The sequence below is a fragment of the Sphingobium sp. TomTYG65 genome (assembly GCF_055395525.1).
The window spans coordinates 452,928-897,500 of sequence record NZ_AP027331.1; the positions used below are offsets into that span (position 1 = coordinate 452,928).

Consider the following 444,573-nt stretch of genomic DNA (forward strand, 5'->3'; position numbering starts at 1 on the left):
CCACGGGTCGGGCCAGGGCGCATCGATCGGCCAGAAGAATTCGCCTGACTCGGTGTACGGATAGGGCGTCTCGATCTTGGTCGGCATGATCAGATGGTCGGCATAGGTCACCCCATGAAAGCCGCAGCTTTCCGCATGCTGCGCCAGTGCGATCATCTGATCGAGTTCGGGCACCACCATCATCGACAGCCAGAAGCGCATGTTCCTCTCCCTTATCATGTCAGCTGCTTATGGCATGGCTCCCGGCAAAAGTCTCAAGCGCCGGCAGTCAATTGACCGGGACGGGACTCATCGGCTTGATCTCCCTGATCACGACCAGCGTTTTGAAGGTGCGGATTTTCTCATTCGCAGCGAACAGCCGCTGCGCCAGATTATCATAGCCTTCCATGTCCCGCGCGATGATGCGCAGCGCGAAATCGTGGTCACCCGTGACGTTCCACGCTTCGAGTATTTCCGGCTCGTGACGGAACAACTCCATCATCTCGTTGAGCGTATGGGCATTCTCCCGCTCCAGCGAAACGAGAACGATCATGGACAATGGCCAGCCCAAGGTCTTGGGCCTGACGACCGCGATCTCCCGCTCGATCACGCCGCTTTCCCGCAACCTGCGGATGCGGCGATAGCAGGCAGGCGGAGACAGGCCGACAGCCTCCGCCATTACCGAGACAGGCTGCTGCGCATCCACCTGCATCAGATCGACCAATTTGCGGTCGAACGAGTCGAGAGAATCAATGTTCATCATGGAAACTTAGGCGATAAACTTTATCGAGAAAGCGCGAAAATGGAGCGCACTTATCATCTCGCCTTTGCTAACCGTCCGGCGTTCCTCACCAATATCGAGTGTTGCATGTCCAGTCTCGCTGCGCAGGGGTCTCCTGCTGCTCGCGTCGATTTTGTTGCTATCGGCGCGCTGTCTCTTTCGCTGCTGTCGGTCACCTGCGGCGCAACGCTGGCCAAGCGTTTGTTTCCGCTCGTCGGACCGGAAGGGGCCACGGCGCTGCGCCTCATCGTCGGGGCCGTCGTCCTGTCCGCCATCTTCCGCCCATGGCGGATGGACTGGAAGGCTGGCTGGCGGCCACTGCTCGCTTATGGCGCAGTGCTCGGGATCATGAACCTGACCTTCTACAAGGCGCTGGCCTATATCCCCCTGGGCCTTGCTATCGCCATAGAATTTACCGGCCCGCTTGCCGTCGCCTTGCTCACCTCCCGGCGCAGGCTCGACTTCCTGTGGATTGGCCTTGCGGTCCTTGGCCTCGCCAGCCTACTGCCGGTCTGGGGAACGGGCTCTCAACTTGACTGGCGCGGGATCGCGCTCGCGCTTGCGGCGGGCGTGTGCTGGGCCGCTTATATTCTCATCGGCAAACAGGCTGGCCGCATCCATGGGCCCGCTGCTTCGGCCGGCGGGATGATCGTCGCCGCATTGCTCGCAGCGCCAGTGGGTCTCGTCCATGCCGGCTCCGCCCTGCTCAGTTCAGATGCTCTGCTGCTCGGCATAGGGGTGGGGATCGTATCCAGCGCCATTCCCTATTCGCTGGAGATGGTGGCGCTACCCCGCTTGCCATCGAACACATTCAGCATCCTGATGAGCGCTGAGCCAGCCGTGGGCGCGGTGATGGCCCTGCTGCTGCTGGGCGAAGTCCTGACGCTTTCCCAATGGTTCGCGATAGGCCTTGTCATCTGCGCATCGGTCGGCACCGCCCTCACCTCCCGATCTGGCGAAATGAGGATGGAGCAGCCCTGACCAGCGCCCTTCCGTTCAGTCGGCGGACAGCAGGAAGGCGGCGCACATCTTGCCAAGGTCTTGCTTCAGCTCTTCCCAGTCGCCTTCCCAAGAGGCGCCGGTGGCCGAACCGAAGCCGAGATAGCGGGCAATGGCGGCGTAAATAACGCGATAGGCCGAATGAACCGCCCGCTCCGGATCGGGCTGGCGGATCTCGCCCCGATGGGTGAGCAACGCGCTTTCCACGCGCCCCGCCACCTCCGCATAGCTTTTCTTGCCAGCGGCAGCGACAATCGGGTCGCTGGTCGCGCGCAGCATCATGGGTCGCATCAATTCGGCATGACGCCGCAGCGCCTCTGCGGTCCCTTCCACCAGCAGCTTTACCAGTTGCCGCAGATTCTCTGCGCCCGCCTCCGCCTCGTCAATGACCTTCAGCTGTTCGGCATTGACCGCCTCCAGCACACGGGCCTGCACGGCGCGGATCAGGTCATCCTTGCTGTCGAATCGGCAATAGATGGAGCCGATCGACACCTTGCCCCGCTTGCCGACCTCCTGAAGGGTGAAGTCGTCATTTCCCCGCTCCTTCAGCAATGCCTCCGCAGCGGCGATCATCCGCTCGAAAGAAGCCTGGCTGCGTTGCTGCCGGGGCGCGCGGCGCGGCGTGGTCTGCATGGTCGAAGCTGTATCGGTCACGGCCATTCCAGTTTCAGCGTGGCGCCCTTCTGTCAAGGAAAAGGCACCGCACTCCATATGAGCGCGGTGCCTTGTTTCTCATCAGAAACGGAAGCTCAGTCGTCCGCCATAGGTGCGTGGCGGCTGGAATTGGTAGGTGTTTACGCCGGACACGAAGTTGCGCGCGGCGTTGGCATAGACCCGCTCGTCGGTGAAATTGCGGATGAACGCCTGCACCTCCAGCGGACCGCCCACCTCCGGCACCCAGGTCAGGGACAGGTTGCCGGTCGCATAGCTGTCCTGCCGCGTGTCGGGATCGTTGAAGACGCTGTAATAATAGGCCGAGCTATACTTGCCGTCGATCCGGGGCCGCAGCGTGCCCGCGCCGATGGGGATCGTATATTCCAGCCCCGCCGTCACCGACAGACGCGGCGCATTGGGCAGGCGGTTGCCGCTGATGTCACGGTCAACGCCCGCGCCGTCCGCAACCTGCGGCAGGTCATCATCGAAATTCGCGTGCAGATAGGTGCCGTTCACATCCAGCCGCAGCCCACCCAGCAGAGCGATCACCTGCGCTTCTGCGCCATAGATCTTGGCGCTGCCGATGTTGAAAACGCCCTGGCCGCCGTCGATCACGGCGCTCGTCTGCGACGCCTGGTAACCGCTATATTTCTGATAGAAGACCGCAGCATTGAACTGCAGCTTGTTCCCGAAGAACCGGTTCTTGGTGCCCAGTTCGAATGCGTCCAGATTTTCCGGACCATAATCGACCGAAGGCGCGCTGCCGTTCGAGTTGAAGCCGCCCGACTTGTAGCCGGTGTCATATTTTGCATAGATCATGTTCTGCGGCGTGGGCGTCCAGTCAATCCCGAAATGGTAGGTGGGCTTGTGCTGGCTGATCGAACCATTGCCCGGCGTCACGACCAGGATCGGCGGCAGGAAACCACCAGAAGCGACCTGAAGATTGAGAACGGCGTTGCCTTCGCGATCCTTCTTGTCCCACGTGTAACGCATGCCGGCGCTCAGCTTGATCGCGTCGCCGAACTTGTAAGCCGCCTGCCCGAATACGGCATCGGACTGCGTCTTCACCTTATAATCGAACTTGATGAGATATTGGTTCGCGAACGGTCCCGACCGCTCGATCAACCCGCTGTCGATCGTATTCTTCTCATCGAAGTGGAAATAGCCGCCCTGGAAGGTGAAGGGCTGATCCTGCGGCGTCGCGATCCGGACTTCATGGTTCCAGGTTTCAGGGCTCTCGCTCTGCATGAACTGGGCCTGCTGCGTCCCGCCCAGATTGGATGCGTCCAGCGCGTGCCGCCACTTCTGGTTGTCGTAACCGCCCGCATAGGTCAGCGTCAGGCCCATCGGCAGCGCGTCATAGCTGAACTCCCAGCGGACGCGGTCGCCATTGATGCGCGTGAAGGTCGGCTGATAGTTGGGAAAGCGCTTTTCATCGGGGATGTTGGGCATTTGTCCCAGCGGCGACTGCGCCGCGACGTCGCCCACGGCATCGATGTCGTCATGCTGGTAGCTGATGAGGCCGCTGAACCCTTCGAACGGCTGAAACGCGATCTGTGCGCGGCCTGACAAGGTCTTCTCATCATCGCCCTCGCGGTTGATGACGGTCAGCGTGCGATAGCCGTCATGGCGGCGGCTGATGCCCGAAAAGCGCATCTGCACCTTGTCGTTAAGCGGCACGTTCGCGCCCGCTTCGACATTGATCGTGTCGTAATTGCCGATCTCGATCGACCCGTATCCGCCCAGCTCCTGCGTCGGCTTCTGGGTGATGATGCTGATCAGGCCACCCGTTGAGTTGCGCCCGAACAGCGTGCCCTGCGGCCCTTTAAGCACCTCGACGCGCGCCAGGTCATACATCGACGTGCCGATGCTGAAGCTTCGATTGGTGAAAAACCCGTCGCGGGCGATCGGCACCGATGGATCGCCGATTTCGGTGACGTCTGTCGAAGCAATGCCGCGCACCGCGACATAGGCGGAGCCCGTGCTGCTGGTCACATTGACGCTGGGATCGATGGTCTGGAGCGTCTGGACGCTCGACACGCCCGCCGCCGCCAGGTCAGCCCCGCTATAAACGGTTAGCGCCGTCGCCGTCTTCTGCGCGCTGCTCGCCACGCGGTTGGCGGTGACGACAATTTCGCCCAGTTCATTCTGCGGCCCGGCGGCCGCCTGGGCAGAGCCGTCCTGCGGCGCAGCTTCCGTCTGCGCACTGGCCATCTGCGCAGAGCAGGCCAGCGCGATGGACGCGCTCGACAGGAATAGCGTGGAAATCGCGGTACGCATCAGTTCCTCCCCAAAATCCTTAGCGCCCCGATTTTTCGGGGGCCGGTCAGTGTGCCGGGCGGTGTGCAGTTCTCACCCGGCCCCCTATTGCTATTGCCGCTTTTGATAAAAATCAATATTCAAATTCTAGTTTTGCCATTCCAACAACGGAGAGCAGCGTCGGAAAGGATGGTAAGCACATGAAAAAGCCCCATTCATTTTATGCGGCCGGCGCTCTTTTCGCGCCCTTCCCGCCTTCAGCTCCGGCCGGAAATGACACTCTGCGCAAGGAATTTTAGCCGCCGCCAGCCGCCTCCCAGCTCAGGTCTGGGGGCATTGGATGGACGGAAATATCGAATCGGCAGGCGGGTAAGCCGATTTTGAATCGGCGGCGCGCTCAGGCGTAGGCGGCGTGCATCAATGGACACCTGCACCCGGGATCGACTTCCTAAGCCGACGCCCGGGCGGGCGGTAATCGGTTCGCGCCGAATATGGGCAAGGGCCGCACGGACGCGGTCTGAGACATGGTGGCGCGGTGGACGCACCGCCGAGCCCGTCGGCCTCATGCCGCCCCATTTGTCTGATGCGCGACAAAGACGATTGACCTCCGCGCCGAACGATTTATAAGAACCATAATTCTAATATTAATGGATGGAGGGGACCGCATGTTCAAGCGCGGCGTCAGCCTTTACAGTTTTCAGGAAGAACTCTTCCTCGGCCAGATGACGGTGGAGGATGTGGTCGCCTACGCCACATCGATCGGCGCGAACGGGATAGAGATATTGCCCGAACAGAATATGCCGGGCTTCCCGAACATCGACGACGCAACCGTCGATTCCTGGCTTGCGATGATGGACCGGCATGGGGCCACCCTCACCTGCTACGACATGTTCCTCGACACCAAGCGGCGGAAAGACCGGCTGATGACCGATGACGAGCAGGTCGAATCCATCCTGCGCGACCTGAATCTCTGCCATCGCCTCGGCATCCGGAACATGCGCGTGCTGGTGTTCGTGCGGCCCGATATCCTCGAACGCTGCGTCCCTTATGCGGAAAAATACGACATCCATATGGGCGTGGAGGTCCACGCGCCCTGGCATCTCGAACATGCCTGGATCCTGCGCACGATCGAAGTGGCCGACCGCCTCGGCACGAAACATCTCGGCATCCTGCCCGACATGGGCATCTTCATGAAACATTATCCGCCTGAATTTCGCGACCGCTTCCTGCGGCAGGGCGCGACGCCGGAAATCGCCCAGTTCATCATCGACCAGCATGAACAGAAGATCATGGCCGAATATACGATCTACGAAGTCGCGGTGAAGATGGGCGGCAACAAGGCGGACATCGCCATGGCCGAAACGCTGCGCCACGCTCCCTATTCCAACCCGAAGCGCATCCGCGACTTCATCCCCTATTTCCGCCACATCCAGGCGAAATTCTACGGCATGGCGGACGACTGCACCGATCCCAGCATCGCTTATGACGAAGTGATCCCTGAACTGATAGCAGGCGGATGGGATGGCTATCTGTCCTCTGAATATGAAGGGAACCGCTGGGTGCAGGACGCAGGTCCGGTCGATAGCCGCGAGCAGGTTCGCCGCCAGCACATCATGTTCCAGAACCTCGCTGCCAGGGGCTGAAAGGAAGAACCATGTTCGACAAATATCTCATCATGGAAAACAGTCTCCGTCCGACGGAAACCGGCTTCGCCTTCGACGCGCGGCTTGGCTATTATCGCGGCATCGGGCTTTCGATGATCGAGGATCTGGCAGTCACGCTCGACGGCGAGCTGCAGCCGCGCGAGGCGGTCTTCTTCGAACAAAATGGGAAGAGCTGGAGCCTCGATGCGATGGAGGAGGCCTATGACGAACGCTGGGAATTCGGCTCCATCGCCACCATCCGCGTCGAACGGGCGGGCGGGCTGACCAGCGGCGAACACAGCCTGGGCCTCAAGGAAAAACTGCGCATTTCCTACCTGCCCTTCCCGCTCTTCGCCGAGGACAGCAAGCAGATCACCGTCGTCTAAATCCCGTCATCCCAGCGCAGGCTGGGATCTCGTTAGGCGGAGACGAACCTGGTTGATGAGATCCCAGCCCATGCCGGGATGACGAACTGAAATTTTGACTCATTCACTATATCAATTTACCAGAATCATAATTCTGGTTTGAATAAGGAGGGGGCCGATGCGCTTTTCCGTTTTCTTGAATGCCCGCACGACCGCCGCCGAGCAGGACCGGCAGTTGATCCTTGACCTCATCGATCACAGCGAGAAAGCAGAGGCGCTGGGTTTCGACGCGCTGTTCCTGCCGGACCATCATTTCACCGGCTATATGCCGGTGGCGTCCGACCCGATGATGTTCGCTGCTTACCTCGCCGCGAAGCTGAAGCGGATGCACTTCGGCTTTTCCGTGACCTCCGTGCCGCTTCATCACCCGGTGCGCTTTGTCGAGCGCATCAATATTCTCGACCAGTTGACCGATGGCAAGCTGCTGGTCGGCATCGGATCGGGCACCACGCCTGAAGAAATGATCGGCTTTGGCGTCAACTACAAGGAAGCTTCGGCCGTATCCGACGCCAACCTTGAGATCGCCGAACAGCTGTGGGCCAAGACGCTGGAGTCCCCGCCAGTCAAGATCGACAACGGTCCGTTCAAGGGCGAAGTGCTGCAGCGCATTGCGCCCGCCCCTTATACGGCCGGTCATGCCAGGCTGATGCCGGTGGCGATGAAGGAAGCCTCCATGCGCCGCGCTGCTGAAAATGGCTGGCCCGCCTTCATCCCCGCCTTCACCCCGCCGCACATCGGCGGCAGGGAGCCGCTCACCCATGTCACGAAATATTTCACCGCCTATCGCGACGCCCTGCTGGCCGCGGGTCATTCAGACGAAGTGGTGGCCGACGCGCTTGGCTGGACCACCCACACCTATCAGTGCGTGCATATCGCCGAAACCGACGAACAGGCTCGCGAGGAACTGGAAGTGATCCTCACCGCCTATCAGCAGGCTGTGGACCGCGAGAAATATTATGCCGATCAGGCGGAGCGCAACGCCGCCAACCAGAAGACCGATGAAACGCCGCTGGCGCTGACGGAGGACTGGATCGGCACCTGGTGCCTCCATGGCTCGCCCGAAACGGTGATCGAACATTTAAAGCCCTATCAGCAACTTGGCATCGGCAATATCCTTTGCGGCACCACCACCGGCCCCCTGACGCAGCAGCGGCTCGACTGGGGCAACCGCACGCTGGAACTGCTGGCGAGCAAGGTAATGCCCGCCCTGCACGACTGCGTCGCATAAGCAACAACTCCAGACCGCTGAAAACGCTGTTTTCTCGCTATTTCCTTCATGAATTAGGCCAATCATGACCAGAAACGAAGCCATCGCCCTCACCGCCGGCCGCGACATGTGGTCCACCGCGGAACTGCCCGGCATCCCTTCAGCCAGAATGGCGGATGGTCCGATGGGCATAGCCAGCGGCCGCGTCGATGAACGCGACGTTTCGGTCCTTACCCCCTGCGGCATGTCGCTTGCCGCGACCTTCGACCGCGATCTCGTCCGCAAGGTCGGCGCGATCGTCGGCGGCGAAGCGAAGCGGCTCGGCGTCGATATGGTGCTGGCACCCAACATCAACCTCGTTCGCACACCACTGGCAGGACGCGCCTTCGAAATGTTTGGTGAAGACGCCCTGCTCGCCGGAACCCTAGGCGCGGCCTGGATCGAAGGACTGCAAAGCCGCCATGTCGGCGCGGTCGCCAAGCATCTCGTCTGCAACGACAGCGAAACCCTGCGCGACAGTTATGACGCCCAGGTCGATGAAAAGACACTGCGCGAAATCTATCTGCTGCCCTTCGAAATGGCGGCGAAGGCCGGCTGCGCCGGGATGCTCGCCGCATATAACCGCGTCAACGGCACTTACTGCGCTGAACATGCCGACATCCTGACCCGCATAGTGCGCGACGATTGGGACTATCAGGGCTTCACCGTCAGCGACTGGTTCGGCTCAAAGTCAACCGCGCCCGCCATGATGGCGGGCCTCGACCTGGAAATGCCCGGCCCCGCCCGCTTCTATGGGCAAAAGCTGAACGAAGCAGTCGATGCGGGCGACCTCGACGAAGCGAGAATCCTGACCGCCGCCGATCGCATAGCGCAGGCCGCGCGTCGCTGGGCCGGAGGTGATGCCGGCGCAGCACCAGGCGATCGCACCGAAATCCTCACTGACGCCGCTGCCGCGAGCTTCGTATTGCTGGAAAACCGGGGAGACCTGCTCCCCATGGAGCCGGGCCAGCACCGCCGCATCGCGGTCATCGGTCCGAATGCCGCCGCGCCCTGCTTTCAAGGCGGCACCTTCGCAAAGGTGGCTCTACGCCCCGACGCCGTGGGCGTGGTCGAAGCCCTGCGCGCCCGCTACGGCGCAGACACGCAGATCCTTTTCGAACCTGGCACCGATCCGACGCCCCGCCTGCCCGCGATGCCATCCCTTCCCGCAGAGGACATCGGCGACGGCTGCACGCGCGGGCTGACCGTGTCTTTCTTCAGCAGTCATGATTTCTCCGGCAAGCCATTGTTCCAGGAAACTCGGGACACGAACAGCCTGACCTGGTTCGCTGGGATGCCCGGCATGGACGCCTTCGATCGGCCTGGCGGTGTGCGCGCCGCTGGCCGCTTCACCGCGCCGGTCAGCGGCGATTATCGCCTGCACATCGGGGGGACGGGTTCGGTCACGCTGAGGGTCGATGGCGAAGTCGTCTTCAACGAGAGCCGATTGATCTCGCCCAACGACATCATGGGCGTGCTCAAAAATGGCGACAGCGATCATGTCGTCCTGCCGCTGAAGCAAGGGCGAACTTACCTAATCGAAGCCGAACTGCGCTTGGAGCCAGCCCGCGCACAAGGCCTGTGGTACGGGATCGCAACGCCCGGCGACCCTGAAACACTGTTCGCCCGAGCAGAAGAAGCAGCGGCCCAAGCCGATGCGGTTGTGCTGGTCCTGGGAGAAACATCAGACTCCGGGGTAGAAAGCAAAGATCGCGACACGACGTTCCTCCCCGCTGAGCAGATTGAGCTCGCTAAGCGGGTCTGCGCCGCCAATCCGAACACGGCAGTAATCGCCAATGTCGCCCATGCGATCGATACCGGCTTTGCCGCCGATGCGGCTGCGCTGATGATCGTCTGGTATCCGGGCGAGGAATTCGGCCCCGCGCTCGCTTCGGTCCTGGCCGGAGATCGCGAACCCTCTGGCCGCCTGCCCGTCACCTTCGCTGCCGATGAATCCGACTATCCCGTACTTACGGCGGTTCCGGAAGCGGACGGCAGCTTACCCTATTCGGAAGGCACCCGGCTCGGCTATCGCGGCTTTACCACACGCCCCGCCTATGCGTTCGGTGAGGGCCTCGGCTACGGCCGCTTCGCCTTTCTGGACGCAGAAGTAACCGGGCCGCTCGCCCTTACCGTCACCGTACGCAATGAGGGCAAGCGGGACAGCGCCTGCCTCGTGCAGGTCTATCGAACCGACGACTTCGCACTGGTCGCCTTTGCCAAGCAGCACGTTCGCGCCGGCCAAACCACATCCATCGCCCTTACGGTCGATCCCATCGCCCTGCGTCGGTGGGAGGAGGATGGATGGCGCATACCGCGGATCGCAGTGCCGATAGCGATCGGCGGCTCCTCAATAGAATTGCCGCTGAGGCTGGACCTACCCGTCGCCCTGAACGTCTAAGATGTAATCGGATGCTCGACCGCTGAACCTCGCTTGCGGTCGCCCCAAGCCCGGCCTTGGCGAAAGTGCGCGCCGGCCCAATCCTCAGTTTCCGGCCAACTTCCCCTGGGACGCACGACGGCAGCGCATCAGGTCGCGCAAGTACCCGTCATCGTCACCGAGCATGGCATCAACCCCAATTCGGGTTGCACAACCTAGACTGGACGAGCTTTGCCCGGCCGCCCAAGCCCAGCGCCACTGTGCTGAGCGATATCGCGGCCCAATTCGCTCTAGTTCAGCGCCAGCCCGAGGTTCGATCACGGAAGTCGCCGAACCACACCGATCGCACGACTTCTCTACTTCGCTCGAAGTCAAAAGCTTTGAACTAGCTCAACCCCAAGATCCGGCGGTTCTGCGCTTCATCCACTCCGCTCGCCGCGAAGTCATCAAAGGCGTGCGGCGTCACGCGGATGATGTGATCGCGGATAAAGGGCGCACCTTCTCTCGCGCCGTCTTCGGGATGCTTCAGTGCACATTCCCATTCCAACACTGCCCAGCCGGCATAGTCATATTGCGCCAGTTTCGAGAAGATCGCGCCGAAATCCACCTGCCCATCACCAAGGCTGCGGAACCGCCCCGCCCGCTCCGTCCAAGGTAGATAGCCGCCATAGACCCCGGTTCGGCCATTTGGTCGGAACTCGGCATCTTTCACGTGAAAGCAGCTTATGCGGTCCTGATAGCGATCAATGAAGTCGAGATAATCGAGTTGCTGCAGCACAAAGTGGGAGGGATCGAACAGGATGCGCGCCCGGTCATGCCCATCGACCGCATCCAGGAAGCGCTCGAAGGTCGCGCCGTCATGAATGTCCTCGCCGGGATGGATTTCAAACGCGCAATCAACGCCCTGATCAGCAAACACGTCCAGGATCGGGCGCCAGCGCCGCGCCAGTTCGGTGAAGGCTTCCTCGATCAGGCCCGCAGGCCGCTGAGGCCAGGGATAGACATAGGGCCAGGCGAGTGCGCCGGAAAAGGTCGCATGGGCGGAGAGGCCGAGGTTAGCGCTCGCCTTCGCGGCGAGTTTCACCTGTTCCACGGCCCATGCTTGCCGCGCTGCCGGGTTCCCACGAACCTCCAGGGCAGCAAAGCCGTCGAACAGCGCATCATAGGCGGGATGGACCGCCACGAGCTGTCCCTGCAAATGGGTGGACAACTCGGTCGGTTCGACCCCAAAGGCCGCCAGCCGACCGCGCAGGTCGTCGCAATAGTCTTTACTCTCAGCGGCGGTCTTCAGGTCGATGAGGCGCGGATCGCATGGGATCTGCACGCCCTTGTAACCGAGCGCCCCGGCCCACTCCGCCAGATGGTCGAGGGTGTCGAACGGCGCGTCATCGCCCAGAAATTGAGCGAGGAAAATCGCCGGTCCTTTGATCGTCTTCATAGGCTGACCCACCCTTTGCCATTATGTTCGACACAAGCCGACACGAAACGCATCGACCGTAGTCCTTCCGCGATCCCTGGCAGCAGCGGCGCTTCGCCCCCCGAGATCAAATCTGCAAAATCGCGGTAGAGATTGGCAAATGCCTCCAGATAGCCTTCGGGATGACCAGCGGGCACGCGCACGGAACGGGACGCCCACTCGCCCACATGACCGCTGCCCGCCCAAAGCGTCCGGTCCGATCCATCCGCATCGGTGATGACCAACCGATCCGCCGCCTCATGGCTCCAGCGGATCGCACCCTTTTCACCATAGATGCGGAGCGTCAGATGATTACGCTCCCCGCATGCGATCTGCGACGCAGCAACCATGCCGCGCGCGCCATTGGCGAAGCGCAGCAGCACAGTCATATCATCGTCCAGCGCCCGGCCCGGCACAACGGCCGCCAAGTCAGCATTCACCGCCGTCACCGCATCGCTGGCCACGAACTCGGCGAGATTGAAAGCATGGACGCCTATGTCGCCAATGCAGCCGCCTTGCCCAGCCTGCGCAGGGTCGGTGCGCCAACTCGCTTGCTTGTTGCCGCTCTGCTCAACCGGATCGGACAGCCAGCCCTGGAAATATTCGGCGACGACCTTGCGGACCCGTCCAATCTCGCCTGCCGCGATACGAGCCTTCGCCTCTCGTACCATGGGATAGCCGGTGTAGGTGAAGGTAAGGCCATACCGGCCGCCTTGTGCCAGAAGCGTGGCCAGTTCCTCGGCTTCGGCAAGCGTGGCAGTGGCAGGCTTGTCGCTCATGACGGCGAGGCCAGCCTGCAACGCTGCCTTCGCTGCGGGCAAGTGCAGGTGGTTAGGCGTGGCGATCACAACCATATCGATGCCGTCCGCGCGCTCCCGCTCCGCCGCGATCATTGCGTCCACCGAAGGATAGCTGCGAGCGGCATCGATGCCATAGCTCTGTCCAGCCGCAAGGGAACGCGCCGGATCGGAGGAAAAAGCGCCCGCAACCAGTTCTATCCGCCGGTCCATCTCCGCAGCCAGACGATGGACCGGCCCAATGAAGGCGCCAGGTCCGCCGCCTATCAGCCCCATTTTGATCCTGTCACTCATGCCTTTACCACCTGCTGGTCGATGACGCCGAAGGGCCCGCCTAATGCTTCCATCCGGACCCGGTCGCCAAAATGCAGGAAAGGCGTGCTTGCTGCACCATTGTCAATCATCTCGATCGCACGACGTTCGGAAAGGCAGCAGGACCCCACGCTCTCATAGTCAGTGTTGGAAACGGTGCCCGATCCGATGACCGTCCCAGCGACGAGATCACGGGTCCGCGCGGCATGAGCGATGAGATCGTGGAATCCGAACTGCATCTCCCGTCCATGCGGTTGGCCGAACCATTCGCCATTCAGCGTGACCTGAAGCGGCAGATGCACCCGGCCTTCTTGCCAGGCAGTGCCCAATTCATCCGGGGTCACTGCGAAGGGCGCGGCCGAACAGGCGGGTTTGGCTTGCACCCAACCAAAACCGGTCTTCATCTCCACCGGTGCGATGGCGCGCAGCGACCAATCGTTGATGAGGATGATTAGCTTCACATGGTCCAGCGCCTGTGCGGGTGTGATGCCCATCGGGACAGCATCAGTGATCACCCCAAACTCGCCTTCAAAGTCGATGCCGTCCGCCTCACTGGGCAGCGCCACGTCCTGCTTGCCGGAGAGGAACCGATCCGACATGCCCTGATACATGAGCGGCCGGTCCGTCTCAATCGGAGGGAGATTGAACGCCTCCTGCATCAACTCCCCATGCTGCGGGAAGGCGGAGCCGTCGAGCCATTGCCAGGCACGCGGCAGCGGGGCGAGTAGCCGAACTTGGTCGAGCGGATCACCTTCGCCCTGCTCCAGCCGTTCCGCCATCATCCGAAGCGCGAGCTCGGTTTCCGTCCAGCGCTCGACCGCCTGCTGCAACGTGCCATGCCCAGAAAGGCAACGCTGGGCGTCACGCGAGACGACGATCAGTTCGCCATCCGGCGTGCCGTTCGAACGGGTTGCGAGCCGCATCAGTCTTCGATGATCGCAACGGCGCGGGTCCAGCCGGCTGAAGCGCCCTTTATCTTGTGCGGGAAGCAGCTGATGGTGAAGCCATTCGGCGGCAGCGCTTCCAGATTGTGCAGCTTTTCGAGGTGACAATAGCCAATGTCGCGGCCTGCCTTATGCCCTTCCCAGATGAGCGAGGTGTCGCCGGTTTCTTTCACCTTCTGCGCGGTATAGGCGAAGGGCGCGTCCCAGCTCCAGGCATCGGTGCCGGTCACTCGCACCCCACGCGTAGTGAGGTACATGGTTGCTTCATATCCCATGCCGCAACCGACATTGACGAAATCCGGCCGCCCCAGCGCCATGCCCGCCGCGGTATTGACGAGCACGATATCGAGCGGTTGGAGATTATGGCCGATCCGCTTCAACTCATCCTCAACATCCTGCGCGGTAACGACATAGCCGTCGGGAAAGTGCCGGAAGTCGAGCTTCACGCCGGGGCGAAAACACCAGTCCAGCGGCACTTCGTCGATGGTGATCGCCCGCTGTCCGCCGTCCATCGTGGGATGATAATGATAGGGTGCGTCGAGGTGTGTGCCGTTATGGGTGGTCAGCGTCACCCACTCCGCCGCCGCGAAGCCCTCGCCGCCCGGCGTCTGTTCAGCCGTGACGCCGGGAAAGAAGTGCTGAAGCTCCTTCACAGTCTCCTGATGCGTTTCATACGTGATCTTTGGCCGCATGAAGGGCGGGTCGGAAACGACGTCATTCTCCAGGGTAATCGACAGGTCGATGAAGCGGCGAGTCACGCGGTCTGCCCTCCCAATGTCTCCGCGAACCAGTCGGCGATCAGATCGCGACCATAGGCCATGTTGTCGGCCCCGACATGCTCCACTCCGCCTTCTCGCGGGGTGAAGATGACCATTTCGCGGCGTGGCGAATTGACGAGTTGGTCATAGAGGTCATCGGCATAATCGACACTGATCTGCCGGTCATTCGCGCCATGGGTGACGAGAAACGGCACCTTGATCCGGTCCATATGGCCGTTGAGGTTCATGGCTTCGGACTTGGCAAGGAAGTCCGCCTGATCCTGCGCGCCGAACGCCCAATGGACGTGCGCCCAATAATGCGGGACCGGGTTTTCGCCCTCGCGTGCCATGCGCTTATCCTGCACCTCGCGCCAATTATGGTTCGCGCCCCAAACCGCGCCGCTGGCGAAACGCGGCTCATACGCGACTGCGCGCGGGGCGAAGTGACCGCCAAGCGAGATGCCGGTCATGCCGATGGCGTTCGGATCGACCTCAGGCCGCTGTTCCAGCCAATCAACGGCCTTGCTCGCCCAGCTCTCGCTATGCGGATCGACAGGCAGGTCCTGCAGGCGCAACGCTTCGCCGCTGCCCGGCTGATCGACGCAGAGCGTAGAGATGCCCCGCCGCGCCAGTTCCTGCGGGAGGCGGGTCCAGTAAAGCAGTTCCTTGCAGCTATCGAGGCCATTGCAGAAGACGACAACCGGCTTGCGGCCTTCGCCCGGTGCGCGCGTGAACAGCGCTGGCATCGTGCCTTTGTCGAGGGGAATCTCAACCCGCTCGCGATTGATCTTGCCCAGCGCGGTTGAGCGATCGAACGCCTCACGCGCCTTCGCATAGGTTTCCTTGCGGCCGGGCGCGCCATGACCCTGCATCCGTTCGGCCGTGATCAGGTAGAGCGAGGCGCGCTCCAGCTTGTTGGAGGCGGAGAAGGTGCGGCCCTTCGCTTCATTCTCGGCCGCGAGTTCCAGCAGCTTGTCCCCCATCGCCGCCCATGCCTTCATGAACTGCGGCGTGCCTGCATCCGCGCCGTTCGCGGCGGCGTCCCTGATGGGCTGGCACATGTCGATGATCTCACCGAGTTGCGCGCCGGACTCCATCGCGATTGCGACCGACAGGTTCCAGATGTAATTGGGGAAATATTCAAACAGAGCCATGGATCAGGCTTCCGCCGCCTGGAACAGTCCCTTGTCGGGCTCGGGATGCGGCATGGTCTGCGGTCCGCCTACGCCAATGCCCCACTGGTCCATCACCTTGGGTCCCGGCACATGCACCTTCGCCTCATGCGTGTCGAAGTCCACATTCTCCAGCTCGGATGTATATTCGACAGCGAACCCGGCAGGTGTGGTGAAATAGCTGAAGGTGTTGTTCCCCGCCGTATGCCGTCCGGGTCCCCAGCGGATATCGGTGCCCTTCTGCTTTAAGCGATTGACCCCCACCATCATGTCATCGAGGCTCAGCATGTCATAGGCGACGTGATTGAGGCAGGGCGGTCCGGGCAGGATGGCGATGCGATGATGCGCTGCATTGCAGCGCAGGAAGCACATGAAGTCGCCGAGCCAGTCGCTGACCTTGAAACCCAGCACCTCCACAAACCACTTCACCATCGCCTGATGGTCGGGCGAGTGCAGCACGATATGGCTGATCTTCTGCGGCACGCCTTCCCAGCGGGTGAGTTCGCGCGCCGAGCGGGGGGCGACGTCGCTGGAAATCTCGAAGGTCAGGCCATCGGGCGAGAAGAAGCGAAAGCCATAGCCGCCGCCGAGCGAGGTAAGTTCGCGCGGCGGGAAAATGACCCGTGCGCCCGACGCCGCGACCTTCTCATGCAACGCATCGACACCGGCGCGGCTTTCGGCCGCCAACGCGATCACATCGACGCGCTTTTCCTCGGCAGCGCGAAGGCGGACGACATAGCCCTCCTCGCCTCCATCTGCGGCGAAATAAAGCATTCCGTCCTTTTCGCCGGCTTCAACCAGCTTCCACTGGTCGGCATAGAAGGCGCGCTCCGCCTCCAGATCGGGTACTGCATAGCCCACATAGCGGATTTCGGTGACGCGGCTCATGGATAGCTCTTCCTGAAATGATCAGATGGGTTGGGAAACGACTGCGAACATCTCCGCGGTCGCCTTGTGATTATCGACGGGCGGCCCCTTGCCGATCTGCCCGTGGCAGATCTCCAGCGACTTCTCGACAATGTAGCGGCAGCGTTCGTAGCGGCGGTCGCGATAAGCGACGAAGGCGGCTTCGGGGCTGTCGGCCCTATCCAGCTCCTGAGCCAGGACGATCGCATCTTCAATCGCCATGCCCGCACCTTGGCCCAGATGCGGCGTGGTCGCATGGACAGCATCGCCCAGCAGCACGACGCGACCCTTCGACCAGGGGCCATGGACCATCAGGGCCTCCAGCGGCCGATACACGACGCCTTCATCATCGGCGATCTGCGCGGCGAGGGCCTGAATTTGCGGAGCGGTATTGGCGAGCTTTTCCCGCATGGCAGCAGCTAAGCCCTCTTTGGGGTGATGCGGATTGCCAGGCTCCGGACTGGTGGCGAAGAGATACATCTGCTCCGCGCTCATGGGCACAAGTCCGACGCCGATCGGGCCGTTGTAGACGTGCAGGGCGTCTAGACCGGCGGGGCGCGCGAAATTGTAGCGCCAAACGCCTTGGCCGGTGAACTCCGGCTGCTCCGCGTCAGGCAGGATCATTGACCTCGTCTGCGAATAGACGCCGTCCGCGCCCACGACGATGTCGTATCGGCCTAGGCCTCCGTCGGAGAATTTCACGTCAACGCCCGTGCCATCATCCTTCAGCCTCTCGACTGTCAAACCAAGCCGGATTTCCGCGCCGAGACTTTGGGCCGTCTCGCCCAGCACCTTTTGCAGGGCGCGGCGGCCGATGCCGACATTGGCGGGCTTACCGGGCACTAGGCTGGGCGCAGGGACGCGGGCGACGCGCTCACCGTTAGGGATGTAGATTTCAACCGCATCAAAGCCGCAGGCCGCTTCAAGGAAGGCGTCTAGAACGCCGAGCTGATCCATCGCCCGGACCACATTGGCCTGCTGGATGATGCCCACGCCATAGACGGACCAATTGGGATCGCGTTCGATGACGGTCACGTCATGACCGTGCCGCCGCAGGGCGATCGCTGCGGACAGTCCGCCGATGCCTGCGCCGATAACGAGAGCCTTCATCGTGCGACCTCCAGCTTGGTGGCGGCTCCGCGAGAGGGGCGGTCGAGGAACAGGAAGACCAGCAGCGCCAGCACCAGCCCGATAATGCCCGCCGCCATGAAAGCGCCCTGCATCGTGCCGGTCGCGTCGTTCAACTTGTGGACGAGCCAGGGCGAGGAAAACTGGCCGAAGAAGAAGCAGGCGGTCCAGGCGCCCATGCCGCGTCCGCGATGTTCGAAGGGAAGTTTGGTCTGCGCCCAGGCGATGAGCGACGGCACGGCCATTCCTGCGCCCGTTTGCTGCACGATCAGGGCGGCGATCATCCATTTTGGGGTGGTGGCGATGCCGATGCCGAGCAGGCCGATGCCCAAAAGCATGAAGAAAGTAGCGAGTTGAACGGAATTTCTGTGGCCGCCGAGGGCGCGGAAAATGATGGCGCCGGGGATCACGAAGAGGCTTGGCAACGCTGTCATGGCGCTGAGGGTCGAAGGGTCGCTGACGCCGACTTCGCGGAAGGCGAGGCCGCCGTTGATGATGAAGACATAATAGAGGCAGGAGGCGCAGAGGGTCACAAGGCCAAGGAGGGCGACGGGCCGCCAGGGAAATGGGGTGGAGGCGCGGGCGCGATGATCGATTTCCGCTACGGTATGGCCTTCCCGCTTGGGTTCGAACAGCCAGGCGAGCATGGCCAGGAAGATGGGGAAGGCGATCAGATAGACGAGGAAGATGCCGTTCCAGCGCATCGCCGTGGCGGGACCGGAAAGCGCGATGACGCCGCTCGCCAGAAAGGGTCCGGCCACGCCCTGAAGCATCAGCCAGTCGCGGCGGCCTTCATCTTCCCAATAGTCGCCGATCAGCGTGTTGACGACGGTGAGGATGGCGGCTTCGGCAACGCCCAGAAGCAGGCGGGAGATGAAGACGGCGCTGAGGCTGTCGAGAAAGAAGGGCGCGGTGCCGACGACGCCATAGAGCAAGGTCGCGCCGATCAGCAGCGGACGCCGCCCGATCCTGTCGACGAACCAGCCCGCAAAGGGTGCGATGAGGGCGATGGTGAGGCCGGGTGCGGACACCATCATCGGGACTTTCCACCGCGCGTCGGGGTCTGCCGCGAAATGATCGATGATGGCCGGAACAGCCGGGAACATCGAGACGATCGCGAAGATCGGCAGGAAAGCGGCGGTCACGATGGTGATGCCCTGCGGCACCAGCGTCAGACGCCTGAAAAAGGACAGCAGCCGCAGCATCTTCCCTCCAAACTCCAATTCTATTATTAGAATATTGATTCTTTTTTGACGCGCATCACGGCACCTGTCAAGCGTCGAACAGCTTGGCGGGCAGCAAGCGCGCAAGAAGCGCGACGAGCAGCAGCAAGCCAGCCAACACGCCTGCGGTCGCGGTGAATGCGGCGCGGGTAGGTTCTGCCTCATGCGCGCCATTGGCAAGCCAGAGGAACAGCGCGCCGACACTGGCCGCGCCTATTGCGCTGCCCAATTGCTGCACGGCCTTCAACACGCCGCCCGCCGCGCCGGCATGCGCCTTGTCGATTCGGGACAGGGCTATGGGGGTCAGGGGACCAGCCAGCATGCCCATGCCGAGCCCCGCCAGCAGAAGCGCGAGCCCGAGCGGGAGCGCCTGCCCCCCCGCCGCGAATACCGGCACCAGCGCGACGATCCCGGTGATCATGCAGCCAGCGCCCAGCAGCAGCACGTTGCGGCCGAGCTTCGGCACAAGTCCGCGCCCGATGAAACCGACGCCGAGTCCCGCGCCGATCGCGAAGGGAATATGCGCGACGCCCGCCGTCAGCGGGTCCATGCCGAGGCCGATCTGCAACACCAGCATCATTGATAGCAGGAGCCCCGCCGTGGCGGTCGCAAAGATCAGCGAAGCGGCGACGCCAATCCCGAAGCTGCGCTGGCGGAACAGATCCGGATCGAGCAGCGCCGATCCGTCTCGCGCCGTCCGGCTCTTCAGGTAACGCAGCGTCGTCACGAACAGCGGCAACACCGCCGCCAGCAGCGCCAAGCACCAGAGCGGCCAGCCCAGCTCACGCCCGATCGCCAGCGGAAAGATCAGCGCAAATAGCGTTGCGACGACAAGCCCATTGCCTGCCCAGTCCATCCTGAGCGGATGCGCCGAGCGGCCGACGGGCAGGAATTTCAGCGCCGCGATGACCCCCGCCACGCCCAAGGGCGCATTGATGAAGAAAATTGGTCGCCAGCCCAGGCCCGCGATGTCCGCGTCGATCAACGCGCCGCCCACGATCGGCCCCAGAATGGCGGAAACGCCGCCGAGCAGGCCGAACATGCCGAGCACCCCGACACGTTCCGAAGGGCCGTAGAGCAGCTGGATCATCGCCAGCACCTGCGGGGCCATCAGCGCGGCTGTCGCCCCTTGCGCGATCCGGGCCAGCACCAGATGCAGCGCATCGTCCGCGAGCCCGCAGGCAACCGAACTCAGCGCAAAGCCGCTGATCCCAATCAGGAACATCCGCCGATAGCCGTAAAGATCGCCGAGCCGCCCGCCGCTGATCAAAAGCATGCCGAAGGCCAGGGCATAGCCCGCGACGATCCACTGCACCGCCAGCACGCTCGCGTTCAGATCGCTGCGGATCGCTGGCACCGCGACATTGACGATGGTGCCGTCCAGCACATCGACGACAAAGGCGATGATGAGCGTGCCGAGCGCCAGCCGTCGCTGCCCGTTGCTGAGGGACGCGGCCGCTTGCGCCGCGTCCTGCGTGAGGGCGGTCAAAGCGCGCCTTCCTTCAGCATATTTACCGCCGCGTCGCAGGCGCGCGCCGTCAGCGCCATGTAGGTGAGCGAGGGGTTCTGACAGGCCGATGAGGCCATGGCAGCCCCGTCGGTGACGAACAGATTGGGGACGTCATGCGCCCGGTTCCACTTGTCGAGGACGGAGGTGGCGGGATCACTACCCATGCGCGCGCCGCCCATTTCATGGATGGAGGAGCCCCCTGCCCCCGGTTGGTCGAAACCGAACAGATAGGTGCCGCCTGCGGCCTCCAACATGGTCTTCGCCTCCGCCTTGGCATCGGCCAACGCGGCCAGTTCATTAGCGCCGTGCGAAAAGGCGATGTGCAGGGCGGGCATGCCGTAAGCGTCCTTCTTCACCGGATCGAGCGTCAGCCGGTTGGCCGCGCGCGGCAGGCTTTCAGCATAGGTGACCAGCACCATTTTCCAGGGGCCGATCTTGTGGAGATTGTCCTTCATCTCCGCGCCGATGCCCGGCATCCGCTTGCCCTGCGTCCAGGTGGATTGCAGAGCGCCGCCCTGATAGCTGTAGCCGCGCGTGAAGCCTTTTCCGTCCGGCCTGTCCATATTGCGAAAGCGCGGGATGACGATGCCGGTCGGCCGGTTGCCATAGCTGGTCCGGTCCTCAAAGCCGTGCATCAACGCGACGCCCGAAAGGGTCGAGGCATGGTCCATGATATGCGTCCCCAGCACGCCTGAACTGTTGGCAAGGCCGTTGGGGAAGAGGTCCGAACGGGAGCGCAGCAGGATATGCACGCTGTTGAAAGCGCTTGCGTTCAAGAAGATCATCCGCGCCGTCGCACGCATATGCTTGCCGGTGGCGGTGTTGAGGATCAGCACGCCGGTCGCTTTCCTCGTTACCGGGTCGATTTCGACGCGATCAACGATGCTGTCGGTCACAAGGGTCAGATTGCCCGTCGCCCGCGCGGCCGGAAGGGTCGAGCTTTGGGTCGAGAAATAAGCGCCATAGCTGCATCCGCGCGCGCAAATGGAGCGGTACTGGCATTTCGCCCGCCCCTCCTTTTCCTGCGTCAAATTGGCGGTGCGGCCGATGGTCAGCCGCCGTTCCGGCCAGTGCTGGCCAATGACGCCGCGCACATGTTCCTCGACGACGTTGAGCGCCATGGGAGGCTGAAAATGGCCATCGGGAAGCGAGGCCAGACCTTCGGCCGCGCCGGAAACGCCGACGAACTCCTCCACCTTGTCATACCAGGGCGCGAGATCGGCATAGCGGATCGGCCAGTCGCTGCCATGCCCATCGGCCTTGTTCGCGCCGAAATCATAGTCGGACCAGCGATAGCATTGCCGCCCCCAGGTGAGCGACCGGCCACCGAGCTGGTAACCGCGCCACCAGTTGAACGCTTGGCCCTGCGCCACCGTATAGGGGTTGAGATCGTCGCGGACGAAATGATGCTGCGTGAATTCGGTGAAGTGGCGGTTGCCGGATTGGACCGGATAGGTTTTCAGATACTCCTCCGCATCGCCCATGCCGCGAAAAGGCAGGTCCCATGGGGCAAGCATCTCTGTCTTATACTGCCCATGCGGCTCATCGGGGCCGCGTTCGACCAGCAGCACTTTGAGGCCCGCTTGGGTCAGTTCCTTGGCCGCCCAGCCGCCGGTGATGCCGGAGCCCACGACGATCGCATCGAAGGTCGCGCTCATCCGAAGTCCACCGCCGTCCAGTCGCTGGAAAAGGCGCGGTCGTTCGGGCCGATGGGAATATCAGGGTCCCATCGTCCCGGCACCAGTTCATAGCGCAGTTCCTGGGAGCCGCCGATTTCCGAGGTGTAATAGCCGGTCAGGATCAGTTCCTTGATCTTGTGCCAGGGGTCGCCATCATGGCCGGGGGTGAAGGCTGCCGCGTCCAGTTCGGCGAGCAGCGCATGTTGGCGCGCAGGGGACAGGCTGACGAAATCGCCGCCTGCCTTGGCGTTCAGCTGAGCGCCCACGGCGTCTAGATAATGGAGGCCCTTTGGAGTTTGGGACGCGACCGAGCGACCGATGGCATAGGGGCCGACCGGCTCCTCCGCCGTGCCAGCCTGTCCATGGCTGAGCGCGAGCAGCAGCCAATCGGGGACCTTTGCGGCCAGTGCGCCGGGCGTACCCGTGGCAGGGACGACAAGGTCGCTCAGCCGTTCGGCCAGGGCACGCTGACGGTCGTCGGCGGTGCCCGCTTCGCCTGCCGCATGGCGTTGCCACAGGGCCAGCGGCGTGCCCGCGCCAAGCGCCAGCAAGAGCGACGCGCCGATCAATTGACGGCGGTCAAGATGCGACCCCTGGGTCGCGCTTGTCGATAAGGGCTTCATTATCCCGCCTCTCCGGAACGGCTGTTTTCGAATTAGTATTGCTGTTCTATTATTAGCGAGGCTGAGGTGGGGAGGTCAAGAGGGCGGATGGCGGATAGAGGGAGTGGAAAGGGTATATGTCGTGGGGCGCCGGGTGCTTCGCTCAGAAACGATCGGAGACTCGGGCTTCGCCGCTGGCTGAGTTCCCCGCCTGGAGGAGCGGCGAGCGCCTTGACTGGAATTATCATTCTAATTATCAACAGCGCCGAGCCTGGTAGTGGATCGCAACGGCATTCACTTGGGAAGTCGGCGTTGCAGATCAGCATATGCCTTCATGCTGCAGGCCGCTTTGTCCTTTCGGGGATGAGTGGCGCTGCGTGTCTGCACAGCCGCCCATCCCCGGACAGATTGGGAGACGATGATGCCGGATTATGTGCGCAACCTCTGGTATATGGCCGCCTGGGACCATGAAGTGCCGGACGGCGGCATGCTTTCGCGCGTGCTGCTGGACGAGAAATGGATGATCGGGCGACTGTCGGACGGCAGCTATATGATGCTGGCTGATCGCTGCCCGCACCGCTTCGTTCCGCTCAGCAAGGGGCGGTTGGAAGAGGATGTGGTCCATTGTCCTTATCATGGGCTGGGCTTTGACCGGACTGGCGCCTGCGTGCACAGCCCCTTTCCCGGCCCGCCGCCGGAGCATGTCCGCGCTCGCGCGATGCCGGTCGTGCATCGTCACAGGGGCCTCTGGTTCTGGCCGGGCGATCCGGAGAGGGCCGATCCGGCGCTGATCCCCGATTTCGCCTTTGTCGATCGGGATGGCATGCAGCGGAGCCGGCTGGTGATCCGCGGCCATTATGAATTGCTGACCGACAATCTCATGGACCTTACCCATGCGGAATTCATTCACGTGAAGAGCTTTGGCGTGAACGGATCGATCTTCTCGGGGCGGCAGTCCGTCGTGACGGATGAGAGCGGGGCGATCTGGAACAATTGGGATATGGAGGATGTGACCGCACCCATCTGGGCGGCGGCTTTGCTGCGCGAGGGTCAGGGTGTCGATCAATGGCTGTATATGCGTTGGCATGCGCCTGCTTCGATGGCGCTAACGGTAGGGCTGGCGCGGACCGGGACGGAGCGCAAGGATCTGGTCGTGCCGCAGATGGTCAATCCGCACATCGTCACGCCAGAGACCCGCAGCAGTTCGCATTATTTCTACGACCATGAAGCCACGCCCGAGGCCGAGGCGCTGGCGCGGCAGGTGTTCGTGGAGGAGGATGAACCGATGATCGAAGCCGCGCAGGAAGCCTTAGGCGACCGCGACTTCTGGGAGGCACGCCCCGCTATCCTGCAGACCGATGCCGGAGCGATACGTGCGCGGCGGCGGCTGATGCAGATGCGGCGGGCGGAAATGGAGAGCATTGGGATGGAGTGACGCCTTCGGCGCGGCTCACCTTTGATGATCTCCTGGCTTTGAGCGTTGGCCTATCCTGATCGTCCCCGCTTGCGCGATGTCGGCAGGCGAGGATGAGCGGCCGAGCCAGAGGGTATAGTTTCCAGCGGGAGTTACCCAGCCGCCCTCAGCGCTGCTCCATATACCGAGTGGATGATGGGTGGCTTGGGGATCGATCGTGATCACCACTTCGCGCGATTGTCCTGGCGCCAGTTCGACCTTGTGAAACCCGACGAGGCGCTTGGGGGGCTGAACCGCACCGACTGCGTTCGCGCTCGGCGGAAGGGAGATATAGGCCTGGACCACTTCGCTGCCGGCAAGCTTTCCCGTGTTCCGCACGGTGATGCTGGCGCGCCAAGCCCTGCTGGTGCTGTCATAGGCGAGGCGCGGCTTGCCCAAGGCGAAGCTGGTGTAAGACAGCCCATGCCCGAACGGGAAAGCCACGCAGGGATTTCTGCCATTTTTCGGCGCGCACTGGCCGCTGATGTTCGCGTCGTACCAGCGATAGCCGATGTGCAGTTTTTCCGTGTAGGTGACGGTCTGAACCTTGCCACCGGCAGCGACCTCGCCGGGGAACTGGGCGGGCGTGAGGCTGTCGAGAAAACCCCTGCCGGCATAGGGGAAGGTGACAGGGAGCTTGCCGCCCGGGTTCTTTCGCCCGAACAGCAGGTCCGCGACGATGTTGCCGTCTTCCTGTCCGGGGAACCAGACTTCGAGGATGGCGGGGCCCTGCTTCCCCACCAATGCGGGGTCCATCGCCACCCCCGCATTATCCTTCAGCACCAGAACCGTTTTCTGCGCCATGGACCGCCCGCTGGTCGAATTCGCCGCCATGACGGCCTTGAGCATGGCCACGCTGTTGCTGTTCCTGGCAAGGGTGACGCGGGCCATGCCGCCCAGGCTTGCAGCCGTTGTCTTCGCCGCTTCTTCCGTGGCGACGGCGATGACATCGTTGCGCGCGGCGTACCAATCTAGCCCGCTGCCTGCGCCGGGCGGTGATGCGAGCGTTCGGCCGGAGGCATCGACGAAAGTTGCCCGGTCGGCCCCTTCTTCGGAAATGGTCCCCGCCATCATCAGCACCGCATCGGCGGCCCCGGCAGCCCTCATCGCGTCGGTGAAGCTGGCCGGGGCGCCGTCGATCGTCGCCTTTTCATTTGCGTCATCGACGAGGATGAGCTTGACGACGGCTGCGTTGTTGCCGACCTCCTTGAGCGCATTACGCAAGCCTTCGATCGGGCTCACCGTATAGTGCGGCACGACATCCGAACTGCCGCCGCCCGACCCCATGGGTTCGCCGGTACGCGTGCCGCCCGACACCGCCTGCTGAGCATAGGGCTGCGACGCCTTGCCGATCATGACCACGGTCCGCACGCTTGAGCTTAGCGGCAGCGCCCCGTTATTTTGCAGCAGCACGGCTCCCGAAGTGCCCACCGAGCGGGCCTTCGCGCCACCCGCGGCGAAGTCGATGGGCGTCTGGACCAACGGCCGGTCGAAGATTCCAGCCTTGAACATCTGCGTGTAGCGCCGCACCAGCGCTTGATCGATATCGGCTTGGGACAACTCCCCGGCCGCCAAGGCCGCATTGAGCTTGGCGGGCGACCACAAGCTGGGAAGCGGCATCTCATGATCCATGCCGCCCTTCATTGTCGGCACCGTGCTCTTCATGGCGAAGAAGTCGGATTGGACATAGCCGGTGAAGCCCCAGTCGCGGCGCAGCACATCGTTCATCAACTCCCCGTTTTCGCACGAGGAGACGCCATTGACATAATTATAGGCGCACATCACCGACGCGACCTTGCCGTCCTTCACCGCCATTTCAAACGGCAGGAGATAAAGTTCGCGCAGCGTTTGCCAGTCCACCTTGGCCCGGACAGTCATCCGGTTGGTTTCCTGCTCGTTGGCGGCGTAATGCTTTACCATCGCGATCAGTCCGGCGTCTTGCACGGCGCGCGTCTCCGCGACCGTCATCACGCCGGTGAGGTACGGGTCCTCTCCAAAATATTCGAAATTCCGGCCGAGTATCGGCAAGCGGGCAAGATTGGCCCCCGGCGCTTCAAATACATGAAGCGCCAGATTGTGCATCTCCGTCGCGATCACTTCGCCGAAGCTTTTCGCCGCCTGCGGATCGAATGCGGCGGCAGCGGCGAGCGCCGAGGGCAGCGCAGTCGCTTCAGCCGAAGTCGGATGCGTGTAGGCAGCCGCAAACGGAACGCGGCCTGCAGCAACATCGGGCGCGAGTTTCGCGGAAATGCAGTCATTCTGGCCCAGCCCAACCGGCCCATTGGTGATACGAAATGTCGGGATCGCCAGATCTGCAATTCCGCTGACATGACGCGCGCCAAAGCAGTGCGGCAGTTCAGGAAGGATTTCCGGCTTGCTTCCCGTCAACTGCTGCATTTTCTGCGGTAATGTCATGGCGCCGAGCAAAAGCGTCGCACGACGATTTGCGATCGCTTCACGTTCGGCGTCCGAACCCGCCGATCTCTGATCTGCGATAATCTTCTGCGCCATCCATGGCAGCGCCCCGGCTGATGAGGCTGGCTGAGCCATGGCTGGAGCGGCAAAGCTGCCCGCAACGGACATCACGCCGAGCAAAAATGCCCGTTCAGTCTTCCACCGCCGTTTCATCCGCCTCTCCCAGCGTTTCGGGCAGCGTGAACTGCCCGATAATCCATCATGTCGAACTGATATTATTGGGCGGAGCAACCCCGCTGGCGGCTTTCGGCGGCCCAGGCCACTGCGTTTTCCAGCATCGTCACATAGCGCGGATCGGAATAGGTTTCGGGCCGGTGACCGATCGCGGAGTAGAAGGCCCGCCCCCGTCCTACACAGCGCGACCAGACGATCGGATGATCGCCCATGCGAAGCTGCTGACCGGGCATGCCGACCGGATCATAGCTGGCCTCATCAAGCGTAGCGATGATGGTCGAGCCGCTTTTGCGCGGATTGTTGGTGAAGGAATACCATTCGTCCTTCATCACCCATTCCGATGGCAAGCCGCTTGCCAGCGGGTTGCCTTTCGCTTCCACCACGACGCGAGCGTCCTGAAACTGCTTCGCCACAGGATGTCCGGCAAAGCGCGCACCGATCAGCCTATCGACATACCAGTCCCAGAAGCTGACCGGATCGCCGGCAGACCCATGGACGCCGATGAAGCCGCCGCCCTTTTCCAGATATTTGCGAAACGCCTCGCGCTGCGTCAGCGTGAGAACGTCGCCACTGACATTATTCCAGATGACCGCGTCGAACTTGGCGAGGGTTGCCGGGTTCATCGCTCCGCCCTTGTCGGTGGACACCATCGCCCACCCTTTCCTCTGCGCCATGGCGAGAAGCGCGGCATGCGCTGCATCGACCGAGGGACCATCGCGGAAGCCCGTCATCTTTTCGAACAGCAGGATGCGCGGACGGCCAGCGGGCAGGATGAATTTCGGCCGTTCATTGTCATAACGTGCGCATCGCGCCACCTTGTCCGCCTTAGTCACCGGCACGGCGGCGAGAGGCGCGTCGAGAGAGGCTACGCTGTCGGGCGCCTTGCCGCGAAAGCCCGCCACGCCGCGCAACGTGATGATCGCGGAGAAGCTGGGCGCAACGGGGCCGAACATCTTGGTTGGCAGGCCCTTGAGAAGATCGGGGGCATGGCTGTCCACCACAGCCTTGGCAGCCGGGCTGAGGAGGATGTCGATCAGCGGGGAATTGGTCGAATAGGGCGCATCTCGCAGTGGGCAGTCCAGGGGTGCGCGCGCTTCGGCACTGGTCGCAAACGCTAGGGCGAATACCGCCAGAAGAAGCTTTTTCAAAATTTCCACTCCGATATTGCGCCCATGAAATCGTGCGCTGCTGTACCATTATCAGCATGCGCGGCAATCATTTAGCTGGACCGGGCCATCACATCGTCGAGAAAGCGCAGCATCAATCGGGTGACCTCGTCGGCGCGCTCCATCTGGACCATGTGTCCGGCGTGCGGGATCATCTCGACAGCTCGCAGGTCGCTATATTGCTGATGAAGCTTGGCCAGCGGGTCCTGCCCGTGGAAAGCCTCCAGGTCAGTGTCATTCTCGCTACCGATGAAATAGAAGGGAACGGGGTTCGGCACGCTTTCAAATCGGCGGCGCTGTTGCCAGCGTAAATCCATCGCCCGATACCAGTTCAACCCGCCGGTAAAGCCGGAGCGCGCATAGTCGCTGACGAAGAATTCCAGTTCCAGTTCGGACAACCATGACCAAGGCAACGGAGGCGCCTCAGGCAGCGCGTCGATATAGGCTGTGCCCGGCGGATGCTTCCACACATCGATATAATGATAGTCGCCGGACAGCGCATAGAAGACCTTCGACAGAAATTCGCGCGGCGCGGCGTTCAGCGCGGCATCGGCGACACCCGGCCGATCGGTGAAATAATGCAAATGGTAGAAGTGGCGAGCGCCCATCTCCGCCGCCTCGGTCAATGGCGAGCGCTGAGGATCGTGTGGCCAGGCGGGATTTTCCAGCCCGATGATCGCCGTCATCCGATGGGGATGGTGATAGGCCATGTCGTATATGGCGAAGAGGCCGAAATCCAAGCCGGAGAAAATGGCCTTCTGCTCGCCCAGATGATCAAGCAAGCCGACCAGGTCGCCGACCGTATGCGGCACATCATATTGCGCGGGATCGGCAGGGGCGCTGCTTTGCCCCATTCCGCGCTGATCAAATGCCACCACCCGGTAACCGGCAGCGGCTATGGCCGGGATCTGATGCCGCCAGCTGAACCATGTGTGCGGGAAACCATGGGCCAATATGACGAGCGGACCTTCCCCTTGCTCGACATAGTGCATGTCGAGCCCGTTTATCTGGGCGTAGCGATGGATCCACTCTGCCAAGCCTGCCTCCCCGCGCTGTTGACCTATCGAATTATATGTAGATGACTGCATACAAGAATAATGGGGAGGATTGCCATGTCCTATGAGGCAGGGGAAATTGTCGGCCGGCGCGATCTGCTGCGCGGAGCCATCTGGCTGGGGCTTGCCAGCGCTGCGCCGGGATATGCGCGCGCCGTCCCGCTCCAGCGCTTTCCCGCCGTCCGGGCGCTGGAAGAGCGCATGATTGCGGACAAGGCTTTCCCCGGGGCCAGCGTTGCGGTCGGCCGGGGAACAGAGCGGCCAATCTATGTCAATGACGGCACCATAGCGGTCGATAGCCAGCGGCCGGTTGACCAGAATACGCTGTTCCGCATCTATTCGATGACCAAGCCGGTCACGGGGATGGCGGCGATGCTGCTGATCGCGGAGGGGCGGATGAAGCTGGACCAGCCGGTCGCGGACTTCATCCCCGCCTTTGCGAATGTGCAGGTGCTGACCAATCCCACCCAAAGTCTCGAAACGCGTCCCGCCAAGTCGGTCATGACGATCCGCCATCTCCTGACCCATACCGCAGGATTAGGTGGCGGTCCCAGCTTGAAAGGGCCGCTCAATGCCGAATATGAACGGTTGGGCCTGACGCAGAATTTGCGCAGCCGCGCTGAACGGGCGGAGGGCGCGGTCACAAGCCTCAAGGACTTTGCCGAGCGGCTGGCGACCGCCCCGCTTCTTTCCGATCCGGGCTCCGCCTGGAGCTATTCGGTCGGGCTGGACTTGCTTGGCCGTATCATCGAACTAGCGTCTGGCCTGTCCTTCGAGGCGTTTCTTGAGCGCCGGTTGTTCGCGCCGATGGGAATGAGCAGCACATCCTTCCATGTGCCGGCTGGCGAGAAGGCGCGGCTTGCGACCAGCTATAGCGGGAGGGGCGCTGATCTGGCGCCGGTCGATGCGGGCCTGACGTCCATCTTCCTTGAAAAACCCGCATTTCCGTCAGGCGGCGGCGGACTGGTTTCGACCGCGCAGGATTATGACCGGTTCTTGAAGATGCTGGCGAATGGAGGCCAGTTCGAGGGGAAGGAGATACTGCCTGCCAAAGCCGTTGCGCTGGGAACCTCAAACCTCCTGCCTGCCGGGACGAACATGGCCGCTTATGTCGGCATACCCGGAGTGACGGGCTTCGGGGCGGGCGGATGTATCGCTGACCATGGCGGGTTCAAAGGCCTGTTCGGTTGGCTGGGCGCGGCCGGAACGGTCGGCTTCGTCGTCCCGTCACAGGGGGTTCGCGTGACCGGCCTGATCAACAACCTCTCCGTCTTCGATTTCGCCCTTGGCTTGGCGAAGGCGGTGCATACCGACCTGGCGCTGACCTAAATTCTCCAGCCGCGCGGAACGGGTCAGGCAGCCAATGCTTGCTGCTGCCTGGCCTGTTCCAGCGCGACATGATTGTCGCCGATCCAGCCGCAGATGGTGCTGACTGCGCCCAGGAAACTGCGACCAAGGTCCGTCAGCTGATATTCCACGCTTGGCGGCATGGTGGGCAATACCTCGCGAGAGACCATGCCGAACCTTTCCAGTTCGCGCAGCGTCTGCGTCAGCATTTTCGAACTGATCGGCGCAGCGCAGCGCTTCAGGTCGGAAAAGCGCATCGCTCCCTCCCCCAGCCGATAGGTGACGAGCATTGTCCACTTGTTGCCGACCAGCTCCAATATTTCGAGCGCGGTTTGGGGGTTCACTTTGGTATCCATAAGATACCTGATATACAATCGGTGCCTTGTTGCAAATAGAAACCGAACAGGATAGCCATGATTCATCGAGAGGCGCGCTGCGCCCCGAATGGAGAGGAAGCTATCATGAAGATTCTTGTTGTCGGTGGCACCGGCATGATCGGCGGCCATGCGGCCCTGTACCTGGCCTCGCAGGGGCATGATGTGACCGTGTCGGGGCGCAAGCCGCCGCAGGACAGCACCCCGCTCGCCCGCCTGTCCTTCCTGCAGGGCGATTATATCGCGGGCAGCTTCAAGGCCGAAGACCTGGCGGGGTTCGACGCCATCGTCTTTGCGGCAGGCAATGACATTCGTCATGTCCCAAAGGGCGCGGACTATGATGCGCATGTGCTGCGCTCCAACGCCGAAGCGGTGCCTCAGTTCGCGGCGCTGGCCAAGCAGGCAGGCGTCCGCCACTTCATCCATGTCGGCAGCTTCTACCCGCATATCGCGCCGGAACTGATGGAGAAGAATGTCTATATCCGGTCGCGCAAGATGGCGACGGACGGCATCACTGCGATGGCGGACGACAGCTTCCATGTCGTCAGCCTGGATGCGCCCTTCGTCGTGGGCACGGTGCCGGGCATGAGCCTGCCGATGTTCGAAGCCTATACCCGCTATGCCGAGGGGCAATTGGGTATTCCGCCCTTCGGTCCCGCAGGCGGCACCAACTTCATTTCTACCCAGTCGCTTTCCGAAGCCATACAGGCCGCGCTTGAGCGGGGTGAAAATGGAAAAGCGTACCTGGTCGGTGACGAGAATCTGAGCTTCGCCGACTATTTCAAGCTCTTCTTCCGCGCAGCGGGCAACGAGGCAGAGGTGCCTTCGCTGGATCAGGAGCATCCCATGCTGCCCGACGCGGCGCTGTTCACAGGGCGTGGCAACATGGTCAGCTATGAGCCGGATGCGAAGACGATGGCTGACCTCGGCTACCGCCGCAATGATGTTGCGCGTGCGGTGAAGGAAGTCGTCGATCAGTTCCGGTCAGCCCAATGACCGCCGCGCCGTTAGCGGGCAAAACCGCGCTTGTGACCGGTGGAAGCGGCGGCATCGGCACGGCCTGCGCGCAGGCGCTGGCCGCCGATGGCGCGCGCGTCGTCATCATGGGCCGCCGCGAGGAGGCGCTACAAGCGTCCCGCAGCAAGATCATGGCTGCGGTGCCGGAGGCTGAGGTCGCGATCTGCGCCGGCGACGCGGGCAGTGAAGAGGATGTCGGCAGGGCGCTGCAACAGGCCCATGCGCTTGCCGACCGGCTCGACATATTGGTGCCGACGGTCGGCGGCAGCGGCTTTGCGCCCTTTCTGTCGACTAGCGTGGCTGATCTTCGCCGCGATCTGGACCTCAACATCACGACGGCTTTCATTGCAATGCGGCTTGGTGCGCCATTGATGAAGTCAGGCGGGTCCATCATCTGCATATCCTCGACCGCCGCCACGCTGCCCTTCCCTGCCCTGTCGACCTATTGCGCGAGCAAGGCCGGGCTGGAAGGCCTGATCCGGACGGTCGCGGACGAGCTGGGCGCACTCGGCATCCGCGTCAATGCGGTTCGGCCAGGACTGACGCGAAGCGAAGCGACGTCGGACATGTTCGCCGACCCCGCCGTGATCGGCCGATTCCTGGAGCAGACGCCGCTCAAGCGCACGGGCGAGCCGGAGGATATCGCCGCGGCGGTCGCCTATCTGGCGGGCCCCGGTTCTTCCTGGGTCACGGGCCAATCCTTCGCTGTGGATGGCGGGCAGGAATTGCGGCGCAACCCGGATCTGCTGGGCGCCGGCTGAGCTAGGACAAGAAAATTTGCAAGGATAGGATGATGCTGGATTTCACAGGCAAATCAGTGCTGGTGACGGGCGGCGGCGCGGGCATAGGCCGCGCCTGCGCCGAAGCTTTCGCCAGACAGGGCGCGCAGGTCTTCATCGCCGAGATCGATCCGGAACGCTGCGCCAGCTTCACGGCGGGCAAAGCCATTCAGTGTGACGTCACCCAGCCGCAGCAGGTCGAGGCCCTTGCCCGCGGCATCGGCGAAGAAACCGGCGGCAAGCTCGACATACTCGTCAACAATGTCGGGCATTTCCTTCACGCCAAGCCTTTTTCCAAGCTGACGCTGAACGAAATGCAGGAAATTGTCGCGCTGAACCTGATCAGCCTGATGAATGTGACAAGCAACCTGCTGCCGCTGATCAAGGCGGCTGCGCCCGGCAGCTCCATCATCAACATCACCTCGATCGAAGCCTATCGAGGCATTCCGAACTGTTCGGTCTATGCCGCTGCGAAATGGGGCATAACGGGCTTCACCAAGAGCCTTGCGCTTGAACTGGCGCCGCTCGGTATCCGGGTCAATGATATCGCTCCTGAAACCACCGAAACGCCCCAGACGCCGGTCAGCTTTATGGTCCCGGCGGAAAATCAGGCGCATGTCAAACAATGGGTTCCTCTGGGCCGTTTCGGACAACCCGACGATTGCGCAGGCGCAGCTCTGTATCTTGCGAGCCCGCTTGCGGCCTGGGTGACGGGCACATCGATCAATGTGGATGGCGGGTCGCTCGCGGCGGCAGGCTGGATTCGCGACGTAAACGGCACATGGACCAATATGCCGATCGTGACAGGAAATGGATTGAACCTATGAGCGATGCACTGGCGAGGCTGATCGATGAAGCGGCGCTGCGGCGGACCGCTGATCTCTATGCGCAAGGCGCGGACCGGAAAGACAAGCAATTGTGGCGGTCTGTGCTCGCGGCAGACTGCCGGATCGAAGGACCCGGCTTCGTGACCGAGGGTATCGAGGCGACGCTTCAGTCGATCGATGCGCTGGGCACGATGTTCCGCGCCACCTTCCACCGCGTTCATAACCAAATGGTGATGATTGAGGGGGATGGGGCCAAAGGCGAAACCTATTGCACCGCCGATCATCTGCTGAACGACAAGGATCAGCTGTTGCGCTGGACCATCCGCTATCTGGACGAATGGCGCCGAGAGGGCGACAGCTGGCGCTTTACGCGACGCAGGCTGGAACTGCTGTGGGAGGAGATGGTGCCGGTGACCGTCAGACTTTGATGGAACTGGCGCAGCTTGGCTGCTGAATTCATTTGGTAGCAATGGCAATCGCGCTACACAGGGGTAATGCTGCCCCTGCCGGATCATCGCCGTCATCCCGGCGTTTGAACCCGAGCAACAAAGTGGAACGCGATGAGCGAGAGACGTGCCTGCATCAACGCCATCGGCTGCGCCACGCCCGGGCAGGACGTGCATATTCCCTTCATCCGCTGGGCGAGCGAACAGCTGAAGGATGAACGGGCGCGGAGCCTGTTCCTGCGCATGGCCGAACGGAGCGGCATCGATCACCGCTGGTCCGTCCTGCCCTCGGTCGAAGGGGGGTCGCCGGTCGATCCCGGCGGTTTCTATGCCGAAGGGATGCCTTCGACATCGCAGCGGATGAAGCTGTATCAACGCTATGCCCCCGCATTGGCGCTGAAAGCCATCGACGCACTGAAATCAAAGACGGATCTGGGCGCTATCAGTCATCTTGTGGTGGCCAGTTGCACCGGCTTCGTGGCGCCGGGCATCGACCAGATCATCGCCGACGCGCTCGGCCTCGCAAATGTCGAGCGGACGTTGGTGGGTTTCATGGGCTGCTATGCCGCAGTCGCAGCGCTGCGCACCGCGCGCCACATCGTCCGATCGGAACCCGCAGCGCGCGTGCTGGTGGTCACGGTCGAACTGTCGTCGCTCCATCTTCAGGCGGAACAGCAACTCGAAAGATTGCTGATGATGCTGCAATTTGGCGACGGTGCCGCCTCCGCCCTGGTGACCGCGCAGGACAGCGGCTTCGCCATGGAAACGCCTTTTGCGATCAATCTGGCGGAGTCGGCGGACCTTATTCGCTGGGAAATCGGCGACACCGGCTTCATCATGCATCTGTCGGGCGAAGTTCCAGGCCGCATCCAGACGGCTCTGCGCGATGAAAGCGTTCGGCAGCGTCTCTGTGGAGAGGTGGAGCCCGCGATGATCGGCAATTGGGCGGTGCATGCGGGCGGACGATCGATCCTGGACGCGGTCGAGCATGGGCTGGACCTGACGGACAATGCGCTGGCTGTCTCGCGAGGCGTTCTTGCCCGTCACGGCAACATGTCGTCCGCGACATTGATGTTCATTCTGGCGGACCTGCTGGAACAGGAAAGGCATGGCCAGGGCGTCGCGCTTGCGTTCGGACCGGGCGTTGCTGCCGAAGGTTTCCGCTTCTCGCGAGCGGGATGATGGTTCAGGCCGCCAGCATCGACGCGCTGATCATCGGAGGAGGCCCGGCGGGTTCCGCCGCCGCCCTTACCCTGGCCAAGACCGGAATGACGCCGCAGTTGATGGAGCGGCACGCCACGGCGAAAAATGGCGTGTGCGGCGGTTTTCTGGGATGGGACGCTATTGCGGCGCTGAAGGAATTGGGGATCGACCCCTGGTCCCTGGGCGCGCACCCCATCAGCAGCTTCCGCCTGGTGAGCGCGGATCGCTGCGTCGAGGCACCTCTTCCCGGCACGGCTGCTGGCATGTCGCGCCGCACTTTGGACAATGCCCTGATCGAAGCCGCCGCCGCCGCCGGTGCGGTGGTCAGGCGCGGGCGGACGGCGCGGGCCATCGATCCTGCCGCCAGAAACGTGCGGTTTGATGATGGGGAGACTTTGACTGCGGACGCGCTGTTCCTGGGCGTCGGAAAGCATGAGTTGCGCGGGATGGCGCGCGATTTTTCACTTTCGTCGGTCGGATTGCGCACCACACTCCCCGCCTCTGCCGCTTTGCATGATGCGCTTGCCCACCGGGTCGAACTGCATCTGTTCAACGACGGCTATGCCGGGCTACTCTTGCAGGAGGATGGATCGGTCAATCTCTGCCTTTCCGTCAGCCGCGACCGGCTCACTCTGGCGGGCAATGTGCCTGCGCTGATGGAGCAGTTGAAGCGGGAAGCGCCGCTGCTGGCCGAACGTCTTGACCCTGCGGTCCCCAGCCATTTCGACGCTGTGGCAGGCGTACCTTATGGCTGGCGCGCCCATGCTTCCCATCAGGGCGTCTTTCGTATCGGTGATCAGAGCGCCGTCATCGCTTCCCTGGCGGGCGACGGCATCGCCATCGCGCTGGCCAGCGGAGCAAGCGCCGCCAAGGCACTGCTGGCCGGTGGGCCAGAGACGGCTCCGGCCTGGCAACAGAAATGGCGGCGGGAGTGCAGCAGGCCGGTAGGAGTGGCCGAAGCCCTGCGCCATGGCGCCGCCGCTCCGCTGACCAGAAGCGCGTTGATGACTCTGCTGCACCTGGCGCCGAAGCTGGGAACGGGAGCGGCTGCGTTGACCCGCGTCAGGAAAGGCTGAGCGGCCAATCGCGCACCCGCTCGACGCACAGGCGAAAGGCAAAACGGCGCACGATCCGCACCTGATCCTCCTTTATCCCCGCCTCCGCGAGGAGGGCGCGCCAATCGGCCGGGCGGAAGGAACGGGCGATCGAAAGCTGGCCATCCTGCCGCACGATCCTGTGGACACGCAGCAATCGGGCGAGGATCGGAAAACCCCAATGGGCGAAACCGTGGCGATGCAGGTCGCAGATCAGCCAGCCCATCCGCGCATTCGCCTCCATGTGCCGCAGAAAGGTCATGAGTTGCGCATCGGTCATATGATGCGTGACCTGGCTGGATATGATGAAGTCGAACGCTTCCGGCTGATCCAGATAGTCGCCCGCGCGATAGTCGATCGCAAGGTCGGGCGGCGTGACCCGCCGCGCGGCCTGCAAGCTTTTCTCGTTCAGGTCGACGCCGATCAGTTCAGCGTCGATCCCGCGTTTCCGCGCCCAGCGGGCAATGGCGCGCAGAATATCCCCGTCGCCAAATCCGACGTCGAGCAAGCGGAAATGCTTGGCCGATCCGATGGCACGATTGAGAAAGGCGATGCTGGGCCATGCCGTGAAGGTCCAGCGGTTGACCCGCGCCAGATCGTGCAGCACCTGCTCATACACCGCCGGATCGAGATCAGGCGCGTCCATCTGCTCTTCCTGCCGCGATCGGATTGCAAGCTTTTGCATCTACGTCCTTCTCTCCGCCGCCATCCTATCATGAGCCGGGTGGTTGATGTGCCGTCCTTTTTGGCTCACCTTCAAGGCAGAAGAGGATATTTGCGATGACAATGCTGGCGTCTTCCCTGCTCATGCTGGCGTCCGCAGCCGGTGCTCCCAGCGACATTTCCGGCCTGTGGCTGACTGACGATGGTAAGGGGTTGGTTCGGATAGAGCCGTGCGGAACGCATATGTGCGGACGGATTTTGAAAGTGCTGGATACCGGCCCCGCCGTTCCCAGGACCGACAGCCAGAATCCCGACCCGCGCTTGCGGAACCGGCCGCTGGCGGGTCTTGTCACGCTGTGGGACTTCAGCCGGTCTGGATCGATGTGGAAAGGTGGCCGCGCCTATGATCCCAAGAGCGGGAAAAGCTATCGATCGACGCTGGCGAAGAACCCTGACGGGTCGCTGAAAGTTACCGGATGCGTTCTCTTCATATGCGAGTCGCGGCGCTGGACCCGGCCGAGCTAGGCCACCTCCCACTGGAATATGCCATAGCGCATGGCCCCGGTTCGCAGGGCGAGGATGAGGCGCGGCAGGCTGAGCATGAAATCGCGGCTCTGCGTGGCTTGGCTGAGCGCCAGGCGGCGGATGCCGCTGTCGCTGATCATGCTCCTTGCGAAACGGCCAAGGCAGATGGACCAGGTGCGCCGGACTTCCCGGCTGATATCCTGATAATCAGTCAGCCGGAAACCTGCTTCCGACGCCAGATGCTCATAGTCGGCGCGGCTGCCCATGCTGGGCAAGCGGCCCTCCCGGCAGATGGGCAGGAGCAGGTGGCGCACCTCCCATGGGCGGACTCCTTCGCCTTCCAGCCACGCGCAGACGACCAGCCGCCCACCCGGCCTTAATATACGCCGCGCCTCCGCGAAGAAGCGCGCCTTGTCCACCATATGCTCGGAGCTTTCGATCGCATAAGCGCGGTCGAACGAGGCAGATGGCAGGCCGTTGTCGAGCCAATCTCGGAGCAGGCAGGAAAAGTCCGCCGACCGGCCTTTTGCGACGCGGTGCTGGGCTGGCGAGACAGTCAGGCCCACGATCGAGACCTGATGGCGCGTCAGAAGGTCCGCCGCCGTGGCTCCATAGCCGCAGCCGATATCGCACAGCCTCTGCCCCGGCTGCAGCGCGAGCTTCTGTTCAACCAGCTTCACCAGCGCGGCGGCCGCCTCTTCAGGACTTTCATCGCCGTCGCGCCAATAGCCATGGTGAACATGATCGCCCCAGATGCGACGATAGGCCGGGTCCAGCTCATCATAATGGACAGCGACGCTCGCAGCGCTGGAGGGATGCTCCGGAACGATCATGCGATGGTCATGGCATTTCTCAGGGCAGCGGCCGATCTGCGTGCGTCGTCGTCAGGAAGGAAGGATATAGCAGCGTGACGGACGCCGCCGCTACGATAATCAGTGCGGCCAGCAAGGCTCCGCCCCGGTTGAGCCGGCCGCGATGGCTGGCGAACAGCACCAAGCCGAGCAGCGCCGCCGCGATCAGGATGATGATAGCTGTGAGGCCGGTAAGCGACATCGATCAAGCTCCTGAAAAGGATGATCGGTCCCCGAAATGAGGATCGCACCCCATGCAATCACCGAAGCTGCGTTTCGTTCCGGTCGCCGTCACCGGACGCTGGAGCAGCGGCAGCCGGAAATGGCGCTTCCGATTTCCGCGACTCAGGATCAGGCGCGCGCAGGCTGGTATAGGCGATCAGCGCGGCCAGAGCGACGCATCCTGCGACGATAAGCCACAGCCATCGCTTGGCATTTCTCCGCTGCCGCTGCTCTGGGTCCTTGACCATCGCTGCTTGACCTTCGCCGTCGCTGGACGCGCATGATAGCGGGACAAAAGACCCCCGCGCCCTAACCCAGGTGAGTGATCCGACCGGATCGGCGGCTTTTTTGACGCGTTGCTTCATCGACCGGCCGACGGCCCGACAAAGGACAATGTCATGAACGATCGCAACGCATTTCTTCAGGGGCAAGGCTCCCCCATCAAGGACGATGCAGCGCCGCCCGAGCAAGGTTGGCGTGGCGAAAGAGCAGCGGATGAAGCCGCCGCCCCGAAAGAGCAGCGCCGCCATGTCCCCGGCGTCGGCCCTGAGGTGGAGGAAGTCTCCGGCACCGCCTTCGTCGAGGCGCAAGGGCTGGACCAAAGCCCCAACGACGAGCCGGAAGGCCAGGACAACAGCATGCCGCAAACTGACGCGGCGGCCAAGAAACCCCATGGTGATGGCGTAAGCGACCTCGACATGAGCGGCAGCAGCCCGGGCGGCGAAAGCGCGGGCGCGCCCTACCCCCATGGGCGCAGGAAGAGTGACAATAACCCCGGCAGCATCATGGGTCATGGCGGACAGACGGAGATCGGCTATCACGGCACGGGCCATCTGGGCGGCATGAAGACGGGTGAAGACGACAACCGCAACGGCGTGGCGGAAACGGATGATTGAGGGATGACGCCGGGCCGCGGCGGCAGCGCGCGTCCCGCGTTGCCGGTACGGCTTGCTGCTGAATCCGCTTGATCTTCAACCGCCTAACGAGTTCAATCGGCAACGTCCCGGAACCAATTCGATGCCGTTTCACAACAATTATATGATCGGGGTAACTATAGGGGGATAGATGCCGTCAGGATCGGGTGTGTTCAAAACTGCCTGGGCGATAGCAGGGTTGCTGGGCGTCCAGGCAGGCGCGGTTCGGGCTCAGAGCATCGAAGAATTGCGCGACATGCCGATCGCCGCGCTGTCGCAACTGGATGTCACATCGGTCACGCGGTCCAATGCAGCTTTGGCCGATGCCCCAGCGTCCATCTATGTCATCACGCATGACGACATTGTCCGGTCGGGCACGCTGACCCTGCCGGGCATATTGAGGCTCGCGCCCAATCTGCAGGTGATGCGGGGCGGCCCGAACAATATCGTCGTCGCCGCTCGGGGGCTCAGCGGCAACGATCAGGCGCAGAATTTTTCCAACAAGCTGTTGGTGCTGATCGACGGGCGCAGCGTCTATTCGCCGCTCTATTCCGGCGTATATTGGGACATGCCGGACATATTGCCGGAAGATGTAGAGCGGATCGAGGTCATTTCCGGACCCGGAGCAACGCTTTGGGGGTCCAATGCCGTAAATGGCGTCATCAACATCATCACCCGTGATGCTGGCGCTTCCCAGGGACTCTATGGAACGATCGTCGGCGGCAACAGGACCTATGACCTGGGGCTACGCTATGGCGGGCGAGCAGGCGACGCGATCAACTACCGGATCTTCGCAAAGCGGCACGAGAATTTCGAAAGCTCGGACGGCAGCGACGATGGCAGCCGCCGCACGCAGATCGGCTTCCGCCTGGACTGGGACGCGTCCGCGCAGGATGCAGTCATGTTGCAGGGTGACGCCCATTATGGCTCCATCTCCCGCGGCGCGACCCCGTCCGAAGCCTTTTACGGTTACGATCTTCTGGCGCGCTGGCGGCGTGAAACGGCGTCGGGCGGGGCACTCCAACTACAAGCCTATTATGACCATAGCGCGCGCGAGATCGACCATGATGGCGGACGGTTCGCGCTCGATACCTATGATGTGGAGGGGCAATACAGCTTTCAGACGGGCGCCCACGCGCTCATCCTGGGCGGCGGTGCACGGATCAGCAGTTACGAGATCGAGAATATTCCGGGCCTGCTGTTCGTGCCCGATCGTCGTCGGCTGTACGTTGCCAATATCTTTGCGCAGGACAGCATCGCCCTCACCCCGCACCTGACGGCCACGGCCGGGGTCAAGCTGGAGGGGCGCACTTATACCGACCTGACGGTGCTGCCGAGCGTGCGGCTGTCGTGGAAGCCTGATGGATCGACCCTGCTATGGGGCGCGGTATCCCGCGCTGTTCGATCGCCGACGCCCTTCGATGAGGATGTGGTGGAATCGATCGGGCAGACCGTATTCCTGACGGCGCTTTCGAGTTTCCGGCCAGAAAAGCTGACCGCCTTTGAACTCGGCACGCGGTTGATGCTGTCGCCCCGCGCGTCCCTGTCGATTTCGGGCTTTTACAACGTCTATGACGATCTGCGCACGGTCGATCCGGCGCCGGGCGGCTTTCTGCCATTGCGATGGGGCAATGGGATGGAGGGGGACAGCTATGGCTTTGACGCATGGGCGGACATTCGCATTGCCGATTGGTGGCGGATAAAGCCGGGCTACAGCCTGCTGATCAACAAATTGCGGTTCAAGGACGGAGCGGTGCCCCTGCTGGGCCTGTCGCAAGCTGGCAATGACCCGCGCCACCGCGCCACGCTTCGATCGTCGATGGACATCGGCCGGCAGATCAATGTGGACGCAGATCTGCGCTATGTCAGCGCCCTGCCCGATCCGCATGTGCCGGGTTATGTGGAATTGGGCGGTCGCCTGGGGTGGCAGTTCAGCGAGCGTGCGGAGCTGTCCGTGTCCGGGTTCAACCTGCTTCACAAGCGGCATCAGGAGTTGCCGCTGTCGCAGGCGAAACCTTTGGCGCGCAGCGTATTTGTGGCCCTTAAATGGACGATGTGAAAGCACCCTTGCGCCGAAAAGGCCGCTGGCGACGAGCCGCGCAGGCTTGCCTGTCGCTGATCGCGCTGGCGGGGGCGCAGGGGAGCCACGCTACAACCGCTTCGGCATCGTTGGAGCAGGCCGTGAAGGCGAGCTTCCTCTTCAAGTTCGCGCCCTTTGTGGAATGGCCGCCAGCCGCCTTTTCCGGCGGCGACCGGAATTTCACCATCTGCATCGCCGGCGAGGATCCTTTCGGCAATGTCCTGGACGATGTCGTGCGCGGGCAGAAGATGGCGAACCGCCAGGTAAAGGTGCGGCGGCTGAAGTCTGACAGCGGCGTTGCCGGATGCCATATGCTGTTCGCCGGGCGGTCGGCAGACAAGGATTATACGCCCTTCACTCCCCTCGCCGGTCAGCCGGTGCTGACGGTGGCTGACAGGGACGGCGGCCCGCCAGGGGCCATGATCCAGTTCGTGATGCGCAGCGGCCGCGTCCGCTTTCAGATCGATGAAAGTGCGGCGCGGGCCAGCCATCTGAAGATCAGTTCCAAATTGCTCGGCCTTGCCATCGCGGTGGATCGTAAATGACGGACGCTCCTGAAGAGAAAGCGGCCAACCGCCCGCGCGCCTTTGGCATCATCGCGCAGATGGCGACGCCGCTGGCGGCGGTGCTGATCGCGCTGCTCCTGCTGGCGGCGAGCGTTGCGGTAGCCTTCCAGCTGGAACGTGTCGGGCAGATGGAAAAGGCGCGGCAAAGCGCGGTGCAGGCGAAGATCCTGGCGAGCGGGATCGCAGCGCCGCTCGCCTTTGAAGATGATGTCGCCCGGCAGGAATATCTGAACGCGCTTCGTGCCGACCCGCAGATCACGGCCGCAGCGGCTTTCCGCCCCGACGGTACGCTGGTCACCGGCTATGCGCGGCCGCCTGTCCGCCTGCCATCTCGCAACGCGCTGGCTGAACCCAGGATCGTGGGCAATGCGCTGATCGTCACGGCGCCGGTGATGCAGGGGAATATGAGGCTGGGGTCGGTCTATCTGCAATCGACGGTGGACAGCTGGTCGCGGCGGGTGACGCGCTATCTTGGCCTGGCGGTGATCGCGGTTTTGGCGTCGCTGCTGATCGTCGTGCTGGCGGCATCCTATGCTTCGCTGCGCAAGGCTCACCAGGAATTACAGAATGAAATAGCGAATAGAATGCAAGCGGAAGAGGCGCTTCGCCAGTCGCAGAAGATGGAGGCTATGGGGCAGCTGACCGGCGGCGTTGCACATGATTTCAATAACTTACTGATGGTTGCTTCCGGCGGATTGGACCTGATGGAGCGCACGGACGACCCGGAAAAGATCGCGAAATTGAAGGCAGGCATCCGGCAGGCGGTGGATCGGGGCTCCAAGCTGACAAGGCAATTGCTCGCCTTCGCCCGGCGGACACCGCTGAAACCCGAAGTCATCGACCTGCGGCAGCGGGTCAGCGGGATGGACGCGTTGCTGGAACGGTCGCTCGGCGAAAGCATCCGGATTGCCATGCATCTGCCGAGCGATCTCTGGCCGGTAGAGGTGGACGCGTCGGAACTGGAGGTCGCCATCCTCAACATCGCGCTGAACGCCCGCGACGCCATGTCGAAGAGCGGGGTCATCGTGATCGAGGCGGCCAATGTGCCCGGCGACGGCGAACGCGGCGATTACGTGCAACTGGCCTTGACCGATCAGGGCAGCGGCATCCCCCCCGATCAGGTCGCCAAGATATTCGAGCCCTTCTACACCACCAAAGGCGTGGGCCGGGGAACAGGTCTGGGGCTGAGCCAGGTCTATGGTTTCGTGCGTGCGTCAGGAGGCGATGTCCGGGTCGATAGCATCGAGGGCCGAGGGACGACCATCACTCTGATCCTGCCACGAACCACGAAGAACCCGGCTCAACATGTTGAAGATGCGCAAGCCATGGTTGCGCCGGGCAAGCACCGCATATTGCTGGTGGAGGATGATGACACCGTTGCGACTACGGTGGGCGGCATGCTGGCGGAACTGGGCTATGAGACCGAACGCGCGGAGAGTGGCGACGCCGCGCTGCGGCGGCTGCATCGCGAACGGAATTTTTCGCTGGTTCTGTCGGACATGATCATGCCGGGTGATGTGAGCGGCATCGACCTTGTTCACCGCGTCGGACAAAATTGGCCTGCGCTGCCGACGATGCTGATGACCGGCTATAGCGCCGCCGCAGCGTCGGCCGCGAAGGAAGGTATTCGCCTGTTGTCCAAGCCCTTTTCCATTCAAGATCTGTCTGTGCAGGTATTGGCGGCGCTCGACCAGAAGGGTCATCGCCCGCCTACTCCAGAATAGCCGCCAGCGTCTTGCCGGGTGGGGCAAGAGGCAGTCCGACCCAGCCCCCCTTGCGTTCGGCATCAGATAGGCAGAACATCGCCGCCGCAAACAACCGTCTTCGCCAAGAAAGATGGATGAGGAGAGCAAGGATGAGCGGCACTGAATCGCGCTCCATTGCGCTGATCGGCCCCGCCGGAGCGGGAAAAACCAGCCTCACGGAAGCAATATTGTTCATAACCGGCGCGATCCCACGGCAAGGATCGGTGGAGGCCGCGAGCAGCACTGGCGACGCGAGTCCCGAAGCGCGGGAACGGGGCAGTTCGACCGAATTGAACCTGTCGCATTTCGAATGGATGGGCGATCGCTTCAGCCTGATCGATGTGCCGGGATCGCCCAGCTTTTCCAGCGACGCGGAAATCGCGCTCCGCGCCGTCGATCTGGCGATCGTGGTCATCGATCCCGATCCCGCGCGCGCGCCGCTGGCGGAACCGGCCTTGCGCAAGCTGGAGCAGGCGGGGGTACCCCATGCGCTGTTCGTCAACAAGATCGAGCAGGCGCGCGGCAGCATCCAGGATTTGCTCGCCGCCCTTGCGCCCATGAGCAGCGCCGCGCTGGTCGCGCGGCAGATACCCATAACATCCGGCGAGCGCGTCGACGGCTTCGTCGATCTCGCGCTGGAACGCGCCTATCATTATGAGGCGGGCAAACCGTCGCAGCAGATCGCCATTGCCGCCGACATCAAGGATGATGAAAGCGCAGCCCGCTTCCATATGCTGGAGCAGCTCGCCGATCATGACGATGTGCTGCTGGAACAGCTTTTGTCCGACGAGCAGCCGAGCCTTCAGACCATCTTCGCCGATCTGGCGCAGGAAACCGCGAGCGGCCTGATCGTGCCGGTGCTGTTTGGATCGGCGGCGAACGGCTTTGGCGTCAGGCGGCTGCTCAAGATGCTGCGCCATGACACGCCGACGGCGAAGCAGACGGCCGAGCGGCTGGGCATAGAAGGCGCTGCGGCGCAGGTTATAAAGATTTCGCATGCTTCGACAGTCGGACGGCTCGCAATCGCCCGGCTGTTCGGCGGGCAGATGACCGACGGCGCGGAGTTGCAGGACAGTGCGGGCCAGTCGATGCGGGCGGGCGGCATATTCGCGATCCAAGGCGCTGCGACGGCCAAGATCCCGTCCGCTGAGCCCGGCGCGATCGTCGGTATCGCAAAGGTGGACAGTGCGCAGGCGGGCGACCTGCTGGGCATCGGCCGAAAACCGGGCGGTGCGGGGCTGGCGGCTGATCGGCCCGCCACCAATTGCGCGCTGGCGATCGCAGCGAAGGACCATAAGGACGAGGTGCGCCTTTCCACCGCGCTCAACCGGATGGCGGAGGAAGATCATGCCCTGCACTGGGCGCAGGACGAGGCGTCGCGCGAGACGCTGCTCCATGGCGTGAGCGACGAACATCTGAATGTCGCGCTGGGGCGGCTGAAGCGGCGCTATGGCGTCGCCGTTTCGGTCCAGCCGCCGACCATCGCCTATAAGGAATCCATTCGGAAGACCGTCACCCAGCGCGGGCGGCACAAAAAGCAATCCGGCGGTCACGGCCAGTTTGGCGATGTGGTGATGGAGGTCCGGCCGCTCGAACGGGGCGAGGGCATCCGGTTCGAAGAGCGGATCACCGGCGGCGCGATCCCCAAGCAGTGGATACCGGCGGTCGAAAAGGGCATGTATGACGCGCTTACAAAGGGGCCGCTGGGCTTTCCCGTCGTGGACGTCGCCGCGACACTGATCGACGGGTCCTTCCATAGCGTCGATAGTTCCGAACTCGCCTTTCGCACCGCCGGGCGGATCGCCATGGCCGATGCGCTTGCGGCGGCCTCACCCTATCTGCTGGAGCCGGTCGCGCATGTGACGATCATGACGCCCGGCGCGGCGACGTCGCGGATCACATCGGCCGTGGCGAGCCGCCGGGGCCAGATGCTGCGCATGACGAGCCGCGAGGGCTGGTCAGGATGGGATATCTTGGAGGTGCTGTTGCCCGAGGCGGGGCTGCAGGGGCTGGAAGCGGAAATCCGGTCTATGAGCCAGGGCATGGCGCATTATGAGGCCCATTTCGATCATCTGGCCGAAGTGACGCCCAAGCTGGCAAGCAGCATCGTGCAGAAGGTGAAGGAGCCGGCCTGACGCCGGCTCCCCTGCCCTTTCAGGCGGCGAGCCCGCGCGAGCGGAGCAAGGCGTCGACCTGCGGCGGACGGCCTGCGAACGCCAGGAAATTCTCGGCTGCGGGACGGCTTGCCCCGGCGGCCAAGATCTCCCGGTGGAAGGCGCTTGCACCCGATCCCGGCACATCGCCGTGTGCGAAAATCTCGAAGGCGTCGGCCGACAGCAGCTCCGCCCAGAGATAGGAATAATAGCCCGCCGCATAGCCGCCAGCGAAGATATGGCTGAAGGCATGGGCGAAGCGGTTCCAGGCGGGCGGATGGACGACCGCGACGGCCGCACGCACCTGATCCAGCATCTGCGTCACGCGCGCGCCCTGAGCCGGATCATAGTCACGGTGGAGAAGCAGGTCGAAGGTCGCGAACTCGATCTGGCGCAGCAGGGCGAGCCCGGCCTGGAACTGGCGTGCGGCGAGCAGTCGGTCGAACAGTGGCTCCGGCAGGGGTTCGCCGCTGTCCACATGGCCCGACAAGCCGATCAGCGTATCCTTTTCCCAGGCGAAATTCTCCATGAACTGGCTGGGCAGTTCGACCGCGTCCCACTCGACACCGGAAATGCCGCCGACCGAGGGCAGATCGACCTCCGTCAGCAGATGATGCAGCACATGGCCGAATTCGTGGAACAGCGTCACCACATCATTATGCGTCACCAATGACGGGCGATCGCCTGCGGGGGGCGCGAAATTGGTGGTGAGATAGGCGATCGGACGGTGGAAGCGGTCCGCGTCCCGGAAGCGGGAGCGGCACACATCCATCCAGGCTCCGCCCCGCTTCCCGGCGCGGGCGAACAGATCGAGATAGACGCCCGCGATGACTTCGCCCTGCCCGTCCAGCACATCGTAGAAGAGGACGTCGGGATGCCATGTGGACACATTGGCGCGTGGTGAGAGGCGGACGCCGAAGAGCCGCTCGATCAGCCCCTGCGTCCCGTCGAGGACGCGCGGGAGAGGGAAATATGCCTTGAGCGCTTCCTGATCGACGCCGTGCAGCGTGCGGCGCATGGCTTCGGCCACATAGGACAGGTCCCAGGGCAGCAGGTCGTGGAGATCGAGATGCTCGGCCGCGAAGGCGCGAACTTCTGCCAATTCCTTTTCACCGACCGGCCGTGCGCGCTGCGCCAGATCGGCGAGGAAGGCGAGCGCTTCGTCAGCGTCGGCCGCCATTTTCGTTTCGAGCGAATGGGCGGCCGCGTCGGCAAAGCCCAGGATTTGTGCCGCTTCATGGCGCAGGGCCATGATCGCATCGATCCTTTCGCTATTGTCATGGCTAGGGTCGGCCGCCTGGTCCGAGGCGCGGGTATTATGCGCGCGATAGACGCGCTCCCGCAAAAGCCGGTCCTTCGCGTGGAGCAGAATGGCGAGGACGCTGGGCTGGCGCAGGGTGACGAGCCAGCCGCCGAGGCCCTTTTCCTGCGCATAGGCGGCGAGTATCGCCTTGTCGCTGTCCGGCACGCCGTCCAATGCGGCTTCGTCGGTGATATGCTCGCTCCAGGCTTCGGTCGCGTCGAGGACGGCATTGCCGAAGCGGGTGCTGAGATCACTGAGCGCCACGCCTATGTCCAGGAAACGCTGGCGCGCTTCGCCTTCCAGAGCGACACCGGCAAGGCGGAAGCCCCGCAGCGCGAGTTCGACCGCGCGTTTGCGGGAGGGGGTAAGGTCCGCAAAGTCTGGCCGGGCGGCGACCCGCGCCACGGCGTCATGATGGGCGCGGTTCTGCCCTGCTTCCATAAGGTAGGCGGTCATGAGCGCCTGGGCGGCGGCATGGGCCTCGCGCAGCTCCGGCGTGTCGGCGACGGAGGACAGATGGCCGATCGGCGACCAGGTGCGCGACAGCAGGAAATCGGCGCGCTCCGCCGCCAGGATGACGCTGTCGAAATCATCCGCCTGGGATGCGGTGATCCGGTCTATCGCGGCGCGATGCTGCTCGATCGCCGCTTCGATCGCGGGGACCACATGGGCGGCCTGAATGGCGGCGAAGTCGGGCAGGTCACTGTCGGCAAGCAGGGGATTTGCGGCGGTCATGGCTACTCTTGGCTGAGGGAGAGGATATCTCCCCCCTAATTGGGCGATGACCGCCGCCTCTTCAAGCTTGCTTACTGTACGCCATTGAGGGTGAGGACCGACAGCACCAGAGCCGTTGCGCCATTGCGGATCGCGGGCACAGCGGCGGGCGCGAATAGCGGGGAATGGTTGGTGGCGGGCGCAACGCCCTTCGCCTTATATTCCGCCAGCTTTTCGGGCGTGTCTCCACCGATCATCAGATAGGCGGAGGGGATGCCCTGGGCCGCCAGTTCGGAGAAATCCTCGCTGCCCGAGAAACCGGGAGCGCTGGCGGGGATGGCGACCACGCCCTGGCCGAATGCGCTTTTAAGGGCAGGCGTGAGCCGCGCGAGAAGGGCGGGATCATTATAGGTCGCCGCCGACCCGTTCAGATGCGCGATCGTGGGGGCTGGCGCGCCTGCCATCATCGAAACCGCCTGCGCCGTCTTTTCCACGCCGTTCATGAGCAACCCGCGCACCTCCGGCGTGAAGGAGCGGAGGCTGAGGCGCAGGCGCGCCTCGTCGGGGATGATGTTGCCGACCGTGCCCGCCTGAAACGCGCCGACGGTGATCACGCCGAAGGTCGCCGCTTCCTTCTGGCGGCTGACGACGCTTTGCACATCGCTGACGAAATGCGCGCCCATGACGATGGGGTCGATCGTTGCGCTGGGGGCAGAACCGTGGCCGCCCTTGCCGTGGAATACGATCTCCAGCGCGTCGGACGCGGACAGGATAGTGCCTTCCTTCACAACGACGCTGCCGACCGGCATGCCCCCGCCGACATGGGCGGCCAGCGCATAGTCCGGCTTGGGGAAGCGGGTCAGCAGTCCGTCTTTCAACATGGCGCTCGCCCCGCCCAACACTTCCTCGGCCGGTTGCGCGATGAAGACGAGCGTGCCCTTCCACCGATCCTTCATCGACAGCAGGACCTGCGCCGTTCCCACCCACCAGGCCATGTGCGTGTCATGACCGCAGCTATGGGCGACGAAAGTCTGCTTGCCGTCCAGGGTCGCCTGGGCCTTGCTGGCGAAGGGCAGCCCGGTCTTTTCCTCCATCGGCAGCGCGTCCATGTCGGTGCGCACCAGCGTCACCGGTCCTGCGCCGTTGCGGTAGATGGCGACGATGCCGGTGCCGCCGACCTTTTCGGTGACATCAAAGCCGAGCGCGCGCATCTTCGCCGCGAGGATCTTCGCAGTCCGCAGTTCCTGAAAACCCAGTTCAGGATGCTGGTGGAGATCGCGGTAAAGCGCCTCCAGCCCGGCGATATTCTTGTCGAGAACAGCATTGATCGCCGCCTTGTCCTCGACAGGTGCGGACCGCGCGGAGGGCGCGAGCAGCATGGAGGATGACAGCAGGGCGAGGGTGGCCAGCAGCGGGCGACGTTTCATGGGACGCTCTCCTTACGAACGGCTATGTCTTGCCGCCTGCATAAGCGAAAGCGGAAGGGAGCGCCCCTATCGTCTCCTCATGGATATAACGGCTGGTTATGCCTTCACTCTTCCGGGCCGAAATCCGGGATCCAGACCACCCCGTTGATGTGCGCGCCGCCGTCCACGAACAAGGTGTTGCCCGTCAGATAGCGCGCGTCCTCGCTGGCCAGGAACAGGGCGACGCCGCCAATATCCTTTTCCGGGTCGCCCATGCGGCCCATAGGATTGACGGCAGCGGTGGCCTTTGCGACCTCAGGCTGCATCGCCTGGAACTTGCGGTAACTGGCGGAGGCGGCGGCTGGGCAGATGATATTCGCGCAGATGCCATGGGGCGCCCATTCGCGCGCCGCGCTGCGGGTATAGGCGCGCAGCGCCTCTTTCCCGACATTATACTCGGCGCTGCCCATATGGGCGTTGACGCCGTTCAGCGAACCGATGTTGATCACCCTGCCCCATCCGCGTTCGCGCATGTGCGGGAAAGCGGCCTCCATCGACCATTTCACAGCATAAAGATTGATGTTCAGGCTGGCGGCGAAGAGCTCGTCGGTCTTGCTTTCAATACGGGCCATGCCCGAACCCCGATAGGCGTTGTTGACCAGGATATCGATGGAGCCGAATTCCTCGACACAGGCCCCAACGACGCCGGTGATCATGGCGCGGTCCGTCACGTCGCAACGCCGGAAAGCTGCGCGCGCACCCATGTCCCGCAAGGCGCTGGCGACAGCTTCGCCTTTCTCTTCATCGATGTCCGCGACGAGCACTGCCGCGCCCTCGGCCGCGAAACGGCGCGCCATCCCCTCGCCGATGCCGTCGCCTGCGCCCGTGATCATCGCGGCCCGGCCGGCCAGTCTGCCTTCAGTCATTTCTCTCTCCTAACCGCATTATGTCGCGGCATTTAATTGCACACTCGATTGTATTAACATAGCCACGATGGCACAGCGGTTGCACCAAGAAAATTGAAAGTAGGAGCGGGTGATGAGGAAAACGGCTTTGGTCACGGGGGCGACGCGCGGCATCGGCCGGGTTATCGCGCTGGCACTGGGCCGTGCGGGCTTTGCCGTGATCGTTACCGGACGCACGATGGCGGCGAATAGCGGTCGCCATGACGGCATGGGCGGCGTCGCGGTGCCCGGCAGCGTGGAAGAGACAGTCGCGCAGATAGAAGCAGCGGGCGGCATCGCCTACGGACTGCGGCTCGACCTAAGCGACCGTGCCTCGATCGACGCCGCGGTGGAGGCCGCACTTGAGCGGTTCGGACGCATAGACCTGCTGGTCAACAACGGCATCTATCAAGGCCCATCCGTCATGCAGAAGGTGCTGGACGTCGATCTGGCCGATGCAGAGCGGGCTACGATGGGCAATTTCGTCAATCAATTCCACCTTAGCCGGCTGGTGCTGCAGGCAATGATCAGCCAAGGCGGCGGGCGCATGATCTTCATGTCCACATTGTCGTCGGCGGAACCGACCAAAGGCAATAATGGCCTGTTCTACACCGCGCCCAAAGCTGCCTTCAATCGCATCCCTGACTATATCAATTTCGAGCATGGGGCGGACGGCATCAGCGCCTTTCTGATCGAGCCGCGCTTCACCATGACGGACACGCTGCGCGCGGCCTGGGGTGATGCTGTATCGGATGTGGCCCTTGGTGCGGAGGCGCGCGACCCGGAAGAAACAGCGCGCACGGTGGTTTGGCTGGCGACGCATGAGGACGCCCCGCGCTTTGCAGGCGCGGAGATGATCAACGCACCGGATTTCTTCCGTGACAATCAGATTGCGCCGCCAGATTGAAAGCGCGGGGTAAAATGAAGCGCTTAGCCGAAGTCGTGGGACAGTTTTGATACTGCTCCAATCAATCTTCGTTGAAGATGCTGATTTGCGTTAAAGTTAGGTTAGCAATTCACCGCAAAGCGGGATTTGCCCGGAACTCTTCACTGTCCTTGCTGTTCAATCCGTAAAATTGGACAGGAAGGATTGTTTATGCAGCCGCCTCCGGAGCAATCAGACGACCTGCGTAATGAGTTGCGCGACGACGCCCAGAAACTGACATCATCGGCGACAGAACGCCTTCATAGCGAAGCCGAACAGCGAAAAGGTCCCGCCGTCGAGCAGGCGCGGTCCGTCGCATCGGCCCTCGACCGCGCGGCGCAGGACCTTGGCGGTGGCCAGAGCCCGGCCTGGCTGAAGTCGCTCTTTGAACAGGGCGCGGCGCAAATCCAGCGGCTGGCCGATACAGTCGAGCAGAAGGACAGCCGCGAATTGATCGACGACATACGTCAGATGGCGCGGACCAACCCCACCACCTTTCTTGCGACCTGCGCGGCCGCCGGATTTGCCGCGAGCCGCATCTTCCGGGCCGAACCCGCGCCTTCTACCGCATCTTCGACCCCGGCGGGTGGCGCGAACTTCTCTGCCGGGTCCAACGCATGGCCGCCTGCCACGACGGAATTCGGGGGCGTGTCATGACCGACACGATCAACCGGACGGCCGCAGGCGTGTCCGTGGATGGCGACGGATCGTCGGCAGGGGACGAGAATATCGTTTCACTGCTGCGGGACCTGACGAGCCAAGGGTCGCACCTTGCCGAACAGCAACTGGCGCTCATCAAGGCCGAAGTCCGGGAAACCGGCAATGATGTGAAGAAGGCTGTCGGCGCCATGGCCGGCGCGGCCGTGGTCGGAATCTCCGGGCTGGGCGTGCTGTTGATGGCGCTCTCCTATTTGCTGGCCGACGCCATCGATCATCTGGGGCTGGCGACCCTGATCGTAGGGGTCGTGACCCTCATCATAGCCTATGTGCTTTACAGAGGCGGTGCGGCGAAGATGCGCGCAGTCGATATCGCGCCTGAACGCACCCAGCACAGTCTTGAACGAACGCCTGCCGCTCTTCGCGGCGACCTTCATCCGGAGCAGAGAAGATGACCGACACCGTTGAAAGGGATCCTGACGCAATCGAGCGGGATATTCGCCGTACGCAGGAAGATATGAGCCGCACGATCGACAAGATTGGCGACCAGCTGACGCCCAGGAAGATTTTCGATGCTTTGCTGGACAAGGCCGACGACAATAATGTCGATGCCCGGATGTTGCTGGACGGCGCGCGGCGCAACCCGATCGCCCTTGGCCTTATCGCGGCGGGGACGATCTGGCTGATCAGCGACAAGGATTCCAAATTTCCGTCGCTCCCCACCAAGCGGAGCAGTCAGGCGGATGACGACATCGACATTTACCACCGCGATTATGTGAACCACATGTCTGCGGTCGAAATGCGCGATGGAGAGGATTTCGCTGCTTATCAGCGGCGCAGGGATCAGGCGCGCGCCAATTATCTGATGCTGGAACGGCGCACGGACGAAGATGATCACAGCTTCCGTCAACGGCTGGATGACCTGACCGAAGGGTTTAGGGCCAAGCGTCATGCGTGGGCGGAAAGTTCTAGCCAGGCTGGCAAGGCGACGGCTCGCGGCGCAGGCCAAGTCGGCAGGGCGACGGCTCGTGGCGCGAGCGACGCGTTGGACAAGGCGCAAGACCTGTACGAGAGCAACCCACTTGTCGGTGGCCTGATTGCAGCGGCGGTCGGCGCGGCGTTGGGATCGGCCCTGCCGATCAGCCGCCTGGAGCAGGAAAAGCTTGGCCCCTTGGGTGAAAAAGCGCGGACGATGGCCAGCGAACAGAAAGAAGAACTGACCGAAACCTTGCGCGAGAAGAAGGACGATCTGGTCGGCCGCGCGGATGACCAGCTGCAGCAGGGTCAGCAGGGTCAGCAGGGTCGGGATAACCAATCCGCCGGGGGCGATGCCTTCCATGCGGATCATGGGTCGGGCAATCAACGGGACTTTGGCTCTCCGCAGATTTGAGCGCACGGCCGATTAGCGAAAACAGGCGGCCCGGCACCATGATGCCGGGCCGCTCTCGCATCACTTGGCGAGCAATTCCACCACTTCGATCAGATGGCCCTCAGGGTCGGTGACGAAAGCCACCTTCACGCCATGGGCTTCCTTGACTTCGATCGGCTCCACCACGGTTCCGCCGCCAGCCTTGGTCCGTTCGACGAAGGTCACGATGTCGTCGGTCTGGAAGCCGAGGATGACTTCTTCCTGCGCCGGGGCTTCGCGATCCAGGAACTTGAACAGCACGAACGTAGCGCCGCCCTGACCCGTCGCGTTGAACAGAATCTCATCGATCTTGCGGTCGCCGACGGCGTCCTGAACCCGCGCCATTTCCACCAGCCCCGCCACATCCTTGTAGAAGGTGGCCATGGCTTCCAGGTCCTGAACGACCAGCTTTGTGAAACCGAAATGTGACGTCATGTCATCCTGCTCCTTACTGATGATAAAAAAGGGGCCAACGGAATATTCCGCTGGCCCCCACTGATATTATCCGAACGACAAGTTCAAGATCAGAACCGGAAAGTTCCGGTCAGGCCGAATTCGCGCGGATTGGTGACGTTCACCGTCTGGTAGCCCGAGTCATAGGGCAGACCGGCAGCCGTGTTAATCTGCGTCGTGCCCAGGCTGATGTTGGTGATCCGCTTCTGGTTCAGCACATTCTTCGCGAAAGCAGTCAGTTCGAAACGATCGCCTTCAGTGCGGAAGCCGACGAAGAGGTTCAGCAGCGTACGCGAGCGATAGTCATAATCGACCTGGTCCGCATAGAAGCCGGGACGATAGGTGAGCAGCGCGCGCACAAAGGGCGTAACTTCGCCGACCGGGAAACGGACTTCCGTGTTCGCAGTCAGGTTGAAGTCGGGCGTCTGCGACAGGCGGCCGTCGGTCGCGCAGTAGCTGACATTGCCCCCGCCGGTCACGTTCGGCGCGCCAGTCTGATTGGGCGAGCCGGTGCCGGCATAGTCGTTGCAGGGCACCAGAGCGTTGTCGTAGCGCGCATGGACATAGGATGCGCTGACGCCCAGGTCCCAATTGTCCGTGATACGGCCGTCGAGCGACGCTTCCACGCCCTTGATCTTGGCATTGCCATTATAGTTGAAGTCGAAACCACCCGTCGGAGGATTAGCGGTGGCGGACTCATAATAGATGCCGTTGAACCGGCTGAGGTAATTTTCCAGCGTCTGGTAGAAGGCTGCCACGGTGAAGTTCGCACGATTATCGAACAGCTTACCCTTCAGACCCACTTCGAAGGAGTCGGTCTTTTCCGGCTTGGTGCGGATCAGGTCCCGGCTAACGCCCTGCGGAACAGCAACACCGGTGCTGCCTGCCCGATAGGAATGCCCATAAGCGAAATAGGCGTTCAGGCGGGGGTTGAACTCGTAAGAAACAGTGACGCCACCGGTGAGCGGCTTGTTCGTGAACCGCTGCAGATCGGCTGGAACGCCTTGCTGTGCAGGAAGCGTGAAGGCGGGAACGCCGAACGCCGCATTGCCCGGCGACGAAACGAAGATGTCCGTCGTCTGGACATTTTTCAGGATCGAGTAACGCAGACCGCCTTCCACAGACAACCCGCCAGTGCGATAACGCAGATTGGCGTTGAACGACCAAGTCTGGGTATTGACCGGGGTGAACACCGCCGTGTTGACCGGCAGATAGGCGCCATAAGCAACCTGGATCGGGAAGAAGAACTGGTCAGCCCGCTGGGTTGTTTCAACGGTGCCGGTCTGCTTGGTGTAGAACGCGCCAACGCCCCAGCCGAAGCCTTCCTTGTTGTTGGAAGCCAGGCGGATTTCCGCCGAGTCCACCTTGTAGGGGGAGTAAACCGTCGAAGCGTTTACATAGTTCGGAATGGCGTTGCCTGCATCCAGATCACGCTCGACATTCAGCCTGCTGAACTGATGAGCGCCAACGAAGGACAGCGTTGCCGGGCCAAGGTCATAGTCGAAGGCCAGATTGACGATGTGGCTTTCATTCTGATTGCGGAAACGGCCATCCGCTACCGCGGCATAATCGGCCGCGTCAAGCGCCGGACCAGAGCGGACCGAAGTGTCGGGCGTCAGCGGCTGAGGGAAGCCAAAGAAGGTGCCGGGCAGATAGGCGGGCGTGTTGCCCGTGCCCACGACCTGCTGGTTCTGGATATTGTCTGCGAACAGATACTGATAGGTCAGGTAAGCGGTGAAGTCGCTGCTCGGACGCCAGCCCAGCGTGATGCGGGCGCTTTCCGTACGGCTGCGCGAACGATCGCCATTGGTGATGTTGCGGACATTGTTCAGGCGATTGCCATCCACCAGGCCGGAGACGCGGATCGCCAGCGTGTCGTTGAACGGCAGCGAAACGCCAGCCTGAACGTTGTAGCCGTCACGCGAGGTCGCCGTCGCCTGAGCATAGCCTTCGATCTCGTCGAAGTTGGGGCGGCGCGTCGCGATGGTGATCGAGCCAGCCGGAGCCGACAGACCGCGCAGCAGGCCTTGCGGGCCGCGCAGCACTTCGATCTGCTGAATGTCGTACAGCGCGGTATAGACGGTCTGCGCGTCCGTCGGGATTTCGTTGTAATAGACCTGAACGGCCGGGCTGGTGCCCTGGTCCGGATTGAAGGTCACGCCGCGCAACGTGGTGACGTTGTTACGGCCGCTGGTGTTGGTGAGTTCCAGGCCGGGAGCGAGCTGCTGCACGTCCTTGGCGTCGAAGATGTTGAACTTCTGGAGCTGTTCACCGGTCGCGACGTTGACGGCCATCGGCACCGACTGGAGCGAGCGCGCTTCACGGGTCGCGGTAACGATGATCTCGTTCGATTCACCGCCATCGTTGCTGGCGCTGTCCTGCGCCCAAGCCGATGCCGGTACAATCAGCGCCGCGCCGCACAGCAGCGCAGCCATTGCATTCGCCTTTTTCATGACGTCCTTTCCATGGTTTGTGGGATATCGATCCCGCGAATGGCACGGCCGCTAGCGGCGCTGCGTGGGCGTCGCAATCCACAGACTCGCCTGATCGAAAATTTTCGCACGTGACCGTGCTTTATGGGCAACAGTCAAAACAGCCGATTTCACGATCTACGTGCGCCGTCATATTTGATGATACGCATTTCGCTATTGTCGGCGCTCATAGCTCCATTAGCACGTGAAATAGGAAGGGGAGCGCATCGCGGAGCAGCAGACAGTTTGCGCGGCACGGCTTGAAATTAAGACGTCAACGTGTGATTTGGCCCGCTCTTGGAGGGGACATTTATGAGCGACAGCCGCAAGACCATTTTCCTGACCGGCGCCACCGGCAATATGGGCCGCGAAGCGATCAAGCGGATCGCCGCGAAAAGCGATACCCTGCGGCTGCGCATCTTGGTGCGGCCAGAGGAAAAAGCGCATCCGGTCGTGAAGGATGTGCAGCGGCGCGGATTGGCGGATATCGTCTGGGGCGACCTGACCGACGCCGCGTCGATACGCAAGGGCGTCAGCGGAGCAGACATCGTGCTGCATGTGGGCGCACTCGTGTCCCCCCTTGCCGATCGCCTGCCGCCTGAAGTGGTGACGCGGGTGAATGTAGGCGGCGCACAGAATATCGTCGACGCCATTCACGCGGCCGGCGATCCAAGGCAGACGCGGCTCATCTATATCGGCACCGTGGCGGAAACCGGCAGTCGCAACGCGCCGGTGCAGTGGGGACGAACCGGCGACCCGATCAAGATCAGCGCCTATGATCATTATGCCGTCACCAAAACGCAGGCCGAAGCGATCGTCGCGCAGAGCGGCATCACGCACTGGGCCTCGTTACGGCAAAGCGGCATGGCCCATTACGACATGTGGAAGATCTTCGATCCGATCATGTTCCACAATCCGCTGAACGGCGTGTTCGAATGGTCCACGGCCAACGACAGCGGCCGCCTGATGGCGGCAGTGTGTAGCGACGATGTGCCCGACGAATTCTGGCGCGGTTTCTACAATATCGGCGGCGGCGCTTCGTCGCGCGTGGTCAACCATGAGTTTATGGAAAAAACCATGCCCAACTACCGCAAGGTGTTGAAGCCGCACTGGTTCGCGACGCGCAACTTCCATGGCCAATGGTATGCGGATTCCGACCGGTTGGAGGCGCTGGTGCCCTTCCGCGAGCAGTCTCTGGATGACTATTTCCGCGAAGCGCCGCGCCACATGCCCTGGATCGCCCGCGCTGTCCCCAAGCTGCTACCGGGCGTCATATCGAAGCAGATCGAGAAGCTGGCGAACGCGCCCGAAGGATCGCTGCGCTGGTTCGCGACCAATGATGAAGCCAAGATCCGCGCCTATTTTGGATCACGCGCCGCATGGGAATCGATCCCGCGCAACTGGGAGGACTTCCATTATGCCCAGCCCTCGCGCGACCCCAGCCTGCTCGATCATGGTTATGACGAAACTCGGGCGCCAGAGGATTGGCGGATCGACGATCTGAAGGCGGCGGCGGAGTATCGCGGCGGCAAGTGCCTGGCCGAAACCTGCGACGGGCCGGACGTTCCGGTGGAGTGGCAGTCGGCAGCAGGGCATCGCTTCACCATGACCCCGCGCCTGTATCTGAAGGGCGGTCATTGGTGCCCCACCACCATGATCGACCCCGCCAATTATGATGCAGAAGCCGCCCGCAATCCGTTCTTCGCGCAGGTATGGAGTGAGGCAGCGGGCTAAGCCGCCGCTTGATAGAAACGGGAGAGGCAGGATGAAGATGAAGCTGCTTTATATGGCGGCCGCATGGGCTCTGGGCACGACGGCGGCGGGGGCACAACTGCCCGCACCCGCTGAGATGCGGCAGGGCATCAGCCTTGGCACCGGCGCCGTGCCGGGCGGAAACGGGCCGGAAATGTGGTTCGGAACGCCCGGCAATATGAGCGTGCGCAACACCAGCGAAGCAAGCGTCGTACCCGTCCTGCCCGATCCTGCAAAGGCGACCGGCACGGCCATGGTCATCGCACCGGGCGGCGGCTTCATGACGCTGGCCTGGGATCATGAGGGGATGAAGGTCGCGCGGCTGCTGGCGGACCATGGCATCGCCGCCTTCGTCCTCAAATACCGGCTTGATCCCACCCCGCGCGATTGGCCGTCCTTCGGCAAGTTCACGCAGAGCCGTATGACGAACTGGATCGGCAAACCTGGTGAGGGCTTGCGCATCGTCACGCCCCCCTATGCGATAGCGGACGGCATCGCGGCGCTGAAACTGGTCAGGTCGCGGGCGGCGCAATGGCATATCGACCCGGCAAAGGTCGGCATGATCGGATTTTCCGCTGGCGCGCGCACGACCATCCGCGTCACGCTGGATGCGGCGCCGACTGACCGCCCCGCCTTTTCCGTGATGCTCTACCCGCCGATGGAGAAGGTTACCGTACCCGCTGACGCGCCGCCCGCCTTCGTCGCGATGGCTACGGACGATCCCTTGTCCGGCCGCGCAGGCTATGGGCTGATCGAAAGCTGGATCGCTGCCCGCCGTCCGATCGAGTTTCATTCTTACCAGCGCGGCGGCCATGGCTTTGGCCTTGGGATCAAGGGTACGACGACGGAGGGCTGGGCCGATGGCCTGTTCCGCTGGATCGAACTGAATGGGTTCGGCGTGAAGGCGACTCCTTCGCGCTGAACGGCCCCGGCCCCGATCTAAGTGCGGCGGATCTGATCGAATGATCCGCCGCTCTATTCTTTTGCTCCGCCGCGATTTTCATAACCGTCAGATGATGCCATCCGACCGAAAATCGCTCTACCGCGCCGGGACCTTCAATTTCGTGGTGGCGCGGGTCAGCGGATAGCGCTTGCCCTGCCAGACGAAATCACCGGGCAGGTTTGCGGGCCGGGTGATCTCCGCATTGAGCGTTGCACCGGACAGGCGATAGCGAACGCTGACCGGCCCCTGCGGCGTCGCGGCGGTTGCCGACAGGCTCTTGAGCGAGCCAAGCGCAGGCTCCACCTTCACCCGCGCATAGCCCGGCGCGTCCGGCCCGATGCCGGCGACGATGCCCAGCAGGTCCGCTGTGGGATGGGCGCTCCACGCATGACTGTCGGAGCGGGTGGATCGGCCCTTTCCGCCCTGGCCCGCATCATCCCGCTCCTCCGGCCAGGTGGTGTAATTCATGCTCAGCAGGTTCCGCCATGTCTGCAACAGGCCGAGATATCGGTCCGCCTTTCCGGCATGAACCATCGCCTGAACCAGATACCAGGCGAAATAATAGCTGACCGAAGTTACCCCTTCAGGTGCGTCGATGCCCTTGCCCGGCGACGTGATCCGGTCGATGATCCCGCCTGCCTCATCCCGGCTCGCCACATCATAGAGGATCGCGAGCGCGTTCATATGCTGGCTGAAGCGATCGCCATCGGGGTTGTCGGCATATAGCCCGCGCGCCGGGACCCAGCAGCGCTTGCGAATGGCGGCCTTCACCTCTTCCGCCCGCGCCGCATAACGCTGCGCCATGCTCTTGTTGCCAAAGGCGCTCTCGATCGCGGCTCCCTGCTGCAACGCACCCAGCCAACTGACGCTCATCAGGCAGCTTTCGTCGGCCTTGCCGTAGGAGGGGAAAATGGTGCGGTCGGTTGCCGACTGCCCGACCCAGTCGATGAAGTTCCACTGTGGGTTCTTGCCGAGCAATCCGCTGGGCCGCCGATAGGTGTCGAACCAGCCCAATATATCGCGCATGCGGCCGATATTGCGCACGATCGGCGCGGGATCTGGCTGCCGCATCCGCCAATCGTCGAGCATGCCGACCCACAACAGCGCGAAGGGCGCGATTACATTGTTCCCCCGGGTTGGGTAAGCGCTTTCAATCAGGCCGCCATCCACATTCGAAGCCGCATAGGCGTCGATCGCTTGCTCAGCCAGACGCGGATCACCCGAAACCGCATAGGAAATCAGCATTTGCAGGCGCGTGTCGCCCGCATATTGCAGCTGTTCCCAGTAGGCGGTGTCCATATAGGTTTCATGCGCGTCGATGCGGGCGGTGCGCCAGCCTACATCGAAAATCTGCTTGAGCTGCGGATCCTCGCTTTCGAACTTGCCCACCTGCTTGAAGGGGTAGCCGGTTTCGAAAGCGCGCAGCCCCTCCAGCACCAGCGGCTGGTCCTTCGTCTCGACGGTGATCTCGGCATAGCGCCAGGTCCGCCACCACAGGGGCGCGAAACTGCGCTTGGCCCCGTCCGCGATGAAACTGTCCCAGATACCGATGGGCTTGCGATCCTCGATCAAGTCGCGATCGCCTTTGTGGCCATCGGCATCGTATAGCGCTTCAGTCCAGAGCAGCTTGATCGTCGCGCCCTTGCCACCGGAAACATCGAGCTGCGGGTAAGCCGACAGCATGGCCTCCCGCTGAAGCAGCAAGGTCACCTTGCTGTTCGCCGGGATAGTGACCGGTCGCGCGGGAAAGGTCTTGGCAGCGGGCAGATCGGTGCGCACGACCTTGCCAAAGGGCGCGGGAACATAAAGCTGCTGCGGCAATCGATCGAGGACGAGCGTCCGCTTCGCAGCGTCCGGCGCAGGGATGGCGTCCTGCCAGCCCTGCCCCTTTTCCTGCGGGCCAGCGGCGTCGAAATCGGCTTTCGCGGCATCGATCTTCTCAGGATTGCCCGCGACATAATACCAGCGTTTGAGCTGCGCCCATCCATTGGCGAAACCACGGCCCTGATCACGCTTGACGCGCCAGCCGGGCTGATCGGTCGAGATCGCCGCCGCGCCGCCTTCGCCGATCAGGCGGAATCCGGTGGCGACGCTCTGCTGAAACAGCGGGGCTGTATTGGTGAACAGGGCAGCGCCCTGCGCGGCGGATATCTGCTGCGCCGTTGCATTGGCGGGTAGCTTCAGCGGCTGCACCCCGTTCCATACGCTCGCCGCGACGACGTTGGCGCCGGCCTTCATATAGGGGGCGAGGTCAATACTCTCTTCCCGCCAATGGTCGATGTCGCCGGTCGAAGGCCCGGCGGCCACGCGCGTCCCGTTCACGAACAGGATAAAGCGATTGTCGGCCGTCACCCGCACCGGATAGGTGCGCGGTTTCGCAGGCAGGCTGACGGTGCGGCGGAAATGCAGCACGATCGGCCGCGCGGTGGGTCCAGCCTCCGCATGGCTGATCCAGCCCTGGCTCGTGCCGGACTGAGCGATTGCGGCGGGCGCGGCGGTCATCATCAGCGATGCCGCTATGAGGGCGCGAAGGGTCGTCATTTCTTCTCCGGTGCAAGGCCGCGGGCGAGAGCCGCATCGAGCGCTGCCGTAAATTGTTGCGAGACGGCGGCGCGGGGCGCAAAAAACTGGAATCCGTGGAACGCGCCGGGGACGACCATCAACTCTGTCGGCACGCCCGCACCGATCAGGCGGCGGGCGAACTCGATATCTTCATCGACGAACAGATCGATGGAGCCCACCTGGATGAAGGTCGGCGGCAAGCCCTTGAGATTGGTCACGCGCGCCGGGACCGACCCTGCGGGCTGGCTGGCCGCGCCCGGTTCACGACCAAGCAGCGCTTGCCAGCCCTGCCGGTTCGATTTCGCGGTCCAGACCAGCTGACCGATATGTGCCGGCACCGGGCGCGAGGATCCGGTGCGGTCATCCAGCATCGGATATATCAGCGCCTGATAGGCGATCGGCACCTCGCCCCGATCGCGCGCCGCGATGGTCAGCATAGCCGCCAGACCGCCCCCTGCGCTTTCGCCCAGCACGACTATGCGTTTCGGGTCGACCCCCAGAGCGGCAGCATTGCCATGCAGCCATTTGAGGCCCGCATAGGCGTCTTCCAGCGGGCCGGGAAAACGGGTGCCGGGCGCGAGGCGATATTGGACGGAAACAAGTACGCAGTTCAGTCGCTCTGCCATGGTCTTGAGCGAGGCCAGCCTCTCGCGGGCGTCCCCGCCGATAAAACCGCCGCCATGGATATCGTAGATCGCGCCACGCGGGGCTGCCTCGGCTCCCGCATTCATCACATAGATTGGGACGGCGGGATTTCCGCGCGATCCGGGTGCCTGCCTTTCCTCAACGCCGGCGGGCAATGCGCCGATCTTGGGCGGCGTGTAGGCGATCCCCTTGCGCTGCGCCTCGAACATCATGCGTGCAGCTGCGCGCAGTTCGGGATTGACCGGCGCCAGGTCGGCTTCGGACACCGTGGGCGCGGGCGCGGCGGCGAGCAGGACCAGGGACGCGAGCGCCGTCGCGGCGCTCCGCAAGATCATCGGCTGGCCTCCAGCCGGACTGGCCCCGTCCATCCGGCCGGCACCGGCTTGAACTTCTTGTAGGCAGGGTCCTTGGGATCGATCACGCCATTGTGCGGCACATTGGCGATCGCCACGCTGAGGTCATTCTTGCCAGCGCGCAACAGGCCAGTCACATCGACGCGGAACGGGGCACTGAACATGGTGGGAAGGCTCCGGCCATTGATCGTAACGGTCGCGACGTCATGCACCTGGCCAAGGTCGAGCACAAGCTTCGTCCCCTTGGTCAGCCATCCTGCATCGACGGAGATCGAACGCGTATAAGTGCCGGTCCCGGCAAACTGTGTCAGTTCCGGCATCTGCAGCCAGTCCTTCAGCGCCACGGAGCCGAAATCATGCGCGTAGGGCTTCCGCAGCGCATGACCATCAACGCTAAGTTGCCACCCATCCGCGGGCACCGTCATGCTGCCCACCGGAACGGGCGAGGGAAGAGTGGCCGCTTGGGCCTTGGGGTCCAGCAGCAGCAGCGCGCTTTCACCAGCGGCGAGCGTCAGCGGCACTATCGTCCCCTGCTCCGCCGCCACGGCCGACACCGGCGTAATTGCGCCGTCCATTGCGTCCCAGCGGGTCACGCCGCCAGTGCCCGGGAGCGTCATCTTGACCGAGCGCGCAGCTTCGCCCCGATTATGGACGAAAGTCATGGTGCGGCCGTCGATCAGCCGCTGGACAAATACCAGGTCAGACGCGTCGCCGGTGAAGCGCAGGTTGGCGGGGACCGCCGCCGCCCGCAGGCTGTCGGGGATGGCTGCGGCGGGAACGACTTTGGCCCCTGCTTTGATGGCGGCGGCGACGGCCTTCCTCACGCGGGCATCACGGCTGCGCGCCTGCGCCAACCCTTCATCGCGGGTCGGTGCATGATCGGTGAAGAAGACCGGCAGGCCCGCCTTTGCAAAACCGGCAATGGCTTCGGCCGTGTCCGCGCGGATGCCGTCGAGCGGCGGCAGGACCAGCACCGGATAACGCTGCCCCCCTTCCGAAACCAGTTGCTTCCCCTCCACCCGAGCGCGAGCGATGGAGTCCGGATTGATCCGGTCATAATCATAGCCTGCCGCGAGGAACGTCTTTTCGGCGGCCAGCTTGCCTGCGCCTTCGTCCTCGATGCCTTCATAATAGCCGTAGCGGCCGTAGAAATAGGCAACCGGCACCACCGCCTGTCCCGCCTGCATCACAGACTGGAGCCGACCGATATAGGTGGCGAGCGGCTTCATGGCTGGCCAGACCGGATTCGTCTCGTTCAGCATGCTGGAAAAGCCCGCTGCGAAGGGGCTGGGTTGAAATGCGTGCCAGCCCGGCCAATCCTCGGCATGGAAGCGGTAATTATAGCCATGCAGGATCATCGAGTTGACGCCGCCCGCCATCAGCGTATCGACCCGCCGCCGCATCTCGTCTGGCGTCACGTCGAAAGGCCGATTTGCCCAGGCGAGGCTTTCCGCGGACACGATCGGCTTACCGTAAAGATGCGCCGCCGACCGGGCGAGGCGCATGAACAGTGGATCGCCCTCGCCGGGCAGGTCTTCGGTCTCGGGGATGTCGGCGAGACCATAGCCGCGAATGACGTCGAACGGGCCGCCATGGGCCTGGAATTTGGCTTTCAGGCCATGGGCGTGATTCCATGCGACGAACGGCTGAATGAACCCCTCAATCATCATGTCCGACACGGTGCGGCGGTAATCGGTACGCACCCGTTCGGCCAAGTCGCCGCTCGACGCGTCGAAATAGGGCGGGGACCAATGCTCGTTCCACGCCTGCATCCAGCCCGGCTGCAAGACGAAGGGCAGATAAGGCGTCAGATCATATCCGCGCCTTTTCTTGAATTCCTTCAGCAATTCAGGACCCCATTGGATGTCCTGCATCAATTCCAGGCTGTCGACAAAGGTCGATCGCAGGCCCGGCGGGTTGTTCCCCAGCGGATCACCGACCCGCGCCGCATGTGCGGCGAAGGCTTTGGGATTCATGTGATCCAGGATCAGCTGCGGTCCCTGCCCGGCCGCGCCAAGGACGCCCACATCCGACGCATATTGGCGGAACAGAAAAATCTGCCAATCGCCCGGCGGCGGCGTCCAATCCAGTGTCCCATCATCCCGCAGCTTATCGGTCAGGACGATGCTGCTCGACGGATCGAGCGTGCCAGGCGTGATGACGTCGCGCCACGGCGTCAGCGTCATGCCCATCGCACCCGCCGCAGCCGGCTTGAGCATGGGCGCTCCGCCCTTAACCGCCACCACGGCGACGGTGCGCGCCCGCGCATCAAGACGCTTGCCCCAGTCGGCGACTTTCGGGTCCTTGACGCGGGCGTCGAGGAAGTTGAGCGCGCCGAGCCGCCGCGTGCGCTTGGGGATGGTTAGCTTGATCGGGCCAGCCTGCCCGCCCTTCACCTCCGTACGGGCCATCGTCAATTCGGTGAAAGCCAGTTCCGGCGGAATGGCAAAGCCGCCGCCCGAGGGCCAGGACGAGCCAAGCGTGTAATCGAGCGTCAGCCCCGCCGTCTTCGCCGCTTCCCCCGCCGTGCGGACATGGGCGAAGAAGGACGGTTCGGCATATTGGTTCACCCGCTCCTTCTCGTCAGGCGTCAGCGTGACGAAATTCGGCGTGAAGGACTGGATCTCCGCACCCGCAAAGCCCGTGTCCGCCATGAGCTTGACCTCGCGGCGCAGCCCTTCATCCGTTACTGCGTCGCCCGGCCACCACCAGCGAAAGCGCGGGCGGGCCTCCATGGGAGGGGCGCGAAACCCCTCCTCCAGAGGACCCGCCAGGACTGGCGCATCGGCCAGGGCGAGCAGAGCCGTTGCCGCCAGCAGGCAGCGCCGCATCATCCGCTTGGCAGTCATGGCTCAGGGCTTCCGGACGGCGCGGTTCAGCTTTGCAGTGCCGGTCAGGACCGGATCGGCCGCAGACGTGCCGACTTCAACCCTCACTTCCTCGGCAGGCAGAACCCAACGCTGCGCCTTGGCGTCGAAGTCCGCCAGAACGCGCATATCCGCCGTCACCGTGACCTCCTTGCTCTCGCCCGGCTTCAGGTCAGGCTTGGCCCAACCGACAAGCCGCTTGGCCTTGCCGGGCCGCGTGACATAGACCTGAGGCACGTCGGCACCCGCGCGCTGGCCGCTGTTGGTGACGGTGAAACGCACGGTCAGCGCCTTGCCGCCGGTCGTCTTCAGCCCGTCGTAGCGGAACTGCGTGTAGCTGAGGCCATGGCCGAAGGGATAGAGCGGCTTCAGACCCTTTTTGTCGAACCAGCGATAGCCAACATCCGATCCTTCCGGATAGCGGATCTCGAACGGCTTCGTACCAGCCTGAATGCCGTAAACCGCGCGCGTTTCCTTGTCCGCCGGAGGAGCGGCCGAACCCGGCAGCACCGGATTTGGCAACTGGTCGACCGATGCCGGGAAAGTGACCGGCAGATGGCCCGACGGATTGACCTTACCAGTCAGGATGCGGGCGATGGCCGTTCCGCCACGCTGGCCGCCATACCAAGCCGACAGGATGGCGGGCACCTTGTCACGCCAGGGCATCAGCACGGCATTGCCGGTTTCCAGAACCACCACGGTCTTGGCATTCGCGCCAGCGACCGCGTCGATCAGCGCATCCTGCCCTTCGCCCAGCAAGAGATCGGGCTGATCCACCGCTTCGGTGGCAAATTTTTCGGCAAAGACGATCACGACGTCCGCCGCCTTCGCAGCAGATGCGGCGGCCGCTGCATCCTTGCCGTCCAGATAGCTGATCTGCGCGCTAGGCAATTCGGCGCGCAGGGCGTCGAGCGGCGCGGTGCCGCCGTAGCCGCGCTTGGCGAAACCGGCAGCCGGACCGCTTTCCGCACCCTTGCCGACGCGCTTGAGGCCACCCACAGGGTTGACCTGGCTCGATCCGCCGCCACCGGGCACGCCGACATCGGCATTGCCGCCAACGACCAATATCTTCTTCGCCGATGCAGCCAAGGGCAGGATGCCGCCCTCGTTGCGCAGCAGGACAATGCCCTGCTCGGCTGCACGCTGCGCGACTTCGGCATTGGCGTCATAGTTGATCGGCTGGCCCGGCTTGAGCGGATTTTCGGCCAGGCCATGCGCATAGATGGCATAGAGCACGCGCCCGGCAGCCTTGTCGACGGCGGACTGCGGAACTTTGCCGTCCTGCACCGCCTTGACGAGCAGATCGGAGAAATAGCGCTTGCCGTCGAGCTGCTCGCCCGACTGCTGGTCCAGCCCGGCCAGGATCGCCTCGGTCGAATGGACCGCGCCCCAGTCGGACATCACGAAGCCCTTGAAGCCCCAATCGCGACGCAGCACATCGTTCAGGAGAAACGCATTCTCGCAAGCGTAGGTGCCGCCAACACGGTTATAGGCGCACATGACCGAACCGGGATTGCCGCGCTCGATACCGATTTGAAAGGCGAGCAGGTCGCTTTCCCGCATCGCCGCCTCGTCCATTTCCACAGAGGCGACATTGCGGCCGGTTTCCTGGTCGTTGAGGGCGAAATGCTTGATCGTGCCGATGATGTTGTTGGACTGCACACCGGCAATCTGGCCGCCCACCAGCACGCCACCGAGCAGCGGGTCTTCCCCCAGATATTCGAAATTCCGGCCCGCGCGAGGATCACGCACAAGATTGACGCCGCCCACTAGCATGACGTTGAAGCCCTTGGCTCGCGCCTCCGACCCAATCATCGCCCCGCCTGAACGGGCGATTTCTGCATCCCAGCTAGAGGCCAGCGACAGGCCGGAGGGCAGAGCGGTCGCGACATCGCCCTTGCGCATTTCCATGAGGTTCGAAACGCCCAGGCTCGCGTCGCTCTCGATCAACCGGGGCACGCCGAGGCGCTCGATCCCCTCGATGAAGCCAGCGCCGATCGTCACACCCTGCGGCCTTTTGGCGGGGGGCAGAATCGACGGCATGGGGCCATGGAGCAGAGTGATCTTCTCTTCCGGCGCCATTTTCGCGAGCGTTTCGGCAGCACGCCGATCAGGCGCGCGCGTCGAAGTCTTCGCTTGCCCGATGAGCGGCGTCAGCATCGTGCCCATGGCAGCGAGGCACAAGAGCGACGTTGTCTTTTTCATGATGATGAGCCCTCTCCGGTCATGGACATATTTCGGATCTTGATAGTTCGGTTTAAATAGACTCGCGTCAGCATGGCGTCAATATTCGATCGGTTGCGTTCGATTTATTTTCGAACGGCCATTGCTTATAGCGGATGTCTGAGCCAGAGATGTGACCATGGCCGCGACAAAGATCCAAAAAGCATTCACGCCCAAGAGAGGCAGACCCGACGCGAAGCAGGTCGCCGCCATCGATGAGGCAATTCTCGCCACCGCCAGCCGCATGTTCCTGGAGTCAGGGTATGACGCTGTGGCGATGGAAAATATCGCGACGGCGACCGGCGTGTCGAAGGGCACGCTTTACGCGCGCTATCCGTCGAAGGAAGCCTTGTTCACGAAGGTGATCCAGGATCGCGTCGATAAATGGTCGGCCGTGTCGTCGCAGGAAGATTATCTCCTCACGGACGATATCGGCGAGCGGCTGTACCATCATGCGCGCACCATCGCCCGATCATTTCTGCAGACCGACGTTCAGGCTTTCAAGCGCCTGACGCTCGCTTATCGGGACCGGTTCCCCGAACTGGCCAAGGCGCTTTATGAGGCCGGCTATATCTACATCGTCCAGCTTATCAGCCGCGACATTCAGGAGGCGGCAAGGCGCGATGGGATACCGGTACGCAATCCTGATGTCATTGCCCGCCTGTTCGTATCGACGATTTCGGGATGGGAAGTTCAGGAAAGCAGCGGCGGGCCGGTCGCCGAAGAGGATATATTGAAGGCCGCCCGCGACACAGTTGATCTTTTTATGGCCGCACGCGCAAGTTGGTGACTTGAATTTAGAACGATAGCGTGCGATATAGATGATCTCGAAAATGGAGGATCCTGATTCATGCGTCTTTTGATTCTTGCTACGGCAGCCCTCGCCATTGCGACGCCTGCTCTGGCGCAGACCGCCGCGTCGGCACCCGCGGCTGCTGCCGTCAAGGGCAAGCTGAACACCACTGACACCGATCTGGGCACGCTGCTCGACAACCCTGCCGCTAAGGCGATCGTCGAAAAGCATATCCCCGGCATGACGACCAATGATCAGGTCGAAATGGCTCGCGGCATGACGCTGAAGGCGATTCAGCAATATGCCAGCGAAGAAGTCACGGACGCCCGCCTGGCTGCGATCGACGCAGATCTGGCGAAGCTGCCCTGATTTTACGACCCCGGGTCGCACAGAGGAAGGGCGCGCAAGCGCCCTCAGACTGCTGACAAACCCCGTCGTTATTGCGGCGGGGTTTTCTTTTGAAGATTTTGCGGTGCTGGTTTTGTGAGAATGGCGGTGGGCGATCTTGTTCAAGCCGGGCGGGGGTTTGGCTGGCGGGTCAGGGCGAGGGCGATCTTCTTGATGTTCTGGGCGGCTGCGGCGAGGAGGCACTGGCAAGCGACCCTTATTCGGCCTCGGAAGCGCGCATAACGGTGACCATGTAGCTGCTTGGCGTCGGCGAAGGAGCGCTCGACGGTTTCCTTGCGGCGCTTGTAGACGGCCTTACCCCAGGGGGTGAGACGATGGCCCTCGCATCGGTCCCTGGCGTCCTGCCAGACATGGCGGGTGATGACGCGTTGGGGCTTGGCGGCGCTGGTGCAGGAGGCGAGCAGCGGGCATTGCCGGCAGATCGCAGGATCAGACTTGTAGTGGCGATAGCCATGGCGATCGGTCGTGGCATAGGGCAGCAGCTGGCCTTCGGGACAGCGATAGCTGTCCTGGTCCGGTTCCCAATGGAAGCGGCTCTTGCGCATCATGCCAGGCTTAGGCGGGGTCGGGTTGCGATAGCCGGTGACACCAAGAATGCCGCGCTCCTCTAGCCCTTGAGCAATGCCCGCAGTGGCGTATCCGGCATCGAGCCCCACCGCCGCGACAGGAAAGCCGAAGCGCTCGCGCTGCCGGTCGAGGCGTCCGAGATAGACGATCGAATCATGCACATTGGCAGGCGTGGCAAAAGTATCGGTGATGATCCCTAGCCGCCCGTCCACGGTGCGGTGGTCGAGATAGAAAAAGCCCTTGGGCTTGCCGTCCCGGACCATATAGCCGCTCTCCGGATCGCTGCGCGACAGCTTGGTCTCGGCCTCAACGGCCCTGCGCTCCTTAGGCTTAAGCGGCTTGAGGCCGCGTTCCCGTCGCTCCTGGGTAATCGCGGCGTCGAGCGCCTCCCAATAATCCGAGCACGATTTAGCGACGACTGCCTTGTCATATTTGTTCTTGTTGGCGTTGGCCTTAAGGTGGGTGCTGTCGGTGTACAGCACGGTACCATCCACCAGGCCATGGCCGATCGCCTGCTCGACAATCCGGTCGAATATCTCCTGCGCCACACTCGTGTCGCCATAGCGGCGCCGCCGGTTCTGCGACAGCGTCGAGGCATCGAAGACCGCATCGGTCAGCCGCAGCCGCAGGAACCAGCGATAGGCAACGTTGACCTGGATCTCGCGGACAAGTTGCCGTTCCGAGCGAACCCCAAACAAATAGCCAAGGAACAGCGCCTTGAACATCAGTGTCGGATCCAGCGCAGGCCGCCCATTGTCAGAACAGTAAAGCGACGCCGTCAGCTCGTGGATGAACGAAAAATCAATCACCGCGTCGATCTTGCGCAGCAGGTGATCCGCAGGAACCAACTCCTCGAGTGTCACTATCTCGAGCGCAGTCTGCTCAGGTCCAGGCTCTCTCAGCATAGCCTACAGAATCACAAACCCCCAGCTCACGCCAGGGGTTTGTCAGCAGTCTGAGGGCGCGCAAGCGCCCTTTCTTTTTGCCCGAAACATTTGTGCATTTCAGGCGCACGCGCCTGCGCTCTGCCACTGCCCGATATCTTCGTGCATGCAGCCTCATTTGAATGGCGCGCTCAGGATTCGGGCCCCGCTCTCCCCAAGGCCGAACAGGCACTCTGCCTTCTCCGAACCGCGGCCAAGCGTCGCAGGCAAAGAAAAGGCCGGCATATAGCCGGCCTAGTAGGTGTAGGAGAGTGCCTGGAAGGCAGTCCCCAATTGAACGTCTATGTTCGATTGGTCAAGCGATAAGTGAGTAAACGCTAATATCGCCTCACTATGTGGGGAAAGGATCATCGTCCCCCGGCTGAGGCGGCGTCACGAACCGGGCGGCGCGCGGCGCGATCCAGCGTTCGATGCTCTCCACAATTTCATAGATCACCGGGACGAAGATGAGCGACAAGGCGGTGGACGTGATCAAACCGCCGATCACCGCGAGCGCCATGGGCTGACGGAACTCCGCACCCTCCCCTATCCCGAGCGCGGTGGGCAGCATGCCCGCCGCCATCGCGACGGTCGTCATCACGATCGGCCTTGCACGCTCACGGCACGCATTGCGCAGCGCCTGCGTCATCGGCGTTCCCGCCCGTTCCTCCTCGATCGCAAACTCGACGAGCAGGATCGAGTTCTTGGCGCACAGCCCGAGCAGCATCAGCAAGCCGATCATGGCGGGAAGGTCCAGCGTCTTGCCAAAGAGGACAAGCGCGGTGAAGGCGCCAAGCAGCGACAGCGGAAGCGCGGCAAGGATCACCACCGGCTTGAAGAAGCCCTTGAACAACAGAACCAGGACGGAGAATGTCAGGCCGATGCCTGCAACGATGGCGATCAGGAAGCCGCCGAACAATTCAGCCATGGCTTCCGAATCGCCCTCACGCGCTTGCTGCACGCCCTTGGGAAGATTGCGCATCACCGGCAGCGCCGCGACTTCTTCCAGCGCCTGTCCCAATGTCCGCCCGGCGATCAGGTCAGCTTCCACCGACACGCGGCGTTCCCGGTCATACCGCACGATCTTTCCGGGACCGGCCTTGAACCGGATATCGGCGACGGCCGACAGCGGCGTCGTCTGGCCATCGAGTGTCGGGACCCGCAGGTTGGCGATCGTATCCAGATCCTGACGCGATCCTTCCGGCAGGCGCACGCGTATCGGGACGCGTTCGTCGCCATCGGAATATTTGGCAACGCTGGCGTCTATGTCACCGATGGTTGCGACGCGCAGGACCTGCGCCAGGGTGCGGCTATCCACGTTGAGGCGCGCAGCCTCCTCCGGCCGGGGCGTCACGATCAACTCCGGACCGGCAGGCGGAGGCGCAGGGCGCGGATCCGAAATCGACCGCACGCCACGCATCTGGCGCAACAATTCGATCTGCGTGCGCTCCAGCGCCTGCCCATCTTCTCCCGCCAGCACGATGCTGACACCCGCACTGCCGAACGAACCCTGGTTCGACAGGCGAATATCGGGCACATCGCGCAGCTTGGGCCTTATGATCTGGCGGAACTGGTCCGTGGTGACGTCGCGGTGCTCCTTCAGCACGACCGTCAAGGTCCCCGACCTCAGATCATCGCCGTCGCTAAAGCCCCCTGCGGTCGAACCAACCTGCGCAAAGACGCGCTCGACGGCGGGTTCGGCCAGCAGCATCTTCGTGGCTGTGTTCACCGCGCGCGCCATGTCCTCGCGCGTGGCGCCGGGAGGCCCCTGCACCGCCACATAGAGATAGCCGGGATTGCCGACCGGCTGGAAACCCACTGGCGTAAGGCTGGCGAGCAGCAGCGACAACAGGAAAATGCCTGCACCGATCGCCATGGTCATCCACCGATGCGCCAGCGCCCAATCCAATATGCGGCCGTAGATCGGATTGACCGGCTGCTTTTCCCGATGCGTCCTGTCCTTCAACGGCACCAGGAAATAGGCGGCCATCAGAGGCGTGAGCAAACGCGCGACCACCAGGGAGAAAAGCACCGCGACAGCGACGGTCAGGCCGAATTCGCGGAAAAACTGTCCTGCCTGGCCCGGTATCAGCGAAACCGGCGCGAACACCGCGATGATCGTCGCCGTGGTCGCAATGACCGCGAGGCCGATGGCGTCGGCCCCGATCAGCGCGGCGCGATAGGGGCTTTCCCCCGCCTCGATGCGCTTTTCGATATTTTCAACTTCCACGATGGCGTCATCGACCAGGATGCCGATCACCAGCGTCAGCGCCAAGAGCGTGATGCTGTTGAGGCTGAAGCCCATGGCGGACATCATCACGAAAGTCGGGATCAGCGACAGCGGCATGGCTACGGCAGCGATGATCGTCGCCCGCCAGTTACGCAGGAAGAGATAGACGACGAGGACGGCGAGGAAGATGCCCTCGATCAGCACATGCTGGGTCGAAGAGAAGCTGCGGCGGGTGGAATCGACGGTGGAAACCAGCTTGGTGAAAATGACGCCCCGATGATCCGCCTGAAGCTGATCGATCGCCTTGACCACCCGGTCTTCCACGCTGATGTCGCTCGCATCGCGCGTCTTGCTGACCTGGATCGCGGTCACCGGCCTGCCGTCGAGACGCGCGAAGCTACGCTGCTCGGCCGCGCCGTCGCCAATCTCGGCAATGTCGGACAGGCGCACATAGCGGCCCTGGACAGGGATGGAGAGCGCCCGCAACCGGTCGATCGTAATGGACGATCCCAGCACGCGGATCGTCTGTTCGACCGCGCCGACGTCCGCGCGGCCGCCCGGATCATCGCTGTTGAAGGCGGCAAGCGCATTGTTGACCTGCGGCGCGGTCACACCGAGCGCGACCATGCGCTGCGCATCCAGAACCACGTTGATTTCGCGCTCTGCGCCGCCGATCCTCCGGACCTGCGCCACGCCAGCTTGAGCCTGCAAAGCGCGGGTGACGACCTTGTCGATGAAGCGCGACAATTCGGTGTCGCCCATACCTGGCGCGCTGACCGCATAGGTCAGGATCGGCGCGTTATCGATGTCCAGCCTCTGCACCAGCGGCGGATCGATACCGCTAGGCAGTTCGACGCGCGCCCGCTCCACGGCAGTGCGGACGTCATCCGTCGCCTTCTGCATGTCGCTGTGGAGCTCGAATTCGACCGTCGTGGTTGATGAGCCGAGTACGGCGGTCGAGCTGATATGCTTGACCCCGGCCACGCCGCTAAGGGCGTTCTCTATGGGGCGGGTAATCTGATTTTCAACTTCGCTGGGCGCAGCGCCATTTTGCGTGACGGTAACGCTGACGACAGGGAAGTTCACATTGGGGAACTGCTTGATGGGCAGTCCGACATAGGCGACGATGCCCGCAATCGTCAGCAGGATGAACAGCGATACGACCGGAATCGGATTGCGAATGGCCCAGGCGGAAATGCGCATGGCTTAGGTTCTTCCGCCGGGCGCAGTCCGGACCCGGTCGCCTTCCAGCAGGAACGCGCCGCCGCCCAGGACCGCTCGGGCGCCGGGCTTCGCGCCGCTCAATATTTCGACCATGCCCGCTGCACGCCGTCCCGTGCGCACCGACACGCGATGAACGCGGTCGCCCTTGTCCAGCAGCAGCATGTAAGCGCCGTCCGCATCATAATGCACCGCCTTTTCAGGGGCCGCCAGGACAGCCGTGCTTTCCTTGACGAAACTGGCTTGGGCAAAGCCACCCGGCCGCAGATCGGGACTGACGGGCAGGGCGATGCGGGCCCTCGACAAGCCGGTCTGGTTATCGACGCGCGCGCCCAGCAGGCGCACCCTGCCGTTGATCTTCGCGCCCGACGCCAGCGTAACGACAGCAGGGTCGCCGATGGCCAGAGTGCCCATCGCCGCTTCGGCAACTTCGGCATCCAGTTCCACCAGATCGTCGCGTGCGATGGTGAACAGCACCGTGCCCGATGCGGAGGGTTCGCCCGGCCGGGCGGAACGCTGAAGCACGCGTCCTGCGACAGGCGAACGCACGATCAGCCGCCGCTGCCGCGTCAGCAGATCGTCAAGCTGCGCCTTTGCCACGCCGACCGCCGCCTGCGCCGAACGGGCCGCTATCCGTCGCTGATCGATCGCCTCCTGCGAAAGCACGCCCTGATTGTCGAGCCCAGCAACGCGGCCTGCCTCCATCCGCGCCTTTTCATAAGCCACCTGCTGCTGGCTGAGCTGCGCGCGCGCCTGATCTATCTGGGAGCGCAGCAGCGTGTCGTCCAATATGGCAAGCACCTGCCCCGCGCCGACCCGGGCGTCTTCTTCCACCAGCACGCGAGCGATACGGTAGCCTGACAGTTCCGGCGCGACCGCCACTTCCTCCCGCGGGATCAGCCGGCCCGAAGCGCTAAGCCCGCCATCCAGTGCGCGCTGCTCGATCCGAGCGACGGTCACGGTGGGCGGCGGCGGCTCCTTCGCGCCGTCCTCGCCGCCGCCGCATGCGGCGAGCAGCAGCGTGAAGGGCAGCGTCAGGGCAATGGGACGCAGCTTGATGGTCACGGCATTTCCTTGGACTGGATCGGCAGAATGATGGCGGGTTGGTCGGGGGCGGTCGCCGGGTCAGCAGGGCTCCAACCCCCGCCCAATGTCCTGTACGCGGCAACAATGTTGTTGAGCGCCTGCGTCCGCGCAGTGGTGAGCGCCCGGCGCGCCGCACGCCAGGTCTGTTCGGACTGCAGCAGCGTTGTAAGGTCGGTCAGTCCTGCCTGATAGCCCTTGCGCCCCGTACTGAAGGCGAAGCGCGCCCGCTCTTCCGCCCGTGCCAGATCGGTGAGCCGCGTTCGGTCGGCGGTGACAAGAGCGAGCGCTATGTCGGCGTCGCGGAAGGCCGCCTGCACCGCTGCCTCATAACTGATGACCGCTTGCTCCCCCTGAGCCTGCGTCGCGCGCAGTTGCGCCATCAGGCGCGTTCGATCCAGTATGGGCAGGCTCAACCCCGCGCCCAGCGACCAGAGGCTCGACACGCCTCCCAGCGCGCCCGAGGTACGGCTGATGCTGCCGGTCCCCTGAAGGGTAAAGCGCGGAAAGAGCGCCAGCCGGTCAACCTGCACTGCGCTCGCCGCTGCCGCCAGCCGCGCTTCCGCCGCGAGTACATCCGGTCGGCGGGTCAGCAGCGTTGCGGGCAAGAGCGGCGGGACCGGCGGCGGCGTATCGAGCCGCGCTTCGATCGGCAGGCTTTCGGTCGGCGCATCGGGCCGCCCCACCAGCACCAGCAGCGATCGCTTTGCATTGCGCAATGCGGTTTCAACGCGCGTCAGTTCTGCCTGCGCCGTCGCGACATCGCCTTCCAGCCGCGCCGTCTCCCCCGCTGCGACCAGACCATGATCGCGGCCGAGTTCGGACGCCCGCGCCAAATCCCGCGCGATCCGCAGCACCTCCTGAGCATCGTCACGCTGCACCGCGAGCCCGCGTGCGTCGAACAAGGCGCTGGCGACGTCGGCAGCCAGACTGAGACGCGCAGCATGATAGTCATAGGCGGCCGCCACATAGCTGGCCCGCGCACCCTCCCCAATGGCGGCGAGCCGCCCGAACAGGTCCAGCTCCCAGCTCGGACTGAAGCTCAGCGACTGACTATCGCTCCTTGCTGTCGAACCGAAGGCATCGGTGCCCGACAGCTGACTGCCATCCTGCACCTTGGCCGAACCGCTCACCGCCCCTGTGGGCAGGCGTTGGGACAGCGACTGATCCCGGATGGCACGCGCCTCCCGCAGGCGAAAATAGGCGGACCGCGCATCCGTATTATAGGCCAATGCCTCGTCCACCAGCGCCGAAAGCTGCGGGTCGGCGAAGCGGTCCCACCATCTGTCCAGCGGTTCCGACGCAGCCCCAGTGGCAGGAGCCGCCTCAAACCGTTCAGGCAGGGCAAGCTTCGGCCGCGCCAGCTCAATCGATGGGGCGCAGCCGCAAAGCGCGGCGCAAAGCAGAAGCAAAGAGGAGCGCAGGCCCAAAGGCGGCAAGCGACGAACTCCGATCATGACGGTTGACCTCTCCGATAGCGGAGTGAATAAAAGAAACAAGATTGTTTATTTTCGAACCATCGATTTTTTGCCAGGGACGCCGCCCATGACTGACAACCCGCCCGCTCGCCGCCCAGGCCGCCCCCGCCGCGAGGAAAGTGCGGAAATCGAGCATCGGTTGGTCGAAACCACCATGCGCATGCTGGTCGAACATGGGCCCAGCCTGACGATGAACACGATCATCACGGCTTCCGGCCTGTCGCGGAAGACGGTGTACGCCCATTATCCGAACAAGCCCGCCCTCTTCGCCGCGGTCGTGCGGCAAATGCTCGGCTACGCGCTTCAACCCTTGGCCGTGCCGCCACGCGATCGCTGGCAGGAAAGCCTCCTTTCCTTCGTCGAACAATGCCTCGCTGAAGTGTGCGAGCCCTATGCGACGGCGATGCGGCGGCTGTTGATGCTGAACTCATCATTCTTTGAGGAAGCGCGGCCGCAGATCGAGCAAGTGGTGGTGCGACGCTATCTCGATCCTCTTGCCGCCTATTTGCAGTCGCTGGTGGATCAAGGGATCTTGCCCGATCAGGATGTGGGATTTGCAGCGGAATCTCTGACCAGCCTGATCCTGTCGGAATCACATCGCCGCTTCTTTCAGGGTGAAGCAGATGACAGTGTCGATGCCGTGCAGCTCAACCGTCATGCGCGGCGGCTGACCGCCTTGTTTTGCGGCGGCATCACAAGCCCCGCCGACCTCTAGAGCTTCGGTTTTTCCCGAACATCATTCCGGTCTGCGGGCGCCCATTCGCAAGATGCGTTACGGAACGTCCGGTTACAGAGTCATTTCGCACGCGATCGTTCAGAAAAATTGTTGCCTGCGTTGGTGACTCCGATATAGTGCACGCAAACGGCCCAAGATCACGAGAGCCGTTTTAACTGAAACATACCTCTTGGGGAGGATTATCGATGCGAATGAAGCGCGTTAAGCGCACGGCGCTCCTGTGCGCCAGTGTCTCTGCCTTTGCCGTACCGGGCGTGGCTTTCGCCCAGGCGGGTGCAGAAAATCCCAACGCCGACATCATCGTCACGGCCACCCGCCGCGAAGAACGGTTGCAGGACGTTCCGATGTCCGTGAACGTCGCTACGGGTGAACAGCTCGAAAAGTTCAAGATTTTCGACGTCAAGGACGTCTCCCAGCTTGCGCCGGGTCTTCAGCTGACCAACACGACCGGCCGCAACAATACGACCACCCTGCGCGGCATCACCTTCGATCCTGATCAGGGCACCGGGCCTGCAGTTCAGACCTATTATAATGAAATCCCTACGGATGCGCAGACGATCTTCACTGCGATCTACGACATCCAGCAGATCGAAGTTCTGCGCGGTCCCCAGGGTCTGTTGCGCGGCCTGTCGGCTCCCGCTGGCTCGATTACCATCGCCACGCGCAAGCCGAGCTTCGACGGCCCTGAAGGCTATTTGCAGGCTACCGGCACCGACCGGCACGCCTACAACGTCCAGGGCGGCGCCTCACTCGCCTTCAATGACACACTCGCGATCCGCGTTGCCGGGGTGGTCGATGGCAACCGCATCAACCAGGTACGAAACGTCAACACGGACCAATATTCACGCAGCCGTACGGAGAGCGGACGCATCACTCTGGGCTGGAAGCCAAGCACCGACTTCACCGCTTACCTGACCTATCAGTATCTGCATGCGGACAACCGCGTGTTCCAGCAGGTCGTGGGTGACGGCAATACGCCGCTTGGCATTTACCGGACTGTATTCGGCACGCCCTCGATCTTCGTTCCGCCCGCCTTTGGAGGCGGTCCTTTCGCCACCGACACGAGCGTGACTTCGGGTCCGCCACTGAGCGTCTCCGACCGCGGCTCCGTGCAGGAAGGCATCTTCCGCAACCAGAATGAAACCCATCTTGTCAACCTGCAGTTCGACTATGATCTTGGTCCGGCGACGCTGTCCTTTGTCGGTGCCCATCAATACAGCAAGTTGCAGATCTCCCGTGACCTGGATTCTGCGAATGCCATTCCGGGCTATATTCAGACGTCGAACGTGACCACACCGTACAAGGTCGATACGGCCGAACTGCGACTGAGTTCGAACAATGATGAAGGGCTTGGCTGGGGCGTCAGCGCATTCCGTTCCAAGCAGACCGGTACGACGTTCGTGGATCAGGATAGCAGCCTGCTCCTATACACTGTCTCGCCTACCGCGCAGGTTAATCCGCCCTGCGCACTGGTTGGCGGGGCTGCCGCTGGGTGCCCGGGCTTTTTTGCGCCCTACACCATTCCCAATCGATTGCCACTCAGGGCCTTGGTTACGGTGCCAGTGGACTCTCAGGTTTGGTCTTTTGCCGGGAATCTCCGCTACAAGACAGGCCCGCTGACTGTTCAGGGCGGCGTTCGCTACTCAATACTGAAGAAGGTGCAAACCACGCAGCAGCAGCTCGTCGGCTTCTTCAATACGCCTAACGTCGAGATTATTCCCCCAGCACTTCAACGCACCAAGAACACGCCGATCACCGGCGGTGCGACGATCAACTATGAAGTGACGCCTGATCTGAATATCTATGCCGCCTACGGCCATTCATTCCGTCAAGGCAGTTCAAAGGTCGCGGGTCCGGCTGTCGTTTCGGCCGATCTCATCCGCACCAATCCGGAAAAGACTGACTCGGTCGAAGTCGGCGTGAAGGGCGCGTTGTTTGATCGCAAGTTGAACTATAGCGTCGCGGCATTCTATCAGAAGCTCAACGGCTTCCTCAGCCGCTTCAACAGCATCTACTGGTCTTCGCCTAGCAATCCGGGCCAAACCAGCGGTGGCTTCGACTTCAACTATAATGGCGATGCGACGATCAAGGGCGTTGAAGCCTCCATCAATGCACGGCCAACACCCGATTGGGATCTGAACGTCAGCGCCGCCTACACCAAGGCTCGCTGGGACAATGCCCGACTGCCCTGCAATGATTATGCGGGCACTGGAACGCCCAACACCACTGGTACGCCCGCGGTTACCGGCCCTGGCAATGTCAGCTATTGCAACAGCAGCGACAAGCTGGCCAACACGCCTGACTTCAGCTTGAATGCCAATACGGAAGTCCGCTTCCCAATGGATACCGTCACGCCGTTCGTCAGCGCGCTGCTGACCTACACGCCAAGCTATTACTGGTGGCAGTCGCAGTATCGCTTCAAGCATCGTGAGCTGGTCAACCTGTTTGTCGGCGTCCGTTCAAACGACGACAAATGGGAACTCAGCGCCTTCGCGAAGAATGTGCTCAATCAGAAGCGCATCACCAATATCTCGCTGGGCGAAGTGCAGACCAACGCTGTCGTGGCTGGCTCCTTCCAGTCGGGTTACAGCACGGTGAACGTGACGAACCCACGCGAAATTGGCGCGACCTTGACCTTCAACTGGTAGCAGCTTTCCGGCTAGCCCTCAGGGGAGAATGCCGGAACTGCGAGAACTGAACCCTGTCCTCGCCTCCGCGAGGGCAGGGTTCTGCTTTTTGGGCCGACACTCCCTTTCCTCCAGCTCCGCCCTTGCGCAGACCGTTGCGGATCAGCATGGAGGCCACGGCCGCGCCGGTGAGGCCGCATGTTCAACGAAGCCAGGGAAGCCAGATTGACCCAGCCACCCGCCGTCCCTGCCAAGCGTGCAGGCCGCCCGCGACGGCTAACGACCAGTCAGCTGGTCGAGGCGGCGATCGCCCTTGGCCTGGAGGATTTGACGATGTCTGCGCTGGCGGAACGGCTCGGCGTGCGTGTCGCAGTCCTCTATAATTATGTGAAGGGCCGCGAGGAACTGATCAGCCTCGCTGCGCGCCACGCGATCAGCACTCAGCCATTCCCCGAGGATGTGGGCCAGGACTGGCGCGACTACGCCCTCGCCTATGCCCGCGCGGCTTATGACCTCTTCCGCAGCGACGCCCAGCTATTGCCCTTGGTGATGAACGGAAAGCTCAGCCCCGCCATCAAGATCGACAGCGTCGAAAGCTGGCTCGAAACCATGACGAAACATGGCTTTGCGGCCGCGGAAGCGCTCAGCATCCTGAAGGCGATCGACACTCTGGTCATGGGATCGGCGGTACTTGCGTCCCATGCGCGATCCTACGCCGCGGATTATTCCGCGAGCGTGCGTGACACGGTGAACAGCCGCCCGACTGCCGAACTGCCCCTGTTGGTCGCCAACCTGGAGAGCTTCGCGGCGATCGTTGACCCGGAAAATTGGGAACGATCGCTTCAGATGTTGCTCGACGGCATCGACGCCCAGAAGCGCGTCGGCGGCACCCCTCGCAGCTAGTAGCGCCCGACGCTCACAAGCGGCAAGCGGTTACGCCGCTAGTTCTGGCTCCCGCACAATGGCGGCGCTTCCCTGACGGTAGGCCGTGGGAGAGTCCCCGGTCCATGTCCGGAACGCCTGGCGGAAAGCATCGGAATCGCAATAATCCAACCGGACGGCGATTTCCTCGATGGACATGCCGGTCCTACGCAGCAGATGCAGGGCCAGCTCACGGCGGCAGCTTTCGCGCACCTGCCGATAGCTTGTGCCCTCCCGCGCAAGTTGGCGGCGCAGCGTGGCTTCGCTCCCGCCCAGGCTGCTGACGATCTCGCCGAAAGCGGGCAAACGGCCGGCATTTCGCAGCGCCGCCATCGCGATGCTCCGGACACGCATTTCGGCAGGCTGCCGATCCGCTTCCCGAACGCCGGACACGAACAACAGATTGTTCACCGGCCGCCGGTCAAGCTCATCGCCAGTCCGGACGACCGGATAGTCCAGCAAGGCGGCACTGAAATCAAAGCCGCTCCATCCTTCGTTCAGCCGCACCGGAAAGGGCAATTCGGGCAGGTCGAGGGCGCCAAAAACATCAGCCGAGTGGCTCAGCCAAGCGTGGCGAACAGGAATACGCAGGTCGATCAGCCAACCCAGCAAGCCATGTATCTCCATCATTCCAAACAGGTCGATCAGGCAGCGCGCGGGCGTCGATCCGCCCGAACGGATCGCTTGGAGTTGCAGCTGTGCGCCGTCGCCATGCGTGCGCAGCGTCATCTTGCCGCATCGCCAGTCGATCGCCTCGAAACATTCGCAACAGCGCATGATCGCTTCGCGCAAGGTTCGTGCCCCGGTCAGGCTGTATAGAACCACCCGCCAGTCGCAGGGGCGCAAGGTTTGATGCCCCGCCAGCAACGCATCCCTCCCCGCCAGCTCATTGGTGGCCCTGCTGGTAATGCGCGCGAGATCCGTGACAGGCAGGTCGCACAGTGACAGCCCCTCATCTTCCGCTCGCCCTACATGGCGGAACAATGGGGCGGTGGATCCGAAGACATCGGCATAGATCGCCAGAACACGTTCGGCGACGCTTTCGGCCAAATGCCATTCGCTCTGTCTGGGCTCTGCGGAGCGCACCTTCTCTTCCCCTGATTTTCGATCACTTTAGCGGATATGGGTGATGAGATAAATCTCCCAATTATCGGACTTTCAAAAAGAGGCTGCCCGAAAAAGCCGCGCCCCCTGATCGAAATTGGGGTGGCCGATGATCGGGAGAAGCGTCATCTGAAAGGGCTAAGCCGATTACTGAGCGTGCGAGAGGATATATGAAGGTGAGAGAGGACGCCGAGGGCTGTTCCACGGACCACATCAGCGCGGTCGCGCCCTGGCCAGGCGTGCGAAAATGAAGTTGCGCACCCTTTCCTCGCTCACGCTTGCAGGTGCTTGCCTGACGCTGGGCCTCAGCATCGCGTTCAACGGGGCGCGGGCGGACGAAGCGCACAGCAGCACCCCGGCCAGCCAGCTTCGGCGATTGACCGAAAGCCAGTATCGCAGCGTAATCGCGGACATTTTCGGACACGACATCAAGGTTGTCGGCCGGTTCGAACCCGATCTGCGCATCGATGGGCTGCAAGCGGTCGGCACCAGCGCGGTTTCCGTCACGGCTGCAGGGCTGGAACAATATGAAGGGCTGGCGCGCAATATCGCGGCCCAGGTGACGGATGAACAGCACCGGGCCAAGCTGGTCGGATGCGAACCGTCGGCCGCCGACAAGGATGGCGCTGCCTGCGCTCGCCGCTTCATCGAACATGTGGGGCCGCAGCTTTACAGGCGGCCCATGGCGGCAGCGGAAATCACCGCGCTGACAAATGAGACGGTTTCCGCCGCCAGCACGCTCGGCAGCTTCCACGCCGGTCTGGCCGCGACGCTCTCGGGCATGCTGACCAGCCCCGAATTCCTGTTCCGTGTCGATCGCCCGGCCCCGTCGCGGCGGAGTGTCGATGCCTGGTCGAAGGCCAGCCGCCTGTCCTTCCTTCTCTGGAACACTACGCCCGATCAGGCGCTGCTCAACGAGGCGGCCAGCGGCGCGCTGGATACAAAGGCCGGCCTTGCGAAGGCGGTCGACCGCATGATCGCCTCGCCACGCTTTGAACAGGGGGTCCGCGCCTTCTTCACCGACTATCTTCGCCTGGACGGCATGGACGAGTTGGCGAAGGACTCGCTGATCTATCCCGCCTTCTCGCGCACGGTTGCGACCGGACTGCGTGAGCAGACGCTCCGCACGATCAATTGGCTGCTGGTCGAGCAAAAGGGCGACTATCGCGATCTTTTCACCACGCGCGCCATCGCCATGAACCGGTCGCTGGGCCCAATCTACGATATACCGGTGACTAAAGCCGATTGGTACATTCATGAGTTCCCGCAGGGCGATCCCCGCGCCGGGCTTTTGACGCATGCCAGCCTTTTGTCGCAGCACTCGCATCCGGGCCGCACGTCCCCGACATTGCGCGGCGTGGCGCTGCGGGAAATATTCCTGTGTGAAAAAATCCCTGCCCCGCCCGCCAATGTCAATTTCGCCGTGGTACAGAATGTCGACAACCCGACGCTGAAAACCACGCGTGCGCGACTTCAGGCGCATCTTGACGATGAGGAATGCGCGAGCTGCCACCGCAAAACCGATCCGCTTGGCCTTGGCCTGGAGCAGTTCGACGGCGCGGGCCAGTTCCGCAAGGTCGAGCATGACGAGACGATCGACGTCACCGGTGATTTCGAAAAGCAGGCGTTCGATGGCGCTGCGGCGCTGGGCCGTCTGTTCCACGACAATCCGCGCGTCAGCAGCTGCCTGGTCCAGTCGGCCTGGCGCTATGCGCATGGCCGCAATCCGGCTAAAACCGACAGCGCGGACATTGCGCGGTTGAATCAGAATTTCACCACGGACGGCTACCGCTTCACTGCCCTGATGCGCGCCATAGCGCTCGATCCGGCGCTCTTTGCGATGCCGCGCCTCGTACCGGATCGCCGCGCCGCGATTGTCCGTAGAACCAAGGAGTCTGGCTGATGGTTGATGGAACGACTAGGCGGGGATTCCTGCTGCGGGGCGTACTCGGCGGGGGTGCTGTCACCCTCGGACTGCCGTTGCTGGACGCTTTCCTGAACGATAATGGCACGGCCTTCGCCGCCACGTTGGGCGGAGGCAGGCTGCCGGTGCGCTTCGGCACCTGGTTCTGGGGATGCGGCATGATCCCCGACCGCTGGCAACCCAAGACAGTGGGCGCGGACTATGACCTGCCGCCGCAATTGGCGCCGATCGCCAAGGTGAAGCAGCATGTCAGCGTCCTGACCGGCTTCGACGTGCTGCTGGATGGGAAGGGCAACCTGCCTCATCTGTCGGGCAATACCGCCGTGCGAACAGGTGCGCCGACCGACGATTGGCTCGGCATCCGCGCCCCCACGCTGGATGTGCTGATCGCCGACGCGATCGGCGGCGGTTCCTTCTTCCGCTCGCTCGAACTGTCGGCGGACGGTGATTCGCGCACCAGCTACTCCTTCCGCGACGGGCGCAGCATGAACTCCGCGACGCCCAGCGCGGTTGAGTTCTACCGCAAGATTTTCGGGCAGGATTTCAACGATCCCAACAAGGCGGATTTCACGCCCGACCCCCGCATCATGGTACGCCGCAGCGTATTGTCAGGCGTGACGGAGCAGCGCCAGGCGCTGCAAAAGCGTCTGGGTGCTTCCGACAAGGCCCGGCTCGATCAATATTTCACCTCGGTCCGCGAGATGGAAGGAAAGCTGGCGCTGCAATTGCAGAAGCCCCCGCCGGCCGAAGCCTGCGTCGTGCCGCAAGAAGCGCCCGCCGTGTCGGGGGACATCACCGATGTCGATCGGCGGAAGAATAATCATCGCCTGATGGCGGAAATGCTGGCGATGGCGCTCGCCTGCAACCAGACGCGCGTGTTCAACATGACCTTTTCCACCGCCGCCTCCGACTTGCGGCAAGCGGGTCAGACGACCGGCTATCATCAAAGCACGCATGAGGAACTGATCGACCGCTCCATCGGCTATCAGCCGACGGTCGATTTCTTCGCCACCCGCAACATGGAAGCCTGGGCGGACTTCGTTTCCGCGCTGGCCGCCGTCAAGGAAGGCGATGGCACCCTGCTCGACAATATGCTGGTCTTCGCGCATTCGGACGTATCCTATGCGAAAAACCATGACGTCCTGGGCATCCCTGTGATGCTGGCGGGCAAGGCCGGCGGAAAGGTGAAATCCGGCTTGCATATCCAGGGCGGTGGAGAGACGATCAGCCGTGTCGGCCTGACCCTTCAGCAAGTGATGGGAATGCCTGTGGATTCCTGGGGGCTCGACGCCATGAACACCAAACGGCCGGTGAGCGAAATACTCGCCTGACGATGACAGCAACAATGAGGCAAAAGATGAAGCGATCCTATTCCGCGGCTTTCCTGGCGTTCGGCATGCTGGCCAGCTACGCCGCCTACGCTGCGGCGCCTGCAGTCACCAACGCGATCAAGGCCCGCCAGGCGAGCTACAAGGAGATCGGCGGAGCATTCAAAAGCATCAATGACGAGCTGAAGTCGGGCGCGCCCGACATGAACAGCGTCAAGCCGCTGGCGCGTGACATCGCCGCACGCGCCGCACTGCTGCCCAAATATTTCCCGAAGGGCAGCGGTCCGGAGGCCGGTCTCAAGACCCGCGCCAAGCCCGAAATCTGGAAGGATAACGCCGCCTTCGTGAAGCTTCAGGGCGACATGATCACCGCCGCGCGCGCGCTGGACGCTGCCGCCGCGAGCGGCAACGTTGCCGGCCTCAGCGCAGCACGAAACACGCTGGGCGGCGCCTGCAAGAGTTGCCACGACCGTTTCCGCGCGGAGCTTTGATGGCGGAGGCGGACATGAGCAGCGCGCCTGCGCGCCTGCGCATCTGGGACCTGCCAACCCGTCTGTTCCACTGGACATTGGTGCCCCTGCTGGGGCTCGCCTGGTGGACGGCGGAAGAACGGATGCTCGATTGGCATCGGCTCGCAGGATACAGCATCTTCACGCTGCTGCTCTTCCGCCTCATCTGGGGCGTTGCGGGCAGCAGCACCGCTCGCTTTTCCCATTTCGTGGGTGGGCCCGGAAAGCTGTTCCGCTACGTGCGCGGTCATATGTTCAACCGGGGGGCGGCTCCGGCGCCCGGTCATAATCCGGTTGGCGGCTGGAGCGTTTTGGCGATGATTGCGCTGCTGGCGACGCAAGTCGGCCTCGGCTTCTTCTCGGTCGATATCGACGGCATGGAATCCGGCCCCTTCGCCTATCTGGTCGATTTTGACACCGGACGGGTCGCGGCGGAATGGCACGCGTTTGTCTTCAACATCATCCTGGCGCTGACGGCCCTGCATGTCGTGGCGATCCTCTTTTACCTGATCCATCGCCGCGATAACCTTGTCGGCCCGATGATCAGCGGATCGCGGCGATGGACTGGCGAACAGCCGGTTTTGCGTTTCGCGCCTGCATGGATGGCGCTAGTGATCTTCCTGCTGGTCGCAGGCGGCACTTGGTTGCTGATCGCGCAATTCGGCCGGGCCTGATCACAGAGCAAAGAATTATCGGAGAAGTGTAATGAACAGCAGACTGAAGGACCGCCGCATCATCGTTTTGGGCAGCGCCACCGGCATTGGGGCGGCGACTGTCAAGCGCCTGGCCGAAGAAGGCGCGCGGGTCTGCGCCGCCGACATCAATCTGGCCGGTGCAGAAGCGACTGCACAGGCGGCAGGCAACGGAGCTTTCGCCGTGCATGTCGATATTTCGGACGAAAAGTCGGTCAATGACGCCGTTCAGGCGGCCGTCGACCAGCTTGGCGGTCTGGACGGCGCGCATATCAACGCTGCCGATCTGCGCGTGATCATGGAGGATTCCGACGCTCTCGCCCTGGACCTCGCCGTGTTCGACCGCACGGTCGCGGTCAACCTGCGTGGGCACCTGCTGTGCACGCGCGCCGTTCTGCCGCATCTGCTGAAGAACAAGGAATCGGCGATCGTTTACACCAGTTCCGGCGCCGCCCATGGCGCTGAGCCTACCCGCCCTTCCTATGCGATGACGAAGGCGGGGGTGAACGCCCTGATGCGTCACGTCGCGTCGCGCTGGGGCAAGGAAGGGCTGACGGCCAATGTTCTTGCACCGGGTTTCACCGTTACCGGGGAAATGAAGAAGCAGATGGAAGCCAACGGCCCTGAAGCGGAAAAATGGGCGAACTTCTACATGGCGAAGACGCCCCACACCCGGCTGGGCGAATCCGAAGATCATGCCGCGGTGGTGGCCCTGCTGCTTTCGGATGACGGCCGCTGGATCAGCGGCTCGATCATTGACGTGAACGGCGGTTCGCTGATGCGCGCCTGATCATAGGCCGGTCTCTCTTTGAGGACCGGCTTGCTCAAAGGCCTCCTCCCCTCAACCGGGAAGGAGGCCTTTTCTGTTTGTCCATTACAGCGAGCTGAACTCGGATATGACGTCTGAAGCGTCCTGATCCCGTCAGGCCTGCAGATGCTTGGCCAGATGCTTGTTCATCTCGAACATGCTGGCCTTCTTGCCGCCGAAGATTTTCTCCAGCTTGTCGTCGGCCAGTATCTCACGCTTATCCTTGGGATTTTGAAGGTCATTGGCCTTGATATAAGCCCAGATCTTCTTGACCACTTCGCTGCGCGGGATCTTCTTGTCTCCGATGATGTCGGCCAGCTCGGGAGAGGGCGTCACAGGCGCGGTGATACCCCCGCGCGCGCCGCCAGTGGGCTTTCCCGTCTTCTTCACCTTGGCGACCGCCGCTTTGGTTTCCTGCTCGCCACGCTGTTCACGAGTCCGCGCCATGAAAATCTCCCTTGCTAAACGCTTGGCAGTTGATGATCAGGCTAAGTCGTGAGGAGCGAAAAAGTTGCCTGAAAGCGTGCAATCATTGGCGCTCAGGGCACTTTCCCGACCGTATCCGCAACATAGGCTTCGCGCTCGCCCATCGGCTTGGGATGGCCGACCGTCGTATCCTCAGCCGTCTGATGTTCGATCTCGCTGTTCAGCTCGGCTCCCAGGATCAGGATATAAGCGGACAGATAAAGCCACATCAGCGTGACGACCACCGCGCTAAGCGCACCATAGGTCGCACCATAATTGCCGAAGTTCGCTGCATAAATGCCAAAGCCCAGGCTGACCGCCAGCCACCCGGCCGTCGCCAACACCGATCCGGGTGTCAGCCAGCGCCACTGCGCATGATGCCGGTCGGGCGCATAGCGGTAGATCATGCTCAGGATCATGCTCGCGGCAAGCGCAGCGAGCAGCCAGAAGCCGACGCGGATCGCCGTTATGATGATGTCAGGTGCACCGGGCAGCAGCTGTTCCAGAAATGCCAGCGCCGCGATCGCGAAAATGGCGACCACCCCGGCAATCAACAAGCCGATCGTTATCAGACAGGCGAGCCCCGTCAGCTTGATGAAGCTGCGGCTCTCGTCCTCATCATAGGCGATGTTCACCGCCGTCACGATCGCGCTCGCCCCGTTCATCGCGCCATAGATGGACAAGGCGAGCGAGGCGATCAGGCCGAAGCCCTTCTTGCCAGCACCGCTATTGGTCACCGACAATAGTTGCTCGCCGATCAGACGCGCAGCTTCTTCTGGCAGCAGCCTGAACAACGATCGGAGATGGTCGGCAATGGTCGAAGGATCGGCGAACAGGCCATAGCACAGCACCAGCGCGGCCAAGGTCGGAACGAAGGCCAGAAAGCCGTAAAAGGCGACCCCGGCTGAAACCAGCCCGACATTGTCGGTGCTGCTTTCATTCCAGGTGCGGAGCAGGATGTCGCGCCACGCCTTGCGCGGCATCTCCCGCGGGCTTTGCGCCGTCCTGCCCCGGCCGCTTTCCTGTGCTGGCATGTTCACTCCCTTCTCTGTCGGGGAGCAAACATTTGAGAGGCCGGACTGATCCAGAGCCTAACCTGTCTTTGCGACTATCGCCCGTCCAGCGCCCGCACGGACACCTGCAACCTATCGAGCAAGGGCAGGCTGCGCACGACATTGCCGCTGAGTTCGCTCGCCGGCCGGCGGCAGAGTTGAAGCGCCGCTTCCGCCATTGCCTCCACCGGCTCGATATGGTCGCGCTCGTCCCATCCACCGACCGCCAGCGCTCCCTCGCTGGCAACCGCGCCGACGGGCGCCAGGGAATTCACCGCGATATTCTCCCGCGACAGCTCCACCGCCCAGCCAGCGGTCAAACGGTCGAGCGCCGCCTTGGTCGTGCCATACAGCGTCGCATGGCCATCCCGATTGAAGCGGATATAGCGATCATCCTCATCGTAAGGCGCCGGTGGCGGCAGGTCCGCCGTTGCGCTCGAAATATTGAGGATCCATCCCTCTCCCTGCGCACGGAGATGCGGCAGCGCCTGCTGGGACAGTTCCTGCGGCGCATGCAGGTTCATCTGAAAGGCCAGGTGGAAATGCTTCGGCTGCGCCTCCCAGATCGGTACGAAGCGGGACCAGGCGGCATTGTTGACGAGGATGTCGAGCCCCCCGAAATGCTCCACTGCAGCAGGCACGATCCGCGCCCGATCAACAGGATCAGCCAGATTGGCCTGGATCGGCAGGCACTCGCCGCCAGCGGCCCTGATGTGCGTTGCCGTTTCGGCAAGCGAGCCGGTCAGCTCGCCCCCGCCCGGCTCCAGGGTGCGCGCGACGATCGCGACCTTTGCTCCCTCGGCGGCGAAGCGGCGGGCGATGGCAGCGCCAATGCCACGGCTCGCCCCGGTGATGATGGCCACGCGGCCGTCCAACAGCTTCATGCTCCTCCCCTCCCGTTCTTCAATCCAGCAGCAGGTGCATCCTCCCGGTGGCGATCGGCTTGTCGCGATCCCCCTGCCAGCATATCGCATCCGCATTCACGACCCTGCGACCGACACGCACGAGCCGCGCCTGCGCATAGCTGTCGATCATCAGCCCGCCCCGCAGGAAGTCGAAGGACATGTTGATCGGCTTGGGCCAGGGCTCCCGGCGCTCTTGTGCGACAGCCTCCAGGCAGGCCAGCTCCAACAGGCTGGCGATGACGCCGCCATAAAGAAAGCCCGTGCGGCCTTCGAGCGAAGGCGTGGCCGGCATCATCAGCGTCACAGCGCCATCGTCCGTGGTGACGCTCCGGATGCCGAGCATCTGCGCATAGGGCGTGCGCGCGATCATGGCTCTTCCGTGAAGAAAAAGCTGGCGGTGGCGGCGGCGATCGGACTGGCCGGATCGCCGTCATGGACATCGCAACGGGTGAAGGCGACCTTGCGGGTGACATGATGGCAGTGCGCCCGCGCGTGGATGGTCTGCCCCGCACGAGCGGGCCGCAGATAGTCGATGTGCAGGTCCAGCGTCGCCATGCCCCGCCACTGCCGCGTCCGCGCGATGATCGCCGCGCCCGCTGCCGCGTCGACCAGCGAGATGATCGGACCGGACGACACCAGCCCCGCCTCTGCGTCCATGAGGAATCCAGGCGCGAAAGGACAGGCCAGCTCCGCCCAATCGGGTCCATTGTCCACCGTATAGATGCCCAACAGCGCATGATGCCCCCGCGGCGGCAGGTTCTTCAGCCGCTCGAAGGCATCATCTTCCTGTGCCACTCAGGCTGTCCCGCGCGGCTCGCGCGGCAAACCCAGCCCGCGTTCTGCAATCAGGTTGCGCTGAATCTGGTTGGTGCCGCCATAAATTGTGTCGGATCGCGAAAAGAGGAACAGATTGGGCAGCGTATCCCACTCATAATCCGCATGATCGCTAATCTCGCCGCCCTGCCCCAGCACGTCCATCGCCAGCTCGCCAAGGTTTCGCCGCCAACTCGCCCATTGGATTTTGTAGGTCAGCGCCGCGCCGTCGATACGCGAATGATCCGTCTGCGACAGCATCCGCAACGCACCATAGCGCATCAGCCGCAGCCCGACTTCCGCCTTCGCCAGCCGCTGCCGGATCAGCGGATCATTGGCCGCGCCATTGGCCTTGGCCGCCGCAATGATCTCGTCCAGCTCGTTGCGGAAACCCATCTGCTGTCCCAGCGTCGATACGCCGCGCTCGAACGCCAGCAAGCCCATCGCAATGCGCCAGCCGTCTCCCGCCGCGCCGATCAGGCTGTCCGCCGGGCAGCGCGCATCGGTGAAGAAGGTCTCGTTGAACTCCGCATCGCCATTGATCTGGCGGATGCCCCTGATCTCGATGCCCGGCTGATCGATCGGCATCATCAGGAACGTCAGGCCCTTTGGACCTTGCGACCCTTCCTCGCTGCGCGTGACGACGAAGATCCAGTCGGAAATATGCGCCAGGCTGGTCCAGATCTTCTGTCCGTTTACCACCCACTCGTCGCCTTCCAGCCGCGCCTTGGTGCGGACGCTGGCCAGGTCGGACCCCGCATTGGGTTCAGAGAAACCCTGACAGAAAATCGTCTTGCCCGCCGCGATCCCGGGCAGGAAGCGCTGCTTCTGCTCCTGCGTGCCGAAGGTGAGGATGGTCGGGCCAGCCAGTTCGATGCCGATGTGGTTGACGCGTCCAGGCACTCCGGCGCGGGCATATTCCTCAGCGAAGATCACCTGCTGGGCCAGCGTCGCGTCGCGGCCGCCCCATTCCTTCGGCCAGCCGATGCAGGACCAGCGATAGGCGGCGAGCTGCTGCTCCCATTCCTTGCGCCGCTCGGGGCTTCCGGTCAGTTTCGTGACGCCCTTGATGTCGCGGAATTCACCCGACATCTGGCCGTTCAGCCAATCCGCGCATTCCTGGCGAAACAGTTCGTCTTCCGGGGAAAAACCGAGTTTCATGCTGCTTCTCCCAGGATCATCGTGGCGATCTTTTCGCGGTGCCAGTTGCCGCTGCCCAACATCGTCTGGAGCGATCGGGCGCGCTTGAAGAAGAGGTGCGCGTCATGCTCCCAGGTGAAGCCGATGCCGCCATGAAGCTGGATCATGTCCCCCGCGCAGCGAAAAAACGTGTCGGCGGCGAAGGACTTGGCCGCATGGATCGCCATCGCCGCCTCGTCCGATGCTTCATCGACGGCGCAGGCGGCCCAATAGACGGCCGAGCGCGCCTGCTCGATCTCTATCATCATGTCAGCCAGCCGATGCTTGTATGCCTGGAAGGAGCCGATCGGGCGACCGAACTGGATGCGCTCCTTGGAATAGGCGACGGTGCGGTCCAGACATGCCTGCGCGCCCCCCAATGCCTCCGCCGCCACGGCGATGAAGGCAGCGCGATGCGCGGCGGCCAATGCAGCGGCTGCGTCGGGCAGAGGTTCGCCCGGAACGTCCTTCAGCTGCACATGGGCTAAGGGGCGGGTCTGATCCATGCTCGTCTGGGTATCGATACTTACCCCCGGCGCATCCGCGCGGACGATCCAGACCTGTCGCGTGTCGGTGACGACGAACAGGTCGGCGTTGGCGCCATGCGTGACAAAACGCGATCCGCCGGTCAGCCGGTTCCCCTGCGACTGGAGGCTCGCATCGTGGAAATAGCCGGCTACCACATCGCCGGAGATGATCTGGGGCAGCCATTCCGCACGCTGCGCCTCGCTTCCGCCAGCCGCGATCGCTTGACCTGCCTGCACCAGGCTGCCGAGCATCGGGAAAGCGGCGACCTGCGCGCCCGCGGCTTCCGCAATGATCGCGAGTTCGACCATGCCCAGCCCCGCACCACCCGCGCCTTCGGGAAGCCCGATGCCCGACAGGCCCAGCTCCTGGCAAAAGGCGATCCACAGTGCTTGGTCGATGCCGTCGCCGGCCATCGCTTTTCGCGTGCGTTCGCTTGTGGCGTTTTCAGCGAAGAAGGCCTGTGCCGTCTCCGCGATCATCTGCTGTTCGTCGGTAAATGCGAATTCCATTTCGGCCGCCTTCAATATCCCGTCAGGGCGCCTGTTCCTGCCGGAGGCGGAACGAGGCCGATGGGCGCCGCTGATCGGCGCATCCTCCCCACTTATGCGGCACACTTTCACTCAAGCGCGCCATCTAGATATCGTGCTATATTAGCACAAAACGGATTTCAAGCATCGATTTGCGGAATTTAGAATAAAATAATTTCCGCATGTAATTGCGGTAGCCTAAGCCTCGGCAGCGCTCGGCGCTTCCGTGATCCGGACCACCCGGTTGGTGAACTTCACCGTTTTGACCGCCAACGATGTTTCGACATGGTTGACGCCGGGCATCGACAGGATTTGTCCCGACGCAAGGCGCTGCAGATAATCGAGATCATCATAGAGGCAAGTTGCCATGATGTTAAATTGGCCGAGCGTGATCATCACCGCCTTGACCAGCGGAATATGCGCGATGTCACGTGCGATCTGCCGGACATGGGCCACATCGGCCTGCACAGCGATGAAGGCGAGATTGGTCGCCTTCTCCAGCTTCAATCCGGTTAGCGCGGTGAAGGAGATTAGCCTTTCCTGCTGCAACCGCTTGATCCGGCCCCTGACCGTCCCTTCGTTGACGCCAAGGTCACTGGCGATCTTGCGATTGGAGACACGCGCATCCTGCGCCAATATATCGATCAGCTGGTGATCAAGTTCATCCAGATCCGGCTTGCTCATGCGAGCCTCCTGCTCTCGACGGGGGCCGTGTCCAGGCCGTAGCGGACTATATCCAGGCCGATGGCCGGCGTCATAGACTTGATGCCCGCCACCTTCGACAGTTTCTCGGTGATGAGCGAGGGCAGCTCGTCAATATCTCTGAGGGTCAGAAGCAGGCTTATTTCATAGCTGCCCGTGACCAGATGCGCAGCGAAGACTTCAGGGAAAACAGCCAGATCTTCCGCCACGTCCAAGGCCGATCGTCCACTGACCTGGATCGCCAGATGAATGAGGACATGATAGCCATGCACGGCAAAGTCGGACACCGCGACGACGCGCAGCATGCCCGCATCTTCCATCCGCCGGATGCGCGTGGAAACGGTGGAAGCGATCAGGTTGAGAGATTCAGCAATCTGCTGATTGGTAGCCCGCCCATTTAGCCGCAACTGTTCGACGATCTTTCGATCCGTCTCGTCGAACATGAAAGTCTCACTCATACACCTCACAACCCCTTTCTGCTGCTGGTCTTGCCAGCAAAGGGTCAGCAGGTCGAATCGAAAGCGCGTCATGCAACGCGTCCCGATCCCGCTCCACCCGTCCGGCCGCGGCCCAGCCCAGCAAGGCCGACAGGAAGCCGAACGGAATGATCAACGTCAAGGCCAGACGAAGCGCGGCGGCATCATGGCCCATCATTTCGCTCAAAGCGCCGGTGGCCCATGGCCCGACGAAAAAGCCGAGCAAGGTCGTCACCGCCAGGAACAGCGCCGTCGATGCAGCCCGGATGCGCGGCGGCAGCATATATTGCAGCGTGGCAAGAAAGCCGACCGACCATCCGCCGCCAAGCAAACCAGCCGGTATCGCCGCCAGCCGCGCAATGCCAAAGCTGCCCGCCCAACTCGCCATCAATATGGCGCAAGTGGCGGCACCCAGGGCGAGAGCGGACAGGCGACAGGGCCATATCATGCTTCGCCGCGCAAGCCGGTCGGACAATGCGCCGAACAGCAACATCCCGACCAGTCCTGACAGGCCAAAGTTCATGGCGAAGGCGGACTTCACCGCCACCGGGTCCAGCCCATAGGCGCGCGTGAACAGCTCGGGACCCCAATAGCCGAAGGCGACACCGGACAGAACGCCAAAGCCAAAGGCGAACATCATGAACAGATAAGCGGGGCTCCGCACCAGGCATCGCGCCAATTGACCAAGCGGCAGCGCCTCCACCGTCCCTTTGCCGCCCCCGCTTCGCCGCGGCTCACGGATCAGCAGCAGCGCGGCAAAGCCCAGAAGCAGCCCGATGGCGCCCATGCTGTAAAAAGCCATGCGCCAATCATGCTGCGCCGCGATTGCTGGACCACCCGCTTGCCCCGCAATCTGCCCCACATAGGCGGCCAGTCCCAATATCGCGAAGGCCAGGCCGCGCCGTTCAGGCCGGAAATAATCGGACAGCAGCGAATAGGCGGGCGCGACGAACGCCGCCTCCCCCACTCCCACGGCAACGCGCGCGAGCGTCAAGCTGACAGGACCGCTCGCCATGCCGGTCGCGATCGTCGCGCCGCTCCACAGGACACAGCCCGCCGCAATGACCTGCACGCGCGATGTTCGATCCGCCAGCCGCGCAAAGGGCACGCCAAGGATGACATAGAGCAGCACGAAGGCAGGCCCCATCAACATGCCGACCATCGCGTCGCCGATCCCGAACTGCGCCTTGATCGGCCCGATCAAGCCCGTGATCAGATAGCGGTCGGCATAGTTGACGATGTAGATCGCCAACAGCGTGGCAAGCACCACCCATGGGTTGGAAGCAGGGCGTGTATCAGTCACGCAGCAGCGAGCCGCCATTCACATGCCACAACTGCCCATTCACCCATTCGCCGTCATCGGAAGCCAGGAAGGCAACCGCTCCGGCAATATCATCAGGCTGGCCCAGCCGCCGATGCGGGATGCTCTGCAGCATCGAGGTTACATAATCCTCCGTCAGATGCTGGGCGACCGCTTCGGTCAGAACCACGCCGGGGCAGATGCCATTGGCACGGATACCCTGCTTGCCGAATTTCCGCGCGACATGGCGCACCAGTGCGTGCAGCGCATTCTTGGTCATGGGATAGGCGACCTGCAGCGGATTGCCCGAAATCGCCGCGCCCGACGATGTATAGATCATCGTGCCGCCGCCCCGCTCGATCAGCACCGGCAAGGCGGCCTGCGTGGCGAGGAAGTGGCTTTTCGCATTGATGGCGAAGGATCGGTCGAGCACCTCTTCGCTGCAGTTCAGCACATCGATATCGCCTTCCGTGCCGCCCGCCAGATTGCTGTGGCAGAAATCGAGCCGCCCGAATTCGGCCAGCGCCGCCTCGACGATCGCGGCCTGCGATGCGGCCTTGGTGCCGTCGAGGTGCACGCCGATCGCCCGCCCGCCTTCGTCCCGAATGGCGCGTGCGGTCTCTATCGCCCAGTCCTCGGCGATGTCGCCGATCACGACGCCAGCGCCTTCCGCCGCCAGCCGCCGCGCCGTCGCCGCACCGATGCCGCGTCCACCGCCTGCAACGATCCCGGCTTTGCCTGCCAGTCCACGCATCATCTTCTCCTGAAATATTACAGCGCCGGGCGCCTGTTCTTCCACGGCGCGGCGGCTTCCAACTGACCCGCGAGGCGGAGCAGCAATGCCTCATCGCCATATCGGCCCATGAACATGACGCCGATGGGCAGGCCGTTCTTTGCCGTCGCCAGCGGCACCGACATGGCGGGCTGGCCGGTCATGTTCGCGATCTGAGTGAAGGGGGAGAAAGTGGCGGCACGCTGCCCCCAGGCCGCGAAATCCACATCGGGCGACAGGTTGATCTTGCCCAGTTCCAGCGGCGGAGCCGCCAGCGTCGGCGACAATATGACATCATAGTTCGCCATGAACTGCGCCATGCTGATCGCCGCCGCCTGAAGCGTGTTGTTGGCGCGCGCAAAGTCCATGCCCGTTGCCTTCTGGCCGTAACCGACGAAGCCCAGCGTGATCGGCTCCAGCACGTCGGGACCGATGGCAACGCCTGTCGCCTTGGCCCGGTCCATCATGTCCGCCGCGACGGACGAGCCGATCAGCGCGAAACTGGCCGCACCCATCGCCGCAACGTCCAGCTTGGGCGCGGCTTCCTCGACATGATGGCCCAGGCTCTCGCACAGGCGCGCGGCCTTGCGCGCGGCTTCGATGCACTCGGGGTCGACCGGCGATCCTGCCGGCGCGTCCAGCATCAAGGCGATGCGGAGCCGTCCCGGCGCCTCGCCGACCTGCGACAGGAAACTCTCCGCAGGCGTGGGTGCGGCATAGCGGCTCCCCGGCTCCGGCCCCTGCGTCGCGTCGAGTATCGCGGCGCTATCCCGCACGCTCCGCGTCACCGCATGATGCACCGACAGCCCGCCCCAGCCTTCCGTACGCGGCGGCCCCATCGGCACGCGGCCCCGGCTCGGCTTCAGACCGAACAGGCCACAGCAGGACGCCGGGATGCGGATCGATCCGCCCCCGTCCGTCGCATGCGCGGCAGGCAGAACACCCGCCGCCACGGCCGCCGCCGCCCCGCCCGACGACCCGCCGGTGATATGCCTGACGTTCCACGGATTGCGCGTGTCGCCAGTCAGCTTGTTCTCGGTCGTGCCGGTCAGCCCTAGTTCGGGCACCGTCGTCTTGCCAAAGATGACAAAGCCCGCCCTTTCGATACGCCGGACCAACTCCGACGTCACTTGCGGCCGATAGCCCTTGTAGAAGCGGCTGCCATTCTCGGTCGGCAGTCCCGCGATATAAGTATTCAGATCCTTCAGCAGCCAAGGCACGCCGCTGAACGGCCCCTGCGGAAGCCCTTTGGCAATCGCCGCCCGCCCATAATCATAATGTCTCTGCGCCATGAAGTTGAAGCGCGGATTGAGCGCCTCCGCCCGGCCAATTGCGGCCTCCAGCAATTCGCTTGGCGATATCTGGCGCTTGGCGACAAGCTCAGCCAGACCCATCGCGTCATGCGTGTCGAGGGGGCTGGAGCGCTTAGCGGCAGCCTTCGCCGCGCCCGCCACCCCCAACAGCGCCGCCGCGCCAACAGCCGCCATGCCTTCCCGGCGTGTCATGTTCATTTATATCCACTCCTGCGGGTTGGCTTGTCGTTATCGTTTCCGCACACGGTAACTTATTCGGCGGCGATACCCTGCTGATCCGCATAATAGCGCGCATAATATTTGCGGAACTGCGGGATCGGCCCGTCACCATCGCAGATGATCGGATTGGGCTCGAACTTCTGCCGGTCCCATACCACCTTATCCTGATCGAACTGCTTGCAAATGTCGCGAATGATCGCCCGCGCAACGCCCGCGCGCTCGCCCTCGGCCTGCGCCTTGGGCTGGGTAAAGCAGAAGCGCACATGGACATGGTCCAGCTCTACGGGAGCGAGACAAGCGACCAGCAGCGTCTCCGAAATGCCGGTAAAGCGCGTCCAGCTCTGCCCCGGCCCCATCGTGTCATAGCTGATGCAACCATCCACTTCGCCCCATGGCGTGCCCATCTTCGCCTTCACATCCGCGCCGCGACCCCAATCGCCCCAGCGCAGTTCGCCCAGCGGCACATTCGCCGTGCCATGGATGAAGCGGAAATGCGCAACATCCACGCCATTTTCCGCCATGTTCTGGAGCGAACCCCATACATTCCACTCATGAACCTCATAGTCGGTCCATTCCGGATCGCTCGCCTCGGGCAATATCGCGACTTCGAACAGCGGCGCGACATCCTGCGGATGATACCAGGCCCAGATGAAGCGATTGGCTTCGGTAATGTGCCAATTGCGCGTGCACTTGCGCTTCACCTGCGGCGGGATATTGCGGGCGTAGGGCACGTCCTTCACCACCGCCTCGTCGCCATCATAGCGCCACGCGTGAAAGGGGCATTCCAGCAGATTGCCGTGCACTTTGCCGCCATGGCCCATATGCGCGCCCAGATGCTTGCAATAGGCGTCGAGCATGCGGACCTTGCCGTCCTCGCCGCGCCAGATCGCCAGATCCTGCGAGAAATAGCGCAGCGGCTTCACCTCTCCGACCTGCAGTTCCGAAGACAGGAGGATCGGATACCAGCCAAAAGGAATGCCGATATTGAGGTTACGCTCTTCAATGGAAGCGCGGTCCTTCACTTCGGCCAGTCGCCAGTCGAGCAGGTCCTGCCCTTTCAGCTTTTCGAGGATCTGCCACACGGCGACAGGAGGCGTCCGCGCATCGGTCGCGGCGGCGGTTTCGGTGTTGGACATGGAAAGCTCCGTTGATTTAGTTCAGGCCAAAGACCTTGATCGCGTTCTCACGCAGGAATTTCGGCCAGACTTCGTCCTTGAAAGGCACATTCTGCATATCGCTGAAGATACGCTCCAGGCTGAGGCCCATCGGGAAGTATCCCGCATAGATGATCTTGTCCGCGCCGCGCGTATTGGCGTAGTCGATGATCGCCTTGGGATAATGTTTGGGCGCAAAGGCGCTGGTCGAATAATAGAGGTTCGGCCATTTCAGCATCAGCTTGACGGCCAGCGCCTCCCATGGCTCCGCGCCATGACGCATAACGACCTTCAGATCCGGGAAGAACCAGCAGACCTCGTCCAGATGCTCGACCTTCTGCGTCTCCATCGGAATGCGCGGCCCGGGAATGCCCGCGTTCAGCAGCACCGGCAGCCCCAATTCCGCCGCGCAGGTGTAGAGCGGGAACATATATTTGTGATTGATCGCCACCTGCGGCAACGTGCCCGCCGGAAAAACGCTGATCGCCGACAGACCGACCTCGGCATGGATGCGCTTGATGCGGCGCACTTCCTCCATGCCCTTGTTGGGATCGCAGGGCAGATCGAAGAAGAAGCGATCGCCGTACATTTCCTTCGCCCGGTAGGACGTCGCATTGTCGTTCCAGCCGACCAGCGCCTTGTCGATGCCATATTGATCCATCTGCTCGACGGTCCAGGACACGAAATCATCGACCTTGCCGGTCTGCGGAATGTCCTTGAACATATATTGCGCCGGCATGGCGAACTGCTGCAGCGTCTGCTGGTCCTTGATCAGCGGGCGGAAAGGATCGAACCAGGCGGAACGATCCTCCGCTTCCGGAATGCCCAGCATGCAATCGATGATTTTTATGTCCTTGGGCATGCCCATGACGAAACTCTCCTGTTTCAGTTGTTCGCGGCCAGTTGCGGCCACAGCGCACGAAGCGCGATCTTGTTGATCTTCTGGGACTGGGTGCGCGGCAGAGGCTCGCGCGAAAAGGCGACCCGTACCGGCGCTTTGTAAGGCGCCAGCCGCTCCGCCACCCAGTCGATGATGCTGCGTTCGTCCAGACCCTCAGCCTGCACCACCGCGACCAACGCCTCGCCCAGCCGGTCGTCGGCAATGCCGAACGTCGCGCATTCGGTGATCTGCGGCATTTCGCTCAAGACCCGCTCGACCTCGGCGCAGTAGATATTCTCGCCGGCGGAGATGACCATGTCCTTCGCGCGATCGACGATGAAGATATAGCCCTGCTCATCCTGGTAACCGATGTCGCCCGTGCGCAGCCAACCGTCCGCCGTGAAGGTCTTGGCCGTATCCTCCGGCCGGTTCCAATAGCCGCTCATGATCATGGCGCTGCGCACGATGATCTCGCCAGTTTCATTCGGGCCGCAGACCGTCCCATCCTCCCGCTCGATCCGCAGATCGACCAGCGGCAACACCCGTCCCGCAGAGGCTCGCGCAGCCAGAAAGTCTGCGCCCACCGCCTGCGCGATCGCGCCCGATGTCTCCGTCATGCCATAGCCGGTCCCGAGCATCGCATGGGGGCAAAGCTTGCGCACCTCCTCCAGCAGGTTGAGCGGCAGCGCTTGCCCGCCCGAACCGATGTTGCGGACAGAAGAAAGGTCGGCGTCTGCCAATCGCGCGCGATGGACCATGTCCCACAACATGGTGGGAACGGTCGAAAGCTGCGTCACCTTCTCGCGCTCGATCACGCGCACCGCCTCTTCCGCGTCCCAGCGGCGCATGATCACGATCTTGCCGCCCGACAGCAGCGGCGCGAGAAAGCCCGATCCCAGACCTGAAATATGAAAGAGCGGATAGACGAGCAAAATCGCCTGGGGTGGCACCTGCGCCGCCAGCGTCTCGACCGGCATGCCATATTCGCGCGCCATATTGTGCAGCACCATCGAGCCGGTGAGCTGTGTGCCCAAAAGCCCCGTGATCAGACTGCGGTGCGACAACACCGCGCCCTTCACCCTTCCGGTCGTGCCCGAAGTGAAGAGAATGGCGCAGGGGTCTCCCGGCTTGGCGATCAGGCCGTCGCCAGCCGCCTCGCCTCGATCCTCCAGCGGCTTCGTCACATCGATCACCCGGCCTTCATAGCCGCCATCGCGGAGCAACACCGCCCGTTCCGTATCGGCCAGCACCAAGGCGGGTGTCACCTCCTCCACCATCGCGGCCAGTTCTGAAGCAGAACCACGGCTGTTGAGCAGAACCGCGACGCCGCCCAGCTTCATCACCGCCAGAAAGGCGACCATCCATTCCGCCCGGTTTCGCATGCAGATGGCGACGCGGTCACCCCGGCCGATCTCCAGATGCGCGGCCAGCCTGTCCCGCCATGCGAAGACCTCTGCATAGCTCAACCGACGCTCGCCTTCAGGGCCGTCGCCATCGACAATGCAGGTCTGATCCCCAAACCGGCGGGCGCTTTCGATCAGCTGATTGAGGTCGGAAGGCGCGTTCACGAAGAAGCGCAGCCCTTCCTGCTCACCGATTTCGAAGGGCGTGCCCGGCGCGGTGACTGCCGCGAAAATAGGATCGATCTTGCTCATGCTATCCTCGGGATCACTGCGCCGCCGCGGGATTGTTCGACGGGAGAGTCATGTGCGGAGCCTTGGCCCCTGTTCGATCCCGACATCCTGCGTCCTCGACTCATGCTTGTTCTTGCACCCGAGTGTATTTCACCATTCGCGTAATTCAACTATAATTTTTTTCCGCAGCGTTGAAGGCAGCCATTCAGCTCACCCAATATCCACCGAAACTCGCCGAAAGCCGCTATATTTCCTGAATAATCTTCTACTCCACCGCTCCGGCATGAGCACCTCCCTCCCTAACGGAAAGCTCGCCAGCGATGCCCTTGAACAACGATATTCGGAATATTTGAGTTTACAAATTCCGAATTTTGGATGATCTTGAGTCGCAACGCACCGCCTCCCGAGGCAGGGGGCGATTCAGCATTGGCGAGGACTCGACGTCGAATGAGCGAGGATTTTGAAGGGCGCGTCGCAATCATAACGGGCGGCAGCGACGGCATCGGATTAGCCACCGCCGCCCTGTTAGCGAAGCGTGGCGCGCAAGTGGTCATCTGCGGACGGCGGCAAGCACTGCTCGATAGCGCACGCGAACGGATCACGGCGCAGGGCGGCCGCGTAAAGGCCGTTCAGCTCGACGTCGCCGATAGCGATGCGCTGGACGCCATGATCGCGGGAACGGCGGAGGAATTCGGCCGTCTCGACATGCTCGTGAACAACGCGATGTCCACGCATTATGCGCCGATAGCCAAGCTGACCCTTGACCATTGGCGCAAGGATTTCGCCGTGAATTGCGATGCCGCGTTCGTCAGCACGAAGGCAGCGATGAAGGTCATGGCGGCAGCGGGGAAAGGATCGATCGTCAATATCGCATCGACCTGCGGCATCCGGGCGACCGTCAACATGGCAAGCTATTCCGCATCGAAGGCGGCGCTGGTGCATTTCACCGCCGCCGCGGCGATGGAGGGGGCGCCGCTCGGCATCCGGGTCAACGCGATCATCCCCGGCCAGGTCCAGACCGCACCGACGGAGCAGTTTTCCGCCTTGTCGGCCGACACGGCGCAGCGGACGACAGCCGCCATCCCCATGCAGCGCGGCGGCCAGCCCGAAGAACTGGCGCAGGCGATCGTCTTCATGCTGTCGGATGCGGCAAGTTACATAACAGGAACGGCTCTGCCGGTAGATGGAGGAAAGGCAGCACAACTCTACATGCCTTCCTAATACTCAATCCTCACGTACCGACAACTTACACAACGCGCCGTCTCATCCTCGGCGTGAACCAATCAACACGTCCATAAGATCAAGGGAGAGAAGATCATGGCAAGAACATATGGATATGCGGCGCTGCATCTCATCGTCGGAGTCAGCAGCCTCGCAATTGCAACTCAGGCAATGGCGCAGGAAGCCTCAACGGCTGCCGAACCGGGCCTCGAAGAAATCGTCGTAACCGCGCAGAAGCGCGCGCAGAATCTTCAGGATGTGCCGATCGCGATCAGCGCCATCAGCTCCGAAAAGATCGAGCAGTTGGGCGTGAAAGACAGCCGCGACCTCAGCGGCCTCGCCCCCAATGTCGTGATCACTCAGGGGACCACCAGCAACAGCGCCGCAGTCTTTTCCATGCGGGGCATTTCCAACGGCGGCAGCGAAAGCTTCGGCGTCGATGCCGCGAACGGCCTCTATGTCGATGGCATCTATATCGCACGCGGCGGCGCGATGGGCCTCAACGTCATGGACATTGAGCGCGTCGAAGTGCTGCGCGGCCCGCAGGGCACGCTGTTCGGCCGCAACACCACGGGCGGCGCGGTTCATTTCATCTCCCGTTCGCCCTCGTCAGACTTCCGGCTGAAGGCCGAGGCTGGCTACGGCAATTTCAACGCCTGGAACGGCAAGATCTCGATCGATCCGGGTGAGATTGCAGGCGTTTCGACCAGCTTCTCCTACAGCCATAGCGAGCGCGACGGGGTCATCGACAATATCCTGCAGCCCCGCGATTCCCGCGATCCGGGCGCGCGCAAGTCGGACGCGCTGCGCGCGGCGGCCCGCATTGATCTCGGCGGCACCGGCAGCATCCAATATATTTTCGACTGGACCCGGATCAAAGGCACGCCGCTGCCCTTCATCCTGACCAACGTCGCGGACGGCACGCCCCGCCCGCCGATCACCGTCAATGGTCAGCAGGTCGTCGTGACCCAGCAGGCGCCGGTCGCCCAATATCTGGCGGGCGCGACCTTCGCCAATCCTGAATGTGCCGCACTGGCCGTGCCGTCGCGGACCTATCGCCACGAAGTGTGCAACAACATCCTGAGCCGTGCCGTCGACAAGACCTGGGGCCACAATCTTCAGGTGCAGAACGACTTTGGCGGCTTCAAGGTGAAGTCCACCACCGGCTATCGTTTCTGGAACAGCGACAATGTGACCGACCTGGACGGCATCGGCGCTTTCTCCGGCCCGGCCTTCACCAACGCCACGTTGTTCAACGGCATGCCCGCTTCGCTGCTGCAGTTCATTCCGACGATCCCCGCCGCCGCACGGCCCTTCATCGCCGCGTCCCCGGTTCCCACGGTTTCGCAGGATCTGTTCGACGTCGCCAACAGCCGCCGTCACAAGCAGTTCAGCCAGGAAGTCGAAATCTCTGGCGACACCAGCACGCTCGACTGGGTCGTTGGCGGCTTCTATTTCTGGGAAAAGGGGTCTGAGAACGGCTTCCAGAATAGCGGCTTCATCCTCGACACCAACAACGTCTTCCTCGCCAATTTCGGACCGCTCGGCCCGGCCTTCGCCGCCGCCAACCCCGCCCGTTACCGGATGGTGCAAACGCGCGCTCGCCTCAAATACACGACGTCGGCTGAAAGCACCGCGCTGTACGGCCAGGCGACCTTCTACCCCGGCGGCCGCGACAGCGGCATCCGCCTGACCGCAGGCGGCCGTTACACCTGGGACGAAAAGATGATGCTGCGCACCCAGAATGGCGCGTTGCCACCGCCCACACCGGAAACCGGCCGCGCCAAGTTCAGCAAGTTCACCTGGAACCTGATGGCTGGTTATGACGTCGCTGACGGCATCAACCTCTATGCGCGGGCGGCCACCGGCTATCGCTCGGGCGGCTTCAACTCTCAGGACCCGGCGATCACCGGCACCAATCAACTCGGCAGCTTCAAGCCGGAAAAGGTGACCTCCTACGAAATCGGTTTAAAGAGCGAGCTGTTCAACCGTCGCCTGCGCTTCAACGTCGCCGCCTATCATAATATCTATGATGATCTGGCGGTACTCGGTCCTGTCACCAATGCGCCGGTCGGCACTTTCGCTACCCGGATCATCAATGCAGGTAAGGTCGTCTATAATGGCTTTGAAGTCGAAACCCAGGCAGTCCTGACCGACAATTTCTCGATCGACGGCAGCCTTGGCTATATTGACATCAACTATAAGGAGTTCCTGGCCGGCCAATCGCCCACGCCCGGCGCGCCGCCCGTCAACATCGCGCCGATCGTGACGCCGGGCTTCACTTCGCCGCTGACGGCCAATGTGGCGCTCAACGCGCAATTCCCGCTGAACTGGGGCAAGGCCACGCTGCGCGGCCGCGTCGGCTATACGCATGAGGACGGCAAATATAATTTCAGCAGCTCGGTCGGCTCGCCCTTCAACGAACAGGTCAAGGGCGATGATATCGACCTGATCGACGCCCAGATCGGCATTGACGGCATCCCCCTCGGCACTGGCGAAGGCGAAGTTCGGCTGTGGGTCAAGAACCTCACCAACGCCAAGGATTTCGTCCGCAGCATCGACTATGGCCAGCTTGGTTTTGCCGGCGGCTATTATGCCGAACCGCGCACCTACGGCATCACCCTGGGCGCGAAGTTCTAACGACTTTCGGGGCGCCACGCCCCCTCTCCCCATGCCCCGCCTCTGGACCAGAGGCGGGGCCTTTTTTGTTTCCGGCGCAACCAATCATTTCACTTCGCATTCAGCCGCTTGCCGGTAAAATCGCATCGTGGATTGCTGTTGGAGAGCCTCGACATTGTTCAAATCCTTCGGAACCGCCTCTCTCCTCTCGCTCTTCTGGTCCGCAGGTTTCGTCACCGCCGCGCAAGCCGAAACCTATTATGTCAGCTCCTTGAAGGGTGACGACGCGTTGAGTGGCACCTCCGAGGCACAGCCCTGGCGGTCGCTCGCGCGCGTCTCATCCTTTCCGTTGCAGCCCGGCGACAATGTCGTCCTGACGGCGGGGTCCGTCTGGCGAGAACCGCTTACCATCACTCGCTCGGGCAGTGAGAAAGCGCCGATCACCGTCACCTCCGCTGCTGGCGGCCCGCGAGCGCGCATCGATGCTGGGGGCGTTTCACCTTATGGCGTCGGCGTGATCAACGCTGACTATGTGACGATCAGCGGGCTGGAGGTCACGAACAACGCTCCCTCCCCGGCGCAGCGTACTGGCGTCCTTGTGTCTGCGGAGGACCGGGGCATTACGCGCGGCATCCGCATCAGCGACATGTATATCCATGATGTGCGCGGCACTAACGATCGCAAGGATAATGGCGGCATCGTATTCCGGGCGGCGGGCCAGCGGGTGCCGACCCGCTTTCAGGGCCTTTCCATCGAACGCAACATCGTCTGGCGTGTCGATCGATCCGGCATAGCGGGCATCAGCGATCAGGTCACCTCGCTGAACTGGTTTCCCAGCCAGAAGGTCGTCATTCGCGACAATTATGTGGAGGATGTGGGCGGCGACGGCATCGTCCCGCGCGGGACCAGCGGCGCGCTCATCGAACATAATATCGTCCGCTACGCAGGCAGCCGCGCGCCCGGCTATAATGCGGGCATCTGGCAATGGAGCACCGACAACAGCCTCATCCAGCTCAACGAAGCGGCCCATACGCGGACCCGCTATGACGGGCAGGGTTTCGATTCAGACTTCAATTCCCGCCGCACGACCTTCCTCTACAATTACAGCCACGACAATGCCGGCGGCTTCCTGCTGATCTGCTCGCCCAAACAGGATGAAACCGGCAATATCGGCAATCACGGCACGACGGCGCGCTTCAACGTCAGCCGCAATGACGGCACGCGCATTTTCCAGATCGCGGGCAATGTCTCTAACGCCTTGGTCGAAAAAAACGTCATCCATGTCGGCAAGGATATGGATGTGCAGATGGTGGTCGCCACCCAATGGGACGGCTGGGCCCGCGACGTCCGGTTCAAGGACAATGTCTTCAAGGTCGCAGGGAGGGCGCGTTACGGCAGCGAGGTCGGCCGCAACGGCCCCGATTATCTGATCAAGGCTGGCTTCGACCCCGCTGAATCGATCCGCTTCAAGGGCAACAGCTATTTGGGCAGCCATGTCGATGCGCCGGACGACGGCGGGGCGAAGATCGAAGCGGTCTATGAAGAACAGCCCTCCGACTGGCAGGTGCCCACCTTCGATCCCGCAAAGCCCGATGGCTTTTCCGACTATCTGACGCGCCACCGCGCCTGGATGATCGGCATGCTACGGCGCGAACTGGGCACCTTTGTCGACCTCAAACAACCCAAACGGCTCCGCGTGTCGGAGGCGCGGCGATAGGCGCCTCCGGCGTCATTTCAGCCCGGCAAGCGCCTGTTCGATCCGCTCCAGCGCCCCGGGAGTCAATATCTCCGGCAACTCAGGCTGAAGATTGCGCAGCCGCGTCTGGGGGAAGAGGCCTTGCTTGCTGGAACTGGTGAGGCCCGGAGCCTCTCGGTCGAGAATGGCGCGGGCCCTGGGGTCGGCGATCAGCTCGCTGGTGAGGGAATCGATGCTCAGGCGGCCCGCTTGCTGGACGGGGCCGGGCTTCACGGGCAATTTCGCAAGATCCGCCTCCATCTGCCGGAGCTTCTCTTCCGTCAGGGTTCCGCTGGCAAAACGCTGTATGTCGGCCAGGGTCATCCGCTCCCACCCGGACACATGACCAAGGCCCTGCAACATGCCCGGCACTTCGCGGTCGAGCAGCCCGCGGCCACCTGGCGTGACAACGATATGGCCGATCAACGACCGGCGTGTCAGCGGCCCAGCGGGAATGGGCGGCAATGTCCGCAGCCCTGCTTCCTTCCGATCGGGCTCGCTCTGGGTCGCTGGCAGCGGCGGCAAAGTACCGACGCGCGTGACGGTGATGGTGACATTCTGCGCCTTGCCATTGTTGCGCACGCGCAGAACTTGCGCTCCGGCGACGGAACGGACTTCTCCGCCATTCACCGACACCTTGTACCCGTTGGGATATTGGATGGCCGGAATGCGGATTTCCGTCTCGCCACCAGACAAGCGCCGCCCGTTCGCAAGCTTGGTCGCATAGCGGTAAGTCAGCACGCCTTTATCAGGATCGAAGCTCGTCATCTCCGGCGTCCCGGCGGTCGCCTCGGCAAAGGGGCGTGCATAGGCGCGCAGCAGCGCAACGCGGTTGCCGTTCCCGACATCGGGCAAGCTGGGATCGGTCAGCGCCTCAAATGCTCCGCGCGTCCAGGCGAGCCAGGAAATGTGCCGCGCGTCGAAATCGGCGGCTTGCCCTACGATCTCGGCGGGATCGTTCGAAAAGCCCCATTCGGTGTTGATGATCGCTGCGTCGCTGCGGATGACATGGGCGAGCGCCCCGTCGTTGACCCGGTCCCGCGTCGCCTTCACCGGCCCATAATTGTGGAAGGACAGCGCCCGCCGTCCCGAAGGACCGGCGATGGGCGTGTTGATGGGCGTCCCCAGCGCGCCTTGCAGCATGAAGGGTTCGACGAAGATGATCATGCGCGGGGCCGCACGGCTGATCGCCTGCGCCGCTTTTTGGTAGAAGGGCTTCAACAGTTCCTGTTCGAGTTCAGGACAATTGGCCTTCGCCGGGTCCGGCTCGGCGCAGCGGCTGCCGGTCGCGGGCTCGTTGAAGATGTCGATGCCCATCACGGCAGGATCGTCACGGAACCGCCGCGCCACTGCGGCCAGGCCCTCTACATAGAGGTCCTGCACACCCTTGCCCGTGCCCGGCACGGGATGGTTCTTCCAGAAATTGTCGAAGGACCGCTGCACCGCCGGGTCCTTGAAGTAGCCGATTGGGAATTCGACCCCCGGCATGCGCGAATACCCGTCCGAAAAGACCGCCCACTCCGGCATGCCCCGCACCCCGACCAGTTCGCTATATTGATCCTGATGAAAGTCGATCAGCGTATGGATGCCCGCCGCCTTATAGGCGGCGACAGCCTTGGCGATGTGGTCCAGATAGGCTTGGTCGATCTGTCCCGGTTGGGGCATCACCCGGCTGAAAAAGATGACGAGGCGGACGCCGTTGAAACCCTGCTCCGCCATCCGCGCCGGGGTCTGGCCTGTCCAGCGCGGCTGCTGCGGCTTGTCGAACTCAGGCAGGGTGACGTTGCCGCCGTGGAAGGTGATCGCGCGACCGCTTTGGTCGACGAACCACCGTCCATGCTGCGCGATCCGCATGTCCACCGTTTTCGCCTGCGCAGGCGCGCCCACGATCACCGCCAGCATCAGGCAGGAAGAGGAAAGAGCCGCCTTCATCCGCAAAATCATCACTCCTAGTCACAGAGACCAGCCGGTCACTTTGCCTGGGAGCTAATGAAGTCTGCTTTGCTGGGCCACCGTATTTTCTTGCACCAAAGGCGGTGTTTTTCAGTCACCCAAGCCGCGCCGCATGCCATGCCAGATGATCGGCCATGAAGCTGGAGATGAAATAATAGCTATGGTCATAGCCCTCCCGCATGTTCAGCGTCAGCGGAATGCCAGCCGCATCGCATGCCGCCCGCAGCAACTCCGGCCGCAGTTGCTGTTCCAGAAATGGGTCCGCCGTCCCCTGATCCACCAGCAGCGCCGCGATGCGCGCACCATCCTCGATCAGGGCCACTGCGTCATGCCGCCGCCAGGCCGCTCGATCCTCGCCCAGATATCCCGCCAGCGCCTTTTCACCCCAGGGCACGTTGGACGGCGCAACGATCGGGGCGAAGGCGGAAACCGCCTTGAAGCGATCGGGATGTCTCAAGGCGACGGTCAGCGCGCCATGCCCGCCCATCGAATGTCCCATGATCGACTGACGGCTCATATCCGCTGGAAAATTGTCGGCGATCAGCGCGGGCAGTTCTTCGGTCACATAGGACCACATGCGATAATGGCGGTCGAACGGAGGCTGCGTCGCATCCACATAAAATCCCGCGCCCAGCCCGAAGTCATAAGCGCCCGCAGGGTCATCCGGCACCTCGTCCCCGCGCGGCGATGTATCGGGAGCGACGAAGATCAGCCCCAGCTCCGCACAAGCCCGCCGATACTCGCCTTTTTCCGTGACATTGGCATGGGTGCACGTCAGCCCGGACAGATACCAGACGACCGGCAACTTCGCCCCGTCGGCATGCGGCGGCACGAAGACGGAGAAGGTCATCTCCGTCCCCGTCTGCGCCGACACATGCTTATAGACGCCCTGCACGCCGTCAAAGGCGCGATTGGCGCTGACCTGTTCCATGCCGGGCCTCAAAAGACCACGACGCTGCGGATGCTTTCGCCCGCATGCATCAGGTCGAAGCCCTTGTTGATCTCCTCCAGCGTCAGCACATGGGTGATCATCGGATCGATCTCGATCTTGCCGTTCATGTACCAATCGACGATCTTGGGCACATCGGTACGCCCCTTCGCCCCGCCAAAGGCGCTGCCCTTCCACACCCGGCCTGTGACCAGCTGGAACGGCCGGGTCGAAATTTCCTTCCCCGCTTCAGCAACGCCGATCACCGTCGAAACGCCCCACCCGCGATGGCAGGCTTCCAGCGCCTGGCGCATGACTTCGGTATTGCCGGTGCAGTCAAAGGTGTAATCGGCCCCGCCATCGGTCAGCGCGACCAGATCGGCCACGACTTCGGCCGTGCTCTTGCCCGCCGGATTGTAGAAATGGGTCATGCCGAACCGCTTGCCCCACTCCGCCTTGCCTTCATTGATGTCGACGCCGATGATCCGGTCCGCACCCACCATGCGCGCGGCCTGCAGCACGTTGAGGCCGATCCCGCCCAGGCCGAACACGATGACATTGCTGCCCGGCGTAACCTTGGCGGTGTTGATGACCGCGCCAACGCCAGTCGTCACGCCGCACCCGACATAACAGCTCTTGTCGAACGGCGCGTCCTCCCGGATCTTTGCCACCGCGATCTCCGGCAGCACCGTGAAGTTCGAGAAGGTAGAGCAGCCCATATAATGGAAGATCGTCTGCCCTTTATAGCTGAACCGGCTGGTGCCGTCCGGCATCAGCCCCTGCCCCTGCGTCGCGCGGATCGCGGTGCACAGGTTGGTCTTGCCCGACAGGCAGCTTTTGCACTGGCGGCATTCGGGTGTGTAGAGCGGGATCACATGGTCACCGGGCTTCACCGAAGTCACGCCCGCACCAACCTCCCGCACGACGCCCGCGCCCTCATGGCCCAGGATCGACGGGAAGATGCCCTCGCTATCAAAACCATCCAGCGTGTAGGCGTCCGTATGGCAGATGCCCGTCGCCATGATCTCGACCAGCACCTCGCCCGCCTTCGGACCCTCCAGATCGACTTCGACGATTTCCAGGGGCTTCTTCGCTTCGAATGCGACGGCGGCGCGGGTCTTCATGCGGCTATCCTCTTGTCCTCGATCCAGATGATGCAAACCGCTATAGCACCGCATCAATTATGCGATAATATGCTTTGTCATACATAGACTATCCCTAATGAGGTTTAATCATGTCGTCCTGGGACGGGATTGACGAGTTCATCGCGGTCGCATCCACCGGCTCCTTCACCCGCGCGGCCAAGATGATCGGCATGTCCTCCACCCATGTCAGCCGATCGATCATGGCGCTGGAACGCCGCGTTCAGGCGCAGCTTTTCCATCGCACCACGCGCATGGTCCGGCTGACCGACACCGGCCGCATATTCCTGGAGCGGTGCGAACAGATGGCGCAGGAACGGGACGAGGCCATAGCGATGATCGGCGAACAGGGCGAACCGCATGGCGAGCTGAAGGTCACCTGCTCGACCGCCATGGGTGAGCGCTTCGTCGCTCCCATCCTCCGCCGCTTCGCGATGCGCCATCCAGCACTCAACCTGACGATCGACCTCAGCAACCGCCTCGTCGATCTGGTCTCCGAAGGCTATGACCTCGCCATCCGGACGGGAAAGCCGTCCGACGCGCGCCTCATCGCCACCCGCGTGGCGTCCCGCACCCTCTATAGCTGCGCCGCGCCCAGCTATCTCGCACGGGCAGGCGAGCCTGCCACCATCGACGACCTCGCAGCGCATGAATGTATCATCGGCACCAGCCCGCTATGGCAGTTCGCCGATGACGGCCGCGAACTGCTGCACCGGCCTGCGGGACGTTTCCGCTGCAACAGCGGGCAGGCGGTCATCGACGCCTGCATATCGGGATTGGGCATCTGCCAACTGCCGGACTTCTATATCCTTCCCTATCTTCAGCACGGCATGGTGCAACTGATACTGGAGGATTTCCGCCCGCCGGACGAACCCATATGGGCCGTTTATCCGCAGCGCAGGCATTTGCTGCCCAAGGTGCGCGCGGCGGTCGAATGCCTGGAGCATGAACTGTCCGCCGCGATGAACTCGCGCGGTCAAAATAGGGGACCGGCCGAATAGCGACAGGAAAGCCGCGGGCAGATAACCTGGAACAATCTCCCCAGAAAAGCCCACCCCAGGCGGAATGAATGAAGCACAGCGTCCCCGGTGGGGAGATGGGTCTTTGGGACGCTGTGCTTCTCTCCCATAGTGCGACCCGAGGGAGCTAAGACTGTCGGACCAGCGGAGCGGCCCGAGACTGACTTCCTTATCCAACTGCATGATGGCGGGCTTTTCTCTGAAGCCCCGCCGCATCATGCGGCAACTCATGACAACAGCTTCAGGCCCGGCGGCGGCCTACGCAACCAGGTGATCCTGAATTCATGTCTGAAGAAAAGAGGCCAAGCGCTTTCATCGCATTACAATCCTGCTTCGGTAACCCCGCTGTCTCCATAAAGAGACCGGAAGCTTTGCGTCCTGCCGTCACCGGCAGTTTGCCTTTTCGGTCAGATTGCTCGCCGCGGCGCGCTTCTCTGCCTTAGTAATTGCTTAACCGAATTATCCCGCTCCGTCAATCATTTGGGAGCAATAATCACGTGAACTTGCAAACTATGGCATCGATCCATTTGCAGCCGTTCACTTCTTGTCTGACGGGCCAATCCTTCCCGCCAGTTCGTCCAGCCACAGGGCCGCTTTACCATCGGACGGCGCGCGCCAGTCCCCCCTTGGCGACAATGCGCCGCCTGCGGAAACCTTGGGGCCATTGGGTATCGCAGACCGCTTGAACTGGCTGATCGTGAAGAAGCGATAGAGGAAATTATCCAGCCAATGCCGGATGGTCGGAAGGTCATAGGCTTGCTTCGCGTCATCGGGATAGCCGGGCGGCCAAGCCCCCACCCCGACATCCCTCCAGGCGTGCCATGCCAGAAAAGCGACTTTCGAGGGCGGCTGGCCCCAGCGCACGATATGATGCAGGAAAAAGTCGTTGAGCGCATAAGGCCCGACTCGGCTCTCCGTGCTCTGCATCGCGCCCGACGCATCGGCAGGAACCAGTTCGGGAGAAATCTCCTGATCCACGATTGCCTGCAATATGCTGTCCGTCTCCGCGTCAAACTGGTTCGTCGCGATGCACCAGCGAATGAGATATTGGATCAGCGTCTTGGGCACGCCGCTATTGACCGCATAATGGCTCATCTGGTCGCCCACGCCATAGGTGCACCAGCCCAGCGCCAGTTCGGACAAATCCCCAGTCCCGACCACGAAGCCGCCATGCCGGTTCGCGAGCCGGAACAGATAGTCGGTGCGCAGCCCCGCCTGCACATTTTCGAAGGTGACGTCATAGACCGCCTCACCCTTCGCGAAGGGATGGTCCATGTCCGCCAACATCTGCCGCGCGGCAGGGCGGATGTCGATCTCCTCCCCCTTCACGCCAAGCGCGTTCATCAAACGCCAGGCATTGGACTTGGTATGCTCACCCGTCGCAAAACCCGGCATCGTATAGCCGAGAATCGCCGATCGCGGCAGCCCGAGCCGGTCGCACGCCTTGGCCGCGACGATCAGCGCATGGGTGGAATCCAGGCCGCCCGACACGCCGATGACGAAATGCTTTCCAGACGTGGCGCGGAAGCGGGTGACGAGCCCCTCCACCTGGATGTTGAACGCCTCATAGCAGTCCGCATCCAGCTGCAACGGGTCGGCAGGCACGAAGGGAAAACGCCGCACCGGCCGATAAAGCCCATCGCGCTCACCCGCCGCCATGGCGTCGAACGTCACGCGGCGGAACCGCTGCTCCGGGTGCCCCATCGCCTCGGCCGTGTCGTTGAACGTGCCGTTGCGCATCCGCTCCAGACGCAGCCGCTGCGCGTCGATATCGGCATAGATGATCTCCGGCGCATCGCCGAAGCGCGCGGATTGCGCCAGCAGGTCGCCCATTTCATGCACCATCGCCTGCCCGTCCCAGGCCATGTCGGTCGTGCTTTCGCCATAGCCAGCCGCCGAATAGGCATAGGCCGCGATGCAGCGCATAGACTGCGCCGCCGACAGCAGATCCCGGTCTCGCGCCTTGCCCACGATGATGTTCGACGCCGACAGGTTGCACAGGATCAACGCTCCGGCCAGCGCGCCAAATGTCGACGGCGGCAACGCAGCCCAATAATCCTCGCAAATCTCAACATGAAAGGTGAAGTCGGCGCGGTTCCCGGCGGCGAAGATCAGGTCCGGCCCGAACGGCGCATGATGCCCCGCCAGCTCGATCTCCAGCCCGGACAGGCCCGCCCCCGGCGCAAACCATCGCTTCTCATAATATTCGCGGTAATTGGGCAGATAGCTTTTGGGCACCACGCCCAGCAGCCTGCCGCCCGCAATCACCAGCGCCGCATTATAGAGCCGCCCGCTCCGCCGCACCGGCGCGCCCACGAGCAACACCGGCAGGTCCGCACTGGCTTCGATCAGCCGCCCGGCCTCCGCCTCCACCCTATCGAGCAGCGCATCCTGCAAATGAAGGTCGTCAATCGCATAGGAAGAAAGGCAAAGCTCCGGGAACAAGATAATGTCCGCCCCTTTCGCCGCTGCCTCCCGCGCCAGTCGCAGGATCGCCTCTGCATTCGCCCCCACATCGGCAACGCTCGCCTCTGGCGTCGCCGCCGCCAGCCGAACCAGTCCGTGCGTCTCGATTGCCTCGAAACGGTCAGCGAGCATCGACCGCCTCCCGCATCATCTCCAGCGCCACTGCAATGGCTCCCAGCCGGATCGGCCCACGTCCGATATCGCCAAAATGTTCCTCCCGGTGCTGCGTCTCGCCACCGCGCCGGGCGCAGCCGAAATGGACCAGTCCCGGCTCATCCCCCGGCGGTGCAGAACCAGCATAGCCGGTAACCGCCAGCGCAATATCCGCTTCGGAATTGGCGATCGCACCTTCCGCCATCGCGATCGCCACATCACGGCTTACCGCGCCGCACCCGTCGATCTTCTCGCGCGCGATGCCGAGCAGATCGCATTTCGCATCCTCGCTATAGACGACGAACCCGCGTTCAAACGCATGGCTCGCGCCCTCCACATCGGTCAGCAGCGACGCGAGCAGCCCGCCCGTGCAACTTTCCGCCGTGGCCAGCTTCAGATCAGCGTCGCAGCAAAGTTTCAGCAGCGCCTCGGCCGCCTCTTCGGTCCTGGTGGGCAACGCCGGGGAAAGCGTTTCCGCAGGCCCGCCACCACCCTCGCCATCGCTTCTCATTACATCCTCATTATCTCGACCGGGATGCCGGACTCAACGAAGCGATCGCGCGGCCCGTTCCGTCGCCGGGGCTTCCCGTCACTATCATATGGGGTTAACAGCGCTGCTATGGCTCCCACAAGATAATGGAAAAGGCCGGCATGTCTCAGTTCGCTCTGACCGAAGAGCAACTCGCCATTCAGGAGATGGCGCGACGTTTCACCGCCGATGCGATCACCCCGCACGCTGCGGAGTGGGATGAAAAACATATCTTCCCGCGCGACACGATCCGCGCGGCGGCAGAGCTGGGCTTCGGCGGCATCTATGTGTCGGAGGAATCGGGCGGCATCGGTTTGGGACGACTGGAAGCGGCGCTGATCATGGAGGCGATGGCCTATGGCTGTCCCTCGACCAGCGCCTTCATATCCATCCACAACATGGCCGCCTGGATGATCGACCGCTTCGGCAGCCAGGCGCTCAAGGACAAATATCTCCCCTCCATGGTGCCGATGGACCGGATGGGCAGCTATTGCCTCACCGAAGCGGGCGCAGGCTCCGACGCCGCCGCGCTCAAGACGCGCGCGGTGAAGGACGGCGATCATTATGTGGTGACCGGCTCCAAGCAGTTCATATCGGGCGGCGGCGAAAACGACATCTATGTCGTCATGGTCCGCACCGGCGAAGAAGGTCCCAAGGGCATCAGCTGCCTCGTCATCGAAAAGGACATGCCCGGCGTCAGCTTCGGCGCGCAGGAACGCAAGCTCGGCTGGCATTCCCAGCCAACCGCCCAGGTCAATTTCGATGCCGTGCGCGTGCCCATGGAAAACCTCGTCGGCGCGGAGGGGGAGGGCTTCCGCATCGCGATGATGGGCCTCGACGGCGGCCGCCTCAACATCGGCGCCTGCTCGCTGGGCGGCGCGCAGCGCTGCATCGACGAAGCGGTCACCTACACCAAGGACCGCCAGCAATTTGGCCAGCCCATCGCCGATTTCCAGAACACGCAATTCACGCTCGCCGACATGGAAACGGAACTTCAGGCCGCGCGCGCGCTGCTTTACATGGCCGCGGTCAAGGTCACGGAAAATGCGCCGGACAAGACCCGCTTTGCCGCCATGGCCAAACGGATCGCGACCGATACCGGCTCGTCCGTCGCCGACCGCGCGCTCCAGCTGCACGGCGGCTATGGCTATCTCATGGACTATCCGATCGAACGCTTCTGGCGCGACCTGCGCGTCCATTCGATCCTGGAGGGCACCAACCAGGTGATGCGCATGATCGTCGCGCGGGACATGCTGCGCCAATAGTGGGAGAGATGATGACCGACCAGCTTCTGATTTCGATCGACAATGGCGTCGGCCGCATCCGGCTGAACCGGCCCAAAGCGATCCACGCGCTGACCACCGAAATGTGCGCCGTCATGATCGAAACGCTGCTGGCCTGGCGTCAGGACGACAGCGTCATTGCCGTGATGCTCGACCATGCGCCCTCGCCGGATGGCGACCCCAAGCTGTCCCGGGGCTTCTGCGCGGGTGGCGACATCGCCATGCTCGCCAGCAGCGCGAAGGGCGACTGTGTGGAGGCCCAACGCTTCTTCCACACCGAATATCGCCTGAACCATCTGCTCTTCGTCTATGAAAAGCCGGTCATCGCCTTCATCGACGGCATCGTCATGGGCGGCGGCGTCGGCATTTCCGATCCCGCCCGCTTCCGCATCGCGACGGAGCGCACCACCTACGCCATGCCCGAAACCGGCATCGGCCTGTTCCCGGATGTCGGCGGCGGCTGGTTCCTCCCCCGCATGCCAGGCCGCACCGGCGCATGGCTCGCGACCACAGGCGCGCGCATCAAGGGCGCGGACTGCCTCGCGATTGGCATCGCCACCCATTATATGGCGTCGGACAAGCTCGACGCGGTCAAGGCGCGGATCATCGCTGACCCGGACGGCCTTGGCGAGATACTCGACGAGATGAGCGACACGCCGCCGCCTTCCGACTGGGAAGCGCAGCGCGCGGATATAGACCGCCTCTTCGCATCGGACCGCTATGAAGACATCCTTGCCGCGCTCCGTGCGGACGGATCGGAATGGGCGCAGGCCCAGCTTGCCACGCTCGCCACCAAATCACCCCAGACCATCAAGGTCGCCCTGCGGCAGATGGCAGAGGGCGCGGCCTTCACCGACTTCGCCGACAATATGCGCAACGAATATCGCATCGGCTGTCATGTCATCCGTCGGCCCGACTTCATCGAAGGTGTGCGCGCGGTAATCTTCGACAAGGACAATGCGCCCAAATGGAACCCCGCGACGCCCGAGGAAGTGACGGACGATCTGATCGACAGCCTCTTCGCGCCGCTGCCGCCGGAAAAGGAATGGACGCCGCTACCCCAGCTGCGCGGCTGACAAGAACAAAGAGGAGAGCCTGACATGAGCCAGACCATCGCCTTCATCGGGCTTGGCAATATGGGCGGCGGCATGGCCGCCAACCTGCTGAAGAACGGTTTCGCCGTCCGCGCCTTCGACCTGTCCGAAGATGCGCTGGCTAAGGCGGAAGCGGCAGGCGCCGTTCGCTGCGCCAGCGCCGCGGACGCCGTTGCGCAGGCGGACGCGGTCGTCTCCATGCTGCCCGCCGGAAGCCATGTCGAAAGCGTCTATACCGGCGAAATCTTCGACTCTGCCAAACCCGGCGCGCTGTTCCTCGACTGCTCCACCATCGACGTCGCCACCGCCCGCCGGGTCGAGGAAGCGGCCCAAGCCAAAGGCTTCGAAATGGTCGATGCTCCCGTCTCGGGCGGCATCGCCGCCGCCGCTGGCGGAACCCTCACCTTCATGGTCGGCGGCAGCGACGCCGCCTTCGGCCGGGCAAAGCCCATCCTCTCCGCCATGGGCAAAGCCGTCATCCACGCAGGCGGCGCGGGGAATGGCCAAGCGGCCAAGATCTGCAACAATATGCTGCTGGGCGCGACCATGGTCGCCACCTGCGAAAGCTTCGCCATGGCGAAAAAGCTCGGCCTCGACCCGCAGACCTTCTATGACATCTCCAGCGTCTCTTCGGGCCAAAGCTGGTCGATGACCAGCTATTGCCCCGTCCCCGGCGTCGGCCCGCAAAGCCCGTCCGATAATGGCTATCAGGGCGGCTTCGCGGTGGCCCTGATGCTCAAGGACCTGAAACTCGCCACCGAAGCCGCGGCGTCGGTTGGCGCATCAGTGCCCATGGGCAACACCGCCGAAGCGCTCTACCAACTCCTCGCCAATCGTGGAGAAGCCGCGCGCGACTTCTCCGTGATGATCGAAATGCTGGAGGGGAAGTAGCGCAGGCGCTCACCCCTACCACACTGGACAGGACGGCATCTTGACCAACCCCACACCATGATCGACCCCCGCGCCCTCCGCACCTTCCTCGCCGTCTGCCGCGCCAACTCCATCAGCGGCGGCGCGCGGCTGCTCAACATCTCACAGCCGTCCGTTTCCATCGCCATCGCCCAACTGGAACAATCCATCGGCGCAACCCTGCTCGAACGCTCCCGCGCAGGCATAGCGCTCACGGCCGAAGGCCGCATGCTCCTCCGCCGCGCCCAGGCGATGGAAGGCCTGCTGAAAGACGCCGAGGAAGAACTGCAGCTCTCCCGCCAGGGCATCGCGGGGCCCCTGCGCGTCGGCGGCACACCCGGCGCGCTGGTCAGCCTGCTGCCCGGAGCCGTCCGCTTCCTGGAAGATGACATAGGCAGCTTCGCTCTCCATGTGATCGAACGGCCCGACGCTGACCTTGGAACCCTCCTGCGCCAGGGCGACATAGAATTGGCCTTCGTCACCACCGGCATCGACACGCCACCCGATGACCTTGACGAACTCACCTTCTCACAGGACCCCTTCTCCCTGATCGTCGGCCGCGCCAATGAACATCTGCCCAGCGAAGTCTCGCTAAGAGATGTGGCCAACCTCCGATGGGTCCTCCCGGAAGCGCGCGGCGCCTTCCGCCGACAGGTCGACGCGCTGTTCCTCTCGGCCGACGCACCCGTTCCACGCCACAGCATCCGCTGCGACTCCCTGCTCACCACAAAGGCGATCGTGCGCTCCAGCAGTCGCGTCACCATATTGCCCATGCAGGTCGCAGCTGCCGAATTGTCCATCGGCGTCCTGCGCGCCATCGCCATCCGTGAAGCCGTCTTCCCCCGCAGCATCGGCATCCGCAAGCTGAAGGGCGCGCGGCTTTCCACCCTCGCCCAACGCCTGCTGGATTATTTCATCCATAGTTCCTGACTATGGCAATGCCAAAAATGATTATTTTTCCTTTGTGAGAATATGGAGCATTACCGCCGCGGCAGAACAAAGGGCCGGGAGAGGAAAGCATGCGGCAGCTCATCCATAATGTGCGCATTTTCGACGGCAGCGGCGCCGCCAGCGCGCCGGGCGCCGTGCTTGTCGAAGGCGACAGGATCGCCGCCATCCTCCCCGCCGACGCGGACCTTTCGACCGTCGCCGCCGATGCCCGGATCGATGGCCAGGGCGGCACGCTCATGCCCGGACTGGTCGATGCCCATTGCCATCTCACCTGGGGCAGCTCGGTTGAACATATCTATCACCAGTTCATCCTGCCGCCGGAGGAACTGAAAACCGCCGCCTGGCGCAACGCCCGCGTCCTGCTCGACCATGGCTTCACCAGCGCCTATTCCGCCGGAGCCCTTGGCGAGAACATCGAACCCGACCTAGCTCGCGCTATCGAGGCCGCTGACACCCCCGGCCCGCGCCTCATCCCCTCCACCCTCGAACGCAGCCCTGAAGGCGAAGAGGGCGTGGAGACCGGCGACGTCTTCAACGGTCGTGGTCCCGCCGCGATGCGCGCCTTCATGGCCCATTGCCGCGATACCGGCGTCAAATCGGTGAAGCTCGTCATCTCTGGCGAGGACGCGCTGAAGCCCGGCTCGGCCCAGGACATTCTCTACAGCGACGAGGAGATGGAGGCGGCCGGCGAAGCTGCCAAGGCGAACGGCCTCTGGATCGCCGCCCATACCTACAGCAACCGCGCGATCGAAATGGCGCTGAAGGCAGGCGCGCGCATCCTCTATCACTGCTCCTTCGCTGACGAAGCCGCCATCGACCTCATGACCGCGCACAAGGACGACTTTTTCTACGCCCCCGGCCCCGGCGTCTCGGTTGCTGCGCTGGAGGCCACGCCACCACCCCATATCGACATGAGCGCGATGAAGGCCAGCGCCACTCAGCGCCTTCAGCTGGAGGCCGATCTCGTCCCTGAACTCAAGCGGCGCGGCGTCCGCATCCTCATAGGCGGAGACTATGGTTTCCCCTTCAATCCCCACGGCCGCAACGCAAGGGACCTCCAGCATTTCGTCGATTATTATGGCTTCACTCCGCCCGAAGCGCTCAGCGCCGCCACCATGCTCGGCGGGCAACTCATGGGTCAGCCAGTCGGCCTGATCCGCGAAAACTATCTCGCCGACCTGCTGCTGGTTGACGGTGATCCCACCCAGGACGTCTCCATCCTTCAGGACCCCGCTCGCCTGAAAATGATCATGCAGGGCGGCCGCCTCCACAAAGCCCCCGCCACCCAGCCGGTTTCCGCCTGAAAGAACCGACCCAGAATGTTCGACGTAGCGATCATCGGTTGCGGCCCGGTAGGGGCCTTTGCGGCCAATCTCCTCGGCAAGGCGGGCCTGTCGGTCCTCGTCGTCGAGCAGGAGGCGCATCCCTATCCCCTACCCCGCGCCGTCCATCTCGACCATGAGATGATGCGCCTGTTCCAGTCGGCCGGTGTCATCGATCGCGTCGCCCCCGACATGCGCGACACCGAAGGCCATCTCCATGTCGGCGCGGACCATGGCGTCATCCGCTACATGGGCACGGTCGGTCGCCCCCGTCCCTTTAGCTGGTCCAATGATTATTTCTTCTACCAGCCCGAACTGGAAGATCATCTGCGCGACGCGCTTGCCGCCTATCCTAACGTCACCCTTCTGCTCGGGACCGCGTTCGAAGGGCTGGAGCAAAGCGACCAGGCCGTCACCCTCCGCCTGTCGGGCAACCATACTGAACGCGCCCGCTATGTCATCGCCTGCGACGGATCGCGCAGCGCGGTTCGCAAGGCGCTCGGCATCGCCCTCGACGATCTCGATTTCGAGGAACCCTGGCTCGTCGTCGATGCGCAAGTCGATGGCCCCGTCCGCTTCCCTGACCTCTGGGGCGTGCCCGAAGCCGCCGACCTGCAAAAGCTCTCCGTCATGATGTGCGACCCCAAACGTCCCGCGACCATCGTGCCGGGCCGGGGCGATCACCGCCGCTGGGAATTCATGCTCCTGCCCGGCGAAGATGATGCCGTGATGATGCAGCCCGACAATGTCGCCGCGCTCGTCGCGCCTTATCTGACGGGCGTCCCACACAGGATCGTCCGCGCCGCCACCTACCGCTTCCACGGCCTCATCGCCGAACAATGGCGTCAGGGCCGCGTCTTCCTGGCCGGGGACGCCGCGCACCAGACGCCGCCCTTCTTCGGTCAGGGCATGTGCCACGGCCTGCGCGACATCGCGAACCTCGCCTGGAAGCTCGAACTGGTGCTGGCCGATCGCGCGCCCGCCACTCTGCTCGACAGCTATCAGACCGAGCGCGACCCCCATGTCCGCGCCGTCATCTCCGCCGCCGTCGCCGCAGGCCGCTACATCTGCATGCTAGACCCGGATCAGGCCGCAGCCCGCGACGTTCAGATGCGCGAAGCGGCCATGGGCGCTGACCAAGGCACCGCCGCCGACCTCATCCCCGCCATCGCGCAGGGGATCATTGCCACCGGCACCCCCGGCGCAGGCGAACGCTTCATCCAGCCCCGCATCAACGGCCAGCTGCTCGACGACATCACCGGCGGCGGCTGGCGTCTTTTCACGAGGCAGCCGATCGAAGCGCCATCGGACATCGCTGTCATCCCCGCTGAAGGCGCGGTCCACGAATGGCTCATCGCCCGCGATGCAGCAGCCGTGCTCGTCCGCCCCGACCATTATGTCTTCGGCGCCGGCAAGCCTGCCGACCTCATAACCCAGCTGGAAGGACAACTCCGGCCATGACCCTGACCCTCGCCCAAGCCCGCTCCATCCTCGACGCCGCGCTGGCCCATGCCCGCGCGCAGGACGCCCAGCCGCTCGCCGTCATCATCCTCGACGCGGGCGCGCACCCCGTCGCCTTCGCGCGCGAGGACGGGGCCAGCCTCTTCCGCTTCGACATAGCCAGGGCGAAAGCCTCGGGCGCACTGGGGATGGGCGCGGACACGCGGATCATCGCCACCCGCGCCGCCGCCAACCCCGCCTTCTTTCAGAGCGTGGTGGCCGTCACCGGCGGCCAGCTCGCTCTGTCACCCGGCGGCGTCATCATCCGCGATCTGGAAGGGCGGATGATCGGCGCCGTCGGGACCAGCGGCGACACCGGCGACATGGACGAAGCCTGCGCCATCGCCGGGATCACCGCCGCCGGTCTCACTCACGGAGCGCAATCATGAAACTTCGCAGCATCGAACTGGCGCTGCCTAACGCCGCAGAGGCCGCCGCCTTCCTGACGGACATATGGGGCATGGCCCCCGCCGAAGTGCGCGGGCAAACCCATTATCTGCGCGGCTCCGGCCCGTTCCCCTATCTCGTCGCGCTCGAAGAGTCGGCGGAACCCTATGTCCGCTCCACCACCTTTACCTGCTCACCCGATCGGCTCGAGGACCTGAAGGCCCGCGTCACCAAGGCGAACCTCCCTGCCCGCCCCGTCACCTCGCAGGAGCCCGGCAACGGCCACGGCATCATCGTCGAACTGGCCGAAGGCGAACTGCTCCGCTTCCTGACGGACACCAGCGAAGTCGCGCCGATCGAGGGCAAGGACCTTCCCGTCAAGCTCACCCATGTCGTCTTCAATTCCACCGACGCCGAAGCCACTGGCACCCTGATCGAACAGGCCCTCGGCTTCCGCGTATCCGACCGGACCAAGGGCATGGTCTTCGTCCGCTGCAACGAGTCCCATCACTCGACCGCCTTCGCCCGTGCGGGCTTTTCGTCGCTCAACCACATCGCTTTCGAAATGGCCGACATGGATGCGGTCATGCGCGGCATCGGCCGCCTGCGCGATCATGGCATGGTCCCCGCCTGGGGTCCCGGCCGCCATGGTCCCGGCGCGAACGTCTTCGCCTATTTCATCGCCCCCTTCGGCCCCGTGATCGAATTTTCCACCGCCGTCGAAAAGGTGCCCGAAGACTATCAGCCCGGCGCGCCCGAAGACTGGACCTGGCCCGAAGGCCGCATCGACCAATGGGGCATGTCGGACAAGGATTTCGCAGGGCTCCGCGCCGCCGAGGAAAAATTCCGCCACCGTCGCGACTGGGCTCCGCAGCCGCTCAATGAGGAACAAGCCTGATGCGTTACACAAGCTTCCGCCGCCCTGACGGCACCCCCAGCTTCGGCCGTGTCGAAGGCGACGCGATCATCGAACTGACCGGCGCGTCCAGCCTGAAGGCCGCGCTCGCCGCCGGCAATCTCGCCTCGCTTGGCGAAGGTGCGCGCTACCGCCGCGACGACATCGTCCTCCTCCCGGTCATTCCCGACCCGGCCAAGATCCTCTGCGTCGGCCTCAACTATGCCGAACATGTGAAGGAAACCGGCCGCGAGCAGAAAGAGCATCCCGCCATCTTCGTCCGCTACGCCGACAGCCTCGTCGCGGACGGCCAACCGATGGTGAAGCCCGCCGTCACCAGCCGCTACGATTATGAAGGCGAACTGGCCGTCATCATCGGCAAGCCCGCGCACAAGGTCGCCCGCGCCGACGCCATGGCTCATGTCGCGGGCTATGCCTGCTTCAACGACGGCTCCGCCCGCGACTGGCAGCGCCACAATATCCAGTTCACGCCCGGCAAGACATTCCCCAACAGCGGCGCGTTCGGCCCCGCGCTGGTCACGCCGGACGAGGCGGGCGACCTCGCTTCCCAGCACGTCCAAACCCGCCTCAACGGCGAACTGGTCCAGGATCAGCCCATCAGCGACATGATCTGGGATATCGCCACCGTCATTGAATATATCTCCGCCTTCACGCCCCTCGCGCCCGGCGACGTCATCGCCACCGGCACCCCCGGCGGCGTCGGCGATAAACGCACCCCGCCGCTCTACATGAAGGCAGGCGACAAGGTCGAAATCAGCATCGGCGTCATCGGCACGCTCACCAACCGCATCATCGACGAACAGTGATCAAAAAAAGGGGAGAGAAAATATCATGCGCAAGTTGACCACCAGCATAGCCTTGGCAGGCGCCAGCCTGCTCGCCCTAGCCACGCCCGGCCTGGCGCAGGAAAACACTGCCGCCGCGCCCGAGCAGGCGGCTGAGCCAGCCAGCGGCAGCGCCGACATCATCGTCACCGCCACCCGCCGCGCGGAACGGCTGCAGGATGTGCCCATCGCGGTCTCGGCGATCAGCGGCGAGCAACTGACCGAAGGCGGCTTCCAGACGCTGACCGACATCCAGTATCAATTCTCCGGCGTCCAGTTCGGCACCTCGCCCAATGACAGCGGCTTCCGCCTGCGCGGCGTCGGCAGCGCTGGCGGCTTCACCAGCTCGTCCGAACAGAATGTCGGTACGGTCGTCGACAATGTCGTCGTCCCCTTCGGCAATCCGGTCAACAGCCTGGGAGATCTGGAGCGCGTCGAAGTCTTGAAGGGTCCGCAGGGCACCCAGTTCGGCAAGAACGCCTCTTCAGGCGTCGTCAACATCACCACCAGGAAACCGGAACTGGGCAAGTTCGGCGGCAAAGTCTTCGCCAGCTATGGCGAGCTTGACGAATGGAACGTCAACGGCAGCGTCAATGTCCCGGTCAGCCAGAACTCGGCCCTCGCCATCTTCGGTTTCTACCGCAGCAATGACGGCTTTCTGAAAAATGTCGTCCGCAACGAGAAATGGGGCGGGGAAGAAAGCTACGGCGCCCGCGCCAAATATCTGTTCGAACCCAGCGACAATCTCAGCATCTACCTGATCGGCGACTATTCGAAGATCAAGCGCGAAGGTCCCGGCCAGCTCTGGACGTTGAACCGCCTGCCAAGCTTCGCCAATCCGCTGATGGCGGTGCGCTTCGGCAATCTCGCCTCGCTTGGCGTGGTTCCTGGTTTCGACAATGACAAATCGGTGGAGGAATATCCCGGCTACTCCTCGGAGGAAAATTACGGGGCCTCGCTGGAAATCAATCTCGGGCTTGGCGACTATAACCTGACCTCCATCACTGCCTATCGCGGGCTGAACCAGCGTCCGCAGCTGTTTGCCATCGACGCCACCAGCTTCCCCGTCTTCACCGCGCAGCAGGACGGCACCGATCAGAGCTTCCTGTCGCAGGAATTGCGCCTCAGCTCGCCATCGGGCAGCGCGCTGGAATTCACCGGCGGCGTCTATGCATCGCGGCGCAAGGTGGGTGATGACAATGATTTCAGCCGCGCCCAGCTGCGGCCGGCCGTCCCCTTCGACCCTGTCATCGTCAACATCGCAGGCGGCCAGTCCAACACGCAGACCAGGTCGGACTCAATCGCCGCCTTCATCGACGGCAAATATCATCTGTCCGAACAGTTCAGCCTGATTGGCGGCTTCCGCTATCAATATGACTGGGTGAAATCCTCCTTCTTCTCGATCATCGATCCCGCCTTCCCACCGGGCCCCGGTCCCAACGGCTTCGTCGTCCCCTACACGCCGACCGCCGAGCTGAATGCCAGCACCAAGAAAGGTGACTGGTCGGGCCGCGCAGGCGCCGAGTTCAAGGTCAATAACGACATCATGTTCTTCGGCACCATCGCTCGCGGTTATCTCGGGCCGACGGTGACATTCTCGGGCCTTACCGGCACCCGTACCGCAGTCGCGCCGCAGACCGTGCGGGACATCACCGTGGGCGTGAAGTCACAGCTGTTCGACAGGGCCGTCACGTTCAACGCCAACATCTTCTACGACAAGTATAAGAATCTTCAGACCTCGGTCTTCAACGGCGTTGAGTTCCTGACGGAAAATGCCGGCGGCTTTACCGCCAAGGGTTTTGAAACAGACATCGCCTGGCGGGTCAGCCCGGAACTGACGCTGACCGGCGGTTTCACTTATTCCAAGACGAAGTTCACGGATTATGTGACGTCCTGCCCGGGCGTGGTAAAGGCGGGCTACAGCTGCTTTCTTGCCGCTGATGGCGTCACCTCGCTCGTCCAGGCGGCTGGCGAACCGCTATCGGGCGCACCCAAATATAGCGCCACCGCTGGCGCGGACGTGCGCCTGCCGATCAACGACAGCCTGACCTTCGACTGGTCGGCCAATTTCTATTACCGCAGCCGGGTGCAATATGCGGTGGCTGATGCCTTCGCCTATCAGCCGGGCTACGGCACGATCGGCCTCAACGCCGGCATCGGCCATCCCGACGGCAACTGGCGCGTGGGCGTGTTCGCGCGCAATCTGCTCGACCAGCGCTTCCATGCTGCCGTCATCGGCCTGCCCTTCGCTGATGCAGGTGGGTATGTGAACTGGCTGAGCCGCGAAGGCCGCCGCACGCTGGGCGTCAACGCGCAGTTCAAATTCTGATCCTCCCTCGGGCCGGGATCTGTCATGATCCCGGCCCTTCTTTCATTTTTTGAAAGCCGTCCTCCATGGCCCTGACCTCTGAAGAGATTGCGAAGGCCATCGCCGCCATGGGCACCCGATTGGGGGCGGACGTCCTCGCTGATTGCACCGCCCTGTTCGATGCGGAGCAACAGCCATTCGCCAGCGCCTGGCCAGCCTCCCTATCCAATCTCCCCTACGGTCCTCACGAACGCCACCGCCTCGACCTTTACGCCCCCCAAGGCGCAGGCTCAGCGCCTATCCTCATCTTCCTCCACGGCGGCGGTTTCCTGAAGGGGGACAAGGGCGGCGATCGGAACTGGCCCAACGCCAATGTCGGCCGCATGGCCGCGCAGGCGGGCTTCTTCGGCATCGTCCCCAACTACCGCCTCGCTCCGGAGAACCAATGGCCTTCCGGCCCTGAAGACGTCGCCGCCGTCGTCGCCTGGGCAAAGGCCAATGCCGCGCAACATGGCGGCGACCCGAACCGCATCGTCCTCGCTGGAACCTCGGCAGGCGCGGTCCATGTCGCTGGCTATATCAAGCGTTCAGGCACCGCCGATATCCGGTCCGCCATTCTGCTCTCGGGCCTCTACGGCTACACGCCCCTCGATGATCGGGACACGCTCTATTATGGCGACCCGTCCCTTTACCCCGAACGCATGCCGCGCGAAGCGGTGGCCTCCACAAGCCTCCCCCTCTTCATCGCCTGCGCGGAGCATGACCCCGCCCGTTTCCAGCAGGAATTTCTCGCCCTGCTCCAGGACCGCCTCACCCGCCACGGCACCATGCCCCGCGCGATGATCGTCAACGGCCACAATCACTATAGTCTGCCCATGCACCTCGGCACGGCGGACCGCCGCCTCGCCGACGAAATCTGCGCCTTCATCAAAAACACAACAAACTAAACCCACAAAGGGAGAGAGACATGATCGACCGCCGGACCCTGCTCGCCACCGGCGCAGCGCTTGCCGCCAGTCCCGCGATTGCCGCCACCGACCGGCTGAGCGGCCGCAGCTTCCCCAAAGGCTTTCTCTGGGGGGCGTCCACCGCGGGGCATCAGGTTGAGGGCAATAATGTCGCCAGCGACCAGTGGCTGCTCGAAAATATCAAACCCACCATCTACTCCACGCCTTCGGGCGACGCTGCGAACAGCTTCGCGCTCTGGCCGCAGGACATGGACCTCGCCACGGGCATGGGCCTCAACAGCTATCGCTTCTCGATCGAATGGGCGCGCATAGAGCCCGAACCCGGCCTCTTCTCCGTCGCCATGCTCGATCATTACAATCGCATGATCGCCGGCGCGCGCGAGCGGGGCCTGAATCCTGTCGTCACCTTCAACCATTTCTCCGCGCCGCGCTGGTTCAGCGCCATGGGCGGCTGGACCAACAGCGAAAGCGTCCCGCTCTTCGCCCGCTTCTGCGAGCGGGCCGCCCGGCATCTGGCGGACGGCATCAGCCACGCCATCACCTTCAACGAACCCAACATCCTCCTCGTCCTGCGCGCCGTCATCCTGCCCCCGCAGGTCATTGAAGCGCAAAAGGCCATGCTCGCCCAAGCCGCCCGCCGCATGGGCACGCCCAAATTCACGGCGCTGAACGCCGCTAATCCGGACGATCTCGATTCCATGCAGGCGAACCTCGTCCCCGCGCACAAAGCCGCCAAGGCCGCGATCAAGGCGGTGCGCGGCGACCTGCCCGTCGGCCTTTCCCTTTCCATGTTCGATGACCAGGCGATCGGCCGCAACAGCATCCGCGACGCCAAGCGCAAGGAACTCTACGGCGCATGGCTCGAAACCGCCCGCGCCGACGATTTCCTCGGCGTCCAGAATTACGAGCGCAATATCTGGAGCGGCAAGGGCAAGCTCCCCCCGCCCAAGGGGGCGGCGCTCAACTATAGCGGCGCCGAAGTCTATGCCCCCTCCCTCGCCGGAGCGGTGCGCTACGCCCACCAGGCGACCGGCGTCCCGATCTTCGTCACAGAACATGGCGTCGGCACCACCGACGACGGCATCCGCGCCCGCTTCATCCCCGCCGCGCTTGCCGAACTGCAAAAGACGATGGCGTCGGGCGTGCCGGTGATCGGCTATTGCCATTGGTCGCTCATCGACAATTTCGAATGGATCTTCGGCTATCGTCCGAAGTTCGGCCTCCACAGCTTTGATCCGGTGACATTCACGCGCATTCCCAAGCCCAGCGCAGCCGTCTATGGTGCCATCGCCCGCGCCAACGCGATCTGAACCATAAGATAGAGAGGAGACCTGTTCGATGAAGCATCTGGCCCTGACCGCCTTGGCGCTTGCGATCGCCACGCCCGCCGCCGCGCAGATGCAGATCACGCCGATCGCCAAGCCAAAGCTCGCCGAAATCCCGCTCTACCCCGCCTCCAAGGACGCGGACAAGGAACAGTGGGAACATGTCAGCGGCAAATATGGCCAGATCGTCATCGACAATGACACGGTCCGCAACGTCACCCGCCCGACCATCACCCCCTATCTGCCCGATCCTGCCAAGGCGACCGGCGCGGCTGTGGTGGTCGCCCCTGGCGGCGCTTTCATGTCCCTCTCCATGTCGAGCGAAGGCGAAGTCATCGCCCGCTGGCTCGCCGAACAGGGCATTGCCGCCTTCGTCCTCAAATATCGCCTCAACGAAACGCCCCGCGATTCAAAAGCCTTCATGACCGCCGTGGGCCAGCGCATGGCCCAGGCCGCCCGCAACCAGCCCGGCACGAAGATCGAGGAGCCCCGCGCCACCCAGGACGCTCTGGCCGCCCTTGCCCTCATCCGCACCCGCGCCAAGGAGTATCGCGTCGATCCCGCCCGCGTCGGCATGATCGGCTTTTCCGCCGGAGCGATGACCGCCCTCAACGCCGCGCTGGAAGGAAAGGGCGACGCTCGCCCCGCCTTCATCGGCTATATCTACGGCCCGATGACCACCGTCACCGTGCCCGCCGACGCGCCGCCCATGTTCGCCGCCATCGCCATGGACGACGGCCTGTTCAGGAAACAGGGCTTCGCCATCGCCGAAGCCTGGCGCGACGCTCGCCGCCCGGTCGAGTTGCACGCCTATGAGCGCGGCGACCACGGCTTCGGGATTGGCCGCCCCGGCACCACCACGACCGGCCTGCTGCCGCAATTCACCGCCTGGCTGCGCATGCGCGGCCTGCTGACCGCCTCGCGCTGATCCTCAGAGGACATTTTTCGATGAAAACCCGCGCCCTGCGCCTCGCCCTGCTGCTCGCCTGCACCACCTTTGCCAGCCCTCTGCTCGCCGACGACCTCGCCGACGGTTTTCAAAATCCGCCGCAAAGCGCCCGCCCGCGCGTCTGGTGGCACTGGATGAACGGCAACATCACGAAGGAAGGGATCGACAAGGATCTCGACTGGATGGCCCGCATGGGCATTGGCGGCGTGCAGAATTTCGACGCCAGCCTGCTGACGCCGCAGATCGTGCCCAAGCGCCTGTCCTACATGACGCCTGAGTGGAAGGACGCCTTCGCCCACGCCGTTCGCACCGCCGATGCAAAGGGCCTGGAATTCGCCATCGCCTCCTCCCCCGGCTGGAGCGAGACGGGCGGCCCCTGGGTAAAGCCCGAGGACGCGATGAAGAAGCTCGTCTGGGCGGAAGCTGACCTGAAGGGCGGCCGCCGCTTCACCGGCCCGCTGCCAGTGCCGCCCGGCGTCGCAGGCCCGTTCCAGAACGCGCATCTTACCGAAGCCATGCCCGGCGCGGTCGAAGGCGCAAAGCCGCTCGCCCCGCTCTACCGCGACGCCCGCATCCTCGCTTACCCGGTGAAGCGCACGGCTCTGCCCGCCCCTCAAGTCCGCCTGCCCGACGGCGCCGCCGTGGACGCAGCCACGCTCACCGACGCCGACCTCGACAGCGCTGTGAAGGTACCCACCGGAACCGCGGAGCAGCCCGGAGCGCTCACCCTCGATTATGGGAAGCCGGTCACCGTCCGCTCCGCCACCATATTCATCCCCAACGCCAAGCCTCCCTTCCGCGACCCCGCCTACCGCCCCGTGCTGGAGGCGGAACAGGGCGGCGGCTGGCGCGCGCTGGGCGACTTCGCCCTGTCCGAAGCAGCGACCACCATCGCCTTCCCCGCAACCACCGCCCGCCGCTTCCGCGTCGTCCTGCGCCCGAATGACGCAGGACCCGCGCCGGGCCTTGGCGAAGGCGTGCCGGGCGCCATCTCCATGGACATTTTCGCCCGCGCCTCAAAGGCGACGCTCCCCATCGGCGAACTGCGCCTGTCGGCCGAGCCGCGCATCGATCGTGTCGAGGCCAAGGCGGGCTTCACCGTCCTGCGCGACTATAGCAGCCTGCCGGTCCCGGCATCCTCGACCGCGGGAGCAGTCGATCCGGCCAAGGTGATCGACATCAGCAGCCATCTTCGCCTCGACGGGACGCTCGACTGGACCGCTCCTGCGGGCAGCGACTGGCGCATCCTGCGGCTCGGTTATTCGCCCACCGGCAAGGTCAATCATCCCGCGACCGTCGAAGCGACCGGCCTTGAAGTCGATAAATATGATCCCGCCGCCGTCCGCCGCTACATGGAAACCTACCTTTCCATGTACCGCGATGCGGTCGGCCCTGAATGGATCGGCGCAAAGGGCATCCGCGCGCTCCTTACCGACAGCATAGAGGTTGGCCCGTCCAACTGGACGCCCCGCATGGTCGAGGAGTTCACCGCCCGGCGCGGCTATGACCCGCTGCCCTATCTTCCCGTACTCACCGGCACGGTCGTCGGTTCGCCCGCCCGCAGTGAGGCGTTCCTCTATGATTTCCGCCGCACCCTCGCCGATCTCCTGGCCGACTCCCATTATGGCACCATCGCCAAAGTCGCACATGAAAACGGCATGAAGGTCTATGGCGAAGCGCTGGAGGATGGCCGCCCGGTACTGGGCGACGACCTCACCATGCGCCGCTACGCCGATGTGCCGATGGCTGCGCTCTGGACCTGGAACCGGGACAGCACTCCGCGCCCGACCCTGCTCGGCGACATGAAGGGCGCGGCATCGGTCGCCCATATCTATGGCCAGAACATCGTCTCGGCGGAATCGATGACCGCGGTCTTTTCGCCTTGGGCCTTCGCGCCGTCGGACCTGAAGCGCATCATCGACCTGGAATTCGCGTCCGGCATCAACCGGCCGATCGTCCACACCTCGGTCCATCAGCCGGTCGATGACAAGGTGCCCGGCCTGTCGCTCATGATCTTCGGCCAATATTTCAACCGGCATGAAAGCTGGGCGGAAATGGCCAAGCCCTGGGTCGATTATATGGCGCGCACCGGCTATCTGCTCCAGCAGGGCCGCGACCATGCCGACATCGCCTGGTTCCCTGGCGAAGACGCGCCGATCACCGCCCTCTTCCTCACCGGCGCGCCCGCTGGCCTGCCCAAGGGCTATGGCTATGACTTCATCAATGCGGACATCCTGTCCAACGTGCTGAAGGTAGAGGATGGACAGCTCGTCGCACCTGGCGGAGCCCGCTACCGCGCACTCTATCTCGGCGGGTCGAGCCGCGTCATGACGCTTCCCACCCTTCGCCGCATCGCGGAGCTGGCGGACGCAGGCATCCCGATCATCGGCGAAGCACCGCAGCGCGATCCTGCGTTCCAGGATGATCCGGCCGCCTTCACCGCGCTTGTCGACCGCCTCTGGAAAGGCACAACCACAGCCAAACCGCGCATCATCCCCGGTGCGGACCCCGACGCCGCGCTCGCCCGTATCGGCATCGCGCCCGACTTCCGTGTCACCGGCGGCGCAGCGGACAGCGACTATCGTTTCGTCCACCGCAAGCTGCCGGATGGCGACCTCTATTTTGTCAACAACCGCCAGAACCGCGCTGAGAAGGTCGAGGCCCGCTTCCGCATCACCGGCCGCCAGCCCGAAATCTGGCGCGCGATTGACGGCACCGCCGCCCCCGTCTCTTATCGGACCGAGGGCCAGGAAACGGTCATTACGCTCGATGTGGGCGCAGAAGATGCTTTCTTCATCCTGTTCCGCAAGCCCGCCACCGCGCCTTCGGTTGCGCTCCCGGCCCCCGCGCCGCGCCAGCTCGCCACCCTCGATCAGCCTTGGCAGATCAGCTTCCAGCCCGGCCGCGGCGCTCCCGCTTCGCTCGCCATGGCCAAACTCTCGCCGCTCAATGAGGCGGAGGATAAGGGCGTTCGCTACTTCTCCGGCATCGCGACCTACAGCAGCCGCTTCACGCTTCCAAAGGGCGCCAAGCGCGGCCAGCCCCTCTGGCTGGACCTGGGCAAGGTCGGCGATCTCGCCGAAGTGCGCGTGAACGGCCAGCTTGCTGGCACCAGCTGGTTCGCACCCTACCGCCTCGATATTGGCCGCTACGTCAAATCCGGCAGCAACCGGCTGGAAGTGAAGGTCGCCAACCTCTGGGTGAACCGACTGATCGGCGACAAGCAGCCCGGCGCGGAAAAAATCACCTTCACCGCCGCCCCCACCTACAAACCCGACGCGCCACTACGCCCGAGCGGCCTTATGGGGCCGGTTACGCTATGGAGTGAGTGACAGGCGAAAAGGGCGGCAGGGACAAGCTGCCTGCCGCCCCGCCGTCATGCTGCGCCTGCCTGCCTCCGCATGAGCACAGTGCTCTCCAGATGATCCGGGACGAATGCAGACCCCGTTCGGGCTGAGCCTGTCGAAGCCCCTGCCCTGTTCCAAACCCAACGCCACCCAAAAAAGGATCGAACACCCCTCCCCAACCGTTCATCCCTCACCAGAGGGAGAAGAGGCGCATGGCCACCATGGCAGGCGAAGCAGGGATCACAGAAAAGGACACCGCCCTCCTCGCGCTCATCACCTATCTTAAAGAGCAGCGCTATCAGTTCATCACCCCCACCCCAGCCACCCACGCCCGCATCCTCGCTCGCTCTCCAAATGCACCCGCGCAAAATCTGCGCGATGTCTTCGGCTGGTCCCGCCCCTTCGACCCGGAGCAAATCGACCAGCAACTGCTCCGCATCCTCCATCAAGCCGATGCGATTGAGCAGCACGGCGCAAGGATGAAGAGCCGCCTCCGCGTCTCCTCGCTCGGCCAGCAGCTATTCCTCCATTCCGCCTATCCGACCGACGCAGAGGATGCGGTGTTTTTCGGCCCCGACAGCTATCGCTTCGCACGGCTGATCACCCATCAGCTGACCCGCTGCCCGGAGCAAAAGGGTGCGCGCCTCGTCGACATCGGCACCGGGGCGGGGGTCGGCGCAATCGTTGCGGCGCACCTTTGCCCCTCCGTCGAGATCATCGTGACCGACATCAATCCCTTCGCGCTCCGACTCGCGCGGATCAACGCCCAGGCGGCGGGCGTGCAGGCCAAATTCATCGAGACCGGCGACCTTGCGCAAATCGATGGCGATTTCGACCTGCTGCTCGCCAACCCGCCCTATATCGCCGACACCGAAGGCCGCGCCTATCGCGACGGCGGCGGCATGCACGGCGGCGAAATATCCCTGGAGATGGCACGGCAGGCCCTCCCCCGGCTGGCCGCAGGCGGGCGTTTCATCCTCTATACCGGCAGCGCGATCGTCGATGGAAAGGACCAGTTGCACGAACAACTCGCCCAACTGTCGCAGCAGGAGCGGTGCCTGCTCCATTATGAAGAGATGGACCCCGATGTCTTCGGTGAGGAACTCAAGAACGAAGCCTATAAAGACGTCGAACGCATCGCGGTGATCGCCGCCGTTATCGAGCGACAGGCCAGCCTCCGTTGATCGCGATCAAGGCCCGGCCGTTGCAGTTGCTTGCCGGCTTGGGCATCGGGCTCCTTGCAGGCATCGCGACCAGCGGAGCGCCGCAACGCATATTGGGCCAAATCCTCCTGCCCGTCGGCAGCCTCTGGCTCGACGCGCTGACCATGACGGTGGTGCCGCTGGTCTTCGGCCTGCTGGTAACGGGCGTCGCCGCCGCCTCCCGCAGCGCCTCGGCGGGCAGCATCGCGGCCCGGGCCTTCATCCTCTTCGCCGTCATGCTGACCGCCGCCTCGGCCATCGCAGCCATATTGGCGGACGGATTGCTGCGGCTCTGGCCCGCCGCGCAGGGCATGGCGCAGGCCGCCAGCACGCCGCCACCGGCTACCGGCCCCAGCGAATGGTATCATGCGATCATCCCCGCCAATCCCATCAAGGCGGCCGCCGAAACCGCCATGGTCCCGCTGGTCGTGTTCGCTCTCTTCTTCGGCTTTGCGGTCGCCCGGATCAGCAAGGACTTGGCCGAAGCGCTGCTGAAATTATTGAGCGGCCTTGTCGAAACCATGCTGGTGATCGTCGGCTGGGTTCTGGCGGTAGCGCCCATCGGCATCGCCGCGCTCGCCTTCCGGGCCGGGGCGCGGCTAGGCGCCGGCGTTCTGGGCGCCTTCGCGCAATATGTCGCAGTCGTGGCCCTCTGCTGCCTTGCCGCGACACTGCTCGCTTATGTCTGGGCCGCGATCCTCGGCCGCGTCTCGCCCCTGCGCTTCGCCCGCGCATCCCTGTCGGCCCAGGCGGTCGCGCTCGGCACCCAATCGTCGCTCGCGACCCTCCCGGTCATGGTCGAAGCTGCGCGCGAGCTTGACGTTCCGGAAGAAAGAGCCGCGATCGTCCTGCCCATGGCCGTCTCGCTCTTCCGCGCGGCCAGCGTCGCCGCCAACGTCGCGGTCACGCTCTACCTCGCCCATCTCCACGCCGTACCAATCGGCCCCGCGCAACTCACGCTGATAGCGCTCGTCGCCGTTCCGGTCAGCCTCGGCGCAGTCGGCCTTCCCGCGCAGGTGTCCTTCTTCGCCACCATCGCCCCCATCTGCATCGCCGCCGGAGTGCCCGTCGCCGCGCTGCCCCTGCTCCTCGCGATCGAAGCGATACCGGACCTCTTCCGTACGGTCGGCAACGTCACCAATGACATAGCCATAGCCTGCGCCACCGGCCGCTCCCCCGCCCGCGAAATAGGCTTTGAATAGCCTACCCAACCGGTCCCATTCACCTTCCAAAGCGGATAGGAGAGGCCCCTTCAGAAAATGCGTTCAATTCGCCATTTCATTCATGGAAAAACCGCTCCGATCACCCAGGCTCCGACGCCTGAGTGATCTTCGCCACCCCTGCTTCATACTTCAGATTGTGCACCGAAATAGCCGTTTCCACCCGCTGCACCCCCGGCAAGCTGCGGATCTGCCGCGTCACCAGTTCATTCAACTGTTCGATGTTGGTGAAAAGCCCCATCGCCAGCAGATTGTAGCGGCCCAGCAGCAACACGACGCAGTTGATCTCCGGAATCTTCCGCAACTGCTCGGCAAGCTCGGTAACGCGCGACGGGTCGGCGTCGATGCCCATCATGCAAAGGTTCGGCGATCCGGCCAGGCGGAAATCCGTCACCACCGTGAAATGGATCAACCCCTCCTTCTGCAGGCGCTTGATCCGCGACCGGATGGTGCCCTCGGTCACGCCCAGTTCCGCGGCGATCGCGCGGTTGGAAATACGGGCGTCGCGCGACAGTTTCTCAACGATCTTTCGGTCCAGCGGATCGAGCCGGTGGCGGCTCATGTCGGTCATAGCGGAACCACGTTGAATTCATATTTGACGATATCGACGGCCACTCCGGAGTCGATCTGCGCAACGCCTTCGATGCCGGAGATATGATCGTAGAGGAATTCCTGGACCTCCGAAAAATCATGCAGCGCGACCATCAATTCCAGGTCATACCCGCCGTTCATGGCGTTCACGCTCAATACTTCGGGAAATTTGGCGAGGTCGCGGCCTACATCCTGGATGCTGCGCCCTTGCACCCGCACGCCGACGGCGATGATGACATTATAGTCTCGCGCAGCAAAGTCGGTCACAGCGACCACGCGCATCGCGCGCGCATCCTCCATCTTCTGCAGGCGCGCCGAAACGGTCGCCGCTGTCACCGACAGCTGCTGCGCTATGTCCTGGTTCGTCGCGCGGCCATTCGTCCGCAGGATTTCGATGATGTTATTGTCCAGAGTGTCCAGTGAAGGCGGTGATGTTGTCCGCCCGTTCCTTATCTGCATTCCACCATGCCTCCCATCACCGGCGGACCATAGCGCTCGAAAATGGAGAGTGCCACAGAGCCCGCAGCCCCGCTAGGGCGGGCATTACGGGCGATCTTTGGGAATGCACAGAAATCAGGCGAGAGCCGGCGAATGTGCCGCCTATGGCGAGCGTCTCGTCCTTGGGATGCGTAAAAGACAGCACTAGCAGACGAGGTGAAAATATTTCATCGCGCTGCGCTTTGCATCAGTCTTGAAGGAGCCTTCTCACGTTTTCGGTAGCGATTTTGGCGCGTTGTGCGGGTGGTATATTGAGGTTGATGGCGTTTTGCTGGGGTATTTCGATGCTGAGGGGTGTGTTGGGGTTGAGGGTGTTGAGGAACGCTCTGATGTTGAAGCTGCCTTGTCCGGGGAGGAGGCGCTGGATGCCGGCTTCCCATTCGATTTGGGTGGGATCGATGGTTGCGGGTCCGTCGGAGATTTGGGCGATGGCGATGCTGGGGTGGTCGAGGAGGGCCATGCTGGCGTCGATATCGCCGCCGCGCATGATGTGGAGGAGGTCGAGGGTGACCTTGATGTCGGTGCGGGCTGTGCGGTCTATTTCGTCGAGGGTGTCGGCGAGGGTTCTGACCTGGGAGGGCGGATAAAATTCGATGGCGAGCGCGATGGTGTAGGTTGCGGCGAGTTCGGCCAGTTCGATGAGCTTTTCGGTGCGGCGGACGGGATCGCGGTCGTAGCACAGGACATTGGCAAGGCCCGCGCCGAGCGCTGCGCCGGTTTCGAGCGCGGGCGCGAAGTCCTGGGGGTTGGTACGCCCTGCCATGGTGAAGGGGTAGATGAGATCGACGCTGACCCCGGTGGCGGCGAGCGCGTCGCGGGTTCGGCGCAGCGCTTGGGCGTCGCGCACCAGGTCATAGGGTGGCATGGCGGGCAGCACCTCCATCGAGTGGAGGAACGGGCAGATGCCGGCGCACCCTGTCTCGGCGGCGATTTCCGCGAGCTGCCAGGGGGTGGTGTCGGTGACGGTGATATGGTCGAGCGACAGGCGTCTATCGGCCATATCCTCTCCTTCCTGCTGGTTGCGAGGCTTAGGGGCGCAGCGGTTGGCCGCGCCCCTGCGCAAGGTCAGGCCGCGGCTTCGCGCGCCTTGACCATGTCGAGCGCGACATCGACGATCATGTCTTCCTGTCCGCCGACCATCTTGCGGCGTCCCAGTTCAACGAGGATGGTGCGGGTGTCGAGGCCGTAGGTTTCGGCGGCCTTTTCGGCATGGCGCAGGAAGGAGGAATAGACCCCGGCATAGCCAAGCGCGAGGGTTTCGCGATCGACCCGGACCGGGCGGTCCTGCAGCGGACGAACGAGATCTTCGGCCGCGTCCATGAGCGCGTTGACGTCGCAGCCATGGTTCCAGCCCTTGCGGTCGGCAGCGGCGATGAACACTTCGAGCGGGGCATTGCCCGCGCCCGCGCCCATGCCGGTGAGCGAGGCGTCGATGCGCACCGCGCCGCACTGCGCCGCGACGATCGAGTTGGCGACGCCGAGCGAGAGATTGTGGTGGGCGTGGATGCCGCGCTGGGTTTCGGGCTTCAAGACCCGGTCATAGGCTTCAAGCCGGGCCTTGACCCCATCCATGTCGAGCGCGCCGCCGCTATCGGTCACATAGACGCACTGCGCGCCATAGCTTTCCATGAGGAGAGCCTGCTCGGCGAGCTTCTCCGCATCGATCATGTGGCTCATCATCAGGAAGCCGGACACGTCCATGCCCAGGTCCCGGGCGATGCCGATATGCTGCTTGGAGACGTCGGCTTCGGTGCAGTGGGTCGCGACCCGGACGGAGCGCACGCCGATATCATAGGCGCGGCGCAGCTCCTCGACCGTGCCGACGCCGGGCAGGATGAGGGTGGTGAGTACCGACCTTGTCAGCACCGAGGCGACGGCTTCAAGCCATTCCCAGTCGGTATGCGCGCCAAAGCCATAGTTGAAGCTCGCGCCATTGAGGCCATCGCCATGGGCGACCTCGATCGCATCGACGCCCGCGTCATCCAATGCCTTGGCGATCGCCTTCACATGGTCGATGCCATACATGTGGCGGATGGCGTGCATGCCATCGCGCAGGGTGACGTCCTGGATATAGAGCTTGTCGCCCGCCTCGACGTTGAACGGCTTGTTGGACTGGGCGCTCATGCTGCCACCTTCTTTCCTTCGCGGATGCGCTGCGCGAGCAGCTCGCCGGTCGCCTTGGCGGCGGCGGTCATGATGTCGAGATTGCCCGAATAGCTGGGGAGATAATCGCCCGCGCCCTCGACCTCGAGCAGGATCATGGTCTTGATGCCGGTGAACTCGCCGCGGCCGGGGATCTTGAGCTTGTTGTTGTCGCCAAAGCGCTCGAACTGCACTTCCTGCTTCAAGCGGTAGCCCGGCACATAGGCCTGGACCTTCTTGACCATGGCTTCGACCGAGGCGCGGATGGTCTCCTCGTCGGCGCCTTCGGACAGGGTGAAGACGGTGTCGCGCATGATCATCGGCGGTTCGGCGGGATTGAGGATGATGATCGCCTTGCCCTGCGCGGCGCCGCCGACCTTTTCGATCGCGCCCGCGGTGGTGCGGGTGAACTCGTCAATATTGGCGCGGGTGCCGGGCCCTGCCGAGCGCGAGGAGACCGAGGCGACGATCTCGGCATAATGGACGGTCGCGACCTCAGAGACCGCGGCGACCATCGGGATCGTCGCCTGTCCGCCGCAGGTCACCATGTTGACGTTTCCGGCGTCGAGATTGGCTTCGCCATTGACGGTCGGGATGGTGTAGGGGCCGATCGCGGCGGGGGTCAGATCGACCACCTGCTTGCCGTCCTTGCGCAGCGCTGCGTCATGGACCTTGTGGGCGTAAGCCGAGGTCGCGTCGAACACGATGCCGATTTCGGGATAGACGGCCATTTTCTTGAGGCCCTCGATCCCCTCATGGGTGGTGGCGACGCCGCGCTCGCGCGCCATGGCGAGCCCTTCGGACGCCTCGTCGATGCCGACCACGGCCACCAGTTCCATATTCTGCGGATATTTGATCATCTTGATCATGAGGTCGGTGCCGATATTGCCCGACCCGATGATCGCCGCCTTGACCTTGTCCGTCATCATTCACTCCTCACGGCATCGCAGATCCCAAGCGATGCGTCATTCAACCTATATGAAGCGCGCGGTGCAGCTGCCAACGCCATGCAGCTGCATTTCGAACACATCGCCTGGCCGTGCCGGTTCGAGCGGCACCAGGCTGCCTGACAATATCACATCGCCAGCCTCTAAGGTAACGCCATAGGCGCCCAGCGTATTGGCGAGCCAGGCGACCGCCTGGGCGGGCGAACCCTGCACCGCATGACCATAGCCCTCCGACAAAGGTTCGCCATTTTTGGTGACCGTGACATGAAGGTTGGGCAAGTCGTGATCGCGCGGGTCCACGCGCGCGTCCCCCAGCACATAGACGCCGCAGGAGGCATTGTCCGCGACGGTGTCGACGATGCCGATCTTCCAGTCCTGGATGCGGCTGTCGACGATCTCGAAACAGGGGACGATGGCCTGGGTCGCGGCAATCACCTGCTGCGCCGTCACCCCCGGCCCCTTGAGGCTGTCTTTCAGGATGAAGCCGATCTCGGCCTCGGCGCGCGGGGCGATAAGGCCGTTGGCGGCGACATCGATATCGCCCTCGATGAACATCCGGTCGGTGAGGAAGCCGAAGTCGGGCTGGTGCACGCCCAGCATGTCCTGCACCGCCTTGGAGGTGACGCCGATCTTCTTGCCGATGACGCGCTCGCCATCGGCCTTGCGCTTTTCGAGCGCGCCCAGCGAGATGGCATAGGCATCGTCGATGGTAAGCTGCGGATAACGCGCCATCAGCGGCGGCACGGTGATCCCCGCGCGCAGCGCCTGGTAGAGCTCGTCGGCGAGGCTTTCGTTAAGGCTCTGGGCGTTAAGGCTCTGGGCGTCAAGATCGCTCACAGATAGGCTCCATCCTGGAAGATGAGGGGATCGACCGCGTCCGACAGGCGCACCGCCTCGACCCGCGCAATGACGATGCTGTGGGTGCCATAGGGGGTCATGCTGTCGATGGTGCAGCTAAGATTGGCCTGCGCCTCCTCCAGGATCGGCAGGCCATGGGCGTCAGCGGTCCAGCTGCCGACGCCAAAGCGGGCCTCGCGCGCCACCGCGCCGCCAAAGGCGGCGGACACGTCGCGCTGGTGGCGCGAGAGGAGGTTGATGCTGACCGGGCAGCCGGGGGTCAGGTGGGCGTGGATGCCGGCCGACTGGTTGACGCAGACGAGGACCGCGGGCGGGTCCATGGTGAGCGAGGTGATCGAGGTCGCGGCCATGCCGACCGGCGCCTCCTCGCCCAGCGCCGTGACGATCGCCACGCCCGAGGCGAGGCGGCGCATCGCGCCCTTGAGACCTGCGGTGACGTCCACGGGCTGCGGAACAGGCACGGATTGCGCAGGGGCGGCGTCAGCCATTCTTGAGGAAATCCAGCGAATAGCGGTTGAACTCTGCCGCCCGTTCGACCTGCACCCAATGGCCGGTCTGCGCGAAGGTGAGGCTGCGCACGTCGGGGCAGGCGTCGAGGAAGAGGCGGGCGTGGCTTTCGGGGCAGAATTCGTCATTGAGGCCCCAGAGGACGAAGATCGGCTGCTTGACTTCGCCCAGGCGCGGTCCAAGGTCCGGGGTCTTCACCCGCGCGAGCACATCCTTGGGCTGGGTGCGCGCGACCGCGAACCGCTCCTCGACCAGCGCGTCGGTGACATGGTGGAGCGAGGAGGGATGCATGAGGTTGCTGATGAGGCGGCGCTGTTCCTCGATGTTGAAGTCGGGGCTGCCAAAGCCCGAGCGCATCTTGGCGATGCCGGGCATGGTGAAATAGCTCGCCTGCTCGGCAACACAGCCCGGCGCCATCAGGATGAGCTTGTCGATCGTGAACTCGGGATGGTCGAGCGCGATCTGGAGGGCGATGCCGCCGCCCAGCGAATTGCCCACCAGCGTGCCGCTGGTGACGCCATGCTGCTTCAGGGCATCGAGCAGGGTCTGGGTGAACAGCTCGAGCGGATAGTCGGTTTCGGGCTTGGAGGATTGGCCATAGCCGATAAGGTCGGGCAGGATGACGCGATAGCCAGCGTCCGCAAAGGTCTGGGCGTTGTTGCGGAAGTTGGACGCGCCCGACGCGCCCGGGCCGCTGCCATGGATGAAGATGACGGCCGGGCCGTCACCTGAAATTTCCGCGACGGAAATATCATATCCGCCCGCGACCTTATAGGTCTTGCGGCTCAGTTCACTGGCCATGAGGATCCTCTTTTTTGCCTGTCAGATGAAGGTGAAGGCGGGCGGTTCGCCGTTCATCGTGCCGATGACGTCGCTGGTGCGGTTGGCCGGGTCGTTGGCGACATGGGCGCGCGCGGCGTGGAGGTCGAGCCAGGGCTGGAGGATCGGGCTCGACATGTAGATCGCCCGGCCGCCCATCAGCTTGACCATGTCGTCGGCAAGGTCGGCCATGCGGCGCACGACATTGGAGGACTGGTAGGCAAAGAGCGCGCGCTTTTCCATCGGCACCGGCTCATTGCGCTCGGCATAGTCCATCAGTTCGTTGAAGGTCGTGCGGTGGGTCAGCTCCATCTCGTTGGTTTCGGCGATCGCGCGGGCGATGGCGGCGTGGAGATGGGGGTCGGCCTTGGCGGCCTTGCCGGTGTTGGTCGAGACGCGGCTGCCCATGATCTCCATCGCGGCCGAGGTGGCGGCGCGGATGCCGCCGAAGGCGGCGCTGGAAACCGAGCGGATGAAGAGCTGCGCCCAGGGGATGCGGTAGAGCGGCGCGTCATTGGTCTTCTGCCCGGGATTGGTGCAGGCAAAGCCGTCGACGGCGCGGTGGGTGCGATATTCGGGCACGAAGACGCGCTCGACGAGGATGTCGAAGCTGCCGGTGCCCTGCAGGCCGAACGTGTCCCAGGTGCCTTCGATCACCTGATAGTCCGAGCGCGGCAGCAGGAAGGTGCGCATGTCGGGCGGACCGCCATCGGTATCGAAATTGATGGCGCCCAGGAGCACCCATCCGCAATGGGAGGAGCCTGAGGAAAAGCCCCAGCGGCCCGAAAGGTAGAAGCCGCCGTCGACCTTTTCCACCTTGCCGACCGGCTGATAGGTGGAGGAGACGAGCATGTCGGGGTCCTCGCCCCATACTTCCTTCTGCGCCTCGTCATGGAAGAGGGCGAGTTCATAGGGGTGGCAGCCCAGCACGCCGTAGATCCAGCCTGTCGACATGCAGCCTTCAGCCAGCGCCTTCTGAATCTCGAAGAAGACATTGGGGTGCATCTCATAGCCGCCATAGCGCTTGGGCTGGAGCACGCGGAAGAAGCCGGCCGCCTTCATCTCGGCGACGGTCTCGACCGGCACGTCATGGGCGAGCGTGCAGGCGCGCGCGCGTTCGCGCAGCACCGGGATCATCGCCTTGGCCCGGGCAATCAGGGTTTCGGCCGAGGGAAGCTCCTCGTCCTGGCCAATGGGTCGAGTTGCGGCTGCCCCGGTCATCATCTTCTCCATGTCGGCGACTCAATGCTCAAAATTTGCTATATGCGTAGTTTATATAATCTGCTATTACGCAAACTGTCAAGACAAACAGGGCTTGCGCATTTGGGCCGTTGCTTATAGGCGGATCGGGAACGAATTGCCATAAGCTCGTTGAGCGCATGCGAATGCACCTTTCCAGGGCCACGCAAAATCCAAGGCAGTGCTTGCCATATGCGTATGGGAAAGGTCATTTTGGAACGCTCCTCAACGCGCATGGCGGGGCAAGTGGGATAAAGAAGGGCGAGGCGGCAGAATGGCAGTGATTTCGCTGGGCTATGTGGTGATCGAGGCGCAGGACCTCGGGAGCTGGCAGGATTTCGCCTGCAATATCGCAGGATTGATGGCCGCAGCCTCGCCGCGCGAGGACGTCGCGCTCTTCCGCATGGACGACCGGCCCTACCGCCTGTGGGTGGAAAAGGGGGAGCAGAACCGCTTCGTCGCCCCGGGCTGGGAATGCGCGAATCGCGAGGATTTCGAATCGCTCCTGGCCCGCATCGAGGCCGCCGGGCGGCCGGTGACGCGCGCGGGCGTCATGGAGGCGCGCGCGCGGCAGGTCTATGAACTGGCCCGCTCGTCGGACCCGGCCGGCAACGCCATGGAGATCTTCTACGGCCGCTTCGTCGACTATGCCCCCTTCACCTCGCCCGCAGGCGTCAGCCGCTTCGTGACCGGCAGCGATGGCGGCGCGGACGGCGACATGGGGATGGGCCATGTCGTGCTCACCGCCCCCAATTTTGACGAGACCCACGCCTTCTACAAGCAGGTGATGGGCTTTGGCGACACCGACCTTGGCCGCTTCTACCTGCAGGGCGGCGGCGAGGACGATCCGGGCGTGGGCTTTGCCTTCCTCCACTGCAACCCGCGCCACCACAGCCTGGCGCTGGGGCAAATGCCCGAAAGCCCCAATGGCGCTGTGCACATGATGCTGGAAGTGGGCAGCCTCGAGGATGTCGGCCGCGCCTATGACCGGGTCTTGAAGAGCAAGGGCAAAGTTCCCCTGTCGGCGAGCCTTGGCCGCCATGTCAACGACAAGATGACCTCTTTCTACATGCAGACACCAGGCGGTTTTGACATCGAATATGGATGGAACGGCCTGGTAATAGACCCCGACACATGGGTCCCCACCACCAGCCTCGCGGTAAGCGACTGGGGCCATAAATGGGCCCATGAACAGGACTGACCGGCAGGACGACTGGCAGGACTGGCGCACGGGACCGGACGAGACTGACGCAAAAGGATGACTGAGACTATGCTCGACAAGCGCATGACGGTGGACGACATCGTCGACCAGATTTCCGACGGAATGACCATCGGCATCGGCGGGTGGGCCACCCGCCGCAAGCCCATGGCGCTCATCCGCGCCATCGCCCGGTCGAACCTCAAGGACCTCACCGTCATGGCGGGCTATGGCGGCATGGACATCGGCCTGCTCGCCGCCACCGGCAAGATCAGGAAGCTCGTCTTCGCCTTCGCCAGCCTCGATCATTATCCGCTCGAGCCGCATTTCCGCAACGCCCGCCAGGCCGGCGCCTTCGAGGTGCTGGAACTGGACGAGGGCATGTATCATTGGGGCCTGCGCGCAGGCGCGATGAAGCTGCCCTTCCTGCCGACGCGCGTCGGCATCGGCACCGACATCATCAACCAGTCGGGCTTCGACTTCAAATTCGTCAAGAGCCCCTATGAGGATGGCGAGGAATTCGTCGCCATGCCCGCACTCGTCCCCGACATCGCGCTCATCCATGCCCATCGCTCCGACGAGCGCGGCAACATCCTCACCCTCTCGGTCGACTCGCTGTTCGACGAACTGCTGGTGCGCGCGGCGAAGAAGAGCTTTGTCACCGTCGAGAAGATCGTGCCGACCGCAGAGCTCGATATGAAGAAGAACAGCCGCTACAATCTGGTCGAGCGCGCGATGATCAACGGCGTTGCCGAGGCGCCGCTCGGTGCCCACCCGTCGAGCGCCGCACCCGACTATCAGCTCGATCTCAAGCACATCAAGACCTATGTCGAAAGCGCCGCCTCGCCCGAAGCCTGGGCCGACTATAAGGCGAAATATATCGACGTGTCCGAAGCGGACTATCAGGCGGCGATCGGCGGCGAAGAAGCCGTCAAGCAGCTCCCCGTCCCCATTTACTAAGAGCGAGACCGAACATGACCCAGAATAGCTATTCGCTCGCTGAACTCGTCATCGCCGCCTGCGCCGAAGTCTGGCGCGAGGATGGCGAGGTGATGGCGACCGGCATCGGCCCCCTTCCCCGCATCGGCGCTGGCCTTGCGAAACTGAGCTTCGCGCCTGCCATCCAGACCACCGATGGCGAAGCCTGGTACACCAGCGAGCCGGTCGGCCCCGGCAAGCGCGCCGCCGAGCCCGAGTTTGAAGGCATCGCCAATTATGACCGCGTCTTCTCCGCCCTGTGGAGCGGCCGCCGCCACGCGCTGGTCGGCCCGGTGCAGATCGACCGCTATGGCCAGGCCAATATCTCGGTGATCGGCGACCACAAGAAGCCCAAGGCGGCGATGCTGGGCGCGCGCGGTTTTCCGGGCAACTCGATCAGCCACCCCAACAGCTTCTTCTTCCCCAACCACAACAAGCGTGCGTTCGTGGAAGGCGAAGTCGATTTCGTCTGCATGGCGGGCTACAATCCGGCGCGCTACCGCAATGGCGGGCCGCCCCAGGGCCTCGACCTGCGCCGCATCATCACCAATCTTTGCGTGATGGATTTCGGCGGCCCCGATCACCAGATCCGCGTGATCTCGCTGCATCCGGGCGTCACCTTCGAGGAAGTGCAGGACAATACCGGCTTCCCGCTCGCGAAGGTCGAGGGCGAAATCCCAACCACGCCTGCGCCGACCGCGCAGCAGCTGGAGCTGATCGCGAAGATCGATCCCAACAATGTCCGCGCGACCGTGTTCAAGGACAATCCGGCCGGAGACAGAAGGGCAGCCTGAGATGAACGAGACCGACCGCCTGGTCGAACCGCAGCAGGTCGACATTGTTTACGAGACGGATGAGCCGGTCACCTATGAGGTGATCGATCATGTCGCATGGATCATGATGAACCGCCCGGGCTTCAACAATGCCCAGAACGGCCAGATGACCTATGCGCTTGATGACGCGTTCGTGCGCGCCGTGAACGATGACGATGTGCGCGCGATCGTGCTGGGCGGCAACGGCAAGCATTTTTCGGCAGGCCACGACATCGGCACGCCCGGCCGCGACGTGCACAAGCATTTCGAGAACCGGCTGCTGGTGCCGGGCCATGTCAACAAGCCTGCCGCCGAACTGCTCTATACCCGCGAGAAGGAGCAATATGTCGGCATGTGCCGGCGCTGGCGCGACGCGCCAAAGCCGACCATCGCCATGGTGCAGGGCGCCTGCGTCGCAGGCGGCCTCATGCTCGCCTGGGTGTGCGACCTCATCGTCGCCACCGACGACGCCTTCTTCCAGGACCCGGTCAACCGCATGGGCATCCCTGGCGTCGAATATTTCGCTCATGCCTATGAACTGCCGCCGCGCGTCGCCAAGGAGTTCCTGCTCTTAGGCGAGCGGATGAGCGCGAGCCGAGCCGAAAGCTTCGGCATGGTCAACAAGATCGTGCCCCGCGAAGCGCTGCGCGAGACCGTCGCGGCCATGGCGGCCAAGCTCGTCGCGCAGCCCCGGCTTGGCAACTGGCTCACCAAGCAGGCGATCAACCATGTCGAGGAGCTGATGGGCAAGCGCAACGCGATGGAGGCGCAATATCATATGCACCACTTCGCCCACGCCCAGAATGACCTGACGCAGGGCAGCTCGATTGCGGGCCTCGACGCCAAGAAGATGGCGGAAGCGAACAAAAAGCAGGCGAGCGAATGATGGGTGATCCGCTGCACACGATCATGACCGAGCGGCTTGGCTGCCGCTGGCCGATCATCCAGACCGCGATGGGCTGGGTCGCCGAGCCGAGCCTCGTCATCGGTTCCAGCAATGCGGGCGCGTTCGGCTTTTTGGGCGCGGCGGTGATGACGCCCGACGAAGCGCGCGAGAAGCTGCTTGCCGTCCGCCGTGGCACCGACAAGCCCTTCGGCGTCAATTTCCACAGCTTCCAGCCCGGCGCCGACAAAATCGTCGAACTGATCCTCGCCAACAAGGATCAGGTGCGCGCGGTCAGCTTCGGCCGCGGCCCCAACGCCAAGATGATCGGCCGCTTCAAGGATGCAGGGATCCTCTGCGTCCCCACCGTCGGCGCGGTCAAGCATGCGCAGAAGATGGTCGAACTGGGCGTCGACATGGTCAATGTCCAGGGCGGCGAAGGCGGCGGGCATACAGGGTCCGTCCCCACCACCGTGCTGCTCCCCCAGGTATTGGATGCCGTCAAGGTGCCGGTGATCGCGAGCGGCGGCTTTGCCGACGGGCGCGGCCTTGCCGCAGCGCTGGCCTATGGCGCGGTCGGCATCGCGATGGGCACGCGCTTCCTCCTCACCAAGGAAAGCCCGGTCCCCGACAGCGCCAAGGCGGAATATCTTAAAGCTTCTACGGACCGGATCGTCGTCACCACCAAGCTGGACGGCATCCCCCAGCGGATGGTCCGCACCCGCCTCATGGACAAGATCGAAAAGTCCGGAAAACTGGGCATGTGGCTGCGCGCGATCGAAGCGAGCGCGGCGATGAAGAAGCTGAGCGGGGCAAGCTGGCTCGACATGATCAAGTCGGCCAAGGGGATGACCGGCCATGGCCAGGTGCCCTTGAAACAGGCGATGATGGCCGCGACCATGCCGATGCTGATCCAGAAGGCGGTGGTCGATGGCGACATCGAACATGGCGTGATGGCGACCGGCGTGGTCGGCGGACGCATCGATGAAATACCCAGCTGCCAGGAACTGGTCGACCGCATCGTCGCAGAAGCGCATGAGCGCCTTGCAGCGCTCGCTGCGCTCGGCCGCGAGACCGCCAGCGCGGCCTGAGGAGAGGGCCTGAGGAAGAAGGACAAGACATGCCGATTACGCTCACCATCAAGGACCGGATCGCCGAAATCCTGTTCGACCATCCGCCGGTCAACGCCTTCGACACCAAGGGCTGGGAATCGATTCCCGGCCTCGTCTGGGAAGCCTCGCGCAATCCTGAGGTGCGCTGCATCCTGATCCGCGCCGAAGGGCGGGGTTTTTGCGGCGGCGTCGACATCAAGGAAATGGCCGCGCACCCCGAGCGCATCGCAAAGCTCAACAAGGATAATTATCTCACCTTCAAGGCGATCCGCGAATGCGAGATCCCGGTGGTGGGCGCGCTCCACGGCTTCGTCATCGGCGGCGGCGTCAATATCGCGGGCGCCTGCGACGCGCTGATTGCCGCGGAAGGCGCCTATTTCTCGCTGCCCGAGATCGACCGCGGCGCAATGGGCGGGGCGGCCTTCATGAGCCGCATGCTGCCGGTCCAGATGGTGCGCGCCAATTTCTTCACCGGCGGCCGCATCCCGGTCGAGGACGCCTATCGCCACGGATCGGTCCACAAGGTGGTGCCGCTCGAGCAGCTCAAGGAAGAGGCCTACGCCTTCTGCGAGGTGATCGCGTCCAAGAGCCGCGCGGCGCTCGTCATCGCCAAGCAGGCGCTCAATCTCATCGAGCCCACCGATCCTTCCGCCCATTACCGGATCGAGCAGGGCTTCACCCTCGAAATGTACATGCATGAAGACAGCCAGAAGGCGCGCGACGCCTTCGCCGAAGGAAAGGGCACGGCGAAGTTCTGATGGACCTCAACTACACTCCCGAGCAGCAGGCGTTCCGCGCGCAAGTCCGCAGCTGGCTCGAAGCCCATGTGCCATCAGAACCGCTCGAGCATTTCGACGCGACGCGCGAAGGCTTCGAGGCGCACCGGCAATGGGAAAAAACCCTGAAGTCGGGCGACTGGGGCATGGTGACCTGGCCACGCGAATATGGCGGGCGCGGCCTTGACCTCATCCAGTGGCTGATCTTCGAGGAAGAATATTATCGCGCAGGGGCGCCGGGCCGCGTCAACCAGAACGGCATCTTCCTGCTGGGGCCGACGCTGATCGAATTCGGCACCCATGAGCAAAAGCAGCGCTTCCTGCCCAAGATGGCGTCGGGCGAGGAAATCTGGGCGCAGGCCTGGTCCGAACCGCAGGCAGGCTCGGACCTTGCCGGCGTGCGCGCCACCGCGACGCGGGAGGGCGACGACTATATCCTCAATGGCCACAAAATCTGGTCGAGCCGCGCGGTGTTCGCCGACTGGGCGTTCGGCCTGTTCCGCGAACCGGGCAGTGAGCGACACAAGGGGATGAGCCTCATCTTCTTCCCGCTCAATGCTCCGGGCGTGACGGTCAATGCGATCAAGAAGATCAACGGCCATGTCGGCTTTGCCGAGATTTTCCTTGAAAATGTCCGCGTCCCCGCCTTCAATCGCCTCGGTGAGGAAGGCCAGGGCTGGCACATCTGCATGGCGACCGCCGGGTTCGAGCGCGGCCTCATGCTACGCTCGCCCGCCCGCTACCAGGTGGCGGCCAAGAAGCTGGCCGAACTGTGGGCCGCCAACAAGGACAGCGCTGACCCGGCGCTCGAAGCCGATGTGGTGCGCGCGCACATGAATGCCGACGCCTATGCGCTCAACATCTACCAGACCGCCTCGCGGCTGATGGCGGGCGCGAAGATCGGGCCTGAGGCGTCCACCAACAAGATCTTCTGGTCGGAGCTCGACATTCATCTGACGCAGACAGCGCTCTCGATCCTGGGGCCACAGGCCGAACTCACCCACGAAGCGCCCGACGCGAACGCCGTCGATTGGATCGACGACTATATCTTCGCGCTCGCCGGGCCCATCTATGCCGGATCGAACGAGATCCAGCGCAACATCATCGCCGAGCGCATGCTCGGCCTGCCGCGCTAAGGGGGAATAAAGAGATGGATTTCACCCTCAGCGATGAACAGCTGATGTTTGCCGAGACCGCGCGCTCGCTCTTCGCCGACAGCTCGACGCCCGACCATTGGCGCCGCATGATGGAAGCGGGCGAGGCGATCGACCCCACGCGCTGGGCGTCGATCGTCGAGACCGGCCTCACCCTTGTCCTGCTCCCTGAAAGCGCAGGCGGGATCGGGCTTGCCGAAACCGACTTTGCCCTGATCGCCCAGGAAGCAGGCTATGTCGTCCTGCCCGAGCCGCTGATCGAGAGCGCAGGCGTCGCCGCCCCGATGCTCGCCGCGCTTGCGCCCGATCATGAACTGCTCGCCGATCCCACCGCTGCGATCGCGATCCAGCATCCGCTCAATCCCTATGTCGCCAATGCCGACAGCGCAGCGGCGATCATCCTGCACCAGGATGGCGAGGCTTATCTCGCCACGCCCGACCAGGTGACGCTGACCGCCCAGCCCAGCATCGACCCCTTCCGCCGCCTCTTTTCGGTCGAGTGGAGCCCGAGCAACGCAACCGCGCTGGGGAAGGCCGACTGGGACCTGGCCTTGGACCGCGCGGCCCTGTTCAACGCCGCCTTCGCCCTGGGCCTCGCCCAGCGCTCGGTCGACCTTGCGGTCGACTATGCCAAGGAACGCCAGCAGTTCGGCAAGCCGATCGGCAGCTACCAGGCGGTCAAGCATCACCTCGCCTCCGCGCAGGTCGCGATCGAGTTCGCCAAGCCTGTGGTGGCCGCCGCCGCCGCCGAAATCGGCGCGCGCGACACGCAAGCCCGCGCCCGCGTCAGCCATGCCAAGCTGGTTGCCCTGGAAGCGGCCGACAAGGCCGCCCGCGCCTCGATCCAGGTGCATGGCGCGATGGGCTATAGCTGGGAGGTGGACGTCCACCTGTTCCTCAAGCGCGCCGTCGCCCTGACGCAAAGCTGGGGCACGCCTGCCTATCACCGCGCGCGCATCGCCACGCGCATCTTCACCCAGCCCATGGGGCCGGACCAGACCTTCGCACGAGAGGCCGCCAATGCCTGAAGCCTATATCATCGACGCCGTCCGCACCCCCGTCGGCCGCAAGAAGGGCAGCCTTGCCCATGTCCACCCGGCCGACCTTGGCGCGCATCCGATCAAGGAACTGGTGACCCGCACCGGCATCGATCCTTCCCAGGTCGAGGACGTCGTCTGGGGCTGCACCGAGACGATCGGCGGCCAGGCGGGCGACATCGGCCGTACCGCATGGCTGGTCGCGGGTCTGCCTGAAGATGTGCCCGGCGTCACCGTCGATCGCCAGTGCGGTTCAAGCCAACAGGCGGTCCATTTCGCCGCGCAAGGCGTGATGAGCGGCACGCAGGACCTGGTGGTCGCAGGCGGCAGCCAGGCGATGAACCAGATCCCGATCATGGCCGCGATGATCGCCGGCGCGCAATATGGCTTCGACAGCCCCTTCCATGGGTCGAAGGGCTGGATCGAGCGCTATGGCGATGAAGAAGTGAACCAGATCAAGTCGGCCGAGATGATCGCCGACAAATGGGGCATCAGCCGCGCCGCGATGGAAGAGTTCAGCCTCGCCTCGCACCAGCGCGCCCAGGCCGCCTGGGACAATGGCTGGTTCGACAAGGAAGTGGCTCCGTTCGAGGGCCTCGCCCGCGACGAGACCATCCGCCCGACCACCTCGCTCGAGGGCCTGGCATCCTTGAAGCCCGTCAATGAAGGCGGCATCATCACCGCGGGCGTCGCCAGCCAGAATTGCGACGCGGCAGCCGCCCTCCTCATCGCCAGCGAAAGGGCGGTCAAGGAACATGGCCTCAAACCCCGCGCCCGCATCCATCATCTTTCGGTGCGCGCCGCAAACCCGGTCTGGATGCTGACCGGCCCCATCCCCGCCACCCAATATGCGCTCAAAAAGGCGGGCATGAGCATCAACGACATCGACCTCTTTGAATGCAACGAGGCCTTCGCCAGCGTCACCATGGCCTGGATGAAGGAACTCGACGTGCCCCATGAGAAGGTCAATGTGCAGGGCGGCGCGATCGCGCTGGGCCATCCGATCGGGGCCACCGGCGCGCGGCTCATGACCACGCTCTTGAATGCCCTTGAGCGCACCGGCGGCCGCTATGGCCTCCAGACCATGTGCGAAGGCGGCGGCCAGGCCAACGTCACCATCATCGAGCGGCTCTGACGGGAAAGCGGCCCCCATGCCCTGCTACGCCTATCAGGGGATCACGCCCGTCGTCGATCCATCGAGCTACGTCCATCCGCTCGCCTCGCTGATCGGCGACGTGATCGTGGGGCCGGGCTGCTTCATCGCCCCGGGCGCGTCGCTGCGCGGCGACTTCGGGCGGATCATCGTCGAGGGCGACAGCTCGATCCAGGACAGCGTCACGGTGCACGCCAACCAGCTGCGCGACACGGTGATCAGGCGCGGGGCGACGATCGCGCATGGCTCGATCATCCATGGCTGCGAGATCGGCGAAAATGCCCTGATCGGCATGAATGCGGTGATCCTCGACAATGCGGTCATTGGCGATGAAAATCTCGTCGCGGCGCTTAGCTTGGTGAAGTCCGACACGGTCACCCCGCCGCGCAGCCTGGTCGTGGGCAACCCGGCCAAGGTGGTCAAGAGTTTCGAGCCGCACCAGGTCACCTGGCGCAACAATGGCGAGGGGGAGTATCAGAAGCTCGCCCGCTCGGCGCTCAGCGACCTCATCGAGGCGCAGCCGCTGCGGGAGGCCGACGAAGCGCGTCAGGCGCAGCGCAGCCAGTCGGAGGCGGTCGCCGTGCGCCTGACCGGGGAGACCGCGCAGCATCGCGAAGCCCAAGCGGCGCAGCGGGAAGGCAAGCCATGAGCAGCGCCACGGCGATCACCAACCTCCTCTACCGCTATGCCGAGCTGATGGACGCAGGCGACCTTGAAGGCGTCGCCGCGCTGTTCGAGCGCGCGCAGGTCAAGACCGGCGGCGGCGAAGTGGTCGAAGGGTCAGCGCCGATGCTCGCGCTCTGGCGCGCCCATGTGCGGCTTTACCCTTGCGGCACGCCGCGCACCAAGCACATCATCACCAACCCCATCGTCGAGGTGGACGAGGCGGCAGGGACCGCCACCTGCCGTTCCTATTACACCGTGTTCCAGGCGACCCCCGACCTGCCGCTCCAGGCGATCTGCGCGGGCCGCTATCATGACGCCTTCGTCCGGGTGGACAAGGCATGGCATTTTTCGCAGCGGGATTATTCGCTGCTCGATCTGGTAGGCGACGTGAGCCAGCATCTGCTGATCCCGGTCGCCGCATGACAGGCTTTTGAAGGAGTAAGGCAAGTGGGTATCTGCGAAGGACGTGTTGCGATCGTGACCGGGGCGGGCAATGGCCTGGGCAAGGCCTATGCGCTGGGCCTCGCGGCGGAAGGCTGCAAGGTCGTGGTCAACGACCTTGGCGTTGGCACCCATGGCGAGGCGGGCGCGACCAAGGGCGCGGCCGAACAGGTGGTGGACGAGATCAAGGCGATGGGGGGTGAGGCCGTTGCCAACACCGACGACGTCGCCGATTGGGACGCGGGCAAGCGCATGGTCGAACAGGCGCTCGACAGCTTCGGGAGCTTGCATGCCGTGGTCAACAATGCCGGCTTCGTGCGCGACCGCATGTTCTTCACCTGCTCCCCTGAAGAATGGGACGCGGTGATCCGCGTCCATCTGCGCGGCCATTTCTGCACCTCGCGCCACGCCGCTGAATATTGGCGCGCGCAGAGCAAGGCGGGCAACCCGGTCGACGCGCGCATCATCAACACGACGAGCGGCGCGGGCCTCCAGGGCTCGGTCGGCCAGTCGGCCTATTCGACCGCCAAGGGCGGCATCGCCACGCTGACGCTGGTGCAGGCGGCCGAACTTGGCCGCCTTGGCATCACCGCCAACGCCCTTGCCCCCAATGCCCGCACCCGCATGACCAATACCGGCGCGTTCGACATGGAGGCCAAGGAAGGCGAGTTCGACCTGTTCGCGCCTGAAAACATGGCCCCGCTCGTCGCCTATCTGGTCTCGGAACAGTCGAAGGGCGTCACCGGCCAGGTGTTCGAGCTGAAGGGCGGCCAGGTCTTCCTCTCGCAAGGCTGGACCGACAGCCCCGCCTTCGACAAGGGCGCGCGGCTCGAGCCACAAGAAATGGATGCGATCGTGCGCAAGCTCCTCCAAACCCGCGAGCCTGCAAAGCCGGTTTACGGAGCCGCCTGATGGACTTTGCGCTCAGCGACGACCAGCGCGCGATCCAGGAAGCCGCGCGCGACTTCCTGACCGACGCCGCCAACCCCGACGTCATCCGCGCCGCGGTCGAAGGGGCCAGCGGCTTTGACGAAGGGCTCTGGGCGAGCTTTGCCGAAATGGGCTTTGCCGGGCTCATGATCCCCGAGGCCCAGGGCGGCCTTGGCCTGGGCGCGGTCGAAATGGCGCTGGTCTTGGAAGAAACCGGCCGGGTCCTGGCGCCGGTTCCCTTTTTCGAGACCGCCGTGCTCGCAGTCCAGGCCGTGCTTGCCGCAGGCAGCGAGGAACAGCAGGCGGCGCTGCTGCCGCGCCTCGCATCAGGCACCCGCGCCAGTTTCGCAGGGACCGCAAGCCGTCCGACCCTGGCGAACGGCCGCTTGACCGGCAAGGCCGAGTTCGTGACCTTCGCCCATGTCGCAGAGTTCATCATCGTCGCCACCGCTGATGAGAGCCTCATCGTCCTCGAAGCCGACACGCCCGGCCTCACGATCGAAGCGCTCCCCAGCCTCGACCGCACCCGCCGCTTTGCTTGCCTCACCTTCGACTGCGCCGTCACCCCGGACATGATCCTGGGCGAACCCGGCAGCGCCAAGACGGCGATCGCGCGCACGCTGACCATCGGCGCTGGCCTGCTCGCGGCTGAACAGACCGGCGGCATGCAATACAGCCTCGACGCCACCGTCGATTACGCCAAGCAGCGCGTTCAGTTCGGCCGTCTCATCGGCTCCTTCCAGGCCTATAAGCATATGCTCGCCGACATGATGCTGCTGGTCGAAGCCTCGCGCTCGGCGGCCTATTACGCCGCCGCCGCGATCGATGAAAATGGCGAGGAACTGGCCGAGGCCGCCCATGCCGCGCGGGCCTATGTGTCGGACGCCTATCGCTCGGTCTCGGGCGACGCGATCCAGCTCCATGGCGGCATCGGCTTCACCTGGGAACATCACGCCCATCTCTATTTCAAGCGCGCGCGCGCAACTGCGAGCTGGCTCGGCACGCCCGATGCGCACCGCGAAGCCCTGGCCGCGCTGCTGCTCGACGGAGACAAGATCGCCGCATGACGGGCGCCCGCGCCCCCTCCTCCCCCATGCAGGCCATGGCGATGGACGGCTTTACCGGGCCGCAGGCGATCCGCGCCCGCGACCTGCCCGTCCCTGCGCCCGGCCCGGGGGAGGCGCTGGTCCAGATCGCGGCGGTGGGGGTCAACCCGGCCGACTGGAAAGCCTGCGCGGGCTTTCTCCCCTTCCTGCCCGACAGCTTCCTGCCCCTGATCCCCGGCTTTGACGGGACCGGCACGGTCGTGGCGACCGGGCAAGGGGTGGAAGGGCTCGAGCCCGGGACGCGCGTCGCCTTCCTGTCCTCCCTGCCGCTGGGGCGCGGCGGCACCTGGGGCGACTATGCCATCTGCCTCGCCGCCCAGGCCGTCGCCCTGCCCGAAAGCCTCTCCTTTGCCGCTGCCGCCACCATCCCGGTGCCCGGCATCTCCGCGCGTGAAGCCCTGCTCGCGCAAGGGCAGCTCGCGTCCGGCGAGCGCGTACTCGTCAATGGCGGATCGGGCGGCACGGGCCTCTGGGCCATCCAGATCGCGCGAGAAGCCGGAGCCCAGATCGCCGCGACCGCAGGGCCCGCCAACCAGGATTTGCTCGCCGCGCTCGGCGTCGCCTGCCCGATCGATTACCGCCATGAGGATGTGGCGCAAAGGATCGCGCAGTGGGCGCCCGATGGCGTCGATCTCCTCCTCGACACGGTCGGCCAGGGCAGCATTGCCGATCCCGCCGCGCTGATCCGTCCGGGCGGCCGCTATGTCGCGATCGAGACCATGCTTCCTGATGAAACGCTGCCCGATGCGGAGCGCTTCGCCGCCAAGGGCATAGCCACGATCCGCACCTCGGCCAGTTTCGAAAGCGCGCCCGCCCATCTCGCAGCGCTCGTTACCGCCACCGCGCAAGGGCGCATGACGCCCCCGCCGCTTGAAACCCTCCCCTTGAGCGAGGCCGCCGCCGCCATGGCGCGCGTGCGCGAGGGCCATGTGCGCGGCAAGATCATCCTTGTCACAGACCATCAGGCGGCCACTACCGCCGCAACCATGAAGGACCATTCCGCATGACCCCGACCTCGCCCGTGCCGCCCTATCCGACGCCGCTTGGGCTTCTCAAGGGCAAGACCGTGGTCGTGACCGCGGCGGCCGGCACCGGCATCGGTTTCTCCGCCGCCAAGCGCGCCGCCGAAGAGGGCGCCAAGCTCCTCATCAGCGACTTCCACGAACGCCGCCTCAATGAGGCCGCCGACCGCATCGCCGATGAAGTCGGCTGCGAGCGGCCTGCCCTGTTCGTCTGCGACGTCACCAGCGAAGAGGCCGTGCAGGGTTTGCGCGATGCGTCGCTTGGCCAGCTGGGCCGGGTCGATGTCCTCATCAACAATGCAGGGCTGGGCGGCGAGGTCGATATTATCGACATGACCGACGAGCAGTGGGCCCGCGTGTTCGACGTCACCTTGACCTCGCTCTTCCGCATGACCCGCGCGTTCCTCCCCTCCATGTACGCCGCCAAGTCCGGCGTCATGGTCAATAACGCCTCGGTGCTGGGCTGGCGCGCGCAAAAGGGCCAGGCCCATTATGCCGCCGCCAAGGCCGGGGTCATGGCCTTCACCCGCTGCGCCGCGATCGAGGCGGCCGAATATGGCGTGCGCATCAACGCGGTCTCGCCCAGCCTTGCCATGCACCCCTTCCTCGCCAAGGTGACCACCCAGGAAGCATTGGACAAGCTCGTCGAAAAGGAAGCCTTCAAGCGCCCCGCCGAGGTCTGGGAAATCGCCAACGTCATGATGTTCCTCGCCTCCGATCTCTCCTCCTACATGACCGGCGAGATCGTCGCGGTCTCGAGCCAGCGGGCGTAACATGGCGACCATCTTCGAAAATCCGCGCGATCTCCTCGGCAAGGAGGGCACGAAGCTCGACACCTCCGACTGGCTCACCATCGAGCAGTCGCGCATCGACGCCTTTGCCGACTGCACCGGCGACCATCAGTGGATCCATGTCGATCCGGTCCGCGCGAAAGACGGTCCGTTCGGCGCGACCATCGCGCATGGCTATCTCACCCTCAGCCTCGTCAACCTGTTCATGCCCCAGATCGTCGAGGTCCGCCGCTTTTCCGCAGGGGTGAATGTCGGCATGGACAAGACCCGCTTCCTCAATCCCGTCGTGGTCGGCTCGCGCATTCGCGGCACAGGCGAAATCGTCTCGGCCGAAGAAGTGAAGGGCGGCGCCATCCAGGCGGTGATCCGCGTCACCGTCGAGATCGAGGGTAAGGACAAGCCCGCCTGCGTGGTCGACACCATCAACCGCTATTTTCCGGAATAGCCGCTTGGCCCGCGCCTTCCTCGCCCTCACATTGAGCCTGCTCGCCACCAGTCCCGTTGGAGCCAAAACCATGCCAGATCCCACCAGGATGGAAGCCGCCGTCCACGCCTATGTCGCCGCCTTCGAAGCGGGCAGCGCCGACCAGGTCGCCACCCTCTATGCGCAGGATGCGACCGTCGAAGACCCGATCGGCTCACCCATCCACAAGGGCCGCGAAGCGATCCGCGCCTTCTACGCCGAATCCATGAAGACCGGCGCCAAATTGAAGCTCGAAGGCCCCGTCCGGGTCGCGGGCGACTATGCCGTCTTCCCCTTTTCGGTGAACCTCAATTATGACGGCGGCCACAAGCGCATCGACGTCATCGACACCTTCCGCTTCAACGAAGCCAATGAGGTCGTCGAAATGCGCGCCTATTGGGGCCCCACCAACATGCACGGCTTTTAAGTAAAGGACCATTCGATGCGTGAAGCAGCCATCATCTCCACCGCCCGTACCGGGGTCGGCAAAGCCTATCGCGGCGCGTTCAACGACACCGAAGCGCCGTTCATGTCCTCCCATGTGGTCGATGCCGCCATCGCCCGCGCAGGCATCGATCCCGCCCGCGTCGACGATGTCTATCTCGGCGTTGCCAACCAGTGGAACACCCAGAGCTACAATGTCGGTCGCCTGACCGTCCACGGCTCGGTCCTCCCCGACAGCACCGCAGGCTTCTCGATGGACCGCAAATGCTCCTCGGGCCTCAACGCGCTCGCCTTTGCCGCGCGCGGCATCATCGCCAACGAGATCGACTGCGCCATCTCCGGCGGGGTCGAGAATGTCTCGCTCACCATCGACAAACATTATCCCGCCTTCCGCAACCGGTCCGAGTTCATCAAGGCGCGCGATCCCAACGCGTACATGGTGATGATCGAAACCGCCGAGATCGTTGCGGAACGCTATGGCATCAGCCGCGAGGACCAGGACCGCTTTGCCGCCCTCTCGCAGCAGCGCGCCGCCGCCGCCCAGGAAGCGGGCAAGTTCGATGACGAGATCGTCCCCATCACGGTCACCAAGGCGCTCTTCGACAAGGAAGGCAATGAGACCGGCAAGGAGGAACTCACCCTCACAAAGGACGAGGGCATCCGCGCGGGCACCACTTACGAGAAGCTTTCTGAGCTCAAGCCCGTGTTCAAGAACGGCCTGGTCATCAAGGAAGGCAAGCATGTGACGGCGGGCAATGCCAGCCAGCTGTCCGACGGCGCGTCCGCCCAGGTGGTCATGGACCTTGACACCGCGCAGAAGGAAGGCCTGCCCGTCCTGGGCATCTATCGGGGTTTTCAGGTCGCAGGCTGCGGCGCGGACGAGATGGGCATCGGCCCCGTGTTCGCCATCCCCAAGCTGCTCGAGCGCACCGGCCTCAAGATCGACGACATCGGCCTTTGGGAAATCAACGAAGCCTTCGCCAACCAGGCCATCTATTGCCAGCGCACGCTCGGCATCGATCCTGAGAAATTGAACGTCAATGGCGGCGGCATCGCCATCGGCCACCCCTTCGCCATGACCGGATCGCGCCTGGTTGGCCATGCCCTCATCGAAGGCAAGCGCCGCGGCGTCAAATATGTGGTCGTCTCCATGTGTGTCGCCGGCGGCATGGGCGCTGCCGGCCTGTTCGAGGTCGCCTGATCCATGCAGCTCGCCTTCGCCCCTGAACTCAAGGCCTTCCGCCAGGAAGCCGCCGACTGGCTCAACGCCCAGCTCTCCGGCCCGTTCAAGTCCATCCGCGGCCAGACCAACCAGGTCGACAATGTCGAGGAACGCCGCGCCTGGGAAGCAGCGCTGGGCGAGGCGCGCTGGAGCGTCGTTGGCTGGCCCGAGCAATGGGGCGGGCGCAATGCCTCGATCGCCGAGCAGATCATCTTCGCCGAGGAATATGCCCGGGCCAAGGGGCCGCCCCGCGCCGGGCACTTAGGGGTCGAACTGCTCGGCCCCACCCTCATCGCCATGGGCAGCGAAGAGCAGAAGGCCCGGTTCCTCCCCGACATCGCCCATGGCCGCGCCATCTGGTGCCAGGGCTATTCTGAACCGGGCGCAGGCTCCGACCTCGCCAACGTCAAGACCAAGGCGCGGCTTGAAGGCGACAAATACATCATCGACGGGCAGAAGATCTGGACCTCGATGGGCACCATCGCCGACTGGTGCTTCGTGGTCGCCCGCACCGAGCCCGGGAGCGTGGGCAACAAGGGCCTCTCCTTCCTCATGGTCCCCATGGACCAGCCCGGGGTCGATGCCCGCCCGATCCGCCAGATGACCGGCGAAGCCGAGTTCGCCGAAGTGTTCTTCGACGGAGCCGAAGCCCTCGCCATCGACCGCATCGGCGCGGAAGGCGAAGGCTGGAAGGTCGCCATGGCGCTCCTGGGCTTTGAACGCGGGGTCTCCACCCTCGCCCAGCAAATGCACTTCAAGAACGAACTCGACGACATCATCGCCATCGCCAAAACCAACGGCAAGGCATCCGACCCGCTCATCCGCCAGAAGATTGCGCAGGCCCATGCCGGCCTCAAGATCATGCGCTACAACGGCCTGCGCATGCTCTCAGGCGGCGAAAACAACCCCGAACTCTCAGGCGCCGCATACACCTACAAACTCTACTGGTCCCGATGGCACGTGGCGCTCGGCGAACTCGCCATGGAGGTCATGGGTCAACAAGGCGAAATAGGCGTCAGCGACGAACGCATGAACAGCCTCACAACCATGCACCTCATGTCACGATCCGACACCATCTACGCAGGCACAGACCAAATCCAACGCAACATCATATCCGAACGCGCACTCGCTATGCCACGCGAACCCAGAGGATGATGACGGAGGCGAATGAGCCTATCAGCTTCCTCATCAAACCACCCCTAAACTGCCCGATCGACAAGCAGGAGAATTAAGATGCCATTGGATCCTCAACTCGAGGCGATGTTCGCAGGGCAGCCCGATTGGGGGCCTGTCCGCAATTTCCCTCTGGATGCCCTGCGCGGCGCGGTCCGGTCCAGCTCTACCCAGCTGCCCCCGCCGCAAGTCACGCTCGCATCTGTCAGCGATCGGACGATCCCCGGGCCGGCCGGAGAAATCCCGGTGCGTATCTATACGCCCGAAGGCTCCGGCCCCTTCCCGGTGATCGCCTATTTTCACGGCGGCGGCTTCGTCGTGGGCGATCTCGATACGCAGGACATGATCGCGCGTGGCCTGGCTGCAGGCGCGGAAAGCATCGTCGTGTCGGTCGATTACCGCCTTGCCCCGGAACATAAATTCCCTGCGGCCTTCGATGACTGCTGGGCTGCAACCCAGTGGGTGGCGGCCAATGCGGCCGAACTGGGCGGCGACCCCGCACTTATCGGCGTAGCGGGCGACAGCGCTGGCGGCGTGCTGGCAAGCGCCTGCGCCCTGCTGGCCCGCGACGCGGGTGCGCCCCGGCTTACCGTGCAGATCAACTGGTATGGCCCTGGCATCCACCCAATCCCTGAAGAAGGTTCGGCGATCGAGTTCGCCAATGGTCCGATCCTGCGTCTGGATGACGCCCATTATTTTTGGGAACTGCATATCAGGGACGACAGCGACTTCGACGATTTCCGCGCCAGCCCGATGAAGGCGGCCAGCCATGAAGGCTTGCCCCCGGCATTTATCGCTAGCGCCGAATGCGATCCCATCCGCGATGCCGTGGAACGCTATGCTCCGGTACTCGAAAAAGCGGGCGTCGAGGTGGAAGTGAAGCGCTACCCTGGCATGGTTCATGGCTTCGTATCATGGCTGGGCTTCCTGCCCGGCGCGCAGGCGGCGATGGCCGATGCCTGCGCCTTTGCGAAGAAGCAGTTTGCAGCGGCGCGCCAGGACGCCTGACCAGATAAAAGGAAAAGGGCTCATTCAGACCGGATGAGCCCTTTTACCTGACCGATTCTATCGACCCTAAGGCGAGGGCTGACCAGCGATCAATGCGCGTGCATCGGCCGACCCGTCGAGCAGACTGTTGACGCGCCGCGCGACCTTCCATTCCGAGCCAATCCGGACGAGATACCACATATTGGCCGAGGCGCGATGCGCCTCCCAGCTGTCGCCTGCCTTGCGGAACACCACTGAATAGGTCCGCGCAACAGCTTGGTCCCCATCCAGATCGATCACCGGCGGGCTGAGCACATGCGCTGCCCCGCCATGGATCAGCGCCTGATGGCTCTCCCCTTCCAACAGCGCCTGGATTGCCGCGCGGCCCTGATAGACACCGAAGCCGCCGACTTCATAAATGCCGTCGTCGGTCCACAGCGCCGCGGCACCGGCGCAGTCGCCCGCGTCAGCCAACGGCCCATAGCGGGCGATCAGACCGCGTATCGCCTCCCGGTCTTCCAGGACGGCGATACGATCGGCCAACGCATCCGAGGCGGTCAGAGCTTCACGATCTTGCATTGCGGCACCGGATGCTCCTTCGCTTCGATCCAGCGCCAAAGGCCGGTGCCCTTGCGATGGCCCGACAGGTCGATCCAGTTGCCATAGCCCGGGTCTTTGTCGGAACAGACGAGCACAACACTGCCGTCATCCTCATATTTCGCTTGTGATCCGTTGACCCACACCTTGCGGTTCACATGGTCCATCGATTCCATCCACCAATTGTCTATCTGGAAATTCCAGAACCGGCATTTGGGCGGGGTAGCAGTGATGACCAGCGCTTCGTCAGGCGCGAGATCATAATAGATGTGGCCGTACCAGATTTTCGGGTCGCCGCCCGCACGCTGGTAAACCGACTGCTCCTTCCCATCATAGAAGCGGTTCGGCTGTTCCATGAACCATTGCGACCAGTCGGCGAAGGTATTGCCCGTTCCCCGTACCCAGGCGGCCGCGCCATTTAGCTGCGCTTCGATAGTCTCCGGGGTCAGGATAACAGGAACCGCAGGCCCATCGTTGATCCGCTCGATCTTCACGTCGGCGGCGACTTCCTTGCGTTTGTCGTTGAAGGTCTGCCGGATGATTAGAAGCGTTGAGTCATCGGCCATCGGCAGCCAATTGCCCGGCTTCTGCGTCTTGCTGACGATGATCTCGAAGCTGCCGTCCGGACCCACCTCCATATCGGCAAGCTCGATCTCTCCGGTCGAGGCCATGGTGCCGTCTATGGCGTACCGGTTTGCCTTCGACCCGATCGAGAAATAGGGCACGGTGTTGCGTTTGCCTGTGATGCGGTAATCGCGATCCCCGCGCACGACGATCTGCTGATAAAGATTGTCCGGGTTGTCCGCACCGATCTTGATCGTGTCATCGGTAAGCAGGAAAATGCGCGGAAAATCCGGATCGCTCGAATCAACCAGCATGTTGAGCGCGGAGCGTGTCAGCCGGGAAAGATAGCGCAGACCCTCCGCCTGATCGATCGGCGTGCCGGGCGCACTGGGTCGATCCAGGATCTCGCCCGCCTGCGCCAGCTTGTCACAAAAGTCGCGCCAAACGGCGGACAGCCGCACATCTCCTGTGTTTGCCTCAGCCACCACTATCTCCTATCTGCGTATCTGTTGGCCCGGTTTATCCTATATCCAGGCTGCAGAACAGAATTTATCATGCTCGAATGCGTAATATAAGGGAGGATGAAGATGACGACGCAATCATTTTGCTTCACGAAGATTGAGGTGAAGGATATCGGTGCGGCCGAGACATTCTATAGCCAAGCGCTCGGCCTTGAGGTGACTGCGCGCGTAGATGCCGGCGAAGGCGAGCATATGATGCATGAGGTCATCATGACCCTGCCGGGCACGCGTCCGCCTGCGCCCAACCTTATCCTCATCAGCTTTCCGAACCGCAGCTGTCCTGCGCCCGGTGAAGCCACGACCGGCTTCATGGTCGAGAATGTGGATGCCGCGCTGGAGCGGGCGACGGCGGCGGGCGCCACCATCGATGTTCCTGCGATGGACGTACCTGAACATGGGCTGCGCCTCGCCTTCATCCTCGACCCGCAGGGGCACCGAGTCGAATTGCTTCAGGCGCTGAAGGGTTGAAACCTCACATTTCATGATCGATGACGGCGCGCGTGACTTCGCCCGCCTTCAGCGCGGCGATCGCCTCGTTGATCCGGTCCAGCGGCCATACGCCGCTGACCTGATCGGCGAGGTTGAGCCGCCCGTCTCGTGCCTGTGCGATCAGTTCGGGATAGTCGCGGTCGGGCACCGCCCCGCCGTTCATCGTGGCGATCACTTCGCCGCCCATGACGAAGCTCGTCAGCGGCAGCGCGGCCTCGGCTCCATATCGCGACATGCCGATCAACACGACGCGGCCCCCGCGCTTGGTGCAACGTAGGGCGGTATTGATTGCACCTACCGCACCGCTGCATTCGACGACCACGTCGATAGGACCACGATCCCGCGCCAGAGCCTCTGCCGCCGACGCGCTGTCCTGCGCCGGGTCGGCCAACACAAAACTCTCTGCGCCGAACTGCCGCGCCACTGCCTCTTTCGCCGGGTTCGCATCGACCGCAATCACATGAGCGCCATTGCGTGCAGCGCCCTGTATCGCGTTCACACCGATGCCGCCTACGCCGAAGACCGCGACAGTATCGCCCGCCCGAACCTTACCCAGAACCCGCGACGCGCACACGCCCGTGGACACGGCACAGCCGATCAGCGCGCCTTGCTCAAGCGGCAGATCCTCTATCGCGAATAGCTGAGACGCCTTCACGACGATTTCACTCGCAAAGGATGACACGTTGGCGAAGGACGCGACCGGCGTCCCCTCGAGCGTGAACGGAAAATCAGGCGCAAAACCCCAGTTGATGTCGCAATTATGCGGTTCACCACGGCGGCACTCACGACACTCGCCACAGGGGGTTTGCGTCCCGACGGCCACATGATCCCCGATCCCCCATCCTTCGACGCCGGGCCCGATTTCCGCAATCTCGCCGGCCGCTTCGTGCCCCAAAACAACGGGCAGCTTGGGAATATGCGGCGTCAACATCGCAATGTCGCTATGGCAGATGCCCGAGCGCAAAACCCGCACGCGCACTTCGCCCGCGCCTACAGGCCGCAGCTTGACCTGATCGCTCACGAACAGCGACTGCCCGTCCCACACTGCGGCCCTCATGCGCTGAGACTCGCCAGCAGGGGATAGCCGAAGGACGGATCGTCGCGATCCGCACGGCCGTTGGGCGCGTCCTTGCTCATGCGGTCGAGGGAATCCTGATCGACCGGCACGATCGATCCATGATCGAAAACAAGGCTGCGATACGTAAATTTCCATTCGCCATTTCGCCGCTCATAGCGGTCGAGGTAGCGACCCAGCGCGATGAAGAGCTTGGCGTCGGGCCCATGAGTGCGGTGCCAGGCTTCCACATAATGTTCGCCCTCGGCATGATCGCCATCGATCACGAACAGGCTGTTGCTGATGCTGTGCCGGGTCAGATCCCAATGCGCGGTGACTTCGGGCAGCCAGGCGACGAAAGCATCCGGCCCGCCTTTGAACATCGCCCCATGATCATCGATCGCATCATCATGATAAAGCGTGCGGACCAGCGCGAAATCTCGCCGATCGCATCCACGGCAGTAGCGCATCACCAGATCCTGCAACGCGATCCGATCAAGCCAAGGCTGCGACATCATACTCTCCATTCCGGCCTCCTGGCCGCTTCTTATCCATTGCTGCTGGGGGATAGCCAGCATCCGGCCCTAAGTGAAAGGCAAAAGTGCCCTCTTCCCGGTTTTTGCAGATGGGCGCGCGCGGAACAGATGGATGCACTCTGGCATTACACCGACAATGCGCTATAATCGCCGAAACCCGCCGCAATAAGCTGGGGGAGAGGATGGAACCTGACAGCACGGTATTTCTGCTCTGTCCATTCCGTTTGCTATGCCTCGCAAGCGGAACATCTGCGCTGATCGGCTTCAGCGTTATACTGTTGCTGTCATAATTCCACATTTCCGATCCCTCATCGGAAAAGACTTGCCTTCGTTCCAGAGCCCACCCTAAGTCGTCGGCACAGGCCGAGACATTGGGATTTCTATGACCGGACAACAAAGGTCGATTGCGGACACAGCAGATGCGGAGGCAATATCGGCCCGATTGCAACAAGATGAAGCCGCCAGCGTCCAAAAACGCCGCAGATTACGGCTCATCCTCGGCACGGCCGCTGTCGTGGTGCTGGTCATAGGCGCCGTCTGGTTCATACGCCACCAGACCTACGGCAAATATCAGCAACGCACCGAGGACGCCTATCTTCAGGCCGACAGTGTCACCGTGTCGGCGCGCGTGTCCGGTTATATCAGCCAGGTGCTGGTCCACGAAAATCAGGACGTAAAGGCCGGTCAGCCGCTCCTGCGGATCGAGGCGCCTGACTATCCTTCGCAAGCGGCCCAGGGCCATGCCCAGATCAATCTGGCGGCCGCCAGCGCCGCCAATGCCGAAGCGATGATCGGCGAGCAGGAAGCCGCGATCGAGCAAGCGCGCGCGACCCTTTCGGCGGCGCAGACAAAATCCCGCTTCGCCGCATCAGAGGTCGCCCGATATGCGCCGCTCGCCGCGACTGGCGCGGAACCCGCCGAAAAGCTTGCCACGCTTCGCACGCAGGCTGCACAGGCGGCGCAGGACGTATCCGCTCAACAGGCGGCGCTCGCGGGGGCAACGCGGCGGATCGCCAGCCTCCGCGCTCAGGTGGGGCAAGCCGAAGCCCAAGGTCAAAGCGCCCGCGCTCAGTTGGAGGCGGCGCAGCGCAACGTCAGGGACATGGTTGTCGTGGCGAGCGTGGCGGGCCGCGTGGGCGACCTCACGGCGCGTGTCGGCCAATTCGTTCAGCCGGGCCTGCGGCTGATGTCCGTCGTGCCAGTCGAACAGCTTTATCTGGAAGCCAATTTCAAGGAAACGCAGCTTGGCCTGATGCGCCAGGGTCAACCCGCAGAAATCGAGGTCGATGCCCTGCCCGGCATCAGCTTCCACGGCCATGTCGCCAGCCTTGCGCCGGGCACTGGCGCGCAATTTTCGATATTGCCGCCGCAAAATGCGACCGGCAACTTCACCAAGATCGTTCAGCGCGTGCCCGTCCGGATCGCGATCGATGCGGACCCGGCGCTCAAAAGGCTGCTTCTGCCCGGCATGTCGGTCGACGTCTCGGTCGATACCCGCTCTGCCCGGGATGAGATCGAGCGGCTGAAGAACCGCCAACGGGTCCGGCAGGACGCCAGGAAGTGAGTGCAGCCCCGCCTGCTGCCGAACAGCGCGCCAGCGCTGCCGACTGGCTGGCGGTCGCGGCAGGCACTTTGGGCGCGATGATGGCGATGCTCGACATTTCCATCGTCAATTCCGCGCTGCCCATCATTCAGGGTGAAATTGGCGCGAGCGGCACCGAAGGCACATGGATCGCCACGTCGTTCATCGTCGCGGAAATTATCATCATCCCCTTGGCCGGCTGGTTGCAGCGGCTGTTCGGCCTGCGCAATTTCCTCATTATCGCCACCTTGGGATTTGTGGGCTTTTCCATGATCTGCGGCATGGCCCAAACGCTCACGGTCATGATCGCCGGGCGGATCGGACAGGGCATCACTGGCGGCGCGCTCATCCCCACCGCCATGACGATCATCGCCACACGATTACCTCGGCACCAGCAGCCGGTGGGCAATTCGCTGTTCGGCGCGACCGCAATCCTCGGGCCGATCATGGGGCCGGTGCTGGGAGGCTGGCTGACGGAAAATGTCAGCTGGCACTATGCCTTTTTCCTCAACTTGCCGGTCGGCATCGCGCTCCTGGTCCTGCTGTTTGCAGCCCTTCCCTATGAGCGGCCCCGGTTCGACCTGATCGGCGAGGCCGATTGGCTGGGCGTGTTCGGCCTGATCCTTGGCCTCGGCGGGCTCACTGTCGTGCTGGAGGAAGGTGAGCGGGAACAATGGTTCGAATCCTCGACCATCGTCTGGCTGACGATCATGGCGGTCACCGGCTTTGCCATGCTGCTGGCGGGGCAGATGCGCGCCCAGCGTCCAGTGATCCGCCTGCGTCTGCTGCTGGACCGGCAATTCGGCGCAGTCTTCATCATGGCGATGATGATCGGCATGGTGATTTACGGCACCTCCTATGTGATCCCGCAATTTTTGACACTGATCGCCCATTATAATGCGTTGCAGTCGGGGCGGATTGTCCTTCTGTCGGGCGTTCCGATGGTGCTGATGATGCCCTTCATGCCATGGGCTATCCGCAACATACCGATTCATGTGTCGGTTCTGATCGGGCTCCTGCTGCTGATCGTCAGCGCTTATCTCGAAACCGCGCTGACGTCCTCTTCAAAGGGGACCGATTTCGTCGAGTCCCAACTGATACGCGGCTTCGGCACCATTTGCGTCATGATGTTTCTCAACCAGGCGGCAATCCGCTCGGTGCCGGTGTCTCTGGCGAGCGACGCTGCGGGCCTCTACAATGCGGCGCGCAACCTTGGCGGTTCCTTTGCGCTGGCGGGCATCGCCGTCGTGCAGGATCAGCGGCTTTGGCTGCACAGCCGCCGCATGGAAGAAAGCCTGCGCGCCAACGGCCTCGATGTGCAAAGCTATATCGACATGCAGGCGCAGGCGCTCGGCAGCCGGGAGGCCGCCTATCGGGCGATCGAGCAGACCATCCAAACCCAGGCGCTGACCATGACCTTCATCGATCTCTTCTGGATGCTGATCATCGGCATCCTGTGCACCGCGCCGCTTGTATTCTTCCTTCGCCCGCTGCCACAGCATGCCGCGCCCGTGGCAGCTCATTGAGATGCCGATGCGCCACAAATCCGCTCTTCCTTTCGCTCTGCTCCTGACCGCCGCCTGCACCGCCGGACCCGATTATCATGGACCGGGCGATGCAGCTCCGGCCGCCCCGCCCCGTTTTATCAGGGGCGATGCGGGCACTGGTGCGCTTGAGACAGCGCAGCCCTGGTGGACATCGCTTCACGACCCCATCCTCAACCAGTTGATGAACCAGGCGCTCTCGGCCAATCCGCGTCTGGACGCGGCAGCCGCCCGTATCCGTCAGGCGCGCTCGACGCTTCGCCAGCGCAAAGCCGACGGCTTGCCGACGATCAACGGGTCCGCCCTTTACGCGAAGGCGCGGCTACCCGGCCAGTCGGAGGATGGCGACGCCACCACGCTCGACCTTTATAATCTGGGCTTCGACGCCAGCTGGGAACTGGACCTGTTCGGCGGTCAGCACCGCGCCGTAGAGGCAGCACGCGCCGATGTCGCGGCAAGCGAAGCAAGCCTAGACGACGCCCGCGTCAGCCTGTCGGCAGAGGTCGCCCAAAGCTATGTCGACCTGCGCGACCGGCAGCAGCGCCTTGCCCTCGGCATGCAATCGCTCGCGCTGCAGGATGAGGAGGTTGCCCTCACCCGCCAGCGCTTTGAGCGCGGAACGGTCGCACGCGGCGACCTTCTGCAACAGGAAGTCGATCGCGACGGCGCACGCGCCCGGCTGACCCCAGTCCGAGCAGAGATCGACGCGCTGAAGGACAAGCTGGCAATATTGACGGGCGCAGCGCCGGGCACGCTCGACGCGCTGCTCGACCCGTCCGCTCCGCTGCCCTTGCCGCCCGCGCAAGTGGCGGTCGGCGATCCTACCGCGCTGTTGCAACGACGCCCGGACATTCGCGCGGCGGAGCGCAAGCTGGCGGCGCAGACGGCGCGGATCGGCGTGGCGGACGCCGCGCGCTTTCCGCATATCAGCTTCCTTGGCCTGATCGGCTTGGGCGGATCGTCGCCAGAGGATCTCGTCGATCTCGACAAGTTCACGGTGGCGGCGGTGCCGCGCATCAGCTGGACATTCCTAGATTTCGGCAAGGCGCGCGCTCGGGTCAACGGAGCCGAGGCGCAGCGAGACGAAGCGGCGGCCAATTATCGGGCGGCGGTGCTGACGGCTCTGCAAGACGCAGAGGGCGCGCTATCGCGTTTTCAGTATCAGCGGGAAAGTCTCGCGGATCTCGTGCGCGCTGAGCAGCAGGCAAAAGCGGCAGCTGAATTGGCGCGGCAGCGGAGCGAGGCTGGGACGATTTCAAGAATAAATTATAGAATTGCGCAACGTCAGGCATTGGGGGCGACCCAGGCGAAGGTGCAGGCGATGGCGGCGCTGACCGACAGTTTCATCAGTCTTCAGAAGGCGTTGGGCCTTGGATGGCAGGGTGCCGGGACCGCACAGGGTGAGGAAGCGGCGGTCCGCTGAAGAAATATCGTTTCGTATAAGTAATAGATAAAAGGAGAGAGGCAGGATGAGCGCAGTTTCGGCCATGGGATGCCGCCGTCTGGTGGACAAGGTGATCGTCGTCGCTGGGGCTTCCACCGGTATCGGGCGAGCCACGGCGTTGCGGTTGGCGGCGGAGGGCGCGACTGTCGTCGCTGCCTCGCCCGCGCGTGAAAAGGACAAGATCGACAGCCTGGTGCAAGAGATTGAAAGCCAGGGCGGCCGGGCTCTGGGTGCCGAGTTCGATGCCACCGATGACGCTTCGGTCGCCGCGTTGATCGACACGGCCGCGAAGAGCTTTGGCGGCATCGATGCGGTGCATGCCAATTTCGCGGACCTGCGCGTGTTGATGACGGACAGCGATGTTCTCACGGTGTCCGACGAGGTGCTGGAACGCACGCTGGACGTGAACCTCAAGGGCATGCTGCGCATCACCCGCCACGCCCTTCCCAAGCTGCTGGAACGGGGCGGCGGCGCGATGATCTATACGTCCTCGTCTGCCGCGGTGGTGGGCGAGCCGGTGCGGCCCTGCTATGCGATGGCGAAGGCGGGGATCAATGCGCTGGTGCGCCATGTCGCGAGCGGCTGGGGACAGCAGGGCATCCGCGCCAACGCGATCATGCCGGGCCTGGTCGTCACCCCCGAAATTCGTGCGACGATGCCGACCGACTTCCAACAGGAAGTGCTGGCGCGCGGCCGCTCTCCACGCCTCGGCAAAGTTGAGGATATCGCCGCGATGGTCGCGCACCTGGCAAGCGCGGATGGCGAGTGGATCAGCGGCCAGAGCATCGCGGTCGATGGCGGATCGACCGTGAGTTGAGGAATTTCTAACCCTCGTTCGCTCCGAGCGGATGTTGAGTAGCCAATTCAAAAATTAGGGGCGCGAAGTTCATCACTTCGCGCCCCTTTTCACAGCCCCGCTCTTAGAAGCTGATCTTGGCGTCCACGCCGTAGGAAATCGGCTTATTGAAGGTCGCGCCTGCAAAACCGAGCGCACCGAAGTCGATACCGTAAACCAGACGCTTCTGGTTCAGCAGATTGTCCCCCCACACGCCGACGTCCAGCTTGCCGCCGCCCATGTCGATGCCTTCGACCGACAGACGCGCCTTCACGTTGGTCTGGCTGGGCGAGACGATGTTTTCGTTGAAGGGCGCGGTGTTGTTCAGCGCGTTGAAGTAGATCTTGGTGCGGTAGGAATAGTCACCACGCAGGCGAACCAGCGTGTCACCGCCGCCGATCGGATGCGAATATTCGGCACCCAGATGGACGTTCCACTTCGGCGTGTAGAGCGGCTTCGCCTGATCGGCCACATCCACGATCGTATTGGTGCCCGGATCACGGAAGAGGAAGGTTTTGTAGTCCGTCTTCACATAGCCGACCGAACCGTCGATCTGGAAACCGGTGAAGGGCAGAGCCGTCAGTTCCGCCTCGAAACCGGACAGCCGGACCTTACCCGCGTTGACGATCAGCGAGGTCGCACCGCCGCTGCCCGCCGCGAACTGCTGAACCTGCAGATCGTCATAGTCCGTGATGTAGCCAGCGACGTTCAGGCGCAGACGATTGTCGAACCACTGCGACTTGATGCCCGCTTCATAGGCGGTCGCCTTTTCCGGCTCGAAACCGTTGATGACGCCCGCACGCGGATTGATGCCGCCCGAACGGTAACCCGTCGATACGCGGCCATAGAGCATCACATCATCGATGACCTCATAGGAGACCGAGGCCAGCCAGGAGAAATTGTCGAAGCTGCGGCGACCGCGCTGCACCGGATTGACGTCACCCGCCAGATAAATGGTCTTGTCGTCCGCTGTATGGCGGCCGCCCAGCGTGACTTCGAGCTTGTCGTCAAGCGACGAAGGCCGCCAGCTGACCTGCCCGAACACCGCCATCGACTGAGAGGTACCGCCGAAAGCCTGGACCGGGGTTGCATTGATGCCCACCGTTCCAAGGCCAGGGTTGGCGGCCGCGACGGCCGCGGCAGTGCCTGTCGGCAGACCGTAGAAATCAAGCGCAGCTACCGGCGCCAAGATAGTCAGCGCCTGCTGATTGGATTCCGACGATTTTTCGTAGAAATAATACATGCCGAGCAGGTAGTTGAAGTCACCTACCTTCCCGAGCGCCTGGAATTCCTGGCTGAACTGCCACTGTTTTTGCGGCGCGTTGTTGCCGGTATAAGGCACGACATCCTGGATCGAAACCAGCGTCGGCGAGGTAAAGTCCACAACCGGACCACGCAGCGTGCCGTTACCCGACAGGTTCAGGATCGTATCCTGGAAGAACTTGCGGTAGCCGGTGATCGACTTGAGCGTCAGTTCCGGAGTGGCGTCATAGCTGATGGTAAGGCCATGGCCCTGCACACGGGTTTTGCTGCCATAACGGAAATTGCCGTTGCGATCGGTGAAGCCCGCCTGCTGGACAGTGCCCTGCCGTTCCGTGCTGACCAGGAAAGGCGCGCCGCCATAATTGGGCGACTGCGAATAGTAATTCTGGGCCAGCGGGGTGGCAGCGACGATCTGGAAGAAAGCCGGGGTGCCGCGGCGATCATCATAGTCGAAATTATAGTTGACCGTGACATCGCCAAAGTCGCCTTGCAGGCCGACCGCAATGGATTCAGCGTTGAGCGAGCCCGGATCCTGCGACGAGGGGGTAAGCGTATTGTTCACATAGCCATCGCCCTGGCGGTGCTGGTAAGCGATAGAAGCCTTGATGGCGTCACCGATGATATAGCCGGTGTCGAGCCGTGCGCGGGCGTACCATTCGTTGAAACGGCCGTAACCCGCCTTCGCCGTGACATGCATGTCATTGGCGGGCTTTTTCGTGATCAGCTGCAGCGCGCCGCCGATGGTGTTGCGACCGAACAGCGTACCCTGCGGGCCGCGCAGCACTTCGATACGCTCCAGGTCGATCAGGTCGAACACCGCGCCAGCCGCGCGCGCCAGATAGACGCCGTCGAGATAGACACCCACGCCCTGTTCGGACACGGCCGACGGTTCGTTATTGCCGATGCCGCGGATATAGATGGTCGCGGCCGAAAGGCTGGACGGCTGCTGTTCGATCGTGATGTTCGGCGCGAAGTTCGGCACATCGGTCGGATCGGAAATATTCTGCCGCTCGATGAAATCACCGCCAAGCGCGGTGACGGCGACGGGCACGTCCTGCAGCGTTTCCGCAGAGCGGCGCGCAGTCACAACGATGTCGCCGAGATTGGTCCCCTGTTCCTGAGCAGCAGTGCCCGAGGACTGGTCCTGAGCCTGCGCCGAAACCGAAAAGGGAACCAGAATAGCCGCCACACCGGCCAGCAACATAGACTTCATTACATCCTCCCAACACATGGCTGTTTATCGCTAACAGTCCCGGCTTCTTATGCTTATCTGGACGCACTTCACCGGAAAAAACATGCGACGCCTGCGGACATGGCTTTTCATGTCCGATTGGGCTCCCTTAGTCGCACATATCGCTTACTTCAAGCGGTCAGTCGCGATCTGCGTATTTTATTATCTTCAATGCTACGCTAGTTGCATATATCACGCAGGGCGGCACGCAGCGCGGTTGCCCAAAAGCTGCGATGCGGGCGTTTCCACATAGCGGACATGCAAGATATGAGCGGAGAGACCTGCGGGCGCAGACAATCCGTCATGCCACCCCGGTAGCCAAAGCACGGCCTCGCCAGGGAAAGCCAGTTCCGTCCACCCGCTGGTGAAATCCACCGCAACACCCGGCAGCTCGTGGGCAAAGCTGCCCGCCCATTCCAGCAGGCTGAGCCGCGCAGCGTCATCGCCGGCTATCCCCTGAATGAGAATCGCGGTGCGGCTCCCATCGCTACTGGCGCGATCCCCCTGCGACAGGATGACCTCCTCCGCCCCGGCTGATGCGATCATCGGCCGGTTCATGAACCGCTCCTCATCGGCGGCCATGATCTTGCCGATCGGCCCAGCCATCAGGGCGGCGGCGGCCTGAATATCGTCGGCCCAAAATTCGCTGATGGTATCCCAGCGGAAATCCGCCGTGCCTGTCACATGATTGCGCGCATAGCCGGAAAAGGGGAAATGACTGATCGCCAGTGGAGCATGACTTTCCTCATAATAGGTCTGGAATTGATCGCGCGTGCTGCCCGGCTTGTGCGTCAGGGCGCAGATCGATTTCGTCATGCTGCGGCACTCTTTTCTGAAAGGGCGGATAGGATGCGGTCGGCGGCGGCATAGGGATCAAGTCGGCGCATCTCGACCTGCTGGAGGATCGCGTCGCCGGACATAGCCAAGGCGCGAGCCGCCAGCGCGTCGCGTACCAGCGACAGCACCTGTTCCCGCGCACGCAGGCGGCTGCGGTTCGCGAAGTCGCCTTCCTGCTCCAGAAAAGACCGGTGCATCGCGATGGCATCGACGATCGCCTCCGCCCCCTCACCCTTCGCCGCGACGGCGCGGAGCAGCGGGACGTCCCAGCGCAGGTCCGCGACCGCCTGGGCGCGCAGGTGCAGCATCAACTCCATCTGGCGATGGGTGGCGTCATAACCGTCGCGATCCGCCTTGTTGACGACGAAGATATCGCCCGCTTCCATCAGGCCCGCCTTGACCGCCTGTATCTCGTCGCCAAGGCCGGGCACGGCGACGATGACAGTGGTGTGGGCCAGGTTGACGACATCGATCTCGTCCTGACCTACGCCGACCGTTTCGACGAGGACGATGTCATAGCCCATCGCGTCGAAGATCAGGCAGGCGTCCTGCGTCGAACGCGACAGCCCGCCCGCCTGCCCACGCGTGCCGAGCGAACGGATGAAGACGCCGGGGTCGAGCGCATGGCGGCTCATGCGCACCCGGTCGCCGAGGATCGCTCCGCCGGTGAACGGGCTGGACGGATCGACGGCGATGACGCCCACCCGCTGGCCCCGCTTGCGCCATTCGGCGACGAGCACATCGGTAAGGGTGGACTTGCCAGCGCCGGGCGGGCCGGTGACGCCAACCACCTGCGCACGGCCGGTCTGCGGGTAGATGGCGGCGAGCACCTCCGCACCGCGCGGGTCGCGGTCATCCAGCCAGCGGATGGCGCGAGCGCCTGCGCCCACCTCTCCGGCCAGCAGCCGCTGCGCGACCTCCGCCGGGGTGCGGAGCATCAGGCGGCGTCCTCCGCCAGCCGTGCCGCCCACCAGCTTTCGAGATAGGCGACAATGTCACGCGTGTCCGAACCCATGGTGAAGATGCGATCGACCCCGGCCGCTTCCAGCAGCGGTTTGTCCTCTTCGGGGATCACGCCGCCCGCGACCAGCAGCTTGTCGCCCGCGCCTGCCTCCTGCAACAGGCGGGCGAGCTTGGGCAGGCTGCGGGTGTGGCCTGCCGACAGGGTGGAGATGCCGACCACGTCCACATCCTCCTGGATCGCGGCCGCGCAGACCATTTCCGGGGTCTGCTTGAGGCCGGTGAAAATGACCTCCATCCCCGCTTCGCGCAGGGCGTGACCGATGACGGTCACACCAACCGTGTGCGTGTCCATGCCGAGCTTCGCCAGCAGGACGCGCAGCGGGCGTTTAGTGAAATTGGTCATGCTGGTCAGATTCCCATCAACTGGCTGTCGGCGCTGTGGACGCCGAAGACGTCGCGCATCGCGTTGCAGATTTCGCCGTGCGTGGCGTAAAGCTTCACCGCTTCGAGGCAGGGCGGCACCATGTTCGCGCCGCTGCGGGCGGCTTCGCGGACTTTCTCCAGCGCGGCGTCGACGGCGGGCTGGTCGCGGCGGGCGCGCAGGTCGCGGACCTTGCGAATCTGCTCCTCCTCCATCGCTTCGTCGAGGCGGAAGATTTCGATCTCCCGCTCTTCCTCCGGCCGGGTGAGGTGGTTGACGCCGACCCATTTGCGACGGCCTTCCTCCACGTCCTTGTTGCGCTCATATTGTTCACGGCCAAGGGCGCGCTGGATATAGCCGGTCTCAATGGCTTTCACCGCGCCGCCCATGGCAAAGATCTTGTCCATTTCGGCGAAAGCGGCGTCTTCCATCTGCTTGGTCAGCGTCTCGACATAATAGGAGCCCGCGAGCGGATCGATCGTCTCGGCGACGCCCGTTTCATGCGCGACGATATGCTGGATCGCAGCTCCGACGCGGATGGCGTTTTCGGCTGGGAGCGCATGGGCCTCATCATAGAGGGGCGTCGTCATCGCCTCCCCCGCCCCGCCAAGCGCGCAGGCAGTCGCCATGATGCCCAGCCGCGCGATATTGTTGAGCGGCTGCTGGAGGGTGAGCGCGATCGTGGTCGGGGACGTCATCATGCGGATCTTGAGCGCTTCGGGCTTGGACGCGCCGTAGCGTTCCTTCATCAAGCGCGCCCAGCATTTGCGGAAGGCGCGCAGCTTGCAGACGCCTTCGAAGAAATCCATGTCCACATTGACGACGAAGTGATTGATGTAGGGCGCGACCGTGTCGATATCGAGCCCGCGCTCCAGCACCGCGTCGATGTAGGCGCAGGCGATGGCCAGCGAATAGGCAATCTCCTGCACCGGATTGGCCTTGGCGGGCTGGAGCTGGGCCGAGATGATCGAGATCGGCGCCCAATTGGGATGATTGCGGATGATATATTCGATGCAATCGGTGGCGATCCGCAATCCATGTTCAGGCGGGTATATGTAGCGGCCGACGCAGGTATATTCGATCAAGATGCCGTTGACGATGTGGAGGACGAAGTCCTTTGGATCGACGCCTTTCTTCTCCAGCGCGGCGATGATCATGGCGAGGTTCACCGGCTGCGGGGCGTTGCACACGCTCATCAGATATTTGAGCTTGTCGAAGGGGAGATCGAAGGCCTTTTCCAGATCTTCCAGGCTGTCGAGCGCCATGCCCGCGCGGCCCACTTCGCCCTCGACGATCGGATCATCGCTGTCATAGCCGTTAGTGGTGGCGAGGTCATATTCCAGGATGAGGCCGGACAGCCCCTGATCCAACATATAGCGGGCGCGCTTGGCCCAATCCTCGCCCTTGCCGAAGCCGGTGACCTGGGTCATCGTCCAGAAATCGGTGCGGTGGCCGTTGGGCCGGGTGGACCGGGTGTAGGGATATTCGCCGGGAAATCCCAAGTCGGCCATATAGTCAAAGCCAACCGCGTCCAGATCCGCAGGCGTGTAGAGCGGCTTTATTGGCCATTTCAGCGCCTGCGTGACGAAGGCATCGCGGCGTTCGGGCCGCCCGCCCATGGCGGGGCCGCGAGTTTCCTGCTGCCAGCGGGCTTCTTCCTGCGCGATCTCGTCGCTGGCAGGGATGATGGGTCCGGTCGGGCGATTCATAGGGGCACTCTCCTTGCCCCTATTGCTATCTGCCGCCCGCCCGCCTGCTCAAGCAGGGACGCGAGGAAGCTGCATGATTGTCGCATGATCTCGTAATATTTCGCATGATATGATAAGCGACGGCTATGAACGCCATCTCCATCCAGCAGGCGCGGCAAAATGCCGATGTGGTGCGGCGTTCGCTGCGCGTCGAAGGCGCCGTCATCGAATTGTGCGCCTTTCCGGAGGTTAGGGAAGAAACAGTGCGGATGATGGAGCCGCAGTCGGTTCTCATGCTCGGCCTTTCCCGCCTGCTGACAGGATCGGAAGGACGGATCGCGGGCGACCCCCGGCGGCCGTTCGCGCGTATGGGCGCATTGGCGCTGCGCCCCGCGCGGGTGCCGATGGAATTTCATGTGGCGCAAGGCGCGTTCGACACGCTCCGCATCCGGTTCGAGGACACGCGCATTGCGCCTGCGCTCGCGGGCATATCCTTCGACGACGCGACGCTCAGCGCCTGTTTCGACATGCACGCTCCCTCGATCGAAGAAGCCATGCTGCGGCTGGCGGCGGAGGTAGAGCATCCCGCGCCCGACAGCGCCAAGGTTGCGGAGGCGATTGTCACGCTGCTGCTGCTAGACCTCGGCCGCTTTCTTCAGGAGGCGGCGCATCGTGCCGCCAGACGGCGGGGCGGCCTTTCTGCCCGCGCGCTTCGCCTCGCCCTTGCGATGATCGACGCGCCGGGCGCAGCGCCATCGCTCGACGCGATGGCGGAACGCTGCGGACTTAGCCGGGATCATTTCATCCGCTGCTTCCACCAATCGACCGGCGTCAGCCCCGGTGCCGCGATCCGCCGCCGACGCATCGAACGGGCCAAGGCCATGCTGGCGGAGGAACATGGATCGATCGAGGACATTGCGCGCGCGCTGGGCTATGCCGGTGCGCCGTCCTTTTCCGCCGCATTCCGCCGCGAAACCGGGCGGCCGCCCGGTGCCTGGCGGGCATTGATGCGATGAGCGAGGGGGCAAAAGTGGAGGACATCTTCACCGCAAAGGTCATCGAATCCTGGTCCGTTTCCGGCGGGCGGTTCGAGCTGGTGGAATGGCATTGGCCCGACATGATCAGCTTTGAACGCACCGAGCACCAACTGATGCTGGAAATGTCGCTGCCTCCCATGTCCGCCGATGCGTCAGCTTATTTTCCGGATATCGATCCTGACCGCCGCTGCTTCATGGGCGCGCTGTTCGTGCGCCATCCGGGGATCGCGATCGGTGGTCGTTCGGAAGGGCGACAAATCCGCGTCATCCGCTGTGTGTTCGATGATGAACATGGCCGCGCGATCATGGGCGCGGGCGAGCCGTCGCTGCCTTTCCTGCAAGGCTTGCTCAACATCCGCAACGAGGCGCTGCGCAGCCTGATGCGGCTGGCCCATCGTGAGTTGATCAACCCGCTGGACCGCTCGCCCGAGGCAATGGAGGCGCTATTCCAACTGGTGGGTGTGGAGTTGCGCCGCGTGTTCCACCAGGCCGCCGGGGCATCCACCGCAAGCCGCCTTGCGCCCTGGCAATTCCGCCGTGTGCGGGAACGGATCGAAGCAGGCGCGCCGATGCCCGGCGTCGCCGAACTGGCGGCTCTGTGCGGGATCAGCCCGCGCCACCTGCACCGCCAGTTCATCGCTCTCACCGGCAAGACGATATCCGCCTATCTCGAAACCTACCGGATCGAACAGGCGAAGCTGCTGCTGGCGGATGCGGACGTGCCGATGAAGCAGGTGGCCGAGCAGGCGGGCTTTGCCCACGGCAACAGCTTCGCCCGCGCATTTCGCAGGGCGACCGGACTGTCGCCCCGCGAATATCGTCAGCGCTCCGCCGCTCTCACCAACGAAGTTTCAGCGACGTAAAGCCCATCACCGGGCCGCCGAAGATCGAGTCAGCCTCCTGATCCGGGTCCAGCTCGAACTCCGGAATTTGCCGCAGCCATTCCTGAAGGGAAATCATGATTTCCCGCTTGGCGAGGTGCGATCCGATACAGCGATGGGGGCCAAGGCCGAAGGTGACATGATTGTTCACCTTGCGATCCAGGTCGATCGTCTGCGGTTCCTTGAATATCGACTGGTCGCGGTTCGCCACCGTGTTTGGCAGGACTATGCGATCATTGCGGCGGAACTGCACGCCCTTGAACTCGCAATCATGCGTCACGCGGCGATAGATGTTGGAAACCGCGTTGATCCGCATCAGTTCTTCGATCGCGAGCAGGAACGCGGATGGATCGTCCAGCCGATCGCGGAACTTCTGGCGTGCATCCGCCGAAGTCGCGAGATAACGCCAGACATAGGCCATGGTGTTGGTGACTGTATCCAGACCGGCAACGAACAGCAGAAAGCCGCAATTGATAATGTCGGTCCAGGGGAAAGGATTGCCGTCTGCATCGCGTGACTGCACCACGGTGGATGCAATATCATTGCCAGGATTGCGTTCCTTTTCGCGGAACAGTTCCTCCAGCACCTCGTAGATTTCCAGCAGGTTCGCCGCTCTGACATCCGGATCAGTGCTGCGGAAGAAGGTATCCGAAATACGCAGGAACTCGGGCAGCCGTTCTTCGGGCAGGCCGAACAGTTCCAGGAAGGTGCCGGTCGGGAATTTGGCGGCATACTCCTTTACAAAGTCGCATCCTCCCCTGTCCGCGAAACCGGAAATCAAACCCTCTGCACGATGCTGCAGCCCTTCGGTCATCCGCCGAACGGCAAGCGGCGTGAACATCGGCGCCAGGATCTTGCGAAATACGTCATGCTGCGGCGGGTCCACGCCATTGGGCTGAAGCACTGGATAAGGCTCCAGCGGCGGTATCTGCGCCTTGTGCGTCGAAAATATCTCGTGGTTCCGATACGCCTCGGCAATATCGCCGTAGCGCAGGAACACCCAATGCCCGCCGTTTCGCGGCGTGTAGAAAATCGGCGGCGCGCCCCGCCGCACCAGCCCGTGCCAGATATCGACGGGATCGGACACATCCGCAGGCACTTCGAAAAAGTCGAAGTCCACGATCAGATCTGACGGAACATGATCCGGCGATTGCGGATAGAAGCTCATGAACTCATCCCTTTCGCAATGCGCAGGGCGCCTTCGGGACAGTTGCGAACCGCCATCCTTACCTTTTCTTCCAATTCTGGCGGAAATTCAGGCTGTTCTATGACTACCTTTCCTTCGACGGCATCTGTCGAGAAGACTTCCGGGCAGAGGTCTTCACATCGGGCATGACCCTGACAGACATTCATGTTCGCGATCACGCGCATCGGGCATACTCTCCTGATGGGTTGTTACCGCGTTTTTATCAGGCCGTGCGAAGGAGTCCCATGGCGCGATAGGAGCAGATTCTGCTATTAGGAGCCTATCAAGACATCCACATCAACCATCCGGCCAGCGACGCCGTCGGGCCGAGCCTGTCGGAGTTCGCGCGCGTCCTTCGACAGGCTCAGGACGAACGGGGGTGCTGAGTGAATATTCCGCTCAAGCGCTCCAACATCCTTGCCTCGCCATCCGCCGTGGCATCGACCGGCTCAAATTCCAGCTCGGCCAGTCCGTCATAGTGCTGATCCGATATCTGGCGCAGGATCGCCGTCCAATCGAGCTGGCCAAGGCCGGGATCGACGCGATCACTTGTCCCGGCGGGTACATCGGCAAACTGGATCAGGCCGATATCCTGCGCGCACGCGGCGAGAGCGGACGGCACATCATGGCCCATCATTGCGACATGGCCGGTGTCGAACATCAAGCGCACCGAAGGCATGGCAACAGCGCGCACCATGTCGACCCCGTCCTCCAGCCGGTTGAGAAGCAGGCCGGGGATACGCTTTTCGGCGATCGGCTCGACCAGAAGCATCAGGCCGTGCTGCTCCGCGATTTCGGCGTTGCGCTTCAGATTTTCGGTCATCGCTGCGATCTGTTCCTTGACGGAACGATCCGGATCCAGCCCTGCCACGCACACCGCCGCGGTTCCGCCGAAACGTTCGGAAAGGCTACCGCTCAACGCGACGCTGGCCCGCACGGCGTCGCGCCCGGACTCATCCCCCGCGCTCCAGAACGGCTTGTTCCAATGCAGGGGATCAGCCCCCAAATTGGTCAGGGCAAGGCCGCGACGGGCCATATGGCTGGCGAGAGCCGCCTGCTCCTCCGCAGGCCGAAGCTTCAGGAACAAATCCTGCAAGCCGGCAAAGCCGTGATCGGCCAGGGCATCAACCTGATCCACCGGGTCGGCCGAACGGCCAAGATGCGCAAGCAACGGCTTGTCCGGCGCGCTAAGGCCCAGATGGCCCGCGAGACGCAGCGCGCCGGTCACCGGCTGACTTCCGCGACAAAATCCAGCAGCGCCTTGTTGAAGGCTTGCGGCTGTTCCTGCTGGAGGAAGTGACCGGCTTCGGGAATGGCGATAATGTCGCGAAGGCCGGGGACGCGCCGCTTCAATCTCTCTTCCCACTCAGGGAAGAAACCGAAGGACGGGTCCTTCGCGCCATAGAGGAACAGCGTCGGCGTCTCGACATCATGATCCGCCCAACGCTCCCCGCTCGTCCAGTTCGCGTCGGCGGTGCGGTAACTGTTGAGCCCGCCGATGAAGCGCAGCATTGGTTCGGCGTCGACATATTCGGCAACGAAGCGGTCGAACTCGCCCTCGCTCAGCCACGGCCAAGGGAGCGGCGGCGCTGGTGGCAGTACGTCGAGATAGCCGCTCCCGATCGAGGACGCCGTCTTCCAGCTCCACAAGTCACCCTTTGACGAGAGAGCGTAGAAAAGGCGCGCTAGAAATTCGCGGGCATTCTCCGCCAGTTCGCGCTCTGCAGGACCGATCTGCTGGAAATAATGGAAATGAACAAAATGCTCGTGCGCCATCGCGGCGAAGCGCTCGCTAGGCAGGTGGTCGGGCGAGGAGGCTTCCGGTTGAGCCGGAGCATCGGCGGGGTAGCGCGGCGCGCTGCCCAACATCGCGCGGCCTGCCAGGTCATAATCATAGGGGATGGTGGCGATCAGGCCCGCAACCCGATCAGGCGCACGGACGGCGAGGTTCCAGGCATATTGCGCACCGAAATCTTGGCCGACAATGACGGCTCTCTGTGCGCCATAATGGTCAAGCAGGGCGATCAGATAGTCCTGCATGCGGTCGGACGCATAAGCGGCCGGATCGCTGGGGCGGTCACTGCCACCATAGCCCAGGCTGTCAATGGCGACCGCCCGATAGCCCGCCTCCGCCAGCGGAGCCATCTGATGCCGCCACGACCAGGCCAGACCCGGAAAGCCGTGGATCATGAGGACGAGTGGCCCCTCCCCCTGTTCCACCGCGCGCAGGCGATAGCCGCCGACGTCGATCCGCTGTTCCTTCACAGGCAAGCGCCCTCCTCTCCACAGGCGATCCGCCACGCGAGGCCTGCAATCTCGCCTGCGCGGGCGCCATGGACCGCGGCGGCTTCGCTGGACGCATTGCCGCTGATGGCGCGGTGATAGACGCCCTGGCGGATGGCCGCATTGCGGAACATGGCGAGCGTGAGGGCGTAGCGCCAATGAGCCGGATCGATGGCCCCCGCGCCGCTGCGCTCCGCATAGGTACGGAGATACTCGGCCTCACTCGGAATGCCGAGCGCGGGCAGGTCCGCATCTGACAGGCCGCGATAGCCTTCCTTCGGCACGCGCCAGGCCATGACGTGCTGGGCAAGGTCGGCGAGCGGATGGCCGAGCGTCGAAAGCTCCCAGTCGAGGACCGCAATGATGCGGGGTTCGCCTTCCGCGAAGATGATATTGTCATTGCGATAATCGCCATGGACGATGCGGCTGGCTTCAAGGCCGGGATCATTGGCGGGCAACCATTCGATCAGCCGCTCCATCACCTCGATCCGTTGGGTTTCGGTGGCACGGTATTGCTTCGTCCAGCGGCCCGCCTGCCGGGCGAAATAATTGCCGGGCTTGCCATAATCCGAGAGGCCCACATCAGCCGGATCGATGGCATGGAGCGCGGCCAGAACCCGGTTCATTTCGTCATAGACGGCCCCGCGCTCGCCGGGGCTCAGGTCCGGAAGGCGGGCGTCCCAGAAATTGCGCCCCTCCGCATAGTTCATCACGAAGAATGGCGTGCCGACGATGCTCGCATCCTCGCACAGCGCGAGCGGACGGGCGACGGGCACGGCGCTGTCCTTGAGCGCATCGGTCACCCGATATTCGCGCTCGATCGCATGGGCTGAGGGGAGCAGCACCCCATCGGGCTTGCGGCGCAGAACGAAGCGCGGCTGCCCATCCACCGACAGCAAATAGGTGGGGTTGGACTGCCCGCCCGCGAACTTCTCCGCGCTGATCTCCCCGTCCGCGCCCGGCACATGATCGCACAGCCAAAGCGCCAGACGCGTCGTGTCGAGCGTGCGGACGTCAGTCATATTTCGCCAGTTCGAGGCGGCCCAGCTGATGGCGGTGCACCTCGTCCGGACCATCGGCGAAGCGGATCTTGCGGGCGTGGGCATAGTAGCTCGCGAGGAAGAAATCCTGGCTGATCCCCGCCGCGCCATGGGCCTGCATCGCCCAGTCGATGACCTGACAGGCCATGTTGGGCGCGGCGACCTTGATCATCGCGATCTCCGCCTTCGCCACCTTGTTGCCGACCGTGTCCATGCGGTGCGCCGCGTGCAGCGTCAGCAGGCGCGCCTGATCGATCATGATGCGGCTGTTGGCGATACGTTCGATGATGACGCCCTGTTCGGCAAGCGGCTTGCCGAAGGCGACGCGCGACTTCACGCGGCGGCACATGGCTTCCAGCGCCCGTTCTGCCATGCCGATCATGCGCATGCAGTGATGGATGCGTCCCGGCCCCAGCCGCGCCTGCGCGATTTCGAAACCGCGGCCTTCGCCCAGCAGCATGTTGGAGGCCGGCACCCGGACATTTTCGAACAATATCTCCATATGCCCGTGCGGCGCGTCATCATAGCCGAGCACGGTCATCGGCCGCAGCACCGTGATGCCGGGCGTGTCGCGCGGCACCAGGATCATCGACTGCTGCTTGTGCTTTGGCGCACTGGGATCGGTCTTGCCCATGAAGATCATGAGCGCGCAGTCCGCCTCGCCCATGCCGGAAATCCACCATTTGCGGCCGTTGATGATATAATCATCGCCGTCGCGCACGATCGAGCTTTCGATATTGGTCGCGTCCGAAGATGCGACCTGCGGCTCCGTCATGGCAAAGGCCGAACGCATCTCGCCCGCCAGCATGGGTTTCAGCCAGCGTTCCTTATGCTCCTCCGTCCCGAACCGCTCCAGCGTTTCCATATTGCCGGTATCGGGCGCAGCGCAGTTGAAGACCGCGGGGCACCAATGGACCCTGCCCATCTCCTCGCACAGCGGCGCATATTCGAGGTTGGTGAGCCCCGCGCCATGCGTGCTCTCGGGCAGGAAGAGGTTCCACAGCCCCGCTTCCTTCGCAAGCGGCTTCAGCTCGTCGACCAGTGTGACATGCGCCCAGCGGTCGCCGGTCGCGACCTCTTCATAATAGCGCTTCTCATTGGGATAGATGTGCGCGTCCATGAAGGCGCGCAGCCGGGCGAGCAGGTCGGCGGTCTTGGCGTTGGGCTCGTAGCTCATGCGTAAAAGCCCCTGCCCTCACGCGCATATTGCTCCAGCAACGGCGCGGGCGTCCAATAGGCATCGCCCTGCTCGGCACGGAACGCCTCTATCCTCGCCAGCACCTTGTCGAGGCCGATCTGGTCCGCCCAGTGCATCGGCCCGCCGGTGTAGCTCGGCCAGCCAAGCCCGTTCACCAGCGCCACATCGATCTCATGCGGCCGGGGAACGATGCCCTCGCTCAGCAGCTTCGCGCCCTCATTGACCATGGCGTAGAGCAGCCGCTCGCGAATTTCGTCCTCGCCAATCTCGCGCAGGGAAAGGCCATGCTGCTCGGCATGCGCGGCGATCATCTCGTCGGTCAGCGGGTTGGCGCTGGCCTTGCGGTTCTCGTCATAGCTGTACCAGCCAGAGCCCGTCTTTTGCCCCAACCGCCCGGCGGCGACCATCTGTTCGGGGAAGTCGGCGCGCAGTTCGCGCTCCGTCGCCGTCGCTGCGCGGGCCTTGCGCGCGGCCGCCTGCACGTCGAGCCCGGCCAGATCGCCCAACGCGAACGGCCCCATGGGGAAACCGTAGGACAGCAGCACCTTGTCGATATCGGCCGGCTTTGCGCCTTCCTCCACCAGGAAGAAACCCTCGCGTGACCGCTTGGACAGCATGCGGTTGACGATGAAGCCATCGCATACGCCCGACAGGACAGACAGCTTCCCGATCCGCTTGCCGAGCGCCATGATCGTGGCGACAACTTCCGGATCGGTCTTCGCCGCGCGGACATTTTCCAACAGGCGCATGACATGGGCGGGATTGAAGAAGTGCATGCCGCACACATCCTCCGCCCTGCCCGACGCCTCCGCCAGGGTGTCGATGTTGAGGAAGCTGGTGTTGGACGCCAGGATCGTGCCGGCAGGCGTCACTTCGCCCAGCTTGGCGAAGACGGCCTTCTTGATCTCCAGATCCTCGGTCACCGCCTCGATCACCAGTTGGACCACCGACAAGTCCCGCGGATCGTCGCTGGTCGTGATCAGCGCCATTCGCTTGTCCATCGCCTCCTGCGACATGCTGCCCTTGGCGACCGAAGAGGACCACATTTTCGTGATAGCTTTCATGGCGGCTGCAATATTGTCCTCATCCAGCCCGACCGCGACGACCGGAAGGCCCGCGCTCGCCAGCGCCATGACGATGCCCCGGCCCATGACGCCAAGGCCGATCACGCCCACCCGCTCGACGGGACGGGTTAGGACATCCGCTGCCAGACCGGGGATGCGCGCGACTTCGCGTTCGGCAGCGAACATGTGACGCAGCGCCTTGGACTGAGCGCCGTGCATGCACTCACGGAAGATGGCGAGTTCTTGGCGAACGGCCTCATCGAACGGCAATTCATAGCCGAGCCGCATCGCGTCCAGCGCGCGCAAGGGCGCGGTCTGCCCGCGCATCTTCTTCGCCACGGTCTTGCGGGCTTCGTCGAACAGCGCCGGATCGTCCGCGGGCATGGACAGGGTGGAGGAACTTCGCGGCCCCTTGCCCTCCGCCACCAGTCCCTCGGCAAAGGCGCGCGCCTCCGCCGCCAGATCGCCTCCTGTAGCGACAGCATCGATCAGGTTGGACTTCAACGCATCGTCGGTGCCGATCTGATTGCCCTCCGTCACCAGCTTGATCGCGGTGGCGAGGCCAGCGAGACGCGGCGTCCGCTGCGTGCCGCCCCCACCCGGCATCAGGCCCAGCTTCACCTCCGGAAAGCCGAATTTCGTGCCCGGCGCAGCGATGCGATAATGACAGGCCAGCGCCACCTCCAGCCCGCCGCCCAGCACCGTGCCATGGACGGCGGCGATGATCGGCTTTGGCGAATGGTCCATCATTTCCATGACCAGTGGCAGGCCCGGATCGGCCATCGGCTTGCCGAATTCCTTTATGTCGGCGCCTGCGATGAAGGTCTTGCCCTCGCAACGGATGACGAGCGCTTGGAGAGCTGGGTCGGATTCAAGCTGACGGATAGCTTCGGCCAAGCCCCGCCGCACGCTGGCGGACGTCGCGTTGACGGGGGGATTGCCGATCACCGCTTCGGCGATCGCGCCATGGGTTTGGAAGCTGACTGTTTCTGACATGGGACGATTCCTGTTCAGGATGCGGGTGCGACGGTCAGGAGCACCTTGCCCTTGACCTTGCGTTTCTCGAGATGCTGGAGCGCGGCCACTGCGTCCGGCAGGGCGAAACGGGTATCGATGACGGGCTTCAAAGAGCCTTCCGCCAGCCAACTGAGCAGCTGACGCATGTTCGCGCCATGCGCCACCGGGTCGGCGCGGACGCTATTGCCCCACAGGACGCCGACGGCCGACGCGCTTTTCAGAAGCAGCAGATTGGCGGGGATCGACGGGATATCTCCGCCAGCAAAACCGATGATCAGCAGGCGACCGCCCCAAGCGAGGCTCTTCACCGCCGTCAGGTTCATGGGTCCACCCACCGGATCATAGACGACATCGACGCCCTTGCCGTCCGTCAGCGCCTTGACCCGTTCGCGCAAATCCTCCTGGGCATAGTCGATCAACTCGTCCGCGCCCTGCGCCTTCGCCAGCGCCAGCTTGTCCGCGCTCGACGCGGCGGCGATCACCCGCGCGCCCATGCGCTTGCCGAGTTCCACGGCGGTCAGGCCAACGCCCCCACCCGCGCCAAGCACCAGCAGCGTTTCGCCCGGCTGGATGTTCGCGCGGTCCTTCAGCGCATGGTAGGATGTGCCATAGGTGATGGCGATGCCTGACGCGACTTCCAGATCAACTCCCTCCGGCACGGGCCAGACTTGAGTCGCAGGCACGCGCACCTGTTCGGCGAACGCACCGCTGCCGGTAAAGGCAATCACCCGGTCGCCAAGTGCGAAGCCTTCAACGCCCTCACCCCCGTCAGCGACATGTCCCGCGGCCTCGCTGCCAGGCACGAAGGGCAAGGGCGGCTTCGTCTGATATTTTCCCTGCACGATCAGGACGTCGGGATAGTTGACCCCAGCCGCGACCACATCGATCACCACTTCGCCTGGCCCGGCTTCGGGCGCGGGAAATTCGCCATGACGAAGGTCTTCAACCGGCGCGAACGCCTCACAGATCATGGCTTTCACATCACTCTCCCAAGTCACGCCAACCGGCATGCAGCCCTTGACTAGGCTTTGTTCGGCCATGCTACCATTTCGAAATTCCGACACATAGCGTCAGAAAAACTGATGGATCAGGAAGCGGAAGCGCGATTTTCCTGATTTACCCATTCCTCGCCCATCTCCCGCGCAAAATCCCGGAAGGCGCGGCAGGCATGGGGCTGCTCGGTGTCGCGACGGCTGACCAAGCTGACGATGCGAGTGAAGTGCAGTTCGGGAACGGGCAACTCCACCAACTCGCCGCGCGCAATCTCGTCAGCCACGGTCAGGCTGGACAGGCAGGCCAGCACGGCCCCCTCGCCAACAATGCGTTTGATCGCCTCGACGCTCTCGCCTTCGAACACGATGTTGAGCGAGTTCAATGATTTCAGCGCTTCGACCGTGAAAGATATGCGCTCGCTCGACAATGTCTTTTCCAGCGCCCAGGGGTGGTCCGCCAGTTCCGCCAGCGGCACGGTCGCGCGCCCGGCGAGCGGATGGTCCGGAGCCGCGCACACCACCAGCCTGTCCCGCAGCCAGGGTTCGGCCTCCAGATAGCTGCTGTTGACGGGGGCGCCGACGAAGCCGACGTCCAGCGCCATGTTGCGCACCCCCTCCATCACCTCGTGCGACGGCATGATGCGCATTTCGACGCGAACGCCGGGATGGCGGCGCATGAAGGCGGCGCACAGACGCGGCAGCACATAATCGCCCACCGGCACGGCCGCGCCGATGCGCAGCCGTCCACGCACCTCCTCCGGCAGGGACAGCGACTCCATGTCGGCCACCTGCACCAATATGCCGCGCGCCATTTCCAGCATCGGGCGGCCCCGATCGGTGAGCAACATGCGCCGTCCCGACCGGGCGAACAGCTCGACGCCCAGATGCGTTTCCAGATCCTTCAGCGACATGCTCGCCGCCGAAGGACTAAGGCCGATTTCCTCCGCCGCGCCCGCCACGCTGCCGGTGCGGGCGACGGCTTCGAAAACCGCGATCTGGCGTAATGTTATCCGCACCGGCTCCTAACGCAGCTCGCCCCGGTGCATCGCCTCGGCCCGTGCCTTCAGCGCCTTCGCGCTGTCATTGAAGGCACGCGTCACCCACTCGCCGCAGAAGCGCATGACATGGATGCCGTTGGGGCCGGTGAAGGCGTCCGTCGATTGATAGCGGCACTTTTCCGGACCCAGCTCTTCGATGATCTGATCGCGGCGGGCGGGATAGGGCCAGGCTTCATTGTCGGGCAGTTCCCAGGACAGCAACCGGCCCGGCTCAAAGGCGCAGACATATTCGCAATTGGGCGCGAGCGACCCCGGGTTGGCGTAGTTGACCAGCCGCATATAGACCGGCGCGCCCATTTCCAGCGTCGATTCCGCCCACACGCAAAAAGGGTTCCATTCGCCATAACGAGCCATATCGGTCAGAATATTCCAGACGACCATGGCGGGCGCATCGATCTCGACCGGATCAGAAGCAACCAATGTTGCCGGGTCATAGATCGCGAACGGATCGAACCGTTCCACGGTCGGGCTCTCTACAGACATCCTCTTCTCCTTGGCTTGTGCAACCGCCTGCCGCAATGGGCGGCGCGGCGTGTATGACCGGCAGGCGGGACCACGCAAATGCTGTGAACCGGAGCATCTCGCCCGCTTCTTTGCGTAAAGCATAGCATGGGTAGGTCGCGGGTCAATGTCATCAACAGCGGCATATCAGGCTTGACCTGCGTATCATATTGACCAATTCAGCACGCAAGACGTCACACAGGCACCCTATCGCCGAGTCCGGCCGTGCTGACATGCGACAAGCAGAAACAGACGCGCGCTTGCCGCGCGGGAGAGAAGATGGCCGACACTTACGACTTCATCATCGCGGGCGGCGGGTCTGCCGGATGCGTGCTCGCCGGACGCCTCTCGGAAAATCCGCGCAACCGCGTGCTGCTGCTTGAGGCGGGCGGCAAGGACAATAGCGTCTTCATCCATGCGCCAGGCGGTCTGCTGCCCATCATGTATCGCGGCATGTTCCAGTGGATGCACGTCAGCGTCCCCCAGACCCATGCCGGCGGGCGGCAGATGTATACGCCGCGCGGCAAAGTGTTGGGCGGGTCGTCATCGATCAACGGCATGGTCTATGATCGCGGCGCGGCTGGCGATTATGACGGCTGGCGGCAACTCGGCAATGAAGGGTGGAGCTATGACGATGTGCTCCCCTATTTCAAGAAGCTGGAGGATTTCCAGTCGGGCGGCGAGGAATCTTATCATGGACGCGGCGGCCCGGTGGTCGTCACCCGGCCCGGCATCCATAATCCGCTGGCAAAGGCTTTCCGCGATGCGGCGGTCGCTGCTGGCGTGCCTTATAATGACGATCCCAGCGGGTCGCAGCGGGAGGGCGTCGTGCCCGCCGACGTCACGGCTTCGGCGGGCTATCGCTGGAGCGCCGCGCGCGCTTATCTGAAACCTGCACTGCGCCGTCCGAACCTGCGCGTCATCACCGGCGCGCATGTAGAGCGCGTGATCGTGGAAAATGGCCGCGCCACCGGCGTCAGCTGGCGGCGCGCGGGGCAGCTCGAACAGGCCAGCGCATCACGCGAGGTGATCCTGTCGGCAGGTTCAATCCATTCGCCGTGGATCCTCATGCTTTCCGGTATCGGCGACGGCGATCATTTGCGCCAGGTGGGCGCGCCGGTCGTCCATCACCTGCCGGGCGTCGGGCAGAATTACCGCGACCATGTGGCGGTCAGCGTGAAGCAATATTGCACGCAGCCCGTATCGCTCTTCAACGTGTTCCACCCGCTGGTCGCGGCGAAGGCGGTCGCGAACTTCCTGCTGTTCCGCAAGGGACCGCTCGCCAACCCGCCTGCCGAAATCGGCGCGTATCTCAAGACCATGCCGGGCGCGGAATATCCCGATGTGAAGGTGCATTTTGCCATGGCTCTCTATGAAGCGATGGGCCGCAAGCTCATCATGGAGCATGGCTATTTCGCGCATATCGACCTGCTGAACCCCGAAAGCGTGGGCGAGATCAAGCTGACCGGCCCGGACGCCTCCGCGCCCCTGTCGATCGATCCCAACATCCTGTCCACCGCCAACGACATGGCGATGGGCCGGGCCGCGATCCGGGCCGTGCGCAACATCTTCGCGCAGAGCCCATTCGACCCCTTCCGTGGCGAAGAACTCGCGCCCGGCGCCAGCATCCAGTCCGATGACGAACTGGACGCATATCTGCGTGAGACCGCGGTTTCCGACATTCACGCCGTCGGCACCTGCCGCATGGGACATGATCCCATGGCCGTCGTCGATCCGCAATTGCGTGTCCGTGGCGTCGCCGGGCTGCGTGTCGTTGACGCCTCCGTCATGCCGCGCGTGCCGGGTGGGAACACCAACGTCCCGACCATGATGGTCGCCGAAAAGGCGGCCGACATGATCCTGAAGGCTTGAAGGGATCGCCAGATCGCATGCGGGAAGATCGCTCAGCGACCAGCCATATGGGCGCTCCCGGCGTAAGGGCTTTACCTCAGCGTTTGGATTCGCAACCTTCCGCGCGAAAGAATGACATAGGAGAGGCGAATGTCTGATCTACGTTTCGACGACAAGGTGGCCATCGTTACAGGGGCTGGCGGCGGTCTTGGCAAAGCCTATGCCTCGCTGCTCGCGAAGCGCGGGGCCAAGGTGCTGGTCAACGACCTCGGCGGCAACTTCCAGGGCGAAGGCCGGGATGGCGGCTATGCCGAAGCAGCGGCGCGGGAAATCCGGGACGCAGGCGGCATTGCAGAACCCAATGGGGACAGTGTGGCGACCTCGGCCGGCGCCAACGCCATCGTGCAGGATGCGCTGAGGCGCTGGGGCCGGGTCGACATATTGGTCAACAATGCGGGCATTGTCGGCGCGTCCGGCACCCTCGACACGGTCACGGACGAAGAATGGGAAAAGGACATGGCCGTGTCGGCCAGCGGCACTTTCTACCTCTGCCGCGCAGTCTGGGAAGGCATGCTGGACCGCGACTTCGGGCGGATCGTCAACATCTCGTCCGGTTCCTGGTTCGGCATGGGCAGCGGGGTGCCCTACCCGGCCGCCAAGGGTGCGGTGTGGGCGATGACCCGCTCACTCGCCGCCGCGACCCGCGCGCTGGGCAAGAATGTGAAGATCAACGCAATCATGCCGATCGCGGGAAGCCGCATGACCCAGCTCATGGGCCCCGAAATTCACGGCCTCATGGAACGCGATTTCCCCGCCCGCGCCGTCGCCCCGGTCGTCGCGATGCTCGCGCATGACAGCGCGCCCTGCAATGGCGAGATGTTCACGGCGGGCGGCGGCGGCTACACCCGCGTGTTCGCGGGCGTTACCCAGGGCTATCGCGCCACGGATAAGGATTGGACGCCCGAAACGGCCCTTGCACAATTTGACAAGGTGATGGACACGAGCGGCTTCCACATTCCTGAAGGATCGATGGACGAAGCTGCCCTCTACACATCGGATGTGCCATGGGAAGCGTTCAAGGCCTTCATCAAATAAGTCAGTTCAACAAGGAAAGCAGGTAAAATGACCGGAAGGTTGCAGGACAAGGTCGCCATCATCACCGGTGGCGCGCGCGGCATGGGTGAAGCAACGGTGCGCCTGTTCGCCCGCGAAGGCGCAAAGGTCATCATCGCCGACGTGCTGGAGGCAGAAGGCCAGGCACTGGCCGCCGATCTTGGCGAAGCTGCGATGTTCCAGCGGCTCGACGTGTCGGACGAAGGCAGCTGGACCGCGCTGGTCGATGCCGTCATCGCCCGCCATGGCCGGATCGATGCGCTGGTCAACAATGCGGCGGTCGTGGCGTTCGGCCCGATCACCGACTTGACCGTTGCAGAGATTGACCGCGTCCTGGGCATCAACGTCAAGGGCACGATGCTGGGAATAAAGCATGTCGGCGCGAAAATGTGTGCTGCTGGACGCGGGGCCATCGTCAACATATCGTCGGTGGACGGCCTGCGCGGCGTCAACTCGGTGTCTCTCTACAGCAGTTCCAAATGGGCGGTGCGCGGCTTTACCAAGAGCGCGGCGATGGAGTTCGGCCATCAGGGCGTGCGGGTCAATTCGGTGCATCCCGGCGGCGTGAACACGGTGATGGGCAATCCCCAGGCACTGGAGGGCGACGCGAAGAACTACGGCTATGAACGCGTACCGTTGCAGCGGATCGGCGAGCCCGAGGAAATCGCCGCCGCCAGCCTCTTCCTTTGCTCGGACGAAGCCAGCTACATCTGCGGCGCTGAACTTGCGGTCGATGGCGGTTGGACGGCCGGCTATTACCACCACTATCTGCCCGCTGCTCCGGCATCGCTGACATCGATCTAATCACTTCCCTTACGGAGAAGCATGAACATGACTGAAGAAGAAAAGGCCTTTTCAGGCGGCGTGGCCGTCATCACCGGCGCTGGCGCGGGTATCGGCATGGGCCTCGCCCGCCGCTGCGGCCAGATCGGCATGACCGTCGTCGTCACCGACATCGACAAGGCCCGCGCCGACAAGGTCGCCGCCGAAATCGTCGCGGCGGGCGGCAAGGCGGAGGCTATCCAGCTTGACGTGTCCAAGCCCGAAGCGCTCGACGCCCTTGCGCAGGACGTGTTCGACCGCCATGGCGCGGTCCGCCTGCTGATCAACAATGCCGGTATCGAAACCATCGGCAATGTCTGGGAAATTCCGACCGCCCGCTGGGAAACGACGCTCAACGTCAACATCCATGGCGTCGTCCATGGCGTACGCGCCTTCGTGCCGCACATGCTGCGCGTGGGCCAGGAAGCCTGGATCGCCAACCTCGCCTCCGTCGGCTCGTTCGGCCAGATGCCGACGCAGACCGCCTACATCATGAGCAAGCACGCGATCCAGTCGTTCAGCGAGTGCCTCTATCTGGAAATGCAGGTCGCCAAGGCGCCGATCAACGTCTGCTCGATCATTCCGGGCATGCTGAAAACCAGCATCTTCGACGCGGAAGCAGGCGTGGGCGAGCCGGAAAGCGCCGCAGGCCACCGTGCGACCATGGCGCATATGATGGCCAATTACGGTATGGACCTGGACGAAGGCTGCCGCGTCTTCGTCGAAGGCATGGCCGCCCGCAAATTCTGGATCTCCAGCCAGCCGGACATGACCGAACAGTCGCTTGCAGGGCGGATCGCCTTCTTCCAGAGCCAGAGCAATCCCGAACTGGGCGAGCAGCAGCGCGCCTTGCTCGGCATCTGACGAGATGGCCGGGCGGGTGTCCCCCGCCCGGCTCCCCTCCAAACGGCCACTTTCCGCCCTTCTGTATCTCCGACTTTTCCCGAATGCGAAAAGGCCGCCAATGCGGGATCAGAGGTTCGCAACATAGCTAGGAGAAGGTGAGATGAAGACCCACGTGATCGTGACTGGCGCGGCAGGCGTGCTGGGCCAAGCCGTGACGAAAGCGTTGGAAGAGGCTGGGCACAAGGTGACCGGCATCGACCGCGCGCCGGACCCTGGCACAGCGGGTACTGGCGCCTATCTGGGCAACGTCGATCTCACCGATCCTGCGGCCGCCTCCGCAGCGATTGACGAGGCGATCGGCGCGGGCGGCCCGTTGGGAGCGCTCGTCAATGTCGCGGGCACTTTCCGCTGGGAAACCATCGGGGATGGCGACATCGCCACTTGGGCCACGATGTTCGACATCAACCTGCGCACCGCGGTCAATGCGGTACGGGCGGCGCTGCCCTCCCTTCGTGACGGCGGTGGGTCCGTGGTCAGCATCGGCGCGGCCTCCGCGATCAAGGCGGCAGCTGGCATGGGCGCCTATGCCGCGAGCAAGGCGGGCATCGCCAAGCTGACCGAAGCCTTGGCGGAGGAAGAAAAGGACAATGGCGTGCGCGTCAACGCCGTTCTGCCCTCGATCATCGACACGCCAGCCAATCGGGCCGACATGGCCAGCGCCGATTTCGCCCGCTGGGTTTCGCCCGCGCAGATCGCGAGCGTCATCGCCTTCCTGCTGTCCGATGGCGCATCCGCCATCACAGGCGCGTGCATCCCTGTCACCGGCCGCGTCTGACCTTTCCGATAAGCGGGCGGGGATACGTCCCCACCCACTTATCGCCGGGATCAGGCGGCTGTCTCTTCCGCAGTCGCCTTCTCATGGATCAGGAAATCGTCGAGCTTGGGCTCGCGAGACTCATTCCAATAGTCGAGCAGGCGAAACGGCCAGGAGCCGATCACCCGGCCCTTGCTGTTCTTGTAATAGCTGTTGGCCTTGGGATGGGTCCAGATCATCTTGGGCATCTGGCCCTGTACCAGATCATTGAACGCGGCGTTGGCGTCTTCCGTCGGCTCCATCGCGCTCGCACCGGTTTCCACCAGATGATCCAGGCACTCCAGGATATAATGCACCTGCGCCTCCGCCATCAGGTTGACGCCCGCGCCATGATTGGGACCCGCATTGGGACCCATGATGTGGAAATAATTGGGGAAGCCCGGCACCATCAGTCCGAAATAGCCGACCGGGTCTTCATCGCCCCATAGATCCCGCAGATTGACGCCACCGCGCCCGACGATGTCCAGCCATCCCGCCATGCGCGCCACATCATAGCCGGTCGCCAGGATGATGGCATCGACCGGATGTTCGGCGCCATCGACGGTGCGGATCGCACCGGGCAGTATCCGCTCGATCCCCGCCGTTTCGAGCGTCACATTGTCGCGGCGGAACATGGTGAGCCAGTTAGTGTCCATGACGATCCGCTTGGAAAATACCGGGCAATCCGGCGTCAGCTTTTCCATCAGGTCCGGCCGATCGCCCAACTTCGCCTCCAGATTGGCCATGCAGAACTTCCGCAGCCGTTCGTTGACCAGCGAAACGGACGGGCTGTCGGCGGGCCATTCGGGGTCTTTGATCAGGTTGGAATAAAGCCCATCCGATCCGGTCCAGTAAATGCCGAAGCGGAACCAGGCGAGATAGAAGGGGATGTGCCGCATCGCCCATTGCACGCCTTCGGGCACCTTGGCGGCCGCCCATTCGCTTGGCACCACCCAATGGCCGGACCGCATGAAGACGGTGAGATGCTCGACGTCATCGACGATCGCCGGGCCGCATTGCGCTGCGCTCGCGCCCGTGCCGACCATCGCGACCCGCTTGCCCTTCAGGTCCAGGTCCGGATCCCACTCAGCGGTGTGGACCAGCGGCCCTTCAAAGTCCTTCAGCCCTTCGATCTTCGGCCAAACCCAGCGGCTCAGCCGTCCATGCGCGTTGATGACGGCATTTGCCCGCACCGTGGACTTGCCGCCATGCTTGTCGTTGAGTTCAACCTCCCACACCTGATCCGCTTCGATCCAGCGCATGCCGAGAACTTCGGTTTCGAAATGGATATGGTCGCGCACCCCATAGCTGTGCGACGCGCGGATCAGATAATCGAGCATCTCGCGCCCGCGCGGGCGATAGGTGGACCATTCCGGATTGAGCGCAAAGGAATAGGAATAGAAATGGCTCGGCGTATCGACGCCCGCACCCGGATAGCGCGCCACCCACCATGTACCGCCGACCTCGGGGTTCTTCTCGATCACCTCGAAATCATAGCCGCCTTCCTTCAGCTTGATGGCCGCGGCAAGTCCGCTGATTCCCGCGCCGATGATCAGCACCTTGAACCCCTGCGGGATCTGCTGGCGTGCGGGGCGGTGCGAACGGTCATGCTGCGGGCCCAGACCCGATTGTTCGAGCAGCAGCGGAATGAACTCTTCCGAAACCGGCTCGCCCATGCCGACGCTCATGATGCGCTGCAGCAGTTCAGGTTCAGGAATGGAGAGGTCCGCTTTCCCCCGGCTCGTCAGCAACGCCCGCATCTTCTCGCGCAGTTCGGCGGCAAGATCCTCGGGAATATCGGTGCGCTTGCCCGAACTCAGCGAATGAATGTGCGGCTGAAACCGGTCCAGCAGGGCCATGTCGCGGCTCAGATGCACATAGGTCATCAGCAGCGTCGGCAGGTCAGCCGCCGCCAGCGCAGCGTGCAGCGCCTGGTCATCGGCAAGGGGCAGTTCCTGTTCTCGGGTCAGCGTCACGGTCATCAATCTCTCTCCTTACGCTGCCTGGGCTAAGAGCCCGTCGTGACGGCAGCAACGTCCAACCGCACCGATCCGGATAGGAGGAAGAGTGAGGACCGGCGGCGTCAGTTTCACCATCGGCCCGTCCCATTCATCGTCTTGCGGGACTATGTTCGGGCAAGGGCGGAAATAGCCCCTGCTGCATCCTAAAATCCCCAACTTCCTACGCAAGAAGTTGACATTATGGCGTGGGAGGTCACAGTTCGCGTGAAGTTTGCGGGAGGGGAACGGCGCACCGGCTATTAGCTTGGCGTGCCCCGCCGCCCGCGTGGAAACATCCGTACCGGAATGGGGCTGTAATGAGTAATTGGGATAAGGAAGTCGATATCCTCGTGGTCGGGTCGGGCGCGGGCGGTCTGCTTGCTGGCCTGGTCGGCGCGCATAACCGTGCCGATGTGCTGATCGTGGAGAAGGCTGACCTGTGGGGCGGCACGTCGGCCACCTCGGGCGGCGGCATCTGGATTCCCGGCAGCGACGTGGCGAAGGCCGCGGGCTTTGAGGATAATCTGGACGACGCCTTCACCTATCTGCGCGCGCTGTCGGCCGACAATGTTCCGGACGAAAATATCCGCGCCTTCGTCGACAATGCCGCCCCCATGCTGCGCTGGGTCATGGCGAACACGCCGGTCCAATATATGGCCTTCCCCTATCCCGATTATCATGCGGAAAATCCCGGTGGCTCGGCGCAGGGCTACCGCACCCACCTGCCCCTGCCGATCAGCGGAAAGCCGCTCGGCAACGAGGTCCGCTCGCTGCGCTTCGCATCTCCTGCGGCCAGCCTGTTCGGTTATATCAACTGGCACTTCACCGAAACCAGCGAACTTCTCTACCGCACGAAGGGCTGGATGAAGAACCTGGCCATCAGCATGGCGCGCTACTGGCTCGATCTCCCCTTCCGCCTGACCTCGCGCAAGGACCGTCGCCTGACGCTGGGCAATGCGCTGACCGGCGGCCTGCGCATGTCGCTGAACAAGATGGGCGTGCCGCTCTGGCGGAACACGCCGCTGATCGACCTGGTGCGCGAAGGCGATCGCGTGACCGGCGCGATTGTCGAAAAGGACGGCAAGCCCTACCGCATCGGCGTTCGCAAGGGCGTGGTGCTGGCAGCGGGCGGGTTCGACAAGAACCAGACGATGCGCAACGCCAACGCACCGCTCTACCCCACTGCCCAATATTCAGGCGGCGTTACCAGCAATACCGGCGACAGCATCCGGGCCGGCGAGGCGATCGGTGCAAGCACATTGAACCTCCAATCGGCGTGGGCAGCGCCGGTTTTCTACGTCCCCGGCGAAGATCGCGGGCGGCTTTGCACCATCGAACGCGCACTGCCGGGCTGCATCATGGTGAACCAGGGCGGCAAGCGTTACCTGAACGAAGCCGCTTCCTATCACATCGTCGGGCAGCAGATGGCGCGGCGCGATGCCGAACATGGCGACGCCAATCCCAGCTGGATGATCTTCGACCACGCCTATCGCCACAAATTCCCGATGGGGCCGCTCTACCCGCTGATGCCCACCTTCCTGCATAATAAGGGCGTGCGCAGCATTCTGAAGCAGGGCCGCTCGATCGAGGAATTGGCGCGCAAGATCGGCGTCGATCCGGCAGCGCTGTCCGAAACGATTGCCCGCTTCAACACCCACGCGGCTAAGGGCGAAGACCCTGAATTCCACCGTGGCGAAGCGGCCTACGACAAAATGTATGGCGATTTCCGGCACGGCCCCAACCCCTGCCTGCGCCCGCTCGACAAGGGCCCCTTCTACGCCCTGCCCATCTACCCCGGCGATATCGGCACCAATGGCGGCCTGCTCACCAATGCCAAGGCGCAGGTGCTGGATGATAGCGGCGAGCCGATCACGGGCCTTTACGCGGTCGGCAACAATGCTGCGTCCGCCATGGGCGAAAGCTACCCCGGCGCTGGCGTCACGATCGGCCCGGCCATGACCTTCGGCTATGTCGCCGCCCGCCACATGACCGGGGCCAACGCATGATCGAAGACAACCGGCGGCAAGTGATTCGCTTTTTCGAAGGACTTACCGCCGGAGCCTTTCCGGACGATCTCTTCGCCCCGGACCTGACGTGCTGGACCACCGCCTCGGGTAAGATGGATGCGTCCCTGTACCGCGCCGTGCCGCAGATGCTGAAGTCCGTCTTCCCGGCCGGACTTGCCTTTGACATCGACGCCATCATCGCCGAAGCGGACCGCGCCGCAGCGCAAGTCCGGTCCGAGGGCGTCTTCGACGGCGATCAACTCTACACCAACGACTATGCCTTCATCTTCAGCTTTCGGGAGGGCCGCATCGCCTCCGTCGCCGAACATCTGAACCCCCTGCGCGTGCCCGAAGCGCTGGCGGCGCGGATGATGGCGGCCCTGCGCGGCTGATGAGTACCGCCGCCGCACCGACGATCCGCATCGCCGCCGCGCTGATCGACGACGACAGCGGCCGCATGCTGCTGGTCCGCAAAGCCGGGACGCCCTGGTTCATGCAGGCGGGTGGCAAGATCGAACCGGGCGAAACCCCCTTCCGCGCTCTGCAACGCGAACTGCTCGAAGAAGTGGGCCTGGCGTTGCAGGAGGACGAAGCCCGCTACATCGGCCAATTTTCCTCACCCGCCGCCAATGAAGCAGGCCATGTCGTGCAAGCGGACATATTCCATGTCCGCGTCCGCCCGCCCCTCGCCGTCGGCGCGGAGATTGAGGAAGCCGTCTGGGTCGATCTGCTCGAAGCAGAGCCCATGCCCCTCGCGCCGCTCACGCGAACCCATGTCCTTCCACTCGCGTCGAGGATGCGCGCCTAGCTGCTCGGCTTGCTGTCAGACGCCGTTCAGCCGCCTCGCTTCATCCGTCACCACCCGCCGCCATTCGATCCGCACCAAATCCGTGCCGATCTCCGCCTCCAGAAACAGCCGGTCTCCGGAAAAGGCATAACGGCGCGGCTGTTCGGAACCGATCCAGTCGGGATACCAGGCGCCATCGACATGATGAGTGATGACGCCCGCCATGGCATCGATCGAATAGCGGCCGAAATAGCCGCTATAGCCACGCATCGACGCGCCAAGTTCCTCGTCGCTCACCTGATAGACGCTGGGCTTCCCGAACAGTGGCCGGTCGGTCCGCATCAGGTGGCAACTCATATGGCCATCGGCGCTATACATGATCTGGCCGATGGCGTCGGTGCCGAAGGGATAATCCTTCGTCCCGTCCGCATGAAAGGTCGTCCACAGCACCAGCTGCCATCCGCCGGTAAAGGCAGCGAAGGCTTGCGCTGCGCTCATCTCGGGTGGGGTCAGTCTCTCTGGCAGGCCGCTCATGCCTTGGCCTCTTCCCGCCGGATCAGCGACAGCGGCTTGGTCCCGGGCGGATAATGTTGCGGCCGCCCCGGATTATAGGCATCGTTCAGCACCCCAATGAAGGCCATGTCATTATAGGGGTCGGACGGCGGATCAAAGGATATGCCCCGCCGCCGCAGGTCGGCCATGAAAATCTCCGCAACCATGTCGTGGGTCAGGTCGTCGCGATGATCGGAATGGAGCTTAAGGTCATCCAGGTCATGATAGACCTCCGCATTCCAATGCAGCATCAACCGCAGGTCGTCCGTATGCAGCACCGCGTTGACGGCGTCCCCCGTCTTCATCAGCCAGCGGTCGCGGTCATCCGGATCGACGCCCAACTCCGTGTCGAACGTCAGCCCTTCATAGATGCGCCGCTCGGGCGGACCATTTGACTCGGGCCGGTGATACATGCGCTCATTCTGGCAGATCAGGCCCTTGTTCCACATCGGCGCGGTGACACGCTGCGGCTGTCCCGCAATCCCGTCCGGCCAATAGGTAAAGCCGCCGGTCGGGCATTTGCACCACCATGCGACGACCTGCGTCATCTTCACCATCCACCGGTCGAACAACCCCGACTTGCCCATCAGCGACATGATCCACAGCGGCGCATTTTCCTTCCGGATGCCGCGGAAAGTCACGCCGTCTATGTGGCCGGGATCGGTCGCCTCGAACGGCCCTGAAAGACTGAAATACATGAAGGTCGGCCGCGCCAGTTCCGCGCCCCAATAGGCCCGCGCATGGGCGCGCAGTTTGGGGTCGAAGAATATGTCGTCCAGTTCGGTATAATAGCTGGTCCCATGGCTCGCGACCCAGCCGCGAAACTGCGCGACGATGAAATGGTCCATGGACATGTTGGGCTGGATACGGCCGGTCGTCGAAGCCGCGATCTGCTCGACATTCTGGAATCGTCCCTTGGTCACCATTGGCCAGGGACCATAGTCGCGGATCATGTCCATCAGCATAGCGTGCTGCGCGGGCGTATAGACATTGTCGATCTGAATGGGCGGCGCGACTGGCCGCATGTCCGCGGCCGTACCGGTTGCGATGCTTGCCACCTCGTCCTCCTCTCCGTGCCCGGCTATTGGCCGCCGGTGCGAGGCCCTGGGAAAGGATGATGGCATCATGGCCAGGCGACCGCCAGCCGCCAGCCCACCGCACATGCAACCTTCCGCCTGACCGGAAAGAAAAAGGGCCGGGTTTCCCCGGCCCTCAGACTGCTGACAAACCCCGTCGTTATTGCGGCGGGGTTTTCTTTTGAAGATTTTGCGGTGCTGGTTTTGTGAGAATGGCGGTGGGCGATCTTGTTCAAGCCGGGCGGGGGTTTGGCTGGCGGGTCAGGGCGAGGGCGATCTTCTTGATGTTCTGGGCGGCTGCGGCGAGGAGGCACTGGCAAGCGACCCTTATTCGGCCTCGGAAGCGCGCATAACGGTGACCATGTAGCTGCTTGGCGTCGGCGAAGGAGCGCTCGACGGTTTCCTTGCGGCGCTTGTAGACGGCCTTACCCCAGGGGGTGAGACGATGGCCCTCGCATCGGTCCCTGGCGTCCTGCCAGACATGGCGGGTGATGACGCGTTGGGGCTTGGCGGCGCTGGTGCAGGAGGCGAGCAGCGGGCATTGCCGGCAGATCGCAGGATCAGACTTGTAGTGGCGATAGCCATGGCGATCGGTCGTGGCATAGGGCAGCAGCTGGCCTTCGGGACAGCGATAGCTGTCCTGGTCCGGTTCCCAATGGAAGCGGCTCTTGCGCATCATGCCAGGCTTAGGCGGGGTCGGGTTGCGATAGCCGGTGACACCAAGAATGCCGCGCTCCTCTAGCCCTTGAGCAATGCCCGCAGTGGCGTATCCGGCATCGAGCCCCACCGCCGCGACAGGAAAGCCGAAGCGCTCGCGCTGCCGGTCGAGGCGTCCGAGATAGACGATCGAATCATGCACATTGGCAGGCGTGGCAAAAGTATCGGTGATGATCCCTAGCCGCCCGTCCACGGTGCGGTGGTCGAGATAGAAAAAGCCCTTGGGCTTGCCGTCCCGGACCATATAGCCGCTCTCCGGATCGCTGCGCGACAGCTTGGTCTCGGCCTCAACGGCCCTGCGCTCCTTAGGCTTAAGCGGCTTGAGGCCGCGTTCCCGTCGCTCCTGGGTAATCGCGGCGTCGAGCGCCTCCCAATAATCCGAGCACGATTTAGCGACGACTGCCTTGTCATATTTGTTCTTGTTGGCGTTGGCCTTAAGGTGGGTGCTGTCGGTGTACAGCACGGTACCATCCACCAGGCCATGGCCGATCGCCTGCTCGACAATCCGGTCGAATATCTCCTGCGCCACACTCGTGTCGCCATAGCGGCGCCGCCGGTTCTGCGACAGCGTCGAGGCATCGAAGACCGCATCGGTCAGCCGCAGCCGCAGGAACCAGCGATAGGCAACGTTGACCTGGATCTCGCGGACAAGTTGCCGTTCCGAGCGAACCCCAAACAAATAGCCAAGGAACAGCGCCTTGAACATCAGTGTCGGATCCAGCGCAGGCCGCCCATTGTCAGAACAGTAAAGCGACGCCGTCAGCTCGTGGATGAACGAAAAATCAATCACCGCGTCGATCTTGCGCAGCAGGTGATCCGCAGGAACCAACTCCTCGAGTGTCACTATCTCGAGCGCAGTCTGCTCAGGTCCAGGCTCTCTCAGCATAGCCTACAGAATCACAAACCCCCAGCTCACGCCAGGGGTTTGTCAGCAGTCTGAGGGCCGGGTTTCCCCGGCCCTTTCTTTTATTCGCCGCCGAAGCGATATTTCAGGCGCAGCCCGTACATGCGCGGCTCGCCGTAGAGCGTGGACTGATACAGCAAACCACCCTGCTGGAAGACATTGGTGTTGCTGATCCGGTAGAGCTTGTTGGTCGCATTGGTGACGAACAGGCCAACATCGAATCCGCTGCCAGCAACGCCGTTCCAGTCGAGCGACATGTTGAGCAGGCCGAACGCTTCCAGATAGGCGCCTGGCTGCAATGCGGGCACATTGCCCGGATCGGTGTACTGACGCGACGTGTGCGAATAGTTCACGAAGAAGTTCAGCTTACCCATGTCCTCGCCGACCGGAACCGTGGCATTGGCGTGAATGCTCCAGATATAGGGCGAAACATATTGGAAGGGCAGGCAAGCCAAATCTACCGTGCCACCCGGCGCGACGACGCCGTTGCAGCCGAAGCCGCCGGTCAGTGTAGTATATTCATACTTCTTGTACTTCGCGTCGGTGTGGCTGAAGTTGCCGCCGATCTCCAAGCCCTGGAACGGCTGCATCGAAGCTTCCACCTCTACACCCTTGATCCGTGCGTCGGCGTTGCGAACCACCGCACCACCGGCGCCCGACGCCGGATTGAAGTCGCCACCTGCCCGTTGGATGTTCTTGTAATCCAGCAGATAGGCGCTGGTATTCAAGCGGAAGGGAACGTCGGCAATACGGAAGTCGGCCTTGAAGCCAGCTTCATAGGACGTAACCGTTTCTGGGTCGAAGGTGCGAGTATTGGTGAACACTGCCTGCTGATTGAAGCCACCAGCCTTGTAACCACGGCTGACCTTCCCGAACAGCAACACATCACGCATCACCTTGTAATCGAGGCCGATCAGCCAGGTCGAAGCCTTGCTGTTCAGCTCCGCGGTATAGGTGCAGTCCGCCACTGCGGTCGCGATGGGCACGGACTGACCTGTAGATGAGCAAGTCGCAGTTCCACCTGCGGCGGGCAGGAAGGCCGTGGAATAGCCACGGATTTTGTCCCAGGTATGGCGATAGCCGCCGGTCAAGCGCAGTCCTTCAAGCGCTGGCGACACCGCCCCGAAATCAAACGTCGCCTGCGCGTAAAGCGCCTTTGACGTCTGCGTCGTGCCATAGGTGCTGTAGTTGCCCGGGCAGAAGCCGGTGAAGGCCGCCGGACAGTAAACGATGGCGCTGCCCGCCTGCGTACCGCTAGGCCGCTGATCATAATAGAAGCCGCCGACCGTGTAAGTCAGTTGCTTGTCCAGCGTGGAACCCTGCAACTGCAATTCTTCCGTGAACTGCTTCAGGTCGTCGCGTGGAAGGCCGGGATCGGCCTCGTTGAAATAGGTCAGCGGCGTATTGTCGCCGGGCAACACCACCTGACCCGGCGCTGGGAGGCGATTGGGATCGACGTCATGCTGCTGCAGGACCGTACCGTCGCTGTCATAAGCATAATCCAGCTTCAGCTTCTGGAAGCTGACAATGTTGCGCAGCGTCAGCTCATCACTCAGTTCAACATCGGTCGTGTTAGTGATGCCCCAGGTCTTGGTGCGCGAGAAGATATCGACACCCAGCGCGGTCTGGCGGGGGCCTAGTGCGTCCGCACGCGCCGTAGCGGCGCGATATACGTCGCATGATGCAACCGCACCCGGAATGGTCGGCCCTTCTACACAGAAGGGCCTCGGATTGCCCTGTGCATCCCTCAGGCTCTTCAGGCCCTCGATGTTCCAGCCCTTATGCACGAAGCCCGAGCCATTGTTGCTCGACTTCGCGCCATAGATCATCGTGTAGTTTTCGATGGTTTCCGTCGGCTTGAAGGTGATGCCGATGCGGCCCGAATACCAATGTTCGTCGTCGCGATCCTTGTTCCACACGACATCGCGCGTGTAACCGTCGCGATCGTGGAAGGCGCCGACGACGCGGACCAGCAGCTTGTCTTCGATGACCGGAATATTCACCGCGCCTTCGACATAGCGGCGGTCATAATTGCCGATTTCACCCTTGATCCAACCGCCGAAAGTGTCGGTCGGCTTCTTGGGCACCAGCAGCACCGCGCCGCCGGTCGTGTTGCGGCCGAACAGCGTGCCCTGCGGACCTGACAGAACCTGAAGATTTTCCAGATCGACGAAGTTGCCTGGGCCGCCCTGCTGGCTTAGCGTGATGCCTGCGGGCAGCGGGACTTCGTTCATGTAGACGACGACGCCCGGCGAAGCCTGGAAGGTCGCGCCCTGGCCGCGGATGGTGAAGGACTGCGCGTCACGCGATCCCTGGCCGTTCGGACCAACGATCAGCGAGGGGACGCTGGCCTGCAGGTCCTGTTCCTTCGCAATGCCCTGCTGCTCCAGCCGGTCGGGCGAGAAAGCGGTGATGGCGATCGGAACGTCCTGATTGCGTTCCTGGCGACGGTTGGCCGTAACGATGATGTCGGCAATGCCACCACCCTGTTCGGCCGCCTGCGGCTGCGCTTCGGTCTGGGCGAAGGCGGCGGGCGCGAGCAGATTGACGGCAACACCGGCCATCATGCTGGTGGCGAGAAGCGGCAAGCGCTGCCGCCGGCGAATTTCAGAAAACATTGTGACTCTCCCTGCACAGTTGAGCGAGGCGCGCGGCATCGCTGCCGTCGCCGGATTTCCTCTCCAGATTTTTTGTTTGTTATTTCGTTGCCGATGACGTCTTCAGCGCGTCATTCGGAAGGGCCGCAGACCCCAGGCGCTAAGCCTGGCGCGGTCAACGGTGATCATTAACTAAGCTGAGCGGCGCAGCGCCTTAGCTGGAATAGCGCCTTCATCGGCAGCGGTGCGCGCAATCGTCCCCGGCCCTGCCGGGCTCGGTGCGCTCGCAACCATCATCTTGTTCAGTAGCACGCATCCACTCCCTGAATTCTCACGGCGCTATCTACCCAGGCCGAACCGGTCGCCGGGTGCTGCGCTCTTGTTGTTGGTGGTCGAATAGGGAAGAGGAACCAGCAAATCAATATGGCAATCATTATTAAATGTCGTTTTGGTCTTTGTAATTCGTAGAAAAATTCCTGATTGTTGCGCATATGCGACACCGGCGGGGGAGTCGGATCAGCCTTGTCGTTTTTCGAGGATGTGAAGAAAAGCATGTCCTTCTAGAGGCCTTGTCTCCCCGCGATTAGGGACAAAAGCATGACCGCATCCCCATCCCCGCAGGGACGAAAAATCCTGATCACCGGTCCCGCCGGTCAGATCGCCTTCCCGCTCGCCCGTGCCCTCGCGCGCGACAATGAAGTCTGGGGCATCGCGCGTTTCACCGATGCCGCACAACGGCGCGAAGTGGAGGAGGCGGGCATCCGGACCCTCGCCATCGACCTTGCCCAGCCGGATTTCTCCGAACTGCCGCGCGACTTCACCCATCTGCTGCACCTCGCCGCCACCGTGCAGGGCGACGATTATGATGGCGCCATCAGCATCAATGCCGAAGGCACCGGCCTTCTCCTATCCCACTGTCGCGGGGTCGAGGCTGCGCTCATCATGTCCACTGTCTCGGTCTATAAGCCGCATCCCGACCCCTGCCACGCCTATCGCGAGGATGATCCGCTGGGCGACGCGATGCTGCCGGGCATGGCCGCCTATTCCGTGGCGAAGATCGCGCAGGAGGCCGTCGTCCGCTATTGTGCGCGAGAGTTCAACATTCCCGTCACCATCGCGCGCATGGGCGCTTCCTACGGCCCGCGCGGCGGCCTTCCCACCCTGGTCGCTCAGGCCGTGGCGCAGGGCCGCCCATGGATCACGCGGTCGGACCCCTGCCCCTATAATCCCATCCATGACGACGACCTGTTCGCCCAGCTTGCCTCTCTACTCGACGCCGCCAGCGCCCCCGCCACGATCGTCAACTGGGCCGGTGACGAGATGGTGAGCGTGCAGGACATGGCGGCCTTCGCCGGTGAGTTGCTCGGTAAGCCCGCCCGGATCGAGATCACCCCAGCCCCCGGCGCGCAGCCAGGCTCCGGCGTCGACAACAGCCGCCGCCTCGCAATCACCGGGCCATGCCAAGTCGGCTGGCGCGACGGGCTGCGCCGCGTGCTGACGCAGCTTTACCCCGGCCAGCTTGCAACGGACGATACGCCCTTGCCGTCCCGCGCCTGAACGGCCACGCTCAACATGATAAGAACCGGAGAGGAAAGGAAAGCCATGCCACGCTGGGTGAACAGGCCCGAAGGCTCCAACTGGGGCGACTTTGGCGAGGACGATCAGATCGGCCGCATGAACCTGTTGACGCCCGAACGCCGCCGCGCCGCCATGGCCGAGGTGCGCGATGGCATCGCTTTCTCGCTCAGCCTCCCGCTCAACGTCCCCACTATCCCCTTCGCACCCTTCCGCCAGCCGCCGCAGCTCAGCGCCGCCTGCGATGAAGAAGGCGGCATGTTCAACCGCCTCGACCCCGATGGCGAGGAAGCCACCTGCGACGACCGCGTGCTGCTCTACACCCAGCATTCGACACAGTGGGACGCGCTGTCGCACCGTGGCCGGGCCTTCGACGCGGATGGCGACGGCGTCGCGGAACTCGTCTATTATAACGGCTTTCGCGCGGGCGAGGACGTGAGCGGTCCCGTTGGGGAGGCGGGCGCGACCTGCGCCCACGCGCTCGGCATCGAAACGCTCGCGACGGCGGGCGTGCAGGGACGCGGCGTGATGGTCAATCTGAAAGCCGCCTACGGCATCGAAAGCCGTGCCGTTACCCGCGACGATCTGCTGCGCGCCATGGATGCGCAGCGGGTAGAGGTGCGCCCGGGCGACTTCCTGCTACTCTACACCGGCTTCGACCGGCTCGTCCTTGACCGTGAGGCGCGCGGCGACGACACGCCCCTCGCGCTGGCGGGCTGCGCGCTCGACGGCAGCGACGAAAGCCTGCTGCAATGGATCACTGACAGCGGCATCGTCGCCATCTGCTCCGACAATGTCGCCATCGAAGCGCTGGGCGCCATCCTCTCTCCCGAACCGCCGCCGATCCGCCTGCCGATCCATGACCTCTGCCTGTTCCGCCAGGGCATCTTCCTTGGCGAGCTTTGGTATCTGGAACAGCTGGCGGAGTGGCTGCACGAACGGGAACGCCACGCTTTCCTGCTCACCGCGCCGCCGCTGCGCCTGCCCGGCAGCGTCGGCTCGCCAGTCACCCCCATCGCCACAGTATGACCGTAGGACCGACATGACGATCAACCGCAGCTGGCGCATCGCGCGCCCCATCGATGGCCTGCCCTCGGCCGATGACTTCACGCTCGACACCCTGCCGATCCCGGCGCTGGAGGACCGGCAGGTGCTGGTGCGCACCATATATATCAGCATCGCGCCCGGCGTCCGGCCGCTCATGCCCTATGCGGGCGAAGCCCCCGATGTCGCCGCCGCCGGGAACACTCGCAGCGGCGGGGCGGAGCCGCCACCCAATCCCTTCAAGATTCGGGTCGGCGAACGCATGCGGTCGGGCATCGTGCCATCCTCCTCTCCCTTCGCCGGCGGGACGGTCGGTCAGGTCGTGGAATCGCGCCATCCCGATTTCAGCCCCGGCGACTATATTTTCGGCGGTCGTTACTGGCAGGATTATGAGGCCGTCGATGGCGACGCCTCGCTGAAGATCGATCCCACTGAATTGCCGCTGGAGGCGGACCTCAGCCTCATCGGCCGATCCGCCTTCACCGGCTGGGTCGGATGGAAACGCTATTGCGACGGCAAGCCCGGCGAAACCATCGTCGTTTCCGCCGCAACCGGATCGGTCGGCATGCTGGTCTGCCAGCTCGCCAAACGTGCGGGTCTCCATGTGATCGGCATCGCCAGCGGCAAGGAAAAATGCGCCTATGTCACTGGCGATCTCGGCGCGGAGGCCTGTATCGACCGTTCCGTCGAGGATGTCGGCGAAGCGCTCGACCGCCTCGCGCCTCAGGGCGTCGATATCTATTTCGACAATGTCGGCGGCTTCACGCGAAAGCCCGTCTATGACCGGCTCAACCCCTTCGGGCGGCTGATCGTCTGCGGCATGGCGGCGGAATATACCGGGCAGGAGGAAAGCCTGCTGACCACAGGCGCCATCCTCGCCAAGCGGCTGCGGATTCAGGGCTTCGTCGTCCTGGATCACGACGACGATTATCAGGAGTTTCGCGCCGACATGGCAAAGCTGTGGAAGGAAGGCACCCTCAGCGTGCGCCAGACCATCTATGAAGGATTGGAAAGCGCGCCCGAAGCCCTGGCGGCCTGCATTTCAGGCCGCAGCTCGGGCGGCAAGATATTGGTGCGCGTCTCGCCCGACACCAGCCGCCCCTGACGACAGGGGGCGGCGGTTCAGCCGCCCCGTTCCTCGACCAACATCGCCCGTGCGCCGTTCAGGAACAGGCTGGTCACGGTTTCGGCATTGGCCTTGATCTGGGCCGCAGTCATTGGCCGCTCATCATAGATGACCCGGTTCTGCCACCGCTTGAACAACATGGTGACATAAAAGCTCGCCAGTTCGTACGCCTGCTCCGGGCTGAACCCGTGCGCCGCCAATATGGTCTGCACCGGCTCCAGCTGAAACCGTTCGAACTGCCGCCGCGATACTTTCTCCAGCTGCGGAAAACTGGTGCATTCGCGAAAGATGACGCGGGCCAGCCTGACCTGACGATCATTGTTCAGCCGCCCGCTCATATGCAGGGCGTAGCTGATCAGCTGCTCGCGCAATGTGCCTGTCGCGCCGGCCGGAAAATGATGCTTGATCGCCGACATTTCCAGGCAGGCATCGAACAGAGCGACCTTGTCGGGATAGCGGTTATACAAGGTACGCGTCGATACGCCCGCCCGTTCGGCGATGGCGCGGACCGACGCTCCGTGAAATCCATGCCGGGAAAATTCCTCCAGCGCCGCTTCCAGCATGGCCTCATGCTTCAGCTCCGCTTCCCGCGCATTGGGCCTGCCCACCCGTCGCTTCGCCGACACGTCGATCTTCTCTGCCTCGCTGCTGTGCATCGGCTGGCGTCGCTCTTCCCTCTTAACATTGCACCACAGACCGCCGCCGGACGCGCGCGGTTCGCACCCGGCTATAGGGCATATCGGCCTGTTCAGATAGGGGCGGATCAGGGACGAAGCATGGCAGGCTCCGGCCCGATCGATGCCTGAAAATTGCGGGAAGTTACCGCCCCTCAGGGCGCTTAGGCATCCCCGACCGGCGGGATCGGCGGCATGTCTGGGACATTATGCGCATAGCCCATCTCTTCATAGCGCTCAGTAATGCGCCACCCCTTTTCCGTGCGGACCAGCTTGTCACGATACCAAAGGCCGATGAAGAACACCTGATCCTTGCCGTCATCGCCCTTGTAAACCATCGGGTTGAACAGCACCGTGCGGCTGCGCGCGCTGTCGCCGTCCAGTTCCAGCTTTGTGGTCGCGACCATATGCTGGAACATGGGGAAACGCTCCATCGCGACGGGCAGCCACGCCTTGATCTGCGCCACGCTGCCCTTCGCCCCGCCAGTTTCGCTATAATCGATCACCGCGTCGGGCGTGAACACATCGTCCAAAGCGTCCCAGTTCCGTTCGTCGATCGCATAGCTGTAGCGGGACAGAAGGTCCTGAATCTCCAGCCGGTCCGATATTTCCTGAAGCGACAGCATCAGACGTCCTCCTCCTATTGTCCGGACCAGAACAGGCCGATCCGGTTCGCGCTTGTCAAGTTTTTACGCGGCCTATCCTTGAAATGCGTAGCATTCTGGCGCAAACACTCACCAACAACAATAGAGGTTTCTGAGGAGAGTGCGCATGCGGCTCGAAGGCAAGATCGCGGTTGTGACTGGTGCCGCGTCCGGAATTGGCTTGGCCGTGGCCAGAAGATTCGCGGCGGAGGGCGCAAAGCTCGTCATTGGGGACCGCAATGCTGCCGGAGTCGAAGACGCTGCGCACGGTATTGGCCCGGACGTCGCCGCACTGGCGCTCGACGTCGCCGATGAAGCGTCCTGCCAGGCCATCATCGACCATGCGGTCAGCCAGCATGGCGGCCTCGACATAGTGTGCAACATCGCGGGCGTCCTCGACTTCGGTCGGTTCGCCGATGTTGATCGCACGCGCTGGGACCGGGTGATTTCCGTCAACCTCACCGGCGTCTATCATATGTGCCGCGCGGCCATGCCGCACCTGATCGAAAGCCGCGGCAATATCGTCAACATGGCATCGGCCGCTGGTCTTGTCGGCGTTCCCTACAACTCGGTCTATACGGCGTCGAAACATGGCGTCGTCGGCCTGACCAAGGCGCTCGCTCTCGAATTTTCGAAGGAAGGCGTGCGCGTCAACGCGGTCTGCCCAGGCGGCGTGGATACGCCCATGCTGCACCAGTCGCCGCCCGAGAATATCGATTGGCAGATGGTCATGCGTTCCGCGTCCTGGCTCGACAGCGGCGCCATGGCTACCCCTGACGACATTGCCGATGCAGTGACCTTCCTCGCATCTTCCGAAGCCCGTCGCATCACGGGCGCCTCCTTCACCGTAGATGGCGGTCAGACAGCCGGCTGACCCCAGCATCATTTAAGCTTCAACAAGAGTGACGACTATGGCGACCCAGCCCGATCAGACCCAAACCCAGCCCCTCGATCGCGAGGCGCTGTTGCAGCAGGCGCGTGAAAGGGCCGGGCTCACCGACTTTGGCGACCTCTGGTTCCTGGAGCCGATGGATCATTTCATCGAAGCATCGAACCGTGAAGGCCGCCTGACCCCCGCCGGTCGCGAAGGCACGGTCGAGGTGATCGTCAAGGGCCTGGTCAGCCGTCTGCGCATGGTGGAGGATATCAAGAAGCATCCCGAGATCCTCGATGAAAAGGTCGACGTCGCGGGCATCATCCTGGGCTTGCCGCGCACCGGCAGCACCATCTTCCAGCGCCTGCTCGCCAGCGCGCCGGGCATGACCGGCCTGCGCTGGTTCGAAGCGCAGAATTTCGCGCCCTTCCCCGGCGAAGAGCGCGGCAATCCCGTTGAGCGCCGTGCCTATGCGCAGGCGATGATCGATGGCTGGCTGCAAATGTCGCCCGAACTCGCCTCCATCCACCCGCTCGAACCCGATGGTCCGGACGAGGAAATCCTGGTCCTTGGCCAGATGTTCGTCAGCACCATGATTGAGGGCATGAATTACGTGCCCAGCTTCACCCGCTGGCTGAACACATATGATCAGTCGAAGGGACATGAGGACCTCAAGACCGTCCTTAAATATCTTCAATGGCAGGACCCGTCGCGCCGCAACTCCAAATGGATATTGAAGAGCCCGTCCAACCTTCCCTATGCGGAAGTGGCGGCCAAGGCATTCCCGAACGCGCTGCTCATCATGACGCACCGCGACCCGTTGCAGACCGTCCCCTCCTATGTTTCGATGCAGGCCGCGCTTTATAAGCTCAGCGCCACGCTCACCGATCAGGAAGTGGGCGAATTCTGGTTCCCGCGCCTCGTGGAATGGATGCGCATGTTCGAAGCCGCGCGCGAGCGGATCGGCGAGGACCGCTTCATCGACATCGATTATCGCCAAGTCGGAAAGGAGCCGATGGCGCAGGCCGAACGCGTCCTCACCCGCATGGGCATCCCCGTCGATGCGCAGCTTGAAGAGGTGCTGGCCGAATTCCTCGCCGGCAACAAGCGTGAACAGCGTCCGATGCACGACTATTCGCTCGAACGCTTCGGCCTCGACGAAGAAGCGATCAAGCGCGAATTCGCCGCCTATCGCGAACGCTACATCCTCTGACCATGGAAATCCGGCCCGGCATCCTCCGCACGCCCGAAGCCTGCTTCGACGCGCTGCCGGGCTACGATTTTGCGCCCCATTATGTGGAGGTGAAGGACGCCCGCCTCGGCGCCTTGCGCATGCATTATGTGGATGAAGGGGATCGTGACGCTCCCATCGTCCTCATGCTGCACGGCAATCCGACCTGGAGTTATCTCTATCGCCACATGATCGGCCCCGTCGCGGCGGCTGGCTATCGCGTCATCGCGCCCGACATGATCGGCTTCGGCAAGTCGGACAAGCCCGCCAGCCGCGCCGACTATGGCTTCGATCGCTTCGTCCAGTGGATGCGCGCCTTTGTCGAGGCGCTCGACCTTCGCGGCGTCACCCTCGTCTGCCAGGATTGGGGCGGGCCAATCGGCCTGCGCGTCGTGGCCGAATGTCCGGATCGCTTCTCCGCGATCCTTGCCACCAACACGCTCCTCCAGAATTGCGATCCGCCCCCGCTCGGCGTGCCCGATTGGCCGGGCGAGCAGATCGCCGCCTGGGTGGAAACCTGCCGTACCAGCGAGGATCTGCCGCTCGACCTGCTCGTCGGTCGCGCTTGCGTCACCGATGTTTCGCCGCAGGTGCTCGCCGCCTACGCCGCGCCTTTCCCCAACGCCGCCTACAAAAAGGGCATGCTCCAGATCACCTGCGGCATCCCCATCGCCGAAGGCGCCGAGGGGCTGGAAGCAAACCGCGCCGCCTGGCGCTTCCTGGAAGGCTGGAACAAGCCCTTCGTCACCGCCTTCAGCGACCAGGACCCCGCCACTATCGCCTGGGAAGACGTCTTCCAACGCCGCATTCCCGGCGCAAAGGGCCAGCCCCACACGCGCATCCCCAATGGCGGCCATTTCGTGCAGGAAGACCAGGGCGCCGCGCTGGCGGAGGTACTGATCAGCTTTCTAAGGGCCAATAACTAACCCCGGTCGCTTCGAGCTAAGTCGAGAAGCGCTGCGCACAAGCCCCGTTCGCCCTGAGCTTGTCGAAGGGCGCGCACGCCCCCCTAGTGAAACCCCCGCCGAAACGCCCGAGGCGTCAGCCCCGTCGCCCGCCGGAACGCAGCACTGAACGCACTCGCCGTCGCAAAGCCCAGCGTCTGCGCGATCCGGTTCATCGGCAACGCCCCGCCCCGGATCATGTCCTGCGCCCGCTCCATCCGGATCGCCGCCGCATGATCGGACAGCGACACCCCAGCCGTCGCCGCAAAGCTACGCGACAGGTGCGACCGGCTGATCCCGCACAGGCTCGCCAGCGCCTGCGTCGTCGGCCATTCGCCGTCGCTCGACCGCAATGCTTCCTCGATCCGCGTCAGCTGCCAAGGCGCAAGGCCCCCCTGCCCCGCGTCCAACTCCCGCGATCGCCGGAACAGCCGCGCCACTTCCACCATCATCAGCTGCACCAGCGCCTCGATCGCCATGTCCGATCCAAAGCCCGGCGCAACCGTTTCCTGCTTCAACCGCTCCGCCAGCGTCATCAGCATCGGCGAATTGATCGAAGCGCAATGGCTGAGCCGCCGCGAATCCCATTCGGCAAGGCCCGTCACCGCCGCGAACCGCACCGGGTCGAAACGGCAGGCCAATATGTCCAGCATGCCGCCATCGCCCCGCGAATGCATCGCGATCCCGCCCGGCCGCAGCAGCAGGCGGCCGACTTTATGCCGCCGCCGGTCGCCCAGGTCGAACATGATCTCGCCCTGAGTCCCTTCCGCCCGCGGCATCACAAAGGACAATATGGGCGCGTCGTCCAGTTCCCACATCTCGTTGGGACTGGGCAGCTCATACCGCCGCAGCTCCACCCGCGCCACGCTGCTCACAGCAGCGGCCAGCACGGTCCACGGCCCTGCCGTAGCGCCCGCTGCACCGCCTGCGTCAATGGCGACCTGTTGCGTCATGGCTGCAACGATAATCTCATGCGACCTCAAGAACAAGCACTGGCTATGCGCAGCAAAAGCTGGCATCTACAACGCAACAAAGCAAAAGACGGAGAGTGTCAGCATGAGCAGAACCATTGTCGTGACCGGTGCAGCATCGGGAATCGGCGCCGCCACCCGCGACAGGCTGGAACGCAGCGGCAACAAGGTCATCGGGGTCGACCTGCGCAATTCGGACATTGATGCGGACTTGGGCACGGCGGCTGGCCGCGCCGCCATGGTGGAGCAGGTGACCCGCCTCGCGCCCGACGGAATCGACGGCGTGCTCGCAGGCGCGGGTATCTCAGCGCAGGACCGGGATGCGCAGACCATCGCCATCAACTATTTCGGCGCCGTCGCCACGCTGGAAGGATTGCGCCCGCTGCTAGCGAAGTCCTCCCGTCCCCGCGCGGTCGCCATCTGCTCTACCGCCGCCATGCTGCCCAACAATCCCAAGGTCGTGGAACTCTGCCTTTCAGGCGATGAGGAAGGCGCAGTCGCAGCGATCAACGCAGAGCCGGGCAATGCCTATGCGACCTCCAAAAACGCCCTCGCGCGCTGGGTGCGCCGCGCCGCCGCGAGCCCCGAATGGGGCGGCGCTGGCATACTGCTGAACGGCATCGGGCCGGGCGTCGTGAGGACGCCGATGACCGAACCCCTTTTCGGCCAGCCCGACATGATGAAGCTGATCCAGCAGAGCAACCCGATCGCGGTCAAGGGCTATGCTCCGCCGGAGGAAATCGCGGAACTGATCGACTTCCTGCTTGGCATGGAAAATCAGTATCTGCTCGGCCAGGTCATCTTCATCGACGGCGGCAGCGACGCGATCCTGCGCCCGCAACAGGTCTAATCCCGGCCTCACCCAGCTTCACGACTATAGAAAGGAAGAGCGATGTCGGCTCTTAAAGGCAAAGTAGCCCTGATCACCGGGGCAGGTCAGGGCATCGGTCAGGGCATCGCCCTGGCTCTGGCCAGCGAAGGCGTCGACCTGCTGCTGGCGGGGCGCACGCTGGAGAAGGTTCAGGAAACCGCGCGCCTCGCCGAAGAACGCGGCGTGCGCGCCATCGCGGTCGCCTGCAACGTAAAGGCGGCGGAGGATCTTGCCGCAGCCGTCGACAGTGCGGTGCGCGACCTTGGCGGCGTCGATATCCTGGTCAACAATGCACAGGAAGTGCCGCTCGGCATGCTGGACGACGTGACGGACGACGCCTTTCTGGCAGGGTTCGAGTCCGGCCCGCTCGCCTCGTTCCGCCTGATGAAGCTCGTCCGCCCGCATATGGAAAAGCGCGGCGGCGGCACGATCTTCAACTTCACCTCCTCGGCGGGCATCCGCTGGGACATGAGCGGCTATGGCTGCTATGGCGCGATCAAGCAGGCGACGCGGGTCCTCACCCGCGCGGGCGCGGCCGAATGGGGGCGGCAGAATATACGCGTCCTCACCATCGCGCCGCATGCGGAATCGCCGGGCCTCAAAATGTGGATCGAACATAATCCGGAGGAGGCAAAGGCTTTCTTCCGCACCATCCCGCTCGACCGCATCGGCCGTCTGGAGGAGGATATCGGCCGCGCGATCGTGGCTCTGTGCGGATCGGACCTTTCCTATCTCACCGGCGCGACCATTCCGCTCGACGGCGGCCAGGCCAATTTCGACTGACAAAAGAATAAAGTTGGAGAGACGATCATGGAAAAGCTGATCTGCGCGCTGTGGGCGCCGGAAGGCGAAAGCCGCGGCGACTATGCCGAACGCCTGAAATCCACCCTCCCCGCCGCGCTCAAATCTGCGGGCGCCAGCGGCATCCGCCTCAACCTGCGCGACGCGACGGTCGAACCCGCCGCCTCGCTCGTCCAGCAATGGCAGGAACGTCAGCAGGACGCCGTGGTGCAATTCTGGCTGCCCACCGCCAACGCCCATTTCCGTAGCCAAATCGACGCCGTTCTCGCCGAACATAGCGCCCGCTTCGAAGCATGGCTGGTCGCCGAATCCACCATCATCCCCAACAGGGATCATATGCCCCAGCCCGGATCACGCACCTGGGGCTGGTCGCAGGCCAGCTTCATCTCCTTCCGCCCGGACAAGAGCTGGGACGACGCAGTGGCGCACTGGCACAGCCACCACACCCGCGTCGCGATCGATACCCAGGCGAATTTCGAATATATCCAGAACGTCATCGTCCGCGCCCTGACCCCCAACGCGCCCGACTATGACGCCTTTGTCGAGGAATGCTTCCCCCTCGAAGCCATGACCAACTCCCCCGCTTTCTTCGATGCGATAGGGGACGAAGAAAAATTCGCCCGTAACACAAAGGATATGGCCGACAGCTGCGCCGGGTTCATCGACTTCTCGAAGATCGACATCATCCCGACCAGCCAGTTCGACTACGCTCATCTGGACTAGACGGCCCGGAGCAAGGGAAGGGGGGCGACATCGCGCAGCAATAGTGGCGGGTGACTTCGCGACGACGCAGCCCCCCTCCACCGCCTGCAACCAAATAGAAGCTCCTCTATGACGCTTCCCCCTTCGCGCTCACCCCCCGATCCAATCCCCGCGAATTCGCGAGCGGCAAAAGACGATGGCGGCTGACCAACAGCCTCCACTCGTCATGCCAGCGAAAGCTGGCATCCCCTCCCGTAGGCGGCAGGAGAATGTCTTGGATGGGCCGTTAATGCACCACCATTCGCGACATGAGGTCAAGATATCGGCGCCACCACTTCGCGGGGAAACCCTGCTGCGAGATGATCGATTAACGCACGCACGGCTGGGGGCAAACCTCGGCGCGTCGTGAAGACCAGATGCACGATTCCTTGAAGCCCGCGCCAGGCAGGCAGCACATGGACAAGCTTGCCGGCGAGAAGCGCGTCGCGGCAGACATGGTCGGGCAGGATCGCAATGCCTAGTCCTTCGATCGCCGCGTTGCGTACTGCGATCATGTCGGAGCAGCCCATTCTCGGCTGGACCCGAACAACATGTTTGTCGCCGTCCTCGGTTTCCAGATGCCATTCGAGATCGTCTGCGGCGTCATCGGTTGCAAGTGTTGGCAGCGTCGCGATTTGGCTCACTTCCGCAACCTGGCTTGCCAATTGAGGACAGGCAACCAGGATACGGGTTGATCTGCCGAGCGACCGCATGGTGAGGGCTGCATCGCTGGTCAGCGCGGTGCGAACGCGCAGAGCGAGATCGATCCGCTCTTCGATCAGGTCTACTGCACGGTCCGTTGCCACAAGCTGCAATCGCACCTTGGGATAGCGAGCGAGGAAAGAGGATATCAGGCCCGCTATGGGTTCGACCATGCCCGTGGGACAACTGAAGCGGATGCGGCCATGGGGTTCCGCCTGCGCCTGCAGGACTAGCGCCTCAGCTTGTTCCGCCTCGGCCAAAATGGCCCGGCACCGCTCGTAGAAGGCGAGCCCCGTATCCGTTACGCGAAAACGTCGGCTCGATCGTTCGATGAGGCGGAGCCCAAGGCGTTCTTCCAGACCTGCGATGCGGCGGCTGAGCTTGGATTTAGGCTCCCGCAGGGCACGCCCCGCCGCTGCAAAGCCGCCATGCGCCACCACCTCGGCAAAATAAGCGTAGTCATTCAGATCGATCCGCATCAGCGTTCCTCCAGTGGAACGCTAAGTGCCATATCTGCTGACTACACGCATCATCGTTCTGGAGGCATCTCATGCGGGCTACGGCGCTTTGCCGAAAAACCCGAAGGAGACAGACAATGACGGACAGGTTCAACAACAAGGTGGTGGTCGTAACCGGCGGCACGAGCGGCATCGGGCTGGCGACGGCGAAGGCGTTCGCGGAAGAAGGCGCCTCGGTCTTCATCACGGGGCGGCGGCAGGAGACGCTCGACGGTGCCGTGAAGGCGATCGGTGGCCGGGTCACCGGCGTGCGGGGCGACATGGCGAACCTCGCCGACATCGACCGGCTATATGATGCGGTCCAACAACAGCATGCGCAGATCGACATCGTGTTCGCCAATGCGGGCGGTGGCGAGATGAGCCCGCTCGGTTCGATCACCGAAGAGCATTATCAGAGCATCTTCGACACCAATGTAAAGGGCGTGCTGTTCACGGTTCAAAAGGCCCTGCCGCTGCTGAAGGACGGGGCTTCGATCATCCTGACAAGTTCGACAACCAGCATATCGGGTACGCCTGCCTTCAGCGTCTATTCTGCGACCAAGGCGGCGGTGAGAAACTTCGCCCGCAACTGGATCCTCGACCTCAAGGATCGGCACATCCGCGTGAACGCAATCAGCCCCGGCGTCACGGACACTGCCGGCCTCAATCATCTGTTTGGCGGCGGCGAACAGGCGCAGGGGACAAAGGATTATCTCGCCAGCCTGATTCCGGCGGGCCGTGTCGGCCAGCCCGAGGAGATCGCAAAGGCCGTGTTGTTCCTCGCCTCCGATGACGCCAGCTTCGTCAACGGGGTGGAACTCTTTGTCGACGGCGGTCAGGTGCAGATCTGAACATCAACCTCTAGGGCCGGATGGAATATCGCCTCGCGCGACAGATCATCCGGCTCTCGGTTAGAATACGCGTCGGGGGATTGTGAATAAGCCTGCAATGTTGACCCCAGTTCTGGGGTGATAGGCGTCCAAAGTTGACCCCCTGAACGATTGCGGTTCACGCTCTTGCACTTTGCTGCGGGAGCGGGTGGGAGATGCTGATCGTGGAGACGGTAGCGCGCATCCGGCGCGAGTTTTTCGTTAAGGGCAAGTCGATCAAGGAGATTGTGCGAGACCTTGGCGTGTCGCGGAATACGGTTCGCAAGGTGCTGCGCTCGGGCGAGACGGCTTTCACATACGAACGCAGCGTGCAGCCCTTGCCGAAGTTGGGGCCTTGGGCTTCGGATCTGAACAGGCTTCTGGAGGCGAACGACCGCAAGGCCCGGCGCGAGCGGCTGACGATGGTCAGGTTGTTCGAGGAGCTGCAGGGTCTTGGCTATCGTGGCGGCTATGACGCGGTCCGACGGTACGCGGCAAACTGGCATCGCGAGCGCTCAGCGGTGACGGCGGGAGCCTATGTGCCGCTGAGCTTCGCACCTGGTGAAGCTTACCAGTTCGACTGGAGCCATGAGATCGTCGTCATTGCCGGGGCGACGACCACCGTGAAGGTCGCGCACATGCGGCTTTGTCATAGCCGGATGTTTTACGTGCGTGCCTATCCGCGCGAGAGCCAGGAGATGGTCTTCGATGCGCACGACAAGGCGTTTGCCTTCTTCGGCGGGGCCTGCCAGCGCGGCATCTACGACAACATGAAGACGGCGGTCGATGCGATCTTTGCCGGTCGCGAGCGGCAATATAATCGCCGCTTCCAGCAGATGTGCGGACATTATCTGGTCGAGCCGGTTGCCTGCACGCCGGCATCGGGGTGGGAGAAAGGCCAGGTCGAGAATCAGGTGGGCCTGGTGCGTGAACGCTTCTTCACACCCCGGCTGCGGTTCAGGAGCTACGCCGAGATGAACGCATGGCTGGAGGATCGCTGTGTGGCGCGGTCGAAGCATGCCGCCCATCCCGAGTTGAAGGACCGCACAGTCTGGGAGGTGTTCGAGACTGCGGACCGTCCCGCCCTGATCGCCTATCGCGGGCCGTTCGACGGCTTCCACGCTCTGCCCGCGTCGGTATCAAAGACGCTGCTGGTGCGGTTCGACTATAACAAATACTCGGTGCATGCATCGGCGGCGGGGCGACCGGTGGACATCCATGCTTATGCCGATCGCGTCGTCATCCGGCAGGAAGGCGAGATAGTCGGCGAACATGTCCGCCGGTTCGGCCGTGAGCAGACGATCTATGATCCCTGGCATTACGTCCCTGTGCTGGCGAGAAAGCCTGGCGCGCTGCGCAACGGCGCGCCGTTCAAGGACTGGTTGCTTCCGCCAGCAATCGAGCGGGTACGCCGCCGCCTTGGTGGCCATGCTGATGGCGACCGCCAGATGGTCGGCATCCTGACGGCGGTCCTGAGCGACGGGCTTGATGCCGTGGAAGCCGCCTGCGCCGAGGCGCTGATCGGTGGCACCGTCAGCCGCGACGTTGTGCTCAATATCCTGACCCGTCAGCGCCAGCCATCGGCGCCGCTGACCATCGCTACGCCCGAGGCGCTCCGGCTTCATCACGAGCCCGTCGCCGACTGCGCCCGTTACGATAGCCTGAGGAGGTTCTATGGAACGCCACGAGATCCTGGAGATGATGGGGACGCTCAAGCTCGCGGGCATGCGGCACGCCTATGATGAGGTGATCGCCGATGCGGTAAAGCGACAGCATGGCCCAAGCCGCGTGGTCGGCGATCTGCTGAAGGCCGAGATCGACGAAAAACAGGCGCGCTCGATCAAATATCAGATGACGATCGCCAAGCTGCCGCTGGCCAAGGAAATTACGGCGTTCGACTTTGCCGATACGCCGATCAATGAGGGACTGGTGCGCGATCTGGCGACCGGCGCCTTCCTGGCCAACCAGCGCAATGCCGTGCTGGTCGGAGGAACCGGGACCGGGAAAACCCACCTTGCCATTGCGATCGGGCGCTCCTGCGTGCGCACCGGCGCCAGGGTCCGATATTACAACACCATCGACCTGGTGAACCGGCTCGAAGCTGAAACCCGCGCCGGAAAAGCAGGGCGCATTGCCGATCATCTGTCCCGGCTCGACCTGGTGATCCTCGACGAGCTGGGCTATCTGCCGTTCGCACTGTCTGGCGGTCAGTTGCTGTTCCACCTGGTCAGCCGGCTCTACGAGCAAACCTCGATCATGGTGACCACCAACCTCGCGTTCGGCGAATGGCCCTCGGTGTTCGGCGACGCCAAGATGACCACCGCGTTGCTCGACCGGCTGACGCACCATTGCGATATCATCGAAACCGGTAACGAGAGCTGGCGCTTCAAGAACCGCGAAGCTGCCTGATAGGCCAGGAGAAACGCCATCGGCATGGGGGTGAGCCGGCTCCGGGCTACGCCCTCCGCCGCCTCACCCCCATGCCGACGATCCTGGCACACTATCAGGGGGTCAATGTTGGGCGCTTATCAGGGGTGAATATCCGGTGCCGATTGACAATCATTACCGCCGCATGCAACCAGCAGATTGTAGGCGATCAGGATCGGCACCAGGCGCATGAGTAGACCTCCGTTCGTATTTCTAGCCTTCGCCCATCAAGCGCTCACGGTGAGGAGAGTTCCGGCGTCTGACCGGGAGTCATTCACACATGGTCTCAGCGGGGGTGCTGCCGATTTTTTCAATGGCGTTTGACAATGCCAGAGCATCACTGATCACCGCTGAGGAGGCTGTATTGTCGAAGATCTTTTGCATCTGGCTTATTCTAATCGGCATGAGCAGGTAGTCGGCAAGGCGTTCGACTTTCGCCTCGATCCAGCCGGTCGGCCTCGCCGAGGATGTGGGCTCTAAATTTTTCCAAGCCAAAGACTAGAGGTGCTGCGCTTTCAAATGCCCCGAACTCGATTTTCATGAAAGTCTCCTTGTCAGGAGAACCGCCTGTCGTCGCTTGGCGTTCCAAGGCACCAAAACCGCCCCGGCAGGCTGCTCCGATTTCAAGCGCAACGATCAAGCGAACGAATTTTTCCCGCGATGCAACTTGCGCGATTGCGGTTGGTTTGGAGCGCATTCAAAGAGGGACGCCATTGCTGACCGTGGAATTTAACAAGGCTTATTACGAGGCACGGCGCAAGGCGAACGAGGCTCTGGCGGCGCAGGCAGCGCTACCCGAGCTTAGGCAGCTGCATATGCGCTTAGCACAATATTACCGTCAGGCTGGCGCGATAGCGGAGGCCGTCGGCGCCACGATCGATTGGTCAGCTCACGGGGGGCGTGGCTCATCCTGCTAACGGTCATTCGCGGGGCGGCAGAGATGTGAGGTGGGTAGACTTGGATAGCTGCCCTTCCGGATCTAGCGCTCGAAAGTTGGCCGCTGAATGGCGACAAAGGGTCGTCACCCGACAACTCCTCGTCATCCCGGCCTTGAGCCGGGATCCCGCTTCTTCGAACTGACGAAGTTAAGCGGGATCCCGGCTCAAGGCCGAGGTGACAGAGAAAAAAGCAACCGCTTCAAGCCTTCCCAGCCCTTCTCTCCTTCCCGCTCCGCCTTACCTCCGTCAGTCCCTCAAGGAATAATCTCCCGCCCCTCGCCGAAGATCAGCGAAGCCTCGACACTATCAACTCCCTCGCGGTGCCCGCGCCACCCCAACGCCTCGCGCGCTTCGGCGGGCGTCAGGTGCATGATCGTCTCGAACTTCGCGGAGAACAGCATGTCCGACTGCTCGCCCACCTCATAGCCATAGGAAAGGTTCCGCCACAGCGCGGGCCAAGCCGCCGGATAGTGCAGCATCGTCCGCGTCATCCACGGGAACATGATCAGCGTATTGTTCGTCATCAGCGGACCAGCAAGTTCCGCGCTCAGATGCCGGAAGACGTTGCCCGTCACCACGCCGGTGATGAAATATTCGGCGACGGTCCCAAAACCGACCTCGCCCAATATGTGATACAGGTCATGGGTCTGCCCCATGCGCAGGTTCCAGAAATCGAGCGTATTTGCGGGCTTCCAGTCGGGATTGTCCAATATGCGTGAATTGAGTTCGGGCGACAGGTCGAACTCGTCCATATATTCGAATAGGTTCCGGCCCACCGACCCTTCCGGATAGGCGCGCAGATCGTCCTTCGTATAACTCGACACAAAACCTTCGCTCAGCCAGCGATCAAAAGCGGGATTGCGCCGCCGCTCTTCCTCCGCCAGCCGCTCCGCCTCCTCCACGTCCCGCACCTCATCCACCGCCTGCATCAGCGTGGGCAGGCCATAGAGCAGCGGATAGTCATGGCCGTTCTTCCGCAGATTTTCGGTCGCAACCCACTCGCGCACCCGCGCATCGTTCAGCCATGGCGACGAACTCACCAGCACGCTGCTTTCCGTCCGCACCTTGCGCCGTCCGTTAAGGTAGAAGATCGGGTTGCCCGATGTGACTTCCTCGCTGTCCGCATTCTGGGTGAGGTTCTGGGTTTCGATGTTCATGCTGCAACTCCGCTGACGATATTCGATGAACTGCGCGCGCTTGCGGAGTCCAGATCGGCAAGACGCCTCTGGATTGCGGCGGCGCGGCGAAAGTCGGGGTCGACCGGTCCGTCGCTGCGGATCGCCTCCCCCAACTGCGCATAGAGATTGCCGATCGACGACAGCGCTTCACGCGATGCGAAGCTGCCGGGATAGGCGGTGTAACGGTCGGGCTCGGTCGGTATCGCCGCGCATTCCAGTTCCGGCGCGACGGCGATCGGCTCGAACGGCGCACCGTGCCTCGCGCCTTGCAGCAGCAGGGATTCCACCGCCGGCAGGCTGGGATCGCGCGTGGATAGCAGCAGCGCCCCTTCGCTCCCGTCTATCCGCCAGCTGCATCCCATGCCGCTCATCGACACGCCCGCCAGATCGACCTGGAACAGCGCGCCGCTGCGCAAATTTCCCTGGAACAGCAGATGGTCATAGGCATCGCGTTCCACCGCGGCGCCGCTCTCATCGACCGGCGGCAGGTGGATGGCGCTGCGCATCATCATCCCTTCGACCGGCCCGAAATGATGATCCAGCGCGTCGATCAAATGCCCGCCATAGATGGACAGCAGCGTCGTCCCGCCCGCCCGCGTCGCCATCGCCCGCATGATCGGGCCAAAGATGCGGGCATGCAGCGTGACCCCATACAGCTTGCCCACATAGCCGTCCGCCACCAGCTGCGCCGCCTGCCGCATCACCGGCGACCCGCGCAGGTGCAGGCCGATCATCGCCTTCACGCCCTTCGCCTCCGCCAGCGCGGCCAGCTCCTCAGCCTCCTCCACCGTCGTGGCGAGCGGCCATTCGCAATAGACATGCTTGCCCGCGTTCAGTGCCGCCTTGGCGATCGCATGATGATGCGGGGCCTTTACGCAGATCGCGACCAAGTCAATGTCCGGATGCTGCGCCAGCGCCTCATGATCGGTGAACCATAGCGGCGCGCCGAACCGCTCCGCCGCCTTGCGCGCACTTTCCTCCCGCGTGGTGCATACGCCCTGCAGCGCGAACTCCGGCAGCCGCTCGATCACCCGGCGATGGACGCCCGATCCCCATCCATAGTCGGGATTCGCTCCCACGATGCCAACCCGGATCACCACCGGCGCCTCTCCTCATCCCTTTGGTGAGACTATACTGCCAGTCTAGTTTCAAGTCCAGCGTCCAAAAACGCGTTCAACTCGCCAATTCATTCATGGAAAAACCCCAATATCTCCTCTCCCACCAGGTCGAGGCATATCTCGGCGGCCTCCCCCTCAAACTCCCCCCGCGCCACTTCCGCGCAGACATTCGCCACCCGATTGAACAGCAACCGCACCCGCACCCGCTGCCGCGCATCGCTCGCCGCCCCGGCAAAGCCGCCAACACCGGATGCGGCGACCAGATCGATCAGCGCTTCGGTATCCCGCAATATCCGCGCCCGGAACTGACTTTCAAACAGCTGCAATTGCGCGATCAGCGGCGTCACATATCGATGCTCCAGATGGCTCCCCACAAACGCGTCCAGCCACGCCCTCACCGCCGCCCGGTCGCCCCCCGCCAGTTCCGGTAGCCGTGCAAACAGCGCCCGCGTCTGCGGCACGATCTCCTCATAAATGGCGCAGGCGAGTTCCAGCTTCGATTCGAAATGCGAATAGAATGTCGCCCGGCTAACCCCGGCCCCGCCAATGATGTCGTCGATCTTCGCGTCGGCATAGTTCGCATCGGCAAACACCCGCCGCGCCGCCAGCAGGATGGCATTGCGCGTCGCCGCCCGCCGTCGCTCCAGATACGCCGCCCGCCCGCCACTGATCTGCGGCGCTGCTTCATCACCATGGGTCAATATGTCCGCCATCCTTGAGTGCCCCGTCACGGATCCCGCGCGGCCACCCGGTCGTTGAGCCGCTGACCGGATGGATCATGGTTTTCACAGATATAGCAACCCGCACCTATAATCATAATTGGCGGCTCGACCCGATCGTGCGCAGCCTGCTCGACACGGATTTCTACAAGCTGCTGATGCTGCAGATGATCCGTCACCTCTATCCGGATGTTCAGGCGACCTTCGAACTCATCAATCGGACAAAGTCGGTGCGGCTCGCCGAGATCATAGACGAATCCGAACTGCGAGCCCAACTCGACCATGCCCGCTCGCTGCGTTTTTCGAAGAAGGAGCTGATCTGGCTGGCAGGCAACAGCTTCTACGGCCGGACACAGATGTTCAGCCCGGACTTTATCGCCTGGCTCGCCGATTTCCGCCTGCCCGATTATGAACTGACCAAGGCCGACGGCCAGTATCAACTGCGCTTCCATGGTCCTTGGACGCACAGCAGCATGTGGGAAATCCCCGCCCTCGCCATCGTCAACGAACTGCGTTCCCGCGCCGCTATGAAGGGCCGCGGCCCGTTCGAACTGGACGTGCTCTATGCCAGCGCAAAGGCGAAATTGTGGGAGAAGGTCGAGCGCCTGAGCCGCCTGCCCGATCTCGTCATCTCGGACTTCGGCACGCGGCGGCGGCACGGCTTCCTCTGGCAACGCTGGTGCGTCGAGGCGCTGAAGGCAGGGCTGGGCGATCGCTTCATCGGATCGTCTAATGTCCTGCTGGCGATGGACGCGGACCTGGAGGCGATCGGCACGAATGCACATGAACTGCCGATGGTGCTGGCTGCGCTGGCCAAAAGCGATGAAGAGCTAAAGGCCGCGCCCTATCGCGTGCTGGAGGATTGGCGCAAACATTATGGCGGCAACCTGCTGATCGTGCTGCCGGACACCTATGGCACGGCGGCATTCCTCCGCAACGCGCCTGACTGGGTCGCCGACTGGACCGGCTTCCGCCCCGACAGCATGCCGCCTATCGAAGGCGGCGAGCAGATCATCCGCTGGTGGCAGGAAAAGGGCCGCGACCCGCGCACCAAGCTGCTGATCTTTTCGGACGGCGTGGATATCGACAGTATCGAAGCGACCTACCGCCACTTCCATGGCCGCGTCCGGATGAGCTTTGGTTGGGGCACCAATCTCACCAACGACTTTCGCGGCTGCGCGCCCTTTGCGACGGAGGGGCTCGATCCCATCTCGCTGGTGTGCAAGGTCGTCGAAGCCAATGGCCACCCTGCCGTCAAACTGTCGGACAATCCCGAAAAGGCGACCGGCAAGCCATCCGAGATAGAGCGCTACCTGCGCATCTTCGGCGCCGACGGACGACGCCCGGCGAAGGTCAGGGTCTGATGGGCTCGCCCTGATCCTACGCTGACAAGGACCGGATCACCCGGGCCGCCTTGGTCACGCCCTCCGCACGGCATTGCTCCTGAGCCTCGTCGGCGATGCTGTCTGCCTCTTCCTTTGAGATGACGCCTTTTTCGACCAATCGCCCGACAAGCGCCGCTGTCCATTGTACGCCAGCAGTGGCGATGTCACCGTCAGTCAGCGCTTCGTCTTCAGTCATGTCCCGGTCTCCTGCCGTTTGTGTTGCCAGGATCGAACGCCCCGCGCCTTGGATGCGATCCGGCGGCGCTTCGGCATAGTCCTAACCCAGTATGGCGCGGGGTGCAGTTGGCTGGAACATGCCTCTTCCCGGCCGGTTGCTGTGGGGCCTCAACAGGAGAGACAAAGTGCTGAAATATGTGCCTATCCTCATGATCGCCATGAGCGCAGCCGCATGCGCTCCATCAGATCAGGGCGACTCTGGAGATTCGACTTTCGCCCCCAGCAACACCACCGTCGGCACGGTTCCCGATGGCATTCCCGGCGAAAGCGCGGGCAGCGCCATGACAGACGGAGAAACCAGTACCCGCGGCGCTGTTCAGGGGACGGACAATCCGACTAGCGCGAGAGGGTCTGCCGGAAGCTCCACACCGGGGCAAAGCGGTTCGGGCCGCTAACCCACCCCTCACCCTTTCTGCACGCCGTCGTCGACTGCGACCAGGGTGACGATCGCCTTGCGGGCATAATGGGCGGCAAGACTGCGATGGATCATCTCCGCTTCCCTTGAAGTCGCCCGCTGCGCGGCCTGCTCTTCCTGGCGCAGCCGTTTCCGATAATATTCGATATCTTCCATGTCCAACTCCGCCTGATTGAGGATGGGAGCTAGCAGGCGGGACTGGGACGCATCTTTACAGAGTTTAGCCATGGGCCCTCATTCGGCCCATGGCTAAACTCAAATTAGCGATATGACTGTTCAGTGATCAGCCTTCGTCAGTATGCGGCCTGGTCATGTCGGGCGCATTATATTTGGCCCGAGATTTCTCAGGACCTCGGCCGCGCTGAACGCGCGGGCATCATTGGCGGGCTTGGGGCCACGCCCCATCACGATCTCCGCCGAAGCCTCATAACGGTCCACGGTGCGCACATCGATGCTGCTGTCCCAGAAGGGATCGCCCCAGAACGGGTCCCAGCTGCGCCAGCCGAAGCCGCGACCATAATAGCGCCATGAGGGACCCCAATAGCCATAAGCGCCGGGGCCGAAGGGCCGATCCACATAGGTCCTGCTGTGCCGTTCCGTGCCGCGATCAGCCATGACGAACCAGTCATAGCCCCGCTGGCGCGTCAGTTCGGCGGCGCGATAGAGGAGATAGCGCTCCACCGTGTCGCGCGAAGTCATGCTGTTCCCGGCGAAGGTGACCCGGAACCGGTTCGCTTCGATCTGCTCATCATAATAGCCGCCATTCACCGCTCGCCCTTGGGTCAAAGGCTGATAGGGGGTCGCGGTCGTGCATGCGGTGAGTGCGAGCATACAGGCGCTCGCCAAAGTCCATCCTCGTCCCGTCGTCATTTTCATGATCTCCTTTTCAGATGAGAGGACGCGGCATGCCGGGCCGGCGCAAATCGCCAGCCGCCCAGATCAAGCACATATTCCAGGGGGATGAAGGACAACATCAACAAGCCGCCTCAATTCCATCTCATGGAATAAGAAGCGGCATTGTGCACATTTGTTCCTGCTCAATGTGCAACCGTAACTTTATGGATCAGCGCGGGTTGTTGCTCAGCCTGTCGCTTACATAAAAGTGGAGCGTGATCCGATCAGAGAGAAATCGGATCACGCTCCGGCCGCGTCCTCGGCAACAGCTGCGAGGAGCGACTAAGCAGCGCCGGACGCAGGACGCGACGCGAGAGAAGCTGGCCCCAGGACCTGCTCACGCACACGCCGCTGTGTCATCTTCCGATAGGTGGCGAGCGCCTGTCCCACGACCTGGTCCATATTATAGTAACGGTAGGTCGCCAGCCGCCCGACAAAGCTCACATCCGGCTGCACCATCGCCAGCGCTTCATAGCGTTTGAACAGCGCCTGATTTTCCGCGCGCGGGATCGGATAATAGGGATCACCCTCAGCGGTCGGATATTCATAGGTGATACTCGTCCGGGGCGATTGCTGGCCGGTGAGATGCTTATACTCCGTGATGCGGGTATATGGCACGTCCGGCGAAGGATAGTTGACGACAGCAACCGGCTGGAATTGCTCCACATCCAGTTGCGCATGGTCGAACTGCAACGACCGGTAGGGCAGCTTGCCGAAGCGGTAGCCGAAATATTCGTCGATCGGGCCGGTAAAGACCAGATGATCGTGCGGATAGGCATCGCGCGCCTCGCAATAATCGACACCTAGAAGGACATCGATATTGGGGTGATCGAGCATCCGTTCGAACATCCGGGTATAGCCGTCCAGCGGCATCGCCTGGAACTTGTCGGTGAAATAGCGGTCATCGACATTGGTCCGGGTCGGCACGCGGGAAGTGACCGCCTTGTCCAGTTCGGAAGGGTCCAAGCCCCACTGCTTGCGCGTATAGCCCTGGAAGAACTTTTCATAAAGTTCGCGGCCAATAGCCGATATCACCACATCTTCCGATGTCCGCACAACAGAGACCGGCTCTGCCTGGGCCGCCAGAAACTCGGCTGCTTGCTCTTCGGTCTTCAGGTCGAGCTTGTAGAGCAGATTGATCGTGGTGCGGTTGATCGGCATCGGCACCAACAGATCGTCCACCGCCGCCAGCACCCGATGTTCGTAGGGCCGCCATTTGGTAAAGCGCGACAGATAGGTGAAAATCTCCTCGCTGTTGGTGTGGAAGATATGCGGACCGTAGCGATGGATCAGGACGCCGTTCGCATCATATTCGTCGAAGGCGTTGCCAGCGACATGCGGACGGCGATCGACCACCAGCACCCTCTTGCCCCCGTCGGCGGCAAGGCGCTCTGCCATCACCGCCCCGGCAAAGCCCGCTCCCACGACCATGACATCATAATGGTGGGACCGACTGCTGTTCCATGATGTGGGCGACACGATCGGATGCGCATGCGCACTGCGCGACAAGGCGTCCTTGATCAACCGGTCCATCTGCTGGAAGCTCTTGTCCCAGGACATGCCGGCAAGCAGTTGATCCGCTTCCTTCAGCCATTGCCCGCCCCCTTGCGCGAGCGCCAGCGCCTGATCGCAGGCAGCGATGAAGGCGTCCCCCGCCGGTGCGATCTTCACGGCCTCGATCCCGCCATAGTGGCGCACGACGTCCGCGATGGGCGTGGATACGACCGGCTTTCCCGCCGCCAGATATTCAGGTGTCTTGGTAGGGCTGATGAAGCGCGTCGCATCGTTGATGGCGAAGGGCATCAGCGCCACGTCCCAACCCGCGATACAGGCAGGCAAATCTTCATAAGACCTGCCGCCAAGGAAATGGAGGTTCGCCCGCCGGGGCAGATCATCCTCGCTGATCTTCACGACCGGCCCGATAATCTCTAGCACCCAGTTGGGACGCGCATCCGCGAGTGCGGCGAGCAGATCGACGTCCATCCGCTCATCGACGACACCATAAAAGCCGAGCCGCGGCCGCCCGTCGGTTTCGCTCTTCCCCCCACCGAAACGAGCCTGCGCGAAATGTCCGGCATCGACGCTGGACGGGAAAGGAAAAACGGCGGGATGCTTGTCCCGCTTCGCTTCGTAAAGGCTGTAGCCCCCGGTAAATACTAGGTCGGACTGCGACAGCAGACGCTGTTCCAGCGGAAGGAGTTCGGGCGGCGCGCCTTTGAAATTGGCAAGCTCGTCCATGCAGTCATAGACGATGCAGTCGGCCATGACATGCTCCGAAAAGGGGAGCATCATGGGCGTGTAATACCAGCGGACAAAGGGTCCTGCCTCTCCCGCCAAATAAAGGTCCAGCAGCTGTTTCAGCACTTCGCACTCCTGCTCTCGCGGCAGGGAAGCAGGGAGTTGCGGCGTGATGACGATGACCCCTGTCAGCGAACAGGTTTCAACCCGAAGGTCGGCTGTCTCCAGGTCGGCAACATAGCAGGGCTCCTCCCAAAAAAGGACGCGCGATTGCTTGGCAAAGCGGCTCATCAAATGTTGGGGACGTTGAAAAACGAAATTCCAACGCAAATGGCTAAAACAAATCACGGTGTGCGCGCCAGGTTTCGGGTCTGGTCCAGTTCCGTGCCAAGATGATGAGTGGGGCGGAACCATAAGCGCGTACCTTTCTGCTTGGTGAATGATCCTCAAACCCTGGCGCGGGAGCCATGTTCCTGCACCGCCGCTGATCTAAGTTGGCTGATCGGCGCTATTCCGGTGTACCCACTTGAGGTCTTGATCTGTTTCAACCTACTCGGAGGCACGATCATCAACGCTTCCTCTAATAAGAAGGCATGGAGGATCCGAATGACCGAGAAGCTGCAGCTGTGGGGCGGGGTGGAATGCACCGTCAATCGCGTGCACGAACGCTATGGCGATCAGATCCGCCTCAGCGGTCATGAGGACCGGCTGGAGGATATCGATCGTTTCGCCGAATTAGGCATCAGCGCCATCCGCTATCCCATATTATGGGAGAGGGTCAGTCCGGATCGGCCGGACCAATGCGAATGGGAATGGACTGATCGAAGGCTCGCTCGGCTGCGCGACCTCGGCATCCGCGTCATCGCGGGCCTCATTCATCATGGCAGCGGCCCTCATTACACCAGCCTCGTGGACGATGGCTTCGCGGCAGGGTTGGCGAAACACGCGCAGAATGTCGCGGAGCGCTATCCGTGGATCACCGACTGGACCCCCGTAAACGAGCCGCTGACCACCGCGCGCTTTTCCGCCCTTTACGGCCACTGGTATCCGCATCTGCGCTCCGAAGGAGATTTCTGGCTAGCGCTACTTAATCAGATCGACGCAACTCGGCTGTCGATGCGTACCATCAGGCGGGTCAATCCCGCCGCGCGCCTGATCCAGACGGACGATCTGGGAAGAACCTACGCCACCGCCGCGCTGCGGGAACAGGCGACCTTCGATAATATGCGCCGCTGGGCGGGATGGGACCTGTTGTGCGGGAAGGTCGATCGCGATCATCCCTTCTGGGCGCGGATTGCGGGCTTTGGGTTCGAGCAGCGGCTACAGACGATCCTGGACGATCCCTGTCGGCCGGACGTGATCGGCATCAACCATTATCTCACCAGCGATCGCTTCCTCGATCACAGGCTGCAGCGCTATCCCCAGCATCTGCATGGCGGCAGCGAGATGCAGCTTTACGCCGATGTAGAGGCCGTGCGCGTGCTGTCGCCATCCTCGCAGGGTCTGGAGGGCGCACTGGCCGAAGCATGGGAACGCTATCGCCTGCCGCTGGCGATTACCGAGGTGCACAATGGCTGCACCCGCGAAGAGCAACTCCGCTGGATGGCGCAGGCATGGGACATTGCGAGCCGCCTCAACAGCCGGGGCGTGCACGTGGAGGCCGTGACCGTCTGGTCATTGCTGGGCAGCAGCGGATGGAACACGCTTCTGACCAGGTCTGGAGTATATGAACCCGGCGTCTGGGATGTTAGCAGCGGCGATCCTCGTCCCACCGCTATGGTCCCTCTGCTGAAGGCGCTATCGGGCAAAGGCAACCGCCCCATCATGGCGAATGGCGCAGGCTGGTGGCAGCGGCCAACGCGCCTCGTCCATCCCCCGGCGGCCCGTCCCGCACCGATCGCCCAGCATATCGGCGCACCCCATGAGCCTGATTATCATAAGCCGCTGTTGATCAGCGGCGCTACTGGCACGCTGGGGCAGGCGATGGCGCGCGCCTGCTCGCTGCGCAATATCCCCTTCATTTTGACCAGCCGCCAGGACATGGACATCACAGACCGCTCCAGCATCGAGGCGGCCCTGGACAAATTCCACCCATGGGCGGTCATCAACACGGCGGGCTGGGTGCGCGTCGATGAAGCGGAGGCCGAACAAGACGCTTGCCTGCTTGCCAACACGCATGGCGCCATTGCCCTGGCGGACGCATGCGACAGTCGCAGCATCCCCACCCTGTCCTTTTCCAGTGACCTGGTCTTCGACGGGACCAAGGGCGCAGCCTATATCGAAACCGACGCCGTTGCGCCGTGCAACAGCTACGGCCGAAGCAAGGCGGAGATGGAGGCGGGCATCGGGCAGTTAGCCGGGGATCATCTCATCATCCGCACTGCGGCTTTCTTCTCACCCTATGATGGGTTCAACTTCGCTACGGCGGTCATCCGGTCACTCGAACGTGGCGAAGCCGTGCTCGCGCCTGACGACCTCATCGTCACACCCACCTATGTCCCGCATCTGGCCACAGCGTCACTCGACCTGCTGATCGATCGCGAAACCGGCATTTGGCATCTTGCCAATGAAGAGGCACTTTCCTGGGCCGATTTCGCTAAACGCATCGCCATGAGTTGCGGTCATGACGTCGCGAGGGTGCATGCCGTCCCCCATCACACATTGGGCTGGGCCGCCCCTCGCCCGGCCAATGTCGCCCTCGCCACCCGCCGAGGCCCGCAGCTTCCCTCGCTTCTTTCGGCAATGGAACATTTCGCCCAGCATTTCCGGGCGGAATTGCTGCAAAACGCAGCCTGATTCACGCGCGCAATCGATCGAAAATTCCACTTACTCAGATCCCGTTAAGCCTCTTGTTCTAAACTGTGCCGGTTCGTAGTGGCGCGCCAGAAGAGCCGTCGAATCGGACGGGGGTCGTGAGCGGGAAAATGATGAACGAACGTTGGACGCCGGAGGCAGCGCATGCTTGGTTCAAGGCTCAGCCTTGGCTGGTTGGGTGCAATTTCACGCCTTCAAACGCGATAAACCAGCTTGAAATGTGGCAGGCGAGCACGTTCGACCTGCCGACCATCGATCGCGAGCTGGCGCTGGCCGCTTCGGTGGGCATGAACTCGGTTCGTGTCTATCTGCACGACCTGCTGTGGCTGGAGGATAGCGAGGGTTTTCTCGACCGCATCGATGCTTTCCTGAACGTCGCGGACCTGCATGGCATCCGCACCATGCTGGTGCTGTTCGATTCCTGCTGGCATCCCGAACCCGCCCTGGGGCCGCAGCCGGAGCCGCGCGAGGGCGTGCATAACAGCGGCTGGGTGCAATCGCCCGGCATGTCCACGCTTCAGAATGTGGACGAGCATCACCGCTTGGAAGATTATGTGCGCGGCATCGTCGGCCGCTTCGGTCAGGACACGCGCGTACTCGCATGGGACATTTGGAACGAGCCCGATAACGGCCCGGAGGTCGCGTTGTGCGATCCGGTGGCGCTACAGGCGAAGGCGGATCTGGTCGTGCCGCTGCTGGTCGATGCGTTCGACTGGGTGCGTGACATGAAGCCGATGCAGCCGCTCACCAGCGGCATCTGGCTCGGCGACTGGTCGGCACCTGATCTGTTGAGCCCCATCCAGCGTGCGCAGACGGGCAATTCGGACATCATCTCCTTCCACAATTACGGCATCGCTGAAGATTTCGCGCAGCGCGTCAAATGGCTTAAAGCCATGGGCCGTCCACTGATGTGCACCGAATATATGGCGCGCCCGGCGGGCAGCACCTTCCAAGCGATCTTGCCCGTGGCCAAGGAGCATGAGGTCGGCACCTTCTGCTGGGGACTGGTCAAGGGCAAGACGCAGACCCACCTGCCGTGGGACAAGTGGGAAAACCCGAACATCGAAGGGCTGAAGGAACGCTGGTTCCACGACATCTTCCATGAAGATGGCACGCCTCACGACGAAACCGAGGTGGAGTTCCTGCGCTTGATCAGCGAGCTGGACAAGATCACCGCCTGAAGAAGGGGGCGCATCTTGCGCCTTGCAATCTGGGTTAGCGCAACCTCCTTTTCAAAGCGGATGCCGGAACCCTCCGGACCTTGCGTCGATTGCTGATTGCCCGGCCCATGCCTGAACGGGATGGGCCGATCCGATCAGCAAAAGGAGCATGCAATGTCTGTCCTCGACAGGATCGTTGCGGCGGTCACCCCGCCGGAAAGTGAAGAAGACCGCGCTAAGGCCCGGCAAAGGGCCCGGGCCGCCGCCGCGCCCGGCGATTGGCTGGACCAGATCCTCCAGCATCACGAGCAGATTGAAGCCGCCTTCACCGAAGCGCAAACCGCCGTCGATGCACCAAGCCGCACATGGGCCCAGCGCAAGCTCGCCGCCCTGCTGACGAGCCACTCCAGTGCGGAAGAGGCGGTCGTCTACCCGCAACTGTCGCATGATCATAAGACGCACATGGCCATGGCCTATGAGGAACAGCAGGCCGCCAAGGTGCAGTTGGCCCTGCTGGAGGCGATCGATCCCCTCAGCCAGGACTGGCGCGAAAAGCTCGAACACATCCGCGGGGCCGTCGCCCACCATGTCTATGAGGAGGAAAATGACCGTTTCCTTCACCTGAAGGAGGAACGGCCTCCCGCGGATCAGGACCGGATGACGGCGCGGTATCGCGAGGAAATGTCCCGCTACGACAGCAGCCTGTAACAGGATCGCCAGCCCTCGCCACATGGCTGGCGCTGGCCGCTCCGCCTTCAGCCGCCAGTCTTGGACAGAATGAAGGCCAGAAGGAACCCACCAACCGCGATCAGCCCGGAAAACTCATGGGTCTCCTCCGTCGCTTCCGGGATCATCGTGTCCACCAGCATCGCCAGGATAGCGCCCGCCGCAACCGCGGTCGTCGCAGCGATGATATCCGCGCTGGCCTCCGCCAATGCGATGTTGCCGATCAGGGCAGCCACACCAGATGCGAGCGCGATGCCGCCCTAAACCAGGAAAATATAGGCGGCGCTGCGGCCAGCCTTCTTCATCCCGGCCGCGCTCGACAATCCCTCCGGCACATTGGACAGGAATACCGCGACAACCGCCGGAATGCTGACCCCCTTCCCTTCCAGCAGGCTGACGCCGATCACGATCGATTCCGGAATTCCGTCCAGCAACGCCCCGATCGCAATCGCCATGCCCGATCCAGCGTTAGCGGATTGCTGGCTTTGTTCGGGATTGGAACCCGACCGCTTCCGATGCTTCGCACCATTGCGGCTGACCAGGATATTGGCGAAGGTATAAGCCGCCGCGCCCGCGACGAAACCGAATGCCGCGGAGTCAAAGCCGCCTCTGCTATAAGCTTCGTCCATCAGGTCGAAAGCAACCGCAGAAATCAGCACCCCCGCGCCAACCGCCATGACCGCGGCGATCAGCCGCTGCGGCAGGGCGACAAGATATCCGGCAAGAGCGCCAATCAGCAGGGCCGAACCTCCAACCAGTCCCCAAAACCCGGCCTGCAGCGCCATCCCGCTCAACGACATCGTCTCCACTTCAGCTAGGGAAGAACCCCGCATTGGAAGCCGAGGTTCCTTTCACCGGCTCGTCGGTGAATCGCCCGGGCTGACCCGCATTGGTTCGACAGCCGCAGGTCGAACGGTTAGGCTGACACCCATCCGTGAACGATCCGGAGCTTGCCGATGACCATCACGATCAGCGCTTTTGAACGATCCCCCGATCGCGGCCGGGGATTGGCGCGCGACATGCGGGTGCGCTGGGCGCTTGAAGAGGCGGGCCAGCCCTATCAGGTCCGCCTGCTTTCGTTCGAGGCGTTGAAGGAGCCCGCCTACAGAAAGCTGCACCCCTTCGGTCAGATTCCCACCTACGAGGAAGACGGTCTCGTCCTCTTCGAATCCGGCGCCATCATTTTGCACGTCGCGGAGCGGCATGGCGGCCTGCTGCCAGAAGATCCCAACGCCCGCGCCCGCGCGATCGCCTGGATGTTCGCGGCGCTCAACACGGTCGAGCCGCCAATCCTGGAACGCGTCATGCCCCAGTTAATGGAGAGGGATAAAAGCTGGTATGAGGCTCGCATGCCAATGCTGGATGAACGGGTGGATCGCCGTTTAAGCGAACTGTCGGCTCATCTGGGAGACGCCGATTGGCTGGACGGTCCGTTCAGCGCTGGCGACATGCTGATGATCACCGTTCTGCGCAGGCTGGTCACATCGGGCCTGCTGAAACGCTATCCAAAGCTGCTCGCCTATATCGCGCGCGGCGAAGCGCGCCCCGCTTATCAGCGCGCCTTTGCCGATCAATTGGAGGTTTTCATGAAATCCGGACAGGCGGGCTGATCAGGCCGCGTCCGGCTGGCGATCGGGCTGGGCGGCTTGGAAAGCGGGTAGGCTCAACGCTGCCTCCTCCGCCGCCAGCATCTTCGGATAGGGGGTCAGGTCAACGCCGAACCGCCGCGCGTTATAGAGCTGCGGCACCAGGTAACAGTCCGCCAACGTCGGCGCATCGCCAAAGGCAAATGGCTCGCCATACTGCGCGACCAATTGCTCCAGCGGCGCAAAACCTGCCGCGATCCAGTGGCGGACCCATGCCTTCACTTGGTCCTTGCTCGCGTTGAAATCCTCCCTTAGCCGATTGAGCACACGCAGGTTATTCAGCGGGTGGATGTCACATGCGATCAGCGCCGCCATCGACCGGACAATGGCTACCGCCTCCGGCTTTTCCGGCAGCAGCGCTGGTGCGGGCCAGGTCGCCTCTATCCATTCCAGGATCGCAGGGCTCTCGATCAGGATCGTGCCGTCAGCCACCAGAGCCGGAACCAATCCGTGCGGTGCGATCGCCAGATAGTCGTCCTGCCTCTGTTCACCAGCTCGCAGGTCATGGCTGACCTGCGCATAGTCCACGCCCTTCAGGTTCAGCGCGATGCGAACGCGATAGGCGGCTGACGAGCGCCAATAGCCATGGAGCGTCAGGGCGCTCATGCGGGCAGCACCATGGCCCGGCACTCGCCAAGCCCCATGGAAACAAAGCCCGGCGCCTCTGCTTTGGCGCGCAGGATGACTTCATCGCCATCCTCGACAAAGGATCGCGTCTCGCCATTGGGCAACTGGACCGGCTGCTGTCCCCCTGAGCTCAATTCCAGCATGCTGCCAAAGCCATCGCGCGTCGGCGCGGATATGGTGCCGGTGCCGAGCAGGTCACCTGGATTGAGGTTGCACCCGTTCGACGCATGATGGGTGACGATCTGATTGACCGTCCAATACATGTTGGTCGCGGGTCCGCTGCTGAGCCGGACGGGCGGCTGGCCATCTTCCCGCATGCGTTGCGTCTGCAGAAACGCCTCCAATGTCAAAGCTAGCGCGCCGTGCTGCTGGTCCGCTTCGGACATGAGATAGAGCAGCGGGTCCGGATCACCAACCGGCCTGCGCGGCTGGGGCACGCGAAATGGGGCCATGGCTTCGGCCGTCACCACCCAGGGCGATATGGTTGATTGGAAATTCTTCGCTAGAAAGGGGCCCAACGGCTGATATTCCCAAGCCTGAAAGTCGCGGGCGGACCAGTCGTTGAGCAGACAGAAACCCGCCACATGCTCGCCTGCCTCCTCGATCGGAATGGGCTCGCCCAGCGCATTGCCCGCACCAATCCACACGCCCAATTCCAGTTCATAGTCCAGCCGGACCGAGGGGCCGACAATCGGTGCCTCAGCATCCGGCGGCTTGCGCTGTCCATTCGGGCGGCGAACCGGCACACCGGATTGGCGGATCGACGAAGCCCGGCCATGATAACCAATCGGCACATATTTATAATTGGGCAGCAACGGATTGTCCGGCCGGAATTGGCGCCCGACATTGTTGGCGTGGTGAATGCCGACATAGAAATCCGTATAATCGCCGATATGCGCAGGCAAATGCAGGACGGAGTCAGCGGCACGGCACAGCAAGGGCTCAACAGCCGTGCGGTTCGCCTCTTGCGAAAGCAATTCGCTGATGCGCTGACGCAATGCTCGCCGCCGTTCAGACGGTAAGGCAAGCATACAGTTAAGCCCCGCCTTGCCGCATACCTCCCGCCAGTCCGCGCCGATCAGCCCGGTCTCGGCGCAGGCGCGCAGATCCAGGATCATGTCGCCAATGGCAATGCCGATCCGCGCCTCCTCACCATCTGGCGCGAAAATGCCAAAGGGCAGGTTCTGGATCGGGAAGTCGCCATGTCCCTGCGCGCTCTCCACCCAGCTGGTGCGCCTCCAATCATGGGTTTCGTCGGTCTGCCACCAGCTCATGAGCGCGGCTCCACTTGCGCCTTGGGGAAATCCGCCCAGCAGGCGTCATAATCCCCCTGCAATAGCGGCGTCTCCATGGCCCAGGCGGTGGGCGCGAAGGGAAAGCGGCTTTCGAACATGAAAGCCATCACGTCGTCGATCTTTACCGGACCCAACTCGGTTGAGACGGCCTTGCCATGGCTTTCAACGTCCGGGCCATGCGCCGACATGCAATTGTGCAGTGACGCGCCGCCGGGCAGGAAACCACCGGACTTTGCATCATATTCGCCCTGGATCAGGCCCATAAACTCGCTCATCACGTTGCGATGGAACCAGGGCGGCCGAAACGTCTCCTCCGCCACCATCCATCGCGGCGGGAAGATCACGAAATCGACGTTGGCGGTGCCGGGCGTATCGCTGGGCGACGTGAGGAGGGTAAAGATAGACGGATCGGGATGGTCATAGCTGACCGTGCCGATTGTGTTGAAGCGCCGCAGGTCATAGCGGAAGGGCGCCAGATTGCCGTGCCAGGCGACCACATCGAACGGACTGTGATCCGCCATGGTCGTCCAGAGTGCGCCCATGAATTTCTGGACGATCTCATAAGGCCGCTCGACATCCTCATAGGCTGCGACCGGCGCTTCGAAGTCGCGCGCATTAGCGAGCCCGTTCGATCCGATTGGCCCAAGCTCCGGCAGACGGAAAAGCGCTCCGTAATTTTCACACACATAGCCGCGCACCGCCGCATCAAGCAGCTCCACTCGAAAGCGCACGCCGCGGGGAATGAGCACCATTTCGAGCGGACCAACGCTCAGCACACCGAACTCGGTCACAATGCGCAGCCGCCCTTGCTGCGGCAGGATCAGCATCTCGCCATCGGCATTGAAAAAGGCCCGATCGATCATCGACCTGTTGGCGGCAAACATATGAACGCCGCATCCGACACCCGCCGCGACATCCCCATTGCCCGCATAGCTGATGAGCCCGTCGATGAAGTCGATAGGCTCGTCAGGCGGTTCGACCGGGTTCCAGCGCAGCCGGTTGGGCCACGGCGCACATTCGTTGAACGGGCCGGAGCGAAGCAGGCTCGGGGCGGCATAGGGGCGGAATGGCGGATGGCCCGCCGACGGCCGCATTCGGTACAGCCAGCTGCGATGGTTCTGATGCCGGGGCGCCGTAAAGGCGGTGCCGGAAAGCTGCTCTGCGTAGAGCCCATAGGGCGCATGCTGGGGCGAGTTGCGGCCGACCGGCAAAGCGCCGGCGATCGCTTCGGTGGAATGATGGTTGCCGAAACCCGGCAATGTCCGCTCGGCAGAGCCTGACGCCTCGACCACTGGAAGGGATGAACCGCCAGTGCCGGGACCCGTCATATTAGCCTCTCTCGTCCACGGTGATCACGCCGCGCCGTATCTGATCCAGTTCGATACTCTCGAACAATGCCTGAAAATTGCCGTTGCCGAAACCTTCATTGCCCTTGCGCTGGATGATCTCGAAGAAAATCGGGCCGAACATATTTTCCGTGAAGATCTGGAGCAATATTCCCTCCTCCTTCGCATCGCCGTCGATCAGGATGCGGTTCTTTTTCAGCCGTCCCAAGTCCTCGCCATGCCCGGGCACCCGCTTATCGACCAGCTCATAATAGGTGTCGATCGTATCCTGCAGCCGCACGCCCCGCGCGCGCAGTTTCTCCACCGTCTCGTAGATATTCGCCGTTGTCATCGCCAAATGCTGAATACCCTCGCCATGATATTGACGAATGAATTCTTCGATCTGGCTATTGTCATCCTGGCTTTCGTTGAGTGGAATGCGTATCGCCCGGTCGGGCGCAATCATCGCCTGGCTGAAAAGCCCGGTCGCCTGCCCCCTGATATCGAAATATTTCTGCTCTTCGAAATTAAAGAGCGTGCGGTAGAACTCGCTCCAAACCCGCATATGGCCGCGCTCGACATTGTGGGTCAGGTGATCGAGCAGGTCGAGCCCAACATTGTTGTCCGCCTCTGCTTCGCGCCAACCCGGAAACTCCGCCCAGTTCGCATAAAGGTCCGTGCCATCCTTCACGAAATAGAGATAGGACCCGCCAATCCCCTGAATGACCGTGTCATCCTCCTCGGTCGGCTTAGCGCCATGATCGATTGCCCAGCGCATCGCGGCCTTGGGATCGGCCACACGAAAGGCCATGGCGCTAGCCGATGGCCCATGCTCCCCGCGGAAGGCGGCGACCCTTCCGACATCGTCGCGATTCAGCATCAGGTTGATACGCCCCTGCTTGTATCGCGTGATATTCTTCACCGGATGCCGATGAGTCGGCACAAAGCCCAATTGCTGGAACTGCTGCGCCATCGCGTCAGGCTCTGGCGAGGTAAATTCGACAAATTCAAAGCCGTTAAGGCCCAGCGGATTGGCTGTCATGCCAGTCATGCTCCCATTTTGGACTGCGCATAGGCTTGCGTGCCCCGTTTGAAGATCCTGTCCTGCGGAATGATGTCAGCAGTTCCCAAGTCACTTTCCTGCTGCAACGCTTCATATAGCGGCGCGAAGTCCATCTCGACGGTCTGGCGGAGCAGATCGTCGAAACTGTCGATCACGAAATAGGTCTGCTGATAATCGTCGATGCGATAATTGGTCCGCATTACCCGCTTGAGGTCAAAGCCGACGCGATTGGGGGACGGATCGTCCAGGGCAAAGATCGACTCCCCATAGGAAGACAATATGCCCGCGCCATATAGCTTCAAATCCTCGCCTTGCCGGATAAGGCCGAACTCGACTGTGTACCAGTAAAGCCGCGCCAGATGGTCGATGGCGCCCAATCCATCCGCGCGAAGGCCCCCTTCCCCATAAGCCTGCATATAATCCGCAAAGACCGGATGCGCGAGCAGCGGCACATGACCGAAAACATCGTGAAAGACGTCTGGCTCCTGCAAATAATCCAGTTGCGCCGGCGTGCGGATGAAGCGACCCGCGACAAAGCGCCGGTTCGCCAGATGTTCAAAGAAGACCCGATCGGGCACAAGTCCCGGCACCGCCACGACCTGCCAGCCGGTCAGCTTCATCAGCCGTTCCGACAATTCCGCAAAATCGGGAATGCCCGACTTCGACAGGCGGAGTACGTCCAGCCCGTCCACAAATTCCTTCACGGCCCGCCCGGGAAGCATCGCCGCCTGACGCGCGAACAGCCTGTCCCACATCGCGTGGTCGTCAGGCGTGTATGCCGTCCAATCCTGCGGGATCGTCCAGTCCTCGGCGGCTCCCGCCGGGCGTTCGGTGGCTGACTGGGCCATGGCGATCTTATCACACAACGCCGCTGAAAAGAGGTTTCAATATCCCGTAAAAAGGAGCAATCTCTGATGATCTTTGATCGGTTTAGCAGAAAATATGAAAAACTTTCATCAGATCGACGATATCGACCGCAGAATCCTATCAATCCTGCAAAGGGATGCAACGGTAAGCCATGCCGAATTGGCGGACAGGGTCGGCGCGTCCACCGCATCCTGCTGGCGCCGCATCAAAGCGCTGGAGGCGGCGGGCGTCCTCACCGGCTCAGTACGTCTTGTCGATCCGGAAAAGATCGATCGCGGCGTGAACGTGCTTTGCAACATCCGCATGCGCAGCCACGCTCGCGACGCGCGTCAGGCTTTTGAGGATTTCGTCGACAGCAGACCGGAGATCGTCGAATGTTTTTCGATGTCGGGCGAGTGGGACTATCTGCTCCGCATCGTCGTCGCCGATGTCGCCGACTATAATCACTTCCTGATGCACATCCTGCTAGGACAAGCGGCGGTGGCGAATGCTGCCTCTCATTTCGCGCTTTCCATGACCAAATATACGACGGCCATCCCTGTCTGAGCGCATGCCCAATGACCGGGAACTATCAACGGCTTAGCCGGTTATCCCGCATGGACGCGGCCCGCGCACGGTTAATCGGGGGCGGCCTGCGACCGTAGGAGCGTCCCGTCCCGCCTCCTGGGGCAAGGCGGGACGCTTTCTCCGTCAGCTACTCCAGCCCCTTGCACTAAACCGCCGATACCGCCAAGCATGCGCGATGCACGAGCAGCAGCGGCGAAACAGGGCGGGCCGGCCAAAGTCGGCAGAGGTTGAAAATCGCGCTCAGGCTCTGCTGGAAGTGGCCGAACAAGTCCTTATCGAACTCGGTTATGAGCGGGCCACACTGCAGGTCATCGCGCAGCGCGCGAAAGTTTCCAAAAAGACTATCTATGCCAAATATGGCGGCAAGCCTGGCCTGCTGCGCGCCGTGCTGGACCGAATAGCGGATCGCAACATGGCCGCTGATCTCAGCCTGCTCGACCGGGACGATCCGGCAGAGGGGCTGTATGAATGGGCGCGCATGATCATGCGCAGCACCCGCACACCCGCCGCCCACGCCATCACCGCGATCAGCATGCGCGAAGGGCTCCGCTTTCCCGAATTCAGGGAAGCGATGGAGGAGGCGCGCAGGGTCCGGCAGCAGACACCACTTCGATCCTATCTCAAACGGCTTCAGGACAGGGGCCTCATCCGTCCAGTCGATTGCGATGAAATCGCATCCATATTCCTGTGGGTACTGTCGCAGGAGATGGTGACGGCGGTCTCCGCGGGGACCGCACAGCCGCTTTCGGACTCAGAAGCGGATGAAAAGGCGCGGCGCATCGCCATCCTTATCGCGCGCGGTTTGGCGCCGGCTTCATGATGATAGGCGGCCGGGGCGCTCACCGCCAGCCGCCTGTCACCCCCCTTTAGCTCAGTAGCGGCGCCCGAGGCCACCGTCATGATAGATGGACGCGCCGGTCACGAACCGGGACTCGTCCGATGCCAAATAGACAAAGGCGTGCGCCGTATCGTCGGGAAAGCTCTCGATACCGAGCGGGCACATACTGACCAGGTTCTGAATGCCAGCCTCGCCCGATTCATAAAGGCCGATACGGGCATATTCTTCATAGGCTTCTTTCAGAAGCGGCGTAGTGGTCTGTCCTGGATGCACCGAATTCACGCGGATCCGCTTCGGACCAAATTCGATTGCGCCGCACAACGTCAGCATTCGCTGCGCCGATTTGGACACATGGTAGCCGAGGTTATTGGCGTTGGGCATGTATGACGCCATCGACACGGTATTGATCACCGATCCGCCGCCGGGAAAGCGCTTGACGGTTTCGGCCAGCGCGGGCGCGCAATGTTTCATACCCAGGAAACCGCTGTCATGATTGACCGCCATCACTTTGCGCAAATCTTCCAGGGACGTAGTTTCGATGCCGCCGTGGATCGAAATGCCCGCATTGTTCACCAGGACGTCGATCGCGCCGAATTCGGCAAGAACCGATTGGACCAAAGCTGCCCAATCGGCCTCCAGCGTCGCGTCCTGCGCCACCAGCTTGAACCGGCCCGCGCCATGCTTGCCATCCATCTCGCCGGTCAGCGCCTCGGTGGAGTCCACCCGCAAGTCGGTCGCAATTACTGCCCGCGCACCTTCCCGCAAGAAGGCGTCACATACCGCCGCACCGATATTCCCCGGGCGGCCCGCCCCCGTCACAATTGCGACTTTTCCGTCCAAGCGCGCCATAGCTGATCATCCTCTCTCCGCTTCTTGAAAAATGGGTATCTATGCGTTCCATATTGAGTCAAGAAGATAGTGAAGAGCTATCATGCCGCTGTGCGAGGGCGCTCGCGTGGATCATCAAAATCGGCATCCGCGGAAAAAGGCGGAGCGGCATGGCGCAAGGCAATGCCCCGCACCATGCCGCTGCTCGATCAGAAACGGAAAGTCGCCGTGCCCATGACATTGCGAGGCGCGCCCACAAAGCAGTCACCCCGCGACAGGCACGATGCGAAATAGCGCTTGTTCAGCAGGTTGGTCGCGTTGATCGCGAAGCGCCAGTCCTTCCAGTTGATCTCCGCCAGCGCATCGACCAACGTGTAGCTGGGCGTCACTATGGTCCACAGCGATCCGACCGAGCTACGTTTCCCGGTATAGTTCACCCCCGCGCCAAGCCGCAGTTGTGCTCCGTCTTCCAGGCCGAAGGTCTTGGTCGTCCAAAGCGAAGCCATATGGCGCGGCAGATAGTCGAATGTCGCCGTCTCATGCGAAACAAGCTTGTTGTAGCCATAATTGACCAGCAATTCGAAATCTTCCGGCAATCTGTGGCTGGCTTCGACTTCGATGCCCTTGCTGGTGATTTCACCCGACTGAGTGACCGATGTGCCAGCGCCGTAGATGATGCGATTGATTTCCTTGATGTGGAATGCGGTTACCGTCAGCATCGTGTTGGGTTCCGGCTGCCACTTGACGCCCGCCTCATATTGCGTGCCGCGCTGGGGCTTGGCCGGAGCGCCGCCGTCGACCGTCATGGCGATCGGCAGGAAGCTTTCGGTGTAGCTGAAGAAGGGTGAGAAGCCTGCGATGACTTCGCCGATAATCCCGGCGCGGAAAGTCGTGGCCTTGTCCTTCACCGCCGAACCGGCCGTCTTCACGCGATCGCGCCGCGCGCCCAACACGACCGATACGCGATCCCACATGCGGATCTGGTCCTGCACATAGATACCGAGCTGCTTCTGCGATTCTCGCGTCGAATAGTCGTCCAGCGCGGGAATGGTCAACGCGTCATAGTCGATGTCATATAGATCGATGATGTCCGAACCATAGCCGCCGCGCTTACGCACTTCGTTCCAGCTATAATCAACGCCAACCAGCAGCTTATGTTCGATCTGCGACCCGGTGTTGAATTTGAAAAGCAGGTTGTTGTCGGTCGAAAACACATTCATCCGGGCATAGGAGCCCTCGCTCAACAGAGCTATCGTGCGCCCGGCAGCATCCAGATAAGGGTAGGTCGGATTGGTGTAGCTGTCGGTATAATGCGTGAAATAGGTGAGATCGCTGTCGATGTAGCGCGCCTTCACGTTCAACTGAACATTGTCGCCGAAACGCTGGGTCAGCGATCCTTCGCCCTGAAGCATGCGGCCGTCATAACGGTCCCAGCCCGGCTTTCCAACGAAGAGGAAGGGATCGAGCTTCTCGCTGTTGTTGGGATTGGGCCGGAACGTGCCGACGATCGGCAGGAACTGCGACGTCGAACCGCTCTTGTCCTTCTGGTATAGGCCAAGCAAGGTGATATCGGTGTCGGGCGTCGGTTGCCACCGGATGGATGGCGAGAAGAAGACCCGGTCGTCGCGGACATGGTCGACATAGGTATCGGCATCGCGGACCCGGCCGACCGCGCGAACCGCCAACGTGTCGGACAGTGCGACATTCACGTCGCCCATCGCTTCCCTGCGGTCATAGCTGCCATAGACGACCGACACTTCCCCGCCCGTCTGAAATGCCGGCGTCTTGGACACGAGGTTGACGAGTCCGCCGATCGAACCTTGGCCGAACAACACTGATGCGGGGCCGCGCACAATCTCCACTTGCGAGAAATTATAGGGGTCAGCGGTAATGCTCGCATAATAGCTGAAGATATCTCGCATGCCGTCGCGGAACTGCTGCGCGCTGATGCCGCGGATGACGAAACTGTCCACGCGCGTGTCGCGGCCATAGGCGTTTGCCGTTACCCCTGCCGCATAACGTACGGTATCGCTGATACTGATTGCGCCCTGCGACAGGAAAGTCTGGTCGCTGATGACGGTAACAGGCTGCGGGACCTGGATCGGCGGCGTTTCGGTCTTTGTGCCTGCCCGCGCGGTTACCACGATGCTATCGCTGCTAACGCCCGCATCTTCGGGAGCCGTCGTGTCATTGGCCCTGACCGGATGGGCCGCCGACAAGGCCGCCAGCGCGACGCCGATCTTCATGATGCTGTCAGTCTTCATCTGAAATCCCCCTGATCGTTTATGTCGCTGCGGGTATAGGTATTGCGATCGATTAGCAATAGCAATTCAACTGTGATGAGGCGGGCAGGATCAGCGGCTTTGACAGCGCCCGCCGGGCGGCGCATGGGCAGCAGATGCAGATGCCCGGTTTCGACGTCGATCTATTCCTGCGCGATTATTGGCAGAGGCGTCCCCTGCTGATCCGCAATCCTTGGAGCAGCTGGCGCAATCCGCTGGAGCCGGACGAACTGGCGGGGCTAGCCTGTGAAGAAGGCGTGGAATCCCGGCTGATCATCCAAGACACAGACGGTCTGAAGATGGAAAGCGGCCCCTTGGCGGAGGCGCGCTTCGGCGAACTGGGGGATAGCCCCTGGACATTGCTGGTGCAGGCCGTGGATCATCATGCGCCCGAGGTCGCCGAGCTGATCGAACCTTTCCGCTTCATCCCCAATTGGCGGATCGACGACGTAATGGTCAGCTATGCGACGGACGGCGGCGGCGTCGGGCCGCATTATGATCAATATGACGTGTTCCTGATCCAGGGATTGGGGAAGCGGCGGTGGCGGGTGGGGCCGCGGTGCGATTCCTCCACGCCTCTCGTGCCGCATGAAGACCTGCGCCTGATCGCCGACTTCGACGCCACCGACGAATGGATTCTGGAACTGGGCGACATACTCTATGTCCCCCCTTGCTACGCGCATGATGGCGCCGCCGTCAGCAACGACTGCATGACCTATTCCATTGGCTTCCGCGCCCCATCCGTCGCGGAGCTGGTCGAAGGCTGGAGCGAGCATCAGGCAGACGGACTGTCCGAAGAGGACCGCTATGCCGATCCGGGCCTCGCGATCCAGGCAAATGCGGGCGAGATCACCGGCCCCGCCCTCGACCGGCTACATCAAATAACGATGGAGGCATTGTCGGACCGCGACGCCTTCGCCCGCTGGTTCGGGCTGTATAACAGCCTGCCCAAATATGCCGAAACCGATTGGCGTCCTGACGAGCCGATCGAAGAGCAGGAGGTCGAGGCCCTCCTCGTGCTAGGCACGCCACTCCGTCGCAATCCCGCCAGCCGCTTCGCCTTTATCCGGCAGGGCGGCGGCGTCCTGCTGTTTGTCGATGGCCATTGTTTCGAACTGGCGGGCGACACAGCCGCGCTGGCGGAACAATTGGCCGCAGCACCCATCATGCAGCCCAATCGGAGCCTTGCCACCTCACGATCGGCAGTCATGCTCATCAAGGCCCTGATCGATCAGGGCGGTCTGGCCTTCGAGGATGAGGATTGAGGCCATGACGCTCATCCTCTTCAACAAGCCCTATGGCGTGCTGTGCCAGTTCACTGACGAAAGCACGGGACCTGCGCGCCCTACCCTTGCCGCCTATATCGACCGGCCCGGCATCTATCCCGCCGGGAGGCTGGACCTCGACAGCGAAGGCTTGCTGCTGCTGACCGACGATGGCCGGCTCCAGGCGCGGATCGCCGATCCTCGGTTCAAGATGCCCAAAACCTACCTCACGCAGGTCGAGGGCGAACCAGACGAGGCGGCGCTGGAAGCGCTACGGCGCGGCGTCCGGCTGAAGGATGGGCCGACCTTGCCGGCGAAGGTCGAACGGATCGAAGACCCGGCTCTCTGGCCGCGCGATCCCCCGGTCCGGTTCCGCAAGACCGTACCCGACTCCTGGCTGAAACTAACGATCCGTGAAGGCCGCAACCGGCAGGTACGCCGAATGACAGCGGCCGTCGGCCATCCCACCCTGCGCTTGGTCCGCTGGCGAATAGGCGACTGGACCCTCGATGGCATCGACCCAGGGCAGTGGCGAGAAGCACCCCAGACCGGTTAGCTTTTCCGGTCCTAGTGGAACGAGGAGCATCAACAAGGCGTTGGGCCGAAAACCTTTTGGAAAGCTCCCGATGTCCCGAACCACCTTTGTGATCCTGGCGGCTGGGCTGGCCGTCGCCGCATGCAATCACGCCAGCGAGCAGCGGACGGATGAAGCTGATGCTTTAAGCCGGAAAATAGCGAGCAAGCGCGTTGAAAAGGTCGCGGACAAGCTGTTCGCAGCATTGACGCCGCTCCCGGACGAGGCGTTTGGGAATTGAAACGACTATCATGAGGCGCCTCAGGCGCGCTCTGCCTCTCTTGCGGAGCGGAAAAGCCGAAAAGATAGCGGCTTGTCTTGACGGAGCCGTTTCACCGCGCAGGGAGAAAGCATGACCTTCCGCCGGACTCCTTCGCCGCTCCTTTGCTTTTTCGCCATCGCGGCATGCCTGGCCAGCATCCCCGCGTCGGCCGCCGACCCAGCGCCCTTCGATCTCGCCGGTCCTGAGCTCTCTGTCGGCGTCAGTCGTGCGGGGCGCACCCTCCCGATCGGCCAAGTCCCGGCACTGGCGACAGGCGACATCCTAAGGATCGAGGCCAATCTGCCACCCGATCAGTCCGTCCGCTACCGGCTGATCTCCGCCTTTCTGCGCGGCGTGACCAATCCACCGCCCAAAAGTTGGATAAACAATGCGGAGACATGGCAGCAGAAGGAAAAGAAGCGGATATTGAAGCTGACGGTGCCGGATCATGCCCGACAGCTGGTGCTGTTCATGGTTCCGGATACGGGAGGCGATCTAGGCACCATCTCTGACGCGATCCGCGGAAGACCGGGTGAATTTGTCCGCGTCACGCAGGACATCAACAAGGCGTCACTGGATCGAACCCGGCTCAATGCCTTCATCCTGGGGATACGCTCTCAGGAAAATACGCACCCGGAATATTTGAGGAATGTCGCGCCAATCCTTTCCTCCAGCCTTGCGGTGAAGCTCAACCCGGACTGCCTGGCAAAGGTGGTGGAGTTTCAGGCCGCCTGCCTTGTCGAAAACAGGGACAGTCTGGTGTTGGGCGACATCCACAGCAATTCGCTGACCGAAACGATCATCGGCGCGCCCACCGATCTGGCGCTGCAACTGAGTGCCACCCGGGAAGCCGGATATGGCTTTTACAGCCCCTATATCGGGGTGGTGCGCGACCTTGCCCGCATCTTTGGCGCGTTCAACAATCCTGAATTCAACTATCTGCCCGCATTGGGCATTCAGAATGGCGGGTCAATGTCGCTGCTGCTGAACAGTGCCCCATCGTTTCGTAAGCCGAAGTCCGTGCTGGTCGCCGCGTTGCCCGCGATCGAGAAAAATGTGCCGCCGCCGCTGCGCAAGAGCGGCGATGCCCCGATCTGCGCAACACGCCCCGGTGCGGTATTCGGTGTCGATGGAGCGCCACTGGTGTTCGCCACCGACTATGCCCATGACATGATGCTGCGGCTACCCGACAAGGATGGGCGGGCCGTAGATATGCCGGTGGTCGCGCGGGCTGACCGCGGCGGCTATGTCTTCGCCTCGCCCTTCAGGCCAGCAAATTTCAAAGGCTCCGTCACAGCACGCCTGCAGGGCTTCTGGGGCTTCGAGCGCTTCGATGGACCTGAATTCGCGGTCGAGTTTCCAGACAATGAAAGCTGGCAAGTAGCGCCCGGTCAACGCCTGATCACGGGCCAGAAAAACAGGCTAGCGGTGAAGGGTACTTCCTTCAGCTGCGTCAAGAATATCTCCGTTCAATTACCTGGCGGGCGAAGCTTGGCGGCCCCATGGCAGGCGCCGGATGGGGATGTCCTGTCCATCGATATTCCCTTGTCCGATCAGACGGCAACGGGCGATGTGAAGATCGCCATCCAGTCTTTCGGCGCGGAAAAGCCGGTCATGCTGTCCATGCCCGCGTACCCGGCCGAAACTCTGCCGGCGCCCGCGCTATAAGGCTGGCAAGATACGCCTTGAATGCTAAAGCGCGGCTTCACCGCCCCAAGAAACGGACCGATCGATGAAGACCAAGCACAGCCTGGAAGCGCAAGATGTGAAGGCCATTCTGGCCGCAGCAGAGGCTGAGGCGCTCGCCAATGGCTGGGCTGTCTCAATAGCTGTCGTGGATGACGGAGGCCATCTGCTAGGCCTGATCCGATTGGACGGCGCCGCCGCCAGCACCACCCATATGGCGCCTGCAAAGGCTGTAACCTCGATCCTGGGCCGCCGGGAATCCAAGGTCTATGAAGACCTCATCCTCAATGGCCGCGTGTCGATGCTGACCGCTCCCGCGCTGCAGGCGATGCTGGAGGGCGGCGTTCCCATTGTGGTCGAAGGAGATTTCGTCGGCGCGGTGGGCGTCTCCGGCGTCAAGTCCGATCAGGATGCTCAGATAGCCCGCGCGGGGATCGCCGCCATATCGTCCTAGCGGCATCTACGACTCCAAGGACGAACGAGTGGTCGCATATGGATTTCGATGATCAGCTTCGCCGCTATTTCGGTTCTGCCGATCTGGACTCCGTTCCGCCCCCCGCCGTTGCAGCGGGCGTGGAGAAGATGCGGGTCGATTTCGGATTGGAGACAGATCGAGGGCGGCGGTTCGCGCTTTGGTCGCTGCTGTTCCTGCTAGGCTCTGCGCCAGACCTCGACGCCTTTGACGATCCTGCCGATCGGGAAGCGGCCCGCAATTTCATGGATATGATGGACCAAGACCGCTGACGCGGCGGATCATGCCTGATCTGTTTCTGCCGCGGTGCCGACTGACCATTGGCTGATGTCGGCTTCCTGTCCGATCAACGCCAGCCCATGCGCGATGGATGTCAGTTCATCGCCGCTCGCGATGCGGTCGGCAGCGAAACGCTGTTCAAACAGGCGGCGCACGGCGGGGATCAATGATGAGCCGCCGGTCAGGAAGACATGGTCGATCGCATCCGCTCCCACAGCTGCATTGGCGAGTGCGGTATCGATGGTGGCGCCGATGCGGTCCAGGTCGGGCGCGATCCACTGTTCGAACTCTGCCCGGCTGACGTCCGCTTCCACTCGCACGCCAGCGCTGTCGAATTGGAAATGGGCCTGATCGTCGGTTGAAAGGCGGCGCTTCAGCCGTCCCACGGCGTCATAAAGCGGGTAGCCGAGTTCATTTTCCACCACAGTGATCATCCGGCCGATCGCTGCGGGATCGTTCGCCGCGCGCTGGAGCTTCTGCAACTCGGCAAGGGTGCGGCGGTTGTGCATTAGTGCGAGGCGCGACCAGTCGCCGAAATCCGCGAAGTGCCCAGCCGGTATCTCCAACCGCTTGCCCATCGACATATAGGTTCCGCCCTTGCCGAGCATCGGCAGGACCAGCTTGTCCATGATGCGGTAATCGAAACGGTCGCCAGCGATGCCAATGCCAGCCGATCCAAGCGGGGTGCAGCGTTGCTTTGCGCCGGGTTCCCCGATCCGGACAACCGAGAAGTCGCTGGTGCCGCCGCCGAAATCAGCGACGAGCAGCGTTGCGGGTTCGTTCAACCGGGCTGCGAAGCTGAAGGCAGCGCCGAGCGGCTCGTAGACATAGTGAACTTCCCGTTCGAGCGCGGCGAACATAAGGTCGTAGCGCTGCCGGGCGAGGGCGCTGTCGGGACGCTGCCCGGCATAGCGAACGGGGCGTCCGACAATGACGCGGGGCGGCAGCGTTTTCAGCGCCTCCCCGGCGTGGGCGCGCAGGCGGTCGAGGAAAATTGCGCCGAGCTCTTCGAAACGGAGGCGCTTTTCGAAGATGGTCGCGTGCTCGAACGCGCGGCTGGCGGCGACCGATTTGAAGGATTGCAGAAAGCGGCTGCCCTGGGGATATTCGAGAAATTCGGCGATCGCCCAGGGGCCAGCTTCGCGCGCGATGCCGCCGGGGACTGCATGATCTTCCCAGAAGCAGAGGGCGGAGCGGAAGATGGAGGCGGAGCCGTCTGGCGCGGCGAAATCGACCATTGCCGCGTCGCCGCCGGGGTTGCCTAGCGCGACGACGGAGTTAGTCGTGCCGAAATCTATGCCGATCGAGCGAGGCGAATGCATGAAGGAACCATCGAATTAAAAGAATTTCGGGGCGGGCCTATTGGCAGGTGTAGGAACGGGGCGCAACGGCCTTGCCTTGGGTTATGCAACGGTGCCCTTGAGCTATTCGCCGGGACATCTATATACTGATCGGTATGAAAACCGCATTCGCCCCCGCCAGAGGCCGTCCGCGCGAGTTTGATCCGGACAAGGCGCTGGCCGCCGCGCTGGAGATATTCTGGCGTCGCGGCTATGAGGGCGCCTCGCTCGCTGAGCTGACCGAGGCGATGGGCATCACCAAGCCCAGCCTCTATGCCTGTTTCGGCAACAAGGAATCGCTCTTCCGCAAGGCGCTCGACCTCTATGAGCGGGACAAGCTTTGTTATGTGAAGTCCGCGCTGGAAGCACCCACGGCCAAGCAGGTCGCGGAGCGGCTGTTGAAGGGCGCGCTGGCCATGCAGTGCGGCAACGCTGATCCCAAGGGGTGCATGGGCGTCATCAGTTCGGTGGCCAATACGGCGCATGCCGAATGTATCCGCAATGAGATCCTGGCGCGGCGCGCGTCGTCCGACCGGGCGCTGATCGAACGGTTCGAACGGGCGCAGGAGGATGGCGATCTGCCAGCGGGCGTCGAACCCAAGGCGCTGGCGCTGTACCTGACCACGATGCTTCAGGGTCTGGCGGTCCAGGCAGGATCGGGCGTTTCGGAAGACCGCTTGACCCAGCTTGTCGATACCGCTCTAACAATGTGGCCCAGTGCGTAACATCACTGCAATTTCTGTGACTTAATAAAAAAGACCGATCGGTACAAAAAGCTGCTTGACGATCGGTTGCACCACATTATATACCATGTGGTAGTTAATTCGACATTCATTGGGAGGTCGAATGCAAGACAGGGATTGCCGTCGCTGACGGCATAGGTGCGGCCGTTCGGAGAGGCAGGCCGTTCCTTTTCATCATCGGACAAGGCTGGCGGCCCGCGACGCAATGACGCGCGGGCGCATGGCGGCCGTTTTTCCATTCGCGAAGTCGGCGATTTCGCGGCGCGTACCCACGCGCCTTGTCGAGCCGCCTTCCAAAAACAGGGGACGAGATCATGGTCTATCGTTCAGACATATTCCTGGCCGAGGGCGGCATCGGGGGAGCCATTCGCAGTCCGGCGCTGACGACGGAAGCAGCAAAGGCCGAAGACGCCAGCTTCTCTCCGCTGGAATGGCAGGTCGTGCAGCTTGCCCGGCAGGACAGCCTGGCGACGCTGCGCGAGCCGAGCCGTTGGACCCGGCTGCAACGCCTGATCTTCGGGCAAAAACCGGACCCGCGCCTGGCCGACAAGCGGCTGGAAGCGCTGCGCCAGATCGCGGTCGAAGCCTGGCACCGCAGCTATGATGTCCATTCCCGCCGTATATCCGCCTTTCGGTCCGCCGGGTTCACCGAAGCCCATCTCGAACGGCTGCTCGCCACCATCGCCGCCATGCGCGGCAGCCCGAAGGTCAGGAGTTTCGCATGAACATGCACAAGCCCATCGACGCCGACAGCCATAATGCGGTGTCGTCCCCCGTTCTGCGGGGACGCAAGCGTCACGCGGCGATCGCAGCGATCGCGCTTGTGGTCCTGGGCGGCATCGGGTGGAAATTGATCGATCGCCCGCAGGCACAGGCCGCGCCATCGGCCCTGGCAGTGGTGGGTATCGCCACCCCGCTCAGCCGCGCGGTCACCCAATGGGATGATTATGTCGGGCGGTTCGCGCCGAGCCAGACGGTCGATATCCGTCCACGCGTATCGGGTTCAGTGACCGCGATCCATTTCCGGGACGGCGATTATGTGAAGGCGGGCCAGCTGCTCTTCACCATCGACCAGCGCCCCTTCCTCGCCGCTCTCGCTGAAGCCCGCGCCAATAGCGCCAGCGCCCGCAGCACGCTGTTGCTGGCGCAGAATGACTATAAGCGGGTCCAGCGGCTGACGGGTGACGAAGCCGTTTCGGCCAGCGAGGTCGATTCCCTGCGGTCCCGCCTGCAGGCCGCGCAAGCCGCACTGGCGGCGGCGCAGGCGCGCGAGCGTCAGCGGGCTTTGGAGGTGGAGTTCACGCAGGTTCGCGCGCCCATATCGGGGCGTGTGTCCGACCGGCGGGTCGATATCGGCAATCTGGTGTCAGGCGCGGAAGGCGCAGGCGCGACGCTGCTGACCACCATCAACAAGCTTGATCCCATCTATTTCAACTTCGACGCGTCCGAAGCGCTGTATCTGAAGTCCCAGCGCGACAAGGACGGCGCGGGCGCGGTCGAGGTGCGGTTGCAGGATGAAGCCGATTATCGCCACAAGGGGCGTCTGGACTTTACGGACAATGGCCTTGATCCCCGATCCGGCACGATCCGCGTCCGCGCGGTGTTCACCAATCCCGACATGTTCCTGACGCCCGGCATGTTCGGCAACATGCGCCTCGCCAATGGCGGCAAGGTCAATGCGCTGCTGATCCCGGACGAAGCGGTGCAGTCCGACCAGGCGCGCAAGACGGTGCTGGTCGTCGGCAAAGATGACAGCGTTTCCGCCAAGCCAGTCGAACTGGGTCCGGTGGTGGATGGCCTGCGGATTATCCGGGCGGGCTTGTCGCCGAGTGACCGGGTTGTCGTGACGAACCTTCAGTCGGCGATGCCGGGGGCGAAGGTCGCGACGCGGGCTGTGGCGATCAAGGCTTCGCCTGCGCCGGTGGCAGCCAGTGAGAGTGCCGCGCCGGCTGCTTCGCAGGCTACGTTCTAATCGCATAGCCCCTCCCTCCCAAGGGAGGGGTTGGGGTGGGGGCCTTCCCCCTGCGCCGCACTACCCGGCGAGCCCCCACCCCCGTCCCCTCCCCTGAAGGGGAGGGGCTTAAATGAGAGTTCCGCGATCTCCCCGAGGTCGCGCGCCCTTCTTCACGCCATCGAGGAACAGACCGATGCGCCTATCCCGTTTCTTCATCGACCGGCCGATCTTCGCCGCGGTCATCGCGGTGGTCATCACCGTGGTCGGCGCGCTGGCCTTCATCGGCCTGCCCGTTTCCCAATATCCCAACATCGTGCCGCCCACGGTCACGGTGTCGGCGCAATATCCGGGCGCATCGGCCGAGACCGTCGCATCGACGGTCGCCGCGCCGATCGAGCAGGAAATCAATGGCGTCGATGACATGCTCTACCAGAGCAGCCAATCGACGGGCGACGGCAAGGTCACGATCACCGTCACCTTCAAGGTCGGCACCGATCTGGACGAGGCGCAGGTGCTGGTCCAGAACCGGGTGGCCGTCGCCATCCCCCGCCTGCCCGAAGAGGTGCAGCGGCTGGGCGTGGTCACGCGCAAGACGACGCCCGACTTCCTGATGGTCGTCAATCTTCAGTCGCCGAGCGGCACATTCGACCGCAATTACCTGTCCAACTATGCGCTGACGCAGGTACGGGACAGGCTGGCGCGGCTGGATGGCGTGGGCGATGTGCGCCTGTTCGGATCGCGCGACTATGCGATGCGGATCTGGATCGATCCCGATCGCGCAGCAGCGTTGAACCTGACCGCTGGCGAGATTGTGTCCGCGCTCCGCTCGCAGAATGTGCAGGTGTCCACCGGCGCGCTGGGCCAGCCGCCCTATGATAAGGGTGAAGCTTTCCAGCTGGGCGTCGAAATGCAGGGCCGCCTGACCGAGCCCAAGCAATTTGCCGACGTCGTCATCCGCACCGATGCGGATGGCCGCCAGGTGCGCGTCGGCGACGTTGCCCGCGTCGAGCTGGGCGCGCAGGATTATGGCATCAACACCTATCTGTCCGGCACGCCCACGGTCGTGATCGCGGTGATGCAGCGCCCCGGCTCCAACGCGCTGGACGCGGCGGAGAAGGTGAAGGCGGAGATGGACGAACTGTCCAAGACCTTCCCCAAGGGCCTGGAATATAGCGTCATCTACAACCCGACCGAGTTCATCAGCCAGTCGATCGATGCGGTCTATCACACGCTGTTCGAGGCGGTGGTACTGGTCGTCCTCGTCATCCTGATCTTCCTGCAGAACTGGCGCGCGGCGATCATTCCGATCATCGCGATCCCCGTGTCGCTGATCGGCACGGCGGCGGTGCTGGCTGCGCTGGGCTATTCGCTCAACAACCTGTCGCTGTTCGGACTTGTCCTCGCCATCGGCATCGTCGTCGATGACGCGATCGTCGTCGTCGAAAACGTCGAGCGGAACATCGAACATGGCATGTCTCCGCTGGAAGCGGCGCGCACGTCCATGGACGAGGTGTCGGCGGCGCTGGTCGCAATCGTGCTGGTTCTGTGCGCCGTGTTCGTGCCGACTTTGTTCATCACCGGCATTTCGGGCGCTTTCTACCAGCAGTTCGCGGTGACGATTTCGACCGCGACGGTGATCTCGCTGATCCTGTCGCTCACCCTGTCTCCTGCGGCTGCGGCCTTGCTGCTGAAGCCCAAGCATGGCGACCATGACCTGGACGATGCGCCGCGCTGGCGCAGGGTTGGCGCGCGGGCGGCGGCGGGCTTCAACCGCGGCTTTGACCGGATGAGCGCTGGCTATGCCCGGCTGACACGCTTCCTGGTGCTGCGGCCCAAGAAGATGCTGCTGACCTATGCGGGCTTGATCGCCGCGACCATCGCCCTGTTCTGGGTGACGCCGGGCGGGTTCGTGCCGTCGCAGGATCAGGGCTATTTCCTGGCCGTGGTGCAGCTGCCCTCCGGTGCGTCCTTGGAACGCACGGACAAGGTGACGAAGGAGGTTGCGCAGAAGCTGCTGCCCATCAAGGGGCTGCGCGGCGCGGTGATGTTCGCGGGCTTCCATGGCCCATCGCAGACGCAGGCGCCCAACAGCGCCGCCATCTACTTCCCGTTCAACAGCTTTGCGGAACGGCAGAAGGAAGGCGTCACCTATGCGGGGATCATGGAGCAGGCGCACAAGGCGGTTGCGGGTTATGAAAAGGCGCGCATCCTGCTGCTGCCGCCGCCGACCATTTCGGGGCTGGTGCCGCCGGGCGGTTTCCGCATGCTGGTGCAGGATAAGGAGGAGCGCGGCTATACCGAGCTGAACAAGGTCGCGCAGGACTTCATCGGTAAGGCGAACCAAGCCCCCGGCCTGTCCATGGTCTATACGCTGTTCGATAATGCGACCCCGCGCGTCTTTGCCGATGTCGATCGCCGCAAGGCCGACCTGCTCGGCGTGCCGCCGGAACGCGTGTTCGAAGCGATGCAGGTCTATCTGGGTTCGGCCTTCGTCAACGACTTCAACCTGCTGGGGCGCACCTATCGCGTGACCGCGCAGGCGGATGCCGACCATCGCGGGACCGTTGCGGATATCGCGAACCTCAAGACCCGTTCCAACAGCGGGCAGATGGTGCCGATCGGTTCGGTGTCCACCTTCGAGGACAAGACCGGGCCCTATCGGGTGGTGCGGTACAATATGCTCCCGGCGGTGGAGGTCGATGGCAATAACGCGCCGGGCTACAGCACCGGCCAGGCGCTGACTACGATGGAGAAGCTGGCCGACGAGAGCCTGCCCGAAGGCTATGCTAGGGAGTGGACGGGCGTCGCCTATCAGCAGGTGATGGCGGGCAATACCGCCGGCATCGTGTTCGGCATGGCGGTGTTCTTCGTCTTCCTGGTGCTGGCGGCGCAATATGAAAGCCTGACGCTGCCGCTGTCGATCATCCTGATCGTGCCGATGTGCCTGTTCGCGGCCATGCTGGGCGTGAATTTGCGGGGGATGGACAATAATATCCTGACGCAAATCGGGCTGGTCGTGCTGATCGCTCTGGCGGCGAAGAACGCCATTCTGGTGGTGGAATTCGCCAAGCAAGCGGAGGAAGAACAGGGCCTGTCGCCCGTCGAGGCGGCGGTTCAGGCGGCGCAGACCCGGCTTCGCCCGATCCTGATGACCAGCTTCGCGTTCATCCTGGGCGCGGTGCCTCTGGTGATCGCGAGCGGTGCGGGGGCGGAGTTGCGGCAGGCGCTGGGCACGGCCGTCTTCTTCGGCATGACCGGCGTGACGGCCTTCGGCCTGCTCTTCACCCCCACCTTCTACGTCGTGTGCCGCGCGCTGGGCGACCGCTTTTCCCGCAAGGGTAAGGGCGACGCCGCCGCCGCGCTGCAGCCCGCCGAATAGGAGTATATGAGATGATGAAGACCCTCCTCCCCCTGCTGCTTGGCGCATCGGCTTTGACCGCTTGCGCTGCGGGACCGGACTATAAGGCTCCGGCGACGCCCAGCACCGCTGCGGGCGCGTTCATCGGGGCGGCGAGCCCGGCGGTGAGCGTGGCGCAGCCTGACGAGAACTGGTGGCGGCTTTATAATGATCCGGTGCTCGACGGGCTGGTGCAGGATGCGTTGAAGGCGAACACCGACATTCGCGTGGCTGTCGCGCGGCTGGAAAAGGCACGGGCGGGGCTGCGTGGCGCGCGGTCGGACAGGTTGCCACAGACGAGCCTCAGCGCGCAGCCGACTTACGGCCGCGCGTCTGCTGCGCAGACTCTGCCTGGGGCTGATCGGGAGAACTGGACCGTCGATGCGGGGCTGAACGTCGCCTATGAGGTGGACCTGTTCGGGCGGGTGAAGCGCAGCATCGAGGCGGCGAAGGGTGATGTCAACGCGGCGGCGGGCGATGCAGATGCAGTGCGCGTGGCGGTGGTTGCGGATACGGCGCGGGCCTATGTGGATGCGACCAGTTCGGCCGAACGCATCGCGGTGGCGGAGCAGGTCGTGGCGCTGCTGGACAAGAGCATCCGCATCACCAATGCGCGGTTCGAGGTTGGGCGTTCCGATCGGCTGGATGTGATCCGAACGACGGCGCTGCGAGACCAGCAGGCCGCACTCATCCCCAGCCTGATCGCGGATCGGGACAGCGCGCTGTTCCGGCTGGCGACGCTGACCGGGCGGACGCCGCAGGAACTGCCCGCGATCGTTCGCGATCAGAAGGTGACGCCGGGCCTGACGCAACCCATTCCGGTGGGGGACGGGCGCGCCTTGCTCGCCCGGCGGCCTGATGTGCGGGCGGCGGAGCAGCGGCTGGCCGCAGACACGGCGCGGATCGGGGTGGCGACGGCGGATCTATATCCGCGCATCACGCTGGGTGGATCGATCGGCACGACGGCGATCGGTGGCGGCGACATATTGGGCGGCGGGCCGCTGCGCTGGCTGCTGGGGCCGCTGATCAACTGGGCCTTCCCCAACCAGGAAGCCAATCGCGCCCGCATCGCCGCTGCGAAAGCGGACGCCAGCGGGTCGCTCGCGGCGTTCGACGGGACGGTGCTGCGCGCATTGGAGGAGACGGAGACCGCGCTGTCGGTCTATGCCAACGCACTGGAACGGCGCGACACGTTGAAAGCCGCGCGCGAGTCCGCCGATCGCGCGGCGCGGATCAGCCTGGCGCGGCAGCGGGAGGGCAGGATCGACTTCCTGACCGTGCTGGATGCGCAGCGCACGCTGGCGGCGGCGGAAAGCGACCTCGCGGCCGCCGATCGGGCCGTGGCCTTTGCGCAGGTCGATCTGTTCAGGGCACTGGGTGGCGGCTGGACCGCCAGCAGCTGACGCCCTTCAAGCCCCCAAGGCGGCGGAGGTCCCTTTTCTCTTGCCGCCTGGGGTACGCCCGGGCACAGCTCTTATAACCGCCGCCAGAGCGGATAATGAATGGAGCGAGAGAGAGGATGGCCGCGTTGCAGGAGGAAGCAGAACCCGGTGCGCATGCGCCCTATTCCGGAGGGGCGAGCGTCGTCGCCCTGGCGCTGGGCATCCCGATCCTCATCTCCATGCTCGCGCTGGCGATCGCGCCGGGCGTGTTGCAGATGGCGCAGGAATTTGGCGCGCTGACCGCCCAACTGGTGCTGACCCTGCCTGCGGTGGTGATGATCGTCGGCGCGGCTTTGGCGGGTTATCTGTCCGAACATTGGGGCCGGCGCGCGGTGATCGCGGCCTGTCTTGTCGTCTATGCGGTGGCGGGCGTCAGCGGTGGGCTGGCCCCCAGCCTGACGATGCTGGTCATCGCGCGCGTTGTCAGCGGCTTCGTGGGCGGGGTGCTGCTCACATCCGTCTATGCGGTGATCGGCGAATATTTTGAAGGCAGCAGGCGGGAGTCGATCCTGGGCTTCATGTCCACCGCCGCATCGATCGCCTCGCTCGCCCTGCTGGTCGTCATGGGCTATGTCGTCGAACGCTTTGGCTGGCGCGCGCCGTTCATGCTCTATGGCCTCAGCCTGCTGCTGCTTCCCTGCGCGCTCAAAGGATTGCACCGGGGCCTGTCAGCGGCGAGCATTTCGCTCAGTTGGCGGCCAGTGCTTCGCGGCTGGCCCTTCTACCTTCTGCTGACCAGCTACACGGTCGGCATGTATATGATGGTCATTCAGGGGCCGTTCCTGATGGCGGCAAAGGGCTTCACCGCCCCTTCGACCATCGGGCAGTTCATTGGCCTGTCCTCGCTCGTCGGCGCTTTATGCAGCGCCTTTTATGGGATGATGCGGCGCTGGCTGGGGTTCAGGCAGATGTTCATCCTGATTTCCCTCGCCATCGGCGTCGGCCTGCCGCTTGCCGCCTGGGCTCCGGCAGGCGGCTGGATCGTGCTTTCCATGATCGTCGTCGGGATCGGCATCGGCATCATAGAGCCGACCGTCGCTTCGGAACTGCTGCTGCGAACGCCCGAGCCACTGCATGATCGCGCGATGGGCGTGAATGTCGCGGCGATGTTCCTGGGCCAGTTCCTCAATCCGCTGCTGCTCGCCCCCGTTCGGGAGGCCTATGGGATCGCCTTCGCCTTTACAGCGGTGGGTGTCGTCTATCTGCTGGCGGCGGGCCTGTTCGCCGCCAGCCTGGGTCGTCGGCCCGCTCCGCTCCGGGCCGACGCCTGACGAGCTAATTCAAACCCCGAAGCCGCCCGACACGGATATATGCTGCCCGGTCACATAGGCGGCTTCGTTGGACGCGAAGAATACGCAGGCATGGCCGATTTCCTCCGCCGTGCCCCAGCGTTTCAGGCAGAGAAGGCGATGGGTGTTGTCCACCCACCGCTGATCAATCTGCCCGAGGCGGCTGAGCTCATGAAGCTGTCCCGCGTCGATCACCCCGACCAGGACGGAGTTGGCGCGGATGCCATAGCGGCCTTCTTCCTTGGCGATGCCCTTCACCAATTGCTCGTTCGATGCCTTGACCGCGACGGACATGCCATCGCGTGACGGCCACCAGTCATGCCCGGCGGACCCAAGCGTCACGAAACTGCCGCCGCCCTGTTCGCGCATATGCGGCACCACCGCCTGAACCACGGCGAAGAAGCCATGGACTTCGACGTCGAACGCATGCCGCCATTCGTCCATCGGCGTGGAGCTGAGATAACGCTGATTGACCAGCGGCCCGGCGGCCCACACGACGGTATGTATGCGGCCATGTTCGGCGATCGCTTCATCGATGACGGCGCGAACGTCATTCAGGTCGGTCACATCGGCCTGATGGATGCTGACATGGCGGCCATGTTCCCGCGCCGCCGACGCCACCTCTCCCGCGCGCTTTTCATTGCCGCGATAGACGATGGCGATGTCGGAGCCCTGCTGCGCGAATATGCGCGAAATGCCGCTGCCGATGCCTCCGCTGCCGCCGAACAGCAGCGTGCAGCCTTTTTCAAATGTAGCCAAGAAACTCTCCCTATCTTGCCTTGCTGCGCCATTCCGACGTCAGCTCTCCAATGTCGAACGGCCGCACCATCATCAGCACGCCGCTCCATTCGCGGCCTTCCAGCCGCGCGGCTTCCTCCTGCTCGCCGATCACATGAATGTCGTCGCGCAGCGCCTCGAACAGAGCATGCACCCTGGCCCTCCCGGCCTCGCTCAACGACACCATGTCGGACATGTAAAGCGCCTCGGGCGATCCGAAATCCAGCGACATGAAGAGCGGCTTCACCGTCCGTTCGAACGCCATGGACAAGGGACCGCCGCGCCGCCAGCGCACCGCGCGCCGCATCTTTGACCGGATGCGCCCCCGCGCAGGCGCTTCAATCAGGCTTAGCCGTTTAAGGCGCTCCAGATGGCTTTCCAATCGGTCGGCGGGCAGGCCGAACTCCTGTTCGAGATCCTGCCGCTGCGCGCCGTGGAGGATGGCGAAGAAGACCAGCGCCAGGCCCCGGTCTGCGGCCAGAACCCGCTCCTGCGCCAGGGTGAAGCTTTCCTGCTGATCATCGCCGCGACCCACCAGATCGCGCATGTCGAGATCGGCGATCGCGCAAATCTCGTCCAGCCGGTCGAGCGTCAGCCCCTCACCCCGCAGCCATCGCCATATGGTCGGTTCCGCCACCTCCATCTGTCTGGCGAGACTAGCCACCCGGATCCCCCTTGCCTTCAATTCCCGCCTCAGTTCGAGCAGGATGGTAGCGATGCCGGGACGGCGCGTCTGTGGCATTTTTCAGGAGCCTATCTTTTGGTGATCGGGTGCGATCATATCATGATAGTACAATTCAGAAGCAGATTGCACTGCTTTCAACGGACAGGCAGTTTCCCCCCACAGATTGGCTGAGCGATGCAGCCATTTTAGGAGAGGGTTATGGCGACCACCGCTGAATATAATCTGGGCGAATTCACCTTCCCGCGCGGCTGGCTGATGGTGGCGCGCGCGTCCGATGTGACCGGATCGCCGACCGCATTGCGGATGCTGGGCCGGGAATTGGTCATCTATCGCGGCGAGTCCGGCCGGATCGTGCTGCTCGACGCCTATTGCCCGCACATGCAGGCGCATCTGGCGGCGGAGCAGACATCCGGCGCGGCGGCCCACAGGATCGAAGGGGATTCCATCCGCTGCCCCTATCATAGCTGGCGGTTCGGTCCTGACGGCAAGTGCGACCATATCCCCTATTATGACGGCAAGATCCCGCCCGCCGCCAAGGTGCGCGCCTATCCGGTCGAAGAGCGTTTCGGCTGCGTCTTCGCCTGGCATGATCCGGAGGAAGGCGCGCCTGACTATGCGCTGCCCGCCCTGCCCGAATGGGATGATCCGCAGTGGATGCGCGGGGAGTATGACGACCTCGGCATGCTGAACGTCCATCCGCAGGAGATACTCGACAATCTGGTCGATACCCGGCACTTTGGGCCGATCCATGGGCAGAAGCTCGCCTATTTCGACTCGGTGTTCGAAGGGCCGATCGGCAAGCAGATTTCCGGCGGCGGGCATGAAACCCTGACCAGTGAAAGCGGGGTGCTGGACGTCGATGCCTTCTACACTGGCCCTGGCATCCTGGTCGCTCGCTATTCGGGCGAGACGGACGCTGTCCAGATCATCTGCCATACGCCCAAGGAAGATGGCGTGACGCAGGTTTGGCACAGCATCGTGACGCGCGCGCTCAACACGCCGCCGACTGCCGAGGACGCCGAACTGCGCACGCAATATCATGCGGCGGGTCTGGCCGCCTTCTCCCAGGATTTCGCGATCTGGCGCACCAAGGGCCCCGCCTTCAACATCCTGCGCCTGCCCACCGACGGCCCCTTCCACCGCAGCCGGGCTTGGTATCGCCAATTCTATAATCCGCGCGACAAGGCGGCGGAGTTTCAAGCGCGCGCCAATGGGGTGCATCATACCAGCGGCATGGCGCCCGCACCCCATTTGCAGGCCGCCGAATAAGCGAACGGATAACGTAAGAAAGGAAGAGAATGAGCAGGGCATTTCCTGAAGGTGCTGTCGCCGTGTTTGGCGGCAGTGGGGGGATCGGCAAGGGCGTCGCGCTGGAATTCGCCAAGGCGGGCACGGACGTCGCGATCTTCTACCGTTCCAAGAAGGACAGCGCGGAAGCGGCGGCCGAAGAAGTCCGCGAGCTGGGCCGCAAGGCGAGCATCCATCAGGCCGACGCGCGCAACTACGAAGAATTGGAAGCCGGCTTCGGCAGCGCGGTGGAGGCGCATGGCCGCGTTCACAGCATCGTTTGGGGCGCTGGCCCCATCGTGGCGCAGGTCAACATCGCCGACTGGTCGCTGGAACAGTTCCGCGCGTCGATGGAGATCGAGGCGTTCGGCTTTTACTATGCCGTCCGCATCGCCATCCCGCATTTCCGGGCGAAGGGCGGCGGCTCCTTCGTCCATTTGGGGTCGGCGGGCCATGACTGGTGGCCGCATCTCGACGGCCTGTCCGTCGCGCCCAAGGCGTGCAATGAATCGCTGATCAAGGGCATCGCCAAGGAAGAGGGCGTGCACGAAATCCGCGCCAATAGCGTGCTGGTGGGCGTGATCGACGCGGGCCAGTTCAAGGTCGGCCAGCAGGAAGGCTATTTCGACGCCGAGTGGGAACGCAACGTCAAGGCGATGCTGCCCATCAAGCGCTGGGGCCTGGCCGAAGATATCGGCAAGGCGGCCGTGTTCCTGGCGTCGGACGACGCCAATTACGTCACGGGCCAGACGATCTCGGTCGCCGGAGGCTTCGGTGTCTGACGTGGCAAATGGGGGTGGATCGATCCATCCCCATGGCTTTTCGATAGACGAGGTGCGCGATCGCGTGGCGCTCCAGCACCTCGTCACCGCTTACGGCCATGGCATCGACCGGCGCGACTATCGCCTGCTGAGGTCGCTCTACCATGAGGACGCGATCGACGATCACAGTCCCTATTATTGCGGACCGGCGAGCGGCTTCATCGACTGGTTGCCGGAGATGCTGGCGACCTGGGCCGCAACATCCCACGCGATGCTGAACATGCTGTTCCTGCTGGACGGCGACCGCGCGGAGGGCGTCATCACCGCCCGTGCCTGGCATCTGACGGCGGATGGAAGCCGCGAGTTCATCGCCTGGGGCCGCTATGCCGACCGCTATGAAAAGCGCGACGGCGTCTGGCGCTTCGCACACCGCTTCTTCATCCTCGATTCTACCGAGGAACGGGCGGTGGAGCCGCAGGACAGTTTCGGCACTGAAGGGGTCGAGACGGGCCGGGCAGGTGCGGACGATCCGCTATACCGCCGACTGCCGATGTTCAGCGTCGATCGTCGGCAGGATTGAGGCCGATCAGCTTGTCGCGCCGCCGGAAGACAGGTGCGCGCTGATGCCGTTCAGGAATATGCCGGTCACCAGCCTGGCATGATCGGCCATTTCCTGATCCGTCATGGGATCGCCGCCGAACAGCAGGCGGCGTTGCCATTCCCCGAAGGCCATGACGACATATTGCTTGGCGAGGCTGCGGCTTTGGGACGGGGCGACGCCTTCGGCTTCCAGCAATTCGGCGACGGGGCTGACCTGATGCCGTTCGAACTGGAATCGGGCGATCTGCCGCAGTTCGTCAAACTCGCCGCTTTCCCGGTAGATGAGGCGCGCGATGCGCGTGCTGCGGGTGGTGCATAGCTGCCGCTGCATTTCGGTGGCGTAGGTGATGAGCTGCGTATGCAGGTCGCCCTTCAAATCCGGCAGTTCCGGCCGGATCTGCGCACCGGAATGTTCAAGGCAGGCTTCGAACAGCGCGAGCTTGTCGGGGAAGTGATTGTAGAGCGTGCGGCTCGACACCTGCGCCTTTTCCGCAATGTCGCGCAGCGACGCGGCATGAAATCCGGTCCGTGCAAATTCGTTGAGCGCCACGAGGATCAGGTTGTTGCGCTTCTGTTCGGCCACCTCTGGCGTTGGGCGGCCTGCCCGCCTTTTGATGCTCTGTCCGTCCATATTCTGCCTCGATGCGCAGCAAAGGCGTAAATAGCAAGCCCGACCGCTGTTGACCAATTACACATGTAAGTGTAATTCGATGACATCGAGTCTGCGAACAAGCAAAATAGGAGAGACAGGATGCACGCACCGGCCATGAATGCGCATTCGAAGATCGACGCCGCGATCGACGCGCTTGACCCCACCATGGCGCTGATGGCGCTGATCCAGATCACCGGCGACCGTACGTTGCTGCACCACTATTGGGACGCGATCGACGGGCGGCAGGAAGAACTGATCGAGACGTTCGTCGATATTCATGCGCATGAAGAGCGACCGACGATCGATCCTGCTGTAGCCAACGAAATCCGCGAACGGCTACGCGCGGCGGTGAAGGCGGAAAAGCCAGCCGTCATGCCGCAGATCGACATGCCGATGTTCCGCAGGATGAGCCGGCTGCTGCTGGGCAAGGATCTGCCGGAAATGTCGGTGGACGTCGCTTTCCAACATGCCGGCTTCACCACCGATACGCGCGTGCGCAAGGCTACGGACGTGCCTCCGGCCGATTTCAAAGTGCTGGTCGTGGGCGCAGGCATGATGGGCATCAACGCCGCGATCAAGCTGCAGCAGGCGGGTTTCGATTACACGGTGCTGGAGGCGCTGGACAAGGTCGGCGGTAACTGGCTGACCAACACCTATCCGGGGGCTGCGGTCGATACGCCGAGCCGCATCTATTCCTTCTCCTTCGAACCCAATGCGTCCTGGACCCAATTCTATCCGCGCGGTCCTGAATTCCTGTCTTACCTCGACCGCGTCACCGACAAATATAATCTGCGCGACCGTATCCAGTTCGGAACCTGGGTCGAAGGCGCGGAGTGGGACGAGGCGCGCAAGATCTGGACCGTGAAGGCGGTACGGAACGGCAAGGCCGAAACCTATGAGTGCAACGTGCTCATCATGGCAGTGGGGCCGAACAACAATCCCAACTATCCGAAGGTCAAGAATCTGGACTCGTTCAAGGGTCCGGTGATCCACTCCGCCGCCTGGGATCATAGCGTCGACCTCACCGGCAAGAAGGTCGTGCTGGTCGGCACCGGCTGTTCGGGCGTGCAGGTCGCGACCGCGATCGCCGACAAGGTGGGTGAGCTGATCATCGTCCAGCGCCAGCCGGAACATATCATCCCCAATCCGCAGGCCCATGCGCCCGTGGGCGAACTGGAACGCTGGGCGATGGAATATATCCCCTTCATCGCGCAGTGGAAGCGGCTGCAGAGCCTGCACAGCCAGATGCGCGACATGCACGGCATGATCATGAAGGACGAGGAATATGCCGCAAAGACTGGCGGCTTCGGTCCGATCAACGACGGCATGCGAATGATGTGCGAAGGCTATCTGAAGAGCCATTTCCCCGACAATCCGGAAATGGTCGAACTGCTGACGCCCAATTTCCCGGTTTTCGCCAAGCGCCCGATCCTGGATTGCGGCTTTTACGACACGCTCAAGAAGCCCAATGTTTCGATCGTGCGCGGCGAACTGGCGGAGGCTGATGCGGACGCGGTGATCCTGAGCGATGGCACCCGCATCGAATGCGACGTGTTGCTGCTATCGACCGGCTATGAACTGCATTTCGGGCGGCAGTTCGACATTCGCGGGACCGGCGGCAAGACGCTGAACGACGCGTTCGATCCGCACCCCTTCTCCTATGAAGGCATGCTGATCACGGGCTTTCCGAACTTCGTGTTCATGGGCGCGCCCTACAGCTATCTGGTCGCCAATCATGCCGTCGTCAGTGAGCAGCAGGTCCATTATATCGTCGAACTGCTGCAATGGATGGTGGACGATCATCTGTCGTCCTTTGACGTCTCGCAGGAGGCGACGCAGGCATTCATCGACGATGTCGATACGAACCTGGCGAAGACCGCATGGGTTCAGTGCGGCAGCGCCCATGGCTATTATCGCGACAAGGGCGCGCATGGGCAGAAGAAGGTGATCCTGGCCATCCCCCGCCATAATTCGCGCATCTGGCACGATCTGCGTAGTCCACGCGAAGAGGATTTCAACGTCACGCGCAAGGACGGGGACGCCCCGGTTGCGCAGCGCGACATGGAAATGCTGACGATCTGACCAAGAACGTCATCCACGCACAAAGAGAGAAAGAGGAAGCACAATGGCTGATCAGATTGCCCCCGCATCCAATCATGGAATGTCCTACATCTTCGCGAAGACTTTCGTGCATGACCTGGACGCCATGGCGAAATTCTACGAAGCGGTGCTGGGGGTCGTTCCCAACAATCGTCACAAGGACAAGATGCTGGGCCGGGAGATCGACGAGATCACCTATCGCCCATCCTATGCGGGCGGCCCGGCGCTGACTCTGATCAAATATCTGGATTCGACCGGCCCATCGGCGAATGAAGCGGTGCAGGGATTCCTTTCGCAGGATCTTGAGGCGACCGTCGAGCGGGCGCTGGCCGCCGGGGGCAGCGTGCCTGAACCCATTCGCGAAATACCCGACTTCGGCATTCGGGTCGTCTTCATTCTCGACCCCGAGGGGCATGTGAATGAAGTCGTCCAGATGCTATCCTGATCCTTATCCTTCATCCGGAGACTTAAGATGCTTCGTGATCTTGCCGAGAAATTCCGTCCCGTCGCTCCACCGCAGCTGATCGACGACGCCTACAGCAGCGACCAGCATGCGCGGTTGTTGCAGGTGGTGCGGGACAATGGTCCCTGGCCGCTCATCATGGCCGAGAACTTCAAGACGCCCGAAGAGGTGATCGCCACGACTTCAGGCGCGGGCAAGCAACTGCCCGAGGGCGTCAAGTTGACCTGGGACATGATCGGGCTCAATCCCGTGTTCCGCGGCTATCTGGCGCGCGGGGGCACCTGCTTCTATCCCGAGGTCGAGGATTGCTATTATAATTCGCGCTTCCTGGAACTCGTCCGCAATTATTGGAACTGCCAATATGCGGAGCCGGAGACTTTCCTGTTCAACATCCAGGGGCCGACGCCCATCGGCGGACCGCCGCATCTGGACGGGACGGTGTTCCGCGGCCTGACGATGGAAAATACGCCGCTCTGGCTGCTGCTGACCATGGCGAAGTCCTGCCTGTTCGATCGCTGGCGGTCGAAGAAGGGGCAGGTCATCGCCTGGTATTACAAGGGCAAGATCGGCGGCGGCTTCAACTGCTGGCCCAATGGGCCGAGCGGCGAGCCGTTCCAGATCAACGCGCCCATGTGGGGCCGCGCGGTGGTGGTCGAGAATGAAATGATGTTCCACCATGGCCAGGCAACCGGCCCGTCCGCGCTGCGCAAGCCGCAGGGCCTGGACATCAGCTCAACCTTCGGCGCCGATCCGCAGGACCCGACCGGATGGCAGATCGAAACCTTTGGCAAGGTCAACCAGAAGGTGCCCGAGCAGGAGATGCGCTTCCTGGTCCATTGGGGCGCGCGGCTGTTCAAGGACATGGATGATTTCAAGCTGACCTACGACCACCGCGACGACATCACGCATGACATGGCGATCAACATGCTGATCGACGACATGAAGAAGCGCGGCGTGCAGTTTGAAGTGCCGACCGATCCGATGAACGACAATGGTTTCGTGGGCCTGCTCGCCCGCGCCTATGACATTGGCGGTCCTGCCAACATCCCGGCCGACGCGATGGACGAGGCGGCCTGATAGACGAAATCCCACCGCGGGCGCCAAAATCCAGGGGCGCTCGCGGCAGGTAAGATGGGCGGGTCCGGTCGTCAGGCAGCGAACTGGTTCATGGTGTTGTGAACGCCGCCCGCCTTGAGCGCGGCTTCACCGGCGAAATATTCCTTATGATCATCGCCAATGTCTGAGCCCGACATATTCTGGTGCTTCACGCAGGCAATGCCATCACGAATTTCCGTGCGCTGGACCCCGGCGACATAGCCTAGCATCCCCGCCTCCCCGAAATAATCGCGGGCGAGCGCATCGGTGCTGAGCGCCGCAGTGTGGTAGGTCGGCAGCGTGATCAGGTGGTGGAAGATGCCAGCCCGCGCCGACGCATCCTTTTGGAAGGTGCGGATCTTCTCGTCCGCTTCGGCGGCGAGTTCGGTCTGGTCATATTCCACGCTCATCAGCCGGGCGCGGTCATAGGCTTCGACATTCCTGCCTTCGGCGGACCAGCGGTCGTAAACCTGCTGACGGAAGTTGAGCGTCCAGTTGAAGGACGGGGAATTATTATAGACCAGCTTCGCGTTCGGGATGACTTGCCGGATGCGGTCCACCATCGATGCGATCTGATCGATATGCGGCTTCTCCGTCTCGATCCACAGCAGGTCCGCGCCATTCTGCAATGAGGTGATGCAGTCGAGCACGCAGCGGTCAGCGCCGGTGCCTTCGCGGAACTGATAGAGGTTGGAGGGGAGCCGCTTGGGCCGCATCATCTGGCCGTCGCGGACGATCAGCACATCGCCTTCCCTCGCCGCTCCGCTGGTGACGGGCTCGCAATCGAGGAAGCTGTTATATTGGTCGCCCAGATCTCCTTTTTCCCGGACGAAGGCGATCTGCTTGGTCAGGCCCGCGCCCAGCGAGTCAGTGCGGGCGACGATGATGCCGTCTTCGACCCCCATTTCCAGGAAAGCGTAACGGCAGGCGCGGATCTTCGCCAGAAAGTCCTCGTGCGGGACGGTGACCTTGCCGTCCTGGTGGCCGCACTGCTTTTCATCGGAAACCTGATTTTCGATCTGCAACGCGCAGGCGCCCGCCTCGATCATCTTCTTGGCGAGCAGGTACGTCGCCTCGGCATTGCCGAAGCCCGCATCTATGTCCGCGATGATCGGGACAACATGGGTTTCATAATTGTCGATCGCATGGGACAGGCGCTGAGCCTCGACTGCGTTGCCGCTATCCCGCGCCCGGTCGAGATCGCGGAACAGGAGGCTCAGCTCCCGCGCGTCCGCCTGTTTGAGGAAGGTGTAAAGCTCGTTGATAAGGGCCGGCACGCTCGTCTTTTCGTGCATCGACTGGTCGGGCAGCGGGCCGAACTCACTGCGCAGCGCAGCGACCATCCATCCCGACAGATAGAGATATTTGCCCTTGGTCGAGCCGAAATGCTTCTTGATGCTGATCATCTTCTGCTGGCCGATGAAGCCGTGCCAACAGCCGAGCGACTGGGTGTAAGCGGAAGGATCGGCATCATAGGCGGCCATGTCCCGGCGCATGATCCCGGCGGTATAACGAGCGATGTCGAGCCCGGTCCTGAAGCGGTTCTGCAACCGCATGCGTGTCACGGCTTGCGCGTCTATCGCGCTCCAGGGCGCGCCATTGCCCTTGATCATCTCCGCCGCCGCAGCGACGTCACCCTGATAAGTCATTCGCTTTTCCTCCCGACCGATCTTGAATTCAACCCCTCTCGCTGGGCGCGACGCGGCCCAGGCGATGATAGAGATGGGCGAATTTGATCGAGGCGGGCTGGTCCCGGACCTCATTCAGATAATGGGCGACCGCTTCGCGAAGCAGCGAGAAATCCTCCGTCGAAAAGACCGCACGTGCGCGCTGTTGTTCATTGTTCATGTCCATGTCTCCTGTCATCGCTTCAGTTCGCTGAAGCCTATGGAGCGGTAGTGCCGCATATGCGCAGGGCGCGGAATGGCTATGAGAGCCGCAAAGTCACAATTGACATTGAACATGTTGTGAAGTTTTGACAGAATGTCTTTCATGAAGACAGCCGCCGAACGGAAACTCTATCTCGGTCCCAAGCTGCGGCTGCTGCGCCGCGAGCTGGGCCTCAATCAGTCGCAAATGGCGGAGGAATTGGGCGTCAGTCCCAGTTATCTCAATCATCTGGAGCGCAACCAGCGGCCCCTGTCCGCCCAGATGCTGTTGCGGTTCGCCCAGACCTATGACCTGGACATTCGCGAATTCGTGTCAGGGACGTTGCCCGATGCGGCGAGCGGACTGATGGAAATCTTCTCCGACGCGCTGCTCCGCGACATCGGCGTTCCGCGCGACGAGGTGAACGAGATCGCGGAAAATTACCCCGGCGCGACGGAAGCGATCACGCGGCTCTATCGCGCGATCACGGATTTGCGGCGCTTGCCCGAAGCGATCAATCAGGCGGGCGGCCATTCCCGGACCAGCAGCGCGATCGATTGGCTGCGGGATTTCGTGCATGAGAACAGCAATCACTTCTCCGCGATCGACGCTGCGGCGGAAACGATCGCGGGCGCTTTGCCTGACGAGCCTGCCGAATTGTTCGTCGCCTTGCGGCAGCGGCTGGAACGGGATCATGCCGTTTCGACGCGCATCGTAAATGATAAGGCGATGGCGGGAGGGCGGCGTTTCTATGACTTCCACAGGCGGCGGCTGATGATTTCCGACCGGCTGCCCGCGTCGGGGCGCCTCTTCGCCGCCGCATTCCAGATCAGCATGATCGAGATGGAAAAGCCCATAGCGGACATCATCGAGCGGAGTGCGCCCGACGGCGAGACGCGCCCGCTGTTGCGCACGATGCTGACCAACTATGCCGCCGCTGCGCTGATCATGCCCTACGCCCGTTTCCTGAGCGCGGCGGAGGAAAGCCGCTATGACATGGACCTGTTGCAGCGTCGTTTCGGGGCGTCCTACGAGCAGACCGCGCACCGGCTGACGACTCTGGCCCGCAGTGGAGAGCGGGGCGTGCCCTTTTTCCTGCTGAAGGTGGATATCGCGGGGACCATTTCGAAGCGCTTCGCGGGGGAGGGCATGCCGCTGGCGCAATTTGGCGGCGGTTGCCCGCGCTGGAACGCCTGGCGTGCGTTTCATATGCCCGAGCGCAGCGTGGCCGATATCGTCGAAATGCCGGACGGTGAGCGCTACATGACTTTCACGCGAGCCGTGCCCCATTCGCTCGATCCGCAGGCCAAGTCGGTCCAGGCGATCGCGCTTGGCTGTCATGTGAAGCATGCTGCGCGCCTCATGGCTGCCGACATGCTGCCGGATCAGCCGAACCTGATCGGCCCGGCCTGTCACATCTGCCCGCGCGTAGCGTGCCCTGACCGCGCCTTGCCGCCGATCACCCGGTCGCTCGCGGTCAGCCAGTATCAGAGGGGGCCGACGCCCTACCCCTTTCAGCAGGTTTGAGGCGAAGGGTAGTCACCAGACCTTTTCCGTAACAGGCTGGCCGTTGGTCGAACGAATGTCCGGAACCATGTAGCTCGCCGACGCTTCCTCTGTCCGGGTTCGCAAGCCGATCACGCCAAGGAGGCTGTCCATGCCGACGAAGATTTCCAGATTTCAGATTGACGGTAGCGGCGAAGATTATCTGCTGACGTTCGAAACAGAGGACGGCAACTCCATCGAGTTGGCCGCCAGTTATGAGCAGCTGGACCTGATCGCTGAAGCCATCGACGCCCAGTTGGACAGCGACGAAGAGGATGCGTTGGGCGTGGATGCTGAAGAGGACTGATCATGAGCCAGACGATCGAAAAACGGTTCGCAACGCGGGCGGAGGCGGACAGCGCCGTCGAATTGCTGGTCCAGGAACATGGGGTTGAGCGAAGCGACATCTTCATCGCCGCTGACGGACCGGAAAACAGCGTGGGCGAAGATGTGAGCGGAGGAGACGCGCCTGCTCCGCTAGAAGAGGGGCGAGAGGACGCGCCGCTCAATTCGCCGGTCCTTGTGTCTGTGGACGTCAATGATGATGCGAAGGCGCCCACCATCGAAGCCGTGCTGGCGGAACGCTCAGGCTACTAACCTGCCAGCGGAGGTCATCATGGTTTTAGGATCCGCAATCTTTCTTCGGGATTGATGTCGTTCTGCAGATAATTTGGGTTAAACTCTCCGGCCGCCGTCAATCCGGCCCAATCCTCAACGACGACCTCCCTTCGGCGCACATCGACAAGCCCGTCTTCACGAAGGGACCGCAATATGCGGTTCACATGGACGCTCGTCAGTCCTGTCGCGTCCGCGATCTGCATTTGTGTGACCAGGAAAGGAAAGGTGAAGGAATCCTGATCGACCGGTGCGTTCAGCCTTACCGCCATTTCGCACAACAGGTGGGCGATCCGGATTCTGGCCTGACAGCGTCCGACATTGACCACCCATTGCGAAAGGATGGCGGCGTCCACCATGCAGTCCCGCCACAACGCCTCGGCCAAGGCAGGGTGCTGCGCGGTAGCTGCGCGAACGGCGCTATGGGGAATGCTCAAGATGGTGGCGACGGACAGCGCCTGGAGCGCGGACGTCGCTTGCGGCTGAACGACGGAATGGAGGTTGGCCATGTCGCCGGGAATGTGGATCGCCGTGATCTGCCGCGATCCTTCGGAATTCTGATCGAAGCGCCCGACCATGCCGGAGACGATCAAACTCACATGATCGACGGTTTCGCCCAGCCCGACAAAGTCGTTGTTGGCATGGACCTGAGATGCATGGGTGGGCAGGCTGAGGATCGCCTGCTGTTCCTGCCGCGTCAGCACTGAACGACAGGTAAGCCGTTCAAGAAACGGCTGAAGATTTCTTCCTTCGGAGCGGAGCATGGCTTGCGTCCATCTTCGCAAGCGGGAGCACATATCCACTCTCAGCCACCGGAGCCTGCGGCAAATTAACCGGTGATAAGACCTCAATAACCTGGATGAACAAAAGTTGCAGCGAAATCTGACTCACATGGATCAAGACATCTTGATTGGGGCACATGCGGACGCGGCCGATATCTTCGCCGGGAGGGAAACTCGGCCGATCCCAATGGGTTTGCTCGTGGAAGAACCACATCCGTTTTAGGCGGCATTTGGAGAGCAGTGAATGAATATCGCCTGGGTTGCTACCCGGCTGGCGGATGTGATGGAGGACGGCAACCTCCTTTATCTGGCCGATGACGATCAACAGGCCGAACGGCTGGCTGCAGCGCTGTCTGCCTTGATGCCTGACACTCAGGTCATATTCCTGCCCTCCAGCGACACATTGCCGGGCGACAGCGCGCCAGCATCCCCGGCCAATGTGGGTCAGCGGATCGCGGCGCTGCACCTGTTGCGCTGCACGGCCGAGGCATCCAACCCGGTCGTCCTGGTCATGAGCGGCGAAGCGGCTGCGCGGGGCTATCCGCCGCCGCACGCCTTCGATATTTCCCCGCCCACGCTTCGCCTTGGCGATCCGCTGACGCTGGCCGAACTGGCGGATCAGCTGACGGAAATCGGCTATTTTCCGGACGACCGGGTCGATGAGCCCGGCGAGATGGCGATCCGGGGCGAAGTTGCCGATATCTTTCCCGCCGACGCGGGAACGCCGGTTCGGGTCGAACTGGCGGAAGGCAAAGTGGCGAGCCTGCGCGCCTATGATCCCATCAGCCAGCGGACCATCGAGGAGCTGGAGTGCATCGCGATTGGCCGAGCGGCGGAACCGTCGGCGGACCAGCTGGTCACGATCCTTGCCCATCTGCGGGCTGGGAAGGTCGGCTATTCGGCGAAGGCGGAAAAGCGCCGCCAGCGCTTCCTTGCCCTGGCCGCCGAGGCGAAGGGACGGGATGACCGCGCGCCTCAAGAAGAGTGGGACGAGGCGCTGGCACAATGGGAGTTGGTCACGCAGGACCCGCCAGGCGAAGTCCCGCGCTTTGCGGAGCAGCGGTCGCCGCTCGCCGCATTCGGGCGCTTCGCCCAGCCACTGCTGGAGGCGGGACGAGCGTTCATCCTGGCGGGCAGCGAGCGAGATTTGCGCTTCTTGCGAAGCAAGGTGCAGGCGAAATTGGGCAGGGAACTGGCCGAACTGTCGAACTGGCGGGAAGCGGTGGAACTACCCTCCGGCGGCGCGGGGATGATGCGGTTGCCTGCCGATGCGGGCTTTACCGATGACCGCCAATTGCTTGTTGCCGCCGCAGACCTGCTGGGCAGCCGTGCGCGCATCGAAGACGTGGCGGCGAGCGCCCTTCCCGCCTGGAATGATGCCGCGACGCAGGTCCAGCTGGGCGATGTCGTCGTTCATGAAGATCATGGCGTCGGCATCGCGCTGGGCCTGGAAATCGCGCCGGGAGAGGACGGCGCTGACACCGAGATGATCGCGATCGGCTATGCGGGCGGAACGCGGCGGCTCGTCCGCATCGCCGACGCGCATCGCATCTGGCGATATGGATCGGACCCGGACGCGGTGACGCTCGACAAGCTCGACAGCTCTTCATGGGAGAAACGCCGTGGCGAGATAGAGGCGGCCGTGGCGGACACCGCGCGGGGGCTTGCCGAAATGGCCAAGGCGCGTGCGGAGGCCAGCTCGCCCGAGATGATTCCGGATGATGCCGCCTATGAGCGGTTCGCGAGCGGTTTTCCCTTCAACGAAACGGCGGATCAGGCGCGAGCCATCGCTGCCGTCCGTGACGACATGGCGAGCGGGCGGCCGATGGACAGGCTGGTCGTCGGCGATGTCGGCTATGGCAAGACGGAGGTTGCCCTGCGCGCGGCAGCCATCGCGGCGCTCAGCGGGTATCAGACGATCGTCGCGGCACCGACGACCGTGCTGGTCCGCCAGCATCTGGAAAGCTTCACCGCACGGTTCAAGTCAGTCGGCATCAAGGTCGCAAGCCTTTCCCGCCTGTCGACGCCTGCCGAAAAGCGCGCGGTGAAGGCGGGGCTGGCGGACGGATCGATCAGCGTCGTCATCGGCACCGGCGCGGTGATGGGCAAGGGCGTCAGCTACGCGAAGCTGGGGCTAGTGGTGATCGATGAGGAGCAAAAATTCGGGGCGGCCGACAAGAAGAAGCTGCGCGGCTCTGCTGATATGCATCTGCTTGCGTTGAGCGCGACGCCGATCCCTCGGACGCTTCAGTCCGCCTTGGTCGGGCTGCAGCAGATATCGGTCATCGCAACGCCGCCCGCGCGCCGCCAGCCGATCCGCACCAGTCTGGGCAGCTTCGACGATGCCCGTGTGCGCACGGCGTTGATGCGGGAACATGGCCGTCGCGGCCAGAGCTTCGTCGTCGTGCCGCGTATCGAGGATATGGAGCCGCTGAAAGAGCGGTTGAACAGGCTGGCGCCCGACCTTTCGATCGTGATGGCTCATGGCAAGATGCCTGCCGCACAGATTGACGAGACGATGGTCGGTTTCGCCGATGGCAAGGGCGACGTCCTGCTCGCAACCAACATCATCGAGGCGGGGCTGGACGTGCCCCGCGCCAACACGATGATCGTTTGGCGGGCGGATCGGTTCGGCCTGGCGCAACTGCACCAGCTGCGCGGGCGTGTCGGACGGGGCAATCGCCGGGGACAGATATTGCTGCTGACCGACAAGGAAGGCGCGATCGCAGAGCGGACGGTGAAGCGGCTGCGGGCGCTCACCGCGTTCGACCGGTTGGGCGCGGGCTTCGAGATCAGCGCGCGCGATCTGGACATGCGGGGCGCGGGCGATCTGCTGGGTGACGCCCAGGCGGGGCATGTGAAGCTGATCGGAGTGGACCTTTACCAGCATATGCTGAGCGCCGCGATGCGACAGGCCCGCGGCGAGGAGGATGAGCGGTGGATGCCCGACATTCACGCAGGCGCTGAAGGCTATCTGCCCGAAGAATGGATACCGGACCCGTCCATCCGCCTCAGCCTCTACATTCGCCTGGCCCGTCTGACCGAGGCATCCGAGATCGACATTTTCGAAGAAGAATTGCTCGACCGCTTCGGAACCCTTCCCGAACCTGCGGAACGTCTGCTGGCGCAGGCGCGCTTGCGGTCTAGCGCGAAAGACGCGAAGATCATGCGCATCGATGTGGGCCACGCCGGCGTGGCGCTGACGCCCCATGCGGACAATGACGCGGATTTGTCGCAAGCTGGTCTGGAAGCCAAAAATGGCCGATGGCTGCTGCAGGCTCCGGCGGATGCTCAACCTCCGTTGGAGCGCGCGATCATGGTGCTGGACAGGGTTGCGGGCTAGGATAGGCGGACGAGGCGCCAAATGTCTTATCAGGATCTGGAAGCGGCTCTGCCTGAACTGCTGCGCAGATTTTACGGCCGTGTGCGGCAGGACGATCAGCTTGGGCCGATTTTCAACGCGGCCGTGCATGACTGGGACGAGCATCTGGCGCAGATCGCCGATTTTTGGTCGTCGGTGATGCTGGGAACGGGCAGGTACAAGGGAAACCCGGTGGCCCGCCACCTGCCGCATGCAGCGCAGATCGACCGGGCCAAGTTCGACCGCTGGCTTGAGCTTTGGCGGGAAACCACAGAGGATATGCTGCCGCCCGCTCCGGCGGCTGCGCTGCAGGCGAAGGCGGGGAAGATCGCCGAAAGCCTTATGCTGGCGATGCAGTTCCCCTCCCCTGCTCAACGGGCGATGATGGTAAAAGAGAAGGAAGCTAAGCCCGGAAGGGACGGCTGAGAAATGGCGAGTTGCTGAGGCCGAAGCGCCAGGGCGTGTCCACTCCGACATTGATGCCGATCCGGCGGCCCACTATGACCGGTGCCGAGACGCAGGGTGCGAATAGCTGAAACGGCACATCGCTCAGCGGCGCTCCGTTCAGCGATCCATCGATGCCTAGCGCCTGGCACAAGCGACCGGGGCCGGAGCAGAGCAGGCGCGGGTCGCTGATGCCCCTTCGATCCGCCATCTCCGCGATGCCGTGCGTCGGTTCCAGCGCACGGATAAGGACGGCGCTTCCCGCCTCCCCAGCCACCATGTTCAGGCACCAGTGCAAGCCGTAGATCCGGTAGATATAGGCGCGGCCGGGAGGGCCGAACATGACGGCGTTGCGGCGCTTTTGCCCGCCGAAGCTGTGGGACGCAGGATCGTCCATATCATAGGCTTCGGTTTCGACGATGCGCCCGCCAGCGCCGTTGACGAGCAGCATCGCACCGATCAGCCCGCGCGCGACCGCAGGAGCATCTTGTTGGAAGAAGGACGGATCGAGCGCGGATGCTGGATTCAACGTGGCCAAGCCAGCCTCATGACCCTGGGTCGGAGTTGGACAAGCACCTTCTCCCCCATTTAGCCCGTTTGCGACGGGACGACCGGGCCGCCCAAGGCGATCGCCTTTTGATAGGCGGGGCGGTCTTGCAGGCGGGACAGATAGGATTGAAGGCCGGGGTGACCGGCAGCCAGGCCGGCCCCGACCGCCAGTTCGACAAGATAGGCGAGTTGAATGTCGGCGATGGTGAAGTCCTCACCCATCAGCCATGGTCCGTGGCCTACGCCATCGGCGATATAGGCCATGGTCTTGCCCAGTTCCGGCTGCACGAAGGCGGCCAGATTTTCCGGCAAGCCGCCCAGCATGCCGCCGATCAGGTTCAGCATGACCGGCATTGCCGCAGATCCTTCGACATAATGCAGCCATTCGTCGTGAATGACCCGCGCCTTGCTGCCCGCCGGGGGAGCAAGACGGCCGCCGCCATACTGGTCGTTCAGATAGCTGAGGATCGCGCCGGATTCCGCGACGACAAGGCCATCGTCAACGATGACCGGCGCCTTGCCGAGAGGATGCACCGCCGCAAGCTCCGGCGGGGCGCGAAAGGACGGCGTCCGCTGATGGACGATCAGCTCGTAGGGAATGCCCAGCTCCTCAAGCGCCCACAGCACGCGAGTCGATCGGGAATAGACAAGGTGGTGGAGCGTGATCATCGACAATCCCTTTTACAGCTTCAGGCTAGCGGGGAAGAACCGGCTTCACCGCGACCTGGATAACAGCCTCTTCGAACGGCAAAATCAACAGGGTACGCCCCTGTTCATCGGTGACCTGGATCGCGCCGTTCAGATCGAGCACGCCGCTCGCGACATCGTCGCTGATCAACCCGCGTGCATTGGTGAGAGCCAGGCGCAGCGCATCTGCCGGGCTGTCGAGCATCACACCCTCTTCGTCCGCCAGCATGCCCGACCGATCATGGAGGTGAAAGTGCTAGCGCGCCATGATGGGCTTATAACTGTCCTGCCGCCTTCACTCACTAACGCAAGCGAGCGGCAAGGCGCTTTATGGCTGATTGCAACTGTTCCTGATACCCGGCAACTTATCCAATGTCCGCCGAGGCGCTGCGGGCGCGCCTTTCGATGATCCGGCGTGCACTTTCAGCCTCTCTCATCCAGGACTTCGCAGCGGTCAGGCATATTGCCCGGACGTTGGGCAGGTTGCTGCTTTCGGCACGGGCGAGATGGGTGGCCGCCTGGGCTTTGCAAAACTCAACAGATGGCTGATCCATGTCCATACCTTCATTCATTTGAAGGCCCGCCCCCTAGGGAGGCGGGCCTCGATGCTCCGGACGATTGCGGGGGGAAGCAATGGGAAGTCGTCCGGCTGCATATTAACCATCGGACCGGGCCGATGTTCCTGCCGGCTTCAGATTTGCGCTGACGTCCGTGCGCGCGAGGCGCTGTGGCCGCCGTTGCGGTAGAGGATTTCACGCGCTTCGACGGCGTCTATCGTGGATGCGCTGGAATCCACAGACACGAACACATTGCCGTTCCTGATCCGCTCATCATAATAGCCCGCGTCCTCGTCATCGACGCCGTGGCTCTTGAGCGTTTCGTTGAGCGTGCCGCCAGCTGCGCCCACGGCCGCGCCGATCGCTGCAGCGCCTGGCACCGCCGACGCCGCGATCGCGCCTGCCGCGACCAGCGGTCCCACGCCGGGAATGGCCAGGGCGGCAATGCCAAGCCCCGCCCCGAGCGCGCCGCCACCCAAAATACCCCTCAGCAGATTGCGATGGTCATCGTCGGTGATGTCGCCATCCCCCGTCCGCGTCGTCGTCTGGCCATCATGCTGGGCGATGATCGACAGCGAGCTGTCACTCACGCCCGCAGCGCGCAGTTCGGATACGGCGCGTTCGGCTTCGGCATGACTATCGAAAATGGCGGATGCGATCTGTGTCATTCTACTCTCCTCAAGGCATGAACGCCGGGCCGGTCGAACGGTGCAGGCATTTGCATCGTTCCCCGGCGGGCGCTCAATGCGATGAGGTGAGCGATAATCCGGCCGTGCTTATAAGGGCCGCATCACAGATCAACTTTCCGCCCTGGCGCTACGCCAAAGGCGGTCCGGAGAGGGGCAACGCTCCCCTCCGGAAATATGTCAGCCCCATTCGACCACTGACAGGATGTGCCGGTCAGCGCCGGGGAAGACATAGTCGAACTCCAGAACCATGGAGTCGCCCAGTGCGCCGCTTGCCAGAATGTCCGTTTCGACGAACGCCTGTACGCCGTTGCGGCCGAAGGCGCGGCGGGTGACATTGCCGTAAATGGGCGAGGCGTCGAGCCTGGCATCCACCTCCGGGTCGCCGGGCAGAGCGCGGTTGTAGGTTATCTTGAGGCGGCCCTTCAGTTCGGGATCATTGTTGTTCGCCTCTTCGAGCTTCTGGAACTTGTCCTCCAGATCATCGAGGCTTTCCATCAGGGTGCCGTAGTGGAAGCTATATTCCGGGTCCTCGTTGATCTTGGCGCGCATCTCCGCGACAGCCGGATGTTCGTCAGCAGAGCCGACCTTCAGCGCGTCATGCACAGCCGACACAAGGTTGCGCTGCGCGTCCGGGACGACGGACAGGTAGATGATCCCGTCGCCGCGCGGCTGATGCTTGTCATCGGTCACGAAGCGGTAGAAGTGAGTGCCATTCGGCAGCAGGAGGTCCTGCGTTTCGATGAAGCCGAGCAGTTTCAGCAGGCGCGCCGCAAGAGGCCCTTCCTCCGGATTTTTGTAGTGCAGCGCCATATGGCCCATCGAGCGGGGGCCGCGAATGTCGATTGCTGTTGCCATGTCTATCGTCCTCTCATGTGAAGCGGCGTCTTTTGAGGCGCCGTCAAGTCAGGGTTTGATCAGGATCTTGCACTGCGTCGTGGGCTTGCGGAGCGCCTCGAACGCTTCGGGCAGTTCGTCGAGCGTCACGGTCGCCGTGTGCATTGGGCGCGGATCGATGTCGCGCCGGGCGATCGCGTCGATGACGGCGGCGAAGTCCTGTTCCGTATAAGCCTGGCTGAACTGGATCGTGACTTCTTTGCCGAGTGCGACGATAGGGGCGATCACATCTTCCTGTATGACCACGCCCGCGACGACGACGCGGCCGCGCACGCTCGCCAGATCGACCGCCTGACGCAGCATGCCCGGTAGGCCGACACATTCGAAGACAACGCGCGGCCGTGCTTCGCCCGTCGCCTTGCGGTAGGCGTCGAGCACGTCTTCGGCATTGGGATCGATCGTTGCGGTCGCGCCCAGTTCTACGGCCCGGGCGCGGCGGCTTTCGGACATTTCACTGACCACGACATGGCGCGCCCCGGCATGGCGGGCGAAGAGTGCGACCGCTGCGCCGATGGGTCCGCCGCCCAGGATCAGCACGGACGCGCCCTTCGGCATGTCCGCCATGCTGACGATGTGATGACCCACGGCAAGCGGTTCGACCATCGCGCCTTCTTCGAAGTTCACACCGTCAGGAAGCCGCTGAAGCATGGGGCCGCGGGCGGCCACATATTGGGCGTAGGCGCCCTGTGCGTTGAGGTAGCAGCCGGTGAAGAGATTGGCGCTGCACAGTGCGGGCAGGCCGCTGTCGCAGGCATCGCAGCTATTGCAGGCGTTGAGCGGGAGGGCGGTGACGCGGTCGCCCGCCTTCCATCCGGTGACATTCGAACCGACAGCCGCGATCGTGCCTGCAAATTCATGGCCCAGGATGAGGCCGGACGGCGTATGGGCATGTTCGGTCACATGGAGGTCGGAGCCGCAAATACCGGCATTTTCGACCGCCAGGATGACCTGATCAGCCTCGGGCGTCGGGTCAGGCACATTTTCGATCGAAAGCGGCTTTCCCACTCCCTGGAATATGGCGGCGCGCATCTGTTCAAGCTCCTCGTTCGATAAAGGTGGTCACGCGTCCGCCAAGGCGGTGGCGCGGATGATTTCGGCGGCTCGCAGGCCCATCGCCATGGCCGGAGCGTTGGTGTTGCCCGACGGCAGGCCGGGCATGACCGAACAATCGATCACGCGCAGGCCCTCCACGCCGCGCACGCGCAACTGCGGATCGACGACGGACGCCGGGTCCGATCCCATCCGACATGTGCCGACGAAATGATAGCTGGAACTGCCGTTGCGCTTGTATGCGGTGATGATCTCATCATCCGTTTCGACCGCCGCGCCGGGGCTGTCTTCGGACACCACATGATCGGCAAGCGGCGCTGTGGCGAAGATACGGCGGATGAAGCGCAGACCCGCGATCGCCAGTTGCTGGTCATAAGGATCGGCGAGCCAGTTGGGATCGATGTCCATCGCCGCTTCGGGATCATCGCTGACGATCCGCACATGGCCCTGGCTGCGCGACCGCATCGCATAGGCGCCGATGAACGCGCCGGGATAGTCGTGCATGGTGACCGATCCCTGACCCGGCTGGAACGAGAAAGGCCCCATCATCACCTGCAGGTCGGCGCGCACTTCCTCCGGCTGCGATCGCAGGAATGCACCGACTTCGAAGCTGCTGTGGGTGAGAGGGCCCGCGCCCTGCAGGAAATATCGGGCAAGATTGCGATATAGCCGCCATCCGGAAAATTCGGCATTATGGCTCGCCCCGTTCAAGCGATAGAGGACCGGCAGCATGCGGTGATCGCGCAGATTTTCGCCCACGGCGGGCAGGTCATGCACCACCTCCACCCCGGCGCGGCGCAATACGTCCGCAGGACCGACGCCGGAAAGCTGAAGCAGGCGCGGCGAATTGAGCGCTCCTGCCGACAGGATCACCTCGCGCGAGCGATAGTCCATCAGCCCCGACGCATTGCGGACGGAGACGCCCACAGCGCGGCGGCCTTCGAACAGCACGCGCTGTACCACGCAATCGGTGACGATCATCAGATTGGCGCGATTGCGGATCGGGTCCAGAAACGCCTTGGCCGATGACACCCGCCGCCCGCGACGGATGTTGCGCATATAATAGCCAACGCCTTCCTGATCGCCTTCATTGAGGTCGGTCTTGAATGGCAGACCGAGGCGCTCGCCAGCAGCGATGAACGCCTCGCACAATTCCAGCTTCTCGCCCTGCGGCGAAATATGGAGCGGGCCGCCCTCGCCCCGCCTTTCGCTCGCGCCCAGCTCATGATTTTCCATGGCGTTGAAATGGGGGGCCATGTCCGCCCAGCTCCAGCCCTCGCAGCCCCAGGCGGCCCATTCGTCGAAATCTTCGGGCTGACAGCGGACATACATCTGCCCGTTGAGCGAACTGGTGCCGCCCAGCATGCGCCCGCCCAGCCAATATTCCGGTTCGTTGCGGCCAGCGGCGGGAGTCGCCGCGAATGTCCAGCTGTGGCGCGCGTCGCGCATGAGCAAGGCATTGCCGCGCGGCATGTGGATCAGCCAGTTCGTATCGCGCGGTCCAGCCTCGATCAGCAGCACGCGCACTTTGGGATCGGACGAAAGACGGTTCGCGAGCGCGCAACCCGATGAGCCTGCACCCACGATGATATAGTCGAACATTCTACCCCGCACCTCTCACCCGCCGCGCGCTACGCAGGCCCGCGGTCCTGACCCGGGAAGGAGCCGCGCGGGTCGGTAGCTATTCTGCTACAGCCGGCGTCGTTGCATAAGCTATGTTCTTCGTAACGGAGCGTTGCAGCTGACGTAACGCAGGAAGGAAAGCCGATCGCTTTTCAGGGAGCGCCGTTCGCGAAGACTTCGGGCAGGAAGGACAGGAAACTGCGCAATTTTCCGGGCTGGTAGGCTGATTTCTGATAGACGGCGAAAATGCCTTCCGCACCGATGCGGGGGTGGAGAATCTGATGCCCAGGAAGCAGTTGCACCAGCAGCCCGGCGGCAAGTTCCTCATCCACCTCGCGGAAGGGCATCATGCCGATCCCAAGCCCCGCCATGATCGCGCTGCGCAGCACCGTGCCGTCATTCACCCGCATTCTTCCGCGCGGCTCATAGCTTTGAACATCCCCGTCCGGCCCGACAAATTGCCACGGCATCGCATCCATTTCAGGGTCGAAGAGGACCGCCTCATAGGCGTTGAGCGCCTCAGCGGTTTGCGGCAGCGGCCTCGACGACACATAGTCAGCCGACGCCACGAGTACGAGCTGGCTTGGCGCAAGCAGCTTTGCGACCAGATCCGTGCTGTCGGGCCGCGTGTAACGGATATCCACGTCGATATTGTCGGCGATGAGGTCGGCATCCTCATCATTCGACACGAACAGGTCTATCTTCACTTCCGGATTGGCAGCCAGGAAACGCGGCAAGGCGGGGACGAGAAGGCGCGACGCGGCGATCGCCCGGATGTTGACGCGCAGCCGCCCGCGCGGCTTGCCCTCCAGCAGCGAAACGCTGTCGATCATCTCATCCAGGTCGGCAAGCATCGGCCGCGCGCGCCGCAGCAGCATCTCGCCAGCCTCGGTCGGGGTAAGCGTCCGCTTGCCCCGGTTGAACAGCCGCACCTTCAACTGCGTTTCGAGGGCGGCGATCTGGCGGGAAACGGACGCGGTCGATGTGCCCATCTGGCGCGCCACCGCCGAGAGGCTGCCATGCTGCATCGCGAGCACGAACATCCTGATGCCAGTCATCATCTGCATGACATATTCACTACCGCGCTTTCGCCCTCCCCCATTTTCGATCGGATAGCATCAGGCTGAGGCAGTGCAAAGGACAAGCGAGGGCGGATGCCATTGGGGTCTTGTGTGAAAAACTGCCGTTGTCGGTGATCGAATTTCAGGTGGTCGCCCCTGGGCTCGGCGGGCATGATGCACATGGAAGGCCGCACATCGGCCAATGGAGGATGCATAATGACTGCGCGTTCAGCCCTTTCCCGGGGGAAAGCAGGGCGGTTTCTAGCGACAGGAGCGCTGGCCGCTGCGGCGACGATGTTGACGGCGGCGGATGCGCCGACCGGCGGCGAGCCGGGCGTGTACGCTTTCGTGCTGGGCAATATCTACCTCGCCAATGGCGGATCGGGCGACGTCTGCCGCGCCGAGGATGAGGGCGGGCTGGAACGGTTCCGAAAGATGCTGCCGGCTGCGGAGCAGGAGAAATATGCCGATCCGGCCAAGCGCCAGGAACTCGAAAGATTGATGGACGAGCATTTCGGTTTCCGCCGCCTGATATTGCGTGAGGACCGGGCGGGGAAAGTCAAACTGCCGCCCGGCGTGGATCGGACTGCTGCGGTGACGCCTGAGCAGGCTCTTGCGATCGGAGCTTTGAACGGCTTCCCGAAGGGGAAAGGGCGGCCGGCCTTCAGCAACCGGGATGTGGTCTATAGCGCCTGTTCGGACCCCTATGATTTTAAGGTGCTGGGCCAAAATTTCCGGACCTATGACGGGCCGGTCGCAGCGGGCATGAACCTGGACGGCAAGGTGGGCAAGGAGGATTTCACCGGGCCCGATGGCGAAAAAGGCATCGACAACCAGCTTTGGCGGGTGGCGGGATGTTCCTGGCCGTTCCGGGAGGGGAGCAACCCGGATATCGCGCGCAAGACGCTGATTTCCATGCGGGCGCCTACGCTGATCGAGTTGCGCGGGGTGGATGACGTCCGCAATGATCCGGACGTGACCGTATCGGTTTATGCAGCGACGAGCGGCATCAGCAAGGATGGTAAGGGCGATGTGCTGTCGCGATCGACCTTTACCGCCGACCCGGACCCGCGCCTGAGGGCGACGACGAAGGGGCGAATTGAAAATGGCGTGCTGACGACCGATCCGTTCGACCTGGTGTTGAATTACAAAGAGCAGATTATCGATGCGCCGCGCCATATCCGGGGAGCGCGCATTCGGGCGACGATGACGAAGGACGGGGGCATAGAGGGCGGCTTCTACGGCTATTATACTTTGGACAGCTATTATGCGTCGATCGAGCAGATGACGCAGAATGGGGCCAATCTGTCTCGCATATCCTGCCCCGGCATAAGGCTGGCCATCGACCGGCTGGCCGATGGTTATCGCGATCCCAAGACGGGGAAATATACCGCTATTTCTTCAGCCTATCACTTCTTTGGGGCGCGGGCTTTTGTGGTGGCGCCGCAGGATATTGCGCAGAAATAATGAAGGAAATAGCGAGAAAAACGCGTTTCTGATCGAACTGGTTGTATTATACAACCAGTTCGATCAGGGCGATGCCTTCGGGCGGCAGGTCGATCGATAGCGTGCCGCCCTTCCCCAGTTGCCGCGTTTCGGGGGCGGCGATTTCGGCGGAGGCGCGGATCTGTTCGACCTGTGCGGGCGTGGGATATTGGGGCGAGCCGAGCTTGCGCCACATCGGGAAGGGTGAGGCCCGTTCCATGTCGACATAGCTGATCCGCGCGGTGGCCCCGGCGGCGGCGCCCCGCAAAGCGATGTCGAGCGACTTGGCGGTGCCCGACACGGTGCGCGTGCTGGCCATCCCCGGAATGCCCGAGGGCTGCTGCACATCGGCGAGGTTCCAGACCATGACGGCAGCGCCCTCCGCCGTGCGCGAGGCGAGCGCAGGGCCGGTCGAGGCGAGACGGCGCGCGCCCAAGCGGTTCATCAGCTTGTAGGTGTTGAACTGCGGCTTGGCGATGCCGCCGCGCGCCAGCATGCCCCAGCCATTGTCGCCTTCCTTCAGGATGAAGTCGGGCACGGCGATTTCCTCGAACCAGTTGCTCATCGCCCATTGGGACAGGGCATGGCAATAGGGCAGGCAGTTGGTGACGACATGAGCGATCATCGCCGGGCTGTCCGACGACCATTCAGACAGCCACAGTTCCGCGCCCTTGTAGCGGGTCGCGTCGATCTGGCGGCGGACCATTTCCATCGCGGCGGGGATCACCTGATTATGCTTGAGCCCACGATCCTGGCCGAAGACATGCTTCTGATCGTCGCCTGCGTAAAGATGCGTGCTGACGAAATCGACCGGGCAGTCGTTGGCGGCGCAGAAGGCGAGGAAGGAGTCGATCCACTGGACCGCCGAAGTGGAGGGGCCGCCGACCTTCAGGGCCGGATCGACCGCTTTCACGGCAGCGGCGGTCGCCTTGTAGAGCTGAAAATAATCGGCCTGCGTGCCGGAGAAGAAGAAGACCAGATCCGGTTCGTTCCACACCTCGAAATACCATTGGCGCACCTGTTCGCGGCCATAGCGGTCCACCAGATGCTGGACGAAGGTGGTGATGAAAGCGGACCAGTCGGCGAGCGAGGTGGGCGGCGTGATGTTCGCGCCGTAGAAGCCGAACTTCTTCGCCCCGCTGGCCAGCTTGCGCGGCATGAAGCTGAGTTCGACAAAGGGCTGGACGCCGCGCGCGAGCAGGCCGTCATAGACGGCATCGACATTCTGCCAATTGGGCTTCGCACCCGCGCTCCACACGCCAAGCTCATCGGCGAAGATGCCGTGGAAGCGGACGCGTTCCAGCCCTGCTTCCTTGTGGAAACGGTCGAGATCCTTGCGCCAGTCCTCCCGCAAGGTCATGGCGGCACGGTCGGACCCGGCGCAGCGCGACCAGATATGGTCCAGCTTGCCAGTTTCGCGGCGCAGATCGACCGTCACCTTTTCGCTGACGGGCGCGCCGACGGCCTGGGCGAAAGCGCGATCACCCATCATCGCCGCCGCTGTCATGGCGGTGCTCGCCTTTACGATCTGACGCCGGTTCCACATATCTTCATTCTCCATTCCGGTTGCCCGGTTCAATCTTCAAGGGTCGGCGTCAACTAAGCGCCTGCAGGGACCTGGTTCCATTCGGCCGGCAGGCCATTGGCGGTCAGCGCACAATAGGTGCCGGGCGGCGTATACATCAGCGCCACGCAGCGGTTGCAGCTATCACAGGCCGAGCGGTGAGCGGGATCGGCGCGGAAACGGTTGATCATCGCGGGATCATGAACCAGCGCGCGGGCGATGACGACCGCTTCGAAGCCTTCATCCAGCACCGATTGGGCCGCCTTGAGCGACATGACGCCGCCGACATAGCCGAGCGCGCAGCCGACCGCCGCCCGCACCTGCCGCGCGGCTTCCAGGAAATAAAGTTCGCGGAAGCGGATGTCCTTGGGCGTCATGGCCTTGAGCACAGCGAATTGCAGGCGCGACTTGAGCCCGCTTTGGAGCGCCGCCATGTCCTTGAGCGGCAGAGGGCTGTGGAAGATCGCCCATGGGGATTCGATGTTGCGGCCGCCCGACAGGACGAGCATGTCCGCCCCTGCTGCCTCCAGCATGCGGGCGGTGACGATGGCGTCTTCGACAGTCGCGCCTTTCTTGACGCCGTCATAAAGGTTGATCTTGGCAAGCACGGCCATGCTGCCGCCGACCGCCGCCTTGACCGCCGCAAGCACCTCCGCCGGGAAGCGGGCGCGGCCCTCCGCCGAGCCGCCATAGGCGTCGCGGCGCTTGTTCGACAAAGGCGAGATGAACTGGTTGAGCAGATAGCCATGGCCCATATGCAGTTCGACGGCGTCGAACCCGGCCTGCTGAGCCAGTTGCGCGGCGGCGACGAATTCACCCTGCACCTGATCCATGTCGGCGCGCGTCATGGCATGTTGCAGGAAACGGCCCTGCATCATGCCAAGCTGGTCGAGGCCGCCGCTGGCCGACATGGCGCGCGGCGTGGAAAGCTGCTTGTGCTGAACGAAGCTGCCCGCATGGGTGATCTGGGCGGAGATGCGGCCGCCCTCCGCATGAACGGCATCGACGATCGCGCGGTAATGCGGCATCGATTCCGCCGACATGACGCCCTGGCTTTCGAAGGTGCGTCCGTCGGGAGACACGGCGACATAGGCAAGGGTCGTCATGCCCACGCCGCCCGCAGCCAGCCGCCGGTGAAATTCGAGCAGCGACTTGGTCGGCACCGAATCCTTCGACATCATCTCGTTCGCGCCGGAGCGGATGAAGCGGTTCGGCAGCGTAACCGGGCCGAGTTGCAGCGGGGAGAAGGGATCGACGGTCATATCTTTTGTCCCAAGCCTTTTACTTCGCCTTCAACGAGCGGCGCAGTCCCCAAAGGATCAGCGGCGCGAAAGGCCGGGTGAGCGGACGCCAGCGGCCGATGGTGCCGCGCAATTCGCGGCGGAAATCATCGAAGCTGTGCCGCTGAAAACGCAGCACCCGTTCGCTTTCGGCGGTATCCATCCAATGGGTATAATATTGTTCGGTGCCAAGGAAGTCGCGGGGCAGCGTGACGCCCATCGCGCCGAGCGGCGCGGACAGCAGATCATATTGCGTGACGCGGCAGGATGCGCCGCCGCCGATCAGCCAGATCTTCCCCATCGCTTCGGGGTTGCCGACGGCGTTTACCGCCGCCAGCGCCACGTCAGCGGGGTGGACATATTCGACCGGATTGCCCGGATGGGTAGCGAAGAGGCGGCGCGTCATCGACTGGTCCGTCGCCGGAATTTCGCCGTCCACCGACACGCCGATGCGCAGCACGCTCCAGGGGATGCTGCTGGTGGCCAGGCGCTGCTCCACCGTGACCTTGTGCCGGGTGTAATTGTCGCTGGGCTTCGGCGCGTCGTCGACCGTTTTGAGCGCCTGGCTGGTGGGATAGCCGAACACGGTGACGGAGGAAGGGAAGATCAGCTGCGCGGCTTGGGGCTGCGCCTCCAGCGCGTCGATCAGCTTCAACGTCGAGGTGAGGTTGACGGCCTCGGCCAGTTCAGGGGCTTTTTCGGTGACGGGCGGGAGGACGGCGGCGAGATGGATCACCGCCTGCACATCCTGCAGCACTTCGGCCCAGTTGACCGCGCGAATGTCGCCCCAATGGGCTTCGTGGAAAGCGCCCTTCACCTTTTCCGAGGCGGCGCGGTTCGCCTTGTTATCCAGGTCCAGCGCGATGACGCGGTGGCCGCGCGAAGAGAGTTCCTGGAGAACCCGGCGGCCGAGATTGCCGAATGCGCCGGTGACAGCGACGGTCGTGTTTTGGGGCGATTGCATGGGCGCGTTAACTGCACGAATGAGTTTTCTGCGTCAAGGCGGCGGGAATGGGACGGCTAGTCTCCGGTTGTTATCCGGCTGCTGATGCCGCCCAGGAAGGTGCGCGTCGCGATATCGGCGAAGGCGTCGATTTCGCTGGCCGAGGGCGTCGCCTGGCCGAGCAGCAGGCGGCGTTGCACATCGGACATGAGCATCGCGATATAAAGTTGGGCGAGCGTCATCGCCTCTTCGCCCTCAATGCCCTTTGACACCAGAAGATCGACGAGCGGGGCGTAGAGATAGCCCCCGCCCGCGGCGATCGTCTGAGCCACGGTCGCGATGTCGCTGCCTTCGCGGGTCAGCAGGCGGATCATGCCGATCGCATAATCGGAACTGAGCGCGTGGAGCATGGCCTTGCCGAACTGCGCCAGATCCTCTTCCCACCTGTCGCCGACCTCCAATTTGGGCAGCGAAAGGGAGGATGCGCCGTCAAGGACGCAGGCGTCGAACAGCGCGGCCTTGTCAGCATGCCAGAAATAGACGGTGCGCTTTGACACGCCCGCCCGGCGCGCAATGGCGTCGACGGTGGTGGCGTGATAGCCATTGCTGGCAAATTCCTCTCGCGCGGCGCGCAGGACGGCGTCCATCCGGCTTTTCGACAGGTCTTTGGCGGGCCGTCCGTTGGGGTTCATCGGCTAATCTTCAGCCAAATCTGCGCCGCAGCGTTTCGCCATCGATCTGCGCGAGCCTGCGCCCGGTGACCAGCGTCTGGCCGACGAACAGCAGGATCAGGATGGAGCCCACGGTGCCGACGAAGATGTCAAAGCCCGACCAGCGCCCGAACAGGCCCGGCCCCGTCCCCAGCAGCATCATCATGACCGTCAGCGCGATCAGCATGATCCTGAGTTCGGTAGGACCGGCCGACAGATAGGACAGCTTGAATTCGCCAAGCACGCGGGCGGACAGGAATGCGTGGATCGACAGCAGCAGATAGCCCGCCAGCGCGATCAGGGCGACGTCCATGGTCACGAACGGGCTGAGGCCGATGCCCGCCAATATCAACAGCGTCGCGAGCCCATCGCAGCTATGATCGATGAAATAGCCGTAGGAGGGCCGCTCGATCCGGCGGTGGCGCGCCAGGCTGCCATCCATGGAGTCGCCGAACCATTGGACGACATAGCCAGCGATCGCCAGGATCAGCCAGGGATAAGCGAGATTGCTGCCCACATAGCCGATGAAGATCATGAGCGCGCCGATCATGCCCAGGATGGTCAGCTTGTCGGGCGTGACCCAGGCCGGCATGCGGGCGCACAGCCAATTGAGCAGGCGGCGTTCCTTCGCAGCGAGCCAGTTTTGCTGGATACGGTCTAGCGGTTTGGGCTGCGGATTGTTCATTTGCCTGCTGCGGCTCCCATCATCGCGGGAGCACATAAGTCTCTCTGTCGAGTTGCGCGAAACAGTAGCTCGATCCGCGCGCTCTATCAGCATGACGGCGCTGGGAACAGGGGGTAGCGATGCGGTCAGGCCGCAGGGCGGCGGGCGGTGCTTTGGCGGACGATCAGTTCGACGGGGCAAAGCGCGGACTCGCCGCCTTGGGTCAGCAACTCCACGGCCTTTTCCGCCATCAGGTCGAGCGGCTGGCGGATCGTGGTGAGCGGCGGCCAGGCGAATTGCGCGGCGGCCCCATCATCGAAGCCCGCGACGGACAGCGCATCGGGGACCGGCAGTCCCCGCTCCTGCGCGCCGATCATGACCCCATGCGCATATTCGTCGTTGAAGGCGAAGATGGCGTCGGGCCTGTCCGGGCCGTCGAGCAGGAACCGGGACGCGGCGCGGCCGGAGAGCATGGTCGATCCCTCCCAGCGGAAGGGGGCGAGCTTCACCGCGGAGGCGGCGGCGCCCTTTTCGGCCAGGCATTGGAGGAATATCTCATTGCGGCGATGGAGATAAGGCCGGCCCGGCGGCGGCGTGCACAGCCCGAATGTCCGGTGCCCGAGCGACCAGAGATGATCGAACAGGGCGATGACCCCGGCGCGCTCATCCGCCAGAACCGCAGGTGATCGGCCGTCAGCGTCGGCGGGCGCGATCAGGACATGCGGCATAGCGTCGGCGGTCAGGCGGTCGATCAGCTGCCGGTCATTGGACAGCGGCGGGGGCAGGATGACGCCGTCGCAGCGGGTCTGGCGCAGGCTGATGTCATAGCGTTCGAGCGCCGAGGCGCTGCTGTCGGCGTCATATTGTTCCAGCAGCAGATGATAACCCTTGGCCGCGCAGGCGGCGGCGGCGCTGCGGAACAGGTCGGCATGATAGAGCGAGCTGTGATCGGGAAGGAAAATCGCGATCAGATAGGATTTCGCCGCCGCCAGCGACCGGGCGGCGAAATTGGGGCGGAAGCCGGTTTGCCTGATCGCGGCCTCCACCTTCTCGCGCGTTGCCTTGCTGACATGGGGGTCGTTGGCGATGACGCGCGCGACCGTCTTGCCCGAGACGCCTGCGAGGCGGCCGACCTCTTCCTGGGTGACGCCAGGCCCTTTCCTGCGCGGAGATGCGCCTTGTTCCATGGATTGCTCATAGCGGGCGGCGGTGGTCCCTGTCCATCTTTGTTGTCAGCGCTGACATACGGCATTAAGCTGCCCGCTTGACGATTATTTCAGGGAGGATTCGGGTGACATCGTTACGGCGGAAAATCATCGGCACGGCTGCGCTGATTGGTGCGGCGTGTCTGCCGATGGCTGGCTCGGCGCGGACCCCTTCCGCTGCGCCTGCGGGAAAGCAGGGCGACGCCCCCCAGGCCCGGCCGCGCAACATCATCTTCATCATATTGGATGACCTGCGCTATGACGGCATGGGCTTTCTGCAGCCGCAGATCCGCACGCCCCATATCGACACGCTGGCCAAGAGCGGGACCTATTTCCCCAACACGGTCGTCACATCATCGCTTTGCAGCCCCAGCCGCGCGACAATCCTGACCGGCCAGACCGCCCGCAATCATGGCGTGGTCGATAACAACAACTCGTCGGAAAAGGGCCTGACCTACTTCCCCAGCTATCTGCAGAAGGTGGGTTATCAGACCGCCTTCATCGGCAAATGGCATATGGGGCAGGACAGCGACGCGCCCCGGCCGGGCTTCGACAAATGGATCAGCTTCTCCGGCCAGGGCCATTATTATCCGACCGAGGGCATTCCGGCGGACCAGGTGGCCAAGGGCCGCGTCAACATGCTGAACGTCGATGGGAACAAGGTCCCCCAACGCGGCTATATCACCGACGAGCTGACCGACTATGCGATGAGCTGGTTGCAGAAGGAGCGTGATCCCAAAAAGCCCTTCTTCCTTTATCTCAGCCACAAGGCGGTCCATTCCGACCCCCTGCCCCCGCCCCGCTATGCGCATCAATATGACAAGGTGAATTTCAAGTTGCCCGCGAGCGCGGCGAACACGCCCGAAAATTACAAGGGCAAGCCGATGTGGGTCTATAACCAGCGCAACAGCTGGCACGGGCTCGACTTCTTCTACAATAGCGACATGAAGATGGAGGATTATCTCCGCTATTATTACGCCACCCTGTCGGCCGTCGACGATAGCGTGGGGCGGATCATGGCCTATCTGAAGAAGCAGGGGCTGGAGAAGGACACGCTGGTCGTCTTCACGTCCGACAATGGTTACCAGATCGGCGAGCATGGCCTGATCGACAAGCGGACCGCCTACGAGCCGTCCGTCAAGGTGCCCATGATCATGGTCGAACCCGGCACAGTGCCGGCGGGCGTCGTCAATCCGGGCCGGCTGCGCAACCTCGACTATGCGCCGACCTTCCTGGACCTGGCGGGAGCCGAGCGCCCCCCGCAGTTCGAAGGGCAAAGCGCCTGGCCGCTGATCACCGGCAAGGTCGCGGCCAAGGATTGGAAGGCGCCCGACTTCGTCTATGAATATTATTGGGAATGGTCTTTCCCGATGACGCCGGGAACCTTCGCCATTCAGCGCGGGGACCTCAAATATATCCAATATTACGGCATCTACGACATGGACGAGCTATATGATGTGGCGAAGGACCCGAACGAGATGCACAATCTGATCGACGATCCGGCTTATGTGACCGCCAAGGTCGAATTGCGTTCAGCCCTTTACAAGCAGCTGGCGGATCGGGACGGGCGGCATATCATCCCCTATACCGGTCGCGTGTCGATCGGCAGCATGCGGCGCAGGATCGGCGGCACCGACGCAGCGCCCTTCCCGCAGCAATGGTTCGTCGAGCCCAACCGCGCCGACCGGGCGGACGACATCGTGCCGGACGGCGGGTTCAAGCAGAAGCTGCACGCGCAGGGCAAAGCCTTCCTGGACATGCCGATCCTGGGCCAGGGCCGCAATCGGGTCGACGTGCTGGCGGCGGAGATGCAGAAGCTGCAGGAAAAGAAGCCCGGCGCGCAGGCCCCGGAGAAGCCGGAGCAGTAGGACCGCCAAGCCATAGTTTCTGGACAGGAGGGCATCGCCCGCCTTTAAGTGGTGGGCGGGCCACTTATCTCTGGCCGGTTGCGGTAATATGTGGAGCATCGATGCGTCAATCTTCCAGGCACAAGGCGATGCGGCCGTCGCGGGCCGTGCAGCCGGACACCAGCGGCATGCGCTGGGTGGAGGGCGGCGCCTTTGCGATGGGATCGGAGAATTTCTATCCCGAAGAAGCGCCGGTGCGCCGCGTGCGCGTGGATAGCTTCTGGATTGACGAGACGCCCGTCACCAATCGCGAATTCGCGCGCTTCGTGGAGGCGACCGGCCATAAGACGGTCGCGGAGATCGCACCCGATCCCAAGGATTATCCCGGCATGCCGATCGAACTGGCGCAGCCGGGATCGCTGCTGTTCCAGCGCACGGCAGGGCCGGTGGACCTTCAGGACCACAGCCAATGGTGGACCTTTGCCCTCGGCACGGACTGGCGGCATCCGCATGGGGCCGACAGCAGCCTCGACGGGCTGGAGGACCATCCGGTGGTCCATGTCACCTTCGAAGATGCGCGGGCCTATGCCAAATGGGCGGGCAAATCGCTGCCCACCGAAGCGGAATGGGAATATGCCGCGCGCGGCGGCCTGGAAGGCCAGGATTATGCCTGGGGCAGCGAACTGGCGCCCCGAGGAGAGATGCTGGCCAATTATTGGCAGGGCGCTTTTCCCTTCGCCAATACGCTGGATGACGGGTGGGAAAGAACATCGCCCGTGCGCAGCTATCCGGCGAACGGCTATGGCCTATATGACATGATCGGCAATGTGTGGGAGTGGACGTCCGATTGGTACGCCCAGCCGCGGGTGGAAGCAAAGGCGCGCGGCAGCTGCTGCGTCCCGGCCAACCCGCGCGGCCCGACCCGGCATGAGAGCCTGGACCCGATGAGCGCCATTCCGCGAAAGGTGCTGAAGGGCGGATCGCATCTGTGCGCGCCCAGCTATTGCCAGCGCTACCGCCCCGCCGCACGGCATGCGCAGTCGATAGAATCATCGACCAGCCATATCGGCTTCCGCTGCGTGGTGCGGGCGAAGGGGTGACGGGGCGCAGCCAAGCAGGCTGACCGCCAGCGTCTGCGGGCGCATATTTCTTACCGCGATCGATATGCCGATTTCATTCTGCCGATGCAGATGCCGATCCGCCCTGTCCGGATGAGGATGGCTGCGTCGCACGGAATGCGGCGCGCGGAGGATAAGCCATGTTCCTCATATGCAAGGATTATTCCGGAGAAGCGCTGACCAAGTAAAAGTCGGCATCTGCTAATATATCTATGGTTATATAACTAGTGTTCTGAATAAACCAGATCAAGATTAACCAATAGAGTCTCAAAGTGGAACGATATCTATAAAACATCTGCCATAGCTTTATTGCGAATCTGAAATCGTAAGTTATATTTTACTTAGCAGATTCGCAGGGGCGATTTCGGGGGGAAGCGCGTGGGGGCTCGGCTTCGAGGGGCGATGGTGGCGTGTGCGCTGGCTTTCGGCGCGTCTGCACCGGCCAAGGCGGACAGCCTGACGATCACGGCGACCGGCACAATCGTCGGAGGATGCGGCATTGCCGTGGCAAGCAACTTCGGCGCTGCCACTCTCAGCGCGGGTGGCACCGTAACCGGCACCGCGACAGTCAATTGCAACGCCGGGTTCAAGATCAACGCGACTTCAGCCAATGGCGCTATCAAGACGAGCGCTGCGGCTCCGGCGAACTTCACCAATGCGGTGCCCTATTCACTGGCCATGACCGTTCCGCTGGACACGGGCAACAGCGTCAGCGCGACCTGCACTTCCGCGCAGCTGGTTGCTGGTCAATCGACGTGCGCGCTGTCGCCGGCCAACAGCACCGGCCTGTCGTCAGGCGGGAAGACGGCCAACAACAAGGTAGCGACGCTTACCGCCAGCTGGTCGCTGCCCACGCAGCGCCTGATCGCGGGCAGCTACAGCGACACCATCACGGTTTCGATCGCGAGCGTGCCATGACGCGCCCGATCCTCACCCACAGCCATGCTCTCCAAACAGGGGGCTGCTGTCCCGGCCTTTCCGGGTCACCAAATGTCAATCAGTCTGTGAGAAGGAAGAGAGTATGAGGAAGATTCTGATGGCGGCGGTGGCCCTTGCCGCCGTGAGCGCAACGCCTGCAATGGCTGCTAGCCCCCAATCGGCAACCTTCGGTGTCGAGGGTACGGTAGACTACTCTTGTGGAGCAATCTCGGGTTCGACCCTGCAGTTCAGCACCTTGAACATCACTGCCACTGGCAACCTCGGAACCAACGCTCCGCAAACGGCAAGCCAGCCGACCTATTGCAATGGAGCAAATTCAACCGTCACCGTGACCAAAACCGCAATGACAAATCCGATCCCAGCAGCTGCCAATTTTACGAGTACCATCGATTTTGAGGCAGTAGTTACGGCAGACGGAACTCAGATCCCAGCTGACGGCGTAGCTCACAAGGTGGGCGCTTTCTCAGGCAACCTGGTTGTGACAGCGCAGAACCTCAGTGCTGCTGCGAAGCCAATGGCCGGCTCCTACAGCGGATCGATCGCTGTTACGCTGACGCCTGCGCTTTGAAGTGAAAATGGTTTGTTGAGGGGAAGTTTTGAGATGACAAGTTGGCTCCGAGTTGGCGTCATCTCTGGTTTGGCATATGCGGGTCTAGCGCCTGCGCATGCTGCCCCTCAGCCCAGCACCTATGGGGTGACCGGGCGAGTTAGTTCAAGCTGCTCGCTCGGCACCAATCCCCCGCTAACCATTTCTACGACTGTGGGGGCGAACGGCAAGCTAGATGCCAGCCTTGATGGCAAGAGTTGGACAATTTCCAACGTCATGTGCAGCGCTCCGTCAACAATCCGCGTTTTGGCAAAAGCGCTACGCCGCAATCCGGCCAATGCGAGCGTCCCGAACGGGCAGAGCCAGACGGCGAACTTTACAGCTACCGCGACCGGCTGGTCTTCCACGCCCGCAAGCGTCACGACCGCAGAAACACTGCCAGTGGGCGCAGGCACGACTTATACTGGCGCGCCGCAAACTCAGAATTCGGCCAAGGCAGGAAATATAACTGTCAAGGTGAGCAACTTCACGTCCGTTGTCGGATCGAACGGCAACGGCAGCAAGCTTGTGGATGGCCCCTATTCGGCCACCATCACCGTTTCACTGTCGCCGAACTGATCGAGATTTGCGGGGGGATTGTCCGGACATGCGTCTTTACAGAAAATTGCTGACCCTGGGGGCAGCGGCCGTGGGTCTGATGGGGGCGCTTGGGGCGTCGGCTGCGCTGGCCACGACCGTTTCGCCGGTCATGGTCGATCTGCAGACATCCGGGCGCGGCGTGGTCGCCAATATTTCCGTCACCAATACCGGGGCAGGTCCGCTGCCGGTCGAGATCACGGTCACGGCGCTCGATCCCACGCCGACCGGCTTCCAGCCGGGCAATGGCAGCGCGGACGACCTGTTGGTTGCTCCGCCCACGGCGCTGATCCCAGCCGGGCAAACGCAGACCTTTCGCGTTCAGTGGATCGGCGATCCTGAGCTGGCGACCAGCAAACATTATTATGTCAGCGTCAATCAGCTGCCCGTCAAGCTGCCCGAAGGCCAGTCGGCGGTGCAGATCGTCTATAATTTCCAGGTGCTTGTCAGCGTATCGTCGCCCAACAAGAAGCCGGAGCTGACCATCAAGTCGGTCAATGCGGCGAGCGGGGAAGGCGGCAAGCCGGCGATCGCCGTTCAGGTCGCCAATGGCGGCGAGGCGCATGGCTATATCAGCCAGCACCGGCTGAAGATCAGCGAGACGAACGCCGCGGGGGCGGAGGTTTTCTCCAAGACGATCAGCGGGGCCGAGTTCCAGCAGATGGTCGGTTATGGCCTGGTCGCCACCGGCCAGACCCGCACCGTCACCGTCCCTGTCGAGGGCGCACCGAAGGGCGGCACGTTCAGCGCCGCGTTGCTGGATGAGCGCGCGCAATGAACCCGCCCCTGATCCCCGGCCGCGCGACCCCGCGCTGCGGACCGGCGCGTCTATATTCCTCCTGATCCGGGGTCGGGGGGTTGCATTGACGCTGGCAGCAGACGCGGTGCCTCAGGCGATGGCGGTTGAGGCCGCGCCCGCTCCCGCGCCGATCAAGATCAACCCCACCAAGCGCATCTTGCGTTTTATCGTGCCGGTGACGGACGGCCCCACCTATCTGGGCGACATCGACCTGGCCGTGGCGCCGGATGACAGCCTGTCCGTCGCGACGCCGCGGCTGATGCAGATGCTGGAAGCCATCCTGAAGCCCGATGTGCTGGCGCGGCTGAAGGCCGCCGTCGGCGCGTCGGACAGCGTGACCGCACAGCATCTGGCGACGGAGAAGATTTCGCTCAGCTACGACAGCCAGAAGCTGGCGCTGTCGATCGGCATTCCCGTCACGGCGCGGCGGACGAGCGCGATGAGCCTGAGGGCAGCCAATGACGCAGGCGGCGAGACGCTGCAGCCCGCGAGTGCGAGCGGTTATATCAACCTGCGCTCGGCGATCGACCTGATCGAACGCGGGCCCGATCGCGGGCTGACGCCGCCGGTTTCTCTGATCGACGGCGCGGCCAGGCTGTTTGGCGTGGTCGCGGAGGGCGAAGGCTATCTGTCGTTGCGGGAGGGCGAGCCGCTGCTGCGCCGCACCGGCACAAGGCTGGTCTATGACGATGTGCAGAGGACAATGCGCTGGGCGCTGGGCGACGTCCGGCCGTTCGGCACCAGTTTCCAGAGTACGCCGACGGTGGGCGGCCTGTCGGTATCGCGCATCTACAGCATCCTGCAGCCGCAGCGGGAAGTGCGATCGACCGGATCACAGAGCTTTTCGCTGTTCGCGCCGAGTACGGTGGAGACGATCGTCAACGGCCGCACGGTCGAACGCAAGCTGCTGCAGCCGGGCAACTATACGTTGCAGGACTTTCCGCTGGCTGAGGGCGCGAATGACGTCCGGTTGCAGATAGAGGACGAAACCGGCAAGCGCCGCATTGTCGAGTTCAACCTCTATTCGAACCGGTCGCTGCTCGATCCGGGACTGACGGAATTTTCGGCCTTTGCCGGGGTCTATGCGCGGCCGACGCGTGCGGGCATCACCTATTCCAACGACTGGTCGGCTTCCGGCTTTGTGCGCCGGGGCGTGAGCCAGCGACTGACCGCCGGCGTGAATTTCCAGGCCGATCGCCATGCGCAGCAGGCTGGGCTGGAATTGCTGGGGGGCAGCGGGCTGGGCCTGATCGGCGGGGAGGTCGCGGTCAGCCAGCGGAACGGGCGAACCGGCTATGCGGTATCGGCGAGTTTCGAGAAGCTGATCCAGGAGGGCAGCGGCCAACGGTCGCAATCGCTTCGGGGACTGGTCGAACTGCGCAGCGCGGATTTTGCCATTCCCGGCGTGCTGCTGGTCCGCGAACCGATGGCGATGCGCGTTTCGGCGGGATATTCGATGACCTTCGCGCGGGACGCGTTCGTGACGCTGGACGGCCAATATTCCCGCGACCGGGTGCAGCAGGAGCATCGCTACAGCCTGCGGGCGAGCGGCGGCATCGGCATCGCGGATGGATTGTCGCTCGTCAGCGATATTCAGTTCGAGCGGGGACGGAGCGGCCAGAGCGCGCTGATCCGCCTTGGCCTGCGCAAGCGGTTCGGCGGGCGTTCCTATGGTCAGGTGGACGCAGACAGCCGGGGCGTCGTCAAGTCCACCTTCCAAAGCTCCGGCGGACGGGGGATCGGCGCGTGGAGCGGCAGCCTGGACCTGACCCGCGACGCGCGGGGCGCTTCGTTCAACGGCAACGGGACCTATACGGCGAACCGGGCGGAACTGGGCGTCAGCCAGATCGCCACCTATGATACAGGTGGCGGGGCGATCCGGGACATGCGCACATCGTTGCGGGTCGGCACTTCGATCGCCTTTGCGGATGGTGCGCTGGCTCTGGGGCGGCCGATCCAGGACAGCTTCCTGATCGCCAGCACGCATAGCAGCCTACGCGGCAAGCCGGTGCGGCTCGACCCGCAGGAGCGGAGCGAAAATGCGCGGTCGGGGCTGTTGGGCGCGGCGCTGGAAGGCGGGCTGAGCGCGCATTCGCCCAGGCTGCTGATCTATGATGTTCCCGAAGCGCCTGCCGGCTATGATCTGGGCGCGGGCAATGTCGGCCTGCTGCCGCCCTATCGCGCCGGTTACAAGCTGACGGTGGGGTCGGATTATCACCTGCTGGTGATCGGCCGCCTGCTGGGCAGCGATGGAGAGCCGATATCGTTGCTGGCGGGCAAGGCGATTGATCTGGCCGCGCCCAAGCGGCCCGCGACGACCATCTTCACATCGCGCGCGGGCAAGTTCGGCGCACAGGGCCTGCGGCCCGGAAAGTGGCGGGTCGAAATGCCGACCGAGCCGCCGACACTCTACGAAATTCAGATACAAGATGATCCAACCGGAACCGTTCGCGTCGGCGACCTGCATCCGGTGACAGCAAGAAAGGGTGAGCGATGAGCAAGTGGATGAAGCTGGCGGGGGTGGCGCTCGCCTTTGGGATTGCGCAGCCGGCGATGGCGGCGAATTGCGCTACGGTGAGTTTTTCGGCGTTTAACAGCTCTTCTCAGTTCGACCCGATCAACGGAAATTATCCTGCACAGACGATCACGGCAACGGTGACCCGGTTAGACGGCAACGCAGACTCGGCTCGTTTGATATTACTTGATAATGACGCAGGAGCGCTCAAGCTTTCTCAGAACGGACCCATTTACAACATCACGACTGGTGGCAATCAGGCTGTGTTTGAGTCGCACCATCTCATTCAGAACAATGAAGGCGCGTTGATATTGTTCGCATCATCAAACACGGCCAATTTTATATTCACTATTCCGAACACAACAAGTGATTTCATAGGAGGAACACCCTATTCAGAGCCTTTGACATATTCAATTTCCTGTTTCAAGAACACAACCGGAAATGGAAATTCCATAAGCAGCAATGCAGAAGTAACTGCCTTCAACGCGGCGGTCACTATCGCGAAGATAGTTAGCATCACCACCGCGGGACCCCAGACGATCAACTTCGGGAATTTCACCACAACGTCGCAGCAGCTTCAGGTCGGCGTGAAGAGTACCAGCTCGATCAACGTCGGCGTCTCTACGTTGAGGAGCAATCAGATGGTCCTTGCGGGCGCTGTTTCGCCCTATCCCACCAATTCAACAATCCCTTACACGATGACGCTCAACGGCACGTCGGTTTCGAACGGTACTAGCCTCACCAATCAGACTCGTGCGGGGGTGGCGGGGATGAACTGGCCGCTGGTGCTCAATCTTACCGGCGGTCTGCCCACGGGCAAGATTGCGGGCAGTTATTCGGACACCATCACCCTGACGCTGACGCCGGGGACTTAAGGGCTCGTCGCTTCTGATTTAGTACGTTCCCGACCCGCGCACGTTCCGCGAACCAAGCGGTTCGGTGCGCGTTTGTTGGGGATGGATACGGTCAATATCTTGCTGCGGCAGCTGGTCAGGATGTGGCAGGGCTTTGTCGCGGCAGTGCCGAGCATCATTATCGCTGTGGCGATCATCTTGCTGACCTGGGTGGTCGCCCGCTACGCCAAGCGGATCGCCGATCGTCTGACGGCCCGGGTCAATTTGCGGCCGAGCCTGAAGGAACTGATCGACACGGTCGTTTCCATCGCGATCTGGATCGTGGGTCTGCTGATCGCGGCGACGGTCGTTCTGCCGGGTCTGACGCCCGCCAGTCTGGTCGCTGGGCTGGGCATCGGGACGATCGCGGTAGGCTTTGCCTTTCAGGATTTTTTCCAGAATTTCCTGTCCGGGATCATCATCATGGTGCGCAAGAAGATGCGCATCGGCGATGTGATCGAATGCGAAGGGATTATCGGTCGGGTCGAGCATATTTCCCTGCGCGAAACGCATGTGCGCAAGCTGTCCAATGAACTGACGATCGTGCCCAATTCCACGCTGTTCAAAAATCCTGTGGAGATACTGACCGACGGGGCGGAGCGGCGGCACGAGATCGTGGTCGGCATAGCTTATGACGCGGACCTGGACCGCGCCGCGGCAGTGTTGCGGCAAGCAGTCGAGGGGGTCGATCAGGTCAGCAAGGAACGGCCGGTCGATATTTTCGCGCGGGAATTCAGCGCAAGCTCGGTGGATTTCACGGTGCGCTGGTGGGCGGGTTCCAAGCCGGCGGACATGCATGCGAGCCGCGACGCGGTGATCCGCGCCATCAAACGCGCGCTGGACGATGCGGGGATCGAAATTCCCTACCCTTATGTCACGAACATATTCAAGGAACCCGCGCCGGCACAGCCCTTGCGCGGCGGCCCTGATCGGGGCGAGGAGAGCGCCTGACGAGCCTTGCCCCGTCAATTTTCACGCCCTGAGCAATTTCTCAATTGAACGGCTTCGTTCATTATTGTAGGAGTTAATACGCCCGCCAGGTCAACGAGGGCGGCGGCAGACGGTGATGATTGGGAGAGATGCTTTGATCCTGGAAAAGACATTGTCGCGGCGGACGTCGCTCAAGATCGGCAGCGCCATGACATTGTGGGCCATGGCCCCGGTGCGCGCGATCGCGGCGGTTCCGGAAGTGGCATTGGCCGATCGGCGTGATCAACCGCTGTCGCTCGGCTGGCGCTTCTATCGCGGCGACGGCAGCGACTATGCGTCCAAATCCTTCGACGACGCCAAGTGGCGAACCGTCGACCTGCCCCATGATTGGAGCATCGAGGACCTCGATTCCTCAGACATAAAGGTCAATTCGACCATATTGCCGTTCGATACCGCGCCCTTGTGGGAAGCCGCAAAGGGCGTGCCCAAGTCGGTGGGGCCGTTTGACGGCGGACGCGCCCTGATTGGCGCGACGAGCCGGTCGGGCGGCGCGCGCGACACGGGTTTGACCGTCGGTGGCGTCGGCTGGTATCGCAAAAGCCTGCGCCTGCCCGCCTTGCCGCAGGATGCGCGCGTCGAATTGATGTTCGACGGCGTTTATATGGATGCGGAGGTCTGGCTGAATGGTGTCAGCCTGGGCCGGCACATTCATGGCTACACGCCCTTTTCCTTTGACCTGACGCCGCATCTCGATCCGTCCGGCAACAATGTCGTGGCGGTGCGGGTCGGCAATCTGGGCGACAACAGCCGCTGGTATTCGGGATCCGGCATTTACCGGCACGTCAGGTTGAACGTCACGCGCAGCCTGCGCTTTGCCCCTTGGGGCATCGCGGTTGCGACGCCGCAAGTTTCCGCATCCTCTTCCACCGTGCAGGTCCGCGCGCGTGTCGAAGGCGTGGCGCCCGGCGCGATGTTGCAGGTCGAGATCAAGGATGCGCGGGGCCGCAGCGTGGCGCGGCAGGAAGTGGCCGCAGCCGCCGATAGCCAGCTGACGATCGAGCTTCCCCGCCCTTCCCTGTGGTCGCCGGAACATCCCAATCTTTACAGCGCCGAATGCAGGCTGAGCCTGAACGGCCAGATGATGGACAATATGGCAGTGCCGTTCGGCATCCGGTCTATCACGGTCGATGCCGAGCATGGCTTGCGGATCAACGGCGTCGCGGTCAAATTACGTGGCGGGTGCGTCCATCATGACAATGGCCATCTGGGCGCAGCTGCGATCGACCGGGCGGAGGAGCGCAAGGTCGAGTTGCTGATGGCGCGCGGCTATAATGCGGTGCGTACGTCGCACAATCCGCCGTCCCCCGCTTTCCTGGACGCGTGCGACCGGCTGGGCATGCTGGTGATGGCAGAGCCCTTCGATTGCTGGAACGTGGGCAAGAACCCCGACGACTATGCGCTTTATTTCAAGGATAATTGGCGCGAAGACCTGCGCGCGATGGTCGCGCGGGACGGCAATCACCCGAGCATCATCATGTGGAGCATCGGCAACGAGATCCCCGAAACCGGATCGCCCGAAGGCGTCGAAACCGCCCGGATGCTGACCACGGAATTGCGCCGCCTCGACAATAGCAGGCTGGTCACGCAGGCGATCAACACGCCCAGCGGCCCGGATGTGGTCCGGGCCGATGGCAAGCCAGATCAGGCTGCGACGCAGTTCCTGGATGTCACCGGCTATAATTATAAGCTGAAAAATTATGAGCCGGACCATGCGCGTTTCCCCCATCGGGTGTTCGTCGGCACGGAAAGCTTCCCCAAAGATATCGATGCGATCTGGCGTATGACCGAACGTCATCCCTGGCTGATCGGCGATTTCGTGTGGACCGCTATGGATTATCTGGGCGAAGCAGGCATCGGACGGGGCGAATTGTCTTATCCCGATTTCTCCGGCGCCAAATATCCGTGGTTCGGCGCCAATTGCGGCGACATAGACCTGATCGGCCAGCAGAAACCGCAGTCATTGCTGCGCGACGTGATCTGGGGCCTCAGCCCGGTTGAAATGACGGTGCAGCGCCCGCTTCCCCCCGACGCCAAGGAAAAGATCTCGCCGTGGGGCTGGCGCGACGAGCTGCAAAGCTGGACCTGGCCCGGCGCGGAAGGGCGGCCGGTGAATGTGTCCATCTACACGCGCGGCGACAGGGTCGAACTGCTGCTCAACGGCAAGCAGGTGGCGGAGAAGGCATTGACCGAAAAGGACGGGTCGGTCGCGCAGTTCGATGTGCCTTATGCGGCGGGACGCCTGGTCGCCCGTGCTTTCCAGAATGGGCGCAAGATCGGCGAGCGGGTGCTGGAAACGGTAGGCGCGCCCGCCGCGCTGCGGCTGAAGGCGGATCGCACGAAGCTGCGTGCGGATCGCAACGACCTGGCCTACGTGACGGTGGAGGTCGTGGATGCGGCCGGGCGACTGGTGCCCGACGCCGCGCATGTCCTGACCAGCCAATGCAAGGGTCCGGCGGAACTGGTGGGCTTCGGCAACGCCAATCCGCGCGGCGTCGCCAGTTTCCAGCAGCCTGTCGCCAAAAGCTGGCATGGGCGCGCACTGCTGATCCTGCGGCCCACGGGGGAGGCGGGACGGACACTGGTCAGGATGGAAAGCGAAGGGTTGAAGCCTGCGATGCTGTCGCTGGACATGAAAGCCTGACGGTCGGCCTGCCGAGCGGGGTGATTGTTTTTACGCCTCTTTGGGTGGCGAGGCGCTTCATCGGCGGTTAGGACCGCTGCATGAGTGTTGCGCCCCTGATTACCCGCCCATTTTCGATGATGCGCGCCTTTCTGGCGGCTGAGGCCGCGGGCGGCATCATCCTGATGGCGGCGGCGGCGGCAGGCATGGTGGTCGCCAATTCGCCTTTGGCGGAAAGCTATTTCCACATCCTTCATGTGAAGGCGGGGAGCCTTAGCGTCCTGCACTGGATCAATGACGGGCTGATGGCGCTGTTCTTCCTGGTCGTAGGGCTGGAGATCAAGCGCGAGGTGCTGGACGGGCAGCTTGCCCGATGGCCGGACCGGATGCTGCCCGGCATCGCGGCGGGGGCGGGCGTGGTCCTGCCCGCGCTCATCTATATCGCGGTCAACAGGGGCGATGCGACGGGCATGCGGGGCTGGGCGATACCGGCGGCCACCGACATTGCCTTCGCGCTGGGCGTGCTGGCCCTGCTGGGACGGCGGATTCCGGGGTCGCTCAAGATATTCCTGACGGCGGTGGCGATCATCGACGATCTGATCGCGGTGCTGATCATTGCGCTGTTCTACAGTGCGCAGCTCAATATGCTGCCGCTCGCGCTGGCGGGAGGCGGGCTGTTGTGCCTGGCGCTCTGCAACCGGGCGGGCGTCAACAGCCTCTGGCCCTATCTGCTGATCGGGCTGTTCGTGTGGTTCTGTGTTTTGCAGTCGGGCATCCATGCGACGCTTGCGGGCGTCGCGGTGGCGATGACGGTGCCGCTGAGGAAGACGCCGGGCGCGCCCGATGACCGACATTCGCCGCTTTATCGGCTGGAACATGGGCTGCACCCCTGGATCGCCTATGCGATCGTGCCGCTGTTCGGCTTTGCCAATGCAGGCGTGTCGCTGAGCGGCTTTGCACTGCCCGACCTTGCCGCGCCCGTTCCGCTGGGCATCGCGCTGGGGCTGTTCGCGGGCAAGCAGCTGGGCATATTCGGTACGATCTGGCTGCTGTCGCGGCTGGGTTGGGCGGAGCGACCGAGCCATGCGAGTTGGCCGCAGGTCTATGGCGTCGCGCTGCTGTGCGGCATAGGCTTCACGATGAGCCTGTTCATCAGCGGCCTCGCCTTCGCCACGCACCCGCATGAGGGGGATGCGGCGAAGCTGGGCATATTGCTGGGTTCGCTGACGTCGGCGATCGCGGGCTATGCGGTGCTGCGGATCGCGCCGGGCGTGAAGGCAACCCAACGACCTGAAATGCGGCCTTTTTGACGCGCATCAATTTGCGCTGTGGGGGGCGGTTCTAATGTCTTCGTGAAGGAGACATGCAATGGATCAGTTTTTTGGCCTTTATTTCCCGCACCTCGTCGTCGGCCTGATGCTGATATTCATGGTCATTCTTGGCGGCCTCAGCGTGCAGGATGCGCTGCGCGGCCGGCGGAATTGAGCGAGGGACAAGCCCCCTTTCACGCGCTGGGCGGCCGGGATGGCGTCGCCAGGATCGTGGATCGCTTCTACGACCTGATGGACAGCGTCCCCGCCTATCGTGACCTGCGGGCGGTGCATGCGCCGGACCTGAGCCCCATGCGCCGGTCGCTGAGCGAGTTTCTGTGCGGCTGGATGGGCGGCGATACGGACTGGTTCGCGGCCAATCCCGGCAAGTGCATGATGACGCTGCATGCGCGCTTTCCCATTACGGCCGCCATGGCCGATCAATGGACGTCGGCGATGGGCCAAGCGATGAAGGATTGCGGCGTCGAGGACGATCTGGCGGCGCGCATCGACGCGGCCTTTGACGCAATGGCGTCAGCCATGGTTCGCGCCTGATACCAGCCCCCCGCATATGACACGGGGGGCTGGTCACGCATCAGCGCCTGTCGTCCGAAACGGCGAGGATATGATCGTCGTAGCCGGGGAAAATATAGTCGAATTCCAGAACCACGCCGCCGCCGAGCGGGCCGTTGACGATCAGGTCGGTTTCACAAAATGCCTGCACGCCATTGCGGCCATAGGTGTAGCGCGTGATCCCCTGAAACACGGGTGACGCATTGAGGCGCGCGTCGATCTCCGCATCGCCGGGCTGCGCGCGATTGACCAGGAATTTGAGCCGCCCGGCAAAGCGCGCATCATTGGCTTCCAACGCCTGTAGCGCGAGATAGCGCTCCTCCAGCTGGTCCAGGGAGTCGTGCAGGAAGCCGACATGGAAATCAAATTCCGGATCAGCGGCCTGCGCGGCGCGATAGGCGGCGAGAGCGGGATGCTCGCGATCCGTGCCCCAACCCAGAGCCTCGCGCGCGGCGGTTAGCAGGGCGGCCGTCGCGGCAGGAAGAGCGCTGAGATAGACGATATTGTCTCCGCGATCGGGATGCAGCGCACTGGTCGTGAAACGGTAAAAGACGCCGCCTTGCGGCAGCTCCATTTCCTGGGTCTTCACCAGACCGGCCGTTTCGAGCAGCAGCGCGGCGGCCGGGCCATCCTGCGGCCGAGGATAGTGAAGGTTCACATGGCTGATGGTCTGTGCCGCTGGCGCGCGCAGGATCGATTGGACGTTCATGCTGTTCCTCTCTGCCGCGGCATCGGAGCGCCCAGCCGCGCTATTAAGCACGGCATGGCGGCCAAAGCGCTTTGACGCGGGTCAAAAAGACACGATAGTGCGTATTATGACGCCGTACTGGCGACGAGAAATAATAGCTGGAACGCAGTTAGACTCTTTGTCTGCATGCCTGATCTGCGATTGTAGAACGCATTTTCTTGAAATTTTGATTCCGGTCAATTCGCTCTGACACCTTTCGGGTCATCATCGCCCGACAAGCGAGTGGAGGACCACATGGAAGTCGCGGCTCTTGCCTACAGCATCATCACCTCCCGCGATCTGCGTCAGTGGCGGCGCTTTGCCGAGGACGTCGCCGGATTTTCCGTCCATGCGCTGCCGGGCGGGCTGGCGCTCCGCACCGACGAGCGGGCCGGACGTTTGTTCATCGTCGAAGGCGATCGCGACGGCTATGGCGCCAGCGGCTGGGAAGTCCGCAACGAAGAGCAATATGCCGCTGCCCTCGCCGCCCTGGACGCGCGCGGCGTCGCCTATACCCATTCGACGCAGGCGGAGCGTGCTCTGCGCCATGTCACCGACATGGTCTGGTTCCGCGATCCTTCAGGCAATCGCCATGAGATTTGCTATGGTTATGTCAGCAGCTTCGCGCCCTTCTGCTCGCCGCAGGGCGTGCGTTTCGTGACCGGCGACCTCGGCTATGGCCATGCCGTGCTGCCCGCCCCCAATATCGCGGAGACGCGCAGCTTCCTGGCCGAGGTGCTGGGCCTTGGCCTGTCCGATTTCATGGTGCACCGCCCGGCGGGAGCAGGCGGGCCCGAGATGCGGATCGACTTCCTGCATTGCGCCAACGGCCGCCATCACAGCCTGGCGCTGTTCGAGGGCGAGGTGCCGTCGGGCTGCGTGCACCTGATGGTGGAAGTCGCGACGATCGACGAGGTCGGTCATGCCTATGACCGCATGTTGGCGGCAGGGGCGCGTCTGATGGCGACACTGGGCCGCCACACCAATGATCACATGATCAGCTTCTATGTCGAAACGCCTGGCGGCTTCGCACTGGAATATGGCTGCGGCGGTCGGATCGTCGACTGGGACCATCACACCGTTTTTGAAAGCACATCGGCCAGCCTGTGGGGCCATGACTTCAGTGTCGGCTTCGGCGCTGACGAACAGGCGAAACTGGCCGACGCGGCCTGATCAGAAGGAGAGGGAATATGACGCTTGCCAATGCGACCACCGCGCCCGCCATGGCCGATCTCGTCGACCGGGCGGCGGCGCTCGTGCCGGTCCTGCGCGAACGGGCGGACGCCTGCGAAGCGGGCAACAAGGTGCCGGACGAAACCATCCGCGACTTTCAGGAGGCGGGCTTCTTCAAGATCCTGCAGCCCCGCCGCCACGGCGGATATGAGATGGACATCGAGACCTTCTATGCGGTGCAGATGAAGCTCGCCGAAGGGTGCATGTCGTCCGCCTGGGTGCTGGGCGTCGTCGCTGTGCATAACTGGCAGCTGGCCCTGTTCGACGGGCAGGCGCAGGAGGATGTGTGGGGCACGGATAACGCCACCCTTATCTCGTCTTCCTACATGCCGCGCGCGCAGGTGACGCCGGTCGAGGGCGGATACCGCATCAGCGGGCGCTGGGGCTTTTCCAGCGGCGTCGACCATTGCGACTGGGCGTTTCTGGGCGGCCTGGTCAACGATCCGGAAACGGGCGAGCCGGACTTCTGGACTTTCCTGGTCCCTCGGGCCGATTTCAAGGTGCTGCCTATCTGGAACACGATCGGGCTGGGCGGCACGGGCAGCCATGATGTGACGGTGGAGGACGCCTATGTCCCGGCCTATCGCACGCATCGGTCGAAGGATGGCTTTGCCTCCACCAATCCGGGCGCAAAGGTCAATCCCGCTCCGCTTTACAAGCTGCCGTTCGGGCAGGTGTTCGTGCGTGCCGTATCCTCCTCTTCAATCGGCGCGCTTCAGGGTGCGCTGGACTGCTTCATCGAAAAGGGCGCCAAGCGCAGGAGCGCCAATAGCGGGGCGAGCGCGTCGGCCGACCCCGATGTGCAGATGGTGATCGCCGAAACCCGCGTCGCGATCGACGAGATGAAGACCATCCTGTTCCGCAACTTCGAGCATCTGGCCGAAAAGGCGCGCGCGGGGGAGCAGGCGGATCTGGAAACCCGGCTGCACTATCGGTTCCAATCGGCGCAGATTTCCAGCCGCTGCTGCGCGCTGATCGCCCGCATCTTCGCAGCGAGCGGGGCGGAGGCCATTTATCGCGGCAACCCCGTCGCCCGCGCCTTTTGCGACATTCATGCCGGGCGCGCGCATGTCGCCAACAATCCAGGCGTCGTGGGCCGCAACTTCGGTGGCGTCCTGCTCGGCGCGCCGAACGGCGACAGCTTCATCTGAACGGACGGGAGGACAGCATGGCGAAGACAGCCGAATATGGCCTGGGCGAACTGACCTTTCCCCGTGGCTGGTTCATGGTCGCGATAGCCGATGAGGTGACGCAGCAGCCGCAGCCAGTCCGTTTCTTCGGACAGGATATGGCGCTCTATCGCGGCAAGAGCGGGCGCGTGGTGCTGATGAATGCCTATTGCCCGCACATGCGGGTCAACATTGCGCGCAACAGCACATCCTATGTCGTGCGGGACGGCAATCAGGTGGAGGGCGATTCCATCCGCTGCCCCGCCCATGGTTGGCGCTTCACGCCCGAGGGACAGTGCGACGACATTCCCTATTCGACGCGCAGCATCCCCAAGGCGGCGTGCATCAAGTCGCACAAGGTCGTGGAAAAAGCGGGCTGCATCTGGATGTGGCACGACATGGAGGGGGGCGATCCCGACTATGACCTGCCCGACTTCGCCGAATGGAACCGCACCGGCGAAGGATGGGTGCGGTGGAAGGTGGATCATCTGGGCACGCTGCCGATCCATCCGCAGGAGATACTCGACAACATGACCGACTATGCGCATTTCGCGCCGGTTCATGGGTCGTCGGGCAATGTGTTTTTCGAGAATGAATTTGACGGCCCGATCATGCGCCAGCGCTTTGCGTCGGGCCACCGAACGCTGGTGGATGGCGGCGGCCTGTTGGAAACCGACACCTGGTACACCGGGCCAGGCATCCTGCTGTCCCGCATGGAGGGCAAGCACCCTTCGCTGATGATGATCTGCAACACGCCGGTCGAGGATGGCGAGGTCCGCGTTTGGTTCGCAGTGATGGCGCAGACCGCCGCGAATGGCGAGGCGACCGAGGAAGAACGCGCCATCGCACGCGCCTATCATGAAGCAGGGCTCGCTGCCTTTTCACAGGATTTCGAACTGTGGAAATATAAGGAGCCGGCGATCAACATCCTGCAGGTGCCCGACGATGGGCCGTTCCACAAGGGACGGCTGTGGTATCGACAATTCTACAATCCGCGGGCGCGGGCGGCCGAGTATCAGAAGCGGGTCAACGGAGTTCATACGACGGTGGACCTGCGCGGCAGCAAGGCCGCGGCCTGATCATTTGACCCTATGTTATGGGCGGCGGAGCTTCCTGTGGGACGCTCCGCCGTTAGCATTTCGCGCCTCTTCGCTCCGGCCGCCTTTTTGACGCGCGTCAATTTGTTCGTCGCAAGTAAGTATATACTCACTTGTCGAGCGGCCCGGCATTTCTGCCGCCGCAGCTGCGAGAGGAGCGAATATGAACGCGCATAGCCAGCCACATCCGGCGAAGAGTTGTCCCCTGCCCATAACGGATCATGACGGTCTGCGCCGGGCGTTGAAGGACGCCAACCTGCCGACCCTGCTGATGGTTTACACGACCTATGCGCAGGACCGCGCCTATCTGGACAGTTTCGCGCCTTACCTGACCGGCATCTATACGGCGGAAGCGCCCTCCAGCGTGCCCGAGGCCATGGCGCAAGACTTGCGCGACCGGCTTTTCGCGCTGCTCACCGATCCCACGCCGCCGGTTGAACGGGCGATCGATGCGGAACTGCTGCGCAGGATGATGGGCGTGAGCGTCGGCGAGGAAGTCGATCCGGCGATCATGCCTGTGCTGTACGACCAGATGGGTTTCGAACGCCCGGTCCCGCGCAAGGATATGCCGGGCCGCGTTCATCCGCCCGCAGCTTTCCGCGTGCTGGTGATCGGCGGCGGGATGACCGGCATCGCCGCTGGCATAAAGCTCGCCGAGGCGGGATATGACTATACGATCATCGAGAAGAACCCCGATCTGGGCGGCACATGGTTCGAGAACCGCTATCCGGGCGTCGGCGTTGATACGCCCAGCCATTTCTACTCCTATTCCTTTGAACTGAACCCTGACTGGAGCAGCTATCACCCCAAGGGGCCGGAAATTCACAACTATCTGACCAGCGTCGCCGACAAATATGGCATTTGCGACCATGTTCAGTTCGAGACGATGGTCGTCGCCGCCCGTTGGAGCGATGCGGACAGCAACTGGCACGTCACCCTGCGCGACGTGAAGACCGGTGCGGAGCGGGTGGAAGTGGCCAATGCGGTGCTGCTGGCCCATGGCGTGCTCAACCGCTGGTCCTTCCCCAACATCCCCGGGCTCGACAGCTTCAAGGGCCCCAAGATGCACACCGCCGGGTGGGATGCGGACATGGACCTGACCGGCAAGCGGGTGGCGGTGATCGGCACGGGCGCGAGCGCGGCGCAGCTTGCCCCTGCCATCGCAGGCAAGGTTTCCAGCCTGGTGATCTTCCAGCGTTCCAAACATTGGGTGCTGAACAATCCCGACATCGCCATGCCGGTGAACGAGAATATCCACTTCGCCCTGCGCAACATCCCCCATTACAAGGAATGGTTCCGCTTCCGCGTTTATTGGTTCACCGGCGACGGGCTGTACGGCAATGTGAAGATGGATGCCGACTGGCCGAACAAGGACGTATCGGTGTCGGCGCAGAATGACGCGGCGCGCAGCTATGCGCTGCAATATATCCATCACAAGCTGGCGAACCGGCCCGACCTGATCGACAAGGTCGTTCCCGACTATCCGATTTTCGGCAAGCGGATCGTGCTGGATGCCGATGGCGGCCGGCTCGACACGCTGCTGAGGCCGAATGTCACGCTGGAAACCGATGCGATCGATCATGTCGAGGAGCATGCGATCGTCACGAAAAGCGGCAAGCGCTACGAGGTCGATGTGATCGCGCTCGCCACCGGTTTCGAGCTGGCGCCTGCATTGGGGCCGCTCAAGGTCTATGGCCGGGGCGGATGCGACCTGGCAGCGGCATGGGGCAAGGACGAGGCGCGCGCCTATCTGGGCGTGATGGCGCCGGCCTATCCCAATTTCTTCATGACGCTGGGGCCGAACAGCGCGCCCAATCATGCGGCGGGCGTGAACATGGTGCTGGAAGCGCAGATCCATTATATCATCGAAGCGCTGGACAAGATCGTGGCGGCTGGCGGCAAGGCGATCGAGCCGACGGAGCAAGCCTATCTCGACTGGAATGCGAAGGTCGAGGAACAGATGAAGCAGATGATCTGGTCCCACCCCAAGGCCAAGAGCTATTATCTGAACAGCAAGGGACGCAACTATGTGTCCTGCCCGTTCAAGCTTGCGGATTATTGGAACTGGACGCGCAATCCCGATCCGGAGGCGATGGTCATTTCTTGAATTTTGAACGACGCACAATAAGGGGGCCTGGTCCGGTCGGACTGGGCCCCATTTTTCACGGGATCACGATTCCATCCCTCGTTCGCCCTTCGACAAGCTCAGTCCGGGGTCGCGTGAAGGCCGCCCCGCCTTCAATCCTCATCGATCAGGATCCGTGCGGCAGCGCCTTCGCTGTCGTCGAACTGCCCATCCCGCAGCGCCCAGAAGAAGGCGGCGAGGCCGAGCAGGCCGAGGAACAGGGCGATCGGGATCAGCATGCCTAGGCCGGTCATTGCGCGGCTCTCCTCAAACGCAGGGCGTTGGCGATGACGATCAGCGAGGATGTGGACATGGCGATCGCAGCGACGAGCGGCGTGACCTTGCCCGCCACCGCCAGCGGGACAGCCAGCACATTATAGCCGATCGCGAGGGCGAAATTCTGCTTCACGACGCTGATCGTCCGGCGGGCGGCGCGGAGGGTCATGGCCACCGGCGCGAGCCTGTCGCCAAGGAACACCGCGTCGGCGGTCAGCTGGCTCGCGTCACTGGCGGAGGCTGGGGCCATGCTTGCATGACCCGCCGCAAGCGCCGGACCGTCATTCAGCCCGTCGCCGACCATCAGCACCTTTTCGCCGCGCGCGTGCAGCCGCCCGATCAGCGCCAGCTTGTCCGCCGGGCGCAAATGCCCGATTGCGGTGGTGCCGGTCGCGCGGGCGATCTCCTCCAGCGCTTCGGTGCGGTCGCCGCTTGCGATCAGCGTCTGGAGCCCCATCGTGCGGAGCGCAGCCAGCGTGTCCGCGGCATCAGGGCGCAGTGCATCGCTGAAGCGGAGCAGCGTTGAATGCTTGCCGCGCCGATATTCACTCGCAAGGCCAAAGAGGCTGACGATGCTGCACGGCCGGGCCAGCGCCACGGGAAGCCCTTCATGCTCGGCGAACATGCCCTCACCCGGAACTTCGCGGATGTGATCAAGGGCGGCAGGAGTCACTTGCCGGCTTTCCAGTTCCAGCCTGAGCGCGCTGCTCAAGGGATGGCGGGACGCCCGCGCCAGCGCCAGCAGGATCGCCTGATCCTCTCGCCCCAACCGGTCGATCCCCTGCGGCACCGGGCGGCCAAGCGTCAGCGTGCCGGTCTTGTCGAACAGCGCCTCGCTGACCTCAGCCAGCCGTTCCAGAGCGGACCCGTCCTTCACCAGCACGCCCCGGCGCATCAGCGCGCCGCATGCGACGATCTGCGCAGCAGGCACCGCGAGGCCGAGCGCGCAGGGGCAGGTGATGAGCAGCACGGCGACGGCGATCAGCAGCGCTTGGTGCGCGCCTGCGCCTGCGATCATCCAGCCTGCAAAGGATAGCGCGGCGAGGAGGTGGACGCAGGGCGCATAATAGCGCGCGGCCCGGTCGGCGATCCGGACATAGCGCGACTTGCCCTGCCCCGCCTCCTCCATCAGCCGCGCGATGTCGGCGATGACCGTGTCAGCCCCGGCGGCGGTCACTTCGACGGTGATCGGGCCCTCGATGTTCATCGCCCCGGCCTGCACGGCATCGCCCGGCCGGACGCGGACAGGCGCGCTCTCGCCGGTCAGGAAAGCGAGATCGATCCCGCTTTCGCCCTCGGTGACGTGGCCATCCGCCGCCAACCTTTCGCCCGCCGCGACCAGCATACGCATGCCGGGGCGCAGCGCGCTGGCTGCCATCCATTGGCTGCGGCCGCGTTCGGTGAGGACCAACGCGCCGGGCGCGGTCTGCTTGAGCAAAGCCGTGACGCCCGCACGCGCCCGTCCGCGCATCATGCTGTCGAGGCAGCGCCCCGCCAGCAGGAAGAAAAGCAGCATCACCGCGCCGTCGAACCAGGCATGTGGGCCGCCGCTGATGGTTTCGAACAGGCTCATGGCCGTGGTCAGCAGCACGCCGATGCTGATCGGGACGTCCATGTTCGTACGCCCCTGCCGCAAGGCCGCCCAGGCGGAACGGAAGAAGGGCTGGCCCGCATAGGCGACGGTCGGCAGCGCTATCAGTGCGGAGAGCCAGTGGAACATGGTCCGCGTCGCCCCTTCCGCGCCCGACCAGATCGACACCGACAGCAGCATGATATTCATCGCGGCAAAGCCCGCGACGGCCAGCGCACGCACCAGCGCCCTGCTCTCTGCCGCCGCGACGTCCTGACCGGGATCGGCCAGCGGTTCCGCATCGAAGCCGAGCGCGACGATGGCGGCCTTCAGATCCGGCGGAGTAAGCGCAGGATCATGGCTGATCGCGACCCGCTTGGCGCTCATATTGACGCGCGCCGACAGGATGCCGGGATTGAGCGGCAGTCCCTTTTCGATCTTCGACAAGCATCCGGCGCAATGGATGCCGGGCACCGCGAACAGGCTTTCCTTCGCCTCCGCGGGCGCTTGTTCGAGCAGGACGGGTTGGGTAGCCATCAATCGATCTCCCGCAGCAGATGTTCCTCGCCGCCGCCGTGGCGAATGTCGAAGTGCAATTGCCACCGCCCGGCGGGCAGTGCCCGGTCGCTCACATACTGGCCGGGCGCAGCCTCATGCAGACGCAGCGCGATTGCGGGCGCCCGCCCCAGCGGATGCACCGCTACCGCGCCTATCCGCGCACCTTCGACATTCAGCGTCAGGCGGACATGGCGGGCGGGATCGAGGGTCACTTCGTCCCGCCAGCCAAGCTTTTCCTGCGCGCGGGCCTGCGCCAGCCAGCCATTGAACTTCTGGCTGGCGACGTAGCTGTTTTCGACCACAACTCCGCCGAAGGAGCGGACGGCGATGGTCGCCATCAGCATGTTGACGGCGATTACCACGGCGAACCCCGTCACCAGGATCGCGGTCATGTGCCAGCCGGTGAAGGGACGAGCGTGCTTCATGTTCAGGGCCTTTCAAATCGGGCAGGTTCGCTGCCGCTGCCGCCTTCACGATCGAGGGCGCGCACGGTGAAGGCGAAGTCCTGCCGCGCCGGACCAGCCGAAGGGAGAGCGAGGAAAACCCGCAGCTTCGCGACGCTGTCAGCGGGGACGGTGGTGCGGAGGGCGGCGCTCGCCTGCTCGCGCGATCCGGTGGCGGACCACATTTGCGCGCCGTGCAGGCCGGTCACGCTCACCTCCATGGCGCGCGGGCGCGTCTCCATGTTGCGCAGCTTCACGGTATAGGCATTGCGGATCGCGCCGTCCGACAGGCGTACAAATAGGGGGTTGCGATCCTGCTGCGCGCTGATTTCCAGCCGGGTACGCGTGCCCAGCGTGAAGAGCATCGCCGCACCGATGCTTGTCCAGATCGTGAAATAGGCGATGGTGCGCGGGCGCAGCAGTGTCCTGAGCACCGGACGGGGCGGATCGCCCTTCTTTTCGGCGTCCGCATCATCCTGTGTGCAATAGTCGATCAACCCGCGCGGGCGGCCGACCTGCGCCATTACCTTGTCACAGGCGTCGATGCACAGGGCGCAGGTGATGCAGCCGATCTGGGGGCCTTCGCGAATGTCGATGCCGGTGGGGCAGACTGCGACGCATTGGTTGCAGTCGATGCAGTCGCCATAGTCGCCGGGATGCACCTGCGCTTTCTTCAGGCTACCGCGCGGCTCGCCGCGCCAGTCCTTGTAGGTGACGACCAGGGAATTTTCGTCCAGCATCGCGGTCTGGATGCGCGGCCAGGGGCACATGTAGATGCAGACCTGTTCCCGCATGAAGCCGCCAAGGATGAAGGTGGTGGCGGTCAACACACCCACTGTCGCATAAGCAACCGGCGCTGCCGTACCGCTCCAGAATTGCTGCTGCAGCGTCGGGGCGTCGGCGAAATAGAACATCCATGCGCCGCCGGTGATGAAGGCTATGGCCAGCCACACGGCCCATTTGAGCAGTCGCCGCGTTAACTTGGCGAGGCTCCATGGGGCCTTGGCGAGCCTGAGTTGCGCATTGCGGTCGCCGTCGATGAAGCGTTCGACATGCTGGTAGAGATCGGTCCACACCGTCTGCGGGCAGGCATAGCCGCACCAGGCGCGGCCCACGGCGGAGGTCACGAGGAACAACCCTATCCCCGCCATGATGAGCAACGCCGCCACATAGTAAAATTCATGCGGCCATATCTCGACCGAGAACATGTAGAAGCGGCGATGGGCGAGATCGACCAGCACCGCCTGATCGGGCGCATAAGGCCCCCTGTCCCAACGCAGCCAGGGCGTGACCCAGTAGATGGTGAGCGTCACCACCATGATCGCCCATTTCAGGCGGCGGTAGAAGCCATCAACGGCCTTGGGATAGACGCCCTTGCGTTTTTCATAGAGGGCGGGGGAGTTCGTGATCAGCATGCGCGCCTCCCCCAAATGGGCTCGCCTCCCGGCATCCAGGACTTGATCCGGGATCCCGCTCCTTCTCGGCGCGTAGGGCAAAAAGCAGCGGGACCCCGGATCAAGTCCGGGGTGACGATTGCTGCGCGGCTGCTATTGCGCGGCATTGCCGACAGCCTTCACCGGCCTAGCTTCACCCCCGCCAAGGCTATGCACATAGGCGGCCAGCATACGGATCGTCGCCTTGTCGAGCTTGTCGTCCCAGCGCGGCATCACGCCATGACGGCTGTTCCAGACGGTCTCATGGATCGTGTCCGCATCTCCGCCATAGAGCCAGATCGCGTCGGTCAGGTTCGGCGCACCGACCTGACGGCTGCCCTTCCCCGCAGGGCCGTGACAGACCGCGCAATTATCGGCGAAGACCTTCGCGCCTCGCTGGGCCGCTGCGTTTGCCTTTTCCTGACCGCTGATCACCCGCACATGCGCCACTACATCATCGACCTGATCGGCCGTCAGCAACTGGTCCTTGCCGAATGCGGGCATCATCGACTGACGGGTCGCCGCATGATCGGGGTTGCGGACGCCATCGGTGATCGTCTTTTCGATCGTGGGCAGATCACCGCCCCACAGCCAGTCGTCGTCGTTGAGGTTGGGATAGCCCTTCGACCCCGCCGCGCCCGATCCATGACACTGCACGCAATGCACCCGGAAAGCCGCGCGCCCGCCCTCTACCGCTGCCTGCATCAGCTGCGGCCGCATCGGCAGCACATCGATGGAGGTGTCGGCGATCGCCTGCCTGATGGGCGCGATCTGCTTTTCCCGCGCGGCCAGTTCCTTGTCGAGCGCGCCCCGGCTGGACCAGCCGAGCCAGCCGCCGGTCGCCCGGTGGATCATCGGCAGCGCCGGATAGGCGATCACATAACCGATCGCGAACAGGATCGTCGCGTAGAAGGTCCACAGCCACCAGCGGGGCAGCGGCGTGTCCAGTTCCTGGATACCGTCCCATTCATGATGCTTGATCTCTGTTCCGGTGGCGGCGTCGATCCGCTTTTCATCAGCCATGGTCGGCCTCCGAATGTTCAGTCTCGAAAATGGCGAGCGCGGCCTCCGCACTGCGCTCGCGCCCCTTTGGTAGGAAATGCCAGCCGGTCAGGACGGCATAGGTCAGCCCCATAAAGACCAGCCCCCAGCTGTCGGCGAAGTGCCGCAAGGCGTCGTAGTTCATCGTTCGACCTCCTGCGGCTTCGCGCTTTCCACATCGACCAGCGTGCCCAGCATCTGCAGATAGGCGACCAGCGCATCCATCTCCGTCACCTTGCCGGGGTCCCCATCGAAGTCGCGCACCTGCGCCTTGGGGTAGCGTTTGATTAGGTCCTTGGCGTCGGCATCGGGGTCGGCCTGCGCCTTCAGGTCGTCATTTGCCTTGGCGATATCGTCCTTGCTGTAGGGCACGCCTACGTCGGACAGGGCCGTCAGGTCCTTGCCCATGTCTCCGGATTTCAGCTCCCGCTCGGCGAGGAAGGCGTAGCCCGGCATGATCGATTCCGGCACCACGGCGCGCGGGTCCTTCAGATGCTGGACATGCCATTCGTCGGAATATTTGCCGCCCACCCGCGCCAAGTCCGGTCCCGTGCGCTTCGATCCCCATTGGAAGGGGTGGTCATACATGCTCTCGGCCGCCAGGCTGTAATGACCATAGCGTTCCGTTTCGTCACGAAAGGGCCGAATCATCTGGCTGTGGCAGTTATAGCAGCCTTCGCGGATGTAGATGTTGCGCCCCGCCAGCTCGAGCGGCGTGTAGGGGCGCATGCCTTCCACTTTCTCGATCGTGTTGTCGATCCAGAACAGCGGCGCGATTTCTACGATGCCGCCGATGGCGACTACGATCAGCGACGCGATGCCGAGCAGGGAGACATTGCGCTCCAGCTTGCCATGATCCCAGAACTTGCCCTTTGTCTTGCTTGTCATGTGTTTGTTTCCTCAAGCAGGCTGGGTCACAAGGGGACGATCCGCCACAGGATCGAACGCCGCATCGCTCATCGGCTTTTCCTGCCGCAGGGGGCTTCCCGCGATGGTCTTGCCGATGTTCCAGGCCATGATGATCGCCCCGGCAAGGTACATGAGGCCGCCCGCCGCGCGGATGACGTACATCGGGAACATGGCGCTCACGACTTCGGAGAAAGCATAGACGAGGTAGCCGTCGCTCCCATATTCGCGCCACATCAGTCCTTGCATGATGCCCGCCACCCACATCGATGAGGCGTAGAGGACGATGCCCAGCGTCGCGAGCCAGAAGTGCCAGTTGACCAGGCGCAAACTGTAAAGCCTCGCCCGCTTCCACAGTCTTGGCGTCAGATAATAAAGGCAGGCGAAAGTAATCAGGCCGTTCCAACCCAATGCACCACTATGCACATGGCCGATCGTCCAGTCAGTATAATGGCTAAGGCTGTTCACCGCCTTGATCGACATCATCGGCCCTTCGAAGGTGCTCATGCCGTAGAAGGCCAGCGCCATCACCATCATGCGGATGATCGGATCGGTGCGGATGCGGTCCCAGGCGCCGTTCAGCGTCATGAGGCCGTTGATCATTCCGCCCCAGCTCGGCATCCAGAGCATGACCGAAAAGACCATGCCCAGCGTCTGCGCCCAGTCGGGCAGCGCGGTATAATGCAGGTGGTGCGGACCCGCCCAAATATAGAGGAAGATCAGCGACCAGAAATGGATGATCGACAGGCGGTAACTATAGACCGGCCGTTCCGCCTGCTTGGGCACGAAATAATACATCATGGCCAGAAAGCCAGCGGTCAGGAAGAAACCAACTGCATTATGCCCGTACCACCACTGGGTCAGCGCATCTTGCACGCCCGCAAAAGCGCTGTAGCTCTTGGAGCCGAGCAAGCTGACCGGCATCGACAGGTTGTTGACGATATGCAGCATCGCGACCGTCAGGATGAAGCTGAGGTAGAACCAGTTCGCCACATAGATGTGCGGCTCGCTGCGGCGCAGAATGGTGCCGCCGAAAACGACCAGATAGGCGACCCAGACGATGGTCAGCCACAGGTCGACATACCATTCGGGTTCGGCATATTCCTTACCCTCGGTAATGCCCAGCACATAGCCGGTCGCCGCGAGGACGATGAACAGCTGATAGCCCCAGAACACAAAGCGCGCGAGCGAGGGGAAGGCAAGGCGCGCGCGACAGGTGCGCTGCACCACATAAAAGCTGGTGGCGATCAGCGCATTGCCGCCGAAAGCGAAGATGACCGCGGAGGTATGCAGAGGGCGCAGACGCCCGAAACTGGTATATTCAATGCCAAGATTGAGCGCGGGAAAGGCCAGCTGCAGCGCGATATAAAGCCCCGCAAGGAAACCCGCCAGGCCCCAGAAGACGGTCGCGATCACCCCCCAGCGGATCGGATCGTCATCATATTTCCCCTGATCTGCGGGCATCTTCAGCAGGCCGCGCGCGATACCCGCATAATCGGCCCCGCCGATCGTCACCACCGCCATCAACAGCGCCGCCGCGCAGGCGATGCCCATATGCACGGCAAAGCCGCCGTCCGCCGCCATCAGCGCCGCCAGAAAGGCCAGCAGCGCGAGCGTGAACCAGCCGCCCGTCTTCAACACCAATCGGTCCATTGGATTTCCCCGTTACTGCTCTGCGCGGCGTCTTCGTCCGGGCGCCGGCCCCGTGCATTGACCTCTGTCAAAGGCGGCGCAGCGGGTATGTAGGGGAATATCCGTAGGCGGGATGGCGCCTCGCCTCCTCCCTTGGACGGGAGGGGAAAGTGGCCGTCACGCCCCTTCGGCCATGCTTTCCAGTCGGTCGGCATCGCAAATGCGCACGCCCCGCCGTCCGGCGAGCGCGATGACGTTCATCCGCTTCATATCGCTGATCTGCCGCGACACGGTTTCGATGGTTAGGCCCAATATGTCCGCAATCTGCTGGCGCGAGAGTGGCAGGTCTATCACGCCGCTCCGGTCCGCGCGCAGACGCCTGCTCATGTCGAGCAGGAAAGAGGCGACCTTTTCGCGGGCATTCTTCCGGCCGAGCAGCAGCATCCAGGCCCGCGTCCGGTCAAGATCGTCCAGCGTCCGCTGGAGCAGCCGGTGCTCCAATTGCGGATGCTCGCGCGCGAAGCCGTCAAACGCGCCGCGGGGATAGAGGCAGAGCCGCGCATCCGTCAGCGCCGTTACGCTGTGCGGCGTGCGTGCTCCGAACGGGCGGCCGATGAAGTCGGACGCATAAACGACGCCGACGATCTGCTCACGCCCGTCGCCCGTTGACGTCGCCAGCTTCAGCGTGCCTTCGATCACATTGGCGACAACCATGCTGTCATCGCCCTCCCACATGACCGTCTGCCCGGCCTGCAGCGTCACTCGCCGCCCGATCCGGTTGAGGGCCGAGCGTTCCTGCGCATTGAGGTCTGCGCAAATCGCCTGGTCGCGCACTGCGCAGCGGTCGCAGTAGCCCGCACCGCAACCTCCGGCCGCTGGCGTCATCATCGCGGCCATCTCGGCATCCCGGGGCGCCCTTTGCGCCAGATCAAATTGCATATCCATGCCCGCTGCATGCCGCTGTGCGGGGTTCAGACCTATCCGTAATTGTGCGTAGGGGGACCAGTCCTGCAAGATTCCAGCCTCCGCTGGAATGGCTTGCCGATCTTCACTCCAATCCGGCGTGGAAGGCGATGCGCAGCGCTTCGGCGAGGCTTTTCACCTCCAGCTTCTGCATCAGGTTGGCCCGGTGGATTTCGACCGTGCGAGGGCTGATCCCCAGGTCATAGGCAATGGTCTTGTTGGGCAGACCTTCGACCAAGCCGTCCAGCACGTCGCGCTCGCGATCGGTCAATATGTTGAGCCTGGCCCTGGCGTCCTCCGCCCGCGCATTCGCGCCGCGATCGGCGGCCGAGAGCCGGCGAGCGGACTCGACGCATCCCAGCAGCGCCGCTTTCTCAAAGGGCTTTTCGATGAAGTCGCCCGCGCCTGCCTTCATCGCCGCGACCGCCATGTCGATGTCGCCATGGCCCGTCATGATGACGACCGGCAGCATGATGCCGCGCGCGCGGAGTTCGCGCTGCACCTCCAGCCCATCGACGTCGGGCATGCGCACGTCCAGCAGCACGCAGCCCGGCGGCAGATCCGCCGCCTCCTTCAGGAAGGCCGTCCCGCCATCGAACAGGCGCACGGCATAGCCGCTGGTCTTCAGCATGAAGGACAGCGACCGCCGGATCGCTTCGTCATCATCGACGACATAGATGGGGAAGGGTTCGCTCATGCTTCAGTCCGCGCGGTCCAGGGTGAAGTGAAAGGCCGTGCCGCCCCATTGCGACGGCTGCGCCCAGATGCGTCCGCCATGCCCTTCGACAATGGTCTGGCTGATCGACAGGCCGACGCCCATGCCGGACGCCTTGGTGGTGGTGAAGGGAGTGAAGAGCGTGCGCGACATTTCCGGATCTAGACCCTTGCCGCTGTCGGCTACGATCACCTCGACCCGCCCGTCCTCGGCGGGGACGGCGGACAGGCGCAGGATACGCGCGGGGCTGCTCACCATCGCCTCAACCGCATTCTTGATGAGGTTGATGATCACCTGCTGCAACTGGACCCGGTTGACCAGCACATTATCAACGCGCCGATCGACGCTGATGTCCATGTCGATGCCCCGGCTGTCCATGCCGATGAAGGCCAGCGCTGCGCCTTCGGCCAGCAGCCCCCGCAGAGATTCGGGCTGGCGCATCGTTTCTCCGCGTTTGATGAACTCGCGCAGCGAGCGGATGATTTCGCCCGCACGCAAAGCCTGCGCGGCGCTTTCCGTCATCGCCTCCCGCAGCAATATTCGGTCCACGGGTCCGTCAGTGTCCAACAGGTCGCGTCCGGCCTCCATATAATTGGCGATCGCGGTCAGCGGCTGGTTCAATTCATGCGCCAGGGCGGAGGCGAGCGTGCCCATGGCCGTCACTCTGCTCGCATGCGCCAGCTCCGCCTGCAGGTCGGCGACGCGCCGTTCCGCCTGCTGCCTTTCGGTCAGGTCACGGATGAAGCCGGTGAACAGCCGCTGTCCCCGGTCATGCACCTCCCCCACCGACAATTCGATCGGAAAGGTCGAACCATCCCGCCGCCGGGCGCTGGTCAGGCGGCCAATGCCGATGATCCGCCTTTCGCCGGTCTTCAGATAATGATCGATATAACCGTCATGCCGTTCGCGGTCGGGCGAGGGCATCAGCATCGAGATATTCTCGCCCAGCACATCGCTTTCGGCATATTGGAACATGCGCTGCGCCGCGGCGCTGAACGATACGATGCGGCCGGCCATGTCGATGACGATCAGCGCGTCGGGCACCGTCGCCAGGATCGATCCCAGCAGCGCCTGCTCCAGACTATGCTCGCGCTCGCTCAAGCCGTCCGTGTCATTGTCGTCCGCCACCGCCATCCTGTCACAATGCCCCGTCTTCAATGCGCCAGCAAGACGGGCGCACGCGCTTTGCGCAGCATGGTGCGGGTCACGCCGCCGAACACGAACTGGCGCAAGCGGCTGTGGCCATAGGCGCCCATGACGATCCAGTCGGGCTTCAGCGTTTCGACGGCCGCCAGCAGCGCTTCCTCGACGGCGCGACCATCGCGCGGCCAGCTATGGACTTCCGCGCTGATGCCATGGCGAGCGAGATAGGCGGGCGCATCGGTCGGGGGAAAGCCGTTCTTGCCCACTTCCTCCACGGTCACGACATGCACATCCTGCGCCAGCTTCAGCAGCGGCACCGCGGCCCGCAGCGCGGCCGATGCTTCCTGCGATCCGTCCCAGGCTACCAACGCCCGCCCCGCCACCAGGAGCGATTTGGCCGATTGCGGCACGGCCATGACGGGCACCCGCCCTGACAGCGCCAGTTCGGCGGCGATGGGCAGCGGATCGTTGAGCGCCTTGCGCGCTCCTTCAGGCAGGGTCACGATGATGAGGTCGGACAGGGCCGATGCGGACAGCAGCCCGTGGACGATGTCGCCATCCATCTGCCGCCAGTCCCAGCTGACGCCTTCGCCGCGAAGCCGTGCCTCGGTACGGGTGCGCACGCGCTCGTCAATCTCGTGCAGTTCGTTGATCATGGCGGGCGCGAGCGCCCCGCCGCCATACATGTCGGCGGCAACCATGTCGGGCAACTGCGTCACCTGCACGCAATGAATATGAGCCCCGGTCGCGCGAGCGATGTCGAACGCCGCCTGCAACCGGCTTTCCGCGCCCAGGTCGTCATGGATGTGCAGCAGAACTGATTTCATCTCGCGTCTCCCGTCAAGAACCGCAACTTGTCCTTCCTGGGCTAGGATTTCGCCGACGCAGCCGCCATCCGGGATAGTCCTTATATCCTTTCGGCCCTGAAAACCCGATCTGGGTGGCATGACATGGACGACAATACGCCTTGAACTCGCGCGGACGCCCGCCTTTCCCAACGGGTCGGCGGCGCGCAGCTATGTGATGCGCCTGCCGCTGAACCGGGACGGGGTGATCGACGAGCAGGAATATCGCCATAAGCCCGAACTTGCGACCGTCCGTCGTTTCTGGCCCAACGAACCGGACCGGCATGGTTGCCTGCTGCGGACGCCGGATGGCTGGGCGCTGTCCTATGAACCGGGCGAGGAGGATGACGAAAATCTTTTCCGCCTGGACGCGCATGCCATTCAGCCCGGCAGCTATCTGACGCTAACCGAACCGGATGGCGAGCGCCTGCCCTTCGTGGTGAAGGCGCTCGCCGCGGCTTGAGCTTCTTTAGAACTTCATCCCCACGCCCACGCCAAAGACCAGCGGGTCAAGATGCACCCGTACCGTCTGCACACCCGCAGCGGTGGTCGAGAGCCGAGCGGTCGTGTCAATGTCGATATATTTGACGTCGAGGTTCAGGAAGACCCTGTCCGTCAAATCGATATCAGCGCCCGCCTGCGCCGCCCAGCCGAAGCTGTCCGACATATGCACCCTGGTCGCGCCGACCGCGCCTTCCAGCGCATTCGACGCCTTTTCATTGTAGAATAGCGTATAGTTGACCCCCGCCCCGACATAGGGCCGGAATTTGGCTTCGGGCAGGAAGTGATATTGCGCCGTCAGCGTCGGCGGCAGCACCCAGGTGGATGCAAGCCGGCCGATCGCCCCCGTCGTGCCGCTGCGTCCGCTGGCGCTATGCTTGGTGGTGGCGGCGATCAGTTCAAAGCCGATATGATCGGTCGCCATATAGGTCATATCGACCTCCGGCATTACGCTGTTATCGACCTTCACCTTTTCGCCGGAAAAGGCGGGCAGGACGCTGCCGCTGCGTTCATTGGACGCAACCATGATGCCGCGCAGCCGCACCAGCACATCGCCCTGCGCGGCCTGCGCGGGCGCCGCGATGGCCGCACAAGTCGCCGCCGCGCCGAGTAAAATCGTCTTGATGGTCATTGCTGAAGTCTCCGTCCCTGTTGTCGGTGACTTTGCTCTGCCGTCAGGCGAACGCGGCGGCATTGATCCGGCGCAAGCCGCAATTTGACCTTCCTCAATGCGGGGAGCGGCGGCCCATGCGATCCGCTTCCCTCATGTGGACCTATCATCCTGATCTGCTGGCCCAGCCAGTGCCGCGTTACACCAGCTATCCCACCGCCGCGCAGTTCACGGCCGATGTCGGCGCGAACGACCTCGCCGCCCGGCTGGACGCGGTGGAGGCGGACGCGCCCCTCTCCCTCTATGTCCACATTCCCTATTGCCACGACATATGCTGGTATTGCGGCTGCAATACGGGAGCGGCCAATCGCGTCCAGCGCCTGACCGCCTATGTCGAGGCGCTGGAGCGGGAGATCGCGCTGGTTGCAGGCCGCCTGAACGGGCGCGGACGGGTTGCGCGCATCGCCTTTGGCGGGGGTAGCCCCAATTCCCTGCCGCTCGTCGATTTCGTGCGCCTGCTTCAGCAATTGCTGCTCTGCTTCGACGCGCGCCATGCCGAGATATCAGTCGAACTCGACTCGCGCCGCCTGGACGCGAAGTGGATTTCCACCATGGCGGCCATGGGCGTCAGCCGCGTCAATCTGGGCGTACAGACCTTTACCCCCCATGTGCAGGCGGCGATCGGCCGCATACAGCCGCTCGACATGGTGGAGCGCGCTGCCGATCAGCTTCGGGCGGCGGGGATCGCGACGGGCTTCGACCTGATGTACGGCCTTCCTGGCCAGAGCCTCGACGACCTGACGGCCACGTTGGAGGTGAGCATCGCCATGCGGCCGGGGCGCATCGCCCTATTCGGCTATGCCCATATGCCGCAGCTCTTGCCGCGCCAACGCCGCATCGACGGCAGCAGCCTGCCCGATCTTGGCGAGCGTTTCGACATGACGGCGCAAGGTTATCGCCTGCTCACCGCCTCTGGCTATGACGCGATCGGTTTCGATCATTTCGCGCTGCCGCAGGACGGCCTCGCCATCGCTGCGCGGGAGGGACGGCTGCGGCGCAATTTCCAGGGGTTCACCGACGACCCCGCCGATATTCTGCTGGGGCTGGGCGCGAGCGCCATCAGCCAGTTTCCCGACCTTATCGTGCAGAATGAAAAACAGGCTGGGCCGTGGCGCATGCAGGTGGAGCGCGGCGCGCTTTCGGCCGCGCGCGGCACGTTCCGCACGCCCGACGACCGCCGCCGGGGCAGGATCATCGAGGCCATCCTCTGCCGCGGAGAAGCGCATGTCGGCGTGGGTCTGCCCATGCCCGATCTGTCGCGGTTTGAGCGGCTCGGCCTTGTCCGGTTGAGCGAAGGGCGCGTGCAGCTGACGCGCGACGCCCTGCCTTACGCCCGGAGCATCGCCGCTGCGTTCGACAGCTATCTGCAACCGGCGGAAAAGCGGTTCAGCCATGCGGTATAGCGCGCTTGGCCTTGCCAGCCTGGCCTTTGCAACGCTGGCCGCAGGCCAGATTCCGGACTTCGCCGAACGGTCGCCCTATTTCTGCGGTCAGGCACCTCCCGGCTGGACGCCGCCGGGGCGGCACAGGCCCACCCGGCCGGGCGACGAGCAACTGAGCTGTCACCTGCTGATGTGCGACCGGAACCGGGCGCGCGCAGGCAAGTGCCAAGTAAGCGAAGGACTATAACGGGATGAGCGCCGCCGCGTAGAGGCCCAGGCCGAACACCAGATGGCCAGCCAACTGTATGATGCGGACCCGATTGGCGTCGGGCCGCTTGGCGCTCGCGAAACCAGCGCCCATTGCGGGCGCCATGATGAACCAACCCGCAGTGATCGTCCCGATCCCGACGATCAGCGCTGGCAGGAGCGTAGGATCGCGGCCCCACTCGACACCCCAGATTGCGAGCAGCAGAGCGGCGTAAACGATGCCGATCAGATAATGGACGGTCCAGCCGACAAGGCTTTCCATGCGAAAGCTGCGCGCATCTCCGATATTGTCGTGAAGCGGCCTGCCGCGTGCAACATGGCAGAACCACCGACCGGCCAGTTTCCAGTTCGAACCGGGCAAGCCGAACAGGCGGACCAGAAGAAATCCCCAGACATCGTAGATGAGGGTCGCGCCGACGCCGATCACGAGACTTCTGAGGATAAATTCATTCATTCCGGCATATTCCGCAGCGGGGGTCAGGGGATTGGGGAGCCTTGACCGATTAGTCCGCTGACGGCGGGGCGCAACCCCCTCATGGCCCCAACGCATCGCTTTCTCCTGCGCGTCCGACAGGGTGGGCGCGAGGAGCGTCGGTTCGGCTATGGATGCCGCTTTGCCATTCTATGTGCGGGATTTCTCCGGAGGGGAGCGCTCGACATCTTCCGCTTCCTTCGCCAGCGCCCTGTGCTGGAGCGCCAAGCGCCTGTGCCGCTGGGCGGTGATGTCGCCGGCATGCAGGTCCGCTTCGCTTTTTTCTTCAGCCGCGCGTCTGCGATGATATTGTGAAATGCTCTCGCCCATGGCCGCGCTCCCAAAGCGGAAGCTTTCACCTAGCATTGCAGCATGGCGCATTGCCACCGATTCGTTTCGGTAACGACCTAAGCGCCTGCATCAGCGCAACTTTCATTTTCAGAGCTTAGTCCACTGCACGCCACCTCTTTGCCGTTCGTGCGTTGCGCGATCATGGTGGATGACAACGCTGCTCAGGAGCCTTGCCGCTCTTATAGACATTTGGGTGCAATGACCGTCGGCGGCGCTGCCACTTCATGACCCTCGATCAATGGCTTTCGATCGCCACGCTGGCGGGCATGATGGCGCTCTTCATCTGGGGGCGCTTCCGTTATGATGTGACGGCGGTGATCGCGCTGCTCGCGGCGCTGCTCGTGGGGATCGTCAAGCCGAAGGACGCCTTCACCGGCTTTTCCGACGATATCGTCATCATCGTGGGATCTGCGCTGGTCCTATCGGCGGCGGTGCAGAGATCGGGCGCGATCGAAGCGATCCTTGGCCTGGTCACGCAGCGGGTGACGCGGGTGCGCTCGCAACTCCTCTTCCTTACCTCTGCGGTCGGCTTTTCATCGGCGCTCATCAAGAATGTCGGCGCGCTCGCCATGCTGATGCCTGCTGCGCTGCAAATGGCGAAGAAGAATGAGACGAGCCCGTCCGTCTATCTGATGCCCATGTCCTTCGCTTCGCTGCTGGGCGGTCTGATGACGCTGGTCGGCACGTCCCCCAACATCATCGTCAGCCGCGTGCGGGAGGAGATGACCGGCCGCCCCTTTTCCATGTTCGATTTCTTTCCGACAGGTTTCGGGCTGCTGATCCTGGGCCTCATCTTCTTGCGCTTTGGCTACCGGCTGCTGCCCAAGAACAGGCGCGGGACCACCAGCATGGGCGAAGCGCTCAACATTTCCGACTATGTGACTGAAGCGACGGTGCCCGAGGGGTCGCCTGCGATCGGCGAAACCATCGCCGAATTCACGGACCGGCACGAGCAGCAGATCAGCGTGACCAGCGTGCTGCGCGGCGACATGCATGGCGCGGTGCATCCCAATGTCCATCTGCAGGAAGGCGACATATTGATCCTGGGGGGTGAGCCCGACGCCCTGGAAAGAGTGATTGCGCGCGACGGCCTTTCGCTGATCGGTGAGGATCATGAGGGCGGCAAGGATGAAATCGGCGTGATCGAGGCTGTCGTGACGCCTCAGTCGGCGCTGATCGGCCGTACCGCAGGCCGACTGCTGCTGCGCGACCGGTTCGGCATCAACCTGATCGCGGTGTCACGGGCGGGGGAGAATCTGACCAGCAAGGTGGGGCAGATCGTGCTGAGCGCTGGCGATGTTCTGGTGCTGCAAGGGTCGATGGACCTGCTGCCGGGCCGCCTCAGCCAGTTGGGCGCGCTGCCGCTGGCACAACGATCGATCCGCCTTGGCCTCTCCAATCGCGGCTGGTTGCCCATCGCCATCCTGGCGCTCGCCATGATCGCGACCGCGACAGGCGTGCTGCCCGTCGCCATCGCCTTCTTCGCCGCAGCGGCGCTGGTCGTCATTTCGGGCGCGCTGCCGGTGCGGGAAGCCTATGAGGCGGTCGAATGGCCGATCCTGATCATGCTGGGCGCGCTAATCCCGGTGAGCGGGACACTGCAGAGCAGCGGCGCGTCGGACGTGATCGCGACGCAGCTTGCCCATATCGCCGCATCGCTTCCGCCCTGGGGAGCAGTGGCCCTGATCCTGGTGACGGCGATGGCCGTGACGCCATTCCTCAACAATGCGGCAACCGTGCTGGTCATGGCCCCCATAGCGGCTGTCTTTGCCCATGACCTTGGCTATCGGCCCGAAGCATTCCTGATCGCCACCGCGGTGGGCGCGGGATGCGATTTCCTGACGCCCATCGGTCACCAATGCAACACGCTGGTGCTGGGTCCGGGCGGTTACAAGTTCGGCGACTATGCGCGACTGGGAGCGCCGCTGTCCCTGCTGGTCATCCTCGCCGGAACCCCGCTGATCCTCTGGGCTTGGCCGATCTAGAAAGCGGCCATTGACGCTCGCTTCGGGGAGCGTAGGCTGCGCGCGACGCATATCCGGTGAGGTTCATGCTCATGGAAGCCGAAGTCCGTTCTGACGCCTGCCCTTTCCATCATGGCGGCGACGATCGCAAATCCGCCTCCGCATCGGAAGCAGGCGGCACCGTCGCTCCGAATATCCGCACCCGCAGCTTTGCCGAGGCGCGCACCATCCTGCGCAGCGACAAGGTGCACCAGGCCGGGTTCCTGGCCGAGCAGGTGAACAGGATCGGCAGCGCCACCCGTCAGCCCATCCTTTACCTGGAAGGGGAAGCGCATCGCGTCCAGCGCAGCGCGACCGCCCGCTTCTTCACCCCACGCGTCGTGACGACCCGCTATCGCGAGTTGATGATCCGGCTGAGCGACAATCTGGTGGAGCGGTTCCGGCGGGACAAGCGCGCGCATCTCGACCAGTTGAGCCTGGAACTGGCGGTGGAGGTTGCGAGCCATATCGTCGGCCTGACCGACAGCGATCCGGCGGGGCTTACAAAAAGACTCGACGTCTTCTTCACGGGCGACTTCGACCGGCCGCGTGGCGCGCTGAAGGCGTTCGGCTGGTTCCTGCGCTCGCAATATCGCGTCTTGTCCTTTTACTTTCGCGACGTCGCCCCGGCGATCCGCGCCCGCAAGAAGCAGCGGCAGGACGATGTCATCTCTCACCTGATCGACGAGGGCTATAATGGCCGGGAGATTTTGACGGAATGCCTGGTCTATGGCGCGGCTGGGATGGCGACGACGCGCGAGTTCATCGTGATGGCCGCCTGGCACATGCTGGAGCGCGAGGAACTGAAGGCTTCGTTCCTGGCGGCCGACGAAAGCGGCAAGCTCGCCTTGCTGGAAGAACTGCTGCGGCTCGAACCGGTCGTGGGTTATATCTATCGGCGCTTGGAGAGCGGGATGCCCGACGAGGCGGGGCTGGAGGGCGCGGAAGCGGGCGCCGCCGTTGCGGTCGATGTACGCGCGGCGAACACCGACGCCGACGCCTTTGGAGAGCGCCCCTGCCAGGTGGTGCCGGGGCGGAAGGTCAGCGCCAAATATGGCAGCGCCGGCCTTTCCTTCGGGGATGGCGAGCATCGCTGCCCAGGCGCGCAGGTCGCCCTTTTGGAAACCTGCCTGTTCCTGGAGCGACTGATGCAGGTGCCGGGATTGAAACTGGCCCGCCCGCCCTCCCTCACCTGGAACCGTCTGGTTACCGGCTATGAATTGCGCAATGCCGTGATCATTTGCGACTGAGGGCATGCGCCCGCGAAAAATTTTGCCTGCGCATGTCACATCGCGGTTCGCCACCTCGTCTCGTCAGCAGAACCCTGACGAAAGGAATCGCGAACATGACTGGCCGTATCAATCCCTTTGCCGCCGCGCCCGAACTGCTGAAGGCCTGGTTCAATTTTTCCAATCAGGTGGCGGAGAGCGGGCTGGAAAAGTCGCTGCTGGAACTGGTCAAGATCCGCGCGTCGCAGATCAATGGATGCGCCAACTGCCTCAACATGCATAGCTATGAAGCCCGCCAGGCAGGCGAGACCGAACAGCGCATCGCCGTGCTGGCGGCGTGGCAGGATGCGCCCTTCTATACCGATCGCGAACGCGCCGCGCTCGCCTGGACCGAGCATCTGACGCTGGTTGCCGACAAGCGCGCGCCGCTGCATGTCTATGAAGCGCTGGATGCGCAGTTCAATCGGGAGGAGCAGGTCAAGCTGACCATGATGATCAATGTGATCAACGGCTGGAACCGGCTGGCGGTCGGCTTCGACATGTTCGCGCCAGAGCTGGGATGGAAGCAATGAGCGAGGCGGCGGCAACGTTCGAAGCGCTGCGGCCGCCGTTGCTGCGGGTCGCCTACCGGATGCTGGGGTCGATGGCCGATGCGGAAGATGTCGTACAGGATGCCTGGCTGCGCTGGGCGAGCACCGACCGCGAGGCCGTACGCGTGCCCGAAGCATTTCTCCGCCGCGTCGTGACCCGGCTGTGCCTGGACCAGCTCAAGTCGGCGCGGGTGCGGCGTGAGGAATATGTCGGCCCGTGGTTGCCCGATCCGCTGGTCGAACCCGACGCGGTGGAGGATGTCACCCTGCCCCTGATGCTGGCGCTTGAGCGGCTGTCCCCGCTCGAGCGGGCGACCTTCCTGCTGCACGATGTCTTTGGCGAAAGTTTCGAGGATATCGCCCTAAGCCTGGATCGCGATCCCGCCGCATGCCGCCAACTCGCCAGCCGGGCGCGCAACCATGTCCGGTCGGCCGCGCCCCGCTTCCCGGTCGAAAAGACCCATGGGCTGGAGATTGCCCAAGCGTTTTTCGCCGCCTCGCGCGGGGGTGAGATCGGGCGACTGGGGGCCATGCTGGCGGAGGACGTCAGCCTCTATTCCGATGGGGGCGGCAAGCGGCCTGCGGCAAGCCGCGTCATGATGGGAGCAAGCGAAGTCACCCGCACCTTCGCAGCCATCGCCCGGCTGATGCGCGGACAGGCCGGGGAACTGATCCGCTACGCCTATGTCAACGGGCTGCCGGGCTTCGTCACGCGCGAGCCTGACGGCATGCTGCAGACGACCGCGCTGTTGATCGATGAGGGGCGCGTCAAGGCGATCTATGTGATGCGTAACCCGGACAAGCTGCAGCATTTGGAGGCTCGGCTGAATTAGGGTGCATGTGCGCATTCCCTTTGCAACGACCGCTGCGCAATTTCTGGCAGATCTCGTGAACCAGTAGCCAACAATGTTGTACGTTGGTGAAGTTTCCGACGCGCGAACGCCCCCCGGTTCATTTCGAACAAGTTCGTTCTATAAATATAGGATAGTGGACGCCATTTCCTTTAGCCTTCTTCTCTATCCTTCTATCTTGATCCACTTTGTCATCACCCAACATTGCCCTTGCAGAGACTGGAACATGCGATAACCTATGTTCAAGTCAGGCTGGAATGAAGGGAGAATATAACTTTGGGTATATGGGCGAATCATCCGGCCGCCGCTTCTCTACAGGTGCAGGTTACACCTGCTTTGCGACCCAAACTGCCCCGTCCGGATCGGATGGGGCTTTTTGTTTCTACCCCGCGCGGGGGCCGCTCTGTCGGCGAGGAAAGGCGCCGTTCACAACATCAGTCAGTATAGGCAAGTAACAACAAGCAGGAAAGGATGCCGATATGGTCGAGATGCCCTCGAACAGGTCTTACGCAACTCCTGAAAAAGCTGCCACTTATCGAGCGTTCGTCAGCTCTTCTACTTGGTACGCCGCCTGTGCGGAGGGACATTTCTTCTGGGCTGGGCCGGACAGGCATTCCGTGGCGGAGGCCGAGGCCGATGCGCACCAGCATAATGAGGTGAAACATGGCGGCGACCATGCCGCCATCGTCCTGTGCAATCTGGATGGCGGCTTGAAGAAGGCATAGGGCGCGCTTCACCCGATGCCGTCATGCCCGGTCGGGGTTGCGGCCCTGCCGGCGATCGAGCCAGCGCATCGCGGGCGTGACGGTCAGGCCATGGAGCAGGATCGAAACCAAGGCCGCAAGGCCGACAATCGCCCACATCTTTTCCGGGTCGCCTGCTTCCATATGGTTGAGGCCATAAGCCAGATAATAGAAGGACCCGACGCCGCGGATGCCGAAGAAGGCGATGGTCAGCTTCTCATAATAATCGGCCTTGAAACCGATCAGCGCGATCAAACCTGTCAGCGGCCGGACGAGCAGAATGATGACCAGGACCAGCAGCACGTCCAGCGCGCGTAGCGGACCAAGCAGTCCGCCTATCAAAGCGCCGCCGAACAACAGCAGCAGAGCCATCATCGCCAGCCGTTCGACCTGTTCGGTCAGGTCGTGCATCTGCACGTTGAACTCATGATCGCGATGCGACGCGCGCAGGGTCAGCGCCGTGACGAAGACGGCCAGAAACCCATAGCAGTTGAGGATTTCCGTGACGCCATAGGAGACGAAGGTCGCCGCGATGGCGATGAGGCCGTCCCCCGTCTTGGAGAGCTTGGTTTGGGCCGGCACCCGGAAGGTAAGCCAGCCGAAAAGCCTGCCGATCAGCCAGCCGCCGATGATGCCGATGGTTATTTCCCACAGCACGTTCATGCCCAGCCATCTCCCGAACCAGGGCTCGTCTCCGCCGGAAGCCAAGGCGAGCGCGATAGCCAGATGGACGAATGGAAAGGCGAGGCCATCGTTGAGGCCGGCTTCGGATGTAAGGCCGAAACGCACTTCATCTTCCTCGCCTGTGCGCGGCGGCCCGACCTGAACGTCGGCGGCAAGCACGGGGTCAGTCGGCGCGAGGCTGGCCGCGAGCAACAGCGCCATGGCCCATGGCAGGCCCAGCAGCGCAACGCCAAGCACCATGATGATCGCGATGCCCAGCGGCATGGTGATGGCGAGAAGCCGCCATGTGACAGCCCAGCGCTTCCATTGGAATGGCCGGTCAAGCTTCAAACCCGCGCCCATCAGCGCGATGATCACGACGAATTCGGTGAAGCGTTCAGTGATATCCGGATGGTCGAGCGGGGACGGTCGCCAATATATGCCCGGAATGCAGAAGACGCCGGCGCCGATCAGTATGCAGACGATCGGCAGCGAAAGCGGCAATTTCTTGAGAGCGAGCGGCAGCCAGGCGACAAGCGCGATCAACAGCCCCGCGCCGGTGAGGATAAGGATATAGGGCTGGGGCGCGTCGAACGGCAATTCCATGGATTGCCAACGCGCCCGCCGCTCCCACGTTTCTGCGCCGCGCTCCCTTGCGCCGACCCGCCGCCTCTACCGGCTCAATGCCGTCTGGGAGGTCAAAAGGTGAGCACCGCAAGTCACGCAGTCATTGAGACTGACTTGCATTAGTAGATGTCCTTCGCTAGCGAGCGCTCGTTCAAAGGGGTGTTGCAATGCGTTTGACCTTGTCGGTTACGCGATTCAGCGTGCAGAATTTCGCCGGGCGCGGCCGCACCTTCAGCTGGAATTACAGCTTTTGAAGGCGCTTGATCTTCTGCACCGCTGGCTCGGCGGGTTGATTGGGCTTGTGCTGGCGGTGCTGGGGTTTTCGGGCGCCTTGCTGGTGCACAAGGATGCGTGGGTGATGGTGCCGCACGCCTCCGATGCCCAGGTGCAAGAGGTGGCGGCGATCGCCGCTACGACGCAAAGTATCATGGCTGATCCTGCCTCCCGACCCGACATGATCAGTTTCGCCAGCCGCGACTTCGGCCTGCATCGCCTTCGCTTTGCGGATGGCGGCGGCGCCTATACCGATCAGGCGGGCAATGTCATCACGCGCTGGAGCAGCCAATGGGAACGGCCGGAGCTGTGGCTGTTCGACCTTCATCATCATCTATTCGCGGGGGACATGGGCGAAACCATTATCGGCGTCGCTGCGATCATCGGGCTGTTCTTTGTCATATCGGGGATCATCCTGTGGACCCGCACGCGCAAGACCTTCGAATTCCGGCTGGTGCCCCGGAGGATGAGCCGCCCCGCGATCGTGCGGCACCATCGCGATCTCGGCGTAGTCGCCTCGCCCCTGCTGATCCTTGCGCTTTTGACGGGCGCGATCATGGTTTTTCGTCCGGTCGCCGCGCTGATCCTGGGGCCGGGCGCGCCCGCGCAGATCGACGCCAGCCTAAAAGCGCCATCCTATCCGCATGTGCCGCTCGCCCAGCAGCAGGATTGGAGCGGCATCATACTGGCCGCGCAGGCGCGCTTCCCTGAAGCCGAAATACGCAGCCTATCCCTCCCCCGGAAGGAAAGCGGCCTCATCACCGTGCGGATGAAGAAGCCGGGCGAGTGGCTGCCGAACGGGCGGACGACATTATGGTTCGCAGCCGACAGCGGGCAATTGGTGAAGGCCCGCGACGCTTCGCAGCTGCCCATTGTCGTCAAGATCTACAACATGCTCTATCCCCTGCATGCCGCCAAGGTGGGGGGTATTGGCTACCGTATCGTGATGACCTTTACCGGGCTGGCGCTCGGCATGCTGGGGACGCTCACGGTCTGGTCCTTCTGGTTCCGGCGCAAAGGGCGCGCCGCCAAACCCCGCAACTGGCGCAGGCGCAACAGTGAAACTCACCTGGCGCGATGATCTTTCCGGCAGCCTGCATCAACAGGGATAATGAGCGTGCGCTTAACCCCTAATTATGGGAACCATCCTCCCCTCATTTGATTGGTGCGGCACTCATCAGGGGGAAGAAATGAAAGCGCCGCCTCTAGAAGTCGTCCTGGGATCAACAATCATCGCCGGGGGCAGCGGTTTCGCGATTGGATGCCTGTATCTTCATATGGACGCGCTCTGCCTGCCCGGTGCGGCGGAATATCGCCTGACCGTCGTCATCCTATTTGCGATGCTGCTCTTTTCAATATTGGGATCGACGGCCGCCCGCATTTCCATGACCGCCCTGATCGCTGCGGGCGGATCGATCATGCTGAACAGCGGGCAGATGGGCCTTCTCGACGGCACCCTCCACTCACCCACTTCGAAGCTGATATTCATCCTGTTGCTAGGCATTGGGGCGCTGTGGACACCTGCGGCGAACAGCTGGTTCAAGCGGCCTGGCTGTGTTGCATCCGTCCATTAGCTGATGTTCCGCGAACTGTGCCCTCAACTCCGCCCTCCGACGGTCATGTCGCAGAGGAATTGCGCCAGGACTTCTACATGCACTCCCCCGTCATGCTCGGCGGCAATCAACAGCTCCTCGGCCCGGCATGACAAGAGTTGCGGGGGCGCGAGATAAGCCAGTGACCAGGTGAGAAATAGCGGATGGGCATATTCTCCCTCCGCGATCGTCCGGATATTATCATGCCGCATGTCCAGGCTGATGCTCTGCCGCAGCTGGTCCACCCCCCTTGGCGGACCCTCCAGATATTGTGCGAAGTTCCGGCCCGTGAACAGGAGCGCTCCGGTGACGCCAAGCGAGCGGTTGCGGGCGATCGATACCTCGACAATGTCCCGCACCAGGTCGTCGGCGGCGTCATCGACCAGACGGCTCGAACTGATATAGAACCATCTGAACATCTTCCACGCCCCTCCCCCCCTTCAACCTTGCGGCTAGGGCAGGAGCCCACGGGTTGGTGGTGAGCTCCTGCCCCGCCTGCCTCCCTGAACCAGTTTCAGATTAGCATGATGGCCTGCGCCGCTCCAACACACGGGTTAGAAAGTTGGAGAATAAAGCCGCGCACCCGCGCGCATCTACATCGTTCGACATAGCCCCAAATTGCAGCCGATCGCGGGAAGGGAATCTAACAAATGTGATTCAGCGCTTTGTATGGGGCACTTACCTTGGCTGCCCAACGACTCATAGGAGAGGGCAGTAGTGAGAACGTCCAAAGACGCCGACTATCTGTTGCAGCGATCAAAGGAAGAAGCCCACAAGGCGCGCGAAGCCCTGTGCAACGGCGAACATCCCGATTCCATCTACCTTCATCGAGAAAATGCAGTCCGCTACTATGCGCGGGCGATGGCGGCCATGCGGCCGTCCACTGCCCTGCACTAGGATTGCGCACAGAACCTCTCATGCGATGTGCCTGAAAGACGAGCGTGGCGGTCAGCCGGGCTGCGTCCCGGCGATCGCGCGGGCCGCGCGTCGTCCAGAATAGACGCAGTCGGCATAGCTCAACCCGCTGACATAGAGGTTGGAGCATATGCCCACCGCGTTGCGTCCGGCGGCGTAGAGGCCCGGAACGGTGCCGCCCGACAGCGACTTTACCGCGCCGGTGGCTTCATCGACTTCCAGACCGCCTACGGTCATGCAGGACAGTGGGAAAAGGCGAGCATCAACGGACGCGTCGACGGCGTAAAATGGCCCTGTGGCAAGCTCCGCCATTTCATCGGGCGCTTTGTGGAACGGGTCGGGCGTTTCGCCCCGCGCCGCGCGATTATAGATTGCGAGCGCATCGACGAACAATTCCGGCGAGAAGCCCATCTTGTTCGCCAGCGCTTCAGGCGTCGCGGCCTTGGTAGCTCCCAGAAGGCAGTTCACCAGCGTGATGTCGCGCTGAAATGTCAGCACGCCCTCGCCGAAGGCGTCGCGCAGGGACTGGCGCCACAATTTGCGGTCCATGATGATGTAGCCACGGCCGCCATGCCGCTCCACCATCTCATCACCGATCCGCGCCCCATACCAGGTTTCGTTGACGAAGCGGCGGCCGTTTCCATCCACCACCATGGCCTGTCCCCAAGCGCGCGGCGGCGACAGGAAACGCCAGGCGGAGATCCGCTCCATAAGCCCAGTGCGCCCACCGGCCGAGACGCCGAGCATGATGCCGCTGCCATTGTCGCCCAGCGTGCCGTTGGGCAGTCCAGCTGCATAGTCGGGGGCAAAATGCCGCACCATCTCCGGATTGCAGATGAACCCGCCCGCGCTCAGCACGATGCCGCGCCGCGCACGCAGCCAGGCGCTGGTGCGGCCGGAGGCGGCAAGCTTGTGCGCCTTGGCAAGGTAGCGATAGCCGATGCCCACCGTCAGCTGGGCGCCCGGCAGCGTCGAAGGCAGCATCGTCATCCAGCGGTTGGCGGTCGCGACCAGCCGCCTATGTTTCTCGCGCACGGCGGGGTCGGCCAGGCGCTCGACACGGACGCCGATCACCCGTCCGTCGCCGTCGAGCGCCAGCTGGCGGACGTCGGCATGCTCCTGGAAGCTCAGGCCCCGCGCAAGGGCGGCGGCCTTCAACGGAGCATAGATCCCGACGCCTAGTCCAAAAGGATTCTTGCCGTTGCGGTGCACCGTTCGATGGCCGCGCGCGGCAGGCGGGGTCATGTCGCGGAACGGCCCTGCAAGGCTGCTGTCTGGGTGGTAGAGAAATTTGTCGAGCGGCGGATAGGAGGTCTTCTTCGAATAGAGCGTGGCGCTGAACGGCGCGCCGTGACGCCGCAGCCATTCGAAGGTTTCAGCGCTCTGCTCGCAAAAGTCGCGCAGGGTTTCGGGGGCGACGACATCGCCCACTTCATAGCGGAGATACTCCTCCATCCGCTCCGGATCATCCTCGACACCCGCCTCGCGCTGGATCGACGTGCCGCCGCCCGCATAATAGACGCCGCCATTCGCCGCCGACGAACCGCCGCCGTCATAGAGGTCGAGCGCGATGACCGAGAGCCCCTGCTCCAGAGCCTCCAGCGCCGCCGAGACGCCAGCCCCGCCCAGGCCGACCACCAGCATGTCGGCCTCATCCTGCCATTTATGTGCATCCGGATCATCGAGCCGCAGCGGCGCGTCGATCGCCAGGCCCCAGTTGGTGATGGCTTCGCCTGCGGGCGGCATGGTGGCGGGTTGTCGAAGCGTCCAGGGATTGGGCGGGATGAACGACTTCTCCGCCTCTGCCTCAACCCGCATGCTCCATCTCCCCCGGCTGTTGCGTGGACATAGGCGCCCACCTCGTATCTATGCTGAAATATGGCTATGACAAAACTCAACGGTGAGTCAAGTTAATGGAAGTGAGCGAGGGCGTGGTTCAGTCTCAGCGGCGGCGCGGCGGGCGGCCTGACCGGGCGGAAGCGGGATCGCTCCGCAAGGCGATGCTGGACACTGCCGAAGCGGTTTTCCTGGCGGAGGGCTTCAACGGCGCGAAGATGGAGACGATCGCCGCGGCGGCGGGAACGACGAAGCAGACGCTCTATGCGCGCTTCGGCAGCAAGGCCGCCTTGTTTGTCGAGGTCAGCAACCGGCTACTGGCAGGGCGCTTCACGCCCGTCCGCGCGCGCAGCGCGTCTCTGCGTGACGCCCTGGTCGATGTGTCGGAACAGGCGCTGGCGGCGATGCTGGACCCCAAGCTGGTACGCATGCACTGCATCATCACGGCGGAGGCCGCCCGTTTTCCGGAACTCGCCCGCCTGACCGACGAGGATGAGCATTTCCCCGGCCGAACCATCCTGAGCGCTATCCTGGCCGACGCAGCGCGGTCGGGCGAGATCATCTGCGGCGACGTGCGCCAAGCGATGCTGATGCTTCAGGACATGGTGCTGTCGGGCCCGTTGCGAGCGGCGTCCCTGGGGCTCGCCACCTTCGGGCCTGAGGAGCGCCGCGCCAGAGCCGAATATGCCGTGGACATGTTCCTGAGCGGCGCTTTGCCACGAAATGGGTGACTCCGGCGCAGACCTGCTGCGCTAGGCATGCTGCCGCAGATAGGGGAACATGTGCGCCACATAGTCGGCTTTCCCCAGCTCGACGCCCTGCGCGCGCAGGATCGCATAGGCGGTGTTCAGGTGGAAATAAAATTGCGGCAGCGCCCAATCCCGAACATATTGCTCGGCAGTCAGGTCGAACACCATGCCTTGCGGCAGGCTATGGGCGATGGGCGTCGCGGGGTCTAGATCCGGAGCGTCAGCAGCCGCCGCCTCGACCAACTCTATGGTGGCATTGATGCGGGCCAGCGCGTCAGCGATCGAGCCAGGACGTTCAGCGCCGTTGCGCCCCTCCTCCAACAACTCCGCGATCGACGGTGGAAGTGCTTCCTGCCGCAACCGGAAGAGGCCCTCCTGCGCCTGGACGCAGGCGAAGCGGATCTGCGTCGAAAGCGGGAACATGTCGGGCGCAAGGCGCGCAGCGAGCAGCGTCTCGCCGCCGTCTTCCATTTTCTCCGCATCGACCTTGCCGAGCCAGGCCGAAAGCGCGCCCAGCATCTGAACATAAGTGGGCAAAAGAATGTCTTTTAGCGTCGTCATCATCTTCCTTCGTTCACCGCTTCTGCTTGTCCCAACGCACGGCGGGAACGAGCACGACCATAAAGCGATCTTGCTGACAAAAGGAAGGAATTCACACGAACTGCCGATTGCGAAACCAGATTGGGCGTTCGATAGTCAGGCTTGTGCGCTACAGGACGAGCGGGATCTGACATGCGGGACGAAGCGGACTGCGATCTGCTGGTCATTGGGGGCGGGATCAACGGCGCGGGCATCGCGCGCGATGCGGCCGGGCGGGGATTGCGCGTCATCGTCCTGGAGGCAGGCGACATTGCGCGCGGGACGTCATCGGCCTCGACCAAATTAATCCATGGCGGGCTGCGCTACCTTGAGCATTTCGAATTCGGGCTGGTGCGCGAGTCCCTTTCCGAAAGGGAGCGGCTCTGGGCCATCGCGCCCCATATCGTGCGGCCGATGCGCTTCGTCCTGCCCTATCAGAGGGGACTGCGCCCGCGATGGCTGCTGCGGCTTGGGCTGTTCCTCTACGACCATATCGGCGGCCGCAAGCGGCTTCCCGCCACCCGGACGCTCGATCTGCGTCGCCATCAAGCGGGCGCGCCGCTGAAGCCCGGCTTCCGCACCGGCTTTGCCTATTCCGACTGCTGGGTCGATGATGCGCGCATGGTTGTGTTGAACCTGCGCGATGCGGCGGATCGCGGCGCACTGGTCCTGCCGCGCACGCCCGCCACAGCGCTGGTCCGGGATGGAGAGCTTTGGCGCGTGACGGCGGGTGAAGATCGCGTCTTCACTGCAAGAGCGGTCGTCAACGCAGCCGGGCCATCCGTATTGGACCTATTGCGCCTCGCCCATTCGCCAAGCGACATGCGGATGCGGTTGGTGCGCGGTTCTCATATCGTCGTCCCGCGCCTGTTCGATCATGATTTTTCCTACTTTTTCCAATTGCCGGACGGCCGCATCTTCTTCGCCATCCCTTATGAGGGAAGCTTCACGCTGATCGGCACCACGGACGTCGATCATGATGAGTCGCCCTTGCAGGTCGAGCCTGACGCGGCGGAGATCGCCTATCTGTGCGAGGGTGCGAACCGCTATTTCAGCCATGAGATCACGCCGTCGGACGTGCGATGGAGCTTCGCCGGGGTCCGCCCTCTCATCGATGATGGCTCCGGCCGGCCCGAAGCATCGACCCGGGCCTATCGGCTCGAATTGTCCGATGCGGCCGAAGGGCCGCCGCTGCTCAGCATTTTCGGGGGAAAGCTGACCACATACCGCCACCTTGCCGAAAGCGCACTGGCGTTGCTGGCGGGGCGCATGCCGGGCGTGCCCGTCGCAGGCTGGACCGATAGCGCGCCGCTTCCTGGAGGCGACTTTCCCATGGAGGGCATCGCTGAACTGACCGCGCGGCTGCGCCGACGCTATCCCTTCCTGGACGAGACATGGAGCGAGCGGCTCACCCGTTGCTATGGCACCATCAGCTTCGATATTCTGGGCGATGCGCGGACGATCGAGGAGTGTGGGCGGCATTTCGGCCATGGCCTGACGGAACGCGAAGTCGAATATCTGATGTCCCGTGAATGGGCGCGCACGGCCGAAGACATACTCTGGCGCCGCACCAAGCTGGGCTTGCGCTTCACGCGCGAGGAGGCGGATGCCCTTGCCGCCTGGATGAACGACAAGCTGGGAGAAGAAGAATGAAGGCGGTGCTCGCGATCGATCAGGGGACCACATCCACCCGGTCGCTGCTGATCGACGAAACGGCCAAGGTGCGCTGCGCCGCCCAGATCGAACTCAAACAATATTATCCGGCGGACGGATGGGTCGAACATGATCCCGAAGCGATCTGGCGCGACGTCGTGGCGACCGCGCGGCAAGTGCTGCCGCAGGGACAGGCCATGGGCCTCGACACTACCGCCATCGGCATCGCCAATCAGCGGGAAACCTGCGTGCTGTGGGATCGGGAGAGCGGAAAGCCCGTCCACCCCGCCATCGTCTGGCAGGACCGGCGCGGCGCGGACCTGTGCCGCCGCTTCATCAACGCGGGGCTGGAGCAGGAGGTCACGGAGCGCACCGGGCTTTTGCTCGATTCCTATTTCACCGCCAGCAAACTCGCCTGGCTGCTCGACGCCATACCTTCGGCCCGAAGGGATGCGGAGGAGGGCCGGCTCGCCTTCGGCACCATCGACTGTTTCCTTCTGTGGCGGCTGACCGGCGGCAAGGTGCATGCCACCGACGCCACCAACGCCAGCCGGACCTTGCTGTTCGACATTGACAAGATGGCATGGTGCCCGGACCTCTGCCGTATGTTCGGCATTCCGATGCAAATATTGCCGGAGGTCCGCGAAAATGACGATCTGTTTGGCGTAACGGACAAGGATATTCTGGGCTTGTCGCTGCCGATCGCCGGGATGGTGGGGGACCAGCAGGGCGCTCTGATCGGCCAGGGTTGCCTCAGTCGCAGCGACGCGAAGATCACCCTTGGCACAGGCGGCTTCGCGATGTTGCACACTGGCGGCCAGATCTGCCGGTCAGAGCAGCGGATGCTCGCCACCGTCGCCTGCTATTCGAAAGGGGTGGCGAGCTATGCCACCGAAGGCGCTTTCTTCGTCGCGGGCGCGGGGGTCAAATGGACGCGGGACAAGCTGCGCCTTGTCGCCTCCGCAGCCGAGACGGAAGCGATGGCTCGATCGCTGAGCGACAATGGCGGCGTTTATCTGGTCCCTGCTTTTGTCGGTCTGGGCGCGCCGCATTGGAATCCGTCGGCGCGGGCCATGTTGACGGGCATGACGTTCGCCACCGGCCCCGAACATATCGTGCGCGCGGCGCTGGAATGCGTCGCCTATCAAAGCGCGGACCTGCTGAGCGCCATGACAATGGACAGCGGCGTCAGGCCCGCCGAACTCAAGGTGGACGGCGGCATGGTGGCCAATGATTGGCTTTGTCAGTTCCTGGCGGACATACTCGACCTGGACATCGTCAGGCCCGCCAACATCGAAACGACAGCCTTGGGCGCGGCCTTCCTCGCCGGCGCGAGCACGGGCGTATGGGCCGGCTTGGAAGACGCGGCCTCGCGCCTCTCCTCTGACCGGCGTTTCAGTCCCGCGTTATCGAGCGCGGAGCGGGACCGCCTCCTTCGCGGCTGGCACGACGCATTGGGCCATGCCCTTGCTTTGCCAGCCTGACCGGAGCTTCTCGCCATTGCAGGCAAGTGAGACTTAGAAAGCCTTCTTGAATTGCTATTTGTATGAGTATATGACTGGCCAGCGGCTCGAGGGAGCAATGCTGGAAGGTGAGAAGTATGTCATCGCGTCGCGCGGGCCCGGGCCTGGCGGATGACGGTGGTCCCGCCGTTTCCGCACCGATCACGCCCGAAGCAATTTTTGATCGGGCGTGAGTCGCAACGAGGTCAGTCGAGTTCAGGAGAAATCATGTTCAATGGAGCCATTCTGGTCGGCGCCGAAGAGCGCCGTGGCGGCGATCCCTTCTTTGCCATCCATCCTTCCACAGGGGACAAGGGCGGAGTGGCCTTCGCCAATGCTTCTCCTGCCGATGTTGCCGATGCCTGCGCGCTGGCGGAAGCGGCCTTCGAAAGCTTTTCGACGCTGAGCCCCGATGCGCGGGCCAATTTCCTGGAAGCCGTCGCCGAGCAGATTCTGGCCATCGGCGACATTCTCATCGAAACGGCCATGGCCGAATCCGGCCTTCCCCGACCCCGGCTGGAGGGCGAACGCGGTCGCACCGTCGGGCAGTTGCGCCTCTTCGCCAGCTATGTCCGGCAGGGAGATTGGCTGGACGCGACGATCGATGCCGCACTGCCTGAGCGCCTGCCCGCGCCGCGCAGCGACCTGCGCCGCGTCAACCAGCCGCTGGGCCCGGTCGCCGTGTTCGGTGCATCCAACTTCCCCCTCGCCTTTTCGACGGCGGGCGGCGACACGGCCTCGGCCTTCGCCGCCGGTTGCCCGGTGGTGGTGAAGGGGCATCCCGCCCATCCCGGCACCGGCGAACTGGTCGCCCGCGCCGTGCAGAAGGCGGTCAAGGCATGCGGCCTGCACGAAGGCGTCTTCTCCTATCTGCCCGGCGCGACCCATGAACTGGGCGGCGCGCTGGTCAGCGATCCACGCATCAAGGCGGTGGGCTTCACCGGATCGCGGGGTGGCGGCATCGCGCTGATGCAGATCGCGGCCAACCGCGCCGAACCGATCCCCGTCTATGCCGAAATGAGCAGCATCAATCCCGTCATCCTGCTGCCGGGCGCTTTGGCTGCTCGGGCGGACGCCCTTGGCGCGGCCTTTGTGGGGTCGCTCACCATGGGATCGGGGCAGTTCTGCACCAATCCCGGCCTCGTCATCGCGCTGGAAGGACCCGATCTGGATCGCTTCGTGGCGGCTGCGGCCGAAGCGCTGAGCGCCAGCCAGCCGCAGGTCATGCTGACCCCCGATATCCACGCGTCGTTCGAAAAGGGCGTGGCCGCGCTTCAGACAGCCGAAGGCGTCACGACCCTAGCGCGCGGCGCGGATGCCGAGGGCGCGAACCGGGGCAAGCACGCCTTCTTCGCGACCGAAGCAGAACGGTTCCGCAACAATCCCGCGCTGGCGCATGAGGTGTTTGGCTCTTCATCGATCCTGCTAAAATGCCGCACCATCGATGAAGCGATCGAAACCATCTCCGGTCTTGAAGGGCAGTTGACCGCGACGCTCCATATGGAAGATGCGGATAGCGCCGATGCGGCGAAGCTGTTGCCCGCCCTCTCGCGCAAGGCCGGCCGCATCCTGACCAACGGCTGGCCCACCGGGGTCGAGGTGACTCATGCGATGGTGCATGGCGGCCCCTTCCCCGCCACATCGGATGGCCGCACGACATCGGTCGGAACGCTCGCGATGATGCGTTTCCTGCGGCCGGTCTGCTATCAGGATCTGCCCGACGCGCTGCTGCCCCCGCCATTACAGGCCGCCAATCCGTGGAAGCTCACCCGGCGGGTGGAAGGCAAGCTGGAGATCGCAGCATGATCAGATCGCTGATCCAATTCGCGCAGGGCGATGTGCGGGGCGTCGCGGCGCTCGACGAAACGGGCGCGGCGCGCCGGGTGACGGGGGTGGCCTCTACCCGCCAGCTGGCCCTGGACGCCATCGCCGCGGGGCAGAGCCTTGCCGCCTTCACCGAACCGAAGCTGGGCGAGGCAGTCGATCTGACCACCGTAACCCTGCTCGTCCCCATCGACCATGACGACCCGGCGCACCTGCTGGTGGCTGGAACCGGCCTTACCCATCTGGGATCAGCCGAAGGACGCGACCAGATGCACAAGGCTGCCGCCGCGGGCAACCTTACCGATTCCATGCGCATGTTCCTGATGGGCCTGGAAGGCGGCAAACCAGAAGGCGAAGCCATCGGCGTGCAGCCCGAATGGTTCTACAAGGGCGACGGCCAGAGCCTGGTCAATCCGGGCGACGATTTCGTCATGCCGGCCTTTTCCGAAGATGGCAGCGAGGAACCGGAAATCGCGGGCATCTACCTGATCGATGCGGACGGCATGCCGGTGCGTCTGGGCTTTTGCATTGGCAATGAATTTTCCGATCATGTGACCGAGCGAGGCAATTATCTGTGGCTTGCCCATAGCAAGTTGCGGCAAGCTTCGTTGGGTCCGGAACTGCTGCTGGGCGAGCTGCCAGCGGATGTGCGCGGCACCAGCCGCATCCTCCGCAACGGCGAGACGGTGTGGGAAAAGCCCTTCCTGTCGGGAGAAACGAACATGTCGCACACGATCGAAAATCTGGAGCATCATCATTTCAAATATGCTCCGTTCCGTCGTCCGGGCGACGTGCACGTCCATTTCTTCGGCACGGCCACCCTCTCCTTTTCGGACGGTTTCACGACGCGGGAAGGCGACGTCTTCGAAGTTGCGGCTGCTCCCTTCACCATGCCCGTCCGCAATGCGCTGAAGCGCGCCGCTGACGAGGGCAAGGCAAAGGTGCGCACGCTATGACCGGCCCCATCAAGGCGGGCCTGGTCGGCCTGGGCAAGATCGCGCGGGACCAGCACCTGCCCGCGATCGACAAAACGGACGGCATCGAACTTGTCGCGGTCGCCAGCCGCAATGCGCAGGGCGAAGGGCTGAACAATTACGGCACGATTGAGGAGATGCTGGCGGGGGAGCCCGACCTTGATGCCATCATCCTCTGCCAGCCGCCGCAGGTCCGCTATGAAGCGGCAAGGCAGGCGCTGCTGGCGGGCAAGCATGTCTTCCTGGAAAAGCCGCCGGGCGCGACCGTGTCCGAAGTCGAAGCGCTGATCGACATCGCCGAGCGGCAGGGTGTGACGCTCTACGCCAGCTGGCACAGCCGCTATGCCGCTGCTGTGGCCCCGGCCAAGGCCTGGCTCGCAGAGCGCACCATCAAGCATGTGTCGATCCAATGGCGCGAGGATGTCCGCCATTGGCATCCCGGACAGCCGTGGATTTGGGAAGCCGGCGGCTTTGGCGTGTTCGATCCGGGCATCAACGCCCTGTCGATCCTGACGGAAATCGTGGCCGAACCCATCGCTCTACTGTCGGCCCGGCTGGAGGTGCCCGCGAACAAGCAGGCGCCGATCGGCGCCGAATTAAAGATGGTGGCCGCGTCGGGCGCTCCCATTGAGGCGGTGTTCGATTGGCGGCAGACCGGTCCGCAAACCTGGGACATCGCGATCGAAACCGACGACGGCAACCTGCTGCTGTCCGAAGGCGGCAACATGCTGCGGCTGGATGGCGAAGTGCAGATGAAAGCGCCCGATGAGGAATATCCGGCCATGTACCGCCGCTTCGTCAAGCTGGTCACAGACGAGGCCATCGACGTCGACATCGCGCCGTTGCGGCTGGTGGCCGACGCCTTCCTGTGTGGCGAACACACCCCCACCGCAGCGTTCGAGGATTGACGGAAAACGATAATGGCCCGGCGGAAATGATCCGCCGGGCCAATGCGGATGATCTTGCCATCAGGCGGATTTCCGCTCAACTGAGCGGAACTATGATGATGCCCCGGATATCAGCCGCACTGATGGCGGGATTGGCTCTCGCACTCGCCTCATCCGCTTATGCCGGAGAGGCGCGGGCGCTTTATACAGAGATCATGGGGTGCGAGCATGGTTGCACCGTCGCGGCGGCGGGATGGCCACTGCCCTACCTGATCGACTATCCGGGCATTTCCGTGGTGGGGTCGGCCAGTCTCATGGGCGCACTGACCGGAGAAGATCAGTTCCGGCCGTGGCCCTTCCTGGTGACGGCATTATTCTGGGCGCTCATCGCCCTGGCTGTCCAGCTGATCTGGAACCTTGTCCGGCAAAGACGCGGCGGATCATGAACGGGGGTGGGCAGAGCCCACCCCACGCACATCAAAGGCCGTCAAGGCCCTTGCTGACCAGGATATTCACGGCCACACGGCGGTTCTGCGCCTTGCCTTCGACAGTGTCATTGCTCGCCACCGGGTCGGCTTCCGACATGCCGGTGGGCGTCAGCATGCGATAGGGTTTCCAGCCGCAAGCCTGCTGAAGATAATTGACGACGCGGCCGGCGCGCTTCTCGCTCAGTTCCTGATTATAGTCCTCGTCTCCGACGGAGTCGGTATAACCCACGACCAGCAGCAGGGCGTTGCTCATGCCTTCGGCAGTGGAGGCGGTGGCGCACAGGTCGTTCTTCGCCTGTGGCGACAGCACGGCCTTGCCAGTGTCGAAGTTCACGTTCGTCGTGCTTTTGACATTATACTGGTCGATCTCACCCATGCGCCCACGCAGCGCCTCGGTGGCGGCGGTCTGCTCATCGAAGCGCTGGTTGGTGCCGTTGTGGATCATCGACGCGGTTTTCAGATCCTTGTTCTCAAGGTTGATCCGGCTCGCCAGCAGCCCTTCGCCCGACTGCAATGTCTTGACGGTGACCGGCAGACCATTGAGCAGCGATGTCGCGGCCAGCCTGTGGCGGCCAAGGCCCAGGAACCCCTTGCTGGCGGTGATCCGGGTGGCGTCGTTGATGGTGATCACCGATTTGCTGCCGTCGCTGGCCGTGACCTGCATCTTGTCGCCGCTGCGCGCGGAAATCATGCCCTTGATTTCGGGGCCTTCAGCCATCTTGGCGGGCGACAGATAGGCCGTCGCCGAGACATCAGCCGGAGCCGGGGCGGGGGCAGTGGCTCCTTCCTGCGTCTGCGCGGACAAGCTGCCCGCAGACGCTCCGGAAAGCATCGCCAGCATTAAAAGATATTTGGGGCTTTTGGAAACAACACTCATCACGCAACTCCTTCAAATTCGAACAGCCGGGCCTGCATGACTGCAGCTTCTCGTCCGACTGCCGTCCGCGGGATGGCGTATTTGGCTGTCAGAACCCCCTCCATTTAGCTTCCTTAAAATAGGGCACGGCGCTGTGAATGAGCGCCGTGGATGCTCTGCCTGTTCAGGCTTACCTTTCTGCCAGATGAACATCCAGACTTGGCCTATGGTTGTGGGGGTAATTTGAGCCAATCATGCGGCGAACCGATGCCCACCACGCGCGACGATCGAAAGATCCGAGGCCGATAGAATCATGCGATGCAGACAGGAGACATTGTCTCCATTGTCGAACATCTGTTCCCAAGAAATCAGGACTATTCCTGAAGGAAAAATCTACAGTCACGCTTTTATCAAGAAAAAACATTTACTTGATGCTTGCGCGGACCATCGCGAAATCGTGATCGTCCAGGAACCAGCGGCCAAAGTCCTTCAGTGCTCGCTCCCCCGATCGACATCCTTGTCGAACAGGGGCCAAGCCGCTCCTGTGCCGCAGCCTTCAGTGATCGCTGGCAGCGAACGCGCCTATGCCAGTCTCCGCCCGCACCCGCTGTGCAGGATAGGCCGCCTTGTCCATCGCAGCGCGCCGGGATCGATCGAGCAGCGAGATCAGCCAGATGGCGATGAAGCCCGCCGGAACCGAGAACAGTGCCGCCGAACTATAGGGAAAAGGCGCTGTCCCCATGTTCAAACTGCCGGTCCACACGGCAGGAGAGAGCAGGGTCAAGACGAAGGCCGTCAGCAGGCCGATCGTCCCGCCCCAGGCAGCGCCGCGGGTCGTACATCCACTCCATAGCAGGGAGAGGATGAGTACCGGGAAATTGCCGGAAGCGGCCAGGGCGAACGCCAGGCTGACCATGAAGGCGACATTCTGCTTTTCGAATACCAGTCCCAGCAGCACCGCCATCGCGCCGAGCGCCAGCGTGGTCAGCCGTGACACGCGCAGTTCCGCTTCGGATGTTGCGTTCCCATGCTTGAGAACCGTGGCGTAGATATCGTGGCTCACGGCGGACGCGGCCGACAGCGTCAGGCCCGCAACGACGGCAAGGATCGTCGCAAAAGCCACCGCTGAAATGAAGCCCAGGAAGGCATTGCCGCCGATTGCGTGGGCCAGATGGATCGCCGCCATGTTCCCACCTCCGCGCAACGCGCCTTCCCCGTCCAGATAGCTCGGCTGCGTGCCGACCAGCACGATTGCACCGAAGCCGATGATGAAAGTCAGGATATAGAAATAGCCGATCCACCCCGTAGCCCAGAGTACCGATTTGCGTGCTTCCCTAGCATCCGGAACGGTGAAGAAGCGCATGAGGATATGCGGCAGGCCCGCCGTGCCCAACATTAGCGCGAGCCCAAAGGAAATGGCGGAGATCGGGTCCTTGATGAAGTTGCCGGGCGCCATGATCGATCGGCCCCGCTCCGCAGCTTCCGGCCCTGCCGCCCCGCTGGCTAGCGCGGCATTGGTTTTCACCTCGACCGCGCGGGCGAACAGCGCCTCCAGGGAAAAGCCCATCTGCGCCAGCACCATCAGCGCCATGAAGCTTGCCCCGCCGAGCAATAGCACGGCCTTGATTATCTGCACCCAGGTCGTTGCGCGCATCCCGCCGAACAGGACATACAACATCATCAGCGCACCCACGATCAACACGGCGACGGCGTAAGGCAAGCCGAACAGCAGCTTGATGAGCTGCCCAGCGCCAACCATCTGCGCGATCAGGTAAAAGCTGACGACCAGCAATGTGCTGACCGCGGCAAAGCTGCGAACGGGCGGCTGTGCGAAGCGGTAGGACGCCACATCCGCGAACGTGTATCGCCCCAGGTTCCGCAGCCGTTCCGCCATCAGGAAGAGGAGGATGGGCCAGCCGACAAGAAATCCGGTGGAATAGATGAGGCCGTCATAGCCATCGTTGAAGATCTGGGCGGAAATGCCGAGGAAGGAGGCTGCGGACATATAGTCGCCCGCCATCGCCAGGCCATTTTGGAAACCCGTTATGCCCCCGCCGGCCGTATAGAAGTCAGACGCGGTGCGGGTCCGCGCAGCCGCCACCTTGGTGATCCACAATGTCAGCCCGACAAAGGCGACGAACATCGCGATCGCCACCCAGTTGACCGGCTGGCGCTGCGCCTCCCCCTCCAGCGCCGCAGCAAGAGCCGGCGCAGGGATGAGGACCAACGAGGCAGCGACCGCGGCGAAGGCCGCCTTCATGCACCGTGATCCTTCAATATTGCAGCCAGTTCAGCGTCGAAATGGCGGTTGGCGTAGGCGACATAGGCGCCCGTCAAGATGATGGCGAGCAGGATGAGCCCCAGACCCACCGGAATGCCGAGCGATGTCACCCCGCCCGCGATCGGCGCGCCCAGCAGCGCCTTGTCGAACGCGATCAGCAATAAATAGCCGACGAATGCAAAGAAGATGATCGCCGACGAGCTCCAGCCCAGCCTGGCGCGGCGTGAGACCAGCCTCGCATAGCGCGGATCGCCCGCCACTGCCGCAATCAGCGCGCTGTCATCTCCCCCAGCCATCCGGACTCCCCTTCATGCTTTTGCGCCTCATGATAGGAGCGAAGCATGCAATTGCAACAGGATGGACCGGCCCTCCGCCCGTTGCAGCCCCGCCTTCCATGGCGGCTAGGCGATGTTGCCCGCCATGCTCCCCACCGCCACATCGATGGCCGAACCGGTGATATGCCGGGCTTCGTCGGACAGGAGAAACAGCACGCTGTCGCTGACGTCCGACGGCTCGACCCAAGGGACGCCTTGCGGCGTTACATGGCTTCGATCGCGCTCTTGAGGTCATTGAGAAACGCGATCACATTTCCGCCGTCCAAGGCGCGATGATCGAAAGTCAGGGACGGCCGGATCACCGGCCGCACCTCAATCTTCCAGCTGTCTCCATCCGGCAGCGCCCGCGGGATGCGGACCATGCCAGGCAGACCGAGAAGCGCCACCTGCGGCGTGTTCAAGATCGCTTCTGCACGGATGGTCGGCCCCAAGGATCCTGGGTTCGACAAGGTGAAGGTTCCTGCGTCCAATTCATGCGCCTGCAGAGTATTGGCGCGTGCGCGCGCGGCAAGGTCTGCAATCCTTTCCCCGATCGCCGTCGCATCGAGAGTTTGCGCGTCCCGAATGACGGGAACGACCAGGCCGTCCTCGGTATCGATCGCGATGCCAAGATTGACGGTATCCCAGATGAGCGACGCCTCATCCGTGTAAGTCGCGTTCAGCCGCTTATGCGCGCCGCTCAGCAGCTTCGCCGTCTCGACCGCAATCAGCGCAAGCACGGAGGGTGCGGCGCCAGTGGCTTTGGCCGATTCCCGACGGGCGAGCAGCCCAGTCAGATCGATCTCCATGTCGGCGGTCAAAGTCGGCGCGCTCGCAGCTTCAGTCAGACGGCGCGCGATTGTTTTGCGCCTCATGCTATGCTGGTGCCGCGAACAGGCGACGCCTTCATAGCCCGGCGGAAGTGCGGCGGGCGACGAGACGCCTTGCCCCGACGCCGACAGCACATCTTCTCCGGTAATCCGGCCTCCTGGCCCGCTCCCCTGCAGGGAAGACAGATCGAGGCCATGCTCCTTGGCCAAGCGGCGAACCAAGGGGGACACTCTTTCCCCAGCCCCGCTCTCCGCAGTAGCGGCATGCTGCGGAGCCGCGGCCGGTCCGTTGGCAGGTGAAGCGTCCTCATCCGCGGCAGGCGCATCAAGTGCTTCCAGGGCTTGCGCGATCGCCTCGCGCGATGTGCCCGGGGCGGCCCAATAACCGACCCGATCACCAACCTTGTGCTCGTCGCCCTCGGCGGCCAGCCGCTTCGCAAGAATTCCAGGCTCAGCCGCCTCGACCTCGGTCGCGACCTTGTCCGTTTCGATTTCGTAGAGAAGTTCGCCCTCCGCAAAGGACGCGCCCTCCTTGACGTGCCATGCCAATATCTTCGCATTCTCGACAGAGCCGGAACGCGGAATTTTCAGATCGCGCAAGATCGACATATTACCTCAGATAGCAAGAAGCTGCCGGGCGGTCGTGGCGATGCCATCGACCGATGGGATGCAGGCCTGTTCCAAATCGGCCTGCTGGGGGAGCGGGACGTCCAGGGCTCCGACGCGCATTATGGGAGCCTCCAGATCGAAAAAGGCTTGCTCCTGTATTTGCGCGGCAATTTCTGCGCCCGGCCCAGCCGTTCGTGCTGCCTCATGCACCACCATCGCCCGGTGCGTTTTTCGCACTGATGTCAGGATCGTGTCGATGTCGAGCGGAACAAGCGTCCTGAGATCCAGGACCTCGGCCTCGATCCCTTCGGCGGCCAGTTTTTCGGCGGCGTCAAGCGAACGCTGCACCATCGATCCGTAGGTGATGATCGATAGAGACGTGCCGCTACGCCGGACGGCGGCCTGGCCGAAGGGGATGACGAAATCCGGGTCGAGCGGCACTTCGCCACGGCTCCACCCCAATCCCTGCACCGAATGGAACAAGACCGGGTTCGGCTCACGAAGGGCTGACTTCATCAATCCTTTCGCGTCCGCCGCAGTGGAAGGCACGACGACCTTCAATCCGGGGAAGTGCATGCCCAGCACTTCCGTGCAGCTGGAATGTTCCGGTCCAGCGCCGCCCATCGTCCCGATCGGAAAGATGATCACGGCCGTCATGGGGATGTCGAGCCCGTGCATGTAGCGCCATTTGGCAAGCTTGTGATAGATTTCATCACCCGCGATCAACGCGAAATCGCCGAAGCCCATATTGATGACCGGCTTCATTCCGACCACCGCCGCGCCGGTGGCGAGCCCCGCCTCGAACGCTTCGCAGATACCTGAGTCGATCACCCTGTCGGGGCCGAATTCCGACAGCAGCCCTTTCTCCGCGCCGAACCAGCCGCCGGTTGCGACGCCCTGGCCCAGAACGAAGATGCTGTCATCCAGGCGCATCTCTTCTGTAAGGCCAAGGCCAATGGCGGCGTTATAGCCCATAAGCTGGGTCGCGGCGGCGTCAGCCATGATAAAGATCCTTGCTCAAGATGGAGAGATCCGGCTCAGGCGCGGCGAGCGCCCGTGCATAGGCTTCCTCGACAAGGCTCTTCGCCTCGTCCTGCAGCCGGGCGGCCGTGTTTCCCGTCAGTCGCGCCGCGAGGACATCAATCGGATCGCGATAATCGGCGAACTCCTGGTCGCTTCGATATTTTTGCGGGTCGCCCGCATAGTGCCCCAGACGCCGGACCACCTTCGCCTCGATCAGGGTCGGTCCTTCACCCGCTCGCGCGCGTTCCGCCGCTTCACTGACAGCGTGGAACACGGCAACTGCATCCTGGCCGTCAACGGTCACGCCAGGGATTTTGTACCCCGCCGCGAAGTCCGCTATCGATTCGGTCGGGCAGACCTGGCCCAGCCGGGTCCCGACCAGCAGGCCGTTATTTTCGCAGAAATAGATGAGCGGCAGCTTCCACGCGGCGGCATGAACCATTGTTTCGTGGAATGTCCCGCGCGACGCGGTGCCGTCGCCGAAATTCGCAAGCGACACCCGGCCATCCTTGCGGATGCGCGACGCCAGCGCGGAGCCCCCGGCGAGCGGATAGACGGAACCCAGCGTAGCCCCTTCGCCCATCACGCCAAGCGACATGTCCGCCCAATGCGGGACGCCAGCGCCCTTGCCGCCGGTTGCGCCGGTCGTCTTGCCAAGCAGGTCGCCCAGAATGGGATCGGGGGCCATCCCCTTGCCGATCGCCCAGGAGCAGCCGCGTCCCTGATACCACAGATAATCATCCTGGCGGAGCGCGGCGGCCGCGCCGATCCCGGCCGCCTCCTGTCCTTCCCCAGGATGCCACCAGCCGGAGAATTTTTCCTCCCGCACATGCTTCGCCATCACCCGCTCAATCGCGCGGGTGATGGCCATGCGCCGGAACATCTCTTCCAGAATGGCTTGATCGAGTTCGGCAGAAGGCTGCCGTGCAACATTGACGCTCATCGCGAACCTCCAATCCGCGCCATGCCAGGGCGGATGGAAGGGGTGCCTTGCCTCTCGATGCGGCGGCCTTGACAGGCCGCACGCGGCTGTGCCGACGTGGCGGTCATGATCCTCTCCCTCACGTTGTTGCACAGACTATTGCCGGCGGCGGACGCGGCCGCGTCCTCGATTCCGACTAGTTGCCGTCATCCGATCGATATTCGATCAGGACGGTTTTCGGGAAGCTCGGTGCCTGCTTTGAGTCGCACATGCTGCTGGCGCGATACCTGCGGACAAAGCGGTCTGAAGGAGTTCGGTCAAGCTGTCTGCATTCAAGCGGTTCATGACCTGGGAGCGGTGCAACTCCACGGTGCGTGGGCTAATACCCAGCTTATTCGCGATCGATTTATTCGTCCCGCCCTCAACCAATCCGACGAGCACTTCGCGTTCGCGAGGGGTCAAACCCGCAACTCGGGCGCCGGCATTTTCGTCTTGCTTCACGGGACGCACAGCGCCGAGGCCTTCTGAAATAGCGGCGGCGAGGGTAGTGCGAAGGGATTCGTCGTCGGAGAGGATGACGTAATCGACGGCGCCCGCCTTCATAGCCGCGACCGCAGCCCCTACATCTGCCCCCGGTGCATCGAGGGCGATCGTCGGCAGCGTGATTGACCGCGCCTTGAGTTCGCGCTGAACCGAGAGCCCCTCGACCTTCGCCTTGCGGAGATCCACCAGCACGCAGCCTAGGGAGAGCACCGGCGCGATGTCGAGAAAGGCCGAGCCGCTTGGAAAGATTCGCGTGCGATACCCTCCGGCTCTCACGAGAGCGGCGATCCGGCGCGCTTCGGCCGCTCTGCTGCACACAATATAGACCTGCCGAATATCCTCCTGGGTAAGATCTTCCGTGATCCCGCCAATGCGCGCGGGGGCGCCATCCTCGTCCAGGATCGGAAAGCTCGTCTCCCGCAGCAGGCGGACGGCCCCGTCCAGAGGCCGCACGATCCGATATTCCAACTGCGCAACCTCGCCAGCCCTGACAGTTTGGATCGCGGTTTCAACCTGCTGTCGATCGTCCGGATGAACATCGTCCATCCACTCCGCGATGGCCACCGGTACGCCCGAACACGGCGCGCCCCAGATTTTTTCATAGGCAGGGCTGCGATAGATGATCGTTTGCTCCGCCAGATCGCCGATCCAGATTAAGTTGCTGCTATTCTCGGCGAAGCTACGGAAGGCCATTTCGCTCGCACGGATCGCCGCCTCGTTGCGGCGTGCCGTTGTGACGTCGATCGCCGCACCGATGAAGCCGATCGCGCGCCCTTGGTAGAAACTGGTCTGTCCGGAGGTGGCGATGTGTCGGGTAACTCCATCGATTTGGCCAATCACGCGATATTCGATGCTGTATCGTCCGTCGCCTGCGGGATCGATGCACGCTGTAATGGCGCGTTGAACGCGCGCCCGGTCGTCCGCGTGGATGCCTCCCTCGAACACCTCCTGGTTCACCTGCGCATCCGGCGGAAGGCCCCACATTTCCCGGAGCCTTTCGTCCCATTCGAACCGGCCAGTGATTGGGTCCCAGGCATAAACGCCAAGACCGACGAGTTCCGTAGCGGCGCGCAGGCGAGCCTCGCTGGTCCTGAATTGCTCTTCGATCGCACGCCGCTCGCTGGTGTCACGGGATACGCCGACCACTAGCTCTACAGAGCCGTCGCTAGCCCGGACGGGGCCCCACAGATATGCGAAATAGGCCGCTCGACCGGTTGGGCTGCGATAGAAGACTTCATCTTCCACCGTCATGCCTTCCTGAAGGACTTGGTCGATGTGGCGATTAAGCCTCCCGGCAAGTTCCGCAGGATAGCCGAGGTCGGTGAAGGTCTTACCGAGCATCTGGTCTGCCGAAAGCCCGAAAAGATCGAGCATCGCAGGATTGGCATAGGCAAAGCGCCCCTGCCGGTCGAAGGCGTAAACGAAGTCAGGGATAGACGATACGGCAGCGTGAAAGAGGCTGGACCGGCCCAGAAGCGCAGTGCTGGTCCCCTCATCCGCGCGCGCCGCATCCATGCCATCGCCGATATCTACCGCGATCCGGTTCGGCTTCCCGCCATTAATATCACTGTCCGGCATCCGCCCGACCTCCTCGCGCAAGTTGCCGGTGGTTCGGCAATGCCATGCACCCTCGGAATGTTCCCTAGGGATCGCCCGAATGCTCATGCGCTTGCTGCATGTGAATAGATTGATGTCCCCACCCAGAGGAGATTCGCATGAAAGCCTTAGTCTGGCACGGCAAGGAAGATGTTCGGTACGACACAGTCTCCGACCCGGAAATCGACCATCCTCGTGACGCCATAATCAAGGTTACGAGCTGCGCGATCTGCGGTTCCGATCTTCACCTGTTCCATAATCTCATCCCCGCCATGCTGCCTGGAGACATTTTAGGGCATGAGACAATGGGCGAGGTCGTGGAGGTCGGCAGCGAGGTCAACGGATCGCTCAAGGTTGGCGACCGCGTCGTCATCCCTTTCACCATCCAGTGCGGCGAGTGCGATCAATGTCGTCGCGGCAACTTCTCGCTCTGCCAGCGGTCGAACCGAAAGGGAGAACTGGGCGACAAGGCATTCGGTCACAGGACGGCGGGCCTTTTCGGTTACACGCACCTCACCGGCGGCTATCCAGGCGGTCAGGCTGAATATCTTCGGGTCCCCTTCGCCGACACGACGCATATCAAGGTGCCGGATGGCATCGACGATGAAAAGCTTCTGTTCCTGTCCGACATCCTGCCGACCGGCTGGCAGGCGGCGGTGCAGGCGGACATCCAGCCGGGCGACACCGTTGCCGTCTGGGGTTGTGGCCCTGTAGGGCAAATGACGATCCGTTCGGCAATCCTCCTCGGCGCGGAGCAGGTGATAGCCATCGATCATCTGCCCGAGCGGCTTTCCATGGCTGCGGCCGCGGGTGCGACCACCATCAATTTCGAGGAAGAAAGCGTCATCGAGCGCCTGAACGAGCTCACCGGCGGCGAAGGGCCGCACAAATGCATCGATGCGGTAGGCTCCGAAAGCCACGTCAACCTAGGTCAGCCGGACACGATCCTCGACCGGGCCAAGCAGATGATGATGGCCGAGAATGATCGTCCCCATGTCCTGCGGGAGATGATCTATGCCTGCCGTCCGGCCGGCGTCATCTCGATCATCGGCGTTTACACGGGCCTCGTCGACAAGATCCCGATGGGCCAGGCCATGAACAAGGGCCTGACATTCCGCATGGCACAAGCGCATGTGCCGCGGTGGACAGACGACCTGCTGCAACGGATCGAAGACGACCAGATCGATCCATCCTTTGTGATCACCCACAAGGTCGATCTTTCAGAGGGGCCGGCAATGTACCGGACGTTCCGCGACAAGGCCGACAGTTGCATCAAGGTCATGCTCCGTCCCTGATTTAATTCAGCTTCAAAAAAGGTGTCACCATGCCACTTACAAATGTCACTGGAATTGCTCGTTCGAAGGGGGATCCCCGCATCGAACATAAGGGTCCAAGCTCACTTACCGGCCCCGACCGTCTGGCCCGCGCGCTCGGCTGGTTCTCGATCGGCCTGGGAGTGGCCGAGTTGGTCGCGCCGGGAAGGATTGCCCGATCTCTGGGGCTTGCTGATAAGGAGCGCCTGATTTGGGCTTATGGCGCACGCGAACTCGCAAGCGCGGTGCCGACCCTGTCCGTTGACAAGCCGGTCGGTCTCGCGTCCCGCATTGCTGGTGATGCGCTGGACCTAGGCACTTTGGCCCTGGCGCTTCGTCGAGACAACCCGAAACGGAACAATGCGGCGATTGCGATGGCGTTGGTCGTCGGAATCACCTTGCTCGATATCGTGGCCTATTCCGGTGTGAAAGCTGCGCACAGCCGTGAGCCCGGTGACGGGCGCGACTATTCCAATCGCGTAGGCCTGCCACGCGGGCAGCAAGCCTCTCGCGGCCTTGCGCGAAAGGACTTCGACATACCCCCCGATTATCGGGCAGAAGGCTTGGTTGCGGACGCGCTTCCCGGAGCAGTCGCGTAGCCGCAGCCGATCTATTCAAGGCATTCACCATGACGCTTGAACAGATCGGCGGCGCGGGGCTGATGCTGCTCTTCCTCGCCGACATCTTCCTCACGGTGCTGTATGCGCGCGCCGGAACGGGTTTGCTCGCGCCTCACTGGAACCGGCTGGTCTGGGCATCGCTCAAGGGAATTTCCACATTTTCCAGCCGACATAGCGGCGCGGCCCTGTCATTTGCAGGGCCGCTCATGGTCATCCTGCTGATCGCCTTCTGGTCGCTCGGTTTGGCGGTGGGAGCTGCGCTTGTCATCCAACCCGAACTCGGAACCGCGATCAGGCCGAGCAGCGGAGAGGCGTCGAGGGACTTCGTCACGGCGCTGCTGGTCGCTGGAAACAGCCTGTCGATCGTCGGTGGCGGCGATTATTCTCCGCATACGCCCGCCACGCAAATACTCTTCCTGCTCAACTCCCTTATCGGGGCCTCGGTATTGTCGCTGATCCTGAGCTATTTGGTTCAGGTCTATTCCGGGCTACGCGAGCGCAACGCTCTTGCGCTTACCATAGACCTGCTCACCGCCAGCACAGGCGACGCCGCCGAGATGCTGGCCCGGTTGGGCTCGGGCGGCGATTTCAGCGACGCCACCAGCGAACTGGGCAACCTCGTGCGGCCGCTCGCCGTCACCAAGGAGGCGCATCATTTCTATCCGCTGCTGTTCTACTTCCGCTTCAAGGATCCCCTCTACTCGGTATCCCGGCTCACATTCGTCCTGCTTGACCTCACTACACTGATCGACACCACGCTTGATCGGCAGAAATATCGATCCCTGATGTGCTCAGTGCCGGTCGTCTCTCTGCGCCAAGCTACTCGCCTCCTGCTCGAGACACTGGACCGGAATTTTCCAACTGCGAGAGAAAATCCATCTAATCCGTTGAACTTCACGCGCTCACGTGAAAGCTACGACGCCGCAATCGAAAAGTTACAGCGGGCAGGGATCGATGTACGCCATGACTATAAAAGCTATGCCGATCAACGCGCTAAATGGGAACCCCTCGTACGCCGCGTGGCGCCGACCTTAGGCTACCGCATGGACGAAATTGATCGTCGTCGCATGTCCGCCGATAGTTGAGAGTTCGCTTACGCGCGTTTCCGAGCCTGCTTATTGAGGGTAAGTCGAGAACCACCCTCTACGACCTTCGATGATAGTTCTGCAGATTGGGGGCCCGACACATATCTCTCCTTCCTGCTCACCATTTTGGCCGCACAGCTGAAGCCGCCTACGTTTGCGCCGCCATCACATCGCGAGCGACCGCCCATATGGCCCGTCGCGGCAAACACCCTCCTGCGCGATGACCGGTTGATGACATAAATTTAACTGGCGCCTCCCGCCGCTCATGCTGCAAGGCATGGCAAGAGGCGATCCGATGGAATTCGAAGTCAGCGCTCAAGCAAGGGACAAAGCTCTCAATCGCCGCGTGGCCATGACTGTCGTCATTTTTTCAGTGGCCATGGGGCTGTGCAACATCAAGGACGCCAACATTGTCCAGGCGATGCAGCAGGCCAAATCAGACTCCGTTGATCGCTGGGCGGAATATCAGGCTACCAAGACCAAATGGCATATCGCCGAAACGGCCCTGTCCGAAATACGCGTCGTCGCAGGACAAAGGCCTGCGCCGGAAGCCATCCGTGCTTTGGCAGCGCTTAAGCGGGAGATGGACAAATATCGAACGTCCGCGCCGCTCCTTGTGAAACAGGCAAGGGGATTTGCAGAACGTTATGATCAGCTCAATGTGCATGACGATCAGTTCGATGCCAGCGAAGCGCTACTGTCGACCGCAGTCTCGGTCGCAGCGGTTGCAGCCTTGACCGAAAATTTCGCCGCTCTCCTCGGGTCATGGACGTTCGGGCTGATGGGTCTTTTCATGGGCGCATGTGGCTTTGCTGCCTCGGCCTTTCATCCTCAAGCGCTCAGCAGCCTTTTGGGCTGATGATGTCAGAGGAGCAGATCATGAGCCGCCGGAAAAACCTGTCCGATGCCGTCAAAATCTCTTCCAGGTCGGAGGAAATTCCGTCCTCAGTCCGGTGGACTTCTACGGCCGAGGCGAGTCCAGCCCGTTCGCGCGTGCAACCCGATCGGCCTTTGCGGGTGGCGTTATTCTCGGGCAATTACGACTGCGTACGCGACGGAGCGAACCAGGCGCTGAACCGGTTGGTGGCGCATCTGCTCCAGCGGCACCAAGCTGAAGTCCGCATCTATTCACCGCGCGGCCGCGTTCCTGCTTTTGCCTCTGCAGGCGACATCACGGCCGTCCCCTCGCTCGCTCTGCCCGGCCGCCCGGAATATCGATTGGCGCTGGGGCTGACCCGCAATGTTCGCGCCGACCTGGATGCGTTTAGTGCGGACCTCGTCCATCTATCCGCGCCAGACCTGCTCGGAAGGCAAGCGCAAAAATATGCACGAGCCAAGGGAATCCCTGTCGTCGCCAGCTTGCACACCCGCTTTGAAACCTATGCGGCCTATTATCGGTTGGGTTTCCTGCGCCTGACCATCGAACGATATCTTGATCGTTTCTACGGTGATTGCGACCATATTCTCGCTCCTACCGTTCCGATCGCCAACAGCCTTTCCGAACGACATGGCGCCGGACGTCTGTCCATTTGGGGCCGCGGACTCGATCCCGAACTTTTCCATCCATCCTTGCGGTGCGAGATGTGGCGGAGAGATCAGGGCTACGCGCCCGATGATGTTGTCCCGCTCTTCTTCGGCCGACTGGTCATGGAAAAGGGTCTGGCGGTCTTTGCCGAAGCCGTCGCGATCTTGCGCGCGAAAGGCCACGCTGTCCGTCCTCTGGTCGTCGGGGACGGTCCGGCCAGAGAGTGGCTTGCACGGCATGTGCCCAATGCGAACTTCACAGGGCATCTGGAAGGATTGGCGCTCGGCCGCGCTGTCGCGAGTGCCGATATCCTGATCAACCCCAGCGTTACCGAAGCGTTCGGCAACGTCAATCTGGAGGCCATGGGCAGCGGCCTTGCCATCGTAGCGGCCGCAGTCGATAGCACCGCCGCCCTTATCAGCCACGGCTTCTCCGGCCTGCTGGTGCCTGCAAAGGATGCCGCAGCTTTCGCCGCCGCAACCGGGTGGCTGATGAAAGATGCTGCCAGCCGCCGGCGGATGGGAGAACTGGCCTGCCAGGAAACGGCGCGCTATCGTTGGGACGAGATATTGGATACGGTTTTCGACTGCTATCAATCCCTGTCGCGTTCGAGGAAATCCTCCGCCATTTAGTTTTGAGCAGGACACCGCGACGAGCGATCGCTGCGAAGCTTATCCTTCGGGGCATGGATCGCTAACGATCGTTCCGAAGCGCCCACCAGACAAGCCGGACCAGAAGTGGCCAACCGCTGCAACTGCACAGGCGTCGAAAGGCAGGTTCCTCCTTGCAGCCATTCTGAAGGGACAGGCCCTGCTGGCTCTTGCGTAGCTGGCTCTGGAGCGGCCGAATTGGTTCGGCCTCAGCCGCTGTGGGCGGCAGGGTCACGTCATGCGGCATGGCTCTGCGCTTCGCTGAAACGACGGCCACACCCTCCGCGGAGCAGCGCATTCGCGCTCAGCAGGACGCCGGCCAGCAGATGCGCGCAGAAGATCAGAGTGGCCATTAGCGCCATAGCGGCCGCGATCTCGTTGCCCGTGCCGATGAGGAAGGCGGTCATGCCGGCAAACACGACATCCTTGTTGGGCAGGAAGGGTAATCGCGAAACGAGTTGGCGCAACGTCGCGAGCAACAGCCACCAGCTCAGCGCAACGCGGGGCAGCAGCATGTGCCACATCACGGCCGCCAGAACCGTGGTAGCCATGATGCGGATCAGGTGAATGACGCAGATGCGTGACAGTTCTGAGCGCGGCAGCGTGAACAGCCGCTTGCGCAGCAGCATCGCCGCAAGTGACGTTCCCAAAACAAAGAGGAGCGACGCGATGATGTCCCAGTGACCGGCTCCCAGATGCAAACCGTCGAAAACGGGAATTGCCACCGCCACCATGATGAGGGTGATGACGTTGCCCACTAGAGCGGACAGGATAGTCACATCCTTGATCGCTCCGAAGGGAGCCGTGGCGATCTTAGCATTGCGGCGCGCCCAGGCATAGAAATAGACCTCGCCCAGGTAGCCAAGAAGAATTTCATTGCTGACCAGTTTGCACAGCAGTGCGCCCAACCCTTCCATCGGGATGTTCCAGAGCCGACGAAAGATGACCCATTCCGATAAGGGGCCGGCGCCATAGTAGAGCAGAAAGGCAGCCCAGAAGCCGATGCTGGCGGGCAGCATCGACCATAGAGTGCGTATTGCAAGGCTTCGGAATTGATGCAGCGAGACGACCAGGATCACGATGGATAGAACCGGCCCGCACCATTGGGTCCAGTTGCGGCCAGACCGGAAAAGCGGTTCCGGGTTGATTACATGCTCTAAGGGACACGGATCGAAATTGCTGGCAGCGGCTGATAGGAGAGCGCCGGAGGAAGAGGTGCCGGTCATAATCTGCTCGTGAACATTGTTCTGACCGCCAAGACGCCGCCTGACTGACCGCGCCTCAGTTGGCACAGATTTTTTCCTTCCGATGTCCGGCCAGACCATCGAAGGCCAGAAGATAGGCCATGGACGCCGTCTCGATCGTATATCGCCGGGCGTGGATCAGGCTTGCCGTCGGGTCCTGATCATCGGCTGTCGCCTCTCCGATGGCGCGGGCAAGAGCGGCCTCGTCACCCACTGGGACGATCCGGCCGAGTGCACCGTTGGCCACTACGGCCCTGATGCTGCAACTGCATTGCGTGGTGATGATCGGCAGACCTGCCGCAAGAGCCTCCAGCAACACCGCCGGAACCCCTTCATAGTCGGACGAAAGAAGGAACAGGTCATTATCGGTCAAATGGCTCGCCAGGTCCGGCACATGGCCAGGAAAGTCGATCCGATCCGTCACGCCCAGTCTGTCCGCGAGCGACGATAGCGCATCGCGTTGCGGCCCTTCGCCGTAGATGATCAGTCGGTCGACATCCCTGGCGCCCCGCGCAAAGGCGCGGATCATCAACGCAAAATTCTTTTGTGAGACCAGGCGGCCTGCTGCCACGAAACGGCGGCCCGGCATATTAGTTCGACGGCGCGGCATCGCCCTAAGCCGATCAATTTGAGCGAAGGACAAGGCCGGGTCGGGAATGATCGTGATCCCCCCGGTTTTGGGCTGGACGCGATGGCCTATAGCCTTTTCCATCGACGCTTCCATGCCGACGAAATGATCAATGAAGTGGCCCTGCATGCGAAGCCAGGCGCGGTAGAATTGACGAACCGGCCAGATCATGTCGCGCCGGTCAAGGTCGTTGCTGATCTTCGCCAATATAGGCGGACAGCGCCGCCCCAGGATCAGCTTCATGGCCACCGCCACCACCGCATAACTGTTGCCCGCGCAGAAAAGCACATTGGGCCTCGCACGCCGGATAACGCCTGGCAGAGTGACGATCATCCAGATCGTCTCGCACCATCCGATGGCGAATGGCGGCGGACGCGGGGTTTGATAATCAAGGTCGCCGGCCAACTCTTCGCGCATGGCGCCGCTGGTTCGTCCCATGAACAAGGGAGCAGCGATCCCGTTCTTGCGCCATTCGCGCACCAGCCTCAGCGCGATGCGTTCAACGCCTCCGGGTTCAAAGCTGTGCAGAAAGGTAAGGATGCGCAAGGACGGCTCTCCGTTGCTCATGAGATCGGCGTGGCGCGTCAGCCTTTCATTGCAGGCTAAAGCACGTCTTCAGGTGGGGTCCGCCGGTAAGACGGTATCGCGGAGATCAACCGCAGTCGGGCGACACGCGAAATTTTTCGGCTGACTGAGGCGACACCCAATGCGCGCCGTCCTTGCGCCATCGCGGCAGGAGATGACCGTTGCGCACATTCCCGGTGACATTGCTAATCCTGACGGCTGCCTTCGTCCTTGGCGCCTCCCGGCCCGAGACGCTGCCGCCCTCTCCTGCCCCCGCAACACCGCCACCATTTACCGGCGATCTGTCGGTCCTCACCTATAACATCCACGGGCTGCCCTGGCCCGTGGCATGGAACAGGCCGACCCAACTCGCCCGGATTGCGAGCAGCTTGCGCGCGCTCCGGCAGGAGGGCCGCAATCCCCATATCGTCGTCCTGCAGGAAGCCTTCACCCAGGAGGCGCAATCCATTGGTCGGGCCGCAGGCTACCGCTATATCGCGGATGGACCAGCCGCCGATACCGCAGGGGCTGGCCTGCCCGTGCATGTGACGCCTGCTTCTGCCCACGACCGGTCCTGGGCGAAAGGAGAGGATATAGGCAAATATGTCGGCAGCGGGCTCCAGATCCTGTCCGACTATCCATTCGTCAGCACACACCGTCTGGCCTATCCGGCAGCCGCCTGCGCGGGGTACGACTGCCTCGCCAACAAGGGCGCGCTAATGGCGGCTGTCCAGTTGCCGGACCGATCCGACCCGATCGACATCGTGACCACACATCTCAACAGCCGACGGGCATCGAGAGTGTCGAACGACCGATCTATGCGGGCGTATCGACTGCAGGTCGACAGCCTCGGCAGCTTCATTCGGACATGGCACGTTCCTTCGCGTGCGCTGATCGTTGCGGGCGATTTCAACGTCGGCAAGGATACTGACCGGCGTTCGGCACTGATGACCGCTGCTGAAAGCAACTGGGTTCCCGGCCGCCAGCGGGTCCGTGACGTTTACGACGCCGCGAGCGCATCCGGCATCCACCTGGGGCCGGACGCGGCCTATTCGTTCGGCCGGGCCAAAGACTGGGCATTTTATGCCCAGGGGGCGGCAACCGCTCTACGCCTGACCAAGATCGAAGTGCCGTTCGGCCATGGGGCCGACGGCAGCATGTTGTCCGACCATGTGGGCTATACAGCCATATTCAGGCTGTCGCGCCATGTACCGGCCGCTACCAGCCTCGCGCGATCGAGAACGTTACCGTCCTTGGGCGAACGGGCGTGAATTGTCGCTCTTCCCGGATTGAGAAAGGATTGCCGAAGGCGAAGCTGTCCCCCTTCACGTCGAACAGATTGTCCAGCCTCGATCCAATCGTCCATGGCCCGTGGGACAATTCGGCATGCAAGGCTAGAACGGTATAATCGCCCATCTTGCGGTCGAGATCGCTGTCGAAACTGAGCCGCGCATCGCCAATATAATTGGCCTGCACGGCGGCCTGCCCTTGCCATGGGCCCAATGCAACCGTCTTGGCCAGCGACGCTCTGCCGCTGAGTTCCGGGGTCACGGGCAATCGTCGGTCATGCAATTCGACGCCGTCTTGGCCGTGCGTCAGCCGCGCGCTCTGGATCGCTCCCCCGGCGGCAATCGTGAATCCCCCGCCGAGTTGCCAATCGAGCGCGGCTTCGACGCCGAAAATGCGGCCTTGACCGGCGTTCCGCGTGGATATGAGCCCGTTGGGAAGCAGATAGTCGGATTGAATCTCGTCCCACTGCGAATGATAGGCGCTGGCTGACAAGGACACCCGCCCGTCCGCCGACGCGCGGCGGACGCCCAAATCGACTGTGTTCAATTCATCGGAGTCGAACCGGCCGGACGCTACCATCCCGGTAGGCGCCAAACCGCCCGGGCGCATGGCACGCGCATATCGGAGATACAGGATTCCACGGCCATCGAGCGGAAGGGACAAGGAGGCGCTTGGCGAGAATATGATCTTGCTGCGCTTGAGAGCGCGCTGTCCGGCCTTCTCCGAGGTCTCGTCCTCGAAAATTGCGTTCGAGAGCCGCGCCCCGAGGGTCATGTCGATCCTTCCCAGCAAGCGGCGCGTGGCCTCACCGAAGATCGCAAGTTCCGTTGCCTTGCGGTCCAGTGTCGCAACCGGCTGGGCGACGCCGGACTGCCCCGTGATGGACGACAGACCGTTGGTGGTTCCGCGCAGGAAGGAGGCGCCGACGATCCAGCGGCCTTCGCCTTCTGAGGACAACCGAAGTTCCTGATTGAACAATGTATAGGAACGACTGTCGGTAAAGCGAGCCAGGCCCGACAAGCCGAGATCGGCAGCCGCGTCGCTCGCATCCAGCGCATAGTCGAAACCATTATCGACGTAACTTGTCGCCGACATGAACTGCAGCCCGCCCAGATTTCCTTCCACGGTCGCATGCGCCATTTTGAAGTCATTGTCGGTCGGCTCGCGCAACCGGCTGGTGCGAGTGAGGGTCTTTGCCGCCGGATCGACATATTGGCTGTCATGGACATTGATGTTTTGCACCGAAGCGCCGGCATCAACGGTCCAGTCTTCAACCGGCTGCCACCGCAGAGCGATGCGCGCACCCAGGGTGTCTGCCGAGTTGCTGTCCTGCCGCCCGCCGGCATTGTCGATCCAGCCGGCATTGGCGAAGCGATAGGCCACACCCCGCAAAGCCAGCCGGTCTTCAACTATTGGGACGTTCACCACCGCTTCGGCGCCAGAACCCCATCCGCCATGCTGCACCCCCTCGGTGGACAGTCGGAAGGAAAGCGACGTCTCGTCCAACTGCGGGCGACGCGTGACGATGTGGTAGATGCCGCCAAGTGCGCCCGACCCGTAGAGTGGACCTTGGGGGCCTTTCAATATCTCGACGCGATCGATGTCGATGAGCCGGAGGTCGGGATCGGGCGCGTCGAAGGTGACGCGGGCTTCATCGACCTGGACGGCTACGGTGGATTGGCTTTGCCCGTTGAAGGGACTGTCGGCGATTCCACGAATGAATTGGCGATTACGGCCGGGGCCGAGATTGGTCATCGCCAGTCCCTCTGTGCCCAGGCTGATGTCTCGGCTGGTGGCGGTGCGGGATCTGGTCGCCAGACTGTCCTGTTGGATTACCGAAAGGGACAAGGGGACGGTGGCGAGAAGCTGATACCGTTTCTGTGCCGTAACAATAAGGTTCGGAAGGGACAGAGCTGCCGGTGGCGATGGCGGAGGCATGGCAGCAGGAAGCGAAGGAGAGCGCGCCGCCATTTTTTCGATGCGATAGACGCCGCCCAGCCGGTGCGCCACCAGGCCGGTCCCCTCCAGCAGCTGGCGCAGGGCCGCTTCGGGAGACATCGTGCCGCTGACGCGATGAGTGCTGACACGCGGCATATCCCCCGGCAGTCCTACGGAAATTCCGGTGATCTCTGAAAAGCGCGCGAGGCCAGCGCTGAGCGGGCCGGTCGGGATGTCGAAGGAATAGACGGGTTCGCGCGCCTGAGCGGCCGGGGCATGGCCGCCCGCTTCAGCGAGAAGCAGCAGCGCTGAGGCGAACCCCATCCCCTTCCGCCTGAAGCTGCGCGCCGATGACCGTCGCGAGGTCCTCGACCAGCTTCGATCCGTCGCCGATGACCAATACCCCCGAAAAATGCCTATTCTCCAGCGACGGATCAACCTCAACCCGCTTGTTCGAATAGCGGGCAATGTCCGCCAATACGAGAGCCAGCGGCGCATCGCTATAGCTTAGCCTGCCCGCGCGCCAACTGCCGACTTCGGCGGGGACCACGGATGAAAGTTTCTGGCCGTCTTCGCCGCCCACCAGCTGATAGCCGGCAGCCACCCGGACCGGCTGCCCCGATCCCGGCGACGCCACGGAGATCGCGCCTTCCGAAACGCCGACGCGAAACGCCGTGCCGGCGAGATTAACCGAAAAACGCGTACCGATATCCGAAATGCTGTACCCGCCTGCGGTCACCGTGAGGGATCGATTGGGATCATGGCGGACATCGAAAAAGGCTTCCCCCCGCGACAACTCGACTTGCCCCGCATCCTTGCCCTGTACCACGATGCTGCTGGCGGGCGACAACGTCACCCGCACACCGTTGGCAAGGTCGATGGCACGGCTGTCGGAACCCTGGGCCGTGTAGGTCATCATGGTTGAGGGAGCGCGGATGACGGGCACTGCGACGAGGAACGCGAGTGCGGCCGCCATGCCGCCTCCGGCAAAGGCAAGAGCGCGCCAGTGGCGCCTGCGCGGTGGCGGCGCCGCCGCCTGCGCCGCCAGCAGATCCGCAATACCCGCGCGCTGATCGTCCACCGTCTTCATGACAAGCGACACGGCGTCATAGGCATCGCGATGCAGAGGGTCGGCCTCCAGCCAGCGGATGTAGCCGTCCCAGTCGGCGTCATCCTGCTCAAGCGCCATGTGCCAAGCCACCGCCTGGTCCATCACGTCCTGATCGATGTCCGGCCGGGCCGTCATGGCGAGTCCTTTCTTCCTGCCTCTGCTCCTTAACCAGACGTCACCGGGCTGTCACACCTCAGTCCATCAATGCACGGCGCAGATATCTCATCGCCACCGCCATATGTTTTTCCACGCCGCTTTTGCTGATACCCAGCGCAGCCGCGACCTCCCCATGACTCATCCCCTGCAGCTTGTGCAGTTCAAAGGCACGGCGCGCGCCTTCAGGCAGATTGGCGATCGCGGATACCAGGGTCGCAATTTCCTCGCGGTCCAGCATCGCCTCTTCAGCGGTCTTGCGCCGATCGGCGGGTTCGCAGCCCGCCGCCGGGAAATCCGTCGCCTCGTCGGACCAGCGCCGTTCGCGCTGCATTCTCCGGTGACGTTCCCGCAAGCGATCGATCACGAGATTGTGGGCCATTCGGAACAGATAGGCCCTGCCATGCTGCACCGGGCCGGCCGGTTTCTGCCCGACCTTCAGCCAGAGTTCCTGCAGCAGATCATCCGCTTCCGCCTGATCGCCTAGGCGAGCCAGGAACAAGCGCATGAGATCGGCGCGATGCACGCCATAGGCGAACTCAAGCTGATCCTGCCGGTTCTCCATCATTCCGCCTTGTTCGCAGCCTGAGGCGCGCAACGGAAGTTACAAATAGGACAGCAAACGGACAGCAACAGGTTTGCCACGCCTTTCCGTGCGCAGATCGGCATGGGCTCGAAAGAATTTTTTTGCCTCAGCTGAAAATCCGAACTGTGGTGCCCCTGTGGCGGCGACGTCTCGCGCCGATGCGCATAGGATTTCTGTTCAACCACGACCAGATTCATCAGGTGGCTCACAGCCTGCCAATCGCCATCGCGATGGCGAAGGGCGGCTTTGCAGGCGAAATCATCGTGGCCACCACGAATGAGCAACTGGCCGCCGAAGTCAGACGGCTGGCTGGAGAGTGGCTGGGGTCGAAAATCCAGCATCTGGAGCTTTCGCTGTCCCCCCGATCGGTCACGATCAGCCGATTGCTGGAACATGTCGTGCCTGCCACGAAATTATTGGTCTATCGCGACAATCTCGATTTTTTCCGCAGCCTCGACATGCTGGTCGTTGCCGAAAAGACGTCTTTGCTGCTCAAGTCGCGCTATGGGCTCGACAATCTCTTCATCATACACACCCGTCATGGCGCGGGCGACCGGGCGATCGGGTTCGACAAGGCCAGCGCGCGGTTCGACCATGTCCTCTGTTCGGGCGAGAAAATCCGCCGCCGGTTGATAGCGGAAGCCGGGGTCGATCCGGATGCGATCAGCATCGTGGGCTATCCCAAGTTCGACATGATCCGCCAAGCCGGGCGCAGTCATCATGTCGAGCGCGACCGGCCCGTCGTGCTCTACAATCCGCATCCCTCGCCGCACCTGTCCTCCTGGTACAAGCATGGACGGCAGGTGCTGGACCATTTCCGGCGTCATGACGACCAGGAGCTGCTGTTCGCACCCCATGTCATGCTGTTCCAGCGTCCCTTCGTCGTCACCATCGACAAGCTGACGATCAGCCGGGCGGGCGCGATCGACAATCGCTATCTGCACGGGGACAATATCCATATCGACCTGGGTAGCCGCGCTTCGACCGACATGAGCTATACGATGGCTGCGGACATCTATCTGGGCGACGCGAGCAGCCAGGTCTATGAATTCCTGCTGCGCCCACGCCCCTGCATCTTCCTGAACACTCACCGCATCCGATGGGAAGGCGATGCCAATTTCGCCCACTGGGAGGCTGGCGAAGTCATCTCCGATCCAGCTGAGTTGACCCCCGCGCTCGACCGGGCCGCTGCCTTGCATGATGAGCGGTACAGGGCCAAGCAGGAAGCGATGTTCGCCGACAGTTTCGATCTTAATGGCCGACCGTCATCCGAGCGGGCGGCGGAGGTGATCGTCATGCTGGCGGAGCGCCGCCGCGCCGATCGCATTTCTCTTTCCATCGTTCGCGCGGCGTGACGGCGCTGCTCACCATTATCCTTCCCTTCTTCAACGAGCAGGGATGGATCGGCCGCACGATCGACAGCCTGGTGGCGCAGAGTGACGATCGCTTTCGCCTGCTCCTTATCGACAATGGCTCGACTGACGGGAGCGTAGCGGAAGCGGCCGCCCACATCGCCATCATGGGCGACCGGGCGCGGATCATATCCTGCCCTACCCCTGGAAAAATCCACGCCCTCGCCGCTGGAATAGCGCAAGTCGAAACGCCGCTGGTCGCTACCTGCGATGCCGACACCATCTATCCACCCGATTATGTGAAGCACATCATCACCCTTTTCGGCCGTCACGAACGGGCCGCAGCCGTGATGGCGATCGACCTTTATGCGCCGGTCGACGACAGCCGTTCACGCCGCCGGATCGCCTTCATACTGCGCAAGGGACGCCGCTTCGCGACCAAATGCCACGCCGGCGGATATGCGCAGGCGTTCCGCACCGCCGCCCTGCGCGCGGGGGGCGGTTTCGATACAGGGCGCTGGCCCTATGTGCTGGAGGATCATGAAATCGTCCATCGCATCATGCCCTACGGCAGGGTGATCTATCATCCCGACCATGTCTGCTTCCCGTCGAACCGGCGCGTGTCCCGTGACTCGGTCAGCTGGTCAAAGGCCGAGCGGTTGCTTTATCGCTATTTGCCCGGCAAGGCGCTGAACTGGTATTTCTATCGCTTCCTGGGGCGCCGTCTTGCCGCGCGCAACAGCATGGGCGTCGCCTTGCGGGAAAAGGATTGGACTTCGCCATCGGCATGACGGAACGCGTTGGCATCACGGGACGCATCTTCAAAGGATTGGGACTGGTGCTTGGCGGGAAGGCCGGCGCGGGCGTCATCAGCCTTGTCTATCTGGTCATTGCGGCCCGCGCCCTTGGACCACGTGATTATGGCATATTGGTGCTGGTCCATGGTTATGTGACGGCGGTCTGCGGCATCGTGGAATTCCCCGCCTGGCAGGCGATCGTGCGCTATGGCGCGGAAGCAACGGCGAAAGATTCGCCCCACCGCCTGGCCCGGCTGCTGCGGTTCGGGACCATGGTCGAACTCGCAGGCGGCGTCGCTGCGATCCTGGTCGCCATGATATTGGCGCCGTTCGTAGGACCGCATCTTGGCTGGCCGCCGGAAACGGTAGCCTTCGCCATTCCCTACAGCTTCGCAGTCCTGGGGTCGGTACGTTCCGCGCCTGCCGGATATCTTCAGTTGATCAACCGGTTCGACCTCATCGGGGCGCACAATCTGGTCCAGCCGACGATCCGGCTGGCAGGCGCTGGGATGGCGTTGCTGATGGGATGGGGCATTCGCGGCTTTCTGGTCGCCTGGCTGATCGCCGCGCTGGCCGAATTCGCCGTCCTGTGGGGCATGGGTCTATGGTGCGCGCACCGCCACCTCGGGACCATATTGCGCCACCCCGAAAGAGGAAGCGCGCGGATCGACAATCCGGGAATCTGGCGTTTCCTGGTCGCCAGCAACGCCGATGTCACGTTAAGCGAACTGGCCGGCCGCATCGCGCCGCTGATCGTCGGCTGGGTGCTGGGTCCAGCCATGGCCGGGCTATTCGCCATCGCCCAGCGTGCCACCGTGATCATCGCCCAACCCGCCCAGATATTGGGCAATACCGCCTATGCCGAACTGGCGCGCATGGTCGCCGCAGGCGAAGGCGGCGCTCCTCTGCGCAGGACATTGCTCCGGGTCGTCGGAATCGCGCTCGCGGCGGCGGCACCCGTCGTCGTCATCGCCGCGCTGTTCCCCACGCCGATCATCACATTACTTGGCGGAGCGGCATTCAAGGCGGCGGGGGGCGTCATGGTCGTGCTGATCGCCGCACGCATGATCGCGGTCATCGGCCCGCCCTGTAGTTCGGCGTTGTCCGCCATGGGCTGTCCGGCTTTGTCGATGAGCGCCAATCTGTTCGCAAGCCTGATCTTCCTGCCGATCCTGCCATGGTTGCTGGTCGAAGCGGGCCTGATGGGCGCGGGATTGCAGGCGGTGGGGCAAGCGCTGCTGTCCAGCCTCCTCCTCGCGACCCTGGTGGCGCGTCGGAGCCGGTTCCATTGAGCGGGCCGCGGATCGCCTATGTCATCAACTCGGTGGAGGGGGGAGGCGCGAGCCAGCCTGTGCCCGCGATCGCACGCGTCCTGCGCGATGGCGGAGCGCAGGTGCGCCTGTTCGCGCTCACTCCCCGCGATCGCCGGGGCCTCCCCGCCATGGTGGAGGCGGGACTCGATCCGATCGTGCGCGAGGGCGGTCTGACGGACCATGTCGCCGCCGCACTGTGGCTTCGGCGGGAATTGAGGAGGTGGGGGGCAACCCATATCTGGTCGTCCCTTAGCCGGGCGACGATCCTCAGCCTCATCATCGGCCCGGCGATGGGTGTGCCGGTGATCTGCTGGCAACATGCCGCCTTCCTGAAGCCCTGGAACCTGCGCCTGATGCGATCGCTGTCGCAGCGGGCGCTGCTGTGGGTCGGAGATTCCCGGTCAGTGACGGATTTGACCGCGGAACGGCTAGGCGTCCCGCCCGAACGCCTCAGATGCTGGCCGATCTTCGCGGCCGATCCTGCGATTGCTCCGGCGCCTGCATGGGAACCGGACGAAACACTACGCATCGGCAGCCTCGGCCGCCTGCATCCGGTGAAGGGATATGACGTACTGATCGGGGCGCTGGCGCAGCTCAAGGCCAGCGGCTTCACGCCCCCCGCGCCATTTCAGATAATGATCGGCGGCGAAGGCGCGGAACGGCAGCGGCTTGAAGCAATGGCGACGAGCGCGGCGGTCGACGCCATCTTTTTCCCCGGCTTTGTCGATCGGCCGCATGCCTTTCTTTCAAGTCTTCATGCCTATGTGCAGCCTTCCCGGTCGGAGGGATTCTGTATCGCCGCGCATGAGGCTTTGACGGCGGGCCTTCCCGTGCTGGCCTCGGCAGTGGGGGAACTGCCTTATTCCATCCAGCAGGACGTGACCGGACAGACCGTGCCGCCCGGCGATGCCGACGCTTTGGCGGAGGGGCTCAAGGCGATGTTGATGCAGCCGGACAGGCTGCATGCGATGGGTCAGGCAGCGCGCGCCGACATGCTGGAACGCTTTTCCTGGGATCGCTTCGCCGCTACGGGCGGCGCGATCCTGAACGAAATCGGCCTAGCTGCCGCTGAACATCCAGCGTCAGGCCCTGGACCGATGCGTCGATCCGCTTGACGTCGAACAGGGTGACGTCGCCGCACGCCGTCAGGCTGTGCATGCCCTGGCTGTAATCGCCCGCACCCACGGGCGGGATCAGGGCATCGCCAGCCTCCGCGTCGAAATGCCGCTCATCAAGGCGGTTGATCCACAAAGGGCGGATCGCGCCGCCATAGGTGTCTGCGCAATCCTGCACCGGCAGCATGATCCTCTCACCCGACACGATCGCGGTGCCGCCGGGACGGGCTGACCGTCGATCGACGCGCACCGGGTTGGCGGGGTGAGTCGTCCAGGGTCCGCAAAGCTTGTCTGCCCAGGCGACATGCAGGTGGGACAGCTTCGTCGCTTTCGTCGTGGCGGGCGAATAGAACAACCACCAGCGTTCGTCGTGCCACAGGATGGTAGCGTCGACCGGGACGCAATCGAGGGCGATACGGCATTCGGGCCGCCAGTCCAGAAGGTCGCCATGATCGCGATAGAGCGTCAGGGCTCCCGATCGATGCGCTTCGGGCAGCATCCAGACGGCACCGTCTGCGACGAAGACCTGGGGATAGGAGAGGTGCCAGGGCTCTCCAAGGCACCGGCGCCGATCCACAAGTTGCATCCGATCGTCGAAAAGCAGCTTTTCTATCGTTCCGTGGCGGGTGCGATAATCATAATGTTCGGCAAAGACATGCAGCCGCCCATCCTCGCCGCGCAGGCCGAAGGGGTCGGCCAGAAACTGGAAGGACGGTTCCTCGGCAAACCAGGTGATGGGACCATCAAGCGTACCCGTCGCCAGGACATGGTCGAGCGGACGGGCCAGAATGCCACATCTCCAGATATCTTTACGCCGGGGCATGATGGTCCATATCAACTGCTGGGGTCAGAGTGAAGCGAAGGTCTTCACGATGCCCTCTCCCGCCACTGCGAGGTCATGTCCATCTCAGAGATTTCCGCCTGTGCAGAACGGTGCGAGCAGTTGTCGATGCCCTTTTCAAGTCTTATCCACCCTGTCAAACCTTTACTATTCTGTATAGATCGATCTCAGAAGTATCTTCTCCGATATATTTCTATAAATATTAAGTATTGTTCAAGAGTTTATCTAACAAACTTGTCGAAACAACAGATTACATAAAGATTAAATTTAATTTATGTTAGCACGCGATCTTGCAGCGCTAACTCCGTCTGGTAGATGGCCGACGTCCATCTCCAGGGAATGTTCAGTCGCCAATGCCGCTCTCAACCGTTGCGCCTGCTTCGCGGCTCGCAAGCATGGCCGCATGCCTGTTTTGCGCAGCGATCCTGCATCCGCTTGCCGCGCAAGCAGCTGCCCCCATGCGAGCCGAAACCGCCGCGCCCATAAGCCTCGACGCCGCACTCCTCCTGGCAGATGACGCAAACATCGATATCATCCGCGCTCGTCTTGCCTTGAAAGCTGCTCGTGCAAACCTCCGCATCGCTGACACCGCGCCCAACCCGGTGTTCAGCGTCAACGCAGTCCAGATCAGGCCATCGCAAGTCGGTATTCTGCCTTATGACCAGCTGGTCGATACAGTGGCCCGTGTCGATCTTCCCATCGAGCGGGGCGGCAAACGGCGGGCGCGTACGGCAGAGGCGAACGCGCTTATAGACGCCGCGCAGGATGATCTGGTGAGCGCCCGGCGCGACAGGCGTGAGGCCGTTTACGACGCCTATTTCGCTCTGAAGGCCGCCGAAAACCGTGTCCAAATTCTCCAGGCCATCGCCAGCAGCTATGCCGACGGTCTGGCGATCGCGGGCAAGCAGCAGCGCGCCGGCGCGCTTTCCAGCGGCGATCTCGCCCGGCAAGGCGTCGAAGCCGCGCGCGCTCGAACCGATGCGGCGCAAAGCGTCATCCAATGGCACGCGGCGCAACTGGCGCTGGGAACGCTGATCGGACGGGAAACGCAGTCGGACATGCTGGCTACCACCGGCGACTGGCCGACCGCTGAAGGGCCGATCGATCAGCCGGCCGAGTTGATCGCAATGCGCCGCCCGGACGTACTGGCGGCGCAAGCGCGCACCGACGCAGCTCGACGCAATCTCGATGGCGCTCACGCGCTGCGCCATCCCGATGTGACGGTAGGGGTGCAATATGAACGCGCAGGCGGCGATCTGGGCGTCGGTAACTCCGTCGGCCTGGGCGTGTCGGTGCCCATTCCCGTGCGTAACCGCTATGTCGGAGAGGGCGAGGCCGCCGCGACCGGGCTACTCCAGGCAGAGGCCGAGGAGCGCAAGGCGATCTCGGTCGCCACCGCCGACATCATGATTGCCCGCCAGGCGCTTGAGGAGGCAGTCGAACGCCAGCGTGAGTTCGACAGGGTCCAGTTGCCCGCCGCGCGCAAGGCCGCGGACGTAGCGGAGTTTGCCTACAGCCACGGGGCGACCTCCCTCATCGAACTGCTCGACGCACGCCGTTCGCTGCGTGCCGTCGAACTGGGCGCGATCGATGCGCAATCCGATGAAGCCAATGCCATTGCGCGGCTGCGCGCCGCTGAAACAACCGGAGACGATCGCTAACATGATCAGGGGCTTCCCTCCGCGCTCTGGCGCTTCGCTGGCTGTGCTGATGCTGCTTTCGGCCTGCGGCGCAGCCGATGCACCGCCACCCCAAATACCCAAGAAGTCGCCGGACATGATCAGCTACGCACCCGGCTCACCTGAACTGGATTCGCTGCAGCTGATGACGGCGACCAGCGGCCCCCTGCCCGTCTCTGCCGACCTCAACGCGCGCATCGCCCTGGATGAAGCGCGCACCAGTCGTGTCGGCGCGCCCGTCGCGGGTCGCGTGACCCAGCTGTTGGCGGATATCGGCCAACCAGTCCGCGCGGGGCAGCCGCTCGCCTATCTTGACGCGCCTGACGTGGGCCAGTCGCGCGCGGACCTGCTGACGGCGCAGGCGCAGCGCAATCTGAAAGCACGGGAAATGGAGCGTTCGCGGATGCTCTATGCCGGGGGCGCCATAGCCAAGCGCGACGTCGATGCTGCCGAAGCTGATGCGGCTTCCGCATCGGCGGAGCTGGAGCGCGCCAGCCTGCGGTTGCGCAATCTGGGCGGGGGCCGCGGCGACGCCCTGCCGCTGACAAGCTCGATCAGCGGCTATGTCATCGATCGCCAGATCAATCCTGGCCAGCAGATCGCGGCCGGACAAAGCCCACTCTATACCGTGTCCGATCCCCGGCATCTCTGGGTCAATGTCGATGTGCCCGAAGATTCGGTCGGCCGCGTGCGCATTGGCGAACGGATCGAGTTCGACGTTCCGGCCTATCCCGACCGTCATTTCAGCGGAACAGTGACGCAGATCGGCTTGGCCGTCGATCCCGCTACCCGGCGCGTCCAGGTGCGGGCGGAAGCGGACAATCCCGACCTCGCGCTTAAACCCGAAATGTATGCGCGTGCGCGACTGACGACCGACGACGGGCGGCGCGCGATCAAGGTGCCCAATGCTGCGATCTTCGAATCCGGAATGAAAAGCTATGTCTTCCGGGTCGAAGCGCCCGGCCGGTTCCGCCGCGTCGCGGTGGAGGTGAGCGAACATGGGGACGCCTATTCCTATGTCACCTCCGGCCTCCGCAACGGCGATCGCATCGTGGGCGAAGGCGCTCTGCTGCTCAACGCTCAGCTCTCCGGGGACTGAACCGATGCTGGAAAGCCTGGCCCGCTTCGTCGTGGAGAAGCGGATCTTCGTGATCATGATGGTGATCGCGCTGATCATCGTGGGCGGCAGCGCAGTGACGACGTTGCCGATCGAAGCCTTTCCGGACGTACAGGATGTCCAGGTGGTCGTCATCAGCCAGCGGCCGGGGCAAGCGCCGGAGGAGATCGAACGTTCGATCTCGCTGCCGATCGAGCGCGCGCTTGCAGGGACGCCGGGCGTCAACGACATCAGGTCTGTCTCCATTACCGGCCTCTCCGTCGTCACGTTGATCTTCAATGACGGGACTGATGATTATTTCGCGCGGTCCCAGGTGCTGGAAAAACTGCGGGACGCTGACCTTCCCGATGATGTCGTGCCCAGCCTTGCGCCGCTTTCCACGGCGGTGGGCGAAGTCTATCGCTATGTTCTCGACAAGCCCAAGGACATGCCGCTTTACGAAGCGCGTGCGATCCAGGACTTCGTAGTGCGCCCGGCTCTTCGCATGGTGCCGGGTGTGGCCGACGTCACCAGCTTCGGCGGCAGTATCAAGCAATATCAGATCCTTATCCGACCCGATCTGTTGAAACGCTACGGAGTTACCGTCGCCGATATCCAGTCCGCCGTGGGCAGCGCCAATTCCAACGTTGGCGGCGGCGTCATCCCACGCGGCGACGAGGTGGTCGTCGTGCGCGGCATCGGCCTTTACCAGGGCATAGACGATGTCGGGAACACGGTGGTCAAGGCGCAGAACGGCAACACCGTTCGCATCCGAGACATTGGCGATGTGAAGGTCGGCACGCCCGAACGCAGCGGCATGGTCGCCTATGATCACAAGGACGACGTCAGCGAAGGCATCGTCACGATGGTCAAGCGCCAGAATGCGGCGGTCGTGGTCGCCGGCGTTCGCGACACGGTGGACAAGCTTAATGCCCAGTTCCGGCTCGACGCCCAGCGCACCGGCCATCAGCCGATTCAGATCAGGGCGACCTATCAGCGCACCAAGCTGCTTGATCGCACGGTCGAGACGGTCGCTGAAAATCTGGTGGTGGGCGCGACGCTCGTCACCGTGCTGCTGCTCGTCTTCCTGCGCAACTGGCGCGCTGCGTTGGTGGTCGCGGCGATCATCCCGCTCGCGCTGCTCGCGGCCTTTTCCGGCCTCAGCTTTGCAAGCGTGCCGGCCAACCTCATCTCCATGGGCGCGGTCGATTTCGGCATCATCATCGACTCCGCCGTGGTTCTGGTCGAGGCGCTGATGGTCGCGCTGGCGCTGGAGGCGGCAAAGCATCATGGCGCGCAGCCCGACAAGATCCGGCGCAAGCAGGTCTTGCGCAACACCGTCACCAGTCTGGCGCGGCCGATCCTCTTTTCGAAAGCCATCATCATCATGGCTTTCGTGCCGATCTTCACCTTCCAGCGGGTGGAAGGGAAGATGTTCTCGCCCGTCGCGCTGACGCTGTCCTTCGCGCTGGGTGCAGCGCTGGTGCTCACGCTCTCCTTCCTTCCCGCCGTGCTCGGCTTCCTGGTCGAGCGCTATGACATGGCGGAAAAGCATATCGCCTGGATGGACCGTCTGAAGGACGGCTATCGGCGGATCATCACCCGATCGCAGCCGCGCACGAAGCTGCTTTTCGGCGCGTCCGTGCTGGTGCTGCTCGTCACGGTTGCGTTGGTGCCGCGCCTGGGATCGGAATTCCTGCCGAAGCTGGATGAAGGCAATATCTGGCTGACCGTGCAGCTGACCCCTTCAGCTTCGATGGACACGACCCGCAGGGTGGAAGCGCGCGTTCGCAAGATCATGCTGTCCTATCCCGAAGTCGCGCATGTCGGTTCGGAAACGGGTCGCCCCGATGACGGCACCGATCCTAAGGGGCCGTCCAGCTTGCAGATGCTGATCGACCTCAAACCCCGCAATGAATGGCGCTCGCAATTCCCCACCAAGGCGGCGTTGGAAGACGACATGCGCAGGAAGGTCGCCTCGATCCCTGGCGTGCCGACCAATTTCAGCCAGGTGATCGAGGACAGCGTGGAAGAAAGCCTGTCCGGCGTGAAGGGCGAAATCTCCATCAAGATCATCGGCAACGACCTCAACATATTGGAGGCGCTGGGCGAAAAGACCGCGCGCGTGGTCGCGGCCGTGCCGGGTGCATCGGACGTCGATGCCGTCAAGATCGGCGGCCAGACCGAAGTGCGCGCCGTGCTGGATCGCGATGCGATGGCGCGCTACGGCCTCAACTCCGACGACGCCAACAAGGCGATCGCGACGGCCTTTGGCGGCGCGACGGTCGGCACCGCCTATGAAGGCGATCGCAATTTCGACATCGTCGTGCGCTTTGCCGCAGACCAGCGCAACGCCGTCGATGATCTCGCTCAGCTGCAGATTCCGCTGCCGACGGGCGGCACCATTTCGCTGGGCGAGGTTGCGCACATCAGCGTGCAGGTCGGCGCTTCGCGCATAAGCCGTGAAAATGGCAGCCGCAACGTCGCGGTAAAGGCCAATGTCGATGGCCGCGACCAGGGCAGCTTCGTGGCTGACGCGCAAAAGGCGGTTGCGCAGCAGGTCAAGCTGCCGGCGGGATATCGGATGGTGTGGGGCGGCCAGTTCGAAAATCAGCAGCGCGCTATGAAGCGGCTGGAAATGATCGTACCGATCGCGTTGTTCGGCATCTTCATCTTGCTGTTCGGGGCTTTCCGGTCGGTGCGGTCGGCTCTGCTGATCCTCGCCATGGTGCCCTTCACGGCGATCGGCGGTGTCGCGGCCCTAGCGCTCGCGGGACTGCACATGTCGGTCTCGGCAGCGGTCGGCTTTATCGCGGTGGCGGGCATCTCCGTTCAAAATGGCGTCGTGATGCTGGAGCATATCACCCACCGATTTGAAAATGGCGACGGCTTCAGCATGGCTGTCGTGGAGGGGGCGATCGATCGTCTGCGGCCGATATTGATGACCGCTTTGATGGCCGGGCTCGGCTTGCTCCCCGCGGCGCTCTCGACAGGCATAGGCTCTGAAACGCAGCGTCCCTTTGCCTGCGTGATCGTCGGCGGCATCATTTCGGCGACGCTGTTCATGCTGGTCCTGCTGCCCCTCTCGCTCCTATGGATCGAGCGCGAGCAGGATATAGACGTGGCGCCCTCAACCATCAGTTCATAAGGTCCCGATAGCGCGAGGGCGGAAGCGGCAAGCTTGTGCGTGCGACCGCGCCCGATAGAAGCACCAGCGTCATGGTGAGCAACACCAACCTTTTCGCGCGCAGCGGTTCGCCGGCCTGCCACAGGATGATCCAGCCCAGCGCCGTCGCCAGCATGACCCAGAGATGATAGCGCAGATCGGACGATATGCTGATCAGGATGAAGCTGGCTTCCTGGAACAGCGCGGAGAGGAACAGCGCTATTGCAAGGTCGCGCTGCGCGCCCGGCGATCGATGCCAGCCATTCCATAGGCCCCATAGGGCAAGGACGATCCAGAGGATCGGCCAGGCCAGCGGCGTTTCCGTCATCCATCCGGCAAGCTTCTGCCATTGCGTCGCCGTCGCGGAGGGATCGGCGAAACCCAGATCATTGGGCTCCGACCGCTCCGGCGGTGCGGCGAGCGGCCAGTGCAGCGGCACCAGCCAACGCTCAGTCGAATTCAGATGCGCAAGGCGGTGGGCGAGATAGGCCACTGGATGCGCGGCCAAGGCTCGGGTGAATTCGCGATAAAGCTGGCCGAGCGGCGCGCGATCCCATTGGCGGATGACAGCCGCGCATGCGCTGTTCTCGCCAAGGGTGTCCCAAAAAAGCGGCTTGACGCAATGATGCGTCTGAAGCGTCTGAATGGATCGAGGATTGAGAACGGCCGGATCACCCGTGCGCACAGCGATCGCGGCGAGGTCATATATCGGCTGGCTGCTGCGCACGCCGCTATCCTGCGCGTCGAGCAGAACGTGGTTGATCGGTTGGGAGACAAGCAGCACCGCTGGGATCGCCAGGATCATGACGGCGACGCGGACGAGTTCATGGCGCGGCCGCGGCGCGAGCAGCATCGCGATCGGCACCGTGGAAAAGGCTCCGTTCGCACGGACCAGCGTGGCATAGACCAGGCAGAGGATCGCCACTGCCAGAGCAACGGCGGGAAGGGGCCGGCGGCGCAGACGATAGCTGCTGACGATGCCGACCGCGAGGGTCAGCGCGCCGACAAGCTGGCTGTCCTTTACCACAACGGCGAGCCAGCCGAGCAGCAGCGGCGACGCACCCACCGCCAGCAGCACCGCTGCCTTGCGGTTACTGCTCAATGAGCGGCTTATCAGCCCCAGTCCCAGCCAATATCCCGTCATCTGCAAGACCAGCAGAACGGCCGTACTCGGCCCGGCAAAGGCGAATAGCGACCAGAGCCGCGCCATCACCGGGGGATGCCAATCGGTGTAGCTCTGGCTCATGATCTCACGATATTGGACGATCGTGTCATATTCCGCGATGCCCGGCCAGAAGAGCAGGAGCGATGCGGCCAGCAGAATACAGGAGGCAGCAATTGGCCAGGCTGACTGGAGCCCGATCCGCTGCTTTATGGTAGCCTCCATCGCTTTTCTCGTCTCCGCTGGAGGATTGGCGGACAAATTCGCCAATCACCGAAAGATGCTCGGTATCTTAGCCAATAGCATGATCAGGCAAATGGGCCGACGGGAAGATATTCGGCATAAGCCTCAGTCGCTGGAGGAGCGGGCGTGAGGTCGAGAAGTTGGGAAACCGCCAGGGCGGTCATAAGCTGAGCCGGAGAAGCGCTCCCTAGATCCTCAGCTTGTGTAGGTGATCAGTTGTTGGCCGCGAAGCTCCGCGCGCTGATGTCACGCCCGTAATGCGCGGCCGCCCGCAGGAAAATCAGGCCGCCGAGTACCGTAAGCAGGCTCATCGACAGCAAACTGTAACGCAGCGCGTCTGCCTGGAACCGGCCAGTGAGCGCATCGCTTACCAGGCCAGCGATGACGGGGCCCATGGCGCTGCCGACCACATTGATGATCACGATCAGTAGCGCCGTTGCCTGGGATCGGTGTTCGGGAGAAATCAGATGGGAAACAGCGCCGAATGATGGCCCCATCCAGGATGAGCTTAAAAAACCTCCCAGCATCAGCAAAAGCCCGATCACCGGCACATTCACTGACAAAAGCGGGAGGGAAAGGCCAGGCCGCATGGTCAGCATGAACAGGAACACCGGAAATGCGAGGATGAAGCACAGCGCAGGCAGCCGCAATTGCCAGCGCTGGTCGCGTTTCGTCAGCGCATCGACGACCGCACCGCTGGCGAAGCTGCCTGCCACGCCACCGATGGTCGAACAGGTCCCGAGCCAGAAACCCGCCTCCGCCGCGGTCATTCCATGTGAACGTATCAGGAGCGTTGGGAGCCAGATGGAACTCGCATATCCGAAGATATTGAACACTCCCGTGCCCAGCGCCAGCAATCGTAAAGAGGGTATCGACCAGCAGTGGCGTATGGCCGTCCATCCAGTGCCACGCTTTGGATCGGCCTGGCCTCCGGCTTCGGACTTTGCGCGCCTCTTGGGCCCGGTGAGCCATATGAGTAGCGCGATAGGGATGCCCGCCGTCGCCATGAGGAGAAAGGCCGACCGCCAGCCCCACGCCGAGGCGATGGCGCCGCCTCCCGACAGACCCACTACCAAGCCGAGATAGGGTGCGGACGCGAGGAAACCGAGTGCCGTCGATCGCGACCTGGTTCCGAAAAGCTGCGATATCATCGACTGGGACGCCGGCATGCTTCCGGCTTCGCCTACGCCGACCAGAATACGGGCGGCAGTGAGCGGCAGCATCCCCGTGGCGACGCCGCAAAAGCCCGTTGCGGCGCTCCATAAGGTTGCGGAGATAGCCAGCACCTTCCGGCGCGACCAGCGATCCGCCAGGGACGCAAGCGGCATAGTGAACAGAAGGTAGCTTATGGTGAAACCTGGTCCGGCGACTATCCCGAGCAGACTGTCGCTCGCGCCAAATTCCGCCTTGATCGCGGGGATGGTGATCGAAAACAGATACCGGTCCGCGTAACTCAACACGTTAGCCGCCGTCAGCACCATCAATATGTAAATGGCGTAAACAGTGGATGACTGCGGGCGGTTCGTTGCGGTCTGCAAGAGCGCGGAATTGGACATGTTTTTCTCTTTATCAGCTCCCAGTTCGGCCCGAAAATCGGGGTAGGGAAAGGGAGCATATTTCTAAGCAGGCACACTCCGCGCGCCCCGCACGAGCCGACCCGGCAAGGCTCCGCTGGGCTCGCCGTCGCGATAGGTCACCACCCCGCTGACGATCGTGGCGTCGAAGCCATCTGCGCGCTGCGTCAGACGCCGGCCTCCTGCGGGAAGATCGTAGGCGATCCTTGGAGCATGCAGCTTCAGCCGGTCGATATCGATGATGTTGATGTCCGCCTTGTAGCCCGGTTTCAGCAGGCCGCGATCATTGAGCCCGACCGCGCTGGCCGTCTCGTGGCTCAACTGGCGGATCGCCCAAGGGAGAGGAAGGCGGCCGTGCGCCCGGTCCCGCGTCCAATGGGTCAGGACGAATGTGGGAAAGCTGGAATCGCAGATCAGGCTGTAGTGCGCGCCGCCGTCACCCAGCGCGATCAGGCTGTTGGGATCGGTGATCATACGGCGCACCGTTTCCAGATTGCCGCCGACATAGTTGGACGAGGGCATCATCAACACGCCCCGCCCCTCATTTTCCAGCAGCACGTCGAGCGCCAGTTCCTGCGCCGTCACATTGTCGCGCACCGCTCGCGCGCCCAGACGCGTACCGGCGTCGGGTTCGTAATTGGGCGGATCGCCCATCGGATAGAGATCACCGACATCGCTCGCCAACGTCATGTAGAGCGGGTTGGTCGTTTCCGGCTGTTCCGACAGCAGTTGCGCGCGGAAGGCGGGATCGCGCAGCCTTTCGACTTTTTCGGCCAGCGGCAGATGCTCGATCGCCTTGAAGCTGGGGTGAAAGCGGAAGGGATGGAAGGACAGCTCCAGTCCGAACACCATGCCGATCGGGCGCGGGAAGACCTGCGCACGGATCGGAAAGCCGTCGCGATTGGCTTCGTCGACCATCTGCAGCATTTTTTGCGGCAGATCGGGCTGATATTTCTTTTCGAGCAAGCTGAAGGAGAGCGGCCGGCCAGAGGTCGTCACGATGCGACGGAACAGCGCCATCTCCTCCACAGGATCGCAGCCATATTGCGAATTGGGAATCAACTGGAACACACCCGTTCCGGCATCGGCCAAACCCTGGGCGAGGGCGAGCAGTTCGGCCTGTGCGGCATCCACCGAGGGAGCGAGATCACCGTCCACCGTGCGGTGACCGTGGCTTTGCGATGTCGTAACGCCCAGCGCGCCCGCTTCCACTGCCTCGCGCACGATCGCGCGCATCGCCGCCAGATCGTCGGCGTTCGCCTGCTCACGCGCGGCGCCGCGCTCGCCCATCACGAACACGCGCACGGCCGAATGCGGCAGCTGCGCCGCGAAATCGACGTCCGTCTGCCGCGCAGCGAGCGCGTCGAGATATTCAGGAAAGGTTTCCCAGTTCCACGGTATGCCCTCGGTCATCACGACTTCGGGAATGTCCTCCACCCCTTCCATCACCCGCACCAGCATGTCGCGCTGGTGCGGGCGGCACGGTGCGAAGCCGACGCCGCAATTGCCCATCACCACGGTGGTCACGCCGTGGCCGGAGGAAGGGGACAGCCGGTTTTCCCAGGTGACCTGTCCATCATAATGGGTGTGGATGTCGACGAAGCCCGGCGTCACGAGCCGCCCGGTGGCGTCGATTTCTTCCTGGCCCGAACCTTCGACCCGACCGACCGCGGCGATCTTCCCATCCTTGAGCGCGACATCGGCCACGAAGGGTTCACCGCCGCTGCCGTCCACGACCAAGCCATTCCGGATGACGATATCGAACTGGACAGTCATGCGGCTTCCTCTCCAATCATCTTATCAGCCGGGCCGCATAGTCGGCCCCGAGCCCGACAGCATCATAGTGGCGGCGGGCGTTCGCCAGCTTGGTGAAAACATCTTCATAGCCGAGCGTGACCCCGTCAGGGTCCACATAGGTGTAGCCGCCGGATACGTGGAAAAGGGTGATCATCTCGCCAGCGCCTTCGGGCACGACCAGCGTATGAGTCTCGCCCGGCGGTTCGTAGGCATAGTCGCCCGCCCGCGCGATCCAGTCATGTTCAAGATAGCGCCACTCGCCTCGCAGCGTGAAGGCGTGGACGGGTCCGCTATGCCGATGCCGCGACAGTAGGCCGCTGGCCCTAACCCGCAGCAGGTTGACATAATAGCCCTGCGCTACGCCGAACATCAGCGGCCGGAACGACACGCCGGGCGCTTGCTCCACCCAGAGCCGCTCATCGCCGCCATCAAGGTCGAGCGCACCGCCCAGGAAGAGGTCAGGCAGCATATCGACCGGCCGCACCCCGCGATAGGGAATGGCAAGACCGTCGGGACGCTGCGTTTCTAGGGAGATTGTCACGGTCGAGTTTCCTCCTTTGCCGTTATTCTGCGGTGAGCGCTTTGGGCAGGGAAGCATCGTGGATCAGGAAATGCTCGACCTCGGAAAACGCGGTTCATCCCATAGATCGAGCAGGCATTCGGCGCTCTCCATCTGTTCGTCCTGCAGCGCTGACGCTGTCAGATTGATTATCGTTGAGACAGAATCGCAGTCCGCGCCTGCCTTTCTGCCGCGTAACCTACGGTGCCATTTCTCACGGTTCAACAATATTCGACCCTATGGTCGGAAAATAGGCTAGGACGTAGCATTGGATTGATGAGCGGCTATGCTAGTGGATCTGAAACGCCCGGTAGCTGGAAACGGGGTATCGTCGAATTTGGGAATGAGCGCTCGATTGGAAAAGAAAAATCCGGCAACCTCTCTGCGCCGGGGCCGACCCCGCAAGCTGGAGCTGGGGCAAGTCATCGATGCGGCGTTGGCGGTCGGATTGCAGCAACTCACAATGGCGGCGGTGGCGGAACGGCTGGGCGTCGCCAAGGCTGTCCTGTACGGCTATGTCGCGAACCGGGAAGAATTGATCCGGGTCGCCACGGCGCACGCCGCACGACGTCTGCAATATCCCGAAGACCACGGTCAGCCCTGGTCCACATGGATCCTCGAAGATGCTCGCGCCCTGTACGAGGTGATGACCATGGACGGCGAGCTTCTGGAGACATGGCTTAACGGTGGGCAGTCGCCTCATGTCGAAATAGATGCGGGCGAAACATGGTTGAGGGCCATGACCAGCCGCGGTTTTTCAGGGGAGGAGGCGCTGCAACTGCGGCGCGCGGTCGCGCATTTGGTAATCGGCGCTGCCGCCGCTTCCAAAAGGGAGCGCGCGCTTCATGTCCAGGGCCGTCCGCGCGGGGTGGCGATCAAACAGGCGGTCGCCAACCGCGCCCCGGAGGAGACGCCCCTATTACGCCAGTTCCTGAATGTCTTCGCACGCGAAGTGACCGAACATAATTGGGAATATAGTTTGTACGTCCTGTTGCGAGGCGTCATGGCGGCGCGCGATGTTCTGGCGCTGCGCGACGGCGATTCCCAGCTTCCGTTCGAAGAACGCCCACCTTTGGAAATGCCGCCCCCGTTCAGCCGCTAGTATTTCATCCATAGCCCTGGACTGGCGATCGGATCGATGGCTGCTAAGCCGGATCGATGCCCCAGAGCCGAGCTGAGGTGAGGGACGCATTTTCCGTAAGTGCCGTGCGCGGGGTGGCGCGCATCGCCTCCACCACCTCGTCGCCCGCCGCGTACCAGATCGGTCCTTTGCCCAGATGCTGCAGCGCGCCCGATGCGACCGCCTGGGAAGTCATGGCGGGAAAGCCGCTGTCCGGCATCATGCCTGAACGCTGCATCGCGGGCGTGTCGGTCAGCGTCGCAACCGCGCACAGCACATCGACACCCTGGCGCGCCAGTTCCCAGTTCAACCCTTCGGCCAGCACCATCTCAAACGACTTGGTGGCGGCATAGGCAGCTACATAGCCGCTGCCGACGAGCCCCGACATCGAAGAGACAAGGATCATGCCCCCGCGGCCGCGATCCCGCATTGCCGACAGGGTAAGGTGGGAGAATATGGCGGGTCCATCGCAGTTGAGACGGATGAGGTTGCGCGCATGGTCCAGCGGATTGTCCAGGAACAGACCCACGCCATGTGTTGCCCCGGCATTGTAGATGACCAGGCCATATTCATGCTCGGACAGCAGGTCGGCTGCGCGTTCAGCAAGATCGGGACAGGTAAGGTCCATCGGACGGCAGTCCACCGCCACGCCATGGCGCGCACCTATGCCCGCCCCGGCCGCCTCCAAAGCGTCGGCCGATCGAGCGACCAGCGTCAGGTCGAAGCCGGTCTGGGCAAGCTGTTCGGCGAAGGCCGCGCCTATCCCCTCCGATCCTCCCAGGATCAGCGCTCTTGGGCCGTAGCGGTTCAGGAAATCCGCATCCAGCACAACAGCCGTCATGCCAGTCCCCCGACCTCTGCGGCAAGGACGGCAGGCCGGGAACGTGCGCCCCGCACGAGCTTTCCGGGCAATGCCCCCGTCGCCTCGCCTTCTCGGGAGACCAGTTGACCGGCCAGCATAGTGACATGATAGCCATCGGCCCGCTGCATCAGCCGCCGTCCGTTGGCTGGGAGGTCGAACACCACCTCTGGCGCGTGGAGGCAAAGCCGGTCCATATCGATCACATTGATATCGGCCCGATATCCTGGCGCCAATATGCCGCGATCATGCAATCCGACGAGAGCGGCGGTATCGCCTGTCATGGCCTTGATCGCCCGCTCCAGCGGCACGCGGCCACGCTGTCGATCGCGCACCCAATGGGTCAAGAGATAGGTGGAATAGCTGGCGTCACAGATCGCTCCATAATGAGCGCCGCCATCGCCAAGGCCCATCACGGCGTCCGGGTGCATCAGTATTTCACCCGTTCCGTCGAGATTGCCCTCCGCATAATTGGAGATGGTGATGTATAGTTGCCGCTTTCCGCCCCGCTCCAGCAGCAGATCATAGGCGTAGGAAGCAGGCGAGATGCCCAGCGCCTTGGCGCGCGCGGCAATGCTGTCGTCGAGAGACGGCTCGTAATCCGGAATGTCCGCCAGAGGAAAGATCCTGTCGAACTGATGGACGAAGTTGGTGAGCGCATTGCCCGGGTCGGGCGTCAGCGGATCGGCAAGGATCGCTGCCTTGATTTCCGGCCGGTGCAACTCGGCCAGCTTTTCCTCGAACGGCAGCGAAGCAAGCGAGCGATAGGTTGGACTGGTGCAGAAGGGATGAAGCGTCAGTTGATGCCCCATGATCGCGCCGGTCGCCCTGCCCAAAACCTGCACCCGGAAATGATGCCCCGCCTTGTTCGCCTCACGCACCCGGCCCAGGAGATGGCTGCGTGATGGATCGGTCGGAGTTCCTGCCGCCGGAAAGGTGATCGGCCGGCCGGAGCGCTTCGCGATCCGCAGCATCATGTCGAATTCGGCATCCTCGTCCGCAAAATCGCTGACGAACTGGAAGGTGCCGCCGCCCGCCTGCGTCATCGCATCCGCCAGTGCCTGGAGTTCCGCCTCTTCAGCCTGCAGGGTTGGTATCAGATGCCCATCGATCGAACGGTGGAACATCGTGCGCGAAGTGCCGATGCCGAGCGCACCGGCGGCGACGCCCTCTCGCACCAGGGCGGCCATCTTCGCCCGATCCTCAGCCGTCGCAGCTTCGCGCGCTTCGCCCCGCTCACCCATCACATAGACCCGCAGCGCCGCGTGGGGGATCAGCGCGGCGACATCGGCATCGAACCGGCGAGAGGCAATGCTGTCGAGATATTCGGGGAAGCTTTCCCATGTCCATGGCAGACCTTCCGTCAGCACGGGATTTGGAATGTCCTCCACCCCCTCCATCAGCCGCACCAGCATATCGCGCTGGTGCGGGCGGCATGGTGCGAATCCGACGCCGCAATTGCCCATCAGGACGGTCGTGACGCCATGCGCGGTTGAGGGGCGCAAATGATGGTCCCAGGTGACCTGTCCGTCATAATGGGTGTGGATATCGACAAAACCCGGAGTGACGATCATCCCGCTCGCGTCGATCTCGGTCACGCCCCGGTCCAACCCTGGGCCGACTGCAGCAATGGTATCGGCAACGATGCCTATGTCCGCCGGATAGGGAGCGGTGCCCGTTCCGTCGACGATCAGGCCGTTGCGGATGACGATATCGAATTTCTGCATGTCCACAATCCTCTCCAGGCGTGCGGCGTCTGCCGCGCTGCACGCCGTTCCCATCCAACTTATCTCAGTTTTCAGGCCGGGCGTCATACAAATGGATGAGCCGCTCCACGAATTTATGTGGCAGTCAGGAACGACTCAAATGGGAGAGGCAAAATGACGTTTCAGACGCGACGCCTGCCAACAATTGGTCAAGAGGTCGTCGGGCTCGATATCGACGGCAAAATTGACGATGAAACACAGGCCGCACTACGCCGCTTGTGGGACGATACCGGCCTTATCCTGTTTCGCGGCGCCGGAACTTCACCCGAGCGGCTTCTTCGGCTCAGCCGAGTATTCGGCGAAACGGAACCCCACCCCATTCCCGACTTCCGTCATCCCACCGAGCCGGAGCTGATCCTGCTGACCAACAAGGGCGGGCTGCGCGGCCCCGTCTATGCCTTTGACGGCGTACCCACTTATGGCCGCATCCCCTGGCATACCGATCTTGCCTTCAGCACCACGCCAAATGCGGGCGCCATGCTCAACATGATCGAAAAGGCGGCGATTGGCGGCCAGACGGCCTGGCTGGACACCGAAGCAGCCTATGCCGCGCTCGATCCGAGCCTCAAGCGGCGCATAGCAGAGCTGGAGGCGCGCTTCGAATTTTGTGCCGATCTCAGCAAAATCCGGTTCAGCAATCCGGGTGGAGTTCGCGTTGGCGAGACCAAAGCCAAGTTTCCCGATTTTCCTCCGATCACCCGTCCAGTCGTTTGGCAGCATCCCACGACCGGGCGAACCATCCTCAACATCTGCCCGCTCAATATCCGCAATATCGTCGGCATGAATGAGGCGGAAAGCGACAGGCTGATCGAAGAACTTATCGCCGCTGTCGAGCAACCGGAGTTCATTTACGAACATGCCTGGGAAGAAGGCGACATCATTCTGTGGGACAATTACCGGATGATGCATCGCGCGGAGGGGCATCCGGTCGATGTCATCCGCGTCGTTCATCGCACGACCTTGCGCGGCGACGCTACCGTCGGCCGTACAGCTACCCAGCTTGCCGAAACCGGATCGGGTTGAGCAGGCCCCGCCCCGTTGCGTGCGAAGTAAACTTCTAGCTTTGGGGAATTTCCATGAAGTCAGGCCGCAGGCGAGCGGGGGAAAGGCTCAATAGGATATCAAGAACGGATCGCCTGCTGACAGAAAAAGATAATGGGTCGAATTAAGGCAATTGACGAACAGCAGCATTGGAGGGAAGCTTCAAAATATAAGCATAAACCGTCTGGCCGGCAAACGCGCAAAGCAGAAGGTCAGAGGGACAAAGTGTAGCAGTGGGAGGATGGAAGAATGGGCGGTATCAATCGATCATTTGTATCCGGCGTACTGGCGATGCTATTGGCGTCGCCGGCTTTCGCTCAAGAGGGGACGGCGCCGGAAATGCAGGCGCCCGACGCTCAGGCGCAGCAAAGCGGCACGGGCCTGACCGACATTATCGTCACCGCGCGCCGGACACAGGAAAGGCTGCAGACGGTCCCCGTTTCCGTCACGGCACTGTCGGGCGAGTTTCTCGAAAAGCAGAATGTGATGGACGTGACCAGCGTCCCCCGCTTCACGCCCAACCTGTCATTGTTGCAGCAATCGACCAGCCTGACCGCAGTGTCGCTCTTCATCCGCGGCGTCGGCAATCAGCAGCCGGACGCCGCAACCGATCAGGCCGTGGGCGTCTATCTGGACGGTGTTTATATCGCACGCGCCGCAGGCGCCATTTTCGACCTTGTCGACCTGGAACGCATCGAAGTTCTGCGGGGGCCGCAGGGAACTTTGTTCGGCCGCAACACCATCGGCGGAGCCATCCAGCTGGTCACGAAAAAGCCGACTGACGAGATGCAGTTCGAAGCCAAGGCCGGTTACGCCAGCTATGATGACTGGTTTGTCCGCGGTCGTGTAGATACCGGATATATAGGCGGGTCGCCCATCAAGGTGTCATTGGCAGCCATGCACCGCCAACGCGACGGCTATGTCGACAATCTCTACACGCCGGACAACAAGGATCCCGGAGCACTTCGTAGCGATGCCTTTTATGCCGGCGTGCAAGCCGACCTGGGCAAGGTAACGATCAACTATAATTTCGACTTCAACTATCGATCCGGCACGGCGCCTTATTTCCAGATGCTGGCGGCGACGCCCGACGTCTTCAACTATTTCAGCCAGTCTCCCAACTTTGGCGGCGATCCGTTCCTGATCAGTCCGGATCGCATCAATCCCGGCTTGCAGGATGGTTTTGTCGATCGCTTCGGCAAGCTGCGTTATGGTGCCCGATCGCGTATTTCGGGCCATTCCGTGACGATCGCCTACGAACCGATCGACGAACTGACCCTGAAGTCTATCACCGGCTACCGCCGTTTCTGGCAGGACACGATCCTCACGCTCGACGGCAATGGCTATCTGCGCGGGCCCGTCATCGATTTCAATCCTTCGTCCCCGACCGGTGTGGCCATCGCCGATGTGGGCCTCTACAATGGCAACAACGCTCCACAGAAACAGTGGCAATTCAGCCAGGAATTTCAGGCGCTCGGCACGTCGGGCGACTTGAGCTATGTGGCCGGCGTTTATTATTTCTATGAAAAGGGGTCTCAGAACAATCGCCAGGCCTTGACGCTGGTGGTGCCGACGGCGTTTCTGGGCGCCTTCGGCGTTCCCGCCTCTACGGCTGCAAACATCTTGGCCAATCCGCAATTGACGCCGGGAGGGCTCATCGGCCTCAACCTGACGCCTACCTTGGGCTTCCGGGCGACCTCCGAATCCGCTGCCATGTTCGGCCAGCTGAGTTGGAAGCCCTCCGCCTTGGACGGCAAGCTCGAAATCACCGGCGGCGCGCGCTACACGCAGGATCGCAAGACGTTGCAGCGTACCGATCTGCCGACAGTGAGTCCGGCCACGGTCGTCAACAACGACAACGTGTCATGGCTTGGTTCAGTGAACTATCGCTTTACGCCTGACATCATGGCCTATGCGCGCGTATCCACAGGTTATCGCTCTGGCGGCATAGACCCGCAAAACCCGCTGGGACAGCTGACGACTTATAAGCCAGAGACTGTCACCGCCTATGAACTGGGCCTGAAGTCCGAACTGTTCGATCGGCATCTGCGCCTCAACCTGTCTGTATATCAGACCGATTATTCCAACTTGCAGATTCAGCAGTTCCAGAGCGGCAGCGGCGGCGCGACCTCTGTCGTCTCCAACGCCGGCAAGGCCCGATTCCGCGGGTTCGAAACCGAAGTCACGGCGATCCCCTTCACCGGGTTTCAGGTCGATGGATCGGTCGGCTACGTCCATCCTGACTTCAAGGAATATCTATACCGCGATCCTGACTTCACCTCTCCGACTTTCAATCAGCTGATCAATGTCGGGGACGAAGCGCATCTGTCGCAGTCACCCAAATGGAACGCCCGCGTCGGCGGCCAATATGCGGTTGATGTAGGGGTCGGCACGCTCACGCTACGGAGCGACTTGGCCTATCGCAGCCGCGTTTATTTCTTCGCGCTCGATCGGGTTAACCCGTTCAACCGCGACGTCAGCTCTCGGCCCGATTATGATCTCAGCGCCCGCATTTCCCTGTCAGACATCAAGATCGGCGGCGGGACGATGGATATCGGTTTGTGGGGCGCAAACCTCACCAATCAGCGCAACCTCGACTTCGGCATCGACTTCGGCGGACTGGGCTTCGGCGCAGGTTCCTACAAGAAGCCCCGAACCTTCGGCGGCGATGTGAAGGTCAACTTCTGATCACATTCGTGAAGCGATATCGTGGAGACGGCCCGATGGATGTCATCGGGCCGTTTTCAGATCACTCGAAGCTGACCCTTCGTATCTCGCCAAAACATTCCTTAGCTCGGCCAACGCAACTATAATCATCCAAATTGTTGCAGATTAGCAACAAAACGGAAATAAATGATGGCTGCCTCATGATCGCGGACCCACATTAGAATTCTCGCGTTCCCGGCTTGTTGGCGTGAAGGGCGCCAACTGGGCGGCAAGGGGTCCAGAGACATGGCTAAATATCATTTGCTATCCGCAGCAGCTTGTTTGGCGCTGGCTGGGGCTAGCCATTCCGTATCTGCACAAACTTCAGCGTCTCAGCCACAAGAGAGTTCCGGCAATCGAGACACGGATACAATCATTGTCACTGGATCGCGTATTGCCCGACCGATAGTTGATAATCCTCAGCCGACAACTACAGTTAATTCGAATACGATTGAAAACCGCAGCTATACCAGTGTTGGTCAGGCGCTACAGGATCTTCCCGGTTTTGCACTTCCCGACAGTAGCCAGTTCGGGCAGCAAGCCAACGGGTTTAACGTCGGGCAGCAGTTTGTTAACCTTTATGGCCTCGGGTCGCAGCGCACATTGACCCTCGTCAACGGACGCCGCTTTGTGGGCGCCAATCCCCCCTCGATCTTTTCGGCGGCCGAGAGTGGATCGCAAGTCGATTTGAACACCATCCCCACCAAGCTGATCGAACGCATAGAAACTGTGTCGATCGGCGGCGCTCCCATTTATGGGTCGGATGCGATCGCGGGCACAGTCAACATCATCCTGAAGAAGAATTTCCAAGGTATCAGCGTCGATGGCCAATCAGGGATTAGTCAGCGCGGAGACCTTTTCAATTGGCGTGTCCGTGGACTTGCAGGGCAAAATTTCGCTGACGGTCGCGGGAATATCACCGTCAACGCTGAATATTCCGAGGACAAGGGACTTCTCGGCACACGGCGCGCTTCCGTGGCGCGACAGCGCCAGTTTGTGCAGCCGTCCGATCCAGACTCTCCCTTTGCGTTGATACTCGCAGACAATGTACGCACATTTCTGGGCACGGAAGGCGGAATCCCTTATTTCATAGACCGCGGCACCCTAGACCCGAACATTCCAGGATCGCCTCGCAATATTCGTAATGCAGCAGGTCAGTTGGTTCAATTCGGACCGGGAGGAGTGCTAATTCCCTATGATCCGGGGCAGACAACGCCTGATCCCACAACGTTTATCGGAGGTGACGCCCTGAACTTTGCCACTATTGATAATCTCAGGGTCAACTCGAACCGTTTTAATGCCGCCGCCCAGCTCAATTTCGAGGTTAACGATAACCTCCGCTTGTTCGGCGAGGCGTGGTATTCCCGCACTCGCGCCACAAATTTGCGTGACCAACCTGTCTATAACACGGCATTCTTCCGTTCGGCCGCGCCGGGCACATTCGACCCCAACGGCAATTTCATCGTGCGCCTCAACAATCCTTTTCTGAGCGCCACAGATCGAGAGACCATCCGCGCCAGTCTGATCGCGAACGGCCTTCCTGCCACCGATGAGGAGGGCGTTTTCTACCTCGGACGTGCCAACACCGATTTGGTCTCCGGTGAATCCCGACTGAAGCAGGATCTTTATCGGTTCGTAGCAGGCGTGGAAGGCAACTTTGACGCGCTTGGCCATCAGTGGACCTGGAATATTTCGGGCAACTATGGCCGCACCAAAAGCATTTCACTTATACCCTCACTCGTCGAGCCCAATCTACGGCGCGCGCTCAACGTTACGACCGACGCGAGCGGTAATATCGTTTGCGCTCCGTTCAATCCGGATCCTAACGATCCGACGCAACCGCCGATCCCCAGGACCGATCCGAACACACCGCCCTATGAAACGGCTTATGCGGGAACGATTTCGCAAACATGCGCTCCGCTCAACATATTCGGCTCGGGCACCCCTAGCCGGGCGGCGCGCGATTATGTGACAACTATCGCGCGGACCAAAGCAGTCACGACGCAACGCGATTTTGTCGCGACCTTGAGCGGTGCGGTCGCGAACTTGCCGGGCGGTGATCTTGCGGTGGTTGTCGGATATGAGAACCGGCGTGAATCCTCATCCTTCCGGCCCGATGCCTTTTATACCACGCCATTAGGGCGCTCTATCCCGATCTTTGGCTTAAAGGGTTCTTACACAACCAATGAATTGTTCGGCGAATTTCGTGCGCCTTTGATTGGGGAGGATCAGAATATTCCATTGATCCACGAACTGGAGATCAATGGCGCAGGGCGGTATGTCCATAACTCCGTCACGGGGAACGCGTTTACATGGACAGCAGGCGGGCGCTGGGCGCCCGTGCCCGATCTTGCAATACGGGGCAACTTCACCCGTGCCATCAGGGCTCCAGCGGTAGGTGAATTGTTTGTTCCTAATCAACCGGCCTTTGATGGCGGCTACGACCCATGCGATGTGTCCAATCTCAAGAGCGGCCCCAATCCGTCTGTACGTCAGGCGAATTGCGCAGCGGCTGGCTTGCCGGCGGATTTCGTTTCGAACATCAATTCGATCACTGTCCCTATCACGGTGGTTGGTAATCCTGACTTGAAAGAGGAATATTCCAACAGCTGGACGGTCGGTGCAGTGCTTACACCGCGTTTCTTGCCGGGCTTCAGTCTGGCGGTGGATTATGTCAGCATCGACATTCGTGATGCGATCACTTCTTCGAGTGCCGAGGATGTTCTGACGACATGCTATGACTCGACCGACTACCCCAACAATCCTTTCTGCGCACTCATCACCAGAAGCACGGATCCGGATCCCGAATTTTTCGGGCAGGTCGAAACTCTGTCAGAACCCTACATCAATCAGGGCCGGGTTGTATTTCGCGCCATAGAGGTTGCGGGAAGCTATACGCTACCGCTAGGCGATGAGAGCCGGCTGACGCTGGGAGTTAATTATCAACATACTCTGAAGGGCTTCACCCAGATTCGCGAAGGGGGACCCGTCACGGTTACGCGCGGTGAAATTGGCAACAGCAAGGATATCGCTGTCGTCGAACTCACCTACGAGAAGGGACCGCTGACCTGGTTCAATCAAGTCCGCTACGTGGGACCGGCCCGGTTCGACGCCACCGAGCCCCTGGGCACACGCGAGGTCGATAAGGTTGATGCATGGACCGTGTGGAACAGTTCCATAAGCGTGGATGTGAACAAGCAGTTCCGTTTGCGGCTGAACATCGACAATGTTCTCGACGTCAGCGTGCCCGATCCTGGTACCACTGGCAATGCCGTTCGTAATACCTATTACCAGGGAATTTTCGGACGAACCTTCCTGATAGGAGCAGAGGTGAATTTCTAGGGGGCCCACCTATGCCCAATGAGTAAGCGGCGGCGTGACCGGGGAGCATGTAGGAGCCTCATGAGAGCATACTGCTAACCCGGCGCCAGCCGTTTGTTTGCACGACAGAGCATTTCAGCCAGAAGACTTCGCTGACAACTGCGTCGCAGCTTGGAAGAAGGGTGGAGTTGGAGACGTTCAGACCGGATTCGCCAAACCTTGTCCGCCTAGCTGTTAGCAACCACCCATAGACGCTCTAAGTCGCACAGCTTGATGCGGCCATAGCCGACCTCGATCAGCCCTTCGCGCTCGAACTCAGACAGGTGGACATTCACCGTCTTGCGGGTCACGCCTATCATCTCGCCTAATAATTCCTGGTTGATCCGGATGATCGGGGCCGCACCGATCAATGTTTCGTGATATCCGCCCGCCGCCGCGATCAAGCGAGCAGCGATGCGCTCACGCGGGCGCAAGGAAATCACCTCCGCCGCCATGCGGACGGCGCTGCGCATGTTTTCGTAGGCGAAGCCGGCAATCGCCCGCCAGATTTCCGGCCGACGTTCCGCCACCCGGTCGATCGCGGTTTCCGACACCTCCAACAGGACGCAGGGATCGACGCACACTGCTGTGACAAGGCGCGGTCCTCCGCTGAACCGCGTCGCATGGCCGAGTACCGATCCCGCTTCGACAAGACCGATCATAACCTCCCGACCACCCGGCGCAGCGCAATAGGACTGTAACACGCCCTCGATGACCACGAAGAGGCCGCTTCGATCATCCCCTTCGGCCTGAGCCCATTCCCCGACGTCCAGCCGTACAAGCACGCCCTCTTCCAACAGGCTTTCTGCAAGTGCGGCGGGATAGTCTTTCAACCAGGCCGCAGTCCGCAAAACCCGCAGCGCGGCATCCCGATCATCGCTTTTCATTTTTCAATTGTAACTTTGGTGACAGTAAGGCGCGAGAGATTTCGATAGCCTCGTCACGATATAAAAAGGGAGCGGATGAGCTATGGCGACGGCCGGTCAAGGCAGAGTGGTTCGTATCGGCGGAGCGACGGCGTCCTTTTCCGACACCGCGCTATCCGTGCCGCAATTGCTGGGGGGCGGACGGCTCGACTATCTGATCTTTGACTATCTCGCCGAAGGGTCGATGGGTATTTTCGGCCGAATGCAGGCCGCCGATCCCCAAGCGGGCTATGGCGCCGATTTCCTGACCGTTCATGTCGGCCCTTATCTGCACGAGATCGCTGCCCAAGGGCTGAAGGTCGTCGCCAATGCCGGCGGGGTCAATCCCGCGGGGCTCGCCGCAGCGCTCGAGCGGATGATCAGCGAGGCGGACCTGTCGCTCACCGTGGCCTATGTCGACGGCGACGATCTACGTCCCTGCATCGAGGAACTGCGGGCAGCCGGCCATCGTGACATGTTCACAGGAGCCCCCTTCCCCGACAATGTCATCAGCGCCAACGCCTATCTGGGCGCTTTCCCCATCGCGGCGGCGCTTGCGAAGGGAGCGGATATCGTCGTGACCGGCCGGGTGGTCGATAGTGCGGTAGTGCTCGGACCGTTGATTCATGAATTTGGCTGGGGACCGGACGATTTCGACTTGCTGGCGGCGGGCACGTTGGCCGGGCACCTGTTGGAATGCGGCGCACAGGTCACGGGTGGGACCTTCACCGACTGGCGCGACGTACCCGATTGGGCGAATATCGGCTTTCCGATCGGCGAGTGCCAGGCGGACGGCAGCGTTGTGATCACCAAGCCCGAAGGCACGGGCGGACTGGTGTCGGTCGGCACAGTCGCCGAACAGCTGCTTTACGAGGTCAGCGACCCAGCGGACTATATCGTGGCGGATGTGCGTTGTGATTTCAGCGACGTGAAACTGGAACAGATCGGCAAGGATCGGGTGCGCGTCACGGGGGCGCGAGGGCGGCCGCCGACCGACAGTTACAAGGTTTGCGTCACCTTCGATGGCGGCTGGCGCTGCATCGCCTATCAGCCGATCATCGGCGAAGACGCCGTCGAAAAGGCTGAACGGCAGGGCGAAGCGCTGTTCGCCCGAGCGCGCGCACTGCTGCGGTCACGCAACATGCCAGACTTCTCTATGACCGACATGGTGATGATCGGGGGCGAGGCCAGCTTCGGCGCGCACCGTCAGCAGGTCGAAACGCGAGAGCTGATCTGCAAGCTTGTTGCCGATCATCCCGACGCCCAGGGAGCGCAGATTTTCGCGCGTGAACAATGGGCCGGCATTTCGGGAATGTCCGTCGGCACCTCGATCAACCTCGCCACCAACATCGTGCCGATGACGGGGATATTTCTGTTCCTTCTGGATAAGGGCGCGGTGACGGCGCGAGTAACCTGCGCTGGCGTCTCCCAGGATGTGCCAGTACCCCCCGGCGTTCCTGCCGATGCGAGCGCCCCGGCCAGTAGAGCGTCACTGCCTGCCCCTGCCGAACCCGGCGAAGTTCCTGTTGATCTTGTGCAGCTGGCATGGGCGCGCAGCGGCGACAAAGGCCAGCTGTTCAACGTCGCGGTCATCGCCCGCCATGCCGAATATCTTCCCTATCTTCACGCCGCGCTCAGCGCCGGTGCGGTAAGCCAATGGTACCGTCACCTCGGACCGGCAGGTGAAGCCCCGCGCGTCGATCGTTATGAGGCGCCCGGCTTCCATGCCCTCAATTTCGTGATTCACGACGCGCTTGTTGGCGGCATCAACGCCAGCACGCGGCTCGACCCCGCAGCCAAGGGAATGGCGCAAATGCTGCTGCGCTTCCCTGTGCCTGTTCCCGCAGCGATGGCGGCAAAGCTGGGCGGTACCACCCTCTCCGGCAAAGGAAGTTGAAATGGCGGACTATTCCTATCTGATGAAGGGCATCGAGAAGGTTACGACCGACAGCAGCGTGCTGGTCAGTTCTTCCCGCTATCTGAATGACGCGCGCGTGCGCGATTGGGTGGCTACCCATCTGTTGCGCCGCAACGGCCCCGATATTCCCACGCCGTCCGACTCCATCCAGCTCGTCCAGATCCTGCGCGAAGTGCAGGACATCGATCACATCAACGCACTTTTCACGGCCGAACGGCAGAAGAATCCCGCCCTTGACGCCTGGTTCAAGGAAGGCTTTGTCTCGACCTTCGAACTTGATGACCTGAAGCATTATGGACCGGAAACGGTGGGCGGCATCTTTTACGCGCAACTCACCAATAATGACCTACAGGTCGATATCGTGCCGCCTTTCACTCCGCGCAACGACTATGAATATTTCCAGCTGCGCGCCGGACAGACGCATGACCTTGAACATATTCTCGGCGGGGGAGGCTTCGACTTCATCGGCGAACTGGTGCCCTATTATATGCGGCTGACCAACTTGTTCATCCATATGAGCCCTGAACTTGCCGGTGAACTGTCGGCTTTCTCCATCCTTGGATCGACCCGGATTCTCACGCGCGCCGTGCTGCATTATCCGCAGACCTGGTTGATCACCCAGAATGCGGTGGAGCGTGGCGCAAGGGTCGGTCGAGAGTCCGCGCCGATTTACATGATGCGCTATGAGGATGTGCTGGGACTGACACCCGAAGCTGCGCGTGAAGAACTGGGCATCAAGGGTGTTCAGCTGGTGGACACCGCTGAAGCCTCTGCTCAGTGGAGCTAGGTCGTGGGCGCACGGATTTACCGCCGCCCACGCACAGTCCTGTTCAAGATTAGGGGTGCTTCACCCGAGCTCTGAACGCATGCAGCAAAGGCTCGGTATAGCCATTAGGCTGCGCCACCCCTTCGAACACCAGCGCCCGCGCAGCCTGGAAGGCGAGGCTGCTCTCTTCCCGCCCGCTCATCGGCTGGTACAGCGGATCGCCCGCATTCTGCGCATCGACCTTCGCAGCCATCCGCTCGAGCGCGGCATCGACCTCCTCGGCCGAACAGACCCCATGCAGCAGCCAATTGGCGATATGCTGCGACGAAATCCGCAAGGTCGCCCGGTCTTCCATCAGGCCGATGTCATGAATGTCCGGCACCTTGGAGCAGCCAACACCCTGGTCCACCCAGCGCACGACATAGCCCAGTATTCCCTGCGCATTATTGTCCAGCTCATCGCGAACATCCTGCGCCGACCAGTTAACCCCCGCTGCGAGCGGGATCGTCAGCAAGGCGTCCAGCCCCGCAACCGGCTCCGCCTTCCGCTCCTCCTGCCGTGCGAACACATCGACGGCATGATAATGCGTCGCGTGCAGCGTCGCCGCCGTCGGCGAAGGCACCCAGGCCGTGTTCGCTCCCGTCATGGGATGGCCGATCTTCTGCTCCAGCATATCGGCCATCCGATCCGGCGCGGCCCACATGCCCTTGCCGATCTGCGCCTTGCCCGACAGCCCGCAGGCAAGGCCAATCTGCACATTGCGATCCTCATAGGCCTTGATCCAGGCTGCGCCCTTCATCTCACCCTTGCGGATCATCGGCCCTGCCCGCATCGATGTATGGATCTCATCCCCGGTGCGGTCCAGAAAGCCGGTGTTGATGAAGACGATCCGGTCCCGCACCGCATGGATGCAGGCGGCCAGGTTGGCGGAGGTCCGCCGCTCCTCATCCATCACACCAACCTTCAGTTGATGTCGCTCCAGCCCCAACAGATCCTCTATCGCGTCGAACAGATCGTTGGTGAAGGCGACTTCCTCCGGCCCATGCATTTTGGGCTTCACGATATAGATGCTGCCCGCGCGGCTGTTAACGAAGCGCCCATTCCGCCGAAGATCATGCAGCGCGATCAGGCTGGTGACGATCCCGTCGAGGAGGCCCTCCGGAGCCTCCGCCCCGTCGCTCAACCGCACCGCAGGCGTCGTCATCAGATGCCCGACATTGCGCACGAACAGCAGCGACCGTCCCGGCAGCGTGAAACCGCTCCCGTCAGGCGCGACATAGCTGCGGTCGCCATTCAACCGCCGCGTCATCATCGCGCCGTTCTTCTCGAAACTATCTTCCAGATCGCCCTTCATCAGCCCCAGCCAATTGGCATAGGCCGCGACCTTGTCCGCCGCATCGACCGCCGCGACAGAATCTTCCAGGTCGCATATGGTCGATAGCGCGGACTCCAGGACAATATCCGCCAGATGCGCCGGATCATCCCGCCCCACGGGATGCGTCGCGTCGATCACCAGTTCGATATGCAGCCCATGATTGCGCAGCAGGATATTGTCACCCGTCCGTCCTGCAAATTGTGCAGGGTCCCGCAAGACCGGCCCGTCACCCCGCCAATCCGCCCAGCTTCCCTCCGCCAGAGGCGCCGCTCGGTCCAGAAAGGCTTTCGCCCAGGCGATGACCTGCGCCCCGCGCGCAGCGTTATATCCCTTCCCCGCAGCCGCGCCGGGAATGACGTCTGTCCCATAAAGCGCATCATAGAGGCTCCCCCACCGCGCATTGGCCGCATTCAGCAGGAAGCGCGCGTTGAGGATCGGCACCACCAGCTGCGGTCCCGCCAGCCTCGCCAGCTCATTATCCACCCGGCTCGATCCGATCGTGAAAGGTGCAGGCTCGGGCACCAGATAGCCGATCTCGCGCAGAAACGCGCTGTAAGCCTCCTCATCGACGGCCTGCCCCGCTCGCGCCTCATGCCAGGCATCGATCTGCGCCTGCATCGCGTCCCGCTTTGCCAGCAGCGCGGCGTTGCGCGGCGCAAACCGCTCGAAAATCGCGGCCGTACCCTGCCAGAAGCTATCCGCACCGATGCCAGTGCCGGGCAACACCTTCCCATCGATAAAGTCCGCCAGTTCGGCGGCGACCTTCAGGCCGGATTTTTCGATCAACTCGGGCATGGCTCCACTCCGCGCAAAAACTGCACGCAAGCATAACCTCGGCCGCTATCCTCGCACTAGACAAGAAAAAGCAAAAAGATATTTTCCTTATAGGAAAAGATCATGATGGACCCCGACTACCTCCTCTTCGCCCGTGCCGTCGAAGCCGGAAGCCTTTCCGCCGCGGGGCGCATGCTCAACATCTCGCCCGCGATGATGTCGAAACGCATTTCCCGCCTGGAAACGCGCCTGGGCGTGCGCCTCATTCATCGTACCACCCGCCGCCTCGCGTTGACGGAGGAAGGAGCCAGCCTGCACAGCGACATCGCCGCCATCCTGGAAGCGATCCAGCAGGCGGAGGACCGCGTCACCAACCGGCACCGCGCCATATCCGGCCCACTGCGCGTCTCTGCTCCCACCTCCTTCGGCCGCCTCCACATCGCCCCGCATGTGCAACGCTTCCTCGAAACCCATCCCAAGGTCGATCTGGAGATGAACCTTTCCGACGCCTATGAAGATATGCTCACGCAGCGCATCGATGTAGCCATCCGCATCACCAGCGGCGTGCCGGCCCACCTGCAGGGCCATTATCTCGCCGCCAACCGGCGCATCCTGTGCGCCAGCCCCGCCTATCTGGCCGAACATGGCGCTCCCCAGAAGATCGCCGACCTGTCCCGCCACCGGCTGCTCGCAGCGGACGGCCAGCTTCCCTGGCGTCTCGTCAACGGCCGCGCACGCAAACAGGTCGATGGCCGCAGCCATGTGCGCACCAACAGCAGCGAGATTGTCCGCGAACTCGCCGTCACCGGCGCCGGTATCGCCCTCCGGTCGCTCTGGGACGTCGGCCCGCTGCTCACAGAAGGGAAGCTCGTTCGCCTCTTAGAAGGCTGGGAAGGCCCGGCCGACCTCGCCGTGTACGCCGTCCACCCCCGCGCCGCAGGCCGCCCCGCCGCAGGCCGCCCCGCCGCAGTCGATGCCTTCATCGCCTTCCTGCGAGACATGTTTCGGGATGGAGACTGGAACAACGCATTATGATCCTGTGAGCGCTCGATCATCGCCGCGTCTCAAAGTTTCGCATGGTTAAGCCGCAACGCATTCCCCACTACACTCACCGAAGACAAGGCCATGGCCGCGGCAGCGATGACCGGCGACAGCAGGATGCCGAAAAAGGGGTAAAGAAGTCCGGCCGCAATCGGCACGCCGGCAGCATTGTAGATGAAGGCGAAAAACAGGTTCTGCCGGATGTTGGCCATTGTCGCCTCGCTCAATCGGCGGGCTCGCGCGATCCCTGTCAGATCGCCCTTGAGCAATGTCACCCCGGCACTTTCGATCGCGACATCGGTCCCGGAACTCATGGCTATGCCGACATCGGCAGCAGCAAGCGCCGGGGCATCATTGACCCCATCCCCCGCCATCGCCACGACACGGCCCATCGCCCTCAGACGCGCCACAACCGCGCCCTTCTCATCTGGCAGGACCTCAGCTTCCACTTGCCCAATTCCAAGGCGACGAGCCACCGCCTCGGCCGTGGTGCGGTTGTCGCCGGTCAGCATGACGACCTCGACGCCTTCCTTGCGGAGGGCGGTGAGAGCTTCAGACGTCGTTTGCTTGATCGCATCGGCGATAGCGAAAGCGCCAGCGGCGGCTGTATCGATGGCGATGAAGATGGCCGTCGCGCCGTCTCGACGCAACGCGTCGGCCTGCGCATGAAGCGGCGCGACGGAGATGTTCCTTTCCTCCAGAAAGCGCGCGTTGCCAAGCATTATGCGCTTGCCCTCGACGGTGCCGATCGCCCCTTTGCCCGTCGGCGAGTCGAAGTCGTTCACTGGAGCCAGCGGCAGGCCACGCGCCTCAGCCGCCGATAGGATCGCCAGCGCCAGCGGATGCTCCGAAGCGCGCTCGACGCTGGCAGCAAGGCGGAGAAGCTCATTCTCCTTGACCCCCTCAGCCGCGACAATGCCGGTGACGGAAGGTTTGCCCTCCGTCAGCGTGCCGGTCTTGTCCACCACCAGCGTATCCACCTTCTCCATTCGTTCAAGCGCCTCGGCATTCTTGATCAGCACACCAAGGCGTGCCCCGCGTCCGACGCTGACCATGATCGACATCGGCGTCGCCAGTCCCAGCGCACAGGGACATGCGATGATGAGAACGGCGACCGCTACGATCAGGCCATGAGCAAGGCGCGGCTCAGGCCCCCAGAGAGCCCAGACGGCAAAGGCAATGATCGCGACGAACAGCACCGCGGGGACGAACCATCCTGCGACCTGATCGGCCAAGCGCTGGATCGGCGCCCGCGAACGCTGCGCTTGCGCTACCATCTGCACGATGCGGGCAAGCATGGTGTCGCGGCCGACCTTCTTCGCGCGCAGGACAAGCATGCCGCTCTGGTTGAGTGTGCCGCCGATGACAGACTCGCCGACTGATTTGGTGATCGGCATGGATTCACCGGTCACCATTGACTCGTCGACGGCGGAACGGCCGTCCTCGACAATGCCGTCGACCGGGATTTTCTCGCCTGGGCGAATACGCAGTCTTTCGCCGACTGCGACGAGGTCGAGAAGAATTTCCTCCTCCTCGCCGTTCGCGGTGATGCGTCGCGCGGTCTTCGGCGCAAGATCGAGCAGCGCCTTTATTGCGCCCGATGTACGCTCACGCGCGCGCAGTTCCAGAACCTGGCCCAGCAGCACCAGGACGGTGATCACCGCTGCTGCTTCGAAATAGATCGGCACCGTTCCGTCCTTTCGGAAGGCCGACGGAAAGATGCCGGGAGCCAGCGTCGCCACCACGCTGTACGTCCAGGCGACACCCGTACCCATCGCGATCAGCGTGAACATGTTGAGGCTAAGCGTCCTGAGCGATCGCCAGCCGCGCACGAAGAAGGGCGAGCCGGTCCACAACACGACCGGCGTGGCGAGCAGGAACTGGGTCCAGGTCAAAACGCGTCCAGAAACAATGTGATGGAGTGCCGGGAAGAAGTGCCCGCCCATCTCCAGCACGACCACTGGCATGGTCAGGATGACGGCGATCCAGAACCGCCGCATCATATCCTTGAGTTCCGGGCTCGGACTGGCGGTTGTTGAGGCGAACTCCGGCTCCAGCGCCATCCCGCAGATCGGACATGCGCCGGGATGGTCCTGACGGACCATTGGATGCATCGGGCAGGTCCAGATCGTGCCGGGAGGGACTACCGCATCGTCTTGCCAACCGCCATGGGTGGACTGATGGTGACTGTGCTTCATGCGCGTCTCCATCCGATGCAGCGCGATCGGGAATCCGAGAATCTGTTCTGCAGGCCTTTGACAAGCTCGCAGAGCAGCAGGACCAGCACAGGCAACAGAAATAGGAACGGCAGATCAGCCAGTTCGAGCGGCGCAAAGCGGAGTATCTGCCGCAGCGGCTCCAGGGTCAAGATCATAGCGCATGCCGCCAGCACGACAAAGGCTACATAGCGCAAGGTCACGTTGTTGCGCCAAAGAGCCCGTAGCAGGGAGGTGCTGAAGGACCGGTTTACCAGCACCAGCGCCATGATGGATGCGACCAGCGCGAAGAAGAGGAGCGCTCTCACCCGGTCGGGGGCAAAACCCCAGATTGTCGCAGCAACATGAAGAGCAAGGAGGAGCGCGAAAGCAATTCCACCATAAATGACACTCGGCAGGATCACCTTCCCGGAAAAGAGGCGTTCAGCCGGGCCGCGCGGAGGCCGCTGCATGATACGGCCTTCCTCCCGCTCAGCTTCGAATACGAGCGCGCAGACAGGATCAATGATCATTTCGAGAAGGGCGATCTGGATCGGGCCCAGCACCAGCGGCAAGTCCAGCAGCAGCGGCGAGATGGCGAGACCCGCGATCGGCACATGGACTGCAAAGATGAATCCTATGGCTTTACGGATGTTGTCGTAAATGCGTCGGCCCAGCCGAATGGCAACGACGATTGCGCCGAAATCATCCTCGACAAGGACAATCGCCGCCGCTTCCCGCGCCACATCGGTGCCGCGTCTGCCCATGGCCACGCCGATATGAGCGGCCTTGAGCGCTGGCGCATCATTAACCCCGTCCCCCGTCATTGCGACCACTTCACCCGCCAGCTTGAGCGCCGAAACGATCCGAAGCTTCTGTTCCGGCATCGTGCGAGCAAAAATCGCTACATCCTTGACCCGCGTGCCAAGCTCCGCATCTGAAAGCGCCCTGACTTCATCGCCGGTCATGAGCCCGCCTGAGCCGATTCCTGCTTGCGCCGCAATCGCCTGAGCGGTGGCGGGATAATCGCCGGTGATCATCACGACCCGAATTCCAGCAGAACGGCATTGGACCATGGCTTCCGGCACCCCCGCTCGCAGCGGGTCGGACAGGCCGATAAGCCCCAGAAGGGAGAAGTCATGCGCCTCCTGCCCCTTCCCCACATCCGCCCCGACCGATTTCGCAGAGGCAACGCCCAGAACACGCATCCCGCGCGCGGCCATCTCATGAACCGCTTGCTGGAGCGCGTGACGAGCCTCTCGATCTAGCCGGCAAAGCTGAGCTATCGCTTCCGGCGCGCCCTTGGCCGCTACGACCAATGGCTCACCGGGCTCCATAGGTCGCCACACATTGGACATCGCCAGCAGATCTGGGTGAAGGCCATAGGTGTGAACGAGGGTCCAGTCCGCGCGCGCGGGAAGCCGGGCATCCTTCGCAATGCTATGAAAGGCTACCTCCATGGGATCGACCGGAACAGGGGCGCTTGCCAAGGCTGCCGCGCCGATCAGCTCATGGAATTCCGGCTGCGGCAATCCGTCACCAAGCGCCGCCACGCCTCCAGACGGCAGCCAAAGCTCCGCGACCGCCATCCGGTTCTGGGTCAACGTCCCGGTCTTATCCGTGCACAGGACGGTCGCCGCTCCCAGAGCCTCTATGGCCGCAGCCCGCCGCGTGAGGACACCGACCTGCGCGATACGCCACGCGCCCATGGCAAGGAAGATGGTGAGAACCACCGGAAACTCTTCGGGCAACAGCGACATGGCGGTCGCGATGCCGGCCAGCAGCGCAGCCATCCAGTCGCCGCGCACCCAGCCATAAAGCAGGACAACCAGCAGCGCGACAGCCATGCCGCCGACCGCGCACAGGCTGACCATATACGCGATTTCCTTCTGAAGGTGCGGAGCTTCGGTCTCCAACGTCTCCAGAAACCTGCCGATCTGACCGATCCGGCTGCGCAGGCCGGTGGCGGTCACCCGCGCGACGCCACCGCCGCGCGTTACAACGGCCCCGGAAAAGAGATGGGGTGTGTCGTCACCGCCCGGATCTGCCCGCTCCGCATCGCCGGATCGCGCAGCACGCTTGAGTACCGGAACAGCCTCCCCAGTTAGCAGGGATTCGTCCGCCTCCAACTCCCGCGCCTCGATCAGCAGCGCATCCGCTGCAATCCGGTCACCGGCCTCCAACACCAATATATCGTCCACCACGACCTCACGGCCAGGGATGCGCAAGGTTGCCCCATCACGTATCACCAGCGCGCGCGGAGCCGACAGGTCGCGCAGCGCCTCCAGCGTTCGTTCGGTGCGAGCCTCCTGAACGATGGTGATGATGATGGACAGGCCCGCGAAACCGAGCAGGATCAGCGCCTCGGTCCTGTCGCCAAGCAGCAGATAGATGACACCGGCGGCCAGCAGCATGGCGAACATGGGCTCGCGCAGCACTTCCATCGTGATCTTGAGGGGCGTTCGCCGCTTCGGCCGGGGAAGCTCGTTCGGTCCATCCTCATCCAGCCGCTGCCGCGCCTGGGAAGCAGAAAGACCGACATGATCAAGCTGGCTATCTGCGATCATGAGGCTTCACGCTGTCTGATCCTGGCATAGCCCGACCATTCACACGGAGGGCGAGGTTCGCGCTATCAGGATAACTACGGACTGCCTCTCTCCTGTGATGCTGTATTGAATTATGATCCGGAACAGAGACGGGAGAAGCTAGGGTGGAGAGTTCAGCGCTTACTCTGACATTCCACGGCGCCGCGGGGACAGTCACGGGCTCCTGCATGGAATTACGGCTGGGCGACAAAGCCATCCTCGTCGACTGCGGCCTGTTCCAGGGATCACGCACCTTGGAAACCTTGAACCATGGCGAATTCAGCTTTGATCCCCGCCAGATCGACGCGGTCGTGCTTACCCATGCCCATATCGACCATTGTGGGCTGCTGCCCAAACTGGCGGCGCAGGGCTTTGGCCGGCCGATATGGTGCACCCCTGCCACCGCCGACCTGCTGGAATATATGTTGGCCGATGCCGGGCGCATCCAGGAAAGCGAGGCCGACCGGCGCAACCGGCGACGTGACCGGGCAGGCGAGAGCCGCTTCGAGCCGCTCTATACCGAAGAGGATGCGCTGCGTGCCTGGCGCCTGAACCGGCCCGCGCGCCTTGGCGACTGGTTTGACCCCGCGCCGGGCTTCCGTGCCCGCTTCTGGAACGCGGGACATATATTGGGCGCGGCCTCGGTGGAGATTGAGGCGGCCGGCTTGCGCCTGCTGCTTTCAGGAGACCTGGGTCCGGACAACAAGGCCTTTCATCCTGATCCGGACGCTCCGTCAGGGTTCGACCATGTCGTGTGCGAAGCGACCTACGGCGACCGCGCGAGAGAGAAGTTCACGATTGAGCAGCGCCGCAGCCAGCTACAAGCCGAAATCAAGGATGCACTCACGCGCGGGGGCAATCTCATCATCCCCAGCTTCGCGCTCGAACGGACACAGGAACTGCTCCTTGACCTTGCCCGCCTCGCCGACGCGAACCGGATACCCAATGTTCCGATCTTCGTCGACTCACCGCTCGCCAGCCGCGCGACAAAGGTATTCGCGGCTCATGTATCGGAACTGGAAGATACGGGCGGACAGGACATCTTTCGCCATCCCTCCATCCACTATGTAGAGGACGTCGCGGAGTCCATCCGACTCAACACGATATCCGGCGCGATCATCATGGCAGCATCGGGCATGTGCGAAGCAGGCCGCATCCGCCATCATCTGAAGCATAATCTGTTCCGCCGGGAATCCACCGTCTTGTTCGTAGGTTTCCAGGCGAAGGGCACGCTCGGACGCGTCCTGCTCGATGGTGCGCAGCGGGTGCGCATCTCGGGCGAGGATGTGAATGTGCGTGCCCGCATCCGCCGCATCGACAGCTATTCCGCCCATGCCGACCGCGACGAACTGCATGAGTGGATCACCGCCCGGCGACCCATATCCGGAAGCCTGTTCCTGGACCATGGCGAGCGAGAGGCGGTCGCGGCGCTACGCGAACTTGTGCAAGCAGATGATCCTCGCGCCAGCATCATCGCGCCGCAGATCGGCGAAACCTATGCTCTCGAACCGGGAACTCCCGCCCGGAGGATTCAGACCGGTCACGTCGACATGGATCTGCTCGCAGAACCTGATTGGCAGAATGATTATGCCGACTTCATCACACATCTGAAACAGCATCTCGGCCGGATCAGAAACGAACGGGCACGGCGCGATGCGCTGACCCAGATGCGACGCGTGCTCGACCAATATGGGGAGGCGAAACATCGCCGCTAACCGATGACGGAGGATCACATGGGCAGCGCCGCTTCCTCTTCCATTCGCCACGCCGTGGTGCTGGCGCATCCCAATGCGAACAGCTTCAACGCCGCCATCGCGCGGACTTATTGCGACGCCGTGCGCACGGCCGGGCAGCAAGCTGTCCTCCGGGACCTTTATGCCATGGGTTTCGATCCTCTGCTGAAGCAGCAGGAGCGGCCAGACCACACAGGCTTCACCCTCTCCCCCGATGTTCGAGCAGAACTCGACATATTGCGCGGGACGCACGTGATGGTCTTCGTCTTCCCGATCTGGTTCGGCATGCCACCCGCGATGTTGGTCGGCTATGTCGACCGGATTTTGGGAGCCGGAACGACCGTGGGTCAGGTCCAGGCAAGGTCGGGGCATGGGCTGCTCGGCAATGGCCATCTCTGCGCCATCACGACTTCGGGCGCATCGGAGGAATGGCTCGACGCACAAGGCCAGACAGAAGCGCTCCGTGAACTTTTGGGCACCTACCTGTTCCGCGCCTTCGCCATGCAGTCGAGTGAGGTCTTGCACATAGGTGACGTGATCGAAGGCACCAGCGCCACCTTCATCGAGGAGAATCTGAGGCGTGTCCGTCACCGCGCCGCCAGCATCTGCGCCCGGATGGCGCAGGAAATGGTTGGCACGCCCCTTCCGCAACAAATGGGCGATGGCAGCTGATGATGAGCCAGCCGCAACATGTCCAACCGACACGGGCCTCGCCATGTTGACAGTCAAACGCATCGCCATCGACACTTATCCCGAAAACACGGCCTTTCTCCTGCGCCGGAGCAACGGCTATTCGGCCGAGCAATTCCAGGCCCTGCGCAAGATCAGGGTGAGCGGCGATGGGGCAGAGATCCTGGCGACGCTGGCGCTGGTGGACGAACTCGCGATGCTGAAGCCGGGAGAGATTGGCCTTGGCGAACAGGCTTTTCGGCGGCTCGGTCTGCCGGAGGGGGCATCCGTCGCCATAGAACAGGCCATGCCCCCGACAAGCCTGGAGTTTGTTCGCCGCAAGATCGACGGCGACACGCTTCAGGATGACGAGATTTCCGCCATCATCCGGGACATCGCCGCACACCGTTACTCACCCATGGAAATCGGCGCGTTTCTGGTCGCATGCGCCAGTTTCATGAGTACCCAGGAAACATTGGCTATCACCCGCGCCATGGCCGATGTGGGCAACCGGCTGGACTGGAAAGCGCCGCTGGTGGTGGACAAACACTGCATTGGCGGCATTCCGGGCAATCGAACGTCCATGATCGTTGTGCCGATCGTGGCGGCGCATGGCCTCATCATGCCCAAAACCTCGTCCCGCGCGATCACCTCGCCATCCGGCACTGCCGACACGATGGAGGTGCTCGCCAATGTCGACCTGTGCGAGACGGACATGCGCACCGTCGTCAACCGGGAAAAAGCGGTGCTGGCCTGGGGCGGCAGGGTGAACCTGTCGCCTGCTGACGATGTGCTGATCTCTGTCGAGCGGCCGCTGCGGATCGATACATTCGACCAGATGGTCGCCTCGATCCTGTCCAAGAAACTATCTGCGGGCTCGACGCATCTGGTGCTCGACATACCCGTCGGCCCGACAGCCAAGGTTCGCACGCAGGACGATGCGGTGCGGCTGCGCAAACTGTTCGAACATGTGGCCGACAAGATAGGCATCGTGATCGACATCGTGATCACCGATGGCTCCCAGCCCGTGGGCCGCGGCGTCGGACCCGTGCTGGAAGCGCGCGATGTCATGGCGGTGCTGCGCAACGACGCCGATGCGCCTCAGGATCTTCGCGAACATGCTCTGTTCCTCGCAGGCCGCGTGCTCGACTTCGATCCGGCGCTCCGCGGTGGCAGGGGCTATGCGCGAGCGATGGAACTGCTCGCCTCCGGTGAGGCGCTCGCCGCGATGGAGCGGCTGATCGAGGCGCAGGGACGGCAGAGCGCCAAATTCGGCTTGGGCGAACATATTCATGAGGTGCATGCCCTCCATGAAGGGCGGGTGAGCGCGATCGATTGCCACCGCATCGCACGCATCGCACGCCTTGCCGGAGCGCCGATGGATAAAGGCGCAGGCATAGAGTTGCTGCACAAGGTGGGCGCAGAGGTCCGCAAGGGCCAAGCGCTCTATCGCATATACGCACAGTCCCGAACCGGACTTGGCTTTGCCCGAGACCTCGCAACGGAGGATGCGGGCTATGAGATCACCCAATGAGCACGATCCTCTTCGGCTTTCAGGACAGCATGGCGGCGACGCGCAGGCTGGGCGTCTTGCTGAAGGCCCCGGCGCTGGCGGTTGAGACCCGCCGCTTTCCCGACGAGGAATGCCTGGTCCGCGTTCCAGCACTCGCCCGAACCGCCATCTTCTACCGCTCGCTCGATAATCCCGATCACAAGATCATCGAACTGCTGCTTGCTGCATCAGCCGCGCGCGACCAGGGCGCGGAGCGGGTCATTCTGATCGCACCCTACCTCGCCTATATGCGTCAGGACATTGCCTTTCATTCGGGCGAAGCGGTGAGCCAGAAGGTGGTGGGCGGCCTGATCGCCGACCATTTCGACGGGCTGATCACCGTCGATCCGCACCTCCATCGCATCCAGACCTTGAACGAAGTCGTTCGCGGCATTCCCGCGATCAGCCTGTCCGCCGCGCCGCTGCTGGCGACGCTTATCGATGCTCGCGACAATCCGATCGTCATCGGTCCGGACAGCGAGTCCCGGCAGTGGACCGAGGCGATCGCCGCACCCCTGGGCCTAGAAACGCTCGTGGCGACGAAGCAGCGGCTGGGAGACCGGCAGGTCAGCCTTGCCATTGCGGGAGCAGACCGAGTGAAGGGACGCCGCGCGATCCTGGTCGATGACATGATCTCGAGCGGCCGCACATTGGTCGAGGCAGCCCGACTGCTTTACAGCGCCGGCGCGACCTCGATCGAAGCGCTCGTCACCCACTGCCTCGCCCATGCCGACGACCTGGCGCTTCTGGAAGCGAACGGGATCAGGGCAGTGGTCAGCAGCGACAGTGTCGATGGGCCCACGAGCAAGGCCCAATTGGCGCCGCTGATCTGCCGCGCGCTTCAGGACAATGGCCTCGCCTAATCGGTTATCAGCGCGCGCAGGATGTCCGCGCGGCTAAGCAGTCCGACCAGTTTGCCGTTGGAGGTGACTGGCAAACGCTTCACCCCGCGTCCTTCCATGATGGCGATCGCCTCTTGCAGCGGTTCACTGCCATCCACCGTGATCGGATGCGGCGACATGATTTCAGAAACCGTCATGGATGCCAGGGAATGCGCGCGCTCTTCGGTTCCAGCACCGACCAAGGCATCAAGCCGAAACGGCCCAAGGTCTTGCCGGAAAAAATCACCCTCCGTGATGACGCCTTGCAGATGCCCCTCCTCGTCGAGGACGGGGAGCGCGCTGATCCTGTGATCGGACATGCACTTTATGGCGGCTGCCAGGGAGCTGTTCGCAGTGGTGGTGGCCGCTCCCAATGTCATGATATCGCTGGCCTTCATGGGGCTGATCCTTCTTTCTGGACGCTGGCGGCGTGTGACGATTGCCCGGTCACGTTCCGTGGAGGTCGGGCACAAGCGCGAACAGCCGCTCGACATCATCGCGATGGCACAGGTCCGTGCCGGGCGTCAGAACAGCAGCAGCACCTGCGGCAATCCCATAGCGGAACGCGTGGATCGCATCACGCTCGCAACTGAGCGCGAACACCATCCCTGCCAGGAAACAATCTCCCGCTCCAACGGCGCTTCGGGTCTCGACCGGGATCGCCGGCAGGCTCCATGTTCCCGCGCGGCTCGCCAGTATCGCGCCATCGCGCCCCCTCGTGACGGCGACATATTCCGACTTGCCGCTATCGACGATCTCCTGGGTGGCCGCCGCAATGTCGTGTTCCTCGTTCAGCGCTCGGCCCGTCAGCTGCCGTAACTCTCCGATGCTGGGCTTGATCAGATGAAGGCCGCCGCCCATGACGGCTTCGCGAAGCGCACTGCCGGAGGTATCGAGGATGAACCGGATATCGTGGCGCTGCGCAAGCTGTCGCACGCGGCTGTAGAAGTCATCCGGCACACCGGGCGGCAGCGATCCGCTTGCTATTAGGAAGTCCGCGCGAACGCCCTCCAAATGGTCGAGAGCAGCCTGCCATTCCTCGGCGGTCAGTTCCGGTCCACGCGGCACCAGACGGAATTCCTTGCCTGTCTCGCGTTCGTAGATCGATGTGCTGATGCGCGTGTCACCCTTGATGGGAATATGGCTTCGAACCAGCGCATGTTGATCGAGCAGTCCGTCCAGCGCGCATCCGGTCGCGCCGCCCGAGAGATAATAGGCGCGCGCCGTCCCGCCGAGCCGCGCAATCACGCGAGCCACGTTGATGCCGCCACCGCCAGGATCATAATGTTCCTGACTCGCCCGGATTTTGCGGGTGTGGAACACCCGGTCTGCCTCATAAGCGACGTCGATGGCCGGGTTCATCGTGAGGGTGACGATCCTCTTCATGCCGCGAGCCTATCTGGGCACGCCCATGAGCAAAATAAGTATATGTCCCAATGGGAGACGCATGCAGCATATGGGAAAATCTTTCCCCGACGCGGATCGAAGGAGAAGCTTGATGCGAACACCGGCCCTGTTGGCAATCCTATTGATCACGAACGCGTGCAAGCCTGCCGAGGAGGCAAAAGTTCCCGCATCCAGCACAGGCAAGCCCACCGTGAACTATGCCGACGAGATCGCCAAACTGCCGAGACAGGCCCGCGACGCTGCCCTTTTCCGGGCCATCCGAGACGCGGGGCTCCCCTGCCAGCAGATCATCGACAGCCGGCCGATGCCCGGCGCGGCTGCGCCGGTCGCGACCTGGAGAGCGCAGTGTGAGGACAAGGCCTACCATCTCATCAATATCCAGCCCGACGGTTCGGCCGTCGTCACCAGCCGGACTACACCCTGAGCGCGGACGCCTATCCTCAAAAGCTATGGAGGAACCGCATGCCCAAAAATTTCAGTGGCACGACGCGCCCCTGGATTCTGCTCGGTATGGCGGCCGCCGTCCTTGGACTTCTCGTTCTCGCCTGGCGCCTGGTCAGCGGCGGATGGCTATGGGTTATCCTGAATGGCGTCATGCAGGGTGAATTGCACTGAAAGATCTGCTTCGTTCGCAGTTCGCCGGGGCGATCATGCCGATTGGCTGCTGCGCTCCCGACGTGCGGCGTCGAGCAGTCTTACGACTTCGGCATCGCTCGTCTGGTCGAACACCACATAATGTGCGCCCACGGCATAGAAGGGGTAGGGTTCATAGAGGCATATGACCTCGTCACATTCTTCGCGCAGACTGGCAATGGCTTGTGAAGGCGCAACGGGCACGGCGAGGATAAGACGCGCGGGATTCGCCTTGCTTACCCCCTTGAGCGCAGCCCTGATCGTGCCGCCGGTCGCTATGCCGTCGTCCACCACGATGACGGTGCGGCCTGCCACGGGAATAGGCGCCCGATCCCCAAGATAAGCACGCCGCCGCCGATCTATCTCCGCCAGCTGCTTGCGCATCTCGGCGCGTATATATTCAGGCGTCGGGGCCAGCTGCCGCATCACCTCCTCGTTCAGGACGAGCTGCGGATCGGCACCATCCACGACGGCGCCAATGCCAAGCTCCTCATATCCCGGTGCGCCCAGCTTGCGCACGAACAAGAGGTCGAGGTCGGCGTGCAACGCCCTCGCCACCTCGAAGGCGACCGGGACGCCGCCACGCGGCAAGGCAAGAACCAGGGGCTGACTGGAACCGAGCTGGGCGAGCGCCTTGGCCAGATGAATACCGGCATCGCGGCGGTCATGAAACAGCATGGGCGTTAGTTTCATGGGTTCTCCCCTGTCAGGTGAAAGCTGAACCAGCGCGTCGCAAGAGTGATCACCTGGTCCAGCGTTCCGGGTTCCTCGAACAAATGGCTAGCACCCGGAACGACGGCCAATTCGGTCGGGGCGGTCATGAAAGACCGTGCGTCACGGTTGAGCCCCAGCACATCCTGGTCGAGACTGCCGACGATCAGGAGCGTCGGGGCGCGCGCTCGAGCCAGGGCTGCCTGACCCGCAAGGTCCGGCCTGCCGCCCCGCGACACGACGGCCTTTGCCCTGTCGTCTGGCATCGAAGCGGCAATGAGCGCGGCGGCCGCGCCCGTACTCGCGCCGAAATAGCCGACCGGCAGCTTTGTCAACGGCTCCACAGCAGCGGCCCAATCAGCCGCCTCCCGCAATCGCCCGGCAAGCAGGCGCACGTCGAACACGTTGCGCCTGTCCATCTCTTCCTGAGGGGTGAGCAGATCGACCAACAGCGTGGCGAACTGCGAGCGATGCAGTCCTGCCGCTACATATTGGTTGCGCGGACTATGCCGGCCGCTCCCGCTGCCATGGGCGAAAATCACCAACCCCGTTGCGCTTTCCGGCACATCCAGAAAGGCCCGGAGGCGATGCCTGCCGATGGTCACATCCTGTCGGTTCACAAGTCGCTGCATCACGGTCAAAGTCCAAATGGCCAGGTTTCCGGCGCGCCTTTCGGCCGTTCAGGTCCGAGCGGCGTCACGGCCGATGTTTGTTCGAACCAGACCCAGGCATCGAACTGTTCCGCCAGCACCGCCTCGAAATAGTGGCTGAACCGTTCGGTTTCGGGTCGATAGACCACCCCGATGGCGCGTTCCAGCAAAGGGTGACTGAGCATTTGCCTTAATGCGGCTTTGTCCCGACCACGCCAGTCGGTCAGGCTACGAACGACGCCCGCTCGCCGGAACGCATGTTCATAACTATCGGACCGCGCGGGCCGGACGGACTTGATCTCCATCTCCGCGCCCCAATCGCTGGCGGCTGCCACCAGCCCCGTATCGGTCCCGAAGCCGATCGGCACCGCGTCGTCGCCATAAGCGAGGCGGCAGAGCTGGCCGATGTTGAATTCGCCCTGCCAGCCCATCGCGGTGGCGGCCGCATTGCCGACATGGCTGTTATGGGCCCATATGACTGCTTTCGTCCCGCTGCCCCGGTGCGCCATCAAAGCCTCAAGAGTCTCGAACATGTGCCGGTCGCGCAGGTTCCAACTCTCGGTCGAACTGCGATACATGGCGCGATAATAGCGTTCCGCCGCGCGGACGATGCGCGCATTCTGATAGGCATCGAACCAGGCCTCGCCATCTTGGCCAAGCAGTTCGAGCCGCTGATCCAGAAGCATGCGCAGTTGCGCCACGACGCCATCCTCGCACCCGCTGCCGCCGGAAATCGTCATCGCTCGCCCATAATGGGCCGGTTCATCCTGCCACGGCGTCAGGCATCCATACCGCCGCCGGGCATGCTCCGCCTCCTCGGGATCAACCTTGTCGAGATAGGCAAGCACCGCATGGATGGATTCGCTGAGGCTATAGACATCCAGGCCGTGGAAGGAGGCCTGACGCGCCAATGGTGAATCTTGATTATGCCGTCTCAACCAATCGGCGAAGGCAAGCACTTCCTGGTTACGCCACATCCACGTAGGGAAGCGCACGAACACATCCCCGCGCCGGGGTCGTGGCGCCTGGTGCCGGACATAATCGTCTATACGCGCAGCATCGGGCCAGTCGGCCTCTACCGCCACCACGGTAAAGCCGTGCCGTTCGATCAGTCGGCGGGTGATCGCGGCGCGCGCGCGATAAAATTCCGAGCTTCCATGCGTAGCCTCCCCCAACAGGACGATCCTTGCATCCCCAAACCGGTCGAAGCAGGCGCCGAAATCGTGAACATCGTCCGGCGAAGGCAGCGGCTCTGCGTATTGCCTCAGCGCCTGAACAAGTTCATCGGGCGCCTGGGTGGCGGGTCGTTCAGAAAGCTTTGCCTGGGTCATCCTGCACTCCGACAATAGCGGCGCGTGAATGGCTTGATCCTGGTCAAGGGTTCACGTCATCCTTCTGCCTCAGACACAGTGAACCTCGAATTGAAGCGCATCTAAATTGGGGAATATACGGATAGTTTGTGGTCTCCGACCGACCACGCTAGTCATCTGGAGCGACTTTTCTGGCCGCTTTTAGATCGGAGACGGCGGCTGTCGCCTGGACATTAGACGTCGGAAGAACTCATCTTGATTTCGGCCGCGAGTGAGACAGATGCTTTCGGGGTTTTGAAGCTGAAAGGCCCTTCAGGACATACAGCGCTACAAGCTGGGCAATGGATTCCACCTCCAGCTTCCGCATCAACCTGGCGCGATGCACCTCGACAGTCCTGTGACTGATCCCCAGCAGCTCGCCTGTCTGCCTGTTGGTGAGACCTTTGGCCACAGCGGCAAGCACTTCTCGTTCGCGAGGCGTCAAAAGCTCTAACGGGGCAGCGGAAGAACGACAGCTTTCGGCCTTTTTCCCAATACCCATCATCACTGCACCTATGGATCCATATCGCGCGCTGTCGCCTCGATCACGGCGTTCACCAGCGCAGATTCCTTGCAAGGCTTGTCGAGGACTGTCTCAAAGCCATGGGCAATGGCCTTCTGCATCAGTTCAGGGGAGCTAAAAGCGGTGACGAGGATCGCCTTGCCCATCCATCCGGCGGCACGGAGCGCGTCGAGGACCTGCAGGCCATCATAGCCCGCCATCCGGTAATCCGTCACGAGACAGACCGGATTATTCGCCCTCACATCGGCTATCAGCAATTCGGGAACGGCGAAGGAGCGGACCTGGAAGCCGCGGCCCTGCAACAGCATCTGCATTGATCGCCGCGATCCTGGATCATCGTCCAGGATGACAATGGGGATCTTGGCATCAGCCATGCTCTTCGCGCCTTGCGCCGCAGGATTCAGCAACATGCACGAGAGGTGACATGGCTCAACCGTCAGGTCATTACGTATTGGTCCCAGTCAGGCTCGTCGTGCCCATCCCCGCCGCGAAGGCGATCCGCAACGCGTCAGACAGGCTGTGGACGTGCAGCTTTGTCATCAGATTGGCACGATGGACCTCCACCGTTCGCGATGAGATGCCCAGATCATAAGCGATTGTCTTGTTGGGCAAGCCCTGAGCGAGGCCCTCCAGCACCTCGCGTTCGCGCGTCGTAAGAGCGGCGATGATGATGTCGGCACGGGCTGCCCGCGCAACCGTATCTTGATCGGAATGGATACGATCGAAAGCGCGCTCGATGGCGTCCATCAAAACCGCCTTTTCGAAGGGCTTTTCCAGAAAATCCACAGCCCCTGCTTTCATCGCCTGCACGGCAATGGATACATCGCCATGCCCTGTCATGATGATGATCGGCATAGTGACGCCACGTTCCGCCAGGATGCGCTGCACGTCCAGGCCATCGATATCAGGCATGCGGATGTCGAGCAGGATACAGCCATCTTCGGCCGATGGAAGGTTCTTCAGAAATGTGGCGCCCGAACTCCATGCCTCGACCGCATAGCCCGACGTCTTGAGCATGTAGCCAACCGACCGGCGAACGGGATCCTCGTCATCAATGATGTGAATAAGCTTCTTGTCGGCCATATGCCTCCTCCGCCTGCGCTCGAATGAGGGTGAAATGAAAGTCGGTTCCCCTTCCTTTGCGGGTGTCCATCCATATCTTGCCGCCATTCACCTCCACGATCGTGCGGCATATGGAAAGGCCCAGGCCCATCCCATCCGGCTTCGTGCTGACGAAAGCGGAAAACAGCTGCTTGGCCACACCAGCCGGAATGCCGCAGCCCGTGTCGGACACTGTCACCTGAATATAGCCATCCCTCTGGGAACGGCTGGATATCGTCAGCCTCTTCACCGGGCTGTCGCTCATGGCTTCACATGCGTTCCGGATGAGATTGATCAGCACCTGCTGAATTTGAACCTTGTCGACCAGCACCGGCGTGGCGCTCGGGTCAAGGTTGAGATGTACCTCGACGCCCATTTCGCGTGCACCCGCCAAGCCCAGCGCCGCGGCCTCATTGACGAGATCGGCCATGCCCTCGATCGTCTTTTCGACTTCGCCTCTGGAGACAAATTCCCGAAGACGCCGCACGATCTGCCCGGCTCTCAAGGCCTCCCCGGCCGCCTCGCTCAGCGCTTCCCGCATCATGGGCCATTCGCTCTCATCGGGTTGCATCATCTGATCGCGTACTGCTTCGACATAGTTGGTGACCGCCGCGATCGGCTGATTGAGTTCATGCGCGAGTGTTGAGGCCATCGTGCCCATCGCGCTCACCCGCGTAACGTGGATGAGTTCGGCTTGCAGCGTCGCCATCTGCTGCTCGACGATCCGGCGTTCGGTAAGGTCGCGTATGAAGCCGGTGAATATCCGCTCATTCCCCCGCACCGCCTCGCCGATGAAAAGCTCCATCGGAAAGAGCGAGCCATCCCTGCGCTGACCGGAGACGACCCGCCCCTTGCCGATGATCCGCTTCTCGCCCGTTTCCAGATAGCGTTGAATATAGCTGTCATGTCGCTCACGATCAGGCGACGGCATGAGCGTGCGGACGTTCTCATCCAGCACTTCGGCTTCGGTGAACCCGAAGAGCGCCTCTGCGGCAGCGCTGAAGGACAGTATCTTGCCGCTTTCATCGATCACCACCATCGCATCGGGCACGGTGGACAGGATCGCGCTCAACTGGCTCTCATGGGCTCTCAATTGATCTTCGGCCGAGCGCTTCTGGGTGATGTCGGACACGATCTTGGCAAAGCCGCGCAATTCTCCGTCATCGCCGTAAAGCGCGGTCCAGCTGACGGACGCCAGGAATTCCGATCCATCCTTGCGAACCCGCCAGTCTTCCTCCTCGAACCTGCCCTCCCTGCAGGCGCGCTCAATGTCTGCCTCAGGCTTTCCGGCGGCTATGGCTTCGCTGGGGTAGAAAAGAGCGCTGGATTTGCCCAGCACCTCCTCCTCCGTCCAACCCTTGAGCCGCGCCGCGCCATTGTTCCAGATCGTGACGCGACCGGTCGGGTCGAGCATGTAGATGGCGAGCCCTTGAGCGCCGTCGATCAGCAGGTTCAGCTCCACGGCGATCTGTTCGCTCGCGGCGCCTCGCTTCTCGGCTGCTGTTTCGGCCTTCTCCCAGCGCTGGCTTGATTTGCGAATGAGGCTGCTCATCAGGATTACGCCGACGGCCGTCGCGCCGAACATCGCGATTTCGACGATCGAATTGCGTATGAAAACGACGCCCGCAGCGGTGCTGAGCAGTGTGGCAAGGATCGCTGGCCCTTCGCCGACCCACAAGGCGGTGGCCATGATCGCCACGATAAAGGGCATGTAGGCCGACCGATCGGCGAGCCAGGACTCAAACAGGAGGCGCAAGGTCAACACGATAAGGACCGCGAGAACGCCCGCGCCATACCGAACCACCGGCACGGTTGCCCATCTCCGCATAGCCCTGCCTTCGCCGGAACCGAACTGTTCCGACTTCACCACCGAGTGGCTTCACCATTTTAGCTTCGTCGATTGGGGCTGCAAATGCATTCAGATGAGCTTGATTACAGGTATGAAAATCAGCGATAAAATTTCCGATCCTTCAGCAATGACCCCATTGGTATGGCTACTGATGGTCGTAACGGGTGCGACTCGCCGCAGCGCTCGATGCGCTGCGACTTCCAACTGATCCAGCCAAACCCGGCAGTTGATCAATGGCTGAGGAATAGCGGGACCGGGGCCTCGGCCAGCATCCGGCGCGTGATTCCGCCGAAGAGGCTTTCGCGCAAGCGGGAATGTCCATAAGCGCCCATTATGCAATAAGCCGGCCGGCGCTGCTCCATGATCATGAGCAGCATTCCGGCGATCCCGCCTTCAAGTTCATCCAGCCGCTCGATGCGCGCGTGGACGCCATGTCGGGACAGATAGGAGGCAGCCTCTTCCGCCGCATCGCCGGCGATGGTGCCGATTTCGAGAATTGTTACGCCCACTGCTCGCGCCAGGAGCGGCGTGGCTGCGCGCAGCGCTTCGGCTGCGGGAGGCGATCCGTCCCACGCGACGAGCACATGGCCCTCAAGCTCGATGCCCCGCCTGGTCGCAGGGACTGCCAGGATGGGCTTGCCCGCCTTCAACACGACGTCCGACACGATCGACTGCATGTCAGGTCTTATATGCGCGGCAATCGCCGTATTGAGGACGATGACGTCTGCCAGAGCGGCCGCTCCTTCAATGAGCGGGGCGATATTGCCTGTATGATCGATCCAGCTCCACGCGACATCCTCCGTTTCCAAGCGCTGTCTGACATGCTGCGCATTGGCAGCCTCACGCTCGCGCGCCTCGGCTAAAAGCATCAGCTCCGCATCGGGATAATATTCAGATCCGGACAGAACGGGAATCTGGACAATATCAAGGCAGGTCAAATGGCCTGACAGCGATCGGGTCAGGTCAAGTGCAGCCTGAAGCCGCGCTTCCTGCCCTTCATCGTCATGGATGAGCAGCAGCACATTCTTCATCTCGATTTCCTTATGATCCGTTGCTTCATGTGCGGTTGAACAGCGACGACCGGCGACCTCGAGGACGACCATCTGCTCACATGCCCCAGGAGTCATTCTGCCAGGTTGCCGAGGATCATGGCGGCGACGGCAGCGATAAGCCCAAGTGACAGTGCAACAAGGAATAGGGCGTCCAGAGACTGCCGTACGCGGTCGGCGATGGGCATGATGTCCTCCACACAAAAGCTCGTTGGCGAAAGCGCCGGACCGATCACAGAAAGTGCCCCCGACAAGTCATCATCATCTGAGTCAGGCTTCACCGGGGGCGAACTGGTCACAAGGTGGCAACGATGATGTTGTCCTCGACCTTGGTTACGCCGGGAGCTGCCCAGGCGGCCCGCTCCGCGACACCCCGTTCGTGCCAGGCCTTAACGCGGCCACCCAGCCGAACCGTGTTGCCTTCCGTATAGATCGTCACGCCTGCGGCATCGAGGTCCGCCTGACGCTTGAACGCCGCCACGATGCGCTCGCGAATATCCGAGGTGACCGGCAGCTTCTTCACCGTGATGAGGTTGCTTACTCCCGTCACGCCAGAGATTCTTGCCGCAGCCTTTCTGGCCTCGTCGCTCTGATAATAGGCGTCGACCACGCCGGAAAGCGTTACCCAGCCCTTCTCGACCTTCACATTGATCTTCTCGTGCGGGATGGAGACATTCCAAGAGAATATGTCGAGAATACGCTTTGCGATTTCATGGTCGGCCGTCTTGGGCTCCGACTTGAAACGCACCTGGATTTCCTCGGCGATGGCCTTCACGCCGCTGACCCGCCGCGCGGCCTTTTCAGCGGCGATCTTTTCCAGATAGTTGGTCACAAAGCCGGACAAGGTCACGACCCCATCATTCACGGCCACGCCGATGTCTGCATGATCGACACTCGGATCCCACTCAAGTTCATCCATCACATCATGCTGCAACTGTCCGTCGGTCTTCATCGCAACTCTCCTTGTGTTTAGGGGATGCGCTCCAATCTCGAGCGCGTGATTTGCTGACGGCGCGAAGCGCCACCGGCAAAATGATGGCGGCCACGGTCCCGCCCGCGTCGATCCTCCCGCGGATCAGGCCTGCTCTTTTGGCCAAAAGCTCCTTTATGGAGCCTACAACGGCGAACAGGCTGCGAAGATCATCAATGATCTCCCGAGCAGAGTCGTGCCTTGAAAGATCGCTCTTCGCCTCGGCCGCGTGCCACATGATCACCTCCCGGCTGTACGCGGCGATTTTATGAAATGGCTCGCCCGCCCCTATTCGCAACATCACGTAAGTAGGTTTCTGCCGATCAGTTTTGCGGGATTTACGAATGTCGGCGCGGGTCGTGAGTTCATAGGATCACGCCGACGAGCGCGAACCGATGCGCTCAACAATAGGCGGGAAGAGCCATGACGATACGCAACCTGTCGCCCCTTCTACATGCCAAAAGCATAGTCCTTGTAGGAGGATCGGATCGAAAGGGAGCGGTCGGCACCCTGGTTCTCGACAATCTGCTCGCGGGCGGTTTCGACGGCGCGGTCTATGTCGTCAACCCACATCCTGTTTCGAGGCCGGGGGCGACATGGTGCGATGCGGTCGCCAGCCTCCCCGAAGCGCCCGAACTCGCCATCATCATGACGCCAGCGCCAACGGTTGCGACGATCATCGACCAACTGGGAGCCTTGGGAACCCGCTGTGCCGTGATCCTTTCTGCCGGTTTCACAGATGTCGGCGGACGTCGCCGCGAGATCATCGACGCTGCCCAGCGGCATGATATGCGGATGGTCGGACCCAATTGCCTGGGCATCATGGCCCCTCATGCGAAGTTGAACGCCACCTTCGCACGAACCGGGGCACGTCCGGGACATCTCGGCCTCATATCCCAGAGCGGCGCGCTCATCACCGCTGTGCTCGATTGGGCGCAGACCCGCAATATCGGTTTCTCCGCGATTGTGTCGGCCGGAGATATGGCCGACGCGGATCTTGGCGACCTCATAGATCTTCTTGCCGCGGATCCGCACACCCACGCGATCCTGCTCTATGTCGAAGGGGTGACGCAGGCGGCGGAGTTCATGGCGGCAGCGCGAGCGGCGGCGCTTACCAAACCCATCATCGCGATCAAGGCGGGCAAGAGTCAGCTCGCGGCGCAGGCCACACGATCCCATACGGGCGCGATGATCGGCGCCTATGATGTGTACGAAGCTGCTTTTGCGCGGTCGGGCATCATCCTCGTGGACAGCCTTACCGAGCTTTTCGATGCCGCCGAAATAGTTTGCGCATGCCAGCCGGTGCCGGACGCCAGGCTGGCGATCCTGACCAATGGCGGTGGAGCGGGCATATTGGCGGTCGATGCCCTGGCCCGCACCGGCGGCCAACTCGCCACCCTGACACCTGAGACATTGAGCCTGCTCGACAGTGGCCTGCCCACCGACTGGCCCTGCGGCAATCCTGTTGATGTGTTGGGCGATGCAGATGCGACCAGATATAGTCAGGCGCTACGCTCGATCTTGCGCGATGCGGCTTGTGATGCCGTGCTGGTCATGAACTGCCCGACGGCACGCAGCGAAGCGGATGAGACGGCCCGGGCGATCTGTCAGGAAGTTGCAGCGGCAGCAGACGAGCGCGTTCACAAGCCTGTCATTGCCTGCTGGCTTGGCGATGCCAATGCCGCTGCTGTCAGGCCGGTGTTCACGGCGGCGGGCATTCCAGTCTTTTCCAGGCCCGACGATGCCGTGCGCGCCTTTGGCTATCTGGCCCAGGCGCGCCGCGTGCGCAAAAATCTGACCGATGCGCCCGCGCTAACGCGGGAGGTGAAGGCCGACCGCACCTCAGCCCGCGCGATCATCGCGAGCGCGCAGGCCGAAAAGTGCACGCTTCTGTCCGAGATCAAGGTGAAAAAGCTGCTGGAGGCTTATGGCATCCCCGTTGCGCCGACCCGCTTCGCCGCATCAGCGGATGCCGTGGAGGAAGCCTGCTGCTGGCTGAGCGCACCCTATGCGGTCAAAATCGTTTCTCGTGATATTGCGCACAAATCGGATGTCGGCGGAGTAGCGCTCGACCTGCCCGACGCGGGCTCTGCAGTCGCCGCAGCGCGGGACATGGAACGGCGAATCCGGCGCGATCATCCCACGGCTCGTATCCAGGGGTTCGCAGTCGAGGACATGATCAAGACCAGCGGCGGCGTCGAAATGATCGTGGGCATCACGACCGATCCCACCTTTGGCCCGGTCATCATGGTCGGTGCGGGCGGCACTGCTGCAGAGTTCATGAAGGACAAGGCGATCGATCTTATCCCCCTCGATCATGCGCAGGCGCGTGCTTTGATGGCGCGGACGCGCATCTCCGCGATCCTTGCCGGCTACCGCAACCTGCCTGCCGCCGATGTGGAAAGCCTCGCTGACGTGCTGGATGCCGTATCAGCCATGGCGGTCGATCTGCCCGACCTGCTCGAACTGGACATCAATCCGTTGGTGGTAAGTCCCGCCGGAGTGATCGCGCTTGATGCCCGGGCGCGGATCACGTCAGAGCCAGCCGCTGCATCCCGCCTCGTTATCCGCGCCGCTCCGGAAGGCTGGGCGTCCGACCTTGTGACGGAGCATGGGCTGCGTTTCCAGGTGCGCCCGGTGCGGCCCGATGACGAGACAGCGGTCGCAAACTTCTTCGACCATGTTTCGCCTGAAGATCTGCGCTTCCGCTTCATGTCGGGCCTTCCCAGAGTGCGGCATGAGCAGATCACGATGATGACGCGGGTGGATTATCTCCGGACGATCAGCTTTCTCGCATTCGACGACGATCACCACGACATTATCGCCATCGCCATGCTCGCCACCGATCCCGACCGCAACCGCGCCGAAATCGCGCTTACCACGCGAGCGGACATGAAAGGCAAGGGCATAAGTTGGACATTGTTCGAACATGTGCTGCGCTATGCCAAATCGGAGGGCATCGACACGGTCGAAGCCATCGAATGCGCTGACCATGACGCGGCCCTTCGCATGGAGCGCGAGCTTGGCTTCACCACGATCGCAGACCCGGACGATCCCACCATTCGCATCGCCAGGAAGGACATCGCGGGCGCTGCGACGGCCAGCTGACCGAGGCAGCGCAGCTATCGCGATTTGCCCGTAGGCGAACGGTGCTTTTTTCCTACGCTGCGGATCATCACCATGCCCGGAATCAGCGGCAGCCACAGAGTGAATAGGCGCAGCAGCATCGTCGCGGCGAAGGCTGGCTCCAAATCCACTCCCAGCAGGTGAAGCATCGCCACCGATGTCGCTTCGAAGCTGCCAAGGCCCATCGGGATCGGTCCCAGAGTGGCGACGACCGACGCCATGATCAGGGCGATGAAGGCGGTACTGAACGCCACATGTTGATTGAGACCATGGAGGCAGGCGAACAGCGTCGCCGCATCGGCAACGAAGATCATCGCATTACACGCTGCGACGGTCAGGATAAGGCGACTGTCCCGCAGCAGCGCCGCCGGGGCTTCCGCCACTGTTTCAAGCAGTTTGCGGACAAAGCCGATACTCCCGATCCCGGCTGGCAAGCGCCGGTTCCCTCGACGGCGCAACCACAGCGCCAGCGCAGGTATGGCAAACGCGACCAGCAGGAAAAGCGTGATTGTCGCCGCCATCAATGGCGTCGCTCGATCATGCAGCCAGAGTAGCACGAGCGTCAGAAGCGCGAAGACGGCATAGGCCGCGTAAAAGCCGATCATGGACAGTAGCAGCGTCGCCACTGCCGCCCCCTTCGGCACCCCAAGCCCACGCAGTTGATCGACGAGCAGGATGTTCCCGCCCATGCCTGCACTGGGCAGGACCTGGTCTGCGAACAGCTTGGTAAGCGCAATCCGCATCAGCGCCTGCATTGGCCGTCGCATGTTCGCGCGCCGCAACACCGCTGACCATCCCGCCGCCACGCTCACATAGGTCGACAGTTGCAGCAACAACGCAACGGCGATCCAGCCCGGCGCGGATTGCTGCAGCAGCAGGGCAAACCGCCTGACTTCCCCCCAATGCACAATCGCGGCGAACAGGCCCGCCACGATGAGCAGCGCCAGGAACCAGCTTCGCCATCGAGTAGATGCCATACCTCCTCCGACGCCGACATTGGGTAGTTCTGCCGCTGAGCGCAGCCGGGGCAGTTACGTAGCTTAACGGATTCGAGCCGGAAGCAGGATCGGCAAATTCGCTTAGTCGATCCTCGTCAAATGGAGCCGTGATGGCCTTTCCCATTCCCTTGCAGCTCCGACATGTCGGTGTCGATGACCCGGTGCGCCGGGAAACGGTTCCAGCGCGTGAAGGCGATGGAGGCCGGGTTCCTCCGGAATTCTGGCGTTCGACCGCCCCGCAGATCCTCGCCATGCTGCGCACAAGCGAAAGGGGCCTATCCTCAGCCGAAGCCCGCAGCAGGCTTGCAAGCGCGGGCCCCAACACTCTGTTCCAGAAGACCCCTCGGCGACTTATCGTGGATCTGGCGCGGCGGGTGGGCAATCCGCTCGTTCTGATGCTCCTGGCGGCATCCGTCGTGGCAGGCGCAACGGGCGAGATGACGAGCTTCGTCATGATCGTCGCCATGGTCTTCCTGTCCACCGTCCTGGACACGATCCAGGAACGGCGCGCCGAAGCAACGGCGGCGGCGCTGCGCGAATCGATCGCCCTCGTGGCCCGGACGCTCCGGGACGGTGCCGCAGTGCCGGTTTCCGTCCAAGATCTGGTGCCGGGTGACATCGTGCTGCTGTCGGCGGGGGATTTGGTGCCTGCCGATGGAATCGTGCTTTGCGCCAATGCGGCCCAGGTCAACCAAGCCGCGCTGACCGGAGAACCTTTCCCGGTCGAGAAAACGCCGCACGTCGAACCCGGCGCGTCGATGACGGAGGCAAGAAACCTCCTGCTGCATGGTAGTTCCATGATCGGCGGCAGCGCCACGATGCTGGTAGTCCAAACGGGTGACCGCACACATTTCGGCGGCATCGCCCGGTCGCTTGGCCAGGAGCAACCGCCCACCGCCTTCGAGCGAGGCATTCACAAGCTGGGCCTGCTGATCGTGCGAATGACGATCTTCCTGGTTCTCTTCGTGATCCTGGCGCATCTGGCGCTTGGCCGTCCGCCGGTCGAATCCTTCCTGTTTGCGATGGCGCTGGCCGTCGGCCTTACGCCTGAACTGCTGCCGATGGTGATGACGATCGGGCTGGCGCGCGGGGCGCAGCGCATGGCGCAGGCCAGGGTGGTGGTGAAGCGGCTCTCCGCCATCCACGACCTGGGCGAAATGGACATATTGTGCACTGACAAGACAGGAACGCTGACCGAGGCCCGCATCATGATGACGGGCCATCCGGGAATTGACGGCACGGACAGCGAGCGCGTTTTCGAGCTTGCAGCAGTCAATGCCCGTTTTGAGAGCGGTTTGCGAAGCCCGCTCGACGACGCCCTGCTTGCCCATACCGGCCATCACCCGCTCACCGGATGGCGAAAGCTCGACGAGCGTCCGTTCGATTTCGAAAGGCGCCGGGTGTCGGTGCTCGCCGAATGGCAGGGCAAAAGAGTCGAGATCGTGAAAGGCGCGCCGGAAGCAATTCTCGGCCTTTGCAGCCAGGCAGAGGCGGCAGACGGAACGATCGTGCCGCTCGATGCTGCCTTGAAGACGCAACTTGCGCGTCTGCACGACGACAATGCCAGCCAAGGTCTTCGCTTGCTGGGCATCGCTTGGAAGGCGGCACAAGGCCGGGACCGCATCGAAACGGACGATGACGATCATCTGACATTTGCGGGCTACTGCCTGTTCCTTGATCCACCCAAAAATTCAGCCGCGGCCGCTATCGCGCGGCTCGAAGCGAAAGGCGTCCATACCAAGGTCATTTCGGGAGACGCCGCCCCCGCCGTGCAGCATCTGATGACCGCGCTCGAACGGCCGGCCTCCCACCTCCTCACCGGGGATGAAATTGCCGCACTCGACGACTCTGCACTGGCGGTTCGTGTGACGGAGACGGACCTTTTCGCCCGCGTGACCCCGGACCAGAAATTGCGGATCGTGCGCGCGCTTCAGGCGCGGGGCCATGTGGTCGGATTTCTCGGCGACGGCATCAATGACGCGCCGGCCATCCGGGCGGCGGATGTCGGTCTTTCGGTCGATGGCGCAACAGACGTCGCCCGCGAAGCGGCGGACATGATCCTGCTCGCCCCCGACCTTGCCGTGCTGGCCGCAGGCGTCACGGAAGGGCGCCGTACCTATGCCAATATCCTCAAATATATCCGCATGGGCACCAGCTCCAATTTCGGCAACATGCTGACGATGGCCCTGGCGTCGCTCTTCCTTCCTTTCCTGCCCCTGACGCCAGTGCAGATCCTGCTCAACAACATGCTTTATGATCTGTCGCAGACCGGCATTCCGTTCGACAGCGCCGAGAGCGGTGATCTGGCATCCCCCCGCGGATGGGATATGCGCGCTCTTGTCCGCTTCACCGTCATCATGGGCCCCCTGTCATCGCTGTTCGACATCGCTACCTTCGCCGCGCTTATCGCTCTTTTTCATGTCGATGTGCCGACCTTCCGGACCGCATGGTTCATGGAATCGATGGCGACGCAGATATTGGTGGTCTTCGTTATCCGAACGTCAGCGCCAATGTGGCGGCAACATCCGCATCGCCTCCTGGTGGCGACAGCCAGCCTTTGTTTGGCATCGGCGATCGCCCTCCCCTTCCTCCCAATCGCCTCAGCGCTAGGTTTCACTGCTCCAGCCTTCCCTATTCTCGCCGTTACGGCGACGCTGGTCGCCGCCTATCTGCTTTCGGCCGAGGGCATGAAGCGCCTGATCATGCGGTAATCTTAAAAGCCGCTCAGGGCGCGATCAGAACCTTGAGCGCCTGGGTCTCGGCTGCCCGACCGAATACCGCATAGGCATCCATGGTGGCATCGAGCGTGAAGCGATGGGTGACGAGCTTCTTCGCGTCGATCTTTCAGCCAGACACGGTGTTAAGCAGCATCACCGTTGGACCCCTGGTACTATCCGTAGATTCACGAACGTCCGCTGGTCGCGCATCAGGTTAGATTGATGGGCATCGCGCGAGGGAGGATGTATGCGCGGAAGGAGCGCGGCAGGTGAATAAGATGATCGCCATGCAGATTAGTGGTCCGGGCAAGCCGTTGGAAAAGGTCTATCGCGCCGTCGCCGAACCTGCCGCAGGGGAACTGCTGATCGAAGTTGCGGCCTGCGGGGTCTGCCGTACCGACCTTCATGTTCTCGACGGCGAAATTGCCGCCCGCTATCCGATCATCCCCGGCCATGAAATTGTCGGCCGCGTCGCTGCGATCGGCCCCGATGTGACAGGTTTCCTGCTGGGACAGCGGGTCGGCGTCCCTTGGCTCGGCCACACATGCGGCCAGTGCTCCTACTGTCGTACGGGGCGCGAAAATCTCTGCGACGCGCCGCTCTTCACCGGGGCAACGCGGGACGGAGGCTATGCCAGCTATGCCGTTGCCGATGCCCGATATTGCTTCAGCCTTCCCGCACGCTTTTCCGACGTGGAGGCCGCGCCGCTCCTCTGCGCCGGACTTATCGGATGGAGGGCGCTCCGCCTCGCCGGCCCGGCGCCGGTCATCGGCCTTTACGGATTTGGCGCGGCGGCGCATATCCTTGCGCAGATCGCCACGCAGCAGGGACGCACCGTCCACGCCTTCACCAAAGAGGGTGACGAAGCGGGGCAGGCTTTCGCCCGATCGCTGGGCTGCGCCTGGGCAGGCTCATCGTCCGAGCGGCCGCCCGACCTGCTCGACGCCGCGCTGATCTTCGCGCCAGCAGGCGAGTTGGTCCCTATCGCCTTAAGGTCCGTCCGCAAAGGCGGCAGGGTCGTTTGCGCCGGCATCCACATGAGCGACATCCCTTCCTTCCCCTATGTCGATCTGTGGGAAGAGAGGCAGATACTTTCTGTCGCCAACCTGACGCGGGAAGACGGCACCTCCTTTTTCGAGCTTGCCGACAAGATCAAACTCCAGACCGTAACGGAAACCTTTCGGCTCGAAGATGCCAATGCAGCGCTGCAAAGTCTTCGAACCGGCAAGGTGAAGGGGGCCGCCGTCCTCATTCCCTGACAAGCCGTGCGTAACTCTACTTATGGCGTCCCGCCGCCACGCGAGAGAGATTCACACATAGAGTCGCGTTGCGGAGGATTTTTCCATGGGCCGTTTCCCGATCAGTGTTGTGCTTCTGAACCTCGTATTCGTCGCCGGAGCGTCGGCACAAACGACAAAGCCTCACGCCAGCCACCATCCGGCGGAAGCAGTGAAGCCAGCGCCCCCTGCGGCGGGGAACGCCCCTCATGATTGCCCAATGATGAAGGGCGAGGACGCCGGTCGCGGCATGGTGCACGATAGCGGGCAACCGTCACCGCTTCAAAAAGGCCCCGCTCACCAGATGGCCGATGGAATGGAACATTGCGCGGATATGCATGGCCCACCAGCATCCGGTCAGCCGAGTTCCAAGCCATGAGCGGGACCGGCCATCGCCGCCCGTGACGTCCCACACAGCAGAGCAGGAGAAGGATGATGACTGATTTTCGTTCCCTCATTCCCTTTGGCCGCGGAAGCATGTTGCGCGGAGGATTTGATCCCTTCACCGACTTCCGGAGAGAGATGGATCGGCTGGTCGATGATTTCGGCCGCGGCTGGCCGACGGCGACCGCTGGCGACAGCAAAGGCTTTCTCCTGCCCAAGGCCGACATAGCCGAGACCGAGGCCGGTCTTGAACTAACGGCCGAATTGCCCGGCTTCGACGAAAAGGATGTGTCGCTGGACATTCAGGAAGGCGTCCTGACCGTCAAGGCGGAGCATAAGGAAGAGCGTGAAGAGAAGGATGAGAAGAAACATTACCATCTGGTCGAACGCCGCCAGGGTAGCTTTTTGCGCCGCTTCGCCCTTCCGTTCGAGGCTGATGCCGACAAGGCCAGCGCGCATCTGGAAAAGGGGCTGCTGAAGGTGATCGTGCCCCGCTTGGCCACGGAGGCGAAGAAGCCGCGCCAAATCCCCGTGGGATCGCAGAAGACGGGATGAGCCAGATCGATACGGTCGGGCAATGATATTCGCCTAATGCTATAGAGGGGGCATGAAACGCGTCGCGCCCTGGCTGCTGCTGTCGGCGCTGCTGGCGGCAGCGCTGGCTTATTGGCTGCTGTCCGGCCGAACGCGGGAAGTGACGCTGGCGCCGGTGCGCGTCGGCGAGGCGGTCGAACTGGTCTATGCCACTGGCTTTGTCGAAGCCGAACATCCTGTTTCCGTCGCCGCGCGTTTTTCTGCGCCGGTGCGACAGGTGCTGGTCGACGAAGGAGATCGCGTCATCCGCGGACAGCCGCTCATCCTGCTCGATGATGATGAGCTGCGCCATGCGCTACAACAAGCGAGCGCGCAGCGCCGCGCAGCCATCCAGGTCGAGCGGCGAACGCTTGCCCTGTTTGCGAAGGGCTGGGTCACCCGCGCCGCCCGTGATGCAGCGATCGCCGAAGCGGATACCGCTCGGGCTGCCGAGGCCAGTGCCGGGGCTCGGCTCGACCAGATGGTGGTACGATCGGGGATGGACGGCATTGTCCTGCGCCGTGATGTGGAGCCGGGCGATCTGGCTGTACCCAGCCGCACCCTGATGACCTTGGGCGACCCAGCCCGCATCCGTATCACCGCCACTATCGATGAACGGGACGTGCCGCGCATCCGCCCCGGTCAACCCGCGCTGATGGCAAGCGACGCCTGGCCGGGTCGGGTGCTGCACGGCCATGTGCGTGAGGTCACGCCAGGTGGCGATCCGGAGCAACGCGCGTTTCGCGCCCGGATCGTTACCGACGGCACATTGGCCCTGCCGCTGGGCCTGACGCTGGAAGTCAACATCGTGACGCGGCGGGCGGCGCGCGCCCTGCTCCTTCCCGCAACCGCAGTCGAAAGCGGCCATGTCTGGACCGTTCGCAACGGCCGTGCCCATCGTCATCCGGTGCGTACAGGCATAGCGGGATCCCACGACATTCAGGTTCTTTCGGGCCTGTCGCGGCATGAGCAGGTCGTCAGGGCCCCTGAAGGCAAGCTCACCGAAGGCATGCGCGTACGAGTGACCCGATGAACGGCCAGCTGCGACTGCTGGCGGGGATCGCAGCCCGGCATCTCGCAGGGCGCAGGCGGCAGACGCTGGTCGCGGTGAGCGGCGTCGCTGTGGGTGTAGGCTTCTTCCTCGCCGTGTCGGCCATGATGATCGGCAGTCAGAACGACTTCATCAAGACGCTGATCGATGCAGCGCCGCACATCATCATTTCCGACGAATTGCGCAGCCCGCCACCGCAACCGGGCGTGCGTGCCTATCCGGGGGCCGCGATCGGCCTGCGCCATTACAAGGTCCGCAACGAGGTGCGCGGCCTGAAAGGATGGCCCGAGCTGCTGCGCGCGGTCAATGCTCAGCCGGGGGCGATCGGCTCACCCAGCCTGACCGGCGCCATCACCCTGCGCAGCGGCGGGCGCGAGGAGGCACTCACCATCATCGGCGTCGATCCGGCGGTCGAGGAGAAGGTCAGCGCCATCGCGGACAAACTCCGCACCGGGCGGCTGCGCGATCTGGAAAGTACGCAGGGCGGCATCATCATCGGTGAGGAGATGGCACAACGCCTCGGCCGCGGCATGGGCGACGTGGTGGGCGCGACCGCCGCTTCGGGCAAGAGCAGGTCGCTGCGGATCGTCGGCCTGTTCAAGCGCGGCCAGAGCCAGCTCGGCCCGTCGGCCGGCTATGTGCTGCTGCGGGAGGCGCAGTCGCTGCTGAACCGCCCTTTCATCATCAACCGGATCGGCGTGCATCTGGACGACCCTTATGCCGCGCAGCCGATCGGCCGCGATCTGGAGGCGCGCTTTTCCTACAAGGCGGAAAGCTGGCAGGAACGATCCGCCGATTTCCTCTCGCTGCTCGTGACGCGCAACGTCATCATGTACAGCGTGGTGTCCGCCATCCTGCTGGTGGCCAGCTTCGGCATTTACACGGTCGTGTCCAACAGCGTCGCGGACAAGAGGCGCGACATCGCGATCATGCGTTCCATCGGCTTTTCCGAGCGCGATCTTCAACTGATCTTCGTGCTCGAAGGGCTGGCGCTGGCGGTGATCGGCATCTTCGTCGGATGGCTGCTAGGCTATGGGCTAATGGCCATATTGGGGTCGCTCCATTTTCCCATTGCCGGAGAAAATCAGCGCCTGCCACTCGACCGTTCAGCCCGGCAATATGCCATCGCTGCCGCTGCATCGCTCTTTTCCGGCGTGATCGCCGCCTGGCTCCCGGCGCGAAAGGCGGCGCGGGTCGATCCCGTCGACATCTTGCGGGGCGCGGTATGAGCCCGATCATGCAGGCGCAGCGGCTATCGCGTGAACTCGCCGGAACACCCCCGGTGACGCTGGTGACCGATGTTTCGTTAGCGATCGATCCGGGTAGCTTCGTCGCCATTGTCGGACCGTCTGGCTGCGGCAAATCCTCGCTGCTCTATCTGCTGGGACTGCTGGATCGACCGACCGAAGGATCGGTGCTGTTCCAGGGCTGTGACATGAACCCGCTGGATGGCGATGAGCGTGCACAGATCCGGCTGGCGAGCTTCGGGTTCGTGTTCCAGTTCCATTTCCTGCTGCCTGAGTTCACCGCGCTTGAAAATGTGATGCTGCCCATCCGCAGGCTTGGCCAGCTGTCGCAATCACAGGCGCGGGAGAAGGCGCAGAGCCTGCTGGCGGATGTCGGTCTTGGCGCGAAGGTCGATAAGACGCCCAACCGCCTGTCGGGCGGCGAGCGGCAGCGCGTGGCGATCGCCCGGGCGATTGCGAACGACCCCGCGCTGGTGCTGTGTGATGAACCGACCGGCAATCTCGACAGCCAGAACAGCGCCCGCGTGATCGAGATGTTCCGCGCCCTCGCCCATGATCAGGGCCGCGCAGTCGTGTGCGTGACCCACGATGCCGATGTTGCCGGTGCTGCCGACGTGCAGATCTCCATGCTGGACGGCCGGATCAGCGAAACCGAGATCCGGGCGAGATGAACTCAGGCGCCGCGCACCATGACATAGGTGCCCACCGCCATCACGATGACGGCGAAAAGGCGTTCGAGCAGCCCCTTGCGCGCGCCCAGCCCGCGCCCGAGCAGGATGCCCATGGCCGCGCCGCCGACGCCGCCCACGATCATCACACCCACCAGCAACCAGTCGACATAGCCGGACAATGCGTAGGACGCTGCCGTAGTCAGGCCCAATGCGGTCACGACGACCAGCGACGTGCCGACCGCATTTTTGAGCGGCATAGCCGTCGCCATCACCAGGCCGGGCACGATCAGGAAACCGCCGCCAATCCCGAAAAAGCCAGCCGCCAGCCCGACCCCAAGGCCGATCGGCACAAGGCGGGGCAGCAGCTGTCTCGCGGTCGTGCGCGACAGGCGGACATCGGGAGCCTCTGCCGTCCTCTTCTTTCGCAACATGGAAATGCCGACCCCGATCATCAGCAGGCCGAACAGCATCAGCAGCCGCTGACCGTCCACTGCCTTGCCGATTTCAGCGCCCATCGCCGCCCCGATCACGCCTGCTGCTGCAAAGACGAAGGCACAGGGCCATTTCACCGTGCCCTCACGCGCATGACCGATCAGGCTGAAGGCGGCGTTGGCGGCGACCGCAACGGCCGCTGTCCCGATGGCGGCGTGGGCGGAACCCACGCCCACCACATAGACCAGCAGCGGCACGGCAAGGATCGACCCGCCGCCCCCGACCAGGCCCAATATGAGCCCGATCAGGCTTCCCGAAGCCAGGGCCGCAAAGATCATGGCCGTCGGCATGGCCGCCTCTTATGCGCGAAGAGCGCTGCGGTTCCACGGCATCAGCTGCAACAGCTTCGCCATGCCGCACCAGCCGGTCGCGCCCGCCATCATCAACCCCGCACCGACGAAGGCCGACAGGCCGAAGAAGACAGGAGCGACCAGAAAGCCGAGCAGGACGCCCAGCAGCACAAGTACTCCCGCCGCCATCTGGACCTGCCGCATAATCTCCAGCGGTCGGCTGCGGTCGAGGCGCGTCGGCAGCCCCGCCGCCCGCCACCCGTCAAGCCCGCCTTCAAGGATGTGGCAGGGCGTAAAACCCGCCGCGGCGCGCAGCGCCGCTTCATTAGCCTGCGTGCGCATGCCGGACTTGCAATGAAAGATGATGGGGCCAGGCACGCTCGGCAACGCGCCAAGGCGATCGAGCGGGACATGGATCGCGCCTGCTATATGTTCGCGGGCATGTTCATCAGCGCCACGGATATCGACGAGCGTAGCGCCCTTCGCCATGGCTTCGTCCGCATCGTGCGGCGTGATGGTCGTGATCGGCATCGGATCATTCCTTGCAGAAGATGGTGTAGAGGCTGGCGAGCAGTTGTTCCGTCCGCGGATCGGCGATGCGATACCAGATCGTCTGGCTTTCCCGCCGAAACGCGACTAGCCCCTCCTCCCGCATACGGGCGAGATGCTGGGACAAGGCTGATTGCGACAGGCCGACCTCACGCGCGATGTCGCCCACCGTCATCTCGCCATGTTCGACCAGCTTGCACAGCACCATCAGGCGCCGGGCGTTGCCCATCGCTTTCAAAAGGTTCGACACCTCACCGGCCTTCGTCTCGAAGGTGGCGAGGTCCATTGGCGGACGGATCATCATACACTCCATTAGATGTTGCTAATTTAGCATTGATGAATATATAATCAAGGGCAGATGGAGGATGGGATGGACGCGAAGCCCCTGATCGAAGCCTTTTTCGACGAAGCAACCTATACGGTGAGCTATCTGGTCGCCGACCCGGAAACCCGCGAGGCGGTGGTCATAGACCCGGTGATGAATTTCGATATCGCCAGCGGCGAGGCGGACACGCGCTCGGCCGAGCGGCTACTGACCTTCGCGGAACGGCAGGGCTGGCGGATCGCCATGGTGCTTGAAACCCATGCCCATGCCGATCACCTCTCCGCCGCCCCCTTCATCAAGGCCAGAACCGGCGCCCCGATCGGCATCGGCGAGCATATCCGCGATGTGCAGAAGATCTTCCGTCCCGTCTTCGGCCTGGATGAACTGCGGACGGATGGATCGGATTTCGACCGGCTGTTCCGCGACGGCGAGCAGTTTTCGGTCGGCACGCTGCGCTTCACTGTCATGCACGTGCCCGGCCACACGCCCGCCGACATCGCTTATCTGGTCGCCGACGCAGCTTTTGTCGGCGACACATTGTTCATGCCCGACTATGGGACGGCGCGTGCCGACTTCCCCGGCGGGGACGCGCGCACCCTCTACCGCTCCATCCGACGGCTGCTGAGCCTGCCCGAGGAAACCCGTCTGTTCCTGTGCCACGACTACAAGGCGCCGGGGCGCGCCGACTTTCGGTGGGAAACGACCGTCGGCGAGGAGCGACGGACAAGCATCCATATCCATGACGGCGTTGACGAAGAGAGTTTCGTCGCGATGCGCGAGGCACGGGATGCGACGCTTGCCGTGCCCCGGCTGCTGCTACCTTCTATCCAGGTCAACATCCGCGCCGGACGTTTCCCGGAAGCCGAAAACAACGGGGTCCGCTATCTCAAAATTCCCGTAAAGACGAAGACAAGCTGATCGTGTCTATTACCTATCGCGATCCATTCCGAGACGTGTAGCCTGGCAGCGTCGCCATGCCCGATATCGCCCATCCCTATCTCTCCCTGATCGCATCGATCGCTATCGGGCTGCTTGTCGGGCTTGAGCGGGGCTGGGTACAGCGGGACTTTGGCAAAGGGCGGCGGGTAGCGGGCTTCCGCACCTTTGGCCTGATAGGGCTGCTGGGTGGCATCGGCGGCCTGGCGCCCGACTTGGTCGCCGCAGCCCTAGGCTTGGGCGTCGCAGCCGTGCTGACCGTTGGCTATGCTCGCAGCGCCGATCAGGACAATCTGTCGGCAACGACCACGCTTGCAGGTCTGTTGACATTTGGCGCGGGTTTCTGCGCCACACGCCTCTCGTCAGGGCTCGGCCTGGCAATGGGCGCTGCGCTGTTCGCGATCCTGAGCGCGCGTCAATCGATGCACGCGCTGCTCCGCGGAATGGACGAGAGCGAGATTGAGGGTGTTTCCCGCTTCCTGCTCGTCGCTCTCATCATCCTGCCACTGCTGCCGGATGCCGCCTATGGGCCCTATGATGCGTGGAACCCCCGGAAAATCTGGATGGTGGTCGTGTTCGTGATGGGTTTGTCCTTCGCGGGCTATGCCATTTCCCGGCGCTTCGGCCGCGACCGTGGCGTGCTGCTGGTGGCGCTGACCGGGGCGATCGTCTCCTCCACCGCGGTCACGGCGGATTATGCGCGGCGGCTGCGCGACGAACCCGACGGAAGGGAATTATTGTCAGCGGGAATAGCGGTGGCGTCGATCGTGATGTTCGTGCGCGTTCAGCTGGTCGCGCTCGCCCTGATCCCGCGCGCAGTGCCGACCCTCGCGCTGACGATGGCGCCCGCGACCCTGGTAGCGGTGGCGTTTGCCCTGATTGCCTGGCGCGGGCACGGTAAGGGAGGCGACGGCGGCGCTGCCATAGCCAACCCGCTTGGCTTTACCCCGGCGCTCATGCTGGCGGCTCTTGTGGCAGGATTGTCGCTCGCAGCACGCTGGGCACTGATCCATTTCGGTCAGCAAGGCATGGCGGTGGTCCTGACGCTGACCGGCATTTCGGATGTGGATGCGGCGGTTATGACGATGGCCGGGCTACCGCCTCATCTGCTCGATGACCGGACCGCCGGACTGGTTCTGGGTGGCGCGGTGCTCGCGAACACATTTGCCAAGGCGGTGATGACCATGATCATTGGTTGGGGTCATGGCGGCTGCAGGGCAGCCATACCGCTGATCGCCGCCTTGGCCGCTGCGGGCGCCAGTCTTTTCGCCTGGATCGCGATCTGAACCGTACATCCTCTCGCCTGCGGCCTTGCCGCCTTCAGCCTTTTTGCAGATCACGCTCCAGCAATTTCAGCCGATCGACGATGGAAAAGAAAAAGGCGGTCGACCATCCGATCAGGATGATGCCGTTGGCGCCTTCGATAACGCCCAATATCCTGCTGCCGACCGGCAGCACCACATCTCCATAGCCTATGGTCACATAGGTGGAGGTAGAGAAGTACAGGGCATGCTCCAGATCCGGGAATGCGTCCAGCATCAGGTACAAAGCTGCCCAAAGCCAAATCTCCAGCGCGTGGAGCAGGAACAAGCCAAATGCCGCCAGCAGGATCGCCATGCCATTCACGATGGACGCCACGATCACTTTCGACGCGTGACGATGTCGACGAAGCAAGGCGAGCAGCGCGGCAAGTCCAATGAGATGAATGAGCACTGTCGCAGCCACCGCCCCGGTGGCGACGAGTAATTGAACAGGCAGGCTCATAGGTCAGACATAAGAGTTGATTCCTGCGTCCGGCAGCGATGATCGTGCCAGCAACGACCGCACGACTTGGCCATAATTGCCGTGATGGGACGGCCTAGTGCCCCAATATCAGCGGAATCTTCCCTCTGGTCAGGAGCCGCTTGGTGACGCCACCGAACGCTTCCATCAACCGGCCACGACCATAGGCGCCCATGATGACATAGTCCGCCCTCCACTGATCGCACTCTTCCTCGATTATGGCATCGGCCGGGTGCATGCGGTCATTGAGGACGCGGATTGTGGCCGGGATATTGTGGCGTGAAAGATATCGCGCAGCGTCGCTGGGCTCGGCCTGTATTGAGCCATCCTTGATGGTCAGTACCTCGACCTCCTCGGCGAGCGCAAGCAGGGGCGTACAAGCCCGCATCGTAGCGATGCAGGACGGATGCCCGTCCCACGCCAGCAGCGCTCTACTTATGTTGAGGCGCTTGGTATCTTGCGGGACGGCCAGGACGGGAACCCTGGCGTGCATCAGCACTTGGCTGGCGATTGTCCGCATGTCGGGGAGTGGGTAGCTGTCCAACTGTCGATTCAGCACCACGATGTCGGCGAGAGCGGCCTCCTTCAGCAGGCAACTAGCGATTTCCCCACTGGCGTCCACCCAATCCCAGCTTACGTCTTCCTTCGCCAAGCGCCCTGTAATCTTCGACTTGTTGTGAGCCTCGCTGACTCGTTCGTCGATCAAAACGGCCGTTTCACCAAAGCCGGCATAAAGGTCGCCCGCAATGACGGGGAAGGGAGTCACATCAATGCAACGCAAATGGCCGCCCAGCGCACGGGTCAAATCCAGCGCAGCCTGCAGCCGGGCTTCCTGACCTTCATCATCGTGCAGCAGAAGAAGAACATTTTTCATGACGATCTCCTCTGGAAAGACTGCAACTTACGGCCTGTTCGTCTGAAGCAGCTATGAGGAAAGATACGTAGGGCTGCATGTGCGTTAGCCGCGGCATGGGCGGTGCGGGCCCTTGGGGCGACCTGACCGTACAGTTCACCTTTGATCGGCTTCTTTCCTGCCGTTTTTAGGCTGAATTTCTGGCCAGCTGTGGTCTTCCATTAGTGATACGCCTGAAGCTCCGTCTGCGTAACCATGAAGGCATACTTTGCCTGCCTTCGCGCGGTTCCGTCGGGATAAACAGGCGGTCCGAGAGCAATTGATCCGCGGCAGCGATAAGCTCCCGATGCTGCGCGATGAGCCGGCGTTGGAAGACCGGATGCTCCCCAAAGGAATAGAGTCAGACGTCCTCTCATCCGCAGCGACAACTTTCGAAAATGGGAGACTTATCTTGTTTTGCGCCGGTCAGCTCGGTCGTTCAACACTCGCGTGCTGTGCCTGGGTATCAGAACAATTGAAGATTTACTTGGCTGCTACTTCGTGAAGCTCATTTCGGTCTCCTGTTTGCGCGGTGCATTTTAGTGGGGCGTTACCGGCGTAAAGGCAATGCGGATGGGCTATGGGTGATTATCGACGGGGCATGCGCTCCGATTGTGGGGAGGAGCCCAGAGCATCGCCAGCGTTGCCTCCGCCTGCGGTCATGCCGACCAGCGTGCTTTGACCCCCACCTGTGCCGGGCGTGGGGAGCTTGCGTTGGCGTGTCGGGGGTTTGTTGCGGATGAGCGGAGACGACAAAGCCGCCCTTTTTGGGGGCGGCGTTTGTGGATTTGTGCGGTGGTGATTTGGTTGCGGGAGTAGGATTTGAACCTACGACCTTCAGGTTATGAGCCTGACGAGCTACCGGGCTGCTCCATCCCGCGTCACCTTGATTTGCCTCTTTGGCTTTGGTGCCTGGAGGCGCAAAAGGGCGGCTTTATGGGCCGCCCTTGTTGCATGAGATGTGAATGGGTTTTTTTGATCCAAAGCGCAAGCTTCAATGCCTGGCGACGCCCTACTCTTCCGGGGCTTGAGCCACAGTACCATCGGCGCAGTCTGGTTTCACGGCCGAGTTCGGGATGGGATCGGGTGGGTCACAGACGCTATGGTCACCAAGCAATGAAGCTTGCGCTTTGGGTTTTAATCGATGCCGTGCACGCTATGTCTATTTGGTTGTTATCTGGCTTGAGGTGATCACCACGCTCGATGGCTGACACTGTTGTCCAGTGTTGTCATTGATGGTGGGACTCTCAGGCGCGATCAGAGCAATTAGGACCGGTTAGCTCCATATGTTACCACACTTCTACATCCGGCCTATCAAGGTCGTGGTCTACGACCGCTCGAAGAAATCTTATCTTGAGGGAGGCTTCCCGCTTAGATGCTTTCAGCGGTTATCCCGTCCATACATAGCTACCCTGCTGCGCCCTTGGCAGGACGACAGGTACACCAGAGGTATGTTCAACCCGGTCCTCTCGTACTAGGGTCAACTCCTCTCAAATTTCGACGCCCACGGCAGATAGGGACCAAACTGTCTCGCGACGTTCTGAACCCAGCTCACGTACCACTTTAATTGGCGAACAGCCAAACCCTTGGGACCTGCTCCAGCCCCAGGATGTGATGAGCCGACATCGAGGTGCCAAACGATTCCGTCGATATGAGCTCTTGGGAATCATCAGCCTGTTATCCCCGGCGTACCTTTTATCCGTTGAGCGATGGCCCTTCCACGAGGGACCACCGGATCACTATGACCGACTTTCGTCTCTGCTCGACTTGTCAGTCTCGCAGTCAGGCGGGCTTATGCCATTGCACTCTAACAGACGGTTTCCAACCGTCCTGAGCCCACCATCGCGCGCCTCCGTTACTCTTTAGGAGGCGACCGCCCCAGTCAAACTACCCGCCACAGAGGGTCCCTGCACCGGATAACGGTGCGAGGTTAGACATCAGAAAACAACAGGGTGGTATTTCACCTATGGCTCCACGACAACTGGCGTCATCGCTTCAAAGCCTCCCACCTATGCTACACAGTTCTTTCCTAATGCCACTCTGAAGCTGCAGTAAAGGTGCACGGGGTCTTTCCGTCTAACCGCGGGTACTCCGCATCTTCACGGAGAATTCAATTTCGCTGAGCATATCCTGGAGACAGTGGGGAAGTCGTTACGCCATTCGTGCAGGTCGGAACTTACCCGACAAGGAATTTCGCTACCTTAGGACCGTTATAGT

393 protein-coding genes, 1 tRNA gene, 2 rRNA genes, 2 pseudogenes and 1 riboswitch (2 of these 399 running past the window's edge) are annotated in these 444,573 nt (G+C 62.9%); of the genes and pseudogenes, 203 read left to right on the forward strand and 195 right to left on the reverse strand.

From position 1 onward, the window contains the following. On the reverse strand, window positions 1–201 hold the beginning of the coding sequence (locus ACZ5Y5_RS15925) for a TIGR03619 family F420-dependent LLM class oxidoreductase (RefSeq protein WP_464811468.1). 699 nt of this gene lie to the left of the window's left edge; the window shows 201 of its 900 coding nt (coding positions 1–201); it begins with the start codon at window positions 199–201; the stop codon falls past the left edge of the window. Between the two features lie 67 nt (window positions 202–268). Further along, complete coding sequence (locus ACZ5Y5_RS15930; RefSeq protein WP_464811469.1) at window positions 269–739, reverse strand: Lrp/AsnC family transcriptional regulator; 471 nt, start codon at window positions 737–739, stop codon at window positions 269–271. Between the two features lie 108 nt (window positions 740–847). Between ACZ5Y5_RS15930 and ACZ5Y5_RS15935 the strand changes: the two genes are divergently transcribed. Continuing rightward, the gene (locus tag ACZ5Y5_RS15935; RefSeq protein WP_464811633.1) at window positions 848–1,741 is read left to right on the forward strand and encodes an EamA family transporter; all 894 of its coding nucleotides are present in this window, start codon (window positions 848–850) and stop codon (window positions 1,739–1,741) included. A 15-nt stretch (window positions 1,742–1,756) separates the two neighbouring features. Here the strand turns inward: ACZ5Y5_RS15935 and ACZ5Y5_RS15940 are convergent, their stop codons facing one another. Together ACZ5Y5_RS15940 and ACZ5Y5_RS15945 are read right to left on the reverse strand one after the other, a co-directional pair. Next, window positions 1,757–2,413, reverse strand: coding sequence for a TetR/AcrR family transcriptional regulator (locus tag ACZ5Y5_RS15940; RefSeq protein ID WP_464811470.1), 657 nt, complete (start codon window positions 2,411–2,413; stop codon window positions 1,757–1,759). 81 nt (window positions 2,414–2,494) lie between these two features. Continuing rightward, window positions 2,495–4,693, reverse strand: a complete 2,199-nt coding sequence (locus ACZ5Y5_RS15945) for a TonB-dependent receptor (RefSeq protein ID WP_464811471.1) — start codon at window positions 4,691–4,693, stop codon at window positions 2,495–2,497. Window positions 4,694–5,337: 644 nt separating this feature from the next. Between ACZ5Y5_RS15945 and ACZ5Y5_RS15950 the strand changes: the two genes are divergently transcribed. From ACZ5Y5_RS15950 to ACZ5Y5_RS15965, 4 genes are all read left to right on the forward strand, one after another. After that, the gene (locus ACZ5Y5_RS15950; RefSeq protein WP_464811472.1) at window positions 5,338–6,315 is read left to right on the forward strand and encodes a sugar phosphate isomerase/epimerase family protein; all 978 of its coding nucleotides are present in this window, start codon (window positions 5,338–5,340) and stop codon (window positions 6,313–6,315) included. Between the two features lie 11 nt (window positions 6,316–6,326). Further along, window positions 6,327–6,701 (forward strand): C-glycoside deglycosidase beta subunit domain-containing protein, encoded by a 375-nt coding sequence (locus ACZ5Y5_RS15955; RefSeq protein ID WP_464811473.1) that lies wholly within the window; start codon window positions 6,327–6,329, stop codon window positions 6,699–6,701. A gap of 157 nt (window positions 6,702–6,858) precedes the next feature. After that, window positions 6,859–7,968 (forward strand): LLM class flavin-dependent oxidoreductase, encoded by a 1,110-nt coding sequence (locus tag ACZ5Y5_RS15960; protein WP_464811474.1) that lies wholly within the window; start codon window positions 6,859–6,861, stop codon window positions 7,966–7,968. A 64-nt stretch (window positions 7,969–8,032) separates the two neighbouring features. Further along, complete coding sequence (locus tag ACZ5Y5_RS15965; protein ID WP_464811475.1) at window positions 8,033–10,387, forward strand: glycoside hydrolase family 3 C-terminal domain-containing protein; 2,355 nt, start codon at window positions 8,033–8,035, stop codon at window positions 10,385–10,387. 364 nt (window positions 10,388–10,751) lie between these two features. Here ACZ5Y5_RS15965 and ACZ5Y5_RS15970 read toward each other — a convergent pair whose 3' ends face one another. The 11 genes from ACZ5Y5_RS15970 to ACZ5Y5_RS16020 all read right to left on the reverse strand — a co-directional run bounded on the left by ACZ5Y5_RS15970 (window position 10,752) and on the right by ACZ5Y5_RS16020 (window position 22,874). Beyond that, window positions 10,752–11,804, reverse strand: coding sequence for a sugar phosphate isomerase/epimerase family protein (locus tag ACZ5Y5_RS15970; protein WP_464811476.1), 1,053 nt, complete (start codon window positions 11,802–11,804; stop codon window positions 10,752–10,754). Then, entirely contained in the window at window positions 11,801–12,913 is a 1,113-nt protein-coding gene (locus tag ACZ5Y5_RS15975; RefSeq protein WP_464811477.1) for a Gfo/Idh/MocA family protein, read from the reverse strand. Before ACZ5Y5_RS15975 ends, ACZ5Y5_RS15970 begins: the two co-directional genes overlap by 4 nt. After that, the gene (locus ACZ5Y5_RS15980; protein WP_464811478.1) at window positions 12,910–13,854 is read right to left on the reverse strand and encodes a fumarylacetoacetate hydrolase family protein; all 945 of its coding nucleotides are present in this window, start codon (window positions 13,852–13,854) and stop codon (window positions 12,910–12,912) included. Before ACZ5Y5_RS15980 ends, ACZ5Y5_RS15975 begins: the two co-directional genes overlap by 4 nt. Beyond that, window positions 13,854–14,633, reverse strand: a complete 780-nt coding sequence (locus ACZ5Y5_RS15985; protein WP_464811479.1) for a cyclase family protein — start codon at window positions 14,631–14,633, stop codon at window positions 13,854–13,856. The genes ACZ5Y5_RS15980 and ACZ5Y5_RS15985 overlap by 1 nt, the downstream gene beginning before the upstream one ends. Beyond that, a complete protein-coding gene (locus tag ACZ5Y5_RS15990) occupies window positions 14,630–15,787 on the reverse strand; it encodes an alpha/beta hydrolase family protein (protein ID WP_464811480.1) in 1,158 nt (385 codons plus the stop codon). The genes ACZ5Y5_RS15985 and ACZ5Y5_RS15990 overlap by 4 nt, the downstream gene beginning before the upstream one ends. A gap of 3 nt (window positions 15,788–15,790) precedes the next feature. Continuing rightward, the gene (locus ACZ5Y5_RS15995; protein ID WP_464811481.1) at window positions 15,791–16,693 is read right to left on the reverse strand and encodes a VOC family protein; all 903 of its coding nucleotides are present in this window, start codon (window positions 16,691–16,693) and stop codon (window positions 15,791–15,793) included. A 21-nt stretch (window positions 16,694–16,714) separates the two neighbouring features. Further along, on the reverse strand, window positions 16,715–17,821 hold the full coding sequence (locus ACZ5Y5_RS16000; RefSeq protein WP_464811482.1) for an FAD-dependent oxidoreductase: 1,107 nt from the start codon (window positions 17,819–17,821) through the stop codon (window positions 16,715–16,717). Continuing rightward, on the reverse strand, window positions 17,818–19,044 hold the full coding sequence (locus tag ACZ5Y5_RS16005; RefSeq protein ID WP_464811483.1) for an MFS transporter: 1,227 nt from the start codon (window positions 19,042–19,044) through the stop codon (window positions 17,818–17,820). The genes ACZ5Y5_RS16000 and ACZ5Y5_RS16005 overlap by 4 nt, the downstream gene beginning before the upstream one ends. A gap of 67 nt (window positions 19,045–19,111) precedes the next feature. Then, a complete protein-coding gene (locus ACZ5Y5_RS16010; RefSeq protein ID WP_464811484.1) occupies window positions 19,112–20,551 on the reverse strand; it encodes an MFS transporter in 1,440 nt (479 codons plus the stop codon). After that, on the reverse strand, window positions 20,548–22,230 hold the full coding sequence (locus ACZ5Y5_RS16015; RefSeq protein WP_464811485.1) for a GMC oxidoreductase: 1,683 nt from the start codon (window positions 22,228–22,230) through the stop codon (window positions 20,548–20,550). The genes ACZ5Y5_RS16010 and ACZ5Y5_RS16015 overlap by 4 nt, the downstream gene beginning before the upstream one ends. Then, a complete protein-coding gene (locus ACZ5Y5_RS16020; RefSeq protein ID WP_464811486.1) occupies window positions 22,227–22,874 on the reverse strand; it encodes a gluconate 2-dehydrogenase subunit 3 family protein in 648 nt (215 codons plus the stop codon). The genes ACZ5Y5_RS16015 and ACZ5Y5_RS16020 overlap by 4 nt, the downstream gene beginning before the upstream one ends. A 400-nt stretch (window positions 22,875–23,274) precedes the next feature. Between ACZ5Y5_RS16020 and ACZ5Y5_RS16025 the strand changes: the two genes are divergently transcribed. Beyond that, window positions 23,275–24,288, forward strand: coding sequence for a Rieske 2Fe-2S domain-containing protein (locus ACZ5Y5_RS16025; protein WP_464811487.1), 1,014 nt, complete (start codon window positions 23,275–23,277; stop codon window positions 24,286–24,288). Window positions 24,289–24,303: 15 nt separating this feature from the next. Here ACZ5Y5_RS16025 and ACZ5Y5_RS16030 read toward each other — a convergent pair whose 3' ends face one another. The 3 genes from ACZ5Y5_RS16030 to ACZ5Y5_RS16040 all read right to left on the reverse strand — a co-directional run bounded on the left by ACZ5Y5_RS16030 (window position 24,304) and on the right by ACZ5Y5_RS16040 (window position 29,158). Then, the gene (locus ACZ5Y5_RS16030) at window positions 24,304–26,934 is read right to left on the reverse strand and encodes a beta-glucosidase (RefSeq protein WP_464811488.1); all 2,631 of its coding nucleotides are present in this window, start codon (window positions 26,932–26,934) and stop codon (window positions 24,304–24,306) included. A gap of 62 nt (window positions 26,935–26,996) precedes the next feature. Further along, window positions 26,997–28,112 (reverse strand): ThuA domain-containing protein, encoded by a 1,116-nt coding sequence (locus tag ACZ5Y5_RS16035; RefSeq protein WP_464811489.1) that lies wholly within the window; start codon window positions 28,110–28,112, stop codon window positions 26,997–26,999. 62 nt (window positions 28,113–28,174) lie between these two features. After that, a complete protein-coding gene (locus tag ACZ5Y5_RS16040; protein WP_464811490.1) occupies window positions 28,175–29,158 on the reverse strand; it encodes an alpha/beta fold hydrolase in 984 nt (327 codons plus the stop codon). A 75-nt stretch (window positions 29,159–29,233) separates the two neighbouring features. Between ACZ5Y5_RS16040 and ACZ5Y5_RS16045 the strand changes: the two genes are divergently transcribed. Further along, window positions 29,234–30,505 (forward strand): serine hydrolase domain-containing protein, encoded by a 1,272-nt coding sequence (locus tag ACZ5Y5_RS16045; protein ID WP_464811491.1) that lies wholly within the window; start codon window positions 29,234–29,236, stop codon window positions 30,503–30,505. Window positions 30,506–30,528: 23 nt separating this feature from the next. Here ACZ5Y5_RS16045 and ACZ5Y5_RS16050 read toward each other — a convergent pair whose 3' ends face one another. Continuing rightward, window positions 30,529–30,879: a winged helix-turn-helix transcriptional regulator gene (locus ACZ5Y5_RS16050; RefSeq protein WP_464811492.1), complete on the reverse strand. Its 351-nt coding sequence runs from the start codon at window positions 30,877–30,879 to the stop codon at window positions 30,529–30,531. A gap of 105 nt (window positions 30,880–30,984) precedes the next feature. Here ACZ5Y5_RS16050 and ACZ5Y5_RS16055 point away from each other — a divergent pair, with 105 nt between their 5' ends. The 6 genes from ACZ5Y5_RS16055 to ACZ5Y5_RS16080 all read left to right on the forward strand — a co-directional run bounded on the left by ACZ5Y5_RS16055 (window position 30,985) and on the right by ACZ5Y5_RS16080 (window position 36,245). Next, window positions 30,985–31,893, forward strand: a complete 909-nt coding sequence (locus ACZ5Y5_RS16055) for an NAD-dependent epimerase/dehydratase family protein (protein WP_464811493.1) — start codon at window positions 30,985–30,987, stop codon at window positions 31,891–31,893. Beyond that, on the forward strand, window positions 31,890–32,675 hold the full coding sequence (locus tag ACZ5Y5_RS16060) for an SDR family NAD(P)-dependent oxidoreductase (RefSeq protein WP_464811494.1): 786 nt from the start codon (window positions 31,890–31,892) through the stop codon (window positions 32,673–32,675). Before ACZ5Y5_RS16055 ends, ACZ5Y5_RS16060 begins: the two co-directional genes overlap by 4 nt. A gap of 32 nt (window positions 32,676–32,707) precedes the next feature. Beyond that, a complete protein-coding gene (locus ACZ5Y5_RS16065; protein ID WP_464811495.1) occupies window positions 32,708–33,520 on the forward strand; it encodes an SDR family NAD(P)-dependent oxidoreductase in 813 nt (270 codons plus the stop codon). Continuing rightward, entirely contained in the window at window positions 33,517–33,948 is a 432-nt protein-coding gene (locus tag ACZ5Y5_RS16070; RefSeq protein WP_464811496.1) for a nuclear transport factor 2 family protein, read from the forward strand. Before ACZ5Y5_RS16065 ends, ACZ5Y5_RS16070 begins: the two co-directional genes overlap by 4 nt. A gap of 132 nt (window positions 33,949–34,080) precedes the next feature. Further along, window positions 34,081–35,148, forward strand: a complete 1,068-nt coding sequence (locus ACZ5Y5_RS16075; protein WP_464811497.1) for a type III polyketide synthase — start codon at window positions 34,081–34,083, stop codon at window positions 35,146–35,148. Then, complete coding sequence (locus ACZ5Y5_RS16080; protein ID WP_464811498.1) at window positions 35,148–36,245, forward strand: NAD(P)/FAD-dependent oxidoreductase; 1,098 nt, start codon at window positions 35,148–35,150, stop codon at window positions 36,243–36,245. The genes ACZ5Y5_RS16075 and ACZ5Y5_RS16080 overlap by 1 nt, the downstream gene beginning before the upstream one ends. Here the strand turns inward: ACZ5Y5_RS16080 and ACZ5Y5_RS16085 are convergent. Then, complete coding sequence (locus ACZ5Y5_RS16085; protein ID WP_464811499.1) at window positions 36,232–36,948, reverse strand: methyltransferase domain-containing protein; 717 nt, start codon at window positions 36,946–36,948, stop codon at window positions 36,232–36,234. The genes ACZ5Y5_RS16080 and ACZ5Y5_RS16085 overlap by 14 nt on opposite strands. Window positions 36,949–37,043: 95 nt before the next feature. Between ACZ5Y5_RS16085 and ACZ5Y5_RS16090 the strand changes: the two genes are divergently transcribed. Continuing rightward, window positions 37,044–37,451, forward strand: a complete 408-nt coding sequence (locus ACZ5Y5_RS16090; protein WP_464811500.1) for a DUF2147 domain-containing protein — start codon at window positions 37,044–37,046, stop codon at window positions 37,449–37,451. Here the strand turns inward: ACZ5Y5_RS16090 and ACZ5Y5_RS16095 are convergent. Genes ACZ5Y5_RS16095 through ACZ5Y5_RS16105 form a run of 3 tightly spaced genes read right to left on the reverse strand, consistent with a single transcriptional unit; the run spans window position 37,448 to window position 38,772 of the window. Continuing rightward, window positions 37,448–38,284 (reverse strand): SAM-dependent methyltransferase, encoded by an 837-nt coding sequence (locus ACZ5Y5_RS16095; protein WP_464811501.1) that lies wholly within the window; start codon window positions 38,282–38,284, stop codon window positions 37,448–37,450. The genes ACZ5Y5_RS16090 and ACZ5Y5_RS16095 overlap by 4 nt on opposite strands. 19 nt (window positions 38,285–38,303) lie before the next feature. Beyond that, entirely contained in the window at window positions 38,304–38,504 is a 201-nt protein-coding gene (locus tag ACZ5Y5_RS16100; protein ID WP_464811502.1) for a hypothetical protein, read from the reverse strand. Window positions 38,505–38,562: 58 nt separating this feature from the next. Further along, window positions 38,563–38,772, reverse strand: a complete 210-nt coding sequence (locus ACZ5Y5_RS16105) for a hypothetical protein (RefSeq protein WP_464811503.1) — start codon at window positions 38,770–38,772, stop codon at window positions 38,563–38,565. A 150-nt stretch (window positions 38,773–38,922) separates the two neighbouring features. Between ACZ5Y5_RS16105 and ACZ5Y5_RS16110 the strand changes: the two genes are divergently transcribed. From ACZ5Y5_RS16110 to ACZ5Y5_RS16130, 5 genes are all read left to right on the forward strand, one after another. Next, a complete protein-coding gene (locus tag ACZ5Y5_RS16110) occupies window positions 38,923–39,420 on the forward strand; it encodes a hypothetical protein (protein ID WP_464811504.1) in 498 nt (165 codons plus the stop codon). Between the two features lie 187 nt (window positions 39,421–39,607). Next, window positions 39,608–41,497 carry a TOL_0244 family TonB-dependent receptor gene (locus ACZ5Y5_RS16115; protein WP_464811505.1) on the forward strand — a complete coding sequence of 630 codons (1,890 nt, stop codon included), beginning with the start codon at window positions 39,608–39,610 and terminating at the stop codon, window positions 41,495–41,497. Beyond that, window positions 41,485–42,063, forward strand: coding sequence for a TOL_0243 family YfiR-like periplasmic protein (locus ACZ5Y5_RS16120; RefSeq protein ID WP_464811506.1), 579 nt, complete (start codon window positions 41,485–41,487; stop codon window positions 42,061–42,063). Before ACZ5Y5_RS16115 ends, ACZ5Y5_RS16120 begins: the two co-directional genes overlap by 13 nt. Further along, entirely contained in the window at window positions 42,060–43,808 is a 1,749-nt protein-coding gene (locus ACZ5Y5_RS16125; protein WP_464811507.1) for an ATP-binding protein, read from the forward strand. The genes ACZ5Y5_RS16120 and ACZ5Y5_RS16125 overlap by 4 nt, the downstream gene beginning before the upstream one ends. 131 nt (window positions 43,809–43,939) lie before the next feature. Next, window positions 43,940–45,964: an elongation factor G gene (locus ACZ5Y5_RS16130; protein ID WP_464811508.1), complete on the forward strand. Its 2,025-nt coding sequence runs from the start codon at window positions 43,940–43,942 to the stop codon at window positions 45,962–45,964. Between the two features lie 19 nt (window positions 45,965–45,983). On the opposite strand, the gene ACZ5Y5_RS16135 is transcribed toward ACZ5Y5_RS16130, so the two are convergent. The 3 genes from ACZ5Y5_RS16135 to ACZ5Y5_RS16145 all read right to left on the reverse strand — a co-directional run bounded on the left by ACZ5Y5_RS16135 (window position 45,984) and on the right by ACZ5Y5_RS16145 (window position 50,331). Next, complete coding sequence (locus ACZ5Y5_RS16135; RefSeq protein WP_464811509.1) at window positions 45,984–48,020, reverse strand: M3 family metallopeptidase; 2,037 nt, start codon at window positions 48,018–48,020, stop codon at window positions 45,984–45,986. A gap of 71 nt (window positions 48,021–48,091) precedes the next feature. Next, the gene (locus ACZ5Y5_RS16140) at window positions 48,092–49,426 is read right to left on the reverse strand and encodes an amidohydrolase (RefSeq protein WP_464811510.1); all 1,335 of its coding nucleotides are present in this window, start codon (window positions 49,424–49,426) and stop codon (window positions 48,092–48,094) included. Window positions 49,427–49,530: 104 nt separating this feature from the next. After that, window positions 49,531–50,331, reverse strand: a complete 801-nt coding sequence (locus ACZ5Y5_RS16145) for an SDR family NAD(P)-dependent oxidoreductase (protein ID WP_464811511.1) — start codon at window positions 50,329–50,331, stop codon at window positions 49,531–49,533. Between the two features lie 112 nt (window positions 50,332–50,443). Between ACZ5Y5_RS16145 and ACZ5Y5_RS16150 the strand changes: the two genes are divergently transcribed. The 4 genes from ACZ5Y5_RS16150 to ACZ5Y5_RS16165 all read left to right on the forward strand — a co-directional run bounded on the left by ACZ5Y5_RS16150 (window position 50,444) and on the right by ACZ5Y5_RS16165 (window position 53,321). Next, the gene (locus ACZ5Y5_RS16150; RefSeq protein WP_464811512.1) at window positions 50,444–51,256 is read left to right on the forward strand and encodes an SDR family NAD(P)-dependent oxidoreductase; all 813 of its coding nucleotides are present in this window, start codon (window positions 50,444–50,446) and stop codon (window positions 51,254–51,256) included. Window positions 51,257–51,445: 189 nt separating this feature from the next. Beyond that, a complete protein-coding gene (locus tag ACZ5Y5_RS16155) occupies window positions 51,446–51,931 on the forward strand; it encodes a hypothetical protein (RefSeq protein ID WP_464811513.1) in 486 nt (161 codons plus the stop codon). Continuing rightward, a complete protein-coding gene (locus ACZ5Y5_RS16160; RefSeq protein WP_464811514.1) occupies window positions 51,928–52,386 on the forward strand; it encodes a phage holin family protein in 459 nt (152 codons plus the stop codon). Before ACZ5Y5_RS16155 ends, ACZ5Y5_RS16160 begins: the two co-directional genes overlap by 4 nt. Continuing rightward, a complete protein-coding gene (locus ACZ5Y5_RS16165) occupies window positions 52,383–53,321 on the forward strand; it encodes a DUF3618 domain-containing protein (protein ID WP_464811515.1) in 939 nt (312 codons plus the stop codon). Before ACZ5Y5_RS16160 ends, ACZ5Y5_RS16165 begins: the two co-directional genes overlap by 4 nt. A gap of 60 nt (window positions 53,322–53,381) precedes the next feature. Here the strand turns inward: ACZ5Y5_RS16165 and ACZ5Y5_RS16170 are convergent, their stop codons facing one another. Further along, the gene (locus tag ACZ5Y5_RS16170) at window positions 53,382–53,774 is read right to left on the reverse strand and encodes a VOC family protein (RefSeq protein WP_464811516.1); all 393 of its coding nucleotides are present in this window, start codon (window positions 53,772–53,774) and stop codon (window positions 53,382–53,384) included. 89 nt (window positions 53,775–53,863) lie between these two features. Beyond that, entirely contained in the window at window positions 53,864–56,245 is a 2,382-nt protein-coding gene (locus tag ACZ5Y5_RS16175; protein WP_464811517.1) for a TonB-dependent receptor, read from the reverse strand. 330 nt (window positions 56,246–56,575) lie between these two features. Here ACZ5Y5_RS16175 and ACZ5Y5_RS16180 point away from each other — a divergent pair, with 330 nt between their 5' ends. Continuing rightward, entirely contained in the window at window positions 56,576–57,997 is a 1,422-nt protein-coding gene (locus ACZ5Y5_RS16180; protein WP_464811518.1) for an NAD-dependent epimerase/dehydratase family protein, read from the forward strand. Window positions 57,998–58,028: 31 nt separating this feature from the next. Then, the gene (locus ACZ5Y5_RS16185) at window positions 58,029–58,937 is read left to right on the forward strand and encodes an alpha/beta hydrolase (protein WP_464811519.1); all 909 of its coding nucleotides are present in this window, start codon (window positions 58,029–58,031) and stop codon (window positions 58,935–58,937) included. A 117-nt stretch (window positions 58,938–59,054) separates the two neighbouring features. Here ACZ5Y5_RS16185 and ACZ5Y5_RS16190 read toward each other — a convergent pair whose 3' ends face one another. The 4 genes from ACZ5Y5_RS16190 to ACZ5Y5_RS16205 are packed head-to-tail and all read right to left on the reverse strand — an operon-like array spanning window position 59,055 to window position 67,590. Beyond that, on the reverse strand, window positions 59,055–61,499 hold the full coding sequence (locus ACZ5Y5_RS16190; protein ID WP_464811520.1) for an alpha-L-rhamnosidase-related protein: 2,445 nt from the start codon (window positions 61,497–61,499) through the stop codon (window positions 59,055–59,057). Further along, a complete protein-coding gene (locus ACZ5Y5_RS16195) occupies window positions 61,496–62,500 on the reverse strand; it encodes an alpha/beta hydrolase (RefSeq protein ID WP_464811521.1) in 1,005 nt (334 codons plus the stop codon). Before ACZ5Y5_RS16195 ends, ACZ5Y5_RS16190 begins: the two co-directional genes overlap by 4 nt. Beyond that, window positions 62,497–65,367: a glycosyl hydrolase gene (locus ACZ5Y5_RS16200; protein WP_464811522.1), complete on the reverse strand. Its 2,871-nt coding sequence runs from the start codon at window positions 65,365–65,367 to the stop codon at window positions 62,497–62,499. Before ACZ5Y5_RS16200 ends, ACZ5Y5_RS16195 begins: the two co-directional genes overlap by 4 nt. Before the next feature lie 3 nt (window positions 65,368–65,370). Continuing rightward, a complete protein-coding gene (locus tag ACZ5Y5_RS16205; protein WP_464811523.1) occupies window positions 65,371–67,590 on the reverse strand; it encodes a glycoside hydrolase family 3 C-terminal domain-containing protein in 2,220 nt (739 codons plus the stop codon). A gap of 157 nt (window positions 67,591–67,747) precedes the next feature. Here ACZ5Y5_RS16205 and ACZ5Y5_RS16210 point away from each other — a divergent pair, with 157 nt between their 5' ends. Both ACZ5Y5_RS16210 and ACZ5Y5_RS16215 read left to right on the forward strand, forming a co-directional pair. After that, window positions 67,748–68,398, forward strand: coding sequence for a TetR/AcrR family transcriptional regulator (locus ACZ5Y5_RS16210; RefSeq protein ID WP_464811524.1), 651 nt, complete (start codon window positions 67,748–67,750; stop codon window positions 68,396–68,398). A gap of 60 nt (window positions 68,399–68,458) precedes the next feature. Then, entirely contained in the window at window positions 68,459–68,770 is a 312-nt protein-coding gene (locus ACZ5Y5_RS16215) for a hypothetical protein (RefSeq protein WP_464811525.1), read from the forward strand. A gap of 140 nt (window positions 68,771–68,910) precedes the next feature. Here the strand turns inward: ACZ5Y5_RS16215 and ACZ5Y5_RS16220 are convergent, their stop codons facing one another. From ACZ5Y5_RS16220 to ACZ5Y5_RS16235, 4 genes are all read right to left on the reverse strand, one after another. Beyond that, entirely contained in the window at window positions 68,911–70,281 is a 1,371-nt protein-coding gene (locus ACZ5Y5_RS16220) for an IS1182 family transposase (RefSeq protein ID WP_464809024.1), read from the reverse strand. A gap of 370 nt (window positions 70,282–70,651) precedes the next feature. After that, the gene (locus tag ACZ5Y5_RS16225) at window positions 70,652–73,732 is read right to left on the reverse strand and encodes an efflux RND transporter permease subunit (RefSeq protein WP_464811526.1); all 3,081 of its coding nucleotides are present in this window, start codon (window positions 73,730–73,732) and stop codon (window positions 70,652–70,654) included. 3 nt (window positions 73,733–73,735) lie between these two features. Beyond that, window positions 73,736–74,815 carry an efflux RND transporter periplasmic adaptor subunit gene (locus ACZ5Y5_RS16230; RefSeq protein WP_464811527.1) on the reverse strand — a complete coding sequence of 360 codons (1,080 nt, stop codon included), beginning with the start codon at window positions 74,813–74,815 and terminating at the stop codon, window positions 73,736–73,738. Then, complete coding sequence (locus ACZ5Y5_RS16235) at window positions 74,812–76,290, reverse strand: efflux transporter outer membrane subunit (protein ID WP_464811528.1); 1,479 nt, start codon at window positions 76,288–76,290, stop codon at window positions 74,812–74,814. The genes ACZ5Y5_RS16230 and ACZ5Y5_RS16235 overlap by 4 nt, the downstream gene beginning before the upstream one ends. A gap of 88 nt (window positions 76,291–76,378) precedes the next feature. On the opposite strand from ACZ5Y5_RS16235, the gene ACZ5Y5_RS16240 reads away from it, so the two are divergent. The 3 genes from ACZ5Y5_RS16240 to ACZ5Y5_RS16250 all read left to right on the forward strand — a co-directional run bounded on the left by ACZ5Y5_RS16240 (window position 76,379) and on the right by ACZ5Y5_RS16250 (window position 80,577). Further along, window positions 76,379–77,026, forward strand: a complete 648-nt coding sequence (locus tag ACZ5Y5_RS16240) for a TetR/AcrR family transcriptional regulator (RefSeq protein WP_464811529.1) — start codon at window positions 76,379–76,381, stop codon at window positions 77,024–77,026. Between the two features lie 212 nt (window positions 77,027–77,238). Continuing rightward, window positions 77,239–79,695 carry a TonB-dependent receptor gene (locus tag ACZ5Y5_RS16245; RefSeq protein WP_464811530.1) on the forward strand — a complete coding sequence of 819 codons (2,457 nt, stop codon included), beginning with the start codon at window positions 77,239–77,241 and terminating at the stop codon, window positions 79,693–79,695. A gap of 204 nt (window positions 79,696–79,899) precedes the next feature. Continuing rightward, window positions 79,900–80,577 (forward strand): TetR/AcrR family transcriptional regulator C-terminal domain-containing protein, encoded by a 678-nt coding sequence (locus tag ACZ5Y5_RS16250; RefSeq protein ID WP_464811531.1) that lies wholly within the window; start codon window positions 79,900–79,902, stop codon window positions 80,575–80,577. Between the two features lie 30 nt (window positions 80,578–80,607). Here ACZ5Y5_RS16250 and ACZ5Y5_RS16255 read toward each other — a convergent pair whose 3' ends face one another. After that, the gene (locus tag ACZ5Y5_RS16255; protein ID WP_464811532.1) at window positions 80,608–81,681 is read right to left on the reverse strand and encodes a helix-turn-helix domain-containing protein; all 1,074 of its coding nucleotides are present in this window, start codon (window positions 81,679–81,681) and stop codon (window positions 80,608–80,610) included. A 265-nt stretch (window positions 81,682–81,946) separates the two neighbouring features. Here ACZ5Y5_RS16255 and ACZ5Y5_RS16260 point away from each other — a divergent pair, with 265 nt between their 5' ends. The 5 genes from ACZ5Y5_RS16260 to ACZ5Y5_RS16280 are packed head-to-tail and all read left to right on the forward strand — an operon-like array spanning window position 81,947 to window position 86,942. Continuing rightward, window positions 81,947–83,602, forward strand: coding sequence for a DUF1592 domain-containing protein (locus ACZ5Y5_RS16260; protein ID WP_464811533.1), 1,656 nt, complete (start codon window positions 81,947–81,949; stop codon window positions 83,600–83,602). Beyond that, the gene (locus ACZ5Y5_RS16265) at window positions 83,602–84,954 is read left to right on the forward strand and encodes a DUF1552 domain-containing protein (RefSeq protein WP_464811534.1); all 1,353 of its coding nucleotides are present in this window, start codon (window positions 83,602–83,604) and stop codon (window positions 84,952–84,954) included. The genes ACZ5Y5_RS16260 and ACZ5Y5_RS16265 overlap by 1 nt, the downstream gene beginning before the upstream one ends. Window positions 84,955–84,980: 26 nt before the next feature. Then, a complete protein-coding gene (locus ACZ5Y5_RS16270; protein WP_464811535.1) occupies window positions 84,981–85,442 on the forward strand; it encodes a c-type cytochrome in 462 nt (153 codons plus the stop codon). A 14-nt stretch (window positions 85,443–85,456) separates the two neighbouring features. Beyond that, on the forward strand, window positions 85,457–86,134 hold the full coding sequence (locus ACZ5Y5_RS16275; protein WP_464811536.1) for a cytochrome b/b6 domain-containing protein: 678 nt from the start codon (window positions 85,457–85,459) through the stop codon (window positions 86,132–86,134). A gap of 31 nt (window positions 86,135–86,165) precedes the next feature. Then, window positions 86,166–86,942, forward strand: coding sequence for an SDR family NAD(P)-dependent oxidoreductase (locus tag ACZ5Y5_RS16280; RefSeq protein WP_464811537.1), 777 nt, complete (start codon window positions 86,166–86,168; stop codon window positions 86,940–86,942). A 132-nt stretch (window positions 86,943–87,074) separates the two neighbouring features. Here ACZ5Y5_RS16280 and ACZ5Y5_RS16285 read toward each other — a convergent pair whose 3' ends face one another. From ACZ5Y5_RS16285 to ACZ5Y5_RS16355, 15 genes are all read right to left on the reverse strand, one after another. Continuing rightward, entirely contained in the window at window positions 87,075–87,407 is a 333-nt protein-coding gene (locus ACZ5Y5_RS16285; protein WP_082919786.1) for an SWIB/MDM2 domain-containing protein, read from the reverse strand. A 92-nt stretch (window positions 87,408–87,499) separates the two neighbouring features. Next, window positions 87,500–88,459 carry a YihY/virulence factor BrkB family protein gene (locus ACZ5Y5_RS16290; RefSeq protein WP_464811538.1) on the reverse strand — a complete coding sequence of 320 codons (960 nt, stop codon included), beginning with the start codon at window positions 88,457–88,459 and terminating at the stop codon, window positions 87,500–87,502. Window positions 88,460–88,533: 74 nt separating this feature from the next. Continuing rightward, on the reverse strand, window positions 88,534–89,361 hold the full coding sequence (locus ACZ5Y5_RS16295; RefSeq protein WP_464811539.1) for an SDR family NAD(P)-dependent oxidoreductase: 828 nt from the start codon (window positions 89,359–89,361) through the stop codon (window positions 88,534–88,536). Between the two features lie 19 nt (window positions 89,362–89,380). Further along, the gene (locus tag ACZ5Y5_RS16300; protein WP_464811540.1) at window positions 89,381–89,752 is read right to left on the reverse strand and encodes a PaaI family thioesterase; all 372 of its coding nucleotides are present in this window, start codon (window positions 89,750–89,752) and stop codon (window positions 89,381–89,383) included. After that, window positions 89,749–90,177, reverse strand: a complete 429-nt coding sequence (locus ACZ5Y5_RS16305) for a PaaI family thioesterase (RefSeq protein WP_464811541.1) — start codon at window positions 90,175–90,177, stop codon at window positions 89,749–89,751. Before ACZ5Y5_RS16305 ends, ACZ5Y5_RS16300 begins: the two co-directional genes overlap by 4 nt. Further along, a complete protein-coding gene (locus ACZ5Y5_RS16310) occupies window positions 90,178–91,356 on the reverse strand; it encodes an acyl-CoA dehydrogenase family protein (RefSeq protein WP_464811542.1) in 1,179 nt (392 codons plus the stop codon). It abuts the gene before it with no gap. Further along, entirely contained in the window at window positions 91,353–92,411 is a 1,059-nt protein-coding gene (locus ACZ5Y5_RS16315) for an acyl-CoA dehydrogenase family protein (RefSeq protein WP_464811543.1), read from the reverse strand. The genes ACZ5Y5_RS16310 and ACZ5Y5_RS16315 overlap by 4 nt, the downstream gene beginning before the upstream one ends. 216 nt (window positions 92,412–92,627) lie before the next feature. Continuing rightward, window positions 92,628–93,113, reverse strand: a complete 486-nt coding sequence (locus ACZ5Y5_RS16320) for an Lrp/AsnC family transcriptional regulator (protein WP_464811544.1) — start codon at window positions 93,111–93,113, stop codon at window positions 92,628–92,630. After that, window positions 93,110–93,589 carry an Lrp/AsnC family transcriptional regulator gene (locus tag ACZ5Y5_RS16325; RefSeq protein WP_464811545.1) on the reverse strand — a complete coding sequence of 160 codons (480 nt, stop codon included), beginning with the start codon at window positions 93,587–93,589 and terminating at the stop codon, window positions 93,110–93,112. The genes ACZ5Y5_RS16320 and ACZ5Y5_RS16325 overlap by 4 nt, the downstream gene beginning before the upstream one ends. After that, complete coding sequence (locus ACZ5Y5_RS16330) at window positions 93,582–94,910, reverse strand: spinster family MFS transporter (protein ID WP_464811546.1); 1,329 nt, start codon at window positions 94,908–94,910, stop codon at window positions 93,582–93,584. The genes ACZ5Y5_RS16325 and ACZ5Y5_RS16330 overlap by 8 nt, the downstream gene beginning before the upstream one ends. Beyond that, a complete protein-coding gene (locus ACZ5Y5_RS16335) occupies window positions 94,903–95,661 on the reverse strand; it encodes an SDR family NAD(P)-dependent oxidoreductase (protein ID WP_464811547.1) in 759 nt (252 codons plus the stop codon). Before ACZ5Y5_RS16335 ends, ACZ5Y5_RS16330 begins: the two co-directional genes overlap by 8 nt. Before the next feature lie 17 nt (window positions 95,662–95,678). Further along, window positions 95,679–97,190, reverse strand: a complete 1,512-nt coding sequence (locus tag ACZ5Y5_RS16340; protein ID WP_464811548.1) for an amidase — start codon at window positions 97,188–97,190, stop codon at window positions 95,679–95,681. 53 nt (window positions 97,191–97,243) lie between these two features. Further along, window positions 97,244–98,347 (reverse strand): Rieske 2Fe-2S domain-containing protein, encoded by a 1,104-nt coding sequence (locus ACZ5Y5_RS16345; RefSeq protein ID WP_464811549.1) that lies wholly within the window; start codon window positions 98,345–98,347, stop codon window positions 97,244–97,246. A 16-nt stretch (window positions 98,348–98,363) separates the two neighbouring features. Further along, window positions 98,364–99,233 (reverse strand): amidohydrolase family protein, encoded by an 870-nt coding sequence (locus ACZ5Y5_RS16350; protein WP_464811550.1) that lies wholly within the window; start codon window positions 99,231–99,233, stop codon window positions 98,364–98,366. Window positions 99,234–99,250: 17 nt separating this feature from the next. Further along, complete coding sequence (locus tag ACZ5Y5_RS16355) at window positions 99,251–100,900, reverse strand: class I adenylate-forming enzyme family protein (protein WP_464811551.1); 1,650 nt, start codon at window positions 100,898–100,900, stop codon at window positions 99,251–99,253. A gap of 426 nt (window positions 100,901–101,326) precedes the next feature. On the opposite strand from ACZ5Y5_RS16355, the gene ACZ5Y5_RS16360 reads away from it, so the two are divergent. From ACZ5Y5_RS16360 to ACZ5Y5_RS16370, 3 genes are all read left to right on the forward strand, one after another. Then, on the forward strand, window positions 101,327–102,100 hold the full coding sequence (locus tag ACZ5Y5_RS16360) for an SDR family NAD(P)-dependent oxidoreductase (RefSeq protein WP_464811552.1): 774 nt from the start codon (window positions 101,327–101,329) through the stop codon (window positions 102,098–102,100). 96 nt (window positions 102,101–102,196) lie between these two features. Continuing rightward, complete coding sequence (locus tag ACZ5Y5_RS16365) at window positions 102,197–104,740, forward strand: TonB-dependent receptor (RefSeq protein ID WP_464811553.1); 2,544 nt, start codon at window positions 102,197–102,199, stop codon at window positions 104,738–104,740. A 154-nt stretch (window positions 104,741–104,894) separates the two neighbouring features. Beyond that, complete coding sequence (locus ACZ5Y5_RS16370) at window positions 104,895–106,436, forward strand: right-handed parallel beta-helix repeat-containing protein (protein ID WP_464811554.1); 1,542 nt, start codon at window positions 104,895–104,897, stop codon at window positions 106,434–106,436. A 12-nt stretch (window positions 106,437–106,448) separates the two neighbouring features. On the opposite strand, the gene ACZ5Y5_RS16375 is transcribed toward ACZ5Y5_RS16370, so the two are convergent. The 3 genes from ACZ5Y5_RS16375 to ACZ5Y5_RS16385 all read right to left on the reverse strand — a co-directional run bounded on the left by ACZ5Y5_RS16375 (window position 106,449) and on the right by ACZ5Y5_RS16385 (window position 110,459). Continuing rightward, on the reverse strand, window positions 106,449–108,398 hold the full coding sequence (locus ACZ5Y5_RS16375) for a cellulase family glycosylhydrolase (protein ID WP_464811555.1): 1,950 nt from the start codon (window positions 108,396–108,398) through the stop codon (window positions 106,449–106,451). 103 nt (window positions 108,399–108,501) lie between these two features. Then, complete coding sequence (gene fghA, locus ACZ5Y5_RS16380; protein WP_464811556.1) at window positions 108,502–109,338, reverse strand: S-formylglutathione hydrolase; 837 nt, start codon at window positions 109,336–109,338, stop codon at window positions 108,502–108,504. 8 nt (window positions 109,339–109,346) lie between these two features. Beyond that, window positions 109,347–110,459: an S-(hydroxymethyl)glutathione dehydrogenase/class III alcohol dehydrogenase gene (locus ACZ5Y5_RS16385; RefSeq protein ID WP_464811557.1), complete on the reverse strand. Its 1,113-nt coding sequence runs from the start codon at window positions 110,457–110,459 to the stop codon at window positions 109,347–109,349. A 110-nt stretch (window positions 110,460–110,569) separates the two neighbouring features. Here ACZ5Y5_RS16385 and ACZ5Y5_RS16390 point away from each other — a divergent pair, with 110 nt between their 5' ends. After that, window positions 110,570–111,478 carry a LysR family transcriptional regulator gene (locus tag ACZ5Y5_RS16390; protein ID WP_464811558.1) on the forward strand — a complete coding sequence of 303 codons (909 nt, stop codon included), beginning with the start codon at window positions 110,570–110,572 and terminating at the stop codon, window positions 111,476–111,478. 350 nt (window positions 111,479–111,828) lie between these two features. After that, window positions 111,829–111,906: riboswitch (cyclic di-GMP riboswitch) on the reverse strand. Between the two features lie 127 nt (window positions 111,907–112,033). Here ACZ5Y5_RS16390 and ACZ5Y5_RS16395 read toward each other — a convergent pair. Together ACZ5Y5_RS16395 and ACZ5Y5_RS16400 are read right to left on the reverse strand one after the other, a co-directional pair. Further along, window positions 112,034–114,094 (reverse strand): NAD(+) synthase, encoded by a 2,061-nt coding sequence (locus ACZ5Y5_RS16395; protein WP_464811559.1) that lies wholly within the window; start codon window positions 114,092–114,094, stop codon window positions 112,034–112,036. Next, the gene (locus ACZ5Y5_RS16400; protein ID WP_464811560.1) at window positions 114,084–114,626 is read right to left on the reverse strand and encodes a CinA family protein; all 543 of its coding nucleotides are present in this window, start codon (window positions 114,624–114,626) and stop codon (window positions 114,084–114,086) included. The genes ACZ5Y5_RS16395 and ACZ5Y5_RS16400 overlap by 11 nt, the downstream gene beginning before the upstream one ends. A gap of 140 nt (window positions 114,627–114,766) precedes the next feature. Between ACZ5Y5_RS16400 and ACZ5Y5_RS16405 the strand changes: the two genes are divergently transcribed. The 16 genes from ACZ5Y5_RS16405 to ACZ5Y5_RS16480 all read left to right on the forward strand — a co-directional run bounded on the left by ACZ5Y5_RS16405 (window position 114,767) and on the right by ACZ5Y5_RS16480 (window position 135,131). Continuing rightward, the gene (locus tag ACZ5Y5_RS16405; protein ID WP_464811561.1) at window positions 114,767–115,909 is read left to right on the forward strand and encodes an acyl-CoA dehydrogenase family protein; all 1,143 of its coding nucleotides are present in this window, start codon (window positions 114,767–114,769) and stop codon (window positions 115,907–115,909) included. 11 nt (window positions 115,910–115,920) lie between these two features. Next, on the forward strand, window positions 115,921–117,003 hold the full coding sequence (locus ACZ5Y5_RS16410; protein WP_464811562.1) for an enoyl-CoA hydratase/isomerase family protein: 1,083 nt from the start codon (window positions 115,921–115,923) through the stop codon (window positions 117,001–117,003). Window positions 117,004–117,027: 24 nt separating this feature from the next. Continuing rightward, window positions 117,028–117,912, forward strand: a complete 885-nt coding sequence (mmsB, locus tag ACZ5Y5_RS16415; protein WP_464811563.1) for a 3-hydroxyisobutyrate dehydrogenase — start codon at window positions 117,028–117,030, stop codon at window positions 117,910–117,912. A 57-nt stretch (window positions 117,913–117,969) separates the two neighbouring features. Beyond that, window positions 117,970–118,860, forward strand: coding sequence for a LysR family transcriptional regulator (locus tag ACZ5Y5_RS16420; protein WP_464811564.1), 891 nt, complete (start codon window positions 117,970–117,972; stop codon window positions 118,858–118,860). 89 nt (window positions 118,861–118,949) lie between these two features. After that, window positions 118,950–120,185: an amidohydrolase family protein gene (locus ACZ5Y5_RS16425; protein ID WP_464811565.1), complete on the forward strand. Its 1,236-nt coding sequence runs from the start codon at window positions 118,950–118,952 to the stop codon at window positions 120,183–120,185. A gap of 15 nt (window positions 120,186–120,200) precedes the next feature. Next, complete coding sequence (locus tag ACZ5Y5_RS16430) at window positions 120,201–121,664, forward strand: bifunctional 3-(3-hydroxy-phenyl)propionate/3-hydroxycinnamic acid hydroxylase (protein ID WP_464811566.1); 1,464 nt, start codon at window positions 120,201–120,203, stop codon at window positions 121,662–121,664. Next, complete coding sequence (locus ACZ5Y5_RS16435) at window positions 121,661–122,092, forward strand: GlcG/HbpS family heme-binding protein (protein WP_464811567.1); 432 nt, start codon at window positions 121,661–121,663, stop codon at window positions 122,090–122,092. Before ACZ5Y5_RS16430 ends, ACZ5Y5_RS16435 begins: the two co-directional genes overlap by 4 nt. After that, window positions 122,089–122,988, forward strand: coding sequence for a VOC family protein (locus tag ACZ5Y5_RS16440; RefSeq protein ID WP_464811568.1), 900 nt, complete (start codon window positions 122,089–122,091; stop codon window positions 122,986–122,988). Before ACZ5Y5_RS16435 ends, ACZ5Y5_RS16440 begins: the two co-directional genes overlap by 4 nt. After that, the gene (locus tag ACZ5Y5_RS16445) at window positions 122,988–123,812 is read left to right on the forward strand and encodes a fumarylacetoacetate hydrolase family protein (protein WP_464811569.1); all 825 of its coding nucleotides are present in this window, start codon (window positions 122,988–122,990) and stop codon (window positions 123,810–123,812) included. Before ACZ5Y5_RS16440 ends, ACZ5Y5_RS16445 begins: the two co-directional genes overlap by 1 nt. A 25-nt stretch (window positions 123,813–123,837) precedes the next feature. Beyond that, window positions 123,838–126,159 (forward strand): TonB-dependent receptor, encoded by a 2,322-nt coding sequence (locus ACZ5Y5_RS16450; protein WP_464811570.1) that lies wholly within the window; start codon window positions 123,838–123,840, stop codon window positions 126,157–126,159. 65 nt (window positions 126,160–126,224) lie between these two features. Continuing rightward, window positions 126,225–127,085 (forward strand): alpha/beta hydrolase, encoded by an 861-nt coding sequence (locus ACZ5Y5_RS16455; protein WP_464811571.1) that lies wholly within the window; start codon window positions 126,225–126,227, stop codon window positions 127,083–127,085. Between the two features lie 20 nt (window positions 127,086–127,105). Then, window positions 127,106–128,416 carry a family 1 glycosylhydrolase gene (locus ACZ5Y5_RS16460; RefSeq protein ID WP_464811572.1) on the forward strand — a complete coding sequence of 437 codons (1,311 nt, stop codon included), beginning with the start codon at window positions 127,106–127,108 and terminating at the stop codon, window positions 128,414–128,416. Window positions 128,417–128,444: 28 nt separating this feature from the next. Then, a complete protein-coding gene (locus tag ACZ5Y5_RS16465; protein ID WP_464811573.1) occupies window positions 128,445–129,359 on the forward strand; it encodes an alpha/beta hydrolase in 915 nt (304 codons plus the stop codon). A 20-nt stretch (window positions 129,360–129,379) separates the two neighbouring features. Beyond that, window positions 129,380–132,712, forward strand: a complete 3,333-nt coding sequence (locus ACZ5Y5_RS16470; protein ID WP_464811574.1) for a glycosyl hydrolase — start codon at window positions 129,380–129,382, stop codon at window positions 132,710–132,712. Between the two features lie 227 nt (window positions 132,713–132,939). Beyond that, window positions 132,940–133,911, forward strand: a complete 972-nt coding sequence (locus ACZ5Y5_RS16475; protein ID WP_464811575.1) for a methyltransferase — start codon at window positions 132,940–132,942, stop codon at window positions 133,909–133,911. Beyond that, window positions 133,908–135,131 carry a dicarboxylate/amino acid:cation symporter gene (locus ACZ5Y5_RS16480; RefSeq protein WP_464811576.1) on the forward strand — a complete coding sequence of 408 codons (1,224 nt, stop codon included), beginning with the start codon at window positions 133,908–133,910 and terminating at the stop codon, window positions 135,129–135,131. The genes ACZ5Y5_RS16475 and ACZ5Y5_RS16480 overlap by 4 nt, the downstream gene beginning before the upstream one ends. A gap of 100 nt (window positions 135,132–135,231) precedes the next feature. Here ACZ5Y5_RS16480 and ACZ5Y5_RS16485 read toward each other — a convergent pair whose 3' ends face one another. The 9 genes from ACZ5Y5_RS16485 to ACZ5Y5_RS16525 form a co-directional block, all read right to left on the reverse strand. Next, window positions 135,232–135,720, reverse strand: coding sequence for an Lrp/AsnC family transcriptional regulator (locus ACZ5Y5_RS16485; protein WP_464811577.1), 489 nt, complete (start codon window positions 135,718–135,720; stop codon window positions 135,232–135,234). Further along, window positions 135,717–136,199 carry an Lrp/AsnC family transcriptional regulator gene (locus ACZ5Y5_RS16490; protein ID WP_464811578.1) on the reverse strand — a complete coding sequence of 161 codons (483 nt, stop codon included), beginning with the start codon at window positions 136,197–136,199 and terminating at the stop codon, window positions 135,717–135,719. Before ACZ5Y5_RS16490 ends, ACZ5Y5_RS16485 begins: the two co-directional genes overlap by 4 nt. A 226-nt stretch (window positions 136,200–136,425) precedes the next feature. Further along, window positions 136,426–137,238, reverse strand: a complete 813-nt coding sequence (locus ACZ5Y5_RS16495; protein ID WP_464811579.1) for a sugar phosphate isomerase/epimerase family protein — start codon at window positions 137,236–137,238, stop codon at window positions 136,426–136,428. A 65-nt stretch (window positions 137,239–137,303) separates the two neighbouring features. Next, a complete protein-coding gene (dmpG, locus tag ACZ5Y5_RS16500) occupies window positions 137,304–138,362 on the reverse strand; it encodes a 4-hydroxy-2-oxovalerate aldolase (protein WP_464811018.1) in 1,059 nt (352 codons plus the stop codon). Beyond that, window positions 138,359–139,306: an acetaldehyde dehydrogenase (acetylating) gene (locus ACZ5Y5_RS16505; protein WP_464811017.1), complete on the reverse strand. Its 948-nt coding sequence runs from the start codon at window positions 139,304–139,306 to the stop codon at window positions 138,359–138,361. The genes dmpG and ACZ5Y5_RS16505 overlap by 4 nt, the downstream gene beginning before the upstream one ends. 48 nt (window positions 139,307–139,354) lie before the next feature. After that, on the reverse strand, window positions 139,355–140,059 hold the full coding sequence (locus ACZ5Y5_RS16510) for a fumarylacetoacetate hydrolase family protein (protein WP_464811610.1): 705 nt from the start codon (window positions 140,057–140,059) through the stop codon (window positions 139,355–139,357). Window positions 140,060–140,160: 101 nt separating this feature from the next. Beyond that, the gene (locus ACZ5Y5_RS16515; RefSeq protein WP_464811016.1) at window positions 140,161–140,673 is read right to left on the reverse strand and encodes a flavin reductase family protein; all 513 of its coding nucleotides are present in this window, start codon (window positions 140,671–140,673) and stop codon (window positions 140,161–140,163) included. After that, complete coding sequence (locus ACZ5Y5_RS16520; protein ID WP_464811015.1) at window positions 140,666–141,493, reverse strand: alpha/beta fold hydrolase; 828 nt, start codon at window positions 141,491–141,493, stop codon at window positions 140,666–140,668. The genes ACZ5Y5_RS16515 and ACZ5Y5_RS16520 overlap by 8 nt, the downstream gene beginning before the upstream one ends. Before the next feature lie 21 nt (window positions 141,494–141,514). Then, entirely contained in the window at window positions 141,515–142,732 is a 1,218-nt protein-coding gene (locus ACZ5Y5_RS16525; protein ID WP_464811014.1) for an acyl-CoA dehydrogenase family protein, read from the reverse strand. A gap of 292 nt (window positions 142,733–143,024) precedes the next feature. Here ACZ5Y5_RS16525 and ACZ5Y5_RS16530 point away from each other — a divergent pair, with 292 nt between their 5' ends. The 20 genes from ACZ5Y5_RS16530 to ACZ5Y5_RS16625 all read left to right on the forward strand — a co-directional run bounded on the left by ACZ5Y5_RS16530 (window position 143,025) and on the right by ACZ5Y5_RS16625 (window position 161,119). Then, on the forward strand, window positions 143,025–143,951 hold the full coding sequence (locus ACZ5Y5_RS16530; RefSeq protein ID WP_464811013.1) for a VOC family protein: 927 nt from the start codon (window positions 143,025–143,027) through the stop codon (window positions 143,949–143,951). Window positions 143,952–144,008: 57 nt separating this feature from the next. Then, on the forward strand, window positions 144,009–144,908 hold the full coding sequence (locus tag ACZ5Y5_RS16535) for a CoA transferase subunit A (RefSeq protein ID WP_464811012.1): 900 nt from the start codon (window positions 144,009–144,011) through the stop codon (window positions 144,906–144,908). Window positions 144,909–144,922: 14 nt separating this feature from the next. Beyond that, on the forward strand, window positions 144,923–145,720 hold the full coding sequence (locus ACZ5Y5_RS16540; RefSeq protein WP_464811011.1) for a CoA-transferase subunit beta: 798 nt from the start codon (window positions 144,923–144,925) through the stop codon (window positions 145,718–145,720). Between the two features lies 1 nt (window position 145,721). Continuing rightward, window positions 145,722–146,624: an enoyl-CoA hydratase gene (locus ACZ5Y5_RS16545; RefSeq protein WP_464811010.1), complete on the forward strand. Its 903-nt coding sequence runs from the start codon at window positions 145,722–145,724 to the stop codon at window positions 146,622–146,624. Beyond that, a complete protein-coding gene (locus ACZ5Y5_RS16550) occupies window positions 146,624–147,712 on the forward strand; it encodes an NAD(P)H-dependent flavin oxidoreductase (protein ID WP_464811009.1) in 1,089 nt (362 codons plus the stop codon). The genes ACZ5Y5_RS16545 and ACZ5Y5_RS16550 overlap by 1 nt, the downstream gene beginning before the upstream one ends. Before the next feature lie 29 nt (window positions 147,713–147,741). Beyond that, the gene (locus ACZ5Y5_RS16555; protein WP_464811008.1) at window positions 147,742–148,491 is read left to right on the forward strand and encodes an enoyl-CoA hydratase family protein; all 750 of its coding nucleotides are present in this window, start codon (window positions 147,742–147,744) and stop codon (window positions 148,489–148,491) included. Next, window positions 148,491–149,645, forward strand: coding sequence for an acyl-CoA dehydrogenase (locus tag ACZ5Y5_RS16560; RefSeq protein ID WP_464811007.1), 1,155 nt, complete (start codon window positions 148,491–148,493; stop codon window positions 149,643–149,645). The genes ACZ5Y5_RS16555 and ACZ5Y5_RS16560 overlap by 1 nt, the downstream gene beginning before the upstream one ends. A gap of 14 nt (window positions 149,646–149,659) precedes the next feature. Further along, window positions 149,660–150,691 (forward strand): acyl-CoA dehydrogenase family protein, encoded by a 1,032-nt coding sequence (locus tag ACZ5Y5_RS16565; RefSeq protein WP_464811006.1) that lies wholly within the window; start codon window positions 149,660–149,662, stop codon window positions 150,689–150,691. After that, complete coding sequence (locus ACZ5Y5_RS16570; protein WP_464811005.1) at window positions 150,684–151,835, forward strand: acetyl-CoA C-acetyltransferase; 1,152 nt, start codon at window positions 150,684–150,686, stop codon at window positions 151,833–151,835. Before ACZ5Y5_RS16565 ends, ACZ5Y5_RS16570 begins: the two co-directional genes overlap by 8 nt. Window positions 151,836–151,851: 16 nt before the next feature. Continuing rightward, complete coding sequence (locus ACZ5Y5_RS16575) at window positions 151,852–152,502, forward strand: gamma carbonic anhydrase family protein (RefSeq protein WP_464811004.1); 651 nt, start codon at window positions 151,852–151,854, stop codon at window positions 152,500–152,502. Next, window positions 152,499–152,942 carry a nuclear transport factor 2 family protein gene (locus ACZ5Y5_RS16580; RefSeq protein ID WP_464811003.1) on the forward strand — a complete coding sequence of 148 codons (444 nt, stop codon included), beginning with the start codon at window positions 152,499–152,501 and terminating at the stop codon, window positions 152,940–152,942. Before ACZ5Y5_RS16575 ends, ACZ5Y5_RS16580 begins: the two co-directional genes overlap by 4 nt. Window positions 152,943–152,966: 24 nt before the next feature. After that, on the forward strand, window positions 152,967–153,872 hold the full coding sequence (locus ACZ5Y5_RS16585; RefSeq protein WP_464811002.1) for an SDR family oxidoreductase: 906 nt from the start codon (window positions 152,967–152,969) through the stop codon (window positions 153,870–153,872). Continuing rightward, window positions 153,872–154,957, forward strand: coding sequence for an acyl-CoA dehydrogenase family protein (locus ACZ5Y5_RS16590; protein ID WP_464811001.1), 1,086 nt, complete (start codon window positions 153,872–153,874; stop codon window positions 154,955–154,957). The genes ACZ5Y5_RS16585 and ACZ5Y5_RS16590 overlap by 1 nt, the downstream gene beginning before the upstream one ends. Then, the gene (locus tag ACZ5Y5_RS16595; RefSeq protein ID WP_464811000.1) at window positions 154,954–156,003 is read left to right on the forward strand and encodes an NADP-dependent oxidoreductase; all 1,050 of its coding nucleotides are present in this window, start codon (window positions 154,954–154,956) and stop codon (window positions 156,001–156,003) included. Before ACZ5Y5_RS16590 ends, ACZ5Y5_RS16595 begins: the two co-directional genes overlap by 4 nt. Continuing rightward, complete coding sequence (locus ACZ5Y5_RS16600; protein WP_464810999.1) at window positions 156,000–156,791, forward strand: SDR family oxidoreductase; 792 nt, start codon at window positions 156,000–156,002, stop codon at window positions 156,789–156,791. The genes ACZ5Y5_RS16595 and ACZ5Y5_RS16600 overlap by 4 nt, the downstream gene beginning before the upstream one ends. A 1-nt stretch (window position 156,792) precedes the next feature. Continuing rightward, complete coding sequence (locus ACZ5Y5_RS16605; RefSeq protein ID WP_464810998.1) at window positions 156,793–157,254, forward strand: MaoC family dehydratase; 462 nt, start codon at window positions 156,793–156,795, stop codon at window positions 157,252–157,254. A 70-nt stretch (window positions 157,255–157,324) separates the two neighbouring features. Then, window positions 157,325–157,699, forward strand: coding sequence for a nuclear transport factor 2 family protein (locus tag ACZ5Y5_RS16610; protein WP_464810997.1), 375 nt, complete (start codon window positions 157,325–157,327; stop codon window positions 157,697–157,699). A gap of 15 nt (window positions 157,700–157,714) precedes the next feature. After that, on the forward strand, window positions 157,715–158,917 hold the full coding sequence (locus ACZ5Y5_RS16615; RefSeq protein ID WP_464810996.1) for an acetyl-CoA C-acyltransferase: 1,203 nt from the start codon (window positions 157,715–157,717) through the stop codon (window positions 158,915–158,917). Window positions 158,918–158,920: 3 nt separating this feature from the next. After that, window positions 158,921–160,093, forward strand: a complete 1,173-nt coding sequence (locus ACZ5Y5_RS16620) for an acyl-CoA dehydrogenase family protein (protein WP_464810995.1) — start codon at window positions 158,921–158,923, stop codon at window positions 160,091–160,093. A 78-nt stretch (window positions 160,094–160,171) separates the two neighbouring features. Next, window positions 160,172–161,119, forward strand: coding sequence for an alpha/beta hydrolase (locus ACZ5Y5_RS16625; RefSeq protein WP_464811580.1), 948 nt, complete (start codon window positions 160,172–160,174; stop codon window positions 161,117–161,119). Between the two features lie 66 nt (window positions 161,120–161,185). Here ACZ5Y5_RS16625 and ACZ5Y5_RS16630 read toward each other — a convergent pair whose 3' ends face one another. Both ACZ5Y5_RS16630 and ACZ5Y5_RS16635 read right to left on the reverse strand, forming a co-directional pair. Next, the gene (locus ACZ5Y5_RS16630) at window positions 161,186–161,641 is read right to left on the reverse strand and encodes a nuclear transport factor 2 family protein (protein ID WP_464811581.1); all 456 of its coding nucleotides are present in this window, start codon (window positions 161,639–161,641) and stop codon (window positions 161,186–161,188) included. A gap of 14 nt (window positions 161,642–161,655) precedes the next feature. Then, window positions 161,656–162,744 (reverse strand): DUF1214 domain-containing protein, encoded by a 1,089-nt coding sequence (locus tag ACZ5Y5_RS16635; RefSeq protein WP_464811582.1) that lies wholly within the window; start codon window positions 162,742–162,744, stop codon window positions 161,656–161,658. Between the two features lie 102 nt (window positions 162,745–162,846). Between ACZ5Y5_RS16635 and ACZ5Y5_RS16640 the strand changes: the two genes are divergently transcribed. Then, entirely contained in the window at window positions 162,847–163,248 is a 402-nt protein-coding gene (locus tag ACZ5Y5_RS16640; RefSeq protein WP_464811583.1) for a VOC family protein, read from the forward strand. A gap of 4 nt (window positions 163,249–163,252) precedes the next feature. Here the strand turns inward: ACZ5Y5_RS16640 and ACZ5Y5_RS16645 are convergent, their stop codons facing one another. After that, window positions 163,253–164,326: an alcohol dehydrogenase catalytic domain-containing protein gene (locus ACZ5Y5_RS16645; protein WP_464811584.1), complete on the reverse strand. Its 1,074-nt coding sequence runs from the start codon at window positions 164,324–164,326 to the stop codon at window positions 163,253–163,255. Continuing rightward, window positions 164,323–164,850 (reverse strand): nuclear transport factor 2 family protein, encoded by a 528-nt coding sequence (locus ACZ5Y5_RS16650; protein ID WP_464811585.1) that lies wholly within the window; start codon window positions 164,848–164,850, stop codon window positions 164,323–164,325. The genes ACZ5Y5_RS16645 and ACZ5Y5_RS16650 overlap by 4 nt, the downstream gene beginning before the upstream one ends. 391 nt (window positions 164,851–165,241) lie before the next feature. On the opposite strand from ACZ5Y5_RS16650, the gene ACZ5Y5_RS16655 reads away from it, so the two are divergent. Genes ACZ5Y5_RS16655 through ACZ5Y5_RS16670 form a run of 4 tightly spaced genes read left to right on the forward strand, consistent with a single transcriptional unit; the run spans window position 165,242 to window position 170,246 of the window. Further along, the gene (locus tag ACZ5Y5_RS16655; protein WP_464811586.1) at window positions 165,242–166,423 is read left to right on the forward strand and encodes an HlyD family secretion protein; all 1,182 of its coding nucleotides are present in this window, start codon (window positions 165,242–165,244) and stop codon (window positions 166,421–166,423) included. Then, window positions 166,420–167,967: an MDR family MFS transporter gene (locus ACZ5Y5_RS16660; protein ID WP_464811587.1), complete on the forward strand. Its 1,548-nt coding sequence runs from the start codon at window positions 166,420–166,422 to the stop codon at window positions 167,965–167,967. The genes ACZ5Y5_RS16655 and ACZ5Y5_RS16660 overlap by 4 nt, the downstream gene beginning before the upstream one ends. Before the next feature lie 7 nt (window positions 167,968–167,974). After that, window positions 167,975–169,408, forward strand: a complete 1,434-nt coding sequence (locus tag ACZ5Y5_RS16665) for an efflux transporter outer membrane subunit (RefSeq protein WP_464811588.1) — start codon at window positions 167,975–167,977, stop codon at window positions 169,406–169,408. A gap of 46 nt (window positions 169,409–169,454) precedes the next feature. Continuing rightward, window positions 169,455–170,246 (forward strand): SDR family NAD(P)-dependent oxidoreductase, encoded by a 792-nt coding sequence (locus tag ACZ5Y5_RS16670; RefSeq protein ID WP_464811589.1) that lies wholly within the window; start codon window positions 169,455–169,457, stop codon window positions 170,244–170,246. Window positions 170,247–170,349: 103 nt separating this feature from the next. Here the strand turns inward: ACZ5Y5_RS16670 and ACZ5Y5_RS16675 are convergent, their stop codons facing one another. The 5 genes from ACZ5Y5_RS16675 to ACZ5Y5_RS16695 all read right to left on the reverse strand — a co-directional run bounded on the left by ACZ5Y5_RS16675 (window position 170,350) and on the right by ACZ5Y5_RS16695 (window position 176,688). Next, entirely contained in the window at window positions 170,350–172,740 is a 2,391-nt protein-coding gene (locus ACZ5Y5_RS16675) for a TonB-dependent receptor (protein ID WP_464811590.1), read from the reverse strand. Window positions 172,741–172,950: 210 nt separating this feature from the next. Beyond that, entirely contained in the window at window positions 172,951–173,574 is a 624-nt protein-coding gene (locus ACZ5Y5_RS16680; protein WP_464811591.1) for an EthD domain-containing protein, read from the reverse strand. Further along, window positions 173,571–174,533 carry a methylmalonyl Co-A mutase-associated GTPase MeaB gene (gene meaB / locus ACZ5Y5_RS16685; RefSeq protein WP_464811592.1) on the reverse strand — a complete coding sequence of 321 codons (963 nt, stop codon included), beginning with the start codon at window positions 174,531–174,533 and terminating at the stop codon, window positions 173,571–173,573. The genes ACZ5Y5_RS16680 and meaB overlap by 4 nt, the downstream gene beginning before the upstream one ends. Then, complete coding sequence (locus ACZ5Y5_RS16690; protein WP_464811593.1) at window positions 174,533–174,961, reverse strand: cobalamin B12-binding domain-containing protein; 429 nt, start codon at window positions 174,959–174,961, stop codon at window positions 174,533–174,535. Before ACZ5Y5_RS16690 ends, meaB begins: the two co-directional genes overlap by 1 nt. Window positions 174,962–174,966: 5 nt before the next feature. Further along, window positions 174,967–176,688 carry a methylmalonyl-CoA mutase family protein gene (locus tag ACZ5Y5_RS16695; RefSeq protein WP_464811594.1) on the reverse strand — a complete coding sequence of 574 codons (1,722 nt, stop codon included), beginning with the start codon at window positions 176,686–176,688 and terminating at the stop codon, window positions 174,967–174,969. 125 nt (window positions 176,689–176,813) lie between these two features. Between ACZ5Y5_RS16695 and ACZ5Y5_RS16700 the strand changes: the two genes are divergently transcribed. Together ACZ5Y5_RS16700 and ACZ5Y5_RS16705 are read left to right on the forward strand one after the other, a co-directional pair. After that, on the forward strand, window positions 176,814–177,683 hold the full coding sequence (locus ACZ5Y5_RS16700; RefSeq protein WP_464811595.1) for a helix-turn-helix domain-containing protein: 870 nt from the start codon (window positions 176,814–176,816) through the stop codon (window positions 177,681–177,683). Next, the gene (locus tag ACZ5Y5_RS16705; protein ID WP_464811596.1) at window positions 177,680–178,567 is read left to right on the forward strand and encodes a helix-turn-helix domain-containing protein; all 888 of its coding nucleotides are present in this window, start codon (window positions 177,680–177,682) and stop codon (window positions 178,565–178,567) included. The genes ACZ5Y5_RS16700 and ACZ5Y5_RS16705 overlap by 4 nt, the downstream gene beginning before the upstream one ends. On the opposite strand, the gene ACZ5Y5_RS16710 is transcribed toward ACZ5Y5_RS16705, so the two are convergent. The 10 genes from ACZ5Y5_RS16710 to ACZ5Y5_RS16755 form a co-directional block, all read right to left on the reverse strand. After that, entirely contained in the window at window positions 178,542–179,753 is a 1,212-nt protein-coding gene (locus ACZ5Y5_RS16710; protein WP_464811597.1) for a cytochrome P450, read from the reverse strand. The two genes, ACZ5Y5_RS16705 and ACZ5Y5_RS16710, sit on opposite strands and share 26 nt — an antisense overlap. After that, the gene (locus ACZ5Y5_RS16715) at window positions 179,750–179,956 is read right to left on the reverse strand and encodes a ferredoxin (RefSeq protein ID WP_464811598.1); all 207 of its coding nucleotides are present in this window, start codon (window positions 179,954–179,956) and stop codon (window positions 179,750–179,752) included. Before ACZ5Y5_RS16715 ends, ACZ5Y5_RS16710 begins: the two co-directional genes overlap by 4 nt. Before the next feature lie 179 nt (window positions 179,957–180,135). Continuing rightward, window positions 180,136–180,999, reverse strand: coding sequence for a TIM barrel protein (locus ACZ5Y5_RS16720; protein ID WP_464811599.1), 864 nt, complete (start codon window positions 180,997–180,999; stop codon window positions 180,136–180,138). Next, on the reverse strand, window positions 180,996–182,036 hold the full coding sequence (locus ACZ5Y5_RS16725) for an alpha/beta fold hydrolase (protein ID WP_464811634.1): 1,041 nt from the start codon (window positions 182,034–182,036) through the stop codon (window positions 180,996–180,998). Before ACZ5Y5_RS16725 ends, ACZ5Y5_RS16720 begins: the two co-directional genes overlap by 4 nt. Next, window positions 182,033–183,076: a phosphotransferase family protein gene (locus tag ACZ5Y5_RS16730; RefSeq protein WP_464811600.1), complete on the reverse strand. Its 1,044-nt coding sequence runs from the start codon at window positions 183,074–183,076 to the stop codon at window positions 182,033–182,035. Before ACZ5Y5_RS16730 ends, ACZ5Y5_RS16725 begins: the two co-directional genes overlap by 4 nt. Next, window positions 183,069–184,271 (reverse strand): acyl-CoA dehydrogenase family protein, encoded by a 1,203-nt coding sequence (locus ACZ5Y5_RS16735; protein ID WP_464811601.1) that lies wholly within the window; start codon window positions 184,269–184,271, stop codon window positions 183,069–183,071. Before ACZ5Y5_RS16735 ends, ACZ5Y5_RS16730 begins: the two co-directional genes overlap by 8 nt. Next, window positions 184,268–186,352 carry a 3-hydroxyacyl-CoA dehydrogenase NAD-binding domain-containing protein gene (locus ACZ5Y5_RS16740; RefSeq protein WP_464811602.1) on the reverse strand — a complete coding sequence of 695 codons (2,085 nt, stop codon included), beginning with the start codon at window positions 186,350–186,352 and terminating at the stop codon, window positions 184,268–184,270. The genes ACZ5Y5_RS16735 and ACZ5Y5_RS16740 overlap by 4 nt, the downstream gene beginning before the upstream one ends. A 14-nt stretch (window positions 186,353–186,366) precedes the next feature. Continuing rightward, window positions 186,367–187,353, reverse strand: a complete 987-nt coding sequence (locus ACZ5Y5_RS16745; RefSeq protein ID WP_464811635.1) for an NADPH:quinone oxidoreductase family protein — start codon at window positions 187,351–187,353, stop codon at window positions 186,367–186,369. 107 nt (window positions 187,354–187,460) lie between these two features. After that, complete coding sequence (locus ACZ5Y5_RS16750) at window positions 187,461–188,381, reverse strand: LysR substrate-binding domain-containing protein (protein ID WP_464810559.1); 921 nt, start codon at window positions 188,379–188,381, stop codon at window positions 187,461–187,463. Window positions 188,382–188,387: 6 nt separating this feature from the next. Beyond that, window positions 188,388–188,906: an SRPBCC domain-containing protein gene (locus ACZ5Y5_RS16755; protein WP_464810560.1), complete on the reverse strand. Its 519-nt coding sequence runs from the start codon at window positions 188,904–188,906 to the stop codon at window positions 188,388–188,390. Between the two features lie 297 nt (window positions 188,907–189,203). Here ACZ5Y5_RS16755 and ACZ5Y5_RS16760 point away from each other — a divergent pair, with 297 nt between their 5' ends. From ACZ5Y5_RS16760 to ACZ5Y5_RS16780, 5 genes are all read left to right on the forward strand, one after another. Continuing rightward, window positions 189,204–190,796 carry a GMC family oxidoreductase gene (locus tag ACZ5Y5_RS16760; RefSeq protein WP_464810561.1) on the forward strand — a complete coding sequence of 531 codons (1,593 nt, stop codon included), beginning with the start codon at window positions 189,204–189,206 and terminating at the stop codon, window positions 190,794–190,796. A 129-nt stretch (window positions 190,797–190,925) separates the two neighbouring features. Continuing rightward, complete coding sequence (locus ACZ5Y5_RS16765) at window positions 190,926–191,870, forward strand: SDR family NAD(P)-dependent oxidoreductase (RefSeq protein WP_464810562.1); 945 nt, start codon at window positions 190,926–190,928, stop codon at window positions 191,868–191,870. 27 nt (window positions 191,871–191,897) lie between these two features. Next, a complete protein-coding gene (locus tag ACZ5Y5_RS16770; protein WP_464810563.1) occupies window positions 191,898–192,692 on the forward strand; it encodes a glucose 1-dehydrogenase in 795 nt (264 codons plus the stop codon). Between the two features lie 27 nt (window positions 192,693–192,719). Beyond that, a complete protein-coding gene (locus ACZ5Y5_RS16775) occupies window positions 192,720–193,574 on the forward strand; it encodes an SDR family NAD(P)-dependent oxidoreductase (RefSeq protein WP_464810564.1) in 855 nt (284 codons plus the stop codon). Between the two features lie 142 nt (window positions 193,575–193,716). Further along, complete coding sequence (locus tag ACZ5Y5_RS16780; RefSeq protein ID WP_464810565.1) at window positions 193,717–194,391, forward strand: SDR family oxidoreductase; 675 nt, start codon at window positions 193,717–193,719, stop codon at window positions 194,389–194,391. 50 nt (window positions 194,392–194,441) lie between these two features. On the opposite strand, the gene ACZ5Y5_RS16785 is transcribed toward ACZ5Y5_RS16780, so the two are convergent. Continuing rightward, window positions 194,442–196,391: a flavin-containing monooxygenase gene (locus ACZ5Y5_RS16785; RefSeq protein ID WP_464810566.1), complete on the reverse strand. Its 1,950-nt coding sequence runs from the start codon at window positions 196,389–196,391 to the stop codon at window positions 194,442–194,444. 335 nt (window positions 196,392–196,726) lie between these two features. Between ACZ5Y5_RS16785 and ACZ5Y5_RS16790 the strand changes: the two genes are divergently transcribed. Genes ACZ5Y5_RS16790 through ACZ5Y5_RS16800 form a run of 3 tightly spaced genes read left to right on the forward strand, consistent with a single transcriptional unit; the run spans window position 196,727 to window position 199,223 of the window. After that, a complete protein-coding gene (locus ACZ5Y5_RS16790) occupies window positions 196,727–198,415 on the forward strand; it encodes an FAD-binding protein (RefSeq protein ID WP_464810567.1) in 1,689 nt (562 codons plus the stop codon). After that, entirely contained in the window at window positions 198,412–198,807 is a 396-nt protein-coding gene (locus ACZ5Y5_RS16795) for a nuclear transport factor 2 family protein (protein WP_464810568.1), read from the forward strand. Before ACZ5Y5_RS16790 ends, ACZ5Y5_RS16795 begins: the two co-directional genes overlap by 4 nt. Further along, a complete protein-coding gene (locus tag ACZ5Y5_RS16800) occupies window positions 198,807–199,223 on the forward strand; it encodes an NUDIX hydrolase (protein ID WP_464810569.1) in 417 nt (138 codons plus the stop codon). Before ACZ5Y5_RS16795 ends, ACZ5Y5_RS16800 begins: the two co-directional genes overlap by 1 nt. Before the next feature lie 15 nt (window positions 199,224–199,238). On the opposite strand, the gene ACZ5Y5_RS16805 is transcribed toward ACZ5Y5_RS16800, so the two are convergent. The 4 genes from ACZ5Y5_RS16805 to ACZ5Y5_RS16820 form a co-directional block, all read right to left on the reverse strand. After that, the gene (locus ACZ5Y5_RS16805) at window positions 199,239–199,736 is read right to left on the reverse strand and encodes a lipocalin-like domain-containing protein (RefSeq protein ID WP_464810570.1); all 498 of its coding nucleotides are present in this window, start codon (window positions 199,734–199,736) and stop codon (window positions 199,239–199,241) included. Next, window positions 199,733–200,812 (reverse strand): hypothetical protein, encoded by a 1,080-nt coding sequence (locus ACZ5Y5_RS16810; protein WP_464810571.1) that lies wholly within the window; start codon window positions 200,810–200,812, stop codon window positions 199,733–199,735. The genes ACZ5Y5_RS16805 and ACZ5Y5_RS16810 overlap by 4 nt, the downstream gene beginning before the upstream one ends. A 250-nt stretch (window positions 200,813–201,062) precedes the next feature. Beyond that, window positions 201,063–202,433 (reverse strand): IS1182 family transposase, encoded by a 1,371-nt coding sequence (locus tag ACZ5Y5_RS16815; protein WP_464809024.1) that lies wholly within the window; start codon window positions 202,431–202,433, stop codon window positions 201,063–201,065. A gap of 80 nt (window positions 202,434–202,513) precedes the next feature. Then, window positions 202,514–205,069, reverse strand: coding sequence for a TonB-dependent receptor (locus ACZ5Y5_RS16820; protein WP_464810572.1), 2,556 nt, complete (start codon window positions 205,067–205,069; stop codon window positions 202,514–202,516). Between the two features lie 576 nt (window positions 205,070–205,645). Here ACZ5Y5_RS16820 and ACZ5Y5_RS16825 point away from each other — a divergent pair. Genes ACZ5Y5_RS16825 through ACZ5Y5_RS16835 form a run of 3 tightly spaced genes read left to right on the forward strand, consistent with a single transcriptional unit; the run spans window position 205,646 to window position 208,772 of the window. Continuing rightward, on the forward strand, window positions 205,646–206,605 hold the full coding sequence (locus ACZ5Y5_RS16825) for an NAD-dependent epimerase/dehydratase family protein (protein ID WP_464810573.1): 960 nt from the start codon (window positions 205,646–205,648) through the stop codon (window positions 206,603–206,605). Between the two features lie 45 nt (window positions 206,606–206,650). After that, window positions 206,651–207,652: a cyclase family protein gene (locus tag ACZ5Y5_RS16830; protein ID WP_464810574.1), complete on the forward strand. Its 1,002-nt coding sequence runs from the start codon at window positions 206,651–206,653 to the stop codon at window positions 207,650–207,652. Window positions 207,653–207,665: 13 nt separating this feature from the next. After that, window positions 207,666–208,772 carry a zinc-binding dehydrogenase gene (locus ACZ5Y5_RS16835; protein ID WP_464810575.1) on the forward strand — a complete coding sequence of 369 codons (1,107 nt, stop codon included), beginning with the start codon at window positions 207,666–207,668 and terminating at the stop codon, window positions 208,770–208,772. 17 nt (window positions 208,773–208,789) lie between these two features. Here the strand turns inward: ACZ5Y5_RS16835 and ACZ5Y5_RS16840 are convergent, their stop codons facing one another. Continuing rightward, the gene (locus tag ACZ5Y5_RS16840) at window positions 208,790–209,449 is read right to left on the reverse strand and encodes a TetR/AcrR family transcriptional regulator (RefSeq protein ID WP_464810576.1); all 660 of its coding nucleotides are present in this window, start codon (window positions 209,447–209,449) and stop codon (window positions 208,790–208,792) included. 182 nt (window positions 209,450–209,631) lie between these two features. Next, window positions 209,632–210,093: a nuclear transport factor 2 family protein gene (locus ACZ5Y5_RS16845; RefSeq protein ID WP_464810577.1), complete on the reverse strand. Its 462-nt coding sequence runs from the start codon at window positions 210,091–210,093 to the stop codon at window positions 209,632–209,634. A 145-nt stretch (window positions 210,094–210,238) separates the two neighbouring features. On the opposite strand from ACZ5Y5_RS16845, the gene ACZ5Y5_RS16850 reads away from it, so the two are divergent. Genes ACZ5Y5_RS16850 through ACZ5Y5_RS16860 form a run of 3 tightly spaced genes read left to right on the forward strand, consistent with a single transcriptional unit; the run spans window position 210,239 to window position 213,142 of the window. Next, on the forward strand, window positions 210,239–210,985 hold the full coding sequence (locus ACZ5Y5_RS16850) for an SDR family NAD(P)-dependent oxidoreductase (RefSeq protein WP_464810578.1): 747 nt from the start codon (window positions 210,239–210,241) through the stop codon (window positions 210,983–210,985). 37 nt (window positions 210,986–211,022) lie between these two features. Further along, entirely contained in the window at window positions 211,023–212,198 is a 1,176-nt protein-coding gene (locus ACZ5Y5_RS16855; protein WP_464810579.1) for a sulfotransferase family protein, read from the forward strand. A gap of 2 nt (window positions 212,199–212,200) precedes the next feature. Further along, window positions 212,201–213,142 carry a haloalkane dehalogenase gene (locus tag ACZ5Y5_RS16860; protein WP_464810580.1) on the forward strand — a complete coding sequence of 314 codons (942 nt, stop codon included), beginning with the start codon at window positions 212,201–212,203 and terminating at the stop codon, window positions 213,140–213,142. A gap of 83 nt (window positions 213,143–213,225) precedes the next feature. Here ACZ5Y5_RS16860 and ACZ5Y5_RS16865 read toward each other — a convergent pair whose 3' ends face one another. After that, window positions 213,226–214,113 carry a helix-turn-helix transcriptional regulator gene (locus ACZ5Y5_RS16865; RefSeq protein ID WP_464810581.1) on the reverse strand — a complete coding sequence of 296 codons (888 nt, stop codon included), beginning with the start codon at window positions 214,111–214,113 and terminating at the stop codon, window positions 213,226–213,228. Window positions 214,114–214,216: 103 nt separating this feature from the next. Here ACZ5Y5_RS16865 and ACZ5Y5_RS16870 point away from each other — a divergent pair, with 103 nt between their 5' ends. Genes ACZ5Y5_RS16870 through hsh3 form a run of 3 tightly spaced genes read left to right on the forward strand, consistent with a single transcriptional unit; the run spans window position 214,217 to window position 216,526 of the window. Continuing rightward, entirely contained in the window at window positions 214,217–214,981 is a 765-nt protein-coding gene (locus ACZ5Y5_RS16870) for an SDR family oxidoreductase (RefSeq protein WP_464810582.1), read from the forward strand. Window positions 214,982–215,023: 42 nt separating this feature from the next. After that, window positions 215,024–215,785 carry an SDR family NAD(P)-dependent oxidoreductase gene (locus ACZ5Y5_RS16875; RefSeq protein ID WP_464810583.1) on the forward strand — a complete coding sequence of 254 codons (762 nt, stop codon included), beginning with the start codon at window positions 215,024–215,026 and terminating at the stop codon, window positions 215,783–215,785. Between the two features lie 27 nt (window positions 215,786–215,812). Next, window positions 215,813–216,526, forward strand: coding sequence for a 7-beta-hydroxysteroid dehydratase Hsh3 (hsh3, locus tag ACZ5Y5_RS16880; RefSeq protein WP_464810584.1), 714 nt, complete (start codon window positions 215,813–215,815; stop codon window positions 216,524–216,526). Window positions 216,527–216,819: 293 nt separating this feature from the next. Here the strand turns inward: hsh3 and ACZ5Y5_RS16885 are convergent, their stop codons facing one another. After that, window positions 216,820–217,725 (reverse strand): LysR family transcriptional regulator, encoded by a 906-nt coding sequence (locus ACZ5Y5_RS16885; RefSeq protein ID WP_464810585.1) that lies wholly within the window; start codon window positions 217,723–217,725, stop codon window positions 216,820–216,822. Window positions 217,726–217,841: 116 nt separating this feature from the next. On the opposite strand from ACZ5Y5_RS16885, the gene ACZ5Y5_RS16890 reads away from it, so the two are divergent. From ACZ5Y5_RS16890 to istB, 3 genes are all read left to right on the forward strand, one after another. Continuing rightward, window positions 217,842–218,594 (forward strand): SDR family NAD(P)-dependent oxidoreductase, encoded by a 753-nt coding sequence (locus ACZ5Y5_RS16890; protein WP_464810586.1) that lies wholly within the window; start codon window positions 217,842–217,844, stop codon window positions 218,592–218,594. Between the two features lie 194 nt (window positions 218,595–218,788). Further along, window positions 218,789–220,354, forward strand: a complete 1,566-nt coding sequence (gene istA, locus ACZ5Y5_RS16895; RefSeq protein WP_464807974.1) for an IS21 family transposase — start codon at window positions 218,789–218,791, stop codon at window positions 220,352–220,354. Next, window positions 220,287–221,021 carry an IS21-like element helper ATPase IstB gene (gene istB / locus ACZ5Y5_RS16900; RefSeq protein ID WP_031293458.1) on the forward strand — a complete coding sequence of 245 codons (735 nt, stop codon included), beginning with the start codon at window positions 220,287–220,289 and terminating at the stop codon, window positions 221,019–221,021. The genes istA and istB overlap by 68 nt, the downstream gene beginning before the upstream one ends. A 412-nt stretch (window positions 221,022–221,433) precedes the next feature. On the opposite strand, the gene ACZ5Y5_RS16905 is transcribed toward istB, so the two are convergent. The 4 genes from ACZ5Y5_RS16905 to ACZ5Y5_RS16920 all read right to left on the reverse strand — a co-directional run bounded on the left by ACZ5Y5_RS16905 (window position 221,434) and on the right by ACZ5Y5_RS16920 (window position 224,986). Next, window positions 221,434–221,580: a hypothetical protein gene (locus tag ACZ5Y5_RS16905; protein ID WP_464810587.1), complete on the reverse strand. Its 147-nt coding sequence runs from the start codon at window positions 221,578–221,580 to the stop codon at window positions 221,434–221,436. A gap of 651 nt (window positions 221,581–222,231) precedes the next feature. Then, entirely contained in the window at window positions 222,232–223,134 is a 903-nt protein-coding gene (locus ACZ5Y5_RS16910; protein WP_464810588.1) for a hypothetical protein, read from the reverse strand. Beyond that, the gene (locus ACZ5Y5_RS16915; protein WP_464810589.1) at window positions 223,131–224,255 is read right to left on the reverse strand and encodes a Gfo/Idh/MocA family protein; all 1,125 of its coding nucleotides are present in this window, start codon (window positions 224,253–224,255) and stop codon (window positions 223,131–223,133) included. Before ACZ5Y5_RS16915 ends, ACZ5Y5_RS16910 begins: the two co-directional genes overlap by 4 nt. A gap of 86 nt (window positions 224,256–224,341) precedes the next feature. Next, entirely contained in the window at window positions 224,342–224,986 is a 645-nt protein-coding gene (locus ACZ5Y5_RS16920) for a TetR/AcrR family transcriptional regulator (RefSeq protein WP_464810590.1), read from the reverse strand. Window positions 224,987–225,051: 65 nt separating this feature from the next. Here ACZ5Y5_RS16920 and pncB point away from each other — a divergent pair, with 65 nt between their 5' ends. Further along, entirely contained in the window at window positions 225,052–226,356 is a 1,305-nt protein-coding gene (gene pncB / locus ACZ5Y5_RS16925) for a nicotinate phosphoribosyltransferase (protein ID WP_464810591.1), read from the forward strand. A 16-nt stretch (window positions 226,357–226,372) separates the two neighbouring features. Here the strand turns inward: pncB and ACZ5Y5_RS16930 are convergent, their stop codons facing one another. After that, on the reverse strand, window positions 226,373–226,573 hold the full coding sequence (locus ACZ5Y5_RS16930) for a hypothetical protein (RefSeq protein ID WP_464810592.1): 201 nt from the start codon (window positions 226,571–226,573) through the stop codon (window positions 226,373–226,375). A 91-nt stretch (window positions 226,574–226,664) separates the two neighbouring features. Here ACZ5Y5_RS16930 and ACZ5Y5_RS16935 point away from each other — a divergent pair, with 91 nt between their 5' ends. Beyond that, entirely contained in the window at window positions 226,665–227,009 is a 345-nt protein-coding gene (locus ACZ5Y5_RS16935; protein WP_464810593.1) for a hypothetical protein, read from the forward strand. 8 nt (window positions 227,010–227,017) lie between these two features. Here the strand turns inward: ACZ5Y5_RS16935 and ACZ5Y5_RS16940 are convergent, their stop codons facing one another. The 3 genes from ACZ5Y5_RS16940 to glf form a co-directional block, all read right to left on the reverse strand. Next, window positions 227,018–227,257 (reverse strand): hypothetical protein, encoded by a 240-nt coding sequence (locus ACZ5Y5_RS16940; protein ID WP_464810594.1) that lies wholly within the window; start codon window positions 227,255–227,257, stop codon window positions 227,018–227,020. Between the two features lie 81 nt (window positions 227,258–227,338). Then, entirely contained in the window at window positions 227,339–227,899 is a 561-nt protein-coding gene (locus ACZ5Y5_RS16945; protein WP_464810595.1) for a CC0125/CC1285 family lipoprotein, read from the reverse strand. Window positions 227,900–228,205: 306 nt separating this feature from the next. Further along, the gene (gene glf, locus ACZ5Y5_RS16950; RefSeq protein ID WP_464810596.1) at window positions 228,206–230,452 is read right to left on the reverse strand and encodes a UDP-galactopyranose mutase; all 2,247 of its coding nucleotides are present in this window, start codon (window positions 230,450–230,452) and stop codon (window positions 228,206–228,208) included. Window positions 230,453–230,767: 315 nt separating this feature from the next. On the opposite strand from glf, the gene ACZ5Y5_RS16955 reads away from it, so the two are divergent. From ACZ5Y5_RS16955 to ACZ5Y5_RS16965, 3 genes are all read left to right on the forward strand, one after another. Beyond that, window positions 230,768–232,957 carry a sugar nucleotide-binding protein gene (locus ACZ5Y5_RS16955; protein WP_464810597.1) on the forward strand — a complete coding sequence of 730 codons (2,190 nt, stop codon included), beginning with the start codon at window positions 230,768–230,770 and terminating at the stop codon, window positions 232,955–232,957. Between the two features lie 131 nt (window positions 232,958–233,088). After that, window positions 233,089–234,156, forward strand: coding sequence for a cellulase family glycosylhydrolase (locus ACZ5Y5_RS16960; protein WP_464810598.1), 1,068 nt, complete (start codon window positions 233,089–233,091; stop codon window positions 234,154–234,156). A gap of 153 nt (window positions 234,157–234,309) precedes the next feature. Then, a complete protein-coding gene (locus tag ACZ5Y5_RS16965; RefSeq protein ID WP_464810599.1) occupies window positions 234,310–234,843 on the forward strand; it encodes a hemerythrin domain-containing protein in 534 nt (177 codons plus the stop codon). A 47-nt stretch (window positions 234,844–234,890) separates the two neighbouring features. Here the strand turns inward: ACZ5Y5_RS16965 and ACZ5Y5_RS16970 are convergent. Then, a pseudogene (locus ACZ5Y5_RS16970) lies at window positions 234,891–235,646 on the reverse strand (ZIP family metal transporter). Between the two features lie 171 nt (window positions 235,647–235,817). Between ACZ5Y5_RS16970 and ACZ5Y5_RS16975 the strand changes: the two are divergent. Next, on the forward strand, window positions 235,818–236,471 hold the full coding sequence (locus ACZ5Y5_RS16975) for a glutathione S-transferase family protein (protein WP_464810600.1): 654 nt from the start codon (window positions 235,818–235,820) through the stop codon (window positions 236,469–236,471). Here the strand turns inward: ACZ5Y5_RS16975 and maiA are convergent, their stop codons facing one another. The 5 genes from maiA to phhA all read right to left on the reverse strand — a co-directional run bounded on the left by maiA (window position 236,472) and on the right by phhA (window position 241,665). After that, window positions 236,472–237,113, reverse strand: a complete 642-nt coding sequence (gene maiA / locus ACZ5Y5_RS16980) for a maleylacetoacetate isomerase (RefSeq protein WP_464810601.1) — start codon at window positions 237,111–237,113, stop codon at window positions 236,472–236,474. Then, on the reverse strand, window positions 237,110–238,408 hold the full coding sequence (gene fahA / locus ACZ5Y5_RS16985; protein WP_464810602.1) for a fumarylacetoacetase: 1,299 nt from the start codon (window positions 238,406–238,408) through the stop codon (window positions 237,110–237,112). The genes maiA and fahA overlap by 4 nt, the downstream gene beginning before the upstream one ends. Continuing rightward, window positions 238,405–239,688, reverse strand: coding sequence for a homogentisate 1,2-dioxygenase (hmgA, locus tag ACZ5Y5_RS16990; RefSeq protein ID WP_464811636.1), 1,284 nt, complete (start codon window positions 239,686–239,688; stop codon window positions 238,405–238,407). The genes fahA and hmgA overlap by 4 nt, the downstream gene beginning before the upstream one ends. Before the next feature lie 70 nt (window positions 239,689–239,758). Next, window positions 239,759–240,805 (reverse strand): 4-hydroxyphenylpyruvate dioxygenase, encoded by a 1,047-nt coding sequence (gene hppD, locus ACZ5Y5_RS16995; protein ID WP_464810603.1) that lies wholly within the window; start codon window positions 240,803–240,805, stop codon window positions 239,759–239,761. Beyond that, window positions 240,802–241,665: a phenylalanine 4-monooxygenase gene (gene phhA, locus ACZ5Y5_RS17000; protein ID WP_464810604.1), complete on the reverse strand. Its 864-nt coding sequence runs from the start codon at window positions 241,663–241,665 to the stop codon at window positions 240,802–240,804. The genes hppD and phhA overlap by 4 nt, the downstream gene beginning before the upstream one ends. 94 nt (window positions 241,666–241,759) lie before the next feature. Between phhA and ACZ5Y5_RS17005 the strand changes: the two genes are divergently transcribed. Both ACZ5Y5_RS17005 and ACZ5Y5_RS17010 read left to right on the forward strand, forming a co-directional pair. Next, window positions 241,760–242,230: an Lrp/AsnC family transcriptional regulator gene (locus tag ACZ5Y5_RS17005; protein WP_464810605.1), complete on the forward strand. Its 471-nt coding sequence runs from the start codon at window positions 241,760–241,762 to the stop codon at window positions 242,228–242,230. 196 nt (window positions 242,231–242,426) lie between these two features. Beyond that, the gene (locus ACZ5Y5_RS17010) at window positions 242,427–243,071 is read left to right on the forward strand and encodes a TetR/AcrR family transcriptional regulator (RefSeq protein WP_464810606.1); all 645 of its coding nucleotides are present in this window, start codon (window positions 242,427–242,429) and stop codon (window positions 243,069–243,071) included. Window positions 243,072–243,122: 51 nt separating this feature from the next. Here the strand turns inward: ACZ5Y5_RS17010 and ACZ5Y5_RS17015 are convergent, their stop codons facing one another. Together ACZ5Y5_RS17015 and ACZ5Y5_RS17020 are read right to left on the reverse strand one after the other, a co-directional pair. Continuing rightward, window positions 243,123–243,938: an SDR family NAD(P)-dependent oxidoreductase gene (locus ACZ5Y5_RS17015; protein WP_464810607.1), complete on the reverse strand. Its 816-nt coding sequence runs from the start codon at window positions 243,936–243,938 to the stop codon at window positions 243,123–243,125. 188 nt (window positions 243,939–244,126) lie between these two features. Then, on the reverse strand, window positions 244,127–246,181 hold the full coding sequence (locus ACZ5Y5_RS17020; RefSeq protein WP_464810608.1) for a TonB-dependent siderophore receptor: 2,055 nt from the start codon (window positions 246,179–246,181) through the stop codon (window positions 244,127–244,129). A 134-nt stretch (window positions 246,182–246,315) separates the two neighbouring features. On the opposite strand from ACZ5Y5_RS17020, the gene ACZ5Y5_RS17025 reads away from it, so the two are divergent. From ACZ5Y5_RS17025 to ACZ5Y5_RS17050, 6 genes are all read left to right on the forward strand, one after another. Then, a complete protein-coding gene (locus ACZ5Y5_RS17025; protein ID WP_464810609.1) occupies window positions 246,316–247,464 on the forward strand; it encodes a JmjC domain-containing protein in 1,149 nt (382 codons plus the stop codon). A gap of 4 nt (window positions 247,465–247,468) precedes the next feature. Further along, window positions 247,469–248,020, forward strand: a complete 552-nt coding sequence (locus ACZ5Y5_RS17030) for an rRNA large subunit pseudouridine synthase E (RefSeq protein WP_464810610.1) — start codon at window positions 247,469–247,471, stop codon at window positions 248,018–248,020. 70 nt (window positions 248,021–248,090) lie between these two features. Continuing rightward, on the forward strand, window positions 248,091–248,279 hold the full coding sequence (locus ACZ5Y5_RS17035; protein WP_464810611.1) for a hypothetical protein: 189 nt from the start codon (window positions 248,091–248,093) through the stop codon (window positions 248,277–248,279). Between the two features lie 111 nt (window positions 248,280–248,390). Beyond that, window positions 248,391–249,968 (forward strand): hypothetical protein, encoded by a 1,578-nt coding sequence (locus tag ACZ5Y5_RS17040; RefSeq protein WP_464810612.1) that lies wholly within the window; start codon window positions 248,391–248,393, stop codon window positions 249,966–249,968. A gap of 64 nt (window positions 249,969–250,032) precedes the next feature. Beyond that, on the forward strand, window positions 250,033–250,440 hold the full coding sequence (locus ACZ5Y5_RS17045) for a GlcG/HbpS family heme-binding protein (protein WP_464810613.1): 408 nt from the start codon (window positions 250,033–250,035) through the stop codon (window positions 250,438–250,440). Window positions 250,441–250,478: 38 nt separating this feature from the next. Further along, window positions 250,479–250,730 (forward strand): hypothetical protein, encoded by a 252-nt coding sequence (locus ACZ5Y5_RS17050; protein WP_464810614.1) that lies wholly within the window; start codon window positions 250,479–250,481, stop codon window positions 250,728–250,730. Between the two features lie 9 nt (window positions 250,731–250,739). Here the strand turns inward: ACZ5Y5_RS17050 and ACZ5Y5_RS17055 are convergent, their stop codons facing one another. After that, window positions 250,740–252,059 (reverse strand): Hsp70 family protein, encoded by a 1,320-nt coding sequence (locus tag ACZ5Y5_RS17055; RefSeq protein ID WP_464810615.1) that lies wholly within the window; start codon window positions 252,057–252,059, stop codon window positions 250,740–250,742. 134 nt (window positions 252,060–252,193) lie between these two features. Here ACZ5Y5_RS17055 and ACZ5Y5_RS17060 point away from each other — a divergent pair, with 134 nt between their 5' ends. The 6 genes from ACZ5Y5_RS17060 (at window position 252,194) to ACZ5Y5_RS17085 (ending at window position 260,884) form a co-directional block, all read left to right on the forward strand. After that, window positions 252,194–252,802, forward strand: a complete 609-nt coding sequence (locus ACZ5Y5_RS17060; protein WP_464810616.1) for a TetR/AcrR family transcriptional regulator — start codon at window positions 252,194–252,196, stop codon at window positions 252,800–252,802. 332 nt (window positions 252,803–253,134) lie between these two features. Beyond that, window positions 253,135–253,545, forward strand: coding sequence for a hypothetical protein (locus tag ACZ5Y5_RS17065; protein ID WP_464810617.1), 411 nt, complete (start codon window positions 253,135–253,137; stop codon window positions 253,543–253,545). Beyond that, complete coding sequence (locus tag ACZ5Y5_RS17070) at window positions 253,542–254,792, forward strand: efflux RND transporter periplasmic adaptor subunit (protein WP_464810618.1); 1,251 nt, start codon at window positions 253,542–253,544, stop codon at window positions 254,790–254,792. The genes ACZ5Y5_RS17065 and ACZ5Y5_RS17070 overlap by 4 nt, the downstream gene beginning before the upstream one ends. Before the next feature lie 175 nt (window positions 254,793–254,967). Then, complete coding sequence (locus ACZ5Y5_RS17075; RefSeq protein WP_464810619.1) at window positions 254,968–258,153, forward strand: efflux RND transporter permease subunit; 3,186 nt, start codon at window positions 254,968–254,970, stop codon at window positions 258,151–258,153. Between the two features lie 11 nt (window positions 258,154–258,164). Next, window positions 258,165–259,574: an efflux transporter outer membrane subunit gene (locus ACZ5Y5_RS17080; protein WP_464810620.1), complete on the forward strand. Its 1,410-nt coding sequence runs from the start codon at window positions 258,165–258,167 to the stop codon at window positions 259,572–259,574. A gap of 116 nt (window positions 259,575–259,690) precedes the next feature. Further along, window positions 259,691–260,884, forward strand: coding sequence for an MFS transporter (locus tag ACZ5Y5_RS17085; RefSeq protein WP_464810621.1), 1,194 nt, complete (start codon window positions 259,691–259,693; stop codon window positions 260,882–260,884). A gap of 9 nt (window positions 260,885–260,893) precedes the next feature. Here the strand turns inward: ACZ5Y5_RS17085 and ACZ5Y5_RS17090 are convergent, their stop codons facing one another. After that, window positions 260,894–261,661 (reverse strand): SDR family NAD(P)-dependent oxidoreductase, encoded by a 768-nt coding sequence (locus ACZ5Y5_RS17090; RefSeq protein WP_464810622.1) that lies wholly within the window; start codon window positions 261,659–261,661, stop codon window positions 260,894–260,896. 10 nt (window positions 261,662–261,671) lie between these two features. Continuing rightward, complete coding sequence (locus ACZ5Y5_RS17095; RefSeq protein WP_464810623.1) at window positions 261,672–262,421, reverse strand: helix-turn-helix domain-containing protein; 750 nt, start codon at window positions 262,419–262,421, stop codon at window positions 261,672–261,674. Window positions 262,422–262,562: 141 nt separating this feature from the next. Between ACZ5Y5_RS17095 and ACZ5Y5_RS17100 the strand changes: the two genes are divergently transcribed. From ACZ5Y5_RS17100 to ACZ5Y5_RS17110, 3 genes are read left to right on the forward strand one after another with little or no spacing between them, the layout of a single operon-like run. Beyond that, a complete protein-coding gene (locus ACZ5Y5_RS17100) occupies window positions 262,563–263,633 on the forward strand; it encodes a Rieske 2Fe-2S domain-containing protein (protein WP_464810624.1) in 1,071 nt (356 codons plus the stop codon). A gap of 29 nt (window positions 263,634–263,662) precedes the next feature. After that, a complete protein-coding gene (locus tag ACZ5Y5_RS17105) occupies window positions 263,663–264,433 on the forward strand; it encodes an SDR family NAD(P)-dependent oxidoreductase (protein ID WP_464810625.1) in 771 nt (256 codons plus the stop codon). Next, on the forward strand, window positions 264,426–264,992 hold the full coding sequence (locus ACZ5Y5_RS17110; RefSeq protein ID WP_464810626.1) for a nuclear transport factor 2 family protein: 567 nt from the start codon (window positions 264,426–264,428) through the stop codon (window positions 264,990–264,992). The genes ACZ5Y5_RS17105 and ACZ5Y5_RS17110 overlap by 8 nt, the downstream gene beginning before the upstream one ends. A 6-nt stretch (window positions 264,993–264,998) precedes the next feature. On the opposite strand, the gene ACZ5Y5_RS17115 is transcribed toward ACZ5Y5_RS17110, so the two are convergent. Continuing rightward, a complete protein-coding gene (locus ACZ5Y5_RS17115) occupies window positions 264,999–265,643 on the reverse strand; it encodes a TetR/AcrR family transcriptional regulator (RefSeq protein WP_464810627.1) in 645 nt (214 codons plus the stop codon). 135 nt (window positions 265,644–265,778) lie between these two features. On the opposite strand from ACZ5Y5_RS17115, the gene ACZ5Y5_RS17120 reads away from it, so the two are divergent. The 3 genes from ACZ5Y5_RS17120 to ACZ5Y5_RS17130 are packed head-to-tail and all read left to right on the forward strand — an operon-like array spanning window position 265,779 to window position 269,304. Then, on the forward strand, window positions 265,779–267,746 hold the full coding sequence (locus ACZ5Y5_RS17120; protein ID WP_464810628.1) for a flavin-containing monooxygenase: 1,968 nt from the start codon (window positions 265,779–265,781) through the stop codon (window positions 267,744–267,746). Between the two features lie 43 nt (window positions 267,747–267,789). After that, window positions 267,790–268,209: a VOC family protein gene (locus tag ACZ5Y5_RS17125; protein WP_464810629.1), complete on the forward strand. Its 420-nt coding sequence runs from the start codon at window positions 267,790–267,792 to the stop codon at window positions 268,207–268,209. 27 nt (window positions 268,210–268,236) lie between these two features. Further along, window positions 268,237–269,304, forward strand: coding sequence for a hypothetical protein (locus ACZ5Y5_RS17130; protein WP_464810630.1), 1,068 nt, complete (start codon window positions 268,237–268,239; stop codon window positions 269,302–269,304). A gap of 71 nt (window positions 269,305–269,375) precedes the next feature. On the opposite strand, the gene ACZ5Y5_RS17135 is transcribed toward ACZ5Y5_RS17130, so the two are convergent. Then, the gene (locus ACZ5Y5_RS17135; RefSeq protein WP_464810631.1) at window positions 269,376–270,971 is read right to left on the reverse strand and encodes an isocitrate lyase; all 1,596 of its coding nucleotides are present in this window, start codon (window positions 270,969–270,971) and stop codon (window positions 269,376–269,378) included. A gap of 28 nt (window positions 270,972–270,999) precedes the next feature. Continuing rightward, window positions 271,000–271,170, reverse strand: a complete 171-nt coding sequence (locus ACZ5Y5_RS17140) for a hypothetical protein (RefSeq protein WP_464810632.1) — start codon at window positions 271,168–271,170, stop codon at window positions 271,000–271,002. 144 nt (window positions 271,171–271,314) lie between these two features. Here ACZ5Y5_RS17140 and ACZ5Y5_RS17145 point away from each other — a divergent pair, with 144 nt between their 5' ends. From ACZ5Y5_RS17145 to ACZ5Y5_RS17155, 3 genes are all read left to right on the forward strand, one after another. Beyond that, window positions 271,315–272,718: a helix-turn-helix domain-containing protein gene (locus ACZ5Y5_RS17145; RefSeq protein WP_464810633.1), complete on the forward strand. Its 1,404-nt coding sequence runs from the start codon at window positions 271,315–271,317 to the stop codon at window positions 272,716–272,718. A gap of 130 nt (window positions 272,719–272,848) precedes the next feature. Then, complete coding sequence (locus ACZ5Y5_RS17150) at window positions 272,849–273,043, forward strand: hypothetical protein (protein WP_464810634.1); 195 nt, start codon at window positions 272,849–272,851, stop codon at window positions 273,041–273,043. 2 nt (window positions 273,044–273,045) lie between these two features. Then, window positions 273,046–273,333 (forward strand): hypothetical protein, encoded by a 288-nt coding sequence (locus tag ACZ5Y5_RS17155; protein ID WP_464810635.1) that lies wholly within the window; start codon window positions 273,046–273,048, stop codon window positions 273,331–273,333. 17 nt (window positions 273,334–273,350) lie between these two features. Here ACZ5Y5_RS17155 and ACZ5Y5_RS17160 read toward each other — a convergent pair whose 3' ends face one another. After that, on the reverse strand, window positions 273,351–274,055 hold the full coding sequence (locus tag ACZ5Y5_RS17160) for a Crp/Fnr family transcriptional regulator (protein WP_464810636.1): 705 nt from the start codon (window positions 274,053–274,055) through the stop codon (window positions 273,351–273,353). 322 nt (window positions 274,056–274,377) lie between these two features. On the opposite strand from ACZ5Y5_RS17160, the gene ACZ5Y5_RS17165 reads away from it, so the two are divergent. Then, window positions 274,378–277,476 (forward strand): helicase-related protein, encoded by a 3,099-nt coding sequence (locus ACZ5Y5_RS17165; protein ID WP_464810637.1) that lies wholly within the window; start codon window positions 274,378–274,380, stop codon window positions 277,474–277,476. Between the two features lie 21 nt (window positions 277,477–277,497). Continuing rightward, complete coding sequence (locus ACZ5Y5_RS17170) at window positions 277,498–277,920, forward strand: group III truncated hemoglobin (RefSeq protein WP_464810638.1); 423 nt, start codon at window positions 277,498–277,500, stop codon at window positions 277,918–277,920. Here the strand turns inward: ACZ5Y5_RS17170 and ACZ5Y5_RS17175 are convergent. The 8 genes and pseudogenes from ACZ5Y5_RS17175 to ACZ5Y5_RS17210 form a co-directional block, all read right to left on the reverse strand. After that, on the reverse strand, window positions 277,898–278,467 hold the full coding sequence (locus ACZ5Y5_RS17175; RefSeq protein ID WP_464811637.1) for a DNA-3-methyladenine glycosylase: 570 nt from the start codon (window positions 278,465–278,467) through the stop codon (window positions 277,898–277,900). The two genes, ACZ5Y5_RS17170 and ACZ5Y5_RS17175, sit on opposite strands and share 23 nt — an antisense overlap. A gap of 59 nt (window positions 278,468–278,526) precedes the next feature. Next, the gene (locus ACZ5Y5_RS17180) at window positions 278,527–279,156 is read right to left on the reverse strand and encodes a glutathione S-transferase family protein (RefSeq protein WP_464810639.1); all 630 of its coding nucleotides are present in this window, start codon (window positions 279,154–279,156) and stop codon (window positions 278,527–278,529) included. 25 nt (window positions 279,157–279,181) lie between these two features. Then, a pseudogene (locus ACZ5Y5_RS17185) lies at window positions 279,182–279,418 on the reverse strand (DUF6894 family protein); the annotation flags it as partial. A 447-nt stretch (window positions 279,419–279,865) separates the two neighbouring features. Then, window positions 279,866–280,399 carry a hypothetical protein gene (locus ACZ5Y5_RS17190; protein WP_464810640.1) on the reverse strand — a complete coding sequence of 178 codons (534 nt, stop codon included), beginning with the start codon at window positions 280,397–280,399 and terminating at the stop codon, window positions 279,866–279,868. A gap of 198 nt (window positions 280,400–280,597) precedes the next feature. Next, window positions 280,598–281,275 carry a hypothetical protein gene (locus tag ACZ5Y5_RS17195; protein WP_464810641.1) on the reverse strand — a complete coding sequence of 226 codons (678 nt, stop codon included), beginning with the start codon at window positions 281,273–281,275 and terminating at the stop codon, window positions 280,598–280,600. Between the two features lie 48 nt (window positions 281,276–281,323). Then, complete coding sequence (locus ACZ5Y5_RS17200; protein WP_464810642.1) at window positions 281,324–282,343, reverse strand: zinc-dependent alcohol dehydrogenase; 1,020 nt, start codon at window positions 282,341–282,343, stop codon at window positions 281,324–281,326. A gap of 30 nt (window positions 282,344–282,373) precedes the next feature. Then, window positions 282,374–283,966, reverse strand: a complete 1,593-nt coding sequence (locus tag ACZ5Y5_RS17205) for a GMC family oxidoreductase (RefSeq protein ID WP_464810643.1) — start codon at window positions 283,964–283,966, stop codon at window positions 282,374–282,376. A gap of 173 nt (window positions 283,967–284,139) precedes the next feature. Then, window positions 284,140–285,054: a LysR family transcriptional regulator gene (locus ACZ5Y5_RS17210; RefSeq protein ID WP_464810644.1), complete on the reverse strand. Its 915-nt coding sequence runs from the start codon at window positions 285,052–285,054 to the stop codon at window positions 284,140–284,142. A gap of 210 nt (window positions 285,055–285,264) precedes the next feature. Here ACZ5Y5_RS17210 and ACZ5Y5_RS17215 point away from each other — a divergent pair, with 210 nt between their 5' ends. Next, on the forward strand, window positions 285,265–286,515 hold the full coding sequence (locus tag ACZ5Y5_RS17215; protein ID WP_464810645.1) for a hypothetical protein: 1,251 nt from the start codon (window positions 285,265–285,267) through the stop codon (window positions 286,513–286,515). Window positions 286,516–286,561: 46 nt separating this feature from the next. On the opposite strand, the gene ACZ5Y5_RS17220 is transcribed toward ACZ5Y5_RS17215, so the two are convergent. From ACZ5Y5_RS17220 to ACZ5Y5_RS17245, 6 genes are all read right to left on the reverse strand, one after another. After that, complete coding sequence (locus ACZ5Y5_RS17220; RefSeq protein WP_464810646.1) at window positions 286,562–288,094, reverse strand: GH39 family glycosyl hydrolase; 1,533 nt, start codon at window positions 288,092–288,094, stop codon at window positions 286,562–286,564. A gap of 38 nt (window positions 288,095–288,132) precedes the next feature. Beyond that, window positions 288,133–289,359, reverse strand: coding sequence for an NADH:flavin oxidoreductase (locus tag ACZ5Y5_RS17225; RefSeq protein ID WP_464810647.1), 1,227 nt, complete (start codon window positions 289,357–289,359; stop codon window positions 288,133–288,135). A 19-nt stretch (window positions 289,360–289,378) separates the two neighbouring features. Beyond that, window positions 289,379–290,341 carry an NAD-dependent epimerase/dehydratase family protein gene (locus ACZ5Y5_RS17230; RefSeq protein ID WP_464810648.1) on the reverse strand — a complete coding sequence of 321 codons (963 nt, stop codon included), beginning with the start codon at window positions 290,339–290,341 and terminating at the stop codon, window positions 289,379–289,381. Between the two features lie 56 nt (window positions 290,342–290,397). Further along, entirely contained in the window at window positions 290,398–291,012 is a 615-nt protein-coding gene (locus ACZ5Y5_RS17235) for a TetR/AcrR family transcriptional regulator (RefSeq protein ID WP_464810649.1), read from the reverse strand. Between the two features lie 10 nt (window positions 291,013–291,022). Then, window positions 291,023–291,715 (reverse strand): CDP-alcohol phosphatidyltransferase family protein, encoded by a 693-nt coding sequence (locus ACZ5Y5_RS17240; RefSeq protein ID WP_464810650.1) that lies wholly within the window; start codon window positions 291,713–291,715, stop codon window positions 291,023–291,025. A gap of 125 nt (window positions 291,716–291,840) precedes the next feature. Beyond that, window positions 291,841–292,881 (reverse strand): LacI family DNA-binding transcriptional regulator, encoded by a 1,041-nt coding sequence (locus ACZ5Y5_RS17245; RefSeq protein WP_464810651.1) that lies wholly within the window; start codon window positions 292,879–292,881, stop codon window positions 291,841–291,843. 167 nt (window positions 292,882–293,048) lie between these two features. Here ACZ5Y5_RS17245 and ACZ5Y5_RS17250 point away from each other — a divergent pair, with 167 nt between their 5' ends. The 12 genes from ACZ5Y5_RS17250 (at window position 293,049) to ACZ5Y5_RS17305 (ending at window position 307,668) form a co-directional block, all read left to right on the forward strand. Continuing rightward, window positions 293,049–294,767: a sulfatase family protein gene (locus tag ACZ5Y5_RS17250; RefSeq protein ID WP_464811638.1), complete on the forward strand. Its 1,719-nt coding sequence runs from the start codon at window positions 293,049–293,051 to the stop codon at window positions 294,765–294,767. Window positions 294,768–294,934: 167 nt separating this feature from the next. Continuing rightward, window positions 294,935–295,846: a formylglycine-generating enzyme family protein gene (locus ACZ5Y5_RS17255; RefSeq protein WP_464811639.1), complete on the forward strand. Its 912-nt coding sequence runs from the start codon at window positions 294,935–294,937 to the stop codon at window positions 295,844–295,846. A gap of 396 nt (window positions 295,847–296,242) precedes the next feature. Further along, window positions 296,243–296,782 carry a hypothetical protein gene (locus ACZ5Y5_RS17260; protein WP_464810652.1) on the forward strand — a complete coding sequence of 180 codons (540 nt, stop codon included), beginning with the start codon at window positions 296,243–296,245 and terminating at the stop codon, window positions 296,780–296,782. Between the two features lie 103 nt (window positions 296,783–296,885). Then, window positions 296,886–297,371 (forward strand): hypothetical protein, encoded by a 486-nt coding sequence (locus ACZ5Y5_RS17265; protein WP_464810653.1) that lies wholly within the window; start codon window positions 296,886–296,888, stop codon window positions 297,369–297,371. A gap of 33 nt (window positions 297,372–297,404) precedes the next feature. After that, entirely contained in the window at window positions 297,405–297,968 is a 564-nt protein-coding gene (locus ACZ5Y5_RS17270; RefSeq protein ID WP_464810654.1) for a hypothetical protein, read from the forward strand. A gap of 28 nt (window positions 297,969–297,996) precedes the next feature. Then, window positions 297,997–298,764, forward strand: a complete 768-nt coding sequence (locus ACZ5Y5_RS17275; protein WP_464810655.1) for a fimbria/pilus periplasmic chaperone — start codon at window positions 297,997–297,999, stop codon at window positions 298,762–298,764. 85 nt (window positions 298,765–298,849) lie between these two features. Beyond that, a complete protein-coding gene (locus ACZ5Y5_RS17280) occupies window positions 298,850–301,282 on the forward strand; it encodes a fimbria/pilus outer membrane usher protein (RefSeq protein ID WP_464810656.1) in 2,433 nt (810 codons plus the stop codon). Further along, window positions 301,279–302,175: a hypothetical protein gene (locus tag ACZ5Y5_RS17285; protein ID WP_464810657.1), complete on the forward strand. Its 897-nt coding sequence runs from the start codon at window positions 301,279–301,281 to the stop codon at window positions 302,173–302,175. Before ACZ5Y5_RS17280 ends, ACZ5Y5_RS17285 begins: the two co-directional genes overlap by 4 nt. A gap of 81 nt (window positions 302,176–302,256) precedes the next feature. Beyond that, a complete protein-coding gene (locus ACZ5Y5_RS17290; protein ID WP_464810658.1) occupies window positions 302,257–303,144 on the forward strand; it encodes a mechanosensitive ion channel family protein in 888 nt (295 codons plus the stop codon). 133 nt (window positions 303,145–303,277) lie between these two features. After that, window positions 303,278–305,824 carry a glycoside hydrolase family 2 TIM barrel-domain containing protein gene (locus ACZ5Y5_RS17295; RefSeq protein ID WP_464810659.1) on the forward strand — a complete coding sequence of 849 codons (2,547 nt, stop codon included), beginning with the start codon at window positions 303,278–303,280 and terminating at the stop codon, window positions 305,822–305,824. 80 nt (window positions 305,825–305,904) lie between these two features. Beyond that, a complete protein-coding gene (nhaA, locus tag ACZ5Y5_RS17300; protein ID WP_464810660.1) occupies window positions 305,905–307,113 on the forward strand; it encodes a Na+/H+ antiporter NhaA in 1,209 nt (402 codons plus the stop codon). Between the two features lie 171 nt (window positions 307,114–307,284). Then, window positions 307,285–307,668 carry a group II truncated hemoglobin gene (locus ACZ5Y5_RS17305; RefSeq protein ID WP_464810661.1) on the forward strand — a complete coding sequence of 128 codons (384 nt, stop codon included), beginning with the start codon at window positions 307,285–307,287 and terminating at the stop codon, window positions 307,666–307,668. A gap of 40 nt (window positions 307,669–307,708) precedes the next feature. Here ACZ5Y5_RS17305 and ACZ5Y5_RS17310 read toward each other — a convergent pair whose 3' ends face one another. After that, window positions 307,709–308,395 carry a hypothetical protein gene (locus tag ACZ5Y5_RS17310; RefSeq protein WP_464810662.1) on the reverse strand — a complete coding sequence of 229 codons (687 nt, stop codon included), beginning with the start codon at window positions 308,393–308,395 and terminating at the stop codon, window positions 307,709–307,711. A 273-nt stretch (window positions 308,396–308,668) separates the two neighbouring features. On the opposite strand from ACZ5Y5_RS17310, the gene ACZ5Y5_RS17315 reads away from it, so the two are divergent. From ACZ5Y5_RS17315 to ACZ5Y5_RS17330, 4 genes are all read left to right on the forward strand, one after another. After that, window positions 308,669–309,586 (forward strand): VOC family protein, encoded by a 918-nt coding sequence (locus ACZ5Y5_RS17315; protein WP_464810663.1) that lies wholly within the window; start codon window positions 308,669–308,671, stop codon window positions 309,584–309,586. Between the two features lie 17 nt (window positions 309,587–309,603). Beyond that, the gene (locus tag ACZ5Y5_RS17320; RefSeq protein ID WP_464810664.1) at window positions 309,604–310,797 is read left to right on the forward strand and encodes a flavin-dependent monooxygenase; all 1,194 of its coding nucleotides are present in this window, start codon (window positions 309,604–309,606) and stop codon (window positions 310,795–310,797) included. Between the two features lie 17 nt (window positions 310,798–310,814). After that, window positions 310,815–311,894 carry a Rieske 2Fe-2S domain-containing protein gene (locus ACZ5Y5_RS17325; RefSeq protein ID WP_464810665.1) on the forward strand — a complete coding sequence of 360 codons (1,080 nt, stop codon included), beginning with the start codon at window positions 310,815–310,817 and terminating at the stop codon, window positions 311,892–311,894. 181 nt (window positions 311,895–312,075) lie between these two features. Continuing rightward, window positions 312,076–314,019 (forward strand): flavin-containing monooxygenase, encoded by a 1,944-nt coding sequence (locus ACZ5Y5_RS17330; RefSeq protein ID WP_464810666.1) that lies wholly within the window; start codon window positions 312,076–312,078, stop codon window positions 314,017–314,019. 131 nt (window positions 314,020–314,150) lie between these two features. On the opposite strand, the gene ccoS is transcribed toward ACZ5Y5_RS17330, so the two are convergent. The 12 genes from ccoS to ACZ5Y5_RS17390 all read right to left on the reverse strand — a co-directional run bounded on the left by ccoS (window position 314,151) and on the right by ACZ5Y5_RS17390 (window position 325,544). After that, window positions 314,151–314,291 (reverse strand): cbb3-type cytochrome oxidase assembly protein CcoS, encoded by a 141-nt coding sequence (ccoS, locus tag ACZ5Y5_RS17335; RefSeq protein ID WP_464810667.1) that lies wholly within the window; start codon window positions 314,289–314,291, stop codon window positions 314,151–314,153. Continuing rightward, window positions 314,288–316,420: a heavy metal translocating P-type ATPase gene (locus tag ACZ5Y5_RS17340; protein ID WP_464810668.1), complete on the reverse strand. Its 2,133-nt coding sequence runs from the start codon at window positions 316,418–316,420 to the stop codon at window positions 314,288–314,290. Before ACZ5Y5_RS17340 ends, ccoS begins: the two co-directional genes overlap by 4 nt. Continuing rightward, window positions 316,420–316,866, reverse strand: a complete 447-nt coding sequence (locus tag ACZ5Y5_RS17345; RefSeq protein WP_464810669.1) for a FixH family protein — start codon at window positions 316,864–316,866, stop codon at window positions 316,420–316,422. Before ACZ5Y5_RS17345 ends, ACZ5Y5_RS17340 begins: the two co-directional genes overlap by 1 nt. Window positions 316,867–316,868: 2 nt before the next feature. Further along, on the reverse strand, window positions 316,869–318,299 hold the full coding sequence (gene ccoG, locus ACZ5Y5_RS17350) for a cytochrome c oxidase accessory protein CcoG (protein WP_464810670.1): 1,431 nt from the start codon (window positions 318,297–318,299) through the stop codon (window positions 316,869–316,871). Window positions 318,300–318,431: 132 nt separating this feature from the next. Next, window positions 318,432–319,340, reverse strand: coding sequence for a cytochrome-c oxidase, cbb3-type subunit III (gene ccoP, locus ACZ5Y5_RS17355; protein WP_464810671.1), 909 nt, complete (start codon window positions 319,338–319,340; stop codon window positions 318,432–318,434). Beyond that, window positions 319,333–319,503, reverse strand: a complete 171-nt coding sequence (locus ACZ5Y5_RS17360) for a cbb3-type cytochrome c oxidase subunit 3 (protein ID WP_464810672.1) — start codon at window positions 319,501–319,503, stop codon at window positions 319,333–319,335. Before ACZ5Y5_RS17360 ends, ccoP begins: the two co-directional genes overlap by 8 nt. Next, the gene (ccoO, locus tag ACZ5Y5_RS17365) at window positions 319,500–320,246 is read right to left on the reverse strand and encodes a cytochrome-c oxidase, cbb3-type subunit II (protein ID WP_464810673.1); all 747 of its coding nucleotides are present in this window, start codon (window positions 320,244–320,246) and stop codon (window positions 319,500–319,502) included. Before ccoO ends, ACZ5Y5_RS17360 begins: the two co-directional genes overlap by 4 nt. Window positions 320,247–320,258: 12 nt before the next feature. Beyond that, entirely contained in the window at window positions 320,259–321,917 is a 1,659-nt protein-coding gene (gene ccoN / locus ACZ5Y5_RS17370) for a cytochrome-c oxidase, cbb3-type subunit I (RefSeq protein WP_464810674.1), read from the reverse strand. 156 nt (window positions 321,918–322,073) lie between these two features. Further along, entirely contained in the window at window positions 322,074–322,841 is a 768-nt protein-coding gene (locus ACZ5Y5_RS17375; RefSeq protein ID WP_464810675.1) for a Crp/Fnr family transcriptional regulator, read from the reverse strand. 103 nt (window positions 322,842–322,944) lie between these two features. Further along, window positions 322,945–323,556 (reverse strand): response regulator FixJ, encoded by a 612-nt coding sequence (gene fixJ / locus ACZ5Y5_RS17380; RefSeq protein WP_464810676.1) that lies wholly within the window; start codon window positions 323,554–323,556, stop codon window positions 322,945–322,947. A 3-nt stretch (window positions 323,557–323,559) separates the two neighbouring features. Further along, the gene (locus ACZ5Y5_RS17385) at window positions 323,560–324,708 is read right to left on the reverse strand and encodes a sensor histidine kinase (protein ID WP_464811640.1); all 1,149 of its coding nucleotides are present in this window, start codon (window positions 324,706–324,708) and stop codon (window positions 323,560–323,562) included. Window positions 324,709–324,728: 20 nt separating this feature from the next. Beyond that, a complete protein-coding gene (locus ACZ5Y5_RS17390; protein ID WP_464810677.1) occupies window positions 324,729–325,544 on the reverse strand; it encodes a universal stress protein in 816 nt (271 codons plus the stop codon). A gap of 118 nt (window positions 325,545–325,662) precedes the next feature. On the opposite strand from ACZ5Y5_RS17390, the gene ACZ5Y5_RS17395 reads away from it, so the two are divergent. After that, on the forward strand, window positions 325,663–326,025 hold the full coding sequence (locus ACZ5Y5_RS17395) for a hypothetical protein (RefSeq protein WP_464810678.1): 363 nt from the start codon (window positions 325,663–325,665) through the stop codon (window positions 326,023–326,025). 6 nt (window positions 326,026–326,031) lie between these two features. Here ACZ5Y5_RS17395 and ACZ5Y5_RS17400 read toward each other — a convergent pair whose 3' ends face one another. Beyond that, window positions 326,032–326,694 carry an OmpW/AlkL family protein gene (locus ACZ5Y5_RS17400; RefSeq protein WP_464810679.1) on the reverse strand — a complete coding sequence of 221 codons (663 nt, stop codon included), beginning with the start codon at window positions 326,692–326,694 and terminating at the stop codon, window positions 326,032–326,034. Between the two features lie 134 nt (window positions 326,695–326,828). Here ACZ5Y5_RS17400 and hemN point away from each other — a divergent pair, with 134 nt between their 5' ends. Together hemN and ACZ5Y5_RS17410 are read left to right on the forward strand one after the other, a co-directional pair. Beyond that, entirely contained in the window at window positions 326,829–328,136 is a 1,308-nt protein-coding gene (gene hemN / locus ACZ5Y5_RS17405) for an oxygen-independent coproporphyrinogen III oxidase (protein WP_464811641.1), read from the forward strand. Then, window positions 328,126–328,362 carry a hypothetical protein gene (locus ACZ5Y5_RS17410; protein WP_464810680.1) on the forward strand — a complete coding sequence of 79 codons (237 nt, stop codon included), beginning with the start codon at window positions 328,126–328,128 and terminating at the stop codon, window positions 328,360–328,362. The genes hemN and ACZ5Y5_RS17410 overlap by 11 nt, the downstream gene beginning before the upstream one ends. Here the strand turns inward: ACZ5Y5_RS17410 and ACZ5Y5_RS17415 are convergent. Both ACZ5Y5_RS17415 and ACZ5Y5_RS17420 read right to left on the reverse strand, forming a co-directional pair. After that, window positions 328,357–328,836 (reverse strand): DUF2938 domain-containing protein, encoded by a 480-nt coding sequence (locus ACZ5Y5_RS17415; RefSeq protein WP_464810681.1) that lies wholly within the window; start codon window positions 328,834–328,836, stop codon window positions 328,357–328,359. The genes ACZ5Y5_RS17410 and ACZ5Y5_RS17415 overlap by 6 nt on opposite strands. Window positions 328,837–329,004: 168 nt before the next feature. Beyond that, window positions 329,005–329,184: a hypothetical protein gene (locus tag ACZ5Y5_RS17420; protein ID WP_464810682.1), complete on the reverse strand. Its 180-nt coding sequence runs from the start codon at window positions 329,182–329,184 to the stop codon at window positions 329,005–329,007. A gap of 245 nt (window positions 329,185–329,429) precedes the next feature. Between ACZ5Y5_RS17420 and ACZ5Y5_RS17425 the strand changes: the two genes are divergently transcribed. From ACZ5Y5_RS17425 to ACZ5Y5_RS17445, 5 genes are all read left to right on the forward strand, one after another. Further along, a complete protein-coding gene (locus tag ACZ5Y5_RS17425; protein ID WP_464810683.1) occupies window positions 329,430–331,190 on the forward strand; it encodes an SLC13 family permease in 1,761 nt (586 codons plus the stop codon). A 71-nt stretch (window positions 331,191–331,261) separates the two neighbouring features. Beyond that, window positions 331,262–332,458, forward strand: coding sequence for a cytochrome P450 (locus ACZ5Y5_RS17430; protein WP_464810684.1), 1,197 nt, complete (start codon window positions 331,262–331,264; stop codon window positions 332,456–332,458). A 95-nt stretch (window positions 332,459–332,553) separates the two neighbouring features. Further along, window positions 332,554–333,009: a carboxymuconolactone decarboxylase family protein gene (locus ACZ5Y5_RS17435; protein WP_464810685.1), complete on the forward strand. Its 456-nt coding sequence runs from the start codon at window positions 332,554–332,556 to the stop codon at window positions 333,007–333,009. Beyond that, window positions 333,006–333,860: a sigma-70 family RNA polymerase sigma factor gene (locus ACZ5Y5_RS17440; RefSeq protein WP_464810686.1), complete on the forward strand. Its 855-nt coding sequence runs from the start codon at window positions 333,006–333,008 to the stop codon at window positions 333,858–333,860. The genes ACZ5Y5_RS17435 and ACZ5Y5_RS17440 overlap by 4 nt, the downstream gene beginning before the upstream one ends. 497 nt (window positions 333,861–334,357) lie before the next feature. After that, window positions 334,358–334,603 (forward strand): hypothetical protein, encoded by a 246-nt coding sequence (locus tag ACZ5Y5_RS17445; RefSeq protein ID WP_464810687.1) that lies wholly within the window; start codon window positions 334,358–334,360, stop codon window positions 334,601–334,603. Between the two features lie 21 nt (window positions 334,604–334,624). Here the strand turns inward: ACZ5Y5_RS17445 and ACZ5Y5_RS17450 are convergent, their stop codons facing one another. Beyond that, the gene (locus ACZ5Y5_RS17450) at window positions 334,625–335,890 is read right to left on the reverse strand and encodes a cation:proton antiporter (RefSeq protein WP_464810688.1); all 1,266 of its coding nucleotides are present in this window, start codon (window positions 335,888–335,890) and stop codon (window positions 334,625–334,627) included. A gap of 271 nt (window positions 335,891–336,161) precedes the next feature. Between ACZ5Y5_RS17450 and ACZ5Y5_RS17455 the strand changes: the two genes are divergently transcribed. Beyond that, complete coding sequence (locus ACZ5Y5_RS17455; protein ID WP_464810689.1) at window positions 336,162–337,265, forward strand: PepSY-associated TM helix domain-containing protein; 1,104 nt, start codon at window positions 336,162–336,164, stop codon at window positions 337,263–337,265. 109 nt (window positions 337,266–337,374) lie between these two features. After that, a complete protein-coding gene (locus tag ACZ5Y5_RS17460; protein ID WP_464810690.1) occupies window positions 337,375–337,758 on the forward strand; it encodes a hypothetical protein in 384 nt (127 codons plus the stop codon). Window positions 337,759–337,781: 23 nt separating this feature from the next. Here the strand turns inward: ACZ5Y5_RS17460 and ACZ5Y5_RS17465 are convergent, their stop codons facing one another. Next, window positions 337,782–338,195: a BLUF domain-containing protein gene (locus ACZ5Y5_RS17465; RefSeq protein ID WP_464810691.1), complete on the reverse strand. Its 414-nt coding sequence runs from the start codon at window positions 338,193–338,195 to the stop codon at window positions 337,782–337,784. A gap of 298 nt (window positions 338,196–338,493) precedes the next feature. On the opposite strand from ACZ5Y5_RS17465, the gene ACZ5Y5_RS17470 reads away from it, so the two are divergent. Beyond that, window positions 338,494–338,673 carry a hypothetical protein gene (locus ACZ5Y5_RS17470; protein ID WP_464810692.1) on the forward strand — a complete coding sequence of 60 codons (180 nt, stop codon included), beginning with the start codon at window positions 338,494–338,496 and terminating at the stop codon, window positions 338,671–338,673. A gap of 51 nt (window positions 338,674–338,724) precedes the next feature. On the opposite strand, the gene ACZ5Y5_RS17475 is transcribed toward ACZ5Y5_RS17470, so the two are convergent. Next, entirely contained in the window at window positions 338,725–340,509 is a 1,785-nt protein-coding gene (locus ACZ5Y5_RS17475) for an FAD-binding protein (protein ID WP_464810693.1), read from the reverse strand. 101 nt (window positions 340,510–340,610) lie between these two features. Here ACZ5Y5_RS17475 and ACZ5Y5_RS17480 point away from each other — a divergent pair, with 101 nt between their 5' ends. Next, window positions 340,611–341,258 (forward strand): TetR/AcrR family transcriptional regulator, encoded by a 648-nt coding sequence (locus ACZ5Y5_RS17480; protein ID WP_464810694.1) that lies wholly within the window; start codon window positions 340,611–340,613, stop codon window positions 341,256–341,258. A 21-nt stretch (window positions 341,259–341,279) separates the two neighbouring features. On the opposite strand, the gene ACZ5Y5_RS17485 is transcribed toward ACZ5Y5_RS17480, so the two are convergent. Next, the gene (locus ACZ5Y5_RS17485; protein WP_464810695.1) at window positions 341,280–341,837 is read right to left on the reverse strand and encodes a DUF1993 domain-containing protein; all 558 of its coding nucleotides are present in this window, start codon (window positions 341,835–341,837) and stop codon (window positions 341,280–341,282) included. 171 nt (window positions 341,838–342,008) lie between these two features. On the opposite strand from ACZ5Y5_RS17485, the gene ACZ5Y5_RS17490 reads away from it, so the two are divergent. The 6 genes from ACZ5Y5_RS17490 to ACZ5Y5_RS17515 all read left to right on the forward strand — a co-directional run bounded on the left by ACZ5Y5_RS17490 (window position 342,009) and on the right by ACZ5Y5_RS17515 (window position 349,141). After that, window positions 342,009–343,508, forward strand: coding sequence for a glycerol-3-phosphate dehydrogenase (locus tag ACZ5Y5_RS17490; RefSeq protein WP_464810696.1), 1,500 nt, complete (start codon window positions 342,009–342,011; stop codon window positions 343,506–343,508). Continuing rightward, window positions 343,505–344,992 (forward strand): glycerol kinase GlpK, encoded by a 1,488-nt coding sequence (gene glpK / locus ACZ5Y5_RS17495; protein WP_464810697.1) that lies wholly within the window; start codon window positions 343,505–343,507, stop codon window positions 344,990–344,992. The genes ACZ5Y5_RS17490 and glpK overlap by 4 nt, the downstream gene beginning before the upstream one ends. A 246-nt stretch (window positions 344,993–345,238) precedes the next feature. Beyond that, window positions 345,239–346,816, forward strand: coding sequence for an aldehyde dehydrogenase (NADP(+)) (locus ACZ5Y5_RS17500; RefSeq protein ID WP_464810698.1), 1,578 nt, complete (start codon window positions 345,239–345,241; stop codon window positions 346,814–346,816). After that, window positions 346,813–347,790, forward strand: a complete 978-nt coding sequence (gene araD1, locus ACZ5Y5_RS17505; protein ID WP_464810699.1) for an AraD1 family protein — start codon at window positions 346,813–346,815, stop codon at window positions 347,788–347,790. Before ACZ5Y5_RS17500 ends, araD1 begins: the two co-directional genes overlap by 4 nt. Continuing rightward, complete coding sequence (locus tag ACZ5Y5_RS17510; RefSeq protein WP_464810700.1) at window positions 347,787–348,716, forward strand: Gfo/Idh/MocA family protein; 930 nt, start codon at window positions 347,787–347,789, stop codon at window positions 348,714–348,716. The genes araD1 and ACZ5Y5_RS17510 overlap by 4 nt, the downstream gene beginning before the upstream one ends. Next, entirely contained in the window at window positions 348,713–349,141 is a 429-nt protein-coding gene (locus ACZ5Y5_RS17515; protein WP_464810701.1) for a hypothetical protein, read from the forward strand. Before ACZ5Y5_RS17510 ends, ACZ5Y5_RS17515 begins: the two co-directional genes overlap by 4 nt. 31 nt (window positions 349,142–349,172) lie before the next feature. On the opposite strand, the gene ACZ5Y5_RS17520 is transcribed toward ACZ5Y5_RS17515, so the two are convergent. From ACZ5Y5_RS17520 to ACZ5Y5_RS17550, 7 genes are all read right to left on the reverse strand, one after another. Beyond that, window positions 349,173–350,060: an OmpA family protein gene (locus ACZ5Y5_RS17520; protein WP_464810702.1), complete on the reverse strand. Its 888-nt coding sequence runs from the start codon at window positions 350,058–350,060 to the stop codon at window positions 349,173–349,175. A 535-nt stretch (window positions 350,061–350,595) separates the two neighbouring features. Beyond that, on the reverse strand, window positions 350,596–352,299 hold the full coding sequence (locus ACZ5Y5_RS17525) for a cation acetate symporter (RefSeq protein ID WP_464810703.1): 1,704 nt from the start codon (window positions 352,297–352,299) through the stop codon (window positions 350,596–350,598). Further along, window positions 352,296–352,616 (reverse strand): DUF485 domain-containing protein, encoded by a 321-nt coding sequence (locus tag ACZ5Y5_RS17530; RefSeq protein ID WP_464810704.1) that lies wholly within the window; start codon window positions 352,614–352,616, stop codon window positions 352,296–352,298. Before ACZ5Y5_RS17530 ends, ACZ5Y5_RS17525 begins: the two co-directional genes overlap by 4 nt. A gap of 242 nt (window positions 352,617–352,858) precedes the next feature. Then, window positions 352,859–354,073, reverse strand: a complete 1,215-nt coding sequence (locus tag ACZ5Y5_RS17535) for a dihydrolipoamide acetyltransferase family protein (protein ID WP_464810705.1) — start codon at window positions 354,071–354,073, stop codon at window positions 352,859–352,861. 6 nt (window positions 354,074–354,079) lie between these two features. Continuing rightward, window positions 354,080–355,075 carry an alpha-ketoacid dehydrogenase subunit beta gene (locus ACZ5Y5_RS17540; protein WP_464810706.1) on the reverse strand — a complete coding sequence of 332 codons (996 nt, stop codon included), beginning with the start codon at window positions 355,073–355,075 and terminating at the stop codon, window positions 354,080–354,082. Next, entirely contained in the window at window positions 355,068–356,039 is a 972-nt protein-coding gene (locus ACZ5Y5_RS17545) for a thiamine pyrophosphate-dependent dehydrogenase E1 component subunit alpha (RefSeq protein ID WP_464810707.1), read from the reverse strand. Before ACZ5Y5_RS17545 ends, ACZ5Y5_RS17540 begins: the two co-directional genes overlap by 8 nt. Window positions 356,040–356,243: 204 nt before the next feature. Further along, window positions 356,244–358,139, reverse strand: coding sequence for a PAS domain S-box protein (locus tag ACZ5Y5_RS17550; RefSeq protein ID WP_464810708.1), 1,896 nt, complete (start codon window positions 358,137–358,139; stop codon window positions 356,244–356,246). 137 nt (window positions 358,140–358,276) lie between these two features. Here ACZ5Y5_RS17550 and ACZ5Y5_RS17555 point away from each other — a divergent pair, with 137 nt between their 5' ends. The 5 genes from ACZ5Y5_RS17555 to ACZ5Y5_RS17575 all read left to right on the forward strand — a co-directional run bounded on the left by ACZ5Y5_RS17555 (window position 358,277) and on the right by ACZ5Y5_RS17575 (window position 363,332). Then, the gene (locus tag ACZ5Y5_RS17555) at window positions 358,277–359,452 is read left to right on the forward strand and encodes a zinc-dependent alcohol dehydrogenase (protein WP_464810709.1); all 1,176 of its coding nucleotides are present in this window, start codon (window positions 358,277–358,279) and stop codon (window positions 359,450–359,452) included. 29 nt (window positions 359,453–359,481) lie between these two features. Beyond that, the gene (locus tag ACZ5Y5_RS17560; protein WP_464810710.1) at window positions 359,482–360,069 is read left to right on the forward strand and encodes a hypothetical protein; all 588 of its coding nucleotides are present in this window, start codon (window positions 359,482–359,484) and stop codon (window positions 360,067–360,069) included. Window positions 360,070–360,131: 62 nt separating this feature from the next. Continuing rightward, entirely contained in the window at window positions 360,132–361,175 is a 1,044-nt protein-coding gene (locus ACZ5Y5_RS17565; RefSeq protein WP_464810711.1) for an ion channel, read from the forward strand. 295 nt (window positions 361,176–361,470) lie between these two features. After that, on the forward strand, window positions 361,471–362,034 hold the full coding sequence (locus ACZ5Y5_RS17570) for a DUF4337 domain-containing protein (RefSeq protein WP_464810712.1): 564 nt from the start codon (window positions 361,471–361,473) through the stop codon (window positions 362,032–362,034). A gap of 20 nt (window positions 362,035–362,054) precedes the next feature. Further along, window positions 362,055–363,332 carry a glycosyltransferase family 4 protein gene (locus tag ACZ5Y5_RS17575; RefSeq protein WP_464810713.1) on the forward strand — a complete coding sequence of 426 codons (1,278 nt, stop codon included), beginning with the start codon at window positions 362,055–362,057 and terminating at the stop codon, window positions 363,330–363,332. A 254-nt stretch (window positions 363,333–363,586) separates the two neighbouring features. On the opposite strand, the gene ACZ5Y5_RS17580 is transcribed toward ACZ5Y5_RS17575, so the two are convergent. Both ACZ5Y5_RS17580 and ACZ5Y5_RS17585 read right to left on the reverse strand, forming a co-directional pair. Then, window positions 363,587–364,642: a hypothetical protein gene (locus ACZ5Y5_RS17580; RefSeq protein ID WP_464810714.1), complete on the reverse strand. Its 1,056-nt coding sequence runs from the start codon at window positions 364,640–364,642 to the stop codon at window positions 363,587–363,589. Next, entirely contained in the window at window positions 364,632–365,768 is a 1,137-nt protein-coding gene (locus tag ACZ5Y5_RS17585; RefSeq protein ID WP_464810715.1) for a glycosyltransferase, read from the reverse strand. Before ACZ5Y5_RS17585 ends, ACZ5Y5_RS17580 begins: the two co-directional genes overlap by 11 nt. A 200-nt stretch (window positions 365,769–365,968) precedes the next feature. Here ACZ5Y5_RS17585 and ACZ5Y5_RS17590 point away from each other — a divergent pair, with 200 nt between their 5' ends. After that, complete coding sequence (locus ACZ5Y5_RS17590) at window positions 365,969–367,057, forward strand: endonuclease/exonuclease/phosphatase family protein (RefSeq protein WP_464810716.1); 1,089 nt, start codon at window positions 365,969–365,971, stop codon at window positions 367,055–367,057. Here ACZ5Y5_RS17590 and ACZ5Y5_RS17595 read toward each other — a convergent pair. Genes ACZ5Y5_RS17595 through ACZ5Y5_RS17605 form a run of 3 tightly spaced genes read right to left on the reverse strand, consistent with a single transcriptional unit; the run spans window position 367,005 to window position 370,843 of the window. Then, window positions 367,005–369,338 (reverse strand): TonB-dependent receptor, encoded by a 2,334-nt coding sequence (locus tag ACZ5Y5_RS17595; protein WP_464810717.1) that lies wholly within the window; start codon window positions 369,336–369,338, stop codon window positions 367,005–367,007. The two genes, ACZ5Y5_RS17590 and ACZ5Y5_RS17595, sit on opposite strands and share 53 nt — an antisense overlap. Further along, complete coding sequence (locus tag ACZ5Y5_RS17600) at window positions 369,304–370,260, reverse strand: FecR family protein (RefSeq protein ID WP_464810718.1); 957 nt, start codon at window positions 370,258–370,260, stop codon at window positions 369,304–369,306. Before ACZ5Y5_RS17600 ends, ACZ5Y5_RS17595 begins: the two co-directional genes overlap by 35 nt. A 58-nt stretch (window positions 370,261–370,318) precedes the next feature. Beyond that, entirely contained in the window at window positions 370,319–370,843 is a 525-nt protein-coding gene (locus tag ACZ5Y5_RS17605) for an RNA polymerase sigma factor (RefSeq protein ID WP_464810719.1), read from the reverse strand. 179 nt (window positions 370,844–371,022) lie between these two features. On the opposite strand from ACZ5Y5_RS17605, the gene ACZ5Y5_RS17610 reads away from it, so the two are divergent. From ACZ5Y5_RS17610 to ACZ5Y5_RS17625, 4 genes are read left to right on the forward strand one after another with little or no spacing between them, the layout of a single operon-like run. Then, window positions 371,023–372,219, forward strand: a complete 1,197-nt coding sequence (locus ACZ5Y5_RS17610; protein ID WP_464810720.1) for a hypothetical protein — start codon at window positions 371,023–371,025, stop codon at window positions 372,217–372,219. Continuing rightward, entirely contained in the window at window positions 372,216–373,007 is a 792-nt protein-coding gene (locus tag ACZ5Y5_RS17615) for a glycosyltransferase family 2 protein (RefSeq protein WP_464810721.1), read from the forward strand. Before ACZ5Y5_RS17610 ends, ACZ5Y5_RS17615 begins: the two co-directional genes overlap by 4 nt. Then, window positions 373,004–374,305: a lipopolysaccharide biosynthesis protein gene (locus ACZ5Y5_RS17620; protein ID WP_464810722.1), complete on the forward strand. Its 1,302-nt coding sequence runs from the start codon at window positions 373,004–373,006 to the stop codon at window positions 374,303–374,305. The genes ACZ5Y5_RS17615 and ACZ5Y5_RS17620 overlap by 4 nt, the downstream gene beginning before the upstream one ends. Continuing rightward, entirely contained in the window at window positions 374,302–375,441 is a 1,140-nt protein-coding gene (locus ACZ5Y5_RS17625; protein WP_464810723.1) for a glycosyltransferase family 4 protein, read from the forward strand. The genes ACZ5Y5_RS17620 and ACZ5Y5_RS17625 overlap by 4 nt, the downstream gene beginning before the upstream one ends. Here ACZ5Y5_RS17625 and ACZ5Y5_RS17630 read toward each other — a convergent pair. After that, window positions 375,353–376,264, reverse strand: a complete 912-nt coding sequence (locus ACZ5Y5_RS17630) for a glucosamine inositolphosphorylceramide transferase family protein (RefSeq protein ID WP_464810724.1) — start codon at window positions 376,262–376,264, stop codon at window positions 375,353–375,355. The two genes, ACZ5Y5_RS17625 and ACZ5Y5_RS17630, sit on opposite strands and share 89 nt — an antisense overlap. Window positions 376,265–376,740: 476 nt before the next feature. On the opposite strand from ACZ5Y5_RS17630, the gene ACZ5Y5_RS17635 reads away from it, so the two are divergent. From ACZ5Y5_RS17635 to ACZ5Y5_RS17645, 3 genes are read left to right on the forward strand one after another with little or no spacing between them, the layout of a single operon-like run. Then, window positions 376,741–377,943, forward strand: a complete 1,203-nt coding sequence (locus ACZ5Y5_RS17635; RefSeq protein ID WP_464810725.1) for a TolC family protein — start codon at window positions 376,741–376,743, stop codon at window positions 377,941–377,943. Window position 377,944: 1 nt separating this feature from the next. Next, the gene (locus tag ACZ5Y5_RS17640) at window positions 377,945–379,060 is read left to right on the forward strand and encodes an efflux RND transporter periplasmic adaptor subunit (protein WP_464810726.1); all 1,116 of its coding nucleotides are present in this window, start codon (window positions 377,945–377,947) and stop codon (window positions 379,058–379,060) included. Between the two features lie 4 nt (window positions 379,061–379,064). Continuing rightward, a complete protein-coding gene (locus ACZ5Y5_RS17645) occupies window positions 379,065–382,205 on the forward strand; it encodes an efflux RND transporter permease subunit (RefSeq protein WP_464810727.1) in 3,141 nt (1,046 codons plus the stop codon). Here the strand turns inward: ACZ5Y5_RS17645 and ACZ5Y5_RS17650 are convergent. The 4 genes from ACZ5Y5_RS17650 to ACZ5Y5_RS17665 all read right to left on the reverse strand — a co-directional run bounded on the left by ACZ5Y5_RS17650 (window position 382,195) and on the right by ACZ5Y5_RS17665 (window position 387,468). After that, window positions 382,195–383,610, reverse strand: a complete 1,416-nt coding sequence (locus tag ACZ5Y5_RS17650) for a hypothetical protein (RefSeq protein WP_464810728.1) — start codon at window positions 383,608–383,610, stop codon at window positions 382,195–382,197. The two genes, ACZ5Y5_RS17645 and ACZ5Y5_RS17650, sit on opposite strands and share 11 nt — an antisense overlap. 230 nt (window positions 383,611–383,840) lie before the next feature. Beyond that, on the reverse strand, window positions 383,841–385,184 hold the full coding sequence (locus ACZ5Y5_RS17655; protein ID WP_464810729.1) for a spinster family MFS transporter: 1,344 nt from the start codon (window positions 385,182–385,184) through the stop codon (window positions 383,841–383,843). Window positions 385,185–385,247: 63 nt separating this feature from the next. Next, window positions 385,248–386,978, reverse strand: coding sequence for an N-acyl-D-amino-acid deacylase family protein (locus ACZ5Y5_RS17660; protein ID WP_464810730.1), 1,731 nt, complete (start codon window positions 386,976–386,978; stop codon window positions 385,248–385,250). Between the two features lie 16 nt (window positions 386,979–386,994). Next, the gene (locus ACZ5Y5_RS17665) at window positions 386,995–387,468 is read right to left on the reverse strand and encodes a 2,4'-dihydroxyacetophenone dioxygenase family protein (RefSeq protein WP_464811642.1); all 474 of its coding nucleotides are present in this window, start codon (window positions 387,466–387,468) and stop codon (window positions 386,995–386,997) included. Window positions 387,469–387,913: 445 nt separating this feature from the next. Here ACZ5Y5_RS17665 and ACZ5Y5_RS17670 point away from each other — a divergent pair, with 445 nt between their 5' ends. Next, entirely contained in the window at window positions 387,914–388,660 is a 747-nt protein-coding gene (locus tag ACZ5Y5_RS17670) for a TetR/AcrR family transcriptional regulator C-terminal domain-containing protein (RefSeq protein WP_464810731.1), read from the forward strand. 43 nt (window positions 388,661–388,703) lie between these two features. Here ACZ5Y5_RS17670 and ACZ5Y5_RS17675 read toward each other — a convergent pair whose 3' ends face one another. Both ACZ5Y5_RS17675 and ACZ5Y5_RS17680 read right to left on the reverse strand, forming a co-directional pair. Next, window positions 388,704–389,519: an SDR family NAD(P)-dependent oxidoreductase gene (locus tag ACZ5Y5_RS17675; protein WP_464810732.1), complete on the reverse strand. Its 816-nt coding sequence runs from the start codon at window positions 389,517–389,519 to the stop codon at window positions 388,704–388,706. Further along, complete coding sequence (locus ACZ5Y5_RS17680; protein ID WP_464810733.1) at window positions 389,516–391,264, reverse strand: N-acyl-D-amino-acid deacylase family protein; 1,749 nt, start codon at window positions 391,262–391,264, stop codon at window positions 389,516–389,518. Before ACZ5Y5_RS17680 ends, ACZ5Y5_RS17675 begins: the two co-directional genes overlap by 4 nt. Window positions 391,265–391,417: 153 nt before the next feature. Here ACZ5Y5_RS17680 and ACZ5Y5_RS17685 point away from each other — a divergent pair, with 153 nt between their 5' ends. The 3 genes from ACZ5Y5_RS17685 to ACZ5Y5_RS17695 all read left to right on the forward strand — a co-directional run bounded on the left by ACZ5Y5_RS17685 (window position 391,418) and on the right by ACZ5Y5_RS17695 (window position 398,392). Beyond that, window positions 391,418–392,326 (forward strand): TauD/TfdA dioxygenase family protein, encoded by a 909-nt coding sequence (locus ACZ5Y5_RS17685; protein ID WP_464810734.1) that lies wholly within the window; start codon window positions 391,418–391,420, stop codon window positions 392,324–392,326. Between the two features lie 267 nt (window positions 392,327–392,593). Continuing rightward, the gene (locus ACZ5Y5_RS17690) at window positions 392,594–395,032 is read left to right on the forward strand and encodes a TonB-dependent receptor (protein ID WP_464810735.1); all 2,439 of its coding nucleotides are present in this window, start codon (window positions 392,594–392,596) and stop codon (window positions 395,030–395,032) included. Between the two features lie 264 nt (window positions 395,033–395,296). Next, entirely contained in the window at window positions 395,297–398,392 is a 3,096-nt protein-coding gene (locus ACZ5Y5_RS17695; protein ID WP_464810736.1) for a TonB-dependent receptor domain-containing protein, read from the forward strand. Window positions 398,393–398,598: 206 nt separating this feature from the next. On the opposite strand, the gene ACZ5Y5_RS17700 is transcribed toward ACZ5Y5_RS17695, so the two are convergent. Next, window positions 398,599–399,297, reverse strand: a complete 699-nt coding sequence (locus ACZ5Y5_RS17700; RefSeq protein WP_464810737.1) for a Crp/Fnr family transcriptional regulator — start codon at window positions 399,295–399,297, stop codon at window positions 398,599–398,601. An 82-nt stretch (window positions 399,298–399,379) separates the two neighbouring features. On the opposite strand from ACZ5Y5_RS17700, the gene ACZ5Y5_RS17705 reads away from it, so the two are divergent. Beyond that, on the forward strand, window positions 399,380–401,212 hold the full coding sequence (locus ACZ5Y5_RS17705) for an acyclic terpene utilization AtuA family protein (protein ID WP_464810738.1): 1,833 nt from the start codon (window positions 399,380–399,382) through the stop codon (window positions 401,210–401,212). Between the two features lies 1 nt (window position 401,213). Beyond that, the gene (locus ACZ5Y5_RS17710; protein ID WP_464810739.1) at window positions 401,214–402,020 is read left to right on the forward strand and encodes a Coq4 family protein; all 807 of its coding nucleotides are present in this window, start codon (window positions 401,214–401,216) and stop codon (window positions 402,018–402,020) included. A 49-nt stretch (window positions 402,021–402,069) separates the two neighbouring features. Here ACZ5Y5_RS17710 and ACZ5Y5_RS17715 read toward each other — a convergent pair whose 3' ends face one another. Further along, complete coding sequence (locus ACZ5Y5_RS17715) at window positions 402,070–404,169, reverse strand: malate synthase G (RefSeq protein ID WP_464810740.1); 2,100 nt, start codon at window positions 404,167–404,169, stop codon at window positions 402,070–402,072. 105 nt (window positions 404,170–404,274) lie between these two features. Here ACZ5Y5_RS17715 and ACZ5Y5_RS17720 point away from each other — a divergent pair, with 105 nt between their 5' ends. Continuing rightward, the gene (locus tag ACZ5Y5_RS17720; RefSeq protein ID WP_464811643.1) at window positions 404,275–405,183 is read left to right on the forward strand and encodes a LysR family transcriptional regulator; all 909 of its coding nucleotides are present in this window, start codon (window positions 404,275–404,277) and stop codon (window positions 405,181–405,183) included. 29 nt (window positions 405,184–405,212) lie between these two features. Here ACZ5Y5_RS17720 and ACZ5Y5_RS17725 read toward each other — a convergent pair whose 3' ends face one another. After that, window positions 405,213–407,387 (reverse strand): copper-transporting P-type ATPase, encoded by a 2,175-nt coding sequence (locus ACZ5Y5_RS17725; protein ID WP_464810741.1) that lies wholly within the window; start codon window positions 407,385–407,387, stop codon window positions 405,213–405,215. Further along, on the reverse strand, window positions 407,384–409,951 hold the full coding sequence (locus ACZ5Y5_RS17730) for a cation-translocating P-type ATPase (protein ID WP_464810742.1): 2,568 nt from the start codon (window positions 409,949–409,951) through the stop codon (window positions 407,384–407,386). The genes ACZ5Y5_RS17725 and ACZ5Y5_RS17730 overlap by 4 nt, the downstream gene beginning before the upstream one ends. A gap of 164 nt (window positions 409,952–410,115) precedes the next feature. On the opposite strand from ACZ5Y5_RS17730, the gene ACZ5Y5_RS17735 reads away from it, so the two are divergent. The 4 genes from ACZ5Y5_RS17735 to ACZ5Y5_RS17750 are packed head-to-tail and all read left to right on the forward strand — an operon-like array spanning window position 410,116 to window position 414,786. Further along, window positions 410,116–411,684, forward strand: coding sequence for an MBL fold metallo-hydrolase (locus ACZ5Y5_RS17735; protein WP_464811644.1), 1,569 nt, complete (start codon window positions 410,116–410,118; stop codon window positions 411,682–411,684). An 18-nt stretch (window positions 411,685–411,702) separates the two neighbouring features. Then, entirely contained in the window at window positions 411,703–412,374 is a 672-nt protein-coding gene (locus tag ACZ5Y5_RS17740) for an NAD(P)H-dependent oxidoreductase (RefSeq protein ID WP_464810743.1), read from the forward strand. Window positions 412,375–412,417: 43 nt separating this feature from the next. Next, window positions 412,418–413,905: a thymidine phosphorylase family protein gene (locus ACZ5Y5_RS17745; protein WP_464810744.1), complete on the forward strand. Its 1,488-nt coding sequence runs from the start codon at window positions 412,418–412,420 to the stop codon at window positions 413,903–413,905. Then, window positions 413,902–414,786 (forward strand): ribose-phosphate diphosphokinase, encoded by an 885-nt coding sequence (locus ACZ5Y5_RS17750; protein WP_464810745.1) that lies wholly within the window; start codon window positions 413,902–413,904, stop codon window positions 414,784–414,786. The genes ACZ5Y5_RS17745 and ACZ5Y5_RS17750 overlap by 4 nt, the downstream gene beginning before the upstream one ends. Here ACZ5Y5_RS17750 and ACZ5Y5_RS17755 read toward each other — a convergent pair. Together ACZ5Y5_RS17755 and ACZ5Y5_RS17760 are read right to left on the reverse strand one after the other, a co-directional pair. Beyond that, window positions 414,783–415,202, reverse strand: coding sequence for a CBS domain-containing protein (locus ACZ5Y5_RS17755; protein ID WP_464810746.1), 420 nt, complete (start codon window positions 415,200–415,202; stop codon window positions 414,783–414,785). The two genes, ACZ5Y5_RS17750 and ACZ5Y5_RS17755, sit on opposite strands and share 4 nt — an antisense overlap. 49 nt (window positions 415,203–415,251) lie before the next feature. After that, complete coding sequence (locus ACZ5Y5_RS17760) at window positions 415,252–416,190, reverse strand: 1-phosphofructokinase family hexose kinase (protein ID WP_464810747.1); 939 nt, start codon at window positions 416,188–416,190, stop codon at window positions 415,252–415,254. 112 nt (window positions 416,191–416,302) lie between these two features. On the opposite strand from ACZ5Y5_RS17760, the gene ACZ5Y5_RS17765 reads away from it, so the two are divergent. Further along, a complete protein-coding gene (locus tag ACZ5Y5_RS17765; RefSeq protein WP_464810748.1) occupies window positions 416,303–416,635 on the forward strand; it encodes a hypothetical protein in 333 nt (110 codons plus the stop codon). A gap of 38 nt (window positions 416,636–416,673) precedes the next feature. Further along, window positions 416,674–416,826, forward strand: a complete 153-nt coding sequence (locus ACZ5Y5_RS17770; RefSeq protein ID WP_464810749.1) for a hypothetical protein — start codon at window positions 416,674–416,676, stop codon at window positions 416,824–416,826. Between the two features lie 33 nt (window positions 416,827–416,859). Here ACZ5Y5_RS17770 and ACZ5Y5_RS17775 read toward each other — a convergent pair whose 3' ends face one another. From ACZ5Y5_RS17775 to ACZ5Y5_RS17820, 10 genes are all read right to left on the reverse strand, one after another. Next, a complete protein-coding gene (locus tag ACZ5Y5_RS17775) occupies window positions 416,860–417,537 on the reverse strand; it encodes a phosphoribosyltransferase (RefSeq protein WP_464810750.1) in 678 nt (225 codons plus the stop codon). Beyond that, window positions 417,534–418,187: a dienelactone hydrolase family protein gene (locus tag ACZ5Y5_RS17780; RefSeq protein WP_464810751.1), complete on the reverse strand. Its 654-nt coding sequence runs from the start codon at window positions 418,185–418,187 to the stop codon at window positions 417,534–417,536. Before ACZ5Y5_RS17780 ends, ACZ5Y5_RS17775 begins: the two co-directional genes overlap by 4 nt. A gap of 5 nt (window positions 418,188–418,192) precedes the next feature. Further along, a complete protein-coding gene (locus tag ACZ5Y5_RS17785; RefSeq protein WP_464810752.1) occupies window positions 418,193–419,536 on the reverse strand; it encodes an erythromycin esterase family protein in 1,344 nt (447 codons plus the stop codon). Between the two features lie 229 nt (window positions 419,537–419,765). Beyond that, window positions 419,766–420,059 (reverse strand): response regulator transcription factor, encoded by a 294-nt coding sequence (locus tag ACZ5Y5_RS17790; RefSeq protein ID WP_464810753.1) that lies wholly within the window; start codon window positions 420,057–420,059, stop codon window positions 419,766–419,768. 8 nt (window positions 420,060–420,067) lie between these two features. Next, on the reverse strand, window positions 420,068–420,451 hold the full coding sequence (locus tag ACZ5Y5_RS17795) for a response regulator (RefSeq protein ID WP_464810754.1): 384 nt from the start codon (window positions 420,449–420,451) through the stop codon (window positions 420,068–420,070). A 70-nt stretch (window positions 420,452–420,521) separates the two neighbouring features. Further along, complete coding sequence (locus ACZ5Y5_RS17800) at window positions 420,522–421,160, reverse strand: response regulator transcription factor (RefSeq protein ID WP_464810755.1); 639 nt, start codon at window positions 421,158–421,160, stop codon at window positions 420,522–420,524. After that, a complete protein-coding gene (locus ACZ5Y5_RS17805; RefSeq protein WP_464810756.1) occupies window positions 421,129–422,988 on the reverse strand; it encodes a PAS domain S-box protein in 1,860 nt (619 codons plus the stop codon). The genes ACZ5Y5_RS17800 and ACZ5Y5_RS17805 overlap by 32 nt, the downstream gene beginning before the upstream one ends. A 269-nt stretch (window positions 422,989–423,257) precedes the next feature. Further along, on the reverse strand, window positions 423,258–424,058 hold the full coding sequence (locus ACZ5Y5_RS17810) for a universal stress protein (protein ID WP_464810757.1): 801 nt from the start codon (window positions 424,056–424,058) through the stop codon (window positions 423,258–423,260). A gap of 313 nt (window positions 424,059–424,371) precedes the next feature. Next, entirely contained in the window at window positions 424,372–425,028 is a 657-nt protein-coding gene (locus ACZ5Y5_RS17815; protein WP_464810758.1) for a BON domain-containing protein, read from the reverse strand. After that, entirely contained in the window at window positions 425,000–425,284 is a 285-nt protein-coding gene (locus tag ACZ5Y5_RS17820) for a hypothetical protein (RefSeq protein ID WP_464810759.1), read from the reverse strand. Before ACZ5Y5_RS17820 ends, ACZ5Y5_RS17815 begins: the two co-directional genes overlap by 29 nt. Window positions 425,285–425,469: 185 nt before the next feature. On the opposite strand from ACZ5Y5_RS17820, the gene ACZ5Y5_RS17825 reads away from it, so the two are divergent. Beyond that, window positions 425,470–428,154 (forward strand): bifunctional acetate--CoA ligase family protein/GNAT family N-acetyltransferase, encoded by a 2,685-nt coding sequence (locus ACZ5Y5_RS17825; protein ID WP_464810760.1) that lies wholly within the window; start codon window positions 425,470–425,472, stop codon window positions 428,152–428,154. 14 nt (window positions 428,155–428,168) lie between these two features. Here ACZ5Y5_RS17825 and ACZ5Y5_RS17830 read toward each other — a convergent pair whose 3' ends face one another. Then, entirely contained in the window at window positions 428,169–429,149 is a 981-nt protein-coding gene (locus ACZ5Y5_RS17830; RefSeq protein ID WP_464810761.1) for a lysylphosphatidylglycerol synthase transmembrane domain-containing protein, read from the reverse strand. Window positions 429,150–429,280: 131 nt separating this feature from the next. Between ACZ5Y5_RS17830 and mgtA the strand changes: the two genes are divergently transcribed. The 6 genes from mgtA to ACZ5Y5_RS17860 all read left to right on the forward strand — a co-directional run bounded on the left by mgtA (window position 429,281) and on the right by ACZ5Y5_RS17860 (window position 437,090). Then, on the forward strand, window positions 429,281–431,881 hold the full coding sequence (gene mgtA / locus ACZ5Y5_RS17835; protein WP_464810762.1) for a magnesium-translocating P-type ATPase: 2,601 nt from the start codon (window positions 429,281–429,283) through the stop codon (window positions 431,879–431,881). Between the two features lie 284 nt (window positions 431,882–432,165). Next, window positions 432,166–433,146, forward strand: a complete 981-nt coding sequence (locus tag ACZ5Y5_RS17840; RefSeq protein WP_464811645.1) for a zinc-dependent alcohol dehydrogenase family protein — start codon at window positions 432,166–432,168, stop codon at window positions 433,144–433,146. A 453-nt stretch (window positions 433,147–433,599) separates the two neighbouring features. Beyond that, the gene (locus tag ACZ5Y5_RS17845) at window positions 433,600–434,103 is read left to right on the forward strand and encodes an Hsp20/alpha crystallin family protein (protein WP_464810763.1); all 504 of its coding nucleotides are present in this window, start codon (window positions 433,600–433,602) and stop codon (window positions 434,101–434,103) included. 52 nt (window positions 434,104–434,155) lie between these two features. Continuing rightward, window positions 434,156–435,154, forward strand: a complete 999-nt coding sequence (locus tag ACZ5Y5_RS17850) for an efflux RND transporter periplasmic adaptor subunit (protein ID WP_464810764.1) — start codon at window positions 434,156–434,158, stop codon at window positions 435,152–435,154. Then, a complete protein-coding gene (locus ACZ5Y5_RS17855) occupies window positions 435,151–436,401 on the forward strand; it encodes an ABC transporter permease (protein WP_464810765.1) in 1,251 nt (416 codons plus the stop codon). Before ACZ5Y5_RS17850 ends, ACZ5Y5_RS17855 begins: the two co-directional genes overlap by 4 nt. Next, window positions 436,398–437,090, forward strand: coding sequence for an ABC transporter ATP-binding protein (locus ACZ5Y5_RS17860; RefSeq protein ID WP_464810766.1), 693 nt, complete (start codon window positions 436,398–436,400; stop codon window positions 437,088–437,090). Before ACZ5Y5_RS17855 ends, ACZ5Y5_RS17860 begins: the two co-directional genes overlap by 4 nt. 2 nt (window positions 437,091–437,092) lie before the next feature. Here the strand turns inward: ACZ5Y5_RS17860 and ACZ5Y5_RS17865 are convergent, their stop codons facing one another. The 3 genes from ACZ5Y5_RS17865 to ACZ5Y5_RS17875 are packed head-to-tail and all read right to left on the reverse strand — an operon-like array spanning window position 437,093 to window position 438,725. After that, window positions 437,093–437,872 (reverse strand): sulfite exporter TauE/SafE family protein, encoded by a 780-nt coding sequence (locus tag ACZ5Y5_RS17865; RefSeq protein ID WP_464810767.1) that lies wholly within the window; start codon window positions 437,870–437,872, stop codon window positions 437,093–437,095. 9 nt (window positions 437,873–437,881) lie between these two features. Continuing rightward, the gene (locus tag ACZ5Y5_RS17870; RefSeq protein WP_464810768.1) at window positions 437,882–438,403 is read right to left on the reverse strand and encodes a rhodanese-like domain-containing protein; all 522 of its coding nucleotides are present in this window, start codon (window positions 438,401–438,403) and stop codon (window positions 437,882–437,884) included. A gap of 4 nt (window positions 438,404–438,407) precedes the next feature. Beyond that, complete coding sequence (locus tag ACZ5Y5_RS17875) at window positions 438,408–438,725, reverse strand: ArsR/SmtB family transcription factor (RefSeq protein ID WP_464810769.1); 318 nt, start codon at window positions 438,723–438,725, stop codon at window positions 438,408–438,410. A 66-nt stretch (window positions 438,726–438,791) separates the two neighbouring features. On the opposite strand from ACZ5Y5_RS17875, the gene ACZ5Y5_RS17880 reads away from it, so the two are divergent. Further along, window positions 438,792–439,664 carry an MBL fold metallo-hydrolase gene (locus ACZ5Y5_RS17880; protein WP_464810770.1) on the forward strand — a complete coding sequence of 291 codons (873 nt, stop codon included), beginning with the start codon at window positions 438,792–438,794 and terminating at the stop codon, window positions 439,662–439,664. Window positions 439,665–439,720: 56 nt separating this feature from the next. Next, window positions 439,721–440,968 carry an MgtC/SapB family protein gene (locus tag ACZ5Y5_RS17885; protein WP_464810771.1) on the forward strand — a complete coding sequence of 416 codons (1,248 nt, stop codon included), beginning with the start codon at window positions 439,721–439,723 and terminating at the stop codon, window positions 440,966–440,968. 34 nt (window positions 440,969–441,002) lie between these two features. Here the strand turns inward: ACZ5Y5_RS17885 and ACZ5Y5_RS17890 are convergent, their stop codons facing one another. The 5 genes from ACZ5Y5_RS17890 to ACZ5Y5_RS17910 form a co-directional block, all read right to left on the reverse strand. After that, window positions 441,003–441,446 (reverse strand): potassium channel family protein, encoded by a 444-nt coding sequence (locus tag ACZ5Y5_RS17890; RefSeq protein ID WP_464810772.1) that lies wholly within the window; start codon window positions 441,444–441,446, stop codon window positions 441,003–441,005. A gap of 94 nt (window positions 441,447–441,540) precedes the next feature. Next, a complete protein-coding gene (locus ACZ5Y5_RS17895) occupies window positions 441,541–442,338 on the reverse strand; it encodes a universal stress protein (protein WP_464810773.1) in 798 nt (265 codons plus the stop codon). An 822-nt stretch (window positions 442,339–443,160) separates the two neighbouring features. Continuing rightward, window positions 443,161–443,237: transfer RNA gene (locus ACZ5Y5_RS17900), tRNA-Met, on the reverse strand. A 118-nt stretch (window positions 443,238–443,355) separates the two neighbouring features. Next, window positions 443,356–443,470 (reverse strand): 5S ribosomal RNA (gene rrf / locus ACZ5Y5_RS17905). Window positions 443,471–443,602: 132 nt separating this feature from the next. Further along, a 23S ribosomal RNA gene (locus ACZ5Y5_RS17910) occupies window positions 443,603–444,573 on the reverse strand (it continues 1,839 nt past the right edge of the window).

Bases quoted from the DNA above. Each gene is read 5' to 3' on its own strand.
- ACZ5Y5_RS17205 (WP_464810643.1), bottom strand. From the start codon at position 283,966: ATGTTCGACTATATCATCGTGGGTGCAGGCTCATCGGGTTGCGCGCTC.
- ACZ5Y5_RS16550 (WP_464811009.1), top strand. From the start codon at position 146,624: ATGGGTGATCCGCTGCACACGATCATGACCGAGCGGCTTGGCTGCCGC.
- ACZ5Y5_RS16575 (WP_464811004.1), top strand. From the start codon at position 151,852: ATGCCCTGCTACGCCTATCAGGGGATCACGCCCGTCGTCGATCCATCG.
- ACZ5Y5_RS17530 (WP_464810704.1), bottom strand. From the start codon at position 352,616: ATGGCTGGGGGAGATGACAGCGCGCTGATTGCGGCAGTGGCGGGCGAT.
- ACZ5Y5_RS16865 (WP_464810581.1), bottom strand. From the start codon at position 214,113: ATGACGCAACAGGTCGCCATTGACGCAGGCGGTGCAGCGGGCGCTACG.
- ACZ5Y5_RS16875 (WP_464810583.1), top strand. From the start codon at position 215,024: ATGTCGGCTCTTAAAGGCAAAGTAGCCCTGATCACCGGGGCAGGTCAG.
- ACZ5Y5_RS15995 (WP_464811481.1), bottom strand. From the start codon at position 16,693: ATGAGCCGCGTCACCGAAATCCGCTATGTGGGCTATGCAGTACCCGAT.
- ACZ5Y5_RS16695 (WP_464811594.1), bottom strand. From the start codon at position 176,688: ATGAATCGCCCGACCGGACCCATCATCCCTGCCAGCGACGAGATCGCG.
- ACZ5Y5_RS16320 (WP_464811544.1), bottom strand. From the start codon at position 93,113: ATGAGCAAGCCGGATCTGGATGAACTTGATCACCAGCTGATCGATATA.
- ACZ5Y5_RS17710 (WP_464810739.1), top strand. From the start codon at position 401,214: ATGGCGGACTATTCCTATCTGATGAAGGGCATCGAGAAGGTTACGACC.
- ACZ5Y5_RS17265 (WP_464810653.1), top strand. From the start codon at position 296,886: ATGAGGAAGATTCTGATGGCGGCGGTGGCCCTTGCCGCCGTGAGCGCA.
- ACZ5Y5_RS16610 (WP_464810997.1), top strand. From the start codon at position 157,325: ATGCCAGATCCCACCAGGATGGAAGCCGCCGTCCACGCCTATGTCGCC.
- ACZ5Y5_RS17880 (WP_464810770.1), top strand. From the start codon at position 438,792: ATGGACGCGAAGCCCCTGATCGAAGCCTTTTTCGACGAAGCAACCTAT.
- ACZ5Y5_RS16325 (WP_464811545.1), bottom strand. From the start codon at position 93,589: ATGAGTGAGACTTTCATGTTCGACGAGACGGATCGAAAGATCGTCGAA.
- ACZ5Y5_RS17730 (WP_464810742.1), bottom strand. From the start codon at position 409,951: ATGATCGCAGATAGCCAGCTTGATCATGTCGGTCTTTCTGCTTCCCAG.
- ACZ5Y5_RS17125 (WP_464810629.1), top strand. From the start codon at position 267,790: ATGGCTGATCAGATTGCCCCCGCATCCAATCATGGAATGTCCTACATC.
- ACZ5Y5_RS17560 (WP_464810710.1), top strand. From the start codon at position 359,482: ATGCCACTTACAAATGTCACTGGAATTGCTCGTTCGAAGGGGGATCCC.
- ACZ5Y5_RS16485 (WP_464811577.1), bottom strand. From the start codon at position 135,720: ATGACCGACATGAGCCGCCACCGGCTCGATCCGCTGGACCGAAAGATC.
- ACZ5Y5_RS17550 (WP_464810708.1), bottom strand. From the start codon at position 358,139: ATGCCGGACAGTGATATTAATGGCGGGAAGCCGAACCGGATCGCGGTA.
- ACZ5Y5_RS17760 (WP_464810747.1), bottom strand. From the start codon at position 416,190: ATGAAGAGGATCGTCACCCTCACGATGAACCCGGCCATCGACGTCGCT.
- istA (WP_464807974.1), top strand. From the start codon at position 218,789: ATGCTGATCGTGGAGACGGTAGCGCGCATCCGGCGCGAGTTTTTCGTT.
- ACZ5Y5_RS16740 (WP_464811602.1), bottom strand. From the start codon at position 186,352: ATGTCAGAAACAGTCAGCTTCCAAACCCATGGCGCGATCGCCGAAGCG.
- ACZ5Y5_RS16420 (WP_464811564.1), top strand. From the start codon at position 117,970: ATGATCGACCCCCGCGCCCTCCGCACCTTCCTCGCCGTCTGCCGCGCC.
- ACZ5Y5_RS17645 (WP_464810727.1), top strand. From the start codon at position 379,065: ATGCTGGAAAGCCTGGCCCGCTTCGTCGTGGAGAAGCGGATCTTCGTG.
- ACZ5Y5_RS16285 (WP_082919786.1), bottom strand. From the start codon at position 87,407: ATGGCGCGGACTCGTGAACAGCGTGGCGAGCAGGAAACCAAAGCGGCG.
- ACZ5Y5_RS16705 (WP_464811596.1), top strand. From the start codon at position 177,680: ATGAGCGAGGGGGCAAAAGTGGAGGACATCTTCACCGCAAAGGTCATC.
- ACZ5Y5_RS15970 (WP_464811476.1), bottom strand. From the start codon at position 11,804: ATGAAGACGATCAAAGGACCGGCGATTTTCCTCGCTCAATTTCTGGGC.
- ACZ5Y5_RS17600 (WP_464810718.1), bottom strand. From the start codon at position 370,260: ATGACGGCCCGGCCGGACATCGATCAGGACGTGATGGACCAGGCGGTG.
- ACZ5Y5_RS17290 (WP_464810658.1), top strand. From the start codon at position 302,257: ATGGATACGGTCAATATCTTGCTGCGGCAGCTGGTCAGGATGTGGCAG.
- ACZ5Y5_RS17250 (WP_464811638.1), top strand. From the start codon at position 293,049: ATGGCTGGCTCGGCGCGGACCCCTTCCGCTGCGCCTGCGGGAAAGCAG.
- ACZ5Y5_RS17155 (WP_464810635.1), top strand. From the start codon at position 273,046: ATGAGCCAGACGATCGAAAAACGGTTCGCAACGCGGGCGGAGGCGGAC.
- ACZ5Y5_RS16150 (WP_464811512.1), top strand. From the start codon at position 50,444: ATGAGGAAAACGGCTTTGGTCACGGGGGCGACGCGCGGCATCGGCCGG.
- ACZ5Y5_RS17055 (WP_464810615.1), bottom strand. From the start codon at position 252,059: ATGCATTCGCCTCGCTCGATCGGCATAGATTTCGGCACGACTAACTCC.
- ACZ5Y5_RS16300 (WP_464811540.1), bottom strand. From the start codon at position 89,752: ATGATCGCGCGCACGCCCTATGCGCAGATGCTCGGCATCCGGAGCGTC.
- ACZ5Y5_RS17095 (WP_464810623.1), bottom strand. From the start codon at position 262,421: ATGCCACAGACGCGCCGTCCCGGCATCGCTACCATCCTGCTCGAACTG.
- ACZ5Y5_RS16265 (WP_464811534.1), top strand. From the start codon at position 83,602: ATGGTTGATGGAACGACTAGGCGGGGATTCCTGCTGCGGGGCGTACTC.
- ACZ5Y5_RS17750 (WP_464810745.1), top strand. From the start codon at position 413,902: ATGAGCACGATCCTCTTCGGCTTTCAGGACAGCATGGCGGCGACGCGC.
- ccoP (WP_464810671.1), bottom strand. From the start codon at position 319,340: ATGGCTGATGAAAAGCGGATCGACGCCGCCACCGGAACAGAGATCAAG.
- ACZ5Y5_RS16315 (WP_464811543.1), bottom strand. From the start codon at position 92,411: ATGGAATTCGCATTTACCGACGAACAGCAGATGATCGCGGAGACGGCA.
- ACZ5Y5_RS16620 (WP_464810995.1), top strand. From the start codon at position 158,921: ATGCAGCTCGCCTTCGCCCCTGAACTCAAGGCCTTCCGCCAGGAAGCC.
- ACZ5Y5_RS17785 (WP_464810752.1), bottom strand. From the start codon at position 419,536: ATGACCCAGGCAAAGCTTTCTGAACGACCCGCCACCCAGGCGCCCGAT.
- ACZ5Y5_RS16570 (WP_464811005.1), top strand. From the start codon at position 150,684: ATGCCTGAAGCCTATATCATCGACGCCGTCCGCACCCCCGTCGGCCGC.
- ACZ5Y5_RS17790 (WP_464810753.1), bottom strand. From the start codon at position 420,059: ATGATGGGTATTGGGAAAAAGGCCGAAAGCTGTCGTTCTTCCGCTGCC.
- ACZ5Y5_RS17270 (WP_464810654.1), top strand. From the start codon at position 297,405: ATGACAAGTTGGCTCCGAGTTGGCGTCATCTCTGGTTTGGCATATGCG.
- dmpG (WP_464811018.1), bottom strand. From the start codon at position 138,362: ATGAGCGCCCAGTCCAACAAGCCGTTCAACGTCGAGGCGGGCGACAAG.
- ACZ5Y5_RS17745 (WP_464810744.1), top strand. From the start codon at position 412,418: ATGTTGACAGTCAAACGCATCGCCATCGACACTTATCCCGAAAACACG.
- ACZ5Y5_RS17230 (WP_464810648.1), bottom strand. From the start codon at position 290,341: ATGCAATCGCCCCAAAACACGACCGTCGCTGTCACCGGCGCATTCGGC.
- glpK (WP_464810697.1), top strand. From the start codon at position 343,505: ATGAAGGCGGTGCTCGCGATCGATCAGGGGACCACATCCACCCGGTCG.
- ACZ5Y5_RS16930 (WP_464810592.1), bottom strand. From the start codon at position 226,573: ATGACTGAAGACGAAGCGCTGACTGACGGTGACATCGCCACTGCTGGC.
- ACZ5Y5_RS17400 (WP_464810679.1), bottom strand. From the start codon at position 326,694: ATGACCATCAAGACGATTTTACTCGGCGCGGCGGCGACTTGTGCGGCC.
- ACZ5Y5_RS17320 (WP_464810664.1), top strand. From the start codon at position 309,604: ATGACGCTTGCCAATGCGACCACCGCGCCCGCCATGGCCGATCTCGTC.
- hppD (WP_464810603.1), bottom strand. From the start codon at position 240,805: ATGACTGGCATGACAGCCAATCCGCTGGGCCTTAACGGCTTTGAATTT.
- mmsB (WP_464811563.1), top strand. From the start codon at position 117,028: ATGAGCCAGACCATCGCCTTCATCGGGCTTGGCAATATGGGCGGCGGC.
- ACZ5Y5_RS16850 (WP_464810578.1), top strand. From the start codon at position 210,239: ATGCGGCTCGAAGGCAAGATCGCGGTTGTGACTGGTGCCGCGTCCGGA.
- ACZ5Y5_RS16755 (WP_464810560.1), bottom strand. From the start codon at position 188,906: ATGTCTGTAGAGAGCCCGACCGTGGAACGGTTCGATCCGTTCGCGATC.
- ACZ5Y5_RS17080 (WP_464810620.1), top strand. From the start codon at position 258,165: ATGATGAAGACCCTCCTCCCCCTGCTGCTTGGCGCATCGGCTTTGACC.
- ACZ5Y5_RS15950 (WP_464811472.1), top strand. From the start codon at position 5,338: ATGTTCAAGCGCGGCGTCAGCCTTTACAGTTTTCAGGAAGAACTCTTC.
- ACZ5Y5_RS17705 (WP_464810738.1), top strand. From the start codon at position 399,380: ATGGCGACGGCCGGTCAAGGCAGAGTGGTTCGTATCGGCGGAGCGACG.
- ACZ5Y5_RS17575 (WP_464810713.1), top strand. From the start codon at position 362,055: ATGAGCCGCCGGAAAAACCTGTCCGATGCCGTCAAAATCTCTTCCAGG.
- ACZ5Y5_RS16450 (WP_464811570.1), top strand. From the start codon at position 123,838: ATGCGCAAGTTGACCACCAGCATAGCCTTGGCAGGCGCCAGCCTGCTC.
- ACZ5Y5_RS16665 (WP_464811588.1), top strand. From the start codon at position 167,975: ATGCGCCACAAATCCGCTCTTCCTTTCGCTCTGCTCCTGACCGCCGCC.
- ACZ5Y5_RS17075 (WP_464810619.1), top strand. From the start codon at position 254,968: ATGCGCCTATCCCGTTTCTTCATCGACCGGCCGATCTTCGCCGCGGTC.
- ACZ5Y5_RS16525 (WP_464811014.1), bottom strand. From the start codon at position 142,732: ATGACCGGGGCAGCCGCAACTCGACCCATTGGCCAGGACGAGGAGCTT.
- ACZ5Y5_RS16385 (WP_464811557.1), bottom strand. From the start codon at position 110,459: ATGAAGACCCGCGCCGCCGTCGCATTCGAAGCGAAGAAGCCCCTGGAA.
- ACZ5Y5_RS16510 (WP_464811610.1), bottom strand. From the start codon at position 140,059: ATGGCGCGTTATCCGCAGCTTACCATCGACGATGCCTATGCCATCTCG.
- ACZ5Y5_RS17220 (WP_464810646.1), bottom strand. From the start codon at position 288,094: ATGGAGAATGAAGATATGTGGAACCGGCGTCAGATCGTAAAGGCGAGC.
- ACZ5Y5_RS16625 (WP_464811580.1), top strand. From the start codon at position 160,172: ATGCCATTGGATCCTCAACTCGAGGCGATGTTCGCAGGGCAGCCCGAT.
- ACZ5Y5_RS17115 (WP_464810627.1), bottom strand. From the start codon at position 265,643: ATGGACGGACAGAGCATCAAAAGGCGGGCAGGCCGCCCAACGCCAGAG.
- ACZ5Y5_RS17715 (WP_464810740.1), bottom strand. From the start codon at position 404,169: ATGCCCGAGTTGATCGAAAAATCCGGCCTGAAGGTCGCCGCCGAACTG.
- ACZ5Y5_RS17885 (WP_464810771.1), top strand. From the start codon at position 439,721: ATGCCCGATATCGCCCATCCCTATCTCTCCCTGATCGCATCGATCGCT.
- ACZ5Y5_RS15990 (WP_464811480.1), bottom strand. From the start codon at position 15,787: ATGGCTCTGTTTGAATATTTCCCCAATTACATCTGGAACCTGTCGGTC.
- ACZ5Y5_RS16195 (WP_464811521.1), bottom strand. From the start codon at position 62,500: ATGATCTTGCGGAGCGCCGCGACGGCGCTCGCGTCCCTGGTCCTGCTC.
- ACZ5Y5_RS17890 (WP_464810772.1), bottom strand. From the start codon at position 441,446: ATGAGCCTGCCTGTTCAATTACTCGTCGCCACCGGGGCGGTGGCTGCG.
- ACZ5Y5_RS16505 (WP_464811017.1), bottom strand. From the start codon at position 139,306: ATGACGGACAAGGTCAAGGCGGCGATCATCGGGTCGGGCAATATCGGC.
- ACZ5Y5_RS16085 (WP_464811499.1), bottom strand. From the start codon at position 36,948: ATGCAAAAGCTTGCAATCCGATCGCGGCAGGAAGAGCAGATGGACGCG.
- ACZ5Y5_RS17535 (WP_464810705.1), bottom strand. From the start codon at position 354,073: ATGTCGATCTTGCGCGATCTGAAAATTCCGCGTTCCGGCTCTGTCGAG.
- ACZ5Y5_RS17855 (WP_464810765.1), top strand. From the start codon at position 435,151: ATGAACGGCCAGCTGCGACTGCTGGCGGGGATCGCAGCCCGGCATCTC.
- ACZ5Y5_RS16940 (WP_464810594.1), bottom strand. From the start codon at position 227,257: ATGGCTAAACTCTGTAAAGATGCGTCCCAGTCCCGCCTGCTAGCTCCC.
- ACZ5Y5_RS17895 (WP_464810773.1), bottom strand. From the start codon at position 442,338: ATGAAAAATGTTCTTCTTCTGCTGCACGATGATGAAGGTCAGGAAGCC.
- ACZ5Y5_RS16595 (WP_464811000.1), top strand. From the start codon at position 154,954: ATGACGGGCGCCCGCGCCCCCTCCTCCCCCATGCAGGCCATGGCGATG.
- ACZ5Y5_RS16920 (WP_464810590.1), bottom strand. From the start codon at position 224,986: ATGGCGGACATATTGACCCATGGTGATGAAGCAGCGCCGCAGATCAGT.
- ACZ5Y5_RS17845 (WP_464810763.1), top strand. From the start codon at position 433,600: ATGACTGATTTTCGTTCCCTCATTCCCTTTGGCCGCGGAAGCATGTTG.
- phhA (WP_464810604.1), bottom strand. From the start codon at position 241,665: ATGGCCCAGTCAGCCACCGAACGCCCGGCGGGAGCCGCCGAGGACTGG.
- ACZ5Y5_RS17245 (WP_464810651.1), bottom strand. From the start codon at position 292,881: ATGGAACAAGGCGCATCTCCGCGCAGGAAAGGGCCTGGCGTCACCCAG.
- ACZ5Y5_RS16650 (WP_464811585.1), bottom strand. From the start codon at position 164,850: ATGGAGAGTATGATGTCGCAGCCTTGGCTTGATCGGATCGCGTTGCAG.
- ACZ5Y5_RS17700 (WP_464810737.1), bottom strand. From the start codon at position 399,297: ATGAAAAGCGATGATCGGGATGCCGCGCTGCGGGTTTTGCGGACTGCG.
- ACZ5Y5_RS16490 (WP_464811578.1), bottom strand. From the start codon at position 136,199: ATGCAGATAAGGAACGGGCGGACAACATCACCGCCTTCACTGGACACT.
- ACZ5Y5_RS17415 (WP_464810681.1), bottom strand. From the start codon at position 328,836: ATGAATGAATTTATCCTCAGAAGTCTCGTGATCGGCGTCGGCGCGACC.
- ACZ5Y5_RS16155 (WP_464811513.1), top strand. From the start codon at position 51,446: ATGCAGCCGCCTCCGGAGCAATCAGACGACCTGCGTAATGAGTTGCGC.
- ACZ5Y5_RS16590 (WP_464811001.1), top strand. From the start codon at position 153,872: ATGGACTTTGCGCTCAGCGACGACCAGCGCGCGATCCAGGAAGCCGCG.
- ACZ5Y5_RS17800 (WP_464810755.1), bottom strand. From the start codon at position 421,160: ATGGCCGACAAGAAGCTTATTCACATCATTGATGACGAGGATCCCGTT.
- ACZ5Y5_RS16070 (WP_464811496.1), top strand. From the start codon at position 33,517: ATGAGCGATGCACTGGCGAGGCTGATCGATGAAGCGGCGCTGCGGCGG.
- ACZ5Y5_RS17140 (WP_464810632.1), bottom strand. From the start codon at position 271,170: ATGAACAATGAACAACAGCGCGCACGTGCGGTCTTTTCGACGGAGGAT.
- ACZ5Y5_RS17165 (WP_464810637.1), top strand. From the start codon at position 274,378: ATGAATATCGCCTGGGTTGCTACCCGGCTGGCGGATGTGATGGAGGAC.
- ACZ5Y5_RS16845 (WP_464810577.1), bottom strand. From the start codon at position 210,093: ATGCTGTCGCTTCAGGAAATATCGGACCGGCTGGAGATTCAGGACCTT.
- ACZ5Y5_RS16780 (WP_464810565.1), top strand. From the start codon at position 193,717: ATGAAGACCCACGTGATCGTGACTGGCGCGGCAGGCGTGCTGGGCCAA.
- ACZ5Y5_RS17195 (WP_464810641.1), bottom strand. From the start codon at position 281,275: ATGGCAACAGCAATCGACATTCGCGGCCCCCGCTCGATGGGCCATATG.
- ACZ5Y5_RS16045 (WP_464811491.1), top strand. From the start codon at position 29,234: ATGTCCTATGAGGCAGGGGAAATTGTCGGCCGGCGCGATCTGCTGCGC.
- ACZ5Y5_RS16905 (WP_464810587.1), bottom strand. From the start codon at position 221,580: ATGAAAATCGAGTTCGGGGCATTTGAAAGCGCAGCACCTCTAGTCTTT.
- fahA (WP_464810602.1), bottom strand. From the start codon at position 238,408: ATGAGCTGGTGGCAGACCGACGAAACCCATGATTGGAGGCGCACCAGC.
- ACZ5Y5_RS16455 (WP_464811571.1), top strand. From the start codon at position 126,225: ATGGCCCTGACCTCTGAAGAGATTGCGAAGGCCATCGCCGCCATGGGC.
- ccoO (WP_464810673.1), bottom strand. From the start codon at position 320,246: ATGACAAGCAAGACAAAGGGCAAGTTCTGGGATCATGGCAAGCTGGAG.
- ACZ5Y5_RS16710 (WP_464811597.1), bottom strand. From the start codon at position 179,753: ATGAGCTTCTATCCGCAATCGCCGGATCATGTTCCGTCAGATCTGATC.
- ccoS (WP_464810667.1), bottom strand. From the start codon at position 314,291: ATGACCGGCCTAGGCATGCTGATCCCGATCGCCCTGTTCCTCGGCCTG.
- ACZ5Y5_RS16095 (WP_464811501.1), bottom strand. From the start codon at position 38,284: ATGATCGTTCCGGAGCATCCCTCCAGCGCTGCGAGCGTCGCTGTCCAT.
- ACZ5Y5_RS17410 (WP_464810680.1), top strand. From the start codon at position 328,126: ATGCGGTATAGCGCGCTTGGCCTTGCCAGCCTGGCCTTTGCAACGCTG.
- ACZ5Y5_RS16180 (WP_464811518.1), top strand. From the start codon at position 56,576: ATGAGCGACAGCCGCAAGACCATTTTCCTGACCGGCGCCACCGGCAAT.
- ACZ5Y5_RS16105 (WP_464811503.1), bottom strand. From the start codon at position 38,772: ATGGTCAAGGACCCAGAGCAGCGGCAGCGGAGAAATGCCAAGCGATGG.
- ACZ5Y5_RS17690 (WP_464810735.1), top strand. From the start codon at position 392,594: ATGGGCGGTATCAATCGATCATTTGTATCCGGCGTACTGGCGATGCTA.
- ACZ5Y5_RS17145 (WP_464810633.1), top strand. From the start codon at position 271,315: ATGAAGACAGCCGCCGAACGGAAACTCTATCTCGGTCCCAAGCTGCGG.
- ACZ5Y5_RS16060 (WP_464811494.1), top strand. From the start codon at position 31,890: ATGACCGCCGCGCCGTTAGCGGGCAAAACCGCGCTTGTGACCGGTGGA.
- ACZ5Y5_RS16275 (WP_464811536.1), top strand. From the start codon at position 85,457: ATGAGCAGCGCGCCTGCGCGCCTGCGCATCTGGGACCTGCCAACCCGT.
- ACZ5Y5_RS17695 (WP_464810736.1), top strand. From the start codon at position 395,297: ATGGCTAAATATCATTTGCTATCCGCAGCAGCTTGTTTGGCGCTGGCT.
- ACZ5Y5_RS17740 (WP_464810743.1), top strand. From the start codon at position 411,703: ATGGGCAGCGCCGCTTCCTCTTCCATTCGCCACGCCGTGGTGCTGGCG.
- ACZ5Y5_RS17100 (WP_464810624.1), top strand. From the start codon at position 262,563: ATGGCGACCACCGCTGAATATAATCTGGGCGAATTCACCTTCCCGCGC.
- ACZ5Y5_RS16515 (WP_464811016.1), bottom strand. From the start codon at position 140,673: ATGGCTGACGCCGCCCCTGCGCAATCCGTGCCTGTTCCGCAGCCCGTG.
- ACZ5Y5_RS16580 (WP_464811003.1), top strand. From the start codon at position 152,499: ATGAGCAGCGCCACGGCGATCACCAACCTCCTCTACCGCTATGCCGAG.
- ACZ5Y5_RS17120 (WP_464810628.1), top strand. From the start codon at position 265,779: ATGAATGCGCATTCGAAGATCGACGCCGCGATCGACGCGCTTGACCCC.
- ccoN (WP_464810674.1), bottom strand. From the start codon at position 321,917: ATGGACCGATTGGTGTTGAAGACGGGCGGCTGGTTCACGCTCGCGCTG.
- meaB (WP_464811592.1), bottom strand. From the start codon at position 174,533: ATGCTCCGCACCCCGGCGGAGGTCGCGCAGCGGCTGCTGGCCGGAGAG.
- ACZ5Y5_RS17170 (WP_464810638.1), top strand. From the start codon at position 277,498: ATGTCTTATCAGGATCTGGAAGCGGCTCTGCCTGAACTGCTGCGCAGA.
- fixJ (WP_464810676.1), bottom strand. From the start codon at position 323,556: ATGAGCGAACCCTTCCCCATCTATGTCGTCGATGATGACGAAGCGATC.
- ACZ5Y5_RS16545 (WP_464811010.1), top strand. From the start codon at position 145,722: ATGAACGAGACCGACCGCCTGGTCGAACCGCAGCAGGTCGACATTGTT.
- fghA (WP_464811556.1), bottom strand. From the start codon at position 109,338: ATGGAACAGGTCAGCGCCAATCGCGCCTTTGACGGCGTGCAGGGCGTC.
- ACZ5Y5_RS16960 (WP_464810598.1), top strand. From the start codon at position 233,089: ATGAACGAACGTTGGACGCCGGAGGCAGCGCATGCTTGGTTCAAGGCT.
- ACZ5Y5_RS17215 (WP_464810645.1), top strand. From the start codon at position 285,265: ATGACTGCGCGTTCAGCCCTTTCCCGGGGGAAAGCAGGGCGGTTTCTA.
- ACZ5Y5_RS16655 (WP_464811586.1), top strand. From the start codon at position 165,242: ATGACCGGACAACAAAGGTCGATTGCGGACACAGCAGATGCGGAGGCA.
- ACZ5Y5_RS17450 (WP_464810688.1), bottom strand. From the start codon at position 335,890: ATGGAATTGCCGTTCGACGCGCCCCAGCCCTATATCCTTATCCTCACC.
- araD1 (WP_464810699.1), top strand. From the start codon at position 346,813: ATGATCAGATCGCTGATCCAATTCGCGCAGGGCGATGTGCGGGGCGTC.
- ACZ5Y5_RS17770 (WP_464810749.1), top strand. From the start codon at position 416,674: ATGCCCAAAAATTTCAGTGGCACGACGCGCCCCTGGATTCTGCTCGGT.
- ACZ5Y5_RS17310 (WP_464810662.1), bottom strand. From the start codon at position 308,395: ATGAACGTCCAATCGATCCTGCGCGCGCCAGCGGCACAGACCATCAGC.
- ACZ5Y5_RS17070 (WP_464810618.1), top strand. From the start codon at position 253,542: ATGAACATGCACAAGCCCATCGACGCCGACAGCCATAATGCGGTGTCG.
- ACZ5Y5_RS16345 (WP_464811549.1), bottom strand. From the start codon at position 98,347: ATGTCCAACACCGAAACCGCCGCCGCGACCGATGCGCGGACGCCTCCT.
- ACZ5Y5_RS17465 (WP_464810691.1), bottom strand. From the start codon at position 338,195: ATGTTCAGATGGTTCTATATCAGTTCGAGCCGTCTGGTCGATGACGCC.
- ACZ5Y5_RS16735 (WP_464811601.1), bottom strand. From the start codon at position 184,271: ATGAGCTACGAGCCCAACGCCAAGACCGCCGACCTGCTCGCCCGGCTG.
- ACZ5Y5_RS16825 (WP_464810573.1), top strand. From the start codon at position 205,646: ATGACCGCATCCCCATCCCCGCAGGGACGAAAAATCCTGATCACCGGT.
- ACZ5Y5_RS16830 (WP_464810574.1), top strand. From the start codon at position 206,651: ATGCCACGCTGGGTGAACAGGCCCGAAGGCTCCAACTGGGGCGACTTT.
- ACZ5Y5_RS16520 (WP_464811015.1), bottom strand. From the start codon at position 141,493: ATGGCCAGTGAACTGAGCCGCAAGACCTATAAGGTCGCGGGCGGATAT.
- ACZ5Y5_RS16140 (WP_464811510.1), bottom strand. From the start codon at position 49,426: ATGAAACGTCGCCCGCTGCTGGCCACCCTCGCCCTGCTGTCATCCTCC.
- ACZ5Y5_RS16360 (WP_464811552.1), top strand. From the start codon at position 101,327: ATGAGCGAGGATTTTGAAGGGCGCGTCGCAATCATAACGGGCGGCAGC.
- ACZ5Y5_RS17755 (WP_464810746.1), bottom strand. From the start codon at position 415,202: ATGAAGGCCAGCGATATCATGACATTGGGAGCGGCCACCACCACTGCG.
- ACZ5Y5_RS17025 (WP_464810609.1), top strand. From the start codon at position 246,316: ATGCAGATGCCCGGTTTCGACGTCGATCTATTCCTGCGCGATTATTGG.
- ACZ5Y5_RS16280 (WP_464811537.1), top strand. From the start codon at position 86,166: ATGAACAGCAGACTGAAGGACCGCCGCATCATCGTTTTGGGCAGCGCC.
- ACZ5Y5_RS16190 (WP_464811520.1), bottom strand. From the start codon at position 61,499: ATGACGACCCTTCGCGCCCTCATAGCGGCATCGCTGATGATGACCGCC.
- ACZ5Y5_RS17395 (WP_464810678.1), top strand. From the start codon at position 325,663: ATGACATGGACGACAATACGCCTTGAACTCGCGCGGACGCCCGCCTTT.
- ACZ5Y5_RS17850 (WP_464810764.1), top strand. From the start codon at position 434,156: ATGAAACGCGTCGCGCCCTGGCTGCTGCTGTCGGCGCTGCTGGCGGCA.
- ACZ5Y5_RS16200 (WP_464811522.1), bottom strand. From the start codon at position 65,367: ATGACTGCCAAGCGGATGATGCGGCGCTGCCTGCTGGCGGCAACGGCT.
- ACZ5Y5_RS17130 (WP_464810630.1), top strand. From the start codon at position 268,237: ATGCTTCGTGATCTTGCCGAGAAATTCCGTCCCGTCGCTCCACCGCAG.
- ACZ5Y5_RS16680 (WP_464811591.1), bottom strand. From the start codon at position 173,574: ATGACGAAATCGATCTGCGCCCTGACGCACAAGCCGGGCAGCACGCGC.
- ACZ5Y5_RS16030 (WP_464811488.1), bottom strand. From the start codon at position 26,934: ATGAAACGGCGGTGGAAGACTGAACGGGCATTTTTGCTCGGCGTGATG.
- ACZ5Y5_RS17385 (WP_464811640.1), bottom strand. From the start codon at position 324,708: ATGGCGGTGGCGGACGACAATGACACGGACGGCTTGAGCGAGCGCGAG.
- ACZ5Y5_RS16350 (WP_464811550.1), bottom strand. From the start codon at position 99,233: ATGGGCATGCCCAAGGACATAAAAATCATCGATTGCATGCTGGGCATT.
- ACZ5Y5_RS16090 (WP_464811500.1), top strand. From the start codon at position 37,044: ATGACAATGCTGGCGTCTTCCCTGCTCATGCTGGCGTCCGCAGCCGGT.
- ACZ5Y5_RS16015 (WP_464811485.1), bottom strand. From the start codon at position 22,230: ATGAGCGCGACCTTCGATGCGATCGTCGTGGGCTCCGGCATCACCGGC.
- ACZ5Y5_RS16055 (WP_464811493.1), top strand. From the start codon at position 30,985: ATGAAGATTCTTGTTGTCGGTGGCACCGGCATGATCGGCGGCCATGCG.
- ACZ5Y5_RS16080 (WP_464811498.1), top strand. From the start codon at position 35,148: ATGGTTCAGGCCGCCAGCATCGACGCGCTGATCATCGGAGGAGGCCCG.
- ACZ5Y5_RS16540 (WP_464811011.1), top strand. From the start codon at position 144,923: ATGACCCAGAATAGCTATTCGCTCGCTGAACTCGTCATCGCCGCCTGC.
- ACZ5Y5_RS17780 (WP_464810751.1), bottom strand. From the start codon at position 418,187: ATGCAGCGACTTGTGAACCGACAGGATGTGACCATCGGCAGGCATCGC.
- ACZ5Y5_RS17820 (WP_464810759.1), bottom strand. From the start codon at position 425,284: ATGTGGCACGCGGCCGAGGCGAAGAGCGATCTTTCAAGGCACGACTCT.
- ACZ5Y5_RS16835 (WP_464810575.1), top strand. From the start codon at position 207,666: ATGACGATCAACCGCAGCTGGCGCATCGCGCGCCCCATCGATGGCCTG.
- ACZ5Y5_RS17425 (WP_464810683.1), top strand. From the start codon at position 329,430: ATGACCCTCGATCAATGGCTTTCGATCGCCACGCTGGCGGGCATGATG.
- ACZ5Y5_RS17430 (WP_464810684.1), top strand. From the start codon at position 331,262: ATGGAAGCCGAAGTCCGTTCTGACGCCTGCCCTTTCCATCATGGCGGC.
- ACZ5Y5_RS16700 (WP_464811595.1), top strand. From the start codon at position 176,814: ATGAACGCCATCTCCATCCAGCAGGCGCGGCAAAATGCCGATGTGGTG.
- ACZ5Y5_RS17065 (WP_464810617.1), top strand. From the start codon at position 253,135: ATGGTCTATCGTTCAGACATATTCCTGGCCGAGGGCGGCATCGGGGGA.
- ACZ5Y5_RS16160 (WP_464811514.1), top strand. From the start codon at position 51,928: ATGACCGACACGATCAACCGGACGGCCGCAGGCGTGTCCGTGGATGGC.
- ACZ5Y5_RS16065 (WP_464811495.1), top strand. From the start codon at position 32,708: ATGCTGGATTTCACAGGCAAATCAGTGCTGGTGACGGGCGGCGGCGCG.
- istB (WP_031293458.1), top strand. From the start codon at position 220,287: ATGGAACGCCACGAGATCCTGGAGATGATGGGGACGCTCAAGCTCGCG.
- ACZ5Y5_RS17275 (WP_464810655.1), top strand. From the start codon at position 297,997: ATGCGTCTTTACAGAAAATTGCTGACCCTGGGGGCAGCGGCCGTGGGT.
- ACZ5Y5_RS17330 (WP_464810666.1), top strand. From the start codon at position 312,076: ATGAACGCGCATAGCCAGCCACATCCGGCGAAGAGTTGTCCCCTGCCC.
- ACZ5Y5_RS17540 (WP_464810706.1), bottom strand. From the start codon at position 355,075: ATGGCTGACGCCGCCGCGACCCAGCTTATGGGCTATAACGCCGCCATT.
- ACZ5Y5_RS17040 (WP_464810612.1), top strand. From the start codon at position 248,391: ATGACCTTCCGCCGGACTCCTTCGCCGCTCCTTTGCTTTTTCGCCATC.
- ACZ5Y5_RS16890 (WP_464810586.1), top strand. From the start codon at position 217,842: ATGACGGACAGGTTCAACAACAAGGTGGTGGTCGTAACCGGCGGCACG.
- ACZ5Y5_RS16760 (WP_464810561.1), top strand. From the start codon at position 189,204: ATGGCCGACACTTACGACTTCATCATCGCGGGCGGCGGGTCTGCCGGA.
- ACZ5Y5_RS17720 (WP_464811643.1), top strand. From the start codon at position 404,275: ATGGACCCCGACTACCTCCTCTTCGCCCGTGCCGTCGAAGCCGGAAGC.
- ACZ5Y5_RS16395 (WP_464811559.1), bottom strand. From the start codon at position 114,094: ATGCTCGCTGACCGTTTCGAGGCAATCGAGACGCACGGACTGGTTCGG.
- ACZ5Y5_RS17795 (WP_464810754.1), bottom strand. From the start codon at position 420,451: ATGGCTGATGCCAAGATCCCCATTGTCATCCTGGACGATGATCCAGGA.
- ACZ5Y5_RS17325 (WP_464810665.1), top strand. From the start codon at position 310,815: ATGGCGAAGACAGCCGAATATGGCCTGGGCGAACTGACCTTTCCCCGT.
- ACZ5Y5_RS16410 (WP_464811562.1), top strand. From the start codon at position 115,921: ATGACCGACCAGCTTCTGATTTCGATCGACAATGGCGTCGGCCGCATC.
- ACZ5Y5_RS17875 (WP_464810769.1), bottom strand. From the start codon at position 438,725: ATGATGATCCGTCCGCCAATGGACCTCGCCACCTTCGAGACGAAGGCC.
- ACZ5Y5_RS16025 (WP_464811487.1), top strand. From the start codon at position 23,275: ATGCCGGATTATGTGCGCAACCTCTGGTATATGGCCGCCTGGGACCAT.
- ACZ5Y5_RS17050 (WP_464810614.1), top strand. From the start codon at position 250,479: ATGGATTTCGATGATCAGCTTCGCCGCTATTTCGGTTCTGCCGATCTG.
- ACZ5Y5_RS16770 (WP_464810563.1), top strand. From the start codon at position 191,898: ATGACCGGAAGGTTGCAGGACAAGGTCGCCATCATCACCGGTGGCGCG.
- ACZ5Y5_RS16820 (WP_464810572.1), bottom strand. From the start codon at position 205,069: ATGTTTTCTGAAATTCGCCGGCGGCAGCGCTTGCCGCTTCTCGCCACC.
- ACZ5Y5_RS16215 (WP_464811525.1), top strand. From the start codon at position 68,459: ATGCGTCTTTTGATTCTTGCTACGGCAGCCCTCGCCATTGCGACGCCT.
- ACZ5Y5_RS16615 (WP_464810996.1), top strand. From the start codon at position 157,715: ATGCGTGAAGCAGCCATCATCTCCACCGCCCGTACCGGGGTCGGCAAA.
- ACZ5Y5_RS17285 (WP_464810657.1), top strand. From the start codon at position 301,279: ATGAGCAAGTGGATGAAGCTGGCGGGGGTGGCGCTCGCCTTTGGGATT.
- ACZ5Y5_RS16260 (WP_464811533.1), top strand. From the start codon at position 81,947: ATGAAGTTGCGCACCCTTTCCTCGCTCACGCTTGCAGGTGCTTGCCTG.
- ACZ5Y5_RS16245 (WP_464811530.1), top strand. From the start codon at position 77,239: ATGAAGCGCGTTAAGCGCACGGCGCTCCTGTGCGCCAGTGTCTCTGCC.
- ACZ5Y5_RS17340 (WP_464810668.1), bottom strand. From the start codon at position 316,420: ATGGCTACCCAACCCGTCCTGCTCGAACAAGCGCCCGCGGAGGCGAAG.
- ACZ5Y5_RS16210 (WP_464811524.1), top strand. From the start codon at position 67,748: ATGGCCGCGACAAAGATCCAAAAAGCATTCACGCCCAAGAGAGGCAGA.
- ACZ5Y5_RS17810 (WP_464810757.1), bottom strand. From the start codon at position 424,058: ATGAAGAATGTGCTGCTGCTCATCCATGACGATGAAGGGCAGGAAGCG.
- ACZ5Y5_RS16130 (WP_464811508.1), top strand. From the start codon at position 43,940: ATGAGCGGCACTGAATCGCGCTCCATTGCGCTGATCGGCCCCGCCGGA.
- ACZ5Y5_RS16670 (WP_464811589.1), top strand. From the start codon at position 169,455: ATGAGCGCAGTTTCGGCCATGGGATGCCGCCGTCTGGTGGACAAGGTG.
- ACZ5Y5_RS17555 (WP_464810709.1), top strand. From the start codon at position 358,277: ATGAAAGCCTTAGTCTGGCACGGCAAGGAAGATGTTCGGTACGACACA.
- ACZ5Y5_RS17545 (WP_464810707.1), bottom strand. From the start codon at position 356,039: ATGAGCGTCAATGTTGCACGGCAGCCTTCTGCCGAACTCGATCAAGCC.
- ACZ5Y5_RS15945 (WP_464811471.1), bottom strand. From the start codon at position 4,693: ATGCGTACCGCGATTTCCACGCTATTCCTGTCGAGCGCGTCCATCGCG.
- ACZ5Y5_RS17655 (WP_464810729.1), bottom strand. From the start codon at position 385,184: ATGTCCAATTCCGCGCTCTTGCAGACCGCAACGAACCGCCCGCAGTCA.
- ACZ5Y5_RS17650 (WP_464810728.1), bottom strand. From the start codon at position 383,610: ATGGAGGCTACCATAAAGCAGCGGATCGGGCTCCAGTCAGCCTGGCCA.
- ACZ5Y5_RS16965 (WP_464810599.1), top strand. From the start codon at position 234,310: ATGTCTGTCCTCGACAGGATCGTTGCGGCGGTCACCCCGCCGGAAAGT.
- ACZ5Y5_RS16645 (WP_464811584.1), bottom strand. From the start codon at position 164,326: ATGAGGGCCGCAGTGTGGGACGGGCAGTCGCTGTTCGTGAGCGATCAG.
- ACZ5Y5_RS17445 (WP_464810687.1), top strand. From the start codon at position 334,358: ATGGTCGAGATGCCCTCGAACAGGTCTTACGCAACTCCTGAAAAAGCT.
- ACZ5Y5_RS17005 (WP_464810605.1), top strand. From the start codon at position 241,760: ATGAAAAACTTTCATCAGATCGACGATATCGACCGCAGAATCCTATCA.
- mgtA (WP_464810762.1), top strand. From the start codon at position 429,281: ATGGCCTTTCCCATTCCCTTGCAGCTCCGACATGTCGGTGTCGATGAC.
- ACZ5Y5_RS16495 (WP_464811579.1), bottom strand. From the start codon at position 137,238: ATGGCCGATAGACGCCTGTCGCTCGACCATATCACCGTCACCGACACC.
- ACZ5Y5_RS16100 (WP_464811502.1), bottom strand. From the start codon at position 38,504: ATGTCGCTTACCGGCCTCACAGCTATCATCATCCTGATCGCGGCGGCG.
- ACZ5Y5_RS16205 (WP_464811523.1), bottom strand. From the start codon at position 67,590: ATGAAAAAGACAACGTCGCTCTTGTGCCTCGCTGCCATGGGCACGATG.
- ACZ5Y5_RS17485 (WP_464810695.1), bottom strand. From the start codon at position 341,837: ATGACGACGCTAAAAGACATTCTTTTGCCCACTTATGTTCAGATGCTG.
- ACZ5Y5_RS17630 (WP_464810724.1), bottom strand. From the start codon at position 376,264: ATGCCCCGGCGTAAAGATATCTGGAGATGTGGCATTCTGGCCCGTCCG.
- ACZ5Y5_RS17190 (WP_464810640.1), bottom strand. From the start codon at position 280,399: ATGACACAGATCGCATCCGCCATTTTCGATAGTCATGCCGAAGCCGAA.
- ACZ5Y5_RS17830 (WP_464810761.1), bottom strand. From the start codon at position 429,149: ATGGCATCTACTCGATGGCGAAGCTGGTTCCTGGCGCTGCTCATCGTG.
- ACZ5Y5_RS16430 (WP_464811566.1), top strand. From the start codon at position 120,201: ATGTTCGACGTAGCGATCATCGGTTGCGGCCCGGTAGGGGCCTTTGCG.
- ACZ5Y5_RS17635 (WP_464810725.1), top strand. From the start codon at position 376,741: ATGCGAGCCGAAACCGCCGCGCCCATAAGCCTCGACGCCGCACTCCTC.
- ACZ5Y5_RS16790 (WP_464810567.1), top strand. From the start codon at position 196,727: ATGAGTAATTGGGATAAGGAAGTCGATATCCTCGTGGTCGGGTCGGGC.
- ACZ5Y5_RS16775 (WP_464810564.1), top strand. From the start codon at position 192,720: ATGACTGAAGAAGAAAAGGCCTTTTCAGGCGGCGTGGCCGTCATCACC.
- ACZ5Y5_RS16310 (WP_464811542.1), bottom strand. From the start codon at position 91,356: ATGAAACTCGGTTTTTCCCCGGAAGACGAACTGTTTCGCCAGGAATGC.
- ACZ5Y5_RS16135 (WP_464811509.1), bottom strand. From the start codon at position 48,020: ATGACCGCCGCAAATCCCCTGCTTGCCGACAGTGACCTGCCCGACTTC.
- ACZ5Y5_RS16125 (WP_464811507.1), top strand. From the start codon at position 42,060: ATGACGGACGCTCCTGAAGAGAAAGCGGCCAACCGCCCGCGCGCCTTT.
- ACZ5Y5_RS16465 (WP_464811573.1), top strand. From the start codon at position 128,445: ATGAAGCATCTGGCCCTGACCGCCTTGGCGCTTGCGATCGCCACGCCC.
- ACZ5Y5_RS17725 (WP_464810741.1), bottom strand. From the start codon at position 407,387: ATGAAGCACAGTCACCATCAGTCCACCCATGGCGGTTGGCAAGACGAT.
- ACZ5Y5_RS16145 (WP_464811511.1), bottom strand. From the start codon at position 50,331: ATGACTGAAGGCAGACTGGCCGGCCGGGCCGCGATGATCACGGGCGCA.
- ACZ5Y5_RS17675 (WP_464810732.1), bottom strand. From the start codon at position 389,519: ATGACGGCTGTTGTGCTGGATGCGGATTTCCTGAACCGCTACGGCCCA.
- ACZ5Y5_RS17345 (WP_464810669.1), bottom strand. From the start codon at position 316,866: ATGAAGCACGCTCGTCCCTTCACCGGCTGGCACATGACCGCGATCCTG.
- ACZ5Y5_RS16435 (WP_464811567.1), top strand. From the start codon at position 121,661: ATGACCCTGACCCTCGCCCAAGCCCGCTCCATCCTCGACGCCGCGCTG.
- ACZ5Y5_RS17775 (WP_464810750.1), bottom strand. From the start codon at position 417,537: ATGAAACTAACGCCCATGCTGTTTCATGACCGCCGCGATGCCGGTATT.
- ACZ5Y5_RS17315 (WP_464810663.1), top strand. From the start codon at position 308,669: ATGGAAGTCGCGGCTCTTGCCTACAGCATCATCACCTCCCGCGATCTG.
- ACZ5Y5_RS16885 (WP_464810585.1), bottom strand. From the start codon at position 217,725: ATGCGGATCGATCTGAATGACTACGCTTATTTTGCCGAGGTGGTGGCG.
- ACZ5Y5_RS16555 (WP_464811008.1), top strand. From the start codon at position 147,742: ATGCCGATTACGCTCACCATCAAGGACCGGATCGCCGAAATCCTGTTC.
- ACZ5Y5_RS16935 (WP_464810593.1), top strand. From the start codon at position 226,665: ATGGCGCGGGGTGCAGTTGGCTGGAACATGCCTCTTCCCGGCCGGTTG.
- ACZ5Y5_RS17865 (WP_464810767.1), bottom strand. From the start codon at position 437,872: ATGCCGACGGCCATGATCTTTGCGGCCCTGGCTTCGGGAAGCCTGATC.
- ACZ5Y5_RS17825 (WP_464810760.1), top strand. From the start codon at position 425,470: ATGACGATACGCAACCTGTCGCCCCTTCTACATGCCAAAAGCATAGTC.
- ACZ5Y5_RS16020 (WP_464811486.1), bottom strand. From the start codon at position 22,874: ATGAAGCCCTTATCGACAAGCGCGACCCAGGGGTCGCATCTTGACCGC.
- ACZ5Y5_RS16425 (WP_464811565.1), top strand. From the start codon at position 118,950: ATGCGGCAGCTCATCCATAATGTGCGCATTTTCGACGGCAGCGGCGCC.
- ACZ5Y5_RS16355 (WP_464811551.1), bottom strand. From the start codon at position 100,900: ATGAGCAAGATCGATCCTATTTTCGCGGCAGTCACCGCGCCGGGCACG.
- ACZ5Y5_RS17255 (WP_464811639.1), top strand. From the start codon at position 294,935: ATGCGCTGGGTGGAGGGCGGCGCCTTTGCGATGGGATCGGAGAATTTC.
- ACZ5Y5_RS17360 (WP_464810672.1), bottom strand. From the start codon at position 319,503: ATGAACTACGACGCCTTGCGGCACTTCGCCGACAGCTGGGGGCTGGTC.
- ACZ5Y5_RS16765 (WP_464810562.1), top strand. From the start codon at position 190,926: ATGTCTGATCTACGTTTCGACGACAAGGTGGCCATCGTTACAGGGGCT.
- ACZ5Y5_RS17200 (WP_464810642.1), bottom strand. From the start codon at position 282,343: ATGCGCGCCGCCATATTCCAGGGAGTGGGAAAGCCGCTTTCGATCGAA.
- ACZ5Y5_RS17685 (WP_464810734.1), top strand. From the start codon at position 391,418: ATGACGTTTCAGACGCGACGCCTGCCAACAATTGGTCAAGAGGTCGTC.
- ACZ5Y5_RS16565 (WP_464811006.1), top strand. From the start codon at position 149,660: ATGGATTTCACCCTCAGCGATGAACAGCTGATGTTTGCCGAGACCGCG.
- ACZ5Y5_RS17440 (WP_464810686.1), top strand. From the start codon at position 333,006: ATGAGCGAGGCGGCGGCAACGTTCGAAGCGCTGCGGCCGCCGTTGCTG.
- ACZ5Y5_RS16185 (WP_464811519.1), top strand. From the start codon at position 58,029: ATGAAGATGAAGCTGCTTTATATGGCGGCCGCATGGGCTCTGGGCACG.
- ACZ5Y5_RS16240 (WP_464811529.1), top strand. From the start codon at position 76,379: ATGACTGACAACCCGCCCGCTCGCCGCCCAGGCCGCCCCCGCCGCGAG.
- ACZ5Y5_RS16675 (WP_464811590.1), bottom strand. From the start codon at position 172,740: ATGAAGTCTATGTTGCTGGCCGGTGTGGCGGCTATTCTGGTTCCCTTT.
- ACZ5Y5_RS17015 (WP_464810607.1), bottom strand. From the start codon at position 243,938: ATGGCGCGCTTGGACGGAAAAGTCGCAATTGTGACGGGGGCGGGCCGC.
- hemN (WP_464811641.1), top strand. From the start codon at position 326,829: ATGTGGACCTATCATCCTGATCTGCTGGCCCAGCCAGTGCCGCGTTAC.
- ACZ5Y5_RS16535 (WP_464811012.1), top strand. From the start codon at position 144,009: ATGACTGAGACTATGCTCGACAAGCGCATGACGGTGGACGACATCGTC.
- ACZ5Y5_RS16730 (WP_464811600.1), bottom strand. From the start codon at position 183,076: ATGACTGACGTCCGCACGCTCGACACGACGCGTCTGGCGCTTTGGCTG.
- ACZ5Y5_RS15975 (WP_464811477.1), bottom strand. From the start codon at position 12,913: ATGAGTGACAGGATCAAAATGGGGCTGATAGGCGGCGGACCTGGCGCC.
- ACZ5Y5_RS16445 (WP_464811569.1), top strand. From the start codon at position 122,988: ATGCGTTACACAAGCTTCCGCCGCCCTGACGGCACCCCCAGCTTCGGC.
- hsh3 (WP_464810584.1), top strand. From the start codon at position 215,813: ATGGAAAAGCTGATCTGCGCGCTGTGGGCGCCGGAAGGCGAAAGCCGC.
- ACZ5Y5_RS17565 (WP_464810711.1), top strand. From the start codon at position 360,132: ATGCTGCTCTTCCTCGCCGACATCTTCCTCACGGTGCTGTATGCGCGC.
- ACZ5Y5_RS16165 (WP_464811515.1), top strand. From the start codon at position 52,383: ATGACCGACACCGTTGAAAGGGATCCTGACGCAATCGAGCGGGATATT.
- ACZ5Y5_RS16975 (WP_464810600.1), top strand. From the start codon at position 235,818: ATGACCATCACGATCAGCGCTTTTGAACGATCCCCCGATCGCGGCCGG.
- ACZ5Y5_RS17860 (WP_464810766.1), top strand. From the start codon at position 436,398: ATGAGCCCGATCATGCAGGCGCAGCGGCTATCGCGTGAACTCGCCGGA.
- ACZ5Y5_RS17390 (WP_464810677.1), bottom strand. From the start codon at position 325,544: ATGAAATCAGTTCTGCTGCACATCCATGACGACCTGGGCGCGGAAAGC.
- nhaA (WP_464810660.1), top strand. From the start codon at position 305,905: ATGAGTGTTGCGCCCCTGATTACCCGCCCATTTTCGATGATGCGCGCC.
- ACZ5Y5_RS16870 (WP_464810582.1), top strand. From the start codon at position 214,217: ATGAGCAGAACCATTGTCGTGACCGGTGCAGCATCGGGAATCGGCGCC.
- ACZ5Y5_RS17870 (WP_464810768.1), bottom strand. From the start codon at position 438,403: ATGCCGATCACGACCATCACGCCGCACGATGCGGACGAAGCCATGGCG.
- ACZ5Y5_RS16715 (WP_464811598.1), bottom strand. From the start codon at position 179,956: ATGCGCGTGATCGCGAACATGAATGTCTGTCAGGGTCATGCCCGATGT.
- ACZ5Y5_RS17665 (WP_464811642.1), bottom strand. From the start codon at position 387,468: ATGCTGCCTGACCTCTTCCTGGGCGGTGCGCTCGACCTTGATGGCGGC.
- ccoG (WP_464810670.1), bottom strand. From the start codon at position 318,299: ATGCTGATCACGAACTCCCCCGCCCTCTATGAAAAACGCAAGGGCGTC.
- ACZ5Y5_RS16075 (WP_464811497.1), top strand. From the start codon at position 34,081: ATGAGCGAGAGACGTGCCTGCATCAACGCCATCGGCTGCGCCACGCCC.
- ACZ5Y5_RS16600 (WP_464810999.1), top strand. From the start codon at position 156,000: ATGACCCCGACCTCGCCCGTGCCGCCCTATCCGACGCCGCTTGGGCTT.
- ACZ5Y5_RS16220 (WP_464809024.1), bottom strand. From the start codon at position 70,281: ATGCTGAGAGAGCCTGGACCTGAGCAGACTGCGCTCGAGATAGTGACA.
- ACZ5Y5_RS17085 (WP_464810621.1), top strand. From the start codon at position 259,691: ATGGCCGCGTTGCAGGAGGAAGCAGAACCCGGTGCGCATGCGCCCTAT.
- ACZ5Y5_RS17460 (WP_464810690.1), top strand. From the start codon at position 337,375: ATGAAAGCGCCGCCTCTAGAAGTCGTCCTGGGATCAACAATCATCGCC.
- ACZ5Y5_RS17225 (WP_464810647.1), bottom strand. From the start codon at position 289,359: ATGACCGTCGATCCCTTCTCCCCGCTGCAACTCGGCCCGGTTACGCTG.
- ACZ5Y5_RS17420 (WP_464810682.1), bottom strand. From the start codon at position 329,184: ATGGGCGAGAGCATTTCACAATATCATCGCAGACGCGCGGCTGAAGAA.
- ACZ5Y5_RS16295 (WP_464811539.1), bottom strand. From the start codon at position 89,361: ATGAAGCTGTTGGACGGCCGCGTGGCCATCATCACCGGGGCGAGCCGT.
- ACZ5Y5_RS15980 (WP_464811478.1), bottom strand. From the start codon at position 13,854: ATGCGGCTCGCAACCCGTTCGAACGGCACGCCGGATGGCGAACTGATC.
- ACZ5Y5_RS15965 (WP_464811475.1), top strand. From the start codon at position 8,033: ATGACCAGAAACGAAGCCATCGCCCTCACCGCCGGCCGCGACATGTGG.
- ACZ5Y5_RS16375 (WP_464811555.1), bottom strand. From the start codon at position 108,398: ATGATTTTGCGGATGAAGGCGGCTCTTTCCTCTTCCTGCCTGATGCTG.
- ACZ5Y5_RS17020 (WP_464810608.1), bottom strand. From the start codon at position 246,181: ATGAAGACTGACAGCATCATGAAGATCGGCGTCGCGCTGGCGGCCTTG.
- ACZ5Y5_RS17525 (WP_464810703.1), bottom strand. From the start codon at position 352,299: ATGAAGGCGGCCTTCGCCGCGGTCGCTGCCTCGTTGGTCCTCATCCCT.
- ACZ5Y5_RS16475 (WP_464811575.1), top strand. From the start codon at position 132,940: ATGGCCACCATGGCAGGCGAAGCAGGGATCACAGAAAAGGACACCGCC.
- ACZ5Y5_RS17840 (WP_464811645.1), top strand. From the start codon at position 432,166: ATGATCGCCATGCAGATTAGTGGTCCGGGCAAGCCGTTGGAAAAGGTC.
- ACZ5Y5_RS16000 (WP_464811482.1), bottom strand. From the start codon at position 17,821: ATGAAGGCTCTCGTTATCGGCGCAGGCATCGGCGGACTGTCCGCAGCG.
- ACZ5Y5_RS15935 (WP_464811633.1), top strand. From the start codon at position 848: ATGTCCAGTCTCGCTGCGCAGGGGTCTCCTGCTGCTCGCGTCGATTTT.
- ACZ5Y5_RS17620 (WP_464810722.1), top strand. From the start codon at position 373,004: ATGACGGAACGCGTTGGCATCACGGGACGCATCTTCAAAGGATTGGGA.
- ACZ5Y5_RS17235 (WP_464810649.1), bottom strand. From the start codon at position 291,012: ATGAACCCCAACGGACGGCCCGCCAAAGACCTGTCGAAAAGCCGGATG.
- ACZ5Y5_RS16335 (WP_464811547.1), bottom strand. From the start codon at position 95,661: ATGCGTGGACTGGCAGGCAAAGCCGGGATCGTTGCAGGCGGTGGACGC.
- ACZ5Y5_RS17060 (WP_464810616.1), top strand. From the start codon at position 252,194: ATGAAAACCGCATTCGCCCCCGCCAGAGGCCGTCCGCGCGAGTTTGAT.
- ACZ5Y5_RS15930 (WP_464811469.1), bottom strand. From the start codon at position 739: ATGAACATTGATTCTCTCGACTCGTTCGACCGCAAATTGGTCGATCTG.
- maiA (WP_464810601.1), bottom strand. From the start codon at position 237,113: ATGAGCGCCCTGACGCTCCATGGCTATTGGCGCTCGTCAGCCGCCTAT.
- ACZ5Y5_RS17765 (WP_464810748.1), top strand. From the start codon at position 416,303: ATGCGAACACCGGCCCTGTTGGCAATCCTATTGATCACGAACGCGTGC.
- ACZ5Y5_RS17520 (WP_464810702.1), bottom strand. From the start codon at position 350,060: ATGAGTGTTGTTTCCAAAAGCCCCAAATATCTTTTAATGCTGGCGATG.
- ACZ5Y5_RS17610 (WP_464810720.1), top strand. From the start codon at position 371,023: ATGCGCATAGGATTTCTGTTCAACCACGACCAGATTCATCAGGTGGCT.
- ACZ5Y5_RS16050 (WP_464811492.1), bottom strand. From the start codon at position 30,879: ATGGATACCAAAGTGAACCCCCAAACCGCGCTCGAAATATTGGAGCTG.
- ACZ5Y5_RS17150 (WP_464810634.1), top strand. From the start codon at position 272,849: ATGCCGACGAAGATTTCCAGATTTCAGATTGACGGTAGCGGCGAAGAT.
- ACZ5Y5_RS17595 (WP_464810717.1), bottom strand. From the start codon at position 369,338: ATGGGGTTCGCCTCAGCGCTGCTGCTTCTCGCTGAAGCGGGCGGCCAT.
- ACZ5Y5_RS16110 (WP_464811504.1), top strand. From the start codon at position 38,923: ATGAACGATCGCAACGCATTTCTTCAGGGGCAAGGCTCCCCCATCAAG.
- ACZ5Y5_RS16815 (WP_464809024.1), bottom strand. From the start codon at position 202,433: ATGCTGAGAGAGCCTGGACCTGAGCAGACTGCGCTCGAGATAGTGACA.
- ACZ5Y5_RS17570 (WP_464810712.1), top strand. From the start codon at position 361,471: ATGGAATTCGAAGTCAGCGCTCAAGCAAGGGACAAAGCTCTCAATCGC.
- ACZ5Y5_RS16805 (WP_464810570.1), bottom strand. From the start codon at position 199,736: ATGAGCGGCCTGCCAGAGAGACTGACCCCACCCGAGATGAGCGCAGCG.
- ACZ5Y5_RS16005 (WP_464811483.1), bottom strand. From the start codon at position 19,044: ATGCTGCGGCTGCTGTCCTTTTTCAGGCGTCTGACGCTGGTGCCGCAG.
- ACZ5Y5_RS17660 (WP_464810730.1), bottom strand. From the start codon at position 386,978: ATGACTGTCCAGTTCGATATCGTCATCCGGAATGGCTTGGTCGTGGAC.
- ACZ5Y5_RS15955 (WP_464811473.1), top strand. From the start codon at position 6,327: ATGTTCGACAAATATCTCATCATGGAAAACAGTCTCCGTCCGACGGAA.
- ACZ5Y5_RS17640 (WP_464810726.1), top strand. From the start codon at position 377,945: ATGATCAGGGGCTTCCCTCCGCGCTCTGGCGCTTCGCTGGCTGTGCTG.
- ACZ5Y5_RS16840 (WP_464810576.1), bottom strand. From the start codon at position 209,449: ATGCACAGCAGCGAGGCAGAGAAGATCGACGTGTCGGCGAAGCGACGG.
- ACZ5Y5_RS17605 (WP_464810719.1), bottom strand. From the start codon at position 370,843: ATGGAGAACCGGCAGGATCAGCTTGAGTTCGCCTATGGCGTGCATCGC.
- ACZ5Y5_RS16460 (WP_464811572.1), top strand. From the start codon at position 127,106: ATGATCGACCGCCGGACCCTGCTCGCCACCGGCGCAGCGCTTGCCGCC.
- ACZ5Y5_RS17105 (WP_464810625.1), top strand. From the start codon at position 263,663: ATGAGCAGGGCATTTCCTGAAGGTGCTGTCGCCGTGTTTGGCGGCAGT.
- ACZ5Y5_RS17435 (WP_464810685.1), top strand. From the start codon at position 332,554: ATGACTGGCCGTATCAATCCCTTTGCCGCCGCGCCCGAACTGCTGAAG.
- ACZ5Y5_RS16855 (WP_464810579.1), top strand. From the start codon at position 211,023: ATGGCGACCCAGCCCGATCAGACCCAAACCCAGCCCCTCGATCGCGAG.
- ACZ5Y5_RS17680 (WP_464810733.1), bottom strand. From the start codon at position 391,264: ATGCAGAAATTCGATATCGTCATCCGCAACGGCCTGATCGTCGACGGA.
- ACZ5Y5_RS16955 (WP_464810597.1), top strand. From the start codon at position 230,768: ATGACCGAGAAGCTGCAGCTGTGGGGCGGGGTGGAATGCACCGTCAAT.
- ACZ5Y5_RS16690 (WP_464811593.1), bottom strand. From the start codon at position 174,961: ATGACCAATTTCACTAAACGCCCGCTGCGCGTCCTGCTGGCGAAGCTC.
- ACZ5Y5_RS16785 (WP_464810566.1), bottom strand. From the start codon at position 196,391: ATGACCGTGACGCTGACCCGAGAACAGGAACTGCCCCTTGCCGATGAC.
- ACZ5Y5_RS16365 (WP_464811553.1), top strand. From the start codon at position 102,197: ATGGCAAGAACATATGGATATGCGGCGCTGCATCTCATCGTCGGAGTC.
- ACZ5Y5_RS17815 (WP_464810758.1), bottom strand. From the start codon at position 425,028: ATGAAGACCGACGGACAGTTGCAGCATGATGTGATGGATGAACTTGAG.
- ACZ5Y5_RS16640 (WP_464811583.1), top strand. From the start codon at position 162,847: ATGACGACGCAATCATTTTGCTTCACGAAGATTGAGGTGAAGGATATC.
- ACZ5Y5_RS17475 (WP_464810693.1), bottom strand. From the start codon at position 340,509: ATGCGGGTTGAGGCAGAGGCGGAGAAGTCGTTCATCCCGCCCAATCCC.
- ACZ5Y5_RS16530 (WP_464811013.1), top strand. From the start codon at position 143,025: ATGGCAGTGATTTCGCTGGGCTATGTGGTGATCGAGGCGCAGGACCTC.
- ACZ5Y5_RS16860 (WP_464810580.1), top strand. From the start codon at position 212,201: ATGGAAATCCGGCCCGGCATCCTCCGCACGCCCGAAGCCTGCTTCGAC.
- glf (WP_464810596.1), bottom strand. From the start codon at position 230,452: ATGAGCCGCTTTGCCAAGCAATCGCGCGTCCTTTTTTGGGAGGAGCCC.
- ACZ5Y5_RS16120 (WP_464811506.1), top strand. From the start codon at position 41,485: ATGGACGATGTGAAAGCACCCTTGCGCCGAAAAGGCCGCTGGCGACGA.
- pncB (WP_464810591.1), top strand. From the start codon at position 225,052: ATGGTTTTCACAGATATAGCAACCCGCACCTATAATCATAATTGGCGG.
- ACZ5Y5_RS17490 (WP_464810696.1), top strand. From the start codon at position 342,009: ATGCGGGACGAAGCGGACTGCGATCTGCTGGTCATTGGGGGCGGGATC.
- ACZ5Y5_RS16560 (WP_464811007.1), top strand. From the start codon at position 148,491: ATGGACCTCAACTACACTCCCGAGCAGCAGGCGTTCCGCGCGCAAGTC.
- ACZ5Y5_RS17035 (WP_464810611.1), top strand. From the start codon at position 248,091: ATGTCCCGAACCACCTTTGTGATCCTGGCGGCTGGGCTGGCCGTCGCC.
- ACZ5Y5_RS17135 (WP_464810631.1), bottom strand. From the start codon at position 270,971: ATGACTTATCAGGGTGACGTCGCTGCGGCGGCGGAGATGATCAAGGGC.
- ACZ5Y5_RS17500 (WP_464810698.1), top strand. From the start codon at position 345,239: ATGTTCAATGGAGCCATTCTGGTCGGCGCCGAAGAGCGCCGTGGCGGC.
- ACZ5Y5_RS17240 (WP_464810650.1), bottom strand. From the start codon at position 291,715: ATGAACAATCCGCAGCCCAAACCGCTAGACCGTATCCAGCAAAACTGG.
- ACZ5Y5_RS17375 (WP_464810675.1), bottom strand. From the start codon at position 322,841: ATGGATATGCAATTTGATCTGGCGCAAAGGGCGCCCCGGGATGCCGAG.
- ACZ5Y5_RS16400 (WP_464811560.1), bottom strand. From the start codon at position 114,626: ATGAGAAGCGATGGCGAGGGTGGTGGCGGGCCTGCGGAAACGCTTTCC.
- ACZ5Y5_RS17180 (WP_464810639.1), bottom strand. From the start codon at position 279,156: ATGATCACGCTCCACCACCTTGTCTATTCCCGATCGACTCGCGTGCTG.
- ACZ5Y5_RS16225 (WP_464811526.1), bottom strand. From the start codon at position 73,732: ATGCGCATTTCCGCCTGGGCCATTCGCAATCCGATTCCGGTCGTATCG.
- ACZ5Y5_RS16175 (WP_464811517.1), bottom strand. From the start codon at position 56,245: ATGAAAAAGGCGAATGCAATGGCTGCGCTGCTGTGCGGCGCGGCGCTG.
- ACZ5Y5_RS16440 (WP_464811568.1), top strand. From the start codon at position 122,089: ATGAAACTTCGCAGCATCGAACTGGCGCTGCCTAACGCCGCAGAGGCC.
- ACZ5Y5_RS17045 (WP_464810613.1), top strand. From the start codon at position 250,033: ATGAAGACCAAGCACAGCCTGGAAGCGCAAGATGTGAAGGCCATTCTG.
- ACZ5Y5_RS16605 (WP_464810998.1), top strand. From the start codon at position 156,793: ATGGCGACCATCTTCGAAAATCCGCGCGATCTCCTCGGCAAGGAGGGC.
- ACZ5Y5_RS16170 (WP_464811516.1), bottom strand. From the start codon at position 53,774: ATGACGTCACATTTCGGTTTCACAAAGCTGGTCGTTCAGGACCTGGAA.
- ACZ5Y5_RS16795 (WP_464810568.1), top strand. From the start codon at position 198,412: ATGATCGAAGACAACCGGCGGCAAGTGATTCGCTTTTTCGAAGGACTT.
- ACZ5Y5_RS16270 (WP_464811535.1), top strand. From the start codon at position 84,981: ATGAAGCGATCCTATTCCGCGGCTTTCCTGGCGTTCGGCATGCTGGCC.
- ACZ5Y5_RS16390 (WP_464811558.1), top strand. From the start codon at position 110,570: ATGTCGTCCTGGGACGGGATTGACGAGTTCATCGCGGTCGCATCCACC.
- ACZ5Y5_RS16340 (WP_464811548.1), bottom strand. From the start codon at position 97,190: ATGAACATGACACGCCGGGAAGGCATGGCGGCTGTTGGCGCGGCGGCG.
- ACZ5Y5_RS17210 (WP_464810644.1), bottom strand. From the start codon at position 285,054: ATGCAGATGATGACTGGCATCAGGATGTTCGTGCTCGCGATGCAGCAT.
- ACZ5Y5_RS16290 (WP_464811538.1), bottom strand. From the start codon at position 88,459: ATGCCAGCACAGGAAAGCGGCCGGGGCAGGACGGCGCAAAGCCCGCGG.
- ACZ5Y5_RS15960 (WP_464811474.1), top strand. From the start codon at position 6,859: ATGCGCTTTTCCGTTTTCTTGAATGCCCGCACGACCGCCGCCGAGCAG.
- ACZ5Y5_RS17510 (WP_464810700.1), top strand. From the start codon at position 347,787: ATGACCGGCCCCATCAAGGCGGGCCTGGTCGGCCTGGGCAAGATCGCG.
- ACZ5Y5_RS16470 (WP_464811574.1), top strand. From the start codon at position 129,380: ATGAAAACCCGCGCCCTGCGCCTCGCCCTGCTGCTCGCCTGCACCACC.
- ACZ5Y5_RS16945 (WP_464810595.1), bottom strand. From the start codon at position 227,899: ATGACGACGGGACGAGGATGGACTTTGGCGAGCGCCTGTATGCTCGCA.
- ACZ5Y5_RS17030 (WP_464810610.1), top strand. From the start codon at position 247,469: ATGACGCTCATCCTCTTCAACAAGCCCTATGGCGTGCTGTGCCAGTTC.
- ACZ5Y5_RS16235 (WP_464811528.1), bottom strand. From the start codon at position 76,290: ATGATCGGAGTTCGTCGCTTGCCGCCTTTGGGCCTGCGCTCCTCTTTG.
- ACZ5Y5_RS16910 (WP_464810588.1), bottom strand. From the start codon at position 223,134: ATGAACATCGAAACCCAGAACCTCACCCAGAATGCGGACAGCGAGGAA.
- ACZ5Y5_RS16800 (WP_464810569.1), top strand. From the start codon at position 198,807: ATGAGTACCGCCGCCGCACCGACGATCCGCATCGCCGCCGCGCTGATC.
- ACZ5Y5_RS17010 (WP_464810606.1), top strand. From the start codon at position 242,427: ATGCACGAGCAGCAGCGGCGAAACAGGGCGGGCCGGCCAAAGTCGGCA.
- ACZ5Y5_RS16405 (WP_464811561.1), top strand. From the start codon at position 114,767: ATGTCTCAGTTCGCTCTGACCGAAGAGCAACTCGCCATTCAGGAGATG.